Consider the following 360,160-nt stretch of genomic DNA (forward strand, 5'->3'; position numbering starts at 1 on the left):
GCCCGACCGGCACGACACCCTCGACGTGGTCGTCGACCTCCTCCTGGGCCGCGAGTCCGGCAGCGCCGGCCGCACCCACGAGGGCCGCCGCGCCGAGCTCATGGTCCGCTTCCCGCAGGTGTGCGGGGCCGTCATGGCCAAGGGCGTGGAGGACACGGCCTACTACCGCTGGACGCACCTGCTGAGCCTGTGCGAGGTGGGCGGGGCGCCCGACCGCTTCGGCATCGACCCGGACGAGCTCCACGGCTGGGCCGAGCGAACGGTGACCGCGTGGCCGGCCACCATGACGGCCGGCTCCACGCACGACACCAAGCGCGGCGAGGACGTCCGCTCGCGCATCGGCGTCCTCGCGAGCCACGCCGAGGAGTGGGCCGACCTGGTCCGCGGCCTGCGGGCGGCGACGGCGGACCTGCGCCCGGCGGACCTGGACGGGCGCACGGAGAACCTGCTGTGGCAGACCCTCGCCGGCACCTGGACCGAGGACGGCCCGATCTCCGCCGAGCGGCTGCAGGCGTACCTGCTCAAGGCGGCCCGCGAGCAGAAGTCCTGGACCACGTGGACCGCGCCGGACGAGGCGCGCGAGGCCGCGATGAACCGGTACGCGGCCGCCCTGCTCGAGCACCCCGAGGTGGTCGCGGCCTTCACCCGCTGGCTGGAGCGCACGGGCCCCGCCGTCCGGCGCAGCGTGCTGGGCACCAAGCTCCTGCAGCTCGCCGTCCCCGGCGTCGCGGACGTCTACCAGGGCTCCGAGATCACCCAGACCTCCCTGGTCGACCCGGACAACCGCCGCCCGGTGGATCTCGCCGACCTCGCGGCCACCCTGTCCGAGCTGGACGCGGGCCGGGCGCCGTCGGGCCTGGACGAGGAGAAGCTGCTGCTCACCGCCGCGGCCCTGCGGCTGCGGCGGACGCATCCCGAGGCCTTCGTCGGGGCCGGTGCGGGCTACGAGCCGCTGCCGACCACCACCGGCCACGCCGTCGCCCTCGCCCGCACGGACGCCGGCGGCCCGCGGGTGGTCGCGGTGGCCACGCGCCTCATGGCCGACCCGGCACCCGCCCGCGCCCACGCCGACGCGACCGTCGTCCTGCCCGACGGGACGTGGCGCGACGTGCTGACCTCCGCCACCCACGACGGCGGGCCCGCCCGCCTCGGCGACCTTCTGGCCACCTATCCCGTGGCCCTGCTGGAGCGCGCATGAGCACCGAGACGCCGCGGGTCTGGGCACCCGCCGCCACCGCCGTCGACCTCGTCCTGCCCGGCGCAAGGGCGGCGTCCCGCCTGCCCATGACCGCCGAGCGGGGCGGCTGGTGGGCCGCGCCGTCGCCGCTTCCGCCGGGCACCGACTACGCCTTCTCCCTCGACGGCGGCCCGCCGCTGCCCGACCCGCGCAGCCCGTGGCAGCCCCATGGGGTCCACGGCCCCTCCCGGACCTTCGACACCGGCGCGCACGTGTGGTCCGACGGCGGCTGGGCGGGCCGCTCAGTGCTCGGCGCCGTCGTCTACGAGCTCCACGTCGGCACCTTCACCCCCGAGGGCACCCTGGACGCCGCGGCCGGGCGGCTCGACCACCTCGCCGCGCTCGGCGTGGACATGGTCGAGCTCATGCCGGTCGCCGCGTTCCCCGGGGCCCACGGCTGGGGCTACGACGGCGTCGCGCTGTACGCCGTGCACGAACCATACGGCGGACCCGCGGCGCTGCAGCGCTTCGTCGACGCCGCCCACGCGCGGGGCATCGCCGTGTGCCTCGACGTCGTCTACAACCACCTCGGCCCCTCGGGGAACTACCTCGGCGCCTACGGGCCCTACTTCACCGAGCGGCACCAGACGCCCTGGGGCTCCGCGGTCAACCTCGACGGCGACGACGCGGCGGAGGTCCGGGCGTACGTGGTCGGCAACGCGCTGCGGTGGCTGCGCGACTTCCGTCTCGACGCCCTGCGGCTCGACGCCGTGCACGCGCTCGTGGACGACTCGCCGCGGCATGTCCTGGCCGAGCTCTCCGACGCGGTCGCCGAGCTCGAGGCGGAGGTGGGCCGGCCGCTCGCCCTGATCGCCGAGTCCGACCTCAACGACGCCCGGATGGTGACCCCGACGGCCGAGGGCGGGCTCGGGATGACGGCCCAGTGGGACGACGACCTCCACCACGCCCTGCACGCGCTCCTCACCGGGGAGCGGCAGGGCTACTACGCCGACTTCGGCGCCGCCGCCACCCTCGCGAAGGCCCTCACCGAGGTCTTCGTCCACGACGGTGAGTACTCGACCTTCCGCGGGCGGGTCTGGGGCGCACCCGTCCCGCCGGAGACCGACGGGCGCCGGTTCGTCGTCTTCTCCCAGGACCACGACCAGGTGGGCAACCGCGCGCTGGGCGACCGGCCGAGCCGCACCCTGTCCCCCGGCCAGCTCGCCGTCAGCGCCGCGCTCGTGCTGCTCGGCCCGGGCACCCCCATGCTGTTCATGGGCGAGGAGTGGGGGGCGACCACGCCGTTCCAGTACTTCACCGACCACGAGGAGCCCGAGCTGGCCCGCGCCATCCAGGAGGGGCGTGCGCGGGAATTCGGTACCCACGGCTGGGCCGAGCTGTACGGGCACGACATCGAGGTGCCGGACCCGCAGTCCCCCGCGACCGTCGAGGCGTCCCGGCTAGACTGGGCCGAGCCGGCCCGCCCCGGCCACGACCGGCTCCTGGAGTTCTACACCGCCCTGGTCCGGCTGCGGCACGACGAGCCCGACATCGCCTCCGGCGACCGCACCAGGACCACGGTGAGGCTGGCCGACGACGACAGCTGGCTCGTGCTCGGTCGCGGCGGGATCGACGTCGTGCTCAATCTCGGCAGCTCCGCGACCCGGGTCCCGCTGCGGGACGGCGCGACGGACGCCGACGTGCTGCTCGCGTGGGAACCGGTGACCGTGCGTGGTGAGACCGGCGGAGCAGGGGTCGAGCTGCCGGCGCACGGCGTGGCCGTCCTCCGCCCGAGCTCGCGGTGATGTCGCTCCCCCGGCGGTGACCCTCACCGAGCCCGACCCAGCCATGTGGTAGGACGTCACCCATGACTGATCGTGACAGGGAAGGCACGGCGCCGAAGCTGCTCTCGGGCGGCAACCCGCAGATCCCCAAGGGTGAGGGTGACGCGCCGGTGCAGGACTACATCGCGGCCATGCCCGGGTGGAAGCGAGCCGTCGGGCAACGCCTCGACGACCTCGTCGTGCGCACGGTCCCCGACGTGCACAAGGCCGTGAGGTGGAACCAGCCGTTCTACGGCAAGGACGAGGGCTGGTTCCTGTCGTTCCGGTGCTACACGAACTACGTCCAGGTGCAGTTCTTCAGAGGGACCTCGCTCGATCCCATGCCTCCCAAGGAGTCCAGGCACGACGAGGTGCGCTACCTCGACATCCACGAGGCCGAGGACCTGGACGAGGACCGCCTCCGGTCATGGGTGGAGCAGGCCAGCAGACTTCCCGGCGAGAAGATGTGACGCAGCCGGCAGGCACGGTGACGGCGAGGAGGGCGTGAAGTCAGTCGTAGTAGACGCCGATGCGGCGCCCGCCGACGATCTCGACGGCCACGTCCATGTCGTAGATGGCGCGCAGCTGCTCGGTGGTGATGACCTCGTCGGCGCCGCCCTGGCAGAGCACGCGCCCGTCCTTCATCGCGACGATGTGGTCCGAGTAGCAGGAGGCGAAGTTGATGTCGTGCACGACCAGGACGACCGTCTTGCCGAGCTCGTCCGCGGTGCGCCGCAGCAGCTTCATCATGGCCACGGAGTGCTTCATGTCCAGGTTGTTCAGCGGCTCGTCGAGGAGCACGTAGTCGGTGTCCTGGCACAGCACCATGGCCACGAACGCGCGCTGGCGCTGCCCGCCGGAGAGCTCGTCGAGGTACCGCGAGGCGTACGGCCCCAGGTCGAGGTAGTCCATGGCGGCGGAGATGTGCCGGCGGTCCTCGATGGTCAGCCGTCCCTTGGAGTGCGGGTAGCGGCCGAACGCGACGAGGTCCTGCACGGTCAGCCGCACGGCGAGGTGGTTGTCCTGCCTCAGGATGGACATGCGCCGGGCGAGCTCCTCGCTCGGGGTTCGTGAGACGTCGAGCCCGTCGATGCTCACCGTGCCGCCGTCCATCTCGAGCAGGCGGGAGATCATCGACAGCACGGTCGACTTCCCCGCGCCGTTGGCGCCGATGATGGAGGTGACCCCGCCCGGGCTGAGGGCGAGGTCGACGCCGTCGACGACGACGGTGGAGCCGTAGCGCTTGGTCAGGTTCTCCGTGACTATCATCGACGTCCTCCCCGCACGAGCAGCATGATGAACACGATTCCTCCGACGAACTCGACGATGACGCTGAGCACCGTGTCCAGGCCGAACACGTGCTCGAGGATGGTCTGGCCGCCCACCAGGGTGATCACGGCGAGCAGCGACGCCGCCGGCAGCACGTAGGCGTGACGATGGGTGCCGGCCACCAGGTAGGCGAGGTTGGCCACCAGCAGCCCGAAGAACGTGATGGGGCCGACCAGGGCGGTGGAGACGGAGACCAGCAGCGCGCACACCACCAGCACGGCCATCGTGCTGCGGTGGTGGTCCAGACCCAGCGTCACCGCGTTCGCCCGGCCCAGCGCCAGCACGTCCAGCTCGCGCCGACGGCCCCACACCCAGGCCGACGCGGCCGCCACGACCGCCGTGCACACGGCGAGCAGCACCGGGTCGACGGCGTTGAACGAGGCGAAGAGCCGGTCCTGCACGATGAGGTACTCGTTCGGGTCGATGACCCGCTGCATGAACGTCGCGAGCGAGCGGAACAGCACGCCGAAGACGATCCCGACGAGCACGACGAGGTACAGGCTGCGCCGCGCCCCGCCGAAGACCCAGCGGAAGAGCAGGATCGAGAACACCAGCATCGCGGCGACCTCGACGGCGAAGCGCAGCGGCGGGGCCAGGCCGTTGACCGTCGTCGCCCCGAGGAAGAAGACCGCGCCGGTCTGGATCAGGGCGTAGAGCGCGTCGAACCCCATGATCGACGGCGTGAGGATCCGGTTCTCGGTGACCGTCTGGAACAGGACCGTGGAGACGGCGATCGCGACGGCGACGAGCGCCATGGTCGCCAGCCGCTCGGCCCGCATGGGGACGAGCAGGGCGAGCGCGTCGAGCGCGCCCCCCACGAGGAAGCCGAGGACGACGACGGCGGCCGCGGCTCCCAGCAGCGCCAGGCGCAGCCGGGGCCGGGGCACCCGCCGCGCGGCGGCGGTCGTCGTGGTCGGGTCAGCGAGCACCGGAGGGCCTCCTCAGGAGCAGGTAGAGGAAGAGGGCGGCACCGACGATGCCCACGACGATCCCGATCGGCACCTCGGCGGGGTGGATGACCACGCGGCCCACGATGTCGCAGACGAGCACGAACCCGGCGCCCAGCAGCGCGACCCAGGGCAGCGACCGCCGCAGATAGTCGCCCATCGCGAGGGAGACGACGTTGGGCACCACGAGGCCGAGGAACGGCAGTCCCCCCACGACGACCACGACGACGGCGCTGGTCACGGCGACGATCGCGAGCCCGAGGGCGAGGACCCGCCGGTAGTTCAGCCCGAGGTTGGTGGTGAACTCCTCCCCCAGACCCGCCACGGTGAAGCGGTTGGCCGCGAGGTAGGCGACGACGGCGCAGCCTGCGACGATCCAGAGCATCTCGTAGCGCCCGCGCACCACGCCGGAGAAGTCGCCGGTCATCCAGCTCGACAGCGTGTGCAGCAGGTCGTTGCGGTAGGCGAGGAAGGTCGAGAGCGCCCCGACGACGCCCGCGAGCATCATCCCGACCAGCGGGACGACGACGACCGAGCGCAGCTGGATCCGCCGCAGGATCGCCAGGAACAGTGCGGTGCCCGCGAGGGCGAAGACCGCGGCGACGCCCATCTTGCCGACCAGCGGCATGCCGGGGACGAGCAGGGTCACGACGAGCAGCCCGAGCCCGGCGGACTCGGTCGTGCCGGCCGTGGAGGGCTCGACGAACTTGTTGCGCACCAGCAGCTGCATGACGAGCCCGACGATCGCCATCGCGGACCCCGCGAGCAGGATCGAGACGGTGCGCGGGACCCGGGACGCGAGCAGAGTCTGGCGCTGGGCGTCGTCGAGCTCCCCGGAGAGCACGTCGCGCACGGACAGGTCCGAGACGCCGACGAACAGCGAGACGCCCGCGAGGGCGAGGACGACGGCCAGGCCGCCGAGCAGGGCTAGTCGCTGCCTGCCCACGCCGGGGCGGTGCCCGGGGTCGGCCCCCCGTGCTGCGGCGAGGGGGTGCGGGCCAGGGCGGGTCGCCGTCGCGGTGGCGGCGCCCCGTCCGTGCCCCGGGTCCGCCGTCGTCACCGCGCCAGCGCCGTCCCGATCTCGTCCAGCATGGCGGGCACGTTGCTCAGGCCGTGCATGACGACGTACCAGCGCTCGCCGTCGAGGTAGACGACCTGGTCCTGCTGCCAGGCCGTGGTGGAGGTGACCAGCTCGTTGTCCAGCACCTGCTGGGCCGCCTGGCCGCTGGCCTCGCCGATGGCGGCGTCGCGGTCGACGACGAACATCCAGTCGGGGTTCACGTCGCGGATCAGCTCGAAGGAGACGGCCTCGCCGTGGTCGGCGGCCTGGACGCCGGTGTCGGCCTCCGTCACGCCCAGCTCGGAGTAGATCAGTCCGAAGCGGGAGTCGGCCCCGTTGAGGGTGACCTCGCCGCCGGAGGTCATCAGCACCATGCCGGAGCCGGCCGCCTCGCCCACGGGCCGGATCTCCTCGACCTTGGCCTCGATGTCCGCCAGGGCGGCCTCGACCTCCGCCTCCTTGCCGAAGATCTCGCCCACCATCGTGGCGCTCTCGCCGAAGTTCGCGAGGTAGTCACCGCTCCACTCGAAGGTCGCGTCGACGGTCGGGAAGCTCTCCGCCAGCTCGGGGTAGGCGGCCGCCGAGCGGAAGCCGACGATGACGAGGTCCGGGTCGAGGCGGGCGAGCGCCTCGTAGTCCGGCTCCTGCAGGGTGCCGACGTCGATGTACTCGTCGGACTCGTACTCGCTCAGGAACGACGGAACGTTCGCCTTGGGCAGGCCCACGACGTCCACCCCGAGGGTGTCGAGGGTGTCGAGGACCCCCATGTCGAGGACGACTACGCGCTGCGGGTCGGCCGGGACCACGGTGCTGCCCTGCGCGTGCTCGACCGTGACCGTCCCGGCGTCGCCGGCGGTGCTGCCGGTGGCGTCGTCGGCGGTGGACGCGGAGCAGGCCGCGAGGGCGGTGGCCAGGGCGAGGGTGCCGACGGCCACGACGGCCCGGCGCGAGGTGCTGCTCACGTGTTCTCCTGAGGAAGGGTTACCTAACGAAGGAGACCCTAACTCAGATATACGCAACAAACACGTTCCGTTAATCACACGCGGGGCTCGACCCAGCCGATGCCCTCATCGCTCACCACCGGCGGTCAGGATCTGGAGCTGGTCCGCGAGGTCCTGCCGGAGCTGTCTGCGGGACTCGGCGTCCTCGCGCGTCAACGGGCTGTCCGGGATCCAGGTCTCGCCCTCGATCACCAGCCGGACGTCCTCTCCGTCTCCCAGCTCCCCGCGCACGCCGCACCGGCCCTCGGCCCTCGGGTGGCGTGCCTCGCCGAGCGTGACCGACCAGTGTGGGGTCTCGCCGAGAAGAAGGAAGAGGTGCCACTCGTTCACGGGGCCGCGAACGAGGACGTAGTCCCACTCGCTCGTCACGGGCTCGTCGGCCACGTCGCGCCAGCCACGCCACACCTGCAGGGTCAGGTGGACCTTGCGGAGCACCATCACGACGGCGGCCGCCAGGATCGCGGCGCGCAGCAGGCCGGGCATGTCGTCCGGCAGCACTGCGAGGGCGACCGCCGGGAGCGCGAACCACCAGACCGGGGACCGTGCGGCGTCAGCCACCACCTGCCGTCCCGTCGGTGCCGGTGGAGCGCGGTGAGCCTCGTCGGCCCAGCCCTCCAGCGTGCTGACGCGCCGGGCGAGCTCGCGGAAGGTCATCGCCCGGATCTGCGCGGGGCTGACACCCGCCTGCTGGTGAGCCTCCGGCCGCATGGCCCGGAGCCGCCTCTGCGACGCGCGCGCACGGCCCACGCCGGTGCCGAGCCCGGCCGCGAGCAGCGCGACGGCGCCACCAGCCGTCACGACGCTGAGGGCCTTGTATGCGCCCGGAGAGTCCGTGGCCTCGACAACGGCGACCGCCGCGAGGTCGTCGCGCCCGGTCCACCACATCGCCTGGAGCACCAGGGCGGCGGCCAGGGCGACCCCACCGGCGACGACGACCGGGCGCGGGACGGCGGCCCGCAGCACCTGGAGGCGCCCCGCCCGTGCGGCGGGCCCCTGGACGAGCGCCTCGTACGCCGGCTCCCACGCCTCCGGGGGGCCGACGAAGACGGGGCTGCCGGACTCGTCCACGAAGCCGCGAAGCTCGCACCACCGCACCGGGTTGTCGTCGAGCTGGCCGCGACGCACCGTCGACGCCGCCACCTCCGCCCTGTCCAGCACGACGGACACCGACCGCCCGTGGATGCGCACATCCTCGCCGTCCCGGACGGCCCGGCCCCGGCGCAGCCCGTCCGCCAGCACCACCACCGGGACAGGGACCCGTCGACCGGCGCGAGCACGCGCCAGAGCGCGCGTGTCTGCGCGGTCCCGGACGACGTCGAAACAGGTGGTGACGACGTACAGCACCACGAAGACGAAGGGGGCGGTCAACGCCAGCTCCAGCACCACGGCCGGATCGTAGGAGCACACGCCGGCCGGTGGCAGGAGAATCGGACGGCTTCAGGATCACAATGGCATATCGGTCCAGCGGCCGCCGGCGTCCGTGACGGCTCAGCGCGGGTAGTACCGGGCGAACTTGCGGAACTGGTTGAGCTGGGCGGCGGCGATGTTCGCCCAGCGCCGCGGGTTCCGCTCGGCGCGGTACATCAGCGGGTTCGTCGCCCTCCCGGCCCGGGCCAGCCGGCGCGCCAGGGCGGCGTCCGCGCGGCTGACGTACCGGCGCACCAGGGGCAGCGGCACCACGTGGAAGAGGTGCTCGGCGGAGCTCACCAGCGGCTCGGCCGGCCGGCCGTCCACGAAGGCCTCGACGTACATGCGCGAGATGTCGTGACCGGAGGCCGTCACGGCGTACCCGCTGCGCCCCACCCGGGGGTTGACCTCGAGGAATCGGTAGACGCCGTCGCGCGGGTCGCGCTTGAGGTCGACGTTGGCGAAGCCGCGCCATCCCACGTGCTCGAGCAGCCGGCGGGCCTGGTCCACCGCCTCGGCGTTGACGCCCGTCACCTGCGCGACGGAGTTCCCCAGGGCCCCCGGGGTGTGCTCCTCGAGCAGCACCCGGCCGAACTGCGCGAAGCGCCACACCCCGTCGGCGTCGAAGAACAGGTTCACGGCGGCCATCTCGGCGTCGCCGCCCGGCACGAGCTCCTGGACCAGGAGGTCCCCGCCGAAGCCGCCCGCGGCGATCCTGGCCAGCACCTGCCCGAGCTCCGCGACGTCGTCGGCACGGTCGACCTTCTTCTTCCCGACGAAGTCCACGGCGTGGTACGCCGTCGTCGACGCCGCCTTGACCACGACCGGGAAGGTGAGCCCGGCCGCGGCGGCCGGGCCGTCCGCCGCCCGCAGGACCACCGTCGCGGGCACCGGGATGCCGAGCTGCTCGCACAGGGCGGTGAAGGTGCCCTTGTCCGTCACCTGCGCCATGGCCTCGGACCCGGCGTAGGGGACGACGACGCCGGGGAGCCGGTCCCGGTGGGTCACGAGGGCGTCCACGAGCCAGTCCGCGCTGCCCAGGACGAGGTGGGTCGTCCCCGGCTCCTCCGCGACGACGTCGCGGACCGAGGCCACGAGAAGGTCGGGGTCGGACAGGCCGGTCACGACGCGGTGGTCGACGGCGACCGACCCGGTCACCGCCCAGGTGGCCACCCCGGCGAGGACGACCGAACGCACCCCGTAGGTCTCGTGGAAGGTGCGGGCGGTGGCGTAGGCGCCGATGTCGCCGCCGAGGATGATGGGACGGACGGGGGTGGCGCGGTCGGCCAAAGCTGCTCCAAAAGGTGTGCGGACCCGGCGAGCATAGTGCCGCCCGGCGCGTCGGGCGCGGCCTGCCCCCGCGACCGCGCGCGGCGGCCTAGCCTGAGGGCGTGACCGGTGACGAGGCGGTGGCACCGCCCGACTTCGAGACCGCGCTGCTGAGCCTGCGGGGTCATCGGTTGCGCCCGGAGCTGCACCTCGAGGAGGTCCCGGCCCCCACCCGGATCGCGCCCTACGCCCTCGCGCTGACCGGGGAGGTCAATGCCGCCCCGCGCACGATGGACCCGGACGCCATGCTGGGGCACGGCCGCTTCGTCGTGCTCCACGACCCCGCCGGCCAGGAGGCCTGGCACGGCACCTTCCGCGTGATCGTGCTGGCCAAGGCCAGGCTCGAGGAGGAGCTCGGCGCCGACCCGCTGCTCGGCGAGGTCGGCTGGACCTGGCTGACGGACGCCCTGACGGAGGCGGGCGCGGGCTACCACCATCTCTCGGGCACCGTGACCCGGGTCCTGTCGGAGACGTTCGGCGGGCTGGAGCTGCGCGGCGGCGAGGTGGAGATCGAGGTCCGCGCCTCCTGGACGCCGACGACGCCCGACCTCGGCCCCCACCTGCGGGCCTGGGCCGCGCTGACCTGCCAGGCCGCGGGCCTCGAGCCGCTGCCCGAGAACGTCACCTCGCTCAACCGGCGGCACTGAACGGCGCCCCGCCCGGCGCGCAGCACCCGGCGAGCTGACCGGCGTCCCGCCCGGTGCGCAGCGCCCGGCGTCCCGCCCGGCGTCCCGCCCGGTGTGCAGCCCCGGCCGCGCGCCGCGGGCGCGCAACGCCCCCGCCGTCGTACCGTTGACGCCGTGCCTGACACCATCGACGCCAGCGACCACCTCGTCACCGGGCTCTCCCCCGGCGAGGACGGTGTCGCGACGGCGGAGGCACCGGCGACCGTGCCGCTGACCGAGCCTGCCGAGGGCGTGCCCCCGGTGACCGCCACGCCGGAGGCGCTGGCCGAGACGACGGCGCGGCTGGCGGCGGTGAACGGCCCCCTCGCCGTCGACGCCGAGCGTGCCTCCGGCTTCCGGTACGGGCAGAGCGCCTACCTCGTCCAGCTGCGCCGCCCGGGCGCCGGAACCGTCCTGCTGGATCCCACCGTGCTGCCCGACCTCGGCGAGCTCGCCGCCGTCGTCAACCCGGCCGAGTGGGTGCTGCACGCGGCGGACCAGGACCTGCCGTGCCTGCGCGAGCTCGGGCTGAGCCCGGCGGCGCTCTTCGACACCGAGCTCGCCTCGCGCCTGCTCGGCCGGGCCCACGTGGGGCTCGCCGCCGTCGTCGCGGAGAACCTCGGCTACGCGCTGGCCAAGGAGCACTCCGCCGCCGACTGGTCCACGCGGCCGCTGCCGGAGTCCTGGCTGCGCTACGCGGCCCTCGACGTCGAGCTCCTCGTCGAGCTGCGCGCGGTCCTGTCGACGCAGCTCGACGAGGCGGGCAAGCTCGGCTGGGCGCTGGAGGAGTTCGAGCACGTGCGCACCGCGGCCCCGGCCGCCCCCCGGGTCGACCCGTGGCGCCGGACCTCCGGCCTGCAGGCCGTGCGGGACCTGCGCGGCCTGGCGGTCGCGCGCGAGCTGTGGGAGGCGCGGGAGGAGCTCGCCCGCCGGCGGGACCGCGCGCCCGGCCGCGTGCTGCCCGCGGCGGCCATCGTCGCGGCGGCCGTGGCGAAGCCGCGGTCCCTGGACGAGCTGACCCGCCTGAAGGAGTTCTCCGGCAAGGGGACCCGCCGGCACGCGCCGTACTGGTTCGCGGCGGTCGCGCGCGCGCTCGCGCTCCCCGAGTCCGAGCTGCCCGCCCGGCGGGCCGAGTCTGTGCCGGGACAGCTGCCCGCCCCGCGATCGTGGCCGGACAAGAACCCCGACGCCGCGGTCCGGCTCGACGCCGTGCGCACCAGCGTGCGCGCGCTCGCGGAGCAGCTGCACCTCCCTCAGGAGAACCTCCTCTCCCCCGCCGTCCAGCGCCAACTCGCGTGGGAGGTCAAGCCCCGGCCCAGCATCGGGCAGGTCACCGACCGGCTGAGCGCCCTCGGCGCCCGCCCGTGGCAGGTGGCGCAGGTCGCCGAGCCGCTCACCAAGGCCCTGCGCACCGCCTGACGGCGCGGGTGCGGTCCCCGCCCGGACAGCTCGGACGGCGCGGGTCCGGAGCACCGGACCGGTTCTCTCGGATAGGGTCTGCGGAAGTACCCGATACCGACAGTGCCGTCTATCTGGAGAGCGCCGTGACCACCACCTCCCCGTCGTACACCGAGCGCGTCACCGTCGTGCGAGCCGCGGACGTCGCGGTCCCCGACCTCGGGGTCGTCCTCGTGCTCACCCTCGCACCGGAGGACGGCGGCGAACGCCCCTGCACGCTCGGTCCGGCGGGCCTGGCGCACCTCCAGCGCGCCGTCGACGACGCCGGGCGGCGGGCCGCTGCGGGCGAGATCGGCGCCGTCGTCCTCACCGGGACCGGTCGCACGTTCCTCGCCGGTGCCGACCTCCACCTCATCCGCGCGGCCACCGGGTCCGCCGAGGTCCGCGAGCTCGCCGAGGCGGGCCACCGCGTGGTCGGTGCGCTGGCCGACCTGCCGGTGCCCACGCTCGCGTACCTCAACGGCGCGGCCCTCGGGGGCGGTCTGGAGCTGGCGCTGGCCTGCGACTACCGGGCCTCCGACCCCGCGGTGCGCGCGATCGGCCTGCCGGAGACCCACCTCGGGCTCCTGCCTGGCTGGGGCGGCTGCACCACGCTGCCGCGGCTCATCGGCCCCGACGCGGCGCTGACCGTCATCGTCGACAACCCCGCCCGCGGCAACCGCACGCTCCGCCCGGCCGACGCCCTGCGCGCCGGCATCCTCGACGTCGTGCTGCCCGCGGCGGACGGTCCCGCCGACGCGCTGGCGCCGGCGCTGGCCTGGCTGCGTTCCGTGGTCGCCGGCGAGGTGGCCCCGACCCGGCGGGGGCAGCTGTCCGAGGAGGGGTGGGCGACGGCGGTCCAGGCACGCCGCCCGCTCGCCGAGGCCCGCGCCGCCGGCGGGGCGCCCGCGGCGCTGCGCGCGCTCGAGACCGTCGCGGCGGCCCGCACGCTGCCGCGCGCCGAGGCCTTCGCGCTCGAGGACGACGCGCTCGTCGACCTGGTGATGAGCGACCAGCTGCGCGCCGGGCTCTACGCGTTCGACCTGCTGACGCGGCGCGCGAAGAACCCGGCCGGGCGTCCCGTGGACGTGGAGCCCCGGACGATCCGCTCGGTCGGCGTCGCCGGCGCCGGGCTCATGGCCGGCCAGCTGGCCCTGCTGCTCGCCCGGTCCCTGCGGGTGCCGGTGACCATGCGCGACCTCGACGACGCGCGGGCCCAGAAGGGCCTGGCGGCCGTGCACGCCCAGATCGACCGTGAGGTCGCCCGGGGCAGCCTCGCGGGCGACGACGCCGAGCGGCTGCGCCCGCTGCTGCGCGCCACCGCCGACCTGGCCGACCTCGCCGACGCCGACCTCGTGATCGAGGCGGTCTTCGAGGAGATGGAGGTCAAGCAGCGCGTCCTCGCCGAGCTCGAGGACGTCGTCGCGCCGACCACCGTGCTGGCGACGAACACCTCGGCGTTGTCGGTCTCGACCATGGCAGAGCACCTGCGCCACCCCGAGCGGGTGGTCGGCCTGCACTTCTTCAACCCCGTCGCGGTGATGCCCCTGGTCGAGGTGGTGCGGGCCGGGCGCACGGACGAGACCACGTACGCCACCGCGTTCGCCGTCGCGCAGGCCTGCCGCAAGACCGCGGTCGCCGTCGCCGACGCACCCGGCTTCGTGGTCAACCGCCTGCTGATCCGCCTCCTGGGCGAGGTGCTCGGGGCGCTGGAGGAGGGCACCTCGGTCCGCGACGCCGACGCGGCCCTGCGGCCCATGGGCCTGCCGATGGGGCCGTTCCAGCTCCTGCAGCTCGTGGGACCGGCGGTCGCCCTGCACGTGCTGAAGTCGCTGCGCCACGACCTCGGGGAGCGCTACCCGGAGTCGCCCGGCCTGGCCGCCGTCGTCGAGTCCGGCCGCAGCCTCGTCCTCGGCGAGGGCCGGCCGAGCGCCACGTCGCCGGTGGACGTCACGGTGGGTGAGCTGTTCGGGTCCCGCCGGACGGCGCAACCCCTGGAGGCGGACGGACTGCTCGACCGGGTCCGCCGCGCCCTGGCGGAGGAGACCGCGCTCCTCCTCGCCGAGGGCGTCGCCCGGGACGCGCAGGACGTCGACCTGGCGATGATCCTGGGCGCCGGCTGGCCGCTGCACCTCGGCGGCATCACCCCGTACCTGGACCGGACCGGCGCGGCCGAGGCCGTGACCGGCTCACGGTTCCACGAGCCGGGCGTGGCGAGCCTGCCGCGGGACGCTCAGTAGACCGTGAGCCCGCGGTCCCGGAACTGGTCCCGCACCCGCTCGACCAGCGCCGCGTCGGGCGCGGGGGTGTCCCCGAGCTCGTAGGTCATGCCGAGCCGGTCCCACTTGTCCCGCCCCATCTGGTGGAACGGCAGGACCTCGACCCGCTGCACGGTGGGAAGGGTGGCCACGTGGTCGGCCACCGCCGCGACGTTCTCGGGCGCGTCGGTCAGCCCGGGCACGAGCACGAAGCGGATCCACATCGCGTTCCCCCGGTCCGCGAGGCGCCGGGAGAACTCGAGGGTCGGCCCGAGCTCGCGGCCCGTGGTGCGGCGGTACGTCCCGGGCAGCCCGGACTTGATGTCGAGGAGGACGAGGTCGACGTCGTCCAGGAGGGCGTCCGACGCGTGGGTGCCGAGGAAGCCGGAGGTGTCGATGGTGGTGTGCACCCCCAGCTCCCGGGCGCCGCGGAGGAGGCGGCCCAGGAACGCGGGCTGCATGAGCGGCTCCCCGCCGGAGACGGTCAGCCCGCCGCCGGTGGCCCGGAAGACGGGCAGGTATCGCCGCACCCGCGCCAGGAGCGTGTCGACGGCGACCGGCTCGCCGTCCTTCATCTTCAGCGTGTCGGGGTTGTGGCAGTACAGGCAGCGCAGCGGGCAGCCGGCGAGGAAGACGGTGAGCCGGGTGCCCGGGCCGTCCACCGCGGTGACGAGCTCCCAGGAGTGCATGGAGCCGATCTCCCCGGCCCGCACCGCGGCGACGTGCTCGGCGTGGGTCATCTCCGGGGCGACGTCGATCCCGGCCGTGCCCGCGGCCCGGCGCAGACGGGGGACGTTGTCCTCCGGAACCGGCTCGTAGAAGCCGTTGATGCCGTCGGGGGCGACGACGCCGGTGGCGGGTGCGCCCGGGGTGGCGGTCATCGTTCCTCCTGGTGGCTGGCGGGCCGGCGGTGCGTCGGGACGGGGTGGTCGGGCGGGCGGGGTGGTCGGCGGGTGGCTCCCCGCCCGACGGTCAGGCCCGGGCGGGGAGCCGACGGATCACAGCGTGCCGTGGAAGGTGCGGGAGATGACGTCGAGCTGCTGCTCGCGTGTCAGCCGCACGAAGTTCACGGCGTAGCCGGAGACCCGGATGGTCAGCTGCGGGTACTTCTCGGGGTTCTCCATGGCGTCGTAGAGGGTGTCCCGGTTCAGGACGTTGACGTTCATGTGGTAGCCCGCGGAGCCCGTGTACGCGTCGAGGAGACCGACGAGGTTGGTGGCCTGCTCGTCGGCGGTCCGGCCCAGGCCCGACGGGACGACGGTGTTGGTCAGGGAGATCCCGTCCTGCGCCTCGTCGTAGGGCAGCTTCGCCACCGAGAGGGCGGAGGCGAGCATCCCGTGGGTGTCGCGGCCGTTCATCGGGTTGGCGCCGGGGGCGAACGGCTCGCCGGAGCGGCGCCCGTCCGGGGTGTTGCCGGTGTGCTTGCCGTAGACGACGTTGGAGGTGATCGTCAGGACGGACTGGGTGTGGACGGCGTCGCGGTAGGTGGGCAGGGCCCGGATCTTGGCCATGAACCGCTCGACGAGGGTCACCGCGATGGAGTCCACGCGGTCGTCGTCGTTGCCGAACATCGGGAAGTCGCCCTCGATGAGGTAGTCGACGACGAGGCCGTCCTCGTTGCGCACGGGGCGCACCGTGGCGTACCGGATGGCGGACAGGGAGTCCGCCGCCACGGAGAGCCCGGCGATGCCGCAGGCCATGGTGCGCAGCACGTCCTTGTCGTGCAGCGCCATCTCCAGGCGCTCGTAGGCGTACTTGTCGTGCATGTAGTGGATGCAGTTCAGGGCGTCGACGTAGGTCGCGGCCAGCCAGTCCAGGAGCACGTCGTAGCGGCCCAGGACGTCGTCGTAGTCGAGGACGTCGCCGCTGACCGGCTCGGTCACGGGGCCGACCTGCGCGCCGCTGTTCTCGTCCCGCCCGCCGTTGACGGCGTACAGCAGGGCCTTGGCGAGGTTGACCCGAGCGCCGAAGAACTGCATCTGCTTGCCCACGGCCATCGGCGAGACGCAGCAGGCGATCGCCGAGTCGTCGCCCCACGCGGCGCTGATCTGGGCGTCGGACTCGTACTGGATGGCGGAGGTGTCGATGGAGACCTGCGCGCAGAACTTCTTGAAGCCCTCCGGCAGGTGCTCGCTCCACAGCACCGTAAGGTTCGGCTCGGGGGCCGGGCCCAGGTTGTACAGGGTCTGGAGCATGCGGAAGGAGTTCTTCGTCACGAGCGTGCGACCGTCCTGGCCCATGCCGCCGATGGACTCGGTGACCCACGTGGGGTCCCCGGAGAACAGCTCGTCGTACTCGGGGGTGCGCAGGAAGCGCACGATGCGCAGCTTGATGACGAAGTCGTCGATCAGCTCCTGCGCCTCGGACTCCGTGAGCACGCCGTCGGCGAGGTCCCGCTGCACGTAGACGTCGAGGAAGGTCGAGGTGCGGCCGAGGGACATGGCCGCGCCGTTCTGCTCCTTCACGGCGCCGAGGTAGGCGAAGTAGAGCCACTGGATCGCCTCGCGGGCCGTGGCGGCGGGGCGGGAGATGTCGTAGCCGTACGAGGCGGCCATCTCCTTGAGCTCGCCGAGCGCGCGGATCTGCTCGGAGTTCTCCTCGCGGTCGCGGATGACGTCCTCGACGGAGCGTTGGGTGTCGAGCTCGGCCCGCTCGGCCTTCTTGCCGGCGATGAGCGCGTCGACGCCGTAGAGCGCGACCCGGCGGTAGTCGCCGATGATGCGGCCGCGGCCGTAGGCGTCGGGCAGGCCGGTGATGATGTGGGCGCTGCGGGCCTTGCGCACGTCGGGCGGGTAGACGTCGAAGACGCCGGCGTTGTGGGTCTTGCGGTACTTGGTGAAGATCTCCTTCACCACCGGGTCGACCTCGTAGCCGTAGGTCTTCAGCGAGGTCTCCACCATGCGCCAGCCGCCGTAGGGCATGATCGCGCGCTTGAGGGGGGCGTCGGTCTGCAGGCCGACGATCAGCTCGTCCTTGCGGTCGATGTAGCCCGGGGCGTGGGCGGTGATGCCCGCGGGGGTCGAGGGGTCGACGTCGTGGACGCCCTTGGCGCGCTCCTCGGGGAACATCGCGGACAGGACGTCCCAGATGTGCGTGGTGCGCGCGGTGGGCCCGGCGAGGAAGCCGGCGTCACCGGTGTACGGGGTGTAGTTGCGCTGGATGAAGTCCCGGACGTCGATCGCGCTGCGCCAGGGCCCGTCGGCGAAGCCCCGCCACGGCTCTGCCGGTACCTCGGACATCCCGGCCTGGTGGACGGTCGTGGTGGCCATGTTCCTGCCTCCTCGTGCGGGCCGACAACCCTTGCGGCCCCTCGGGAACCACGCTATGAACCGGGCGGATCGGACAGGTGGGACCTACGACCGGACCGGTGTATGGGCCTGCTCACAGGCGCTTCCCCGGGGGTGAGGCGCCCCACGTCCGCCGCCGCCGTCCTCACGGCCGGGCGCGCGGCAGAAGCGCTCAGCCGGCCGGGCGCTCCACGGACCGGTTCTCCGCCGCACCGGCCGCGCCGGTCAGGGCGGCGACGGCGGAGGCGGTCTCCCGGGCGATGTCCTGGCCCCGCAGGTGGAACTGCTCGACGAGCTGCGCCCGGGACGCGTGGTCGAGGAAGGCGTGCGGGACGCCGTGGCTGCGGACCGGGACGTCGGTTCCCGCCGCGGCCAGCGCGTCGCGCAGGGCCGAGCCGACGCCGTTGGTGGCGAGGCCGTCCTCGATCGTGACCACCAGGTCGTGCTGGCGGGACAGGCCGAGCAGGTCGTCGCTGACGGGCAGTACCCAGCGCGGGTCGACGACGGTCGAGCCGATCCCCTGCGCGTCCAGGGCGGCGCCGACCTCGACCGCGGTGTGGGCCATGACGCCGACCCCGACGACGAGCACCCGGGGGACGCCGCCGTGACGGGCGAGGACGTCCACGCTCCCCTGGCGGCCCACGGCCGGCAGCGCCTGCGGCAGCGCGCCCTTGGGGTAGCGCAGCACGGTCGGCGCGTTCTCCACGGCGACGGCCTCGCGCAGCTCGGCGCGCAGGGTGTCCTCGTCGCGCGGGGCGGCGAGGCGCAGCCCGGGGACGGTGCGCAGCATGGCGATGTCCCACATGCCGTTGTGGGAGGCGCCGTCGTCCCCGGTCAGGCCGGCCCGGTCCAGCACGAACGTCACGCCCGCGCGGTGCAGGGCGACGTCCATGAGCACCTGGTCGAAGCCGCGGTTGAGGAACGTGGCGTACAGCGCGACGACGGGGTGCAGCCCGGCGAAGGCCATCCCGGCCGCGGAGGTCACGGCGTGCTGCTCGGCGATGCCGACGTCGAAGACGCGGTCGGGGAACTCCTCCGCGAAGGGCGCGAGCCCGACCGGGGCCAGCATGGCCGCGGTGAGCGCGACGACGTCGCTGCGCCGTCGTCCGATCTCCACGATCTCCCCGGCGAAGACCGAGGTCCAGCCGAACCGGGACGGGGCCACGGGCAGGCCGGTCTCGGGGTGGATGACCCCCACCGCGTGGAAGCGGTCCGCGACGTCGGTCTCGGCCGGCGTGTAGCCGCGGCCCTTCTCGGTGATGGCATGGACGATCACCGGGCCGCCGAAGGACTTGGCGCGCCTCAGCGCCGTCTCCATGGCGTCGATGTCGTGCCCGTCGACGGGGCCGACGTACTTGATCCCCAGCCCCTCGAACAGGCCCTGGGGGGCGATGACGTCCTTCAGGCCCTTCTTCATGCCGTGCAGAGCGTCGTAGGCCACGCGGCCGGGCACGCCGGTGCGGTGCAGGGTGCGCTTGCCCCAGCCGAGCACCCGCTCGTAGCTCGGCGTGGTGCGCAGGGCGTCGAGGTGGTGCGCGAGGCCGCCGATCGTCGGCGCGTAGGAGCGGCCGTTGTCGTTGACCACGACGACCAGCGAGCGGTCCTGCCCGTCCGCGATGTTGTTCAGGGCCTCCCAGGCCATGCCGCCGGTCAGGGCGCCGTCGCCGATCACCGCGACGACGGAGCGGTCGTTCAGGCCGCGCAGCTGGTTGGCCTTGGCGATGCCGTCGGCCCAGCTCAGCGCGGTGGAGGCGTGGGAGTTCTCCACGACGTCGTGGTCGGACTCAGCCCGGGACGGGTAGCCGGAGACGCCGCCGCGCTGGCGCAGCTCGGAGAAGTCCTGCCGGCCCGTGAGGAGCTTGTGCACGTAGGCCTGGTGACCGGTGTCGAACACGACGTGCTCGGCCGGGGAGTCGAACACCCGGTGGATGGCGATCGTCAGCTCGACGACGCCGAGATTGGGGCCCAGGTGCCCGCCCGTACGCGAGACGGAGGCCACGAGGAAGTCACGGATCTCCTTGGCGAGCACCTCGAGCTCGGCCGCGCTCAGCCGGCGTAGGTCGGCGGGGCGCCGGATGCGCTCCAGGTGGCTCATGGTGCTCCTTCCTCGGGCGCGCCCGCGCGCGCCGACCCACCACTGTAGAACCGTAGGGCCGAAGGAGCGAGGTCGCGCGCCCGGGCACGGCCGAGCCTGCGGTGTCCGCAACCCGTAGGGTGACGCCCATGATCGACGACGACGCCGGGCGCACCGTGGCCCCGTACGGGACCTGGGAGTCACCGCTGAGCCCCCGCACGCTGACCGAGCGCACGGTGGGCCTGAGCCTGCCGGCCGTCGACGGCGCCGACGTGTACTGGCTCGAGGACCGCCCCGAGGACGCGGGCCGCACCGCCCTCGTGCGCCGCCGGGCCGACGGCAGGGTCGAGGACGTGGTCGGCGCCGTGCCCGGCGGCGAGCCCGCCGACGTGCGCTCCCGGGTGCACGAGTACGGGGGCGGCGCCTACACCGTGCGCAGCGGCGTGATCGTCCTGTCGCACGCGGGCGACGGCCGCCTGTACCGCGTGGGCGTGGGCGGTGGCCGCGGCCGTCACGTCTCCGGCGCCGACTCCCCCGAGGCGGTGCCCCTCACCCCGCCGGGGCCCTGGCGCTTCGCGGACCCGGTCGTCGACCTCGAGCGCGAGACCGTCTACGTCGTGCGCGAGGACCACGGGCCCACCGGTCAGGCCGCGGAGCCGGTCAACGAGCTGGTCCGGGTCCCGCTCGACGGCTCGGCCGCGGAGGACCCGGCCGCGGTCACCGTCGTCGCCACCGGCACCGACTTCGTCGCCTCCCCCGCGCTCAGCCCCGACGGCGGCCACCTCGCCTGGATCTCGTGGGACCACCCGCACATGCCGTGGACCAGCTCCGTGCTCCACGTGGCCGAGCTCACGGCCGACGGCGTGCCCGCCTCCGAGGAGGTGGTGGCCGGAGGGGACGGCGTGAGCGTCGCGCAGCCGGTGTGGACGCCCGCCGGCGACCTCGTCCACGTCGACGACCGGTCGGGCTGGTGGAACCTCTACCGCACCGAGGGGCTCGGCCGCGGGCGGGAGCGCCGGACGCGCGCCCTGCACCCCGCCGAGATGGAGTTCACCGGGCCGCAGTGGCGGTTCGGGCCGCGCACGGTCGCGGTGCTCGACGACGAGCACCTGCTCTGCGCCTGGACGCGTGACGCCCGCTGGCACCTCGGCTCGGTGCGCCTGGCCAACGGCGAGCTCGAGGAGTGGTCCGCCGGCTGGGAGCCGCAGGAGGTCGCGGCCGCCGAGGGGCGCGCCGTCGTCGTCGCGGCCTCCGCGTCGCACCCGCCGGCCGTCCTGGAGGTCGGCCGGCGCGCCGAGGCACCCGCGACCGTCCTGCGCCGCAGCAGCGAGCTCACCCTGGACGACGGCGACATCTCGGTCGCCCGCGCACTGTCCTGGACGGCCCCCGACGGGGCCGAGGCCCACGGGTTCTTCTACCCGCCGACCTCCTCGCGCTTCCGCGGTCCCGAGGGCGAGCTGCCTCCCCTGCTGGTGATGACGCACGGCGGTCCCACCTCTGCCGCCCGGGCGACGTTCTCGCTCGCCGTGCAGTTCTGGACCACCCGCGGGCTCGCCGTGCTCGACGTCAACTACGGCGGTTCGACCGGGTACGGGCGGGCCTACCGGGAGCGGCTGGACGGCAGGTGGGGCATCGTCGACGTCGCGGACTGCGAGAGCGGGGCGCGCCACCTCGCGGACGCGGGCCTGGTGGACCGCGCGCGCCTGGGCATCCGCGGCGGCAGCGCCGGCGGGTTTACGACCCTGGCCGCCCTGACCTTCACCGACACCTTCACCGCCGGCGCCAGCCGCTACGGCGTCGGTGACCTGGAGGCGCTGGCCCGCGACACGCACAAGTTCGAGTCGCGGTACCCGTTCGGGCTCGTCGGTCCCCACCCGGAGGCGGCGCAGACCTACCGGGACCGCTCCCCCGCGCACCACACCGACAGCCTGTCCGTGCCGATGGTGCTGCTCCAGGGCACCGAGGACAAGGTGGTGCCGCCCAACCAGGCGCTGCAGATGGCCGAGGCCGTGCGGGCCAAGGGCCTCCCGGTCGCCGTGGTGATGTTCGAGGGGGAGGGCCACGGCTTCCGGCGCGCGGAGAACATCGAGGCGGCCGCCCTGGCCGAGCTCAGCTTCTTCGGGCAGGTGTGGGGCTTCGAGCCCGCGGGCGACGTGCCGCGGCTGAACCTGGAGAACGCCGCCAGCTAGCCCGCTCAGCCGCGCGGGTCGGCGATCGCGCCCATGAACAGGGGCCAGCCGGTCTCGAGGTGCACGATCCGCACGGCGAACGGCCGGTCCACGGTCATCACCACCGGCTCGGCCGGGTCGGGTGCGGACCCGGCCGTCACGCCCACCTCGGTCGTGGCCGCGGCCACCGTGCCCTCCTCGTCCACGGTGAGCGTGGCCTGGTGCGCCACGGCGCCGACGAAGAGGTCCGGCGCGATGCCGGTCAGGTCCGCGTCCGGGTAGCTGAACAGGACGCCGAGGCCCAGGTCCGTCAGCGGCGGCACGAGGTCGGCCGACGTCCTGACGTCGACCGTCGGCAGGTGCAGCAGGACGTCGGTCGCGACCGGGCCGGAGAGCGCCTGGCCGAGCCGGTACCAGTCCTCCGCGGGCACGCTGGGCGGCGCGCCCTCCGGCGGCAGGACCACGTCCATGGCGAAGCCCTCGCTGTAGGGCAGCCGCACCGCCTGGGCGCCCCGGACCTCCGTGTAGGCTGCCAGCACCCGCTGCGACATCGTCAGGACCGGGACCTCCTGCCCGCTGACGAGGGTGAACGGCCGGTCCTCGGTCAGCTCCGGCACGAAGGGGTCCTGCCACCGTGCCGCGAGGAGCACCGCGTTCTGCAGGACGAGCACGAGGTCCGGGTCCGGCCGGATCGCCGACCGGTCGATGCGCCCGCCGGTGTGCTCGCGGACCCAGGCGTCCAGCAACCGTTTGCCCGAGTCGTCCGAGAGGTCGGCGACGCGCAGCCCGGCGCCGTACCCGCGGGCGAGCCGGTCGAGGAACTCCCCCTCGACGTCGCGGCCCTCGTCGACGACGACGGCGTTGGCGAGGTGGAGCAGCGGGCGCTCCGGCAGGTCGTCCTCGTCCACGCTCCCCGGATCGCCGTCGTACTCGAGGACGGCGGTCTGCAGGGCGTTGTACGCGTCCGTGCGCTCCTCCCCCGCCGCCCCGAGCACGCCGTCGAGCACGGTGGCGCTCTGCCCCCGGGCCCCCTCGGCCAGCATCGCCAGCGCCACGGCCACGGAGGCGGGCGAGATCACGCGGTTCTCCGTCGGGTCGCCGGCGGCCACGAGAGTCGCCCCGAGTGCGGTGGTGGCGTCGACCGCGTCCGGCACGGCCGCGGTGGCCTCGACCGCCACGACCTCGTGGTCGACGTCGGAGCGGACCTCGAGCCCGGCGTCGGCACCCCCGCAGGCGGCCAGAGCGGCCGTCGTGCCGACCGCCGCGACGAGCGAGACGGGAGCGGGGCGGGCGCCGTTGCGGGCGGCCCAGGGGCCGACCGTGGCCTCCCGACGGCGGCGTCGTGCCATGTGGTCGAGCGTACGGCGGGCCCCGGCGCCGGGGTGTCGTCTACGGGGTCACGATCGGGTATCGGCGCCGGAGCAGGGCGCCAGGACCGGCCGGCTCGAGGTGGACGGGCGGGGAACGGGACGGTGGACGGACGCGCGAAGGCCCCGTCCCGGTGCGGGACGGGGCCTTCCTCCGCCGTCGTGCCGGACGGTCAGGCGGCCTTGACGAGGTGACGGAGGACGTACTGCAGGATGCCCCCGTTGCGGAAGTAGTCCGCCTCGCCGGGGGTGTCGATGCGCACGACCGCGTCGAACTCGACTGTCTCCCCGCCGTCCTTGGTCGCCGTGACCCGGACCGTCCTCGGCGTGGTGCCCTCGTTCAGCGCCGTCACGCCCGAGATGTCGAAGGTCTCGGTGCCGTCCAGGCCGAGGGACTCGGCGTTCTGGCCGGCGGGGAACTGCAGCGGGAGGACGCCCATGCCGATGAGGTTGGAGCGGTGGATCCGCTCGAAGCTCTCGGTGATGACCGCCTTGACGCCCAGCAGGGCGGTGCCCTTGGCGGCCCAGTCGCGGGACGAGCCGGAGCCGTACTCCTTGCCGCCGAGGATCACCAGCGGGACGCCGGCCTCCTGGTACGCCGTGGACGCGTCGAAGATCGTCTCCTGCTCGCCCGTCAGGAAGTTCTTCGTGAACCCGCCCTCGACGCCGTCAAGGAGCTGGTTCCGCAGGCGGATGTTGGCGAAGGTGCCGCGGATCATGACCTCGTGGTTCCCGCGGCGCGAGCCGTAGGAGTTGAAGTCCCTGCGGGCCACGCCGTGCTCGGCCAGGTACTTGCCGGCCGGGCTGTCCGGCTTGATGGAGCCGGCCGGGGAGATGTGGTCCGTGGTGACCGAGTCGCCCAGCTTGGCCAGCACGCGGGCGCCCGAGATGTCCTGGACGGGCTGCGGCTCGGCGGTCATGCCCTCGAAGTACGGGGGCTTGCGCACGTAGGTGGAGTCCTCCTGCCAGTCGAAGGTGTCGCCCTCGGGCGTCTCCAGCGCGCGCCACCGCTCGTCGCCGGCGAAGACGTCGGCGTAGTCCTTGGTGAACATCTCCCGGTCGATCGAGGTCGCGATCGTCGAGTCCACGTCCGCCGCGGAGGGCCAGATGTCCCTGAGGTAGACGTCCTGGCCGTCCTTGCTCTGGCCCAGGGGCTCGTTCTCGAAGTCGAAGTCCATGGTGCCGGCGAGGCCGTACGCGATGACCAGCGGCGGGGACGCCAGGTAGTTCATCTTCACGTCCGGGTTGATCCGGCCCTCGAAGTTGCGGTTGCCGGAGAGCACCGACGCGACCGCGAGGTCGTTCTCGTTGACGACGGCCGAGACCTCCTCGGGCAGCGGGCCCGAGTTGCCGATGCAGGTGGTGCAGCCGTAGCCCACCAGGTGGTAGCCGAGCTCCTCCAGGTAGGGCCAGAGGCCCGCCTTGTCGTAGTAGTCGGAGACCACCTTCGAGCCCGGTGCCATGGAGGTCTTGACCCACGGCTTGACCTGCAGGCCACGCTCCACGGCGTTCTTCGCGAGCAGCCCGGCCGCGAGCATCACCGACGGGTTGGAGGTGTTGGTGCAGGAGGTGATCGAGGAGATGACGACGGCGCCGTGGTCGAGCTCGGTCTCCCGGCCGTCCTCCATGGTCAGCGGCACCCGCTTGTGGGTGCGTCGCGTGGCGTGCTCGTGGGGGGCCGGCTCCGTACCGTCGTGGTCGCCGTTGGTGCCGGACGCGATCGGGTCGGACGCGGGGAACGTCTCCTCGATGGACTCGTCGAGGCTCGACTCGACGATCGGGTCGTGCTCACCCACGTAGTTGGGCAGCACGTCCGCGAACGCCGTCTTGGCGTCCGTGAGCGCGATGCGGTCCTGCGGGCGCTTCGGGCCGGCGATGGAGGGCACCACGGTGGAGAGGTCGAGCTCGAGGTACTCGGAGAAGACCGGCTCCTTGCTGGCGTCGTGCCACAGGCCCTGCTCCTTTGCGTAGGCCTCGACCAGCGCGACCTGCGCGTCGGAGCGGCCGGTGAGCCGCAGGTAGTCGATGGTGACCTGGTCGATCGGGAAGATCGCGGCGGTCGAGCCGAACTCGGGGCTCATGTTGCCGATGGTCGCGCGGTTGGCGAGGGGGACCTCGGCAACGCCCTGGCCGTAGAACTCGACGAACTTGCCGACCACGCCGTGCTTGCGCAGCATCTCGGTGATCGTCAGCACGACGTCGGTGGCGGTGGCGCCGGGCGGGATGGAGCCGGAGAGCTTGAATCCCACGACCCGGGGGATGAGCATCGACACGGGCTGGCCGAGCATGGCGGCCTCGGCCTCGATGCCGCCGACGCCCCAGCCGAGGACGCCGAGGCCGTTGACCATCGTGGTGTGCGAGTCGGTGCCGACGCAGGTGTCGGGGTAGGCCTGGAGCACGCCGTCGACCTCCCGCGTCATGGTGACGCGGGCGAGGTACTCGATGTTGACCTGGTGGACGATGCCGGTGCCCGGCGGGACGACCTTGAAGTCGTCGAAGGCCGTCTGACCCCAGCGCAGGAACTGGTAGCGCTCCTTGTTGCGGCCGTACTCGAACTCGACGTTGCGCTCGAAGGCGTCCTCGCGGCCGAAGACGTCGATCACGACGGAGTGGTCGATGACGAGCTCGGCCGGGGCGAGCGGGTTGATCTGCTCGGGGTTGCCGCCGAGGTCGGCGACGGCCTCGCGCATGGTCGCCAGGTCGACGACGCAGGGCACGCCGGTGAAGTCCTGCATGACCACGCGGGCGGGGGTGAACTGGATCTCGGTGCTCGGCTCGGCGCTCGCGTCCCACTCGGCGAGGGCGCGGACGTGGTCGGCGGTGACGTTCTTGCCGTCCTCCGTGCGCAGGAGGTTCTCCGCGAGGATCTTCAGGCTGTACGGGAGGCGCTCCAGCCCCTCGACCGCGGCGAGCCGGAAGATCTCGTAGGTCTCCCCGCCGACGTCGAGCGTTCCCCTGGACTTGAAGCTGTCGGTACTCACATCTGCTCCTCGGCTCGTACTGGCGTTCGCGGCGGGGTGGCGCGAGGCCACCGTGGCCGTCCACAGGACATGGTCCCACGGCGTCCGCACCACGGATATCTCGATATCAAGATAGTTGGTCCGGGCCAGGTGTGTCCACCGACACGCGGGCCGCCCGCACACTCGCACCTGCTCGAGCGGTGCCTCCGGCCACCACCCGCCCGCCCCACGGCGCGAGCAAGAGGTTTCGTGTCGAGAAAGAACATCTGGACGTTCTTTCTCGGCACCGGACCGCTTGCTCGGCACAGGACCGCCCGCCCGCCCGAGCTGCCACCGCCCGACCGGCCCGCCCGACACGCGACCGCCGCGGGGCGCAGCTCAGCGCCGCTCGAGCGTGGCGACGACCTCGAAGTGGTGGGTGTGCGGGAACAGGTCCAGCCCCTCCAGGCCGACGACGACGAAGCCGCCCGCCCGGGCGGCGGCCAGGTCCCGCGCCAGCGCGGCCGGGTCGCAGGCGACGTGCACGATCCGCGACGGCGCCAGCGCCGTGATCGCCTCCATCACCCCGGCGCCGGCCCCGGCGCGCGGCGGGTCGAGCACGACGACGTCGCAGCCCCGCCCGCCCTCGGCCACGGTCGCGGGCTCCACGAGCCCCGTGCCGAGGGCCACGTTGGGGTGGTCGTGCAGGTTGCGCCGGGCGTCCCGGACCGCCGAGGCGGAACCCTCGAGCGTGACGACGCGCCCCTCGTCCCCGACGGCGCGGGCCAGCGGCAGCGAGAGCAGCCCCGCGCCGGAGTAGAGCTCGAGCACCGACTGGCCCGGCTCGGCCGCGGCGGCGGCGAGCACCGCGCGCACCAGCGCCTCGGGCGCCCGCCGGTGCACCTGCCAGAACCCCGAGCCGGAGACACGGTAGTGCAGCTCGCCCACCGGCGAGGGCACCACCTCGCGAACCGAGCGGCGGGCCGGGCCCTTGCCGCGGCGCCGGCCGGGCGTGGCCGGCTCGCCGTCGACGAGCACGAGCGGGTCGCCCTCGCTCGGCGCCACGGCCTCCACGCGGGCTCCCGGGTGCCAGCTTCGCCGCCACGGGGAGTCGGTGCCGAGCAGCCCGAGCTCGACGATCGCCCCGTCGGCGAGCGGAAGCTGCTCGAGCGGCAGGACGTCGTGGCTGCGGAAGCGGTGCATGCCGGCCCGCCCGTCCCGGGTCACCGTGAGCTCGACGCGGGTGCGGGTCCCCAGGCCGCCGCGCTCGTCGTCGCCGGGCAGGCCCTCGACGCGGGGGCCTTCAGCTCCGGTGACGGCGGCCACGTCGTCAGCCACCTGCTGGCCCCCGATCCGGCGGAGCGTCTCGGCGAGCACCTGGCTCTTCCACTCCCGCTGCGCGGGCAGCGCGACGTGGGCGAGCTCGCCCCCGCCGACCCCGCCCGGGCCGGCCTCGGGCCAGACAGACGGCACCCGGTCGGGCGAGGGCTCGAGCACCTCGACGGCGTCGGCGCGCCAGTAGCGCGAGCGCCGGTCGGTCACCGCGATCCTCACCCTCTCCCCCGGCAGCGTGTGACGGACGAAGACGACGCGGCCGTCGAGCCGGGCGACGCAGTGACCGCCGTGGGCCGGGGCACCGACCTCGACGACCGGCCGTTCCTCTGCGGCCGCCGGCGCCTCGTCCGTGCGGTCGGCGGGGTGGTCGGGCTGGGGGGTCATACGGGTTCTCCCGGTCTGCTCTCGAGGTGGTCGACCACGTCGACCTGGAACGGCACCGACGCCATGACGACGCCGGGGGTGAAGAGCAGGCGGCTCTTGAGCCGGAGCGCACTCTGGTTGTGCAGCAGCTGCTCCCACCAGTGGCTCACGACGTACTCCGGCACGAACACGACCACGAGGTCGCGCGGGGAGGCGCGGCGCACGGACCGCACGTGCTCGACCACGGGTCGGGTCACCTCGCGGAACGGGGAGTCCAGCACCGTCAGCGGCACCGGGATCTCGGCCTCCTCCCACGCCCGCCGCAGGGCCTCGGTCTCCTCGGGCGAGACGTTGACCGTCACCGCCTCGAGCGTGGACGGGCGGGTGGCCCGGGCGTAGGCGATCGCGCGCATGGCCGGCTGGTGCAGCTTGGACAGCAGGACGATCCCGTGCACGCGAGCCGGCAGCGCCTTCGCCTCGCGCACGTCCGGGACGGCCAGCTTGGTCGCCACCGAGTCGTAGTGCCGGCGCACCGCGTTCATCGCCGCGTAGAGCACCGCCATGAGGAGCAGCGCGACCCACGCGCCGTGGGTGAACTTGGTGACCAGGACGATGACGAGGACGGCCCCGGTGAGGAGGAGGCCGAAGGCGTTCACCAGGCGCGAGCGGCGCATCGTCCCGCGCGCCCGCGGGTCCGTCTCGACCCGCAGGTGGCGGGTCCAGTGCCGCACCATGCCGGCCTGGCTGACGGTGAAGGAGATGAACACGCCCACGATGTAGAGCTGGATCAGGCGCGTGACCTCGGCGTCGAAGACGAGGATCAGCAACGCCGCCGCGAACGCGAGGGCGAGGATGCCGTTGGAGAAGACGAGCCGGTCCCCGCGGGTGTGGAGCTGGCGCGGGAGGAAGCCGTCGCGGCCGAGGATCGAGCCGAGCACGGGGAAGCCGTTGAACGCGGTGTTCGCCGCGAGGACGAGGACGAAGCCGGTGATCGCGGTGACCAGCACGAAGAGCACCGGGACGTCGTGGAAGACCGTCGCTGCGAGCTGGCCGATGACCGGGTCCTGGACGTAGTCCTCGCCCACCGGCACGCCGTCCCGCAGCAGCTGCGTGGCGGGGTCCTGCGCGAAGCGCACGCCGGAGGCCCGCGCGAGGAGCAGGATCGACATCAGCATGGTCGCGCCGAGGAGCCCGAGGAGCAGCAGGGTGGTGGCGGCGTTCCTGGACCGGGGCTTCTGGAAGGCGGGCACACCGTTGCTGATGGCCTCCACGCCGGTGAGGGCGGCCGCGCCGGAGGAGAACGCGCGCATCACCAGGAAGGCGCCGGCCAGCCCGACCAACCCCTGCTCGTGGGCCGCGTCGGGCACCAGCTCCAGCGACGCCGACGCCGCCGGCTGCAGGATCCCGACGGCGTTCTGGACGAACCCGACGACGGCGAGCAGCCCGATCGAGCCGAGGAACAGGTAGCCCGGGATGGCGACGGCCCGGCCGGACTCGCGCACCCCGCGCAGGTTCAGCATGGCCAGGACGGCGACCAGGGCCACCGCGATGCCCGTGCGGTCGTCGGCCGCGGCGGGGACCGCCGTCGCGAGGTACTGCACCGCCGAGGAGATCGACACGGCGACGGTGAGGACGTAGTCGACGAGGAGGGCGCTCGCCACCGTGAGCCCGGCCCGCGGGCCCAGGTTCGTCGTCGCCACCTCGTAGTCGCCGCCCCCGCTGGGGTAGGCGCGCACCGTCTGGCGGTAGGACGAGACGACCGTGAGCATCACGACGGCGACCGCCAGGCCCACCCACGGGGAGAGGGTGAGGGCGGCAAGGCCGGCGAGGGAGAGGGTCAGGAGGATCTCGTCGGGCGCGTACGCCACGGACGACCAGGCGTCGCTGGCGAAGACGGGCAGGGCGTACCGCTTGGGCAGCTTGGCCACGCTCAACCGGTCGCTGCGCATCGGGCGCCCGACCAGCACCCGCTTGAACGCTCCTCCGACGTCTGGCACGAGAGCCCATGCTAGGCCCGGGTGGGCCGCGTCGCCGCGCGGCGGTAGCGTCAGCGGCGTGCACTTCGTGATCATGGGCTGCGGGCGGGTCGGGGCGACCCTCGCCGAGCAGCTCGAGGACAACGGCCACTCGGTGGCGGTGGTCGACCAGAATCCGGACGCCTTCCGCCGGCTCCCCTCGCACTTCGCCGGGCGGCGCGTCACCGGTCTCGGCTTCGACCGTGACGCCCTGGCCCAGGCGGGCATCGAGGAGGCGCACGCGTTCGCGGCCGTCTCCAACGGCGACAACTCCAACATCATCGCCGCCCGTGTCGCCCGCGAGGTGTTCGGGGTGGGCAACGTCGTCGCCCGGATCTACGACCCCCGCCGCGCCGAGGTCTACCAGCGTCTGGGCATCCCGACGGTGGCGACGGTGCGCTGGACCGCGGACCAGGTGCTGCGCCGGATGCTGCCCCTCGGTGCGGTGTCCGAGTACCAGGACCCGTCCTCCTCCGTGAGCCTCGTGCGCTGCGACGTGCACGTGGGGTGGGTGGGGCAGGAGCTCGAGCGGGTGGAGGAGCGGACCGGCGCGCGCGTGGCGTACGTCACCCGGCTGGGCCGCGGCATGGTGCCCGAGCCGCGCAGCGTCGTGCAGGAGAACGACGTGGTGCACCTGATGGTGGCGACGGACCGGGTCGGGCCCGCGCAGCGGGTGCTCGCCGGCCCGCCCGGACGGGAGGAGGACTGATGCGCGTCGTCATCGCCGGAGCGGGCTCGGTCGGCCGGTCCATCGCCCGCGAGCTGCTCGGGCACGGCCACGAGGTCACCCTCGTGGACCGCAACCCCGCCGCGATGCGGGTGGCCTCGGTCGCCGAGGCGGACTGGCTGCTCGCGGACGCCTGCGAGCCCAGCGCGCTGGCGGAGGCCCGCGTCGAGGACAGCGACGTCGTCGTCGCCGCGACCGGGGACGACAAGGTGAACCTGGTCGTCTCCCTGCTGGCCAAGACGGAGTTCGGCGTCCCGAGGACCGTCGCCCGCGTGAACAACCCGAAGAACGAGTGGATGTTCGACGACGCCTGGGGCGTCGACGTGCAGGTGTCCACCCCGCGGATCATGACCTCGCTGGTGGAGGAGGCGGTCTCGGTCGGGGACCTCGTACGGATCTTCCGGTTCCACCAGTCCGGGGCCAGCATGCACGAGATCACGCTGCCCGCGGACTCCCCGGTGGTGGGCCGCCGGGTGGGTCAGGTGACGTGGCCGCCGGACACGGTGCTCGCCGCGATCATCCGCGAGGACCGGCCCATCGCACCCGGGGGCGACGACACCCTGGAGGCGGGCGACGAGCTCCTGCTCGTGGTGTCCGCCTTCGCGGAGGACCAGCTCAGCGGTCTGCAGCAGATGCTGGCTCCCGCACCAGCACCCACGTCGCCCACAGCGTCAGGCCCCACAGCGGAAGCCCCATGACGAGCCGGGCGGTGCCGAGCCAGGCGACCTCCGCCTGCAGGAACAGCGGGATCTGCACCGCCAGGCGGAGCAGGAACATCCCCACCCACAGCCACGTGGCGAGCCGGTAGCGCACCAGCCGGGCGCGCTGCGCGGGGTCCGTTCGCCACGAGAAGTCCTGCCCCTTGAGCAGGGAGACGACGACGCCGACCACGGGCCAGCCCGCCAGCAGCGCCCCGATCAGCACGACGGCGTACGCGCCGTTGGTCCACAGCCCGAAGGCGAAGTAGTCCTGCGCCTCGCCGGTGCGCCACGCCCACACCACGCCGATGACGACGCCGACGAGCCCGCCGGCGGCCTGGGTGAGCGGGGTCCTGCCGACGAGCCGGAGCGCCATGGCCACCACGGCGACGGCGAGCGAGGCCACCAGCGGCGGGACGAGGCCGCCGGTGGCGATGAAGACGGCGACGAAGACCAGGCCGGGGGCCATGGACTCCACCAGGCCGCGGACCCCGCCGATGGTCTCGGCGAGCGAGAAGTCCTCCCCCACGAGCTGGCGCATCGCGGAGCCCTTGGCGGCCTCGGCGACGTTCTCCTCCAGCTGGTGCTCGGCGCGCTCCTCGGCGGGGTCCCCGGGCGAGGCGCTCACGCGGAGGCCACCCTGGGCAGCAGGCGGTAGCCGGGGTTGAACATGGCGGGTCTCCCGTGGTCGTCGTACACCATGCCCTCGGCCACCAGGCGCCGCCCGGGGGTGATGCCGGGGATGTCGCGGCGGCCGAGGAAGATCAGCTCGACGGTCCCCGTGCCGTCGGAGAGGCGGGCCGACAGCGCCGGGGTCTGCGAGCGGGGCCGGTAGGTCAGCGCGGTGACGGTCCCGGCCACGACGGCGCGGCGGCGGGGGACGATCTCGGCCACCGGCGTCGCCCCGGGCACGTGGCTGATCCGGCGCTCCTCGTCCGCCTCGATCTCTCGCCGCGACGCCAGGAGACCGTGGAGCGCGTCGGCGACGCGCGGGGTCATCGGACCTCCGTGATCTCCGGGCCGCGCCGCAGCGGGTCGAGCCCCGGCTCCTCGGCCGCGGCGGCGGCCGGGGCTGCGGTCGCCTGCCCGGGCGCGTGCAGGAGCAGCACGTCGCGGGGGGCGCGTGCCTCCTGCCCGCGCACGACGACGACGTCGGCGAGCACGTCCTCCAGCTCGGCGGCCGCCTCCGGATCGACGGCGGCCTTGCCGGTCACGACCGCGCGCAGGAACCAGCGCGGCCCGTCGACGCCGACGAAGCGGGCGGGCCGGTGCCCGGTGCCGCCCTCCGGCGTCTTCACCGGCAGGCGGGCCAGCAGCTCGGTGCCGAACGGGCCCTCGACCTCCTCGGCGGTGCCGCCCTGCTTGCCGACCGAGACGGTGATCTCCTCGCGCAGCTCGTCCCAGATGCCCAGGGTGCGCGGCGCGGCGAACACCTGGAGCTGCATGGCGGAGCCGTTGAGCCCGAGCGTGACCGCGACGACGTTGCGCGACTTCTTCTCGACCTCGAGCCGCAGCTGCATACCCGCGCGCGGGGGGATCCGCAGGGCACCGAGGTCCAGGCGGGACCCGATCCCGGGGACGGCCTCGACGTCGTGCGGTCCGCGGTCCGGGCTCTCCGCCACGGCCTCGGGGGCGGCCTGCGTCTCGTCGGTCCCGGCGTCGGACGGGGTGTCGCGCCTGCGGCGCGAGAACAGACTCATCTTCGTCAGCGTCTCCTCGAATGCTGTCGGACCCGGCGGCTCGGCCGCCGGGCGCGTGTCGACTGTACCCGTGGCGTGCAGGGCCGTGCAGCGGCCGTCCCGGCCACTGTGGACGTCCGTGCCGGGACCGGAGGACGCGGCGGTCGTGGTCGCGCCGGGCGGGAAGGATGCGGCGGTCGTGGTCCGGCCACGTGCGGCCGTCCTGGCAGAGTGAGGGACGTGGAGAAGATCTCGACCGCGACGACCCCCCTGTTCCGCGAACGGCTGGCCCCGCCGCCGAGCGTGCACCTGATCTCGCTGCTGCTGGGCGGGGCTGCAGCCCTCGCGCTGTCACTGTGGGGGCCGGTGGCCGCCGTGGTCGGCGGCGTGGTCGCCGCGGCGGGGCTCTCGGCCCTCCTCGTGCTCACGGCCCCGGTGGTCGAGGTGGTCGCCGGCGGCGACCCCGCCGACGGCGGGGCGCCGGGGGCGCTGCGGCTGCGGGCGGGGCGGGCGGTGATCCCCGTGGAGGCGCTGGGCGCCGGCGAGGCGCTCGACGCGGACGAGCTGCGCGAGGCCATGGGCCCGGGCGCGAACGCGCGGGCCTGGGTCTGCCACCGTTCGTGGGTCCGATCCGCGGTCCGGCTGCCGGTGGCGGACGAGCGGGACACCACGCCCTACTGGCTGGTGTGCACACGCCGGCCCAGGCAGCTGCTCGCTGCGCTGGACCGGCGCTGATCGGTCGATCGGGTCAGGCGGCGCACTCGGAGCAGACCAGCTGCCCCTTGTCCTCGTAGGCCAGCTGACTGCGGTGGTGCACCAGGAAGCACTTGGCGCAGGTGAACTCGTCGGCCTGGCGCGGGAGCACACGAACCGAGAGCTCCTCGCCGGACAGGTCCGCGCCGGGGAGCTCGAAGCCCTCCGCGGCCTCGGCCTCGTCCTCGTCCACGGACGGGGAGTTCTTCTCCGCGCGACGAGCCTTCAGCTCCTCGATCGAGTCCTCGGAGAGGTCCTCTTCGTTCTTGCGCGGTGCGTCGTAATCGGTCGCCATCTCGGCGTCACGCTCCGGTTCTTCGTTTCGTGGGTGGGTCGTGGGCCGATGCGGCCACGTACACCCGGGTAACGCCCAGTTGGCACGTTTGTTCCCGGGGTCACCGGATTGTGCACCACGAGGGGCGTTCCCGCACAGGGGATCCGGCGGTTCCGGGGGTCCCGGTGACAGACTTCACAGGCACCGGCCCCCTCCACCGGCGCCCGGCGCCCGGCGCCCGGCGCGGCAGCGCCGGTCGCGGCAGGGCCTGCGCCCTCAGGCGCCCGCCCGGCGGAGCGCGGCGGCGAGCTCGTCCACGAGCGCCCCCGGGCCGGCCACCGTCATGGCCCCCGAGGCCGGACCGCCGTCGAGTCCCTGGACGACGCCGCCCGCCTCGGCCACCACGAGCGCACCCGCCGCCATGTCCCACGGGTTCAGGCCGCTCTCGTAGTAGGCGTCCAGGCGCCCGTCGGCCACGAGGCACAGGTCGATCGCCGCCGAGCCGATCCGCCGGATGTCCCGCACGTCGGGCAGCAGCCGCGCCACGACCGCGGCCTCGCGGGTGCGTTCCTCGACGGTGTAGCCGAAGCCGGTCCCCACGAGCGCCTCCGCGAGGGGCGGCGCCGGTCGCGGGCCGAGCCGTTCGCCGTCGCGCCAGGCGCCGATCCCCCGCCCGGCGGTCCAGGTGGTCCCGCCGGCGACCGCGTGGACGCAGCCGGCCTCGAGCGTCCACGTGAGCGGGTCGGCGCCGCCGGAGACCACCGCCACGGAGACCGCGTAGGCAGGGATGCCGTAGAGGAAGTTCACGGTCCCGTCGACGGGGTCCACCACCCACGTCAGCCCGGACGTCCCCGCGACGACGCCCTCCTCCTCCCCCAGCACCCCGTCGTCGGGACGGGCCGCGGCGATCCGCTCCCGCAGCAGAGCCTCGACCTCCTCGTCGACGGCGGTGACGACGTCGACGGCCGAGGACTTCGTGCGGGCGACGCCGCCGTGGTCACCGGTGCGGGCCCGCACGTGGTCGCCGGCCGCGCGGGCGAGCTCCTCGCTCAGGGCCATGAGGGCCGCGGGTCCGGTGCTCGTGGGATCGGTCACGTCTGCGCCCTCCTGGGGCCTGATGGTGTCGCACGGGCGTCCCGGCCGGGCCGCCGCGAGCCATTGTCACGAACGGAACACACCGCCACCAATCCGGGGCAGCGGCGCCCGCAGGTGGCACCCTCGGGGGAAGAACCTCGAGGAGGACCCATGGTTGAGCTCGAACTGCTCGGGCTGCACGGTGACGGTGAGCACCTCACCCTCACCGACGAGGACGGACGTCGGTACCAGGTACCCATCGACGACGCCCTGCGTGCCGCCGTGCGCCGGGACCGCCCCAAGCTGCGCGACCTGCCCGCGGACCCCGGCGAACCGCTGCGGCCCAAGGACATCCAGGCCCTGATCCGGGCCGGCGCGTCCGTCGCCGAGGTGGCGGAGCGCTCCGGGCTGGACGAGGAACGGGTGCGCCGCTACGAGGGGCCCGTCGTCGCCGAGCGGACCTGGGTGGTCCAGCAGGCGCAGAACCAGCGGGTGGGTCATGAGTCCGACGCCCCGCGGCTCGGCGACCTCGTGCTGGACCGCCTGGCCGCCCGCGGCGTGGACACCCGCACCCTCGAGTGGGACGCGGTGCGCCGCCCCGGCCAGGCCTGGGAGGTGCTCGCCGTCTTCGTCGCGGGCGAGCGCGAGCGCGAGGCCCGGTGGGAGGTCGACCTGGCCGCCCGCACGCTGCACGCGGTTGACGACGAGGCCCGCTGGCTCTCCGAGACGGAGATCGGCACCTCCGCGCACCCGCGCCGGCACCTGAACCCGGTCGGGGCGCGCGGCCGCGTCTTCGACGTCGAGGCTGACGGCCCGCCGCGCCACAGCCCGGTCTCGGCGGCCTCGCCCGACGTCGCCACCTCCGCCACCTCCGCCCCCTCGGCCGCCACCCCCGCAGCGGGCGCCGGGACAGAGTCACTGCTCGCCGAGCTGGCCGCCCACCGCGGCACCCGCGTCGAGCTGCAGCCCGAGCTCGAGGGCGGCGTGGACGGGACGGACGAGAGCGTCTGGGGCGGCGGCGCGCATCCCGCGGCGTCGCGACCCGAGGAGGCGACCGACGCGCACGTCCTGGCCCTGCCGCGCCGCGAGCGTGACGTCCAGCCCGAGGAAGGCCCCGGGACCACGCCCGCACTGCCGGCCCCCGCCGAGGAGCCGGGCCCGACGGCGCAGCGCGCCCAGGACGGCCCCGCGAGCGGCGCCCGCGCCGGCCAGCCCGAGAACCGCCCGGCCGATGCGGGCGCGAAGGGGTCACGCCCGGCGGAGCGGCGCAGGTCGCGCCGCTCGTCGAACCGGCGCAGCGTCCCGAGCTGGGACGAGATCGTCTTCGGCGCGCGTCCGGAGTAGACCCGGCTCCGCCCTACTCCCCCAGCGGGAGGGTCTCCGGGCTCAGGCTCGCGGCGTGCACGGAGGCCGCGGTGACCCGGCGGACGTGGTGGCGGCGGCATAGCACCTCGTAGCCCACGTCCTCGACCCGGTCGGTGTCGCCGACGACGACCTGCTCGCCCTCGGTGACCATGATCCCGTTGACGGTGCGCGCGTTGTGGGTGGCCCGGGCGCCGCACCAGCACAGCGCCTCGACCTGGAGACGCTCCACGCGGTCGGCCAGCTCGAGCATGCGCGCCGACCCGGGGAAGAGGTGGGTGCGGAAGTCGGTGGTGATGCCGAAGCCGAACACGTCCACCTCCATCTCGTCGACGAGCCGGGCGAGCTGCTCCACCTGCCGGGGCGAGTAGAACTGCACCTCGTCGCAGATGAGGTAGTCGACCCGCCCGCCGTGGACGCGCCTGCGGACCACCTCGTCCCAGAAGTCGGTGGCGTCGGTGACCTCCTCGGCCGGGACCGCGAGGCCCAGGCGGGAGGACAGGACCGCGGCGCCGGCGCGGTCGTTGCGGGAGAAGATCAGTCCCTCGCGGCCGCGGGCGGCGTGGTTGTGGTCCATCTGCAGGGCCAGCGTGGACTTGCCGGAGTCCATCGTGCCGGAGAAGAAGACGAGCTGGGCCACTAGACCACCGTCCTGACGAGCGGGACCGCCATCTCTGCCTCGGTCAGGGCGCCGTGCACCCCGATGAGCCCGATCGAGCCGGGCGGCTGGGTGCGCGAGTCGACCACGACGTCGCGGCCCCGCATGACGGCGACGACGTCCCCGACGGCGTCGAGGCGCTCGGGCGAGACGGGGCCGAGCAGGCCCGTGGCCACGAGCTCGTCGCGCTCGGCCACCCAGGCGCTCTCGCCCAGCACCTCCCGCCAGCGCGTGGCCACCTCGGGCGCGGTGCCGGGAGCCGTGTAGACGTGGTTCATCCGTGGCTCGCCCGCGACGAGCTCGACGTCCTGCGCGAGGGCCGGCGTCGTCGCGATGTCCGTGCGCGCGGCGACGTCCACCATCCCGTGGTCCGCGGTGACGACGAGGAGCGTGCCCGCGGGCAGCGACCGGGCCAGGCGGCGCAGCTCGCCGTCGAGGGCGGTGACCTCCTCGCCCCACTGCCACGAGCCCCACCCGTGCACGTGGCCGACGTGGTCGACGTCGCCCCAGTACAGGTAGACCGCCGCCACGTCGGGGCGCCGCAGCTGGGCCACGGTGACGTCGACCCGGTCGGCGAGGGACTCCGCGGTCGCGTGGCGCATGCCGCGCAGGGCGCACTCGGTCAGCCCGGAGCCGACGAACCGTGCCGGGCCGACGCTGACCACCCCGGGCAGCTCCTCCCCGGCGGCCCGCCGACGGTCGAGCTGCTCGACGAGGGTGTCGTGGCGCTGCCACTCGCGCGGGCGCACCGACGTGTCGTCCCACCGGATGAGGTTCAGCACGCCGCCGTCTGCGGGGTCGCGCACGGAGTAGCCCAGCATCCCGGTGGTGCCCGGCAGCTCCCCGGTGCCCACCGCGGTGACCGCGGACGCCGTGGTCGAGGGGAACGTGCTGCGCAGGGTCAGGGCGTCGGCGAGGTGCGAGCGCAGGAACGGGGCGTGCCCGCCGCGCTCGGTCAGCATCTTCATGCCGAGGCCGTCGACGAGCACCACGCAGGTCTTCGGCGCGCTCGGCAGGCCGAGGTCGGCGCGGTCCTCGGCGCTGGTGCGGCCCGCGGAGGCGGTGGCCAGCCCGACGGCGTCGAGGGCGCCCGAGAGCACGGCGCGCACCTGGGGCGCGTGGTTCTCCCCCGTCACGCCCGCGGGCCCCCGGCGGTGGCGGCCGAGAGGGCGCGGGCGAAGGCCAGCGCGCCCTTGAGCGCGTCGGAGCCCTCGGCGTGGGCGCTCACCCGCACCTCCACGCCCTCGGGGGTGATGCTGCCGGTGTACCCGTGGTCCGCCTCGCAGTCGGGGTCGCCGCAGCTGGCCGGGGCGAGGTCGAGGGTCTGCGCGGTGCCCCAGCTCACGGCCACGGTGAGCTCCTGGAACTGCATGCCGCGGGAGCGGGCGGGCTCGCTCACGCCGTGGGTCAGCGAGACCGACCGGACCTCGCGCAGCGCGACGGAGTCCGTGGTCGCCAGCGCCGACGGCCGGCCGTCGGGGCCGGGCGCGTCGTCGACGTGGGCGACGACCAGCCTGGTGGGCGTGAGGACGAGGGCGGTGAGGTGCCGGAAGACCTCGGTCTCGTCGAACGTGGTCTCCGGGTGGACGAGGAAGGACGTCACGGGCTCGTCCGCCAGCGCGAGGTCGATCGCGCCCGCGACGACGTCCGGGTAGTAGCCGGCGTGGTCCAGGTCAGCACGCAGCTGCTTGGCGAGGTTGGTCAGCACCGGCTCATTCTCCCACCCCGGCGCGCTCCTCGCCCTCCTCCGGCGGGATCGGCAGCGCGCGCCGCCCCGCGTCCTGGCGCACGGGGTGGGCGACCTCCACCGAGAACGACGTGATCCGGGCGCCCCGCTCCCCCACGATCACCGGGTTGAGGGTCACGTCCACGACCTCCGTGAGGTCGTCGGTGAGCATCGAGACCCGCGCGATCACGTCCTCCAGGGCTGCCAGGTCGACGACCGGCAGCCCCCGGTGCCCCAGCAGGCGCGGGGCCGCCCGGACCGAGCGCACCATGTCCGAGACGTCGGTCGCGGTCAGCGGCGTGATCCGGTGGGAGACGTCCCCGAGCAGCTCGGTGGCGTCGCCGCCCAGGCCGAAGGAGACGACCGGGCCGTACAGGTCGTCCTCGGCGCCGCGCACCACGCACGCCACGCCGGGCGGCGCCATGGCCTGGACCTCGAAGGAGGAGGAGCGACCGAGCACCTCCCGCGTCCGCTCGGCCATCAGGACCATGGCCTCGCGCAGCGCGTCGGCGTCCGTCAGGTCCAGGCGCACCCCGCCCAGGTCGGTGCGGTGGCGCAGCACCTCGTCGGTGGTCTTCAGGGCGACCGGCCATCCGATCCGCTCGGCGGCCTCGACGGCGGCGTCTGGGTCGGTGACGGTGGTCGAGCCCAGCACCTCGATGCCGTAGCACGCGAGCAGCCGCGCCGCGGTGTCCTGGTCGAGCCGCTCGCGGCGGCCGGGCGGGAGGGACCCGAGGGTCTCGGCCAGCACCTCGCGCGCCGCGACGGGGTCGATGCCGGGCGGGTCCACGAGGGGGTCGCCGGCGTGCTCGCGCCAGGACGCGTGACGGACCGCGCCGGCCAGTGCGCCGACGGCGTCCTCGACGGTGGTCATCGACGGCACGCACGCACCGTCGGCGGTCAGCTCCTCCGTCAGGCCGTGCAGGCCGTGGGCGCTGGCCACCCAGGTGCGCGGGTCCTGGGCGGCGGCACGGGCGATCGCGGCGGCGACGCCGGGGTCGGTGCGGCCCAGGGGCGGGGCGAGCGCGATGACGACGGCGTCCCAGTCGTCGCGCCCGCGCAGGGCGGCCAGGGCCGCCTCGTAGGCGTCCGGGCCGGCGAGCGGCTCGAGGGTGACGGGACGGCCCGCGACCTCCAGGCCCTGGGCCGCCGCGACGTCGGCCACGAGGGCGGCGAGGGAGGCGGAGGAGGAGACGACGGCGGTGCGCGGCCCGGCGGGCAGCGGCTGGGCCAGCAGGAGCCCGGCGACGTCGAGCATCTCCCGCTGGGTGCGGGCGCGGACCACGCCGGCCTGGCGGAGCATCTCGGTGAGCACGCGCTGGGGCTGGGTCGAGGTGCGCACCGCGTGCCCGGGCGGGGTCGCCTGGCCGGTCTGACCGGAGACGACGGCGACCAGCGGGGTGGTCGCCGAGAGGCGGCGCGCGATCCGCGAGAACTTGCGCGGGTTGCCGATGGACTCCAGGTAGACGGCGCCGACGGCGGTGGGCTCGTGCACGGACCAGAACTGCATGGTGTCGTTGCCGGAGACGTCCACGCGCAGGCCCGAGGAGAGGAAGCTCGACACGGGCAGGCGCCGGCGTGCCGCGGTGGAGCGCAGCGCGAGCGCCGCCGCCGCCGACTGGCAGAACATCCCGATGCCGCGGCTCGCGGAGGCGACGGCGAGCGGCCCGGGGGTGCCCGGCTCGGGCCCGGTGCTCTCGGTCCACAGGGAGGCGTTGTAGCGCCCCGCCTCGCCGTTGCCGACCACGCCGTAGCTGGCCGGTCCGACCACCCGCATCCCGGCCTCCCGGGTGCGGCGCAGCAGCCGCCGCTGCCGGTGCATGCCCTCCGGGCCCTGCTCGCCGAAGCCGTGCGAGAGGACCACCACGGCGCGCACGCCGAGCGCGGCCAGCGCGGGGACCGCGTCGACGACCTGCTCGGACGGTCCGGCGACGACCGCGAGCTCGACCGGGCCCTCGACGGCGCCGAGGTCCGGGTAGCGGCGCACCCGCCCGCCGGCGCCGGGGTCCGCCGCGTCGGCGGCGGCCGTCCCGTCTGCCTGGTCCGTCCCGTGGGCGGGGGCCGTCCCTTCGGCGTGGCCCACGCCGTCGAGGCCGACCAGGTGGACCGGCCCGCGGAAGCCGCCGACCAGCAGGGAGCGGGCCGCCGCGGACGCCAGCACGTCGCCCTCGCCGCCGTCGGGGCCCAGCCGCACGAGCACGAGCGAGGTCGCGGCCAGGACGGTGCGCATGCTCAGCGCCTCGGCGTGACGCTCCCTCTCGGCCATGACCCGCCAGGACCGCTCGGTCTCCTCGATGTCGAACGCGACCGACACGACGCCGTCGTCCATCTGCTGGCGGACCTCGTAGCCGGCGTCGGAGAAGACCCGGATCATCTTGGCGTTGCCGGGCAGGACGTCCGCGACGAACGTGTGGACGCCGCGCTCGCGGCCGGCGGCGGCGAGGTGCTCGAGGAGGACGGAGCCCAGGCCGCGGCCCTGCTCGGTGTCGGCGACGTAGAACGCGACCTCCGCCGTCCCGGGGTCGACCACGTCGAAGCGGCCGACGGCACGGATCTCGTCCCCCTCGGTGAGGACCAGCGCGACCCGCGAGCGGTGGTCGACGTGGGTGAAGCGGTGCAGGTCCTTGTCGCTGAGCCGCGCCATGGGGGCGAAGAACCGGAAGTAGACCGACTGCGCGGACTGCGCCAGGTGCATGCGCTGCAGGGCGTCCGCGTCGTCGGGGCGGATGGGCCGGATGTGCATCGCGGCGCCGTCGCGCAGGACGACGTCCGCCTCCCACTCCGCGGGGTAGGGCGCATCCTCCATGGCCCGAGCCTAGCCAGCCCGTGGCGCTGCACGGCATCGGCCCGCCGATCGGGGACAATCGACCCCATGCCCCGCAAGACCCCCGAAGCCCCCATGCCGCCGGAGAAGATCGTCGACATCGACGTCTCCGCCGAGATGCAGGGCTCGTTCCTGGAGTACGCGTACTCCGTCATCTACTCCCGCGCGCTGCCGGACGCCCGGGACGGCCTCAAGCCGGTGCAGCGCCGCATCCTCTTCCAGATGGACCAGATGGGGCTGCGCCCCGACCGCGGTCACGTGAAGTCGGCGCGCGTGGTGGGCGAGGTGATGGGCAAGCTTCACCCGCACGGCGACAGCGCGATCTACGACGCGATGGTCCGGCTGGCGCAGCCGTTCGCGCTGCGGCTGCCGCTGGTGGACGGGCACGGCAACTTCGGCTCCCTCGACGACGGCCCCGCCGCCTCCCGGTACACCGAGGCCCGCCTGGCCCCCGCCGCGCTGGCGATGACCGCGGACCTGGGCGAGGACACCGTCGACTTCGTCCCCAACTACGACAACCAGCTCACCCAGCCCTCGGTGCTGCCCTCGGCCATCCCGAACCTGCTGGTCAACGGCGCGACCGGCATCGCCGTCGGCATGGCGACGAACATGCCGCCGCACAACCTCGTCGAGGTCGTGGCCGCCGCCCGCCACCTCATCGCCCGCCCCGACGCCACGCTCGAGGACCTCATGCGGTTCGTCCCCGGCCCCGACCTGCCCGAGGGCGGGAAGATCATCGGCCTGGAGGGGGTGCGCGAGGCGTACGCCACCGGCCGCGGCAGCTTCCGCACCCGGGCGACCGCGCGGGTGGAGAACCTCACGGCGCGCAAGAAGGGCATCGTCGTGACCGAGCTGCCCTACATGGTGGGCGCGGAGCGGGTGATCGAGAAGATCAAGGAGGCGGTCAACGCCCGCAAGCTCCAGGGCATCACCAACGTGCAGAACCTCACCGACCGCCACCACGGCCTGCGCCTGGTCATCGAGGTCAAGAACACGTTCAACCCCGAGGCCGTCCTCGAGCAGCTCTACCGGCACACGCCGATGGAGGAGTCCTTCGGCATCAACAACGTCGCCCTGGTGGACGGCCAGCCGCGCACGCTCGGCCTGCGCGAGCTGATCGAGGTCTACGTCGGCCACCGCCTCACCGTGGTGCGCCGCCGCACCGCGCACCGCCTGGCCCGCGCCACCGAGCGCGCCCACCTCGTCGCCGGACTGCTCACCGCCATCGCCGACATCGACGAGGTCATCGCGGTCATCCGCTCCTCCGACGACGTCGAGGCCGCCCGCGGGCGCCTCATGGCCGTCTTCGACCTCGACGAGGCCCAGGCCGACTACATCCTGGCCCTGCGCCTGCGCCGCCTGACGAAGTTCTCCCGGATCGAGCTCGAGGCCGAGCGCGACGAGCTCGCCCGTCAGATGGCCGAGCTGCGGGAGATCCTCGACTCCGACGCCCGCCTGCGCGAGGTCGTCTCGGACGAGCTGGCCACCGTCGCGCGGGAGTTTGGCACCCCGCGGCGCACCGTGCTCCTGGAGCACGCCGGCGGCCCCGCCGCGCAGGCCGCCGCCGGCCCCGCCGCACGGGGCGGAGCCGCACGCGGGTCCGGCACCCCGCTGGAGATCGCGGACGCCCCGTGCTGGGTGCTCCTCTCCGGCACCGGGCTGCTGGCCCGCACCGCCGACGGCGACGCCCCCCTGCGGTCCGGCCCCCGCTCCTCCCACGACGCGCTCGCCCACGCCGTGCCCGCCACCACGCGCGGACAGGTCGGCGTCGTGACCTCGGCCGGGCGGGTGGTCCGCCTCGACGTCCTCGACGCGCCCGGCCTGCCGCCGAGCGGGGCCGCGCCGAGCCTGTCGGGCGGCGTGCCGCTCACCGAGCTCCTGACCCTGGAGCGCGACGAGGAGGCGGTGGGGCTCGCGCGCCTGGACGACGACGCAGCCCCCCTGGTTCTCGCCACCGCTCAGGGCGTGGTCAAGCGCGTGACGGGCGACCGTCCCGGCAACCGGGACAGCTGGCAGGTGATCACGCTGCAGGAGGGCGACCGCGTGGTCGGCTGCGGGCACGCCGGGGAGGAGGACAAGCTCGTCCTGATCTCCTCCGACGCGCACCTCCTGCGATTCGACGCCGCCGCGGTGCGTGCTCAGGGCCGGGCCGGCCGCGGCGTGGCCGGCATGCGGCTGGCGGAGGGCGCCAGCCTGGTCCACCTGGGGATCGTCGCGGCGGAGGACGTCTCCGGATCCGTCGTCGTCACGATCGCCGGCACGGCCGGGGCGCTGCCCGGAACCGTGCCGGGCAGCGCGAAGGTCACCCCGCTCGACCGCTACCCGGCCAAGGGCCGGGCCACCGGCGGCGTCCGCGCCCACCGCTTCCTGCGGGGCGAGGACGTCCTGCAGGTCGCCTGGGCGGGACCCGAGCCGGCGCGGGCCGTGGGCTCCGGCGGCCAGTCGGTCAGCCTGCCGGCGGTGGACGAGCGACGCGACGGCTCCGGCCAGGCCCTGCCCGTCCCGGTCGCCGCGATCGGCTGAGACGGACGGTCCGCCGTCGGGCGATCCCGGCGGCGGACCCCCGGCCGGCTGACCAGCGCGCGCCGGGCCGGCCCGGAGCCCGGCGTTCGACACCGGCTCGAAGCCCGGCCGTCCGACACCGGAGCGCTCTCGCGAGGCGGCTCGCGCCGGGTGCGGGTCAGATCTCGATGGTGTACATCGCCGAGCCGCGGGTGCGCTCGTACCCGAGGTTCATGAAGAGGACGTCGGCTCCGGTGGGGTTGTCCGCGTCGACGTCGAGGCCGGCGTACTGCATGCCGTCGTCGGCGTAGGCGCGCATCGCGCGGGTGAGCAGCGCCGTGGCCACGTGCCGGCCCCGCCAGTCGGGCAGCACGCCGAGGATCTCGGTGTACCCCTCGGTCCAGCCCAGCGCGGGCCAGTCCTGCTCGTAGCGGCTCGACATGAGGTAGCCGGCCACCTGCGTCCGGTCGCTCGAGCGGTCGAGCGCGACGAAGCTCCACGACGGCGCGTGGTGGGACCACTCCTGGGCCCAGGTCTCCGGCGTGTGCGGCTGCGAGCCCCACTGCTCGCCGAACGCCTTGTTGTGCGCACGGCGCACGGCGTCGTCCAGCTCCGGGGACCACCGCTCCACGGAGAGCGGGCGGTCGAGCCGGACCTCCGGGATCGGCAGCGAGAGGTCCCGCCGCAGCTGGGAGTACCACCGGCGCGGTTCGAAGCCACGGCGGCGCAGCTGGCGGGCCAGGGTCTCCATGTCGTCGTCCACGTGCACGACGATGCGGCCCGGCGCGTCCTTGCCGGACTCGGCGAGCATCTGGCGTGCACGGCCGGTCTGCCAGTCGAGCAGCGCCCCGCCCAGGCCCTCGCCGCGGCGGTCGGGGGCGACGCCGCCCGAGCAGAAGGCCCGCACCAGCGTGCTGTCGCCGCGCCGCACCCGCACGAACCCGAAGGCCACGAGCCGCTCGGCGCCGTCCCACGCACCGAGCGCGCTCCAGTCGTGGCTGGCGTCGAAGTACTCCAGGACCTCCTCCGGGGAGGTGCGGTAGGGCGGGTTGTCCACGCTCTCGATCCGGGTCACCAGCGAGACCAGCGCGGCGCCGTCGTCGGCCGTGATCGGCCGCCAGGTCGCCCCCGCGAGGTCGGGGGGCGGCGCCAGCACGGACGGTGCCTGCGCGCGCGCAGCCAGCGGCGCGTGCGCGGGCGGGCGCACGGCGTCGCCGGGCTGGGTGAGGGGGGCTGGCACGAGCGTGACCCTACGTCCTGGGCCGTCCGGGAGTCATGTTCCGACGCCGGGTGTGCCTCATATCTCGATCGTGTACAGGATCTGCGCACCCTGGCGCTGGTAGCCCAGGCGCTCGTAGAAACCGTGGGCGCCGGAGGGGTTGATCGTGTCGACGTCGAGGCCGGCGGACTCGATGCCGTCCGCGGCGAGCGCCCGGATCACGCCCGCCAGCAGGCTGCGGGCGACACCGCGGCCACGGTAGGCGCGCCGGACACCCACGAACTCGGTGTAACCCTCCGAGAAGCCGAGAGCCGCCCAGGCGTGCTCGTGGCGGGAGGTCAGCGCGTAGCCCGCGACCTCCTCCGCGCCGTCGGGTGTGCGGGCCAGGGCGATCTTGGACCAGCGCGGCTCGATCTCGCGCAGCACCCGGCGCCACGACTCCGGGGTCAACGGCTGGGAGCCCCAGTGGTCGGCGAAGACCTCGTTGTGGGTGTGCCGCACCTCGTCGTCGAGCTCGGGCGACCAGTCCACCATCCGCAGCCCGGCGGCCAGTGGCGCGTCGGGCACCGGCGCGCTCACCGGGCGACGCATCTCCTGGAACACCCGCTTGGGGCTGAACCCGGCGGCGACGTAGAGGCGGCGGCGGTCGGTCAGGTGCTCGTCGACGTAGGCGCCGATCCGGGCGGGCAGGTCCCGGCCGTCCTGCGCCAGCAGCTGGCGGGCCCGGGCGTCCTGCCAGTCGAGCAGCGCGCGGCCGATCCCGCGGCCGCGCCAGCCGGGCGCGATGGTGGCGGTGATGAAGGCGCGCAGGATGTCCGTGTCCCCCGGCGGGAGGTAGACCACCGCCATCGCCTGGAGCTCGCCGTCGGAGGAGAACCCGCCCAGGGAGTCGCGGACGAGGGTGTGGGCGGGGTCGAAGGCGTCGGCCACCTGCAGGGGGCCCGGCGCGGCGAGCGGCTTGTCGACCGCGGCGCAGCGCGCGACGAGGTCGAGCACGGCGTCGGCGTCCTCGGCGCCCAGGTGGCGCCAGGTCAGGCCGTGGTGCGGCCCTGGCACCTCGGCCACCTCTGGAGCGCGCAGTCGTTCGGACAGCGGGACCCGGGAGCTCGCGGGAGAGGACATGGTCCCGATCCTACCGAGCAGCACTTTCGACACCCGCAGCCGGCGGGTGACTTCGTTCACCCGGCCGGCAGTCCCGGCCGGCGGACCCGGCCGGCGTCAGGCGTCGATGCGGTCGGCGGAGATGTCGTTCGCACCCGCGACGATGAAGTCCTTGCGCGGGGCGACCTCGTTGCCCATGAGGAGCTCGAAGACCCGTTCGGCCTCCACGAGGGCCGCCTCGTCCGCCATGGAGATGCGCCGCAGGGTGCGCCGGGACGGGTCCATCGTCGTCTCGGCCAGCTGGTGGGCGTCCATCTCGCCCAGGCCCTTGTACCGCTGGATCGGCTCCTTGTAGCGCTTCCCGGTCCGTTCGAGCTTCCTCAGCAGGTTCGTCAGCTCGGCCTCGGCGTAGGTGTAGATCACCTCGCCCTTCCTCCCGCCCGAGCCGGAGATCTCGACGCGGTGCAGCGGCGGGACGGCGGCGTAGACGCGCCCGGCCTCGACCAGGGGGCGCATGTACCGGAAGAACAGCGTCAGCAGCAGGGTCCGGATGTGGGCGCCGTCGACATCGGCGTCCGTCATCAGCACGATCTTGCCGTAGCGGATCGCGTCGAGGTCGAACGTGCGGCCGGACCCGGCGCCGATCACCTGGATGATCGAGGCGACCTCGGCGTTCTTCAGGATGTCCCCGGGCGACGCCTTCTGGACGTTGAGGATCTTCCCGCGGATCGGGAGCAGGGCCTGGAAGTCGCTGGAGCGGGCCAGCTTGGCGGTGCCCAGGGCGCTGTCCCCCTCGACGATGAACAGCTCGGAGCGCTCGATGTCGTCGCTGCGGCAGTCGGCCAGCTTCGCCGGCAGGGTGGAGGACTCCAGTGCGTTCTTGCGCCGGGAGATCTCCTTCTGCAGGCGCGCCGACACCCGTGCGCGCATCTCGCCGACGACCTTCTCCAGCAGCGCGGCGGCCTGGGTCTTCTCGTGCCGCCGCGGGGACGTCAGGAGCGCGGTCAGCTCGGTCTCGACGACCTTGGCGACGATCGCCCGGACCGGGGCCGTGCCGAGCACCTCCTTGGTCTGGCCCTCGAACTGCGGCTCGGGCAGGCGGACCGTGACGACGGCGGTCACGCCGGCCAGGACGTCGTCCTTCTCGACCTTGCCGTCGCGCGCCGTGACCTTGAGCCGGCGGGCGTTGGTCTCGATCTGCTTGCGCAGGGTCTTGAGCAGCCCCTGCTCGAAGCCGGAGAGGTGCGAGCCGCCCTTGGGGGTGGCGATGATGTTGACGAAGGAGCGCACGGTGGTGTCGTAGCCGATGCCCCAGCGCAGGGCGATCTCGACCTCGCAGCGCCGCTGCACCTCGACCGGGCGCAGGTGCCCCTTGCCGTCGAGCTGCTGGACCGTCTCGGAGAACGTGCCCTCGCCCTGGAGCCGCCACGTGTCCGTGACCGAGGTGTCGGTGGCCAGGAAGTCGGCGAAGTCGACCACCCCGCCGTCGTGCCGGAAGACCTCCTCGACGGGACCGTCCTCCCCCGGCGTGCCCGGGCGGCGTCGCTCGTCCCGCACGGTGAGCGCCAGCCCGGGGACCAGGAACGAGGTCTGCCGGGCGCGCTCGATGAGGTCCTCGTAGGAGAACTCCGCGGACACGGGGAAGATCTGCCGGTCGGCCCAGTACCGCACCCGGGTGCCGGTCACGCCCCGCCTGACCTTGCCGCTCACGGTCAGCTCGGAGGCGTCGGTGAACGGCTCGAACGGCGAGTCGGGCGAGACGCCCTTGCGGTCGTCGTAGACCCCCGGCTCGCCGCGGTGGAAGGTCATGCGGTGGGTCTTCCCGCCGCGGTCCACCTCGACGTCCAGGCGCGCGGACAAGGCGTTGACCACCGAGGCGCCCACGCCGTGCAGGCCGCCCGAGGCGGCGTACGACCCACCGCCGAACTTGCCGCCGGCATGGAGCTTGGTGAAGACCACCTCGACGCCGCTCAGCCCGAGCGACTCGACCGTGTCGACGGGGATGCCGCGACCGTCGTCGCGCACCTCCACGGAGCTGTCGGGGTACAGGATGATGTCGATCTTGCTCGCGTGACCCTCGAGCGCCTCGTCGACCGCGTTGTCGATGATCTCCCACACGCAGTGCATGAGCCCGCGGGAGTCCGTGGAACCGATGTACATTCCGGGTCGCTTGCGCACGGCCTCGAGCCCCTCGAGCACGGAGAGGTGACGAGCCGTGTAGCTGGATCCGGTGGCGATGGCGGTGGACACCCGTTGATCCTAGGTTTCCCGCGCCCCGGGGCGGTGCACCGACCCGCGAGTCGTGCGCCGGATCACGGCGCGCCGCGTGGCGACGGCCACAATCGGCTACGCCGGCAGCGAACCGCCGCACCACCGGGGGATGGTTCCGGCCGCCGGATGGTTACATGTTGGTGTGACAGCAACGACCGAGACCCCCGCCCTGACCGCCCAGGACCGATGCGACGCCTGCGGCGCGCAGGCCTACGTGCGCGTGCAGATGGCGACCGGTGAGCTGCTCTTCTGCGCCCACCACGCCCGCAAGCACCAGGAGGCGCTGCGCAAGGTCGCCACGCAGATCCACGACGAGACCGCCCGGCTCCACGCCGAGGAGGGCACCTCGGTCGTCTGACCGGACCGCTAGCGCGACGGCCGTCACCCGCTGGGTGGCGGCCGTCGCGTCGTTCGGGAGCCGTGCCACCTCGCGGCAGGATATCGGTCGGCCGGCGGACCTCCTCGCCGCCCGCTGCGTCCCGGCGGAGCAGCGGCTACAGCTCGCGGCCGGCCCGCGGCCGGTCCGGGCTCAGGTACGGCGTGCGCCGCGGGCTCAGCCGCGCTCGGCGGCCGCGGAGCATCTCGTCCATCGGCACGCCCAGGCTGCGGGCGGTGAAGGCGTCGATCAGGCTCGGGTCCATCAGATTTCCCTCCCCCCGGTGCTCTCCCCGTCCGTCGGGAACGGTGCGGGCGTTCGCGGGTCGCGCGGGAACGCGCGGAACTGGACCTCGACGGTGCGGGACCCGGGGGGACCGTCGCCCTCCTGCCCTCGTCCGGCGAGCCGCTCCTGCCACCGCGCGAGAACGTCGGTGTACTCCCGCACCATCTCCGCGAGCTCGTCCCTCGTGGCGCAGAGGTAGGCGTCCGTGTCGATCGCGGCGCCGGCCCACTCCGACTCGAGGCCCGAGCGTTTCCGCTCGTGGAAGCGGGCCGCGGACCGGAATCGCAGCCGGAGCCACTCCTCGCCGAAGATCGACAGCGCCTCGCGCCCGGCGGGCGTGCCGGCGTGCTCGGCGGAGATCCGCGTCTCGGCCTCCACCACCCGCCAGAACCGCTCGCGAGCGGTGCCGCGACCCGGAACCTCCTCGATGAAGCCGTGCTTGGCGAGCTGGCGCAGGTGGTAGCTGGTCAGGCCGGAGGACTCGCCGAGCCGCTCCGCCAGCTGGCTCGCCGTCGCGGGCCCGGTCATGAGCGCGTCCCAGAGCTGGGTGCGCAGCGGGTGAGCCAGCGCCTTCAGGGCCACCACGTCCAGCACGCGTCGGGGCGGCGCCGCGGGAGCCGGCCGGTCTGTCGTCATGCTGGCGAGCGTACCGTTGCAAACACCTCTTTGCAAGGGTTTGTTTGCGCACCTGCTCCCGCGGTCACAGCTCCTTCGTGTACGCGATGCCTTTCCGGTCCGGGCGGTAGCCGAGGCGGGTGTAGAGCGCCAGCGCGCCGCTCCCGTTCTCGGTGTCCACGCCGAGGTCGGCCCGCTCCATCCCCGATCGCGCGAAGGCGCCCATGGACGCGGCGAGCAGCGCGGGCGCGATGCCGCGCCGGCGCCACGCCGGACGCACCCCGAGCAGGTCGGTCCAGCCGCAGGTGTAGCCCTGCACCTCCCAGTCCTGCTCGTAGGCGGACGCCACCGTGTACCCGGCGACCTCGTCGCCGTCGAGGACGACGAAGCTCCAGTCGGCCCGGAGGTAACGGGAGCCGACCACCGACCGGCGCCAGTCCTCCTCCGACCGGGGCTCGCTGCCCCAGTGACCGGCGAAGGCCTCGTTGTGGGCGCGCCGCACGGCATCCGCGTCGACCGAGGCGAGCGGGACCAGCCGGAGGTCGGGGTCGAGAGGGACCTCGGGAACGGGGTGGTCGCCGTCGAGCTGCCTGGTCATGTCCACGAACCAGCGTTCGGCGCGGAAGCCGGCACGTTCGAGGAGACGGCGCGCGGCCGCGACGTGCTCGTCGGTGTGCACCCGTGCGAGGGCGGGCAGGTCCCGCCGGGCCTCCGCCGTCTTCTGCCGGGCCCGCTCCTCCTGCCAGCGCAGCAGCGCACGTCCCACGCCGCGGCCGCGCCACCCGGGGTGGACCCCTCCCCAGCAGAACGCCCGCACGCTGCGGGTGTCGCCCGGGCGGACCTCGACGACGCCGAACGCCCGGGGCACCCCGTCGGCGTCCATGGCGACCACCGTGTCCGCGGCGGGGTCCTTCCAGCTGCCGTCGGTCAGCGCGTCGACCAGGTCGTCGGGCGTGTTGCGCTCGGCGGTGTCGTCGAAGTCCTCGACGGCGCGCACGAGGCCGTGCCAGGCGGGCACGTCGTCGACGGTCAGGGGGCGCCACGCGAGTCCGGGGGTTCGCGGTGGGGCGAGGGGCGGCGTCGTCATGGGGAGGACCCTAGGCGTGCGGGCCCGGACCGCTCACGCCAATTTCCGGCGAGGGGAGGAGCACGTCGACCGAGCGGACAACCGCGAGGCTCCGCCGTCGGGGACCTCCCGGGAACGCCCGAGGCCCGCACCGTCACGGTGCGGGCCCCGGGGGCGACACTGTCAGTCGAGGTAGTCGCGCAGCACCTGGGACCGGCTGGGGTGGCGCAGCTTCGACATGGTCTTGGACTCGATCTGGCGGATCCGCTCGCGGGTGACGCCGTAGACCTTGCCGATCTCGTCGAGGGTCTTCGGCTGACCGTCGGTGAGGCCGAACCGCATGGAGACCACGCCGGCCTCACGCTCGGAGAGGGTGTCGAGCACCGCGTGGAGCTGCTCCTGCAGGAGGGTGAAGCTCACGGCGTCGGCCGGGACGACCGCCTCGGAGTCCTCGATCAGGTCGCCGAACTCGCTGTCGCCGTCCTCACCGAGCGGGGTGTGCAGGGAGATCGGCTCGCGCCCGTACTTCTGGACCTCGACGACCTTCTCCGGCGTCATGTCCAGCTCCTTGGCCAGCTCCTCCGGCGTGGGCTCGCGGCCCAGGTCTTGGAGCATCTGCCGCTGGACGCGGGCCAGCTTGTTGATGACCTCGACCATGTGCACGGGGATGCGGATGGTGCGGGCCTGGTCGGCCATCGCGCGGGTGATGGCCTGGCGGATCCACCAGGTGGCGTACGTGGAGAACTTGTAGCCCTTGGTGTAGTCGAACTTCTCCACCGCGCGGATCAGACCGAGGTTGCCCTCCTGGATCAGGTCCAGGAACAGCATGCCGCGGCCCGTGTACCGCTTGGCCAGGGAGACGACGAGGCGCAGGTTGGCCTCGAGCAGGTGGTTCTTGGCCAGGTGCCCGTCGTTGGCGATCCACTGCAGCTCGCGGCGGAGCTTCGGGGCGAGGCTGTCGGCCTCGGTCGCCAGCTTCTCCTCGGCGAACAGGCCGGCCTCGATGCGCTTGGCGAGCTCGACCTCCTGCTCGGCGTTGAGGAGCGCGACCTTGCCGATCTGCTTGAGGTAGTCCTTCACCGGGTCCGCGGTGGCCCCGGCCGTGACGACCTGCTGGACCGGCGCGTCGTCGTCGTCGGCGTCGGAGACGACGAAGCCGGTCTCGCCGGCGGCGGCCTCGGCGGCCGCCTCTTCCTCGTCCTTGTCCTTGTCGCCGGCCTGGGGGTCCTCGACGTCGGGCACGGCCTTGAGGGCGCCCTTCTTGGCGCGAGCGCCAGGCTTGGTGGCGGCCGGCTCGGCGGCGGCCTTGGGCGTGCCGGCGGCCGGCGTCTTCCTGGTGGACGTCTTGGCGGCGGGGCGCGCGGGCGCCTTTGACGTCGCCGTCTTCCGCGCCGGAGCCGCGGGGGCCTGCGCAGCCTGCTCCACCGAGGCCTCAGTGGGCTGGTCCGCGGAGGCGGAGGTGGTCTTGGAGGCAGAGGAGGACGTCACGAAATACCTTTCGGCGGGGTGCGGGGGCCGACGATCGATCCGTTCAGACCGTCGCAACCCTATAATTATAGCCTCAGCGGACCCGACCGGCACCCGGAACCATCGGTCGGGGCCACACCTGAGCCCGGCGAGCCCTGCTGCCCGCCGTGTATCGCACAACGTCCGCGCGCCTTCTTCTATGCCCGGGCTCCGCCCCTGCCGCACCCTCCGTGGCCCGCCGAGCGCCGCGACGCCGACCGCCGCGTCGCCGCGGTCTCACGCGGACACGCACCGTCCCCGCGCGGACCTGACGAGGCCCGCACGCCGTGGCGTGCGGGCCTCGTCGGACGAGCACGGGTCAGGAGACCGTCCCGTACGCCTCGACAGGCTGGCAGGCGCACACGAGGTGCCGGTCGCCGTAGGCGCCGTCCACCCGCCGCACCGGCGGCCAGTACTTCCCGTCCACCAGCGACGGCAGCGGGTACACGGCCTCCGCCCGGGTGTAGGGGTGGTCCCACTCCCCCGTCAGCATCTGCGCGGTGTGCGGGGCGTTGACCAGCGGGTTGTCCTCCCGCGGCCACGCCCCGGACCCGACCTGCTGCGCCTCGGCGTGGATCGCGACCATCGCCGCGCAGAAGCGGTCGAGCTCGGCGAGGTCCTCGCTCTCCGTGGGCTCGACCATGAGGGTCCCCGCGACCGGGAAGCTCATGGTGGGCGCGTGGAAGCCGTAGTCGATCAGCCGCTTGGCGACGTCGTCGACGGTGATGCCGGTGGCCGCGCGCAGCGGCCGTAGGTCGAGGATGCACTCGTGGGCCACGTGCCCGCTCTCGCCGCGGTAGAGCACCGGGTAGTGGCCCTCCAGGCGGGCCGCGACGTAGTTGGCGGCCAGCACCGCCGCCCCCGTCGCGCGCCGCAGTCCTTCCCCGCCCATGAGCGCCACGTACGCCCAGCTGATCGGCAGGATCGAGGGCGAGCCGTAGGGCGCGGCCGAGACGGCGCCGGAGCGCCGGTCGCCGTCCTGCGCGAGCGGGTGCCCCGGCAGGAACGGCGCCAGGTGGGCCCGTGCGGCCACCGGGCCGATGCCGGGCCCGCCGCCGCCGTGCGGGATGCAGAAGGTCTTGTGGAGGTTGAGGTGCGAGACGTCGCCCCCGAACCCGCCCGGCCGGGCGTGCCCGACCAGGGCGTTGAGGTTCGCCCCGTCGATGTAGACCTGGCCGCCGACGGCGTGCACCGCCTCGCAGACCTCGCGGACCTGCTCCTCGTAGACCCCGTGGGTGGAGGGGTAGGTGATCATGATGCAGGCCAGCCGCTCGGCGTGCTCCTCGACCCTGGCGCGCAGGTCCGCCAGGTCGACGTTGCCGCCCTCGTCGGTGCCCACGACCACCACGCGCATGCCCGCCAGGACGGCGGAGGCCGCGTTCGTGCCGTGCGCGGAGGCGGGGATGAGGCAGACGTCGCGCGCCGTCTCCCCCCGGGACTCGTGGTACCCCTTGATGGCCAGCAGCCCGGCGAGCTCGCCCTGCGAGCCGGCGTTGGGCTGGAGGCTGACGGCGTCGTACCCGGTGGCGGCGGCGAGCCAGCTCTCCAGGTCGTGGATGAGCTGCAGGTAGCCTGCGACGTCCTCCGCGGGCGCGAAGGGGTGGATGCGGGCGAAGCCGGGCCAGCTGATCGCCGCCATCTCCGCGGCCGCGTTGAGCTTCATGGTGCACGAGCCGAGCGGGATCATCCCCCGGTCGAGGGCGTAGTCCTTGTCCGAGAGCCGGCGCAGGTAGCGCATCATCGCGGTCTCGGTGCGGTAGGTGGAGAAGACGGGATGGGTGAGGTACTCGCTCGTGCGGGTCATGTCCGCCGGCAGCGCGACCTCCACGGACTCCGCCACCGCCGTCGACGCCCGCGCGTCCGGCGACCCGCCGTCGCCCGGGTCCCGCTCGGGATCGGCCGCGCGCGCGACCGCCGCGGCGAGCGCGACCACGTCCTCGTCGCCGGTGGCCTCGTCGACCGACACGCGGACCCGGTCGGCGTCCTGCACCCACACGGTGATGTTCTCCTCCAGCGCCGCGCTGCGCACGGCCTCGGCCCGCCCGGGTACGACCAGCTCGAGGGTGTCGAAGTAGTGCTCGTGGCTCAGGCGCACGCCGGCCCGCCGCAGCCCGGCCGCCAGGGCCCGCGTGCGGGTGTGGACCCCCTCGGCGATCTCGCGGAGCCCGTCCGGGCCGTGGTAGACGGCGTACATGGAGGCCATGACCGCCAGCAGCACCTGGGCCGTGCAGATGTTCGACGTGGCCTTCTCGCGGCGGATGTGCTGCTCGCGGGTCTGGAGCGCCAGCCGGAGGGCGGGGGCGCCGTCCGTGTCGCGGGAGACGCCGACGAGCCGGCCGGGCAGCTGACGCTCCAGGCCCCTGCGCACGCTGAGGTACCCCGCGTGCGGCCCGCCGAAGCCGAGCGGGACCCCGAGGCGCTGGGTCGAGCCGACGGCGATGTCCGCGCCCAGCTCGCCTGCGGGGGTGACCAGCGTCGCGGCCAGCAGGTCGGCGGCCACGACCACGACGGCGCCCGCGTCGTGCGCCGCGCCGACGGCGCGCTCGAGCACGGAGCGGGCCAGCACCCGGCCGGACGCGCCCGGGAGCTGGACGAGGACGCCGAAGACGCCGTCGAGGTCCGTCCCGTCCAGGCCGTCGGCGAGGTCCGCGACGACGAGCTCGATGCCGAGCGGGGCGGCCCGGGTCTCGAGCACCGCCCGCGTCTGGGCGAAGGTGTCCGCGTCGACGACGAAGCGGTCGCCCTTGTGCCTGGTGGCGCGGCGGGCGAGAAGCATGGCCTCGGCGGCGGCGGTGGCCTCGTCGAGCATCGACGCTCCGGCGACGTCGAGCCCGGTGAGGTCGGTGACCACCGTCTGGAAGTTCAGCAGCGCCTCGAGGCGTCCCTGCGAGATCTCCGGCTGGTACGGCGTGTAGGCGGTGTACCAGGCGGGGTTCTCGAGCACGTTGCGCTGGATGACGGGCGGCGTGAGCGTGTCGTAGTAGCCCTGCCCGATCATCGAGGTGCGCACGGTGTTGCGTGCCGCGATGCCGCGCAGGCGGGCGAGCACCTCGTGCTCGGAGGCGGCCTCGGGGAGCCCGGCGGGAGCCGACTCGTCCTGGATCGAGTCGGGGACGGCCTCGACGAGGAGCGCCTCGAGCGTGGGCACCCCGACGGCGGCGAGCATCTGCTCCTGGGCGGCGGCGTCGGTCCCGATGTGGCGGTCGGAGAAGTCCCTCACGCGCCCTGCCCCTCGACCAGCGCGCCGTAGCCGGCGGCGTCCAGCAGGTTCTCCGGCAGGCTCGCCACGCGCAGGGTGTACAGCCAGCCCTGCTCGTACGGGTCGGCGTTGACCGTCTCGGGAGCGTCGACCGCCTCCTGGTTGACCGAGGTGACCTCCCCGTCGGCCGGGGCGATGAGGTCCGAGACCGACTTGGTGGACTCGATCTCGCCGCAGGTCTCCCCTGCCGTCAGGGTGGTGCCCACCTCCGGCAGGTCGAGGTAGACCACGTCGCCCAGGGCCTCGGCCGCGTAGGCGGTGATGCCCACCCGCGCGGTGTCGCCGTCGACGGCGATCCACTCGTGGTCGGCGGTGTACTGGCGGTCGTCGGGGTAGCTCACGATGGCTCCATTCGGTGGGACTTGCCTGGCTGGTGCGGGGTCTGTCGGGGTACCGGGGGCTCTGGCCGCGGCCGGGGCCGGTCGCGGTCAGCGCGGACGGCGGTAGAAGGGCAGCTCGACGACGGTGACGGGCTGACGCTTTCCGCGCACGTCCACCTCGAGGCTGGTGCCGGCGGCGGCCCTCGCGCCCTCGATGAGCGCCATGGCGACGGGGTGGCCGAGGGTGGGCGACAGGACGCCCGAGGTGACGGTGCCGATCGCGCCGTCGCCGTCGAGCACGGTGCTGCCGGCGCGGGCCGCCCGGCGTCCCTCTCCCGCGAGACCCACGAGCACGGTTCCGCTGGGGTGCTCCTTCCGGTCGGCGAGGGCGTCCCTGCCGACGAAGTCGTGCTCGAGGTCGACCACGCGGCCCAGGTTCGCCTCGTAGGGCGTGACGTCCCTGCTGAGCTCGTGCCCGTAGAGCGGCATGCCCGCCTCGAGCCGCAGGGTGTCCCGGCAGGCGAGCCCGCAGGGCACGACGCCCGCCCCGGCGCCGGCGTCGAGAAGCGCCGACCACAGCGGCACGGCGGAGGCGGCGGGGACCGACAGCTCGAAACCGACCTCGCCGGTGTACCCGGTGCGCGCGAGCAGCACGGGGACGCCGGCGACCTCGGCGTGCATCGACGCGTAGTACTTCAGGGTGGCCAGGTCCGTGTCCGTGAGGCTCGCGAGCACGTCGGTCGAGACGGGGCCCTGCAGCGCGATCAGCGCCCGCGCCTCGGTGCGGTCGGCCACGTGAACCTCGCCGCCCGACCGCACGGTGAGCTCGTCCAGCACCACGGTTCGGTTCGCGGCGTTCGCGACGACCAAGAACTCGGTCTCGGCCAGCCGGTAGACGATGAGGTCGTCGAGGACGCCGCCGTCCGGGGCGACCATCATCGTGTAGCGGGCCTTCCCCACGGCGAGGGTGGAACTACGGGAGACCAGGGCGCGGTCCAGGGCGCCCGCCGCCCCCGGCCCGGAGACCTCGATCTGCGCCATGTGCGAGAGGTCGAAGAGCCCGGCGCGCTCGCGCACGGCCGCGTGCTCGGCGAGGTCGGACGTGTAGCGCAGCGGCATCTCCCAGCCGGCGAACGGGGTCATCGCGGCGCCGGCGTCGCGATGCACGGCGTAGAGCGGGGTGCGCAGGAGGTCGGTGGTCATGCGGGGAGCTCCGTCGGGTCGTGGGCGCGTGCGCGGACGCGCACGTCGAACGGCTCCCCCTCTGTGCTGGTACCTGAGAGTTTCGGGCGCCGGACGGCGGCCCTTTCACCATGGGTGAGCCCGTGGACGCGGACTTCTTTCCAGAGTGGCCTCATCGACACGGTGCGGGGACCTGAGAGATTGCCGGGGCGGTTGCTCCTTCGGTGCGTCGCGGGTACGACGGCTCTCCCGTGCCGACTGCTGACGGCCCGATATGCAGTTCTGGGTGGCGCCGGAGGTCACCCCGCCGCGCGGTGTGCACGCTACCACCGGGCGCGCCGGCGGCGCGGTGGGGCCCAGGGGGTCAGGACGCGGCGCGGACGGGCTTGACGGCCAGCACGGGGCACGGGGCGTCGAGCAGGATGCGCTGGGCGTTCGACCCGAGCACCAGCTTGCCCACCGGGGAACGGCGCCGCAGCCCGATGACGATCAGCTCCGCGCCGACCTCCTCGGCCGTGGCGACGAGCGACTGAGCGACGTCGTCCGAGCGGCGGAGCTGGCGGATGTCGTAGGCGATGTCCGCGTCGTCGAGCAGGTCACGGACGGCGTCGGCCTCGGCCTCCAGCTGCGACGGGTCGTCGCCGCGCGAGCGGCGCGCGAGCACCACGATGAGCCGGGAGTCGCGCCGTCGCGTCTCCGCCACGGCGGCGTCCAGCGCCGCCGCGCCCTCCTGCGTGGTCACGTACCCCACGACGATCGCCATGCCTGCTCCGTTCCTGCCGCCCGCCGGGCGGCCGCGTGGACCGTGCCCGGGACGTTACCCGAAACGACGCGGTCACGAGCACCTCACGCTCGGGAGCACGGCCGCCCTCACGGCGTGCGCGCCCAGACCGGGGGCATCCCCGCCTCGAGCGCCGCCACCACCAGCTCCGCCAGGCGGTGGCCCGGCTCCTCCTGCAGGGCCTGCCGCGCGACGACGTCCGCTCGGGCACCCTCGTTGCCCCACCAGGCCAGGTATGCCAGGGCGCCGAGCGCCGAGCCGCCCGCTCCCGGCTCGGCGTGGGCGGCCACGGCGTGCCCGAGCGTCGTCGCCCGGCCCACCGCCGCGTCGTCCGGGATCAGGTCGGTCTCGAAGGCCCGCACCACCGTCCCGGGGTCCAGGTAGTCGCCCGTGCGCCCCTCGGCCGCCTCCATCGTGGCCGCGACGACGGCGTCCCTCACGACCTTGTCGCCGAGCACGACGAGCAGCCGGCCCAGCACCTCGGGCGCCGTGCGCGGGCTCCCCGGACCTGCCGCGACCGCGGCGTCCCACAGCCGGGCGCCCTCCTCCCGCCAGCGTCGCAGCGGCTCCTGGTCCCGGGCGGGCCGGGCGCCGGGCACGCCGAACGCCGCACCGCGCACGAGCGGTGCGCCGCCGCAGGCCCTCCGAACCTCCCGCAGCCGGTCCCGCTCCGCCTCGGCGGCCGCGTACGCGGTGGCCAGCGCGTCACCGTCGCGGCTGCGGACCACCCCGAGCTGCGCCCGGTCCGGGGCGGCGGCGTGTCCCGCCGTCACCATCGCGGCCGCCGCCGGGGAGGCGGCGAGCAGGTCCAGCGGGTGCCCGGCCGGCGGGCAGCAGCGGCACGGGCCCAGATGACCCCAGCCCTGGGGTCCCACGCGCCAGGGGTCGAGCTCGGGCGCCAAGGGCCACAGAGCCTCGTCCAGGGCGGCGGCAAGGTTGTCGACGACGTCGTGCAGCAGCCGGTCGTCCTCCGGCTCCTCCGTGTAGAGCACCAGGTGCAGGTCGTCGGGCTCCTGGGCTGCGACGTGGCCGGCCAGGACCGCGGCCGCCTCGGCGCCGGTGAGCGGGGCGCCGAGGTCGGCGAGGTCCATCCGCGCCACCAGCCCGACCTCCTTGGCGCCGCCCGGGGCGACGCTGACGGCGACGAGGACGGCGGACTCGGCCGGGTGGAAGCCCAGCCGGTAGGGGATGAGGGCGATCAGGTCGCGGGGCTGGGACAGTCGGATGATCTCTGCGGTGGTCATGGGTCCATCCAGCCGTGGGACCCGACGTGCCCGCAGGACGCCTGTGCACGGACGCCGGCCGGCTCCGCGGCCTGTGCAAAACGTCGGGCGTCCCGGGCGACGCTACTGGGCTGTGGACGGTCCGGGGACGCCGGGCCGCATAGGGTCGGGTCATGCACAGCACCGCCCTGTCCGACCTCCGCGAGGCCGTCTCCGAGCGGGTCCTGACCGCCCTGGAGGACCGCACCGCCCGTTTCGCGCACGTGGGGACACCGCTGACGGAGTTCCTGGCCCCCGCAAGGTCGCTGCTGGGCGGCGGCAAGCGGCTCCGGGCACTGCTCTGCGGGGCGGGGTGGGCCGCGGCCGCCCCCGACGCCTCCCTGGAGGGACCGGTGGTGCTCGCGGGCAGCGCGCTCGAGCTCTTCCAGGGAGCCGCGCTCGTGCACGACGACGTCATGGACGCCTCGCAGACGCGGCGCGGCATGCCCTCCGCGCACCGCAGGTTCGCGCTCGACCACGCCGAGCGGGGCTGGCTCGGCCGCGCCGACGACTACGGTCAGGCGTCCGCCATCGTTCTCGGCGACCTGCTGCTCTCGCTGTCGTCGATGGAGATGGAGGAGGCGCAGGCCGTCGCGGGGTCCACGGCAGGGGGCCGGGCGCGGCGTACCTACGACGCGATGACGGCCGAGGTGGCTCTCGGCCAGTACCTGGACATCCGGTCGCAGGCCCAGCCGTGGGAGGACGACGGCGACACCGCCCTGGCCCGGGCGCTGCAGGTGGTCCGGCACAAGTCGGCTCGCTACTCGGTCGAGCACCCGATGCTCGTGGGGGCGGCGCTCGCGGGGGCTGAGGACGATCTGCTCGCCGCCCTCTCCGCCGTCGGCCTGCCGCTGGGCGAGGCTTTCCAGCTCCGTGACGACGAGCTTGGCGTCTTCGGCGACCCGTCGACGACCGGCAAGCCGGCGGGTGACGACCTGCGCGAGGGGAAGCGCACGCCGCTGCTCGCGATGACGATGCGCCGTGCCGGCGCGGACGACCGGGCGCTGCTCCGCGACCGGGTGGGTGCGGCTGACCTCACCGGTGACGAGGTGACCGCCCTCCAGCGGGTCATGCGGGCGACGGGTGCGGTCGAGGCGCACGAGCGCATGATCGAGGAGCGCTACGAGGCAGGACTGGCCGCCCTGGAGGCAGCGGCCCTGCCGGAGAGGGCGGAGGCCCTGCTGCGCGAGCTCGCGGCAGCGCTCGTCCGCCGCGCCGCCTGACCGGGGCAGGTCCGCAGGTGCGCCCCGGCGCGGGACAGGTCCGGGGCGTCCACCCGTCCGGGACGTGGATCAGAAGGCGAGCGTCTGCGCCACCCGGCGGACCGCGTGGGTGCGCCGCGCGCGCAGCGCGGCGATCGGCGTCGCGTCGAGCTCCGCGTGCGGGGTGAAGAGCCAGCGGAACGACTCCTCGGGGTCGTAGCCCGCGTCGGAGAGCAGGATCAGCGTTCCGCGCAGCGCCGGCAACGGACCCGGGCCGTCGACGTCGTCGGGTCCCAGCAGCAGCTCGCCGGGCACCGACTGGGCGCCGTTCGGGCCGTGGGGCACCGCCAGCAGGCGGTGCTCACGCAGCAGTGTGCGGACCTCACGGAGGCGAAGTCCGAGCAGTTCCGCCACCTCCGGCAGGGAGTACCAGCGGGTGGGCTCGTCGGGCACGGCAGTCACGGAGGAATCTTAGGGGACCGTTTCGGACAATCGGTTGTCGACACGCCCCTACAGTCGCTACTGTCACACTGGTTTCAATAGTCACGTCCGTATCACCGACAACACGAGTCACGTCCGTTACACCCTTGTGACGGGCGCGGCTCTGAGCCGGCCCCTGTGCACGACCCCGTTGGAGGATCGATGTCGAAGGTCGAGAACAACTCTCGCACCACTGCCCGCAGCCAGGCGGGACGGGCCGGTGTCGGTCTGGCCCTGGCGGCCACGACCGCCGTGGGCGTCGCCGTCCCGGCCGCTGCAGCCCAGGCCGCACCCGCCCAGCCCAGCGCCAGCCTGCACACCGCCAGTCTGCACAGCGCCGGCCCGCACAGCGTCACCCTCGGCGCCACAGCGCTCGCGCCGCAGGCGCCCGCGGCCGCACCGACCATGACCTACCGGGTCCAGGCAGGTGACACGGTCTCCCACATCGCGGCCCGCACCGGCTCGTCCGTCAGTGCGATCGTCCGCGCCAACAACCTCGACTCCCGGGCGCTCATCCGCATCGGCCAGATGCTGAAGATCCCGTCCGCCGCCACGACCGCCGCCGACGCGCGACCGGCGCCCACGGCCTCCCGTGCGACCACGCGGGCCGCCGTCACCCACACCGTGGCGGCCGGTGACACGCTCTCGGTCCTCGCCCAGCGGTACGGCACCACGGTCTCCGCCCTCGTCCAGGCCAACAGGCTCGGCTCGGCGGACCGCATCTACGTCGGCCAGAAGCTCGCCGTCTCCGGCACGGCCTCGCTGCCCGCATCCTCCGCACCGACGGCGACCTCGGTGCCGACGCGGACCACGCCCGCCGTCACGGCCGGCGGGACCCACACGGTGCGCGCCGGCGAGACCGTCTCGGGCCTGGCCAAGAAGTACGGAACCACCGTCAGCGCCATCATCCGGGCGAACAACCTCCGGCCGTCCGGCCTGATCTACGCCGGCCAGAAGCTCGTGGTCTCGGCCACGGCCACGCCCGCGCCCTCGAGCGCTCCCGCCGCGCCCGCTACGACGTCCGGCACCCACACCGTCAGGGCGGGAGACACCGTCTCCGTGCTGGCGAAGCAGTGGGGCACGACCGTCTCCGCCGTGATCCAGACCAACAAGCTCGACGCCGGCGGGCTCATCTACGTCGGGCAGAAGCTGAAGGTGCCGGGCACGGCCGCCACGCCCGCCGCCCCGACCACCACCCCCCTCGTGCCGAGCAGCTTCCTCGGGCGCACCTACCCCGAGGCCACCGTCGCTTCGGCCAACGCCAACAAGGCCACGCTCCTGGCCACCGGCGTGCCCTCGCGCGCGCAGATGCAGGCCACCGTGGCGCAGGTGGCGCGCCAGATGGGCGTCGACCCCGCGCTCGCCCAGGCCCACGCCTACCAGGAGTCCGGGTTCAACCACGCCTCGGTCTCCCCTGCCAACGCCATCGGGACGATGCAGGTCATCCCGTCCTCCGGCGAGTGGGCGTCCGACCTCGTCGGCCGCAGGCTCAACCTGCTCGACCCCTACGACAACGTGGTCGCCGGTGTGGCCATCATCCGCCAGCTTCAGCGCACCTCGCCCGACCTCGAGTCCGGCATCGCCGGCTACTACCAGGGCGCGGCCTCGGTCAGGCGCAACGGCATGTTCGCCGACACCAAGATGTACGTCGCGGCCGTCAAGGCGCACATGAACCGCTTCTGAGAGCGGCGCAGGAGGATGGCCGGGCCCGGGGCCCGGCCATCGTCGCGCTCGGGGTGCCCGTGACCGTGACAGCGCCGTCCCGCCCGACGCCGTCCGGGGCCCGGGAGTCTTGACCGGCCTGTGTGAGCTTCGGCATGCCGCACGCTGACGGCGGAGCGCGGCGGTTACGCTCGCGTACGTGGACGCCACGATTCTCGACCCGATGATCGGCCACCTGGTCGACGACCGGTACGAGGTGACCGCACGCGTCGCACGCGGCGGGATGGCGACCGTCTACCGCGCAACCGACCGCAGGCTCGACCGCACCGTCGCGGTCAAGGTCATGCACGCGCACCTCGCCGAGAGCCCCGACTTCGTGGCCCGTTTCCGTCGAGAGGCCCAGGCCGCGGCCCGGCTCGCCCACCCCGGCATCGTCTCGGTCCACGACCAGGGCCTCGCCGGCGAGGCCAGCTACCTGACGATGGAGTTCGTCGAGGGCCCGAACCTCCGAACGGTGCTCCGCGAGCGGGGGGCGCTGCCGCTCGGCGAGGCGCTCGCGCTCTCCGGTCAGGTGCTGGACGCGCTCGCCTGCGCCCACCGTGCCGGCCTGGTGCACCGCGACATCAAGCCCGAGAACGTCCTGCTCACGCTCGACGGACGCGCGAAGGTCGCCGACTTCGGTCTCGCGCGCGCCGTCACCGAGGCCACCGCGGCGAGCACCGGCACCGTGCTGGGCACGGTGGCCTACCTCGCGCCCGAGATCGTCACCGCGGGCCGGGCCGACCCCCGTGCGGACGTGTACGCCGTGGGCGTGCTGCTCTACGAGCTCGTCACCGGCCGGCAGCCGTTCGCCGGCGAGGCGCCGATCCAGGTGGCGTTCCAGCACGTCAACGGGCGTGTCCCCGCACCGTCCGCAGTCGTCCCCTGGCTGCCGAAGGAGGTCGACGAGCTCGTCGCCGCGCTCACCGCGCGCGAGCTCGACGAGCGCCCGCAGGACGGCGCGGCCGCGCTCGCGCTCGTGCGACGGTGCACCACCGCCCTGGACGCGACCACCCTGGCCCGGGGGGCCGGCACCGGCGCGTCCCCGGCGAGGTCACCGAGGCCGGCCGGCACGCCGACCCGCGCCGCCGCCCCGCCGTCGGACGGCCACCCGACCACAGCGACCGAGATCCGCGAGCCGAACGGGACCATCGCGCTGCCCATCGGGGCGATCCGGCGCGAGGAGCCGACCCCCGCTCACCCCGCCCGACGACGCCGCGCCTGGCCGCGGGTCCTCGCCCTCCTGCTCGCCCTGCTGCTCGTCACCGGCGCGGGTGCCCTGTGGTGGTTCCAGGTAGGGCCCGGAGCCACCGTCACCACGCCGGAGGTGGTCGGCCTCGCGGAGGACGTCGCCGTCGCCCAGGTGCGCGACGCCGGCCTGGAGCCGGTGGTGAGCCGTACCCACCACGACGACGTCGAGGCGGGGAGGGTGGTCTCCACCGATCCCGGTCCCGGGGCCGAGGTCCACAAGGACGGCCGCGTGCGTCTCTCCGTCTCCCTCGGCGTCCTCATGCTCACGGTGCCGGACGTCGCCGGGCTCGGGACGGCCGCCGCCACGGAGGCGCTCGAGGCGGAGGGCCTGTCGGTCGGCGGGACCACCGAGCAGTATCACGACAGCGTTCCGGCCGGCACCGTCCTCTCCTCGTCCCCCGCGGCCGCCGAGCAGGTCCCGCACGACACCCCGGTCGACCTCGTCGTCTCCGCGGGGCGCGAGCCCGTCGAGCTGCCGGACGTCACCGGCGTGTCGCGCGAGGACGCCGCCGCCGACCTGGAGTCGGCCGGCCTCACGGTCGGCGAGGTGACCGAGGCGCACTCCGACACCGTGCCGGCCGGAGCCGTCCTCGCCCAGGCGCCGGCCGCCGGCTCCGCCCAGCTCTACCGCGGCGACTCCGTGGACCTCACCATCTCCCTCGGCCCCGAGCTCTTCGAGGTTCCCGACGTCGTCGGCCGTCAGGTCGGCGAGGCGCGCTCCGCCCTGACGGCGGCCGGGTTCGAGGTCGCGATCGAGGAGGTGCTCGGGGGCTTCTTCGGCACGGTGCGTGCGCAGGACCCCGAGCCGGGGGCGATGCTGCCGCGAGGCAGCCTCATCACGCTCACCGTCGTCTGACGGGCACCTCACGGCGGGCCGGCACCCCACGGGGTGCGCGGCCCCCGACCAGGGCTACTCCTGGTGGGAGTAGCGCTCCTCACGCCAGGCGTCCCCGCGCAGGTGATAGCCCCGCTCCTCCCAGAACCCGCGCTCGACCTCGGTGAGGTAGTTCCAGCCCCGGAGCCACTTGGGCCCCTTCCAGGAGTACAGGTGGGGCAGGATCAGCCGCAGCGGGCCGCCGCGCTCGTCGCTGAGCGGCTCTCCGGCGTGGTGGGTGGCCAGCACGGTACGGGGCGAGACCAGGTCCTCCAGGCGCACCGTCGCCGCGTAGCCGTACTCGGCGAACACCAGGACGTGCTCGACGTCGTTGCGCGGCGGTGCCACCTCGACGACGCTGCGGGCCGCGACCCCGGACCACCGCTCGTCCACCGAGGACCATCCGGTGGCGCAGTGCAGGTCCGCGATGACCTCGAGGGGCGTCAGGGCGAGCACCTGCTCGAAGGTCAGCGCGTGCTCGCCGCCGTCCGCGGTCGCTCCCCCGACGGTCAGGCGCCAGCGCTCCGGACGACGGCGCGGCACGGGCCCGTAGTGCATGACCGGCGCCTCGGCGACCAGCCGCTGGCCGGGCGGCAGGAACCGGTCGGCCGGCAGGCGCGGCAGATCCGCCATGCCCGCACCCATGGCGTGCTCGTGCACCCCGTCGTGCTCCACCGTTCCCCCGCGGTCCTTTCCGTGCGTCGTCTAGTAGGCCCGCAGCATCTCTGCGACGTCGAACGCCATCTCGAGCGACTGCTGGTGGTTCAGGCGCGGGTCGACCAGGGTCTCGTAGCGGCGCGCCAGGGCGGCCTCGTCGACCTCCTCGCTGCCCCCGAGCACCTCGGTGACGTCGTCGCCGGTGAGCTCGACGTGCAGTCCGCCCGGCACGGTCCCGAGGGCCTGGTGGACCTCGAAGAAGCCGTGCACCTCGTCCAGGACGGTCGCCAGCTCGCGGGTCTTGTACCCGGACGGCGACGTGATGGTGTTGCCGTGCATCGGGTCGCACACCCAGGTGACGGGGCGCCCGTCGGCGGTGACCCGTTCGACCAGCCCGGGCAGGACGTCGCGGATCTTGCCCGCCCCCATGCGGGTGATGAACGTCAGCCGGCCCGGCTCGCCGTCGGGGGTGAGCTTGTCCATCAGCGCGAGGGCGTCGTCCGCCGTCGTCGTCGGGCCGAGCTTGACGCCGATCGGGTTCCGGACCCTCGAGAGCAGGTCGACGTGCGCGCCGTCGAGCTGACGGGTGCGCTCACCGATCCACAGGAAGTGCGCGGAGGTGTTGTAGGGGTCGCCCGTGCGCGAGTCGATGCGAGTCATGGCCGCCTCGTACTCGAGGAGCAGCGCCTCGTGGGAGGTGTAGAAGTCCACCGTGCGCAGTGCCTCGAAGTCGACGCCGGCGGCGCGCATGAACCGCATCGCGCGGTCGATCTCCGCGGCCAGCACCTCGTAGCGCGCGTAGGCGGGGTTGGCGGTGAAGCCGCGGTTCCACTGGTGCACCAGGCGCAGATCGGCGAAGCCGCCGTTGGTGAAGGCGCGGATGAGGTTGATCGTGGTCGCCGAGCGCTGGTAGGCGCCGAGGAGGCGACGCGGGTCCGGCGTGCGGTCCGCCTCGGTGAACGGGTGGCCGTTGACGGCGTCGCCGCGGTAGGCCGGCAGGGTGGTGTCGCCCCGCGTCTCCAGGTCCGAGCTGCGCGGCTTGGCGTACTGGCCGGCCATGCGGCCCATCTTGATGACCGGGAGACTGGCGCCGTAGGTCAGGACCGCGGCCATCTGCAGGATCGTCTGGATCTTGTTCCGGATCCGGTCCGCGGTGGACTCCGCGAACGTCTCCGCGCAGTCCCCGCCCTGGAGCAGGAACGCCTCGCCGCGCGCCGCCATGGCGAGCTTGTCGCGCAGGCTGTCCGCCTCGCCCGCGAAGACGAGCGGGGGAAACTCGCGCAGCTCCGTGGTCACCCGGGCCAGCTCGCCCTGGTCGGGCCACTGGGGCTGCTGCGCGGCGGGGAGCTCGCGCCAGTGCTGGAGGCCGCTCAGGACCTCCGGTGTCGCCTCGATACTCACCCGCACAGGATAGGCGGCGCCGAGGGTTGAGACGGACGGCGTCCACGGACCGGCCGCAGCGTCCCGTCCACGTACGCGGCGCGAGCGCGCCACGACACCCCGGGCGCTGCAGGCGTACCTGCAGCGCCCGGGATGCGATGGCGCGCCCGTCGGACCGGTGCACCCGGCGCGCGACGGCCTACCGGTCGGTCAGTGCGCGGCCGGGGCGGCCGCCTCGACCCGCTGACCGATGCCGGCCATGAGCTCGCGGAACCACTCCTGGTCGATGTCGAAGGACTTGCCACCGGCGATGCGCGGGAACGGGACGGCCTTGAGCCGGTCGCCGTCCTCCTCGTCGTGGCCGATGACGCCGGACTCGCCCTTGAGCGCGCACTCGACGGCGAGGTCCACCATCGACTTGATCAGGCGCAGGTCCTCGGCGTTCGCGCGCGCGGACCGCGAGAAGTAGCCGCTCTTCTGCACCATGACCTTCTCGGCGCCGATGAGCTCGGCGAACTGCTTGGCGAACCACGCGCCCGGGTTGATCGTGTCCAGCTTCACGTGGCCGAACGGGTCGCGCTCGACCTGCTCACCCTTCGCCTCGAGCTCGGCGACGATCTCCGGCACGCCCGCGCCCTCCGAGAGGAAGATGTTGACGTTGCCGAGCTCGTCCATGACGCCGCGCAGACGCCGGGCCTCGCCCTCGATGTCGATCTTCGTCTCGGGGAGGAAGACGGCGTGGATGTCCCACCGCTCCCGGCTCAGGCCGATGCTGGGCACCCACTCCTGCGTGTCGAGCCAGGTGCGGTAGGAGCGCGCCGCGGCCGCCGTGAGCCAGCCGCAGTGCCGGCCCATGACCTCGTGGACGATGAGCATGCGGGGGCTCACGCGATGCTCGCCGATGATGTTCTGCGCGAACTCGCTGGCCTCCTCGGCCGCGGTCCAGGCGCCGAGGGACTGCCGGATCGGGACGATGTCGTTGTCGATCGTCTTGGGCAGCCCGACCACCGTGAGGTGGTAGCCGTTGTCCTCGAGGTAGGCGGCGAGGTCGGCGGCGGTGGTGTTGGTGTCGTCGCCGCCGATGGTGTGCAGCACGTCGATGCCGTCAGCGCGCAGCTGCTCCGCGGCGACCTCCAGCGGGTTCTGCCCCTCCTTGACCAGGCCACGGCTGACGAGGTCCTTGGCGTTGGTGAGCTTGACGCGCGAGTTGCCGATGGGGCTGCCGCCGAAGCGGTGGAGAACCCCGGCGCGACGGCGGGCCTCGTCGTCGACGACGACCTTCGTGCCGGTCAGCAGGCCGTGGTAGCCATTCTGGTAGGCGACGAGCTCCACCTCGGGCGAGATCTCCGTGTAGCGCTCGATCAGCCCGCCGACGGCGGAGGACAGGCAGGGGGCGAACCCACCGGCGGTGAGCAGGGCGACGCGACGGACCGACATCGAGAACCTTCCGTAGTGCTGGCACAGGAGCCGGCGCCGACGGCGCGCGGCCGGGTCCGCGGCGACGTGCCGCGGCCCCTGGTCATACTAGGCGCGCGGGCTACCCGCCTCACGGGACGCCCGGCCCCGCGGGGTCACCCCCGCAGAGTGCGCCGGGGCGGCGTGGAGGGGCGCGGTCCCGCCATCGCCCGACGTCGCGGGCTGGTCCTGGCCCGACGACGCCGGCTCCCCCTCGTCCGACAACGCCGGCTCGGTCCCGTCCGAGGGGATGCCGCGGTCCTCGGGCGTCGGGGTGGGCACCTCGGTCACCGGCACCGGACGCCCGCCCGGGGCCCCCGCCCCGGCGTCGGCGACGTCGGCGCGCGCCGCATCCTTCTTCGCGGCCGCGAGCCGGTTCTTCACGGTGGCCGCGTACGCGTCGACGTACTCCTGGCCCGACAGCCGCATCAGCTCGTACATGATCTCGTCGGTGATCGCGCGGAGCACGAAGCGGTCGTTCTCGAGGCCGCGGTAGCGGGAGAAGTCCAGGGGGCGCCCGACGACCACGCCGATCCGGTGCATCTTGGGGATGCGCTTGCCGATCGGCTGGGCGATGTTCGTGCCGATCATGGCGACCGGCACGACCGGCGCGCCGGACTCGAGCGCCAGCCGCGCCACCCCGGTCTTGCCGCGGTACAGGCGCCCGTCGGGGCTGCGGGTGCCCTCGGGGTAGATGCCGAACAGGCCCCCCTCCCGCAGCCGTCGAAGCCCCGTGAGGAGGGCGGCCTCGGACGCCTTGCCGCCCGCCCGGTCCACCGGGATGGTCCCGACCCCGCGCATGAAGGCGGCGACGAAGCGTCCCTTGAGGCCCTTGCCGGTGAAGTAGTCCTGCTTGCCGAGGAAGACGACCTCGCGCGGGATCATCAGCGGCAGGAAGAACGAGTCGATGACCGCGAGGTGGTTCGAGGCGAGGATCGCCGGGCCCGTGGCCGGGATGTTCTCCGCCCCACGGATCCATGGCTGGTAGAAGACCCGCAGGATCGTCCCGAGGGTCGCCTTCATCAGCCGGTAGAACACGGACTCACTCTAGAGTGCATGTCATGGCCGGACCCACTCGTGACGGGCTTCCCGACGGCGAGGAGCCGCTCGACGACGCGACCGTCGCCGCGCGCTGGGCGGAGCTGACGGCGGACCTGGGCGAGCTTCGAGTCCCGTCGGAGGACGAGCTGAGCCCCTCGACCGCGGTACCGCCCGAGCCGCTGGGAGCCCGGCCGGCCGCGGCCCCGGGGCCGCGGGACTACGAGCCGGCGCCGGAGCGCGCGGACGACGACGACCCCTCGTCCGGGATCGACGGGTTCGTCCCGCCCGAGCCGGAGCCGCTCACGCACGCCGACCCCGCCCTCACGCTGGGCTGGGTGGCGACGATCGGCTCGCTGGTGGTCGGCCTGCTGCTGTTCGTCCTCGACCCGTCCGTGCCCGGCTGGGCGATGGTGGTGCTGGCGGTCGCGCTGCTCGGCGGCGTCGGCCTGCTGCTGTGGCGGATGCCGGCACGGCCCGAGGACCGCGGCCCGGGGGACGGCGCCGTCGTCTGACCGGGCCGGCCACTCACGGCGCCGCCCGCTGATCACGCTGACGGCGCCGGATCCGCGACCGCGGGTCAGTACCGGGCGAGGTCGGCCGCGCCGATCATCCCTGCCTCGTTGCCGAGCGTCGCCGCCTCGATCCGCAGCTCGCCGCGGAACCCGCGCGCGGTGAGGTTGCGTCGGAACGACTCACGGGCCGGCTCGAGTAGCAGGTCGCCCGCCGCGACCACGCCCCCGCCCACGACGGCGAGCTCAGGGTCGACGATCGCGGCCAGGTCGGCGATGCCCGCTCCCAGCCACTCGCCGAGGGTCCCGAGCAGCTCGATCGCGAGGGCGTCGCCGGCCGCGGCGGCCTCGGTCACGTGCGTGCCCTTGATCTTCTGGTCCGGCCCGCCGGCGGCCGCGACCAGCGCGCCGGCCCGGTCGGGGTACGCCACGGCGGCGTTCCGCGCCGCCCGGGCCAGCGCCCGGCCCGAGGCGTACATCTCCCAGCAGCCCTCGTGCCCGCAGCCGCAGTAGTGCCCGTGCGGCACCATCTCCATGTGGCCGATCTCGCCGGCCGCCCCGAACGCCCCGCGCAGCAGGCGTCCGTCGGCGACGATGGCTCCGCCCAGGCCGGTGCCCACCGTCAGCATCACCATGTTCTCGACCGCGCGGCCGCTGCCGAACCGGAACTCCGCCCAGCCCGCGGCGTTGGCGTCGTTCTCGATGACGATGGGCAGGTCCACGCCCCGCGCGAGCTTCTCCCGGAGCGGGTAGTCGCGCCAGGCGATGTTCGGCGCGAAGACCACGCCGTCGCGCCTCGGGCTGATGTAGCCGGCGGCGGCCACCCCGACGCCCCCGACGTCCCGGCCCTGACGCAGCTGCGCCACGGCCGCGACGACCGCGTGCTCGATGGCGGCCGGGTCGGTCGGGTCGGTGGGGAACCGGTCCGCGGCCAGCACCCGGCCCTCCTCGTCGACGACCCCGGCCGCAATCTTGGTCCCGCCGATGTCGACACCGATCGTCAGCATCTCCGCCTCATCTCTCTTCGCTCCTGACCGGCATCCTTGCCGTCCCGGCGTGTTAGCGCCGAGAGCCACGCCGCGTCGGCCCGTGGGCAGATACTGTGAACCAACGCCACCACTGCCGACGGAGACAGCATGGACGAGTTCACCACCCCCCGCCGCGTCGAGGTCGACCCCTCGCGCAGCATCACCGACTACCTGGTCGACCACGCCCGTGAACGCCCGAGCCAGGTGCTCTACGAGAAGAAGGTCGGCGAGGAGTGGGTGAGGTACGACGCCACCTGGACGCTGGCACGGGTCGAGGAGATCGCCAAGGGCCTCGTCGCGGCCGGTGTCGGGCTCGGCGACCGGGTCGCCATCATGTCGCGCACCCGCCTGGAGTGGACGCTCCTCGACCTCGCGGCGTGGCACGCCGGCGCGGTCCCCGTGCCCGTGTACGAGACGAGCTCACCCGAGCAGGCGCAGTGGATCCTCTCCGACTCGGCCTGCGTGGTCGCCGTCGTCGAGAACGCCGACAACGCGGCGACGGTCGAGCAGGCGCGCGGCGTCGACGACGGCCTTCCCCTGCTCCGCGACGTCTGGCAGATCGACGGCGGCGCCCTCGACACCCTCGTCGAGCTCGGCCGCGACGTGCCCGACGACGAGCTCGCCGCGCGGCGCGCGGCGGTCGGGCTGTCGGACCTCGCGACGATCATCTACACCTCCGGAACGACCGGCCGGCCGAAGGGCGCCGAGCTCACCCACGGCAACTTCGTCGAGCTGTCCCTCGAGGCGATCGACGCGCTCGCCGTCGTGCTGACCCCGCCGAACGCCCGGTCGCTGCTCTTCATCCCCCTCGCCCACGTCTTCGCGCGGTTCGTGGAGGTCCTCGTCCTCCTCGCGGGCAAGCCGCTGGGGCACACGCCCGACACCAAGCAGGCGGTCGCCGACTTCGCCACCTTCCGGCCGACCTTCATCCTGTCCGTGCCGCGGGTGTGGGAGAAGGTCTACAACGGCGTCGAGCAGCGCACCGGCGGCGGCCTGAAGACCAAGATCTTCCGGTGGTCGGCGAAGGTGGCCATCAGCTACTCCCGGGCGCTCGACACCGCGGGCGGCCCCTCGGCCGCCCTGAAGGCCCAGCACCGGGTGGCCGACAAGCTCGTCCTGTCCAAGATCAGGGCGGCCCTCGGCGGCCAGGCCGAGTACGCCGTGTCCGGCGGGGCCCCCCTCGGCGAGCGGCTCGGCCACTTCTACCGCGGCGTCGGCCTCGTGGTGCTCGAGGGCTACGGGCTGACGGAGACCACCGCACCGACGAACGTCAACCGCCCCGAGAAGATCAAGATCGGCACGGTCGGCCCGCCGCTGCCCGGCACCTCGATCCGCATCTCCCCCGACGGCGAGATCCTCGCCAAGGGCATCCCGGTCTTCCGCGGGTACCACAACAACCCCCAGGCGACGGCGGAGGCGCTGGTGGACGGGTGGTTCCGCACCGGCGACATCGGCTCGATGGACGAGGACGGCTACCTGCGGATCACGGGCCGGAAGAAGGAGATCATCGTCACCGCCGCCGGGAAGAACGTGGCCCCGGCACCGCTGGAGGACTCCATCCGTGCCCACCCGCTCGTGTCCCAGTGCGTCGTCGTCGGGGACCAGCGCCCGTTCATCGGGGCGCTCATCACCCTCGACGCCGAGATGCTGCCGGGCTGGCTGAGCAACCACGGCAAGGAGCCGATGACGGTGGAGGAGGCCGCGCGGGACCCGTTCGTGCGCGAGCACCTGCAGATGGCGGTCGACCGGGCGAACGCCAAGGTCTCCCGCGCCGAGCAGATCCGCGCCTTCCACGTCCTCGACGTCGACTTCACGGTGGAGAACGGCTATCTCACGCCCTCGCTCAAGGTGAAGCGCAACGTGGTGCTCAGCGACTTCACGGGCACGATCGACGACTTCTACGCCAGCGCGGCCGCCACGAGGGCCGCCGGGGCCGCACCGGCCTGACACCCGCGGCCTGACGAGCGCCGGCCCGACGACGCCGGCCGGGAAGGCCGGGGCCCGCCCACCTCGGAGGTGGGGGTCCCGGCCTTCCCACGGCCTTGCCCCCCCTGCTGCCGCCCCGACCCCGCGCCCGCCGCACGGCCGCGTCACGTACGACGTACGGACCGTGCGACACCTGCGGCTGCCACCGGCGTCGCACGGCGGGTCGCGACCGGGCGTGTCAGTGGCCGGACGTAGCGTGACGGCCATGCCCACCGCCCTGCTGGACGTCCCACCGGGTCGACGTCTTCCCCTCGACGACGCCACCCGCGCCGCGGACGGTACCGGAGCACCGGTCCAGCTGGGCCTGGACGAGATCGGCACGACCCTGCACGAGGTGACCTTCGTGGTCGTCGACCTCGAGACCACCGGCGGGTCACCGGCGAGCGCGGAGATCACGGAGATCGGTGCGGTGAAGGTGCGCGGCGGTGAGGTTCTCGGCGAGTTCCAGACGCTCGTGAACCCGGGGCTGGCGATCCCGCCGATGATCACCGTGCTCACCGGCATCACCAACGCGATGGTCGTCCAGGCACCCCGGATCGGGGAGGCGCTCCCTTCGTTCCTGGAGTTCGCCGGACTGAGCGCCGGCACGGTCCTCGTGGCGCACAACGCCCGCTTCGACGTCGGCTTCCTGCGGCACGCCACCGAACGCATGGGCCTGGAGTGGCCGCGTCCTCAGGTGCTCGACACCGTCGCGCTCGCCCGGCGTGTGGTCACCCGGGACGAGGCACCCAACCACAAGCTCGCCACGCTGGCCGCGCTCTTCTCCACCGCGGTCACCCCCGACCACCGCGCGCTGCACGACGCGCGCGCCACCGTGGACGTGCTCCACGCGCTCCTGGGTCGGATGGCGCCGCTCGGCGTCACCCACCTGGAGGACCTGCGCACAGCCACGGACCCGGTCCCTCAGCGCCGGCGCCGCAAGTCCTCGATGGCGGACGGCCTGCCGGACTCGCCGGGCGTCTACCAGTTCCTCGGGCCCAGCCGTGAGGTGCTCTACGTGGGCACGGCGGTGAACCTGCGTCGACGGGTGCGCCAGTACTTCACAGCCGCGGAGAAGCGCGCCCGCATCGGCGAGATGCTCGACATCGCGGTGGCGGTGCGTCCTGTGCCGTGCGCGACCGTGCTCGAGGCCCAGGTGCGCGAGCTGCGCCTCATCGCCGAGCTCGACCCGCCGTACAACCGCCGCTCCCGGCGCCCCGACCGGCGCCCCTGGCTCCGGCTGACCGACGAGCCCTTCCCGCGCCTGAGCGTGGTGCGGCGCCTCCCGGCGGCGGTCATGGGCGAGGCCCTCGGCCCGTTCAGCTCACGCAGCGCGGCCGAGGCGGCGATGGAGGCGCTCCAGGAGATATCGGCCGTGCGCCGGTGCACGCCCAAGCTGCCGGCGACCGCACGACCGGACGCCAGCTCCTGCGTCCTGGCGGAGATGTCCCGCTGCGGCGCGCCGTGCGTGGGCAGCCAGGACCGCACGCAGTACGCCGTGTCGATCTCGTCCGCGCGCCGTGCGCTGCGCGCCGACGTGGACGCGGCGGTGCAGGCGTTGCACGAGAAGATCGCCGCCCTCGCCGCACAGCAGCGCTACGAGGAGGCGGGCACGCAGCGCGACCGGCTCGCGTCGCTGCTCCAGGGAGCGCGCCGCGCCGAGCGGCTGCGGCCGCTCGTCACCACGCCGGAGATCGTGGCCGCCCGCCGGCGGGACGAGGGCGGCTGGGAGCTCGTCCTGGTCCGGTACGGGCGCCTCGCCGGCAGCGCCGTCAGCCCCCGGGGCACGGACCCGATGGCCGTGGTCGACTCGCTGCGGGTCGGGGGCGAGGCTGTGCCCGCCCCGACGACGGCCTGCGGCGCCGCACCCGTGGAGGAGACGGAGCTCGTGGCGCGCTGGCTCGAGCAGGCGGGCGTGCGCCTGGTCAGCGTCGAGGAGGGCCCCGTCCCGCTGGCGTGCCCGGTGCGCGGCGCTGCGAGACACCAGGTGCCGGGCAGAGGATGATGGGGACCGTCCCGGTCCGCCCGTGCGCCCCGCGCGCCGGCGGCGCCCACGCCACCCGCTAGGAGCCCACCATGCTGACCGCCATCGTGCTCATCGACGCCGACGCCGCCCGGATCCCCGAGGTCGCCCAGGAGGTGGCCGAGCTCGACGGCATCAGCGAGGTGTACTCGGTGACCGGTGACATCGACCTGATCGCCCTGGCGCGCGTGCGCGAGCACGAGGACCTCGCCGCCATCATCGCCGACAAGCTGGGCAAGGTCGAGGGAGTGATCCGCACGCAGACCTACATCGCGTTCCAGGCGTACTCCCGCCACGACCTGGAGCAGGCCTTCCACATCGGGCTGGACTGAGGTAGGGCCAGCGGCCGCGGCGGCGCTCCCACGCAGCGCGCGCCGGAGCGGCGCCGACGACGTTCTCAGCGGGTGAGCCGGACCCAGCGGTCGAGGAGCTCGGCGGCGGCGCCGGAGTCCACCGCGCGCGCGGCGTGCTCCAGCCCCGCCCGCAGGCGCTCGACCAGCGTGCCGTCCTCGGGGCCGGTCCCGGCCAGCGAAGCGTGCGCCACCAGGGCGCCCGCGGCGTTGAGCAGCACCGCCTCGCGCACCGGTCCGGGCTCGCCGGCCAGGACCCGGCGGGCGACGCCGGCGTTGAACTGGGCGTCCCGGCCGCGCAGGTCGGCGACCGTGGCCGGGGAGAGCCCCAGCTCAGCGACCGCGTCGAGGGTGTGCTCGACGACCTGCCCGCCGCGCACCTCCCAGACCTCGTTCAGCGCCGTGGCGCTGAGCTCGTCGAGCCCGTTCTGACCACGGAACACCAGCGCGTCCGTGCCCCGGCTCGCGAGCACGCCCGCCACCAGCGGGGCGGTGGCGGCGTTCGAGACGCCGATGGCCCCGGCGCGCGGACGGGCCGGGTTGGTCAGTGGGCCGAGCACGTTGAAGGCGGTGCCCACGCCCAGCTCGCGGCGGGTGGGGGCCGCGTGCCGCATCGACGGGTGGAACAGGTTCGCGAAGCAGAAGGTGATGCGCAGCTCGCGGAAGACCTCCTCCACCCGGGGGATCGGCAGGTTCAGGTCGACCCCGAGGGCCTCGAGCACGTCCGCGGATCCGGAGGACGAGCTGGAGGCCCGGTTGCCGTGCTTCACCACACCGACGCCGGCGGCCGCGATGACGAGCGAGGCCATGGTGGAGATGTTCACCGTGTGCAGCCGGTCGCCGCCGGTGCCCACGATGTCGACCACGTCGGCGCCCGGGACGTCGATCGGCTCGGCGTGCGCGAGCATCGTGTCGGCCAGGCCGCGGAGCTCGTCGACGGTCTCGCCCTTGGTCGCGAGACCGACGAGGAACCCGGCGAGCACGGCGGGCGTGGTCTGGCCGGTCATCACCTGGTCCATCGCCCAACCGGTCTCCGCCGCCGTCAGGTCCTTCCGGGCGACGAGCCGGGCGAGCAGGTCCGACCAGGTGGGCGCGGGCTTCAGGTCGGCGCCGGTGGGCTCCGCGCTCACTGCTCGCGCCGCCCGGCGCGCAGCAGTCCGGCCACCGCCTCCTGCAGGGCGATGGGGTCGAGGGGGGCGGAGACGACGGCGTCCGCGTCGGCCCACGTGGCCAGCCACTGGTCCTGGGGCCGGGCCGTGAGGAGGAGGACCGGCGGGCACTCGAAGATCTCGTTCTTGAGCTGACGGGAGATGCCCATGCCACCGACCTTGGCGGCCTCGCCGTCGAGCACCAGGAGGGCGAAGCTGCCCTCTTCCACCTTCTTCACCACGCCCGCGTGGGTGGCCGACTCCGTCCATCGCACGAGCGGCAGTCCCTTGCCGGGACGTCGGCCGACCGCCTCGATGACCGCCCGCCGCGTCTCCACGTCGTCGCTGTAGATCAGCAGGTCGACGGTCTCCGGCTCGGTCGCCGCAGCCGCGTGGCCGATCTCGGTGCTGGTCATCGTCGTCCTCCAGGCAGGTGTGGGGCGGACTCGCAGCCACCCCGGTGGGTTCTCGTCGGCAGGGTCCCGGCGACACGGGTCGCCCGCCCTCGCCCACATCGTAGTGCCGGGGCCGACCCCGGCCGGGAACCGTCCGCGGCTCGGCACCGCCGCTCTCGTGCCAGACGTCGCCCCGCCGCCGGCAGCACCCCCGCACGGCGTGGTTCGCTCCCCCCGGGCGGCGTGGTTCGCTCCCCCCGGGCGGCGTGAATCGCCGGCCCGGACCCGTGCCACGCGCTCCCGATCCGGACATTCGGCACGGACCGGACGCTCGGTGCGCCGGGACCAAGGTCGGGGGAGGTCGACCTTTCCGCAGAACTACGCTCGAAGGGCCTCCCCCGCGAGACTCGCGCATCGGGCGGGTGGCCAGAACTGCCCAGATCTGCGCCATAATGACAGCGTGTCGTCAACTACTGCTGCCCGAAGCTCTGCCCCCGTGGCAGTCACCAGGCCGAACACGCTCTCCGTCGGCGTCATGGTCTGGCTGTCCAGCGAGCTGATGTTCTTCGCGGGCCTTTTCGCCATGTACTTCACGCACCGGTCGGTGGCCGGTCCCGAGGCGTGGGCCGAGCACTCCAGCGTGCTCAATTTCCCCTTCGCCCTGGGCAACACCACGATCCTGGTGCTCAGCTCGGTGACGTGCCAGATGGGCGTGTTCGCGGCGGAGCGCTTCCAGGCGCGGCGGACCGGTTCCCTGCTGAACGTGGCCCGTTGGGGGATGCAGGAGTGGTACACCCTGACGTTCCTCATGGGTGCCGTCTTCGTCGCCGGCCAGGTCACGGAGTACGCCGAGCTCATCCAGCACGGCCTGACGATCTCCAACAGCACCTACGGCTCGGTCTTCTACATCACGACGGGCTTCCACGCCCTGCACGTGATCGGTGGCCTCATCGCCTTCCTCTACGTCCTCGCCAGCTCCTTCGCGGCCCGCCGCTTCGGTCACCTCGAGGCCGGCCGCGCGGTCGTGACCTCGTACTACTGGCACTTCGTCGACGTCGTGTGGATCGGTCTGTTCTTCGTGATCTACGTGCTCGACTACGCGCTCGTCCAGTAGTCCCCCTGTGTCAGTCCTATTGCCAGTTACTCACTCCGACCCGAACGAGGACGTCCCATCGTGAAGGCACTCGCCGCCAGCAGGAGGAACCGGTACGCACCGGCCGTCCTCGTGCTGCTCGCCCTGATCCTGACCGGCGCGCTGTATGCCGTGCTGGCCCCCAAGCCTGCGACCGCCGCCACCGGCAACGCGCAGGACGTGGAGGCCGGCAAGGCGCTGTTCGAGGCCAACTGCTCGACCTGCCACGGCCTCGACGCGGAGGGCACGGACATCGCGCCGTCGCTCATCGGTGTCGGCGCCGCTTCGGTGGACTTCCAGATGGCGACCGGGCGCATGCCGATGGCGAACAACTCGCCCCAGGCCGAGGTCAAGCCGCCGCAGTTCGACGCCGAGCAGATCAGCCAGGTGGCCGCCTACGTCGCGTCGCTGGCGCCGGGCCCGCAGATCCCCACCGCCGAGCAGGTCGACCCCGCCGGCGGGGACGCGGCCAACGGCCTCGCGCTCTTCCGCACCAACTGCGCCATGTGCCACAACGCCGTCGGCGCTGGCGGCGCCCTGAGCGAGGGCAAGTACGCCCCCGCGCTCTACGACTCGACCCCCACCGAGATCTACGAGGCGATGCTCACGGGCCCGCAGTCCATGCCCGTCTTCAACGAGGCGAACATCGACCCGCAGGGCAAGCAGGACATCATCGCCTACCTCATGGAGCAGCGCGAGACCTCCGTGGGCGGCATCACCCTCGGCTCTCTCGGTCCGGTGGCCGAGGGCCTGTGGGTCTGGATCGTGGGAATCGGCGGGCTCATCGCGCTCGCCGTGTGGATCGGAGCGAAGTCCTCGTGAGCACTGACCAGCAAGTCGCGCCGGCTGCGGCGCAGCAGCCCGAGCGGTTCGAGAACCCCGGCCTGCCGGAACACCGCGGACGCCTCGCGGACCTCGATCCCCGCGCCGCCAAGCGCGCCGAGCGCCAGGTAGCGCTGATCTTCACGATCTCCGCCCTCGCCTCGGTCGTGGCGGTCGTCGCCTACTTCGTGATCCCGCTCGACTCCACGCGCGGCAACGTCTGGCTCCTGAACCTCATCCTGGGCGTCGGCCTGGGCATGGGGATGCTCGGCATCGGCGTCGGCGCCATCTACTGGGCCAAGACGCTCATGTCGAACGTCGAGTACGTCGAGGAGCGCCACCCCCAGCGCTCCGACGCGGAGACCCGCCGGGTCGCCGTCGACATGATGCAGCACGGTGTGGAGGACTCCGGGATCGGCCGGCGTCCGCTTCTCAAGGGCGCCGTCGCGGGAGCCGCGGCCCTCGCGCCGCTGCCGTTCCTCGTCCCGCTGGTGGGCAACCTCGGCGGGGACTGGAACGTCGGCAAGTTCCGGCACACCCTGTGGGGCGAGACCCCGGAGGAGTTCTCCGGGCAGCTGCCCGACGGTTCCCTCGGGCGTCGGCTCGCCATCGACCCGACCGACACCCCGATCAAGGCCGCCGACGTCACCATCGGCTCGGTCTTCCACGTCATCCCCCACGGCCTGAACGAGGCGGAGCATTTCTACGAGGAGAAGGCCAAGGCCGTCGTCCTCCTGGTGCGCCTCGATCCCACGATCCTCAAGGAGCCGGCTGACCGTCAGGACTGGTCCTACGACGGCATCGTCGCCTACTCGAAGATCTGCACCCACGTGGGTTGCCCGGTGGCGCTCTACGAGCAGCAGACTCACCACCTGCTGTGCCCGTGCCACCAGTCGACCTTCGACATCACCGACCAGGCCAAGGTCGTCTTCGGCCCGGCCAAGCGGCCGCTGCCGCAGCTGCCCATCGCCGTCGACGACGAGGGTTACCTCGTCGCCCGCAGCGACTTCGACGAGCCGGTCGGCCCGAGCTACTGGGAGCGCCTGAAGTGAGCATCTCCGCCTCCACGCCCACGGCACAGCCGTCGGGCGAGTACCAGCCCTCGAAGGCGATGCGGGGCTCCGCAGACCTTCTCGACTCGCGCGTGGGCGTCGGCAAGGCCGTCCGCTTCATCTCGCGGAAGATCTTCCCGGAGCACTGGTCCTTCCTGCTCGGCGAGATCGCGCTGTGGAGCTTCGTCGTCCTGATCCTCACGGGTCTGTTCATGACGATGTTCTTCGAGCCCTCGATGACGCACACCACCTACCCCGAGGACGCCCTGCCGGTGTCCCACCAGGGCCTGGAGATGTCCGCGGCGTACGCCTCGACGGTCTACATGTCCTTCGAGGTCAAGGGTGGTCTGCTCATGCGGCAGATGCACCACTGGGCCGCGCTGATCTTCATGGCGGCGATCGTCACGCACATGATGCGGATCTTCTTCACCGGCGCGTTCCGCAAGCCCCGCGAGATCAACTGGCTCGTCGGGTTCACCATGCTGATCCTGGGCCTCCTCGCCGGTTTCTCCGGCTACTCGCTGCCCGACGACGTGCTCTCCGGCAACGGCCTGCGCATCGCCGACGGCGTGGCCAAGGCCATCCCGATCATCGGCTCCTACGCCAGCTACGGTCTCTTCGGCGGCGAGTTCCCGGGCACGGACATCGTCCCGCGCCTGTTCACGGTCCACATCCTGCTCATCCCGGGCCTGATCATCGCGCTGGTTACCGTGCACCTGATCCTCATGGTCGTGCACAAGCACACCCAGTACCCCGGCGTCGGCCGCACCGACAACAACGTGGTCGGGTACCCGGCCTTCCCGGTGTACGTAGCGAAGATGGCCGGCTACTTCTTCATCGTGTTCGGCTTCATCGCCCTCATGGGTGCGCTGATCGCCATCAACAACGTGTGGAACTACGGGCCCTACGACCCCTCCCCCGTCTCGGCGGGCGCGCAGCCCGACTGGTACATGCTGTTCCTCGAGGGCGGCCTGCGCCTGATGCCGGGCTGGGAGGTCGTGATCTTCGGCTACACGCTGTCGCTGAACATCCTCATCCCCGGGGTGATCATCCCAGGCCTGCTGTTCACCTTCATGGCGATCTACCCGTTCCTCGAGGCGGCTGCCACGAAGGACGTCCGCGAGCACCACGTGCTCGACCGGCCGCGCAACGTCCCGGTCCGCACCGCCCTCGGGGTGGCCTGGCTGAGCGCGTTCATCATCCTCGTCCTCGCGGGCTCGAACGACCTCATCGCCACCCACTTCGACCTGTCGATCAACGACATCACGTGGGCGTTCCGCATCCTGTTCTTCGTGCTGCCGGTGGTGCTGTTCGTCGTGACCAAGCGCATCTGCCTCGGCCTGCAGCGGCGGGACCGCGAGCTCGCCCTGCACGGCCACGAGACCGGCCGCGTCGTCCAGATGCCCAACGGGGCCTTCATGGAGGTCCACAAGCCGCTCACCGACCACGAGCGCTGGATCCTCGTGGCCCACGAGCCGCGGCGTCCGATCGAGATCGAGCCCGCGACCGACCGCAACGGCGTCGCTCGTCCGGGGTACCGGGCGGACTCCTTCCGTCACAAGCTCTCCCGGTTCTTCTACGAGGACCGCATCGAGCCGGTGACTCCGGCGGAGCTGGCGGCCGCAGGCCACCACGGCGAGCTCGAGGAGACCGGGCACCACGCCGAGGGCATCCACGGCGGGGCCGTGGCGCTCGACCACTTCCCCTCCACCACGCACGGCAGCGGCGACGCCGAGAGCGCGGCGGGCGGCTCGGTGGCGACCCTGGCACGCTCCGAGCGGCGCTGAGCACCCGCACCCACGACGGCGGTCGGTCCCTTCCGGGCCGGCCGCCGTCGGCGTTCTCCGGACCCGACCGCCTCGGCGCCGGGGCGGCGATGCCGGTTAGGCCGGCTGTCGTCGCCGTCGTGCCGGACGGCTTCCGCGCGTGCTCGCACGGACTCCGGGCCGGGAAGGGGAGCCGTCGCGGGCCGAGGAAGCCGTAACGGACATCCTGCGTCCATCAGCTGGACGGGCGGGAACAACGCCCGAACGAATAGGTTGAACCATGTGACCGGGGCGACCCGGAACGAATCACCAGCGCGATGCCGCACGGGCGTCGCACGAGCACAGGAGTACATTCATGGCCGTCTACACGCTGCCCGACCTTCCGTACGACTACAGCGCTCTCGAGCCGCACATCAGCGGCAAGATCATGGAGCTGCACCACGACAAGCACCACAAGACGTACGTGGACGGTGCCAACACCGCGCTGGAGAAGATGGCCGAGGCTCGTGAGAAGGGCGACTTCGCCGCGGTGAACCTGCTGGAGAAGAACCTTGCGTTCAACCTCGGCGGTCACACCAACCACTCGATCTTCTGGAAGAACCTCTCCCCCGAGGGCGGCGGGCAGCCCGACGGTGAGCTCGCCGAGGCGATCAAGGACTCCTTCGGCACGTTCGACGGGTTCGTCGGCCACTTCAGCGCCAACGCCACGGGTATCCAGGGCTCCGGCTGGTCCGTGCTCGCGTACGACTCCGTCTCGGGCAAGCTCGTGATCTTCCAGCTCTTCGACCAGCAGGGCAACGTGCCCGTAGGTGTCATCCCCCTGCTCATGCTGGACATGTGGGAGCACGCGTTCTACCTCGACTACCTCAACGTCAAGGCCGACTACGTCAAGGCGTTCTGGAACATCGTGAACTGGCAGGACGTGGCTGCCCGCCTGGCCACCGCGACGGCCCAGTCGAAGGGCCTCATCGTCTCCGCCTGACAGACCGCTCGTCCCGGCCGCTACGGGCGCCGGGCCGCCCGGACCCCACCGGGGGTCGGCACCGCCCGTCCGAGGCCCCCAGGATCGCTCCTGGGGGCCTTTCCGGTGCTACGACTCTGCCGGGGCACGACCTTGACCACGCGTGCGCCCCTTTGCGCACGGCACCGCCGGACGCACGAGTGCCCCGGACCCGTGAGAGGTCCGGGGCACTCGCGCGTGGAGACTGTCAGTGGGCGTGCTGGCCGCGGGAGAACTCGAAGAGCTGCCCGACGAGGCCGACCAGGCCGAGAACGATGCCGATCCCGACCATCCACCAGCCGAACGCCAGGCCGGCGAACGCCAGCGTCGCGGCGATGCCGAGCACGAGCGGCCACCAGCTGTGCGGGGAGAACACGCCGACCTCGCCGGCGCGGTCCTCGATGTCCGCCGTCGGGTTGTCCTCCGGGCGCGGGTCCACCCGCCGCGCGGTCAGCCACATGTAGCCACCCGCGAGGGCGAACATGGCCCCGAGGAGGAAGAACCCGACGACGCCGACCGGCTCCCAGTCCGCCACGAAGCCGTAGAGGATCCCGACCGGTACGAAGAAGAGGACACCGGCGCTGAACAGCCAGGCCTCGACGCGCATGGGCTTGACCTGCTCGGGCACGTGCTGGTCGTCGTGGTGGCTCATCGCTGCGTCCCTTCCTGGTCGTTGCGGACGGCCCGCTCGGTGATGACGCGTTCCCGGCCGGAGACCTCCGGGCTCGCGTACAGCGAGTCGAGGAGATCGCGGTTGGGCTCCGGGTGATCCATCGCGGCCACCTCGGGGTGGTGCAGGTCGAACGCCGGGCGCTCGGACCGGATGCGCGGCAGCGAGGTGAAGTTGTGCCGCGGGAACGGGGAGGCGGTGGCCCACTCGAGGGAGTTGCCGAAGCCCCACGGGTCGTCGACGAACACCGTGCGCGGGCCGCGCTGGGTGACGTAGACGTTCCAGAGGAACGGCAGGGTCGAGACGGCGATCAGCACCGCGCCGACCGTGGAGATCTGGTTGTACAGCGTGAACCCGTCCTCGGGCATGTAGTCGGCGTACCGGCGCGGCATCCCCTGGACCCCGAGCCAGTGCTGGACGAGGAACGTGGTGTGGAACCCGATGAAGAGAATCCAGAACTGGATCTTGCCGAGCTTCTCGTCGAGCATCCGCCCGGTCCACTTCGGCCACCAGAAGAAGAAGCCGGCGTACATCGCGAAGACCACGGTGCCGAAGACGACGTAGTGGAAGTGGGCGACGACGAAGTAGGTGTCGTGGACCTGGAAGTCCATCGCGGGGCTGGACAGGATGATGCCCGTCAGGCCGCCGAAGAGGAACGTGACCAGGAAGCCGAGCGAGTACAGCATCGGCGTCTCGAAGCTGAGCTTCCCTCGCCACATCGTGCCGATCCAGTTGAAGAACTTCACGCCCGTGGGCACCGCGATCAGCATCGTCATCAGCGAGAAGAACTCCAGCATCACGCCGCCGGTGGTGAACATGTGGTGCGCCCACACGGTCACGGAGAGGGCGGCGATGGCGACGGTGGCGAAGACCAGGCCCTTGTAGCCGAAGATCGGCTTGCGGGAGAAGACCGGGATGATCTCGGAGACGATGCCGAAGAACGGCAGCGCGATGATGTAGACCTCGGGGTGCCCGAAGAACCAGAACAGGTGCTGCCACAGCAGGGCGCCGCCGGCTTCCGGGTTGTAGATCTGCGCGCCGAGCAGGCGGTCGGCCGCCAGCCCGAACAGCGCCGCGGCCAGCACGGGGAACGCCATGAGCGCCAGGATCGACGTGATCAGGATGTTCCAGGTGAAGATCGGCATCCGGAACATCGTCATGCCGGGCGCCCGCATCGTGACGATCGTTGCGATGAAGTTGACGGAGCCGAAGATCGTGCCGAACCCGGTCATCGCGAGGCCGAGGACCCACAGGTCCCCGCCCAGGCCCGGCGAGAACGTGGCGTTCGACAGCGGCGTGTACGCCGTCCAGCCGAAGCTCGCCGCCCCCTTGGGGGTCAGGAAGCCCGCGATCGTGACGAGCCCGCCGAACGAGAACAGCCAGAAGGAGAACATGTTCAGGCGGGGGTAGGCCACGTCGGGCGCCCCGATCTGGACCGGTACGAGGATGTTGCCGAAGGCCACGAAGAGCGGCGTCGCGAAGAGCAGCATCATGATCGTGCCGTGCATGGTGAAGAGCTGGTTGTACTGCTCCTTCGACTGCAGCAGCATCCCCGGCTGGAAGAGCTCGGCGCGGATGAGCAGCGCCAGGACGCCGCCGATCATGAAGAAGGCGAACGCCGTGACGATGTACATGTAGCCGATCGTCTTGTGATCGGTCGACGTGGCCCAGCTGATGACCGTCCGGCCGAGGCTCTGCCGCTGCGGGCGCAGGCCGGGGACGTAGTCGGGCCGGGTGGTGGTGATGGTCGCCATCAGTTCTGGTCCTCCTGCGCGACGAGGTATCGACGGTTCAGCTCGTCGCCGAGCCGGCCCGTCTGGCCGGCGTCGCGCAGCTCGGCCATCTCGGCGTCGTAGGTCTCGCGGTCGACGACCTCGACGTTGAAGAGCATCTCGGAGTGGAACTCGCCGCAGAGCTCGGCGCACTTCCCGGAGAAGACGCCCTCCTGCTGCGGGGTCACCTGGAACGTGTTGGTGCGGCCCGGGATGATGTCCACCTTGTACAGGAAGGCGGGGATCCAGAACGCGTGGGCCACGTCGCGGGACTTCACGGTGAAGGTCACCGTCTCGTCCACCGGCAGGTACAGGGTCGGGAGGGTCTCCTCGACACCCTCCTCGCCGTTCAGCGAGACCCGGTCGCCCGAGTAGTAGACGTCGTCGGTCAGGTAGTTGAAGTCCCAGCTCCACTGCTTGCCGTAGACCTCGATCTCGAGGTCGGACTCCTGCGCGTCGTCGCGGATCTCGCCGGTCGCGGAGTCGGTGCCGGCCGCCTGCGTGGCGGGCGTGACGTCCTGGAAGTCGGCCGTGACGCGGCTGGAGAAGTAGAAGAGGGTGCCGATCATGAGGATCGGGACGACGGTGTACATCAGCTCCAGCGGCACGTGGTAGCGCAGCTGGACCGGCAGACGATCGTCGTTCTTGCGCTTGCGGTACGCGACGATGCACCAGATGGTCAGGCCCCACACCAGCACGCCGACGGCGAGGGCTGCGATCCACGACCCGTTCCACAGGTCGATCAGGCCTGTGGTCCGGTCGGTCAGGCCCCGCTCGCTCGGGAGGAAGCCGACGTCGACGCCCTTGCCCGGCTCGCTGGGGAACTGATCCGCCGGGGCGCAGGCGGCCGCCGTGACGGCGACCAGCCCCGCGAGGGCGATGCTGCGCACAACAGGGCTACGGCCCTGGTGCCTGGACGTGGTACGCACGGGATCTGACCTTCCGACGCGGTGCTGAGTGGAGCGGGAGACCGACGGTGGCCCGGACCGGCGCCGGGTGGGCGCGAACGGGCACGGGACCTTCGTCCTCCGCGGCCTACCTTATCCATGAAATCGGCCCCGGAACGCCCACCGACCGCGGTGTGGCCCCCGGGTTCTGTCGGTGCGTCAGCATCCGCGGCGCCGTTTCGTCCGGTTCGTCCGGACCCCGTCGCCGCCTCGAACGACGACGGCCCGGCCGCCCCTCCCAGGGCGGCCGGGCCGTCGTCCGAGGCGGGCTCAGCCCGCGGGGACCACGTCGATGATGTCCACCACCGCGGCCAGCGACGGCTGCTCCTCGGCCCCCTCCGCGGCGGCGCTGCCGGGGATCTGCAGGACGACCCGGGAGCCGGCCGGCACGTCGGCGAGCATGTCGAAGATGCTGCCGGTGCCCATGGTGACCGAGGTCACCCCGGAGGTGGCCCACGTGGAGTTCTGCTGGCTGTTGTCCCAGAGCGTCTCGCCGAACTGCACGAGCACGGTCGACCCGGCCGCGGAGGGCACGGGCTCACCGGTGCCGGTGGCGATGACGGTGGCGGCGGGCTCCGTCGGCTCCGGGCTGCCCTCCTTGACCGAGATGGAGGCCTCCTCGCCAAGTCCGCCCTCGATGGTGACCGGCAGCTCGGGTGCGGGCTCGACCGGGGCGGCGTCGGCCTGCCCCTTGACGTCGGGCGCGAAGGCGTCGACGACGTCGACGACGAAGACGAGCGTGTCGCCGGGCGCCACCGACCCGTCCGGGGTGCCCTCGGGGTAGCCCAGCTCGGCGGGGATGGAGAGCAGCACCCGGTCGCCGACGTGCTTGCCCGTCAGGCCCTCCTTCCAGCCCTGGATCACGCCGTTGAGGCTGAAGCCGGCCGGTGCGCCGCGCTCGAAGGAGCTGTCGAAGACCTCGCCGTCCCAGACCTGCCCCACGTAGTTCGCGACCACGAAGTCGTCGGCGCCGACCTCGGCGCCGTCACCCGCCTGGAGGACCTCGGACTGCAGGTCGGCCGGAGCGCCCGTGCCCGGGAACTCGATCGTCGGCGCCTCGCCGAACGCTCCGTCGACCGCGGGAAGCTCCGTGCCGGCCGGCGTGGCCTCCGCGGTGGCGGAGGCACTGGCGGAGGCGCTGGCGGAGGCCTCACCGCCGGGGCTCTCCTCGCCGCCCCCGCAGGCGGCGAGCGTCAGGGCCGCGGCGACGGCGAGGGTGGTCAGGACGGTGGGACGACGGCGCAAGAGATGTCTCCAGGACGGTTGGTACGGGCGTTTGCCGGGCCCCGCCGGGCGGGGCCGTGGACGCTTCCCCGGGCAGCGCGACGGCCCCGGCCGGTCGCTCCGGCGCGGGGCCGCGCAGGCGAGCGGTGCTCGCCGGGTCGATCAGTGGAAGGAGTCCCCGCAGGCGCAGGACCCGCCCGCGTTCGGGTTGTCGATGGTGAAGCCCTGCTTCTCGATGGTGTCCGCGAAGTCGATCGTGGCGCCCTCGAGGTAGGGCACGCTCATGCGGTCGACGATGACCTCGACGCCGCCGAAGTCGCGCACCGCGTCGCCGTCGAGCACACGCTCGTCGAAGTAGAGCTGGTAGATCAGGCCCGAGCACCCGCCGGGCTGCACCGCCACGCGCAGACGCAGGTCGTCGCGTCCCTCCTGCTCCAGCAGCGTGCGAACCTTGTTCGCCGCGACGTCGGTCAGCTCCACGCCGTGGGTGGTGACCTTCTCGGTGGTCTCGCTCATGGGTATCTCCGCTTCCTCGGGACGTCTTCCTCCAACGCCAACGGCGTTGTCCGCCGCGTTGTTCCCCCAGCAGCGTACGTCCTCCTGGCCCCGGAGCGCACGAACCGCACCGGAACCCCGGTGAACGTCACGCACGGGCCGCCCCCGCGCACCGGTCAGGCGGACCAGGTGCGCGCCAGCCGCGCCGCCCGCGCGACGAGCGCGGCGGGCAGGGCGGTGGGCGCCCCGTCATCGTCCGCGTGGGCGCCGACCGGCGTGCTCGCGCCGCCCGGGCGACGACGTCCGCCGTCGTGCACCTCGTACGTCCCGCTGATGGCGAGCGGGGCGACCTCCCGGCGGCTGGTGCGCACCTCCTCCGCGACGACCACGACCGGCAGGGCGTGGACGAGCGCGGCGCGGGCGACGGTGGCGACCACGGACTCGGTGAGGCTGCGGGCGTCCAGCACGCGCCCGCCCGTCACGACCAGGTCCGCCTCCCCCACGGCCGCGCGCAGCCCGATCGCGTCGGCGACCACCTCGGCCCCGGGCAGGGCGCGCGCGCCGAGCAGGCGCAGCAGGAATGCGCTGCCGCCGGCAGCCCCGCTCCCCTCCTGCCGTGCGGCGCGGCCGGCCGCGGACGGCGTCCCGGCGACGGTGAGCAGGGTGCGGGCGGGCAGGGCGGCGGCGTGCCGCTCGAGCAGGTCGGTGGCGTGGCCGAGCGCCCGCTCCAGCTCCTGGGCGAGAGCCGCTCCGACCGCGGGGTCCTGCCCCAGCACGGCGCCGGCACCGTGCAGACCGAGAAGGGGCAGGTCGTCGGCGACGGCGAGCACCACGTCATGGCCGGCGAGGGCCTCGCGCGCGCGGCCGAGCAGGGCGGCCACGTCCGGCCCCAGCGCGCCGAGCCCGGCCGCCCCCTCGGTCAGCGGCGTCGCGCTCTCCCCCGGCTCGGCCCCCGCGGCCGTGGCGAGGGCGTGGAGGAGGCCGGCTCCGCCGTCGTGCGAGGCCGCGGTGGCCGGGAGGCCGACGACGATGCGGCGTGCTCCCGTGGCCAGCGCGGCGGCCAGCAGGGCGCCCAGCCCGGTGCTGGTGCCCCGTCGAGCCGCGTCGGCGCGCTCGTGGGACCGCACGAGGTGGGTGCCGAGGACCTGGTCCGCCTCCACGTACACCGTGCCGCCGGCGGAGCCCGGCACGTGAAGCACGGCGGCGGCCACGGGCGAGCCGAGCGGGCCGGACGCCGGCACGGGGACGAGGCGCCCGCCCCGTGCGTCGGCGACGACGTCGAGGAGGCCGGCGGAGCCGTCGGAGAGCGGCAGCCCGGTCACGGTGTCGCCGGGGGCGCCCTGCGCCCAGCCGTCCGCCAGCGCGTGCGCGGCCTGGACGGCGGTGGCGGTGCCGGAGAAGCGGTCGGGGGCGATGAGGATGCGCACGGCGTCATCATCCCAGCAGCTTGCCGGGCCGGACGCCGCCGTCGCCCGTCGGGCCGCGGAGGTCGATCACTGCGCCGCGCCCGCAGGGCCGGAAAGCCGCCGTTGTGGCAGCATCGGCGCAGTGAACAGGGCGCAAGAGCGGTCCAGGGCGAGGAGGGCGGCGCGGACGACGTCCGTGTGGGCGTTCCCCGTGCTGGGCGCCCTGGTGCTCGCCGCGTGCTCCGGCGGCCGGACCGTCGAGCCGCTCGCGCCCGAGGTGGTGGCCGAGCAGATCGCCGACGCGCTTCAGGAGGAGGTCGGGGTCCGGCCGGTCGTCGCGTGCGCCGAGGAGCTCGAGGCCGAGGTCGGCGCCGAGATCGTGTGCGACCTCAGCACCGAGGCGGACCCGGAGACCATCTACCCGGTCACCGCGACCGTGACGGCCGTCGACACCGACACCGGGCAGGTGGACTTCGACGTCGCCGTCGCCGACGCCCCCGAGGGCAGCGAGGGACCGACGACGTCGACGGAGCCCACCGGCACCGGCACCGGCTGAGCGCCGCTCCGGGCGGCGACGGCGGGGCCGCCCTCAGACGCGCCCGCCGAGGCGGCCGAGCAGCAGGGCCTCGGCGAGCACGACCCTCTCCAGCTCACCGAGGTGGACGGACTCGTCCTCGCTGTGCGCGCGCGAGTCCGGGTCCTCGACCCCGGTGACGAGGATCCTGGCCGCGGGGAACACCTCCTGGAGCTCGGCGATGAACGGGATCGACCCGCCCACTCCGATGTCGACGGGCTCCCGCCCCCACGCCTGGGCGAACGCCCAGCGCGCCGTGCGCATCTCCTCGGTGTCCTCGGTGGCGTCGAACGCCTGCCCCCGCTCGCCCGCGGTGACGGTGACCTGGGCGCCGAACGGGGCGTGGGCGATCAGGTGGTCGTGCAGGAGCCGCTCGGCCTCGGCGGGGTCCTGCCCGGGAGCGATGCGCATGGAGAGCTTCGCCCGGCAGACCGGGGCGATGGTGTTGGACGCGTGCGCCACCGACGTGGCGTCGACGCCGATGACGGAGATCGCCGGCCTGGTCCACATCCTGGCGGCGAGCGGCCCGGTCCCGGCGAGGCGGTAGCCGTCCACGACGGCGGCGTCCGCGCGGAACTGCTCCTCGGGGTAGTCGACGTCGGCCTCGGAGCGCGAGACGAGCCCGGCGACGGCCACGTCGCCGCGGTCGTCGTGCAGGGTGGCCACGAGGCGGGACATGAGCGTGACGGCGTCCAGGACCGGGCCGCCGAACATGCCCGAGTGCACCGCGTGGCCCAGCACCCGCACCTCGACCTCGCAGTCGACGAGGCCGCGCAGCGAGGTGGTCAGGGCCGGGACGCCCACCTTCCAGTTGCTGGAGTCGGCGACGACGATGACGTCGGCCTCCAGCCGGTCGCGGTAGGCGCGCAGGAACGGCGTGAAGGTCGGCGAGCCGATCTCCTCCTCACCCTCGACGAAGACGGTGACCCCGACGCCGAGCTCGTCGCCGAGGACGCGCAGTGCGCCGACGTGGGCCATGATCCCGGCCTTGTCGTCGGCGGCGCCCCGGCCGTAGAGCCTGTCCCCGCGCCGGGTGGGCTCGAACGGGTCGCTCCCCCAGCCGGCCGCGTCCCCCGGGGGCTGGACGTCGTGGTGCGCGTAGAGGAACACGGTGGGAGCGCCGTCGGGCCCGGGACGGTGGGCGACGACGGCGGGGCGGCCCCGGGAGCCGTCGGGCAGCTCGACGTCGAGGACGTCGACCTGCGGCATGCCGGCGTCGCGCAGCAGGGCGGCGACGGCGTCGGCGCTGGCGCGCACGTGGGTCTGGTCGAAGGCGGGGGCGGAGACGCTGGGAATGCGCACCAGCGCCTCGAGGTCGGAGCTGATCCGGCCGAAGGCCTCGTGGGTGCGGCGGGCGAGTTCGTCTACGGTGGTCACCCGAGCGAGGGTAGTGCCGGCCCGTCCACCCACCGGCGGGACGCCCCGTCGGACGGTCGCGCTCGACTACCCTGCTGTGGTGATCGGACGCAAGAGGACCCCCGTCGAGCCCGAGCCCCAGCCCGTCGAGACCGTCAACGGCAAGGGCCGCCGCACGCCCACGCGCAAGGAGGCCGAGTCGCGCAACAAGCGCCCGCTCGTGCCGGACGACCGCAAGGAGGCCAAGCGGATCGCGCGCGAGAAGCGCAACGAGGCGTACCTGAAGCAGCGCCAGGCCATGGCCACCGGCGACGAGCGCTACCTGCCGCTGCGCGACAAGGGTCCGGTGCGCCGGTACGCCCGCGACTACGTGGACGCCCGCTGGTCGATCGCGGAGTTCTTCATGCCGCTCGCGCTGGTGATGATCGTCGCGATGATGTTCGCCGGGCAGTTCCCGGAGCTGGCGAACGCGCTGGTGCTCGCCATGTACGGGGTGCTGCTCGTCGCGATCGTGGACTCCCTGATCATGGTCCAGCTCCTCAAGCGGCGGCTGCGCAAGAAGTTCGGCGCCGACCAGATCCCCGCCTGGACCGGGTTCTACGCGTTCGGTCGCAGCTTCTACTTCCGGCGCATGCGCCAGCCCAAACCTCAGGTCGGCCGGGGCGAGTACCCCGCGTGACCTTCCCGGTCGGCCGGGGCCAGTTCCCCGCATGACCGTCGCGGTCGGCCGCGCCCGCACCTGGGGGCGGTCGGTCTCGGCCGGCGGCCCCGTAGCAGCGGACCGCGGGCGTCCGTCGCCGCGCGGACCGCGGCGGACGGTCCCTACGATCGGGTCATGGTCAACCACGTCCACCTCGGCCGCTCCGGCCTGAAGGTCTCCGAGATCGTCTACGGCAACTGGCTCACGCACGGCTCCCAGGTGGACCAGGACACCGCCCAGGCGTGCGTGCACGCCGCCCTCGACGTGGGCGTCACCACGTTCGACACCGCCGACGCCTACGCCAACGGCAAGGCCGAGAAGGTCCTGGGCAAGGCACTGAAGGGGCAGCGGCGGGAGTCCCTCGAGATCCTCACGAAGGTCTACTGGCCCACGGGGCCCAAGGGCCCGAACGACGCCGGGCTCTCGCGCAAGCACATCATGGAGTCGGTGAACGCCTCGCTGCGGCGGCTGGGCACCGACTACGTCGACGTCTACCAGGCGCACCGCTACGACGTCGCGACGCCGATCGAGGAGACCATGCAGGCGTTCGCCGACGTCGTGCGCCAGGGCAAGGCGCTGTACATCGGTGTCTCCGAGTGGACGGCGGAGCAGATCCGTTTCGCGCACGACTTCTCGAACGACCTCGGCTTCCAGGTGATCTCCAACCAGCCGCAGTACTCGATGCTCTGGCGGGTCATCGAGGATCAGGTGATGCCCACCTCCGAGGACCTCGGGATCTCCCAGATCGTCTTCTCCCCCGTGGCCCAGGGTGTGCTGAGCGGCAAGTACGCCCCCGGCGGCGAGCTGCCCAAGGGCTCGCGGGCCCGGGACAAGAAGGGCGGGGCGTCGACGATCAGGCGCTTCCTCGACGAGGACCTGCTGAACCGGGTCCAGGAGCTGCGGCCCGTGGCCGAGGAACTGGGCCTGACGATGGCGCAGCTGGCCGTGGCGTGGGTGCTGCAGCACGACAACGTCGCGGCCGCCATCATCGGCGCGTCCCGGCCGGAGCAGGTGGCGGAGAACGTCGGCGCCTCCGGGGTCCGGATCCCCGAGGAGCTGATGGTCCGCATCGACGACATCCTGGGCGACTCCGTCGTCCGAGACCCGGCGCTGACCTGGGAGAACGCCCCGCACGGACGTCCCTGACCGTTCCGGAGCCCCGGAGCCCCGGAACGGGAGCGACCGCGTGCGTCCGCGCTGCCTCGGCGGTGGGTCCGCGCCGCCTCAGCGGTGGGCCAGCGCCCGGTTCACCCGGCCCGGCCAGGCCGGGCCCTCGTAGACGAACGCGGTGTAGGCCTGCAGCAGGTCCGCCCCGGCGTCGATCATCGCGCGGGCGTCGGCCTCCGACGCGATGCCGCCGACGCCGATGATCGTCGCCCCCTCCCCGAGCCGGCGGCGCAGGCGGGCGACGACGTCGCGCGAGCGTTCCCGCAGCGGCGCGCCCGAGAGCCCGCCCGGCCCGAGGTCGTGGGCGATCGTGGTGTTGGTCGCCACGACGCCCGCGAGATCGAGCTCCAGCACGAGGTCGGCGACGGCGTCGACGTCCTCATCCGTCAGGTCCGGGGCGATCTTGACGAACAGCGGCACCGCCCGCCCGGCCGACTCGTCGGCTGCGGCGCGCACGGCGGCCAGGATCGGCCGCAGGGAGTCGACGGCCTGCAGGTCGCGCAACCCCGGCGTGTTCGGCGAGGACACGTTGACCACGAGGTAGTCGGCCCACCGGGCCACCTCCCGGGCGCTCGTCACGTAGTCGGCGACCGCCTCCGCCAGCGGGGTGACCTTGCTCTTGCCGATGTTCGCACCGACGACGACGGAGCGGCCGCGCCGGGTGGCCCGCAGCCGCCGGAGCTCCTCCCCGGCGGCCGCCGCCCCGCGGTTGTTGAAGCCCATCCGGTTCCGCAGGGCCCGCAGCTCCACGTGGCGCCACAGCCGCGGGCGGTCGTTGCCCGGCTGCGGCCGTGCCGTGACCGTGCCGACCTCGACGAACCCGAACCCGAGCATGTCCATGCCGAGGACGGTGTCGGCGTCCTTGTCCATGCCGGCCGCGAGGCCCAGGACGCCCGGGACGGGTCTGGCGAACGGTCCGCCGTCGGCCGCTGCAGGCACCGGGGCGGCGGGGCGCCGTCCGAGCGTGGCACGCACGGCGCCGGAGAGCACCGGCACCCCGGAGACCGTCCGGATCAGGCGCATGGCGAGCAGGTGCGCCTGCTCGGGATCGACGCGGACCGCCAGCGTGCGGAAGAGGAGGGGGTACACGCCGCGAGCCTACCGGCGTGGTTGCCGTCGCCCAGGGCCGGAGGGTCAGCGCTGCTCGGCGCGGGCGGCGATGCGGGCGGGGCTGGAGTGCCACAGCCACGCGATGCCCAGCAGCGGGAGCACCGCCGGCACGTAGCCGTAGCCGCTGCCGAACCCGGACCAGACCGTGTCGTCCGGGAACAGCTCGGGGCGCACGAGGCTCAGCGTGCCGACCGTGACGACCCCCACGAGCTCGAACACCACGGCCGTCCAGCCGATGCGGCGCATGCGCCGGCCGTTGTGGCCCAGGGCGACCGTGGCGAGGACGTACACCAGGCCGGCGACGGCGGAGAGGGCGTAGGCGAGGGGTGCCTCGTCCGCCTTCGTGATCAGCTGGACACCGGCGCGGGCGGAGGCGGCGACGGCGAAGATGCCGTAGACGAGGATCAGGACGCGCCCGAACCCGTACGCGGGCCGGCGCGTGTCCTCGGCCGACGTGGTGACCACGTGCTCCCGCCCGGAGCTGACCGCCGGCGCCTGCTCGTCGCTGATGCTCATGCCGTCCTCTTTCACGCCGTCCATAGTTGCCAGACCCGAGCCTGCATCGCCAGGATCGCGACGCACACCACCAGCAGCGCCACCGAGCTGGTCCGGGTGCGGTCGGTCATCGCCCAGACGGCGGCGACCGGCAGCAGGAACAGGGCGGTGACCAGGTACCCCCAGAAGGTCCACGGCTCCCCCGGGCCGTTCCCCACGGCGCCCGCCACCAGGGCGACGACCGCCTGCGCCAGCAGCGCCAGCTCGACCACGGCGCCGCCCACCAGCTGCTTGAACAGCACCGGCCGGCCGCGCACCGCGTACCACGCCGCCCACAGGCCGAGCGCGCCGGCCAGGACGGAGGTGAGCAGGACGGTGAGGAGCACCCGGGGAGGTTACCGCCCTCGAGGGCCCGGCTAGCATTCGGAAGGTGACCGACCTGAAGCTCAGCACCAAGGATCCTGCCCGCACCAGCGCCGACGCGATCGTCCTCGCCGTCGCCCAGGACGACGACGGCCCCCGCCTCCTGCCCGCCGGGCTCCCGCAGAAGAGCGTCGCCGGGCTGGCGGACCTGCTGCCCGCCCTGGGGGTGGGCGGGAGGACGGACGAGGTGGTCCGCGTCCCGGCCGGGGAGCAGCTCGCCGCGACGGTCGTCGTGCTCACGGGCGTGGGCAAGGTCACGGACGGGGAGGTGGGCCTCGAGGCGCTGCGCCGCGCGGCCGGTGCCGCCGTGCGCTCGCTCGCCGGGTCCGCGGACGTGGTCCTGGCGCTGCCGGCCGACGACGCCGCCCAGGTCGGGGCCGTCGCCGAGGGCGCCCTGCTGGGCGCCTACCGTTTCGACCACTACAAGACCTCCGACCCCGCCCCCGTGGCGCGGATCGAGCTCGCCACCGCGGCGGCGCGGCAGAAGGAGGCCAGGGCGGCGCTGGCCCGGGCGCGGGCGGTGGCCGACGGCGTGCGCGGCGCGCGGGACCTGGTGAACGCCTCCCCGCGGCACCTGTACCCGGAGTCCTTCGCGGAGGAGGCGCGGGCGGCCGCCAAGGGCACACGGGTCAAGGTCTCCGTCCTGGACGAGCAGCAGCTCGCCGCCGGAGGCTACGGCGGCCTCGTCGGCGTGGGGCAGGGTTCCGCCCGGCCGCCGCGCCTCGTCAAGGTCGTCCACGCGCCCGCCCGCGCCCGGGCCCACTACGCCCTCGTCGGCAAGGGCATCACCTTCGACTCCGGGGGACTCTCCCTCAAGCCCGCCAAGGGCATGGAGAACATGAAGGACGACATGGCGGGCGCTGCGACCGTCCTGCACACCGTGCTCGCCGCGGCCGCCCTCGACCTGCCGGTGAAGGTCACCGGCTGGCTCGCGCTCGCGGAGAACATGCCCGGCGGCGGCGCCCAGCGCCCCTCCGACGTCGTCACCATGCGCGACGGCACCACGGTGGAGGTGCTCAACACCGACGCCGAGGGCCGCCTGGTGCTCGGCGATGCGCTCGTCGCGGCGCGGGAGGAGACTCCGGACGCGATCATCGACATCGCCACGCTCACCGGCGCCCAGATGGTCGCCCTCGGCAGCCGGGTCGGCGCCGTCATGGGCACCGACGCCGCGCGCGAGGAGGTTCTCGCGGCGGCCGGGGCCGCCGGCGAGCAGTTCTGGCCGATGCCGCTGCCCACCGAGCTGCGCGAGTCGCTGAAGTCGCCCGTCGCGGACATCGCCAACATGGGCGACCGGTACGGCGGCATGCTCGTCGCCGGGCTGTTCCTCAAGGAGTTCGTCGGGGACGTCCCGTGGGCGCACCTGGACGTCGCGGGGCCCGCCTACAACGAGGGGAACCCGTACGGCTACACGCCCAAGGGCGGCACCGGTATGGGGCTGCGCACGCTGCTCTCCGTGCTCGAGGCGGCCGCGGAGCGCTGAGGTGAGGCACAGGTGGCGGCACGCCGTCGCCAGGTGTCGGACGCCCGCGCTCCCCGGTGCCTCCGCGCCGCGCAGCCGGCGCAGCGGCGGCCTTCTCACCGTGCGGCCACCGGGCCGGTGTGACCGACGGCACCCGCCGGCCGCGGGGCTCGCGACCTGGGACGAATGGGCCTGGACGCGGTTTGGGTGAAACAATGGCCGCGAACCTGACCCAGCCAGGGTCATTGCGCGCGCTCAAGGAGAGGTACGTGGCTGATACGCAGGAGTACGACATCGTCATCCTGGGAGCCGGGAGCGGAGGTTACGCGGCGGCGCTGCGGGCCGCCGAGCTCGACCTGAAGGTGGCGCTCATCGAGGCCGACAAGCTCGGCGGCACCTGCCTGCACCGAGGGTGCATCCCCACGAAGGCGCTGCTGCACTCCGCCGAGGTGGCCGACACCATCCGCGAGAGCGCGGGCGTGGGCGTCAAGAGCTCGCTCGAGGGCATCGACATGGGTGGGGTGAACTCCTTCAAGGAGGGCGTCGTGAACCGCCTGTACAAGGGGCTGCAGGGCCTGGTCTCCTCCCGCAAGGTCGACCTGATCAACGGCTGGGGCAAGCTCGTCTCGCAGGACACCGTCGAGGTCGACGGCAAGCGGTACAAGGGCAAGCACGTCATCCTCGCCTCCGGCTCGTACTCGAAGTCCCTGCCGGGCCTCGAGATCGGCGGTCGGGTCCTGACGTCCGAGCAGGCGCTCGAGCTCGACTTCCTCCCCAAGAGCGCGATCGTCCTCGGCGGTGGCGTGATCGGCGTGGAGTTCGCCTCGGTGTGGAACTCCTTCGGCTCGGACGTCACCATCATCGAGGGTCTGCCCAACCTCGTCCCGAACGAGGACGTCGCCCTCTCCAAGGGCCTCGAGCGCGCGTTCCGCAAGCGCAAGATCGCCTTCCACACCAAGACGATGTTCTCCGGTGTCGAGCAGACCGACGACGGCGTGAAGGTCACCACCCAGGACGGCAAGACGTTCGAGGCCGAGCTGCTCCTCGTGGCCGTCGGCCGCGGCCCGTCCACCGCCAACCTCGGCTACGAGGAGAACGGCATCCCGATGGAGCGCGGATTCGTCCTCACGAACGAGCGCCTCCACACCGGGGTCGGCAACGTCTACGCCGTCGGCGACATCGTGCCGGGCCTGCAGCTGGCCCACCGCGGCTTCCAGCAGGGCATCTTCGTGGCCGAGGAGATCGCTGGGCTCAACCCCGCGCCGATCGTCGAGTCCGGCATCCCGCGGGTGACCTACTGCGAGCCGAACGTCGCCTCGGTCGGTCTCACCGAGGCCGAGGCCAAGGAGGCGTACGGCGCGGACAACGTCCAGGCGCTCGAGTACAACCTCGGCGGCAACGGCAAGTCGCAGATCCTTCAGACGGCCGGTTTCGTCAAGCTCGTGCGCGAGAAGGACGGCCCGATCGTGGGTGTCCACATGCTCGGCGCGCGCCTGGGCGAGCTCATCGGCGAGGGCCAGCTCATCGTCAACTGGGAGGCCTACCCCGAGGACGTCGCCGCCCTCATCCACGCCCACCCGACGCAGGACGAGGCACTGGGCGAGGCCGCCCTCGCCCTGGCCGGCAAGCCGCTGCACGCGCACAACTGACCCGATCGAAGGAGATTTCAGGACATGTCTGAGTCCGTGAAGATGCCCGCGCTGGGCGAGTCCGTCACCGAGGGCACCGTCACGCGGTGGCTCAAGGCGGTCGGGGACACGGTCGAGGTCGACGAGCCGCTGCTCGAGGTCTCTACCGACAAGGTCGACACCGAGGTCCCCTCCCCGATCGCGGGAACCGTCGAGAAGATCCTCGTCGAGGAGGACGAGACCGTCGAGGTCGGGACCGAGCTCGTCGTGATCGGCGACGGCTCCGGCTCCGGCGGCGGCGAGTCTGCCCCCGAGGAGACCGGGACGAGCGGCGAGCCCGACACCGCCCCTGCTGCGGGCGAGCAGCCCGCCGCCGAGGAGGTCGAGGCGGCGCAGCCTGCCGCCGAGGAGGCCAAGCCGGCCGAGCAGGCGAAGGAGGAGGCCACCGCGTCCGCCCCCTCGGGCGGCGGCGAGGCGTCCGGCGAGGCCGTCAAGATGCCCGCGCTCGGCGAGTCCGTCACCGAGGGCACCGTCACCCGCTGGCTCAAGGCCGAGGGTGACACGGTCGAGGTCGACGAGCCACTGCTCGAGGTCTCCACGGACAAGGTGGACACCGAGGTGCCCTCCCCCGTCGCCGGGACGGTCGTCAAGATCCTCGTGCAGGAGGACGAGACGGTCGAGGTCGGCACCGACCTCGCGATCGTCGGCGCGGCCGGCGCTGCGGCCCCGAAGGCCGAGGCCCCCGAGGAGAAGGCCGAGGAGCCGAAGGCCGAGGAGCCGAAGGCCGAGGAGCCGAAGGCCGAGGAGCCGAAGGCTGAGGCCCCCAAGGAGGAGCCGAAGGCCGAGGAGCCCGAGGCTGAGGCCCCCAAGGAGGAGCTCAAGGCCGAGGAGCCCAGGCCCGCGGCGCAGGAGGCTCCCAAGCCCGAGACCCGCCGCGAGGCGCCCCGGGCCGCGGCCGCCGCCGGCACCGCGTACATCACCCCGCTCGTGCGCAAGCTCGCCGGGGACCTGGGCGTCGACCTCGGAACGGTCGAGGGCACCGGCGTCGGTGGCCGGATCCGCAAGCAGGACGTCGAGGCCGCGGCCGAGAAGGCCGCCGCCGAGAAGGCTGCGGCCGCCGCCCCGGCCGCAGCCGCGCCGGCCGCGCCCGCAAGGGCCGCGGCTCCGGCCGAGGTGTCCCCGCTGCGCGGGACCACCGAGAAGATGTCGCGCCTGCGCAAGGTCATCTCCAAGCGCATGCGCGAGTCGCTGGACACCTCCGCCCAGCTCACCTCCGTCATGGAGGTCGACGTCACCCGCATCGCGAACCTTCGGGCCCGCGCCAAGTCCGCGTTCCAGGCGGCCGAGGGCACGAAGCTGACGTTCCTGCCGTTCTTCGTCAAGGCGGCGACGGAGGCGCTCAAGTCGCACCCGAAGCTGAACGCCACGATCGACGGCGAGCAGGTCATCTACCACGGCGCCGAGCACATCGGCATCGCGGTCGACACCCCGCGTGGCCTGCTGGTCCCGGTCATCAAGGACGCCGGCGACCTGACCATCGGCGGCATCGCCAAGCGGATCAACGACCTGGCTGCCCGCACCCGCGACAGCAAGGTCACGCCGGACGAGCTCTCGGGCTCGACGTTCACGATCACCAACACCGGCTCGGCCGGCCTGCTGATCGACACGCCGATCATCAACCAGCCCGAGGTCGCCATCCTCGGTGTGGGCACGATCGTCAAGCGACCCGCAGTGGTCAAGGACGCCGAGGGCAACGACACGATCGGCATCCGCTCGATCATCTACCTGTCGCTGACCTACGACCACCGTCTGGTCGACGGCGCCGACGCCGGCCGCTTCCTCTCGGCCGTCAAGGCGCGCCTCGAGGAGGGCGCCTTCGACGCCGAGGTCGGTCTGTGACGCGCTGACGCGTCGACGACGGGGCCCCGCACCGGTACCGGTGCGGGGCCCCGTGGCGTCCCGCCCCGACCGCGGTTAACGTTGCGCATGGCCACCGCCGCGGTGCACACCGCTCCTGAGGCACCGCACGCCACGACGCGCACCGTGCTCGTCGCCGGCTCCTCCGGCTTCCTGGGGCACCACCTCCTCAGGCACCTCCGACGCCGTGGCGACCGTGTCCGCCGGCTGGTCCGGCGGGAGCCGCGCGGCCCGGAGGAGGTGCGCTGGGACCCAGCCGGGGGCTCTCTCGAGCCGACCGCCCTCGAGGGCGTGGACGTCGTCGTCAACCTCGGCGGGGCGTCCCTCGGTCGGCTGCCGTGGACGCCCGCCTACAAGGAAGAGATTCTCTGCTCCCGCGTCGACGGCGCCCGCGTGCTCGCCGAGTCGGCCGCCCTGGCGGTGACCCGCCACGGTCGGCGGGTGCGCTTCCTGCAGGCCAGCGGCACGGACTTCTACGGCGACCGCGGGGAACAGGTCCTCACCGAGGCCAGCGGGCCCGGCGCAGGGTTCCTCGCCGAGGTCTGCCAGCAGTGGGAGGCGGCGACCACGCCGGCGGCCGACGCCGGGGCGGACGTCGTCCTCCTGCGGACCTCCCCCGCCCTTGCCCCCTCCGGCGGGGCGATAGCGCCCCTGACCACGCTCATCCGCCTGGGGCTCGGCGGCCCGATCGCCGGCGGTCGCCACTGGTTCCCGTGGATCACCCTCGCCGACCATGTGCGTGCCCAGCTGCACCTCATGGACTCGGCGCTCGCCGGCCCCGTCAATCTCACGGCGCCGGGCGCCGCCAGGCAGGGCGAGCTGGTCGACGCCCTGGCCTCGGCGATGCACCGGCCCGCGGTTGTGCACGCCCCCCGCTGGGCGCTCGCCCTCGCCGGCCGGGACTTCGCCGACTTCCTCGCCTCCTCCCGCCGGGTGGAGCCACGCGCGCTGCTCGACGACGGCTTCACCTTCAGCCACCCGGACCTCGCCGCGGCGGCTCCCTGGGTGGCCGACCGCCGTCGCGAGGCGCGCCGCTGACCCCACCTGAACGGGGCGGCGCCCGGCGTCGCGGATCGGCGTGGACCGGCCCGGGGCCCGGTTCGGCGGGGCGGATCCGGGCCGGGGCCGGGCGGCCTGCCGTGTCCCTCAGCCCTGCGCGGGCGGGCAGCCTGCCGTCTCCTCGAGCCGCCATGGCGCGGGACCCGCGAGCACCAGCCGGACGCATCGCGGGTCCCGGGCGGCCACCGGCAGACCGACAGCCTGCGCCCCGCCGGCGGGCATCAGGCGGTACTCCCCCTGCCGCAGCACCACGTCCACGACGGCGCCCGGTCCTGTCCCCCCTGTCGCCTCCACGAGGACGACGTCCTCGACGGTGGTGCGCAGGTCCTCCGGCCGCAGCCCCGCCGACCGCAGCTGCTCCACCAGCGCCTCGTCCTCGCGGGCGGCGGGCGAGCCCGGCACCGTCAGCCGCGCGAGCGCCTCGGTCTCGCCCCGCCGCAACGCCTCGTCGCGCGCGCCGACGAGCCCGCGCACGACGGTGGAGGCCTCCGCCGGTCGCAGAGACGCCGGGGATGCGGGCGTGCCGCCGGTGACGGCCAGCGTGACCCCCACGCCCAGCGCGGCGAGGGCGAGCGCGCCACGAGCACCCGGCACACGGCGGGAGCGGCGGTGCCGGCCACGCGGGCGGCGGGGCGGGGCGAGCTCGGTGGCGGCCTGCCCGGACCGCAGCCGGGCCTGGGCGAGGTCGGCTCCGGAGGGCAGCTCGATCTCGCCGGGAGGTGACAGGGACACCGCTGACCGGGCGAGGTCCCGGGCGGCCGGGCGCAGGTCGGGGTCCGGCGAGAGTGCCGCGGCGAGGACCTCTGCGGCGCGTGTCTCACCGGACGCCCACCCCACCACGCGCGCGAGCGCCCAGACGTCGGCGGCGGTGCTCGCCGGTGCACCGCGACGACGCTCCGGCGCGACGAAGCCCGGCGTGCCGCGCTCGTGCGCGACGTCGGCGGCGAGGTCCACCAGTACGGGCACGCCCGCGGCGGTCAGCACGACGTTCGTCGGGGCGACGTCCCCGTGGACGACCCCGTGGTCGTGCAGGTGCGCGAGCGCGGCGGCCAGCGCCCCCAGGAGCGTCGCCGCCGCCCCCGGCCCCAGGTCGCCGCGGGCGCTCCGTACCGTCGCCAGCGTCGGCCCCTCGACGATCTCGGAGACGAGCGCGCACCTGCCCGGGTCGACGCCCACGACGTCCAGCACCTTCGGCAGGTGCGGGTGCGCCGTCGAGCGCAGGGCGCCGAGGCGCCGCAGCGTCGCGGTCCCGCGCTCACCGGGCGGCAGGCGCACGAAGGCGACCGCGACCGGTCGGCCGGCAAGGTCTCGCGCGCCCCACACTGCCCCGCCGGCCCCGAAGCCCACCGGCGCCTCGAGCAGGTACCCGGGCACCGCCGGAACCTCGGCGGGACGGGACCGGCTGCGCAGGACGGGCATGGCCCGACCCAAGCACGGCTCCGGGCCGCCCGCCCACGTCCTCCACAGGCCCGGGCCGGGAGACCTGCCTGTGGAGGGCGCGGACTAGGATCGACGCGTGCACGTCGAACGCGTCAGCCTCGGTACCGAGCTGGTGGACTACCGCTGGGCGTGGGAGGTCCAGCGCCGCGTCCACGCCCAGGTCGTCGCCGGTGAGCGCCCGGACACCGTGCTGCTGCTCGAACACGCCGACGTCTACACCGCCGGCAGGCGTACCGGCCGGGGCGAACGCCCCACCGACGGCACCGAGATCGTCGACGTCGACCGCGGCGGCCGCATCACCTGGCACGGTCCCGGTCAGCTCGTGGCCTACCCCATCGTGCGCCTCGCGGAGCCCGTCGACGTCGTCGTCTACGTGCGCGCCCTGGAGGAGGCGGTCATCGACGTCGCGGCGCACCACGGTGTCGCCACCGCGCGCGTCGCCGGCCGCTCCGGGGTCTGGGTGCTCGCCGACGACCGTGGCCGGGACCGCAAGCTCTGCGCCGTGGGCGTGCGGGTCGCACGCGGGGTGACCATGCACGGCCTCGCCCTGAACGCCGATCCGGACCTGTCGGCCTACGACCGGATCGTGCCCTGCGGTATCGAGGACGCCGACGTGACGTCCCTCACGGCCGAGACCGGCCGGACCGTCACGCCGCTGGACGTCGTCGACGACCTCGAGCACGAGCTCGTCCGTGCGCTCACTCCGCTCACCGTCGGCGCCCCCGCCCTTGCCGCCCGCTCCTGAGCCGCCGACCGCGGCGGTTCGGCCCGACCACTGGTGCCACGCCCGGCCCCCGAAGGCCCGGCCACGTACTATCGAACGCACATCATTCACGAGAAGGACGGGGTTCCCACCGTGACGATCGCCCCCGAGGGCCGACGGATGCTCCGCGTCGAGGCGCGCAACGCCGAGACGCCCATCGAGCGCAAGCCCGAGTGGATCAAGACCAAGGCCGTCATGGGCCCGGAGTACCGCGAGCTCAAGCAACTGGTGCACGGTGGCGGCCTGCACACGGTCTGCGAGGAGGCGGGCTGCCCCAACATCTTCGAGTGCTGGGAGGACCGGGAGGCCACCTTCCTCATCGGAGGATCGGAGTGCACCCGCCGCTGCGACTTCTGCCAGATCGACACGGGCAAGCCCTCCGCGCTCGACCGTTCGGAGCCGCTCAAGGTGGCCCGGTCCGTCCAGCAGATGGGGCTGAAGTACTCCACGATCACCGGCGTCGCCCGCGACGACCTGGAGGACGGCGGCTCCTGGCTGTACGCCGAGACGGTCCGCCAGATCCACGCGCTCAACCCGGGCACCGGCGTCGAGCTCCTCATCCCCGACTTCGACGCCAAGCCCGACCAGCTCGCGGAGGTCTTCTCCTCCCGGCCCGAGGTCCTGGCCCACAACCTCGAGACCGTGCCGCGGATCTTCGGCCGCATCCGTCCGGGCTTCCGCTACGAGCGCTCCCTGCGGGTGATCACCGCGGCCGCCCAGGACGGGTTCGTCACGAAGTCCAACCTCATGCTCGGCATGGGAGAGACCTTCGACGAGGTGGTCGACGCCATGCAGCAGCTCCGCGACGCCGGCACGGACCTGCTCACCATCAACCAGTACCTGCGCCCGTCCGTGCGGCACCACCCGGTGGAGCGCTGGGTCAAGCCGGAGGAGTTCGTCGAGCTCTCCGAGATCGCCGAGGAGATCGGCTTCCTCGGGGTCATGGCCGGCCCCATGGTCCGGTCCAGCTACCGCGCCGGCCGCCTGTGGGGCCGCGCCATGACCAAGAAGGGCCTGGAGGTGCCGCCCGCGCTGGCGCACCTGACCGAGCCGACGACGTCCCGCCAGGAGGCGGCCGCGCTGGTCCGCTGAGGTGCCCGGCAGCTCGGCGCGCTGCGCCACTGCGGGCGCTTCCTGCGCTGCTGGGACGCACGTTCCTGGCCATCGGCCTCGTCGCCAGGCTGCCGTCCCGCTGGGCCGGCCGCGGCGGTCAGCGACGCCCGCTGCTGCTCCTCGCGCCGTCAACGCCGCGGCCCCGCTGGCCGGGTCGCTGGCCGACGGGCGGGGCGTCTGGGCGGGGCGCCTGGGCGGGATTTCGTCGTGGCGGCCGCCGCCGGACTCGGCTCGCCGTCGTCGCCATCCTGTCCCGCCGACCACGCACCGTCTCGACCAGGTACGACGACGGTCTCCGGAAGGCGCTCTGACGAGGGCGCCGGCCCGCCCCTGCCCGACCGGGCACGAGCCCGCGGGTCGGTCCACGGTGTCCGCGCGGGCCGGTATCCTTGGCGATCATGGCCCGCAAGAAGAACGAGGGCGCGAGCGACTCCGCCGCCCCCACGGAGAAGAAGCAGCGCTGGTACCACAACCTCCGGGACGCCTACCGGCTCACGCGGCAGGTCAACCCGTCGGTCACCTGGCTGCTGATCGGTGTCTTCGTCCTGGTCATGGGCGTCTCGCTCGCGATCGGCTTCGTCTGGGGCCACCCGGTCTACATGGCGTTCTTCGGCCTGCTGCTGGCGCTGATGCTCATGATGGTGGTGCTGGCCACGCAGACCCGGAAGGCCAGCTACTCCCAGATCGACGGGCGCCCCGGCGCCGCCGGGGCGGTGCTCGGCCAGATCCGCCGTGGCTGGAACATCGAGGAGCAGCCTGTCGCGGTCAACCCGCGTCATCAGGACCTGGTCTACCGCATGGTCGGCCGGCCCGGCATCGTGCTCGTCTCGGAGGGCCCCTCCCACCGCGTGACGCGCATGCTCGAGGACGAGCGGAGGAAGGTCTCCCGGGTGGCGCCGAACGTCCCCGTCCACCTGGTGCAGTACGGCAACGAGAGCGGTCAGGTGCCCATCGGCAAGCTCACCAAGACGGTGCAGGGCTTCAAGAAGACGCTCACGACCGCGGAGGTGGCACAGGTGGCCCGGCGTCTCCAGGCGCTCGGCAGCACCAAGATGCCCATCCCGAAGGGCGTCGACCCGATGAAGGCCAGGCCCGACCGCAAGGGCATGCGCGGCCGCTGACCCCTGGCCCCGTCCCGCTCTCCTCTCGAGACGGATGGATCGGGTGCTCGTCGCAACGCCTGGGACCGCCCGTCATCTCCTCGTCGGGACGTCAGCTGCTCGCCGGACCGTCAGGTCCTGGCGAGCAGCTGTGTCTGTGCGTGGCCGTACAGCGGCGAGCTCGTGACGTGTCACCGAGCCCTTCGACGTGACACCGTGCCTTCGACGTGTCAGCGCGGCGGTGGCAGGTCAGCGGATGCGGGTGACGACCGTGCCGGCGGCGACGTCGTGCAGGCCCCGGCCGTCCTTCCCCCACACGACGGCGGGGATCACCAGGCACAGCAGGACGGTGCGCACCAGCGCACGGACCGGCCCGGCCGGGCCGCGGCCGGCGGTGCGGATCGCCAAGCCCAAGATCACGTGGCCGACGGTGGCGCTGAGGGTGGCGACCATGAGCCAGGTCGTCAGCGCGAAGATGCCCAGGGTGGCCAGCTCGTGGTAGCCGAAGAAGCCCGCGCTGATCGCCGACGCGAGCGCCCAGTCGATGAGGAGGGCGACGATGCGGCGCCCCAGGCCGGCGACGGGCGGGAACTGAGGATCGGGCACCACTGCAGGGTATCCGGGCGCCGGCGGCCGCCCCGCTCACGCGGGCGGGCGGGCGGGTGTGACGAGCGCCATCGTCACGCCGCCCCGCGTAACATGCCGGACACATTCAGGTGACACACGAGAAACTGCCGAAGGCTAGTTTCGGAACCGTTCCCCGGGATCGACGATCGCGGCCACTCCCCCAGAGCCCTACCCCTCAAGGAGCCAACGGATGTTCTCAAACGCCGAGGAGGCAATCGCCTTCACGAAGGAGCAGGACGTCAAGTTCGTCGACGTCCGCTTCTGCGACCTGCCGGGCGTCATGCAGCACTTCAACATCCCCGTCGAGGCGTTCAACGAGGACGCGTTCACCGACGGCCTGATGTTCGACGGGTCCTCCATCCGTGGCTTCCAGGCGATCCACGAGTCGGACATGAAGCTCGTGCCGGACGTGACCTCGGCGTTCGTCGACCCGTACCGCAAGCAGAAGACCCTGGTGGTCAACTTCTCCATCGTCGACCCGTTCACCGACGAGGCGTACTCCCGCGACCCGCGCAACATCGCCGCCAAGGCCGAGGCCTACCTGCGGAGCACCGGCATCGCCGACACCGTCTACTTCGGCGCCGAGGCGGAGTTCTACGTCTTCGACGACGTGCGCTTCCAGACCACCCAGCACTCGAGCTTCTACTACCTCGACTCCGCCGAGGCCGCCTGGAACACCGGTCGCGACGAGGACGGCGCCAACCTCGGGTACAAGACCCGCTACAAGGGCGGGTACTTCCCCGTCTCCCCCAACGACCAGATGGCGGACCTGCGCGACGAGATGGTCCGCGTCCTGCAGGAGGTGGGCCTCGACGTCGAGCGCGCGCACCACGAGGTGGGCACCGCCGGCCAGCAGGAGATCAACTACCGTTTCGGCACCCTCCGGGCCGCGGCGGACGACGTGATGAAGTTCAAGTACATCATCAAGAACTCGGCCTGGCAGGCGGGCAAGTCCGCCACCTTCATGCCCAAGCCGCTGTTCGGCGACAACGGCTCGGGCATGCACTCGCACCAGTCGCTGTGGAAGGACGGCAAGCCGCTGTTCTTCGACGAGCGCGGCTACGGCGGCCTGTCCGACCTCGCCCGCTGGTACATCGGCGGGCTGCTCCGCCACGCCCCCTCGCTGCTGGCGTTCACCAACCCGACCGTGAACTCCTACCACCGGCTGGTGCCCGGCTTCGAGGCCCCGGTCAACCTCGTGTACTCGGCCCGCAACCGCTCCGCCTGCATCCGCATCCCGGTCACCGGCTCCTCACCCAAGGCCAAGCGCGTCGAGTACCGCGTGCCGGACCCGTCGTCGAACCCGTACCTCGCGTTCTCGGCGATGCTCATGGCCGGCATCGACGGCATCAAGAACCGGATCGAGCCACCGGAGCCGATCGACAAGGACCTCTACGAGCTCCCGCCCGAGGAGCACGCCCAGATCGAGCAGCTGCCAGACTCGCTGCCCAAGGCGCTCGAGGCGCTCGAGGCCGACCACGACTACCTGACCGAGGGCGACGTGTTCACCCGGGACCTCATCGAGACCTGGATCGACTACAAGCGCACCAACGAGATCGACCCGCTGCGGCTGCGCCCGCACCCGCACGAGTTCGAGCTCTACTACGACCTGTGACGGGTCGTTGAGCTGAACGGCCGGGGGCCGGTGCCGGAAGGCGCCGGCCCCCGGCCGTCTCTGCGGGGGCGCCGTCGGGGGGGCCGGGGGGGGGCCGGGCGCGGGCCCCCCCCCCCCCCCGCCCCCCCCCCGGGCCGGCGCGGCGGGGGCGCCGTCGGCGCGCGGTGGAGGCGCCGGTCCGACGCCTGCCGCCTCCACGGCGCGCCACTCGGACGACGGCGGACCGGCCGCGCGGCGCCCGACGCTCTCGACGGGACGGACACTGTGCGCGACGACACAGCACCATCTGCATAGTCATGCATTCTGATGGATATATCGTGGTCCGGTCCCCGTCGAGAACGTCCCCGGAGCCCGCCATGCGTCGCCGCCTGCCCGCCCTGCCCCTCCTCGCCGTCGCCAGCACCCTCGTGCTCGGCGCGTGCACCAACGCCTCCGAGGCGTCCGCGCCCGAGGCCGGGCAGACCGCGGCGGCCGCCGTGCCCAGCTACGACGTCTCCGCCGTCGAGAAGGTCGACGAGATCGCCGCGATGCTCCCCGCGGACTTCGACGGGACGCTGACGGTCGGCGACAACCTCCAGTACGCACCCGCGGAGTTCCTCGGCGGACCGGACGGCCAGACCCCGACCGGCTACGACGTCGACCTCGCCGAGGCGCTCGGGCGCGTGCTCGGCGCCGAGGTGGAGGTCAAGCACGCCGAGTTCGCCTCGATCATCCCGGCGATCGGCACGCAGTACGAGGCGGGCATCGCCTCGATCTCCATCAACGCCGAGCGGCTCGAGCAGGTCAACATGATCGCCTACATCTCCGCCGGCTCGACCTTCTCCGTCCAGGCGGGCAACCCCCGGGACCTGGACCCCGCCGACCTGTGCGGCACCACCATGGGCGTGCAGACCGGCACCATCCAGGACGAGGACGCCGACGCGCTCTCGGCGGCGTGCACCGACGCCGGGTCCGAACCCGTCGAGGTGCTGCGCTACAGCTCGCAGGCCGACGTCACCACCAACCTCGTCGGCGGGAAGATCGACGTGATGTACGCCGACTCCCCGGTGGGCCAGTACGCCGCGCTCCAGACCGGCGGGCAGGTCGAGCAGCTCGGAGACGTCACCGACGCGGCCCCGCAGGGCATCGCCGTCGCCAAGGACGACGCCGAGCTCACCGCCGCCCTCCAGGCCGCGATGCAGCGCCTCATGGACGAGGGTGTCTGGACCGACATCCTCGACACCTGGGGCGTCAGCGGCGCGCTGGAGACCGCCGAGCTGAACCCGGCGGTCTGAGCGTGACCACCGGCACCGCCACCGCCGAGCGGACGGGCCAGAGCGCGCCCGACCTCATCCGCGCCCACCCGGTCCGCCGGCCCGGCCGGGTGGTCTCTGCCGTCGTCGTCGCCGTCCTCGCGGCGATGGTGGTGAACACCCTCGTCACGAACCCGAACTTCCGGTGGGACGTGGTCTGGCTCTACCTCCGCGACGTCAACGTCGTCCGGGGCGTGGGCTGGACGCTCCTGCTCACTGCCGGGTCGATGGTCGTCGCCGTGGCGCTCGCCATGACGCTGGCGATCATGCGCCGCTCGGACAACCCCGTGATGCGTTGGGTGTCCTGGATCTACATCTGGTTCTTCCGGGGTACCCCCGTGTACACGCAGCTGGTCTTCTGGGGCCTGCTCGGCGTGCTGTACCCGCGGCTGAGCCTGGGGATCCCGTTCGGGCCCGAGTTCGTCGTCCTCGACACCAACGCCGTCTTCTCCGCGGCGTGGGCCGCCCTGATCGGCCTGGCCCTGAACGAGGCGGCGTACCTGTCGGAGATCTTCCGCTCCGGGCTCGGCGGCGTGGACCCCGGCCAGGCGGAGGCGGCACGCGCGCTCGGCATGAACGAGTCCGCCATCCTGCGCCGCGTGGTGCTCCCCCAGGCCATGCGCGTCATCGTGCCGCCGACCGGCAACGAGACGATCTCCATGCTCAAGACCACCTCGCTCGTCCTGGCGGTGCCCTTCACGCTCGACCTCACCTTCGCCACCAACGCCATCGGCAACCGGATCTTCCTGCCGATCCCGCTGCTCATGGTGGCCGCCATCTGGTACCTCGTGATCACCTCGGTGCTCATGGTCGGCCAGCACTACCTCGAGCTGTACTACGGCCGCGGGTTCGACGGCGCCGCCGCCTCCGGCCGTGGTCCGGCAGGCGGGCGCAGGGCGCTCGGGCGCAGGCAGCAGGCCGTCCTCGCCGCCGGCACCACCAACGACGACCCCTTCCTGGAGTACACGCCATGACCGACGCGACGACGACGGGCCCCGCCTCCGCCGCGCCCGACGGGCAGACCGCCACCGCACCCATGGTCAGCATCGTCGGCGTGCACAAGTTCTTCGGCGACCTCCACGTGCTGCGCGGCGTGGACCTGACCGTCCCGCGCGGCTCCGTGTGCGTCGTCGTGGGGCCCTCCGGTTCCGGCAAGTCGACGCTGCTGCGGTGCGTCAACGAGCTGGAGCAGATCGACGCCGGGCGCATCGAGGTGGACGGCGAGCTCATGGGCTACGCCGAGAAGGTCAGGAACGGTCGCACCGAGCTGTACCGGCTCCACCCACGGGCGATCGCCGCCCAGCGTTCGCGCATCGGCATGGTGTTCCAGCGGTTCAACCTCTTCCCGCACCTGACGGCGCTCGAGAACGTCATGGAGGCGCCGGTCCAGGTGAAGGGGCTGAGCAAGGGCGAGGCACGCCGGCGGGCCGCCGATCTCCTGGACCGGGTGGGCCTCGCGGACCGGACGGGGCACTACCCTGCCCAGCTCTCCGGCGGCCAGCAGCAGCGCGTGGCCATCGCCCGCGCGCTGGCCATGGACCCGGAGCTGATGCTCTTCGACGAGCCGACCTCGGCCCTGGACCCCGAGCTGGTCGGTGAGGTGCTCGGCGTCATGCAGGACCTCGCCGCCGACGGCATGACGATGATGGTCGTGACCCACGAGATCGGGTTCGCCCGCGAGGTCGGTGACCACCTCGTGCTCATGGACGACGGCGTGATCGTCGAGCAGGGTGACCCGCGTGCCGTCCTGGACGCACCCCGGCAGGAGCGCACGCGGGAGTTCCTCTCGAAGGTCCTCTGAGCGGTTTCACCCGGGTATCGGTCTGGTCAGGAGCCCCGATCGACCGCACCATGGCCTGACGAGGCGCGCGCCGCCCGGGCGTGCATTCCCGCAACGACGCGAGGGGAATCCCATGAGCCTGACCACGCCGCAACGTCGGCTCCTGCCGCTCCTGCCCGCCCACCCCGGCGGGAGGTCGGCGATGACCTGCCGGTACCGCTGCGGGAACGCCTGCTTCCACGACGCACCCAACACCTCGTCGAACGAGTACTTCGGCGACGTCATGGCGCAGGTGGTGTCCCGGCGCACCGTGCTGCAGGCCGGCGCGGTCCTCGGCCTCGTGGGCGCCGTCGGCACGAGCACCGGAGCCCCCGCCACGGCGGCCCACCCGGTGGGCGACGGCGCGCCGGGCCTGAAGTTCAGCCCCGTGGCGCCCAACACCACCGACGCCGTCGTCGTGCCGCCGGGCTACCTGCACGAGGTCGTGCTGCGCTGGGGCGACCCCCTCTTCAAGGACGGGCCCGAGTTCGACCCGATGTACCAGTCGGCCGAGGCCCAGGAGCGCCAGTTCGGCTACAACTGCGACTACCTCGGGCTGCTCCCGCGGAGCGGCCGCGGCAACTTCCTGCTCGTGGCGAACCACGAGTACACCAACGAGGAGATCATGTTCCCGGGCTACGACCCCGAGAACCCCACCCGCGAGCAGGTCGAGGTCGCCTGGGCGGCGCACAGCCTGAGCGTCGTCGCGCTGACGGCGGAGCGCCGCGGGCGGCGCTCCGGCGGCCTCGACGCCGTCGTGGGCCACCGGCTGAACCGCCGCTTCACCATGCGCTCGGAGTTCGAGCTGTCCGGGCCGGCCGCCGGGGACGACCTCGTGAGCACCAAGGACGACCCCGAGGGCCGCACCGTCCTGGGCACCCTGAACAACTGCGCCGGCGGCCTGACGCCCTGGGACACGTGGCTGACCGGCGAGGAGAACTTCCACCAGTACTTCGCCAACGCCGGGACCGTCACCGACACGGTGGCCGCGGAGCGCCTGCGCCGCTACGGGGTGACCGAGGGGCCCAGCGACCGGAAGTGGGAGCTCTACGACGACCGCTTCGACGTGGCGGCCCAGCCCAACGAGCCCAACCGGTTCGGCTGGGTCTGCGAGATCGACCCGTTCGACCCGGACTCCACGCCGCGCAAGCGCACGGCGCTGGGCCGCTTCAAGCACGAGGGGGCCACGATCCGCCTCACCCCGGACGGCCGAGCCGCGGCGTACATGGGCGACGACGAGCGGTTCGACTACGTCTACAAGTTCGTCTCGCGCGACGAGTACCGCAAGGGCGACCACGAGCACAACGCCACGCTGCTGGACAACGGCACCCTCTATGTGGCCCGCTTCACGGGCGACTCCCCGGGCGAGATCACGGGTACCGGCGCGCTGCCCGCCGACGGCGAGTTCGACGGTTCCGGCGAGTGGATCCCGCTCGCGACCTCCGCCGACGGCGAGGCGGAGTCCCACGTCGAGGGCATGTCCGGCGTCGAGGTGCTGGTGTTCACGCGCCTGGCGGGCGACGCCGTCGGCGCCACCAAGATGGACCGGCCGGAGGACGTCGAGCCCCACCCGCAGACCGGCCGGGTGTACATGGCCCTGACCAACAACACCAACCGCGGGCTGGCGGGGTACGCCGGACCGGACGAGGCCAACCCGCGCACGGAGAACAAGCACGGGCACGTCATCGAGCTGCGCGAGAGCGGCGACGACGCCGCGTCCACCACGTTCGCCTGGCGGATCCTGCTCGTGTGCGGCGACCCGGAGGACCCGAGCACGTACTTCGACGGGTACGACAAGAGCCAGGTCTCCCCCATCTCGTGCCCGGACAACGTCACGTTCGACAGCCACGGCAACCTGTGGATCGCGACCGACGGCAACGCCCTCGGCTCCAACGACGGCCTCTTCGGCGTCGCGCTGGAGGGCGAGCACCGCGGCCAGGTCAAGCAGTTTCTCACCGTCCCGGTCGGCGCGGAGACCTGCGGGCCCTGGGTGGAGGACCACCGGGTGCTGGTCCACGTCCAGCACCCGGGCGAGGCCGACGGGTCCACCTTCGAGCACCCGGTCTCGCACTGGCCCGACGGCGGGGTCCCCCGGCCGTCGCTCGTCGTGGCGTGGCGGGCGGACGGGAGGGAGATCGGCAGCGCCTGACCTCAGTCGTAGAAGAGCTCCTCGACCACGGCGCGGGCCCGCCGCGACGTGCGCAGCCAGTGCTCCTCCAGGTCGAGACGCCTGCCCGGCTCGAGGCCGAGGAGCCGCGCGACCACCTCCAGCTCCGACGGCTCGTGCGGCAGCACGTCGGCACGCTGCCCGGTGGCGCGCCCGGTGCCGAGCACGATCGCGTCGCGCAGGCGGGAGGCGAGCAGCCACGCCTCCTGGAGCCGACCGGCCGCGTCGGCCGGGACGATCCCGGCCTCGTGCAGAGCGCCGAGGGCGTCGAGCGTGCTGGTGGTCCGCAGCTCCGGCACGTCGCCGGCGTGACGGAGCTGGAGCAGCTGCACGGTCCACTCGACGTCGCTGAGCCCGCCGCGCCCGAGCTTGAGGTGACGGTTCGGCGGCACCCCGCGGGGCATGCGCTCGGACTCCACGCGGGCCTTGATCCGGCGAAGCTCGCGGACCTCGGCCTCGGCGAGCCCGCCGCGGGGGTGGCGCAGCGGGTCCACGAGCGCCTCGAAGCGCCGGCCGAGCTCGACGTCGCCGGCCACCGGGCGGGCCCGCAGCAGCGACTGACGTTCCCAGGGCTCCACCCACCGCTCGTAGTACTCCGCGTACGCGGCCAGGGTCCGGGTCAGCGGGCCGTTGCGCCCCTCCGGCCGCAGGTCCGCGTCGACCTCGAGCGGCGGCTCGGCGCCGGTCTGCCCCAGCAGCTGCCGCACGCCCGTGGCCACCGCCACGGCCGTGCGGGTCGCCAGCTCCGGGTCCGCGCCCGGGAGCGGCTCGTGGACGAACAGCACGTCCGCGTCGGAGGCGTACCCCATCTCCCGGCCCCCGAGCCGGCCCATCGCGACCACGAGGTAGCGCGAGGGCGCCTCGTCCAGGCCGGCGTCCGCCAGCGCCTGGTCCACCGCCACGCGCAGGGCGCCCCGGACGGCGATGTCGGCGGCGTTGGTGATCATCAGGACGGAGCGGGTGTGGTCGCCGAGCCCGAGAACGTCGCCGATGGCCGCGCGCAGGAGCCCGCGGCGGCGGAGGTAGCGCGCGGCCATCACCCGCCCGACCGGGTCCGTGCGCCGGTCCTGCAGGGCGGCGAGCTCGGCCGCCAGGGCCTCGACCGTGCGCGGCGCCAGCTCTTCGTCGTCGTCGAGCCACGCCACGGCCTCGGGCAGCCGGGCGAGCGCGTCCGCCACGTAGCGGCTGGTCGAGAGCAGCCGTGCGAGCCGGCGCGCGGCGCCCCCGGAGTCGCGCAACAGCTTGAGGTACCAGTGCGTGGTCCCCATGGTCTCCGAGAGCTTGCGGAAGGCCAGGAGCCCGTAGTCCGGCAGGGGACCCTGGGCGAACCAGCCCAGCATGACCGGCAGGAGGTGGCGCTGGATCGCCGCCGACCGGGAGATCCCCTCGGTCAGCGCCGCGATGTGGCGGATGGCGCCGTCGGGGTCGTGGTACCCGATGGCCGAGAGCCGGGCCCGCGCCGCCGCCGGCGCGAGGGAGACGTCGTCCGCGCTCAGGCGCGCGGTGGCGGGCAGCAGCGGGCGGTAGAAGATCTCCTCGTGCAGGTGGCGGACCTCCCGGCGCACCTGCCGCAGCCGCTGCTCGAGGGTGGCGGCCCCGTCCACCCCGTCCACGCCCATGCCGCGGCCGAGGCGGCGCAGGTCCTCCTCGGCCGTGGGCACGACGTGCGTGCGCCGCAGCTTGTGCAGCTGCATGCGGTGCTCGAGCACCCGCAGGAACCGGTAGTGCCGGTCCAGCAGCGCGGCGTCGTCACGGGCGACGTACCCGCGCCCGGCCAGCTGGGCGAGCCCCTCGAGCGTGGTGCCCGACCGGATCGTGTCGTCCGTGCGGCCGTGGACGAGCTGGAGGAGCTGGACGGTGAACTCGACGTCGCGCAGCCCGCCCCGGCCGAGCTTGAGCTGACGGTCCGCCTCCGCCGCGGGCATGTTCTCCTCCACCCGGCGGCGCATCGCCTGGGAGTCCTCGACGAAGTTCTCCCGCTCGACGGCGGTCCACACCATCGGGGCCAGCGCTTCGCAGTACTGCCGCCCCAGCGCGAGGTCCCCGGCGACAGGCCGGGCCTTGAGCAGCGCCTGGAACTCCCACGTCTTGGCCCACCGCTCGTAGTAGGCGAGATGGGAGGCGAGCGTGCGCACGAGCGGCCCGTCCTTACCCTCGGGCCGCAGGTTCGCGTCGAGCGGCCACAGGGCCGGCTCGGGGCCGACGGCGGAGACCGCCCGGGCCAGCGCAGTGGCCAGCCTGGCGCCGAGCCGGACCGCCTCGGGCTCAGGCAGGCCGTCGGCGGGCTCGACCACGTAGATCACGTCGACGTCGGAGATGTAGTTGAGCTCGCGGCCGCCCGTCTTGCCCATCCCGAGCACGGCCAGCCGCACACCGGTCGCGCCGCCGGGCAGGTCGGCGCGCACGACCGCGAGGGCGGCGTCGAGCGCCCCCGCCACGATGTCGGCGATGGACGCGGCGACCTTGGGGAACGCGTCGAGCGGGTCGGGGCTGGTGAGGTCCGCGGCGGCGATCTCGAGGAGCCGACGGCGGTAGGTGCGCCGGAGCGTCGCGACACCCTGCTCGCCCGTCATCGTCGCGACCGGCACCGCCGCGTCCGGGTCCGCGCCGACCGCGCGCAGGGCCCGCTCCCGCTCGTCCTCGGGCGCCAGGTCCAGCACCGGTCGTTCGCCCGGTCGCTCGGCGAGCAGCGCCACCGCGCCGGGCCGGGCCACCAGGGCGTCCCCCAGCGCGGCCGACGCCCCGAGGACGGCGAGGAGACGGCGGCGGCCCGGTGCGTCGTCGGAGAGGATCGCGGCCAGGTGGTGCTCGTACTCCGTGGCGGCGGCGGAGTCGGCCAGCCGCAGCAGGGTGAGCAGTGCGTGGTCCGGGTCGGCGACCCGCCCGAGCGCCTCCGGCAGGGGCGCGCCCCGGGCGTCCGCCGCGGCGAGGTAGGGCGCCAGCACCTCGGCGTCGAGGCGCTCGGCGGCCGTGGCCGGCTCGGCGAACCCGAGCCGGCGCAGGGTCGTGGTGCGCGAGACCGGCCGTGTCATGGCGCCCTCACAGGGCGGGGATGAACCGCTGCAGCTCGTACGGGGTGACCTGGTTGCGATACTCCTGCCACTCCGTGCGCTTGTTCCGCAGGAAGAACTCGAAGGCGTCCTCGCCGAGGGTCTCGGCGACCAGCTCGGAGGACTCCATGATCTCGACGGCCTCGCGCAGGGAGGCCGGCAAGGACCGGATGCCCAGGGCCTTGCGCTCGGCCTGGCTCATCGCCGCGACGTCCTCGGCGGCCCCCTCGGGCAGGTCGTAGCCCTCCTCGACGCCCTTGAGCCCGGCGTTGAGGAGCACAGCGAAGGCGAGGTACGGGTTCGCGGCGGAGTCCAGCGCCCGGTACTCCACCCGTGCCGAACCGCCCTTCTCGGGCTTGTACATCGGCACCCGCACCAGGGCGGAGCGGTTGTTGTGACCCCAGGAGACGTGGGCGGGCGCCTCGTCACCGCCCCAGAGCCGCTTGTAGGAGTTGACGTGCTGGTTGCACACGGCGGTGATCTCGGAGGCGTGGTGGAGCAGGCCGGCGATGAACGAGCGTGCCGTGGCGGAGAGCTGGAACTCCCCCGCCGGGTCGTGGAACGCGTTGTGGTCGCCCTCGAACAGCGACATGTGCACGTGCATGCCGGAGCCGGGAGCGTTCACGAGCGGCTTGGGCATGAAGGTGGCCAGCACGTCCTGGCGCAGCGCCACCTCCTTGATGACCGTGCGGAAGGTCTGGATGTTGTCGGCCATGCTCAGCGCGTCGGCGTAGCGCAGGTCGATCTCGTTCTGGCCGGGGCCGGCCTCGTGGTGGGAGAACTCGACCGAGATGCCCATGGACTCCAGCGTGGTGATGGCGTCCCGGCGGAAGTCGTGCGCCGTGCCGCGCGCCACGTGGTCGAAGTAGCCGCCGGTGTCGATGGGGACCAGCGGGTCCTGCGGCGAGGTCACGTTCTGGAAGAGGTAGAACTCGATCTCGGGGTGGATGTAGAAGGTGAAGCCGGCCTCGGCCGCCTTGTTCATCGCGCGCTTGAGCACGCCGCGCGGGTCGGACCGTGCGGGCTCGCCGGTGGGGGTGAGCACGTCGCAGAACATCCGGGCGACGCCGTTCTCGTCGCCGCGCCAGGGCAGCACCTGGAACGTGGAGGGGTCGGGCTTGGCGAGCATGTCCGACTCGTACACGCGCGAGAGACCCTCGATGGAGGAACCGTCGAAGCCGATGCCCTCGGCGAAGGCGCCCTCGAGCTCGGCGGGGGCGATCGCGACGGACTTGAGCACGCCGAGCACGTCGGTGAACCACAGACGGATGAAGCGGACGTCCCGCTCCTCGATCGCCCGGAGGACGTACTCCTGCTGCTTGTCCATCTCTCGGCTCCCTGCGTCGGTGTCGCACCGCCGGCGGCCGGCGGCGTGCGGCCTGGCCGCCGCACTGTCCCATCATGGCGCACGCGGGCCGCTGCCCCGCGCCTCGCCCGGTCCGGCGCGGGCCCGCGTCCGGTCGCCGTCGGCAATAGGGTGAGGCCATGTCACCGCGGACCGGCGACGGCGGACGGCCTCCGTCCGGCCCGCGACCCCGCGCCGCCGACCAGGAGAGCAGATGACTTCCAGCGTCCCACCCGAGCAGTCGCCCACCGGCGGCTCCGCCCAGGCCGGCCGGGCCGGCGCCGCCCCCGCAGCGGGGCAGACGCCCCGCCGGGTCCGGGTGCACCACCTGCGCCAGGCCAAGGAGCGCGGCGAGCGGTTGACGATGCTCACGGCGTACGACGCCGTCACCGCCCGGATCTTCGACCAGGCGGGCATCGACATGCTGCTGGTGGGCGACTCGATCGGCGACAACATGCACGCCCACCCGAGCACGATCCCGGTGACGGTCGACGACATGATCCCCGCGGTCCGTGCGGTCTCCCGCACCGCCCAGCGGGCGCTGGTGGTGGCGGACCTGCCGTTCGGCTCCTACGAGGCCTCGCCGGCCCAGTGCCTGGCGACGGCGGTGCGGATGCTCAAGGAGGCCGGCGCGCACGCCGTGAAGTTCGAGGGTGGGGAGCACCTGGCCGAGCACGTGCGCCTGCTGACGCGGTCCGGCATCCCGGTGGTCGGGCACCTGGGCTTCACCCCGCAGGCGGAGAACATCCTCGGCGGCAAGCGGGTGCAGGGCCGCGGGAACGAGGCCGCCGACAGGCTCGTCGGCGACGCCCTCGCGCTGGCCGACGCCGGCGCGGTCGCCGTCGTCCTCGAGATGGTCCCGGCCCCGCTGGCCGCCCGGGTCACCGAGGTCCTTCCCGTGCCGACCATCGGCATCGGGGCCGGCTCCGAGGTGGACGGCCAGGTGCTCGTCTGGACCGACATGGCGGGCATGACCGACTGGTCACCCCGCTTCGCCCGGCGCTTCGGCGAGGTGGGCCGGGAGCTCTCAGCCGCCACCCAGGCCTACGCGCAGGCAGTGCACGACCGCACCTTCCCGTCGGCGGACCACGCGTACGAGTCCTGACGGCCCGGGGGCCGGCGTCCCCGCCGGCCCCCGGCTCACTGCTCGTCCTCCCAGGCCTCGTCCTCCTCGGCCCACTTCTCGTTGCGGGCCTCGGCCCGGGCCAGCGCCTGGGCGGCCTCCTCCGCGCTCGGGTAGGGCCCCATGCGGTTGGTCGCGCCGTGCACCTTGCCCTCCTCGACCTCGCCGGTGGACAGGTTGTAGTAGAACTCGCGGGGCTCGGCGGTCATCTCTCCTCCAGGGGTGAAGACGGTGGTCCGTACACTGCCACCATGCTCGCCGACCGCGCCCCACGGGGCACCCTGACCAGAGGAACCGTCTCCCCCGTCCGGCCCGTCCCGGCGTCGATCCCGCGCCCGGAGTACGTCGGACGCACCGGTCCCGAGCGCGTCACCGCCTCCGACGTGAAGTCGCCCGAGACCGTCGAACGCATCCGCCGCGCGTCCCGGCTCGCGGCCCGCGCGCTGGAGGAGGTGGGCCGGCACGTCGCACCCGGCGTGACCACCGACGAGCTCGACCGCATCGGCCACGAGTTCCTGACCGACCACGGGGCGTACCCGTCCACGCTGGAGTACATGGGCTTCCCCAAGTCGCTGTGCACCTCGGTCAACGAGGTGATCTGCCACGGCATCCCGGACTCCACCGTCCTGGAGGAGGGAGACATCCTCAACGTGGACATCACCGCCTACCTCGACGGCGTGCACGGCGACCTCAACGCGATGTTCGAGGTCGGTGAGGTGGACGAGGAGTCCCACCTGCTCGTCGAGCGCACCAGGACCGCCATGGAGCGGGGCATCAAGGCCGTCCGCCCGGGACGGGCGGTCAACGTTATCGGTCGCGTCATCGAGTCGTACGCGCGCCGCTTCGACTACGGGGTGGTCCGCGACTTCACCGGGCACGGCGTCGGCGAGGCCTTTCACTCCGGCCTCGTGATCCCTCACTACGACTCGGCGCCGCGCTACGACGACGTCATGGTGCCCGGCATGGTCTTCACCATCGAGCCCATGCTCACCCTCGGCGACATCGAGTGGGAGCAGTGGGACGACGGGTGGACCGTGCTGACCAAGGACCGCGCCCGGACCGCCCAGTGGGAGCACACCATCGTGGTGACCGAGGACGGCGCCGAGGTGCTCACCGTTCCCTGACCGGCCACAGCCACCGCTGACCGATCCCCAGCAGACGCTCCGCCGACCGGGCCGAGCACCGAGAACCAAGGAGCACCATGACCCAGCCCGCAGCGCCCGCCGTCGGCTTCGGCATCGACATCGGTGGCTCCGGCATCAAGGGAGCACCGGTCGACCTCGTGACCGGCGAGCTCGCCGCCGAGCGGGTCCGCATCCCGACGCCGGAACCCTCCAAGCCCCTCGCCGTGGCCGCCACGGTGGCCGAGCTGGTGTCCGCGTTCGACATCCCGGCCACCACGCCGATCGGCCTGACGTTCCCCGCCCCGATCAAGCACGGCGTGGTCCCCTTCATCGCCAACCTCCACAAGTCGTGGAAGGGCGTGGACGTCCCCGCGCTGATGAGCGAGGCGGTCGGGCGGCCGGTCGTGGGGGTCAACGACGCCGACGCCGCCGGGGTCGCCGAGGTCGTCTTCGGCGCCGCGAAGGGCGTGCCCGGCGTCGTCCTGGTCACCACGCTCGGCACCGGAATCGGCTCGGCCCTGATCGTCGACGGCACGCTGGTGCCCAACACCGAGCTCGGCCACCTGGAGATCGACGGCCACGACGCCGAGGACCGCGCCGCCTCGTCGGTGAAGGAGAACGAGGGTCTGAGCTGGGAGGAGTGGGCCGGACGCCTCCAGCGGTTCTACGAGACCGTGGAGATGCTGTTCTCCCCCGACCTCATCGTCGTCGGCGGCGGGGTGAGCAAGAAGCACCAGAAGTTCCTCCCCCTGCTGCGCACCACCGCACCGCTCGTGCCCGCGGCCCTGCGCAACACCGCCGGGATCGTGGGGGCCGCCCACCTCGCCGCGCACGGTTACCGCTGAGCCCGATGGCCACCGCTCGTCGGCTCGACGAGGTCGTCCCCGGGGTCCTGGTCGCGACGGCGGCGCGGTACACCACCACCTCCACCGTCGTCACCGGCTTCGGAGCGGGCGGCTGCCTCCTGGTCGACCCGGCGCTCACCACGGACGAGCTGGCCGGCCTGGCGGCCGCCCTCGCCGACCGCGGCCTGCGCGCCGTCGCCGCGTTCACCACCCACCCCCACTGGGACCACCTGCTCTGGCACCCCGCGCTCGGCGAGGAGGTGCCCCGGTGGGCGACCGCCCGCGCCGCCGGGTCGATGCGCCGGAAGAACACCGAGCTGCGGGCCGAGGCCGGTGAGCACGCCACGGGGCCGTCCTGGCCCGGCGCGTTCGCCGCGCTGCCCGACGACGCCACGCACCTGCCGTGGGAGGGGCCGCCGGCGCGGGTCGTGCGCCACGAGGGGCACGCGCCGGGGCACGCCGCCCTGGTGGTCGCCGGGGCTCTCGTGGCCGGCGACATGCTCTCCGACCTGGAGATACCTCTGCTCGACCTCGACGCCGTCGACCCGGTCGAGGACTACGCGACCGGACTGGACCGTCTCGCCGAGGTGCTGCGCGGGCCGGACGTCCGGGTGCTCGTCCCGGGCCACGGGCACCCGGCGGGCCGGGAGGAGGCGCTCGACCGGCTGGCCGCCGACCGGCGCTACCTGGAGGCGCTGGCCGCGGGGCGGAGCATCGGTCCGGAGCAGGATCCGCGGCTCGCCGATCCCTGGTTGCACGGCGAGCACGAACGGCAGGCGGCCGCAGTCCTGGTCCGCTGACCCGACGTGGCCCGCCCCGTCGTCCCGGGCCGGGTCCGGGGCGCGCCAGGGTCAGGATCAGGGTTGGACCCGGATGTGCCACCGGCCGCGGTGCGGGATCGTTGTCACGACGACATCGAAAGGACCCGTCATGACCGACATCCGCCAGTCCGTAGGCCGCACCGGCCTCGTACGCCCCCGCGACACCCGAGTGATCGCCGGCGTCTGCGCCGGGCTCGGGCGACGCTTCGGGCTCAGTCCGTGGGTGGCCAGGCTGCTCTTCGTCCTGCTGCTCATGGTGCTGCCCGGCAGCCAGTTCCTCGTGTACTTCATCCTGTGGATCCTCATGCCGAACGAGTACTGACGCGCGCCGCGCCGTGGCCGAACGCACAGCGGTCAGACGCCCTCGCTCCGGTATCCTGGGAAGCGATCTGAGGGCACGGAGGGAGGGCCGATGTTCAACCGACACATGCGTTGGGGCGCGGTCACGGTCATCGCCGCGGCCGGTCTCACCGTGCTGGCTACCACGGCCATGCCCCGTGCCGCGGAGGTGCCGCAGTCGCTCGAGGTCGTGCTCTCCGACGCGTCCACCCGCAAGGGCGCCGAGTGCGACGCGGAGACCTACCGGGAGACGTTCTTCGACGGCACCGAGGTCGAGCTCACTGACGGCGCCGGGCAGGTCCTCGCGTCCGCGACGCTCACCGATCCTGCCGCCTCCACCGAGCGCGGCTGCTCCTGGACGGTGAACTTCGACGGCCTGCCCGAGGCCAAGACCTACACCCTGACGCTCCGGCACCCCGACTTCCCGAGCCGCGAGCACGTGTACAGCTACACCGCCGCGCAGCTCGCCGAGGACCCCTCGCTCTGGATCGCCGTCGTCCGCTGAGGCCGAGCCTGCCCGAAGCAGGTAGCTGAGCGGCACCGGCGCGAGACGGCAACGCCTGCCCGGTCGCCGTCGGCAGCGCCCGCAGGAGCGGGGCGGGCGCCCACCTCCAGAGGGGGGCGGATGAGTCGGCCGGTACGCCGGGTTCTGTCCCGCGGCGCCGTTACCAGCACCGCAGTGGCGGCCATCCATCTACGACGTGCGTCGCCGCACGCCTCCAGCGACCTACCCGCAGGCTCGGGCGGGCCGCCCTCGAACGCCTGCTGTCTGGTCTTGCTCCGGGTGGGGTTTACCGAGCCACGACGGTCACCCGCCGTGCTGGTGGTCTCTTACACCACCGTTTCACCCTTACCTCCCTGGCGGACCAGGGAGGCGGTCTGCTTTCTGTGGCACTTTCCCGCGGGTCACCCCGGGTGGGTGTTACCCACCACCCTGCCCTACGGAGCCCGGACGTTCCTCGGCGCACCGGCCGAGACCGGTGCGACGCGACCGCCTGGCCGACTCATCCGCACCCCCATGGTACCGGCCCCCCGTCCCGGCGGACGGGCCGGCACGCCGGGCGCGAGGGCCGCCGGGCTACCATCCGCCGGTGCTCCTGCTCCTCCCGCCCTCCGAGGGCAAGTCCGCGCCGACCAGCGGCGCCCCGGTCGATCTGTCCACCCTCTCCGGCCCGACGCTCACCGACGCCCGGGAGCGGCTGCTCGACGAGCTCGCCGCCGTCTCCGCCCGACCCGACGGCGCCAAGGTGCTCGGGGTCGGTGCGCGCGTCGCCGACGAGGTGCGGCGCAACACGGCGCTGCGCACCGCCCACGCCGCCCCCGCCGCCCGCGTCTACAGCGGGGTGCTCTATGCCGCCGCCCGGCTGCCCGAGCTCACCGGGACCGCCCGCCGGCGGGCCGGGCGGAGCGTGCGCATCTTCTCCGGCCTGTGGGGCGTGCTCGCCCCCGGCGACCGGGTGCCCGCCTACCGGTTGTCCATGGGCGCCGACCTGCCCGGCACCGGCAGGCTCTCCACGTACTGGCGCGACCGGCTCGGCACCGTCCTGGACGAGGAGGCGGCGGGGGACGTCGTGGTGGACTGCCGCTCGGCCGCCTACGCCGCCGCGTGGCGACCGCCCCGTGCGGCGGAGCACGTGCTCGTTCAGGTGGTGCGCGAGCAGGACGGCCGCCGCCAGGTGGTCTCCCACAACGCCAAGCACGCGCGCGGGCTCCTGACCCATCACCTGCTGACCCGGGCGGGACGACCCCCGCGGACCGCGGACGAGCTGGCCGGCGCGGCCGAGGAGCTCCGCGCGGACGGCACGGTGCAGGCCGTCGAGCTCGCCGAGGGCCCGGGCGGCCGGCGCACCCTCACCCTCGTCGAGCGGCCGTAGGTCCGTCAGTCCCCGGCGACAGGCCGCGCGGGGAATCCCCACCGTCAGCCGTCGCCGAGGAGTCGCTGGTACAGGACGTGGTCCTGCCAGCGACCGGCGATCAGGAGGTAACGGGGCGCCAGGCCGATCCGGTCGAAGCCGTTGCGGCGCAGCACCGTCTGGGACGCGGCGTTGTGCACCAGCGTGCCGGCCTGCACGCGGTGCAGCCCGTCCCGGGCGCACGCCGCGAGGACGTGGGCCACGGCCGCGGTGGCGACGCCCCGGCCGGTGACGGTGCCGTCCACCCAGTAGCCGAGGTTCCCGCTGAGGAACGGCCCGCGGACGATGCCGCTGACGGTCATCGCCCCGACCACGCGGTCGCCGTCGAGCAGCACCCAGGGCAGCGCCCTGCCCGCGGCGCGCTCCCCCATGAGCCGGCCGACGTGGTCCTCCTGGCCCCGCTGCGTGAACCAGGACTCCGGCCGCAGCGGCTCCCAGGGCGCCAGGTGCTCGCGGTTGCGGGCGTACGCGCGGGCGAGGGCGGGGCCGTCTCCCGGCCGCAGCGGCCGGATGCCGACCGTGCCGACCAGGGCCTCCGCGGTCACGCCCGGCCGGAGGCGCCGTTCTCGTCCAGGCGGACGAGGACGTAGCCGTGCTCCTCGGAGACGATGACCTCGTCCGGGCCGGCGGCGTCGATGGCGGCGAGCTCGCTGAGGGAGAAGTCCACCTGGGCGCCCTCGGTGCGGTGGCCCCGCAGCGCCACGACGCCGAGTCCGCCGGTGCGGGACCGGGCGTACTCGTACAGGTCGAGCAGCTCGGCATCGATCTGGTCGGCGACGCGGTCCCGCTCGGCGCGGGTCGTCGCGACCTCGGCGTCGATCTCGGCCCAGGCGGCGTCCCGCTCGGCGGTGGCCCGCTCGACGTCGGCGGCGATCGCGCGCTCCTGCGCGTCGAGCTCGGTCACCCGGGCCTCGGCCGCCTCCATCCGCTCCATGACCTCCAGCTCGATCTCCTCGAGGACTCTCTGGCGCTCGGCCAGCTGGGCGAGCTCGGTCTGCAGGGCCACCAGCTCGCGGGAGAGTCCCTTGCCGGAGTCGAGCGTGGCCTGGTGCCGGGTGGCGCGGGCGCGCACCTGCTCGACGTCGGCCTCGGCCTTGGTCAGCTCACGGCGGGTGTCAGCGGCGAGGGTCCTCGCCTCGACCTGTGCCCGGTGGAGGTCCTCGCCGCGGCCCTCGAGCTCCGCGAGGGTGGCGAGGACCGGCAGGGTGCGGCGCTGGTGGGCGAGCTTGGCCAGACGCGTGTCGAGCGCCTGGAGGTCGAGCAGCCGTCGCTGTTCCTGCGGTGGGGCGGTGGTCACGGGCGTGCTCCTTCGGTCGACGAGCCAGGCTCGCTGCTGTGCTGTTGTGCCAGGTGCAGGTCCCACGGGTCGGTGACGAGCGTGGAGACGTGCACGTCCAACCTAGTGCCGCGGGCGGTGGCGCCGCTCCGGAGCACCTCGGCGGCGCGCGGCAGCCACGGCCACTCGCTGGCCCAGTGCGTCGCGTCCACCAGGTACGGGCGCCCGCCCGCGAGGTGCTCCGAGGCGGGGTGGTGGCGCAGGTCCGCCGTCAGGTACACGTCGGCGCCCAGGGAACGGACCCGGCCGAGCAGTGAGTCCCCGGCTCCGCCGCACACTGCGACCGTGGACACCTCGGCGTCGAGGTCGCCGCCCACGCGGATGCCCTGCGCCGTCGCGGGGAGCACCTGCGCGACCCGTTCCGCGAAGGCCCGCAGGGTCGTCGGTGTCGCGAGCCGGCCGATCCGTCCGGTGCCGGTGCTCGCCCCGGCCGCGGCCTGGGCGACCAGGGTGAAGGCGGGTTCCTCGTACGGATGGGCGCGGCGCAGCGCCGCCAGGACCGCCTCGCGCCGGTGCCGGGGCAGCACGATCTCCAGCCGGTCCTCGGCCACCTCCTCGACGGCCCCGACGGCGCCGACGGTCGGGTTCGCCCCGGGCAGCGGCCGGAACGTGCCCGTGCCGGGCGAGGTGAACGCGGCGCGCTCGTAGTCGCCGAGCCGGCCGGCGCCGGCGTCGGCGAGGGCGTCGAGCACCGCCGCCGTCGCCTCCCGAGGGACGAAGGTGACGAGTGTGTCGAGCCGGTCCCCGGGCAGCGGGTCGATCGGCGTCGTCCCCTCCAGGCCCAGCAGGTCGGCCAGCGCCTGGGCGACGCCGTCGGCCGCCGCGTCGGCGTTGGTGTGGGCCGCGTACAGGGCGCAACCGCCCCTGGCGAGGGCGTGCACCGACCGGCCCTTGGGCGTCGTCGCCGCCACGGAGGACGTGCCGCGCAGGTACAGCGGGTGGTGCGTGACCAGCAGGTCGGCACCCAGCGCCAGCGCCTCCGCGACCACCTCCTCGGTCGGGTCGACGGCGAGCAGGACGGTCCGCACGGGAGCCGTGGGATCGCCCACCACGAGGCCGACGGCGTCCCAGTCCTCGGCCGTCGAGGGCGGGTAGTGCCGCTCGAGGAGGTCCACGACGTCGGCGAGGGTCAGTTCCGGCATGCCTGAGGAGCCTAGTGCCCGCCCGGCGGCGGCCCGTGCGCGGCGCCGTCGGGACGGCGCGAGCGTGCGCCGAGGTGGAGCGGCAGGCAGCAGGACCCGACCCCGCGCACCTGGTGGGCCCGGCCGGTCTCGAACCGACGACCTCCGCGGTGTAAGCGCGGCGCTCTGACCAACTGAGCTACAGGCCCCTGGCGCCGAGGCGCCCGCCACAGCCTAGAGCAGAGCGGGCGGACGGCCGCACACCGTGTGCGGCGCGGCCTCAGCGGCCGAGGGTGACGAGCGCCGCGCGGTAGTCGTCGAGCTCGCGGGCCTGGCCGCGCGGGTTCACGACCGCCCAGCGCACCGCTCCTTCGGCGTCGACGAGGAAGCTGCCGCGCAGCGCGTGCCCGCTGGACTCGTCGAGCACGCCGTACGCGCGCGCCGTCGACCCGTGCGGCCAGAAGTCGGAGAGCAGGTCGAACCCGAACCCCTCGGACTCCGCCCAGGCGCGCTGCGCGAACATCGCGTCCGTCGAGATCGCCAGCACCCGCACGCCCCGGCCGGCGAACTCCGGGAGGTTGTCCCGCAGCTCGCCCAGCTCGGAGGTGCAGACGCGGGAGAAGACGAACGGAAAGAAGACCACGACCACCGGACCGCCCCGCAGCGCGCTCAGCCGGACCGGGGTGCCGTGCGTGTCCGGCAGCTCGAAGTCCGGGGCGAGGTCGCCGACGAGGAGCGGCTGCGCCACTCAGCGGCCCCGGCTGCGCGCGGCGATCCGGATCCCCGACCAGCTCTCACCCGCGGACGTCGCGGAGGTGGCGAGCATCCCCGCGGTGCGTGCGGCCTCCTCGATGTCCGCCGGCCGCACGTGCCCGGGACGGCCCGGCTTGGGCGTGAGAACCCAGATCAGGCCGCCGTTGTCGAGGTTCGCCTGTGCGTCGACGAGCAGGTCGGTCAGGTCCTCCTGCCCGCCGTCGTCCTCCCGCCACCAGATGAGGGTGCCGTCGCAGACGTCGCCGTACTCCTCGTCGACCAGCTCGGTACCGGTGGCCTCCTCGACGGCCTCACGGACGGCGGGGTCGGCGTCGTCGTCGTAGAGGAACTCCTGGATCACCTGCCCGGTGGTGAAGCCGAACTTGCTGCCGGCTCCCGCGCCCGCGCTGACTGCCACGTTGGTCCTAACCTTTCCGTCCGGCCGCAGCGCGGCCTGTGCTCCCGACCCGCGTGCGCGGGTGGTGTGGTCAAGCCCACCGTAGTGCGCGCCCCTCGCGCAAGCCCGCAGGACGGCGCACGTACCGCGCGGCGGGCCTGAAGGGCGCCGGTGTCGGCAGTCTCACACGTCCGCCCAGACCCAAGGTTCGCCTTGACCCCGGTCAAGGTAAGACAATGGTCCTACCCTGAACGAAGGTGTGGCACAGCCCCGCGTCGTCACCGTCGACGCCCAACGAAAGAGGGAACGCGTGAGTTCACGAGACGAGTCCTCGCCGCTGATCAAGGGACTCCTCAGCCAGGTGAAGGACATCGACACCGAGGAGACCCAGGAGTGGCTGGAGTCGCTGGACGGACTGATCGACGAGCGTGGCGGTCCCCGCGCGCGGTACATCCTGCTCAACCTGCTGCAGCGGGCGCGGGAACGTTCGGTCGCCGTCCCGAACCCCATCAACACCCCGTACGTCAACACCATCGGCGTCCACGAGGAGCCGTACTTCCCCGGTGACGAGGCGGTGGAGCGCAAGTACCGCGGCTGGATCCGCTGGAACGCCGCGGTGATGGTCACGCGTGCGCAGCGCCCCGGCGTCTCCGTCGGCGGGCACATCTCCTCCTACGCGTCCGTCGCGACGCTGTACGAGGTGGGGATGAACCACTTCTTCCGCGGCAAGCAGCACCCCGGCGGCGGCGACCAGGTCTTCTTCCAGGGCCACGCCTCCCCCGGCAACTACGCCCGCGCCTTCCTCGAGGGCCGGCTCACCGAGGCGGACCTGGACGGGTTCCGCCAGGAGTACTCCCACCCCGAGGGCAGCCGCGGACTGCCCTCCTACCCGCACCCGCGCCGCATGCCGGACTTCTGGGAGTTCCCCACGGTCTCCATGGGACTGGGCCCCGCCCAGGCCATCTACCAGGCGTGGGTCAACCGCTACCTGCACGAGCGCGGCATCAAGGACACGTCCCAGCAGCACGTGTGGGCGTTCCTCGGCGACGGCGAGATGGACGAGCCGGAGTCGCGCGGCATGCTGCAGCTCGCCGCCCAGCAGAACCTCGACAACCTCACCTTCGTGGTCAACTGCAACCTGCAGCGCCTCGACGGTCCGGTGCGCGGCAACGGCAAGATCATCCAGGAGCTCGAGGCCCAGTTCCGCGGGGCCGGCTGGAACGTCGTCAAGGTCATCTGGGGCCGCGAGTGGGACGCCCTGCTCAACGCCGACAAGGACCGTGCCCTCGTCAACCTCATGAACAACACCCTCGACGGGGACTACCAGACGTACAAGGCCAACGACGGCGCCTACGTGCGCGAGCACTTCTTCGGTCGCGACCCGCGCACGAAGGAGCTCGTCAAGAACATGACCGACGACGAGATCTGGGCGCTCAAGCGCGGCGGTCACGACTACCGCAAGATCTACGCCGCCTACAAGGCCGCGACGGAGCACACCGGTCAGCCGACCGTCGTCCTGGCCCACACGGTGAAGGGCTACGGGCTCGGCCCGAGCTTCGCGGGCCGCAACGCGACCCACCAGATGAAGAAGATGAAGACCACGGACCTGAAGATGCTCCGTGACGCGCTTCGCATCCCCATCTCGGACGAGGAGCTCGAGGACCCGTACAACGCGCCGTACTACCGGCCGGAGGAGTCCGACGAGGCCCTGCAGTACATGCTCGAGCGCCGCAAGGCCCTCGGCGGGTTCGTGCCCGAGCGGCCGACGACGGAGAAGCACCTCACCCTGCCGGACGCCAAGCCCTACGAGATCCTCGCCAAGGGCTCCGGGCACCAGGAGATCGCCACGACCATGGCCTTCGTCCGCCTCCTCAAGGAGCTGATGAAGGACAAGGAGATCGGCAGGCGGATCGTGCCGATCATCCCCGACGAGGCACGCACCTTCGGCCTCGACGCGATCTTCCCGACCGCGAAGATCTTCAACACGCACGGGCAGAACTACACGTCCGTGGACCACGACCTCATGCTCAGCTACAAGGAGTCCGAGCAGGGGCAGATCCTCCACACCGGCATCAACGAGGCCGGCTCGGCCGCCGCGATGCAGGTGGTCGGGACGAGCTACGCCGTCCACGGCGAGCCGATGATCCCCGTCTACATCTTCTACTCGATGTTCGGGTTCCAGCGGACCGGCGACCAGTTCTGGGCCGCCGGCGACCAGCTGGCCCGCGGATTCGTCATCGGCGCGACCGCCGGCAAGACCACCCTGGCGGGCGAGGGCACGCAGCACATGGACGGGCACTCTCCCGTGCTGGCCTCGACCAACCCGGCGATGGTGCACTACGACCCGGCGTACGCCTACGAGATCCGCCACATCGTGCGTGACGGTCTGCAGCGGATGTACGGCGAGGACTCCCGCGACCCGAACGTCATGTACTACCTCACGGTGTACAACGAGCCGATGGTCCAGCCGGCCGAGCCGGAGAACGTCGACGTCGAGGGCATCCTCAGGGGCATCTACCGCCTCGCCGAGCCCGACGGCGACGGCCCGCGGGCCCAGCTGCTCGCCTCCGGCGTCGGGGTGCCGTGGGCGCTGCACGCCCGCGAGCTCCTCGCCGAGGACTGGGGCGTACGGGCCGGGGTGTGGTCCGTGACGAGCTGGTACGAGCTGCGCCGCGACGGCCTCGAGGCGGACAAGCACAACTTCCTGCACCCGCAGGATGAGCGCCGCGAGGCCTACGTGACCAGCAGGCTCCGCGACGCGGGCGGCCCCTACGTGGCCACCAGCGACTACGAGCACCAGGTCCAGGACTCCATCCGGTCCTGGGTGCCCGGCGACTACTACACCCTCGGCGCGGACGGGTTCGGCTACTCCGACACCCGCCCCGCCGCACGGCGTCAGCTGTTCATCGACGCCCACTCGATGACGGTGCGCACGCTCCAGGCCCTCGCGGACCGCGGCGAGATCGACCGTGACGTCCCGCGTCAGGCCATCGAGAAGTACGACCTGTTCAACGTCCACGCCGGCGAGTCCGGCACGGCGGGCGGCGACGCCTGACGGTTGAACGCCCGACGGGCCCTGTCGACCACCCGGTCGGCGGGGCCCGTCGTCGTCGTTCTCCCCTGTCCCGCGGGTCGCCGTCGCCCGTCCCCGGGCCCACCCGGCCCGCAAGGACCGCCGGCCCGTCAGGCCCACCCGGCCCGTCGGACGGACAAGCCCGGAGAGATGCCACGTGTTCGTTCGTGACTTCTCACCGGGCTTGCTGCGGGTGCGGGCTGCGGAGGGTCAGGCGTTCGACGCCGCCTCCGCGGCGGCGACCTCGGGCTCGAGCGCGGCCACCGCGCGGGCGGCCGCCTCGCTGTCCTGGGCCTGCGAGAGCGCCTCGAGGTGACGGCGGGCCTCGGACGGCCGGCGCGCCTCGAGCGCGGCACGGACCACCTGCACACCGGCGTCGACCACGTGCTCGCGCGGCGACCAGTGCCCGACACCGAGGCCGAGCGCCTCGCCGGGGAGGTCCGCCTCGCGCAGCATCCGCACGGACTCGGCCACGGCCACCCCGGTGTGCTCCCGCTCGCACGCACCGGCGAGCCGGCGCATCGCGCCCTCGTGGTCGTCGGCGAGGGAGAGCCGGGCGAGCTCGACGAGCGCGTACCAGGAGCGGGGGTTCCCGGCGATCTCCTCGGCGAGCGACCAGACGGCGAGGTCGGCCGCCCGGTCGCGGTCGGCGGGCTGGTGGTCGGCGGTGAGCGGGTCGGCCGGGGCGGCGCCGGCGGCACGCCGCCGCACCATCTCCGCGAGGCCCTTGAAGGCCTCGATGTCGTTGGGGTCCTCGATGAGCTTCGCGCGCAGCGCGTCCTCACGGGGAGCGTCGGCGGAGCGGGCGACGGCGGACGGGCGGCGGGCACCGACCCGGTTGACCGGCGTCTTCCGCTTGAGCATGGCGCGCAGGCGTGCGATCAGCGACATGCCCCGACCCTATCCGGTGGACCCTCGGGCCGCCGGGTGATCGTCCGACGCCGGGCGCGCCGGTGCCCCTCCCGGACGGTGGGGCGCCCCCGCCGGCGGCGGCCGGGCGCCGCCCGCCCGGCCCGGCGAGCGGGCTGCGCGGGCCGGGCGCCGCTTTGTAGGCATCCGACAAGCGTGGCGCACTCCTGCCCTATGCTCGCCCCCATGACCACGAGCGAGCGCGCCGGGCGCGAGGTCGGCAGCTCCGACGTCGTCCGCAGGTTGCGCGGCGGGACCGACATGCTCACGTCCGCGGCGCTCAGGAGACTCGACGCGGAGCTGGACTGGTACCGCCAGCTCGCCGCCGAGGACCGCTCGTGGATCGGGCTCGTGGCCCAGGCCGGCATCGCCGCCTTCATCACCTGGTACGAGGAGCCGCAGGCCGGCACGTACAACGCGCAGGAGATCTTCCGGGCCGCGCCGCCCGAGCTGACCCGCTCGATCTCGCTGCAGCACACCCTCCAGCTCGTCCGCATCGTGGTGGAGGTGGTGGAGGACAACGCCGTCCAGCTCGCGGAGCCCGGGCAGCAGCGGGACCTGCGCGACGCCGTCCTCCTGTACTCCCGCGAGGTCGCCTTCTCCGCCGCCGAGGTCTACGCCCGGGCGGCGGAGACACGCGGCGCCTGGGACGCGCGCCTGGAGGCGCTGGTGGTCGACTCCCTCGTGCGCGGGGGCGACGAGTCGCTGCGGGCGCGGATCAGCGCGCTCGGCTGGTCCGGCCGCGGCGGCACGCTGGTGGTCGTCGGCCAGGCGCCCGCGGAGATGGACGAGCGACGCACCGCCGACCTGCGCCGGGCCTGCCGCCGCGCCGCCCAGGACGCCCTCGTCGGCATCCAGGGCGACCGCGTCGTCGTCGTGCTGGGCGGGGAGGGCGACCTGCGCGCCGCCGCCGCGTCCCTGCTGCCCCGCTTCGGTCCCGGCCCCGTCGTCCTGGGCCCGGAGGTGCGGGAGGTCGGCGACGCCGGCCGCTCGGCCCGCGCCGCCCTGGCCGGACTGCTCGCGGTCCACGCCTGGCCCGGGGCGCCCCGGCCCGTGCCCGCCGACGAGCTGCTGCCCGAGCGGATGCTCAACGGCGACCCGCTCGCGCGGCGCACCCTCGTCGAGGAGCTCTACCGGCCGCTGGTGGCCGCGGGCGGACCGCTCGTGCAGACCCTCGAGGAGTACCTCGCCCAGGGCCGCTCGCTCGAGGGCGCCGCGCGGGCGCTGTACGTCCACCCCAACACCGTGCGCTACCGGCTCCGCCGGATCGGGCAGGTCGTCGGGTGGGACCCCACCGACGCCCGCGAGGGCTTCGTCCTGCAGGTGGCGCTGGCGGTCGGCCGCCTCGCGCAGAGCGGCTCCCACCACAGCGGGCTGCTGTGACCGCCGCCGCGGGCGAGTCACGGCGCGCCGGGCCGTCCCGTGACCTGTGCCACGCGTTTGTAGGGAAGCGACAACAGGTCCGTTTCGACTTCGTAGGCGTCGTAGGCGCGGGCACCGGGGGCGCGGTTGGCATGGTTGGACGGTGCTAGCCCTCCTCTGCCCTGGTCAGGGCGCCCAGACCCCCGGCATGCTCGCCCCCTGGCTCGAGGTGCCGGAGCTCCGGCAGCGGCTCGAGCGCTACGCCGAGGTCACCGAGCTCGACCTGGTCGCCCTGGGCACCACCGCGGACGCGGACACCATCCGCGACACCCGCGTCGCACAGCCGCTCATCGTCGCCGCGTCCCTCCTCAGCCTGCACGCCCTGACGCTCGAGGACGTGCCCGAGGCCGACGTCACGGCCGGCCACTCCGTCGGCGAGCTGGCCGCCGCCGCAGTCGCCGGGGTGCTCACCGACGAGCAGGCCCTCGTCCTCGTGCGCGAGCGCGGCCGGGCCATGGCCGACGCCGCCGCCGCCCGTCCCACCGGCATGACCGCCGTCGTCGGCGGGAAGCCGGAGGAGGTGGCGGAGGCGCTGGCCCGCCACGGGCTGACCGCGGCCAACGTCAACGGCGGCGGCCAGGTGGTCGCCGCCGGCACCGCAGAGCAGCTCGAGGCCCTCGCCGCCGACCCGCCCGCCCGCGCCCGGGTCATCCCGCTGCAGGTGGCCGGCGCGTTCCACACGGAGCACATGGGCCCCGCCGTCGACACGGTGCGGCACGCCGCGGCGTCCCTGGCCCCGGCCGACCCGCGCCTGACGCTGCTGTCCAACGCCGACGGCGCCGTCGTCACCTCGGGCGCCGAGACGCTCGAGCGGCTGGTGACGCAGGTCGCGAACCCGGTCCGCTGGGACCTGTGCTGCGAACAGCTGCTCGCCCTGGGGGTGACCGGCGTGGTCGAGCTCTGCCCCGGCGGCGTCCTCACCGGACTCGCACGACGTACGCTGCCGGGGGTGGAAACCGTGGCCGTGAAGGGCCCCGAGGACCTGCCCGCCGCACGCGACCTGATGACCCGCCACGGAGGAAACCGATGACCCGACCGACCCTGCGCGCCGCGCAGCCCGTCCAGCACGCCCGCATCCTGGGGGTGGGTGGCGTGCGGGGCGAGAACGTCGTCGTCAACGACGACATCGTCGGTCCCATCAACTCCTCGGACGAGTGGATCCGCCAGCGCACCGGCATCGTGTCCCGGCGCCGGGCGGGCGCGGACGTCACCGTCGCCGACCTCGCCGAGGCGGCCGCCCGCGACGCGCTGGCCGCCGCCGGGCTGGAGGGCTCGGACATCGACACCGTCCTGGTCTCCACCGTCACGTGGTTCGAGCAGACGCCGTCCCTCGCCGCCGTCATCGCGGACCGCATCGGGGCGACGCCCGCGCCCGCCTACGACATCTCCGCCGCCTGCGCGGGGTACGCCTACGGCATCGCCCAGGCCGACGCCCTCGTGCGCGCCGGCACCGCCCGCCACGTGCTGGTCATCGGCGTCGAGAAGATGTCGGACTTCATCGACCCGACGGACCGCTCCATCAGCTTCCTCCTGGGCGACGGCGCGGGCGCGGCCGTCGTCGGACCGTCCGACGAGCCGGGGATCGGGCGCACCGTGTGGGGCTCGGACGGCTCCGCGTCGACGATGATCCGCCAGACCCACTCGTGGCTCGACTACCGCAACGCGGAGCCCGGCGACGAGGTGGAGTGGCCCACGCTGCGCCAGGAGGGCCCGTCCGTCTACAAGTGGGCGGTGTTCCAGATGACGCCGGTGGCCGAGCAGGCCATCGAGGCGGCCGGGCTGAAGCCGGAGGACATCGACGTGTTCCTCCCCCACCAGGCGAACATGCGGATCATCGACCACATGGTCAAGAAGCTCGGGCTGCGCGAGGACGTCGTGGTGGCCCGGGACATCGCCGAGACCGGCAACACCTCGGCGGCGTCCATCCCGCTCGCCACCGAACGGCTGCTCCGCGAGGGGCAGGCCAAGAGCGGGGACATCGCCCTGCAGATCGGCTTCGGCGCCGGCCTCGCCTACGCCGCCCAGGTCGTCGTACTGCCCTGAGCCCCGCGCGCCCGCGTGGCGGGCGGGTGGCCACCCCCTCCAGACTGTCAACCGACAAATCAGCAGCAACCAACGAAACGGAGCACCCCATGGCTTACAGCGAGCAGGAGATCCTTGCCGGCCTGGCCGAGATCGTCAACGAGGAGACCGGCCTGCCGGCCGAGTCCGTGACCGCCGAGAAGTCCTTCACCGACGACCTCGACGTCGACTCGCTCTCGATGATGACGATCGCGACGCTGGCCGAGGAGAAGTTCGACGTGCGCATCCCCGACGAGGAGGTCGGCAACCTCAAGACCGTCCAGGACGCCGTCAACTACATCAACAGCGCCCAGCAGGCCTGAGGTCCGCCGGGGGTGCACCGGCCGGTGCACCCCCGCGCCGCACCTCTCCCCTGCCACCCGTCCCGTCCGCCGCCCAGCCGGGCGGTCCCACCGAGCCTCTGGAGCAACGCATGGCACAGCCCACCGTCGTCATCACCGGTCTGGGCACCACGAACCCCCTCGGCGGGGACGTGGCCACCACCTGGGACATGGTCCTGGCCGGCAAGTCGGGCGTGCGCACGCTGGAGAACGACTGGGCCGAGCGGTACGAGATCCCCGTGAACTTCGCCGGCACCCTGGCCGTCCCGGCCGACACCGTCCTGCCCCGCCCCGAGGTGCGACGCATGGACCCCTCGGCCCAGTACGCCCTCGTCGCGGCCCGCGAGGCCTGGGAGGACGCCGGCAGCCCCGAGGTCGACGGTGAGCGCCTCGGTGCCGTCGTCGGCTCCGGCATCGGCGGCGTGTGGACGATCCTGGACGCCTGGGACGTCGTGAAGGAGAAGGGCGCCCGGCGGGTCATGCCGCTGACCGTGCCCATGCTCATGGCCAACTCCCCGGCGGCGAACATCTCCGTCAAGTTCGGGGCGAAGGCCGGCGCCCACGCCCCCATCTCCGCCTGCGCCTCCGGCGCCGAGGCGATCGCCTACGGCGTGGACATGATCCGCAGCGGCCGCGCCGACGTCGTCATCGCCGGCGGCACCGAGGCGGCCATCCACCCGCTCCCCCTCGCGGCGTTCGCCAAGATGCAGGCGCTGTCCACCCGCAACGACGACCCGGCGGGCGCCTCGCGCCCCTACGACGTCGACCGGGACGGCTTCGTCATGGGCGAGGGCGCGGGCATCGTGGTGCTCGAGTCCGCCGAGCACGCCGCCGCCCGCGGCGCCCGCGTGCACGCGGTGCTCGCCGGGGTCGGCATGAGCGCCGACGCCTTCGACATCGCGCCGCCGGACCCGACGGGCGCCGGGCAGGAGCGGGCCATGCGGATCGCCCTGGCGGACGCGGGGGTCGAGGCCGAGGACGTCGTGCACGTCAACGCGCACGCCACCTCCACCCCGGCCGGCGACGGCGTCGAGGCGGCCGCGATCGGCCGCGTCGTCGGCGACGCCACCGCCGTCTCCGCGACGAAGTCCATGACCGGCCACCTGCTCGGCGGGGCGGGCGCCCTGGAGACGGTCCTCACCGTGCTGGCCGTGCGCGAGCGGCAGGCCCCGCCGACGATCAACGTGGCCAACCTCCAGGACGACATCACCATCGACCTGGTGCGTGACACCCCGCGCGCGCTGCCGGACCGGCAGATCGCGGCCGTGAACAACGCGTTCGGCTTCGGCGGTCACAACGTGGCCCTGGTGGTCACCTCGGCCTGACCGTCCCCCGCACGACGACGGCGCTCCCTCCCACGGGGCGCCGTCGTCGTCCGTCCGGCGGAACTCTGCACACAATCTCCACACGGCGCGGTCAGGACCTCCAGCGGGCCGCTCCTAGGCTCGGGGCATGACCGAGGACGCCGCACGGACCCTGCTCGTGGTCGAGGACGACCCGACGATCAACCAGGCCCTGACGGACCGCCTGGTGGCCGAGGGCTTCCGGGTGGTCCAGGCCTACGACGGGCCCGGCGCGGTGGCCGCGCACGCGGAGCACCGGCCCGCCCTGGTGGTTCTCGACGTCATGCTCCCCGGGTTCGACGGGCTCGAGGTGTGCCGGCGGGTGCAGGCGACGCACCCGGTGCCCGTCCTGATGCTCACCGCCCGCGTGGACGAGACGGACGTCCTGGTGGGGCTGGGCGTCGGCGCGGACGACTACGTGACCAAGCCCTTCCGCCTGCGGGAGGTGGTCGCGCGGATCCGTGCGCTCCTGCGCCGCGTCGACCGGGCCAGCGAGCTGGCCGGGACGTCGGTGCCCCGCCTCGTCGTCGGCGACCTCGCCGTCGACCGCGCCGGGCGCCGCGTCAGCGTCGACGGCGAGCCGGTGCACCTGACCCCGCTGGAGTTCGACCTGCTCGTCGCGCTCGCCACCGCCCCGGGGACCGTCCGCAGCCGCGAGGAGCTCATGAGCGAGGTGTGGGGCTGGGCGGACGCCCGCGGCACCCGCACCCTGGACAGCCACGTCAAGGCGCTGCGCGCGAAGATCGGGCCCTCGCGGGTCCGCACGGTCCACGGCGTCGGCTACGCCGTCGAGGCATGAGCGTGACCTCCCGGGGGGACCGCCCGCTGGACGGCATCGGCTCCGTCAAGGTCAAGTTCGGCGTCCTCGTCGGGCTGAGCATCGTGGCGGCGTCGCTGGTCTCGGAGATCGGCGACCGCGCCGGCGTGCCGCCCTGGCTCACCGTGCCGGTCACGGTGGCCGCCGCCCTCGCCGTCACCCAGTGGCTCGCCCGCGGCATGACCTCCCCGCTGCGCGAGATGACCCACGCCGCCGCGCGGATGGCGACGGGCGACTACTCCACCCGGGTCACCGCGACCTCCGCGGACGAGGTGGGCACGCTGGCCCGGGCGTTCAACACGATGGCGGTCGACCTCGCGACCGCGGACCAGCAGCGCCGCCAGCTCATCGCCACCGTCTCCCACGAGCTGCGCACGCCGCTGGCCGCGCAGCGCGCCCTGCTGGAGAACCTGGTCGACGGCGTCGTCCGCCCCGACGACGCCGCGCTCGGCAGCGCGCTGGCCCAGTCGGAGCGGCTCGGCGACCTCGTCGCGGACCTGCTCGACCTCAGCCGTCTCGACGGCGGCGCCACGACCCTCTCCCTCGGACCGGTCGCCGTCGCCGACCTCGTCGAGCGCGCGGTCGCCGAGGCCCGCATCGCCCGCGACATCCGCTTCGTCACGACGGTCAGCCCCGACCTGGTCGTCCAGGGCGACGCCGCTCGGCTGACCCAGGTGGTCGTCAACCTGCTCGACAACGCCGCCCGGCACTCCCCCGCCGGCGGCGAGGTCTCCGTCAGCGCCGGCGCGCACTCGCCCGCCGAGTGGTACCTCGAGGTCGCCGACGACGGGCCCGGCATCCCCCCGGAGCGCGCCCAGCAGGTCTTCGGTCGCTTCTGGACGGCCGACGACGGGGGCGGAACCGGGCTCGGTCTCGCGATCGCCCGCTGGATCTGCGACCTGCACGGCGGCTCGATCGCCTCGCTGCCGCCCCTCCCCGACGGCCACGGCGCCCGGGTCCGGGTCGTCCTGCCGCGCACCCCGGCGCCCCCCGCCACCACTCCCGAGGAGCACACCGTGTCCGCACCCGCCTCCCCCGCCGTGCCCGGCCCGCCTGCGCGGCGGCCCGTGCCCGACCCGCTGCCGACCGCGGACGGCGCCCCGCCGGCCCGGGCGACGCTGACGGAGTCGGTCTTCGGAGCGCTGTGGCCCGAGAGCGGTCCGAGGACCGCCCCGGTGGCGCTCTTCGGCGCGCTGGCCGTCGGGGCGTTCGCCGCCGCGGTGCTGCCCGAACGGCCGCTCGGGCTGGGACTCCTGCTGGTGCTCCTGCTGGGCGGGGCCCTGGTGCTGCGCAGCTCCGTCCGCCGGACCCGGCCGTGGACGCTCTTCTCGGCGGCGCTGTGCCTGGGGCTGGGCTCTCTGGTCGTGCTCCGGGCCGCCGAGTGGCTCGCGGTCCTCGGGATGCTCGTCACAGCGGTCCTGGTCACCACGGCGCTCACCGGCGCCCGCCGGCTCGTGCCGATGACCGCCGCCGCGGCGTCGTGGATGCTCGCGGCGGTCCGCGGCCTCCCGCTGCTGGGCCGCACGCTCACCGCCACCAGCGGCCACCGCCTGCTGTGGCCCGTGCTCCGCACCGCCGCCGTCTCCCTGGCGGCGCTGGTGGTCTTCGGCGGTCTCTTCGCCTCGGGTGACGCGATCTTCGGGTCCTGGGTGGCGGCGCTGGTGCCCGACCTCGCGTGGGACTCGCTGATCTTCCGGTCCTTCGTGCTCGCCGCCGTCGCCGGGGTGGTCCTGACCGGCTGCTACGTGGCGCTCAACCCGCCGCAGGTGGAACGCCTGGGCCTGCCGGCGCCGAGGCCCGTGAAGCGGGCGTGGGAGTGGCTGGTCCCGGTGGGCGGCGTCGTCGCGGTCTTCGCCGCGTTCGTGACGGCGCAGGCGTCCGCGATGTGGGGCGGCCACGACTACGTCCGCCGCGTCACCGGCCTGAGCTACGCCGACTACGTCCACCAGGGCTTCGGCCAGCTCACGGTGGCGACGGCGCTCACCCTGGCGACCGTGGCCCTCGCCGTGCGGAAGGCGCCGCGGGGCACCCCGCGCGACCGGCTGCTGCTGCGGGTCGTGCTTGGCGCGCTGTGCCTGCTGACTCTCGTGGTGGTCGCCTCGGCCCTGTTCCGGATGGCCGTGTACCAGCAGGCGTTCGGCTTCACGGTGCTGCGGGTGCTGGTCGACGCCTTCGAGCTGTGGCTGGGCCTCGTGGTCGTGCTGGTCATGGTGGCGGGCTGGCGCTGGTCGGCCGCCTGGCTCCCGCGGGCGGCGCTCGCCTCCGGCGCCGCGTTCCTCCTGGCGATCGGGCTGGCCAACCCCGAGGGCTGGGTGGCGCGGCAGAACATCGAGCGCTACGAGGAGACCGGGAAGATCGACACCCACTACCTCGCCACCCTCGGCCCGGACGCCACCCCGGCCATCGTCGACGGCCTGCCCGCACGGCTCGCCCGCTGCGCCGTCGGGGTGCCGGACGACGCCGCCCCCCGAGACCTGCTCTCGTGGAACCTGGGGCGGGCGCGCGCCGCGGGCCTCGCGCCTGCTGCGGGGGCGGACCGGTCCGGCTGCCCCTGAGCGGACGACGACGGCGCCGCCTCCCTTCCCCGGTGAGGCGGCGCCGTCGTCGTGGTCGGTCTAGCCCACCCGGTGCAGCCAGCGGACCGGCGCACCGGCCCCGGCGTAGCGGAAGGGCTCGAGCTCGTCGTCCCAGGCCTGCCCGAGCGCGAGGTCCAGCTCGTGGCGCAGGCGCGCGGGGTCGGCGGCGTGGGCCAGCGCCGCGCGGACCCGGTCCTCCGGGACGACGACGTTGCCGTGCGCGTCCGTCTGGGCGTGGAAGATCCCGAGCTCGGGGGTGTGCGACCACCGTCCGCCGTCGCAGCCCGGGCTCGCCTCCTCGGTGATCTCGTAGCGCAGGTGCGTCCAGCCGCGCAGCGCCGAGGCGAGCCGTGCACCGGTTCCCACCGGTCCCACCCAGGAGTGCTCGGCCCGGAACATGCCGGGCGCGGCAGGCTGTGGCGTCCACTCCAACGACACGCGGGTGTCGAGCACCGTGCCCGCGGCCCACTCGATGTGCGGGCACAGCGCACGGGGCGCAGAGTGCACGAAAATGACGCCGCGGGTAAAGGCACCACTCATGTCGACTCCTCCTGGTCTGTTCGAGGTACGTCTTCCCCAACGACCTCTCGCCTGACCAGGCGTGACATGTTCGCGCGGCGAACAGGGCCCATCATGCCCGAAACCCGTGCGGCGCGCCACACCCTGGGGGTCACAACTGCTCGCGGACCGCCTTCATCGCCTTCTTGCGCACGCTGCGCTCGAGCCGGTCGAGGTAGAGCATCCCGTCGAGGTGGTCCACCTCGTGCTGGAGGCAGCGCGCCATGAGCTCCTCGCCCTCGACGACGACGGGCCGGCCGTCGAGGTCCATGCCCTCGACCCGGGCGTACCAGGCGCGCTTGGTCGGGAACCACAGCCCGGGGACGGAGAGGCAGCCCTCGTCGCCGTCCTGGAACTCGTCCTCGGAGAGCTCCACGATGCGCGGGTTGAGCACGTAGCCGATCTCGTCGTCGATGTTCCAGGAGAAGGCACGGAGGTTCACCCCGATCTGGTTCGCCGCGAGACCGGCCCGTCCGTCCTCGTCGACGGTCTCCAGGAGGTCCTCCACGAGGGACCGGACTCGGGCATCGATCTCGGTGACCGGCTCGCACGGGGTGCGCAGCACGGGGTCGCCGACGACTCGGATCTCACGCATCGCCATGCTGCGTATCGTTTCACGCCGGGGCCGGTGGTCCCTAACCGCCCGCGTCCGGTGCCTGCCCGCCCGCGTCGAGCACCGCCTTGAGGACCGCCTCGCGGACCGCCTCGCCGATGACGCGGGCGCCGGCCGCGGTGGGGTGCAGCCCGTCGGACGCCATGCCGTCCGCGAACCGGTCGCCGTCGCGCACGCCCGCCGGCGCGTCCACCCACTGCCACCCCTCGTCGGCCGCGAGGTCCTCGAGCTCGGCGTTGAGGTCGGTGGCCAGGTCAGGTGCGGCGTCGATCGGCGGGACGGCCGAGAGCACCACCCGCGGGGCGCCGACGACGTCGGCGATCCGGCGCAGGTTCTCCCGGGTGCCTGCGGCCGGCTCCCCCGAGCCGACGTCGTTGGTTCCGGCGAGGACGACCAGGACGTCGGCCTCGACGGGCTCGACCGCGGCCGCCATCTGCGCCGTGGTGGCACCCCACCGGGCCCACCCGCCGGCCAGCACGACGTCGTCCCCGACCGCGTGGTGGACCCACGACTCGGGCCCGAGCCGCCCGCCGTCGAAGTCGGGGCTGTCGGCCTCGGTGATGGAGTCGCCGACGACGGCGAGCCGGACGGCGTCCGGAGCTGCGGTCCCGGCGTCCACGACGGTCTCCGGGCCGTCCGCGCAGCTCCCCGGGAGGAGAGCCGCCACGACGGCGAGCACCAGGGCCGCCATGCGCACGTCGGTCACCTCCCGCTTCCCCCGACATGGTCACACGGGTCAGGCCTGCCCGGGCGGGCGTCCCGCCGTCGCGGTGTCCTCCGGCCTTTCAGAAGGACGTTGACCGGGTCGCCGCGGTGGGCGGACCATGGGCTTGTCGGAACAGGTGGACGAGGAGGTCTGCCATGAGGCTGAGGTGCCGGGTCGGGATCCACTCCTGGCAGCTGAGGAACGAGCCCGCTGTCCCGGGCCGGGCGGCCCGCTACGCGCAGTGCCGCCGCTGCGGCAAGGAACGCCGCGAGTACACGCCGCTGGGCACTCGCTGGGTCTGACGCGAGCGTGCCCGCCCGGTCCGACGACGGTGCCCCCGGCGGGGCTTGAACCCGCGACCGACGGATTATGAGTCCGCTGCTCTGACCGGCTGAGCTACAGGGGCGCGCGCGACGCTCCGGCGCCACGACGCCGTCCAGCGTACCGGTGTACGGACGGTTACCGTGTCCATCATGATCGGCCGCCGCACACCCAAGCTGCCCCGCGAGGTCAGCACCCACCTGGACCGCCAGGACGACCCGCTCGCCTGGGCCGAGCTCACCGACGGCCGGTGGGCCGTCGTGACCACCCGGGCCCTCGTGCTCGCCGAGGCCGCCGGCGTCAGCGGCCGCTACCCCTGGCACACCGTCGAGCACGGACGGTGGGACGGCGAGGCCCGCGAGTTCACGGTGTCCTGGGTCGACGGCGCCACCGTGCCGCTGGTGCTGCGACCCACCAGCGACCAGGTGGAGCACTTCACCTCCGTGCTGCGCGAGCGCGTGCAGTCCTCCGTGGTGCACACCGAGAGCATGGACACCCCCGGCGGCGCCCTCGTCCGGGTCAACATCCGCCGCGACGAGTCCGGCGGCCTCCTCTCGCAGCTGACGGCGCAGGGACCGCTGCGCGGGGACGACGCCGAGCGCCAGCTCATCGACGACCTCGAGCGCCGGGCGCGGGCCGCTGTGGGGCTTCCCACATGAGCGTCGGCCCGTGGTGGTCCGGAAGGACCTCCGTTCTTTGCTAAAGTCTCATCTCGCGATCCCGCGTAGCTCAATTGGCAGAGCATCCGACTGTTAATCGGACGGTTACTGGTTCGAGTCCAGTCGCGGGAGCAGCAAGGCCCGGATCCCCTTGAGGGCTCCGGGCCTTCTTCTCTGCGCCGGCGCGCGCGCCGGCTACATCCGGTGCGGCCCGTGGCGACCGTCCGGTACTGGTCACCCGAGGGTGGGATGACCGTTAAGCGTTCATTCATCCATCTGACACTCGGGGTTTCACCCGTGCTCACCCGGCAGATGCGCCGCGTTCAGGCCCTGACGTCCTGTCTACTGGGTCGATCCCCAGCCCCAGCAGAACAACAGGCGGCGCACCGGAGAGCATCTCCAGTCTGGGGACGGTGCGGACGCCCGACCAACCCACCGTGTCCGCCAGCCACCTGCCCCGCTACCACGTCTCTCTCCGGGCCCGGTGCTCATCGCGAGCACCGGGCCATCCGGTCGAGATCTGCAGAGCACCGTTGGCGCCGGCACCGACCGTGATCGCTCGCTCGGACCGGCCGGCCGGACATGAGAAACCGCTCGGCTCGCCGACATGATGCCAGGAAAGGGGATCCGACCCGTGAGTTCCTCCCCCACGGTCAGACCGGACCACCTTCGCGCTCAAACCCTCAAGCCCGTCCCCCGAGAAACGCACGAGAGCACACTCGCCGCTCACCTCGACACCACAGCTCCGCAGGAGACCGCGATGACCGTGGCGGCCCCCGCCGCGGTCGTCTCCCAACCTGCTGCCCGCCCATCGGTCACGCTGATCATTCCCGCGCTCAACGAGGCGGAGAACCTGCCCTGGGTGCTCGAGCGGATCCCCGCCTCCGTGGACGAGGTCATCCTCGTCGACGGGTACTCCACCGACGACACGGTCGCCGTCGCGCGCCGCTGCCGCCCCGACATCCGCGTGGTCCAGCAGCGCGGGCGCGGGAAGGGGATGGCGGTGCGCACCGGTTTCGACGCGGCCACCGGCGAGTACATCGTGATGATGGACGCGGACGGGAGCATGCACCCGGCTGAGATCGACGACTTCGTCACCGCGCTCAGCGAGGGCTACCAGTTCGTCAAGGGCTCGCGGTACCTGCCCGAGGCCGGCTCGACGGACATCACCCGACTCCGCAACTGGGGGAACCGCTGCCTTGTCACGGCCGTGAACACCATGTTCGCCGTGCCGTTCAGCGACCTGTGCTACGGCTTCGTGGCATTCCGGCGGGACGTCCTGCCGGTGCTGCAGCTGACGGCGCACGGCTTCGAGATCGAGACGGAACTGATCCTCCACGCGATCAAGGCCCGGCTGCGGATCGCCGAGGTGCCCAGCATGGAGCTCGAGCGCCGGAACGGGGTCTCCAACCTCAACACGTTCAGGGACGGCGGTCGCGTGTTTCGGACCCTTGCCCGCGAGCGCCTGCGCCGGCGTCCTCCTCTGGTCGTCGACTCGCTCCACCGACGCCCGGCGACGGAGACGCAGGTCACGCTGGCAGTCGTGCATGCACAGTCCGAGGTGACGACGTCCGTCACCGTCGAGGTCCAGGCCACCGTCTCCGTCGACGACCCGCTCGGCCAATGAGCGAACGGACCGGGGCCGAGCCCGGTGCACCGCCACGGCACCTCGCCGTGTCTGCTGTGGTCTGCGCGTACAGGGACGACCGCTGGCCGCTGACGCAGCGCGCCCTAGGATCCCTGGTGTCGCAGACGCGCCCTCCCGAGCAGATCGTCCTGGTGGTCGACCACAACGATGAGCTGCTGAGCCGGGCGCGGGCCGCCTTCCCGGACGTCGTCGTGGTGTCCAACAGCAGTGTGCGGGGCCTGTCCGGAGCCCGGAACACCGGTGTGGCCGTCTCCCACGGCGACGTCGTCGCGTTCCTGGACGATGACGCGGAGGCCGCGCCCGACTGGCTCGAGCTGATGATGCGGCACTACGACGTGCCCGAGGTGCTGGGGGTGGGTGGACACGTCCGTGCACACTGGGTCCAGGGCCGCCCCGCCTGGTACCCGGCTGAGTTCGAGTGGGTGGTCGGCTGCTCGTACCGCGGGCAGCCGACGTCGCTGGCGGAGGTGAGAAACCCGATCGGCGCGGGCATGTCCTTTCGCCGGGCGGTCTTCGAGACGGTCGGCGGTTTCGACGCGTCGGTAGGCCGTGTCGGCTCGCTCCCGGTCGGGTGCGAGGAGACCGAGCTCTCCATCCGCGCTCGGCGCCGCTGGCCCTGCTCGAAGATCATCTACGACCCGAGCGCCGTCGTCGCGCACACGGTTCCTCCCGAGCGCGCGACGGTGCGGTACCTGCTCGCCAGATGCTGGTCGGAGGGGATCTCCAAGGCCGCGGTCGCCCGGCTCGCCGGGGCTGGCCCCGCGCTCGCCGCCGAACGCGGGTACGTACGCCGGACCATCCCGCGCGGCGTGGCTCGACAGCTCTCCGGCCTTCGCGGACCGCACGACCTCCATCGACTCGCCAGCGCGGCGGCCATGTGCGCCGGCCTCGGCAGCGCCGCAGCCGGCTACGTCCTGCACCGCGGGCGAGAAATCGTTCGACGCCCTCAACCCAAGGAGACACCATGACCCTGGTCGACAAGCCGGGCCACGGTCCGACATCAGCTGCCGGCGGCGTCGCGTCCGCCGACCGGTGGACACACTTCGACCTTCACGGCCGGGTGTCGATGCGGGTGGCGCGCGGGACCCCGACAGCACCGCAGCTGAAAGACATGTTCCGCTGCTTCCGGACGACCTCCCCGGGCTCCGGCGACTCCGAGCTCGTCGTCAGCAAGACCTTCGAGCAGATCCCCGACGCCGCAGACCTCGAGACCACGCTCAGCTACACCGACGACGCGGTGACGATCCCGGACGCACGGGTCCAGGTCGTGAGGACCGACGCCGGTTACCGCCTTCACGGTCCGGGAGAGCTGCTCACCAGCGTTCTGCCGCTCGTCGACGCCCTCATGGTCAGAAACGGAGCCGCCACGTTCCACGCCGCGACGATCGAGTACAAAGGCATGGGTATCGCCATGCCGGCCGCCGGCGGTACCGGCAAGACCAGCACCATCGCGAAGTTCATGCGGCTCGAGGGCGCGTCCTTCATGGGCGACGACTGGGGGTTCCTCTCCGAGGACGGAGAACTGCTCGGCTTCGCCAAGCCGATGTTCATCAAGCCGCACCACCGCGAGATCTACCCGCACCTCTTCGAGGGCCCGCGCAAGCCGATGGTGCCGGTCGGGCTCTCTCGCCCGGTCGGCCATCTCACCACGGTCGTGCACCCTCTGTTTGCCCGCTACCCGCGTGCCGCCGCATTTTCCCGCCGCTGGTCCCCTGAGCACCGGATGACCACCCCCGAGAGGGCCCTCGGCGACCGGGCGATCTCCACCCGGGCGCCGCTCACCATGGCGGTTTACCTGGAGCGATATGCCGGCAGCACCACCCGGGTCGTGGAGCGCGACGTTCGCTGGATGGCCTCCCGCATGGTCGGCAACTTCCACATCGAGATGCCTGGTCACTCGCAGAGTCTCGTCACCGCCCTGGGCGCGACCGGGATGCTCCCCCTCGACGAGTACTTCAGTGCGAAGGCAAGCGTTCTGCGCTCCGCCCTGAAGGACGTGCCGACGTTCCTCATGCAGGTTCCCGCGGCGATGTCCCCGGACGCGGCCTCGGACTCGATCGTCTCCCACGTCCGTCGGCTCCTCGGTGAGGGAGACGCATGAGCACCGAGACCGAGCCCCAGGCGGCGGCCGACCGCCGCCCGACCGTCGCCGACCTGACGGTGGTCGTTCCCGTGCGCAACGCCGAACGCCTGCTGGAGGGCTGCCTGGCCTCCGTCGGCGCCGCGGGCGCGCGGGAGGTGATCGTGGTGGACGGCGTGTCCTCCGACGGGAGCCGCAAGGTGGCACGCCGGCACGGGGCGAGGGTGCTGTCCGACGGCGGGCGCGGTCTACCCGCCGCACGCATGATGGGCGTCGAGGCGGCGTCCACCCCCTGGGTGGCCCTGGTGGACGCCGACGTCGTTCTCCCCCCGGGGGCACTCGCGTCCCTGCTCGAGGAGTACGTCGAGGGAGGGTACGTCGCTCTCCAGGCGGGCCTCAAGAGCACCTCCGGGCCCGGCTACTGGGGCAGGGCGCTGACTTTTCACCACCGCACCGGTCGCAGCCGGTACTGGTTCGGTGTCGTCGCCACGATCGTGGAACGACAGACGCTTCTCGAGACCGGCTTCGACCCGAGGTTCCTGTCCGGCGAGGACATTGACCTGAGGTGGCGGTTGAGGCAGGTCGGCCGCATCGGGGTCTCGCGCACCACCCTCGTGACGCACCGCTTCGACGGCGACACGTTCGAGTTCGCGCGCGACCAGTTCCTCATGGACGGCAAGGGACTCGGACGTATGGTCAGGACCCGGGGCCTGCACGCGGCGCACCTCCTCGCGCTCCCGGCCGCGGCGGGGATCCGTGGCCTCGCGCTGAGCGTGCGACACGGCCACCCCCAGTTCATTCCCTACTTCGCGGCCTTCACCGCCTACAACTACGTCGGCGTGGCACGGGGGCTGGCCACCTGATGACGTCGTTGCGCGACAGGCACGAGACAGCTGCCCCGCCAGTTCCCCCTGGAACTCTGCAGGGCAGCTCGCTCGGTCTGATCGCCGGCAAAGTCGCCCAGATGGGTAGCGGATTCGTCTTCTGGATCGTCGCTGCGAACATCACTTCCGCGCAGGAGGTGGGCCTCACCGCCGCCATGGTGAGCGGGGTGACGCTGTGCACCCAGTTCGCTCTGCTCGGGGTCGGAGCCGCGTTCATCCGTTCCTTCCCCGAGTTCGCCGCTGCGCCCAAGGCTCTCCTGGACTCGGCGATCACGATGGTGGCCCTCGCGGCCGTCGTCGCCGGTGCGCTGTTCCTCGGCCTGAACGGGACGCTCAGCACGAACATGGCCGCCGCCATGACCGACGGGACAGCGGCCACGCTGTTCCTCGTGATGGCCGTCCTGGGGACGCTCGGGGCCCTGCTCGACCAGGTGTCCATGGCGCTCGGGCGCGGCAGACAGGTCCTCGCCCGGAATGTCGCCGGCTCGCTGGTCACCATCACCGCGGCGTTCGTGCTCGGATCCGCCAGGACCGAGGTCCCCGCCGCGGACCTCTTCCTCTGCTGGGTGCTGGGCGGCGCCGCCGCGGCTCTCATCGGGGTGTGGCAGCTCCGCCGGTCCCTGAGATACACCTATCGACCGCGACCCGCACGGGCCCTCGTCCGCCTGCTCGCGCGGCGTGGCGTGCCAAACCATGCCCTGACCTTGTCGGAGCGCGTCCCGCCCCTCCTGCTGCCCATCCTCGTCACCGAGTTCCTCAGCCCGACTTCCACCGCCCACTGGTACGCGGTGTGGATGATGGCCTGGGCGGTGTACGTCATGCCGATCTCCGTGGGCATCGCCACGTTCGCCGAGGCGGCACGAGTCCCCGCCACGATCAGCCGGACGTTACGGAGCTCGCTGCGCTGGTCCCTCAAGCTCGGGACGCTCGGTGCGGTCGGCCTCGCGCTCGCAGCGGTACCGGCTCTCTCGCTGCTCGGTCCGGACTACGCCCAGCAGGGCGCCTGGCCGCTCCGGATCCTCGTGGTCGGCGTCCTCCCGGTCACGATCGTGCAGACGTACTTCTCGCTGAGCCGCGCGGCGGGCCGGATACGAGAGGCGCTCGTCCTCGGCGTCCTGTCCGCCTGTGCCGCCGTGACTGCGACGACGGCCGCCGGGCTCTCCCACGGCCTGCTCGGCATGGCGGTGGCATGGGTGCTCGTGCAGGCAGCCACCGCTGCGTGGGCCGGTGTGCGTATCGCGGGCATGGTTCGACGGATCGCCGGGCAGACCTCGGCGACGGCCGGCGAGCCCGACCCGGTGGTCACGCCGACGCTCGCCCAGACGGCCGCGTCCGCGCTGGGCAAGGGCGGCGCTGACGCCGCCGTCGCCGCGCCCGCCGGTACAGCCCTGGCGCGGTCCCCACGGTCAGCCCCGCCCGATCCCGGACCGATCATCCACCAGCGCCAGCTCGTGGCGGACGACGGCCCACCCGCTGGTCTGGCGGTGCTGGAGCCAGGCTCGGCGCGCGGTCCGGTACGGACGGGCACGGCCAGACACGCCAGAGCCGCTCCGCCGGGCCGCGCGACCCCGCGGCGCAACGCGCTGCTTGTCGGCGTCGCGCTCGGCATCCTGCTGGCGGGCTCGGTCCTGGCTGTGACGGCCGCTGCGTCGATCGACATGGCTGACGCCACCGACACGGGGATCGTCGAGCTCCTTCCGGCCACCTACTGGATCGGCATCGCCGGGATGTGCGTCCTTTTCGGGACCCTGCTCGCGGTCCGTTCTGCCCCGGACTGGCTCCTGGGCGTGTGCGTCGTCGGCCTGGTGGTGGTGCTGTTCGGGGTACCCGTCGTCGCGTCCGAACTTCCCCGGCTCAACGTCTCCTTCCGCCACGCGGGTATCGTCGAGAACCTCGCCCGCACCGGTACCCCGGACCCCAGCCTGGACGCCTACTTCAGCTGGCCCGGCTTCTTCATGCTCGGTGCGCTGCTGAGCGAGATCGCCGGTTTCGAGAAGCCGCTGTCCCTGGCCCACCTGGCCCCGCTATACACCAACCTGCTGTACCTCCCGCCGCTCATTCTCCTGATGCGCGCCCTGACGTCGGACCGCCGACGGCAGTGGCTGGCCATCTGGGTCTTCTATCTGGCGCAGTGGCCGAACCAGGACTACTTCGCACCCCAGAGCTACACGTACCTCCTCTACCTCACCTGCCTCGCCGTCGTCCTCAGGTGGTACAGCGGACCCCACACGGGCCCGTCGGGCAACCTGTTCCGCCGGCAGCCTGCTGCGCCGCAACCACTCCTCGACACACCCGTCGGTCCCTCGCTGCCGGACCGCACCCGCGCGCTGCTCTTCGCGGTGCTGGCTGTGCTGGTCCTGGCAACGGTGCCGAGCCACCAGCTCACCCCGTACGCCGTCCTGGTGGCGCTCGCGGTGCTCACGCTCGCGCACGGACGGAGCGTACGGACGTTGACAGCCGTGACGGCGGTCGCCGCGCTCGCCTGGCTCCTCTTCGCCGCGACCGCCTACACCTCGGGGCACCTTCCGAGCCTGCTCGGCGACGCCGGAGACATCGGCATGGCGACCAACGCCAACCTGCTCGAACGGATCGAGGGCACACCAGGCCATCTCCTCGTCGTGCGAGTCCGCCTCGCCTTCTCCGCCGTGGTGGGGGCGCTTGCCGTGGTGGGCACGCTCCGCCGGCTACGGCACGGCCGGTGGGACCGCACCGCGGTCATGCTGGGCGCAGCCGCGTACCTCCTCCTCCCGATGCAGCCGTACGGCGGCGAGATGCTTCTCAGGTGCTACCTCTTCTCGCTGCCCTTCATGGCCTTTCTCGCCGCTGCAGCGCTCCTTCCGACCCCCGCGCGCCTCCCCGGCAGGTGGTGGGCGGTCCCAGTGGCCGTCGTGGTCATCACCGGTCTGCTCGCCCCCGGCCTGATCGTCAGCCGCTACGGCAACGCCCGGATCGACCAGTTCACCAAGGGGGAGGCAGCCCTGGTTTCCGCGATGTACGCGGGGGCGGACCCGGGTGCCTACCTCTTCGCCCTGGCGAACAACGTCCCCTGGAAGGACCAGGAGTACGAGCAGCACGAGTACCGCATCGTCGACAACATGGGCACTGACCCGGGAGACCCCGCCGAGCTCGCGACGCACATGACCGAGCTCGCCGAGAGCTCGCGCGGCGGCGGCTGGTTCGTGGTCACCCGGAGCCAACGCGCCTACACCGAGTTCTACGGAGGGCTCGACCGGGCCACCGAGGAGCAGCTGACCGACGAGCTCGAGAACCGGCACGGATGGCGACTCGTCGCCAGCAGCAGTGACGGCGCTCTCTTCGCGAAGGAGGCCCGGCCATGAGCGCTTCCCGGAGCGGTGCCGCCGCCACTGCGCGCGCCGTCGTGGCGACCTCGGACAGGCGGACGACCGCGGCTCTCATCCTGGCATCCGCGATCGCGCTCGCCGCGTACTTCCTTCCGTTCCCACCCGTGCCGCGGGCTGCGGTCGAGCTGTCATTCCTGCTCGTCTGCCCCGGACTGGCGTTGGTCCGGATCCTACGACTGCCCTCCCGGCTCGCGGTCGCCTCTCTGGCGGTCGCGCTGAGCCTCGTGCTCGATCAGGTGGTGGCGATGGTGGCGATGTACGCCGGGGGCTGGAGCCCCGGGGCGGCGCTCGTGGCTCTCGCGGTCCTGACCGTCGCCGCCGCTCTGGCCCCGCATCCGTCACCCAGACACCTGCGCGTCAGGACCTGACCATGTTCCGGCTCAGCGACGTCGTCGAGGCACTCGTCCGTGCCACCGGCCTGGTCAGCGCCGCGGTGGTCGTCCTCGTCCTCCTCCTGGCCGAGATGTCACACCTCAGCGGGCACGGCAGTGGACTCAGCCGCGGCCACCGGTACGCACTTCTCCCGGCATCCGTGCTTCTCGTGGTCGCCACCGTCCTCACCCTCCAGGACATCCTGTGAACGGCGCGCCCGCAGCCCCGGAGGACCTCTTCCTCGTGAGCGACCTCCACCTGGGCGCGTACGAGCAGCCCGGCGGCCCGCACGACCGGGCGTTCGCCGAGTTCGTCGACGCGGTCGCGCGGGCCCAGGATCGACGCGGCCGATCGTGGCGCCTGGTGCTGCTGGGCGACTTCCTCGACTTCCCGGCGGCGGCCCCGCGCACGCGGTCGTCGCGCGGGATCGGAGCTGCCGCTCGGGCGGCGGCGGTGATGGATCGCGTGCAGAGGTGCGCCCCCCTGTCCCTCGCCGGCGTGCGGTCGCTGCTCGAGAGAGGCGGCCGGGTCGACGTCGTCGCGGGCAACCACGACTTCGAGCTCATGCACCCGGACGTCCAGCGGGTCGTCGCGGACCGCCTCCGGGCCGGAACCGGCGGACTCGCGTTCCACCCCTGGCTCTACAGGGTGGACGGACTCCTCCATGCCGAGCACGGCAGCCAGCACCACGACATCAACCGTGTGGGTTGCCTGCTGGCTCAGGCCGAGCAGCTGTCCCGGGGCACGCCGAGGACACCCGCCGCCGTGCTCGCTCGCGCTCACCGCGACGGTAGCGCGGGAACGGTTCGTGGCATGGCGGGGACGGCCGCCGTCCCGATCCTCGCCGCCGCGATGCTGGTGGCCGCCAGCAGGGCCGACGGCATGCGCGCCCGTGCGAGCTACGCAGGTCATCTCGAGGCCTACGCCCCCAGCGTCGACCTGCCCGCCGACGTGCTCGCCGAGCTGGACGGCGTCTCGCGAGTCAGCACGACTGCCACGGTCCTGCGCATCCTGAGGCGCACCGCGGGGCGTGGAGCGCAGCACGAGATGAACCAGGTGATGACGGCCAGCGCAGCAGCCGTGCACGAGGTGCTCCGGACACACCATCGCGAGACGCCGTTCTACGTCTTCGGGCACACCCACGAAGCCCGCCGCGTCGAGCTGCCGACCCCGCGTTCGTCGACCGATCGACCCGCTCTCTACCTCAACACGGGGACGTGGTCCCCCTTCGCCAGAGGGGTGAACGCGGTCCACCAGCGGGATCGCCCTACCTGGGTCCACATCGACGCGACGGCCTGCCGGGCCCGCCTGTGCCGGTGGGGCGTGGACAAGCCGTGACGGCTCACGCCGGTGTGATTCCCACCGGCAACGACAGACATACCTGCGATGAAAAAGGTGTGATCGTGACAGTCCCAGACGCGGCCCGGTCCCGGGCCGACTCGCACGGGCGGCTGAGGACAGCTGCGCTCGTCCTTGCCGCCCTGCTCGGATGGTCCGTACTCGTGCCGACCGCGGCTGCGGAGCCGGTCGATGCCGGCTACCGCGACTTCTCCTACAGCACCTCCATCAGCGCCCCCACGGGCGACAAGCCCCAGAGCAAGCTGTGGCACAACGACGGCTCGTGGTGGGGCGTGCTGTACAACGCCACCTCCAAGAACTGGGAGATCTTCCGCCTCGACCGGGCCTCGCAGACCTGGACCACCACCGGCACCGCGGTGGAGACACGCAAACCGGTGCAGTCTGACGTGCTCTGGAGCGGCGGGAAGCTCTACGTCATGTTCCACGTCAAGGCGACGTCGTCGCTCGCGGACGTCAGGGTCACCATGACGAGGCTCAGCTATGACGCGCAGGCGAAGAAGTACGCGACCGACGCCGGCTTCCCGGTGACCGTGACGAACAAGAAGGTCGAGTCTGCCGTCATCGACCGGGACAGCACCGGCACGCTCTGGATGGCATACACGGACACCACGGGGACGGGCCGATCCGTCTTCGTCACCAGGACCAACGGCGGCGACGGGCAGTGGATGGCTCCGTACGTGCTGCCGACGGCGGGCGCCAGCACGCTCGGTTCGGACGACATCGCCACCCTCGTGGCGACCGGCGGCAAGGTCGGCGTCCTGTGGAGCAACCAGACGGAGGACAGGCTGTACTTCGCCACGCACGACGACGGGACGGGCGACACCGCCGCCGACTGGTCGCTCAAGGAGGCCCTCTGCGACCTCCCACGCTGCGCCGACGACCACCTGAACATCAAATCGGTCGACGCCGCCTCGGGACAGGTGTTCGCCGCGGTGAAAACCTCCCTCAACGACGGCTCCCAGGTCGCGGGCGACCCCCTCATCGTGCTCTATCGGTTCGACATCGCCACCGCCCAGTACACCGCGCGCACGGTGTGGACAGTAGCTCAGGACGTCACCCGCGCTGTCGTCGTGCTCGACGCCGCCAACTCCCGTGCTCACGTGTTCGGTGCGGCGCCCTGCTGCAGCGGCGGCGTGGTCTACTCGAAGAACATCTCCTTCGACCTGAGCACCGGGTTCGAAGCTGGCCTCGGCACGCCGGTGATCAAGAGCGCTCTGGACCCGAAGGTCAACAACGTCACCTCGACCAAGCAGTCCGTCACCACCTCGACCGGCCTGGTGGTGCTCGCAGGTGACGACAGCACGCGGTACTACCTCCACGCCTACCTCCCGCTCGGCGAACCGCCGACCCCTCCCCCGGACACGACGGCACCGTCGATCGCCGGCGTCGTCCCCGCCGACGGCGCCACCGACGTGAGCGTCACCCCCACGGTCAGTGCCACGTTCGACGAGGACGTCGACCCCGCGAGCGTCACGGCCTCGACCTTCACCCTGGAGGGACCTGCGGGCATGGTGCCTGCCGCCATCTCCACGTCCGGCCGCACCGTGACGCTGACGCCGCAGTCGGCCCTCGCGGAGAACACCTCCTACACCGCCACGCTTCACGGCGGCACGAACGGTATCCGCGACCTCGCCGGCAACGTCCTCGCCAGCGACCGGACATGGACGTTCACCACGGCGGGATCCGCGCCACCGCCACCGCCACCACCACCGAGCGAGACCGTCACGCTGACACCGACAGCCGACGCGTTCGTCCGCAGCACCACGCCCGGCGCGAACTACGGCGCCAGCAACATCCTCAGCGCGGACAAGGCCCCTGTGGACGTCTCCTACCTCAGGTTCGACCTGCGCCCCTACGCCGGCCGGACCGTGACGTCGGCGACCTTGCAGCTCCGGGTCACCACGAGCGGGTCCACCGGTACCCAGACCGTCAAGCTGGTCCCCGAGACCGCCTGGACCGAGAGCACGCTGACCTACAGCACCCGGCCCGCAACAGGCACCACGCTGGGAAGCCTGGCGAGCACCACGCGGCACACCACGTACGTCATCTCCCTCACCGCCTCGGAGCTGACCGCGAGCCTCGGGTCCGAGCTCACGCTCGCCCTTAACTCGACCACCAGCAGCGATGGTGTCGAGGTCGCGTCGCGCGAACAGGCGTCCTACGCGCCTCGGCTGACCCTCACCTTCTCGTGACCCAGGGGGGTCACGGGGCCATCGAAGCGGCGGGTGCCCGGTCACGGCACCCGCCGCGGGTCACTCCCGGCTGAGCGAGCGGCGCCGGTTCTCCAACTCCATGAGGTCGGCGAAGATCTGCCCGTAGCCCGGGTCGGCGGGGTCGGTGCGCTGCAGCCTGCCCTTGACGTCGGCGATCTCGCGGGTCAGGCCCATGCGGATGAGGGCCACGAGCACCCCCTGGGCGTACCCGGCCAGCGACTCGGGCCGGTCCTCCGGAAGGGGCGCGACGGCGAGCTCCGTGATGACGCCCGCGACCGGTCCGCCGGCGTTCTCGCGGACCTGCTCGGCCCAGCGGGCCGCCGCGTGCCCGGCCACGTCGCCGCCCGCGCCCTGGGCCGTGAGCCGTTCGACCTCCTGGCCGTAGGCGGTCGTCCCGCCCGCGGCGCGGATCGCGTCGTGGACCCCGCGGTAGGCGGGCACGGTGAAGGTGTCCGGCGCCAGCGCGTCGAACCCGGCGCCGAGGGCGTGCTGCGGGAGCTGCAGAACCACCTCGAGGACCTGACGCTCGAGCTGGGCCACGGGGTCCTCCCGGAAGGCGCGGGGGCCGCCGCCTCCGCCGTCGCGGCGTCCGGCGGCCTGCGCGGCGGGACCGCCGTCGAACCGGCCGCCGTCGGACCGGCCACCACCGTCGAACCGGCCGCCGTTGTCGGGCCTGCTCCCGGACCGGCCGTCGCCCGGCCGTCCGGACGGCTCGTTCCCCCCAGGCCCGGCCCGTCCCGAGCGTTCGGCCGCCTGCACCGCCCGGCGCACGGCCACCTCGTCCATGCCGAGCCAGCCGGCCAGCGAGCGGGCGTACTCCGAGCGCAGGGCCCGGTCCCGGATCCCGGCGACGACGGGGGCTGCGGCACGCAGGGCGGCGACCCGGCCCTCCGCCGTCGACAGGTCCAGCTGGGCGAGCACGGAGCGGATGGCGAACGCGAACAGCGGCTGACGGGCCGCGACGAGGTCGCGCACCGCGGCGTCGCCGCGCTGGAGCCGCAGGTCGCACGGGTCGAGTCCGTCGGGCCCGACGGCCACGAAGGTCTGCGACGCGAACCGCTGGTCCTCCTCGAAGGCGCGCAGGGCGGCCTTCTGGCCGGCGGAGTCGCCGTCGAAGGTGAAGATGACCTCGCCGCCGTAGGTGGCCCCGGAGGAGAAGATCACCCCCGAGGCGGAGTCGGCGGAGTCGCCGAGCAGCCGGCGGACGATGCGGATGTGGTCCGTGCCGAACGCGGTCCCGCACGTGGCGACGGCGGTGCCCACCCCCGCCAGGTGGGCGGCCATGACGTCGGTGTACCCCTCGACGACGACGACCTTGCGCTCCTTGGCGATGGCCCGCTTGGCCAGGTCCAGGCCGTACAGGACCTGGGACTTCTTGTAGATCGCGGTCTCGGGGGTGTTGAGGTACTTCGGGCCCTGGTCCTCCTCGAGCAGCCGGCGGGCTCCGAAGCCGACCGTCTCGCCGGTGATGTCCCGGATCGGCCAGACGAGACGGCCACGGAAGCGGTCGTAGACCCCCCGGTTGCCCTGGGAGACGAGGCCGGAGGCGGTGAGCTCGGCCTCCGTGAACCCGCGGCCGCGCAGGTGCCGCAGCATGTTGTCCCACCCCTGCGGGGCGTACCCGACGCCGAAGGTCGCGGCGGCCTGCCGGTCGAAGCCGCGCTCGGCGAGGAACTGCCGCGCCGGGGCGGCGCCCGGCGAGTCCAGCTGCCCGGCGAAGTACTCCTCGGCCACCCGGTGCGCCTCGATGAGCCGCTGCCGGCGTCCGGGCTCCTCACGGGGCCGGGCGTGGCCGTCCCCGTCCTCGTAGCGCAGCTGGACGCCCACCTTGGCGGCGAGGTGCTCGACCGCCTCGGCGAAGGGCAGGTGGTCGATCTTCTGGACGAAGGAGATGACGTCGCCGCCCTCGTCGCAGCCGAAGCAGTGCCACAGCCCCAGCTGCGGCCGCACGTGGAAGGACGGCGTGCGCTCGTCGTGGAACGGGCACAGGCCCTTCATCGAGCCGACGCCGGCGGGCTTGAGGGTGACGTAGGTGCCGACGACCTCGTCGATCCGTGCACGTTCGCGGACTGCCGCGATGTCCTCGCGCCGGATCAGGCCTGCCATGACGTCAGTGTAGGCACCCGGCGTCCGGTTCCCGGCCCCCGCCGGGGACGGTCCGCGAGGCCCCGACGCCTGTGGACGACCGGCTCTAGTCAGCATGGAACGGCCGGCCCGTTTCGCATCTCGCGTGGGTCATCCACCCTGGAGCGGAAGGTGCCACATACGAAGGAGCCGGTCGTCATGTCCAGTGTGAAGGATCGTCGGGACCTGATCCACCTTGGTCTGGACGTTCACAAGAAGACGATCTCGGTCGCGGTGCTCGAGCCGGGCCGGGAGGAGCCGTCGCTGTCGCAAATCTCTTCCGACCCGGACGCGGTGGCCCGGCTGGTCGCCCGGTTCGACCGTCCGGGCGAACTGATCGCCTGCTACGAGGCGGGGCCGACGGGGTATGACCTCGCCCGCCGACTGGTCGAGCTGGGAGTGGCGTGCGAGGTCATCGCTCCCTCGTTGATCCCTGTCGCGCCGGGAGACCGGGTCAAGACGGACAAGCGGGACTGCCGGCGCCTGGCCCGGCTGCATCGGGCCGGGGAGCTGACCGCGATCCGGGTCCCGACCCTCGCCGAGGAGGGGGTGCGGGACCTGTGCCGGGCCCGGGCGGAGATGGTCATCGACCAGACCCGGGCCAAGCACCGGCTGAGCAAGTTCCTGCTGCGGCACGGGAAGGTCTGGTACGGGGAGAACTGGACGTACAAGCACCGCGAGTGGATCACGGTCCAGCGCCTGGACGACCCCGCCGCCCAGGCGACCCTGCGGCACTACCTCGCCACCCTCTCGGTCCGGGAGGCGGCCGTGGCTGCCGTGGAGGCAGACCTGGCGACGTGGTTCGATCGCGCCCCCTTCGCCGAGCCGGTGGCCCGCCTGGGCGCCTACCGGGGCATCACCTCCCTGGGCGCGTTGACGTTGGCCGCTGAGGTCGGGGACTGGCGCCGCTTTCCTACCGCCGGGTCGTTCATGGCCTTCTGCGGGCTCGTCCCCAGCGAGCACTCCTCCGGCGAACGCACCCGCCGCGGGCACATCACCCACGCCGGCAACGTCCACCTACGCACCCAGCTCGTGGAGTCCGCCTGGGCCTACCAGCACGGCCCCCAGCGGATGCGCCTCTCCACGTTCTCAAGGGTGTCGGGCACGCCCCTCCGGCCTCAAGGGTCGCTGCGCGATCGCTGCGCGACGGCCTCCGGCCGCCCTTGACCCCGGAGCCTCTGCGCGCCCAAAGCCGGCAATTACGCGGAAATCCACCACCTTGACAGGCCGTTCCACATCAGTAGACCGCGGAGAGCATCCCGCAGAGCCGGGCGTGCCACTGCTGCGCGGAGGTGTCCGTGAGCGAGGCGACCTGGTCGATGACCACCCGCAGCCGGGCGGCGTCGTCCCCCGCCTCGCGCCAGTCGGTCGCGAACGGCGCCTCCAGGTGCGCGGGGCCGCTGCCCGCGAGGACGTCGACGAGGTCGAAGATCACCGTGCGCTGCGCCAGGTACAGCGGCTCGTGCTCGCGCGGCGCCATCACGTACAGGGCCGCGACGCCCTTGAGCACCACGATCTCGGCGAGCGTCTCGTCCGGCACGATCAGGTCGGCGTCGTAGCGGGTGAGCGGGCCGGTGCCGTACCGCTCGCGGGTGGCGTCCTCGGCCGCGGCGCAGAAACGCCCGATGAGCTGGCTGGTCAGGTCCTTGAGCCTGGCCAGGTCGCGCCGGGAGCCGTCGTAGGACTGCACCCAGATCGGGTGGCCGATCAGGCGCTCGAGGGCGGCGCCGAGCATGTCGTCGGCCACGGGCGGGTCGTACCAGTCCCGCACCTGGGCCACCACCCGGTCCTGCTCCCCGGCGGTGCGCAGGCCCGCCAGGTCGACCCGGCCGCCCACGATGGCGTCCTCGACGTCGTGCACCGAGTAGGAGATGTCGTCCGCAAGGTCCATCACCTGCGCCTCGAGGCAGCGGTGCCGCTCCGGCGCCCCCTGCCGCAGCCACGCGAAGACCGGCGCGTCGTCGGCGTACACGCCGAACTTGCGGGTGGCGGAGCCGTCGGGCCGGGGCGGCCCGTCCCCGGCCTGCCAGGGGTACTTCGTGGCGGCGTCCAGGCTGGCCCGGGTGAGGTTGAGGCCCACGCACGTGCCGTCGTCGGCGAACACCTTCGGCTCGAGGCGGGAGAGCAGCCGGAGGGTCTGCGCGTTGCCCTCGAAGCCGCCGATGCCGGCGGCCACCTCGTGCAGGGCCCGCTCCCCGTTGTGGCCGAACGGCGGGTGCCCGAGGTCGTGGGAGAGGCAGGCGGTGTCGACGACGTCCGGGTCGCAGCCGAGCACCTTGCCGAGCTCGCGGCCCACCTGGGCCACCTCGAGCGAGTGGGTCAGGCGGGTGCGGACGAAGTCGTCGCTGGAGGGGCCGAGCACCTGCGTCTTGGCGCCGAGCCGGCGCAGCGCCGAGGAGTGGAGCACGCGGGCGCGGTCGCGTTCGAACGCCGTCCGGCGGGGGTTCTTCGGGGCCTCGCTCCACCACCGCTCGCGGTCGCGGCCCGTGTACGCCTCGGGCCCACCGGGGCGGCGCGTGGCCTCGCGGGTCCCCGGGGAGCGGTCGGGGACAAAGGGGTCGGGCACGCGGCGAGCCTACGTGACGAACGGTGCCATCGGCCCTCGTGAGCCACAATGGGCGGGTGACCGACACCGAGACTGACGACGCGGGCAGGGCAGAGCCGGCACCTGCGCAGGAGCAGCGCGACCTCGCCCTCGACCGGCTCGGCGAGGTCACCACCACCACGCTCGTGCACCGGGGCGCCCGCGGCACCCAGCCCTGGTGGCAGCAGGCCGTCGTCTACCAGGTCCTCGGGACGGCGGACCTCGACGCGCTCGCCGCGATGTCGGCCGCGATGTCCCACGTCGCGCGGCTCGGGGCGAATGCGCTGCTGATCCGCGCCCCCGGGGTCTCCCCCGACGATCCTCACGCGCGGGAGGTCGTGGACGACTTCCTCCGCCGCGCCCACCAGCGCGGCATCCGCGTGATGGCCTCCTTCATGGGGACCGACGACGGCGGCAAGGACCGTGACGGCTGGCACCTGGCCCGGGCGGCGGCCTGGGTCGCCCACGGAGTCGACGGCGTCGACCTCGGCGTCAGCCTCGCGGCCGGCGCGCACGACCACGCCGGCATCGACCTCGGTGCGCTCCACGCCCTCGTCGCGGACGCGGACGCCGTGCTCACCGGTGCGGTCACCGCCCGGGAGCCCGAGGCCCTGGCCGAGCACCTCCACGAGGACTGGCTGCACGTCACCCGGGACGACCGGCTCGCCGTCACGCCCTGGGCGTCCGCCCAGCTGCGCGCCGCGATCTCCGACTCCTACCTGCAGCGCGACGCCGTCGGCGCGCCGGCGGGCTGGACCCTGACGGATCTCGCCCGCGGGTCCGCGGCGACGTGGGGCCTCGACGCCGAGGCCGCGGGGCGCCGACGACGTGCGGCGACCCTGCTGATGGCCGCTCTGCCGGGCACCGCGTACGTCCCCCAGGGCGAGGCGGTCGGCATCGCGGCCCGGTCCGACGATCCCGCCGGGACCATCGCCGAGGTGGCCCGTCTCGCCGACGAGCAGCGCGGCGTCCCGGGGTCGACCTTCGAGCGGTACCGGCAGGCGCTGCGGCTGCGCCGGGAGCTGGCGCTCGGCACCGGTCCCCTGGCGTGGGTCGACGACGCACCCGGTCCCGAGACGCTGGCCTTCCTCAACCGGGAGGTGCTGGTGCTGACGAACCTGTCCGAGCGGGACGTGCTGGTGCCGGTCGCGCGGGAGATCCTGCACGCCAGCGACGAGCTGCTCGGCCCCCGCGAAGGGGTCGTGAACCTGCCCCCGGACACGACCGTGTGGATCTCGCTCGCCTGACGGCCCGGGGCGGGATCAGCCCTTGACCGCGCCCGCCGTCAGCCCGCCGACGATGTAGCGCTGCAGCACGAGGAACAGCACGAGGACCGGCAGCGCGCTGATCACCGCGCCGGCGGCGAACAGGCCCCAGTTGGCGTCCAGCAGCGACGACACCCAGCCGTAGAGGCCCACCGCGAGCGTCCAGTTCTGCTCCGACTGCAGGATCACGCGGGCGATGACGAAGTCGGAGAACGTGCTGATGAAGGACAGCAGCCCGACCACCGCGAGGATCGGCGCGACCAGGCGCAGGATGATCGTCCAGTAGATCTGGGCGTGCGACGCGCCGTCGATCTTGGCGGCCTCGTCCAGCTCGCGCGGGACGGTGTTGAAGAACCCGTACATGAGGAACGTGTTCACCCCGAGCGCCCCGCCGAGGTACACGCAGATCAGCCCGATCTGGCTGTTCAGCCCGAGCACCGGCACGACGTTCCGCAGGCCCAGCAGCAGGAGGAAGATGGCCACGAACGCCAGGATCTGCGGGAACATCTGGATCACGAGCAGCGCCATCAGGCCGACCCGCCGCCCGGTGAACCGGAACCGCGAGAACGCGTACGCGGCCGCCGCCCCCATCAGGACGGTGCCGACGGCGGTGACCGTGCCGATGAAGAGGGTGTTGCGCACCCAGGTCCAGAAGTAGGTGCCGTTGAGCTCGGCGTAGTTGGCGCCGCTGACCTCGCTGAAGAGGGCGTTGGAGCCGGTCAGGGTGCCGCCCGGGTTGAACGAGGCGGAGAGGACGTAGACGATCGGGAACGCCGCGTAGACGACCGCGACGACGCCGACGAGGTGCCGCCAGCCGATCTCGCTGAACCAGCGCGCGCGGCTGACCCGGTTGGCCGGCGCCGCCGTGGGGACAGGTGCGGTGGCCATGTCAGTTGATCTCCTCGAGCGAACGGGTGCGGCGGAAGCTGATCACGGAGATGGTCGCGACGATCAGGAAGATGACGATCGACAGGGCGCTGGCGAGGCCGTAGTCCTTGGTGGCCCCGCCGTCGAGGCCGGAGATCGAGTAGACCATCGAGATCAAGATGTCCGTGTGCCCGATGGGCACCGACGCGTCCGCCATGCGCGGGCCGCCGCCGGTCAGCATGTAGATCAGGTTGAAGTTGTTGAAGTTGAAGGCGAACGAGGAGATCAGCAGCGGCGCGGTCGAGACCATGAGCAGGGGCAGGATCACGGAGCGCCAGGTGCGGAAGCGGCCGGCGCCGTCGATCTTCGCGGCCTCGAGCACGTCCTTCGGGATCGACTGCAGGGCGCCGGTGCAGATGAGGAACATGTAGGGGAAGCCCAGCCACAGGTTCACGCCGAGGACGGACAGCTTCGCCAGCCACGGGTCGGTGAGCCACGGGATCTCCGCCCCGCCCAGCAGCACGGAGTTGATGAAGCCGAAGCGGCGGTTGAGCAGCCCGGACCACAGCAGCGCGGCGAGGAAGCCGGGGAAGGCGTAGGGCAGGATCAGCAGCGTCCGGTAGATCTTGCGGCCGCGCACCCGCTCGTCGTTGAAGACCATCGCGAGGAACAGGCCGAGCAGGAACGTGGTCGCCACGGACAGCACGGCGAACGAGACGGTCCACAGCAGCACCTGCAGGAACGGGCCCGAGTAGCGGGCGTCGCCGAACGCGGTGGCGAAGTTCTCCAGGCCGACGAAGACCTTCCAGCCCACCGGCAGCGTGGTGCCGTCGGGGGCCTGGAACATGCCGTCGTCGTTGGGGGTGTAGACGGTCCCGGTGAGGGTGTCCGTCATCGTGTCGGCGGCCTCGTCGTACGTCAGGGTGGAGACGAAGACGTACCCGTTGCGCGCGTCCTGCGTGCGGACCGAGCCGTCGGCGGGGTCCTGGGAGACCGGGACGCGCAGCGCGGTGACCTCGGCCTGGCGCTCGAGCACCTGCTGGCGCGGGAGCAGCTCGTAGCCGGGCACCTCCGTGATGGCCCCGTCGGAGACGGTGGCGTCGTCGGCGTTCTCGAGCGGGGTGTCGGCCCTGCCGACCCGCACCTCGCCGTCGTCGACGATCGCGAAGGCCAGCTCGCCGCCGTCGTCGAGCACGACGAGCGGGTAGGCCGCCGAGCCCTCGACGCGGCGCTCGTTCTGGATGAGGAGGGCCGCGACGGCGTCCTCCTTGGTGGAGTTGTGGCCGTCGCCGTAGTTGGTCAGCGCCACGTACCCGGTGTAGGCCACGACGAAGACCTGGTAGACGAGCAGGAACGCCAGCCCGGGGAGCAGGTACTTCATCGGCAGCGTGCGCCGCGAGAAGTACACGTAGTCGGCGGTCAGGACCAGCGCGATCATCACGCCCATCACGCCGTAGGACTCGGCCGCCCAGGCGGCCAGGATCACGTAGACGCCGAAGGCGTTGACCAGCGCCATCAGCACGACCTTGGCGATGAAACCTCGGCTGAAGGTGTTTGCGTGCGAGCTGCGCGGGGCGGGCGGCGCGGGCCGTCGCGCGTCCTCGACCTGTCGCTCCACGTCGGTGCGGGCGCTCATGTGGGACCTCCGTCAGGCGCGTCGTCGCCTGACCGTTCGCGGGGGTCGTCGTCGACCCCGGGGTAGGTGCAGCCCGGGCGGGCGCGCGGCGAGAGCCGCGCACCCGCCCGGTCTCGGTCAGGAGGCGTCGAGCGCGCCCTGGATGTCGGCGACCATCTTCTCCCAGGCCGCCACCGGCTCCTGCGAGCCGCTGATGATCGCGGCCTCGGTCACGCCCCAGAAGGACCAGACGGACCCCATCTCCGGGATGGAGGGCATCGGCACGGCACCGGTGCCGACCTCGCGGAAGCCGGCGGTGACCGGGTCGGAGGAGGCGGCGTCGGCCGCGGCGATCAGGGCCGGGGGCCGGTCACCCGCCTCGTAGAGCGCGAGCTGCGCCTCCTCGGTGGACATGAAGTTGACCAGGAAGTCGTTGGCGAGCAGGGCGTTGTCGCTCTGCGCGTTGACGTAGAACCCCTGCACGCCCGCGAACGGCTGGGCGGGCTCGCCACCGGCGCTCGGGATCGGGTCGACGGCCAGCTCGAGGCCCTCGAAGCTGGCGACCATCCACGGACCGCCGATGATGAACGGCGACTCGCCGTTGGCGAATGCCTCCACGGCGATGTCGTAGGTGATGGCGGTGTCCAGCGTGCCTGCCTCGCCCTGCGCGGCGAGCCACTCCGCGAACGCGTTGCCGCCCTCCCCGCCGAGCGCGAGCTCGGGGGCGTACGAGCCGTCCTCGTTCTGCACGAACACCGGCGCCCCGAAGGAGGTCTGCATCGGGTACATGGTGTACGGGTCGCCCTCCTCGCCCACCTGGATGAGGATCGGGTAGGGCGTCCCGGCGGCCTGGCCGGCGGCGACCGCGTCGTCCCAGGTGGCGGGCGCCTCGGGGGCGAGCGCCGTGTTGCGGATGAGGCCGATGTTCTCCACCGCGTAGGGCAGGCCGTAGACCTGGCCGTCCTGCGTGAAGGCCTCGACGGCGACGGTCTCGAACTCGCCGGCCTTGTCGCCCAGCTCGATCGGGGCGACGACGCCGTTGGCGGTCATCTCGCCCAGCCAGTCGTGCGCACCGACCGTGATGTCCGGGCCCTCGCCGGTGGGGACCTGGGCGAGGAAGTCCGCCCGGATGTCCTCGAAGTTCTTCAGGACGGTCTCGACGGTGGCGCCGGTCTCCTCCTCGAACGCGGCGGCGGCGGCCTCGACGGCCGCCTGACGGGTCTCGTCGACCCAGATGGTGAGCGTCCCGCCGTCGCCGGCGGCCGCGGAGGTCTCTCCGGCGGCCGGCTCCGCGGTGGTGTCCGCCTCGGGGCTCTCGCCCCCGCAGGCGGCCAGGGCCATGGTCATGCCGACCGCGGCCGCAAGGGTGATGCTCCGTCGCATCTTCGTCTCCTGTGAGATTGGTGGGATATTCAGTCGCGGGTGCCCCGTCGGAGGACGGAACCGGTCCGGATGACTGGACACTAAACCGCGAGGTAGCGAAGTTGCAACTACTTGCAGTAACTTTCAGACAACAGTTTCATCGTCAGGCGCGCACCGCGGCGCGCCAGTAGGAGAAAGCCGGGTCTGCCATGCAAGGGCGCACCAGACTGACCGACGTCGCCGAGCAGGCCGGCGTCAGCACCGCCACCGTGTCCCGGGTGCTCAACGACAAGCCGGGCGTGGCCGGGGAGACCCGCCGCGCCGTCCTCGCCGCCCTGGACATGCTCGGGTACGAGCGCCCGGACAAGCTGAGCGCCCGGTCGGCGGGGCTGGTCGGTCTCATCGTGCCGGAGCTGTCCAACCCCGTCTTCCCCGCCTTCGCCCAGGCGGTCGAGTCCGTCCTCTCGACCATGGGTCTGACGCCGCTGCTGTGCACCCAGTCCCCAGGCGGTACCACCGAGGATCAGTACGTCGAGATGCTCCTCGAGCACGGCGTCGACGGCATCGTCTTCGTGTCCGGCCTGCACGCGGACACAAGCGCCGACCCGGCCCGCTACCAGCGCCTGCGCGAGCGCGGCCTGCCCTTCGTGCTGCTCAACGGGCACAACCCGGCGATCGACGCCCCGTCCTTCTCCACCGACGACCGCGGCAGCATGGAGCTGGCGGTCCGCCACCTGGTCTCCCAGGGGCACCGCAAGATCGGCCTGGCCATCGGCCCGGAGCGCTTCGTGCCGGCCCACCGCAAGCGCGTGGGCTTCGAGGAGGCCATGGCCGCGTACGTCGACGAGCCCACCCCCAGCGTCGTGACGACCCTGTTCACCGTCGAGGGCGGCGTCGCCGCGGGCACCGAGCTGATCGAGGCCGGCTGCACGGCGATCATCTGCGGCTCCGACCTGATGGCGCTCGGCGTGGTGCGGGCCGCCCGCTCGAACGGCCGCCAGGTCCCCGCCGACCTCTCCGTCATCGGCTACGACGACTCGCCGCTGATCCCGTTCACGCACCCGCCGCTGACCACGATCCGCCAGCCGGTCGCCGCGATGTGCCAGGCGGCGGTCACCACGCTGGTGGCGGAGATCGGCGGCTCGCAGGTCCCGCGCGGCGAGCTGATCTTCGTCCCCGAGCTGATCGTCCGCGGGTCCACCGACGCCGCTCCGCCCGCGTACTGAGCCGGCTCCACCGCCTCGGCGCCACCGCCAAGGCCCGGTCGGCACACCGGGCGCGACGGCCCTCCGCAGCGGAGCCGACGAGCAGCGGCCGACGGGCGCCGGCCGATGTGCGCACGCACCCCGGGGCGTGCGACCCTGGCGGACGGCGTCCGCGGCGGCCGGCACGCCGCGCGGCGCACCCGACCCGGGCGCGCCCCGGCCGGCGGCCTGGCGTGCCCCGGCCCCGCCCACCCAGACCGAAGCAACGTAGGAGAGACGTGACCGTCCGTACCGCCACCCGTTCCCTGACCGTCCACACCCCGGCACCCGGCAGGGACGAGGCGTGGTGGCGGCACGCGGTGATCTACCAGGTGTACCCGCGGTCCTTCGCGGACGGGAACGGCGACGGCATGGGCGACCTGCCCGGGATCACGTCCCGGCTCGACCACCTGGCCGCCCTCGGCGTCGACGCGCTGTGGCTCTCGCCCTTCTACCGCTCGCCCCAGAACGACGGCGGCTACGACGTCTCCGACTACCGCGACGTCGACCCTCGCTTCGGCACCCTCGCGGACGCCGACGCGCTGCTGGCGCGCGCCCACGACCTCGGCCTGCGAGTCATCGTGGACCTGGTGCCCAACCACACCTCGGACGAGCACGCGTGGTTCCGCGCGGCGCTCGCGGCGGGGCCCGCCAGCCCCGAGCGGGCCCGGTACGTCTTCCGCGAGGGCGGCGGCGAGGTCGGCGAGGAGCCGCCGAACAACTGGGAGTCGATCTTCGGCGGCGCGGCCTGGACCCGCGTGTGCGACCGCGACGACGCCCCGGGCAGCGCGTGGGAGCGGGACGGCCAGTGGTACCTGCACCTGTTCGACTCCAGCCAGCCTGACCTCAACTGGGAGAACCCCGACGTCCGCGCCGAGATGGAGTCGGTCCTGCGCTTCTGGCTGGACCGGGGCGTGGACGGCTTCCGCGTCGACGTCGCCCACGGCCTGGTCAAGGCCGCGGGCCTGCCCGACTGGGGCGGCCACGTGGAGATGGTGGCGGGCGCGGACGAGGGCGGGCGCCACCGCGCGCACCCGCCGATGTTCGACCAGGACGGCGTGCACGAGATCTACCGCTCCTGGCGGCGGGTGCTCGAGGAGTACCCGGGCGAGCGCATCCTGGTGGCCGAGGCGTGGGTGGACCCGCTCGAGCGGCTCGCCCGGTACGTGCGCGAGGACGAGATGCACCAGGCGTTCAACTTCGCCTTCCTCGTCTCCCCCTGGTCCGCCGCCCGCCTCCGCGGGTGCGTCGAGGAGTCCTACCGCGTCAACGACGCGGTCGCCGCACCGACCACCTGGGTGCTCTCGAACCACGACGTCGTGCGCCACGCCTCCCGCCTCGGCCTGCCCGAGACGGGCAAGGGCCCCAACGGCATCGGCTCCGGGGACGTCCAGCCCGACCCCGCCCTCGGGCTGCGGCGCGCCCGCGCGGCCACCCTGCTGATGCTGGGGCTGCCCGGCTCGGCGTACCTCTACCAGGGCGAGGAGCTCGGGCTGCCCGAGCACACGACCCTGCCCGACGACGCCCGCGAGGACCCCGCGTTCTTCCGGACCGCCGGCGCCGAGAAGGGCCGCGACGGCTGCCGGGTGCCGCTCCCCTGGGAGGCGGACGCGCCGTCGTTCGGGTTCTCGGGGACCGGGCGGGCCTGGCTCCCGCAGCCCGCGGGCTGGGGCGCGCACGCCGTCGACGCCCAGGAGGGCGACCCGAGCTCGACCCTGGAGCTCTACCGCACGGCGCTGCGCCAGCGGCGCGAGCTCGGCCTCGGCCTCGGCTCCCTCGCCTGGCACGAGGACCACGCCGGGTCGGACGCCGTCGTCGCGTTCGTCAACGCGGCTCCGGGCCGCCCGGACGTCCTGGTGCTGACCAACCTCGGCGAGGCGCCCGTCAGGCTCCCGGCCGGCTGGGAGGTCGTCGCCTCCTCCGCCCCGACGGCGGACGACGGCGCAACGGTGACCGTCCCGCAGGACACCACGGTCTGGGCGCGGCGCTGAGCGCGGCTCGTCAGCCGCCGGAGACCGACAGCTCGGCCTGGGCGAGCACCTCCCGGAGCTCCGCGTCGACGTCGCGGCTGGCGAGCCAGCCGTCGGGCAGGTGCGGCTGCTTGGGGCTGCCGGCGCGGCCGCGGGGCCCCTCGGCGGCCTCGCCCGGGTAGGGCTGGTCGAGGTCCAGCACGGCCAGCCGGTCGTCGAGCTCGGCGAGGCTGGAGACGAGCCCGAGCGCGTGCCGTGCCTCGCCCCCGACCACGTAGCCCTTGAGGTACCAGGACATGTGCTTGCGCATCTCCCGCAGCGCCCGGTCCTCCTCGCCGAAGTGCTCGACCATCAGCTCGGCGTGGCGGCGGATGACGGCGGCGACCTCACGCAGGCCCGGGGTGACGCGCCGGTCCGAGCCGTGCGCGACGGCCACGAGGTCGGTGAACAGCCACGGGCGGCCCTGGCAGCCGCGCCCGACGACCACGCCGTCGCAGCCGGTCTGGCGCATCATCTCGGTGGCGTCCTCGGCGGACCAGATGTCGCCGTTGCCGAGCACGGGGACGGTCGTCACGGCCTCCTTCAGGCGGGCGATCGCCTCCCAGCGGGCCTCCCCGGAGTAGTACTGCGCCACCGTCCGGGCGTGGAGGGCCACGGAGGCGACGCCGGCGCGCTCGGCGATCCGGCCGGCGTCGAGGTAGGTGAAGTGCTCGTCGTCGATGCCCATGCGCATCTTGACGGTCACGGGAACCTCGCGCCCGCGCGCGGCGGAGGCCTCGCGCGCCGCCTGGACGGCACCGGTCACGATGGCCTCGAAGAGGTCGCGCTTCCACGGCAGCGCCCCGCCGCCGCCCTTGCGGGTGACCTTGGGGACCGGGCAGCCGAAGTTGAGGTCGACGTGGTCCGCCCGGTCCTCGGCCACGAGGATGCGCACGGCGGCGGCGATGGTGGCCGGGTCCACCCCGTAGAGCTGGACCGAGCGGACCGGCTCCTCCGGGTCGGGGGTGATCATCCGCATCGTCTCGGGGGTGCGCTCGACGAGCGCGCGGGAGGTGATCATCTCGGTGACGTACAGCCCGGCGGGCGCGAACGTGCCGGGGGCCGCCGCCGGGGCGTCGGCGGGCAGCGCCGCGACGGCCGCCTCGCGGCACAGCTTGCGGAAGGGCGGGTTCGTCACACCGGCCATGGGGGCCAGGACGACGGGGCTCCCGACGGTGACGGGTCCGATCTGCAGCGCACTCACCGCGCCATTGTCCCCGGTGGTGGCAAACGGGTCAGCCCGGGGCGGTGTGAGATGCCGCGCGCCGCTCCGCACGGGTTCAGGCGAGCGTCTCGCCGGCGCCCGCCCGGGGCTTCGGTCAGCGCGCTGCCGCGGCCGTGACGTCCCGGGACCGCCCGGGGTCGTCGTCGTCCGTCCGGCTGGCCCTCCCCGGTCGGCTCGTGCGCACGAGGGCGGCGGCGATCCCCGTGGTGACGGGGATCGCGAGCACGAGGCCGATCGAGGACACCAGCGTGCGCACGACCTCCTCCGCGATCTCTCCCGCCATGAGGGTGTCGAGGGCCGCGCGGTCCATGAGCGCGGCGGTCATGAGCACCGGCAGCGCGGTGCCGACGTAGGCGAAGGCCAGGGTGTAGACGGTCGAGGCGATGTGGTCGCGGCCGATGCGCATGCCGCGGGTGAACAGGCGGCGGCGGGGCACGGCCGGGTTCGCGGCGTGCAGCTCCCACACCGCCGAGGCCTGGGTGATCGTGACGTCGTTGAGCGCGCCGAGCCCCGCGATGACCATGCCGCACAGCAGCAGGTCCGTCAGCGACAGGTTGGGGAACGTGCCGAGCAGGATGAGGGACTGCTCCGAGCTCGTCCCGGTGAGGTTGGCGGAGCGGGTGCCCCACGCCGCCAGGGCCACGGTGATGCCGAGGCCGACGAAGGTGCCGAGCAGCGCCGTCGTGGTCCGGATGGAGATGCCGTGGGCCAGGTACAGCGAGAGGAACATCATGGCCGCCGCGCCCACCAGGGCCACGAGCAGCGGCGGCTGCCCCAGCATGATCGCCGGGATCACGAAGACCACGATGACACCGAGCGAGCCGGCCAGGCCGACCATGGCGGCGAGCCCGCGCCAGCGGGCGACCGCCAGGACGACGACGGCGTACAGCAGCGCCAGCCAGCCCACCGGGGCCGTGCGCTCGAAGTCCCAGAACACGTACGGGCTGCCGGTCCCCATCGCGGAGGGGCTGAACATCAGGCGCACCCGGTCCCCGACCTCCATGCCGTTGGCCATGATCTCCGGCGGCACCTGGACGGGGGCGACCTGGCCGGCGTTGTCGCCGGTGGAGAGCTCGACCCGAACCTGGCCGTCCGTGGTGGCCCCGGGCGCCGCGGCGTCCACGACCTCCACCACGGAGCCGGCCTCGATGGTCATCCCGGTGCCGGCCAGCGGCACGGAACCGATCGGGGTCTCGCCGCGGGGCCACATCACCAGGAGCGCGACGACGGTCGCGACGAGCAGCGGGACCACCAGCGCGGTGAGGATCCAGCGTGCGCGGCGCGCCTCCGCGGGGGCGAGGGTGGCGTTCTGGGCGCCGGCAGGCAGGTGGGAGTGTGAGTGGGGCACGCTCCATGCTCACCGCAGCGGCCGCGCACGGCTGGCAGGACGCGCCGCGACGCCCCCGGTCCGGGCGTGCGGGCCGTCACCGAGATCGAGGTCCTGGTTCCAGGAAGCCGACTCCCTGACCAGAACCTCGATCTCGGCGCGCGGTAGCAGGCCCGTTCGCGGACCCCGGCCCCGGCCGGCAGCCGGGCCGGCCCGCGGATACTGCTACGCCGCGGGCACGGTCCCGGAGAGTCGGTCTCAGCAGCCGGGCAGACGCTCCGCGAGGTAACCGCGCACCTTGTCCAGGGAGATGCGCTCCTGGGCCATCGTGTCGCGCTCGCGCACCGTGACGGCCTGGTCCTCGAGGGAGTCGAAGTCCACCGTGATGCAGTACGGCGTGCCGACCTCGTCCTGGCGCCGGTACCGGCGCCCGACGGCACCGGCGTCGTCGAAGTCGACGTTCCAGTACCCGCGCAGCTCCGCCGCCAGGTCGCGGGCGACCGGGGAGAGCTGCTCGTTGCGGGACAGCGGCAGCACCGCGGCCTTGACCGGGGCGAGGCGCGGGTCGAGCTTGAGCACCGTGCGCTTGTCGACGCCGCCCTTGGTGTTGGGCGCCTCGTCCTCGGTGTAGGCCTCGGCGAGGAAGGCCATGAGCGACCGGGTCAGGCCCGCGGCCGGCTCGATGACGTAGGGCACCCAGCGCTCGTTCTTCGCCTGGTCGAAGTAGGACAGGTCCTGCCCGGAGTGCTCGGCGTGCGTGGACAGGTCGAAGTCGGTGCGGTTGGCGATGCCCTCGAGCTCGCCCCACTCGCTGCCCTGGAAGCCGAAGCGGTACTCGATGTCCACCGTGCGCTTGGAGTAGTGCGAGAGCTTCTCCTGCGGGTGCTCGAAGTGGCGCAGGTTCTCCCGGGAGATGCCCAGCCCCGTGTACCAGTCGGTGCGGGCGTCGATCCAGTACTGGTGCCAGTCCTCGTCCGTGCCGGGCTCGACGAAGAACTCCATCTCCATCTGCTCGAACTCGCGCGTGCGGAAGATGAAGTTGCCGGGCGTGATCTCGTTGCGGAACGACTTGCCGATCTGCCCGATGCCGAACGGCGGCTTCTTCCGCGCGGAGGTCATGACGTTGTTGAAGTTCACGAAGATGCCCTGGGCCGTCTCGGGCCGCAGGTAGTGCAGGCCCGACTCGTCCTCGACCGGGCCGAGGTAGGTCTTGAGCATCATGTTGAAGTCGCGCGGCTCGGTCCACTGGCCACGCGTGCCGCAGTTCGGGCAGGCGATGTCGGCGAGGCCGTTCTCGGGCGCGCGGCCCTTCTTCTCCTCGTACTCCTCCTCCATCTGGTCCGCGCGGAAGCGCTTGTGGCAGCTCAGGCACTCGGTCAGCGGGTCGGTGAAGACGCCGACGTGGCCGGAGGCCACCCAGACCTGGCGCGGGAGGATGACGGAGGAGTCGAGGCCGACGACGTCGTCGCGCGAGGTGACCATCGCGCGCCACCACTGGCGCTTGATGTTCTCCTTCAGCTCCACCCCGAGCGGACCGTAGTCCCACGCGGAGCGGGTGCCGCCGTAGATCTCCCCGGAGGGGTAGACGAAGCCGCGCCGCTTGGCGAGGTTGATGACGTTGTCCAGGCGCGAGGGTGTGGCCACGGGGTGAACTCTCCTGCTTGATCGGTGTCCCGCACCTGGCTGGCGCGGATGGCGGCGGGGGACGCGCTGAGGCTCCCCCGTGCGGGGACCAACCTACCCATGTCGGGGAGCTGTCGGCGCATCCTGCCCGGCCTCCTGCACCGTCCCGCACCCGGAGCCCGGCGGCCGGCGGCGCGACGCCGAGCCGCGCCGAGAGCGACCTCACGCGGGCGCGAGTTGACACCCGTTCTCAACGCCACTGAGAATCATCCTCATGAACTCGCTCCTCCGCGGCGGTGCCGCGCTCGCCGCCCTGGTCCTCCCGCTCGCCGCCTGCTCCGACGGCGCGAGCGGTGCGGCACCGGGCGGCGCGGCGGCCGACAGCGGCACGGAGGTGCTCGCGGCGCTGTACCCGCTGCAGTACGTGGCCGAGCAGGTCGGCGGCGAGCACGTCTCCGTCTCCTCGATCACGCCCGCCGGCGTGGACCCCCACGACCTCGAGCTGTCCCCCGCCGCGGTCGCCACGCTCGACGACGCGACCGTCGTCTACCTGGCGGGCTTCCAGGCGGCCCTCGACGACGCCCTCGAGGTCACCTCCCCCGCCCACGCCCTCGACGTCTCCCAGGCCGCCGGCGTGCACACCGAGGACGACGGGCACGAGGAGACCGCGGAGGCCACCACCGACGACCACGAGGAGGAGACCGCGGAGGCCCCCACCGACGACCACGCCGGTGAGGCCCACGCCGACGGCGACCCCCACTTCTGGCTCGACCCGACCCGGCTGGCCGACGTCGCCACCGCGGTGGCCGACGAGCTCGCCGCCGCCGACCCGGACAACGCCGAGGACTACGCGGCGAACGCCGAGCGCCTGGGTACCGAGCTGTCCGCCCTCGACGAGGAGCTGTCGACGGGCCTGGCCCGGTGCGAGACGCGCACGATCGTCGTCGCGCACGAGGCGTACGGGTACCTGGCGGAAGCCTACGACCTCGAGCAGGTGGGCATCTCCGGGCTGGACCCGGAGGCCGAGCCCTCCCCCGCCCGCCTCGCCGAGATCGGCAAGGTCGTCGAGGAGAAGGGTGTCACCACCATCTTCACCGAGGACCTCGTCAACCCCGCCGTCGCCGAGTCCCTCGCGGCGGACCTCGGCGTCGAGGTGGCCGTGCTCGACCCGCTGGAGTCCCAGGTCGACGAGTCGCAGGAGTACCCGGACGTCATGCGCGCCAACCTCGAAGCCCTGCGCAGCGCGCTGGGGTGTGCGTGAGCGGCCCGGACCGCCCCGCGCGCGCCGGGGCGGACGGCGCGCCGCCGGTTCGCGCCGAGGACCTCACCGTGGTCCTCGGCAGCTCGACCGTCCTTCGGAGTATCGACCTGACGATCCACGACGGCGAGACGGTCGCCCTGCTCGGGGCGAACGGCTCCGGCAAGTCGACCCTGGTCAGGTCGCTCGTGGGCGTCGTGCCTGTCACCCGCGGGCGCGCCCAGCTCTACGGCCGGGACGTCACCACGCAGACCCGCACGGTCCCGTGGCCGCGCGTGGGGTACGTGCCCCAGCGCGTGACCGCCACCGCCGGGGTGCCGGCCACCGCGCTGGAGGTCGTCAGCTCGGGCCTGCTCGACGGGCGCCGGTTCCGGGTCGGGCGCGCCGGCCACGCCCGAGCGCTGGACGCGCTGGCGCAGGTCGGCCTCGCCGACCGTGCGCGGGACAGCGTCCAGGTCTTCTCGGGCGGCCAGCAGCAGCGGGTCCTCATCGCGCGGGCGCTGGTGCGCCGGCCGGACCTCCTCGTGCTGGACGAGCCGCTCGCCGGCATCGACCGGGAGTCCAAGGAGGCGCTCGCCCGCACCATCACCGCCCTGCACGACGCCGGCACCACCGTGCTGGTGGTGCTGCACGAGCTGGGCGAGCTCGGCCCCCTGGTCGAGCGCTGCGTGGTCCTGCGCCACGGCCGCGTGATCCACGACGGCGAGCCTCCCCGCCCGGCGGCCGGGCACGACGACCCGGCGCATGAGCACGAGCACGCCCACGAGGGCGGCTCCGCGCCCGTGCACCACGCCCCCGACCTGACCGTGGAGCTGTGATGGACCTGCTCACCGCCTTGGGCGAGCTCCTGGCGACCCCGCTCATGCAGCGCGCCCTCGTCGTCGCCGTGCTGGTCGGCGTGGCCGCCCCGGTCATGGGCACCTACCTCGTCCAGCGCCGTCTCGCCCTGCTCGGGGACGGGATCGGCCACGTGGCGCTCACCGGCGTCGCGATGGGGTGGCTCGCCGGCAGCGCCGCGGGCCTGACGGACCGCGACATCCTCGCCGTCCCCGGCGCCGTCGTCGCCTCAGTCGTGGGCGCCGTCCTGATCGAGGTCGTGCGCGAGCGCGGCAAGACCAGCGGCGACGTCGCCCTCGCCCTGCTCTTCTACGGCGGCATCGCCGGCGGCGTCCTGCTGATCGGGCTCGCCGGAGGGACCACCGCGAACCTGAACGGCTACCTCTTCGGCTCGATCGCCTCGGTGAGCACCCTCGACGTCTGGCTCACGGTGGTCCTGGCCGCCGTGCTGCTCGGGTTCGGGCTCGGCCTGCGTCCCGCCCTGTTCGCGCTGTGCCACGACGAGGAGTTCGCCCGCGCCACCGGTCTGCCGGTCCGGACCCTGAACATCCTCCTCGCGGTGATGGCCGCCCTGACCGTCTCGGTGTCGATGCGCGTGGTCGGGGTGCTGCTCGTCTCGGCGCTGATGATCGTCCCGGTCGCCGTCGCCCAGCTGTTCGCCCGGTCGTTCCGCTCCACGATGACCACGGCGATGGTGATCGGCGCGCTGGTCAGCGTGACCGGACTGACGATCACCTACCTGCACCCGCTGTCGCCGGGCGCGACCATCGTCGTCCTGGCCATCGGGCTGTACGCCGTAGTATCGATCGTGCGTCCGTTGTTCGGGCGTCCGGCACACCGTGACCCGCACCTGGACGTCGACGATGACGTCGAGGTACGGGAGGGGGTGTGAGATGTTGCGGATGACCAGGCAGCGCTCCGCCGTCAGCGAGCTCCTCGGGCGCACCGAGGACTTCCGCAGCGCGCAGCAGCTGCACGAGATGCTGCGGGCGGACGGCAGCTCCGTCGGCCTCGCCACCGTCTACCGCACGCTGCAGTCGCTGGCCGAGGCCGGGCAGGTGGACGTGCTGCGCATCGACGACGGCGAGACCCTCTACCGCCGGTGCGCCCGGCAGACCCACCACCACCACCTGGTGTGCAAGGAGTGCGGCCGGACGGTGGAGATCGAGGGTGCCACCGTCGAGCGCTGGGCCGCGAAGGTGGCGCAGGACAACGGCTTCGTGGACGTGGACCACACGGCCGAGCTCTTCGGCACGTGCGCCGGCTGCGCCGCGCGGGAGTACACGGAGGGCACGCGTGCCTGAGTTCCTCGCCTCCTGGCCCTTCTGGCTGACCTTCGGGTTCCTCTACCTCGGCGCCACCGTGCGGGGGCAGGCCATGTACTGGGCCGGCCGGGTGGTCACCGAGCAGACGCTGCGCCGGACGCACCCGGCCGCCGGCTGGCTGCGCCGCATCCACGACTGGCTGGAGGGCGGCGGCGCCGACCGCGGGATCACCGCGATCCGCCGGTGGGGCCTCTTCGCCGTGCCGCTGTCCTACCTGACGGTGGGCTTCCAGTCGATGATCCAGGTGGCCGCGGGGGTCCTGCGCATCACCTGGCCGCGCTACTCCCTCGCGCAGGTCCCCGGCGCCCTGGCGTGGGCGGCCATCTACTCCACCATCGGCTGGGCGGTGTGGGAGGCGGCGCTGGCCGCCGCCGCGGGCTCGCCGCTCGCCCTGGGTGCGTTGCTCTCCGTCGTCGTGGTCCTCCTGGCCACCTTCGCGATGCACCGGCGCAAGGAGCGCCGGGCCGCGAGCGTGCTGCTCGTCGCGGCGGACCGGGACGGCGGACGCGGCCCCGACGACGCCGCCGCCCGCGCGTCGCACCCCGACCGCTGACGTCGGGTCAGGCCGTCGGCGACCACCCTGCCCGACGGCGGGGTCAGGCCGTCGCGGGGCGGTCCACCGCGCCGCCGTAGCGGCGGTCCCGCCGCGCGTAGGTCTCCACCGCCCGCCACAGGGTGCGGCGGTCGACGTCGGGCCACGCGTCGTCGATGAAGACCATCTCCGCGTAGGCCGACTGCCACAGCATGAAGTTGGACGTACGCTGCTCGCCGCCCGTCCTGAGGAACATGTCGACGTCGGGCAGCTCGGGCTCGTCCAGGTACCTGGCGACCGTGCGCTCCGTGACGCGCGCGGGGTCCAGCCGGCCCGCGGCGACCTCGCGGGCGATGGCGGCCGCGGCGTCGGCGATCTCGGCCCGCCCGCCGTAGTTCACGCACATGGTCAGGGTGCACACCTCGTTGTCCCGGGTCTGCTCCTCCGCTCGCTCGAGCTCGGCGATCACGGACCGCCACAGCCGCGGCCGGCGCCCGGCCCAGCGCACCCGGACCCCCCACTCGTCCATCTGGTCGCGGCGCCGGTGCAGGACCTCCCGGTTGAAGCCCATCAGGAAGCGCACCTCCTCCGGCGAGCGCTTCCAGTTCTCGGTGGAGAACGCGTAGGCGGAGACGTGCGTGATGCCCAGCTCGATCGCCCCGGCGACCACCTCGAGCAGCGCCGCCTCGCCCGCCTTGTGGCCCTCGACGCGGGGCAGCCCGCGCGCGTTGGCCCAGCGACCGTTGCCGTCCATGACGACGGCGACGTGCCGGGGCACGAACCGCGGGTCCATGCGCGGGGCCACCTCGCCGGAGGGGTGCGGCGGCGGCGGGACGGGGGCCGGCCGGGTCATGCGCGCTCGACCAGCCGCAGGGAGCGCAGCTGCCGTTCGAGGTGCCACTGCAGGTACGACGCCACGAGGCCGGAGGCCTCCTTCCGGTGCCTGGTGTCGGAGGCGTCCGCGTCGGCCCACTCTCCCGAGAGCAGCGCGCCGAGCAGGGACATGGTCTCGCGGGCCGGCGAGGCGGAGCCGGGCGGCCGGCAGCCGTCGCACACCGACCCGCCCGCGGCGGCGTTGAAGGCACGGTGCGGTCCGTCGGCCCCGCAGCGGGCGCAGTCGTAGCAGCTGGGTGCCCAGCCGGCCACGGAGAGGGACCGCAGGAGGTAGGAGTCGAGCACGAGCGAGGGGGCGTGGCGGCGGGTGGCGAGGGCGTGCAGGGCGCCGATCAGCAGCAGGTACTGCTGCGGCGCGGGCTCCCGCTCGATCTCGGTCAGGCGGCCCGCGGTCTCGGCCATCGCGGTGGCCGTGGTGTACAGGGAGTAGTCGGCACCGAGGGAACGCCCGTACGGCGCGATGGTCTCCACCTGGGTGATCGTGTCGAGGTTGCGGCCCAGGTGCAGCTGCACGTCGATGACGCCGAACGGCTCGAGGCGCGCCCCGAACTTGCTGGAGGTGCGCCGCACCCCCTTGGCGACGGCGCGCACCTGGCCGTGCTCGCGGGTGAGCAGGGTGATGATCCGGTCGGCCTCACCGAGCTTGTGGGTGCGCAGCACCACAGCCTCGTCCCGGTAGAGCTTCACCGTCCCATCATCCCAGGTCGTCCGGCGGGCCGCCGGACCGCGCCCGGCGAGCCTCGCGCCGTGCGCGCAGGCGTGGCGCCAGGGCGCGCCCTGCCTCCAGCACGACGAGGGCGCCGTGGGCGACGACGTCGACCCAGGCCGCGGCGGTCAGGTACCACGGCGCCGCCCCGCTGCCGATCGTGGGCCCGAGGTCGACCGCCCCGAGCAGGGCCGCGGCCACGAGGTAGTGCAGCAGGCCGGAGGCCTGCCCGCCGTCCGGCAGGGGTGAGCTCCACCCGCGAGCGTCGGTCAGCACCCCGTGGACAACGGTCCAGCTCCGCCAGGCGAGCAGCACGGGCAGGAGGACGGCGACCAGCGCCACCAGTGCGAGCAGCAGGGTCCGCAGCGGCCCGCCGGTGAGCGCCAGGGCGGCGACCGCCCCACCGAGCGCGACCCACGCGGCGGCGGTGGCCCGGCCGAACCTCCGCGGGCCGAACGCCCGCCGCACCGTCGTCGTCAGCCGCCCGGCGACCGCCCCGGCGGTACCGCCCAGGCGGGTCCCGACCCAGTCCTGCGGCGGGAACGCCTCACCCGACGGCGCCCGGCTTCCTCCCGACGTCCGCGCTCCCCCGCGTGCCCGCGGTTCCCCGGGCGCCTCGGCCGGACCCTCGACGACGATCTCGAGATCCTGCACGAGCCGCTCGGCGAGCCGCTCGAGCCCCGCCATGCCGGACTCGTCGTCCCAGGTGAGCGTCAGGACGACGGCGTCGCGCGACCACCTCGGGACGACGACCGCGACGACCCGCACGTCCGGGCCGGTGCCGGCGTCCCAGGTCCGGGTGGAGAGCAGGGCCACCGGCCCGTGCGGGCTGTCGACGGTTCGATGGCCCGGGCTGACCGGCTGCCCGGGCTCGACGGGCGGTGGGCTCTGGAGGCGGGCGCGGGCCCTGCCGGTGGCGCGGGAGAGGGCGCGCCGCTCCAGCAGGAGCGTGGGCGGACGTCGGTGGGCCCCGACCCCCGCGGCGAGGCCACCCGTCGGACTGGTGCCACCTGTCGGGCCGGCCGACGTCGGGGCTGCCGAGGGATCGAGGACGGCGACGGTGACGTCACCGCCCGGCGGTTCGAGGACGCCCCAGGGGTCGGCGAAGAGGGGCGGTCCGCCGTCGCCGAGGACGCTGGTGTCGCGCTGCGCGCGCCAGCCCGGCGGGAGACGCCAGTCGCGGACGTACCCGCTCCGGCTCAAGCGGGCTCCTCTGTCACGGTCAGGCCGTGCGCCATGAGGCTGGTCTCGGCCATGAGCGCGGGCTGGAGCTCGGGGTAGCGCGAGGTGATCTCCAGCTCGAAGATGCTTCCCGTCCCCTCGGGAAAGACGGTGGTCGCGAGCCGCACCACACTGCGCATCCCCCACTTCCTGCGCCAGATCTCGTTGGTCAGCACCAGCTGTCCTGCGGGGACCGTCGCCAGGGAGACCTCACGGTGCTGGTACACCCGCTGGGCGTCCGGGCCGACCTTCTTCACCTGGTCGAGGTAGCGGCGGGCGTCGAGCACCGTGCCGTTCTCCTCCGGGCGCGGCCAGCGCGACAGCCGCAGGCTGGCGGTCACCAGGCCGGTCCGCGGGTCAGGTACCCGCAGGCCGGCCTGGACGGCCGTCCCCCGGAGCTCCTCGAGCTCCTTCTCCAGCACGCCGACCGCCTGGGTCACCGACAGTCCGGCGCGCCGGGTGGTGGCCGCCGCGGCACGCAGGGCCACGACGTCGGGGCTCCCCGGCTCCCAGACCACCCAGCCCTCGGGCAGCTCCATCCGCCAGGTGATGCCCGCCATGCCGCTCCCCTCAGCGGGCCGCGCGGTTGACGGCCGAGACGATCGCCTTGAAGGACGCGGTCATGGTCGACGGGTCGATGCCGACGCCCCAGAGGACCTGGCCGCCGACCTCGCACTCGACGTAGGACGCGGCCGTGGCGTCGCCGCCCTCCGAGAGCGCGTGCTCGGCGTAGTCGAGGACGTGGACGTCCACGCCGACCTCGCCGAGCGCGTTGACGAACGCGTCGATGGGGCCGTTCCCGGTGGCCGCGACGACCTTCTGCTGGCCCCGGTCGACGAGCGTGACGGTCAGCACCGCGTCCTTGCCCTCGCCCGCCGTCGTGACCGTGGTGCCCTCGAGGGAGAAGCGACCCCACGGTTCCAGACCCATGGCGGCGGTGTGCGGAAGGTACTCGTCGGCGAAGATCGACCAGAGCTTCTCGGCGTCGATCTCCCCGCCGTAGGCGTCGGTGTGCTTCTGGACGATGCCGGACAGCTCGATCTGGAGCCGGCGCGGCAGGTCGAGGTGACGGGTGGAGGAGAGCAGGTAGGCCACGCCGCCCTTGCCGGACTGGGAGTTGACCCGGACCACGGCCTCGTAGGAGCGCCCGACGTCCTTGGGGTCGATCGGCAGGTAGGGCAGCTCCCAGACGACGGCGTTCTCGTCGCCGCCCGCGGCCGCCACCTTGGCCGCGCGCACCTCGAAGCCCTTCTTGATGGCGTCCTGGTGGGAGCCGGAGAAGGAGGTGTAGACGAGGTCGCCGCCGTAGGGGTGGCGGGGGTGGACGTCCATCTGCGTGCACGCCTCGACGGTGCGGCGCACGTCGTCGATGTCGGAGAAGTCGATCATCGGGTCGATGCCCTGGCTGAACAGGTTCAGCCCGAGGGTGACGAGGTCGACGTTGCCGGTGCGCTCGCCCTGCCCGAACAGGCAACCCTCGACGCGGTCGGCGCCCGCGAGCAGGCCGAGCTCGGCCGCCGCCACACCGGTGCCCCGGTCGTTGTGCGGGTGGAGCGACAGCGCGATGTGCTCGCGGCGGCTCAGGTTCCGGCTCATCCACTCGATCTGGTCGGCGTAGACGTTGGGCGTGGCACGCTCGACGGTGGCGGGCAGGTTGAGGATGATCTCGCGGCCGGCCTCCGGCTGCCAGACGTCCATCACCGCCTCGCAGACCTCGAGGGCGTAGTCGAGCTCGGTGTCGACGAAGATCTCCGGGGAGTACTGGTAGCCGAAGACGGTGTCGTCGCCCAGGACCTTCTCGGCGTAGGCCACGACCTCCCGCGTGCCGGAGGCCGCGAGCTCACGCGTGGCCTCCTTGTCGTTGCGGAAGACGACGTCGCGGAAGACCGGTGCGGTGGCGTTGTACAGGTGCACGTTGGCCCGGGGCAGCCCGACGAGCGAGTCGATCGTGCGGTGGATGAGCTCGGGGCGGGACTGCGTCAGGACCGAGACGGTGACGTCCTCGGGCACGGCGCCCGACTCGACCAGCGACCGGACGAAGTCGAAGTCCGTCTGGGAGGCCGCCGGGAAGCCGATCTCGATCTCCTTGTAGCCCATCCGGACCAGGAGGTCGAACATCTGCCGCTTGCGCTGGGGGTTCATGGGCTCGATGAGCGCCTGGTTGCCGTCGCGCAGGTCGGTGGAGAGCCACCGGGGCGCCCTGGTCGTGCGCTTCGTCGGCCAGGTGCGGTCCGGCAGGTCGACCGGGTTGGTCTCGACGAACGGCCGGTACTTCGCCACCGGCATCGCGGAGGGGCGCTGGGCGCGGATGTGGTGCTGGGTCTTCATCTGTCTTCCTCGTCGCTGTGCGTCATGGCCGGGCACGACGACCGCCGCGACGAGGAGCCGGCCTTAGTTGGCCTCGTCGCGGCACGGAAGGAGCAGCAGGTGCTGCCCGTGGTGAGCCATGCGCACGCAGCGACCCTAGCGCGCACGCGCGCCCGTCGTCACTTCCCGGCCCGGGCCGTCTCAGGATCTGGGGTCTCGCGCCCGCACCTCGTCCTCGCGAGGCCGGTCACGGTGCTCCGCGCAGCACGGTGCTCTCGATCTCGGGGTCGGTCTCGTCGGCCGCGACGGCGAGAACGGTGGCGCCGGCGCGGACCCGGGCTCCCGGCGGCACCTTCGTCTCCTCCCAGGCGGCCAGCCGCCGCTCGCCGTGCGCGGTGACGACGGTGGTGCCGTTGGTCGACGCCCGGTCGGTGACCCAGACGCCCGCGGGGGTCACGCGCACCGTCAGGTGGGTCTTGGACATCGTCGGGTCCTCGACGGCGAGCGTGCGGTCGATCCGCTCGCCGGCGCGCGCGGCCGGGGCCCGACCGACGAGGGTCGTGCCCGGCTCGAGGAGCCGCCCCCCGAGGCGGACCTGCACCACCTCCGAGCGGTGCGGGCGGGGCGCGACGGGCGCGGCCGGAAGGCGCGGGTCGGCGTCGGTCGGCGGTTCCGGGGTGGCCGGGCCGGCGTATGCCGCAGCTTCGGCGGGGACGGCTGGCGCCCGGTCGGTCTCGGCGCTGCCGTGGAGCTCGCGCAGGGCCGCGGCCTCCTGCGACGGTGCGGCCCGCCCGCTCAGCGCGGCGCGCACCCGCCGCCAGCCGCGCCAGCTGGTGGCCGCCGCGGTCCAGGAGACCCCGGCCCCGAGGACCGACGCGAGCAGCACCCCAAGGTCGGCCGTGGTCGAGTAGGGCGCGAGGACGTCGATCCCGTCGCGCACCACGTCGACCGTCCACACCACCGCCACCCCCGCGGCGACGACGGCGGCGACCAGACGAGGTGCCAGGCTCACGGCGGGATCGTCCGAGCCCCGGGCCGGCGGTGCCGTGGGGACGGACCCGGGCACGCGCCTGGCACCGTCCGCGCGGATCAGGAGCGGGAGCAGCGCCCACAGCGCCAGACCGCGGGAGAGTTTCGAGCCCACGACCGCAACTGCGATGCCGACGCCGACGCCCAGCACCAGCAGCAGACCTCCGACGACGGCGGCAGCCGTCCCGGTCAGCCCGAGGGCCGTCTCGTCACCCGCCCCTGCCCGCAGCACCGTCGCGCCGACGAGGCCCGCCAGCCAGGCCAGTGCCCCGGTGCCGAGCCGGCCGAGGTCGGTGTAGGCCGGGAGCAGCGTCCGCATCGCCACCTGACGACGGATCAGCATCGAGCCGTAGGTGGTCCAGTCCCGCCGGAAGTCGGCGGGGTCGAGGAAGTTCCTGGCCGGCGCGGGGACGAGGAGCATGAAGCCAGTCTGCCGTGTTTCGGCCGACTCGTCCCCGAAGTTCCGAGGGTGCCGACCGGCCCAGGACCACCGGTCGTTGCAGGAATGGCGGCGGGCACGGACGGTTGCGTCCGTGCCCGCGGGTGGCCGGGCGGTTCCCGGCCGGCGGTCAGATGCCCGCGGCCAGCTGCGAGTCCGTGTCGGCCAGCGCCTGCGCGGCGTTGACCAGGTACTGCGACAGGTCCTGCAGCCCCTCGATCGTCGACTGCGCCCCCGTGGTGAACTGCTGGTAGGACTCGTTGAACCGCACCGACGCCTGGTCGGTGACGAACCCCGACTCCACCAGGCCCTGGATCTGCGCCTGCAGCCGGTTCAGGTCCGCGATGATCTGGTCCTTCGCGGTGACCAGGTTGTTGGCCTCACGCTGCATCTCGTCGTAGGAGACGTTGATGTTCGACATCGTGCGTCATTCCCCCTCTTCGGTTCACGTCCCGCCGCCAGCCGACGAGATCCGCTGAGAACATTCCTACCGGTCCGAAACAGCCCGTGTCGCCCACTACCCATGGGGACAACTCCCCGCGGGTCCCGACCCCATGGGGACGACTCCCTGCCGACCCCGACCTCAAGGGGACAGCTCCCCGCACTGACGACAGCCGGCCGGGGCGGACGGTCCGCGTAGCTCCCCCTGCGTGCCACGTGGTCGGTCCGGCCCCGGCCGGCTGGTGCGTCTGGTGCTGACAGGTCTGATGCTGCGGGGACTCGGCGTCCCCACCCGCGGGTGGCCGGGCGGTCCCGGCCGGCGGTCAGATGCCCGCGGCCAGCTGCGAGTCCGTGTCGGCCAGCGCCTGCGCGGCGTTGACCAGGTACTGCGACAGGTCCTGCAGCCCCTCGATCGTCGACTGCGCACCCGTGGTGAACTGCTGGTAGGACTCGTTGAACCGCACCGACGCCTGGTCGGTGACGAACCCCGACTCCACCAGGCCCTGGATCTGCGCCTGCAGCCGGTTCAGGTCCGCGATGATCTGGTCCTTCGCGGTGACCAGGTTGTTGGCCTCACGCTGCATCTCGTCGTAGGAGACGTTGATGTTCGACATCGTGCGTCATTCCCCCTCTTCGGTTCACGTCCCGCCGCCAGCCGACGAGATCCGCTGAGAACATTCCTACCGGTCCGAAACAGCCCGTGTCGCCCACTACCCATGGGGACAACTCCCCGCGGGTCCCGACCCCATGGGGACAACTCCCCACCGGCCCCGAGGCGAGACGATCCCCGCGGGCCGGGAGACGAGACAGCTCACCCGCGAGCCTCCGGACCGCCGGGACGCGTCAGGTGAGCGCCGCGAAGAGCAGGGCCCCGACGATGATCGCCGTGCTCGTGGCGCACAGCAGCAGCCCGAGCCTGCCGACCCAGGACGCCGTGCCCCCGCGCCGCGCGGCACGGACCGCCGGGACCAGACCGACCGGGCCCAGCCCGAGGACGCCGAGCAGCAGGGCGGCGACGGCGGACCCGCCCGCCCCGACGCCGACGACGTCCCGTTCCTGGCTCGTCAGCTCGTCCCCGCGGCCGGACCGGGCCAGGGCGGCGAGCTCCTGGTAGGGCCGCTGCGGCGGGGCCGCAGGGTCGTCTCGCGTCATGATTCTCCTGTCGGGTCCGCGGCTCCGGCCGGGTCCGCCTCGAGCCAGAGGTTGTCGGCGAAGTCGTCCAGCTCCTCGATCATGCCCACGGCGTGGCCGGGGTCGAGCGTGGCGAGCGTGAGGAGCACGGTCGTCCCGCCCTCGAGGTCCCAGCGGTACGCGACCGTCACCAGCAGGTCGTCGGTGCCGGGGTGCGCCCGGCCCGCGGACACCGTGCGCGTCGCCGGTCCGAGGTGCGCCGCCTCGATGACGTCGGCCGCGGGCGCGAGCGGCGAGGCGGGTGCCTCGAGCTCCGCGAGTCCGGCCGTGGGACCGGTCAGCAGCCGGGCTTTGGCCATGCGGCTCAGGTCCTCGGGCAGGTAGACGTAGACGGCGCCGTCGTGACCGGCCTCGCTCTCCGCGAGGTCCTGCAGAAGGCGGGCGAGCACCTCGCGGCCGGCTTCGTCGGCGGGTCCGTAGTCGGCGGCGACGGCCCGGGCCCACGCGGCCGGGCCGTCCCCGCGGCGGTCGGGGTAGTCGCCCGGCACGCGGACCCACACGGCCGGGTCGGGGCTGGCCACCAGGGACGCGCTCATCGGGCGTCCTCCTCCGACGCGGCCGCCTGCGCCCGCACGGGGACGTGCGCCGGCTCCAGGGCCTGGCGCTCCGGCACCTGCACCCGCTCCGGCTCCTGCCCCCGCCGCACCCAGCGGAAGGTGGTGAGCATCGCGTCGATCAGCTCGGTGACGGCGTCGGCAACCGCGGCACCTCCGTCGTCGGGGCCCTCGAGGATGCTGGCCGAGACGACGGCGTACCGCGCCCCGGCCCCGGCCTCCGCGAGGTAGTAGGTGAGCTGCCGGCGTGCCGGGGCGCCCTCCTCGCCGACGCCGACCGCTCCGCTCCCGGCGAGGTGCTCGAGCGTCCGCACGGCGGGGGCGCCGCCGATCTCGACGACCTCCGCCCCCGGCCGGCGGGCGACCACGGCGAGGAGGACGTCGGCGGGGTCCTCCGCGGGCTCGAGGCGGGGCAGGCTCACGATGGCGGAGGCGGGCACCGTCACCCCGTGCACGCGCTCGACCGGCAGGTAGAGCTCGACGCCGCTCTGCGCGGCGGCCGCGCGGACCTGGCGGGTGATCGCCGTCTGCAGCTGCCGGCGCAGGCCCGCCACCCGGGGGTCCTCGATCCCGGCGAAGGTGCGGTCCAGCACCGCGGTGACGGCCTGGCGGGACCCCTTCCCGACGGGGATGCGTACCCAGCCCGGCGGGACGACGATCGAGAACCCCGTGGTGTGCCCGCTCATCGCGGCTCCCCCGGCGGTCGTGCCATGAGCCGGGCCGCCCGCGACTGCCCGGCTCCACTGTCCGGCGACGGGACCCCGCGGCCCGCCCGCACCGCGGCGACCAGTACCGCGGCGAGAGCCAGCGCGAGCCAGAGCCAGAAGACGCCGAAGGAGACGCCGTAGTACTGGCTGTCCAGGAACCTGTGCGGGCCGGCCGTCCAGCCGGCGATGCCCCGGATCGTGCCCGCGATCACCAGGGACCCCCAGAAGAGCAGGTGGGTCGGGATGCGCCCGGGGTCGAACGGCGTCCGTCCGCCGGTGCGGATCGACCCGACCGCGAGGACGACTCCCCAGGCGCCGAGCAGGTACACCACGGGCACGTGGCCCCAGGAGAGGGCCGCGGCGACGGCGGAGTAGAACCGCTCCCCGAAGGTGCCGTGGGCCGGGTCGGAGAGGGCGGCCTCGAGCCCGCCGGTGTAGTGGCGCGGCGCGTAGAGGTACAGGCCCGTCCAGGCGAACAGGGCCAGGTGGACGAGCCCCACGAGCTGGAACTGCCGCAGCGGGGTCGGGCGAGCCCGGGCGGTGACGGAGTTGCCGGTCACTTCAGGACGCCGCCGACGTCGTGCTGCAGGCGCTGGTCCGGCAGGTACGGGTCGATGAGGTTCCCGCCCCAGGTGGCGGCGCCGTCCTTGAGGGGTGTCGCGGCGTAGAGGGCCAGCGCCCCCTCGAAGTTCCGGTAGTTCCCGGTGATCTGGTCGATGACCATGATCTCCCGGGCGGCGCGGCCGCCACCGCTCCCCTGGACGGCCATCTGCTGGTAGTAACTCATCTGGTAGGCGTCCGAGCCGCCGCCCGAGCGCAGCACGTTGCTCCACCCGTTGTCCGCCACGTTCTGCCGTGCCGAGGCGAACCACGACCCGGGCTCCCGCAGTGCGACCCGCTGGTCCGGCGTCGTCATCCGCAGGTACTCCGCCCGCTGCGCCTCGGCTCCTCGCCGGGCCCGGCGGGACCGCGCACGGTTGCCCGCGCGGCCGCCGCGCGGGACGCCGGCGGGCCGTGGCGGCGCCAGCACGTTGCCACGGTTGCGGGCGACCTGGGCGGCGCGGGCGGCCCGCGCGCCCCTGAACGCCAGGGCACCGATCCTGCCGATCCCGAGGGTGGCGAGCCCGACGGCGTCCATGAAGAAGTCGCCCCAGTCCTTGTTCCCGTTCTCGGCCAGGGCGAAGTTGATCCCCGCCGCCCCGAGGCCGACGACGAGGCCGATGGTGAAGAGGTTGACGCCGGGGATGAAGAGGGACACCACGGCCAGGACCGCGGCGACGACGCCCAGGACCGTGCCGACCGTGTCGAGGAACTCGGCGTTCTTGTTGAGGAACTGACGCCAGCCGGGGTCGTCCAGGTCGTTGATCTTCAGAGCGTTGTCGATCAGGCCCATCGCGGTCTCGGCCGCCCCGTCGCGGTGTCCGGTCGCCCTCGACAGCGTGGCGAAGGCGTCGTCGAGCGTCCCCTGCGCCGTCGCCTGCCGGGACCAGGCGGCCTGGAGTTCGCCGTCGACCCGGGCCTGCGCCGCCTCGTCCGGCGCGGCCTGGCGCTGGTGGAGCAGGTCGGAGACCTCGGTGTCGGCGGCGTTCAGGTCCTGCCGCGCCCGCGAGGCGGCCTCGAGCGCCTCGACCGACCACTGCTGGGCGGTCCTGAGCGGCTCGACGTACCCCGCCAGCGCCGTGGCCGTGCCGGCGTAGCGGTCCTCGGCCAGCTCGATCTCGGCGGCCACCTCGAGGGCACGCTGCCGGAACTTTTCGACGGCCTCGCTGCGCATGCCGTCGTCGGCGCCCAGGGCGCGGAGGTTCTCGGCGGCCTCCCTGATGGTGGTGGCCACCCGAGACATTGCCTCGGCCCCCGCGGACACCTCGTCCGGGTCACCCGGGACCGGGTCCTCCCACTGCTGGAGGGGCGACCAGTCGGTGGGGCGGCTCATCGCGCTCCTCCGGCGTGCTCGGGGTCGGCGGAGACGGCCCTGGCGAGCTCGCTGTCCCACTCCTCGAAGGCGATGCCGACGTTCTCGGACACCTCACCGAGGCTGCCGATCGTCTCGAGCATCTCCTGGCGGCGGCTCTGCCAGCTGTCGGCGAAGTCGCGGACCCGGCCGGCCAGCCCGGCGTGGCCCACGTGACCTGCCAGGGAGGCGGCGTCGTCCTTGGCGCCCTGCAGCGACTCGACGACATCTCTGAGCCGGGCGCCGGCGTTCCTGAGCACCTCGGTGTCCACCTTGAAGTCGCTCTCGCCCATCAGACCCCCCGTACGTGCGCCATGTGGTTCCTGCCTAGATTTGTACCTCACCCGTCGGCCGCGCTGCATGCACCCGGCATGGGGACAACTCCCCTGCCGCGCGCCCACGGCCTGTCGCTCACCCGAGCAGCGGCAGCTGCACCTTCCGCACCTTGCCCTTGGCCACGTACATGCCGCGCCCGGGCGGGAACTCCTTGCGCTGCACCCGCGGGAAGGAGGTGCGGAACAGCGAGTCCCCCTCGACCGACTCCGGCTGCAGCGCGAGCCCGCGGCGGCCGTTGCGGACCTCCGCCAGCAGCGGCCAGGACGATCCCCAGGTGGACGTCTCGCCGTCCGCGATCACCAGGTGCTCGTTGCGCTTCACGTGCTGGATGAGCTCGGTGACCGGCTTCTCCGCGGGGCTGGACAGGAAGTCCGAGAGGTTCTCGATCACGAGGACGACGCCGGGCTGCCCGCGGTCCGGCGGCGCGGCGAGCAGCGGGAGGACCTCCTTGGCGAGGTCGGCGACGTCGGCCGCGCCGGTGGCGGTGCGCTCCCAGAGGTCCTGGCCGGCCAGGACCGAGCGCCGCGCCCCCAGGTAGACGAACCGGGTGGCCGGTTCCGCCTCGGCCAGCGCGTGGGTGAGCCAGCGCAGGGCGTTGGTCCGGCCGGACTCCGCCGGGCCCGCGAGCAGGAACGTCCCGACGGGTTCGAACCCGATCGGGGCCAGCGTGTCGTCCGCGACGCCGAGCACCGGCAGGCCGCCGACGTGGACCGGCATCTCCTCCGAGGGCACCACCTCGGGCAGGCGGCGCACGCGCGGCGCCTCCTGGGTGCCCGTCCGGCGCAGGGTGCCGGCGAGCTTCTCGATCGCCCGGACCTGCTCGGCCAGGTTCGGCGTCCCGCCGAGGACCGCGATCTGCATCTCCAGGCCGGAGGGGGTGATCGCCCGCCCGGGCGCGGACCCGGCGTCGAGGACGTCCTTGGGTGCGCCGAGCTGCTGGTAGGCGTTCTCGTCCGCCATGCGCATGATCACGCGCCGCGGCAGGGACCCGGTCACGGAGGTCGGGACGGCGCCGGGGCGGTCGGCCGTGACGGCGACGTGCACGCCCGCGGAGCGGCCGTCGACGAGCAGCTGGAGGAACAGCTGGTACCAGGGCGCCCGGCCGATCACCGTCTCCCACTCGGCGCGGAACGCGGCGTACCCGTCCACGAGCAGCAGGACCCGCGGCTCGTCGGCCAGGCCGGTGATGTCGCGGTACTCCTCGATGCTGCCGGCGCGAGCGCCGGCGTAGCGCACGGAGCGCTCCTCGACGAGGTCGCGCATCGTGCCGAGCAGGCGCTGGACACGCTCGGCGTCGTCCCCGTCGATGATCGCGCCCACGTGCGGGAGCACCTCGAGCGGCGCGAGGCCGCCGGAGGAGAAGTCGAGCCCGTAGACGTGGACCGGTCCCCCCTTCGGGGTGATCCCGGCGCCGACGGCGAGGGTACGCAGCGCCGTCGACTTGCCGGCGCCGCCGGCGCCGTAGAAGACGATGTTGCCGTCGGTGTCGGGCCGGTAGTACGTGGTGGCCTGTCGCTGGTGCGCCGGGTCGTCGACCACGCCGAGGACGAGCGCCGAGTCGGTGCGCGGCCGCAGGGCCGAGAGGTCCTGTACCTCGGCGAGCGTGGGCAACCAGGGCTTGCGGGGCGCCGGTACCCCCGCCGCGTCGGCGGCCGCCCGCACCGAGGCGACGATGCGCGCGATGTCCGTGGGCCCCTCCTCGCGGCGGTCGGCCGCGCGCTCCTCCTCGGGCCGCTCCGGCCTCTCCCACCGGACCCCGGCGCCCATGGCGAGGGTCTCGACGTCGACCTGCGCCTTCGGTGCGGCGTCGGTGGTGCGCCCGCCGGCGTACCCGGCCTGGAACAGCGTGATCCGGCCGGGGCCGGTGCGCGCGGCGCCGCGGCCTGGGGTGCCCGGGTCGAAGTGGGCCGCCATCGGCAGGCCGAGGACGTCGGAGGAGTCGTTCTCGTCGGCCATCCGCAACGCCACGCGCAGGTTGGTGTTCGCCCGGAGGTTGTCCTTGATGACCCCGGCGGGGCGCTGCGTGGCGAGGACGAGGTGCAGACCGAGGGACCGGCCGCGCTGGGCGACGTCGACGACGCCGTCGACGAACTCCGGGACCTCGGTGGCCAGGGCCGCGAACTCGTCGACGATGATGATCAGGCTCGGCGGCGCCTCCGGGTCGCCGGTGCGCTCGAGCGTGACGAGGTCCTTCGCGCCCTTGCGGTTCAGCAGGTGCTCGCGGTGGTGCAGCTCGGCGCGCAGGGAGGTCAGCGCGCGGCGCACGAGGTGCGGCGAGAGGTCGGTGACCAGCCCCACCGTGTGCGGGAGCTTGACGCAGTCCGCGAAGGCGGAGCCGCCCTTGTAGTCGACGAACAGGAACGTGACCCGGTCGGGGCTGTGGGCCGTGGCCATGCCGAGGACCCAGGACTGCAGGAACTCCGACTTGCCCGCGCCGGTCGTCCCCCCGACCAGGGCGTGGGGGCCCTGCGTCCGCAGGTCGAGGGTGAACGCCTCGGTGGCGCCCTGGCCGATGAGGGCGCGCAGGTTGGCGTCGTGTCGGCGCCGCTGGGGCGGGCGCCCGTCGCGCGGCGTGAGGGAGCCGTTCTCCTGCCAGCGCTCGAGGATGCCCTGCGCCCCCTGGGCCACCTCGGGGCCGACAAGCGCGAGGTAGGAGACCCGCCCGGGCAGGTCGGAGGCGTCGTCGACCGGTGCGCCGGCGTCGGTGACGGCGGCGAGGTGGGTGGCCAGGGCCGCGACGTGCGCCGAGGACAGGGTCTCGCAGGTCATGGGCGTCACCGCGGTGCCGGACCGGACGTAGCCGGCGGCGCCGGCGTCGGTGCTGGAGGTGACCGCGACGAAGGTGCGGCAGACGGCGGGCAGGCGCTCCACGGCGCCCGCGCACCAGATCACGTGCACGCCCGCCGCGGGCCCCTCCTCGGCGAGCCGGACCAGGCGGCCGCGCTCGACGGGCGCGTCGTCCTCCACCAGCAGCACCACGACGGGCAGGTGCAGGCTCTCGCGGGAGCCGCGGGCGGCGAGCCGGTCGTCGACCAGCCCCTCGAGCCGGGAGACCAGCTGCAGGACGCCCGCCTGGTGCGAGCCGATGTGCGGCCCGTCGAGGGGCGAGTGGACGGAGCCGACGTGCGGCAGCCACTTCGTCCAGTCCCACCGGGCGGCGCTGGCGGCCGAGGTGGCGACGGTGAGGACCAGCTCGGCGGGCGAGTGCATCGCGACCAGCTGGCCGACGACGGCGCGGGCGACGTCGTCGAGCACCTGCCGGGGCCCGGCGAGACCGACCGCCCCGCACTCGCGCAGGTCCGCGGTGACCGGGACGCCGTCGACCATGAGCATGTCTTGCCGGAGGGCGGTGACCTGGTCCCAGAACTCGTCGAGGGTGTTGCCGCGGTTCGGGACCTTCACCTCGGTGCGTGAGGGCACGGTGCCGACACCGAGGCGGAGCGTGAGGAAGGCGTCGTGCTCCGGGCGCCGGGTCCACAGCAGCGGCTCGAGCGACATCACGGCGCGGTGCAGCTCCCCGGCCGAGGGGTGCTCGGCCAGGCGCACCGTGCGCTCGGTGGTCCGCCGCTCCTCCAGGTCCGCACGCACCGAGGCGACGGTCCGCTCGAACTGCTCGACCTCGGCCCGGAAGTTGCGCCGGTTGGTGATGCGCTGGTCGACGTAGGTGCCGATGACCATCAGCGGCATCATCGCCATGAAGGCCAGCATCAGGGGGTCCCGCCCCATCACCAGGAAGATCGGCACCATGACGAGCGGGACGAGCAGGATGACGATCGGGAACTTCGCGGGCTTCTCCGGGGCGGGCGGCTTCGGTGCCTCGACCTCCTCGCCGGCGAACACCGGCGCCAGGCGCGGGGACCGGTTGAACTCCACGACGGCGGCGTCGGGCCGGGCGTGCCGGGAGGCGGCGATGCGCTCGACGCGGATGGTGGTGTCGCCCAGGCTCACCGTGTCCTGCGGGAGCAGCACGGCGCGCTGCACCTGACCGTCACCCATCAGCAGGCCGTTGGCCGAGCGCAGGTCGGCGATCTCGATGACGTCCGTGACGGAGAGACGCGCGTGCTCCTTGGAGACGGTCGCGTCGGCCAGGCGCACGTCGCACCCCTTGCCCCGCCCGATGATGGTGGTGCCCTCGGGCACGTCGACCACCCGTCCGGTCTCGGGGCCCTCCACCACGGTGATGCGGGCGACCGGCGGGGCCTGGGGGTCGCGGCGTTCGAACCCCTGCGTCGCCCGGGCCAGCGACACGACCGTCCCGGGCCGGACCGCCTGGGCGGCGGGGGCGTCGGGGTCGAGCAGACGGGTGTGCTCGGGCGCGCCGTCGCGGGCGTGGCGGCGCAGGGTGAGGGTGGCGAGCTCCGGCTCGCCGAGGGACGGCGGGACCGGGTCCGTCTCGTGCAGGTTCCGGGCGACGTCGGCGACCGTGGCGGTGCCGTCCACGGTCACCGCCAGGTCGACCGGCTCGGCGCTGGTGCGCAGGAGGGTCAGCTTGATCCGCATGCTCAGTCCTTCCGGCGCGGCGCGGTGCCGGCGCTGTCCGTGGTTCGTGCGCCCGCCGTCGTCCGCGGGTCGCGGCGCCGGGTCCGGCGGAGTGACCGGGTCGAGACGCGGGAACGCCACCAGCGCCGGCGCCCGACGGCGGTGCGGAGCCGCACGAGCGTGGCCTCCACCTCGCCCCAGTAGGTGGTGACGTGGTCCTCGCCCGGCTCGGCCGGGCCGAACGTGCCGGCGTCGGCGCGGCGCGCCAGGTCCGCAGCCCGCGCGGCGGAGGCGTCGACCGGGGCGGTCCGGCGCTGACGCCGGGTGGCCTCGCCCGGTGCGGCCAGCGCGGCGACCATCTCGCCCGCGGCCTGGGAGCGGGTGGCGGTCCGCGAGACCTCCACGCCGAGGTCGGTGGCGGCGTCGACGATCTCGGCCCAGCCGCCGGCCACCCGCGTCGAGGGGGGGCCGAGGGTGCGCCGGCGCCGGCGACGGCGCAGCTTGACCGCGAGGATCACCAGCAGCGGCGCCAGGACTATGAGCAGCACCCCGGCGGCGGCCGCGGCGACGAGCAGCGCCACCGGGAGGGCCGCGTCCTCCTTCTCCTCCTCGTCCTCGATCTCCACGTCCTGCCGGTCCGACGGCGGGGCGTCCGGGGGCTCCTGCGCCGGCGGGGGCGGCTGGAGCACCTGCGGCTGCGGCCGGTTCTGCGGCAGCGGCGACTCCTCCTGCCAGATCCGGTCCTCGTCCGGCGTCGGGTAGAACGGCACCCAGCCGTGACCCTCGAAGGGCACCTCGACCCACGCCGTGACGTCGTCGCCGGTGAGCTCCACCGGCCCGTCGGCGCCCGCCGGGGCCTCGAAACCCATGACCACACGCGCCGGCACGGACATCGACCGGAGGATCAGCCCCATCGCGGCGGCGTACTGCTCCTCGTCGCCCACCATGGGGTCCTCGCCGCCCAGCAGGGAGTCCAGGCGGGCCGCGCCGTGCCCGGGCAGGGACGGCGTCTCCCCCTCCAGCCCGTGCGAGAAGTACCCCGCCTGCAGCCCCTGCTCGACCGCCTGGATGCGCGCGATGCTGGTCGAGGCGTCCGCCGTCAGCGCGGCCGCCACCGTGGTGACGACGTCGGGGACCGTCACCTCGGGGAGGGGGACGTCGGCGAGCGGGGCGCCCGCGAGCTCAGTGTTGGTCGGCCGCACCGGCACCGCGGCGAGCACCTCGTAGGTGTCCCCGGGGGCGAGCCCCGCGGTGGTCAGCCCGGTCCCGGTGGACCGGTTGAAGAAGAAGGAGCGGGAGAGGTCCTCGGCCCCGGCGCCGGTGAAGTCCACGTCGTACGGCGTGCCGAGCACGGGCACCCACACGCCCGCGTACTCCCCCACCGTGACGCTGACCTCGTGGAGGCCGTCGGCGAGCTCCGGCTCGATGCGCTCGCCGATGCGCAGGTACTCCCCGGACCCCGACTGCGCCGGCTCGGCCACGGCCCACGCGGTGCCGTCGTAGGCGTCCAGGGTGGCCACGCGCACCTGGGCCCCGGCGGGGAGGCCGTCGACGGTGAGGACGGGCTCCTCGCGGTGGTTCTTGACGTACTCGCGGAAGCCCGCGAGGGGGCTCGGGTAGTCGTGGAGGTCGGGCGGCGGCTCGATGCGCTCACGCAGCACCAGCCGGTCGGAAGGCGGGGCCAGCATCCCGGCGGCCCCGCCGACGACGGCGCCGACGGCGACCAGGGCGGCGACGCCCGGCACGCGCCCTGCGTGCATCCGGCCGGTGCGCCAGCTCGCCCAGACCAGCCCGACGGCGGCCAGGACGAGGCCGAGCGGCACCGACGTCGTGACGTCCGCCGTGCCCAGCAGGATGGCGACGACGAGCACGAGGGCGGGCGGGACGAGCGCCCACACCGGGCGGCGCGTGCGCGCGGCGACCGTCACGGACACGCAGGTCGCGACGAGCGCGAGGAGGTAGGGGGCGGTGAGCAGGTTCCCGCCCGCGCCCAGCGGCGGCAGGACGGTGACGACGTCCTTCCACGACGTCACCACGCCCCGCCCCACGGCGCCGATCGTCTCCGGCGTCGGGACCACCCCGCCCAGCGCCGTGGTCGGCGCCCCGAGGGCGGAGAAGAGGACGAGGACGGCGGCGAGGGCCGCCAGCACCGGCAGCACGCCCCAGCGCAGGGCGGCCCCGACGACGGCGACCGCGGCCCCCAGCAGCACCCCGCCGAGCACGGCGGCGACCAGCCGGGCGGTGCCGAACACCGGCAGGAACGGCACGAGCGCGGCCAGGACGAGGAAGGAGATGACGGCGACGTCGACCCCGCGGCGCGCCAGCACCTGACGGACGGCGGGGATCATCGCATCGCCTTCCGCAGCGTGCGCGGCAGCTCGTCGAGAGCCCGGACGGTCACGACGGTGACCACGCCGACCGTGGACAGCCCGGACTCGGCGTCCCGGTCGACCCGCACCGCCAGGGCGCGCACGCCGACCGGCAGGACGGCGCCGGCCGCGCGCAGGTCCCGCGGCGAGACGGTGGAGCCGCAGACGAGGATCGCCATGGAGGCGTGCTCGACGTCCCGGGCGACCGCGCGGGCCATGGTGACCACGCCGGAGGGCCCGGTGCCGGTCTCCAGCCGGGTCAGGTTGTCGAGCAGCTGGCGGCGCGAGAGCGCGGGCAGGACCTCGTGGCTGGTGAGGACGGTGAGGTCCTTCTCCTCCGCGAGGGCCTGCAGGCCGAGCGACCCGGCGCTCGAGACCGCGATCTCGAGCTCCTCGTCGTCGTAGTAGTCGGCCGCGTTGCGGCTCAGCGCCACGACGACGTGCGAGCGCCGGGTCTCCTCGAACTGGCGGACCATGAGCTTCCCGGTGCGCGCGGAGGAGCGCCAGTGCACGTGGCGGCGGTCGTCGCCGGGGATGTACTCGCGCAGCGCGTGGAAGGCGAGGTCGGAGCTGGTGATGTCCCGGGTGGTCGCGCCCTCGAGGTCGTGGAGGAACCCGGCGGCGGTGGAGGCCAGGCGCACGGTGCGGGGGTGGACGTAGAGCTCCGCCACGTCCGTCCAGGTCATGGAGCGGCGGACGAGGCCGAGCGGGTCGCCGCGCACCGAGCGGACCGGCCCCACGGCGATGACCGCGCGCCGGGCGGTGGGGATGGCGAAGAGCTCCTCGTGCTCCCCGCCGCGCGGGAGCCCGGGCAGGGCGAACGCGACCTCGGCCTGCCCCACCGGCATCTCGATGCGGGCGGGCAGCACGTGGTGCGCGGAGGTGTTGCGGACGACCACCCCGGCCATGGCCCGCTCCCCCACCACCACGCGGGACTCCGAGAGGCGCAGGATGACGGCGTACGGCTGGCGGCCGAGGGTGAAGGCGAGCGCGGCCAGGAAGACGGTGACGAGCACGACGCCGACGACGAACAGCTCCACCCAGCCGAGGCCGCGGCCCGCCACCCAGGCGACGACGCCGGCCACGAGGGCCGCCCAGCCGATCGCCCCGACCCAGCGGAGCACGCGGGCGGTGGCCAGCCGCTGGGCGCGGGTGCGCTCCAGCGCCCCCTGGACCCCGGGAATGGTGCTCAGTCGCTGGGTGAGGGAGGTGCGTGCGGTGGTGCCGGCCGTCCGGGCGGTGGTCGAGCTGCCCGCCGTCCGTGCGCTGCGCTCGGTGCTCACTGCCGGGGTGCCTGCTCCTGCGCCTGGGCGCGCACGGCCGGGGGCACGACGTCGGAGAGGACGGCGGCGAGGGCGTCGGCGGCGGTGGCGCCCTCGAACTCCGCCTCCGCCTCGAGCACCAGGCGGTGGGCCAGGACGGGCTCGGCGAGATCCTTGACGTCGTCGGGCACCACGTAGTTGCGCCCGTGGGCGGCGGCCCACGTCTTCGCCGCGCGCACCAGCGCGAGCGCGCCGCGGACCGAGACGCCGACGACGACGCCGGGGGCGCGCCGGGTCTCCTCGACGATCCGCGAGACGTACTCGAGCACCGCCGGGTCGACGTGCACCGTGTCGGCCAGCCCCACCATGTCGGAGACGGCCTGGCCGGTGATGACCGGCTCGAGGGCACCGGCGCGGTCACGCTGGGCGGCGCCGTGCAGGATCTGCACGGTGGCCGAGTGGTCCGGGTAGCCGACGGAGGTCTTCATCAGGAAGCGGTCGAGCTGCGCCTCGGGCAGGCGGTAGGTGCCGGCCTGCTCTATGGGGTTCTGCGTGGCGAGGACGATGAACGGCCGGCCGACGTCGTAGGGCACGCCGTCGACGGTGACCCGGCCCTCCTCCATGACCTCCAGCAGGGCGGACTGCGTCTTGGGCGAGGCGCGGTTGATCTCGTCGGCCAGCACGACGCTGGCGAAGATCGGGCCGTGGTGGAACTCGAAGGTCTGCGTCTTCGGGTCGAAGATCGACACGCCCGTCACGTCCGAGGGCAGCAGGTCCGGGGTGAACTGGATGCGGCTGCTCCTCGCCTGCAGGGTCTGCCCGAGCGCCCGGGCGAGCTGCGTCTTGCCGGTGCCCGGGTAGTCCTCGAGCAGCAGGTGCCCGCCGGAGAGCAGGGTGGTGACCACCAGGCGCACCACGTTCTGCTTGCCGATCACTGCCCGGGAGACGTTCTCCACGATGCGGTCGAACGTCCCGGCGAACCAGGTGGCCTGCTCCAGGGTCATCACGGGGGCGGAGGTGCTGGTGGCGGTCACAGGGGGTCCTTCGGGGGTGGTGGGGGCGGGGTCGTTCGGGTGGGGAGGGCGGCTCGGCTACCAGGTGAACGGATCACTGGTGAGGTTGTGACCGTTGCCCTTGACGATGACCCGCGTCTGGTAGCCGGGGTGACCGTAGTACATGGTGGTCTCCACCGTTCCGCTGCCGTTCGGGAAGTTGTAGGCACGGCCGTTGCTGGTGGCGCCTTCCATGTTCCGCCAGCCGCCGTCGTTGACCTGGAACGTCACGCTGTAGCTGCCGGCGGGGAGCAGGTCGGAGTAGGACACAGCGACGAAACGGCACGCGGAGGCGGCACAGCCTGGCTGGCCCTGGGCGCTGGAGCCCTTGGCGACGCGGACCACGGGATCCGGCGGTGGCGGCGGCTTCTGAGCCGTCCGTTCCTGGGCGGAGGCGGTCCTCGGCTGTGTGTCGACATCCCGCTGGACACGGAACTCCGCCTTGTACACCGTGTCCCAGGATCCGCCACGGGCCGTGGAGCCGGAAGCGCCGACGTTCTGCCAGCCGGTCCAGCCACCGCCGTCGTTGAAGCGGATCTGCGTGGTCGTGATCGGCCGGCCGTTGTCGTTCGGGCTGGACCAGCGGAAGGTGATCTCCCGATCGGCGGTGCGGTTGGCGCTCAGCGTCGGGCCGGCCAGCGGTCCGTACGGGACGGCGGCGTTCGAGGTGCCGGAGGTCTCGCCGGCGTAGGAGTTCATCGCCCGGACCCGGAACTGGTAGCTCTGGCCGTCGTTGAGGCCGCGGACGGTCCGGTCGGCGCGCAGGGTCTGCCAGCCGCCGCCGTTGACGGAGACCTGGTACCCGGTGATCGGGTCGCCGTTGGGCTGAGCGTTCGTGAACTCGAGCTGGACGACGCCGTCGGAGCCCGTCGCGGTGGCCGTGGGCGTGCCCGGCGCCGAGGGCCGGGCGAACGAGCGCACCGGCTGGGACCGGGCGGAGGTCTCCGACCAGCCGGCCTTGTTCTCGGCCCGGACGCTCACGGTGTAGTCGGACCCGGCGGGAGCGTCCTCCTGGAACGACGTGCTCGCCGTCACGAAGTCACGGAACAGGCCGCCGTCCCGGAAGATCTGGACCTGGTACTGCGAGACCGCGGCGCCGTTGGCGTACGGGGCCTCCCAGACCGCGGTGACCTGCTGGGCGACCGGGTCGTCGACGCGCTGGACGCGCGGGGCGGCGGGGGCGTCGGGGACGCCAGCGGGCACCTCCCCGGCGGACCAGCCGGACCACTCGGAGGGGTCGGGCGCCTGGTTCCGCGCCCGGACCTGGACCCGGTACTCCTGGCCGTTGGTCAGGCCGGACCAGGTGTGGCTCGTGCCGGTGACGTTGATCTGACCACTGCCGACGGCCGGGGAGATCATGAGGTCGTAGGACTCCACGGGCGAGCCGGAGGTCGGCGGCGCGGCCCACTCGATGGCCAGCTCGCCGTCGCCGAAGGTCAGCACCGGCGGCGCCGGGCGCTCGGGCCTGACGTCGGGGCGGGCGACGGCGGAGGCCCCGGAGGGCTCGGAGTCGCCGACGGCGTTGGTCGCCGTGACCGTGAAGGTGTACTCGACGTTGTTGGTCAGGCCCGAGATCGTGCAGGTCGTGGTGGCGCACTGCGAGGTCGACCCCGACGTCTCCACCGTGTAGCCGGTGATGGGCGAGCCGTTGTTGGCCGGCGCCGTCCAGGAGAGCACGACCGTCCTGTCGCGCACGTCCTCCACCCGCGGCGGGGTGGGTCGCTCGGGCGCCCCGATGACGTTCATCGTCAGGCGCCCCTCGACGTGACGCCGGGCGTCGCCGGTGGCGTCCTCGACGACGAACAGCACGACGACCCGTCCGACGAAGTCGGCGTCCGGGGTCACGGAGACCTGGCCGGCGGAGAAGCCGACGTCGGCGCTCCCGGACTCGACGTAGGCGTCGACGACGGTCAGCGGCTCGCCCGGGAACGGGTTGTACGCGCCGACCAGCACGTCGACGGCCTGCGTCTCGCCCTGGTCGACGGTGCCCAGGTCGCGGTCCTGGACCCCGGCCGGGGGCCGGGTGGAGGGCACGACGGTCGCCGTGACGGTGCCGGTGACCGGCTCGTTGACCGGGTCGGCGACCGCGACGACGATCTCGTGCTCGGTGCCCGCGGGGGTGTCGGCGGGCGCGGAGACGGACAGGATCGTGCCGTCGATGCTCGCCTCCACCCCGGACCCGGCCTCGACCACGCGGTAGTCCAGCTGGTTGAAGTCGGCGGTGTCCGGGTCCTGCACGAGGTTGCGCAGGTTGAGCGTCACCGGCTGCTCGGCGGGCGAGACCTCCACGGAACCGCCGGCGAAGGCCGGCGGGGTGTTGCCGCCGTCGGGCAGGACCGTGATCGGCAGCGTCAGGACCGACCGCAGGCCGTCCTCGGCGCTCGCACCGTCGGTCACCTCGAAGGTGATCGCCGCCGGGCCGGCGTAGCCGGGCGCCGAGGTGTAGCTCAGCGTGGTGGCGTCGAGCACCGGCGAGGCCCCGTCGGAGTTCGTCGCGGTCACGGACGCCCCGTCGGTCAGCCGCACGTCCTTGCCGCTCGGGGAGACGACGTAGTCGGCGACCGGGATGTCGACGGTCTGGCCCGTGAGGACCTCGATGGGCTCGGCGTCGGTGCGCAGCACCGGGCCGGTGTCCTCGACGCCGGGGATGTCGACGAACGCGAACCCGACGTTCCCGTCCACGTCCTGGACCTGGTAGGTGATGACCTGCCGGTCCGGCAGGACCGGCGCCTGGACCTGGTTCTCGACGACGCTCACGCCCTCGGGGGCGTCGGGGACGGAGACCCGCAGCGCCTCGGCGGTGCCGTCCGGGTCCTCGTCGTTCTCCAGGACCGGCACGGTGACGGAGTCGTGATCGATGATGTCGGCGGCCTGCACGAGGTCGTCGCGGGCCAGCGGCGGCAGCAGCGGGGCGTCCGGGGACACCTTGACCTCGAGGAGGCCGGTGTCCTGGCCGCCGCGGTTGTCCGTGGCGCGGTAGGCCACGGTGAAGACCGTCGGCTCCCCCGGGCTCAGGATCCTCAGCATGCCGTTCTCGACCGTGATGTCGACCCCCTCGACCGGGTCGAACGGCACCCCCAGCTCGCCGGTGGGCAGGTAGAGGGGGTCGCCGTCGGGGTCGGTGTCGTTCGCCAGGACGTCGACGGAGATCTCGCGGCCGGGCCGGACCTCGACGGCGTCGTCCTGGGCGTCGGGGGCGCGGTTGGACTGCGGGGGCGGTACGACACCGATCCGCACGGAGGCGCTGGCCACCATGCCGAGCCGGTCGCGCACCGTGTACGTGAACTGGTCGGTGCCGTCGAGGTGGCCGTACGCCTCGTAGTCGAGGTACCCGGGGCCGACCTCGACGATCCGGCCGAGCTGCGGCGACTCACCGGCGCCGAGGAGCTGGACGGAGTCGCCGTCGGGGTCGATGCCGAACAGGGGCACCTGGATGCGGATGCGCTCGCCGCTGAAGGCGCGGGTCTGGATCGGGTGCGGCAGCGGGGCGGAGTTGCGCTCGGCGTCCGCCTGGACGTGCACGGTCACCTGCGCGGAGGCCTCGTTGCCGGCGGAGTCGACCACGCGGTACACGGCGTTGACGGTCTGCGGCTGGGCGGGGGCGCGGAAACGCACGGTCTCGCCCGAGACGAAGAAGTGCCCCTTGGACGCGTCGGGCGCCTCGGCGAGCTCCGGGGCGAGCTCGAACTCCAGGCCCGCGGGGTGGGAGTCGTTCTGGAGCACGGGGATCGTCACGAAGTCCCCGGCGCGCACGGTGGCGGTGTCGGCCTCGGCGACCGGCGGCTGCAGCGCGGAGTCGGTCCCGACGGGCATGACGACGACCTCTCCCTCGGCGGAGGAGTCGCCGTTGGAGACGGTGTAGCCGAAGCGCAGCGGTTCGGTCGGCACCTGACGGGCGCTGATCTTGAGGATGCGGTGCTCGAGCACGGAGACGACGAGCCCGGACTCCGGCGGCACGGTGACCTGCTGGACCGCGAGGAGCCGGCCGGAGGGGTCCTCGTCGTTGGCGAGGACGTCGACGAGCACGGCGCCGCCGGCCGGCAGCAGGGCGGTGTCCTGCACGGCCACGGGTGCGCCGTCGGCGGGGTCGGTGACCTCGACGCGCACGAGACCCGTGGCGTCCTTGCCGGAGTCGTCCACGACGACGTAGGTCAGGTAGTAGGAGCCGGCGGTCTCGGCGGTGAAGCGGAACGACCCGGCGTCGTAGTCGGGCACGACCGTGGCGTCGGCCTGGGTACGCACGTCCGCCAGGCGCAGGGGTTCGCCGTCGGGGTCGGTGTCGTTGACGATCGGCTCGATCTCCACCTCCTCGCCGGCGGTGGCGCGGAAGTAGTCGAAGACCGGGACGGGCGGGAGGTTGCCCTCCTCGCGGACGTCGACCTCGACGGTCACCTCGGTGGTCTCACGCCCGTCGGAGACCGTGACCGGTACCGCCTTGGCGCCGGTGGTGACGCCGGAGTCGACGAACTCGACGGCGCCGTCGGGGGTGAACCGCACGACGTCGTCGGCCGGCGCGGTCGCCCCCGTCACGAGCAGCTCGTCGCCGTCGGCGTCGCGCATGTGGGTGAGCACGTTGACGCTGCCGGTGGCGCCCGAGGTCACGGTCAGGCGGATCGGGCGCAGCTGCTCCGGAGCGGTGTTCTCCGCCTCCGGAACCGCGCGAAGAGCGACCGAGGCGGTGGCCTCTCCCCCGCGGCCGTCGTCGACGGTGTAGCTGAAGCTGCCGCTGCCCGTGGCGCCCGCGGGGGCCGAGACCTGCAGCGCGCGCCCGCCGAGCACCTCCCGGACCTCACCCAGGCCGGGCGGGAAGCCCTCGACCTGGCCGACGGCGAGGAGGTCGCCGTCGGGGTCGGTGTCGTTGGCGAGGACCTCGACGATCGTGGTCGACCCGGCGCGCACGCCGAAGCTGTCGTCCTCGGCGACGGGCGGGCGGTTCTCGGCCTCGCGGTCCAGCGGGATCTCGTCGGTGATGTCCTGCTGGGACTCCTCCTCGAGCTCGTCCGTGGCATCGGGCGGGGTGACGTCGTCCCAGTTCTCCACGATCGTCATCGACTCGTTGACCAGGTAGACGGTGCCGGTGAGGGTGTCGTTGAGCACGACGAGGTCGCGGTTGGTGCGGAACTCCAGCTCGGGCTCGCCGGCCGTGGTCGGCACGGGCGCCTCGACGGCCTCGCCGTCCCCGCACTGCTGGAGGTAGTGGCTCTCGGCGCCGGCCCACGCGGCGTGGACGCAGCCGGCCACGACCGCCGGCGTCGCGGGCCGTCCGGCCGCGGGGGCGCGCAGCGTGACGGGGTCGCCGCCGTCCAGCGGGACGCGGACCAGGGCGTCGGCGCTGGCGAGGACGACGTCGTCGCTGTCCTCGCCCGGGTGCTGGAGCCGGACCTGGCTGACGTCGAGCCCGAGGTCGGTGAGGTCCGCGGGGTCGGCGCCAGGACGCCCGAGGAGGAGGCGGCCGTCGGCGGTGCGGGTCAGGACGACCGGTGTCTCGCCTACGACGGTCAGCTGGGTCTCGGCGCCGGAGAGGTCGGCCGGGTCGATGCCGGTCTCCGTCTCCTCGAGCTCGACCGGCTCGGCGGTCTCCCCCGCCTCGGCGGCGGCTGCCGCCTCGGCCTGGAGCTCCTCGGTCCCCCTGGGCACGGTGACGACGACGGAGTCGGACGTGGACAGCCCGTAGGCGGTGCCGTCCTTGCCCACGGCCAGCTCGGCGTCGGCACCCAGCGACGCCTGCGGCGGCGCGTCCTCGTCCGCCAGGACGCCCGTCGCGTGCGCGGGCGCCGTGCGCAGGTTCCCCGACCCGAGGTCGAGGACCGCGACGACGCCGCCGCCCAGGCCCACCTGGTGGTCGGCGGGGAGGGTGACGCCGCCGGCGTCGGTGGAGACCGTGGCCGGGTCGAGGGCGGAGAGCAGGTCGACGCCCGAGTCGGCGACGAGGACCGTCGAGCCCTCCTGGAGCACGTCGATCTCGTTGCTGGCCGAGGTGACGGACCCGTCGAGCTGCTGCACCGGGTAGTTCACGCGGCCGACGAGCAGCTCGGAGCCGTTGGTGACCCACACGCCGCCGTCGTTGAGCTCGACGTCCGCCGTGGCGACGCCGTCGTGGAGGAGACTGGCGGCCACCACGGTGCCGGCGACCAGGCTCAGCACGGTCCCGGAGGCGATCCGGCGGCGGCTGCGGCGCCTGCGCTCGGCCGCCCGCGACGTCCGGCCGCTCGTCGTCCCCGTCGTTCCCGAGGCCGTCTCGGTGCGGCGCGGCGTGCTCTTTCCTCGCAACGCGGATTTCCCCCCGGAAAACGGCCGACCAGGACTGGAGACCCAGAAGCGGGCCCGCGGACGATGCTAGCCCAGAATCGGCCGGATTCCGGCCGTCCGAGGCGGGGTAGATCTCCCCATACCCAGGTCGGGGGAGGCGAGGCGCGCGGCGGTCAGTCGACCTCGGCCAGGTCCTTGGCCGAGTCGAGCAGCGACAGCTGCTCCGGGACCACCAGGCGGGAGGCGACCGCGTGCTCGACCAGCCGTGCGCGGCGGTTGACGGCCAGCTTCCCGGGCCCGCCGCGCAGGCCGCGCACGCCGTGGCGGTCGAGCTTCTCGCAGACGTTGTCGAGCTTGCGGTTGAACCGGGTCAGCGCCCAGCCCAGCCGGGCGGCCGCCTCGGCGGAGGTGGGGATGTTCGCCGTCGAGCCCCGCCCCTTGAGCACCGGTTCGGACAGCGCGAGGACGAGGAGGTGCTGGCTCTCGGTGAGGGTGACCGGTCCGATCGTCGTCTCGCCGATCTCCAGCTCCTCCGCGGGCCGGGTGGGGAGGAAGGTCGGGTCGTCGTTGTCCAGGGTGAGCTCGTACGTCGTCGGGCCCGCCGTGAAGAGCACCACGGTGCGGGCGTAGACGACCGGCAGCCGGGCGCCGGGGGCGAGCCAGGCCTGGGTGTTGCCCTCGGGGTCGGCGATCGTCGCGGACAGGCGCGAGCCGACGTTGTCGAGCCACCAGAGCCCCTCGTGGTGGGTGACCTCGAGGAAGCGGCGGTGGAGGTAGGGGTTGTCGTCGATCTCGAGCGGTCCCTCGCGCCCGATCACGAACGGGTCGTTCGGGTCCACCGGGAACCACTCCCCGCAGAACTCCAGCTGCATCGCCATGTCATCTCCTCACTGCGCGCAGGTCCGGCCGGCCGTTCGTCAGGCCGGTCACTGCACGCACGTCTGTGCCGGGCTGGTCGAGGTCGTGCCGTTGGGCAGGCGGATCTTCACCGACAGGCAGACCTGCCCGGTCGCGCCCTCGACGACGGCCTGTGGCTCCTGCGCCGGGTGGACCTGCGGGTCCGCGCCGGGCTCCGTGCGCTGCCAGGTGAAGGTCACGCCCTCCTCGGCGTCGAGCTCGGCGGGGACCCCCCACGTGAACGTCACCGTCTCGCCGTCGCGCGTGCCGGTGAGGTCCACGGGCGAGGGCACCTGGGCGGGGATGGGGATGGCGGTGGCCGCGGGCGCCGTCGTCTCGTCCTCCGGCTCCCCGCGCAGGGCGCCGGCCCCGACAATGCCTCCCACCACGACGAGCGCCAGGGCGACGCCGCCGCCGACCAGGGCGAGCCGGCGCCGTCGGGGGGCCGCCGGCTCCACCTCGGCCGCCTCCGGCTCCGCGGACCGGGCGCCCCGGAGCTGCGTGGCGCCCTCGGTGCCCTCGTCCCAGCCGTCGTCGGCCCCGGCGGCGCCGCGCAGCGCCGTGACCGCCTCCGGGCGCGGGCGACCCGTGGCTGCGGCGGCGCCAGCACGGTGGGGGTCGATCTCGACGACCTGGCGCACCACGGTGCGGTTGTCGCCGCCGTCGGGCGCCGGCGCGGCGCCCGGGCCGCCGCCGAGCCACGAGGTGTCGGGTACCTCGATGTCCGTCATCGGCAGGCGCAGCTCCTGCTCGACCACCTGGAGCGCACGTCCGAGGTCGAGCGCGGAGGCGTAGCGGTGCGCGGGGAGCTTCGCCATGCCCCGGGCCAGGACCCTCTCCAGCGTCGCGGGGACGTCGCCGCGGCCGATGGGCGGCACGGGGTCGCGGCGGATGCGCACGGTGTAGTCGAGCCGGGTGTTCGGTCCGCCGGGCCGGGTGAAGGGCGAGTGGCCCGCGAGCAGGGTGTAGATCGTCGCCGCGAGCGAATACACGTCTCCGGTGACGCCGACGGCGGCGTGGCCCTCGACCGACTCGGGCGGCGCCCACGGGACGGAGACCCCGGCGGACTCGTCCGCCGTCGCCGTCGTCATCCCGGCGATGCCGAAGTCGGTCAGAGCGGGGCGGCCGTACTCGGTGGTCAGCACGTTGGCGGGCTTGATGTCGCGGTGCACGATTCCGGCGCGGTGCGCCGTCTCGACGGCGCCCGCGAGGCGGACGCCGATGCCGACCGCCTCCGCCACGCCCAGCGGGCGGACCTTGAGCCGTTCGGCGAGGTTCGGCAGCGGGCAGTACTGCATGACCAGGTACGGGCGGCCGTCCGCGGCCTCGCCCGCGTGGTGGATCGCCACGATCGAGGAGTGCCCCGACAGCCGTGCCATGAGGTTGGCCTCGGCGATGAACTGCTCGCGAGGCTGGCCCTCCGTGGCCTCGCGGGTGAGGACCTTGACGGCGACCTTCCGGTGCGGCATGTGCTGGGTGTAGAGGTAGACGTCGGCGAAGCCGCCCGAGCCGAGGAGCTTCTCGAACGTGTACCCGGGCAGGTCGGGGTGCTGGGCCGGGGCGCGGCGGCTCACTCGACCTCCTCGCCGGCCCGGACGACCGTGATGCTCACGCCGGTCCCGAGCTCGACGACGCCGCCCGGCGGCACCGGCACGCCGGTGCCCGGGTGGAGGCGGAACGCGGGCTGCCCCGGCAGGACCAGGACCGTGCCGTTGGTGGAGTTCATGTCCGTGACGACGACGTGGTCGCCCGCGGGCCGGATCTCGACGTGGGTGCCGGAGATGTCCCGCTGCGGGTTGGCGACCGTCACCAGCCGCGGCACCGCGCTGCCGCGGAAACGGGCGGACTCCGGGGCGCGGCCCAGGAGGACCGGCCGGGTCACCTCGACGCGGAGGCCGGTGGAGAGCACGAGCTCGAGGGCCGGCTCCTCCTCGGCGGCGGCCTCGTCGCCGGGCCCGACGCCGACGAGCCCCGCGTCCTGACGCGGCGTGCTCGGCAGCTGCGAGGGGAGGACCGTGTGGCCGTCGTGGTCGCCGTCGTCCGCCGGCCGCGCCCACGGCACCTCGGAGATCAGTCCGGGGCCGGGCACGGGTGCCGGGGGCTCCCACGGCACCCGGTTCCCAGTCCCGCCGGGGACCTCGTGGGTCACGGGTGGGACGAACGGCTCGTCCTCGTCCTCCGGGACCTGGGTGGCCTCCAGCCCGTTGGCAGGCGTGACCGGTTGGTCGGCACCCCGGCCGTCGGCGTCAGGACCGTCGGCGTCAGCCCGAGGTTCCGCGTCCTCCGCGGCGAGCTGCCCGGTGGACCAGAACAGGTGGTCGTACTCGGCGTCCTCGGCGGGGTCGACGTCGGCCGGCGCGGGCGGCACGGCCGGTCCGGCCGGTCCGGGCGCCGCGGCCCCGGCCTCGCCACCGTCGCCGGATTCGTTCAGCGCGGGGCGGCCGATGGCCGCCGCGAGGGCGGGGGCGTGCATGAGGGTGAGCTCGAGGTCCTCGTCCTCGTCGGGCTGCTGCGCCAGCTGGAGCCCGGCGTGGTTGTCCTGCGGCGCCTCCACCTGTTCCACGAGGGTGCGCAGCGCGGAGGCCAGCACGATGCCGCCGCCCACGGGCAGCCAGTCGGGCGGCGTCCCCGTGCGCGCTCCCGGGCCCGCTCCCGCGCCGGCGGCTGCCTCTGCTGCCCCTGCGACGGTGATCGTGAAGCCTGCGGCGCCCGGGAGCACGGCCTCGCGCCACGTGGTGTAGCCGGCGCCGCTGACCTGCTCGTCCCCCACCTGCACGACCAGCTCGCCGCGCACGAGGACGCTCAGCCCGGAGGGGTGGGCCTCGACCATGGCGAAGGAGGGCAGGGTGCGGATGCCGCGGCCCGCCAGGTGCTCCACCCATGTGCCCAGTCGCGAACCCGACCGGGTCAGGCGCCACAGGTCGCGTGCTGCGGGGGCCCCGATGTCGGGGTGCAGGAGGGCGACGGCCCCCTCACCGACGATGGCGATCCAGCTGCCCGGGCGGTACTCGTGCACGGTCATCGATCGCCCTCCCCCGGCAGCGTGGTGCCGTCCTCGTCCTCGTCCTCGTCCTCGTCGGCCGAGCCGGGCGTGCGAGCCGTGGTCCCGGCCGCGCTGGCCTCGTCGGGCGCGTCGACGACGACGACGGTCACGTTGTCGCTGGCGCCCCCGGTGACGGCGTGGCACAGCAGGGTCTGGGCCGCCTGCACGGGGCTGGCGACGCTGGCGAGGACGTCGGCGATGTGGGCGTCGTCGAGCTCGCCGACGAGCCCGTCCGTGCACAGCAGGATCCGCTCGCCGGGCTGGACGCGGAGCATCCAGAAGTCCACCTCGGCGTCGGGGCCTGTGCCGATCGCCCGCGTGATGACGTTGCGGCGCGGGTGGGTGCGCGCCTCGGCGGCGTCGATGGTGCCGGCGTCGACCATCTCCTGGACGAGCGAGTGGTCCACGCTGACCTGCTGGAGCCGCCCCGCGGAGAAGCGGTACACGCGCGAGTCGCCGACGTTGAGGACGAGCCAGTAGGGCTCGCCGTCCTGCTCGGTGAGGACGACCCCGGCCACGGTGGTGCCGGCCACGGTCTCGCGGCCGTCCGCCTGCGACCGGGCGGCCTCCTCCTCCATGGTGCGGCGGATCGTCGCGGCGGCCTCCCGGACGGCTGCGCCGACCTCGTCGGCGCCGATGTGCCGGGACCCGCGCGCCGCGAGGGCGCGGAACGCCTCGACCACGGCCTGGCTCGCCATCTCCCCGCGCGCGTGACCGCCCATCCCGTCCGCGACGACGAAGACCGGTTCCTGAGCGAACGCGGCGTCCTCGTTGACGCTCCGCCGGCCACCGGCGTCGGTGGCCACCCCCCACTGCGTCAACGTGCGCTCCCTCGTGCGTGCGGTCTGCCACCGCATAGGGTGCCACGCCCGACGGCCCGTGCCCGAAACGGTCCGCGCGACCCCGCGGTCACAGCACCGCCGGGTAGACGCCCCAGTACGCCGCCGACACCAGCAGCACGAGGCTGCCGGTCACCACGCAGACCATACACGCCCACCCCAGGACGCCCGGCCGCCCCGCACCGTGCGTCCGTACCGCGGGGCCCCGGCCCGAGCGGAGCGCGGCCGCGACGGTGAGCACCACCATGCCCGCGGCGAGGATGCCGACCAGCTGCACGGCGAGCCAGCCGCCCTGGACCAGGAAGGAGTCGTGCTGATAGTTCAGCGCCAGGTTCGCCACCCCCATGAGGTAGGAGATGTAGAGGACCCACGTGGCGAGCGTCGCCATGGCCAGGCCGGCGGTGTAGCGGCCCAGCGGCGCGACGGTGGCGCTGGGCCGGCGTCCGGCCAGCCGCGGCGCCTGGCCGACGACGGCGAGGAGCCCGCCGAGGGCGAGGAGGCCCAGTCCGACGACGAACACGACCACGATCATGTCGCCCGTCGCGTACCACCGCGGCCGGTCGACGTCGTCGGCCCGGAACGCTTGGACCGGCTCGTCGCCGGCGATGCGGGGCGGCGCACCGGCGGTCTCGGGAAGCCCGAGCGTCCACCGGGCAAGATCGTCGAGGAAGGCGGGCACGATGGTGCCGTCGACCTTGATGCCGTGGTTGGCGCCCTCGTAGTAGCGGAGCGTGAAGTTCTCGTTCCCGGCCCGCCGGAGGTCCTGCATGGTGATCTGGGCGCCCTGCACGATGGGCATGGAGGCGTCCCCGGTGCCGTAGACCATCAGCACGGGCTGGGTCACGCGCTGCTGGTAGGGCGAGACGTCGAAGTCGAAGTACTCGAACCCGCCGCCCGGGAACGCGCCGCCCACCAGGCGCGGGATGGCCCGGAGCATCCGGCTGGGCACGCCGACCTCGCGCAGGTAGGAGTCCGCGGCGAAGGCGCCCTGCTCGCGGATGGGCAGGACGGGTGCGGAGACCAGGACGACGAAGGCGACGGCGGGGTCGGCGGCCGCCGCGATCGGCGCGGACATCGCGCCCTCGCTCTCGCCGTAGACGCCGACGCGGTCCGGGTCCACGCCGGGCCATCCGCGCAGCACCTCGAGGGAGTCGAGGTAGTCCTCCGCCATGCCCACGTAGTCCCGCGACCGGGTGGAGTAGGTGTCGGCGCGCTTGTCCGGCACCATCGTGACCACGCCGGCGCTGGCGAGGGCGGTGGTGATCTCCTCGAAGTTCTCGTGGGTGGCGGTGCCCGCGCCGTGCATGAACACCATGCCAGGGCGCTCCCCGCCCGCCCCGGCGGGTGAGGCGATGGTGGCCTGCACGGTCACGCCGTCGTCCACGCTCACGTCGACGACCTGCCGGGTGACCTCGTAGGTCCCGACGGGGGTGGTCACGGCGTCGGAGCCGATGGTGGTGTCCGCGGTCTGCGGGACGAGGGTGTGCTCGAGGGGCTGGGGGTTCCACCCCGGTCCGGCCACGGAGCCGATCAGACCGAGGAGGAGCACCAGCACGATGCCGGCGGCCAGCCTGCGGTATCTCACCGGGTCAGGGTAGTTCGTCGTCGTCGGGCCCCCGGCGAGGCCGGGCGGTGGCACCGCCCACACCGGCCACCGGTCGTCTAGAACCCGAGCCGCTGGAGCAGCTTGGGGTCGCGCTGCCAGTCCTTGGCGACGCGCACGTGCAGGTCGAGGTAGACGCGGGCGCCCAGGAGCGCCTCGATGCCCTTCCGGGCGCGGGTGCCGACCTCGCGCAGCCGGGCCCCGCCCTTGCCGATGATGATGGCCTTCTGCGAGGAGCGCTCGACGTAGAGGTTGACGTGGACGTCGAGCATCGGGGGGCGCTTGTCGCCCTTCTCCCGCGGCCGCTCGGTGATCTCCTCCACGAGCACGGCGAGAGAGTGGGGCAGCTCGTCGCGCACCCCCTCCAGGGCGGCCTCGCGCACGAGCTCGGCGATCATGACGTTCTCCGGCTCGTCGGTCAGCTCCCCCTCCGGGTACAGGGGCGGGCCGATCGGCATGTGCTGGAGCAGGACGTCCGTGAGCACGTCGATCTGCTCGTCCCGCACCGCGGAGACCGGCACGATGGTGGACCACTGGCCGAGCTTGTCGATGGCGAGGAGGTGCTCGGCGAGCCGCTCGCGGGAGACCTTGTCCGCCTTGGTCGCGACGGCGACCACCGGGGTGCGCTGCTGGCTCAGCTCCCGGGCGATGAACGTGTCCCCCGGCCCGACCTTCTCGTCCGCGGGCAGGCAGAAGACGATGGCGTCGACCTCGGAGAGCGTCTCCCGCACCAGGTCGTTGAGGCGCTGGCCGAGCAGCGTGCGCGGCCGGTGCAGCCCGGGGGTGTCGACGAGCACGAGCTGGCCGTCGGCGCGGTGGACCACCCCGCGCACCACGTGCCGCGTGGTCTGGGGCCGCCCGGACGTGATCGCGACCTTCTCCCCGACGAGGGCGTTGGTCAGGGTGGACTTGCCCGCGTTCGGTCGGCCCACCATGCAGGCGAAGCCCGCGCGGAAGTCCTCGGGCCACCCGCCCGCGGGGATGAGGCCCTCGAGGGCGTTGGGGCCCGCCGTCAGCTCGTCGTCAGAGGGGAAGGTCATGACTGCTCCTGTGTCTCGTGGTCCTCGGGGGCCCGGGAGGCGAGCAGGGTCGAGACCCTGCGTCGTCGTCCCTCCGCCCGCTCGGCCACCAGGTGGATGCCCAGGACGTCGACGGCGGCCCCCGGGAGGGGCACCTTGCCCAGGGCCTTGGCGAGCAGCCCTCCGGCGGAGTCGACGTCGTCGTCGTCGATCTCCAGTCCGAAGAGGTCCCCGAGCTCGTCGATGGGGAGGCGGGCCGGGACGCGGACGGTCCCGTCGCCGATGTGCTCGACCTCGGGCTCGGCACGGTCGTGCTCGTCGACCATCTCGCCGACGAGCTCCTCGAGGAGGTCCTCGATCGTCACGAGGCCGGCGATGCCGCCGTACTCGTCCACCACCATCGCGATGTGCACGCTCTCGGCCTGCATCTCGCGCATGAGGTCGTCGACGAGCTTGGTCTCCGGCACGAAGGTCGGCTCCCGCATGACGTCCGCGACCGTCAGGCCCTCGGTGTCGCTGCGGCGGTGGACCCGCCGCATGACGTCCTTGAGGTAGAGGATGCCGCGGAGGTCGTCCGTGGAGTCCCCGATGACGGGGATCCGCGAGTACCCGGAGCGCGTGAAGAGGGTGATCGCCCGGCCGAGGGGCTCGTCGGCGTCGATGGTGACCATGTCCGTGCGCGGCACCATCACCTCGCGGGTGAGGGTGCGTCCGAGCTCGAAGACCGAGTGGAGCAGCTCGCGTTCCTCGTCCTCGATCTGCTCGGACTCGCTGACCCGGTCGACCATGTCCCGCAGGTCCTCCTCCCGCTCCTCACGTGTCTCGCCCGCCGTCCGGGCGGGCCCGGGCCTGAGCGCCCCGCCGGCGCGGGCGACCGGGCCGCCGACCGCGGCGAGCAGGTTCATCGCCGGCGCGAGGGCGGACAGCACGCGGGTCGGGTTCCGCTGGCCCAGCCGGCGCGGGCTGAGGCCGACGACGATCGCGAGGAGGAAGGCCGTGACGGCGACGGAGACGAGGAGCACCTGCCACCACACGCCGAGCAGGTCGGCGACGGCGAGGGTCAGGCAGACCGCCGCCGTCATGTCCGCGAGGACGCGGACGAAGGCGACGGCGCTGAGAGCGACGTGGCGGCGGTCGACGAGGCGCGCCACGGCGTCGGCACGGCCGCGCCCGTCGGCCGCCATGTCCGCCACGGCCGCGCGGGTGACACGCTGGAGCGCGGCCTCCCCGGCGCTGAGCGTCGCCGCGACGGCGAGGCTCACCACGGCGAGCGCCACCAGCCACCCCTCGGGGACCGGGTCGATCATGCCCTCCACGCGGGCGCCTAGCGTCCGGCGAGGAAGGTCAGGAGGAGCCGACGCTGGAGGTCGAACATCTCCTTCTCCTCCTCGGGCTCGGCGTGGTCGTAGCCGAGCAGGTGCAGGATGCCGTGGGTGGTCAGGAGCAGGAGCTCCTCGACGGTGGAGTGGCCCGCGGCGCGGGCCTGCTCGGCGGCGACCTCGGGGCACAGGACGATGTCGCCGAGGGTGCCCTCGACGGGCTCCTCGCCGGCGCGGCCGGGGCGCAGCTCGTCCATGGGGAAGGAGAGCACGTCGGTGGGGCCCGGCTCGTCCATCCAGCGCTCGTGGAGCTCGGACATGACGTCCGTGGTGACGAACATGATGGACAGCTCCGCCTGGGGGTGGACCCGCATCTCCTCGAGCACGTAGCGAGCGAGCGCGGCGAACTCCTCGCCGTCGACCTCGTAGCCGGACTCGTTCGCGACCTCGGTGCTCATCGGCCCTCCCCGTGGCTCTCGCGGCGGCCGCCGGGGTGGCGCCCCTTGCCGTCGTGCGGCCGTGCGGTCGCGTCCCACCGCTCGTAGGCGTCGATGATCTCCCCGACCAGGCGGTGCCGGACGACGTCGGCGCTGGTGAGCCGGCAGAACGTGACGTCCTCGATGTCGGCGAGGATCTCCTGGACCACGCGCAGGCCGGAGCGGGTGCCCGTCGGCAGGTCGACCTGGGTCACGTCGCCGGTGACCACCACGTGGGAGTTGAAGCCCAGGCGGGTGAGGAACATCTTCATCTGCTCGGGCGAGGTGTTCTGCGCCTCGTCGAGGATGATGAACGCGTCGTTGAGGGTGCGCCCGCGCATGTACGCCAGCGGGGCCACCTCGATGGTGCCCGCGGCCATCAGCTTGGGGATCGACTCAGGGTCCAGCATGTCGTGCAGGGCGTCGTAGAGCGGACGCAGGTACGGGTCGATCTTGTCGCTGAGCGTGCCCGGCAGGTAGCCGAGCCGCTCCCCCGCCTCGACCGCGGGGCGGGTCAGCACGATCCGGTTGACCTGCTTGGACTGCAGGGCGTTGACCGCCTTCGCCATGGCCAGGTAGGTCTTGCCGGTGCCGGCGGGGCCGATGCCGAAGACGATGGTGGAGCTGTCGATGGCGTCGACGTAGCGCTTCTGCCCGATCGTCTTGGGCCGGATGGTCCTGCCCCGCGAGGACAGGATGTTGGTGGTCATGACGTCGGCGGGCCGCTCGAGAGCTGAGCCGCGGAGCATGGTGATGGCACGACCGACGGCGTCGGCGCTGAGCGGCTGCCCGACGGCGGCGACGGTCGCGAGCTCGTCGACCAGCCGCTCCGCGAGGGAGACCTCGCCGGTCGGGCCGGTCAGGGTGACCACGTTGCCGCGCGCGTGCACGTCCACCTCGGGGAAGCCGCCCTCGACGGCACGGAGCACCTCGTCACGCTGGCCGAGCAGGACCACCATCGGCACGGACTCGGGGACGGTGACCTGGCGCTGGACGTGGCCGACGGGGACGTCGGTGTCGTCCGGTTCGGGGTTCTGCGACATGGTGACGGGCGCTGGGCCCTGGCTCTCCTCGAGGATCGGTCGCGGCGCGCACGGTCGTGCTGCGCCGGTTGCAGGATATCGTCCGCGCTGCGCCCCCCGCTCAGCCCCACCGTCCGAGACGCTGGGAGAGGACCGCCAGGGCCGCCGGGCCGGCGGTCGAGGTGCGTAGCACGTGGGGGCCGAGGAGGACGGGCTGCGCGCCGGCGGCGGCCAGCGCGGCCACCTCCTCGTCGGTGATGCCGCCCTCCGGGCCGACGACGACCGCGACGTCCGTGGGCCGCGCGAGTCCGGCCTCGCCGCCCGCGCTGAGGCGCCCGGGCTCGGGCAGCACCGCCGCCGACAGCGGCACGGCGGCCTGCTCGTGCAGGACCAGCACCGCCCCGCCCGCGGCGACGGCGGAGGCGACGGCGGCCACGAGCTCGCGGGTGGTGACGAGGTCGTGCACCCACGGGACCCAGGCCCGCCGGGACTGCTTGGCGGCCGCGAGGGCGACGGCCTCCCACCGCCGCCGGCCCTTGTCCACCTTCGGCCCGGACCACACGGAGACGGAGCGGGACGCCTGCCAGGGGACGAGCCCGTCCGCACCGAGCTCGGTCGCGGTCTCGACGGCCTGCTCGTCCCGCCCGCCCTTGGCGAGCGCCTGGACCAGCACGAGGCGCACGGCCGGCGCGGGCTCGCGGGTCACGGCGGTGACGGCCACCGAGAGCTCGTCCTTGGCGGTCGCGGCGACCGTCCCCGACACGCGCAGGCCGGCGCCGTCGACGAGCTCGACCGCCTCCCCGGCGCGCATCCGCCGGACGGTGGCGGCGTGGCGGGCCTCCTCGCCGCGGAGGGTGACGACGGCGCCCGTCGCCGCCGTCGCCAGCGTGTCGGCGTCGGCGTGGAAGACCGCGGTGGTCATCGCCTCAGCGGCCGGCGAGCTTGTCGCGCAGCTTCGAGAAGACGCCGGTGCCGGAGGCGGCGAGCCGCGACTCGGGCTGCTCCTCGCCGCGCAGCGCGGCCAGCTCCGCGAGGAGCTCGCGCTGGCGCTCGTCCAGGCGGGTGGGGACCTGGACGTCGACGTGCACGTGGAGGTCGCCGCGCCCGCCACGGTGGAGGTGGCCGACGCCGAGGTCGCGCAGCGTGTAGACCTGCTCCGGCTGGGTGCCGGGCTCGATGTCGATCTCCCGCGCGCCGTCGAGGGTCTCGAGGGTGGTGACCGTGCCGAGCGCGGCGGCGGTCATCGGCAGCGCGAGGGTGCAGTGCAGGTCGTCGCCGCGGCGCACGAACAGCGGGTGCGGCTTCTCGCGGATCTCGACGTAGAGGTCGCCGGCGGGGCCGCCGCCGGGACCGACCTCGCCCTGACCGGTCATGCGGATCCGGGTGCCCGAGTCGACGCCGGCCGGCACCTCGACGCGGATGGTCTGCCGCGTGCGGACCCTGCCCTCGCCGGAGCAGTCCTGACACGGGTCCGGGATGACCGTGCCGTGGCCCTGACAGGCGGAGCAGGCGGTGGTGGCCATGACCTGCCCGAGGAAGGAGCGGGTGACGCGCTGGACGGAGCCGCGGCCGTGGCACACCTCGCAGGTGCGCGGGGAGGTGCCGGGGCGGCAGCACGAGCCGTGGCAGGTGGGGCACACGACGGCGGTGTCCACCTGCAGCTCGCGGGTGGCGCCGAAGACGGCCTCGGAGAGCTCGATGTCGAGACGGACCAGGGCGTCCTGGCCGCGGCGCCCGCGCGGGACAGGGCCGCGGGGCGCACCGCCGGCGGCCGCGCCGAAGAAGGTCTCGAAGATGTCCTGGAAACCCCCGAAGCCCGCCGCGCCGTTCCCGCCGCCGCCGAGGGCGGACTCCCCGCCCATGTCGTACAGCTGGCGCTTCTCGGGGTTCGAGAGAACCTCGTAGGCACGCGTGACGTCCTTGAACCCGTCGGCCGCCTCGGGGCCCGCGACGTCGGGGTGGAGCTTGCGGGCCAGCTTCCGGTAGGCCTTCTTGATCTCCTCGCCGCTCGCCTGGCGGGAGACACCGAGGATCTCGTAGTAGTCGTTCACCACGTCACTCTCTGCTGGGGAATGTCGGTCTGCGTGCGGGGCGGCGGGGGCCGCGAGGTGCTACCCGGCGAGGATCCGGGAGAGGTAGCGGGCCACGGCGCGCACGGCCGCCATGGTTCCCGGGTAGTCCATGCGGGTGGGGCCGAGCACCCCGAGGCGCGCCACGCCGTCGGACGCTTCCTCTCCACCGTAGACGCTGGCCACGATCGACGCCTCGGACAGCGCCTCGTGATGGTTCTCGGCGCCGATGCGCACGGCGACGGCGTCCTCCTCCATCTCGGAGAAGAGCTTGAGCAGCACCACCTGCTCCTCGAGCGCCTCGAGCACGGGGCCGATCGTGTGGCTGAAGTCGAGGTCCGCCCGCGCGAGGTTGGCGGTGCCGGCCATCACGATGCGTTCCTCGGCGTCGAGCCGGAGGGTGTCGGTGAGCTGGGCGCTCACGGCCTCGACCAGGGGCCGGTGGGCGGGGGCGAACTGCGCGGGCAGCGCCGCGAGCTCCTGGGTGATGGTCTGCAGCCGCCGGCCCGCGCAGAGGACGTTCAGCCGCGCGCGGAGCTCCGCGGTGACGCCGGCGTCGATCTCCGCGGCGGTCTCGATGGTGCGCTGCTCCACGCGTCCGGTGTCGGTGATGATGACGACGAGCAGGCGCTGCGGGCTCAGCGGCACCAGCTCCAGGTGGCGCAGGGTGGAGCGCCGCAGGGACGGGTACTGCACCACGGCCACCTGGTGGGTGAGCTGGGCGAGCAGACGGACGGTCCGCTCCACCACGTCGTCGAGGTCGACGGCGTCGTCGAGCAGCACCTGGATCGCGCGCTTCTCCGCGGCGGACAGGGGCTTGATGGTGCCGATCTGGTCGACGAAGACGCGGTAGCCCTTGTCCGTGGGCACCCGGCCGGCCGAGGTGTGGGGCTGCACGATGAGCCCGTGCTCCTCGAGGGCGGCCATGTCGTTGCGGATCGTGGCCGGCGAGACCCCGAGCGCGTGGCGCTCGACCAGCACGCGGGAACCGACCGGCTCCCTGGTGGACACGTAGTCCTGGACGATCGCCCGGAGCACGTCGAGGCGGCGCTCCTCGCTCACTGCGTCCTCCTCCCGCTTCAGCACTCTCAACCGTTGAGTGCTAATCCTACGCGCCACGCCCGCGGGTGCGCCGGTGGCGGTGCCCACACTGCGTAACCTGCCGGGGTGAACGACCGATACGGCTCCGACGTCCTCTCCGCCGACCCGCACCGCAGCGGGTCCTTCGCGCACCGGCCGACCAGCCGGGACCAGGCGGCCGAGTCCGGGCTCGTGGTCGAGGAGGTCACCTCCGGGTTCGTGGGCGCCGTGGTGCGGGTGGAGAAGTCCGGCGGGATGCACGTCGTCGTGCTGGAGGACCGGCACGGGAAGCGGCGCACCTTCCCGCTCGGGCCGGGCTTCTGGGTCGAGGGCCGCCCGGTCACGCTGACCCCGCCGGCCGCCGCGCCGCGGCGGCAGGGACCCACCACCGCCGGCGGTCGCCGCCTGACGGCGTCGGGCTCGCTCGCCGTCGACCACCAGCGCGCCCGCGTGGCCCGCGCCTCGCGGATCTGGGTGGAGGGCCGTCACGACGCCGAGCTGGTGGAGCGGGTCTGGGGCGACGACCTGCGCGTGGAGGGCGTCGTCGTCGAGATGCTCGACGGCGTGGACAACCTCGAGGCGGTGCTGCGCGACTTCCGGCCCGGCCCCACCCGCCGGGCGGGCGTGCTGGTGGACCACCTCGTGCCGGGCTCGAAGGAGTCTCGCATCGCCGCGAAGGTGACGGGCGGGCCGGCCGGGCAGCACGTGCTGGTGCTCGGGCACCCCTACGTGGACGTGTGGCAGGCCGTGCGGCCGGAGCGGGTCGGGCTGGAGACGTGGCCGGACGTCCCGCGCGGCACCGACATCAAGGTCGGCACGCTCCGGGCGCTGGGGTGGCCGCACGCCGACCAGGCGGACATCGCCCGCGGCTGGAAGCGGATCCTGGGCCGGGTGCGCGACTACAAGGACCTCTCCCCCGCCCTCCTGGGGCGGATGGAGGAGCTGATCGACTTCGTCACCGCGGTGCCCGAGGGCGCCTGAGGGCCCCGGCACCGCTCAGGCGCTGCCCGGCACCATCACCGGCCCGCCCGTGAGCCTCCGGAAGACGAACACGGTGGCGATCGTGATCATGGGGATCGCCACGAGCAGGCCCACGCCGAGGGCGATCGCACCCAGGATGGCCACCCCGATGCTCGCGAGGATCAGCAGCAGCGCGGTGCCCAGGTTGTCCTTGACCAGACGGAAGCTGGATCTGATCGCGTCGACGGCCGACAGCCGGTGGTCGATGGCGAACTGGAGGTAGAACATCCCGAGGACGAGCACGATCAGGCCGGGAATGATCAGCAGGACGAAGCCCACCGCGGTGAGGATCGCCATGAGGACGGCCGCGAGCATCGCCTGGAGGAAGTTCGGCACCCGGAAGAAGTCGCCGAGCTCGAGCCGTCTGCCGTCGGCCGTCCGGAGCGCGGCCGAGACCAGGCCTGCGGTGATCGCGAAGTTGATGATCGTGAAGAGCAGGTTGACGAAGGACGCCGCGGGGTCGAACGCGAACGTCACCGTCGGGTCGAGCCGGTTGGTGCCGACGTTCTGGTTGCGGATCGTCTGCTCGATGCTCGAGCCGATCGCGCCGACGACGAGCAGGACCAGGGCCGCGACGATCCACGGCCCGGCGTTCGCCTTGAACCCCTGCCAGGCGTAGCGGAACGCCTCGCCCACCGACGCCGTCCGCTGCCCGTACCCCGGCTGTGCCGGCGTCGCCGTCTGCGCTCCGCCGTAGCCGGGGGCGGACTGGTAGGCCGGGGGCTGCTGGCCGTAGGCCGGGGGCTGCTGCCCGTACGGCTGCTGCTGGCCGTAGGCCGGCGGCTGCTGCTCGCCGTACGGCTGCTGCTGGCCGTAGGCCGGGGGCTGCTGCTGGCCGTAGGCCGGGGGCTGCTGCTGGCCGTAGGCCGGGGGCTCCTGGCCGTAAGGATGGTCCGGGGACGGCGTGGGACCCCGGGGGTCCTCGGGTCGCTCCGGAGGTGGGGGCTGCGTCATGGGAGCGCTCCTTCTCGGTCTGGGCCTGCTGCCTTGGACCGGCAGGACCAACGAAACCGCTCCTCGGGCGCTACGTCAACGGACTCGCGGCCGAACGGGCGGATGAGCGCTGCTCCTCACCCGGTCGCCGGCGAGGGTGTCTCAGTCGGTCAGGGCACGGACCACGGCGTCGGCGAGGAGACGTCCCCGGAGCGTGAGCCGCACCCGCCCGCGGCGGGCGGCGGCGAAGTCGACGAGGCCCTCGCGGAGCAGGTCGGCCACCGTGGCGCGCAGGCCTTCCGGCACCCGCCCGGTTCCCGGCTCGAGCTCGAGGCCGTCGGCCAGGCGCACGCCGAGCATGATCCGCTCGAGCTCGCGGGTGGCGTCGTCGAGGACCTCGCGGCCCGCCGCCGGGCTCAGACCCTGCTCGAGCCGGAACGCGTAGGTGCGGGGGTGCTTGACGTTCCACCAGCGCACGTTCCCCACGTGGCTGTGCGCGCCCGGGCCGATCCCCCACCAGTCCTGGTCGCGCCAGTAGGCGAGGTTGTGCCGGCTCGCGTGGCGAGGCGGCCGTCCCGGCCCGTCGGACGGGTCCGTCCTGGCGAAGTTGCTGACCTCGTACCACCCGAAGCCCGCCTCCGACAGGACGCGGTCGGCGAGCTCGTACTTGCTCGCGGCGTCGTCGTCGTCCGGGAGCGGGAGCTCGCCGCGCCGCACCTGGGCGCCCATCTTGGTGCCCGGCTCGACGACGAGGGCGTAGGCGGAGACGTGGTCCGGCTCCAGGGCGACGGCGGTGTCGAGGCTCGTGCGCCAGTCCTCCAGGGACTCCCCCGGAGTTCCGTAGATGAGGTCGACCGACACCTCGAGGCCGGCCTCCCGGGCCCACCGGACGACGTCGGGCAGCCGGGCGGGATCGTGCGTGCGGTCCAGGGTGTCGAGCACCGAGCGCACGGCGGACTGCATCCCGAAGGAGACCCTGGTGAAGCCGGCGGCGGCGAGGGCGGCGAGGGCGGCGGCGTCCACCGAGTCCGGGTTGGCCTCCGTCGTCACCTCGGCACCCGGGGCGAGCCCCCACGTGTCGCGCACCGCGCCGAGCATCCTGGCGAGGTCCGCGACCGGGAGCATGGTGGGCGTCCCGCCGCCGACGAAGACCGTCGAGACGGGGCGCGCCGGGAGCCCGGCGTCGGTCAGTGAGGGGTCCGACAGCACCCGCGCGGCCAGCTCGACCTCCCGCAGGGCCGTGGTGGCGTAGCTGGCCGCGCTCGCGCCGCCGCCGAGCTCGGCGTTGGTGTAGGTGTTGAAGTCGCAGTAGCCGCATCGCACCCGGCAGAACGGCACGTGCAGGTAGACACCCAGGTCGCGCGCGGCGGCGCCGTGCGCGCTGGACAGTGGCAGGGCGCCGTCGTCGGGCGGCGTCTCGCCGTCGGGCAGGGCGGGGGGCATGGGGTCCAATCATCCCTCTTCAGGGGCCGCGCGCGTGCGGCGCGGCTGCTCGGGGGTGGGCGGTCAGCGGGCGGGCGCCGCGGTGCGCGCGGCCACCCGGGTCACGTGCTCGCGCAGGTAGTCCGCCATCGAGATCGCGCCGTCGGCCTCGGCGGCGAGCAGGGTGCGGGCGTCGTCGGCGCCCTGCGCGGGGAACCAGCGGGCGACCGTGACGCCGTGCCCCGGCCGGTGCGTCACGGTGACCGGGTCCCCGGCCCGGACCTCGCCGGGTGCGAGGACGCGCAGGTAGGCGCCGGGACGGCCCCGCGCGGTGAACCGCCGGACCCAGCCGTCCTGGCCGAGCCAGCGACCGAACGTCGCGCACGGCGTGCGAGGACCGGTCACCTCGAGCTCGAGGGTGTCCCCGACGCGCCAGCGCTCCCCGATCTCCGCGTCGTCCACCGGCAGGGCGGACACGCGCAGGTTCTCGCCGAACCGGCCGGCCGGGACGTCCTCGCCGAGCTCGCGGGCCCACCGGTCGGCCTCCGCCTGGTCGTAGGCGTACACCGCCCTCTCGAGGCCGCCGTGGTCCTTGCGGTCGGCCTGCACGTCACCGCGGAGGCCGTAGCGGCCCACGCGGACGGGCCCGTCCGCGGGGCGCTTGTCGATCGCCGTGACGCCGACGCTCCCGGGGTCCGGGTGCAGCTGCACCACGCGGCACACCGCGGTGACGACGCCGGCCACTACTTCTTGCCGGTCGGCGCGTCGGAGGTGAGCGCGGCGATGAACGCCTCCTGCGGGACCTCGACCCGGCCGATGTTCTTCATGCGCTTCTTGCCCTCCTTCTGCTTCTCGAGCAGCTTGCGCTTCCGGCTGATGTCACCGCCGTAGCACTTGGCGAGCATGTCCTTGCGCAGGGCGCGGATGGTCTCGCGGGCGATCACGCGCGCGCCGATGGCCGCCTGGATCGGCACCTCGAACTGCTGGCGCGGGATGAGCTCCTTGAGCTTGCCCGCCATCGTCACGCCGTAGGAGTAGGCCTTGTCCCGGTGGACGATCGCCGAGAACGCGTCGACGTGCTCGTGGTTGAGGAGGATGTCGACCTTGACGAGGTCGGCCTCCTGGTCGCCGGAGGGCTCGTAGTCGAGGGAGGCGTAGCCGCGGGTCTTCGACTTCAGCTGGTCGAAGAAGTCCCCGACGATCTCCTGCAGCGGCAGGGTGTAGCGCAGCTCGACGCGGGTCTCGGACAGGTAGTCCATGCCGAGCAGCGTGCCGCGCCGCCCCTGGCACAGCTCCATGATCGCGCCGACGAACTCGCTCGGGGCGAGGATGGTCGAGCGCACGACGGGCTCGCGGATCGACGTGATCTTGCCCTCGGGGAACTCGCTCGGGTTGGTGACGTGGACCTCGGTCCCGTCCTCGGTGACCACGTCGTAGGAGACGTTGGGCGCCGTCGAGATGAGCGAAAGGTCGAACTCGCGCTCCAGGCGCTCCCGGACGATCTCGAGGTGCAGCAGTCCGAGGAAGCCGCAGCGGAACCCGAAGCCGAGCGCGACCGAGGTCTCCGGCTCGTAGACGAGCGCGGCGTCGTTGAGCTTGAGCTTGTCGAGGGCGTCGCGGAGCACCGGGTAGTCCGAGCCGTCCACGGGGTAGAGCCCGGAGAACACCATGGGCTTCGGCTCGCGGTAGCCGCCCAGGGCCTCGGACGCCGGCTTGGACAGGTTCGTGACGGTGTCGCCGACCTTGGACTGGCGCACGTCCTTCACGCCGGTGATGAGATAGCCCACCTCGCCGACGCCGAGCCCCGCCGAGGGGGTCGGCTCGGGCGAGATGACGCCGATCTCCAGCAGCTCGTGCGTGGCGCGCGTGGACATCATCTGGATCCGCTCACGCGGGCTGAGCTGGCCGTCGATGACCCGGACGTAGGTCACGACGCCGCGGTAGGTGTCGTAGACGGAGTCGAAGATCATCGCCCGCGAGGGTGCGTCGGCGTTCCCGACGGGCGCCGGGATCTCCTGCACGATGCGGTCGAGGAGCTCCAGGACACCGGCCCCGGTCTTGCCGGAGACGCGCAGACAGTCCTCGGGCTCGCCGCCGATGAGGTTGGCGAGCTCCTCCGCGTACCTCTCGGGCTGCGCGGCCGGCAGGTCGATCTTGTTCAGGACCGGGATGATCGTGAGGTCGTTCTCCATGGCCATGTAGAGGTTCGCCAGGGTCTGCGCCTCGATGCCCTGCGCGGCGTCGACCAGGAGGATCGCGCCCTCGCAGGCCGCCAGCGACCGGTTGACCTCGTAGGAGAAGTCGACGTGGCCGGGCGTGTCGATCATGTTCAGCGCGTACGGCTGCCCGTCGACCTCCCACGGCATGCGCACGGCCTGGGACTTGATGGTGATGCCGCGCTCGCGCTCGATGTCCATCCGGTCGAGGTACTGCGCACGCATGGCACGGTCGTCGACCACCCCGGTCAGCTGCAGCATGCGGTCCGCCAGCGTCGACTTGCCGTGGTCGATGTGGGCGATGATGCAGAAGTTCCGCAGCAGCTCGGGCGGGGTCGCCGCCGGGCGGATCTGCGCGGCCTGTGCCGGGCTGGGGATGGGTGACACGCAGCTACCTCGAGAGACGGACGGGATGCGCGGGCGCGCGGGATGGACCAGACCATATGGTCCCACGGCGCCCGGCCGAACGGCGAAGCGGTCCCGCGGTGGACGCCGGCGCGGAGGTTCCCGGTGTTCGCTGACGGGTGAGCGCCCGGCCGCGGCCCCACCGTCGTGCGAGGCTTTTCGCATGACGGCGGCCGGCGACATGCTCAACCAGGTGGTACCGACCCTCGTGCGCGTGGCTCGCCGTCCCGGCGCGCTGCTGCTCACCGCCGCCGCGACGGCGGTCGGGATCTTCGCGCTGCTGGGCCTGCTCCTCGGCACCGGCGGGACGGGCTGGACGGCCTGGATCCCGTTCGGGCTCGCCGCCGTCCTCGCGGTCCCCGTGCTGGTTCTCACCGTCCGCCGCGCCCGGCTGCAGGCCCAGACGCAGGATCTCGACCTTCGGCAGACGATCGTCGGGGGCAGCCGGGAGGTGGTCGTGGTCGACAGCCACGGCCAGGACCCCGCCCGGCACGCGCTCCAGGACGAGGTCGAGACGCTCAACGCGGCGATGGCCGAGGGGGCCGTGCGCACCGCCCGCTTCCTCCCGCGCGTCGAGGCCGCCCAGCGGGCCGCGCTCGTGGCGGCCGGCGGGACCGTGCGGGCGCCCTACCTCGCCGACGACCTGCGGGTGACGATCGTGGCGCTGCTCGGCACGCTGGCGGCGGTCCCGCTGGGCACGCTCGGGGCGATCGTCACGGCCGTGCTGCTGCTGGCCTCCTGACCGGGCTCCCGCCACCCGGCGCACGCCGTCGCCGCGTCGGACGGACCGGCGCGCGGGACCACCCGCCGTGCCGGACGGGGCCGCCATGAGCTCGATCCTCAGCAGGGCCCTGCGCACCGCCGGCCGCGCGGCCGGCGACGCCGCCCGGCAGTACCTGCGCCGCCGCACCGACGACCCCTCGCGCGGGCAGCCGCGGCGGCCGCGCCGCGACGCCGGGCCGCGCGGGACGTCGTCGCCCCGGGCGTCCGCCGGCGAGCAGCAGGTCGAGGCGGCCTCCCGCGAGACGGTCGAGTACGACGTCGCCCGGCTCGGGCTGCCGGAGCTTGACTACTCCCCCCGGCACGACGACCAGCCGGACCCCGGCGAGGTCGTGTGGACGTGGGTGCCCTACGACGACGACCCGGGTCGGGGCAAGGACCGGCCGGTGCTCGTGCTGGCACGGGAGGGGGCCGGACTTGTCGTCGCGCAGATGACCTCGAAGGACCACGACCGTGACGCCGACGACGAGGCCCGTCACGGCCGGCGCTGGATCGACGTCGGCTCCGGCGACTGGGACTCGCGCGGGCGGGCGAGCGAGGTGCGGCTGGACCGGCTGCTGCTCGTCGAGCCGATGGCGGTGCGTCGCAACGGCGGCTCGCTGGACCGGGCCCGTTTCGACGAGGTGGCCGCCGCCCTCCGCGCGCACCACGGCTGAGGCCGGCGGGCCCGAGACGTCGGTCACGTCGGCGCGGCCTCGCCCGGCCGGGCGTCCGGCTGGTAGTCTTTTCGCTTGGGTCGCCGCCCGGTCGGCTGCGACCCGGCCAACGACCAACCACGAGGTACCCCCACGCCCCAGTCCCGGTCGCGGCGAATCCCTCACGACCGTTGACAGATCGCTCCGGCGAACGCAGAAGAGAGTCCCTTAACGTGGCGAACATCAAGTCCCAGAAGAAGCGCATCCTCACCAACGAGAAGGCGCGGCTGCGCAACAAGGCCGTGAAGTCCGAGCTCAAGACGCACGTGCGCCGGGTCCGCGAGGCCCTCGCCGCCGGCGACAAGGACGCCGCGGCCACCGCGCTGAAGACGGCGGGCCGCAAGCTCGACAAGGCCGCCAGCAAGGGCGTGATCCACGCCAACCAGGCCGCCAACCGCAAGGCGAAGCTGGCCAAGCAGATCTCCGCGCTCTAAGCGTGACGGCTCGCTGAGCCGTACGACGGCGCCGCACCCCTCGGGTGCGGCGCCGTCGGCGTGCCTGCGTCAGTTGTACTGGTGGCGCTCGAAGAGCTGGTTGCGCTCGAAGCCGGCGACCTGCCGGGCGACGCGGGCCTCCGCCCGGTCGATCACCGTGGCGTAGTGGCCGAGGAGCGCCTCGCCCAGCGCCGCCCAGGAGCGCGGGAGCACCCGCCGCCGCCCGGCCTCGCCCATCCGGGCGCGCATGGCGGGGTCGGCCGCGAGCACCCGCACCGCGCCCGCCAGCGCCCGGTCGTCCTCGGGGGCGTAGAGGTAGCCGGTGTCCCCCTCGGCCACCACGTCCAACGGGCCGCCCGCCGCCGGCGCCACGACGGTGACGCCGCTGGCCATGGCCTCCTGGAGCGTCTGGCCGAACGTCTCGTGCGTCCCGGTGTGGACGAAGACGTCCAGGGCCGCGTAGGCCCGGGCCAGCTCGGTGCCGTCGAGGCGACCGAGGAAGGCCGCGCCCGGCAGCTGCCGTTCGAGGGTGGGCCGCGACGGCCCGTCCCCGACGACGACGAGGCGCACCCCGGGGTCGGCGTTCAGGACGGCCAGCCGCTCCACCCGCTTCTCCGGCGCCAGCCGTCCGACGTAGCCGGCGAGCACGGTGCCCTCCGGTGCCCCGGCCAGGAGGCGTCGGCGCAGGGCCGCCCCCTCCGGCGTGGTGCGGTGCCGCGGGTGGTAGGTCTCGGCGTCGACGCCCCGCCCCCACCAGGCGGTGCGCTCGACGCCCGCGGCGGCGAGATCGGCGAGCGAGGCGCTCGAGGGGGCGAGGGTCAGGTCGGCGTAGGAGTGGACGTGGCGGAGCCACCGCCAGATGCCCGGCGCCGTGGCGCTGAGCCCGTGCTTGCGGGCGAAGCCCGCCACGTCGGTCTGGAAGATGGCGACGGTGGGCACGCCCCGCCGTCGGGCCAGGACCAGGGCCTGCGCGCCGAGCCCGAACGGCGACGCGGCGTGCAGGACGTCGGGTGCGAAGGCGTCCAGGGTCCGCACGAGCTGGAGACTCGGCACGGCGGCCCGGAAGCCGCGGTAGCTGAACGAGGACGCCTGGACCACGGGGAAGCCGGCGTACCGGCGGGGCGCCGGCCCCGGGCAGACGACGACGGCGTCGTGCCCGCGGGCGGCAAGGTGGTCGAGGACCCGGAGCACGGAGGTGGTGACCCCGTTGGCCGCGGGCAGGAACGATTCGGTGACGATCGCAACTCGCACGCCCACACGGTCCCGCGCCCAGGTGGCGGGCGGGCGTCGGCCGGTGAAGTGTCGGGTGGCGGGTCGGTGAACGCTCGGGGTCGCGCGCTCACTCCTCGAGCGCGAGGCCCCGCCGTTCGGCCAGCAGGAGCGCGCCGCCGGCCGCGACGAGGAACGCGACCGCGAACGCGGTGAACACCAGCCAGATCTCGCCGCCGCGGTTCAGGAACGGCACGGAGAGCGGGGCCAGGATCGACGCGATCCGGCCGAACCCGGCGGCCCAGCCCGCCCCGCTGCCGCGCACCGACGTCGGGTACATCTCGGGAGTGACGGCGTAGAGCGCGCCCCAGGCGCCGAGCGCGAAGAACGAGAGGAGGCAGCCGGCGGTGATCACGCCCGCGGGCGTCGAGGCGACGGCGAAGAGGTAGGAGGCCCCCGCGGCACCGACCAGGAAGCTGGCCAGGGTCGGCCGGCGCCCCCACCGCTCGATCAGGTATGCCGCGGCCGCGTACCCGGGGAGCTGCGCCGCGGTGATGACGACGGTGTACTCGAACGACTTCACCAGGTCGAACCCGGAGGCGACCAGCAGCGTCGGCAGCCAGACGAAGGCCCCGTAGTAGGCGAAGTTCAGGAAGAACCAGACCAGCCACAGCCCGATGGTGCGTCTCCGCAGCGCCCGGCCCCAGATGACGGACAGCCCGCCGGGCGTCGGGGGGGCGTCCGGCACCGCGGCCTCGGGCTCGGCGGCGACCGGAGCGACGGCAGCCTGTGCGGCGGCGGCCGGTGTTGCGCCGGCCGGTGCTGGTGCCGGCGCGGGTGCCGGCGTGGTCGGCGGCACCCCGGCGTCAGCGCCCGCGGCGCGCGCCGCCGTCGTGCCGAACATCGGTTCGGAGCCCTCGAACCGGCGCACGGCGTGCTCGGCCTCCGCGTGCCGTCCGCGGGACTCGAGGAACCGGACCGACTCCGGCAGCCTGCGGCGGACGTAGATCGCGTACAGCGCCGGCACGGCGCCGAGGGCGAGGGCCCACCGCCAGCCGTTCTCGGTGTCGGAGACCACGAAGTAGCCGATCAGGGCCGCGGCGAGCCAGCCCACGGCCCAGAACGCCTCGAGCACCACCACCAGCCGGCCGCGGATGCGGGCGGGCGCGTACTCGCTCACCAGCGTGGACGCGACCGGCAGCTCGGCGCCGAGGCCGAGCCCGACGACGAGGCGCAGCACCAGGAGCGCCCCCACCGAGGTGGCGAGGGCCGACGCGCCGGTGGCGAGCCCGTACACCAGGAGCGTCATGGCGAAGACGTTGCGGCGCCCGATGCGGTCGGCGAGCAGGCCGCCGAGCGAGGCGCCGAGCGCCATGCCGACGAAGCCGATCGACCCGATCAGGCTGAGCTGGGTGTCCCCGAGCTCCCACTGCACGGCGAGCGCCGCCATGACGAAGGAGATGAGGCCGACGTCCATGGCGTCCAGCGCCCAGCCGACGCCCGAGCCGCCGATCAGCCGCCCGTGCTCGCGCGTGAACGGCAGGCGGTCGAGGCGCTGGGTGCGGGTCTGCTGAGCGGTCACCCGCCAACGGTAGTTGGCGGGCCACCCGCTCCTCGGTGGCGTCTCAGGTCTCAGCGGTGGGTGTGCGCGGCGGCGCTCCGGCGACGCCGGCGGTCTCAGCGGCGTCCGCGGGCGCCGGCGACCTTGAGCACGGCCCGCTCGACGGCGAAGACGGGGTCGCGGCTCAGTCCCTTGACCTCGGCGTCCGCGGCGGCGACGGCGGTGATCGCCGTGGCGAGGCCCTCGGGGGTCCAGTCCCCCAGCTCGCGGCGGGCCCGGTCCACCTGCCAGGGCGCGAGCCCCAGCTCACCGACGGACACGCCGGCACGTCCGCGGGTGGCGGCGACCTTCGCGAGCGTGCGCAGCTTGACGGCCAGGGCGGCGACGATCGGCACCGGCCCCGTGCCGGTGGCGACGGCGTGGCGCAGGAGCGCGACCGCCTCCCCGGCCTGCCCGGCCACAGCGGCGTCGGCGACCTTGAACCCGGTCGCCTCCACCCGTCCGCCGTAGTAGCGCTGGACCACCTCGGTGGTCACGGTGCCGGTGGTGTCGGCGATGAGCTGGCTGGTCGCGGCGCCGAGCTCGCGCAGATCGGCGCCGGTGGCCTCGACGAGCGCCTGGACGGCGTCGGGCTCGATCCGCCGGCGCGCGCGACGGAAGTCGGCCCGGACGAAGTCCGCCTTGTCGCCGTCCCGCTTGATCTGGTCGCAGGTCACCACGGGATGGCCGCCGGCGGCGATGGCGTCCAGCAGCTTCTTGCCCCGCACGCCGCCGTTGTGCCGCACGACGAGCCAGACGTCGTCGGGGACGGCCCGCAGGTAGACGAGGGCGTCGTCGAGGAACGCGTCGGTCATCGCCTCCGCCCCCTCGACCACCAGGCAGCGGCGCTCCCCGAACAGCGACGGGCTGGCCACCATCTCGAGCTGACCGGACTCGTACGCGGCCGCCTCGAGGTGCGTGACCTCGACCTCGGGGTCCGCCTCCCGGGCCTGCTCGAGGAGACGGTCCACGGCGCGGTCGGCCAGGAGTCCCTCGGTGCCACGGACGAGGACGACGGGGGCGAGCTCGGCCTGGTCCCAGGTGAGGGCGGGGGCGCTCTTGCGGCGGGCGGGTGGCACTCCCCTAGCCTGCCACGCCCCACCCGCACGGCTGTCCCGCCGCCCACCGGCACGGCGGTGAGCACGGTGAGCGCGGTGAACAGCGAACGGTGGCGGTGGGCGGAGGCGGAGGGCGGAGGGCGCACCCTCGGCGGCGCTCACCCGTCGCCGCTCAGCCCCCGCCCTCCTGGCAGGACGACCGCACGCCCAGCCCGGCCGGTGAGGCCGTCCGGACCACCGTCACCGCCCCGCACACGTCCGTGCGCAGCACGAGCCCGGAGCGCCCGTACAGCTCGAGGGCGCTCCGCGCCGGGTGCCCGTAGTCGTTGTCCGCGCCCACGCTCACCAGGGTCAGCCGCGGCTTGAGGATCGCCGGCAGCCGCTCGTCCTGGCGCGGAGAGCCGTGGTGCGCCATGACCACGACGTCGTGGGCCGGAGCCGGGGATCGGCGCAGCTGGCGTACGAGGCGGGCCTGCCCGTCCAGCTCGGCGTCGCCGAGGGCGAGGGCACGCAGGCCGGGGGCGTCCAGGCGCACCACGAGCGACAGGTCGTTGACCGCGGCCTCGCCGGACCCCGCGGCGACGGTCTCGGGGAGCGGCCCGAGCACCTCCCAGCCGACCTCGCCGGCACGGCCGTGGGCACCCGGCCCGCCGGCTACCGGGCGGTCCACCGGGACGTCGGCGGCGGCGAGCTCGCGCTGCACGGCCTCGACCGCGGCCGCCGGGTCGGAGCCGGGCCCGAGGAGCGTCCGCTGCACGTCCACCGCCGCCAGGACCTCCGGGAGCCCGCCGACGTGGTCGGCGTGCGCGTGGGTGAGGACGAGCAGGTCGAGCCGCCGGACCCCCGTGTCCCGCAGGCAGTCGGCCGCCGCGCCCCCGGCGGGTCCGACGTCGACCATCACCGCCGCCCCCGCGCCGGAGCGGACGACGAACGCGGCGCCCTGGCCGACGTCGCACTGGACGGCCACCCACTCCGGCGGGGGACGGCCGCCGGGCAGCCAGGCGCCGACCACCTGGCGGGGGCCGGGAAGGACCAGCACCACGAGCAGGGCGACGAGGGCGGGCACCGCGGGGCGGGTCCGGCGCGGCCCCGCACGCGCGAGCACCGCGAGCGCAGCCGCCGTCGCCGCCGCGAGCGCGAGCGCCCCGCCCGTGCCGCCGGGCCAGGCCAGCTGGGCCCCCGGCAGAGCGGCCAGGCCGCGGGCGACGAGGGCGATCCACGCCGTGCACCAGGACGCCACGACCGCCAGCACCTCGGCCACGCCCGGCCACCAGGGCGCCAGCACTGTGGCGCCCACGCCCAGCACCGTGGCCGGCGGGACGGCGGGTGCGGCGAGGACGTTCGCCGGCACCGCGTAGGGCGAGACGGCCGGCGTGAGCAGCACGATCACCGGCCCGCACGCCGCCTGCGCGGCGGCCGGCACCGCGACCGCGGTCGCGAGCCAGCGCGGCAGGAGGTGCGTGAGCCACCGGGCCCACGGTCGGGCCAGCAGCACCAGGCCGGCGGTGGCGAGGACCGACAGGACGAACCCGTAGGACCGCGCGAGCCAAGGATCGGCCAGCACCAGGGCGACGACGGCGGCGCACAGCGCGGGCAGGGCACGCGCCGGGCGGCCGAGCAGGAGGGCGACCAGGACCACCGCCCCCATGACGGCCGAGCGCAGCACGCTGGCCTCCGGACGCACCAGCGCCACGAACGCCACGAGGGCGAGGGCCCCGGCCGCCGTGCGCCAGGGCCGGGGCAGCCACACGAGCACCCCGAGCACCGCGCCGAGGAGGATCGCGACGTGGGCGCCGGAGACCGCGGTGAGATGCGTGAGCGAGACGGCCTGCATGTCGGCGCGGAGCTCGGCGGGCAGCTCCCGGTCGTCGCCCACCGCGATGCCCGGCACCAGGCCGCGCGCCTGCGGCGAGAGGTCCGCGGTCACCGCGCGCAGTGCGCCGCGGAAGAGGTTCACGGCGCGCAGGTGCCACGGCGGCGGGCCGAGCCGCTCCGGCCCGTGCGAGGTGACGAGCAGCGCCGCCGCGTCGTCACCCGGTTCGGTCGCGACCAGCGTCCCGCGAACCCGGACCTGCTCGCCGAGCGTCAGGCCGCCCCACCCGGCCGGCCCGAGCACGACGACCGGCGCCCGGGCCGGGGACCGGGCGCCCCGCCCCGCGACCTCCACCACGTCCGCGACCACGCGGAAACGGCCCTCCGGCTCCCACTCGCGGGCCTCGACGGGCCGCGGCTCGGCGGCGACCCGGGCGGTCACCACGGCGCTCGCGCCGCGGCCGACCAGGTCCGCCAGCAGCCCGCGGTCCCGGACGTGGATGTGAGCGGCCGTGGCGCCCAGGGTCGCCGCCACGACCACCAGCGCCAGCAGCGCGGCGGCCGACGGCGGGGCGGCGGCGACGCCGCGGTGGCGCCGCCGCCCCGCCCACGCGGGGCGATGCCGTCGCTCACGGAGCAGGAGGCAGGCAGGGACGACGCAGGCGAGCAGCACCGCTCCGGCGGCGATGCCTGTCGCCGCCGGCGGCGTCGTCACGCCGAGGTGCGCGGCGGCCCAGGCCCCGGCCGCAGCCGGAACCAGCCGGACGTCCAGCGGCGCGGGCGGTCGCGGCGCCTCCCCCTCCGGGGCGCGGGTCCGGCGGCGCCCCGGACCGCGCCGTGCAGGCACGGCCGGGCCCGCCTCGTCCGGGAGGGTGGCGGTCACACCGTCACCAGGGGCCTGAGCCGCTCGAGCGTGGCGGGGCCGATTCCGGAGACCTCGTCGAGATCGTCGACGGAGGTGAAGGAGCCGTTCAGGTCGCGCCAGTCGAGGATGCGCTGCGCGATGGCCGGCCCGACCCCCGGCAGCGAGTCGAGCTCGGCGGCGGTCGCGGTGTTGAGGTTGACGGGCGCGCCGGCCGGGGCGCCGCCTCCGGTGCCGTCGGTGCGGGCCGCCCCGGCACCCGCCGCAGCGGCTCCCCCGCCCTCGTCCGCCCCGGGCGGCCGCTCGCCCTCCAGCGGGACGTACACCTGCTCGCCGTCGACGAGGAGGCGGGCGAGGTTCACCGCCCCGAGGTCCGCCTCGCCCGTGGCCCCGCCGACCGCGTCCACGGCCTCTCCCACGCGCGCACCCGCGGGCAGCTCCACCACGCCCGGGGCCGAGACGGCGCCCGCGACGTGGACCACCACGACGGACGGGCGCGCGGAGCCGGTCGGCGCGGCCGGGTCTCCGCCCCCGGTCGTCGCCGACGCCCCGTCCGCCGTCGTGCCCTCCGCCGCGCCGGAGCGCCCCTCGTCGTCGCCGGTCTCGACCACGCCGGCCTCGACGTCGCCGGGCTCGACGTCGCTGGCCGCCCCGGCCCCGGGGGGCGGCGGGAGCGGCACCGGGTCGCCCGGCCGGCCCAGCCAGGCACCAGCCGCCACCGCGAGCGCGCACGCCAGCGCCGCCGCGCCGGCGACGACGGCGGAGCGGGCCGAGGGCGCCCAGCGGCGGCGTGCGGGGACGACGTCGTCCTCGGGACTGAGCTCGAGGTGCCCCGCGGCGGCGGTGTACGCCGCCGAGGTCAGCGCGCGCAGCCGCGCGCCACGGTCCCGCCGTCGAACCTCCACGCCAGGACGGTAGGAGCCTCCGCCGCTCCCGCGGCCCGCGGCTCCCGGCCCCCTGTGGAACTCCCGGCGTCCGGCACCGCTGTGCACGGCGGCGGCCCGGGGGACGGCCCGGAGGGCGTCCGCTCAGCGGGCCGGCGCGACGACCACACCGAGCACGCCCGGCCCCGCGTGCACCCCGACGACGGCCGTCACCTCGCTGCGCAGCGCGCCGGCGACGAGCGCACCTGTGCCCGCCAGGGCGTCCGCGAGGTCCTCCTCGAGAGCCACCGCCTCCTCGGCGGCACCGAAGTGGTGGACCGCGACGCGGACCCGTTGCGCCGGCGGGTGCGGCACGCGCGCCCCGGGACCACCGGCCGCCTGCACGGCACGCTCGAGCACACGCCGACGGGCACGGGCCCGGCCGCGGACCGTCTCGACGACGACGATCCGCCCGTCCGAGACGCCCAGGACCGGCCGGATGCCGAGGGCGGTCCCCATGAGGGCCGCTCCCGGGCTCATCCGGCCGCCGCGCTGGAGGAAACCGAGGTCGGTCACCATGAACAGCACGGTGGACTTCGCCGCGGTCTCTCGTGCGACGGCCACGACCTGCGCCGCTCCCCCGCCGTCGCGGGCAGCCTCCGCGGCGGCCACCGCGGCGAGACCGGTCCCCGCCGCCACGGTGCGGGAGTCGACGACGTGCACCCGGCCCCCCTCGCCGGCCAGGGCCGCGGCCGCGCGCCGCGCGCCGGCGACGGTGCCCGAGAGGTCGGCCGAGAGATGGATCGCCACGACCTCCCGCGCGCCGCCCTCGGCCGCGGCCCGGTAGGCCCGCTCCAGCTCGGCCGTGGAGGGCTGGGAGGTGGTCGCGCGGACCCCCTGCACCAGCCGTGCGGCGAGGGCGGCGGACCCGACGGCGTCGTCGAGCTGGTCCTCTCCGTCGACGACGACGTGCAGGGGCACCACGGTGATGCCGAGCTCGGCGGCGACCTCCGGCGGCAGGCTCGCCGTCGAGTCCGTGACCACCGCGACACCCGTCCCCATGCCGTCCACCCTAGGGCCCGTCCGCCCGTCCGCCCGCGGGCGTCGCGGCCGGGCGGGACCACTAGCATCGGCCGCAGCGACCGCCCCACCGAGGAGACGCCCATGGCCGACGACGCAGCGACCGACACGGCGGAGCTCGCCCGCCTCCGCGCGGAGGCCGCGCAGGCGGCCGCGGAGGCCGCCTACGCGCGGGCGGTCGCGGCCCAGGCCGCTCTCGACGCCGCCCTCGCCGGCGCGGGTCGGGGCCCGGCGGCCGACGGCGGGACGGCCCCGGCGGGCGGCGCGGGAACAGCTTCCCCACGCACCGCCGCGGCCTCCGTCGCCGGCGGAGCCGGGTCGCCCGCCGACGCCGGGTCGCCCGCCGACGCGGCGTCGCCCGCCGACGCCGGGTCGCCCGCCGACGCGCTCGAGGGCTACGCCCGCGAGGTCGCGGAGGGGTACGCCGTCGAGGGCGAGATCCTCCCGCTCGGTGCCCTCGTCGTGGAGGGCTCGCCGGTGCCCGCCGCGCAGGTCGGGCTCCCGCTGGCGATGCTCAACCGCCACGGGCTCGTCGCCGGCGCCACCGGCACGGGCAAGACGCGCACCCTGCAGGTCATGGCGGAGGGCCTCTCCGCCGCCGGGGTCCCGGTCTTCCTCACGGACGTCAAGGGTGACCTGTCCGGGATGCTCGAGGCCGGCGAGGGCGGCGGTGCCCTCCTGGAGCGCACGCACGCCGTCGGCCAGGACTGGTCACCGACGTCGTTCTCGGTGGAGCTGCTCTCGCTCGGCGGCGTCGGCGCCGGGGTGCCGATCCGGACCACGGTGACCGACTTCGGGCCGCTGCTGCTGAGCAAGGTCCTCGGGCTCAACGAGACCCAGGAGTCCTCGCTCCAGCTGATCTTCCACTGGGCGGACGCCGAGGGGCTGGCGCTGCTCGACCTGAAGGACCTGCGCGCCACGGTCGCCTACCTCACCAGCGAGGACGGCCGGCCGGAGCTGAGGGAGATCGGCGGCATCTCGACCGCGACCGCCGGTGTCATCCTGCGGGAGATCTCCGCCCTGCAGGCGCAGGGGGCCGATGTGTTCTTCGGCGAGCCCGCCTTCGACACGGCCGACCTGCTGCGCACCGCTGCGGACGGCCGGGGCGTCGTCTCCGCCCTGCAGCTGCCGCAGCTGCAGGACCGGCCGGCCCTCTTCTCCACGTTCGTCATGTGGCTGCTCGCGGACCTGTTCGGGTCCCTTCCGGAGGTCGGGGACGAGGAGCGGCCGAGGCTGGTGTTCTTCTTCGACGAGGCGCACCTGCTCTTCGCGGACGCCTCGGCCGAGTTTCTCAAGCAGGTGGTCAGGACCGTGCGGCTCATCCGGTCCAAGGGGGTGGGCATCGTCCTCGTGACGCAGACGCCACGGGACGTCCCGGCCGACGTCCTCGGCCAGCTCGGCGCCCGGGTGCAGCACGCGCTGCGCGCCTTCACGCCGAAGGACGCCGAGGCGCTGCGCGACACCGCCCGCACCTTCCCCTCCTCGCCCTACGACCTCGAGAAGGTCCTGACCTCCCTGGGCACCGGCGAGGCGGTGGTGACCGTGCTGTCGGAGAAGGGAGCCCCGACGCCGGTCGCGGCCACCCGTGTCCGGGCGCCCCGTTCCTCGATGGAGCCGGCGACGACGGCGTCCCTGCAGCACGCCGTCGCCGGCTCCCCGCTCTCGGCTCGCTACGGCGAGGCCGTCGACCGCGACTCGGCGCACGAGCTTCTCACCGCGCGCGTCGCCCAGCAGGACGCGGCCGCGAACGCCGCCGCCGCACGGGCGGAGGCCGACAAGCTCGCCCGTGAGCAGGCGAAGGAGGCGGAGAAGGCGGCGAAGGAGCGAGAGCGCGAGCTGGCGAGGATGCAGGCGGAGCTCGAACGCGAGGACAAGAAGGCCCGCGAGGCCGCCGAGCGCGCCCGACGCCAGCGCGGCAGCGCGTTCGACAGCTTCCTGCGCTCCGCGGGCACCCAGCTCGGGCGCGAGATCACGCGGTCGATCTTCGGCACCAGGCGCCGCTGAGGTCGGCGCCGCGGCGGCCGCGGGTCAGCTCCGGCGGTAGACGATGTCGCTGACGAGCTGGCGCTGCGCGCCCGGCGCGAGCACCAGGGCCTCCGCCACGTCGGCGCGGTTGAACGCGTCGGCCATGAACCCGCACGGCTCGACGGCGAGCGAGGCCCGCGGGTCCCGGTGCAGCGCGTCACCGGTGAACAGGTGCACCACCCGGGCCTCGAAGGGGTCCTGCTCCACGGTAAGGCTCTCCCCCGTGCGCGGCGAGCGCAGGACGGTGGCGACCACGCCGTCGTCGTCGGGGACGAGGTCGGTGAACGCGTGGTCCAGGGAGGTGCGGGCCAGCGGCAGCTGCACGGGCGAGGCGACCCCCGCCAGCGCGGCGTCGCCGGCCAGCGGCAGCTTCGCGTCGTCGGTCAGCACGCGGGAGCGGGCGGGGACGACGACCTCGAGGTCGTCGATCGTGGCGTGCCCGGGCAGGCGGAGGTAGGGGTGCCAGCCCAGGGCGACGGGGGCCGGGGTCTCCCCGGTGTTGGTGACGGTCACCTCGACACCGAGCCGCGACTCGCCCTCGGACCCCACGCCGAGCGCGTAGGAGACGGCGACGTCGAGGGAGAACGGGTAGCCCGGGTACTGCTCGGGGGCGACGGACGCCACCAGACGCACCGCCAGGTCCGAGTCGCGGACGCTCACCTGCGCGCGGGAGAAGCGGGCGGCGGTGAGCAGGCCGTGGAGCGCCTCGCCGTTCCTGTCCGTCGCGACCGTGTGCTCGGCGCCGCCGAAGCTGTACCGTCCGCCGCGCAGCCGGTTCGACCACGGGACCAGGACGGCGTTGCGGTAGCCGTCCTGCTCGGCGAGCTCCGCCGCCGAGGCGTACCCGTCGAGCAGCTCGACGAGCTCACCGTCGCGGGGCGCCTGCCACGAGAGCACGGTGGCGCCGGTCTCCGCCACGACGAGGCGGGCGCCGTCGGGGTGGTTGAGCACCCAGGTGCTCTCGCCGTCGAAGGTGCCGCGCTCGATGCCCGCACGGGTCGTGGTCTCCATCGTCACTCCTGATCGTCAGTCCTGCTGCGTCTGCGTCCAGGGTGGCGGAAACGGTGCCCCGGCCGCGGAGGTGTCCACGGACGGCTCACCCCTCGGACGCCGCTGTCGGGACGGCCCCCTCCGCCGCGGCGAGCGCGGTGCCGAACCTGTCCAGCGCGGCCTCTCCGACGATGTCCCCGGGCAGCAGCGGCACCTCGACGACGGGCACCCGCGGCAGCGCCGCGTACAGGTTCGCCAGGTGCGCCTCCTCCAGGCGGTGCCGGTCGGCGAGGAACGCCCCGGCGTCGAGCGGGGAGCGCTTGTTCACCACCAGGGCGCCGACCTGGACGCCGGCCCGCGCGAGCTGGCCGTGCAGCTCGATGCTCTCGAGCACCGGCAGCCGCTCGGCGGCGAGGACGATCACGAAGGCGGTGCGCGCATGGTCGCGGAGGACCGCACGCAGCCCCTCGAAGCGTTCCCGCCTGCGCAGCAGAACACGCCGGATCTCCTGGTCCCGGTCCGCCCGCCGGTCACGGGCGGGCCGGGCGGTGCCGAGGAGATCGGCGGCTCCGTCGTCGTCGGGACCGAGCGCCCGCAGGGCGGCGCCGAGCCGCTGGGAGCGTTCCTGGCGGCGGAGCAGCCCGTCGGTCCAGGCGGACATCATCTCGGGGAGCGCCATCAGCCGGGCGGTGTGGCCCGAGGGCGCGGTGTCGAAGACGATCAGGTCGTAGTCGTCCACGGCCCGCTCGACCGTCTCGGCGATGCGCTCGAGGATCGCGGCCTCGTGGGTGCCGGGCGCGTCGCGGGCGAGGTCGAGGTGCCGGTCGACCTCGCCGGCGAGGTGGTCGGGCATGAGCCGGCGCACGGTCGTCCGGACGGCGGCGAGGTGCTCCTCGGTGGTGCGGGCGGGGTCGATCTCGAGCCCGTCGAGGCCGTCGGCCAGGGCGGTGACCCGGTCCCCGACGTCGCGCTGCCACAGGTGCCCGAGGTTGTGCGCGGGGTCGGTGGACACCACCAGGACCCGCCGCCCGGACCGCGCCTGGGCGAGGCCGACGGCGGAGGCGACGGCGGTCTTGCCGACCCCGCCCTTGCCGCCGACGAACAGCACGCGACGCTCGGCGGCGAGGCTCAGCAGCACGAGTAGTCCTCCAGCGGGGATCGGTCCATGCCCATCCGCCGGTGCCAGTCGTGGAAGCGGTCGTAGACCGCGGGCAGCAGCTCGGCGGTGTAGTAGCTGACGGGGTTGGGCACGCCGAGGGCCTCGGAGAGGACGATCATGGTGAACAGGTCGTCCTCGTCGCGCCGCGCTCGCGCGAAGGTGCGCCGGTAGGGCGCGACGTAGAACTCGCGCAGGCCCGCCGCGAGGCGGGCCTGCGCGTGGCGGAGGCTCACCGGCGGCCGGCCCCCGTGGTGACGGCGTCGTCGTCGGTCGCCGGGCTCCGGCGCGCGCGTCCCATCGCGACGGCGGCCTCGACGATCACCCACAGCGCCGCGACGAGGATGATCACGTCGAGGACGAGCAGCAGCCAGTTGCCGGCGTTGTAGAAGGTGCCCATCTGCACGACGAGGGCGAAGACGGACATCACGAGGACGAACACCAGCGGCACCAGCACGGGCAGCACCGGGCGGCCCTTGCGCATCAGCATGACCGCCACGATCGAGAGCGTGAGGCCGGCGAGGATCTGGTTGGTGGTGCCGAACAGCGGCCAGATGACCATGCCGCCCGCCCCGTCGGCCCCGGCCCCGAACGCCAGTCCCATCGCCACGGCCAGGGCGATGAGGGTGGAGACCATGGTCCCGACCCGGATCCCGGCGATCTCGGCCGCCTCCTGGACGACGAACCGCTGCAGGCGCACGCCGGTGTCCATCGTGGTCGCGGCGAACAGCACCGCCATGGTGGCGAGGATCGTGGCGCTCAGCGAGACCGGGATGCCCAGGCCGGCGTTCATGATGGCGCCGCCGCCCTCGACGAAGGCGGCGACCCCGCCGGCGTTGAACGCGGTGTACACGGCCTCCCAGTCGGCGAGCGTCCGGTAGCCGGCCGTGGCCGCGATGATGGCGCCGAGCGCCAGCAGCCCCTCGCCGACGGCGCCGAAGTAGCCGACGAACCGGGCGTCCGTCTCCTTGTCGAGCTGCTTGGCGGTCGTGCCGGAGGACACCATGCCGTGGAAGCCGGAGATGGCGCCGCAGGCGATGGTGACGAAGAGCAGGGGCACCAGGCTCGGCGTGCCCTCCGGCACGTTGTCGTTGAAGGCGGGAGCCACGACCGTCGGCGCGGCGATGAGCACGGAGCCGTAGAGGATGGCGAGGCCGATGAACAGCTGCAGGCCGTTGATGTAGTCGCGCGGCTGCAGCAGGACCCACACGGGAAGCATGGACGCCACGCCCGCGTAGAGGAAGAGGACGACGATCCAGAACGCGTTGTCCGACAGCCCCAGGACCGTCTCCGGCAGGACGACCGGCACCCGGTCGCCGATGAGGATCAGCGAGTACAGGGCCACGACGCCGATCACCGAGACGACGGCGAGGTTGAGCCGGAACCGGTAGATCGCCTGACCGACGAGGACGGCGACCAGGATGGCCCCCCAGGTGGGGATGACCGCCGTCGGCGTGGAGACGAGCAGGTTGGAGATGACGACGGCGAACGCCGCGTTGACCATCAGCAGCAGGAGGAAGATCACGACGAGGAACAGGTTGCGGCCCCGGGCGCCGATGTAGCTGCCCGAGAGCATCCCGATGGAGCGGCCGCGGTTGCGCGCGGAGGCCCACAGGGCGCCGAGGTCGTGCATCCCGGCGAAGAAGACGGTGCCGAAGGTGACCCAGAGGAACGCGGGGAGCCAGCCCCAGATGACGGCGACGGCAGGGCCGACGATCGGGGCCGCGCCGGCGACCGAGGTGAAGTGGTGGCCCCAGAGGACGTACCTGTTCGTGGGGACGTAGTCCACGCCGTCCTTGAGCTCGTGCGCGGGCGTGGTGTACGTGGGGTCGAGCCGGTAGACGCGGTTGGCCAGGTACTTGGAGTACAGCAGGTACCCCAGCAGGACCATCGCGACCCCGACGATGGCGAGGAGCACGGAGTTCATGTCTGTCCGATCTGTCGTCGTCGACGTTGCGGGCGGTCGGGGCGACCGCCGCGCGACGTCGCGGACGGCACCGACCGGCACCCTGATGACGGACGCACCCTAGCGGAACCGGACGCGAGTGTGAGGGATCGGTCGGAGGGCGGGCCGCAATGCCCGAGGCACGGGGCCGGCAAGCACGCGCGGGCGCGTGCGTGTACCGCCTGACCGCCCGGTGAGCGGTCAGGCGGGTACGCGAGGCGGGACAGTCGAGCCGGTCAGGCCCCGGGGACGATGTTGACCAGGTTGGGCGCGCGGACGATCACCTTGCGCACGCTGCGCTCGCCGAGGATCCGCCGCACTGCCGGGGACGCGAGGGCCCGCTCCCGCAGGTCGTCCTCGCCGATCGAGGCCGGCACCTCGAGGCGGTCGCGGACCTTGCCCGCGACCTGGACCACGCAGGTCACGGTGTCCTCGACCAGCAGGGCCGGGTCCGCCGTCGGGAAGGGCTCGTAGGTCAACGACTCGGGGTGGCCCAGGCGCGACCACAGCTCCTCGGCGATGTGCGGGGCCACCGGGGCCAGCATGAGCACGAGCGGCTCGACGGCCTCGCGCGGGACGCGCTCCAGCGAGGTCAGGTGGTTGTTCAGCACGATCATGCGCGCGACGGCGGTGTTGACCCGCATCGCCGACATCTCGGTCTCCACCTCGTGAGCGGTCCGCGCCACCAGGCGGCGTGTCTCCTCGTCGGCCGGGTCGTCCACGACCGTGGTCTCCCCCGTGCGCTCGTCGACGACGTTGCGCCACAGTCGCTGCAGGAAGCGCTGGGAGCCGACGACGGCCCGGGTGTCCCAGGGGCGGGAGTCCGCCAGCGGGCCCATCGACATCTCGTAGACCCGGAAGGTGTCGGCGCCGTAGGTGGCGTACATGTCGTCCGGGGTGACGATGTTCTTCAGCGACTTGCCCATCTTCCCGTACTCGCGGAAGACCTCCTGGCCGTTCCAGGTGTACGTGGGCTCGCCCCCGTCGGCCGCGGGCACCTCCACCACCTCCTCGGCCGGGACGTACTGGCCGCGGTTGTCGGCGTAGGCGTAGGCCTGGATGTAGCCCTGGTTGAAGAGCTTGTGGAAGGGCTCGGAGCTGGAGATGTGCCCCAGGTCGTGGAGCACCTTGTGCCAGAACCGGGCGTAGAGCAGGTGCAGGACCGCGTGCTCGACGCCGCCGACGTACAGGTCCGCCCCGCCGGAGACGTTCGCCGGCACCGCGGTGCCGTCCGGCGCCGTGGTCGCCGGGCGCGGGCCCATCCAGTACCGCTCGACCTCCGGGTCGACCAGGACCTCGCTGTTGCGCGGGTCCAGGTAGCGCAGCTCGTACCAGGAGGACCCGGCCCAGTTGGGCATGGTGTTGGTGTCGCGGTAGTAGGTCTGGCGCCCCTCGCCCAGGTCCAGCTCGACCTGGACCCACTCGGGCACGCGGCCCAGGGGCGGCTCGGGGCTCGACGTGGCGTCGTCGGGGTCGAAGGTGCGCGGGGAGTAGTCCGGGACCTCGGGCAGCTCGACCGGCACCATGGACTCGGGCAGGGCGTGGACGCGCCCCTCGGCGTCGTAGACGACCGGGAACGGCTCGCCCCAGTAGCGCTGGCGGGAGAACAGCCAGTCGCGCAGCCGGTAGGTGGTCGCACCGCGGCCGACCCCCTGGGTCTCCAGCCAGGAGATCATCGTCGCCTTGGCGGTGGGGACGTCCAGGCCGTCCAGGGTCAGCGCGTCGCTCGCGGAGTTCACCACGGTGCCGTCGCCGGTCCAGGCGCCCTCGTGCCCCTCGGGCGGGGCGACGGTGTGGATCACCGGCAGGTCGTAGGCCTGGGCGAACTCGAAGTCGCGCTCGTCCCCGCCGGGGACGGCCATGATAGCGCCGGTGCCGTAGCCCATGAGGACGTAGTCGGCGACGAACAGCGGCACCTGGGCGCCGTTGACCGGGTTGGTGGCGTAGATGCCGGTGAAGACGCCGGTCTTGGTGCGCTCGGCGTCCTGCCGCTCGGCGTCGGTCTTCGCGGCGGCGGCGCGCTGGTAGCCGCGCACCGCCTCGGCCGGGGTGTCCGCGCCGCTCGTCCAGGCGTCCCTGGTGCCGGCGGGCCAGGCCGCCGGGATCGCCCCGTCGGCGAGCATCGGGTGCTCCGGCGAGACGACCATGAACGTCGCCCCGAACAGCGTGTCGGGACGGGTGGTGAAGACGGTCAGGGGCTCCTGGACGCCCGGGACGCGGAAGTCCACGTGCGCGCCGGTCGAGCGGCCGATCCAGTTGCGCTGCATCGAGCGGACCTTCTCGGGCCAGTCGATCGTGTCCAGGTCGTCGACCAGCCGGTCGGCGTAGGCGGTGATGCGGAGCATCCACTGGCGCAGGTTCCGCTTGAACACGGGATAGTTGCCGCGCTCCGAGCGGCCGTCCGCGGTGACCTCCTCGTTGGCCAGGACCGTGCCGAGGCCGGGGCACCAGTTCACCGGAGCCTCGGAGATGTAGGCCAGGCGCTGGTCGTCGACGACGCGGCGCCGCTCGTCCGCGTCCAGCTCCGCCCAGGGCCGGCCGTCCGGGGTCGCCCGGGTGCCGGCCGCCAGCTCGGCCTCCAGCTCCGCGATCGGGCGGGCCCGGCCGGTGCCGCCGTCGGGGCGGGGGGCGTCGGCGTCGTAGAAGGAGTTGAAGATCTGCAGGAAGATCCACTGGGTCCAGCGCACGAACTCCGGGTCCGTGGTGGCGAACGTGCGGCGGTCGTCGTGGGCGAGGCCCAGCCGACGCAGCTGGACGCGCATGTTGGCGATGTTCTCCTCGGTGGTGATCCGAGGGTGCTGGCCGGTCTGGACGGCGTACTGCTCGGCGGGCAGGCCGAAGGCGTCGTAGCCCAGCGCGTGCAGGACGTTGCGGCCCTTCATGCGGTGGTAGCGCCCGACGACGTCGGTCGCGATGTACCCGAGCGGGTGCCCGACGTGCAGGCCCTTGCCCGAGGGGTACGGGAACATGTCGAGCAGGTAGAACTTCTCGGCCGGGACGTGCTCTCCCGCCAGGTCCCCGGAGGGGTTGGGGGCGTGGAACGTGCCGCGCTCGGCCCAGCGGTCCTGCCAGGCCCGCTCGATCTCGTTGGCGAGCTCGGCGGTGTACCGGTGGCCGGTCGCGTCCTGCGCGGCGGACGTCTTCTCCTCGACCGCCGCGGTCGCGGCGTCGTCGTGCTTGCTCATGGTTGGTTCCTCGTCCCGGGTGTGGCGGTGGCTCCTGACACAAGAAAACCTCCCGTGCAGGGAGGTGAGCCGCGCTGGTGCGGCGCCCGGCGAAGCGGGCACCCGCTGGTGTCAGCGCGGCTGGGTAAGGAGCACCACGGCCGTCATGCGGTACAGGCTATCGCAGGCCGCGGCGCACGCCCTCGACGGGCGGCCTCGGGCGGGCCTCCCTAGGGTGACGGCAACACCCATGACCAGTCGGCCGACCAGGCCGGGAAGGAGCGCGACCATGGCGCCCAAGCCGCTGAAGATCCAGGAGACGAGCCTTCAGGAGGCCCTCGTCGACCTCGTCGACCTCGCGCTGCAGGGCAAGCAGGCCCACTGGAACATCCACGGCCGTCACTTCCGTTCGGTGCACCTGCACCTGGACGAGATCATCGCCGAGGCACGCCTCGCAGCCGACGAGGTGGCGGAGCGGCTCGCCACCGTCGGCGGCACCCCGGACGCCAGGGCGGCGACCGTGGCGAAGTCCTCCGGGCTCGACGAGCTGGAGGCCGGTCCGCTGCCCGCCGACGAGGTGGTCCGGCTGTTCGAGGAGCGCCTCATGACCGCCTCCGAGCGCATCAAGGGGCACCTCGACGACCTCGAGGAGAAGGACCACCTGAGCGCCGACCTCCTCATCGGGGTGGCGACCAAGCTCGAGAAGCAGGCCTGGATGCTCCGCGCCAGCGCGGAGGACGTGGCCGCGCCGGCCGCGGCGGCGGGCGGCGCGAAGTCCCGCAAGAGCGCCTGACACGGCCGCCCTGCCGGTGCGGGGTCCGCGGGCCCCGCACCGGCAGGCACCGTCGCGCGCCGGCCCCGCACGCGGCCGAGCGCGTGCGGGGAACGCCTCAGCGGATGCCGATCTGGCGCCGGCGCAGCCCCGCCAGCCCGACGGCCACCCCGGCGGCCGCCAGCCCGGTCAGCACGACCAGCGGCACGGCCCGGAACTCCTCCGCCGGCACCTGGGCCGGGTAGCTCAGCGGCGAGAGGTTCGTGAGCCATGCCGGCAGGTCGAGCAGCGCCGCGAAGTTGCCCACGAACACCATGAGACCCACCAGGGCCCAGCCGACCACCGCGAGCAGGCGCGGGACGAGGCCGAACAGCATCGCGCACAGGCCGAGCACGAGGAGCACGGCCGGCAGCACGTTGAGGTGCGCGAGCGCGACCTCGCCCACCAGCGACCACTCCCCCGTCACGCCCGCGGCCGCGACACCGGTGCCGACGCCGGAGACGAGCAGGATGAGGAAGGCCCCGGCCGCGACGGCAGCGAGGTGGGAGCCGGCCCAGGCGGACCGTCCGGTCGGCGTCGCGAGCACCGCCTCCGCCCGGCCACGGCCCTCCTCCGCGCGCAGGCTCTGGACGGCGAAGACGACGTACGCCGCGGTGAGGTAGCCGCTGAACACCGCCAGGAAGGCGACGTAACCGTCGACCAGCCCCTCCGTGCCGAACATCTCCTGGATCACGGGCGGCATGTCCGCCGCCGCGTCCAGCATCGCCTGGGTGAAGGCCCCGTCGACGACGCCGAGCGCCAGCACGGCCACGCCCCAGCCGACGACGGCGGAACGCTGCAGGCGCGCCGCGAGGCCGAGCGGGGTGCCCAGGGCGGGGCGCGCGTCGGGACGCCCGGGGCGCACCGCGATCAGGCTCGCCCCGAGGTCCCTGCGCCCCTGGAGCCCGAACGCGACCACCACCCCCGCCACCGCCAGCGCGGCGAGCAGGAGCAGCGGCCACCAGCGGTCGTGGACGTACGGCGCGGTCTGCGACGCCCAGCCGAGCGGAGATGCCCAGGACGCGGCGCTGCCGCCGACGGCGGCCATGTCGCCCAGCGCCCGGAGCATGAAGGCCGCGCCGAGCACGGCGCCCGCCAGGCCCGCCGCCGCCCGGGAGTGCTCGCTCAGCTGGACGGTCACCGCCGTCACCCCGGCGAACGCCAGACCCACGAGCCCGGTGGCGCAGCCGACCAGCACGGAGCCGGTGACGGCGAACCCGTTGCCGATCGCGACCGCCGCCACCGCCGCGGCGGCCAGCGCGTTGGTGATCGCGGCGACCACCAGCGCGGCGGTGAGCGGGGCGTGCAGGCCCACCACGTTGGCACGGACCAGCTCGGCCCGGCCCGTCTGCTCCTCGACGCGGGTGTGGCGAGTCACGAGCATGATGCTCATCAGCGCGGCGAGCAGGAAGAGGTACATCACGTACCCGCCCGCGAAGAAGCGCTCGTACGTCGGGTCGTCCATGCCGTACGCCGGTCCCGTGAACATCCGGCCGACCGGCTGCTCCAGCAGCGGCACCACCGCGGCGAGGTCATCCTCGTCCGGGGCCAGCTGCGGCAGCGCCGCGCCGATGTACAGGACGTAGAGCGCGAGACCGCCGACCCAGGCGGGCAGCTTGACCCGGTCCCTGCGCAGCATGAAGCGGACCAGGGTGCCGGTGCCGGTGCGGGGAGCCGGCGGGGCGGCCACCCGCGTCGGCCGCGGCACCGTCGTCGTGCCGTGCGTGCCGGCCATCAGTGCACCTCCACGGGCTCTGCGCCGCTGGAGGCTGCGTCGCCGCCGTAGTGCCGGATGAGCAGCTGCTCCAGCGTCGGCGGGTGGGCGACGATCGAGCGCACGCCCAGGGTGGCCAGCTGCCGAAGGACAGGGTCGACCTGGTCGCCGTCCACCTCGAGCCGCACCTGGCCGTCCTCGTGATGCAGCTCGTGCACGCCGGGGAGCCCGGCGAGCCCGTCGGCCGGCCTGTCCGTGTCCACGACCATGGTGGTGCGGGTCATGTGACGCAGGTCGCGCAGAGAGCCGGTCTCCACCACGCGCCCCTGGCGGACGATGGAGATCCGGTCGGCCAGCACCTCGACCTGGGCGAGGATGTGGCTCGACAGCAGCACCGTGGTCCCGGCGTCGCGGGCCTCCCGGATGCACTCCTGGAACACCACCTCCATGAGCGGGTCCAGGCCGGCGGTCGGCTCGTCGAGGAGCAGGAGCTCGACGTCGGAGGCGAGCGCGGAGATCAGCGCGACCTTCTGCCTGTTGCCCTTGGAGTACGTGCGCGCCTTCTTGCTCGGGTCGAGGTCGAACCGCTCGCACAGCTCGTCGCGCCGCCGCCGGTCGAGGCCGCCCCGCAGGCGCGCGAACAGGTCGATCGCCTCGCCGCCCGTCAGGTTCGGCCACAGCTCGACGTCGCCGGGCACGTAGGCCAGGTGACGGTGCAGCCGGACGGCCTCGTCCCAGGGGTCGGCGCCGAACAGCGCGACCGTCCCGCCGTCTGCCCGCAGCAGACCGAGCAGGACCCGCATCGTGGTGGACTTCCCGGCTCCGTTGGGGCCCAGGAAGCCGTGAACCTCCCCGCGCTCGACGGCCAGGTCGAGCCCGTCCAGCGCGCGGGTGGAGCCGAAGGTCTTGACGAGTCCGGCGGACTCGATGACGTTGTCTCGGGACATCTGCGTTCCTTCTCCGGCCCGACCGGTGAAGTGGTCGGGGACGTCGGTGGTGTCGTGCACTGAGCTGAGGACGACCCTCCTGCGAGGGCCTCCGGACGCGACGGACCGCCCTCTGGCCGGCCGGCGGCGGGCTAGCCGGCGGCAGCCGGAGGGTCCGGTGCGACGTCGTGCGGCACGGGTGTCTCGGCCAGGAGCGCGTCGAGGATGCGGCTGTCGGTGAAGAGGCCCTCGGTGTACAGCTCGAGCGCCGGCAGCATCGTGGTCCGCTCGAGGTGACGCACGAGGTCGACCATGTCCAGCTCCTCCGGTGGCGTCAGGCGGATCTCGACGAGCAGCGCCCCCACACCGGCCTGGGTGAGGAAGCGGGCCCGGGCTGCGGGGTCGCGGCTGGGCCTGATCACACCGGCGGCGACGCCGGCCTCCAGGTACTCGACCGCGTCGGCGACCATGTGCTCGAAGAGCGTCCGGGCCAGGGACCCGCCCTCGCTGAGGCTGGCGACCACATAGCGGGCCACGTCCTCGTAGCGCTCGGACGCCGCGAGCTCGCGGAGGATCGCCGTCACGTCCCCCGTCCCCACCGTCTCCCGTTTGCCCTCCCGGATGACCCTCAGGACGAACTCGTCGCACGCCTCGCGCAGGCCGGCCTTGGACCCGAAGTGCTTGACGATGCTGGCCGCGCTGACCCCGGCGTCGGCCGCGATCGCGCGCAGGCCGACGCCGAAGCCGCTGGCGCCGAAGACCCGCACGGCCGCCGCGCGGATCCGTGCCGCGGTGTGCAGGTCGTCCTCGTCGAGCGACAGCGGTGAACGCATGGTCACCATCGTAAACACGCGTTTACACGCGCGCAAGACTCTTCAGACGACCTCCGCGGCTCTCCACCACACCAGCGTCCCGACGGCCCCCAGCGCGCCGACCGGGACGGCCAGGCCCAGCTGGACGGCGCCGACCTCCGCCGCCGCTGCGGGCCCGCCCATGCCGAGCCACAGCCCGGGGGCGGCGTACGGGAACCAGGCGCCGGCGCCGAGGGCGGTGCCGATCTCGGTGATGACGACCAGGGCGAGCAGGGCTCCGACCGCGGGCAGGTACCCCCGCAGCGCGCTCGCCGCCCAGCCCAGCGGCGTGGTCATGAGGGCGCACAGCGCCGCGGCGGTGGCGGAGCGACCCGCCGCGCCCCACGTCTCGGCGGGCGGGGCGCCCAGGCCGAGCAGGAGGCCCGCGAGGATCGCCACCACGACCGCGGCGAGGACCGCCAGCAGGAGCCACGCCAGCACGGCGGCAATCTTCGCCCCCGCCGTCCGCCAGCGCGGCACCGCCGTCGCGAAGAGCCCGTAGACCGTCCGGTCGACGAACTCGCGGCCGAAGGTCCAGGACATCGCGATGCCGCCACCGAGGAGCACGGCGACGGTGAGGATCTCCCCGACCAGGGCGAGGTAGCCTGGCCAGCCGTCGGCGGGCATCAGGGCCGCCGTCTTCTCCGCCAGCGGGCTGCCCGGCGCCGCGCCCGCGAGCCGCAGGAAGCCCGCCCCAGCGAGGGGACAGCCGAGCACGAGCACCAGCGTGGTGACCCGGGCCAGCCCCGACCGCCGGAGCTTGAGGGTCTCGATGCCGATCGCGCTCACGGCAGGCTCCGTTCGGCGGCGTAGACGACGTCGAAGAACTGGCGCTCGAGGTCCAGGTCGCCGGGCCGCAGTCCGCCGACGACGGAACCCCGGTGCAGCACCGTGATGGTGTCCGCCACGCGGGCGACCTCGTCGAGGTGGTGGCTCGAGACCAGGACCGCGGCGCCGTCGCGGTGCGCCCGGCCCAGGAGCAGGGCCCGCAGGTCGACGACGCCGACCGGGTCCAGCGCGTTGGTCGGCTCGTCGAGCACGAGCACGTCGGGGGTGTGCACGAGGGCCGCGGCCAGGGCGAGCCGCTGGCGGTTGCCGAGGGAGAGGGTCGCCGCCCGCCGTCGGGCGAGGCTCTCGAGGGACAGGTCCGCAAGGGCAGCCTCGACGGCCTCGGGCACCGCCAGGGCCGACAGCCCGTGGAGCCTGGCGGCACAGGAGAGGTTCTCGACGACCGTGAGCTCCGGGTAGGCGAAGACGGACTCGACGAGGTGGCCCACGCGCGACCACGTCCCCGCGCTCGCGTCGCGGGCCTCGCACCCCAGCACGAGAGCACGCCCGGACGTCGGCCTGAGCATGCCGACCAGGACCTTCATGAGGGTGGACTTCCCGGCTCCGTTGAGGCCGACGACGGCGTGGATCTCGCCCGCCCGCACCGCCAGGTCGACGCCGGCGAGAGCACGGCCGTCCCGGAAGTCCCGGACGAGCGCCCGCGTCTCGAGCGGCAGCGCGGCGCTCACCGGGGCTCGCCCGTCAGCTGCTCCAGGGCGGCCACGATCCTGGCTCCCAGCTCCGCGGCGTGGGGTTGCGCGCCCCAGTCGAACAACGTCGCGGTGATCGCGCCGAGGCAGGCCCCGGCCGCCGCGACGGCCGCCGGCCGGTCGGTACCGGTGGCGACGAGCGCCTCGACGATCGCGTGCTCCGTCCGCGCGTTGTTCGCGATGGCGGCGGCACGCAGGCCCGGGTGGCCGGCGACCAGGCGGATGCGGGTGCGGGTGACGGTGTCGGTCGGCGCCTCGACCGCCCGCCAGGCCGCGAGGAGACCGGCGCCCGCCCGCTGGAGAGCGGTGAGGTCAGCAGGTTGGGTCGCGACGAGCTCGGCGATCACCGGGTCGTACGGGTCGTCGAGCAGCACCGCCTCCTTGGTGGGGAAGTGCCGGAAGAAGGTCATGTGGGACACCCCGGCGGCAGCGGCGATCTCGGCCACCGTGGTCCCGTCGAAACCCTGGCGCTCGAAGAGGGCGAGCGCCGCCTCCTGGAGGGCGGTACGTGTTCGCTCGCTGCGCGTCACGGTGCCATGTTAGTCACTAACATCTGGGGGGGCGCCATGGCCACGGCGGCTCGACGTCAGGGGCGGTACTCGCGGAGCCTGGCCGTCAGCTCGGTGAGGGTGGCGAGCTGGTCCGAGGTGAGCGCCCCGCCGACGTGGCGCTCGATGCTGCGGACGTGCCGGCGGCCGATCTGGCGCTGCATCGCCCGCCCCTCCTCGGTGAGGACGACGACGGTCCCGCGGGCGTCGTCGGGCGCGGCCTCCCGCCGGACCAGGCCGCGGGCCTCGAGACGTTCCACCATCCGGCTCAGGCTGGGCTGGCTGATGAAGACCGCGTCGTTGAGCTCGCGCAGCCGCAGGCGGCCGCCGTCGGCCCGGCTGAGGGTGAAGAGCACGTCGTACTCGCGCGCCCGCAGGGGCGCGAAGTCGCCGTTCGCCTCGAACCTGCGCATGAGGTTCGACTGGGCGCGGAAGAGCGACTCCCAGGCCTCTGCGGCCGCCCGTGTGGTCACCTCGTGCGCGTCCATCCCGTCCTCTCCGCCGCCTGCGCGTCAGGCTACCGGTCCGGCACTTCCATCCCCGATGGGACCCGAGGTGCTACGGGGCGACGAGCCCCATGGTGGTCGGCAGCCACATGGACAGCGCGGGGACGAACACCACCAGGAAGAGCCCGGCCGCGAGCGAGATCAGGAACGGCACCAGCTTGCTGATGACCGGCTCGATCCGCAGGCCGGCCACCCGCGAGCCCACGAAGAGCACGTTGCCCACCGGTGGCGTGATCACGCCCAGGCTCAGGTTGTAGACGATCATCGTGCCGAAGTGGACCGGGTTGACCCCGAACTCCATCACGATCGGCAGGAAGATCGGCGTGAAGATCAGGATGGCCGGCGTCGGGTCCATGAACGTGCCCACGACCAGCAGGATGACCATCATCAGGATCAGGATGATCGTCGGGTTGTCCGTGAGCCCGAGCATGATGTCCGAGATGATGTCCGGGATCCGCGCGAACGACATGACCCAGGACAGGATCGAGGACACCCCGACGAGCAGCATGACGATCGCCGTCGTCCGCGCCGCGTCGAGCAGGATCCCCGGCAGGTCCCGGACCTTGATCGCCCGGTAGAGGAAGCCGAGCACCAGGCAGTAGAACACGGCGATGGCAGCCGACTCCGTCGCCGTGAACACGCCCGTCAGGATGCCGCCGATGACCACGACGATCATGAGCAGCGACGGCACCGCGCGCCAGATGACGAGCAGGCCCTGCGCGAACGTGGGGTGGTCGACGCCGCGGAGCTCCTTGTGCTTCCGGGAGTAGGCGAACACCACGATCATGCACGCGAGGACCCAGACGAGACCCGGGCCCACACCGGCCATGAACAGCGCGGCGATCGACGTGCTCGAGACGAGCGAGTACACGATGAAGGTGTTGCTCGGCGGGATGAGCATCCCGGCCGGGGCGGAGGCCACGTTCACCGCGGCGGCGAACTTGGGGTCGTACCGGTCCTCCTTCATCCGCGGAGTCATCACGGTGCCCACGGCCGCCGCGGCGGCCACGGCGGCACCCGAGACGGCGCCGAACATCGCGTTGGCCACGACGTTGGTCTGGGCCAGGGACGCGGGCATCCGGCCGACCAGCACCTTGGCGGCGTCGATCAGGCGACCGGCGATGCCGCCGTTGTTCATCAGGACGCCGGCCAGCACGAAGAACGGGATGGCCAGCAGGGTGAACGAGTTGATGCCGGTGAACATCCGCTGCGAGGAGGTCAGCACGGCCCCCTCGACCCCGAGCAGGGAGATGGCGGCGATCGCGGACGACAGACCGATCGCGACGGCGATCGGCACGCTGAGGACGATCATCGCGGCGATGCCGATGAGCAGGATGAGACCTGCGAGCGTTGCGGGTTCCATCACTCCTCCTAGACGGCTTCAGCGTCGTCCGACGCCTCCACCGCGATCTCCTCGCGGCGCAGGACGGCAATGACGTGGTAGATGGCGTACAGCGTGATGATCACGCCGGTGATCGGCATGACCAGGTACATCGGGCCGATCGTGGTGGGGAGCGCGGTGAGGTTCTGGTTCCACGCGCCCATGGCAGCCCGCCAACCACCCCAGACGAGCACGACCATCGCGAAGGCGATGATCGTCAGCTGGACGAGCACCGCGATCGCACGCTGGACCCGCTCGGGGAACTTGCGGACGACGAAGTCCACGGCGATGTGGCCACGCTCGGAGAAGACGAGCGCGGCGGCGAAGAACCCCAGCCACACGAACGTGTAGCGGGCGAGCTCCTCTGACCACGTGCTGGGGTTCCCGACGACCTCACGGCTGAAGACCTGCCAGCCGACGTCGAGCACGAGCACCGCGAAGAGGAACACCGAGATCGCGGCGAGGATCTTGTCGAGAACCTTCTTTGCTGCGTGCATCTCGGGTCACCTCCTTCCTGGTTGACGGGCTGCGGGGATCACTCGGCGGCGGCGCGAGCGGCGTCGTACAGCGCCTGCTGGCTCTCGGTGGAGATGAACTCGTCGGCCAGGGCGGACAGCGCCTCGTCGAACGCGCCTCCCTCGACCTCGTGGAAGGTCGCCCCGCCGGCCGTGGCCTGCTCGATGGCGTCCTGGGTCGCGGCGTCCCAGAGCTCGGTGTGCTCCTCGTAGGTGGCCGTCCACTCCTCGTCGAAGATGGCGCGGTCCTCCTCCGACATCTCGGCCAGCAGGTCGGAGTTGATGATCAGGTAGTCCAGACCGACCAGGTGGTTGGTGTAGGACCAGTCGGGGGCGACCTCGTAGTGCTTCTGGGTCCAGTACGAGACCTCGTTGTTCTCGGCCGCGTCGACCACACCGGACTGCAGGCCGGTGTAGAGCTCGCCGAAGGCCATCGGGGTGGCGGAGGCGCCCATGGCCTCGGCCATGGCGATGTGCAGGTCGGACTCCTGGACGCGCAGCTTCTTGCCGGCGAGGTCGTCGGGCGACTGCACGGGGCCGAAGGTGGTGTAGACCGACCGCGCACCCTGGGTGAACCCACCGAGGACGGTCAGGTTCTCCGACTCCTCGAGCGAGGTGTAAAGGTCGCCGACGATCTCCTCGTCGTGGATGACGCTCATCTGGTGCTCGACGTCGTCGAAGACCTTCGGCAGGTTGAAGACGAGGAAGTCGTCGTCCAGGTTCTCCAGCTGGGTGCCCGAGACGATCGCCATGTCGACGGTGCCGTCGGAGACGAGCTGCAGGGCCTCCTGCTGCGCGCCGAGGGTCTCGTTCGGGAACACGTCGATGTCCCAGCGGCCCTCGGTGGCCTCGGAGAGGCGCTCGCCGAAGTTGTCCAGGGCGATGTACGAGGGGTGCTCCTCGGTCTGGTTCAGGGCCAGGCGCATGGTCGCGCCACCGGCGGCGCCGCCGCCCGCCGTGCCGTCCTCGGTCGCGTCGCCGCCGCCGCACGCGGCGAGGCCGAGTGCGGTCACGCCGGTGAGGGCCACCAGGGAGAGAGTCTTCTTACGCATCGTGATAGTTCCTATCTGCTCGTCGACGAGCGGTTCGGTCGTGCGTGCGGTGATCGCTCACCGCGCCGGTCCTCGCTCCGCCTCTGCGCGGCCGGTGAGTCCCGGGGTCGGGGGTAGTCCGCCGTGGGCACGGGGGGCTGCGTGCTGATTCAGTCACACCCGGCAAGCACGCGGCAACGAGTTGCCAAACCTTGCCTCCCGACGTCACGGAGCGGTAACGGCGCCGTCGTCCCCGGGGAACGCCGGCCCGCTGCGGGCGCGCGAGAGGGCCGGGGTGCGCCTCGGCGGCGCACCCCGGCCCTCACGGACTGTCGGGGTGGTGGTGGCTCGTCAGCCCTTGGCGGTGCCCTCCTTGGCCAGGAGCTCCTCCGCCCTGGCGACGACGGCGCCCACCAGCTCCTCGTCCGGCACCAGGTCCGAGGCGAGGAGCGACAGCAGCGCCACGGCGGCCTCGGCGACCGAGCCGCGGGCGGCGGCGACGACGTCGGCCTCGCGGGCGTCCTTGACGGGTGCACCGTGGCCCTGCAGGTGCAGGATCCAGGCGGCGAGGGCGCGCACGGGCCCGTCGGGCAGACGTCCGGCCGCACGCTCCAGGCGCAGGGCCGGGAGGATCCGCACCGGGATCTTCTGCGAGCCGTCGGCGGCGATCTGCGCGAGAAGGTGCCGGACCCGAGGGTTGTTGTAGCGGTCCAGGAGCGCCGCCCGGTAGCGCGCCACGTCGTCGGCGTCGACCTGGAGGTGCTCCCCGGCGACGTCCCACCAGTCCTCGACCCAGCCGCGCACGGTGGGGTCGGCGATCGCGTCGGCGACGGTCTCGTGCCCCACGATGGTGGCGGCGTAGGCCATCAGGGAGTGGGAGCCGTTGAGCATCCACAGCTTGCGCTGCTCGAAGGGATAGACGTCGTCGACGATCCCCGCGCCGGCCTTCTCCCACGCGGGGCGGCCGGCCGGGAAGTCGCCGGCGATGACCCACTCGCTGAACGGCTCGGTGGGCACGGGCGAGGCGTCGTCGTAGCCCTGGGACTCGGCGACGGCGGCCCGCTCACCCTCCGTGGTGGCCGGGGTGATCCGGTCGACCATCGACGTGGCCCAGGAGACGTTCTGCCCCATCCAGTCGAGCAGGCTGGGGTCCACGCGCTCCGCGAGCTCCTCCACGACGGCGCGGAACGTCGGGCCGTTGTCGGGGAGGTTGTCGCAGGGCAGGACAGTGATCGCGCCGGCGCCGGCCGCGCGGCGGGCCAGGAAGCCGCCGACCAGCTTGCCCGGCGTGGTGCGGGTGGCCGCCTCGGGGTCGGCGCGCAGGGCCTCGATGTCGCCGGCGACGGCCGGGTCCCCGACGGCGAGGTGCCCGTCGGCGCCTCGCATGTACCCGGCCTCGGTGACCGTGGAGGTGATGATGGCCGTCTGCGGGCTGCGGAGGTAGCCGAGGAACGCCTCGGTGTCGGAGGACGGGTGCACCGCCGAGAGAGTGCTGATGACCTCGAAGGTGTCGCCGTCCGCGTGGCGGGTGATCAGCGTGTACAGGCCGTCCTGCGGCGCGAGCGCCTCGGCCGCGTCGGGCCGGCGGCCGGTGAACGCCGCGATGCCCCACTCCCCCGCGTCGGGGGCGTGCTCGGTGTACCAGGCCTGGTGCGCACGGGTGAAGTTCCCCAGGCCCAGGTGCACGATGCGGACCGGCGCCGCGGGGCGCCCGTGCCGCTCGCGGGAGAGGCGGGGGACGGTCGTGGTGGTCATAGCTTGAACGCCTTCCGGGGCTGGGTGACGACGAGGTCGTGGGCGGTGTCGAGCGCCTCGTCCATGGTCAGGCGGTGGTCGGCGACGAGCTCGGCGAGGAAGCCCGAGTCGAGACGCCGGTTCATGTCGTGGCGCGCCGGGATGGACAGGAACGCACGGGTGTCGTCGATGAACCCGGACGTGCGGGTGAAGCCGGCGGATCCCGTCACGGCGCGGCGGTAGCGCTTGATCGCCTCCGCCTCGTCGATGAACCACCACGGGGCGCCGACGTACACCGACGGGTAGAAGCCGGCGAGCGGGGCGACCTCCCGCGAGTAGACGGTCTCGTCGATCGTGAACAGGACGAGCTGGAAGTTCGGGGCCGTCCCGAAGGCCGAGAGCATCGGCTGGAGCGCGCGGGCGAACTCCACCGACATCGGGATGTCCCCGCCGACGTCGGCGCCGAACTTCTCCTGCGTCGGGGTGTGGTGGTTGCGCACCACGGCCGGGTGCAGCGTCATCACGAGGCCGTCCTCGGAGGCCATGCGGGCCTGCTGGAAGACGAAGTCGCGGCGCAGCGCGTCGCCCTCCTCCGGCGTGATCTGCCCCGCGCGGGCCCGGGCGTAGAGGCGCTCCGCCTCGGCGTCGTCGAGCTTCTCGGCGCGGGCGTCCTTGTGGGAGTGGTCCGAGGACACGGCGCCGTTGTCCTTGAAGAAGGCGCGCCGGTTCTCCATGGCCGCGACCCAGCCGGCGTAGGTGCCGGTGTCGACGCCGGAGACCTCGCCCAGCGTGTCGATCAGCCCGTTCCAGGCCGGGGTGGCGGGCTCGAGGTACTTGTCCGGGCGGAAGGTCGGAGCGACCTTGCCGTCCCAGGTGGGGTCCCCCGCCAGCTTCTGGTGGTGGCGCAGGTCGTCCGCCGGGTCGTCCGTCGTCGCGATGAACTCGATGTTGAACGTCTTGTACAGGGCGCGCGGCCGGAACTCCGGCGTGGCGATGGCCTCGGCGATCCGGTCGTAGATCCGGTCCGCGGTGGCCGCCGACGGCGCCAGGTCGATGCCGAAGACGTCCGCCAGCTCCGACTCGAACCAGAACTTCATCGGGGTGCCGCGGTAGATCTTCCAGTTCTCGCACAGAGTGCGGAACGCGGCACGGGACTGCTCGGCCGAGAAGTTCTCCTGCCCCACGCCCAGGTCCGCCAGCGACACGCCGCTGGCGTGCAGGAGCCGGTTGATGTAGTGGTCCGGGGTGATGAGGAGCGACGTCGGGTCCGCGAACGGCACGTCGTCGGCCAGCCACTGCGGGGGGACGTGCCCGTGCGGGGAGATGATCGGCAGGTCCTTGACCGCGTCGTAGAGCTCCCGGGCGATCGGGCGCAGGCCCGGGTCGGCGGGGAGGAGACGGTCGGGGTGGACGTGGAGGACGTCGTCGTCTGTGGTGGTCATGCTGCCATCGTGCTGGCGCTGCCACGTGGGCGGCAACGTGTTGCCGGGAGTTGCCGGACCAGTGCGGTCCGCCACACCCGCGGCCTCGCTCAGGCGCGGAGGTTGGGCCCGGTGCTCTCACGCTCGACGAGCTTGACGGGGACGACGACGGGCGGCCCGCCCCGCGGGTGCGCCCCCTTGATCTGGGCGACGAGGTTGCGCACCGCCGCCGCGCCGAGCGCCCGGCGGGGCGTCGCCACGGTCGTCAGCGCCGGCGAGACCAGGTCCGCGGCGAAGATGTTGTCGTAGCCGACCACCGAGACGTCCTCCGGCACCCGCTTGCCCCGCCCCTGGACGGCGCGGACGAAGCCGATGGCGACCAGGTCGTTGTACGCGATCACGCCGGTCGTAGGCGCCTGCCACCAGGCCTTGGCCCCCGCGACGCCGCCGGCGACCGTCGGGGCGAGCGGGCCGATGCGACGCACGTGCATCGACAGCTCCAGCGACGCCTCGCGCAGCCCGCGCCAGCGCATGCCGTCGGCCCAGGACGCCTCGGGCCCGGCGAGGTAGGTGACGAGGTCGTGACCGAGCTCGCCGAGGTGCTCGAGCGCGCGGCGGACGCCGCGGGCGTTGTCCGGCACCACGGAGGGGATCTCGCGCACGGCCCGGTTCAGGGCGACCATCGGCTTCTGCTTGGCGATCATGCGGATGGACGCGTCGGACATCCGCGAGGTGCCCAGGACGATGCCGTCGACGATCGGCAGGGCCCGCTCGAGCGCCTCCCGCTCGCGCTTGTCCGACTCGCGGGAGTCGACGAGCAGCACGGTGTAGCCCGCCTCGGCGGCCTCGTCCTGCACCCCGTTGATGATCTCGAAGTAGACCGGGTTCGTGATGTCGGGGACCACCAGCGCGAGCAGGTTCGTGTGCGTCGTGGCCAGCGCCCGCGCCATCGGGTTGGTGCGGTAGCCGAGCTCGGCGGCCACCGTGCGGATCCGTTCCGCCGTCTCGGCGTTGACCCGGCCGGGCCGCGAGAACGTGCGCGAGACCGTCGAGGGCGCCACGCCGGCCGCCTGGGCGACGTCGTAGATGGTGGGCGAGCTCCGCCGTCGGGACACGACCGGGGGAACCGCGTGGGAACCGTCGCCGGCGTCGCCCGGGTCTGCGGGCGCGCCTTGGCCAGCCGTGTCGTTCGTGTCCACCGACGTCCTCCCGGGTCGCTGGGCCCACCGTACGGACACGTGGCAACTGGTGGCAAAACGTTGCCCGGCGCGTCACGCCGGGATACCCGGGGGCGCGCGACGCCCGTGCTGACGTAGCAGAAGGTGTGGCATCCACCCTGGCAACTTCCGGCATCCGTGCTGCAACCCGCGGCAACCGCTTTGGCCACCGTCCCCGGTGATGCGTGAATGAATGCCGACAAGCCACCTCCCGTGCGCCCCCCCGGCACGTGCGGGAGAGTGACACAACGTGCGTCACGCACCGTCTCTCTCCAGGGAGTCCACATGTCCAGCACGGCGACGGCTCAGCAGCAGAGCATCCACGACGCCGCGGCCCCGCACCTGTCGTTCAGGACGATCGCCGGCTACGGCGCCGGCGACGCGGGCTGCAACATCGCCTTCCAGATGACCGGCCTGTTCCTGCTCATCTTCTACACCGACGTGGTGGGCATCTCCCCCGTCCACGCGGGCAACATCTTCCTCTTCGTGAAGATCTGGGACGCTTTCGCCGACATCTTCGCGGGTCGCATGGTGGACCGGACGATGACCCGGTGGGGCAAGTTCCGGCCCTTCCTGCTGTGGTACTCGGTGCCGCTGCTGGCGATGAACCTGCTCTGCTTCTGGATCCCCGTCGACGACTACGGCATGAAGCTGGTGTGGGCCACCGTCTCCTACGCCGTCCTCGGCCTGCTGTACTCCCTCGTGAACATCCCGTTCGGCTCTCTCGCCGGTGCGATGAGCCAGAACCCGGTCGACCGCTCCCGCCTGGCCTCGGCGCGCATGGTCGGCTCGGGCGCCACGATCCTGCTGCTCTCCCTGGTCCTCGCCCCGCAGATCAAGGCGGCCGACGACCTCGCGACGACGTTCCTCGTCACGTCCGCCCTGTTCCTGGTCATCGGCACCGTGATGTTCATGACCACGTTCCTCACGTCCAAGGAGACGGTCTACCGCGAGGTGGAGAAGGTGTCGCTCCGCGAGACCATCCGCACCGTCCGCCAGAACAAGCCGCTGCTGCGGCTGTGCGCCTCGTCGTTCTTCTACCTCACAGGGCAGAACGTCGTCTCCGCGATGGGCATCTACATCGCCAACGACGCCCTCGCCCAGTACGCCGGGGCCGGCAACTGGCTCGCCTCCGTCGTCACCATCATCACCACGGGCGCGGTCCTCTACGTGGGCCCCCTCGGCCCCGGTGTGACCCGCAGGCTGGGCAAGAAGACCGGCTTCATGGGAGCCTGCGGCATCGCGATCACCGGCGGACTGATCTTCGGCCTGTCCGGCAGCCTGCTGCTGAGCCTGGTCGGCCTGTTCCTGATCGGGTTCGGGATGGCCCTGCTCAACACGATGACCTGGGCGCTCGAGGCCGACACCGTCGAGTACGGCGAGCTGCAGACCGGCATCCGCACCGAGGGGGCCACCTACGCCGCCTTCTCCTTCACCCGCAAGGTGGGGCAGGCGGTCGGCGCCGCCATCGCCTCCTACTCGCTGGCCTTCGTCGGCTACAACGGCGAGCTCGAGGTGCAGCCCCAGTCGGTGATCGACGGCATGACCGCTTCGGTCGCCTTCCTGCCCGCCGCGTTCTTCCTCGTCGCCCTGCTGATCATGTCCCGGTACCCGCTCACCGAGGCCCGCTTCGCCGAGATCATGACGCAGATCCAGGCCAGGCGCGCCGAGCGGCACGCCGAGCTCGCCGGGACCGGCACCGCCCCCGCCGACGGGCCGGCCGGCGACGACGGGCTGCCGCCCGCCGGCACCCGCTAGCACCGCCTCGCCCCGCCCGGCCGCGCCGGGCGGGGCGTTCGCGCACCCACCGGCACGCGCGGCGTGCGCCTCCCGAACCGCCAGCCCGATCCGACCGACCGCCCCACGAAAGGACCACCACCATGCTCCGGCCCCAGGACACCGCCACCCGTGACCGCCGCTCGCTGACCGGGCTGTGGCGGTTCCGCGCCGACGCCGAGGGCGTGGGCCGCGACGAGCGCTGGTTCGCGGCGCCGCTCGCCGGGGCGCGCGACATGCCGGTGCCGGCCAGCTACAACGACATCGTCCCCGGCCGCGAGCTGCACGACCACGTCGGCGACGTCTGGTACCAGACGGACGTCCGCGTCCCGCGCGGCTGGGCGGACCAGCGCGTCGTCCTGCGCTTCGACGCCGCCACGCACCGCGCCACCGTGTGGGTGGGCGAGACCGAGGTGATGAGTCACGAGGGCGGCTACACCCCGTTCGAGGCGGACGTCACCGCGCACGTCACCCCGGGTGAGACGGTGCGCGTGACCGCCGTCGTCGACAACCGCCTCAGCTGGGAGTCCATCCCGCCCGGGGTCGTGGTCGAGACCGCCCACGGCCCGCGCCAGAAGTACATGCACGACTTCTTCAACTACGCGGGCCTGCACCGGCCGGTGTGGCTCTACTCCACGCCGACCACCTTCGTCGCCGACGTCACCGTGGTCCCGGGCATCGAGGGCGACCCGACGGCGGAGCGGCCGACCGGCACCGTCGCCTACGACGTGGCCGTCGCGGGCGAGGGCGCGGTCCGCGTGCGCCTGCTCGACGCCGAGGGCGCCGAGGTCACCGGGGCTCAGGGTGCCGCCGGCACGCTCACCGTGCCGGACGCCCACCTGTGGGCGCCGGGCGACGGGTACCAGTACGACCTCGTCGTCGAGGTCCTCGGCGCGGACGGCGCCCTGGTGGACTCCTACACCCAGAAGGTCGGGATCCGCACCGTCGAGGTGCGCGGCACCGACTTCCTGATCAACGGCCGCCCGTTCTACTTCCGCGGCTTCGGCATGCACGAGGACCACACCACCCGCGGCAAGGGGCACGACGACGCCGAGATGGTCCACGACTTCGAGCTGCTGGACTGGATCGGGGCGAACTCGTTCCGCACGTCGCACTACCCCTACGCCGAGGAGGTGCTCGACTACGCCGACGCCCACGGCATCGTCGTCATCGACGAGACCGCAGCGGTGGGCATGAACGCGGCGGTGGGAGCGGTCATCGGCATGACGGTCGACCAGGTCTTCTCCCCCGACACCGTCTCCGAGCGCACCCGCGAGGTGCACGCCCAGGCGATCCGCGAGCTGTTCGCCCGGGACAAGAACCACCCGAGCGTGGTGCTGTGGTCCATCTCCAACGAGCCCGAGTCGCACACGCCCGAGTCGGAGGAGTACTTCCGCCCGCTGTTCGAGCTCGCCCGCGAGCTCGAGCAGCACCGGCCGATCGGGTTCGTCAACGTCATGTACTCCCCCGCCGACGTCGACCGGCTCATGAAGTACTCCGACGTCGTGATGATCAACCGCTACTACGGCTGGTACAGCGACAGCGCCGACCTCGCCGCCGCCGAGGCCAACCTGGAGGCCGAGCTGCGCCAGTGGGAGGGGCACGGCAAGCCGATCATCATGACCGAGTACGGCGCCGACACGGTCGCGGGTCTGCACGACCTCTCGGGGTCCATGTGGTCCGAGGAGTACCAGGAGGAGCTGCTGGACGTGTACCACCGGGTCTTCGACCGCGTCGGGGCGATGGCCGGCGAGCACGTGTGGAACTTCGCCGACTTCCAGACCTCCCGCGGCATCGTCCGGGTGGACGGGAACAAGAAGGGCGTCTTCACCCGGGACCGCCGCCCCAAGGCGGCCGCGCACCTGCTACGGCGCCGGTGGACCGAGCGGGGCTGAGCGCCGGACGTAGAGTGACGGGACGAACCGGACGAGGAGGAGCGACGTGGCCGGGATGAGAACCGAGCTGGCCGGTGAGCCGCTGGCCCTGGCCGACGCCGTCGGCGAGGAGCTGCGCGGCGCGGCCCCGCTCGGGGTCGCCTACTCCGGCGGGGTGGACTCCGCCCTGCTGCTCGCCCTCGCGGTGCGCACCCTGGGCGCCGGGAACGTCGTCGCCCTCCTCGGGGTCTCGCCGTCGCTCGCCCGGTCGGAGCGGGCGCGGGCGCACGAGACCGCGGCGTTCATCGGGGCCCGCGTCGTCGAGATCGAGACCCACGAGGGCGAGAACCCGGACTACGTCCGCAACGGCGTCGACCGCTGCTTCTTCTGCAAGGACGAGCTCTTCACCCGCATCTCGGACGAGGTGGTCGCCGCCCACGGCCTGGCCGCCGTCGCCTACGGCGAGAACGCCGACGACGCCCGGCGGCCCGACCGTCCCGGCTCGAAGGCGGCGACGAACCACCGGGTGCTCCGGCCGCTGTCCGTGGCCGGGCTGACCAAGGCGCAGGTCCGGCTCGTGGCCCGGGCCCTCGCCCTGCCGGTGGCGGACAAGCCGGCCGCGCCCTGCCTCGCCTCGCGGATCCCGCACGGCGAGGAGGTCACGCCCGAGAAGCTGCGTCAGGTGGAGCGGGCCGAGGAGGTGCTCCGCGAGCTCGGCTTCTCCGACGGCCGGGTGCGCCACCACGGCGACATCGCCAGGATCGAGCTGCCGACGGCGGAGATCCCCCGCGCCGGCGAGGAGGAGATCCGCACCGCGCTCGACGCGGGCGTCCGCGCGGCCGGCTTCCGGTACGTCGTCGTGGACCTGCGCGGCATCCAGTCCGGCGCGTTCACCCTTCCGCTGCTGGCGGTGGGCCACCGTGGCTGAGGTCCGCGGTCCCCGCACCGCCGCGGCGGGTCGCGCCGCCGCGCCGGACCTCGCCGTCGACGGCGTCGCGGAGCTCGACCACGACCGCGCCCGCCGGCGCGGGTACCCCGAGGCGGTGTTCTGCGAGGGCAAGTCCCCGGCCCAGCTGCGCGCCATCGCCACCGCGCTGCTCGAGCGCCACGGTGAGAACCCGGCCGATGACGCCCCCCGGACCCTGTTCACGCGCGCGGACGCCGAGCGGGCCCAGGCCGTCCTGGACGTGCTGCCGGACGCGCTCCACGAGCCCGAGGCACGCCTGCTGGCCTGGCCGCCCATCCCGCCGGAGCCGACGGGGGGCCTCGTCGTCGTCGCCTGCGCCGGCACCTCCGACCTGCCCGTCGCCCGCGAGGCCGAGCTCACCGCCCGGTACCTCGGCCGGCGCACCGAGCTGGTGGTCGACGTCGGCGTCGCCGGCCTGCACCGGATCCTCGCCCGGACCGAGACCCTGCGCGCCGCGGCGGCCGTGGTCGTGGTGGCCGGCATGGACGGCGCGCTGCCCGGGGTGGTGGCCGGCCTGGTGAGCGCCCCGGTGGTGGCCGTGCCGACCTCGGTGGGCTACGGCGCCGCGTTCGAGGGGCTGGCCCCGCTGCTGACGATGCTCAACGCGTGCGCGCCCGGCGTCGGCGTGGTCAACATCGACAACGGCTACGGCGGCGGACACCTCGCGGCGCAGATCGCCGCGCCGCGGCGCGACTGACCCACCCCGCCGCGGAGGCCCCGCCGCGGAGGCCGCACCCGAGCCCCTCGTCCCCGGGTCCCGCTCCGCCCGGCCCCTCGGGCGCCGTGCCAGGATGACCCCATGAGCACCGTGTTCACGCAGATCATCGAGGGTCAGATCCCCGGCCGCTTCGTGTGGGCGGACGACGTGAGCGTCGTCTTCTCGACCATCGCCCCCATCACGGACGGGCACATGCTCGTGGTCCCGCGCGCGGAGGTCAGCCAGTACACGGACGCCGACGACGAGCTGGTCGCCCACCTCGCCGTGGTGGCCAAGGAGGTGGGCCGTGCCCAGCAGGCGGCTTTCGGCTCACCGCGGGCGGCCGTGCTCGTCGCGGGCTTCGAGGTGGAGCACCTGCACCTGCACGTGCTGCCCGCCTGGGACGAGCAGTCGCTGCGCTTCGACAACGCCCGCCACGACGTGCCCGCCGAGGAGCTCGACGCCGCCGCCGAGCGGGTGCGTGACGCCCTCCGGCAGGCCGGGCACGGCGCACGCGTCCCGGCCCGTCTGGGGTCGGCCGCGCTGGCCTGACAGACCGAGCCCCCGCGCGCCGGCCGGTCAGGCGAGCACGAGCACCCACTGGTCCCAGAAGATCGCGACCGCCGCGGCCACCACGAGCACGTACCAGGCGGCCACGATCACCCAGCGGTCCTGCACCAGGGTGCGACGCAGTCGGTCCGGCAGCCGGACATGCCCCGCCTGGCCCGCCCGGGCCAGGACGTTGACGAAGATCGGGATCGTCACCACCCACACCACCAGGCAGTACGGGCACAGCATCCGGATGCTGAAGAACGCCTGGTACTGGAACCAGAAGATCGCACCGATCGCGCCCGTCGCGCCGGCCACGAGCGCCACCCAGAACCAGCGGGCCGGCCGCACCCCGGCAAGGAACATCACGCCGACGGTCAGACAGGCCGCGAACGCGACCGTGCCGACGACGGCGTTGGGGATGCCGAGCGCGTGCGCCTGCCACGTGGTGATGAAGCTGCCGCAACCGATCAGCGGGTTGAAGTCACAGGCGAGCGCGGCGTCCGGGTCCGCCGCCACCTTGAGCTCGGAGAGCACCAGCTCCACGGCGGCCCAGAGCCCGAGCAGCCCGCCGACGGTCAGCACCCAGCCGAGCTCGCGCGGTGCCCCGCCGGCGGACTGGTGCGCGCTGGGCCGGGCCCGGTCGAGAACTGCGAGCTCGGTCTCGAGCTCCTCGTCGCTCAGGTCGTCGTAGTCCTCGGGCGAGCGTGCGCCCTCGACGTGGGATGACGTGCTCCTGGTGCTCACGCGCCCTCCTTGGTTCTCACGAGCAGTATGCGGTCCGGCGCCCGGCGGCGCCGTCAGTCGCCGGACTCGCCGGAGCTGCCGCCGTCGGTGACGCCGCCGTCGGTCACGCCACCGTCAGGGGTGGCACCGTCAGGGGCGGCACCGTCTGGCACGGCACCGTCAGGGGCGGCACCGCCGGGCACGGCGCCGTTGCCGGGGTCGCCGCCGTCGGGGACGCCCCCGTTCTCGGTCCCGGCACCGCCGTCCGACGGCGGACGGGGGAACTCGTACCAGGAGCCCAGCCGCACGGACGCGTCGGTGCCGACCTGGATCCGCCGGTAGTCCATCGGCTCGCCGGTGGCCCGGTCGACGCGCAGCACCGTGAGCTCGGCCTCCCCGGTGAGCGGCCCCACGGTCGCCCCGCCCCCCGCTCCCCCGCCGCTCGAGGTGCTGATGTAGCGCGTGCCGGCCCCGGCGACCTCCGGCCCCACCGTGCGGTGCCAGTGCCCGGAGAGCTGCAGCGGTGCGCAGCCGGCGTCCAGCGTGGCCGTCCCGGCGCGCGGGTTGTGCACGAGGAGGATGTCGACGGGGTCACCGCTCTCGGCGGCCGCGCAGGCCACCTGGGCGAGGCGCTGCTCCATCTCCGGGAGGGTCTCGTCGCGTTCCTGCCGGGTGCCCGACCCGACGGCGGTCAGCGTCGGGTCCGTGTCGCCGAGGATGCGCACGCCCGCGACCTCCACCACGTCGCCACCGAGAACCGTCCAGCCCGCCTGCCGCTCCTGCTCCGCCGTGATGACGGAGTCGTGGTTGCCGGTCGCGACGACGACCGGCACGCCGTCCGGCACCGCGCGGGCGAACGCGTTCACGCAGTAGGACTCGACCGACGTCCCGCTCATCACCGTGTCGCCGGCGTCGAGGAGCACCTGCGCGCCCGTCTGCTCGATCGCCGTCGCGATGACGGAGGCCATGCCGACGTTGCAGTGCAGGTCGGAGACCATCAGGAGGGTGACCGGGTCCGGCTCGGGTTCCTCCTCGGTGGTGGCCGGCGCGGACGGCTCGGCCTCCGTCGTCGTCCCGTCCGTCGTCGTCCCGTCCGACGGCGGCGCCTCCGTGATCACCCCGTCCGACGTCGTCCCGTCCGACGTCGTCCCGTCCGCCGTGCTCCCGTCCGACGGCGACGCGTCCGCCGTCGTCCCCTCCCCGGCGGGGGACTGCCGGCTGCGGCCGCGCGGGGCCGCCCCCTCGGCCTCGTGCGCAGCGACGAGGTTCTCCGACGCCAGGGCGTAGAACGCCTCGTTCTCCTCGAACGCGGACCTCACGGTCTGGCCGTACACCGCGACGACGTCGGCGAGGCGCCCGGTGATCCGCGCCCCCTCGAGCGGCGTGCCCGCGAGCACGGCCGGGCTGTAGCCGGCGGGGGTCGCCTGCCGCGTCTGCGGGACGACGAGGGCGGCCGTGCCGCCCAGGACCACGGCCCCGGTCAGCACGGCGACGCCGGGGCGGGCCAGGGCGCCCCGGAGCTCGTCGCGCAGCCGTCCGTGGGAGGCGAGCCGGCCGGCGGCGAGCAGCACGAGCAGCAGCGACCAGGCGACGGCGGTGCGCCCGAGCGCGTCGGTGACCAGTCCTCGCACGGCGTCGGCGACAGCCGCCTCGGGCTGGCCGAAGAGCTGGCCGTACGCCTCCAGGTCGGCCAGCAGTCCGGGCAGCGGCGAGCCGGCGGTCTGCAGGTCGGTCGGGATCTCCCGGACCACCACCTCCGCGCCGAGCGGCCACGGCAGCGGGGAGTCGATGATGACCGCCCCGAGCGGGCCCATCTGGAGCGAGATCTGCCGGTCGAGCGTCACGTGGTAGTCGGCCTTGTGCGGGCCGAGCGAGGAGTGCGTGCTGGCGGTGGTCACGCCCACGGCCACCGCGAGGAGCCCGGTCAGGAGAAAGGCGAGCAGGCCGCGGACGGTCTGCCGGGTCGCGGGCGTCTGGCGGTGCCACCACTCCCAGCGACGCCGGGTGCCGCCTGCGGGTCTCATCACGGCCATTCTCCCCTTGCGCGCGCTCCTGCGCGCAAGTGGACCACCGACGGGGCCGGAAGTGGCAGCGTGTACCCCGGGTGCGGGGTCCGCCCGCTCCCAGCATGCTGGGAGCGCTCCCGGGCGAGCGCACGAGGCGCCCGGGCCGGCCAGGACGCCCGGTGATCCCGGGGAACGACCAGGGAGCAGGAGGCCCGATGGGCAAGGACGTCAGCGCCAAGGTCTACACCCGCGCCGACCACACCAGGTACCGCCATGCGGTCCAGCGCTGCCTCGACGCCCTCGAGGAGATGCTCGACCGCGGCTCGTTCGCGCAGGACGAGTGGCGCACGGGCCTGGAGATCGAGCTCAACCTGGTCGACGGCGACCTGATGCCCTCCATGAACAACGCCGAGGTGCTCGAGCACATCGACGACTGGCGCTACCAGACCGAGCTCGGCCGCTTCAACATCGAGCTGAACGTCGAGCCGCGGCGGATCGACGGCCAGTCGCTGCTCCAGCTCGAGTCCGCCCTGCGCAAGAACCTCAACCGGGCCCGGGACCGTGCCGGCGACCTCGGGGCGGACATCGTCATGATCGGGATCCTGCCCACGCTCCCCACGCCGGAGCCCGGCCGCTCGTGGTTCTCCTCCAACGCCCGCTACCAGATGCTCGACGAGGCGGTCCTGACCTCTCGCAGGGAGGACGTCGTCATCGACATCCGCGGGGCGGAGCGCCTGCAGATGACGGCGGACACGATCGCGGTCGAGGCCGCGTGCACGTCCACGCAGTTCCACCTCCAGGTGCGCCCGAACACCTTCGCGCGCTACTGGAACGCGGCCCAGGTGCTGGCGGGCCCGCAGCTCGCGCTCGGGGCGAACTCGCCGTACGTGTTCGGCCACCAGCTCCAGGCCGAGTCCCGGGTCGAGCTGTTCCTGCAGGCCACCGACACGCGGCCGCCGGAGCTGCGCAACCAGGGGGTGCGCCCGCTGGTGCCGTTCGGGGACCGGTGGATCAACTCGATCTTCGACCTCTTCGAGGAGAACGTCCGCTACTACCCGGCGCTGATCCCGGAGACGTCCGACGAGGACCCGCTGGAGGTGCTGGCGGCGGGCGGCACGCCGCACCTCTCGGAGCTGAGGCTGCACAACGGCACCATCTACCGCTGGAACCGGCCGATCTACGACGTCTCCGACGGCCGCCCGCACCTGCGGGTGGAGAACCGCATCCTCCCCGCCGGCCCCACCGTGCTCGACGTCCTGGCCAACGCCGCGTTCTTCTACGGCGCCTCGGTGGACATGGTGCTCGACGAGCGCCCGATCTGGTCCCGCATGAGCTTCGAAGCCGCGCGGGAGAACTTCCACACGGCCGCCCGCCACGGCGCGGACGCCCGGATGTACTGGCCGGGGGTCGGCTCGGTGGACTGGGACGAACTGGTGCTGCGCGCGCTGCTCCCGGCGGCGCAGCGCGGGCTGGAGCGGCTGGGCGTGGCCCCCGAGGCGGTCGACCGGTACCTCGGGGTCATCGAGGGGCGCGCCAAGCTGCGCACCAACGGCGCCGCCTGGCAGGTGGCCGCCACCCAGGCGTTCGAGGCGCGGGGCATGGACCGGCCCGCCGCGCTGAAGGCCATGCTCAAGGAGTACATCCTGCACATGCACAGCAACGAGCCGGTCCACACCTGGCCGGTGCCCTGAACGAGCGGCGGCCCTGAGGGAGCGGCTGAGCCGACTTCCGGCGGCGCGGGGCGTTCCCGCGGCGTGGGCGCCCCCTCAGGCACCGGTGTTCATCAGCCCGCCGATCCAGGAGAAGGCGGCGACGATGAAGGCGTTCAGGCCGACGGCGAGGCCCGCAAGCGCGGGCCAGCGGGGCCTGCGCCGCTGGGAGATGCCCACCAGGCCCAGCACCGCTGCGGCGAGGCCGAGGATGAGGGTGACGAAGAGCGAGACCGAGGTGTACAGGTCCTGGTCGGGCGCGGCGACCCGCTCGACGCTGAGGGCGTAGACCGCCTGCCAGACGGTCAGCACGACCGCGACGAGCAGCGCGGTCCACGCCACGGGGTTGCCGCGGCCGGTCGCCGTCCCTTTCTCGCCCGGCAGGTCGGTGTCAGCGGCTCCGGGAGCGAGGTCCGTCTCGTCGCGGTCACGGCGACGGCGCAGCCCCCGCCCGTGGCGGGTGGCGTCGTCCGCGGGGAGGCCGGGTTCCTCGGATCGACGCGCAGGGGTCTCGGGCCCGGTCGGCTCAGTCATGGTTCCTCCTCGGTGCGCCGCCACTGACCTCTTCAGCCTGCCAGGTTCCGTCGCCCGGCACGCGGCGCCGCGCCAACAGATTCCGCCGCGTCGCCGCGGGTGCCGGCGTCGGCCAGGATGGGCGACATGAACCACAACGGCCCTGCTCCCGCCCGTCGCCCCCGCGGAAGCGTCGCCGTCGTCGGCGGACGCGTCGTTCCCGTCGACGGCGAGCCGCTCGACGCGGGCACCGTGCTCGTGGTCGACGGCGTGATCACCGCCGTCGGCCCGGACGTCGCCGTCCCGGACGGGGTGCCCGTCGTCGACGCCGCCGGGCGCTGGGTGCTGCCCGGCTTCGTCGAGGCGCACGCGCACCTGGGCGTCGCCGAGGAGGGGGTCGGCTGGGCCGGCGACGACACGAACGAGATGACGGGGCCGAACATGGCCGCCGTGCGGGCCCTGGACGCGATCGACATCGAGGAGGAGGGCTTCCGGGACGCCCTCGTCGGCGGGGTGACCTCCGCCGTCGTCAAGCCCGGCTCCGGCAACCCCATCGGCGGGCAGAGCGTGGCGATCAAGACCTGGGGCGGCCGAACGGTCGACGAGCAGATCATCCGGGCCGCGGTGTCGGTGAAGTCCGCGCTCGGGGAGAACCCGAAACGGGTCTACTCGGAGAAGAAGCAGCTGCCCTCGACGCGGCTGGGCGTGGCCAAGGTGATCCGCGAGGCGTTCATGGCCGCGCAGGACTACGCCGCCGCGCGAGCCCACGCCGCGGCGGAGCGCAAGCCCTTCGAGCGAGACCTCGGGCTCGAGACGCTGGTGCGCGTGCTCGACGGCGAGCTCGTCTGGGACCAGCACACGCACCGGCACGACGACATCGCGACCGCCCTGCGCCTCGCCGAGGAGTTCGGGTACCGGCTCGTGGTCAACCACGGCACGGAGGGCGCGAAGATCGCCGACGTGCTCGCCGAGAAGGACGTCCCGGTGATCTTCGGCCCGATGCTCACCTCGCGGTCCAAGGTCGAGCTGCGCGACCGCGCCATCGCCAACCTGGCGCGCCTCGCGGAGGCCGGCGTGCGCGTCGCGATCACCACGGACCACCCGGTGGTGCCGATCAACTTCCTCGTGCACCAGGCCTCGCTGGCCGTGAAGGAGGGCCTCGACCGCGACGTCGCGCTCAGCGCGCTCACGCTCAACCCGGCGGCGATGCTCGGCCTGGACGACCGGGTCGGGGCGCTGCGGGAGGGGCTGGACGGCGACGTCGTCGTCTGGTCCGGCGACCCGCTGGACGTCTACTCCCGCGCCGAGCGGGTCTTCATCGAGGGCACCGAGGTGTACTCGTTCGAGGGCGGCGTGCGCGAGCGCGGTGAACGGTTCGCCTGAGTCGGCGGCATGCGGGACGGCGGACGGCGGGACGGCGGGACGGCGTCCACCGGTTGCCGCCTGTTGCCACCAGGTGCGCGCCGCGATTGCCGCGGGGCCCGCTGGTGGAGGAAGGTCTACCCATGACCTCGACGACGGTGGTACCCCGCGAACTGGTGGAGCAGGCGAGCACGATCGGCGGCTCCGACGTGGTCCTGACCGACGAGCAGGTGCACGAGCACATCCTCGCCTCGCTCGCCCGGATGAACCTCGACGGGCGTAGCGTCGCGGTGGTCGTCCCCGACGGCACCCGGTCCGTCTCCATGCCGCTGCTCATGCGCTCGGTGCACGAGGCGCTCGCCGGCCGGGCCACGACCGTCACGGTCGTCATCGCCCTCGGCACGCACGCCGCCATGAGCGAGGAGGCGATCGCGACGCACCTGGGCTTTGAGCCCGGGCGTCTGGAGGAGACCTACCCGGGCTGGCGCGTGGTCAACCACGAGTGGTGGAAGCCGGAGACCTTCGCCGACCTCGGCACCATCCCGGCCGAGGAGGTTGCGCGGTACTCCGGCGGCCGGCTCACCGACCGGCCGATGCACGTGATCGTCAACCGGGCCGTGGTCGAGCACGACGTGGCCCTGGTGGTCGGGCCCGTGCTGCCGCACGAGGTGGTCGGTATGTCCGGCGGCAACAAGTACTTCTTCCCGGGGCTGTCCGGGCACGACGTCATCGACATGTCGCACTGGGTCGGCGCCCTCATCTCCTCCTTCGAGATCATCGGCACCCGCGGCATCACGCCCGTCCGGGCCCTCATCAACGCCGCGGCGGACCGGATCCCGTCCGAGAAGCTGTGCGTCGCCGTCGTCACGGAGGCCGGGACGGACCGGCTGCACTCCGTCAGCGTCGGCACCACCGAGTCCGCCTGGGAGGGCGCCGCGGACATCGCCGCGGACAGCCACATCACCTACCTCGACCAGCCCGTGAAGCGGGTGCTGTCCGTCCTGCCGACGATGTACGACGACATCTGGACCGGCGCCAAGGGCATGTACAAGATCGAGCCGATCGTCGCCGACGGCGGCGAGGTCATCATCTACGCCCCGCACATCACGCAGATCTCCGCGATGCACCCGAGCCTCATGAAGATCGGCTACCACAACCGCGACTACTACGTGAAGCAGTGGGACCGGTTCAAGGACCACCCGTGGGGCGACCTCGCCCACTCCACGCACCTGCGCGGGCAGGGCACCTACGACCCCGAGACCGGCGAGGAGCACAACCGCGTCACCGTGACGCTGGCGACCTCCATCCCGCGCGAGGAGGTCGAGGCGGTCAACCTGCGGTGGATGGACCCCGCCGACGTCGACGTCGACGCGATGGAGGCCGACCCCGAGGTGATGGTCGTGCACAACGCCGGCGAGGTTCTCTTCCGCCTGCGGGACAGGTCCTGAGCGCGGGGCGCCCGGTCTGGCTGGACGTCAGCGCGGGGGTCGCCGGGGACATGCTCCTCGGCGCGCTCGTCGACGCCGGCGCGGACCTGAAGCAGATCCAGGCCGCCGTCGACGCCGTGGTGCCGGGCTCGGTCCGGCTGACCCGGGCCGAGGTGGTCCGGGGCGGGCAGCGCGCCACGAAGGTCGACGTCGAGCCGCTCGTCGACGACCCGCCGCACCGCCGGTGGACCACGATCCGCGAGATGCTCGAGCAGGCGGCGCTCGACGAGGTCACCCGCGAACGGGCCCTGGCCACCTTCGCGCGCCTGGCCGAGGCCGAGGGCCACGTGCACGGCACGAGCCCCGAGGACGTGCACTTCCACGAGGTCGGCGCCCTGGACTCCATCGCCGACGTCGTCGGCGTGTGCGAGGGGCTCCGGCTGCTCGGCGCCGGCACGGTGACCGCGACGGCGATCGCCCTCGGCGAGGGTCGGATCCGCGCCGCCCACGGCGACATCCCCGTACCCGTCCCGGCGGTGGCCCAGCTCGCCGTCGGCTGGCCGGTCGTGTCGGGAGCGCCGACGGCCGGACACGACCACCCCCCGCACGACCACGGCCACGGCCACCAGCACGAGCACGAGCACGAGCGCGAACACGCGCACGGCAACGACGACGAGCCCGAACGCACGGTGCGCTCGCCTGCCTCAGCACCGGCGGCACGCCAGGTCGGCGAGCTCGCCACCCCCACCGGGGTCGCCCTGGTCCGGGCGCTGGCGTCGTCGGCCGGGCCGATGCCCGCGATGACGCTGGCCGCCGTCGGTATCGGCGCGGGCACCAAGGACCTGCCGGGCCGCCCGAACGTCGTGCGCGTGCTGGTCGGCGAGGAAGCGACCGCCCCGCTGTCCGGCGGAGGCGTTCCCGGAACGCCGGCCGAGGTCGTGCAGCTCGAGGCGAACGTCGACGACCTCGACCCGCGGCTGTGGCCGGGCGTGCTCGCCCAGGTGCTCGACGCGGGGGCGCTCGACGCCTGGCTCTCCCCCATCCTCATGAAGAAGGGCCGGCCCGCGCACACCCTGCACGCCCTCTGCCCGCCGGGCTCCGCGGCCGACGCCGTGAGCGCGGCCATCCTCGCCCACACGACCACGCTCGGCGTGCGACAGCACGCACCCCTGCACCGCCGCGTGCTCGAGCGCAGCTGGCAGGAGGTCGACGTGGACGGGCAGCCTGTGCGCATCAAGGTCGCCCACGACGGCACGACGGTCCGCCAGGCCACCCCGGAGTTCGACGACGTCGCCACGGCGGCCGCGACGCTGGGGCTGCCCGAGCGGGTCGTGCTGGACCTGGCCCGGCGGGCCGCCCAGGAGTCAGGCCTTGAGCCGGGCGCACCGGCGCCCTGACCCAACCGGCCCTTGGCCTTGGCCACCTTCATCCACTCGCGGGTGCGCAGCCGGATCAGATCGGACTCGAACTCCAAGGTGTCGCCCGCCCGACAGGCGGCGGGCGCCTCCCGCAACCCAGGTCGCTCACAATTGGTGCCGGTCAGGCCGTGATCGACATAGATCCGGTCAGCCCCGACGCCGAAGCCGAGCAGAGCGTCGCGTTGAGCCGTCAGGTCCCGTTGATCGGTGGAGCATCGGGCGTATCCGACAAGCAGCGCGCTGCGGGCTCGGTGACCCCACCGTCGATGGTCTTGCCGGTATCGCCATGACGCTGCACCCTGTAACCCCCCAGTCCTGGCCGGAGGCCCCCATGGGCAAGCTGATCTACGCAGCCAACACCTCGCTCGACGGCTACCTCGAGGATGAGACCGGCTCCTTCGACTGGTCCGTGCCTGACGACGAGGTGCACGCGTTCTGGAACGAGCACGAGCGGCACATCGGCACCTCGCTCTACGGCCGCCGCATGTACGAGACGATGCGCGTCTGGGAGAGCGATGACTGGTTGGCGACCGAACCGGCCGTCGTCCGCGAGTACGCAGGGATCTGGCGTGACGCCGACAAAGTCGTCTACTCCTCGACGCTTGAAGAGGTCTCGACGGCGCGGACGAGGATCGAGCGGCAGTTCGACCCCGAGGCGGTACGACAGCTCAAGGAAACCTCCAACTCGGACCTGAGCATCGGCGGCGCGGCTATCGGTGCCGAAGCGTTCCGCCACGGGCTGGTGGACGAGTGCGTGCTGCTCCTGTGCCCCGTGACTGTGGGCGGCGGCAAGCCGGCGCTGCCCCGGGGCGTCCGGCTCGACCTCGAGCTGCTGGATCACCGACGGTTCCGTAATGGTGTGGTCTATGTGCGCCACGCGATACGAAGCGCTACCTGACACCGGCTGTGGCTATCGCGCTTGTCAGGGAGCGCCGCGACGGGCTCACCGCGGCGCGCTGCGCGTCCGGTGCGTCGCTGCCGGATCTTGCAGCCCCTTGTATGAGCTCAGGTGCGTCCCGTCTCGTGAGCCCACATGGCAACCTCGACCCGGTTACGCGCGCCGAGCTTGCGCATCAGGCTGGCCAGGTGGGTCTTGACGGTGCTGGGACTGATGTGGAGCTCGGTGGCGATCTCGCTGTTGGTCCGGCCTTGAGCGACTGTGACGAGCACTTGCTCCTCACGGGCGGTAAGCGGTTCTATCGGCTGCGCGGGTCGTCCACTCTGCGAGGCGGCGAAGGCCTCAAGTAGGCGGACGGTGACGCTGGGGGCGATGAGGGCCTCTCCATCGGCAGCCGCGTGGATTGCCTGGGTCAGGAGTGCTGGCCCGGCGTCCTTGAGGAGGAAGCCCCGGGCACCGGCTTTCAACGCCTCATAGACGTACACGTCGAGGTCGAACGTGGTGATTACCACGATTGGCAGGGGGTCGACGACGTCGGGTCCGGCAAGCTGGCGGGTGGCTTCGATGCCGTCCATCAGCGGCATGCGGATATCGAACAGGCCGACATCAGGACGTAGTCGCCGAGCCAGGCTCACGGCCTGGCACCCGTCGGCGGCTGCGGCGACGACCTCGATGTCGGGTTGGGCGTCCAGGAGCATCGTCAGGCCGGTGCGCACGATGTTCTGGTCATCGGCGATGAGCACCCGGATGCTCATAGCGCGGTACCGGCGCGGGGCAGCATCGCCTCGACGCGCCAGCCGCGGCCGGCGGTGGGGCCGGCGTGGAACGTGCCGCCCAGCAGCGTGGCCCGCTCCCGCATACCGATCAGGCCGTAGCCCGACGCGTTGCCGACGGGCGTGCTGGGGTCCCCATCGTCGTCGACCGTCAACTGCACCCGCTCGGGGTTGCCCACGACGCGCACGGTGACCCGGGAGGCGCAGCGGGCGTGCCGTCGTGCGTTGGTGACCGACTCTTGGGCCAGGCGGTAGAGCGCGGCGTCAAGCGCGGGGCTGAGATCGTCCAGCTCCCCGGAAACCTCCACGTGGACCGGCGGCCCTCCGTCGGCCTCACCGGCGAGCCGCTCGAGGTCAGCCACGCCCGGCCGTGGCGTGAAGTCCGCTTCCTCGGTGGCGCGCAGGACACCGACCATGGTGCGCAGTTCGGTGAGCGTTCGCGCGGCCGCGTCCTCGATGACAGCAAGGACCTCGGTGGCACGCTCGGGGTGAGACGCTGCGACGGCACGTCCGGCCTGGGCCTGGATGGCGATCCCGGAGACGTGGTGGGCGACTGTGTCGTGGAGCTCACGTGCCAGCTGCTCGCGCTCCCGGGCCCTGGCCTCGTCGATCTCGCGGATGCGCGTCTTCGCGTGGTAGCGGATCGCAGCGCCCAGGGCTGCGGCGAACAGGAAGAACCCATACCCGGCCGCCATCTCTGCCGGGCTCATCGGGTCGGCGACGTGAGTGATGACCAGCCAGACCAGGATGACCCCAAGTCCGGTCGCGGCCTCGCGGCCGGCTCCCCACCGGAACAGCGCATAGGCCAGGACGAGCACGGCCGAGATGCTGGACAGCAGATAGGCCTCCTCCCCCAGCAAGATCCTGGCGATATCGACGGTGATGAGCGTTCCGAAGGAGACCGCGACCGCCCCCAGAGGGTGGCTTCGCCGCCACGGCAGGGGGGCGAGGACGACAAGCACGGCGAGGAGCACCAGCGGGCGCGACGTCAGGTCCTCGCGGAGGACCGCCTCCGCCACCGACCACGTCGCGAGGACCGCGACGAGCGCCCAGTCGCGCCACACCCGTCGCGGCGGGTTCGCCGGTCGAGGCTCAGCCCACAACGAGCGCAGCGCCTCCGTCAGCATCTGTCCAGCGTAGGAACAACACGGCAGCGGCGTATCAGCCGAAAGCACGAGCGAGAGACCGTGCCTTCGGCCGGTCGGACTCCGGCCCGCGGGCTGATGTGCCCGCCGCCGGGCTCAACGATCGTGGACCTGCCGATCCTCACCACAACAACGGAGCCCACGATGAGAACACGTCAACTCACCACCCCGCTGGAGAACCCGCGCATGCCGGTGCAAGCGAAGCTCGCGGCAGCCTGGACCAGCGTCATGTTTCTCTATATCTACGTCGACTACTTCGCCCTCTACAAGCCCGGTGTCGTCGACGACATCCTGGCTGGCGTCGTCTGGGAGTTCGACATCAGCCAGACGTTGTTGACCGCTTTCCTCACGCTCATAGCGATCCCGACCCTGATGGTGACGCTCTCCATGACGCTGCCCGCCGGTGTGAACCGCGCCACGAACCTCGTCGTTGCATCGCTCTACATCCCCGTCTCGGCATTCAACGCGGTGGGCGAGTCCTGGACGTACTTCTACGGCCTTGGCGTCGCACTGGAAGTGATCCTTCTCGCCCTCATCCTGCGGTACGCCTGGACCTGGCCCCGCACCGCACCGTCGGCGACCATGGCGACCAGCCCAGACGGTGAAGCCGTTCGCGCCCAGCAGCACGTGTGAACCCAGAGCACTCCCCGTCCTCTCCGGAGCCATCCGCCTCGGTGCCGCGGTGTGGGCCTCCTGGCGGTGGGACACCAACTACCACTGGGACGTCGTGTAGGGGCCTTGTCGTCGTCCGCGTCACTGGCACCCGTCACGACGGACGGGCACGCCGAGCCGCCGTATCAGATCCGCCAGTCCCACCATCACCCAGGAAGGTCCCTGTCATGATCGAGGCACACGAGCTCACCAAGCGCTACGGCGACAAGTCCGCCGTGCACACCCTCAGCTCACCATCGCGCCCGGCACCGTGACCGGGTTCCGCCGCACTCCTGGGTGACCCCGAACGCTCGTCCTCGACGAGCCGGTCAACGGGCTCAACCCCGACGGCGTGCAGTGGGTTCGCCAGCTGGTGCGCGACCTGGCCGTCGAGGGATGGACCGTGTTCCTGTCCTCGCACCTGATAAGCGAGATGTCGACGACGGCAGCGGGGAAATCTCAGTGTGCAGCGTGTGTGATCTGCCCTCGTGTTCGTACAGCAAACGACAACCGGCACACCGACCAGTGGCAGCGAGATCACTCGAGGTGTGCCGCAAGCGGATCCCCTACTGGGATGGCTCACCTTGATGGTGCCCTCGGCGACAACTGCACACCGCTGCACGGGGCATCACGCGGCGAGACCGTCGCAACAGGGTGTACCCCCACGCCACATCTTGTGGCAAGGTGTTCTCCCTGTTGCCGCGAGTCCACTTCCGGGCCTCTGCAACAGGTGTGTGCGAGGTTCTGGACATGGCGCCGCACGTAGGGAGCCCCATCCCCAGCGCCTGATGAACCGGATTTGCGACCTGCTACATTCGCCGCGTGGCTGACCAGGGTTTTCTCGATCCGTCCCTGCCGGTGACTCTGCACGAACAGATCTCCAACGAGTTTCGTTCTCGCATTGCCTCCGGTACTTGGCCGCCGCGATACCGCCTCCCGAGCGAACCCGAGCTTGCGGCGGAACTCTCCGTCGGGCGTGGGACTCTCCGCCGAGCGCTCCTGACACTGCTGGAGGAAGGTCTGCTTCGCCGCGTGCCCGGCAAGGGCACGTTCGTCACCTCGACCACCATCGAACCCGCCATCGCCCAGAAGCTCACCGGCCTGAGCGAGGACTTCACCAGTCAGGGGATCGTGTCGGCCACTGAGGTGATCGACTGCTCCCTGATCGAGCCTCCGGCGCCCGTCGCGGCGCTGCTCGAGATTCCTGCGGGCGGCGAGGTGCTCCGCCTGTACCGTCGACGGTCCACGGCCGGTGGCCCGGTTGCCCTCCTCCACAACTACGTTCGCGCGGTGAACCTCCCCGGAATCGAGCACGTCGATTTTGAGAAGGAAAGCCTCTTCAACACGCTCGAGACCACCTACAGGCTGCGCATCGCGACCGCGCGCCGCACCTTCAGCGCCGAGCCGGCGAATGAGATGGTCTCCGAGCGACTCGGCGTGCCGCTCGGCAGCCCGGTCCAGTATCTCGAGCAGGTGACCTACCTCGCCGACGGGCACCCGATCGAGTATTCGGACGTCTGGATCCGCTCCGACCGTCTGCGGGTCACGTCGCTCCTGTCCCGCTGACAGGCGCCTGGACCGCCGCCGCCAGCGGCTTGGTGGCGGCGCTCTGATCCTGACGCCCTGCACCCCTGCGCTCGGTTCAACGCTGCCCCTGCGACGACTCGGGGTCTCGAACGCGTTGACGTCCGGGACGGCGCGCCGTACTCTCTGTCTTGTACATAGTTGTCTATAGACAGAGATGGTCGATGAAGATCGCAGTCGTGGGTGGATACGGGGTCGGGATGACCATGCGAGTCCCCCATTTCCCCACACCCGGTGAGACCGTCTCCGGCGGCGCCTACGCGGAAGGTCCCGGAGGGAAGGGGTCCAACCAAGCCATCGCCGCAGCCCGGCTGGGCGCGGACGTCTCTCTGCTTACGGCCATCGGGAAGGACCACCTGGCCGACGCGGCGGGGAGGCTCTGGGACCGGGAGAAGGTCCAGCACGACCATGTCGTCCGGACGGACTCGACCACGATGGTCGGCTTCATCCTCGTCGGCGACGACGGCGAGAACGAGATCGCCATCGCGCCAGGGGCGCTGAGCGACCTCACCGCCGACCACGTCGAAAATTTCCGCGAGACGATCCGCGACGCGGACATCGTCATGGTCTCGATGGAGATCCCGCTCGAGGCGGTCGGCGCGGCGCTGCGTATCGCCAAGGAGGAGGGGACGACCTCCCTGCTCAACCCGGCGCCCGCGGTCCGGCTGCCCGACGACCTCTGGGACTGGATCGACATACTCACCCCGAACCAGAGTGAGGCCGCCCAGATTCTCAACCTTCCGGTCACTCATGACCGGTCCGCCGCAGACGTCGCCGAGCAGCTCCGCGCCAGGACCGACGCCGCAATCGTCATGACTCTCGGCTCATCGGGATGCGCCGTTCTCGACGGCACCGAGTTCCGACAGGTCGGGGCATTTGCGCCATCCGAGGTCCTCGACACAACCGGAGCCGGCGACACCTTCAACGCGGCCCTCGCGGTCGCGATCGCTCGAGGGGAGTCCCTCGAACGTGCGGCCCGCTTCGCCAACGCTGCTGGGGCGCACGCCGTGACCAGGTCCGGCGTCATCGACGCCCTTCCGACCCCGGAACAGATCGCCAGGGTGATGGGGACCTGACCCTCCTGACCAACTGCCATCAGCACCAATCCTCAAACTCGAGACGAATGGAAACGAACGTGAACACCGAGATCGACTTCGCAAGCCTCCCGCCCCACGAGCTGGCTCCTTATATCCAGCACACACGCATCGAGACGGGCCTCACCCGCGACGACATGATCGCCCACGCCAAGGAGACCATCGAGTACGGCTTCAACGCGGCGATGGTGCCCGGCTCGTGGGTGCACGTGACGGCCAGGGAGCTCGAAGGCACCGGCATCGGCGTGGCCAGCGCACTGGACTTCCCGACCGTTGGCGTGACCACCCCCGCCGGCAAGGCGTTCGAGGCCGAGCAGCTCGTGAGGGCGGGTGCCACGCAGGTCGACATCGGCGTGCAGGTCGGCTACCTCAAGAGCGGCATGTATGACGAGTTCCGCGATGACATCGCCGGCGTCGTGAGCGCGGCCGGGGTCCCGGTCAAGGTCATGCTCGAGCTCCCGCTCCTGACCGACGACGAGAAGCGCGCCGCCGTGGATCTGGCCATGGAGGCTGGTGCCGCGTACCTCAAGAACGCCAGCAGCGGCGCCGTCGAGACGGCGAACCCCGACAGCATCCGCTACCTCGTCGAGGCCGCCAAGGACGGAGTGAAGGTCAAGGCCTCCGGCTCCATCAAGAGCTACCTGCAGGCCGTCGACCTGCTCAACGCCGGCGCCGTCCTTCTGGGCACCAGCGCCGGCATCGCGATCGTCACGAACAGCAACGACGAGAACGTCACGAGCTACTGACCGCCAGCCGGTCTTAACGCCTGCCCCGGGGCCCCGGGGGCGGGCACTGATCTGAACGTGCCGCGAGGATGCGGCCTATCGAAAGAGGAACTGTGACCCTGCGTCTGATCCACGACGTCGACACTGCCCAGGACGACGCCTTTGCCCTGCTTATCGGCATGCGCCACCCGAACTCGAACGTCGAGGCGGTGACCGTCAACTACGGCAACGTGAACTTCGACCAGATGGTCGAGAACACCCTGTACACCATCGAGGTCGCAGGGTTCGGCGGCAAGATTCCCGTGTACGAGGGTTGCCGCCTGCCGTTGATCGCACCGTTCGACGACTCCTCCTACGTGCACGGCGTCGACGGCTTCGGCGGCGCCAACTTCCCGAAGGCGAAGCAGCGGTCTGAGAGCGAGAACGCCGTCGCAGCACTGATCCGCCTGATCAACGAGAACCCGGGCGAGTTCACCATCATCGCCCAAGCACCTCTGACCAACCTCGCCTGCGCGGTCGCGGCCGACCGTTCCATCGCGGGGAAGGTCAAGGACCTCGTCGTCATGGGCGGGACCAACAACGCGGTCGGCAACGTCACCGCCGCCGCCGAAGCCAACTTCTGGCACGACCCCGAGGCGGCGAAGATCGTCCTCAACGCAGGTTTCCCCGTCACCCTGGTCACCTGGGACCTCACGATGACTCAGGGCCGCTTCAACGAGGCTCAGCTGCGCCAGATCGACGAGCTGGACACGCCCCAGTCACGCTTCTTCGCCAAGGCGAACCGCGCGAGCGTCGAGTACGTCAAGAAGACGCACGGCGTCGAGGGGAGCACGCACCCTGACTCGATCGCCGCAGCGATCGCTGTCGAACCTTCGATCATCAAGAAGGCGACTGAGTATTACGTCGATATCGAGACCCACGGATCCATCACCCAGGGCTACATGCTCGTCGACGCGGTCCGACGCTCGGGGCACGAGCCCAACGCGCGGGTGGTCGAGGAGATCGATCAGGACCTCTTCTTCGAAACCATGCTCAAGGTTCTTTCCTGAACGCTTAGGTCACCATCTCGCAATTGCGCGCCACCCAAAGACAAAGGAGTCCCCCACGTGCCAACCCCCCCACCGGTTGAGACGGCATCCCCGTCCAGACTCCGGGATGTCGAGATCCTTCATGGCGGCCGTGCGGTCGCCGTCGTCACGACGCTGATCCTCGGGATCCTCGCGTTCCAGCTCAACGCGAGCATGCTCACCCCCGCACTCCCGGCAATCGGGGAAGAATTCGGGACCGACGGCGCCGGCCTCGGCCAGGTCTCCTCTCTGCTGTTCCTCTCCGGCGCGGTCGCCGGACTCGTACTGAGCCGGTGGAGTGACTTCATCGGCCGCCGCCGCATGGCAATCGTCATCCTGGCCATCGTGATCGTCGGCACCCTGATGTGCATCTTCGCGCCGAACCTTCCGGTTCTCCTGGTCGGCCGCGTGCTGCAGGGGGCCTGCAGCGCATCCTTCCAGCTCGCATACGTCACACTGAGCGAGCGCATGGCCCCGAAGGTCTTTGGTACCACGCTCGGCGTCATCACCGCGGTCAACGGCGGTGTGGGCGGCCTTGATGGTTACTTCGGTGGCCTTCTGGCGGACACGTGGGGCTTCCGCGCGATCTTCGTCGTCATCCTGGTCGTCGCGGTGATCGCGCTCATCGCATCGGCCGTGGTCCTGCCCAAGGACGACCGAGCAGCATCGACCGGCACCATGGACTGGTGGGGCGCCCTCACCCTGTCCATCGCCCTGATCGCCTTCACCTACTTCGTGTCCGAGGGTTCGAACCAGGGCTGGTTCTCGCCAGCGCCGCTTGTCTTCCTGGTGGTAGCCGTCACCGCGTTCGTCGTCTTCTGGAAGATCGAGCAGCGCAAGCAGACCCCGCTGATTGCCGTGCACCACCTGAAGTCCCGCCAGGTGTGGCCGGTCGTCCTGACGACCACCCTCACGCTCGCCAGCGTCTTCGCGGTCATCAACTTCACGGTCGTGCTCCTCAGCCAGAACACCGACTTCGGCTACGGGCTCGACGCGGCGACCGCGGCGCTGCGTTACCTGCTGCCCCCGGCAATCATCGGTGTTCTCGCAGCACCGTTCGCCGGATGGTTCGCAGCGAAGTTCGGGTGGCTCAAGGCTGTTCGCATCGGGATGGTGCTCAGCATCGTCGCCGTGGCGACGATTGCCTTCATGCCCACCGAGCAGGGAGTTGTCCTCGCCTGCATCGCCCTGCTCGGAGTCAGCTACAACGGTTTCCTCCTGACCACCGCCAACGGACTGGGCGTGGTCCTCTCCCCGCCCGAGGCCCCCTCGGCACTGCCGGGCATCAACGGCGCGGGATTTGGCATCGGAGTCGGTCTCGGCATCGGGTTCGTCGCCCCGTTCGCCGGGAACGGAACGATCGAGGGCATCCAGACGGCCCTGTTCATCTCACTGGGCATCACGATCCTCGCCTTCATCTCCAGCATGTTCATCAAGGCCGTCCCGGCGTGAAGCTCTAAGCGGCAGGAACCAATCCGGGAAGCCAAGCCGGGGGCGTTCCAGTTTCGTCTGGGACGCCCCCGGAATTTCTCTACCAAGACTTCGGAATGGGCCGCGAGACCTCGCCGCCGCGTCCTCATCCCCGCGCCGGCCGCCCCGAGCCTGCAGCTCCGCGCTAGGTCCAGCGCGTCTAATCAACCCATGTGTAAGGAAAAGCGCGTGAAGACCACGACCGTCCGCCCTGTCTACTTCGACTGCGACACCGGCATCGACGACTCCATGGCGCTGGGCTACCTCGTGAGCTCGCCGGAAATCAGTCTCGTCGGAGTCGGCACCGTGAGCGGAAACACCTCCGCTGAGCAGGCGGCCGAGAACACTCTGCGCCTGCTGGCGCTGGCGGACAGGCCCGACGTCCCCGTCGCCATCGGCGAACACCACTTCCGCACCACGACGTTCACGGGCGGCCCCACCCACATCCACGGCGCAAACGGCATCGGAAACGTGGCCTTGCCGGAGAGCTCCGCAAGCCCGATCGACCGAAAGGCAGCGGAGCTGCTCGTGGAACTCTCGCACGAGCACGCCGGGGAGCTCGAGATCATCACGGTCGGCCCGACCACGAACATCGCCGCTGCTCTCGACCTAGATCCCACTCTTCCCAGCCGCGTTCGCCAGATCACCTCAATGGGTGGTGCGGCGCTCGTCTCCGGCAACGCCTCTCCTGTCGGGGAAGCCAACATCTGGAACGATCCCGAGGCCGCTTCACGCGTGCTGGCCGCCCACTGGCCCGCAACTCTGGTTCCTTTGGACGTGACGCTGGCCAATAACCTCGAGGAGGAGCATCGCGACGCGCTGCTGACCTCGCAGCGACCCCTCGCTCAAGCCATCGGACAGATGCTCGACCTCTATTTCGACTTCTACGTTCCCGAGTTCGGTCGCCGATGCAGCGCCCTGCACGATCCACTCGCCGCCGCCATCGCCGTCGGAGGGATCCGCCCCACGGTCGCCCCCGCTGTGGACGTCACCGTCGACGACACTCACGGTCCCGGGCGCGGACAGACCATTTGCGACCTCCGCGGCCAGCGCCTCGGCGCTGTGGACCAGCCAGGCCGGAACGTACGTGTCGTTCTCGACACTGACCAACCACTCGCTGATCACCTAGTTGAGCGACTCGTTCCCGTCTCTTCGAACATCGAGTGACAGGTTCCACTCCGTAACAGGATCCCGTCCGGGGTTTGCTCGAGCCGGTGTCGGGTGCTCTACGGGGTCGGTTTCAGTGGGCGTGGACTGTCATTTGCCGGACCGGAAAGTGACCCTGTAGAGTTTCCGGTATGGAAAGCAACTTAGATGGGCCTCGTCCGTCGGCTGAGGATGCCGCCGCCGAACTCCACAACCTCGTCACGGACCGCCAAGCCCTCGCCGACGGCGTGAGAGTTCCCTGGTCACTGCTGGCCGGACTTGGGGGCGTGGCGGCCTGGTGGGTGGCGGCGGCCTCCGCGGCAAGTCCCGGGGAGGACTACGAGGCGCCGACGTCGGGCTGGCTGGGGCTGGTCGCAGTCCTGGTGATCGGTCACCTAATCCGCAACGAGACGGGGATCCGGATTCGCAAGATGGGCGGACGTGCCGCGCTTGCGACCGTAGCGATCGTCCTGATCTGCCTAGTGCTGTTCTCGGTCTCGCTCGCCCTAGTCTCGCTCGGTGCAACCTGGGCGGTGGTGCTGACGAGCCTGTCGGCGTTTGGTCTGGTCACCTGGCTCGCGGGGATCGCCTACCGCTCGGCGCTGGATGCCATGCGCCGTGGTTGAGGCCCGGTTCAATGACGTAATTCACGCGCCGGTTCGGTTGCGGATCTGCGGGTTGCTGCGCCCGGTGGAGCAGGTGGACTTCGCGGTGCTGCGGGACACGCTCGGTGTCTCGGATGCCACGCTGTCGAAGCACCTGAAGGCCCTCGCCGAGGTCGGGTACGTCAGGTTGATCAAGGCCACGTCGGCCGCGCGTAGGGATGCCCGCCGTCTGACGTGGGTAGCCCTCACGCCTACGGGGCTGGATGCCTTCGACGCGCACGTGCGTGCGTTGCAGGAGATTGCTGGCAATGCCGGCTGACCACCCCGATCGCCTTTGTGGACGGTGGGGCTAGGACGCGGGTGGGTGAGTGAGTGAGCGTCGCACAGCCCGTCCCCGCCCGGTGCGGAGCTGACACGGCAGCACGGGGTCAGCACCGAAGAGGGTGGGCGCGCGCGTCAAGACGAGCCACCCGTGACGCGATCCAGGGGCGCGGAACTCACGCACTAACCGAATGCGCCAACTAGGGAACACCTCGGCGTTGACACGAGCGGGGCGCAAGCAGCCGAACCAACCGAGGGTCCCGCAATCGGATCGCTCGACGGTCTCAGACGCGGCGAGGCCCCCGCACCTTGGCCCGATGCGGGAGCTTTCGCTTCTCAGGCGCTTGCGGGCAGGCGGCCGTCCAGGTGCGCACGTACGAACTCGGTGAACCGGCTGGTGTCCGCGAAGTAGTTCGGGTAGGCATCGCGCAGCTGGCTGATGCGCGCGATGTTGATCAGCACCGCGTCCAGGTTCTCGTCGTTGATGGCCTCCAACGCGGTCAGGCGTGCCTCCGCGTCGGCCAGCGTCTCGTGAACCGTCACGGTGAGCCGCCCCTCCCGCCGCCAGAGTTCGAGGGTCAGGGTGTTCCGGCGGTCCGTTCTCGCGTGTTCACCCACGATCGCGGCGTAGCCGCGGAGTCGCCCCAGGACGCCTACGCGCTTCTCCAACCGCGCAAACTCGTCCGCCAACTCCTCGGGCGTTCCTTCTGCACCGGGTACCGGGGCGGTGCCCTCCTGGTGGGCCATGAGTGACGCGACCAAGGCGAAAAACCGAAGCGATTCCGCGTCGCCCTTCCCGTACTTCAGCTCGCTGCCAGAGAAGAGATCCACCGTCTCGACCGCAGTCGCCCAGGCGTGCTGCAACTCCGTGCGAACCTGAAGTTCGATCCGCAGGCCGTGGTACTCCTCCTTGGAGGCACCGTACTCGTAGACGAGGTGGACGCCTCGATAGCCGGAGTCGCGCGGCCCCGGGTCATCACGTAGGTAGTCGTAGACCTTCTTGACGCGGTTCCTGCTCCGTGGCAGGTCTACCAGGATGCTGACCAACTCATCCACCTCGTCGACGGTCTTGAAGATGACCCGGCAGCCACCAAGATCCTGCATTGTGGTCACGCTCATCGTTGGATGGCGCTTCAACTTGTCGATGATCGTGGGCAGACGTTTCCGGCGCTCAGCCACGACGGCGTTCTGATTCACGTCGAGCGCGCGCTGCCGCACGGTCACGGTGACGGCGTTCAGGGGGAACGCGTGGGCAAGGCGGTAGTTGCTAAGGACGTCCCGGGCCGCCTGGATCTCCTCGGACGTTCCAGTCCCCTTGCCGATTACTCGGCTCGCCCTCTGGACGGCCTTGTTGGAGTGCTCGGGCACCACCCACTTCTTCATGGTGGCGACCGTACCGGGCCGCGCCGACACCCCGCGCCCTCGGTGCGGCTACGCGAGATTGGAGTGCATCGATCTGGCGCTAGGAACGCACAGACCGGCACGAGCGCGCGGTCGGCGTGGCCGTCCCGTAAGACGAACCTCTTGCGGGGACGGTGCAGGTCATCGGGCGCACCCACGTTCGGATGTTCGCAGGACCCGTCCGGGAAAGTGTCCGGTGACGGTGCGTCTTGCGGACAGTCGTCGGACGGTGCGTACTTGGTCACGTCCGGCCGTACGCTGCTCAGGCAGCGCTTGAGTGCTCAACCGTCTTTGCTAGTGGCCAGGAGGTCGGCGACCCGGCCGATGCAACGTCACTCGACTGGGCACACGGGGATGCTCCGCGCATCTAACATGATCGTTCAGCCATCGACCGCAAGGGTGCGACGGTACCTGCGGACGTAGGGTCGGAAGCATGGACCAGCAGCTGACCGGCACCACCGTGGAGCACCCCGAGCACAGCGAGGGCGGGCGATACACCACGAAGGGCAAGGAGTACACGCGGGACACCCGGTACATCGAGACCCGCATCACCGCCGACGGGCGCGACGGCTACCCCGTCGAGGCGGGCCGGTACCGCCTCGTCGCCGCACGCGCCTGCCCGTGGGCGAATCGCACCATCATCGTGCGCCGCCTCCTCGGGCTCGAGGACGCCATCTCGCTCGGCACGCCCGGCCCCACGCACGACGCCCGCTCATGGACCTTCGACCTGGACCCCGACGGCAAGGACCCCGTCCTCGGCATCCACCGCCTCCAGGATGCGTATTTCGCGCGCGTGCCGGAGTACCCGCGCGGCATCACGGTCCCGGCAATCGTGGACGTGCCCACGGGCGCCGTGGTCACCAACGACTTCGCCCAGATCACCCTCGACCTCGAGACCGAGTGGACGGCGTTCCACCGCGAGGGCGCTCCCGAGCTCTACCCCGAGCACCTGCGCGACGAGATCGACCGGGTGAACCGCAAGGTCTTCACCGAGGTCAACAACGGCGTCTACCGGTGCGGCTTCGCCGGCTCCCAGGAGGCGTACGAGAAGGCCTACGACCGGCTCTTCGCCGCGCTGGACTGGCTCGAGGAACGGCTGTCGTCCCAGCGCTACCTGGTCGGCGACACGATCACCGAGGCCGACGTGCGCCTGTTCACCACCCTCGTGCGCTTCGACGCCGTCTACCACGGCCACTTCAAGTGCAACCGCAACAAGCTCTCCGAGATGCCGGCGCTGTGGAGCTACGCCCGGGACCTGTTCCAGACCCCCGGGTTCGGCGACACCGTGGACTTCCAGCAGATCAAGGAGCACTACTACATCGTCCACACGGACATCAACCCGACGCAGATCGTGCCGAAGGGCCCGGACCTCTCCGGCTGGCTCACCGAGCACGGCCGCGAGGCGCTGGGCGGGCGTCCCTTCGGCGACGGCACTCCCCCTGGGCCGGTCCGCGCGGGCGAGGAGGTCGACCCCGCCCACACCGCGGCGGCCATGCGCGGCTGAGGCTCAGAGCGCCCGGCTGAGGCTCAGCGGCCGGCAACGGCCCGGCCTGACCCGCCCGGCCGGGCCGTGGCCGTCACTGGTAGCTGATGAACGCCGGGCGGGGCTCGACCTGCATGGTCTGCTCCGGGGTGAGCATGGGGACGTCCTCGTCGTAGAAATTCTTCCAGCCCCAGTGGCGGACGTTCGGGGCGTTGCCGCGCAGGGTGCGCCAGGTGGTCTGCTTGTCGCCCTGCGCGCCCTGCCCGTCGACGTGGACGAGCACCGCGAGCTCCGAGCGGGACTGGTCGACCTCGTTGACGCCGGGGATCATCCGCACCTGGAACTGGTGCAGGACCAGGATCTTCTGCGGCAGGTTGTTCGCGCGGGTGAGGTCGGCCAGCCAGGTGACCACCCGGTTGACCTCGGCCACGTCGACCTGCCCGATCTGACGCAGGTGCACCTGGTCGGGCCGCAGGCGCCACTCCGGGTCCAGCGCGAGACCCACGTTCGGCAGCTTGAGCAGCTCCTCGTACCGCTTGGCCTGCGTCAGGAAGTCCGTGCGCCCCGGCTGCAGGTCGAGCACCACGTACTGGCCGTTCTCGTGCGCGGCCTCGACCAGCGGGCGCAGCTGGTCGACGGAGCGCTCGGCCGAGTAGTTCCCGTCCTCGCCGGCGCCGGCCGAGGCCACGCTGGCGATGATCTCGAGCGCCGGAACCAACTGGGTGTCCGTCAGCGCCCGGTACGGCTCCGCGTGCTCCGCGGCCCGCTGGACGGTGGCCGGGACGTCCTGCTCGCCCAGCACCCCGAGGGCGCCCGAGCCGGGCGTGCCGTACAGGGCGACGTACGTCTTGCCGGGCAGCGCCAGCTGGCCGCCGCCGGGCAGCTCCGTGCCGGTCGCGGCGGTCGACGTCCGCCAGGCCAGCGTGCCGGCGTCGCCGAAGGCGGGACCGAGACCGACGACGACCTCGGGTGCGTTGGCCGCGGTCTCCTGCACCGTCTGGGACGACGCCCGCGGGTCCCCGGTGGGGACCAGCTGGACGGCGGCCCCGGCCGTGCGGGCGTTGGCGACGGCGGCGGCCTGGACGGTCTCCCCCGTGGACATGACCACGACGCCGTCGGCTATCGGCTCCGGCCGCTCGCTCGGCGGCAGGGCCGCGGCCGCGGAAGTGCTCGCCTCCTGGGTCGGGTCGTTCGTCGCGGCGTCGGCGGTCGCGGTCGTCCCGTCGGCGGTCGCCGTCGTCCCGTCGGTGGACTCCGTCGTCTCCCCGGTCGCGTCGTCGGCCGGCGCCTCGTGCACCAGCAGGATGGGGGCCTCGGGATCGAGGGCGGCGACGGCGGCCACCTCCTCGCCCTCCGGCACCGCCTGGGCGGTGAGGTCCGTGCCGACCAGCTCGGCCAGGGCCTGCTCGTCGGCCGGCGCCGGGACCACGTCGACCCCCTCGCTCCCGGCGAGGTCCGCGTCGCCGACCGCGATCACGGTGGCAGTACCGAGCCGGTCCAGCTCCTGGGCCGTGGCGTCCGGAGCGGCGTCGCCGTCCTGGTCGGCTGCGCCGTCGGTCGCGTCTGCGGTGGCGGAGTCGGCGGCCGGCTCGTCACCGGCGGGCGCCGGCTCGTCGATGAGCACGGGCGCGCCGAGCGTGAGCGCGAGCGAGGACGCCTGCAGGGCCGTCTCCGGCGTGCCGACGACGGCGAGGGGGGCCGCCGCGAAGAAGGTGCGCGACGTCTCGGCCGAGAGCGCCGTCGCGGTCTCCCCCGCCAGCACCGCCGTCTCCGCCGGCGCCACCGGCTCGCTGACCACCGGGGCCGGCGTGGTGGGCTCCGCCGTCGTCCCGGACTCCCCCGCCGTCGTGGCCTCGCCGGGGTCCGCGGTGCAGGCGGCGAGGGCCAGGGCGGCGGCGAGCGGAACGGCGATGAGGGTACGGCGGGTCACACGGTCTCCTGAGTTCGGGGCTGGGCCAGCTGTCAGGCTACGTGCGCTCCCCGGTCAGCGCAGGACGGCCCGCAGGTTGGCCAGCGCCGTCGGGTCCGGGGGCGTCCCGCGCCGGGCGGCGTGGCCGAGCGAGCGGCTCGCCCAGGTGGCGCCCCCGACGCCGTCGGCGGGTCCGGTCGCGGCGGCGCACCGTGCCAGCACGGTCAGCGCGAGCCAGGCCGTCGCCTCCCGGGGCGCCGCCCACGGCTCGACCCGGACCGGGTCGTCCGAGCGGGCGCGAGCGGAGACCTCGGCCAGATCCTGCATGTCCAGCGCGAGCTCGCGCTGCGCGACCCGCCCCTCCGGCCGGTTGACCGTGCCCGCCCCGATGTGGTCGAGGGCGTCCGAACAGCCGGTGAGGACCCGCGCGACGTACGCGCGCAGCATGGGGACCGAGCTGCCCCGGCCCACGGTGAGCAGCACGGCGACGGCCACGCCGACCCCGATGACCGTGTCCAGGAGCCGTTCGGCGATCACCGGCCGGACGTCACCGGTGCCGCCCGCGGTCGCGATGGTCAGCGCCAGCGGCGTGATGAAGGAGACGGCGACCGCGTAGTTGCGCGGCACCGCGAGCTCCACCGTGCCCTGCAGCACGACGACGAGGAGCACGGTCGCCCACGGCCCGAGGCCCAGCCACGAGATGAACGCGAAGAGGCCCAGGCCCACGACCGTCCCGACGAGACGGTGCCGCGCACGGACCAGCGACCGCCGCCGGTCCAGGCCCTGGTGGAGCACGAGGGCGGCGACCATCATCGCCCAGTAGGCGTGGGCCGTTGACATCGTGACGGCGATCAGGCCGGCGGCGACGATGCCGAGCGACACCCGCCCGGCCGCGCTGAGCGCGACCGTGGGGTACCGCAGGCCCCGGCGCAGGAGGTCCCGGAGTCCGGGCTGCCCCAGCGGGGCCTCGGCGAGGTCCGCCGCGAGGTCGGGGTCGGGCGCGGCCCCCGGGAGCGCGTGCGAGGTGTAGGCGCGGTGCGCCGCCCGCAGCCGCGCCACCCGGGCGCGGGCGCCGGGCCGGGAGGAGGTGGAGTCACCGGCCGCCCAGAGGACCTGCCACGCGCGGTGCAGCGCGGCGCTGGCGCGGTGCGAGAGGTGGGAGGCGGCCACGTCCTGCGTGCCCGCCTCCACATACTCCTCGACGGCGGCCCGGGCGGCCGCGACGGCCCGGTCCTGGGGCCCGGTCGGTCTGCGGAGCAGGTCGGCCAGGGCCACGGGGACGGCGCAGGCTGCCCCGACCGCCGTCGCCAGCACCATCTCCTGCGGCGCGACGCTGCCCTGCGACGGGACGAACCCGGCCACCCCCGCCACCATGATGAAGAAGAACGCGCCGGGGATGCCCACGCGCAGGGCGTGGCAGGCGAACGTGGCGACCGCGCCGACGGCGGTGAGGAGCACGATCGCGGCCCAGCCGACGCCGGAGGTGAGCGCCCCCAGGGCGGAGACGGCCACCAGGGCGGCCGCGACCGCGAGCAGCAGCCGGACGCGGTTGCGCGCGGGCCGGCCGGCTCCGTAGAGCACCGTGAAGGCCCCCGTCGAGGTCATCAGACCGAAGTCGTGGTGACCGAGGAGGGTGGCGGTGGTCAGCGGGATGGCGATGGCGGCGGCGGCGCGCAGCGCCGTCGGCCAGGCGAGCAGGCGGAGGTCCGTCCGGGTCGGTACCCGCCAGGTCCGCTCGCGCACGCGTCAGCTCCTCGGAAATATTTTGGGGGTCAGGAGCCAGAATATCGGGGTCCACCCGCGGCGAGACCGGCGCGGCACCGTGTGACTCACCACGGCGGGCTGGCGCGCGGCGGCGGGAAGCATCGGACCGACGTCGGCGTTGTCCCGGTCAGGCAGGACGAGCCGGTCAGGCAGGACGAGGCAGGCAGGACCAGGACAGCCCGGAACCCGGAGGACGATGAACCCGCAGGACGCGCCCACGAGGCTGGACCGGACCGAGCTCGGGCCCGCCCCGACCAGGCTGGACGCCCAGGAGCTCGGGCTCGCGCCGTCGGGCCTGGGCGAGCGCGCGACGGTGGTGCAGGTCTCCAGCGCGTTCTGCGCCCCGTGCCGGGCGGCCCGCACCGTCGCGGCCCGGGTGGCGACCACGGCCGCCGGGGTCCGGCACGTGGAGGTCGACGTCGCCGGGCACGAGGATCTCGCCGCCGCGCTGCAGATCGCCAGCACGCCCACCGTGCTCGTCCTGGACGCCGCGGGAGTGGTGCGGGAGCGACTCGAGGGCGTCCCCCGGCTCGCGTGGCTGCGCGGGGCCGTCGAGCGGGCCGGAACCCGCCCGGCGTAGCCGACGGGAGCCGGCCTGGCGTGGCCGCCGGCGCCGCAGGCCGGCCGATGGCTACGCCGCGGGGCGGGAGTCCTTAAGCGCGCGCGGCCACGAGGGAGGGGACGAGGCGCTCGACGAGCTCCGCGGTCTCGCGCCAGTCGGCGACCGCCTGGGTGGGCATGCCGAGCCGCTTGACCGGGTAGTCGTTGCCGCCCTCGTCGAGGCGATCGCCGACGAAGAGCATGTCCGCGACGTCGATGCCCGTCTGCTCGCTCAGGCGCACCATGCCGTAGGCCTTGTCGACACCCGCACGGGTGATGTCCACGGAGGTGGAGCCCCCGGAGCGGACCTCGAGCTCCGGCAGGAGCCTCGCGACGGCGGCGCGCAGCAGCTCCTTCTTCTCCCCCGTCGGGTCCCAGGCCTTCTTCGCCTCGAGCGGCGCCTGCTGGCCGAGCGCGGAGAACGTGATCTGCGAGCCGCGGTCCTCCAGGATGTCGCCCCAGGTCTGCTCCTCCCAGAGCCCGAGCCGGCGGGCCTCGCCCTCGACGGCGGCGCGGGCCCTCGCCCGCTCGTCCTCGGTGAGGTCGTGGGCGTAGACCTGGTTCCACTCGCCGTCCGCGTGGCGCAGGTAGCGGGTGCCGCAGGTGGGCATCAGGTGCAGGCGGGAGAGCTGGTCGGCGGTGGCGTCGAGGTGGGCGAGCACCTGGTCGCGGAACTGCCCGAAGTGGCCGCCGGAGATGATGCAGACCGGGACGACGTCGAGGAGGGAGGCGAGCGCGTCGGCCATCCGCCCGGGCATGGGCGACTTCGACGGCGCGAGGGTGTCGTCCAGGTCGAAGGCGATGAGTCGTACGTGGTCCGTCACGGAGGTCCTCTCGGGCGGGGCGTGCCGCGCCGGCGGCAGGTTCGCGCGCGGGCGCCGCAGAGGCGCCGGCACCGCGGTGGGTCACCGCCGATTATGCCCTGCCCCGGCCAGAACCGGCACAATGCGGCGCATGACCGCGCTCGCCGGATTCGCCCTGAACGACGGCCGCACCCTGCCCGCCCTCGGGTTCGGCACCTGGCGGGTGAGCGGGGACGAGGCCGAGGCGGAGGTGCGCAGCGCGTTGGCGGCGGGGTACCGGCTCATCGACACGGCGGCCGTCTACGGCAACGAGCGTGAGGTCGGCGCGGCGGTGGCCGGCTCCGGCGTGCCGCGGGACGAGGTCCTGGTGACGAGCAAGCTGCGCGGCGCCGACCAGGGCTACGACGCCGCCCTGCGCGGCTTCGAGCGCACGCTCGAGGCGCTCGGGCTGGACCGTCTCGATCTCTACCTGATCCACTGGCCGCTGCCCGCGCGCGGCCTCTACGTCGACTCCTGGAGGGCTCTGGTCCGCCTTCGCGACGAGGGCGCCGTCCGCTCCGTCGGGGTCTCCAACTTCACCGCCGCCCACCTCGACCGCATCATCGGCGAGACCGGGGTGGCGCCGGCGGTGAACCAGATCGAGCTCCACCCGGGGTTCGTGCAGGAGGAGATGCGTGCCGCGAACGCCGAGCGCGGGATCGTCACGGAGGCCTGGGGGCCGCTCGGCCGCGGCAAGGGTCTGCTCGACGCGCCCGAGGTGCGCGCGGTGGCGGACGCGCACGCCGTCAGCCCGGCGCAGGCGGTGCTCCGCTGGCACCACCAGCTCGGGGTGCTGCCGCTGCCCAAGTCGGCGGACCCGCGGCGCCAGCGGGAGAACCTCGACATCGCCGGGTTCTCGCTGACCGACGAGGAGATGGCACGCCTGGGATCGCTCCCCCAGCGCCGCCTCGGCGGCGACCCGGACACGCACGAGGAGTAGGACGGCCCGCCTCTCCCCCGGTGATATCTCACTGAGGAAGTGGCGTCTCACCGACGTGGGCGGCTGGGCGGTCAGCGGGTGCGGTAGTACGCGGCGAGGCGCGCGAAGCCCTCGTCGAGGCTCACCTCGGGACGCCAGCCGAGGGCCTCGCGGGTGCGCCGCTGGTCGAACCAGTGCGCGGTGGAGAGCTGCTCGGCGAGGAACCGCGTCATCGGCGGCTCGTCGACGCCCGGCCGCACCGCCCACACCCGCTCCACGACCGCACCGGCGGCCCGGGCGAGCGTGCCCGGCACCGACCAGGCGGGGGGCGTCACCCCGGCCGCGCGACACAACCCTGCGATCAGCTCGGCCACCGGCCGCGGCTCGCCGTTGGTGACGACGAACGCCTCGCCGTGGGCGTCCTCCGCCCGGTCCAGCGCGGCGACCAGGGCGCTGACCGCGTTGTCCACGTAGGTCGTGTCGATCAGCGCCGCACCGGAGTCGAGGACCGGCAGCCGCCCGGCCGCCGCTCGGTCGACGACGCGCTGGACGAGCTGGGTGTCGCCCGGTCCCCACACGATGTGCGGCCGCACGGCCAGCACGGCGAAGCCGGGCGCGTCCGCGGCGAGCGCGGCCAGCTCCGCGGCGGCCTTGGTGCGGGCGTAGTGCCCGCGGGCCCGCTCCGGCGTCGCCTCCCCCGCGCCGTCACCGACGATCGAGGTGCCGGTGTGGGCGACGGAGGGCGAGGAGACGAGGACGAACCTGCTGGCCCCGGCGGCCCGGGCGGCGTCGAGCAGCAGCCGGGTGCCGTCGACGTTGGTGCGCTCGAAGTCGGCGAGGTCGCCCGCGAAGGAGACCTTCGCGGCGAGATGGACGACGGCGTCCTGGCCGGCGGCCGCGGCGGCGACGGCGGAGGGGTCGTCGACCGACCCGAGCACCTCGCGGGCGCCGGGCACCGACGCGGGGCGGCGCTGGAAGGTGGTGACCTCCTCGCCGCGTGCGGCCAGCGCGGTGGCGACGCCGCGGCCCAGCATGCCGGACGCGCCGGTGACGAGGACCCTCACGGCCTGCCCGCCCGCGCGCCCGCGAGCATGCGGGCCGCCCAGGCGGCCACCCGCGCCCGCTCGACCTTGGAGTTGTGCCGCACGTCGGTGGGGACCTCGGGCACGCGGAGCACGGCGGCGAGCGGCACGTGGACCGCGGCCCGCACCGCCCGGGCCAGGCCCTCGGGGGCCAGCGAGGGGGCGCGGCGGGCGCCGGCGTGGACCGCCGGGTCGGTCTCCAGCACCACGACGACCTGCTGGGTGCCCGCCGGCCCGACGCCGACCGCCGCGGCGCGCACGACCCCGCGCACGGACAGCGCGTCGTTCTCGACCTGCACCGGCGTGACGACGCCGTCGGCCGTGACGATCACGTGCGCCAGCCGGCCCTCGATCCAGAGCCGGCCGGCGGCGTCGAGGTGGCCGACGTCGCCGGTGCGGTGCCAGCCCGGCCAGGTGGCCGAGCGGTCCTGGGTGGCCCAGAGCCGGTCGTAGCGGTCCTTGAGGTTCGGGGCCGTGACGAGCACCTCGCCGGTCACCCCGGGCGCGTCGGTGGGCTCGCCGGTGGCGGCGCCGCCGTCGTCGAGCGGCACGACCAGGATCCGGGCGCCGGGCACCGGGGCGCCCACGCAGGTCCCGTTGCCGGCCCCGGTCACGGTCCCCGCGACGGCGTCGGCCTCGGCGGCGCGGATCTGGTCCAGCGAGACGTCGGTGAGCGGCAGCGCCTCCGTCATGCCGTACGGGGTGTGCGGCTCGGCGTTGGGCATCACCTCGTGCACCTGCGCGAGCCGGGCCGAGGAGATCGGGGCGCCGGCGGAGAGGAACAGCTCCACCCGGGCCAGGGCGTCGCGCTGGACGGGCGTGAGCTCGCCGGCCGTGCGCACGACGTTCGCCAGCGCCGAGGGCGAGGCGAAGACGACGGACGCGTCGATCGCGGCCGCCGCGTCGGCCAGCGCGCCCGCCCGCAGCGTGGCCGGGGCGGTGACGTCCATGTCCGGGGTGGCACTCGTCGCGCCGAGGGCGGTGCCGAGCAGGGCGAACGGCGCGAAGCCGGCGACGAACGACCGCTCGGGCGAGAGCCCGTAGGTCTTGGCCACGACGGCGCACATCCCCGCCAGGCGGCGGTGGGTGTACACCACGCCCTTGGCGGGTCCGGTGGACCCGGAGGTGAAGAGGATCGCGGCGTCGTCGTCCGGCCCCGGGCCGGCCGGCAGCGCGGTGCCGGCGGCCGCGAGCGCGGCGCCCCGGGCGAGCAGCTCGCGCAGGGAACCGGCGATGCCGAAGGTGCGGCGGCGGCTGTGCGCGGTCCGCGGCGGGGTGTAACCCTCCTCGTGCCCCTTGGGGACGACGACGAACTTCTGCCCCGGCCAGCCGAGCGCACGGGCGGCGACCATCGCCTTCTCGATGCCGAGGAGGTGGTCGGGCGCGGCGCCGCGGACGGCTCGGGTCATGCCCCGGAGGCCGAGGCCGGCGTCGGCGAGGACGACGACCGCGCCGAGGCGCAGGCAGGCGAACAGCGCGGTGGTCAGGTCCACCCCGGGCGGGATGAGCAGGCTGACCCGGTGCCCGGCGCGCACGCCGGAGTCGGCGAGGCCGAGGGCGAGGTGCTCCACCCGCCGGGCCAGGTCGGCCCAGCTGAGCGAGCTCGAGCCCGTGGAGGAGAGCGCGACGACGGCGGGGGTGCGGGAGCCGGACAGCTCGCTCAGCGCGGCGTACAGCGGCCGGTACTCGCCCGCCGCCGCCGCGCCTTCCGGCCCCGCCTCCGGCAGCGGGCCGCGTGCCGCGGGGCGGCCCTCCAGGGTGCGCTGCAACCAGCGCACCACGGTGCCCGCGACGTCGGCGTCCTCCACCACGAGGTGCCCGGCCCCCTCGAAGCGGTGGACGTCCGCGTGCGGCAGCCGCTCGAGGAGGTCCCGCAGGTACCGCTCGTAGAAGACCGGGTCCTTGGGCCCCCACATGATCAGGGCCGGCACGGTCAGACCGGCGACGCCGTCGGCGATTCGGGTGAGCTCGGCGTGGCTCGGGTGGCCCGGGCCGACCGGGATGTCCTCGACGAACGAGCCGATGCCCTTGCGGTCGTCGGCGGTGCGGTACGGCGACCGGTAGGTCTCCCGCACCTCGGGCGCGAGCGCGGGACGGGCGAGGGAGAGGGTGACGTCGAGGAAGGCCGACGTGAGCGTCGTCGCCCCGGAGTGCACCGACCGGTGCCGGGCGAGGCGCAGCAGGGCCGGGACGCTCCGCGAGGCCTGCTGGTGCACGGCCGTGTTGGTGAGCACGAGGCCGGCGAGCTCCCGCGGGTGGTCCACCGCCCAGCCCATGGAGACGACGCCGCCCCAGTCGTGCCCGAGGGTGACGACGGGGCGCCCGTCCCAGCCCGGGCCGGACAAACCCAGGTGGTCGGTCAGCGCGCCGAGCTGCGCGACCCGGTCGGCGAGACGGTGGTGCGCGCCGGTGTGCTCGGAGAACCCCATCTCGAGCTGGTCGACGGCGACGACGCGCCAGCCCGCCTCGGCGCCGGCGGCCAGGACGGAGCGCCAGAGGTAGGACCAGGTCGGGTTGCCGTGCACGCACAGGACGGTGCCGTGCGGCGTCTCGCCGTCGGGCAGCGAGGCGGCGTTGTCCAGGTAGTGCCAGGCGTGGCCGTCGACCACGGCGCGGCGGGACCAGGCGGGGTCGACCCCCGGCCAGCGCGGCAGGCCACTGCCGGCGGGGGCGCCGAGGTCGGCCGGGCGAGGTGCGTTGTCGGGGGTGACCGAGGCGGTCACCAGACCAGCTCCAGCAGCGCGGTGTTCAGCCCCGACCCGACCCCCAGGCACATGACGCGGTCGCCGGGGTTGAGGGTGTCCGCCTGCTCCGAGAGCGTCATCGCGATCGCGGCGGGGCCGACGTTGCCCCACCGGTCGAAGGTGATCGGCACCGCGTCGGGGTCGAGGTCGACGGCGTCGATGATCGCCTTGGTGTAGGGCGTGGAGATCTGGTGCGTGACGTAGCGGTCGAGCCGCGACCAGTCCCAGCCGTCCGCCTCGGCCTCGCGCCAGGCGTCGACGACGAGCTTGAGGCCCTTGGTCAGCAGGTTCTTGGTGTCGGTGGTCATCTTGCCGAACGAGCCGACGCACAGCTCGTGGTGCTCCGTGGCGGCGCGCGCGACGCCGCCGAGGATCCGGTGGCCGTCGGGCCGGTCGGACGCGCGGCCGATGACGACGGCGGCGGCGCCGTCGCCGAGGGTGAGCGAGGCGAACTGGTTCTGGTAGTCCTCGCGCGTGACGCCGTCGGCGGTCAGGCGGGCGAGGGTGTCCTCCTGCGTGCGGCGGACGTCCTCGGCGTTGACGATCACGGCGTGGTCGATCTGACCGGCGTCGATCATGGCCGAGGCCATCTGCACGCCGTTGACGAAGCCGACGCAGGCGTTGGTGATGTCGAAGTTCAGGGCGCGGCTCGACAGGCCCATGCGGTCGTGGACGCGCACGGCCACGGAGGGCTCGAGCTGGGTGCGGGAGACGGAGGTGTTGATGAGCAGCCCGACGTCCCCGGGGTCGACCCCGGCCTCGGCGAGCGCCTTGGAGCCGGCCTCGGCGGCCATGTCCTCGAACGCGGTCCCGTCCTCCCACCACCGGCGCTCACGCACGCCGGAGACGCGCTCCAGGAGGTTCTTGGGCAGCCGCAGGGCCTTGCGGGCGACGGCGAGCCGGTCCTCGAACTCTGCCGAGGTCACCACCCGGGGCGCCTCGATGTGGGACAGGCCCACGATGGCGCTGTCGCGGTACCGGAACGTCGCGTTTCCCAGTTGGCTCACCTCCCAAGGTTACGGAGTGCCGGCGAGCGGGCGCACGCCGATGGCAGGGCCTGGGACAACAGTCACAACCGCGCGATCACGGGAACCTGCCCGGGCCCACCGGCGCACGGGCTGGCACCCGGTCGTCGGCCCGGCTCATCATGCCAGCCCGCCGACGTCGCGGCCTCCCGTCAATGCTGGGGGGAGTCGGTGCGCCGGCACTACCCTCGGGCCATGGCGTCCAGCGCGAGGGTGATGGAGGTTCCCGGGCCCGACGGTCCGCGGCAGGTGCGGGTCTCCAGCCCGGACCGGGTCATGTGGCCGGACGACGGCGTCACCAAGTGGGAGCTCGCGCAGTACGTGGTGTCGGTCGGCGAGGGGCTGCTGCGTGCGGTGGCGGACCGTCCCGTCACCCTCCAGCGCTTCCCCGAGGGCGTCCAGGGCGAGGAGTTCTTCTCGAAGAACCCCCCGCGCGGCGTGCCGGAGTGGGCGCGCACCGTCATGTGCACGTACCCGTCGGGGCGCTCGCACCCCCAGCTCGTGATCGACGAGCTCGCCACGGCCGTGTGGGCCGTGCAGATGAACACCGTGACCTTCCACCCCTGGCCGGTGCGTGCCGCGGACAACGACAACCCCGACGAGCTGCGCATCGACCTCGACCCCCAGCCCGGGCGCGGCTTCCCCGACGCCGTCGAGGCGGCGTTCGGCCTCAAGGAGCTGATGGAGGAGCTCGGGCTGACCCCGTGGGTGAAGACCTCCGGCAACCGGGGCGTGCACGTCTACGCGCGGGTCGAGCCCACCCACGAGTTCCTCGACGTGCGCCACGCCGTCATCGGCATCGCGCGCGAGCTCGAGCGGCGGATCCCCGACCTGGTGACGACGGCGTGGTGGAAGGAGGAGCGCGGGGAGAAGGTGTTCGTCGACTTCAACCAGGCGAACCGCGACCGGACCATCGCCTCCGCCTACAGCCCCCGGCCGCTGCCCGGCGCCCCCGTCTCGATGCCGGTGGCGTGGGAGAGCCTGCGGGACGTCTCGCCGCGGGAGTTCACGGTGCGCACCGCGCCGGGGATCGTCGCGGCCGACGGCGACGCCTGGGCGGGCATGGAACGGGCCGTCGGCAAGGTCGCGCCGGCGCTCGAGCTGTGGGAGCGCGACGTCGCCGCCGGCCTCGGCGAGCTGCCGTTCCCGCCCGAGTACCCCAAGATGCCGGGCGAGCCGCCGCGGGTGCAGCCGAGCCGCAAGCGCATGGAGGGATAGCCGCCGGGCTCGTGACATCTCACCGCCCATGACGCCTCACCAAAGGGCGGGTGGTGTCAGCGCTGGAGGACGTCGTCGAGGTCGTAGGCCAGCGGCCGTTCGATCTGCTCGAGGGTGCACGAGCGCGGGTCCCGGTCGGGCCGCCAGCGCAGGAACTGCGCCGAGTGCCGGAAACGCGCCCCCTCGAGCTGGTCGAACTTCACCTCGACCACCCGCTCCGGGCGCAGCCGCACGAAGCTGACGTCCTTGTTCGCGCTGAACCGGGAGCGGTCGGTCTCGCCGCGCACGGCCTCGCCGCTCTCGTCGCGCACCACCAGCTCGTCGAGCTCGCTCACGAGCTCCTTGCGGCGCTTGTCGGTGAACGCCGAGATCCCGCCGACGTTGAACAGGTTCCCGGCGTCGTCGTACATGCCGAGGAGCAGGGACCCGACGCCGGAGCCGGACTTGTGGACCCGGTAGCCGACGAGCACGGCCTCGGCGGTGCGGGAGTGCTTGACCTTGAGCATCGTCCGCTTCCCCGGCTCGTAGCGGGCGCCCAGCGGCTTGGCGACGACGCCGTCGAGCCCGGCGCCCTCGAACGTGGTGAACCAGTCCTGGGCCACCGTCCGGTCGCGGGTGACGCGCGTCAGGTGCACCGGTGCGCCCGTCGCCAGCGACGACATCGCGTCCTCGAGCCGCTCCCGGCGGCGGCCGAACGGCTCGCCCATGAGGTCGTCGTCGCCCAGGCAGAGCACGTCGAACGCCACGAGCTCCGCGGGCGTCTCCGCCGCGAGCCTGCGCACCCGGGACTCCGCCGGGTGGATCCGCTGGGACAGCGACTCCCAGTCCAGCCGCTGGCTCCCCGGGTCGCCGCGGCGCACCACGATCTCGCCGTCGACGGCGCAGCGTTCCGGCAGGTGCTCGAGCGCGGCCTCGACCATCTCGGGGAAGTACCTCGTCAGCGGCTTGCTGCCGCGGCTGGCGAGCTCGACGTCGTCGCCGTCGCGCAGCACGATGCAGCGGAACCCGTCCCACTTCGGCTCGTAGGAGTAGCCGCCCTGCACGGCGTCCTGGGCCGGGACGGCGGTGACGGCCTTGGCGAGCATCGGGGCGACGGGCAGCACGATCGGGAGGTCCACGGAGGTCATCGTGGCCCGGAACGTGCCCGGCCGCTACCGGCCGGGCGAGCCCGCCTCCGCTAGAGGTGGTGGCGCGTCTCGGGGTCGTCGAACACGTCGTCGGGGCGCTGGTCCTCGAGCGGGTGCCGTGCCAGGAAGAAGACGGCGAGCAGGAGGCCGCCCCACACGACGAGCATGGCGACGATCATCATCAGGGTCGCGGTGGTGGTCATCGCTGTGCCTCCGGCGTGGTGGGGCCGCCCAGCCGCGCGGAGTCCCGCGCGAAACCGGGGATCGGATCAGGGACGAAGTCGTCGACGGGTCGACGCCAGCGGATGAGCGAGTACACGACGGCGGCGAGGACCATCGCACCGACCACGCCCCAGCCGACGAGGTTGACGAAGGTCCACGGGTAGCCGCCGTAGGGCTCCGAGAACAGCTCCGCGACGGACGTGACGAGCATGTACGCGAGGGCGATCGGGACGACGACCCCCACCAGGATGCGCCACCACGCGCCCACCCGTGCGGTCGAGACGGCGTTGAGGTGGGCCTGCAGCTCGGGGAGCTTGCGCAGCCCGACCCCGGCGATGAGGCACATGAGAATCGCGGAGGTCACGACGCCCACCTCGTTCGTGTACTTGTCCACCGTGTCGAGCATCGCGAGGGAGGAGGTGGTCGAGAACAGGGCGAGCGAGATGATCATGCACAGGCCGCCGATGAGGACCGAGACCTGGACCCGGCTGAGTCCGAACTTCTCCTGGAAGGCGGCGGAGACCACCTGCATGATCGACAGCAGCGAGGTGAACCCGGCGAGGGTGAGGGAGCCGAAGAAGAGCACGCCGAAGATCGGTCCGCCGGGCATCATCGTGATGATCTGCGGGAACGTGATGAAGGACAGCACCACGCCGGTGATCCCCTCGAGCTCGCTGACCGCGATGCCCTGCTGGAAGGCCATGTAGCCGAGCGTGGAGAACACCCCGATGCCCGCGAGCAGCTCGAACGAGGAGTTGGCGAACGCGGCGACGTAGGAGACGGGCACCAGGTTCGAGCGCCGCCGCAGGTAGCTCGAGTAGGTGAGCATGATGCCGAACGCGATGGACAGCGAGAAGAAGATCTGGCTGTAGGCCGCGATCCACACGCCCGGGTCGGCCAGGGCCTCCCAGTTGGGGGTGAAGAACGCGTTGAGCCCGTCCATGGCGCCGTCGAGGAAGAGCGCGCGCACCACGAGGACGAGGAACAGGACCGCGAGCAGCGGGATGAAGATCTTGTTGGCGCGTTCGATGCCCTTCGCGACACCGAGGGCGAGGATGGCCAGCGTGACGACCCACAGCGCGAGCATCGGCCAGAAGATGCCGCCGACGACGTCCGCCGTCACGGTGGCGCCGGCGTCCTGCAGGAAGTCGCCGATGAAGAAGGCTGCCGGGTCGTCCCCCCAGGCGAGGTTGAGCGAGAAGAACGTGTACCGGATCGCCCACACGATGATCACCGTGTAGTACGTGGCGATGACGAACGAGATGGCCACCTGGAACCAGCCCAGCGGCTCGAACTTCTTCCCGAGCCGGCGGAACACGGTCGGGGCGGAGCCGCGGTACCGGTGACCGAAGGAGTAGTCGAGGAGCAGGATCGGCACACCCGCGGTCAGCAGCGCCACGAGGTACGGGATGAGGAACGCGCCACCCCCGTTGTCGTAGGCGACGCCGGGGAAGCGCCAGATGTTGCCGAGCCCGACGGCGGAGCCGATCGCGGCCAGCAGGAAGCCGAGCTGACCGGACCACTGCTCCCGTCCGACGTGAGGTGCTGCCGCTTGCTTCGCCATGGTGCTCCCTTACCTCGAGGGTGGCCCGGAACTCGCCATCGGTCGCGCGACGGTACCGGTCGGGTCCGTCAGTGGCCCTCAGTATCCACAGAACGGGCATAACTGTCACCGATATCCCGTTCCCGCGAGTCCGGGACGGGCGGCGCGGCGCTCCCGGCACCATGGCGACCTGGCCGACCGGCAGCCCGACCCCAGAGACGCGAGGAACAATGCTCAGCAGCACCGACCACATCCGGACCACCCACGCCGGGTCCCTGCCCCGCACCCCGGAGCTCATCGCCGCCAACGCGGCCCGCGAGGCCGGCGGAGAGGCCGAGGGCTTCGCGCAGCTGCTGCGCACCGCGGTCACCGACCTCGTCCGGCGCCAGCTCGACCTCGGCATCACGGTGGTCGGCGACGGCGAGTTCGGGAAGTCGATGAGCTCGGCGGTGGACTACGGAGCCTGGTGGTCCTACTCCTTCCAGCGCACCGGCGGTCTGGAGATCGACGGTGACGCCGCCTGGGCGACCGAGCAGGTGCTCTCCTCCCCCGGGGACGTCCGACTGACCGGGTTCCTCCACCGCCGCGACCGGCAGCGCTTCGCCGAGGCCTACGCCGACCCCGACTCGGGCATCTTCACCGGCGGGCCGAAGCCGTTCCCCAGCGTCACCGGACCGCTGACCTACACCGGTCAGGACGCGATCGCGCAGGACACCGCCAACCTGCGGGCCGCGCTGGACGCCACCGGCGCGCAGGAGGGGTTCATCACCGCCCTGTCCCCCGGCAGCGCCTCCCGCATCACGAACAAGTACTACGGGTCGGACGAGGAGCTGCTCTTCGCCTGGGCCGACGTGCTGCGCGAGGAGTACGGGGCCGTGATCGACGCCGGTCTCGTGCTCCAGATCGACGACCCGTCGATCGCGGAGAACTTCGACCAGATCGAGCCCGAGCCCACGGTGGAGGACTACGTCGCGTTCACCCGGCTGCGGGTCGAGGCCCTCAACCACGCGCTGCGCGGCCTGCCGCAGGACCGCATCCGGTTCCACCTGTGCTGGGGGTCCTGGCACGGCCCGCACACGACCGACCTGCCGATGAAGGACATCGTGCGCACCATGCTGACGATCGACGCCGGCGCCTACTCCTTCGAGGCGGGCAACGTGCGCCACGAGCACGAGTACAAGGTCTGGGACGACGTCGCGCTCCCCGAGGGCAAGCTCATCCTGCCCGGCGTCGTCTCCCATGCCACCAACGTGGTGGAGCACCCCGAGCTGGTCGCCGACCGCATCGAGCGGTTCGCCCTGCGCGTCGGCCGCGAGAACGTGGTCGCCTCGACCGACTGCGGGCTGGGCGGGCGGATCCACCCCCAGATCGCCGTCGCCAAGCTCGAGACGCTCGCGCAGGGAGCCGAGCTCGCGACGCGGCGCCTCTGGCACTGAGGCCCGGACGGGTGATGCGGCACGCCGGTGCGGACCGTCGCTGGCCGGGTGCGGGCCGGGTGCGCCGCACGTGTCGGGCGCGCCGCACGTGTCAGGCGCGCCGCACGTGTCAGGCGCGCCGCACGTGTCAGGCGCGCCGCACGTGTCAGACGCGCCGCACGTGTCAGGCGCGCCGCACGTGTCAGGGCCGGCGCGCCCGCACGTGGTCGACGACGAGGGCCGGCACCACCCCGTTCGGCGGGCCCGCCCCGGGGAAGTCGAACACCGCGAGCATCATCTGCACCGGGTAGTCCGGCGGGTCGAGGCACGAGCGCACGAGCGTGCCGTCCACGAGGAAGTCCGCTCGGCCGGGCCGCCAGTCGACGGCGTAGGTGTGGAAGCCGGCGACGTCGATCGGCAGGCGCACCGCCTCGAAGTCCTCGCTCACGGCCGGGTCCCGGAACGGGTGCAGTCCCATGCCCACGGCGGCCGACTCTCCGGGCAGCACGGTGGAGCCGAAGATCTCCGCGACGCAGATCTCCGCCGACCGCTCGGGCCGGTCCTCGAGGCCGACGAGCCAGCACGCCACCATGGACAGCGGGGTCAGCACCGCGCGGGCACGCACCTCGATGTGCCCGTGGTGCGGCGTCCAGCCCCAGAACGGCTCCTGCTCCTCGCGGACGGTCAGGCCCGCCCGGTACGGCTGCTGCCCCACCGTGCTCCCGAGCGGCCCGGAGTAGTTGCCGGACTGCAGCCCGGAGACCCGGAGGGGCGGGTGGTCTCCCGCGCACCACAGTCGCTGGCCCGGCGGGATCGTCAGGTGCAGGCAGGACTCGGCGATGTCGTAGGTCGCCGCGCTCTCCTCGCGCGAGCTCCACGCGGGGAGGTAGTGCGGCAGCCACACCGTGCGGTCCAGGCGCGAACCGTCGAAGTCGTCCTCGAAGTCGGGCCGGTCGTCGGGCACGGGACCAGGATGCCCGCCCGCGCCGGCTCGTGCGTGCGGGACGGGACGGGCCCGCGTGCTTGCGCCGGTCCGCGCCCGGCCCGGCCGGCCGTGGGAGCATGGGCGACGCCACCCGGACCCGAGGAGAACGCATGCCCACCCCGCACATCACCGCCGAGAAGGGCGACCTCGCCCCCGCCGTCCTCATGCCGGGAGACCCCCGCAGGGCGGAGCGGATCGCCGCCCAGCTCATGCCGGACGCGCGGAAGGTCTCCGACGTGCGCGGGATCGGCGCCTACACGGGCACGGTGAACGGCACGCCGCTGTCCGTCATGGCGTCCGGCATGGGGATGCCGTCGCTGGGCATCTACGCCAACGAGCTGTACCGCGAGTACGACGTGCAGCGCATCATCCGGGTCGGCACCGCCGGCGGGCTCTCGCCCAAGGTGAAGGTCGGCGACGTCGTCATCGCCCTCGGCGCCCACACCGACTCCGCCATGAACACCACCCGCATCCCCGGGATCCACTTCTCCGCCGTCGCCTCCTACCCGCTCGTGGCCGCCGCGGTCGCCGCCGCGGGGGGCGCCGACGACGTCCACGTGGCCCCGGTGGTCTCCCGGGACCACTTCTACGGCAACCCCGCCGAGCAGATCCGTGCGCTGGCCGACTACGGCACGCTCGGGGTGGAGATGGAGGCGGCGGGCCTGTACGGCGTCGCCGCGGAGCACGGACGGGAGGCGCTGGCGGTCCTGACGATCTCGGACCACCTGCTCGACGGCTCTCGCGACATGACCGCCGAGGAGCGCGAGAACAACTTCCAGCGCGCCCTCACGCTGGCGGTGGCCGCCGCGCACTGCTGAGTCTCGCCACGGCACATCACCCTCCCGCTCGTCAAGCCGCCGCGCCGTCACCACCCGCGTAACCCGTTGCGCGCCCGGGTGGGGTGGCGCATGCTTGTGTGACGATCACTCCAGAGTGGGAGCAGAGGTCATGGACACCGATCACGACATCCTGCCGATGCTCGGGCGGGGCAAGCACCGTAACCCGCGCAAGGGAGCCTGCTTCATGGAGCTGGCCTCCTACCTTGCGGGCGAGCGGTGGAGCGACCGTCCCGCATGCACGCACCGCCTGCTGGCGCATCTGGCACGCCTGGTCAACGACTGCACGTCCGACGCCGCGCGGCCCCTCCTGGCCCCGCTCATCCCTTCGGTCATCGGGCTCACGAGCACGGACCCGCGCTGGGACCACGAGATCGCGCTGCTCACCGCGACCACCGCGCTGCCGGTCGTCGCCGAGGAGACCCAGCGGTCCCTCGCCGTCGGCGCACTGAGCGTGGACCGCATGCTGGCCGCCACGGACGGCCGCGACCCGGACACCCTGCGCACCTCCACGGAGTGGGCGCTGGCCGACGCCCCGCTGGCGGCCGAGTGGGCCCGCCGGTTCATCCGACAGGGCGTGGTAGGCCCGGTGCGGTTCCACCCCGGGCCGGTGATCCTGGACTTCGCGGTCCCGGGCATCGCCACGGCGTGCATCCCCGACGCCGACGAGCGCCTGCGCCGACTGCTGACCGAGGCCATCGCCATCTGCCGCGAGCTCTCCGGCAGGGGGACGCGGTGGGACACCGTCGCCGACGCGCCGGAGCGGCTCGCCCCGGAGCAGTGGCGCGGCATCGTGGCGCCCGCCAAGGTCGGCTGACCGCCTCCGCTCGCCGTCTCACCCTCCGCCAGCGGGGACGGTCCGGTTTTCACCCCGACGTCGTCCTCGAACGTTCTTTTGTGCCCATCCGTCGCGGGTAATGTCCCAGTCCTGACGGAGGGAGGCGAGCAAAATGACAGAGCAGTCAGCGCCCGTCGAGTCGCACGCAACGGCGCACGCCGAGAACCACACGCCGACCCCTGTGCGCCGCGGTCCCGGGCGTCCTCGGCACGCGGACACCGAGGAGCGCGCCTATCGCGCCGTGCTCGAGCTGTTCGGCCACCGCGGCTGGGCGGGTCTGAGCCTCGACGGCGTCGCTACCCACGCCGGGATCGGGAAGTCCTCCATCTACCTGCGGTGGAAGGACAAGCGCGATCTCCTGCTCGACGCCCTGCGCGACCTGGAGAACAGGTACGTCAACCCCGAGGAGACCGAGGGGATGTCGCTGCGCGACTACCTGGTCGCCCACGCCAAGGCCCGGGCGAACCTCTACCTCGGTGAGCACGGTCCCGCGATCTCGCACCTGTACTCCGCGGCGCTCGCCAACCCGGAGGAGTTCCAGGAGATCCGCCAGGAACGGATCAGCAAGGGTGTGCTCTCGCTGGAGGACCGGGTCGACCGCGCCGTCCGCGAGGGCGAGCTGCCGAAGGACACGCCGACGCGCCAGTTCCTCGACGCGATCGAGGGCGCGATCCTCATCCACGTGCTGATCAGCTCTCCCGACACGCTCGAGGACCTGCGGTCGAAGACGGACGACTACGTCACCACGCTCGTCGACATGCAGCTGCGCGGCGTGGGGGCCGCCGTCTGACGCGGACGGCCGACTCCCGGAAGGGGGCGGCCCACCTGCCGGCCCCCTGCCCGCTCATCAGGCGGCGGCCTGTCTGCAGCCCTCCACCCCCTCAGGAGGCGGCGGCCTGCAGGTAGGCCGCCGCCGTCCACAGGTGCGTGACCGCGTAGGCGCGCACCGGGCGCCAGGCCTCCGCGGCGACGGTGACCTCGCGCGCCGTCATGCCGAGGGCACGCCGCAGCACCAGGTCCCCGGCCGGCAGCGCGTCGCGGTCTCCCAGCACGCGCAGGGCGAGGTACTCGGCGGTCCACGGTCCGATCCCCGGGACCTCGAGGAGCCGACGGCGCACCTCGCCGTCGTCGCCGCCCGGGGCGATGACGAGGCCTGCCGCGCACTCCGTCGCCAACGAGTGGAGGGTGCGCGACCGTGCGCCGGTGATCCCCACCTCCCGGCGGATGCGCTCGGGGCCGACGGCGGCCAGCGCCTCCGGCGACGGGAACGCCGCGAGCGGACCGCCGAGGGGGCTGCCGAACGCGGCGACCAGCCGGCCGGCGAAGGTCCGCGCGGCCGCCAGCGAGACCTGCTGGCCGAGCACGGTCGTGACGGCGGCCTCGAACCCGTCGACGTGGCCGAGGACGCGCAGGCCCGGGCGGGTGTCGATCAGCGGAGCCAGCCGGCGGTCGGAGCCCAGGTGGCCCGCCACGTCCGCGGGGTCCGCGTCGAGGTCGAGCCAGCGCCTCACGAGCGCGACGACGTCCTCCTGGTCCGCCGGGTCGGCAAGGTCCAGGTCCGCCTCCGCACCGCCGGGCCCCAACGTGGCCGTCACCACGGCAGGACCGTGAGGCGCGGGCACGGTTCGCGTGACCGTCGCGGAACCGACGTCGACCACCTCCGCACCCGGCACGGCGTGCGCCGCGAGCGACGCGATGGCCGGGCCGACGGCGTACGGCGCCGCCAGGGGAAGGGAGACCCTCACGCCCGCGTGCCGTCGGGCTTCCACAGCCCCGAGACACCGCGGCGGTGGGACCCGACAAGGTGTGTGTCGACGATGCCGATCGCCTCCATCAGGGCCTGCATCGTGGTGGGACCGACGAAGGCGAAACCCCGGCGGCGGAGCTCCTTCGACAGGGCCACGGACTCGGGGCTCCGGCTCGGCACCTCGTCCATGGTGCACGGCAGGGGTGTGGTCTCCGGCCGGAAGGACCACACCAGCGCCTCGAGACCGCCGTCGGCGCGCAGCTCGAGGGTGGCGCGGGCGTTGGTGCGGGTCGCGAGGATCTTCGCGCGGTTGCGGATGATGCGCGGCTCGCCCAGGAGTCGCTCCACGTCGGCGTCCGTCAGGGCGGCGACCGCGTCGGGGTCGAAGTCGTGGAAGAGCTCGCGGAACGCGGGACGCTTGCGCAGTACGGTCGCCCACGACAGCCCCGCCTGGAAGGCCTCCAGGCTCAGCCGCTCGAACACCGCCCGCTCGCCGGCGACCGGCACGCCCCACTCGGTGTCGTAGTACTCGCGCATCAACGGGTCGGTCGCCGCCCAGGCCGGCCGCGAGAGGCCGTCGGGGCCGACGACGACGCCGGACGCGGCGCCAGGGCCCGCTACCGTCGGATCCGCCGTGCCCGCGTTCGCCGTGCCCGCGTCCGGCGTGCCCGCCGTGGCCGCGTCCGGCGTGGCCACGTCTGCCGCCTGCCGGGCCTTCACGCCGCACGCTCCAGCTCGAGCAGCGTGCGCTTGGCGTCGAGGCCGCCGAGGTAGCCGCCGAGCGTTCCGTCGGCGCGCAGGACCCGGTGGCACGGCACCACGAGCGGGACGGGGTTGGTCGCGCAGGCGGATGCCGCGGCGCGTACCGCCCGCGGTCGCCCGGACGCGGCCGCGAGCTCGGTGTACGTGACGGTCCGGCCGTAGCCCACGTCGGCGAGGTGGTCCAGGACCTCCCGCCGGAACCCGGCGGTCAGCCGAAGGTCGAGCGGGACGTCGAAGGAGCGCCGGCGCCCGGCGAAGTACTCGTCGAGCTCGTGGGCGACGACGTCGAGCCGGCCCGGCGCGTGCAGGATCCGCGGGCTGACCGTGCGCGCAAGGCGGTCGAGGACGGCGTCGTGGCCCTCGACGTCGAACGCGATCCGCAGGAGCCCGGCCGGGGTGGCGGCGAGCAGGAGCTCGCCCACCGGGCTGTCGAGCGTGCGCACGGCGACGTCGAGGAGGTCCTGCTCCGCCGCCCGGGCCACGAGCCGGGCGTGCAACCGTGCGACGTTCTCCGGGAGGACGTCGTGCAGGCCCGTGAGCACGTCGGCCCCGGGCTCGGTCGTGGGTTCGGTGGTGGTCATCGTCGAGCCTCCAAGGTCTTGCGCAGGTGCTTGATCCCGTCGGCGGCAGCCCGCCGCGCCGCGGGCTCGGTGCCGCCGACCACGGCGGCGACCTCCGCGTAGGGCATTCCCGCCAGGTGGTGGAAGGCGATCGCCTCACGCTGGCGCTCCGTCAACGCCCGCATGGCCTCCCAGAGGTCGTCGTGCGGCTCCGGTCCGGGGACGCTCCCCGCCGTGGCCGCGACGCTCGCCGCCGTTGCCGGGACGTCCGCGACCGGGACGGCGAGGCGCGTCCGGGCCCGGTGGAGGTCGACCGCCTTGCGGCGCGCGATCGTCACGAGCCACGCCTCCACGTTGGCATCCGCGTCGAGGCGCGGGTAGGCCCGCAGCGCGGCGAGGAACGTCTCGGACCAGACGTCGTCGGCGTCCACCGGTCCGGCCAGGGCGCGGCACACCCTCAGCACGGCTGCGCCGTGGTCGCGGACGACGTGCTCGAACGGCTTCACGATGGGTAGACGCTCCGGGTGGTCAGGATGTGAGGTGCTGACCCGAATGATCACACGCCCCCGAGCGCCGCCGGAGCCGTCCTCCACAGCGCCCGGGCAGGCCGGAGCCGTCCTCCACAGGCTCTCAGGAGGCGTCGGTGAGCACGGCCGGCGCCAGCTCGGGGCGCCGGGCGCTGACCTGGGCGGGGTCGAGAGCGTCGGCCATGCTGCGCACCGCGTCCCGCACCCGGTCCGCCCCGACCTCGTCCAGGCTGCCGACGACGGCGTCGAGGAGCCGGACCTGGAGCGCCTCCGCCTGCTCGAGCGTGACCCTCCCGGTCTCCGTCACGTGCACCAGGCGCGGGTGCCCGCCGCCCCGGGCGAGCGGGTGGTGGTGACGGTCGAGCAGCCCGCGGTCGCAAAGACCGTCCACCGTGGCCTCGGCCGCGGCGTCCGCCTGGCCGGTGCGGCGGGCGACGGCCCGCGGATGATCGGCTCCCTCGGCGACGGCGGCGAGGGCCTGCAGCTCGCCGAGGCGCAGGCCGGTGAGGCGTTCGATCGCCCGCGAGATCTGCTCCTGCGACCGCGTCATCGCGGTCATCCGCTCGACGAGGTCGAGCGTCTGCGCGAGGTCCGCACCGGGCTCGGCGCGCTGGACGGCGGCACGGGCTCGGCGGTCGGCGGCCGGGTCGACGTCGACGGAATGGCCAGGGTCGGGTGCTCCATCAGTCACGTCCGGTTAAACGACGGACCACGGCCCGGTGTTCCTCAGCTCTAGAAGATCGCCGCCTGGTACTTCAGCAGGATGGCGGCGGCGAGCAGGACGAACCAGACCACCTCGAGGGCGTAGTCGGCCCCCAGGCGCAGCCACGCGCACGCCCGGGCGTGCAGCGCCGGCGGCAGGCCGAAGGTGTTGTCCACGATGTTGACCCGCAGCAGCGAGGTGAACACGGTCGTGGTCGACACCGTCACCAGCAGGCACCAGGGGCACAGCGAGCCGATGACGAAGTAGGACTGGGCGAAGAGCCAGTAGGCGAACCCGAAGCCGATGAGGTAGACCACCTGGGCCGCGTTCATGAACCAGCGGGGGAAGCGCACGCCGCCGAGCGCGGCCACCGCGAGGGTGATCACGACGGGCTCGGCGATCAGGCCCAGGAAGGCGTTCGGGAAGCCGAGCACGCTGGCCTGCCAGGCTTGCGCCACCGTGCCGCAGGAGATCGCCGAGTTGATGTTGCAGGCGAGGGCCACGTCGGGGTTCGCCGCCAGGCGCACGGCGTCGATCGAGAGCACCAGCGAGGCGACGAGGCTGACGAGGGAGGACAGCAGCATCACGACGAACGCGTTGCGGCGGGATCTCTCGCTCCGCTCCCGGCTCTCGTCGAGCAGGTCGGGGGCGTAGCTCGTTGCCGGTGGTGTCATCGCGGGGTCCCGGGGGTCGAAGGGGCGTGGCCCACCGGGTGGGCCCGGCGGGGCGGACGGGGCCGGAGGGACGGCCCCGTCCGTCTTGTACGAATCGTCCACCGCTCGATGGTTTCCCCGCCGGGACGTTCGTCCCCGCGGTGCCGGCGCGTCCGGCGCCGTCGTCGCGCCGCCTCAGCCGTCCTCGCGCCGGTGGAGCTCGGCGACGGCGCGCAGCTTCTCGACGTCGAGCGCCTCCGCCCCCGCGACGGCGAGCCTCACTGGCGTGACGGCGGTCAGCGTCGAGGTGCGCAGGCCGCCCTCGAGGACCGCCCGCTCCCCCAGCACCGCCCCGGGGCCGACCTGGGCGACGTTCTGGCCGTCGACGGTGACGTCGAGCACGCCGTCGAGCACGAGGTAGATCTCCTCCCCCGGCTCCCCCTGGGTGGTGATGGTGGTCCCGGCCGGTGCGCGGCGGATCTCGGGGCGGGCACCGCCGCGCATGATCCCCTCGGAGAGCTGTCGCTCCAGAGCTGTCTCGGCCGCGACGACGAGGGCCTCGGAGTCCTGCTCGCCCCAGGGCGTGCGGGGGCCGAAGGAGTGCGCCATCCAGCCGTCCAGGTCGGTCAGGCCGCTCTTCAGCGCGAGCCTGCCGTCCGGCCCGTAGACCCAGTGCCGGGGGAAGACGCTCGCACCGGGCATGGCGATCTCGGTGCTGCCGTCGGCGTGCAGCGTCAGGGCGAGGGTCGTCCACACGATCGGGGCCTGCCAGAGCACGAACGGCGCGTGCAGGACCGGCCGGGGCAGCGGCACGCCCGTGCGCCCGCCCACGGTCTGCGTGAAGTGCACGCTGCCGTGCTCGACGACGGGCTCCTGCTGCAGCACCGGCAGCGAGTAGCCGCCGAAGGTCGCCCCGACGCTCGCCACCCGCACGGTGGTCGAGCCCATGACGATGCCGGAGTCGGGCCCGAAGCCCCACTCGAGCGGGGCGCCGAGCTCGTCGAACTCCGCCCAGGCGCTGAGGTGGTTGACGAACCGGAAGCGGTCGTCCGACCGCAGTCGGTGGACCTCCTCGAGGCCGGCAAGGGTGTCCACGGGTGGGTTGTCGTAGTGCGCCAGCCCGACGTCGAACCCGGCCTTGAGCCATCCGCTCACCGAGTCGGAGGGGATCCAGGACAACGACAGCATGCTCGACTCGACCCGCATCGGGACCTCCTGGTCAGCGTCAGTGCCAGCTCCGGTCATTCAACACGACGGGTCGGCGGGGGGCCAGGGTCTTCGGGCCCGGGCCCGTCCGGTGGGCGCCGGCGCGCCGGGAGGCCATGACGGCGACCGGCCCGGTTCAGTCGGGCGCGACGAGCGTGCGGTGCCAGGCGGAGACCTCGGCGTCGAGCTCCGCCCGGCGGGCGTCGTCGACGAACGCCGCCTCCACCCCGTTGCGGGCCAGCGTGTGCAGCTCGTCCGGCCCGAGGTGGAGCGTCTCGGCGACCTGGCGGAGGTTCTCGTCGACGTACCCGCCGAAGTAGGCGGGGTCGTCGGAGTTGACGGTGACCACCAGACCCGCCTCGAGCATCGCCCGCAGCGGGTGGTCGGCGAGGGTGTCGACGACCCGCAGCCGCACGTTGGAGAGCGGGCAGACCGTCAGCGGCACCCGGTCGCGGGCCAGGCGCGCCACCAGCGCCGGGTCCTCCATGGCCCGCACCCCGTGGTCCACCCGCTCGACGTGGAGGATGTCGAGCGCGTCCACGACGTTCTGCGGCGGCCCCTCCTCGCCGGCGTGGGCCACCACGTGCAGGCCGCTGGCCCGGGCCAGGTCGAAGGCCGGGGCGAACTCGGAGGCGTGGCTGGTCAGCTCCGTCGAGCACAGGCCCACACCGAGCAGCGGCACGTCGAGGGCGAGCAGCTCGCGCAGCGTGGCGAGCGCGTCCGCGCCGGGCAGGTGGCGCAGGAAGGTGACGATGAGCCCGCTGGTCAGCCCGTGCTCGCCGCTGCGGGCAAGGGCCGACGTCACGCCGTCGAGCACCTCGGCGGCCGGGACGCCGCGGCCGGTGTGCGCCTGGACGTCGAGGAACACCTCGGCGTGCCGGACCCCCGCGTCGCGGGCGCGGAGGAGGTACGCCGTCGTCAGGTCGTGGAAGTCCTCGGCGGTGCGCAGCACCGCCATGTTGGCGTAGTACAGGTCGAGGAAGCTCTGGAGATCGACGAAGGAGTACCGCGAACGCAGGTCGTCCAGGTCCGCGTACGGCAGCGCGACGCGGTTCCGCTCGGCGAGGGCCAGGATCATCTCCGGCTCCAGCGTCCCCTCGAGGTGGACGTGGAGCTCGACGGCAGGCATCTGCATCCGCACAGTATGGCGGCGGTCCACGCCGGACCGGTGGGATCCACGCCGGACCGGCGAGATCTGCGCCCGGCGCGGCCGGGGACACCGAGCGGGCCCCGGCCGCCGGAGCCGGGCGGCTCCGGACAGAGCGCCCACCGACCGGACGGTTCTCGACCGGAAACGTGACAGGTGGTCGTGGACGCGAGCCCGGGCAGCAGGTACGTTGACGCCGGTTCACACAGCTGTGACCCCCGACACACCGCCTGGAGGCCCGATGTCAGCGCACGATCCCGAGTCTCACCTCCCGCCCCACCACAACCCGCTCCCCGAGCTCGGGGAGCCGGCCCCGGGCGGGTACCGCATCACCACGGCGGAGGAGTTCGTCGCGGCGCAGAGCTCGCCCGAGTTCGCCGAGCTGCGGCGGAAGTTCCGCACTTTCGCGTTCCCGTGGACGGTGGCGTTCCTCGTCTGGTACTTCGCCTACGTGCTGCTCTCGACGTACGCGGAGGAGCTCATGTCGACCCCCGTCGTCGGGCACATCAACGTGGGACTGCTGATGGGGCTCGCCCAGTTCGCCACGACGTTCCTGCTCACGTGGCTCTACGTGCGCCACGCCAACCGCAACCTTGACCCGCTCGCGTCGAAGATGCGGTCCGAGCTGGAGGGAGACGCCTGATGGACGTCGGAAACCCGTTCCTCAACATCGCGATCTTCCTCGCGTTCGTCGTCGTCACCCTGGTCATCGTCGTCCGGGTGTCGAAGCAGAACACCTCCGTGGGGGACTTCTACCACGGCGGGCGATCGTTCACCGGCCGCCAGAACGGCATCGCCATCGCGGGCGACTACCTCTCCGCGGCGTCGTTCCTCGGCATCGTGGGCGCGGTGGCGCTCTACGGCTACGACGGCCTGCTGTACTCCATCGGCTTCCTCGTCGCCTGGCTCGTCGCCCTGCTGCTCGTGGCGGAGCCGCTGCGCAACACGGGCAAGTACACGATGGCCGACGTGCTCAGCTTCCGGATGCGGCAGCGCCCGGTGCGCACCGCCGCGGCCACCTCGACCCTCGCGGTCTCGTTCTTCTACCTCCTGGCGCAGATGGCCGGCGCCGGCGGGCTCGTCGCCCTCCTGCTCGGCATCGACGGCAAGTTCGGCCAGGGGCTGGTCATCGCCGTCGTCGGTGCGCTGATGATCCTCTACGTCCTGATCGGCGGGATGAAGGGCACCACCTGGGTCCAGATCATCAAGGCGGTGCTGCTCATCATCGGCGCCGGCCTGATGACCGTGTGGGTCCTGGCCATGAAGGGCATGAACCTCTCGGCCGTGATCGGCGACGCCATCGCCGTCCACCCGGAGGGGGCACGGATCGCCGAGCCGATGCTGCAGTACGGCGCCTCCGACACCTCCAAGCTGGGCTTCATCTCCCTGGCGATCGCGCTCGTCTTCGGCGCCGCGGGCCTGCCGCACGTGCTGATGCGCTTCTACACCGTGCCCACGGCCAAGGAGGCCCGGCGCTCGGTCAGCTGGGCGATCGGCCTGATCGGGGCGTTCTACCTCTTCACCCTGGTGCTGGGGTTCGGCGCCGCCTACCTGGTCGGCGCCGAGGCCATCCTCGCCGCGCCCGGCGGGGCGAACTCGGCGGCGCCCGCGCTCGCCTACGAGCTGGGCGGGACGCTCCTGCTCGGCGTGATCGCCGCCGTCGCCTTCGCGACCATCCTCGCCGTCGTCGCGGGTCTGACCATCACCGCGTCGGCATCCTTCGCGCACGACATCTACAACGGCGTGCTCAAGCACGGCAACGCCGACCCCGAGCAGGAGGTCAAGGTCGCGCGCCGCACCGCGGTGACCATCGGAGCCATCTCGATCGTCGGCGGGGTGCTCGCCAACGGGCAGAACGTGGCCTTCCTGGTCTCCCTCGCGTTCGCGATCGCCGCAAGCGCGAACCTGCCGTCGATCCTGTACTCGCTGTACTGGAAGCGGTTCAACACCCGCGGGTCGCTGTGGAGCATCTACGGCGGCCTCGTCTCCGCCCTGGTGCTCATCGTCTTCTCCCCCGTGGTGACCGGCTCGGAGACGGCGATGATCCCGGGCGTCGACATCGCGTGGTTCCCGCTGTCCAACCCGGCGATCGTCTCGGTGCCGCTCGGTTTCTTCCTCGGGTGGCTGGGGTCGGTGACGTCGAAGGAGCACGACGCCGTGAAGCAGGCGGAGATGGAGGTCCGCTCGATGACCGGTGCCGGCGCCGAGAAGGCGGTCATGCACTGAGAGCGGAGCCGGTCCGACGGCGGAGGGGCGGGCGGCCGGGATCGGTCGCCCGCCCCTTTGCGTACCCCACCGGGCCCCGCCGGTCACGCACCCGGCAGCGGCGCTCACCCCGGCGCGGGGCGGACCTCGGGCGGGCTTCCCCCAGGACGGGTCTTCTGACCGGGCGGCGGCGGGCCTACGTTGGCTGCGTCCTGTAGGGCCTCCGGCCCACCGGAGGCGGAACATCGGAGTTCCCCATGGCCCGCACTCGCCTCGTCCTGTCCGCTCTCGCGGTCGCCCTCTCCCTCGGCGCGGGCGCCCCTGCCGTGGCGGGTGACGACCACCACGGCAGGGACAAGGACGACCACGGGGCGTTCCCGGACCGGATCGAGCTGCCCGACGGGTTCGCGCCCGAAGGCATCGCCATCGGGCGGCACGGCCCGCGGGCCTGGGTGGGCTCCCTCGTCGACGGCGACATCCTCGAGCTCGACCTGCGCACGGGCGACCACAAGCTGCTCTCCGAGGGCCCCGGCACCCCGACCGTCGGCCTCATGGTCGACCGGCGGGGGCGCCTGTTCGCGGCGGGCGGGCCCAGCGGCGACGCGCGGGTGATCAGCACCCGGACAGGCGACGTCCTGGCGACCTACCGCCTCGCCACGGGGAGCACGATCATCAACGACGTCGCGCTGCTCGACGGCGTCGTCTGGTTCACCGACTCCTTCGCCGCCACGCTGCACGGCGTTCCCCTCGAACGCGACGGCGACCTGCCCGACCAGGAGGAGGTGGTGCACCTGGACCTGCACGGGGACTGGCGCCAGGTCCCCGGCTTCAACGCCAACGGCATCACGACCACCCCCGACCGCGAGTCGCTCCTCGTCGCGAACACCGCCGTCGGCACCCTCTACCGGGTCGACCCGGACACCGGTGAGGCCGACGAGGTCGACGTCGCCGACATCCCGGTGACCGTGCCCGTGCCGGACGACAGCGGGCCGGTCCCGTTCGGCGACGGCCTGCTGCGCCGGGGCCGGACCCTGTACGTCGTGCAGAACACCGCCGACCAGGTCGCGGTGCTGCGCCTCGACGAGGACGGCGAGCGCGCCCGCCTCCGCGAGATCCTCACCGACGCCGAGTTCGACTCCCCCACGACCGTCGCCGTCTACCGCGACTCGCTGTACCTGCCGAACGCGCGCTTCAGCGACCCCCCGCAGCCGCCGGACGCCGAGTACTGGGTCACCCGCATCGACCGTTGACCGGGGCGGATCGCGACCGTCGTCAGAAGAGCGCGACCCTCGGCACCCGCGGGAAGAGCTCGTCGAGCTCGGCCTCGTCCTCGGGCGTGGGCACCCAGGACGCCGCGCCGGCGTTCTGGCGCACCTGCTCCGGCGTCGTCGCCCCGGCGATGACGCTGGCGACGGCGGGGCGCGAGGCGAGCCAGGAGAACGCCACCTCCACCTCCGTCAGGCCGCGCTCGCGGGCGAAGCTGCCGAAGCCCCGGAGCTGGTCGTAGTCGGCGCGCTCGAGCAGCTCCTGGCGCGAGCGCGTCAGCCGACTGCCCGCCGGGGCGGTGCCGCCGCTGTACTTGCCGGTCAGCAGGCCGTTGGCGAGCGGGAAGTACGGCAGCACGCCGAGTCCGTAGTGCTCGGCGGCCGGCACCACCTCGAGCTCGGCGCGGCGGTCCAGCAGGTTGTAGTGGTTCTGCGCGGAGACGAACGGGGTCCAGCCGCCCTCCCGTGCCACGTGCGCGGCCTCAGCGATCTGCCAGCCCGCCCGGTTGGAGTGCCCGACGTAGCGGACCTTCCCGGAGGTCACGAGGGTGTCGAGCGCGGCGAGCGTCTCCTCGACGGGCGTGAGCGGGTCGGGCGTGTGGAACTGGTACAGGTCGATCCAGTCGGTGCCCAGGCGCCGCAGCGACGCCTCCGCCGCGGTGACGATGTAGCGGCGCGAGCCCCGGGCGCCGAAGTCCGGGCCGTTCGCGCCACGCATGTCCATGCCGAACTTCGTCGCCACGACCGCCTCGTCGCGCCGGCCGGCGAGCGCGCGCCCGAGCAGCCGCTCGCTCAGGCCGGGCTCCCTGCCGTAGGTGTCGGCCGTGTCGAAGAGGGTGATGCCGGCGTCGAGGGCGGCGTGGACGACGGCGGTCGCCCCCTCCGCGGACTCCGTCGCCGCACCCGCCCGGCCGAGGTTGTTGCAGCCGAGGCCGACGACGGAGACGGTCAGGCCGGAACGGCCGAGGCGTGTGTGGTCCATCCTCCGACCCTAGGAAGAGCACCCGGGGCGGACCAAACAGCGCGGCGTCCGTCTCACCGCGAGGCGAAGAGCTCCGCGAGGCGCGGGTCGGCGAGCTGGTCGACCAGCCACGGGCTGAACGCCCACGGCGCCGCCGTGACGGCCGCGAGCAGGTCCTCGGGGCGGACCCACCGGTGTTCGGCGACCTCGGTCGGGTCGGGGCGCGGCTCCCCCAGGGCGCGCGCGGTGTGCACCGGGCAGATCTCGTTCTCGACGATGCCGGAGGCGTCGACCGCGCGGTAGCGGAAGTCGGGGAGGACGACCACGGGCTCGCCGACCGCCACGCCCAGCTCGTGCCGACCGCGGCGGTGCACCGCGTCCGTCATCGACTCCCCGGGCGCGGGGTGGCCGCAGAACGCGTTGGTCCACACGCCCGGCCAGGTGATCTTGGTCAGGGCACGCCGCGTGACCAGCACGCGCCCGGCGTCGTCGAAGAGGTGGCAGGAGAACGCGAGGTGGAGCGGGGTGTCGCGGGTGTGCACGAGCGCCTTGTCCGCGGTGCCGACGGCGGTGCCGTCCTCCGCGAGCAGCACCACCTCCTCCACGGGCGCCCGTCGCGCCGTCGGCGTGCTCAGGTCGGTCATCGCTGCCCCCGGTCCAGGACGATTCGGAGATGGTCGAGCTGGGCCCGCACGCTCATCGTCGCCGCCCGGCGCCGGTCAGCGCCCAGGTGGGTGCCGTACACGGCGGTCACGACCTCGTCGACGTCGTCCGCCCCGCCCTCGACCGCCGCCCGGATCTCCTGCAGGCGTTCCAGGCGGTGCTGCTGCAGGCCGGCGAGGACGGCGGCGGGGTCGTCCACGGCGGGGCCGTGCCCCGGGGCGAGCCGGGAGACGAGCCCCTCGTGCACCGCCGCGGCGAGCCGGTCGAGGCTGTGCAGGTAGTCCGTGAGGTTGCCGTCCGGCCAGGCGAGCACGCTCGTGCCGCGGCCGAGCACCGTGTCGCCGGTCAGCAGCAGCCCGTCGGCGGGCAGCAGGAAGGACAGGGAGTCGGCGGTGTGACCAGGGGTGGCCAGCACCTCCACCGACAGGTCCCCCAGGTCCAGCCGCTCACCGTCCGCCAGGGGCGCGTGGCCGCCGCCGCGCACGGGGGCGCCGGTGCGCCCGGCGATCGCCTCCACCGCGCCGCTGTGGTCGCGGTGGTGGTGGGTGAGCAGGACGAGGCCGACCCGTCCGCCGTCGGCGGTCGCGGCCTCCAGGACGCGCGTGACGTGGTCGTCGTCGGCCGGGCCGGGGTCGACCACGACCACGTCGCTGCCGCCCGGCTCACGCAGCAGCCAGGTGTTGGTCCCCTCGAGCGTCATGACGCCCGGGTTCGGCGCGAGGACGCAGGTGGCCCGCTCGCTCAGCGGTCCCCCCGTCCAGGTCGTGGGGCTCATGGCGCCAGGGTATCCGGCGCCGGAAAAACTGCTGGGCAGCCCGCGGCCGCGCGCGTACCTTCGACGTTGTGAACCACGCCATCCAGGCCCTGGGACTGGCCAAGCGGTACGGGGAGGTCGTCGCCCTCGACGACGTGAGCCTGGAGGTTCCCGCGGGCAGCGTCCTCGGTCTGCTCGGCCCCAACGGTGCGGGGAAGACCACCTGCATCCGCATTCTCACCACGCTCCTGCGCCCGGACGCCGGGGAGGCCCGGGTGGCCGGCGCGGACGTCCGGCGGGAGCCGGGGCTCGTGCGGGAGCGGATCGGCGTGTCGGGGCAGTACGCGGCCGTCGACGAGTACCTGACCGGGTTCGAGAACCTCGACATGATCGGGCAGCTCTACCACCTGGGCCGGCGCCGCTCGCGCGAGCGGGCCCGCGAGCTGCTCGCCCAGTTCCGGCTCGAGGACGCGGCGGACCGCCCCACCAAGACCTACTCGGGCGGCATGCGTCGTCGTCTCGACCTGGCCGGGGCGCTCGTCGCCGACCCGCCGGTGCTCTTCCTCGACGAGCCCACCACCGGGCTGGACCCACGGTCGCGGCTGGACATGTGGGAGGTGATCCAGACCTTGGTGGGGGGCGGCACCACGGTGCTGCTGACCACGCAGTACCTGGAGGAGGCCGACCAGCTGGCCGACGACATCCTGGTGATCGACCACGGCCGCACGATCGCCCGCGGCTCGGCCGACCAGCTCAAGCGCCAGGTCGGCGGCGAGCGGCTGGAGATCGTGATGACCGACGTCGCCCAGCTCGCCCGGGCGCGCGCGCTGCTCGAGCCGCTGGCCACCGGTCCGGTGACCCAGGACGAACGGACCCGCCTGCTCGTGCTGCCCACCGCGGGGGGCACCGGACCGCTCGTGGACGCCCTGCACCTCCTCGACGACGCCCGTCTCTCGGTCGACGACATCGGCGTGCGGCGTCCCACCCTCGACGACGTCTTCCTCGCCCTCACCGGTCACGCGGCCGAGGAGGGGGCGGACGCCGACGGCGCAGCCTCCGCCCTGATCGCCGGGCAGGACGGCCGGCCGGGCGGGCGGGGGCGCCACGCCCGCGAGACCGCGAGGGAGCCGCTGTGAGCCTGCGCACCGCCGTCAACGACGGCAGCGTCGTCGCGCGGCGCAACCTCATCAAGATCAAGCGGGTGCCCGACCTGCTCGTCTTCACCACCCTGCAGCCCATCATGTTCGTGCTGCTCTTCGCGTACGTCTTCGGCGGGGCGATCGACGCCGAGGGCGGCGGCGCGGCGTACCGGGAGTTCCTCATCGCCGGGATCTTCGCCCAGACGGTGGTCTTCGGGGCCACGATCACGGGGGCCGCGCTGGCGGACGACATCAAGAAGGGCATCATCGACCGGTTCCGGTCGCTGCCGATGTCCGGCTCCGCCGTGCTCGTGGGACGCACGTTCGCCGACGTCGTCAACAACGTCCTCGTGCTGGTCGTCATGGGACTCACCGGCCTGCTCGTCGGTTGGCGGATCCGCACCTCGGTGCCCGAGGCGTTGCTGGGCTTCTTCCTGCTGCTGCTCTTCGCCTACGCGATCTCCTGGCTCATGGCGTGGATCGGGATGCTGGTCCCCACCCCGGAGGTCGTCAACAACGCGGCCTTCATCGTGATCTTCCCGCTCACGTTCGTGGCGAACACCTTCGTCCCTCTCGACTCCCTGCCCGGGCCGCTGAAGACGTTCGCGGAGTGGAACCCCGTCTCCGCGGTCACGCAGGCCGCGCGGGACAACTTCGGCAACCCCGACCCGAACCCGCTCGCGCCGGAGCCGACGTCCTGGGCGCTGCAGAACCCCGAGCTCTACACCGTCCTGTGGGCCGGGGTGTTCCTGCTGATCTTCGTCCCGCTCGCCACCTGGCAGTACCGGCGGTCGGCGAGCCGATGAGGCGCGCCCGTGCGGCCGTGGCCGGGTGAGCCGCTGGTGTCCTCGGAGCTGCCCCTCGTCCCTGGGGCGCCGGAGTCGGCGCTGCCGTCGGACGTGCAGCTTCCCGCGGACGTCCCGGCGGCCCCCTGGCGGTGCATCTTCGACGGCGTGATCTGGATGCAGCGCGCAGGTGCGGGCGTGACCGCGCTCCTGCCGGCGCCGTTGCGGCAGGCGGCCACCCCGCGCCTGCTCATGGGCGCCCACCTGCACTACACCGACACGCCGGTTGGGCCCTACTCGGAGGTGTTCGCCGCGCTCGTCGTCCGTGCGGGCGTCCGCCCGGCAGCCCACGTGCCGTTCATGGCCGTGGACGACCTCCGCAGCGTCCGCGGCGGGCGGGCGAACTGGGCCCTCCCCAAGACGGTCGCCCGCTTCACGGGCGACCCGGCGGTCAGCGGAACGCTCGAGGCCGTGGGCCAAGGATGGCGGATCGAGACCCGTGCCCGCGCGCTCGGGCCCGCGCTCCGGCTCGTCATGGGCCTGCGGCTGGCGCAGGTCCGGCCGGACGGGACCGTCGCGCGCTTCTCGACCACCATCTCGGGCCGGGCCCGGCTCGCGTCCGCGGCGGTTCGGTCGCGGTCCGACCATCAGCTTCCCGTCTGGATGCCGCCGGGGAGGCACGTGGCCCTGCAGTGGCGGGGCGCCTCGCTCACCGTCACGCCGGCCGTCCGGCACGCGCCCTGAGACGGGGACCCGGGGATCGCTCCCCACCACGAGGCCGTCCAGCCCACCTACGCCTCCACCCGGACCTCCACCCGGTGCAGCCCGGTGGCGCCGTCGGGGGCCGGCGGCCGGCGCTGGCTGGTCTGGACGATGCCTTCGAGCCCGGTGGCCCGCACCTCGAGCGCGTGGTCCCCGGCAGGGGCGTCCCAGCGGAAGAACCACTGCCGCCAGGTGTCGACGCTGACCAGGTCGCCCAGCTCAGCCGGCTGCCAGTCGCCGTCGTCGACCCGCACCTCGACCTTGCCGATGCCGGTGTGCTGCGCCCAGGCCACGCCCGCCACGACCACCTCGCCGGCCCGCCGGGTCCGGCCGGGACGGGGGACGTCGATACGCGAGGCGATCTTGACCGGTGCCTTCGCAGACCATCCGCGGGTGGTCCAGTAGGCGACGTCGTCGGCGAACCTGGTGACCTTCAGCTCGCTGACCCACTTGGTGGCCGAGACGTACCCGTACAGGCCGGGCACCACGAGCCGCACCGGGTAGCCGTGCTCGGGCGGCAGCGGCGCGCCGTTCATCGCGACGGCGAGCAGCGCGTCGCGCTCGTCGGTGAGCACCTCCAGCGGGGTCGAGGCGGTGAACCCGTCGACGCTGCGCGAGAGCACCATGTCCGCCCCCGGGGCCACGCCCGCCCGGGCCAGGACCTCGCGCACCGGCAGGCCGAGCCACAGGGCGTTCCCGACGAGGTCGCCGCCCACGCTGTTCGACACGCAGCACAGCGTCACCCACGCCTCGACGAGGTCCTCGGCGAGCAGGTCGTCCAGGCTCAGCGTCACCTCCCGCTCGACGAGGCCGTGGACCCTCAGCGTCCAGGTGGCCGGGTCCACCCGCGGGACGACGAAGGCGGTGTCGATCCGGTAGAAGTCCTCGTTCGGTGTGCGGAAGGGGGCCAGCCCGTCGATCCGCAGGTCTGCCCGGGCGGGCAGCGGGGGCGCGGGGGTCGCCGGGGCCGGCAGGGCGATCGGCGGCGACGGCGTGCGGACGCCCGCCACCCGGGTCACCGTGGCGCCGGCGAGGGCGACGCCGGCGACCGCACCGGCGCCGATCAGCAGACGCCGGCGGTCCAGCGGGCGGGGGCCCGTCGGCCACTCCAGGCCGGTGGGTCCGCGCGCCGCCGAGCCTCCACCCGAGGCCGCCGGGGCGGGCCCGTGCGCCGCCGTCGCCGACTCCCCCGCCGACGGGACCAGGGCGGGCGGCGCGAGGGCCCCGGCCACCGGGGCCCCGTGCCCCGGCTCCCCCACCCTCGGGGCCAGGGCGGGCAGCGCGAGCGCCCCGGCCGCCGTGCCCGCCACCACCGGCCACACGGCGCCCCATCCGCCGTCGGGACGGCTCAGGGTCGCGGCCGCGGCCACGAGGCCGAGCAGGACGAGGACGGCGGACCCGCGCCACCGCACCGTCCGCTCGGCCAGGCCTGCCACCACCGCCAGGGCCCCCAGGACGAGGATGATGCCCGCGCCGAGCGCGAGCTTGTCGGCCGTGCCGAACCAGGCGATGGCGAGGTCCTTGAGCCAGGCGGGGGTGCGGTCGATGAACGCCTCGGCGACGGCCTCGACGGGCCCTGGCCCGCTGCCGGCAACCCGGACGAGGAGCTCGGCCAGCGCGATGGAGCAGCCCGTGACGACGAGCCCCACGAGCCCCGCACCTGCGCGGCCGGCCATGCCAGAAGCCTAGTCGCGGCGGGTGCGCGGCGGGTGGCGGGCTCCCGTCCCGCCGCCCGCCGGTCGTGGTGCGGTCAGTGCGCGATGACCCGCTCGGCGTCGTGGGTGACGCCGAAGTGGCGCCAGATCCCGGCGAGCATCAGCGCCGAGACGACGGCGCAGGCGCCGAAGAGCAGGAAGTTCGACCCGACGCCGAGCCCGGCCGCCAGGAGCAGGCCGCCGACCTGGGGCGCGAGGACGGCTCCGATGCGGCCCATGCCCAGGGCGAAGCCGAGGGCGGTGCCGCGCAGGTGCGCCGGGTAGTAGGTGGCGACGGCCGCGATGATCAGCGCCTGAGTACCGTGCGTGCCCACCCCGGCGAGCACGAGGATGACGTAGACCGCCCACACCGGCGGGGTGGTCAGCAGCGCGAGCAGGGCGACGCCGGCGAGGCCGGCCGCCACCACGCCGGTCGGGACGGTGCCGTACCGGTCGCCGGCCCAGGCGGTCACCACGGATCCGGCGACGGCGCCCAGGTTGAGGGCGAGGGCGAAGGTCAGCGCGGAGCCCAGGTCGTAGCCGGCGATCTCCATGAGGTTCGGCAGCCAGGTGCCCAGCCCGTACCAGGCCATGAGGGTGACGACGGTGGCGCCGGCGAAGAGGACGGTGATGAACAGGAAGGGCGGGCGCAGCAGCGTGCCGAAGCCGGGGCGGTGCTCGTGGTCGACGTGCGTGCTGCGGTCGTGGTCGGCCGGGATGACCTTCCAGGCGACGGGGACAAGGATCACCAGGGCGACGAGCGCGAACGCGAACATCGGCCGCCAGCCCCACGCGGGGATCACCGGGATGCCGACCACCGCCGCGATCGACCCGCCGATCGGCACACCGGACATCATCAGCGTGGCGACCGTTGCACGCCACCGCTGAGGCACGAGGTCCGCGGCCAGCGCGTTGGCGCTGGGCACCAGACCGCCGAGGCCGAGACCCGCCAAGAAGCGCAGCGCCCCGAAGGTGACGGGGTCCGGCGCCACCGCGCACAGCACGGTGAAGACCGAGAGGACGACGGCGGAGCCGATGATCGTCAGCTTCCTGCCGAAGTGGTCGGCGAGCCGGCCGGCGCCGAGCGCTCCGAGCATCATCCCGAGGAAGGCGACCGACCCGAGGGTTCCGGCCGCGGCGGAGTCCAGCGACCACTCCTCGCGGAGCCGGGCCTGGACGGTGCCGTAGACGATGAGGTCGTAGCCGTCGAAGACGACGAAGAGCCACGCCACCACGACGGCGGCGAGCGAGGTACGTGCCGCGGTCCGGGTGCCGCCGGCGGACCGGGTGGTTTCGGGCGCCAGTGCCATGAGAGTCCTTCGGTCTGGCCGACGTCGGGCGCCGGCGGTGCTGCTGCAGGGGCGCCGGCCACCGCTCCCGTCGAGGGAGGTGGGGCGCTGGGTGGAGGAGAGGAACCGGTCCGCCATGTCGGACCAGGCTTCGGGGCGCCCGGCCTGGTGCGGCGGGCGTCGATGGCGGCGCCAGGCAGGCGCCGCGCCCTGGGGTCGACGGCCATGTCCGTCAGGACACGTGGCAGTCGCTCACGAAGGTCGCTCACGAAGGTCGCGCAGGGTGTCGCGGGGACCGGAGGGCGCGGGCGGTACGGCGGCCCGTCCGTGACGGGCCGCCGTGGTCCGGTCAGAACCAGCGCGGGATCTCCGGCAGCTCGCCGGTCGAGCTGGTCAGCCGGCGCGCGCCGCGGCCGGTGAGCCAGCGGACGAGGTCGGCGGTGGTGCCGGTGATCGTCGGGCCGGTGCCCTCCCCGACTGTGACCTTCCGGTCCCGGTCGGTCGGGGCGAGGACGAGGTCGGCCTTCTCCTCGCGCCGGGCCCACGCCCGGATGACGTCGGCGAGCAGCTCGTCGAGCAGGTCGGGCGGGAAGTCCCGGAACGAGCCGGCGTTGTCCAGGTCCACGGCGTGGACCCACACCTCCCGGGCGCGCATCCACGCGGTCTCCCGGGCGGGCACGGTGCGTCCCTGGGCGGTGCGGACCTCGTGGTCCCACTGCTCGTCGGTGAGATCGCGCCACTCGACGTTCAGGTGGACCTCGGCGTGGGCGAACAGGTTGCGCAGCGCCCGGGCGGGGAGGGTGGCCCCCCGGTCGATCTCGGTGTTGCGCTGGGTGGTCGAGGCGTACATGGGCGTCTCCACGCCCGTGCGCGCCCACTCGCACAGCCGGGTCAGCGCGCGGGCGTTGTACCCCACGTGCGCCACCAGGTGCGCCCTGGTCCAGCCGGGGAGCAGGCTCGGCCCGTAGAGCTCCTCGTCGGTGAGCTCGTTGAGCTTCCGGGCGAAGTACGCCGTGCCGGTCCGCGCCCACGCGAGCTCGCGCGCGGGGGCGTTCTCGGAGTCGTACCGCGCGCCGGCGCCCTGCCGCCGCCGGAGCTCCTCGCGGGCCTGCTCGAGCGAGGTGCTCATGCGCCCACCGTGGCGGGCGTCTGCGCGGCGCCGCCCGCCACCTTCTCCTCGACCGCGAGGTTGACGAGCTCGCCGATGCCGTCGATCGACACCGACACCGTCTGGCCCGCGGTGATGTAGCGCCCGGGCTTCCGTGCGTGGCCCACACCGCCGGGGGTCCCGGTGGCGATGATGTCGCCGGGGTTGAGGGTGAAGATCGTGGAGATGTACTGCACGAGCGCCACGGCGTCGAAGACGAGGTCGTCGATGCGGGTGCGCTGCATCTCCTCGCCGTCGAGGCGGGTGACGAGCTCGGCGTCGGCCGGCAGCTCGTCCGGGGTGACGAGCACGGGGCCGAGCGGCGTCGAGCTCTCCCACGCCTTGCCCTGGAACCATTGCGGGGTGCGGTACTGGTAGTCGCGCATGGTGATGTCGTTCATCACCGTGTACCCGGCGATCGCGTCCCTCGCCTGCTCCGCGTCCGCGCGGCGGACGCTCTTGCCGACGACGACGACGAGCTCGCCCTCCCAGTCGATCTTGTCCGACTCCGGCGGGATCTGGATCTCGTCGCGCGGGCCGATCAGGGCCTCGGGGAACTTGGTGAACAGGGTCGGGTACTCGGGCAGCTCGCGGCCCATCTCGAGGATGTGGTTGCGGTAGTTCAGGCCGACGCAGACGATCTTGCCCGGTGTGGACACCACGGGGGCCAGGTCCGCCGTCGCCAGGTCGTGCTCGGCGCCGGACGCCCCGGCCGCGGCGGAGAGGTCGCCGCGGCGCAGGAGGTCCCCGACGTCGGTGAAGCCGGCCAGCTCGACGGCCTTGTCGCCGTCGACGCGGGCGGCAACGGTGCCGGAGGTGGTGCGCAGGGTGGTCAGCTTCATCGGTCGGTCCCCTCGATGTACGTGCGGTCGAAGTGCAGACGCTCCATGATCGGCGCGTCGGAGAAACGGAAGAGGTCGAACTGGGTGTCGGCCTGGAGCGACCACGGCACCCACGACGGGATGACGAACATGTCGCCGATCTCGAGCTGGTTCTCGGTGCCGTCGATGACGACGGAGCCGGACCCCTCGAAGACCTGGAAGACGGTCGAGCCGACCTCGCGGCGCGTGGCCGTGACGGCGCCGGCGCGCAGGCGGTGAAACTCGGCACGGATGGTCGGCATGACGTCCCCGCCGGTGGTGGGGTTGACGTAGCGCACGGCGGCGTGGCCCTGCTCGACGGTGGCCGGCTGGCCCTCCTCCTCCAGCAGCAGCTGCTCGGTCAGCGCGCGGTCGGTGTGCTCCCACCGGTAGGCGCCGATCGGGGAGGAGACGGTGTTCTGCAGGCCGGAGAGCGGGCGCAGGCCGGGGTGGCACCACAGCCGCTCGCCGCGGGAGTAGTTCGGCGTCGCGTAGTCGGTGACGCGCTCGGAGCCGAACTCGAAGAAGCCGACGTCGTTCTGGTAGGAGAACGGGATGTCGAGGCCGTCGATCCAGGCCATCGGCTTGTCGGTCTCGTTGTGGTGGCCGTGGAAGTTCCAGCCCGGCGTCAGCAGGAAGTCGCCGCGGCTCATCCGCACCGGGTCGCCGTTGACGACGGTCCACACGCCCTCGCCCTCGACGACGAAGCGGAAGGCGTTCTGGGAGTGCCGGTGCTCCGGCGCGGTCTCCTTCGGGCCGAGGTACTGGATGGCGGCCCACAGCGTCGGGGAGACGTAGGCCCGGCCGCCCAGGCCCGGGTTCGCCAGGCCGATGGCGCGGCGCTCGCCGCCGCGGCCGACGGGCACGAGGTCGCCGGAGCGCTGCGCCAGCGGGTAGAGGGTCGACCACTTCCACACGTGCGGCACCGCCTTGGGCGCCGGGTGCATGGGCATGAGGTCGTCGATCTGGGTCCACAGCGGGACCATGTGGTTCGCCTCGAAGCCGGCGTAGAGCTCGCGCAGCTCGGGGGTGTCCTCCGGCTGCATCGCGTTCTCGACGTCGCCGTGCTCCAGGGGCTGGTCGGTGGTGGTCATCGTCTCGACTCCTTCGTCTCTCAGGCGCGGGCGGGGGTGGGTGCGGAGGTGGCCTCGGCCGGCGCGTCGCCGCCGACCGGCTGGGGGACGTTCCCGGCGTCGGCCCCGTCCCGGACGGGACCGTACAGCCAGTCCACGAGGTGGTAGTCGTAGGTGTCGCGCCGGCGGAACGCCTCGTCGCGCAGGATCGTCGGGACGTGGCTGTCCACGTGCCAGATGTCGCCCCAGACGCGGGCGGTGGACTGGACGTTGCCGGCCGCCTCGACCCGCTCGGACTCGTACTGGGCCAGGGCGCGGTCGACGTTCTCGGAGTCCCAGGCGCCGTCGCCGAGGGGGGCCAGCGCGGCGGAGATCGACGCGCCGTCGAGCAGAGACTGGCCGGCGCCCTGGGCGAGGTACTGCAGCATGGCGTGCGCCGCGTCCCCGAGCAGCGAGATGCGGCCCTTGGTCCAGTTCTTCAGCGGCTCACGGTCGGCCATCGGCCAACGCTTGATGCGGCCGAGCGACGGGATCGCCACGCGGACCTGCTCGCACATCCCGGCGTAGGTGCGGTCCAGCTCCTCGGGGGTTCCCCAGTCCTCCTTGCCGTCCAGGTACTCCTGGCTGCGGAAGACGGCGACCTGGTTGTACAGCTTGCCGGCGCGGACCGGGTACTGGACCAGGTGCAGGCCCGGGCCCATCCAGACGACGACGTCGTCCATGTCCATGCGGCGGTCCACGTCCTCGATCGGGACGGCGCCGCGGTAGGCGACGTAGCCGGAGGGGACCGGCTCGTCCTCGACGATCTGCTTGCGGACGACCGAGTGGAGCCCGTCCGCGCCGATGAGCAGCTGGCCGGTGAGCGTGGCGCCGTTGGCGCAGGTGAGGACGACGGAGTCGCCCTTGTCCTCGATGTCGGTGACCTTGTGGTCGGTGCGCAGCACGACGTTCGGCTCGGCCTCGGCGGCCTCGCGCAGGGCGTCGAGCAGATCGCTGCGGTGCAGCACGATGTAGGGCGCGCCGTAGCGCCGGCGCGCGTCGACCAGGTCGAGCGTGGTGAGCATCTCGCCGGAGACGGCGTTCATGAACACCAGCCGCTTGGGCTGGACGGACAGCGGCAGGATCTTCTCGAGCACGCCGACCTCGTCGAGCATGCGCGTGATGTTCGGGGCGAGCTGCAGCCCGGCGCCGACCTCGGCGAACTCGGGCGCCTGCTCGAGCACCGTCACCCGGAGGCCCTTGCGAGCGAGCATGAGGGCCGCTCCGAGTCCGCCGATGCCGCCCCCGGCGATGATCACCTGATCTGTGGACACAGTCCGCCTCCTCGCTGACTATCGCGCCCCGCCGCCGTGGTCGGGGTCACATGTTTGAACGACGTTAACCCGACCCTTCCACTGTGTGCAACACCACGGTATGATGATTCTGTGCAGCAGAAAACCGATCCGTACCGCATCGAGGCGGTCGACCGTGCCCTGCAGCTCCTCGGCCTGCTGCGTGACCGCGGGCGTCTGAGCGTGACCGAGGCGGCGCAGGAGCTCGGCGTGGCGCCGTCCACGGCGCACCGTCTCCTCAGCACGCTCGGGCACCGCGGCTGGGCGGTGCAGGGCGAGCGCAAGCTCTACGAGGCCGGGCCGGAGCTGGCCGCGTCCGCCGCCGTGCCCGCCGGCATCCCCGAGGTCGTCCGCACCCTGCGGCCCTACCTCGACGCGCTCTTCGCGGAGCTCGGCGAGACGTCGCACCTCATGGTCCTCATCGGCTCGGACGTGCGCTTCGTCGACGGCATCGAGAGCGACCGCAGCCTCCGGGTGGGCCTCCGGGTCGGCACGCGCATGCCCGCCTACACGACCTCGGGCGGCAAGGCGATGCTTGCCGAGCTCTCCCCCGACGCGCTCGCCGCGCTGCACCCGGGCGGGCTGCGGCCGTGGCCCGGAGGCCACGCGACGAACCTCGCGGAGCTGACGGCCGAGCTCGACCGGGTGCGCTCGCAGCGCTTCGGCTTCAACCAGGAGGAGAGCGAGCCTGGTGTCGCGGCGCTCGGGGCCTCGCTCGGGACGGCGGCGGGCGAGGTGCGCGCCGCGCTCACGGTGGCCGTGCCGACCGCCCGGTTCACCGGGGAGGACGCCGAGAAGATCGCCTCCGTCCTGGTGGAGGCCTGCGCCCGGGCGCGCGCCGAGCTCTGGCTGGCGGAGGCGGCCCGCTGAGGCGGCTTCCCGCGGCGGCCCCCTGACACGGCTTCCCGCGGCGGAGCGCTGTGGCGGCTCCCGGGGCGGAGCACTGAGGGCGAGCGGCAGCCGGCCGGCGCGGCTCAGCCCGCGCGGCGCTCCCCCGCCGCGGTGAGCGCCTGGACCACCCGGGTCATCGAGGAGGTCAGGTTCCACCGCTCGGCCAGGGCGGCGACGGCCGCCGGGTCCGCGGGCGCGTCCGGCAGCGTGTCGTCCACGTCGGCCACCGGGGCGTCGTGGGCCACGCGCACGACGGTGGGCGCGACGGCGAGGTAGTCCCACGCCGCGCGGAACTTCGCCTGCTGACCGGCGCTCACCTCGCCCGCCTCGACCGCCGCGAGCACGCCGGCGAGCGTGCCGTGCTTGCGCAGCAGCGAGGCCGCGGTCTTCTCCCCCACGCCGGCCACGCCCGGCAGACCGTCGCTCGGGTCGCCCCGCAGCGTCGCCATGTCGGCGTACGCGACGCCGGTCTCCACCCCGTACCGCTCCTGCAGGTAACCCTGGTCCACCACCTGAAGGTTCTTGACGCCCTTGACCGGGTACAGCACGCGCACCCCGGCGGCGTCGTCCACGAGCTGGAAGAGGTCCCGGTCGCCCGTGACGACCTCGACCGGCGCACGCCGGCCGTCCTGGGCGACCTCGCGCGCCACCAGCGTGCCGATGACGTCGTCGGCCTCGAAACCGGGCGCGCCGGCCCGGGCGATCCCGAGGGCGGCGAGCGACTCCACGATGACCGGCACCTGCGCGGTCAGGGCCGGCGGCACCTCCTCCCCGCCGTCGGCCGCGAGGCGGTGCTCCTTGTAGGAGGGGATCGCGGCCACGCGGAACGCCGGCCGCCAGTCGTCGTCCCAGCACGCCACGACGCGGGAGGGGCGCCGGTCCGTCACGAGCTGGGCGATCATGTCGAGGAACCCGCGCACGGCATTGACCGGCGTGCCGTCGGGCGCCTTGATGCTGTCGGGGACGCCGTAGTAGGCGCGGAAGTACAGCGAGGCGGAGTCGAGCAGCAGCAGCGGCTCACCGGCGTTCGTCATGGCCTCAGCATGCCCTAAGGCCAGCGCCGTACCGCCCGGGCCGGGCCGGCGCGACACACCGCCCGCGCCCCGGCTACCGCACCGAACTGCCCGCGCCACGACTGCCCCGCGCCGCCCGTCGCCGACGGCGGACCGCCCCTTCCCGGTCGCGGGACCAAGGCCTCTCGTCATGCGGTGCCGGGCCGACCCAGGATGGGGTGACGGAGCGCCGGGGCGTGCCGGCCTCGGCCCGTGTCACCCCGGAAGGAGAAGAACATGCCGAAGCTGTCGAAGGCCACCGCGTCGTCCCACCAAGGCTTCCCGGGGTTCGCGGACGCCTACGAGCAGGAGATCGGCGACTGGACGGTCACGATCGAGGCCACCCTGGCCGACTTCGACCTCGCGCCGTTCTTCAGCGGTGCGCCGAACGACCAGTGTCAGGGGCACCACCTGGGCTACGTGCTCAGGGGGAAGTTCGGCGTCCGGACGGCAGGCGGCGGGGAGGAGATCTTCGAGGCCGGTGACGCGTTCGTCATCGAGCCCGGGCACACGCCGCTCATCTTCGCCGACAGCGAGTACGTCGCCTTCACCCCCACGAAGGAGGCGAGGGAGGAGAGCGCGGTGCTCATGCCGAACGTGGCCAGGTACGCCGCTGAGCACGGGATCGAGCTGCCGCGCCCGGAGACGTCCTCCTCCTGATCCTCCTGACGCGCGCGCTGATCCTCCTGACGCGCGCGCCGTCACATCGCCCGGGCCAGGCTGCGGCGCAGCGCCCACGACCCCAGGGCGAGGGTCGCGGCGGCCATGGCGAGCAGCACGCCGAGACGGGGCAGGATGTCGGCCAGGGTGGCCTCGTGCCGCTGGATGTCGGCGAGGGCCTCGTAGGCCCAGGCGTGCGGCGTCACGTGCGAGACCCCGCGCAGGGTGTCCGGGAACAGCTCGAGCGGCAGCATCCCGCCGCCGAGGGCCGCGAGGACGAGGCCGAGGCCGATGCCCAGCCCGACGGCGGCGTTCTCGTTGTCCAGCAAGGAACCGATGAGCATCGCGGCCCCCGCGGCCACCGCGGCGAAGGACGCCAGCACGAGCAGCGAGAGCCCCAGGTCGCCCCACTCCACGCCGAAGAGCAGCGCGGTCGCCGCCATGATGTAGGCGCCCTGGAAAAGGGCGATGACGAACCGGCCGAGCGCCTGGCCGGCCACCAGCTCGGTCGTGGAGACCGGGGCGGTGAGCGCCCGCGCGACCACCCCGTAACGGCGGCCCTGGATGAGCGTGCTGGACCCGGCGAGCGAGATCAGGAACACGAACAGGAGCAGTTGGGACGCCGCCCCGATGTCGAACTGCCCCACCCCGGAGAACTCCTGCGCCACCTCGTCCACGTCCGTCACCTCGAGGCGGGGAGGCTCGAAGTCGTGGCCCGCACTGTCCAGGGCGGCCGCCGCTGCTCCCGCCTCCACCCCTGCCGCGGTCAGCGCGGCCACCTGGCCCTGCTGCGCTGTGACGGCCCGGACCGCGGCCTGGGCCCGCTGCACCGTGACCGGGGCGCCGGCCTGCGAGCTGGCGACGATGTCGAGGGTGACGTCCTCGCCCGCGGCGTACGAGGCGGCGTCGGCGTCGTCCAGCCAGAGCCCGGCGTCGGCGCGACCGCGAGCGACCTGCTCGAGGGCGTCGTCGTCGTCGGCGAGGGTGACGCTCACGTCGCGGTCCTCGAGGGCGGCGACGACGGCGCCGCGCAGCTCGCTCTCCCCGCCCACGACGACCATGCTGCCGGTGGTGCCCCCGCCGCCGAACTGCGAGCCGAGCACCAGCACGAGGACCAGCGGGAACACGAAGACGAAGAAGATGTTGGAGCGGTCACGGAGGAACCGCCGAAGCTCGACGGCGGCGATGGCCAGCACGGGTCTCACAGGTCCCTCCCCCGGTCCGGCACCAGCAGGGAGGCTGCGGTGACGACGGCGGCGAACGCGAGCATGTAGAGGATCGGGACGCCGATGTCGGTGATCCCTCCGCCCCCCGACGTGATGCCCAGGCCACGGATGAACGCGGCGACCGGGTTGAGGTCGAGGAGCTGGCCGGCGAGGCCCGAGGCGGTGAGGGGGAAGAAGGCGCCGCCCGCCGTGCCCAGCCCGATGGCGAAGATGGACTGCAGGACGTTGGCCTGCTCGGCCGTGCGCGCGACGCGTGCGATGACCAGCATGAGCGAGGTCGCGGCGGTCACGGCGCACACGACCAGCACGCCCACCGCGAGTGCGGATCCGAAGGTGACGTCGAACAGCAGAGAGCCGACGACGAGGAGCACCGTGGTGGCGACGACGCCGAGGACGAAGCTGACCAGGGCCTTCGCGGCCACGACCAGACCCGGCCGCATCGGCATCGAGCGGAGGCGGGCGAGCGTGCCCTGCTCGCGCTCGTTCACCAGGCTCAGCACGCCGAAGCCGACGGTGAAGAGCAGGAAAAGGCCGGCCTGCCCCGCGACCAGCGTGCCCAGGCCACTGAGCTGCTCGCTGGACGCCTCTCCCTGGGCGAGGGCGACGGTCGGGCCGGCCGTGGCGGCCTGCTGCGCGATCGCGCCCACCTGCTCGGGCGGCAGGGCGAGCCTGTCCGCTGCCCCGGCGGCCACCGTGCCGGCGGCGAGCTGGTCGAGCACTCCCTGGACGACCGCGACGAGGACGTCGGACTCGATCCCCGCCCCGTTCCCCTCGACGATGTCGACGACGGGCCCCTCCCCGAGGGCGAGCGCCTCGCCGAAGCCCTCCGGGACCACGAGGCCGAGGTCGGCGGCGCCGGCCTCGGCGAGCTCGCGGACCTCGGTCGCCCCGACCTCCCGCACGGTGACCTGGGGCGACTCGAGCTCTCCGAGCGCGGCGACGAGGACGGCGGCCAGCTCGTCGTCGTCCGGGACGGCGGCCGCCACGGTGACCGGCTCCAGCTCGAGGTCCTCGGTCCCGCCGAAGACGAGGTTGAAGACCAGCATGAGCGCGAGCGGGACGACGAGCGCGAAGATGATGACGGACCTGTCCCGGACCCGCTGGCGCAGGTCGGACGCGGTCATTGTCCAGAGCTGGTTCACGGTCAGTCCCGCAGGGCCTTGCCGGTCAGGTGCAGGAACACCGACTCCAGGTTGGGCCGGGTGATCTCGACACCGGTCAGCGACATCCCGGCGCCGGTGGCCCCGTTCACGACGGCGGCGACGGCGGCCGGTGCGTCACGCACGGTCAGCACGATGTCCCGCCGGTCGGCGTCGACGTGGACCACGGCCGGGAGCGCTGCGAGGGCCTCGGCGGCCGCGCCCGTGCTCCCGCCGCCGCTGAGACGGATGCGGTCGACGCCGCCGACGAGCCGGATCAGCTCGTCACGGGTGCCCTCGGCCTGGAACCGCCCGGAGTCGACGATCGCGATGCGGTCGCACAGCCGCTCGGCCTCCTCCATGTAGTGGGTCGTGTACAGCACCGCCATCCCCTCCACGGACAGCGCCTCGACGGACTCGAGGATCGCGTTGCGCGACTGCGGGTCCACGCCCACGGTCGGCTCGTCGAGGATGAGCAGCGTCGGCCGGTGGAGGAGCCCGATGCCGATGTTGAGCCGGCGCTTCATGCCGCCGGAGTACTCCTTGGTGGCGTCCTTGGCGCGGTCGGCCAGGCCGACGAGCTCGAGCACGGTGTCGATCCGCGCCCCGAGCTCCTTTCCCCGCAGTCCCTGGAGACGGCCGAAGAAGGTGAGGTTCTCGCGGCCGGTGAGCTCGGGGTAGATCGCGAGGTCCTGGGGCACCAGGCCGATGTGCCGCTTGACCTCGGTGCGCGTGGGCCCCATCGGCTGCCCGGCCACGGTGACGGTGCCCGCGTCGGCCGCGACGAGGCCGGCGATCATGGAGATGGTCGTGGTCTTGCCTGCGCCGTTGGGCCCCAGGAGCCCGTACGTCTCGCCCGGCGCGATGCGGAACGAGACGCCGTCGACGGCGGTGAGGTCACCGAAGCGGCGGACCAGGTCGGTGACGACGAGGACGTCGTCCGTCGCCTCGGTCCGGGTCGGGCGGTCGTCGGTGCGAGTGGTCGTCACTGCGCTACGCCTGCCTGTGGGTCTGGGGTCCCGGCGGGGCCGCTGTCGTTGCATCGTGTCACGCACCGTCTGCGCGCTCAGGCAGTTTTCGGACCGTGCTCCTAGTGTTCATGCGCCGGTCACCTGATTCCTGCGGGCCGAGGGGACCAAGGGCCCAGCCGGCCCGTCATTCCGGTGCCCCGCGCGGCGGCTCTCCTGGCATCCGCGATCCGGCGTCGCCGCGTCAGCATCCCGGCGCCGGCGTCCCGGCCGGCGCCAGCGCCTCGAGCACCTCGTGGGCACGCCGGACGGCGGCGGCCGGGTCCGCGTCGGGATGGCCCACGGCAGGGTCGAAGTTGAGGTCGGCGAAGAGCTCGGTGACGCCCTGCGCGGCGAGCGCCGGCAGGTCGGCGCGGACCTCGTCGAGCGTGCCTGTGAGGCGCGGCCCGCGCGGGCCGCCGCGGACAACCCCGCGGCAGACGAACCGCAGCGGTCCGGGATCCCTGCCGTGCGCCCGGGCGGCGTCCCGGACCCGGTCGATCGAGGTCGACAGATCGTCGAGGTCGGCCCTGCTGGCACTGATCCACCCGTCGGCGAGGCGCCCCACCCGGTCGAGCGCCCGGGGGGCCGCTCCGCCGAGCAGCAGGGGCGGTGCGGGGCGCTGCACCGGCTTCGGCCGGACGACTGCCGCCGGAACCTGGTAGAACGCGCCGGAGAACTGCACCGGGTCCTGCCCCCAGAGCGCCCGCAGGCACGCGAGGTACTCCTCGGCGCGGGCACCGCGCCGCTCGTAGGGCGTCCCGGCCGCGACAAACTCCTCGCGCTCCCAACCGAGGCCGAGCCCGACGTCGAGGCGGCCTCCGGAGAGCACGTCGAGGGTGGCGAGCTGCTTGGCCAGCACGACGGGCGGCTGGAAGGGCATGTTGACGATCGCGGTGCCGAGGCGGATCCGGTCCGTGACCGCAGCTGCGTGGGCGAGGGTGACGACCGGGTCGAGCACGGAGGTGTAGACCGGCGGCAGGTGCGACCCCTCGGGGACGAGCAGGCGCTGGAACGTCCACAGGGACCGGTAGCCGAGCTCCTCGGCCCTCCGCGCGATGCCGACGACGTTCTCCGGTGTCGCCCAGGCGCCGGAGACGGGCAGGGCGAAGCCGATGTCCATACCTGACCGCCTCCCGCCGCGCGTCCGCCGTCACGGTCACGGCCCGCGCGGCCATGGTCCCACCCGCCGTCGTCCCCGGTGACGGCCCGCCGCGGTCGCCCCGATGGCGGCCGCGCTCGCCATGGTGCCGCGCGGCGTGGGTCGGCGCCAGCACCGCCTCCGGGCGGGCGGCCTCCGGGCGGGCGGCCTCCGGGCGGGCCGCCGTTGTCCACAGCCGTGCGGTCGGGCGCCGGGAGGGTGTGGAGGCCGCCGGCGCGATGTGGGCGGGTGGCGGTTGGCTGCGGTCAAGGAGGCAAGACCATGACCACAGAGACACTGCTGTCCCTCAACACTCAGACCCTCATCGGCAACACCTCGCAGCGCGGCACGGCCTGGCACTACCGGGCCGAGATGCAGGGCGCGGAGCCGAACCACTATCCGGGGCCGATCCCGACCGACGACGTCGCCCGCCGGCTCTTCGGCTGGCGGGCCCAGTCCCGGCCCGTCGCCGTCGAGCGCCCGGCGGACGCGGCGACGATGACGCACCTGAACGCCAGTGGCGAGCCAGTCCGCTGGGTGGCCGTGGAGTCACGGCAGGCCATCGTCCGCTCGGACCGCGACGACGGCACGGTGCTCGGGGTCTTCACCCAGGCGTACGAGCCGCACCAGTACACCGACTACCTGCTCCGCACGGTGTCGGACATTCTCGACGACTCACTGACGGTCAGCTCCGCGGGGCTGCTCCGCGACGGCGCCATCGCCTGGGTCGAGGTGAGCATGCCGGAGTCGATCACGACGCCGGAGGGGGTCGAGTTTCGGCCCAACCTGCTGGCCACCACCACCCACGACGGCTCGTTGGCGACGACGTACAAGCGCACGGTGACGGACGTCGTGTGCGACAACACCCGCGCCGTCGCCCTGGCCGAGCGCGGGCAGGAGCTGCGCATCCGCCACTCGCGCAACTCCCGGGTCAAGCTGGACGCGGCCCGCCGCGCCCTGACGATCGTCCACACGACCGGCGAGGCCTTCGCCGAGGAGATCCGTCGGCTGTGCCGGATCGACGTGGACCGGCGTACGTGGTCCAGGTTCCTCGATTCCTGGGTGCCCCTGAAGGGGCCGCGCGACGAGCCGTTGCCGCCGCGTGCGCTGAAGCACGCCGAGCGGAAGCGGGAGGCGATCGACGAGCTCTACGTCCACGACCGCCGGGTCGAGCCGTGGGGCGGGACCGCCCACGCGGTGCTTCAGGCGGTGAACACCTACGAGCACCACGCCAGCCCGATGAGAGGTCCCTCCAGGGCGCAGCGCAACATGCTTCGCACGGTGGACGGGACCTACGCGTCGCTGGACCGGGCGGTCTGGTCGGCGCTGGAGCGCGTGCTGCCCGACGGGCCTGCGGATCGCGCCGCGGCCACGGAGCCGGCGAAGAGCTGGGTGCTGGTGGGCGGGTGAGGCGACCCGTCAGCGACCGAAGGTCTCGTAGTACTCCCACGACGGGGGCACCGAACGGCGGCCCAGGGTGCCGGCCCGGACGGGCGCGAGGGCGGGCACCGGTCGCATCCGCGAGCCGTGCGCCTCCGCGGCCGCGGACGCACCGGCGGAGAGCACCGGGGAGAGGCCCATCACGAGCCCTGCACCCATGACGACGGCGAGGAGCGCCGCGAGCAGAGTGCTGGTGATCCCGGCGGAGGCGAGCAGCCCGGTCACAAGCAGCCCGCCGGCGAAGAGCACCCATCCACGGCGGGCGGGAGACAGCTTGGCGAACCAACCAGAACTGCTGGGGACGCGGGGGCGGCGCATCGGACCTCCAGGGGAAGAAGTGGTTGAGACGGGACGTTAGTCCCGGGTAAAAACGGACGCGAGGCGTTGTCCGATTGATCCCCTAATTTCCGCCGGCCCGTCTCAGGATTCGGACCAGCCCGGTCGACGTGGACAGCTCGACCCGCCGCCCAGCCCCCGGTCTCACCCAAGGCCGACAGTCTCGCCCAAGGCCGATCACACGTCGCCCCGTGCGGGCGAGTCGCACCGCTGAAGGGCTGCCCGTCTCAGTCGCTTCGTCTCGCCGCTGCGCGGAAGATCGCCGCCGCCACCACAAGGTCCTCCCACGGCATGCCGGTGCCCTTGAACAGGCGCGGGCCCGAGCTCTCGAGCCGGGCGCGGCCGGTGACGACGTCGTGCAGGGTGACGAGCTCGTCCTCCTTGAGCGTTCCGGACGCGAGCGGGATGACGACGTCGCCCGCCTCGCGGAGCGTGCTCGCGCGGGACTCCACGACGACGCTCGCCCGGCGGACGAGCGCGTCGTCCACCTCGCGGGCGTCCGGGAAGTGCGAGCCCATCGCGACGACGACGGCTTCGTCCTTGACGAGGTCTCCGTCGAAGAGGGGCGTCGGGGACGCGGTGCAGCAGCAGATGAGATCGGCGTCCTCGACCGCGGCGGCTGCGTCCTCGAGACGGCAGGTCCGCACCGTCGCGCCGGCGGCCCGGACCTCCTCGGCGAGGCGCTCGAGCGGTGCGTGCGTGCGGCCCACCAGGGTGACGTCGGCGACGGTGCGGGACTCGAGCAGGGCGAGGGCGTGGCCGCGGGCCTGCGTCCCGGTGCCGAAGACCGTGAGTCGCTCGGGGCCGGAGGGCGTGGGCGCCAGGTGCCGGACGGCGAGGGCCGAGACCGCAGGGGTGCGCAGGTTGGTCAGGGCGATGCCGTCGACCACCGCCGCCGGCCGCTGGCCCGGCCCCTCGAACAGCACGTACGCCCCCTGGATGAGAGGCAGGTCGGTGTTGCCGGGCGTGCTCGAGAGCAGCTTGACCCCGGAGAGGTCGCCGAGCGTGGACGGCATGATGAGGAGCTCCCCGGTCGCCGTCGTCACCCGGGAGCGCGGGGCGTCCCGCTCGGGGTCCAGCCCGCCGAGGAGCGCCGCCTCGAGAGCGTCGACGGCGGCCGTCGTCGAGGTCGTGCGGGCGACGTCCTCGGCGGAGATGAGGGCCATGCCGGCGAAGTGCGCGGGCGCAACCCCGCCGGCGTCCTGGTCGGGTCTGGTCATGGTGCCTTTCCGGCGCGCATGGACGCCATGGTTGTCGGGAGACGGGCGGCCCGGCACTGCGGTCGGGCCGTCCGCCCGTCCCTGAGATCCGGCCGTCCACCACTGGACGTGCGGGGCCCCGCCCGCCGGCGCCCGGGGTCAGCCCGTCGCTGAGGCTGGGCCGGCCTCCGGCAGCGGACTTGCCCAGTCTCCCCGGACGTGGCCGAGGTGCGTGCTCATCACGCGGGCGGCCCGCTCGCCGTCCCCGGCGACGAGCGCGTCCAGCAGGTCCGCGTGCTCCGCCGCGGAGCACTCCAGCTGGCCCTCCTCGGCGAGGTTGTGCAGGCCGTACAGGCGGGTCTGGTCGCGCAGGGTGGCCACGAACTTCACGAGCCGCCCGTTGCCGAGCAGCTCGAGCAGCGAGAGGTGGAACTCCCGGTCGGCCGAGAGGAACCTGGCGACGTCCTTGGCCGCCGCGGCCGCGGCGCTCTCCTCGGCGTGCCGGCGCACCTCCGCCTCACGCCCGGCGATGCCCTCCTCGCCGAGCCGCCGCATCGCCGGCACCTCGAGCATGAGCCGGAGCTCGTGGATCTCGTCGAGGTCGTCCTCGGTCAGGCGCGTCACCTGGAACCCGACGTTGGGGACCACCTGCATGATCCCCTGCTCGACCAGCGTGAGCATCGCCTCGCGGACGGGACCGTTCGAGGTGCCGAGCCGTGCGGCCATGCCGGCCGCGGAGTGGATCTCGCCGGGCCGGATCTCGCCCGAGACCATGCCCTGACGGATGACCGCCAGGGCCTGGTCCTTGAGGCTGGGCCGGGTGAGCTTCACGACGGCGTCCTTGCGTGGGTCACGGCGGTCAGTGCCCGGCCGGCAGGTGACCGAAGCGGTGGAGGGTGCGGGAGACGGCCTGCTCGCGCAGGAAGGCGAGCAGCTCGCGCCGCCCGGTGGCGAGCACCGGCCCGTCGAGCACCGTGACCGCGGGTGAGGCCAGCTCGTCGACGACGCGGGCCGCCTCGTCGCCCGAGCCGATGACCCGGACGCGGTCCACGGGCTCGCGGCGCACCTGGGCGATGAACTCCTCGGTGCTCTCCCCGCGTGTGACGTGCTCGGCCAGTCGGCGCAGCCCCGCCCGGGCCGTCTCGGCGGAGGCGTCGAGGGCCTTCAGGGCCGCGCTGGTCTCCGGGTCGAGGCTGACGCGGACGCGGCTGCCGGCGAGCTCGGCGGCCAGCAGCACCCGGACGAGCTCGACGACGGACGCCCCGGGCACGGTGCGCACCGTCACCTCGGTGGGCCGGTACCGGAAGATGTTGGCCTCGACCTCCAGGCCGCTCTCGTCCTTCTCGACCCCGAGGTCGGCCGCCCACGCGGCGGCGTCGGAGGCGACGGCGGACCGCAGCCAGGACCGGTCGGCCTGGGAGGTGACCAGGCCGGTGTAGTCGTCCAGGGCCCCGCGCACGTCCGACGTGGTCTCACCCTGCTGCGCGGGGACGCCGTCGGGCGCCCACGTGCCGAGCTGCGCGACGTAGTTCGGACCGCCGGCCTTCGCGCCCGGGCCCACCGAGGAGGACTTCCAGCCGCCGAAGGACTGGCGCCGCACGATCGCCCCGGTGATGTGCCGGTTGACGTAGGCGTTGCCGACCTCGACCTTCTCCAGCCAGCGGTCGATCTCGGCCTCGTCGAGGGAGTGCAGGCCCCCGGTGAGGCCGAATGCGGTGGCGTTCTGCAGCGTGACGGCCTCGTCCAGGTCCTTCGCGTACATGATGCCGAGCACGGGACCGAAGGCCTCGGTGAGGTGGAAGAAGGACCCGGGTGCGACGTCGTCCTTCAGGCCCGGGGACCACAGACGCCCGCTGTCGTCGAGCTGGCGGGGCTCCACGAGCCACTTCTCGCCCGGCTCGAGGACGGTCAGCGAACGCTCGAGCTTGCCGGTGGGCGGCTCGATGACCGGGCCCATCGTCGTCGTCAGGTCGGTCGGCCAGCCCACGCGAAGCGACTTCACGGCGTCGACCAGCTGGCGGCGGAGCCGCTCGGACCGGCCGGCGGACCCGACCAGGATGACCAGGGACGCGGCGGAGCACTTCTGCCCGGCGTGCCCGAACGCGCTCTTGACGAGGTCGGCCACCGCGAGGTCGTAGTCCGCCGCGGGCGTGATGACCAGGGCGTTCTTGCCCGACGTCTCCCCCAGCACGCGCGCCCCGCCCGGGCGACCACGGCGCCAGGACATGAACATCTCGGCGGTCTCGGCGGCGCCGGTGAGAATGACGGAGTCGACCCCCTCGTGGGCGACCAGCGCCCTGCCGACCTCACGCTCGTCGGTGCGCACCACCTGCGCGACGTCTCCCGGCACACCCGCGGCGTGCAGCGCGGCCATGGCGATCTCGGTGCAGCCGGGCACGTGATGGGCCGGCTTGATGACGACGGCGGAGCCGGCGGCCAGCGCGGCGAGGACGCCGCCGATCGGGATCGCCACGGGGAAGTTCCACGGCGGCGTGACCAGCGTGAGCACGTCCGGGGTGAACCGGGCGCCGTCCGCGTGCAGCGAGGCACCCGCCTCGAGCTCGAGGGCGCGGTCGGCGTAGTAGCGGGCGAAGTCGATCGCCTCGGAGACCTCCGGGTCCGCCTGGTCGATGGTCTTGCCACCCTCGTGGACCATCTGGGTGATCAGCGCGCCGCGCCGGTCCTCGAGCTCGTCGGCGGCGCGGCGCAGCAGCGCGGCGCGCTCGGCGGCCGGCGTGGCGGCCCACGCCCGCTGCGCGTCCCGGCCGCGGGCGACGACCTCGTCGACCTCGGCGACCGAGCCGAGAAGTGGCGAGGTCAGCGGCGCGGGCGAGGCGGAGACGAGCCGCCCGGCCCACTCGCGCACCTCGGGCAGCGCAGGGTCGGAGTCGGTGGCGTTGGTGAAGGTCTCGCCGGCCGGCGCGTGCTCGGGCGAGCGACGCGGCGCCGTCGAGGTCGTGGGGATGTCCCGCACAGACGCACGGAAGCGGCGCTCCTGGTCGGTCATCGCCTCCTCGCCGCCGGCGAAGAGCCCGTGGAGGAAGTTCTGGGACTGGGCGTTCTCCTCCAGGCGGCGGATCAGGTAGGAGACCGCCACGTCGAAGTCCTCGGGCGCGACGACGGGGGTGTAGAGGATCACCGAGCCGACCGTGTCGCGCACCGCGCGTGCCTGCGAGGGTGCCATGCCCTGCAGCATCTCGACGTCGAGGGACGCGCCGACGCCGCGGCGCTCGGCGAGCAGGTGCGCCAGGGCCACGTCGTAGAGGTTGTGGGAGGCGACGCCGAGGCGCACGACGCCGGCGAGCTCCGGGCGGAGCGTGCGCTCGACGAGCCGCAGGTAGTTCGCGTCCACCTCGTCCTTGCTGGTGTACGGGGCCTGCTCCCAGCCGTGCAGCTTCGCCTCGACGTGCTCCATGGACAGGTTTGCGCCCTTGACAAGGCGGATCTTGATGGGTGCGCCGCCGTCGGCCACGCGCTTCCGGGCGAACGCGAGGAGCTCGTCGAGCCCGCGGTTGGCGTCCGGCAGGTAGGCCTGGAGCACGATGCCGGCCTCGAGATCCGTGAACTCCGGCTCCGAGAGCAGTGCGGTGAACACCTCGATGGTCAGGTCGAGGTCCCGGTACTCCTCCATGTCCATGTTGACGAAGGCGTGGGGCGAGCGGGCCTTGGCGGCCCGGTAGATCGGGCGCAGCCGCTCGGTGACGCGGGCCACCGTGCCCGCGGTGTCCCAGGTGGAGATCTGCGAGACGAGCGAGGAGACCTTGATCGAGACGTAGTCGACGTCGTCGCGCTCGAGCAGCGCCCGCGTGCGGTCGGCCCGGGAGGCCGCCTCGGACTCGCCGAGGACCGCCTCGCCGAGCAGGTTGATGTTCAGCCGGAAGCCCTCCGCCCGCGCCCGGACGAGGTGCTGCGCGAGCGCCGGGTCGTGAGCGTCGACCACGAGGTGACCGACCAGCTGGCGCAGCCGCTTGCGTGCCAGCGGCACGACGACGCCCGGGGCCAGCGGCGCGACCTTCGCGCCGACGGCGAGCAGCGCACGGTCCGACGTCGAGAGGAACCCGGCCGCACCGGCGGACAGGCCGGTCAGCTCGTGGGCGGCCACCCGGGAGTCCTCCGGCCGGGCCACGCGGTCCACGAACCGCACGGCGAGGTCGAGCCCCTGCGGGTCGCCGACCAGGCCCGCCAGCTGCTGGGAGGTCGCCCGCTCCTTGTCGGACTGCCCTGCCTCGGTGGCCGCCAGCCACTCGTCAGCGAGGGTGACGGCGTCCTCGACGAGCGCGGACAGGTCGGCCGGGACGCCGGCGGGCTCCGCCGTCGGCTCGTCGTGGCGGTGGGTGGTGCTCGCAGCCATGGGTGCTCCTGTCGGCAACGGCTCGCCGGTGGCTGACGCGGGGATTCAGGCCACGACGCCCGGTGAGTGATTGATTACCTGTTACTCGGTAGCAGGAAACTAGCACCCCTGGGCCGGGCGTCAACCCATGCGCCGGTCGGCATCGGCCAACCGGGCGGAACGGCCGCGCAGCCCGTTCCCACGCAGCCCGTTCCGGCGCAGCCCGTTCCGGCGCAGCCCGTTCCCACGCAGCCCGTTCCCACGCAGCTCGTTCCCGGGCGGTCCGCTCCCGGTCCGTCCTCTCGCGGGCCGGCCGTCGCGGGCGCCGCCTCAGCCCCCCAGCAGCTCGCGCAGCCGGCGCGCGTTGCGCACGGCGTGCCCGTCGCCGTCATTGTTGAAGTAGAGGAAGACCTCCCTGCCGGCGCCCTCCCACTCCCGCACGCGGTCCGCCCACCAGCGCAGGTCGTCCTCGCCGTAGGAGCCGCCGTAGAGATGGTGGCGGTCTGGTCCGTGGAGCCGGACGTACACGAACGGGGCGGTGGCTCGCAGGACGCACGGCAGGCCGGCGCCGCTCATCACGCAGTAGGCCGCGCCGTGCCGCTCCAGCAGGTCGTAGACCGCGCCGTCGTCCCAGCTGGGGTGGCGCAGCTCCACCGCGACGCGCATCCACCACGGCAGCCGGTCGAGGAAGTACGCGAGCCGGGCGTCGTCGCGCTGCTGCGAGGGCGGCAGCTGCACGAGCAGGACCGCCCGCCGCTCCCCCAGCTCGTGCCACGACCGCATCATCCGCTCGACCCAGACCTCCGGGGAGTACAGGCGCCTGCCGTGAGTCAGGCCGCGGGGCGCCTTCACCGACAGCTGGAAGCCGGGCGGCAGGCGCCGGCGCCACCCGGCGAAGGCCGCCTCGCGCGGCCAGCGGTAGAAGCTGGCGTTCAGCTCGACGGTGCCGAACTCCGCGGCGTAGCGGTCGAGGCGGTGGCGGGGGTGGAGCCCCGGTGGGTAGAGGACGCCCTCCCAGTGGTCGTAGGACCACCCGGAGGTGCCCACGTGCGCGCTCACGCCCCTGCCCTCATCGTCCGTGCCGTCCGGTCCAGGCGAGCAGCTCCTCGAGCGGTGCCGCGTTGACGATGCGCTCCCGGGTGATCCCGACCTCCTGCGCGCGCTGGCAACCGAGATCGAGGAAGTCGAGCTGGCCGGGCGCGTGGGCGTCGGTGTCGATCGAGACGAGGCAGCCGGTCTCCTCCGCGAGCCGGAGCAGCCGGGTGGGCGGGTCGCGTCGTTCCGGCCGCGAGTTGATCTCCACGGCGACGCCGGAGTGGCGGCACGCCTCGAAGACCGCCTCGGCGTCGAAGCGGGACTCCGGCCGGGTGCCCCGGCCGCCGGTGATGAGGCGCCCCGTGCAGTGGCCGAGGACGTCGACGTGCGGGTTCGTCACCGCGGCGACCATCCGGCGGGTCATCTCGGGCGCGTCCGTGCGCAGCTTGGAGTGCACGCTCGCCACCACGACGTCGAGCCGGTCGAGGAGCTCGTCCTCCTGGTCCAGGGTGCCGTCCTCGAGGATGTCGACCTCGATGCCGGTGAGGAGGCGGAACGGTGCGAGCTCGGCGTTGAGGCCGGCGACGACATCGAGCTGCTCACGCAGCCGCTCGGGGCTCAGCCCGTTGGCGACGGTCAGGCGTGGCGAGTGGTCGGTGAGGGCGAGGTAGGAGTGCCCGGCGCCGACGGCGGCCTCGGCCATCTCCCGGATCGGGCTGCCGCCGTCGGACCAGTCGGAGTGGGAGTGCAGGTCCCCGCGCAGCCACCCGCGCACGGTCTCCCCGCCGGGGACGAGCGGGAAGGCGGCCCGGGCCTCGAGGTCGGCCAGGTAGTCGGGCACCTGGCCGGCGGCGGCCTGGGCGGCCACAGCGGCGGTCCTGGGTCCGACGTCGGGCAGGGCGGTGAGCGTGCCGGCACGCAGCCGCGCATCGACCTCGCCCGGCGGCAGGGACTCCAGCCGCCACGCCGCCCTGCGGAACGCCCGGACGCGGTGGTTCTCGGCCAGCTCGCGCTCGAGCAGGAACGCCACGCGTTTGAGCGCCGAGACCGGGTCCACGCGCCCGACGTTACTTCCGGACCGCCGCCCCGGCCCGCCGGGGCACGGCACCGGCGTCGGCGAGCCAGCGCCGCGTGCGGGTGGCCCAGTCCTCCCCGTCGCCGTCCTGGGTGGCGAGGACCGCGGCGAGCAGGAGGCGGGCCTGCCAGTGGGAGAGGTCGCCGGCCATCACGGCGCCGGCCGCGGCGAGGTCGGCCCCGCCGCCCGCGTAGAGGCCGGCGACGGCGCCCGAGCCGGTGCGGGAGGTGACGACCACTGGCAGGCCGCGCTCGAGCAGCCGCACGAGGGCCGCGGTGACCGGCGGGGTGGTGTTCCCGGCGCCGAACCCGGCGACGACGAGGCCGCGCGCCCCGCCGCGCACGGCGGCGTCGACGTCGGTGGCGTCCACGCCGAGGTACTGCGGCACGACGGCGACCCGGGGCAGGTCCGTCGTCCCGGGCGGCAGGAGTGCGGCGGGGATCTCGGGCCGGGCGTGGCGCCGCACCCCGGTCTCGTCCACGTGCCCGATCGGTCCCCGGGTGGGGGCGGCGAAGGCCTCGAGCCCGAGGGTCTTGGTCTTGTGCACCCCGACCGCGGGCAGCACGACGTCGGCGAAGGCGATCGTCACGCCCGTCCCCTCGGCCGCGGGGTCGGCCGCCCAGGCCAGGGCCGCGGCGAGGTTGCGGGGGCCGTCCGGGGCGGCGTCGTCGAAGGGCCGCTGGGCGCCGGTCAGGGTCACCGGGGCGGAGGGGCCGAGGGTGAGCCCGAGGAGGAAGGCCGTCTCCTCCATCGTGTCGGTGCCGTGGGTGACGACGACGCCGTCGGAGGCGGCGAGGGCCCGGCGCACCGTGCCGGCGAGCTCGAGCACGGTCGGGACCGTCAGGGCGGAGGAGACGAGCCCCTCCACGTCGAGGACGTCGACGTCGCCGTCGAACCCCCACACGCCTCTGGCGCGCTCGAGCAGCTCGGTGCCCGTCGCGGCGACGACGCGGCCGGCGCCGGTGGCACGCGTGGCGATCGTGCCGCCGGTGGCGAGCAGGGTCAGGCGGGGCACGGCTCCTCCGATCTCGGCGCGTCCGGCGCGCGGGCGGGGCCCATGATGCGGGCCGGGCCCGTTGCACGGGCCGCGCTCATTATGCGGGCCGGGACGGTGATGCGGGAGCGGCCCGCTCTCCGGCCGCGACGGTCCCCCCGCCCGGTCGCCGCCCCACGCAGGGCCGGTCCGGCCCGGCGTCGGGCCCGGCGGGCGGGCGCCGCGGCGCGGGCGGAGATCGCCAGCCCCGCGGTGGCGAGCACGGCCAGCCCGGTGGCGAGGGCCGGCAGCAGGCCGAGGGAGAACCTGTCCACGACGGCGCTGCCGGCGGCGGCCCCCAGGGCGATCCCGAGGTTGAACGCCACGGGCAGCAGGGTGCCAGCGGTGTCGCGGTGCTCGGCGCCCGCGGCGCGCATCATCGCCGTCTGCACGGCGGGGCCGACGGCGCCGGTGGAGACGCCCCAGACGGCGAAGAGCAGGACGTCCAGCGCGGGGTGCACGCCCAGCAGCACCAGCGCGGCGAGGCTGACGGACACCAGGGCGGCGACGGCGACCCCGGTGCCGTGGGGGTACCGGTCCCCCACCCGCCCGACGAGCGCGACGCCGCCGGCGCCGAGCAGACCGAAGAGCAGGAGCAGCGCGGACGCCGGGACGGCGCTGCCCCGGTCGGCGAGCAGCGCGGTGACGAACGTGAAGGCGGCGAAGTGGGCGGCCAGCACCAGCCCGCCGAGCCCGGCGAGGGTGACGAGGTGCCGGAGCGGACACCGCCGGTCCGGCGCCGCTCCCCCGCCGACGGCGGACCGTGGCGCGGGCGTCAGGACGGTCAGCACGGCTGTCGCCGCCAGGAGCGCCAGCACGCTGAGCGCGACGAAGACGGGGCGCCAGCCCCACAGCCCGGCCGCCGCGTTGCCCGCGGGGACGGCCAGCACGGTCCCGAGGGTGCCGCCGCCCAGCACCACGGAGGCGGCCCGGGCGATGCGGTGCTCGGGCACGAGGGCCGCAGAGTGGGCGTTGACCGAGGCCCAGAGCAGCCCGGTGGCGGCGGCCGCGACCACGCGCGAGCCCGCGGCGAGGGCGAACGACCCGGCGAGCGCCGTGACCAGGTTCCCGCCGGCGAAGACGGCGAGCGCGACGGCGATGACGCGGCGACGGTCGAACCGTGCGGTGAGACGGACGAGCGGAAAGCTGGCCAGGACCACCGTCGCCGCCCACACCGAGACGAGGAGGCCGGCCCGGGCGACGGGCACCTCCAGGTCCGCCGCGAGGTGGGGCAGCACCGCGGTGGGCAGCATCTCGCCGGTGACGACGACGAAGGTCGCCCCGGCGAGGGTGAGCAGGCCGGACCAGGGCGTCGGGCCCGCCGTCGTGGGAACGCTTCCGGGCCCTTCCGCGCGCGGGTGCTCCCGACCGCGGCGGAGCGGGCGACGGTCCTGCGTGGCAGGTCTGCGAGCGGGCGTTGTCCGGTCCATGCGCCCACGGTAAAGTCTGACATTGATGTCAATGTCAAGGGGGGTCGGCGTGAAGATCGGCGAGCTGTCCCGCCGGACCGGCGTGGCGCCCCGCCTGCTGCGCTACTACGAGCAGCAGGGGCTCATCGAGGCCGCGCGGTCCGACAACGGGTACCGCAGCTACGGCGAGGAGGACGTCGCCCGGGTGGAACGGGTGGCGCTGCTCGTACGTTCCGGGGTGCCCACCCGCCTGGTGCGGGCCATCCTCGACCTCGAGGGCGCCCGGGCCCCCGAGCTCGCCGCCGTGTGCACCCGCGACGTGGCGGAGAAGCTCGCCGCGGAGCTGCGTGAGCTGGACGCGCGCATCAGCTGCCTGACGCGGAGCCGCGAGACCATTCGCGGGTTCCTCGCGGGCACCGAGCACCGTGAGCTGGTGGGCGCGGCGCCGGCCGCCGCTCGGTCGTCCGCCGCTCAGCCGGTTGCCGATCGGTCGGCCGCCGCTCAGTCGCCGAACGAGCCGACCTCGACCTCGCCCGCGAACTCGTAGGTGTTGAAGAACGCACCCGAGCTGGTGCGTCGCGAGTCCGTGAGCCGCAGTGTGCGGCCGGGCACGCCCTTCTCGAAGAGCCGTTTCCCCTGCCCGAGGACGACGGGGTAGATCCCGACCAGGAGCTCGTCGACGAGGTCGTGGGCCAGGAGGGTCTGCAGGAGGCGGCTGCTGCCCTGGATGAGGATGTCGCCGCCGTCCTGCTCCTTCAGCTCGCTCACCCGTTCGGGCACGCGGTCGGAGATCACGGTGGTGGGCTGCCAGGTCGGCTCGGTCAGCGTGGTGGAGACGACGTACTTCGGCAGGACGTTGAGCTGGGAGGAGATGGGGTCGTCGGGGTCGGCGTGCTCGGGCCAGTAGGACGCGAAGATGTCGTAGGTGCGGCGGCCCAGGAGGAACGCGCCGGTGCGCTCGAACACGCGGGTGATCACGTCCCCCATCTCGGGGTCGGCGAACGGGAACTGCCAGCCGCCGTAGGGGAAGCCGCCCTCGGGGTCCTCCTCGGGGCCGCCCGGCGCCTGCATCACGCCGTCGAGCGAGACGAAACCTGCCATCACGAGCTTGCGCATGAGTGCTCCTCCGAACTCCTGGATGCGGTCCAGCTACGACGTGGTGAGTCTGCCCCCAGGGGCGTCCCGGCGACGTGATCGGACCGCGGATGGCCAGAACCTGCCACGTCCGCGATTCGCTGGCGCGATGTGCGGAGGTGGGGTCACACTGGATGTGCTCATCCCTGCCCCCGATGAGGAAGTTGCCCAGCTGTGCTCGTGCACATCAACCTGCCCGGCCCGGACACCGACGACGTCGTCGACATCGTCAGCGCCGACGGCCACACGCTCACCGCGACCCCGGCAGACGCGGATCTGGTCGTCACCACCGCCCCCGCGGCCCCCCTGGCCGTGGCGCCCGGCGCGACGATCCTGCAGTTCGGCGGGCCCCTCCGGCTGCCCACCGGCACCCATGTCGCCACCCAGGTGCTGGACGCCTCGTTCTGCACCACGCCGGCCGCCCAGGTGCTCGGCGTCGACCTCATGGCGAGGGCCACGCTCCTGACCGACCCGCCACGCACGGCGATCGTCGGAGCCGGGCGGACCGACGTCGTTCCGCTCGTGACCAACGCGCACGGCCAGCATCTCGCCCTGCTGTTCCCGCACGCCCGCGACGGGTGGCACTGGTGGGTCCACGAGAACAGCCTGGACACGCTGCCCTGGATCGACGCTGCCGTCGAGCATCTCGTCTCGCAGGTGGCCCGGCTGCGCGTCGGTGCCTGAACCCCTCCGCGCCCGTGAACAGCACGGCCGGCGCACCCGATCCGGCACGGTGACCACCGCGGCGCCCCTGCCCGAACCAGGAGCACCCCATGACGGAAGCCCCCTTCTCACCCGGTCCCCTGGCCGAGGCCTCCGGGCGTCCCGACGGCGACGCCTGGGTCCTCACCCTTCGCCGCGAGCTGCCCTTCCCGCGGCAGCGGGTGTGGGCCCTGCTGACCGTGCCGCGGGAGCTGGCCCGGTGGGCGCCGTACACCGTTGACCGGGACCTCGCGGCCACCGGCCCCGCGACCCTCACCATGATCGACGGCGGGACGCGCCAGGACCTGCCCGCGGACGTCCGGCGGGCCGACCCTCCCGAGGTGCTCGAGCACACCTGGGGCGATGATCTGTTGCGCTGGACGCTCGTCGAGACCGGCGGCGGGACCCGCCTCGAGCTGTCGCACACCGTCGAGAGCCACGACTGGATGGCGCAGGTGGCCGCCGGCTGGCACCTGTGCCTCGACGTCGCCGCCAGCGTGCTCGCCGGGACACCCGTGGCACCGATCGTCGGGCAGGACGCCATGAACCACGGCTGGGCGGCCCTGCGCGACGCCTACGCCGAGCGTCTCGCCGGGCGCTGACCCCTCATCCCTCGGCCAGCTCGGCGAGATCCGCGACCACCGGGACGGTGACGCCCGGCCGTGAGGCGTCACGCACGGAGCGGCCCCCGAGAGGTTCGGCGAGGCGCACGGTCTGGACCATGCTGACCCCCTCGTCGTCGCACGCCGCGTTGAACCGCGTGCCGTGCCGCACCACCACCGTGGCCGCGACGACCACCTCGTCCTCGGACTCCGTCACCTCGACGCGGTGCGGGTCCCCGCAGCCCGGGCTGCCACCGACGTACTCGACGATCAGGTCCCGGGGCTCGGCGCCCTGCGCCACGCGGGAGACGGCGGCGGGCTGCGTCCGGTCGAACCCGACCACGACGGCGTAGAGCCCGACGGCGACCCCTGCCAGGACGATCCCGGTCACCAGCCACAGGCTCAGCGCCCGCACCCGGTCCCGCGCCTCACCGGTCAGCCCGCCCATCCCTGCATCGTGGCCGCTCCGCCTCCTGCACGCCAGGGCTTCCGGGCCCGGGCCGCACGGGGAGGTCCCCGCCATGGCTCACCAGCTCCCGCGGCGCCACACCTGGCCGCCGGGCCGTCGTGCGCCCGGGCCGCCGGGCCGCCGGGCCGCCGGGCCGCCGGGCCGCCCGGACGCCCGGACGCCCGGACGCCCGGACAGAAATATCGGCCGCGGCTCCGCGGTTGCTCGAGGTGATGCCTCCGATCGACGTCCCCCTGTCCCTGCTGGACCGCTCACGCACGCGCGCCGGCGAGCCCGACGCCCTCGCGCTGCTGTCGACGATCGAGCGTGCGCGGCTGGCGGAGGAGCTGGGCTATCACCGGTTCTGGGTGGCCGAGCACCACGCCGTGCCCGGCATCGGCAGCGGGAGCCCGGCCGTCCTGGCGGCTGCCGTGGCGGCCCGGACCTCCCGGATCCGCGTCGGGTCGGGCGGGGTCATGCTGCCCAACCACGCCCCGCTCGTCGTCGCGGAGCAGTTCGCGGTGCTCGAGAGCCTCCACCCGGGGCGCGTGGACCTCGGGCTCGGGCGCTCGCTCGGCTTCAGCGCTCCCGTGCGCGAGGCGCTCGGCGCCACCGAGGCGGACCCGGACCGGTTCCTGGCGGACGTCGACGCCGTCCGCGCGTTCCTCGGCGGCCGGGGTCCGGTCACTGCGACACCCCGCCTCGCCGTACCGCCGCCGATCTTCCTGCTCGCCGGCGGCCGGGGGCTGTCGCTGGCGGGCCGTGCGGGACTCCCGGTCGCGGTCGGCGGACCGGCGCTCGAGGGGGCCGCAGCGCTGGACGCGTACCGCCGGGCGGTGCGGGCGACCGGCGGTGACCCGTATGTCATCGCCAGCGTCACGGTGATGGTCGCCGACTCGGAGGACCGCGCGCGGGACCTGCTCCTGCCCGAGGCATGGGCGATGGCGGCCTCGCGCACCACCGGCGCCTTCCCGCCGCTCGAGGACGTCGCGGCGGTCCGGTCGCGGACGCTGACGTCGAAGCAGCGCGCGACCATGGAGCAGTTCCTCGCCGGGTCGGTCTACGGCACCGCCGGGCAGGTGGCCGAGCGGCTGGGCCAGCTGGTGCGGCGCACCGGCGCGGACGAGGTGATGGCGACGACGTCCACGTTCGAGCGAGCCGACCAGGCCCGCGCCGACGCCGCGCTCGCCTCGCTGTTCGCCTCCTGAGCAACACCGGATCGGCGCGGCGGCGCGGTCACGAGCGGGTCACGCGGCTCGACGGCGGCCGCCCCGGCCTCGGCGCGCGCCCTCCCGACGGCTGCCCCATGCTGGGAGGACGCGACGGGGTGAAGGTCCCCGTCCCCGACCCGAAGCAGGTGCCATGACCACGAAGGTGCACAAGCGGATCCTTGTGAACGTGCCGACGGCTACCGCGTACAACCAATGGACCCAGTTCGAGGACTTCCCGCACTTCATGGGCGGGGTCCAGAGCGTCACCCAGCTCTCGGACGACCGTCTGCAGTGGGTCGCCGAGATCGCCGGGGTCAAGCGTCAGTGGGAGGCCCGCATCCTCGAGCAGGTGCCGGACCGGAAGATCGCGTGGGCCGCGACGGAAGGTGCCACCAACGCCGGAACGGTGCTCTTCGAGGACGTCGGCGGCGGCCAGACGTCCGTCACGCTCGAGCTGGAGTACGAGCCCGAGGGCCTGGTGGAGAAGGCCGGCGACCTGCTCAACATCGTCGAGAAGCAGGCCGAGGGCGACCTCGAGCGCTTCAAGGCGTTCATCGAGTCGGAGGAGTACGCCACGGGCGCCTGGCGCGGGTCGATCAACAAGGGCGCCCCGGTGGGCACACCCGGCGTCGAGGCAGCGGCAGCGTCCCGAGGTGACTCCGGCAAGGCCGGCATCTCCGGCAAGGCGGCCGCAGCCGGTGCCGCCGCCGTGGCCGCCGGGGCGGCAGCAGTGGCCGCGGCGAGGAAGAGCGGCGACAAGACGGTGACGACCGACGCCACCGTCTCGCCGTCGACCGAGCCGGTCATGGAGTCCCCCACCGTCACCGTGACCCCGGCAGCGACGGCTCCGCCCACCACCACCGTGCCGGCGGACACCACGGTGGAGTCGGGGACGGCGCGGCTCGTGGACGTCGACGACCCGGCGACGGGCGTCCGCGCCGACGAGGACGTCGATCCCCTCACCGGCGAGCGACGTCGCGACACCACCCGGGACGACCGCGTCTGAGGACGCGGGGACCCCGCTGACGGTTCGGAAACCCCGACGCAGCGGCGGTCCCGGTCAGACGTCGGCGCGTGACAGCAGTCCGCGCGCCGCGGCCGAGTGATCGGCGACCAGGGCGGGCAGGTCGAGACCCTCGATCTGCCCGCCCACGACGCGCCACCGCCCCGCGACCATGACCCGGTCGGCGCGGTCGGCCCCGCACAGCAGCAGGGCGGCGAGGGGGTCGTGGCTGCCCGAGAACCGCAGGTCGTCCAGCCGGAACAGGGCGAGGTCGGCCTGCCTGCCGACCGCGATCTCACCGAGGTCGTCCCGCCCCAGCGCCCGCGCCGATCCCACCGTCGCCCAGCGCAGCGCCCGCTCGGGCGGCACGTCGGCGCCGTACCGCAGCCGCTGGAGATACAGGGCCTGCCGTGCCTCGAGGATCAGGTTCGAGCCGTCGTTCGAGGCCGACCCGTCAACCCCCAGTCCGACCGCGGCCCCGGCGTCCTCCAGCTCCAGGGCGCGGCAGGTGCCCGACGCCAGTCGCATGTTCGACGTCGGGCAGTGGGCGATCCCCACCCCCGCGGCGCCGAGCCGCGCGATCTCGCCGTCGTCGAAGTGGATGCCGTGGGCGAGCCAGGCGCGCGGGCTCAGCCAGCCCACCGACTCGAGGTAGTCGACGGTGCGCAGGCCGAACCTGTCGAGGCAGAACTGCTCCTCGTCGAGAGTCTCGGCGAGGTGCGTGTGCAGCCGGACGTCCAGGTCCTCGGCCAGCGCGGCGCTGTCCCGCATCGCCTCCTGGGTGACCGAGAACGGTGAGCACGGGGCGAGGGCGATCTGGATCTGTGCGCCCGGGCCACGCTCATGGTGACTCTCCACGAGACGCCGGCTGTCGGCGAGGATCGTGTCGAGGTCCTGGACGACGTCCTGGGGCGGCAGACCGCCGTCGTCCGACCCGAGGGTCATCGAGCCGCGGGTGAGGACCGCACGGATGCCGAGGCTGCGGGCGGCGTCGACCTGGATGTCGATCGCGTCCTCCAGGCCGCCGGGGAAGAGGTAGTGGTGGTCCGCGGCGGTGGTGCAACCGGAGAGGAGGAGCTCGGCCAGGGCCGCGGTGGTGGCGAGCTCGAGATCGCGCGGGGTCAGCTGCGCCCACACCGGGTAGAGGTTGACCAGCCAGGGGAACAGCTCGGCGCTGACCACCGGCGTCCAGGCGCGGGTGAGGGTCTGGTAGAAGTGGTGGTGGGTGTTGATCAGCCCGGGGAGGACCACGTGCTCGGTCGCCTCCAGCACCGTCCCGCAGGGCGCCGCGGGCTGCCGCCCCGCTCCGAGCACCTCGGCGATCCGGTCACCCTCGACGACGACGCCGCCCCGGGCGTCGAGCCCGTCGGCGGCGAGGATCGCGAGCGGGTTCTTGATCCACGTGCGGCCGACCCCGGCAGCGTCGGGCGCCGTCGCCCCGGCTCCGCCGTCGCCGTCCCCGGCCGTGCCCGTCACCGCGCGTCCGCCGTCGCCGGACCGTCGGCCGTCACGCCGCCGTCCCCGGGCGTGCCCGTCACCGCGCGTCCGCCGTCGCCGGACCGTCGGCCGTCACGCCGCCGTCAGCGCCGTCATCCCCGGAACCGTCGGCGGCCGGTCCACCCGCCGCCTCCCGGCCCGTCCCGACCGGCGCGAGATCCCGCTCCAGCTGCCGCACGAGGTCTGCCGCGACGCTGACAGCGATGACGGCGGGCGCCTTGCCCGTCAGTCCGGGCAGCCCGACCGGGCACGTGATCGTGTCGATCGCGGCGTCGTCGTGCCCCGCCTCGTGCAGGCGCCTGCGGAAGCGTGCCCACTTGGCGCGCGACCCGATCAGGCCGACGTAGGCGAGGTCGCCGCGGTTGAGGGCGGCGTCGCACAGGATGAGGTCCTCGGCGTGGTCGTGGGTCATGACGAGCACACGGGATCCCTCGGGCAGGTTCCGCAGCACCACCTCGGGGGCTGGGGCGTGGTGGACCCGGACCTCGGCCGGGCCGGTCACCTCGGCCAGGCGTTCTGCGGCGACCTGGTCGGCACGGCTGTCCACCAGGTGGAGCGAGACGGGCAGCCGCGCGAGGATCCGGCCCAGCTCGAACCCCACGTGCCCGACGCCGAAGACCGCGATGGTGGCGCGGGTGCGCAACGGCTCGAGGAGCACGCTCACCTCGCCGCCGCAGCACTGGTTGCCGTGGCGGTTGGTGACGTGCTCGTTGAGCGCGAACGTCATCCGCTCGGGAACGTGGGCACCGCCGGCCAGCAGCTCACGTGCCCGGTCGACGACGGTGGCCTCGAGATTGCCCCCGCCGATGCTGTCCCAGGTCCCCTCGGCGGCCACGACCATCTTCGCCCCGGCCTCGCGCGGGGCGTGCCCGCGCACGTCCGTGACGGTGACCAGGACGCCCGGCAGCCCCCCGGCCCGCAGGTGCGCCAGCGCGGCGAGCCAGTCCATCAGGTCCTCGCCACCCGCTCAGGTCGCCGGCCGTCAACATGGGCCGTGCCCCGTGCGGCGGCCGCGGAAGCCGCCGCCCCAGCTTCGCCGTCGTCCGCCGAAGGCAGTCCGGCGTCAGACCCGGACGCCCCCGCGCCCGTCCGGGAGCGGGCCTCAGGTGCCACCGACCGTGCGGCGTCGAGCGCCCAGAAGACCGCCTCGGGAGTCGCCGGGCTCGCGAGCTCGACCACGGTCCCCTCGGGGCCGAAGGCCGCCGCGGCGGCGCGCAGAGCCTCCCGGACGCTGAACGCGAGCATCAGCGGCGGCTCGCCCACCGCCTTCGATCCGTACACGACCCCGCTCTCCGTGGCGCGCTCGTAGAGGTGCACGTTGAGCTCCTCCGGCATCTCGGAGAAGCTCGGCAGCTTGTACGTGCTCGCCGCCTGGGTCGCCAGCCGCCCCCGGTGCTCGCCGTCGGAGGTGTCCCAGCGCAGCTCCTCGAGGGTGAGCCAGCCGGCACCCTGGACGAAGCCGCCCTCGATCTGGCCCAGGTCGATCAGCGGGGAGAGCGAGTCACCGACGTCGTGAACGATGTCGGTGCGCAGGAACCGGTACGCCCCCGTGAAGCCGTCGACCTCCACCTCGGAGACCGCCGCGCCGAACGAGAAGTACTTGAACGGCTCGCCCTGCATGCGCGAGGCGTCCCAGTGGATGCCCTCGGTGCGGTAGTACCCGGCGGCGAACAGCGGGACCCGCTGGGAGTAGGCGGCGCTGACGACCTCCTCGAAGGACAGGTCCTGGTCGTGGAAGCCGATGCCGGTGACGCGGCCGTCGACGAAGCGCACGTCGTCGGGGTGGACGTTCAGCTTGCGGGCGGCGACGTCGGCGAGCCGCTCGCGGATCTGGTCGCACGCGTCCTTGACGGCGCCGCCGTTGAGGTCGGCCCCCGAGCTGGCCGCGGTGGCGGAGGTGTTGGGCACCTTGTCCGTGCGGGTCGGCGCCAGGCGGACGCGCCCCAGCGGCAGCCCGAGCGCCGTGGCGGCCACCTGCCGCATCTTGGTGTGCAGGCCCTGCCCCATCTCGGTGCCGCCGTGGTTGATCAGGACCGAGCCGTCCTTGTAGACGTGCACCAGCGCGCCGGCCTGGTTGAACGCGGTGAAGTTGAACGAGATCCCGAACTTCACCGGGGTGATCGCGATGCCGCGCTTGAGATGCTCGTGGCTCGCGTTGAACGCGGCAACCTGCTCGCGGCGGGCGTCGAGGTCGGAGCGCGCCACCACCTGGTCCCACACGTCCGCCAGCCGCTCGGCGTGCCTGACCGGCTGCCCGTAGTGGGTGGCCTGGCCGGGCCGGTAGAGGTTCCGACGGCGCAGCTCCGCCGGGTCGATCCCCAGCGCGGGGGCGCACCGGCCGAGGATGTCCTCGATCACGAGCATGCCCTGCGGGCCGCCGAAGCCGCGGAAGGCGGTCTGGGACGTCTTGTGGGTCTTCGCGATGCGGCCGTGGACCTCGACGTCGGGGATGAAGTAGGCGTTGTCGATGTGGCACAGGGCCCGGGCCAGGACGGGCTCGGACAGGTCCAGGCTCCACCCGCCGTCGGAGGTGATGGTGGCGCGCAGACCGAGGAGGTGGCCGTCGTCGTCGAAGCCGACCTCCCACGTCGCGTGGAACGGGTGGCGCTTGCCGGTCATCGTCATGTCCTGGGTGCGGTTGAGCCGCATCCGGACCGGGCGCCCGGTGAGCACCGCACCGAGGGCTGCGGCGGCGGCCAGGCCGTGGGGCTGCATCTCCTTGCCGCCGAAGCCCCCGCCCATGCGCAGGCACTGGACCGTGACGTCGTGGGCGTCCAGGCCCAGGACGTGCGCGACGATCTCCTGGGTCTCCGAGGGGTGCTGGGTGGAGGACTGGACGAACACCTGCCCCGACTCGTCCACGTGGGCGAGGGAGGCGTGGGTCTCGAGGTAGAAGTGCTCCTGCCCGCCCATCTCGAACTCGCCCGTGAACCGGTGCGGGGCCGAGGCGAGGGCGGCTGCGGCGTCGCCGCGTGCGACGGTGGGCTGGTTGCCCTGGAAGCTCTCGGCGGCGATCGCCTCGGTGAGCGTGAGGAGCGAGGGCAGCGGCTCGTACTCGACCTCGACGGCCTCGGCGCCCAGGCGGGCGGCCTCGAGGGTCTCCCCGAGCACCCAGCACACGGCGTGGCCGTAGTACATGACCTCGTCGGGGAAGAGCGGCTCGTCGTGCTTGGTGCCGGCGTCGTTGGTGCCCGGGACGTCGTCCGCGGTGAGCACGCGGACCACGCCAGGCACCGTCAGGGCCGGGGCGGTCCGCACCGCGGTGACGCGGGCGTGCGCATGAGGCGCCTGGACCGGCCAGAGATGGAGGACGCGCGCGCCCCGGAACACCAGGTCGTCGGTGTACAGGGCGGTGCCCCTGACGTGGAGGGCGGCGCTCTCGTGGGAGACGGTCTCCCCGACACGGGGGTTGACCGGGCGGTCGGCGAGGGATCTCATCGGGACACCTCCAGGCTGTCGGCCTGCTGGGTCTGTGCGAAGAACCGCAGGAGGGACTGCTCGAGCATCGCAGTTCGGTAGCGGGCGCTGGCGCGGTGGTCGTCGAGCGGGGTGCCCTCCCCTGCCATGACCGCCGCGGCCTCGACCGCGGTCTCGTAGACCCACGGCCGCCCCCGCAGGGCGTCCTCGGTGGCGAGGGCACGCACCGGGGTGGCGGCGACCCCACCGAGTCCGATCCGCACGTCCTCGACCGTGCCGGCCTCGATGCGGGCGGCGACGGCGACCGCGACCGAGGAGATGTCGTCGAAGCGGCGCTTGGCGATCTTGTGGAAGGCGGTCGCACCGGCCAGCGGCAGCGGGATCCGCACGGCGCGGATGATCTCCCCCGGCTCCCGCACGGAGGTGCGGTAGCCGGTGAAGTACTCGGCGAGCGGGACCTCACGCTCGCCGTCGCGCGAGGCGAGCACGAGCGAGGCGTCCAGGGCGAGCAGCACGGGGGCGGCGTCGCCGATCGGTGACGCCGTGCCGAGGTTCCCACCGAGGGTCGCGGCGTTGCGGATCAGCCGGGAGGCGAACTGCGGGAAGAGCGCCGAGAGCAGCGGCACCCGGCCGTGCAGGGCCGACTCGATCTCGGACAGGGTCAGTGCGGCGCCGAGCTCGATGCTCTCCGCGCTCGTGTGCAGGGTGCGCAGCGGTGCCAGGCGGTCGATCGCGAGCACGAGGCGAGGCCGGGTGTGGCGGATGTTCCGGTCCACCCCGGCGTCCGTGGCTCCCGCGACAAGAACCGCGTCGGGGTGCTGGTCGAGCTCGTCGAAGAGCTCCTCGAGGCTGCCTGGCCGGACGAACTCTCCCGCGTCGGCGCTCAGCCGGGTGTGGCGGGGCGCGGGTGCCGGCGCGTGGCGACGGCGCGCCAGGGGGTCCGTCTGCTCCGGGGCGTCGAGCGCGTAGGCCGCGTCACGGATCGGCCGGTAGCCGGTGCAGCGGCACAGGTTGCCGCTGAGGGCGTGCAGGTCGAACCCGTTGGGCCCCACCTCGTGGTCGGCCGCGTGCTCCTCGCCGGTCGCGGCGGTTCCGGTCTCCTCCGGCGTGCTGGCCTCGGCGCGGCTCCGGCCGGGTCGGTAGTACTCCGCCGCCATGGCGCAGACGAACCCGGGCGTGCAGTAGCCGCACTGCGAGCCACCCCGCTCGGCCATCTCCCGCTGGACCGGGTGGAGGTCCTCGACGGCGCACGCGCCGGGGGCGGTGCCCAGCCCCTCCGCGGTGACGATCTCCTGGCCGTCGAACGCCAGGGCCGGCGGAAGGCAGGCGTTCACCGCGGTCCAGGTGGCGCCGTCCGGCCCGTTCGGCCGGGCGACGAGGACGGCGCAGGCGCCGCACTCCCCCTCGGCACACCCCTCCTTGGCCCCGGTCAGTCCCTGCCCGCGCAGCCAGTCCAGCAGGCTTGCGTGCGGGCCGGCCCCGCCGGCGTCCCGGACCCGGCCGTTGACGGTGACCTGGATGGGCTCCATCGCTCACGCTCCTCGACCCACCGGAAACGGCGGGCTCAGGTCATGGCATGGTTTCACGCGCGTTCCGTGGACGCAGGTTATCCATGCCGAAACAACGCCCACGGTGTGGTCAGGACATTAGTCCCAGGTGGAACGTTGGACAAGAATCTGGAATCGCGTTTCCGGGATGCGGAGAACGCGGGTGGCGCCAGCTGCGTCAGGCGCTGAGCTGACCAGGCAGATCACTCGCGGACGCCTCGACCCGCCCAACCTGCACCGCTCCTTGCGCGGACGTGCCCGGCTTGCCCGCGGGCCCCTACGAGCGCCAGTGTTCCCGCTACACCGGCAGATGCGTCCGGAGCGGCATCCGGGCTCCCCGGCGCGGTCGCCGGATCCCCGCCAGCTCGACGAGGCGCTGCACGCGGTAGCGGTGCGGCCGAAACGGTTCGAGGAGCTCCGCGAGGCCGTCGTCGTCGACACCGTCCCTGCCGGTCAGGGCCCAGCCCACGTCACGCGCGACGTTGTAGTCGCCGAAACTCACGGCGTCGGCGTCGCCGTGGGAGCGCACCCGGACCTCGGCGCTGGTCCACACCCCGATGCCGCGCAGTGAGCGCAGGCGCCGGTCGGCGTCCTCGGTCGGTACACGGGCGGCCCGCTCGAGCGACGGCGCGACCGTCGCCGCTCCGACGACGGCGCGTGAGCGTGCCGGGTCGATGCCCAGACGGAGCCAGTCCCAGGACGGGATGCGAACCAGCGTCTCCGGGCTCGGCAGCACCCACAGGCGCTGACTTTCCCCCGGGCCGGGAGCCCGTTCCCCGAAGAAGTGCACGAGACGCCGGTAGCCGGCGAAGGCCTCGGTTCCGGCGACCTTCTGCTCGATCACCGCCGGGACCAGCGACTCCATCACCAGCCCGGTCCTGGGCAGGCGCAGGTGCGGGAAACTCCGTGCAAGCTCCGCCACTCGCGCGTGCCGGTCGGCGGGGAACCCGTCGGGGTCGTCATCGGCCCCCAGCATGGCCGGGACGGCCTCGATGGCCCAGTCAGCACCATCGCCCCAGGCGGTCGCGGCGACCGCACCGTCCGTCGCCCGCACCTCCAGCCGCAGCGTGGCGGTGCCCTGCGGGGTACGCAGGCCGCGCCAGTAGACTCCGGCGCCGTACCGCGCCGTCGGATCGGCGGGACCGTGCCGCAGGACGGCGAGCGTCTGACCGACGGCACATGGCCAGCCCGGCACCCACGTTCGTTCCACCGCCCGCACCCCACCAGACTACGAGTCCGATCGCGGCGCTCACCCGGCAGGGGCTCGCGCTGAGCGGGCCTGTTCGCGGATCGGTGTGCCGTCGCGGCGATAGAACTTCCACGTGCCGCGTCTTCGTTCGATGGTGATGCGGTGCTGGTGCACGTGGTCGTGGTGGGCCCAGCAGAGCAGGACGCCGAGCTTGACGCTGGTGGAGCCGAACTGTTCCCACCACCAGACGCTGTGGTGGATCTCGCCCTCGCCGGGCGGGGCGTCGCAGTCCGGGTACTGGCAGTGCTTGTCGCGGGCGATGATCGCCCGGGTCTGGGCGGCGGTGAAGATCCGTTGCTCCCGGCCGACGTCCAGGACCTCCGAGTCCGGGCCGAAGACCACCCGGTGCACCGCACCGGTGCAGGCCAGGCGCGCCAGCAGGGCCGGCGAGAGCGGACTGCCGTCCTCGAACGTCGCCGGGGTGACCTCACCCATCACGGCGGAGTCCAGATCCGCACCGATCACCGCCTCCGGCAGCACCTGCCCGCAGCCGCACAACCCGTCACCCTCAGTAGAAC

At 73.4% G+C, this 360,160-nt stretch carries 308 protein-coding genes, 3 tRNA genes, 1 other RNA gene, 2 pseudogenes and 1 riboswitch (1 of these 315 only partly in view); of the genes and pseudogenes, 123 read left to right on the forward strand and 191 right to left on the reverse strand.

All coding sequences use genetic code 11. The annotated features are described in order from the left end of the window. The 3 genes from treY to KZX45_RS01815 form a co-directional block, all read left to right on the forward strand. A protein-coding gene (gene treY, locus KZX45_RS01805; protein WP_248256295.1) for a malto-oligosyltrehalose synthase crosses the window boundary here: on the forward strand, nucleotides 1-1,198 show its 3' end. 1,307 nt of this gene lie to the left of the window's left edge; only the last 1,198 of its 2,505 coding nucleotides appear in the window; its start codon lies beyond the left edge, outside the window; the stop codon is at nucleotides 1,196-1,198. Further along, entirely contained in the window at nucleotides 1,195-2,982 is a 1,788-nt protein-coding gene (gene treZ / locus KZX45_RS01810) for a malto-oligosyltrehalose trehalohydrolase (RefSeq protein WP_248255991.1), read from the forward strand. Before treY ends, treZ begins: the two co-directional genes overlap by 4 nt. A 62-nt stretch (nucleotides 2,983-3,044) precedes the next feature. After that, the gene (locus KZX45_RS01815; protein WP_248255992.1) at nucleotides 3,045-3,470 is read left to right on the forward strand and encodes a DUF1801 domain-containing protein; all 426 of its coding nucleotides are present in this window, start codon (nucleotides 3,045-3,047) and stop codon (nucleotides 3,468-3,470) included. 40 nt (nucleotides 3,471-3,510) lie between these two features. On the opposite strand, the gene KZX45_RS01820 is transcribed toward KZX45_RS01815, so the two are convergent. From KZX45_RS01820 to KZX45_RS01845, 6 genes are all read right to left on the reverse strand, one after another. Beyond that, nucleotides 3,511-4,269 carry an ABC transporter ATP-binding protein gene (locus tag KZX45_RS01820; RefSeq protein WP_248255993.1) on the reverse strand — a complete coding sequence of 253 codons (759 nt, stop codon included), beginning with the start codon at nucleotides 4,267-4,269 and terminating at the stop codon, nucleotides 3,511-3,513. Next, nucleotides 4,266-5,258, reverse strand: a complete 993-nt coding sequence (locus KZX45_RS01825) for an iron chelate uptake ABC transporter family permease subunit (RefSeq protein WP_248255994.1) — start codon at nucleotides 5,256-5,258, stop codon at nucleotides 4,266-4,268. Before KZX45_RS01825 ends, KZX45_RS01820 begins: the two co-directional genes overlap by 4 nt. Next, nucleotides 5,248-6,222, reverse strand: a complete 975-nt coding sequence (locus tag KZX45_RS01830; protein ID WP_248255995.1) for an ABC transporter permease — start codon at nucleotides 6,220-6,222, stop codon at nucleotides 5,248-5,250. Before KZX45_RS01830 ends, KZX45_RS01825 begins: the two co-directional genes overlap by 11 nt. 110 nt (nucleotides 6,223-6,332) lie before the next feature. After that, entirely contained in the window at nucleotides 6,333-7,298 is a 966-nt protein-coding gene (locus KZX45_RS01835; RefSeq protein WP_248255996.1) for a siderophore ABC transporter substrate-binding protein, read from the reverse strand. 105 nt (nucleotides 7,299-7,403) lie between these two features. Then, nucleotides 7,404-8,723, reverse strand: coding sequence for a hypothetical protein (locus KZX45_RS01840; protein ID WP_248255997.1), 1,320 nt, complete (start codon nucleotides 8,721-8,723; stop codon nucleotides 7,404-7,406). A 102-nt stretch (nucleotides 8,724-8,825) separates the two neighbouring features. After that, nucleotides 8,826-10,034 (reverse strand): carboxylate--amine ligase, encoded by a 1,209-nt coding sequence (locus KZX45_RS01845; protein WP_248255998.1) that lies wholly within the window; start codon nucleotides 10,032-10,034, stop codon nucleotides 8,826-8,828. A 101-nt stretch (nucleotides 10,035-10,135) separates the two neighbouring features. Here KZX45_RS01845 and KZX45_RS01850 point away from each other — a divergent pair, with 101 nt between their 5' ends. From KZX45_RS01850 to KZX45_RS01860, 3 genes are all read left to right on the forward strand, one after another. Further along, a complete protein-coding gene (locus KZX45_RS01850; RefSeq protein WP_248255999.1) occupies nucleotides 10,136-10,720 on the forward strand; it encodes a DUF3000 domain-containing protein in 585 nt (194 codons plus the stop codon). Between the two features lie 153 nt (nucleotides 10,721-10,873). Beyond that, nucleotides 10,874-12,157, forward strand: coding sequence for an HRDC domain-containing protein (locus KZX45_RS01855; protein WP_248256000.1), 1,284 nt, complete (start codon nucleotides 10,874-10,876; stop codon nucleotides 12,155-12,157). A 125-nt stretch (nucleotides 12,158-12,282) separates the two neighbouring features. Next, entirely contained in the window at nucleotides 12,283-14,415 is a 2,133-nt protein-coding gene (locus KZX45_RS01860) for a 3-hydroxyacyl-CoA dehydrogenase NAD-binding domain-containing protein (protein WP_248256001.1), read from the forward strand. Here the strand turns inward: KZX45_RS01860 and pflA are convergent. From pflA to dxs, 3 genes are all read right to left on the reverse strand, one after another. Next, complete coding sequence (gene pflA, locus KZX45_RS01865; protein WP_374112510.1) at nucleotides 14,409-15,314, reverse strand: pyruvate formate-lyase-activating protein; 906 nt, start codon at nucleotides 15,312-15,314, stop codon at nucleotides 14,409-14,411. The two genes, KZX45_RS01860 and pflA, sit on opposite strands and share 7 nt — an antisense overlap. Nucleotides 15,315-15,431: 117 nt before the next feature. Next, nucleotides 15,432-17,702 (reverse strand): formate C-acetyltransferase, encoded by a 2,271-nt coding sequence (pflB, locus tag KZX45_RS01870; protein WP_248256002.1) that lies wholly within the window; start codon nucleotides 17,700-17,702, stop codon nucleotides 15,432-15,434. Nucleotides 17,703-17,892: 190 nt separating this feature from the next. Then, nucleotides 17,893-19,815, reverse strand: coding sequence for a 1-deoxy-D-xylulose-5-phosphate synthase (gene dxs, locus KZX45_RS01875; protein WP_248256003.1), 1,923 nt, complete (start codon nucleotides 19,813-19,815; stop codon nucleotides 17,893-17,895). 128 nt (nucleotides 19,816-19,943) lie between these two features. On the opposite strand from dxs, the gene KZX45_RS01880 reads away from it, so the two are divergent. Then, the gene (locus KZX45_RS01880) at nucleotides 19,944-21,983 is read left to right on the forward strand and encodes a prolyl oligopeptidase family serine peptidase (protein ID WP_248256004.1); all 2,040 of its coding nucleotides are present in this window, start codon (nucleotides 19,944-19,946) and stop codon (nucleotides 21,981-21,983) included. Between the two features lie 5 nt (nucleotides 21,984-21,988). On the opposite strand, the gene KZX45_RS01885 is transcribed toward KZX45_RS01880, so the two are convergent. The 4 genes from KZX45_RS01885 to KZX45_RS01900 all read right to left on the reverse strand — a co-directional run bounded on the left by KZX45_RS01885 (nucleotide 21,989) and on the right by KZX45_RS01900 (nucleotide 29,963). Beyond that, nucleotides 21,989-23,311 (reverse strand): serpin family protein, encoded by a 1,323-nt coding sequence (locus KZX45_RS01885; protein WP_248256005.1) that lies wholly within the window; start codon nucleotides 23,309-23,311, stop codon nucleotides 21,989-21,991. A gap of 191 nt (nucleotides 23,312-23,502) precedes the next feature. Further along, a complete protein-coding gene (locus KZX45_RS01890) occupies nucleotides 23,503-26,310 on the reverse strand; it encodes an aconitate hydratase (protein ID WP_248256006.1) in 2,808 nt (935 codons plus the stop codon). A 357-nt stretch (nucleotides 26,311-26,667) separates the two neighbouring features. Continuing rightward, on the reverse strand, nucleotides 26,668-27,987 hold the full coding sequence (locus KZX45_RS01895; RefSeq protein WP_248256007.1) for a class I SAM-dependent RNA methyltransferase: 1,320 nt from the start codon (nucleotides 27,985-27,987) through the stop codon (nucleotides 26,668-26,670). Further along, on the reverse strand, nucleotides 27,984-29,963 hold the full coding sequence (locus KZX45_RS01900) for an APC family permease (RefSeq protein WP_248256008.1): 1,980 nt from the start codon (nucleotides 29,961-29,963) through the stop codon (nucleotides 27,984-27,986). The genes KZX45_RS01895 and KZX45_RS01900 overlap by 4 nt, the downstream gene beginning before the upstream one ends. A gap of 73 nt (nucleotides 29,964-30,036) precedes the next feature. On the opposite strand from KZX45_RS01900, the gene KZX45_RS01905 reads away from it, so the two are divergent. After that, the gene (locus KZX45_RS01905; RefSeq protein WP_248256297.1) at nucleotides 30,037-30,690 is read left to right on the forward strand and encodes a TrkA family potassium uptake protein; all 654 of its coding nucleotides are present in this window, start codon (nucleotides 30,037-30,039) and stop codon (nucleotides 30,688-30,690) included. After that, on the forward strand, nucleotides 30,690-31,406 hold the full coding sequence (locus KZX45_RS01910; RefSeq protein ID WP_248256009.1) for a TrkA family potassium uptake protein: 717 nt from the start codon (nucleotides 30,690-30,692) through the stop codon (nucleotides 31,404-31,406). The genes KZX45_RS01905 and KZX45_RS01910 overlap by 1 nt, the downstream gene beginning before the upstream one ends. Here the strand turns inward: KZX45_RS01910 and KZX45_RS01915 are convergent. The 3 genes from KZX45_RS01915 to KZX45_RS01925 are packed head-to-tail and all read right to left on the reverse strand — an operon-like array spanning nucleotide 31,324 to nucleotide 33,106. Further along, nucleotides 31,324-32,034, reverse strand: a complete 711-nt coding sequence (locus KZX45_RS01915; protein WP_248256010.1) for a DUF3159 domain-containing protein — start codon at nucleotides 32,032-32,034, stop codon at nucleotides 31,324-31,326. The two genes, KZX45_RS01910 and KZX45_RS01915, sit on opposite strands and share 83 nt — an antisense overlap. Next, a complete protein-coding gene (locus KZX45_RS01920) occupies nucleotides 32,031-32,405 on the reverse strand; it encodes an OB-fold nucleic acid binding domain-containing protein (protein ID WP_248256011.1) in 375 nt (124 codons plus the stop codon). The genes KZX45_RS01915 and KZX45_RS01920 overlap by 4 nt, the downstream gene beginning before the upstream one ends. Then, nucleotides 32,402-33,106 (reverse strand): DUF3710 domain-containing protein, encoded by a 705-nt coding sequence (locus KZX45_RS01925; RefSeq protein WP_248256012.1) that lies wholly within the window; start codon nucleotides 33,104-33,106, stop codon nucleotides 32,402-32,404. Before KZX45_RS01925 ends, KZX45_RS01920 begins: the two co-directional genes overlap by 4 nt. A 219-nt stretch (nucleotides 33,107-33,325) precedes the next feature. On the opposite strand from KZX45_RS01925, the gene KZX45_RS01930 reads away from it, so the two are divergent. Beyond that, nucleotides 33,326-33,820, forward strand: a complete 495-nt coding sequence (locus KZX45_RS01930; RefSeq protein WP_248256013.1) for a DUF3093 domain-containing protein — start codon at nucleotides 33,326-33,328, stop codon at nucleotides 33,818-33,820. A 13-nt stretch (nucleotides 33,821-33,833) separates the two neighbouring features. Here KZX45_RS01930 and KZX45_RS01935 read toward each other — a convergent pair whose 3' ends face one another. Together KZX45_RS01935 and KZX45_RS01940 are read right to left on the reverse strand one after the other, a co-directional pair. After that, complete coding sequence (locus KZX45_RS01935) at nucleotides 33,834-34,133, reverse strand: DUF4193 domain-containing protein (RefSeq protein WP_098482274.1); 300 nt, start codon at nucleotides 34,131-34,133, stop codon at nucleotides 33,834-33,836. Nucleotides 34,134-34,388: 255 nt separating this feature from the next. Next, nucleotides 34,389-35,207, reverse strand: coding sequence for an inositol monophosphatase family protein (locus KZX45_RS01940; RefSeq protein WP_374112511.1), 819 nt, complete (start codon nucleotides 35,205-35,207; stop codon nucleotides 34,389-34,391). 150 nt (nucleotides 35,208-35,357) lie between these two features. Between KZX45_RS01940 and sepH the strand changes: the two genes are divergently transcribed. Continuing rightward, nucleotides 35,358-36,530, forward strand: coding sequence for a septation protein SepH (sepH, locus tag KZX45_RS01945; RefSeq protein WP_248256014.1), 1,173 nt, complete (start codon nucleotides 35,358-35,360; stop codon nucleotides 36,528-36,530). 13 nt (nucleotides 36,531-36,543) lie between these two features. On the opposite strand, the gene KZX45_RS01950 is transcribed toward sepH, so the two are convergent. The 4 genes from KZX45_RS01950 to KZX45_RS01965 are packed head-to-tail and all read right to left on the reverse strand — an operon-like array spanning nucleotide 36,544 to nucleotide 41,738. Beyond that, on the reverse strand, nucleotides 36,544-37,188 hold the full coding sequence (locus tag KZX45_RS01950; RefSeq protein WP_248256015.1) for a thymidine kinase: 645 nt from the start codon (nucleotides 37,186-37,188) through the stop codon (nucleotides 36,544-36,546). Then, complete coding sequence (locus tag KZX45_RS01955) at nucleotides 37,188-38,342, reverse strand: alkaline phosphatase family protein (RefSeq protein WP_248256016.1); 1,155 nt, start codon at nucleotides 38,340-38,342, stop codon at nucleotides 37,188-37,190. The genes KZX45_RS01950 and KZX45_RS01955 overlap by 1 nt, the downstream gene beginning before the upstream one ends. Further along, entirely contained in the window at nucleotides 38,339-38,914 is a 576-nt protein-coding gene (locus KZX45_RS01960; RefSeq protein WP_308221691.1) for a DUF5998 family protein, read from the reverse strand. Before KZX45_RS01960 ends, KZX45_RS01955 begins: the two co-directional genes overlap by 4 nt. Nucleotides 38,915-38,918: 4 nt before the next feature. Further along, nucleotides 38,919-41,738 (reverse strand): GNAT family N-acetyltransferase, encoded by a 2,820-nt coding sequence (locus KZX45_RS01965; protein WP_248256017.1) that lies wholly within the window; start codon nucleotides 41,736-41,738, stop codon nucleotides 38,919-38,921. A gap of 66 nt (nucleotides 41,739-41,804) precedes the next feature. On the opposite strand from KZX45_RS01965, the gene KZX45_RS01970 reads away from it, so the two are divergent. Next, on the forward strand, nucleotides 41,805-44,279 hold the full coding sequence (locus KZX45_RS01970; protein WP_248256018.1) for a DNA topoisomerase (ATP-hydrolyzing) subunit A: 2,475 nt from the start codon (nucleotides 41,805-41,807) through the stop codon (nucleotides 44,277-44,279). A gap of 157 nt (nucleotides 44,280-44,436) precedes the next feature. Here KZX45_RS01970 and KZX45_RS01975 read toward each other — a convergent pair whose 3' ends face one another. The 3 genes from KZX45_RS01975 to KZX45_RS01985 form a co-directional block, all read right to left on the reverse strand. Beyond that, on the reverse strand, nucleotides 44,437-45,498 hold the full coding sequence (locus KZX45_RS01975; protein WP_248256019.1) for a GNAT family N-acetyltransferase: 1,062 nt from the start codon (nucleotides 45,496-45,498) through the stop codon (nucleotides 44,437-44,439). Between the two features lie 57 nt (nucleotides 45,499-45,555). After that, nucleotides 45,556-46,599: a GNAT family N-acetyltransferase gene (locus tag KZX45_RS01980; RefSeq protein ID WP_248256020.1), complete on the reverse strand. Its 1,044-nt coding sequence runs from the start codon at nucleotides 46,597-46,599 to the stop codon at nucleotides 45,556-45,558. Between the two features lie 96 nt (nucleotides 46,600-46,695). Then, entirely contained in the window at nucleotides 46,696-48,828 is a 2,133-nt protein-coding gene (locus KZX45_RS01985) for a DNA topoisomerase IV subunit B (protein ID WP_248256021.1), read from the reverse strand. A gap of 130 nt (nucleotides 48,829-48,958) precedes the next feature. Here KZX45_RS01985 and KZX45_RS01990 point away from each other — a divergent pair, with 130 nt between their 5' ends. Further along, the gene (locus KZX45_RS01990; RefSeq protein WP_248256300.1) at nucleotides 48,959-49,207 is read left to right on the forward strand and encodes a hypothetical protein; all 249 of its coding nucleotides are present in this window, start codon (nucleotides 48,959-48,961) and stop codon (nucleotides 49,205-49,207) included. 136 nt (nucleotides 49,208-49,343) lie between these two features. Here the strand turns inward: KZX45_RS01990 and KZX45_RS01995 are convergent, their stop codons facing one another. From KZX45_RS01995 to KZX45_RS02035, 9 genes are all read right to left on the reverse strand, one after another. Further along, on the reverse strand, nucleotides 49,344-49,490 hold the full coding sequence (locus tag KZX45_RS01995) for a hypothetical protein (RefSeq protein ID WP_248256022.1): 147 nt from the start codon (nucleotides 49,488-49,490) through the stop codon (nucleotides 49,344-49,346). Beyond that, on the reverse strand, nucleotides 49,490-50,146 hold the full coding sequence (locus KZX45_RS02000; RefSeq protein WP_248256023.1) for a winged helix-turn-helix domain-containing protein: 657 nt from the start codon (nucleotides 50,144-50,146) through the stop codon (nucleotides 49,490-49,492). Before KZX45_RS02000 ends, KZX45_RS01995 begins: the two co-directional genes overlap by 1 nt. Before the next feature lie 64 nt (nucleotides 50,147-50,210). Then, nucleotides 50,211-51,212 carry a GNAT family N-acetyltransferase gene (locus KZX45_RS02005; RefSeq protein ID WP_248256024.1) on the reverse strand — a complete coding sequence of 334 codons (1,002 nt, stop codon included), beginning with the start codon at nucleotides 51,210-51,212 and terminating at the stop codon, nucleotides 50,211-50,213. 162 nt (nucleotides 51,213-51,374) lie between these two features. Further along, a complete protein-coding gene (locus tag KZX45_RS02010) occupies nucleotides 51,375-52,679 on the reverse strand; it encodes an RNA polymerase sigma factor (RefSeq protein ID WP_248256025.1) in 1,305 nt (434 codons plus the stop codon). A gap of 337 nt (nucleotides 52,680-53,016) precedes the next feature. Then, entirely contained in the window at nucleotides 53,017-55,917 is a 2,901-nt protein-coding gene (gcvP, locus tag KZX45_RS02015; RefSeq protein ID WP_308221692.1) for an aminomethyl-transferring glycine dehydrogenase, read from the reverse strand. Next, nucleotides 55,914-56,297 carry a glycine cleavage system protein GcvH gene (gcvH, locus tag KZX45_RS02020; protein ID WP_248256026.1) on the reverse strand — a complete coding sequence of 128 codons (384 nt, stop codon included), beginning with the start codon at nucleotides 56,295-56,297 and terminating at the stop codon, nucleotides 55,914-55,916. Before gcvH ends, gcvP begins: the two co-directional genes overlap by 4 nt. A gap of 87 nt (nucleotides 56,298-56,384) precedes the next feature. After that, nucleotides 56,385-57,479, reverse strand: coding sequence for a glycine cleavage system aminomethyltransferase GcvT (gcvT, locus tag KZX45_RS02025; protein WP_248256027.1), 1,095 nt, complete (start codon nucleotides 57,477-57,479; stop codon nucleotides 56,385-56,387). A gap of 150 nt (nucleotides 57,480-57,629) precedes the next feature. After that, a riboswitch (glycine riboswitch) is annotated at nucleotides 57,630-57,720 on the reverse strand. Between the two features lie 102 nt (nucleotides 57,721-57,822). Beyond that, on the reverse strand, nucleotides 57,823-58,221 hold the full coding sequence (locus KZX45_RS02030; protein WP_248256028.1) for a universal stress protein: 399 nt from the start codon (nucleotides 58,219-58,221) through the stop codon (nucleotides 57,823-57,825). A gap of 107 nt (nucleotides 58,222-58,328) precedes the next feature. Continuing rightward, a complete protein-coding gene (locus tag KZX45_RS02035; protein ID WP_248256029.1) occupies nucleotides 58,329-59,483 on the reverse strand; it encodes a DUF4192 domain-containing protein in 1,155 nt (384 codons plus the stop codon). A 152-nt stretch (nucleotides 59,484-59,635) separates the two neighbouring features. Here KZX45_RS02035 and KZX45_RS02040 point away from each other — a divergent pair, with 152 nt between their 5' ends. Continuing rightward, nucleotides 59,636-60,724: a polyprenyl synthetase family protein gene (locus KZX45_RS02040; RefSeq protein ID WP_248256030.1), complete on the forward strand. Its 1,089-nt coding sequence runs from the start codon at nucleotides 59,636-59,638 to the stop codon at nucleotides 60,722-60,724. Nucleotides 60,725-60,793: 69 nt separating this feature from the next. Here KZX45_RS02040 and KZX45_RS02045 read toward each other — a convergent pair whose 3' ends face one another. Beyond that, a complete protein-coding gene (locus KZX45_RS02045) occupies nucleotides 60,794-61,165 on the reverse strand; it encodes an Rv2175c family DNA-binding protein (protein WP_248256031.1) in 372 nt (123 codons plus the stop codon). A 180-nt stretch (nucleotides 61,166-61,345) separates the two neighbouring features. Here KZX45_RS02045 and KZX45_RS02050 point away from each other — a divergent pair, with 180 nt between their 5' ends. Then, nucleotides 61,346-62,866, forward strand: a complete 1,521-nt coding sequence (locus tag KZX45_RS02050; RefSeq protein WP_248256032.1) for a lytic transglycosylase domain-containing protein — start codon at nucleotides 61,346-61,348, stop codon at nucleotides 62,864-62,866. Nucleotides 62,867-63,044: 178 nt separating this feature from the next. Next, nucleotides 63,045-64,991, forward strand: a complete 1,947-nt coding sequence (gene pknB, locus KZX45_RS02055; protein ID WP_248256033.1) for a Stk1 family PASTA domain-containing Ser/Thr kinase — start codon at nucleotides 63,045-63,047, stop codon at nucleotides 64,989-64,991. 54 nt (nucleotides 64,992-65,045) lie between these two features. On the opposite strand, the gene KZX45_RS02060 is transcribed toward pknB, so the two are convergent. From KZX45_RS02060 to KZX45_RS02075, 4 genes and pseudogenes are all read right to left on the reverse strand, one after another. Beyond that, a complete protein-coding gene (locus tag KZX45_RS02060) occupies nucleotides 65,046-65,684 on the reverse strand; it encodes a molybdopterin-dependent oxidoreductase (RefSeq protein WP_248256034.1) in 639 nt (212 codons plus the stop codon). Nucleotides 65,685-65,714: 30 nt separating this feature from the next. Then, a complete protein-coding gene (locus KZX45_RS02065) occupies nucleotides 65,715-67,067 on the reverse strand; it encodes a class II 3-deoxy-7-phosphoheptulonate synthase (protein WP_248256035.1) in 1,353 nt (450 codons plus the stop codon). A gap of 189 nt (nucleotides 67,068-67,256) precedes the next feature. Next, complete coding sequence (locus tag KZX45_RS02070) at nucleotides 67,257-68,483, reverse strand: pyrophosphate--fructose-6-phosphate 1-phosphotransferase (protein ID WP_248256036.1); 1,227 nt, start codon at nucleotides 68,481-68,483, stop codon at nucleotides 67,257-67,259. 276 nt (nucleotides 68,484-68,759) lie between these two features. After that, nucleotides 68,760-69,539, reverse strand: a pseudogene (locus tag KZX45_RS02075) (lysophospholipid acyltransferase family protein); the annotation flags it as partial. A gap of 23 nt (nucleotides 69,540-69,562) precedes the next feature. Between KZX45_RS02075 and KZX45_RS02080 the strand changes: the two are divergent. Further along, entirely contained in the window at nucleotides 69,563-70,054 is a 492-nt protein-coding gene (locus tag KZX45_RS02080) for a hypothetical protein (RefSeq protein WP_248256037.1), read from the forward strand. Between the two features lie 65 nt (nucleotides 70,055-70,119). On the opposite strand, the gene KZX45_RS02085 is transcribed toward KZX45_RS02080, so the two are convergent. Further along, on the reverse strand, nucleotides 70,120-71,058 hold the full coding sequence (locus tag KZX45_RS02085) for an ROK family glucokinase (RefSeq protein WP_248256038.1): 939 nt from the start codon (nucleotides 71,056-71,058) through the stop codon (nucleotides 70,120-70,122). A gap of 129 nt (nucleotides 71,059-71,187) precedes the next feature. Here KZX45_RS02085 and KZX45_RS02090 point away from each other — a divergent pair, with 129 nt between their 5' ends. The 3 genes from KZX45_RS02090 to KZX45_RS02100 all read left to right on the forward strand — a co-directional run bounded on the left by KZX45_RS02090 (nucleotide 71,188) and on the right by KZX45_RS02100 (nucleotide 75,399). After that, nucleotides 71,188-73,026 carry a long-chain fatty acid--CoA ligase gene (locus KZX45_RS02090; protein WP_248256039.1) on the forward strand — a complete coding sequence of 613 codons (1,839 nt, stop codon included), beginning with the start codon at nucleotides 71,188-71,190 and terminating at the stop codon, nucleotides 73,024-73,026. Nucleotides 73,027-73,270: 244 nt separating this feature from the next. Beyond that, on the forward strand, nucleotides 73,271-75,049 hold the full coding sequence (locus KZX45_RS02095; protein WP_248256040.1) for a DEDD exonuclease domain-containing protein: 1,779 nt from the start codon (nucleotides 73,271-73,273) through the stop codon (nucleotides 75,047-75,049). Nucleotides 75,050-75,120: 71 nt separating this feature from the next. After that, nucleotides 75,121-75,399, forward strand: a complete 279-nt coding sequence (locus KZX45_RS02100) for an Lrp/AsnC family transcriptional regulator (RefSeq protein WP_248256041.1) — start codon at nucleotides 75,121-75,123, stop codon at nucleotides 75,397-75,399. Between the two features lie 65 nt (nucleotides 75,400-75,464). Here the strand turns inward: KZX45_RS02100 and trpD are convergent, their stop codons facing one another. Continuing rightward, the gene (gene trpD / locus KZX45_RS02105) at nucleotides 75,465-76,547 is read right to left on the reverse strand and encodes an anthranilate phosphoribosyltransferase (protein ID WP_248256042.1); all 1,083 of its coding nucleotides are present in this window, start codon (nucleotides 76,545-76,547) and stop codon (nucleotides 75,465-75,467) included. After that, a complete protein-coding gene (locus tag KZX45_RS02110; RefSeq protein ID WP_248256043.1) occupies nucleotides 76,544-76,981 on the reverse strand; it encodes a hypothetical protein in 438 nt (145 codons plus the stop codon). Before KZX45_RS02110 ends, trpD begins: the two co-directional genes overlap by 4 nt. A 475-nt stretch (nucleotides 76,982-77,456) precedes the next feature. Here KZX45_RS02110 and KZX45_RS02115 point away from each other — a divergent pair, with 475 nt between their 5' ends. The 5 genes from KZX45_RS02115 (at nucleotide 77,457) to KZX45_RS02135 (ending at nucleotide 82,714) form a co-directional block, all read left to right on the forward strand. Then, nucleotides 77,457-78,074, forward strand: a complete 618-nt coding sequence (locus KZX45_RS02115; RefSeq protein WP_248256044.1) for a heme-copper oxidase subunit III — start codon at nucleotides 77,457-77,459, stop codon at nucleotides 78,072-78,074. Between the two features lie 60 nt (nucleotides 78,075-78,134). Further along, nucleotides 78,135-78,914 carry a c-type cytochrome gene (locus tag KZX45_RS02120; protein WP_248256045.1) on the forward strand — a complete coding sequence of 260 codons (780 nt, stop codon included), beginning with the start codon at nucleotides 78,135-78,137 and terminating at the stop codon, nucleotides 78,912-78,914. Next, nucleotides 78,911-79,966: a ubiquinol-cytochrome c reductase iron-sulfur subunit gene (locus KZX45_RS02125; RefSeq protein ID WP_248256046.1), complete on the forward strand. Its 1,056-nt coding sequence runs from the start codon at nucleotides 78,911-78,913 to the stop codon at nucleotides 79,964-79,966. Before KZX45_RS02120 ends, KZX45_RS02125 begins: the two co-directional genes overlap by 4 nt. A 59-nt stretch (nucleotides 79,967-80,025) precedes the next feature. Then, nucleotides 80,026-81,753, forward strand: coding sequence for a cytochrome bc complex cytochrome b subunit (locus KZX45_RS02130; protein ID WP_248256302.1), 1,728 nt, complete (start codon nucleotides 80,026-80,028; stop codon nucleotides 81,751-81,753). A gap of 334 nt (nucleotides 81,754-82,087) precedes the next feature. Beyond that, nucleotides 82,088-82,714, forward strand: a complete 627-nt coding sequence (locus tag KZX45_RS02135; RefSeq protein WP_248256047.1) for a superoxide dismutase — start codon at nucleotides 82,088-82,090, stop codon at nucleotides 82,712-82,714. A 226-nt stretch (nucleotides 82,715-82,940) separates the two neighbouring features. On the opposite strand, the gene KZX45_RS02140 is transcribed toward KZX45_RS02135, so the two are convergent. The 6 genes from KZX45_RS02140 to KZX45_RS02165 all read right to left on the reverse strand — a co-directional run bounded on the left by KZX45_RS02140 (nucleotide 82,941) and on the right by KZX45_RS02165 (nucleotide 89,267). Then, entirely contained in the window at nucleotides 82,941-83,384 is a 444-nt protein-coding gene (locus KZX45_RS02140) for a cytochrome c oxidase subunit 4 (protein WP_374112514.1), read from the reverse strand. Continuing rightward, nucleotides 83,381-85,156, reverse strand: coding sequence for a cytochrome c oxidase subunit I (ctaD, locus tag KZX45_RS02145; RefSeq protein WP_248256048.1), 1,776 nt, complete (start codon nucleotides 85,154-85,156; stop codon nucleotides 83,381-83,383). Before ctaD ends, KZX45_RS02140 begins: the two co-directional genes overlap by 4 nt. Continuing rightward, entirely contained in the window at nucleotides 85,156-86,103 is a 948-nt protein-coding gene (coxB, locus tag KZX45_RS02150) for a cytochrome c oxidase subunit II (protein ID WP_248256049.1), read from the reverse strand. Before coxB ends, ctaD begins: the two co-directional genes overlap by 1 nt. 288 nt (nucleotides 86,104-86,391) lie before the next feature. Beyond that, complete coding sequence (locus KZX45_RS20170; RefSeq protein WP_308221693.1) at nucleotides 86,392-87,366, reverse strand: FKBP-type peptidyl-prolyl cis-trans isomerase; 975 nt, start codon at nucleotides 87,364-87,366, stop codon at nucleotides 86,392-86,394. Nucleotides 87,367-87,507: 141 nt separating this feature from the next. Next, complete coding sequence (locus KZX45_RS02160; protein WP_248256050.1) at nucleotides 87,508-87,861, reverse strand: iron-sulfur cluster assembly accessory protein; 354 nt, start codon at nucleotides 87,859-87,861, stop codon at nucleotides 87,508-87,510. 155 nt (nucleotides 87,862-88,016) lie between these two features. Next, complete coding sequence (locus KZX45_RS02165; protein ID WP_248256051.1) at nucleotides 88,017-89,267, reverse strand: glycerate kinase; 1,251 nt, start codon at nucleotides 89,265-89,267, stop codon at nucleotides 88,017-88,019. Nucleotides 89,268-89,388: 121 nt separating this feature from the next. Between KZX45_RS02165 and KZX45_RS02170 the strand changes: the two genes are divergently transcribed. After that, nucleotides 89,389-89,802 carry a DUF4333 domain-containing protein gene (locus KZX45_RS02170; RefSeq protein WP_248256052.1) on the forward strand — a complete coding sequence of 138 codons (414 nt, stop codon included), beginning with the start codon at nucleotides 89,389-89,391 and terminating at the stop codon, nucleotides 89,800-89,802. A 33-nt stretch (nucleotides 89,803-89,835) separates the two neighbouring features. Here the strand turns inward: KZX45_RS02170 and KZX45_RS02175 are convergent, their stop codons facing one another. Further along, on the reverse strand, nucleotides 89,836-91,197 hold the full coding sequence (locus KZX45_RS02175; RefSeq protein ID WP_248256053.1) for a dipeptidase: 1,362 nt from the start codon (nucleotides 91,195-91,197) through the stop codon (nucleotides 89,836-89,838). A gap of 79 nt (nucleotides 91,198-91,276) precedes the next feature. On the opposite strand from KZX45_RS02175, the gene KZX45_RS02180 reads away from it, so the two are divergent. Next, nucleotides 91,277-91,855 (forward strand): DUF3043 domain-containing protein, encoded by a 579-nt coding sequence (locus tag KZX45_RS02180; RefSeq protein ID WP_248256054.1) that lies wholly within the window; start codon nucleotides 91,277-91,279, stop codon nucleotides 91,853-91,855. Between the two features lie 156 nt (nucleotides 91,856-92,011). Further along, nucleotides 92,012-93,022 carry an aldo/keto reductase family protein gene (locus KZX45_RS02185; RefSeq protein ID WP_248256055.1) on the forward strand — a complete coding sequence of 337 codons (1,011 nt, stop codon included), beginning with the start codon at nucleotides 92,012-92,014 and terminating at the stop codon, nucleotides 93,020-93,022. A 78-nt stretch (nucleotides 93,023-93,100) separates the two neighbouring features. On the opposite strand, the gene KZX45_RS02190 is transcribed toward KZX45_RS02185, so the two are convergent. From KZX45_RS02190 to KZX45_RS02200, 3 genes are read right to left on the reverse strand one after another with little or no spacing between them, the layout of a single operon-like run. After that, nucleotides 93,101-94,132, reverse strand: coding sequence for a quinone-dependent dihydroorotate dehydrogenase (locus tag KZX45_RS02190; protein WP_248256056.1), 1,032 nt, complete (start codon nucleotides 94,130-94,132; stop codon nucleotides 93,101-93,103). 45 nt (nucleotides 94,133-94,177) lie between these two features. Further along, a complete protein-coding gene (locus KZX45_RS02195) occupies nucleotides 94,178-94,669 on the reverse strand; it encodes a hypothetical protein (protein ID WP_248256057.1) in 492 nt (163 codons plus the stop codon). Between the two features lie 11 nt (nucleotides 94,670-94,680). After that, nucleotides 94,681-95,034: a hypothetical protein gene (locus tag KZX45_RS02200; RefSeq protein WP_248256058.1), complete on the reverse strand. Its 354-nt coding sequence runs from the start codon at nucleotides 95,032-95,034 to the stop codon at nucleotides 94,681-94,683. Nucleotides 95,035-95,078: 44 nt separating this feature from the next. On the opposite strand from KZX45_RS02200, the gene KZX45_RS02205 reads away from it, so the two are divergent. The 4 genes from KZX45_RS02205 (at nucleotide 95,079) to KZX45_RS02220 (ending at nucleotide 101,116) form a co-directional block, all read left to right on the forward strand. Further along, entirely contained in the window at nucleotides 95,079-96,554 is a 1,476-nt protein-coding gene (locus KZX45_RS02205) for a leucyl aminopeptidase (protein ID WP_248256059.1), read from the forward strand. A 194-nt stretch (nucleotides 96,555-96,748) separates the two neighbouring features. Beyond that, the gene (gene lpdA, locus KZX45_RS02210; protein ID WP_282453115.1) at nucleotides 96,749-98,182 is read left to right on the forward strand and encodes a dihydrolipoyl dehydrogenase; all 1,434 of its coding nucleotides are present in this window, start codon (nucleotides 96,749-96,751) and stop codon (nucleotides 98,180-98,182) included. Nucleotides 98,183-98,206: 24 nt separating this feature from the next. Continuing rightward, nucleotides 98,207-100,060: a 2-oxoglutarate dehydrogenase, E2 component, dihydrolipoamide succinyltransferase gene (gene sucB / locus KZX45_RS02215; protein WP_248256061.1), complete on the forward strand. Its 1,854-nt coding sequence runs from the start codon at nucleotides 98,207-98,209 to the stop codon at nucleotides 100,058-100,060. An 87-nt stretch (nucleotides 100,061-100,147) separates the two neighbouring features. Beyond that, nucleotides 100,148-101,116: a TIGR01777 family oxidoreductase gene (locus KZX45_RS02220; protein WP_248256062.1), complete on the forward strand. Its 969-nt coding sequence runs from the start codon at nucleotides 100,148-100,150 to the stop codon at nucleotides 101,114-101,116. 108 nt (nucleotides 101,117-101,224) lie between these two features. Here KZX45_RS02220 and KZX45_RS02225 read toward each other — a convergent pair whose 3' ends face one another. Next, nucleotides 101,225-102,556 (reverse strand): protein kinase, encoded by a 1,332-nt coding sequence (locus tag KZX45_RS02225; protein WP_248256063.1) that lies wholly within the window; start codon nucleotides 102,554-102,556, stop codon nucleotides 101,225-101,227. A 97-nt stretch (nucleotides 102,557-102,653) separates the two neighbouring features. Between KZX45_RS02225 and lipB the strand changes: the two genes are divergently transcribed. The 3 genes from lipB (at nucleotide 102,654) to KZX45_RS02240 (ending at nucleotide 105,574) form a co-directional block, all read left to right on the forward strand. Then, nucleotides 102,654-103,322 carry a lipoyl(octanoyl) transferase LipB gene (gene lipB, locus KZX45_RS02230; protein WP_248256064.1) on the forward strand — a complete coding sequence of 223 codons (669 nt, stop codon included), beginning with the start codon at nucleotides 102,654-102,656 and terminating at the stop codon, nucleotides 103,320-103,322. 111 nt (nucleotides 103,323-103,433) lie between these two features. Further along, nucleotides 103,434-104,432, forward strand: a complete 999-nt coding sequence (gene lipA, locus KZX45_RS02235) for a lipoyl synthase (protein WP_248256065.1) — start codon at nucleotides 103,434-103,436, stop codon at nucleotides 104,430-104,432. Between the two features lie 419 nt (nucleotides 104,433-104,851). Beyond that, nucleotides 104,852-105,574, forward strand: coding sequence for a DUF4191 domain-containing protein (locus KZX45_RS02240; RefSeq protein WP_248256066.1), 723 nt, complete (start codon nucleotides 104,852-104,854; stop codon nucleotides 105,572-105,574). Between the two features lie 228 nt (nucleotides 105,575-105,802). On the opposite strand, the gene KZX45_RS02245 is transcribed toward KZX45_RS02240, so the two are convergent. After that, the gene (locus KZX45_RS02245; RefSeq protein ID WP_248256067.1) at nucleotides 105,803-106,159 is read right to left on the reverse strand and encodes an RDD family protein; all 357 of its coding nucleotides are present in this window, start codon (nucleotides 106,157-106,159) and stop codon (nucleotides 105,803-105,805) included. Between the two features lie 211 nt (nucleotides 106,160-106,370). Between KZX45_RS02245 and glnA (KZX45_RS02250) the strand changes: the two genes are divergently transcribed. The 5 genes from glnA (KZX45_RS02250) (at nucleotide 106,371) to KZX45_RS02270 (ending at nucleotide 113,055) form a co-directional block, all read left to right on the forward strand. After that, on the forward strand, nucleotides 106,371-107,795 hold the full coding sequence (gene glnA, locus KZX45_RS02250) for a type I glutamate--ammonia ligase (RefSeq protein ID WP_248256068.1): 1,425 nt from the start codon (nucleotides 106,371-106,373) through the stop codon (nucleotides 107,793-107,795). 356 nt (nucleotides 107,796-108,151) lie between these two features. Further along, the gene (locus KZX45_RS02255) at nucleotides 108,152-109,069 is read left to right on the forward strand and encodes an ABC transporter substrate-binding protein (protein WP_248256069.1); all 918 of its coding nucleotides are present in this window, start codon (nucleotides 108,152-108,154) and stop codon (nucleotides 109,067-109,069) included. Further along, nucleotides 109,066-110,061 (forward strand): amino acid ABC transporter permease, encoded by a 996-nt coding sequence (locus KZX45_RS02260; protein ID WP_374112525.1) that lies wholly within the window; start codon nucleotides 109,066-109,068, stop codon nucleotides 110,059-110,061. The genes KZX45_RS02255 and KZX45_RS02260 overlap by 4 nt, the downstream gene beginning before the upstream one ends. Then, nucleotides 110,058-110,888 (forward strand): amino acid ABC transporter ATP-binding protein, encoded by an 831-nt coding sequence (locus KZX45_RS02265; protein ID WP_374112516.1) that lies wholly within the window; start codon nucleotides 110,058-110,060, stop codon nucleotides 110,886-110,888. Before KZX45_RS02260 ends, KZX45_RS02265 begins: the two co-directional genes overlap by 4 nt. A gap of 112 nt (nucleotides 110,889-111,000) precedes the next feature. Further along, nucleotides 111,001-113,055, forward strand: coding sequence for a PhoX family phosphatase (locus tag KZX45_RS02270; protein WP_248256071.1), 2,055 nt, complete (start codon nucleotides 111,001-111,003; stop codon nucleotides 113,053-113,055). Nucleotides 113,056-113,057: 2 nt separating this feature from the next. Here KZX45_RS02270 and KZX45_RS02275 read toward each other — a convergent pair whose 3' ends face one another. Both KZX45_RS02275 and glnA (KZX45_RS02280) read right to left on the reverse strand, forming a co-directional pair. Further along, nucleotides 113,058-116,105, reverse strand: a complete 3,048-nt coding sequence (locus KZX45_RS02275) for a bifunctional [glutamine synthetase] adenylyltransferase/[glutamine synthetase]-adenylyl-L-tyrosine phosphorylase (protein WP_248256072.1) — start codon at nucleotides 116,103-116,105, stop codon at nucleotides 113,058-113,060. A 7-nt stretch (nucleotides 116,106-116,112) separates the two neighbouring features. After that, a complete protein-coding gene (glnA, locus tag KZX45_RS02280; RefSeq protein ID WP_248256073.1) occupies nucleotides 116,113-117,450 on the reverse strand; it encodes a type I glutamate--ammonia ligase in 1,338 nt (445 codons plus the stop codon). 232 nt (nucleotides 117,451-117,682) lie between these two features. Between glnA (KZX45_RS02280) and panB the strand changes: the two genes are divergently transcribed. After that, a complete protein-coding gene (gene panB, locus KZX45_RS02285) occupies nucleotides 117,683-118,573 on the forward strand; it encodes a 3-methyl-2-oxobutanoate hydroxymethyltransferase (RefSeq protein WP_248256074.1) in 891 nt (296 codons plus the stop codon). A 35-nt stretch (nucleotides 118,574-118,608) separates the two neighbouring features. Here the strand turns inward: panB and KZX45_RS02290 are convergent, their stop codons facing one another. Beyond that, nucleotides 118,609-118,800, reverse strand: coding sequence for an SPOR domain-containing protein (locus KZX45_RS02290; RefSeq protein ID WP_248256075.1), 192 nt, complete (start codon nucleotides 118,798-118,800; stop codon nucleotides 118,609-118,611). 42 nt (nucleotides 118,801-118,842) lie between these two features. Between KZX45_RS02290 and map the strand changes: the two genes are divergently transcribed. From map to KZX45_RS02315, 5 genes are all read left to right on the forward strand, one after another. Continuing rightward, on the forward strand, nucleotides 118,843-119,715 hold the full coding sequence (gene map / locus KZX45_RS02295) for a type I methionyl aminopeptidase (RefSeq protein ID WP_248256076.1): 873 nt from the start codon (nucleotides 118,843-118,845) through the stop codon (nucleotides 119,713-119,715). Nucleotides 119,716-119,792: 77 nt separating this feature from the next. Further along, nucleotides 119,793-120,560, forward strand: a complete 768-nt coding sequence (ppgK, locus tag KZX45_RS02300; RefSeq protein WP_248256077.1) for a polyphosphate--glucose phosphotransferase — start codon at nucleotides 119,793-119,795, stop codon at nucleotides 120,558-120,560. Between the two features lie 5 nt (nucleotides 120,561-120,565). Beyond that, the gene (locus KZX45_RS02305) at nucleotides 120,566-121,360 is read left to right on the forward strand and encodes an MBL fold metallo-hydrolase (protein ID WP_248256078.1); all 795 of its coding nucleotides are present in this window, start codon (nucleotides 120,566-120,568) and stop codon (nucleotides 121,358-121,360) included. A gap of 130 nt (nucleotides 121,361-121,490) precedes the next feature. Beyond that, complete coding sequence (locus KZX45_RS02310) at nucleotides 121,491-121,703, forward strand: PspC domain-containing protein (RefSeq protein WP_248256079.1); 213 nt, start codon at nucleotides 121,491-121,493, stop codon at nucleotides 121,701-121,703. 90 nt (nucleotides 121,704-121,793) lie between these two features. Continuing rightward, a complete protein-coding gene (locus tag KZX45_RS02315; protein WP_248256080.1) occupies nucleotides 121,794-122,225 on the forward strand; it encodes a hypothetical protein in 432 nt (143 codons plus the stop codon). A gap of 117 nt (nucleotides 122,226-122,342) precedes the next feature. Here KZX45_RS02315 and rnpB read toward each other — a convergent pair. Continuing rightward, nucleotides 122,343-122,727, reverse strand: an RNA gene (gene rnpB, locus KZX45_RS02320) — RNase P RNA component class A. 84 nt (nucleotides 122,728-122,811) lie between these two features. Here rnpB and KZX45_RS02325 point away from each other — a divergent pair. Beyond that, entirely contained in the window at nucleotides 122,812-123,594 is a 783-nt protein-coding gene (locus tag KZX45_RS02325) for a peroxide stress protein YaaA (protein WP_248256081.1), read from the forward strand. Nucleotides 123,595-123,638: 44 nt separating this feature from the next. Here the strand turns inward: KZX45_RS02325 and KZX45_RS02330 are convergent, their stop codons facing one another. The 6 genes from KZX45_RS02330 to KZX45_RS02355 all read right to left on the reverse strand — a co-directional run bounded on the left by KZX45_RS02330 (nucleotide 123,639) and on the right by KZX45_RS02355 (nucleotide 127,261). Beyond that, entirely contained in the window at nucleotides 123,639-124,178 is a 540-nt protein-coding gene (locus KZX45_RS02330; RefSeq protein WP_248256082.1) for a GNAT family N-acetyltransferase, read from the reverse strand. Beyond that, a complete protein-coding gene (locus KZX45_RS02335) occupies nucleotides 124,175-124,930 on the reverse strand; it encodes a hypothetical protein (protein ID WP_248256083.1) in 756 nt (251 codons plus the stop codon). Before KZX45_RS02335 ends, KZX45_RS02330 begins: the two co-directional genes overlap by 4 nt. Then, entirely contained in the window at nucleotides 124,927-126,111 is a 1,185-nt protein-coding gene (locus KZX45_RS02340) for a Nif3-like dinuclear metal center hexameric protein (RefSeq protein WP_248256084.1), read from the reverse strand. The genes KZX45_RS02335 and KZX45_RS02340 overlap by 4 nt, the downstream gene beginning before the upstream one ends. A gap of 111 nt (nucleotides 126,112-126,222) precedes the next feature. Then, nucleotides 126,223-126,299: transfer RNA gene (locus KZX45_RS02345), tRNA-Val, on the reverse strand. Nucleotides 126,300-126,370: 71 nt separating this feature from the next. Further along, nucleotides 126,371-126,838: a redoxin domain-containing protein gene (locus tag KZX45_RS02350; RefSeq protein WP_248256085.1), complete on the reverse strand. Its 468-nt coding sequence runs from the start codon at nucleotides 126,836-126,838 to the stop codon at nucleotides 126,371-126,373. Further along, nucleotides 126,839-127,261 (reverse strand): DUF3052 domain-containing protein, encoded by a 423-nt coding sequence (locus KZX45_RS02355; RefSeq protein WP_248256086.1) that lies wholly within the window; start codon nucleotides 127,259-127,261, stop codon nucleotides 126,839-126,841. Nucleotides 127,262-127,550: 289 nt separating this feature from the next. Here KZX45_RS02355 and aceE point away from each other — a divergent pair, with 289 nt between their 5' ends. Further along, entirely contained in the window at nucleotides 127,551-130,295 is a 2,745-nt protein-coding gene (gene aceE, locus KZX45_RS02360; RefSeq protein ID WP_248256087.1) for a pyruvate dehydrogenase (acetyl-transferring), homodimeric type, read from the forward strand. A gap of 228 nt (nucleotides 130,296-130,523) precedes the next feature. Here the strand turns inward: aceE and KZX45_RS02365 are convergent, their stop codons facing one another. Next, nucleotides 130,524-131,204, reverse strand: a complete 681-nt coding sequence (locus tag KZX45_RS02365; RefSeq protein ID WP_248256088.1) for a hypothetical protein — start codon at nucleotides 131,202-131,204, stop codon at nucleotides 130,524-130,526. Between the two features lie 204 nt (nucleotides 131,205-131,408). Between KZX45_RS02365 and KZX45_RS02370 the strand changes: the two genes are divergently transcribed. The 7 genes from KZX45_RS02370 to KZX45_RS02400 all read left to right on the forward strand — a co-directional run bounded on the left by KZX45_RS02370 (nucleotide 131,409) and on the right by KZX45_RS02400 (nucleotide 139,761). After that, nucleotides 131,409-132,605, forward strand: coding sequence for a CdaR family transcriptional regulator (locus KZX45_RS02370; protein WP_248256089.1), 1,197 nt, complete (start codon nucleotides 131,409-131,411; stop codon nucleotides 132,603-132,605). Between the two features lie 142 nt (nucleotides 132,606-132,747). Continuing rightward, entirely contained in the window at nucleotides 132,748-133,674 is a 927-nt protein-coding gene (locus tag KZX45_RS02375; RefSeq protein ID WP_248256090.1) for an ACP S-malonyltransferase, read from the forward strand. Then, nucleotides 133,671-134,687, forward strand: coding sequence for a beta-ketoacyl-ACP synthase III (locus KZX45_RS02380; RefSeq protein WP_248256091.1), 1,017 nt, complete (start codon nucleotides 133,671-133,673; stop codon nucleotides 134,685-134,687). The genes KZX45_RS02375 and KZX45_RS02380 overlap by 4 nt, the downstream gene beginning before the upstream one ends. 89 nt (nucleotides 134,688-134,776) lie before the next feature. Then, nucleotides 134,777-135,028: an acyl carrier protein gene (locus tag KZX45_RS02385; RefSeq protein WP_248256092.1), complete on the forward strand. Its 252-nt coding sequence runs from the start codon at nucleotides 134,777-134,779 to the stop codon at nucleotides 135,026-135,028. Nucleotides 135,029-135,138: 110 nt separating this feature from the next. Continuing rightward, nucleotides 135,139-136,371, forward strand: a complete 1,233-nt coding sequence (locus KZX45_RS02390; RefSeq protein ID WP_248256093.1) for a beta-ketoacyl synthase — start codon at nucleotides 135,139-135,141, stop codon at nucleotides 136,369-136,371. A 127-nt stretch (nucleotides 136,372-136,498) separates the two neighbouring features. Beyond that, nucleotides 136,499-137,188: a response regulator transcription factor gene (locus KZX45_RS02395; RefSeq protein WP_248256094.1), complete on the forward strand. Its 690-nt coding sequence runs from the start codon at nucleotides 136,499-136,501 to the stop codon at nucleotides 137,186-137,188. Then, complete coding sequence (locus KZX45_RS02400) at nucleotides 137,185-139,761, forward strand: DUF4153 domain-containing protein (RefSeq protein WP_248256095.1); 2,577 nt, start codon at nucleotides 137,185-137,187, stop codon at nucleotides 139,759-139,761. Before KZX45_RS02395 ends, KZX45_RS02400 begins: the two co-directional genes overlap by 4 nt. 60 nt (nucleotides 139,762-139,821) lie before the next feature. On the opposite strand, the gene KZX45_RS02405 is transcribed toward KZX45_RS02400, so the two are convergent. From KZX45_RS02405 to KZX45_RS02415, 3 genes are all read right to left on the reverse strand, one after another. Next, nucleotides 139,822-140,322, reverse strand: a complete 501-nt coding sequence (locus KZX45_RS02405) for a DUF3145 domain-containing protein (protein WP_248256096.1) — start codon at nucleotides 140,320-140,322, stop codon at nucleotides 139,822-139,824. 130 nt (nucleotides 140,323-140,452) lie between these two features. Then, nucleotides 140,453-140,941 carry a peptide deformylase gene (gene def / locus KZX45_RS02410; protein WP_248256097.1) on the reverse strand — a complete coding sequence of 163 codons (489 nt, stop codon included), beginning with the start codon at nucleotides 140,939-140,941 and terminating at the stop codon, nucleotides 140,453-140,455. Nucleotides 140,942-140,975: 34 nt separating this feature from the next. Continuing rightward, nucleotides 140,976-141,659 (reverse strand): SGNH/GDSL hydrolase family protein, encoded by a 684-nt coding sequence (locus tag KZX45_RS02415; RefSeq protein ID WP_248256098.1) that lies wholly within the window; start codon nucleotides 141,657-141,659, stop codon nucleotides 140,976-140,978. A 155-nt stretch (nucleotides 141,660-141,814) separates the two neighbouring features. Here KZX45_RS02415 and KZX45_RS02420 point away from each other — a divergent pair, with 155 nt between their 5' ends. Beyond that, nucleotides 141,815-141,961, forward strand: coding sequence for a hypothetical protein (locus KZX45_RS02420; protein ID WP_248256099.1), 147 nt, complete (start codon nucleotides 141,815-141,817; stop codon nucleotides 141,959-141,961). Nucleotides 141,962-141,991: 30 nt separating this feature from the next. On the opposite strand, the gene KZX45_RS02425 is transcribed toward KZX45_RS02420, so the two are convergent. Beyond that, nucleotides 141,992-142,065: transfer RNA gene (locus KZX45_RS02425), tRNA-Ile, on the reverse strand. A 67-nt stretch (nucleotides 142,066-142,132) separates the two neighbouring features. Between KZX45_RS02425 and KZX45_RS02430 the strand changes: the two genes are divergently transcribed. The 11 genes from KZX45_RS02430 to KZX45_RS02480 all read left to right on the forward strand — a co-directional run bounded on the left by KZX45_RS02430 (nucleotide 142,133) and on the right by KZX45_RS02480 (nucleotide 154,536). Further along, nucleotides 142,133-142,639 (forward strand): hypothetical protein, encoded by a 507-nt coding sequence (locus tag KZX45_RS02430; protein ID WP_248256100.1) that lies wholly within the window; start codon nucleotides 142,133-142,135, stop codon nucleotides 142,637-142,639. Between the two features lie 59 nt (nucleotides 142,640-142,698). Continuing rightward, nucleotides 142,699-142,771: transfer RNA gene (locus tag KZX45_RS02435), tRNA-Asn, on the forward strand. A gap of 628 nt (nucleotides 142,772-143,399) precedes the next feature. Continuing rightward, nucleotides 143,400-144,266 carry a glycosyltransferase family 2 protein gene (locus KZX45_RS02440; protein WP_248256101.1) on the forward strand — a complete coding sequence of 289 codons (867 nt, stop codon included), beginning with the start codon at nucleotides 143,400-143,402 and terminating at the stop codon, nucleotides 144,264-144,266. After that, entirely contained in the window at nucleotides 144,263-145,255 is a 993-nt protein-coding gene (locus tag KZX45_RS02445) for a glycosyltransferase family 2 protein (RefSeq protein WP_248256102.1), read from the forward strand. Before KZX45_RS02440 ends, KZX45_RS02445 begins: the two co-directional genes overlap by 4 nt. After that, nucleotides 145,252-146,388, forward strand: coding sequence for a hypothetical protein (locus KZX45_RS02450; protein WP_248256103.1), 1,137 nt, complete (start codon nucleotides 145,252-145,254; stop codon nucleotides 146,386-146,388). Before KZX45_RS02445 ends, KZX45_RS02450 begins: the two co-directional genes overlap by 4 nt. Next, the gene (locus KZX45_RS02455; protein WP_248256104.1) at nucleotides 146,385-147,230 is read left to right on the forward strand and encodes a glycosyltransferase; all 846 of its coding nucleotides are present in this window, start codon (nucleotides 146,385-146,387) and stop codon (nucleotides 147,228-147,230) included. The genes KZX45_RS02450 and KZX45_RS02455 overlap by 4 nt, the downstream gene beginning before the upstream one ends. Nucleotides 147,231-147,331: 101 nt before the next feature. Continuing rightward, entirely contained in the window at nucleotides 147,332-150,589 is a 3,258-nt protein-coding gene (locus KZX45_RS02460) for a lipopolysaccharide biosynthesis protein (protein ID WP_248256105.1), read from the forward strand. Further along, nucleotides 150,586-150,981 (forward strand): hypothetical protein, encoded by a 396-nt coding sequence (locus KZX45_RS02465; protein WP_248256106.1) that lies wholly within the window; start codon nucleotides 150,586-150,588, stop codon nucleotides 150,979-150,981. Before KZX45_RS02460 ends, KZX45_RS02465 begins: the two co-directional genes overlap by 4 nt. 2 nt (nucleotides 150,982-150,983) lie before the next feature. Beyond that, nucleotides 150,984-151,193: a hypothetical protein gene (locus KZX45_RS02470; RefSeq protein WP_248256107.1), complete on the forward strand. Its 210-nt coding sequence runs from the start codon at nucleotides 150,984-150,986 to the stop codon at nucleotides 151,191-151,193. Then, on the forward strand, nucleotides 151,190-152,323 hold the full coding sequence (locus tag KZX45_RS02475) for a hypothetical protein (RefSeq protein ID WP_248256108.1): 1,134 nt from the start codon (nucleotides 151,190-151,192) through the stop codon (nucleotides 152,321-152,323). Before KZX45_RS02470 ends, KZX45_RS02475 begins: the two co-directional genes overlap by 4 nt. Before the next feature lie 65 nt (nucleotides 152,324-152,388). Continuing rightward, nucleotides 152,389-154,536, forward strand: coding sequence for an Ig-like domain-containing protein (locus KZX45_RS02480; RefSeq protein WP_248256109.1), 2,148 nt, complete (start codon nucleotides 152,389-152,391; stop codon nucleotides 154,534-154,536). Between the two features lie 60 nt (nucleotides 154,537-154,596). Here the strand turns inward: KZX45_RS02480 and dnaG are convergent, their stop codons facing one another. Further along, on the reverse strand, nucleotides 154,597-156,663 hold the full coding sequence (gene dnaG / locus KZX45_RS02485; protein WP_248256110.1) for a DNA primase: 2,067 nt from the start codon (nucleotides 156,661-156,663) through the stop codon (nucleotides 154,597-154,599). 177 nt (nucleotides 156,664-156,840) lie between these two features. Here dnaG and KZX45_RS02490 point away from each other — a divergent pair, with 177 nt between their 5' ends. Next, entirely contained in the window at nucleotides 156,841-157,848 is a 1,008-nt protein-coding gene (locus KZX45_RS02490) for an IS110 family transposase (protein ID WP_248256111.1), read from the forward strand. Nucleotides 157,849-157,918: 70 nt separating this feature from the next. Here KZX45_RS02490 and KZX45_RS02495 read toward each other — a convergent pair whose 3' ends face one another. Beyond that, nucleotides 157,919-159,247 carry a deoxyguanosinetriphosphate triphosphohydrolase gene (locus tag KZX45_RS02495; RefSeq protein ID WP_248256112.1) on the reverse strand — a complete coding sequence of 443 codons (1,329 nt, stop codon included), beginning with the start codon at nucleotides 159,245-159,247 and terminating at the stop codon, nucleotides 157,919-157,921. Between the two features lie 56 nt (nucleotides 159,248-159,303). Here KZX45_RS02495 and KZX45_RS02500 point away from each other — a divergent pair, with 56 nt between their 5' ends. Next, entirely contained in the window at nucleotides 159,304-160,512 is a 1,209-nt protein-coding gene (locus KZX45_RS02500; RefSeq protein WP_248256113.1) for a hypothetical protein, read from the forward strand. A gap of 15 nt (nucleotides 160,513-160,527) precedes the next feature. Here the strand turns inward: KZX45_RS02500 and KZX45_RS02505 are convergent, their stop codons facing one another. The 3 genes from KZX45_RS02505 to KZX45_RS02515 form a co-directional block, all read right to left on the reverse strand. Continuing rightward, nucleotides 160,528-161,418 (reverse strand): sugar ABC transporter permease, encoded by an 891-nt coding sequence (locus KZX45_RS02505; RefSeq protein WP_248256114.1) that lies wholly within the window; start codon nucleotides 161,416-161,418, stop codon nucleotides 160,528-160,530. A 1-nt stretch (nucleotide 161,419) separates the two neighbouring features. Then, nucleotides 161,420-163,033, reverse strand: coding sequence for an ABC transporter permease subunit (locus KZX45_RS02510; protein ID WP_248256115.1), 1,614 nt, complete (start codon nucleotides 163,031-163,033; stop codon nucleotides 161,420-161,422). Nucleotides 163,034-163,150: 117 nt separating this feature from the next. Further along, nucleotides 163,151-164,395 carry an extracellular solute-binding protein gene (locus KZX45_RS02515; protein ID WP_248256116.1) on the reverse strand — a complete coding sequence of 415 codons (1,245 nt, stop codon included), beginning with the start codon at nucleotides 164,393-164,395 and terminating at the stop codon, nucleotides 163,151-163,153. Between the two features lie 188 nt (nucleotides 164,396-164,583). Between KZX45_RS02515 and KZX45_RS02520 the strand changes: the two genes are divergently transcribed. Together KZX45_RS02520 and KZX45_RS02525 are read left to right on the forward strand one after the other, a co-directional pair. Then, entirely contained in the window at nucleotides 164,584-165,600 is a 1,017-nt protein-coding gene (locus KZX45_RS02520; RefSeq protein ID WP_248256117.1) for a LacI family DNA-binding transcriptional regulator, read from the forward strand. Between the two features lie 257 nt (nucleotides 165,601-165,857). Continuing rightward, complete coding sequence (locus KZX45_RS02525; RefSeq protein WP_374112520.1) at nucleotides 165,858-167,609, forward strand: glycoside hydrolase family 13 protein; 1,752 nt, start codon at nucleotides 165,858-165,860, stop codon at nucleotides 167,607-167,609. Nucleotides 167,610-167,619: 10 nt separating this feature from the next. On the opposite strand, the gene dusB is transcribed toward KZX45_RS02525, so the two are convergent. From dusB to KZX45_RS02540, 3 genes are all read right to left on the reverse strand, one after another. Next, on the reverse strand, nucleotides 167,620-168,831 hold the full coding sequence (gene dusB, locus KZX45_RS02530; RefSeq protein ID WP_308221694.1) for a tRNA dihydrouridine synthase DusB: 1,212 nt from the start codon (nucleotides 168,829-168,831) through the stop codon (nucleotides 167,620-167,622). Between the two features lie 115 nt (nucleotides 168,832-168,946). Further along, nucleotides 168,947-170,200 carry a YibE/F family protein gene (locus KZX45_RS02535; protein WP_248256118.1) on the reverse strand — a complete coding sequence of 418 codons (1,254 nt, stop codon included), beginning with the start codon at nucleotides 170,198-170,200 and terminating at the stop codon, nucleotides 168,947-168,949. Nucleotides 170,201-170,437: 237 nt separating this feature from the next. Next, nucleotides 170,438-171,823: a glycine--tRNA ligase gene (locus KZX45_RS02540; RefSeq protein WP_248256119.1), complete on the reverse strand. Its 1,386-nt coding sequence runs from the start codon at nucleotides 171,821-171,823 to the stop codon at nucleotides 170,438-170,440. A gap of 253 nt (nucleotides 171,824-172,076) precedes the next feature. Here KZX45_RS02540 and KZX45_RS02545 point away from each other — a divergent pair, with 253 nt between their 5' ends. The 5 genes from KZX45_RS02545 to KZX45_RS02565 are packed head-to-tail and all read left to right on the forward strand — an operon-like array spanning nucleotide 172,077 to nucleotide 175,775. Then, nucleotides 172,077-173,063: a metal ABC transporter substrate-binding protein gene (locus tag KZX45_RS02545; RefSeq protein WP_248256120.1), complete on the forward strand. Its 987-nt coding sequence runs from the start codon at nucleotides 172,077-172,079 to the stop codon at nucleotides 173,061-173,063. Further along, nucleotides 173,060-173,878: a metal ABC transporter ATP-binding protein gene (locus KZX45_RS02550; protein ID WP_374112521.1), complete on the forward strand. Its 819-nt coding sequence runs from the start codon at nucleotides 173,060-173,062 to the stop codon at nucleotides 173,876-173,878. The genes KZX45_RS02545 and KZX45_RS02550 overlap by 4 nt, the downstream gene beginning before the upstream one ends. Then, nucleotides 173,878-174,789 (forward strand): metal ABC transporter permease, encoded by a 912-nt coding sequence (locus KZX45_RS02555; protein WP_248256121.1) that lies wholly within the window; start codon nucleotides 173,878-173,880, stop codon nucleotides 174,787-174,789. Before KZX45_RS02550 ends, KZX45_RS02555 begins: the two co-directional genes overlap by 1 nt. Before the next feature lies 1 nt (nucleotide 174,790). Then, nucleotides 174,791-175,201 (forward strand): Fur family transcriptional regulator, encoded by a 411-nt coding sequence (locus KZX45_RS02560; protein ID WP_248256122.1) that lies wholly within the window; start codon nucleotides 174,791-174,793, stop codon nucleotides 175,199-175,201. Then, a complete protein-coding gene (locus tag KZX45_RS02565; protein ID WP_248256123.1) occupies nucleotides 175,194-175,775 on the forward strand; it encodes a VTT domain-containing protein in 582 nt (193 codons plus the stop codon). The genes KZX45_RS02560 and KZX45_RS02565 overlap by 8 nt, the downstream gene beginning before the upstream one ends. A gap of 43 nt (nucleotides 175,776-175,818) precedes the next feature. Here the strand turns inward: KZX45_RS02565 and KZX45_RS02570 are convergent, their stop codons facing one another. The 31 genes from KZX45_RS02570 to hrcA form a co-directional block, all read right to left on the reverse strand. Next, complete coding sequence (locus tag KZX45_RS02570; protein WP_248256124.1) at nucleotides 175,819-176,607, reverse strand: isoprenyl transferase; 789 nt, start codon at nucleotides 176,605-176,607, stop codon at nucleotides 175,819-175,821. Next, complete coding sequence (gene recO / locus KZX45_RS02575; RefSeq protein ID WP_248256125.1) at nucleotides 176,604-177,335, reverse strand: DNA repair protein RecO; 732 nt, start codon at nucleotides 177,333-177,335, stop codon at nucleotides 176,604-176,606. Before recO ends, KZX45_RS02570 begins: the two co-directional genes overlap by 4 nt. Before the next feature lie 7 nt (nucleotides 177,336-177,342). Continuing rightward, nucleotides 177,343-178,557 (reverse strand): hypothetical protein, encoded by a 1,215-nt coding sequence (locus tag KZX45_RS02580; RefSeq protein ID WP_248256126.1) that lies wholly within the window; start codon nucleotides 178,555-178,557, stop codon nucleotides 177,343-177,345. Further along, nucleotides 178,554-179,135, reverse strand: coding sequence for a hypothetical protein (locus tag KZX45_RS02585; protein WP_248256127.1), 582 nt, complete (start codon nucleotides 179,133-179,135; stop codon nucleotides 178,554-178,556). Before KZX45_RS02585 ends, KZX45_RS02580 begins: the two co-directional genes overlap by 4 nt. A gap of 10 nt (nucleotides 179,136-179,145) precedes the next feature. Next, nucleotides 179,146-180,903, reverse strand: a complete 1,758-nt coding sequence (gene leuA / locus KZX45_RS02590) for a 2-isopropylmalate synthase (RefSeq protein ID WP_248256128.1) — start codon at nucleotides 180,901-180,903, stop codon at nucleotides 179,146-179,148. A gap of 226 nt (nucleotides 180,904-181,129) precedes the next feature. Further along, complete coding sequence (locus KZX45_RS02595; RefSeq protein WP_248256129.1) at nucleotides 181,130-182,332, reverse strand: FHA domain-containing protein; 1,203 nt, start codon at nucleotides 182,330-182,332, stop codon at nucleotides 181,130-181,132. Nucleotides 182,333-182,480: 148 nt separating this feature from the next. Then, entirely contained in the window at nucleotides 182,481-182,771 is a 291-nt protein-coding gene (locus tag KZX45_RS02600; RefSeq protein ID WP_248256130.1) for a WXG100 family type VII secretion target, read from the reverse strand. 343 nt (nucleotides 182,772-183,114) lie between these two features. Beyond that, a complete protein-coding gene (locus KZX45_RS02605) occupies nucleotides 183,115-183,405 on the reverse strand; it encodes a WXG100 family type VII secretion target (protein WP_248256130.1) in 291 nt (96 codons plus the stop codon). Between the two features lie 229 nt (nucleotides 183,406-183,634). Continuing rightward, entirely contained in the window at nucleotides 183,635-183,943 is a 309-nt protein-coding gene (locus tag KZX45_RS02610; RefSeq protein ID WP_248256131.1) for a hypothetical protein, read from the reverse strand. Next, the gene (locus KZX45_RS02615) at nucleotides 183,940-184,518 is read right to left on the reverse strand and encodes a hypothetical protein (RefSeq protein WP_248256132.1); all 579 of its coding nucleotides are present in this window, start codon (nucleotides 184,516-184,518) and stop codon (nucleotides 183,940-183,942) included. The genes KZX45_RS02610 and KZX45_RS02615 overlap by 4 nt, the downstream gene beginning before the upstream one ends. After that, nucleotides 184,515-185,222, reverse strand: coding sequence for a hypothetical protein (locus tag KZX45_RS02620; RefSeq protein WP_248256133.1), 708 nt, complete (start codon nucleotides 185,220-185,222; stop codon nucleotides 184,515-184,517). The genes KZX45_RS02615 and KZX45_RS02620 overlap by 4 nt, the downstream gene beginning before the upstream one ends. Then, complete coding sequence (locus KZX45_RS02625; protein WP_248256134.1) at nucleotides 185,219-185,803, reverse strand: hypothetical protein; 585 nt, start codon at nucleotides 185,801-185,803, stop codon at nucleotides 185,219-185,221. Before KZX45_RS02625 ends, KZX45_RS02620 begins: the two co-directional genes overlap by 4 nt. Then, entirely contained in the window at nucleotides 185,800-187,176 is a 1,377-nt protein-coding gene (locus KZX45_RS02630) for a hypothetical protein (RefSeq protein WP_248256135.1), read from the reverse strand. Before KZX45_RS02630 ends, KZX45_RS02625 begins: the two co-directional genes overlap by 4 nt. Beyond that, the gene (locus tag KZX45_RS02635; protein WP_248256136.1) at nucleotides 187,173-187,487 is read right to left on the reverse strand and encodes a hypothetical protein; all 315 of its coding nucleotides are present in this window, start codon (nucleotides 187,485-187,487) and stop codon (nucleotides 187,173-187,175) included. Before KZX45_RS02635 ends, KZX45_RS02630 begins: the two co-directional genes overlap by 4 nt. 118 nt (nucleotides 187,488-187,605) lie before the next feature. Next, on the reverse strand, nucleotides 187,606-192,030 hold the full coding sequence (locus KZX45_RS02640) for an FtsK/SpoIIIE domain-containing protein (RefSeq protein WP_248256308.1): 4,425 nt from the start codon (nucleotides 192,028-192,030) through the stop codon (nucleotides 187,606-187,608). Between the two features lie 2 nt (nucleotides 192,031-192,032). After that, nucleotides 192,033-194,357 (reverse strand): transglutaminase domain-containing protein, encoded by a 2,325-nt coding sequence (locus KZX45_RS02645; RefSeq protein ID WP_282453116.1) that lies wholly within the window; start codon nucleotides 194,355-194,357, stop codon nucleotides 192,033-192,035. Next, the gene (locus tag KZX45_RS02650; protein ID WP_248256137.1) at nucleotides 194,354-195,661 is read right to left on the reverse strand and encodes a DUF58 domain-containing protein; all 1,308 of its coding nucleotides are present in this window, start codon (nucleotides 195,659-195,661) and stop codon (nucleotides 194,354-194,356) included. The genes KZX45_RS02645 and KZX45_RS02650 overlap by 4 nt, the downstream gene beginning before the upstream one ends. Beyond that, nucleotides 195,658-196,644 carry a MoxR family ATPase gene (locus tag KZX45_RS02655; RefSeq protein WP_248256309.1) on the reverse strand — a complete coding sequence of 329 codons (987 nt, stop codon included), beginning with the start codon at nucleotides 196,642-196,644 and terminating at the stop codon, nucleotides 195,658-195,660. The genes KZX45_RS02650 and KZX45_RS02655 overlap by 4 nt, the downstream gene beginning before the upstream one ends. Nucleotides 196,645-196,731: 87 nt before the next feature. Further along, nucleotides 196,732-202,962: an Ig-like domain-containing protein gene (locus KZX45_RS02660; RefSeq protein WP_248256138.1), complete on the reverse strand. Its 6,231-nt coding sequence runs from the start codon at nucleotides 202,960-202,962 to the stop codon at nucleotides 196,732-196,734. 152 nt (nucleotides 202,963-203,114) lie between these two features. Next, on the reverse strand, nucleotides 203,115-203,813 hold the full coding sequence (locus KZX45_RS02665; RefSeq protein WP_374112527.1) for a hypothetical protein: 699 nt from the start codon (nucleotides 203,811-203,813) through the stop codon (nucleotides 203,115-203,117). A 54-nt stretch (nucleotides 203,814-203,867) separates the two neighbouring features. Continuing rightward, a complete protein-coding gene (locus tag KZX45_RS02670) occupies nucleotides 203,868-205,412 on the reverse strand; it encodes a serine/threonine-protein kinase (RefSeq protein ID WP_248256140.1) in 1,545 nt (514 codons plus the stop codon). After that, nucleotides 205,409-206,860: an FHA domain-containing protein gene (locus KZX45_RS02675; RefSeq protein ID WP_248256141.1), complete on the reverse strand. Its 1,452-nt coding sequence runs from the start codon at nucleotides 206,858-206,860 to the stop codon at nucleotides 205,409-205,411. The genes KZX45_RS02670 and KZX45_RS02675 overlap by 4 nt, the downstream gene beginning before the upstream one ends. Then, on the reverse strand, nucleotides 206,857-207,702 hold the full coding sequence (locus KZX45_RS02680; RefSeq protein WP_248256142.1) for a PP2C family serine/threonine-protein phosphatase: 846 nt from the start codon (nucleotides 207,700-207,702) through the stop codon (nucleotides 206,857-206,859). Before KZX45_RS02680 ends, KZX45_RS02675 begins: the two co-directional genes overlap by 4 nt. 88 nt (nucleotides 207,703-207,790) lie before the next feature. Continuing rightward, nucleotides 207,791-209,305, reverse strand: a complete 1,515-nt coding sequence (locus KZX45_RS02685) for a prolyl oligopeptidase family serine peptidase (protein ID WP_248256143.1) — start codon at nucleotides 209,303-209,305, stop codon at nucleotides 207,791-207,793. A 77-nt stretch (nucleotides 209,306-209,382) separates the two neighbouring features. Further along, nucleotides 209,383-210,363, reverse strand: coding sequence for a GTPase Era (gene era / locus KZX45_RS02690; protein WP_282453117.1), 981 nt, complete (start codon nucleotides 210,361-210,363; stop codon nucleotides 209,383-209,385). Continuing rightward, nucleotides 210,360-211,649 (reverse strand): hemolysin family protein, encoded by a 1,290-nt coding sequence (locus tag KZX45_RS02695; protein ID WP_248256311.1) that lies wholly within the window; start codon nucleotides 211,647-211,649, stop codon nucleotides 210,360-210,362. Before KZX45_RS02695 ends, era begins: the two co-directional genes overlap by 4 nt. A gap of 17 nt (nucleotides 211,650-211,666) precedes the next feature. Further along, entirely contained in the window at nucleotides 211,667-212,119 is a 453-nt protein-coding gene (ybeY, locus tag KZX45_RS02700; protein WP_098485052.1) for an rRNA maturation RNase YbeY, read from the reverse strand. Continuing rightward, entirely contained in the window at nucleotides 212,116-213,180 is a 1,065-nt protein-coding gene (locus tag KZX45_RS02705; protein WP_248256144.1) for a PhoH family protein, read from the reverse strand. The genes ybeY and KZX45_RS02705 overlap by 4 nt, the downstream gene beginning before the upstream one ends. Before the next feature lie 100 nt (nucleotides 213,181-213,280). Continuing rightward, on the reverse strand, nucleotides 213,281-214,081 hold the full coding sequence (locus KZX45_RS02710; protein WP_248256145.1) for a 16S rRNA (uracil(1498)-N(3))-methyltransferase: 801 nt from the start codon (nucleotides 214,079-214,081) through the stop codon (nucleotides 213,281-213,283). 4 nt (nucleotides 214,082-214,085) lie between these two features. Further along, entirely contained in the window at nucleotides 214,086-215,210 is a 1,125-nt protein-coding gene (gene dnaJ / locus KZX45_RS02715; protein ID WP_248256146.1) for a molecular chaperone DnaJ, read from the reverse strand. 60 nt (nucleotides 215,211-215,270) lie between these two features. Continuing rightward, a complete protein-coding gene (gene hrcA / locus KZX45_RS02720) occupies nucleotides 215,271-216,290 on the reverse strand; it encodes a heat-inducible transcriptional repressor HrcA (protein WP_248256147.1) in 1,020 nt (339 codons plus the stop codon). A 105-nt stretch (nucleotides 216,291-216,395) separates the two neighbouring features. Here hrcA and KZX45_RS02725 point away from each other — a divergent pair, with 105 nt between their 5' ends. After that, complete coding sequence (locus KZX45_RS02725) at nucleotides 216,396-217,289, forward strand: DUF3097 domain-containing protein (protein WP_248256148.1); 894 nt, start codon at nucleotides 216,396-216,398, stop codon at nucleotides 217,287-217,289. A 15-nt stretch (nucleotides 217,290-217,304) separates the two neighbouring features. Here the strand turns inward: KZX45_RS02725 and KZX45_RS02730 are convergent, their stop codons facing one another. From KZX45_RS02730 to lepA, 4 genes are all read right to left on the reverse strand, one after another. After that, complete coding sequence (locus KZX45_RS02730) at nucleotides 217,305-218,282, reverse strand: hypothetical protein (RefSeq protein WP_248256149.1); 978 nt, start codon at nucleotides 218,280-218,282, stop codon at nucleotides 217,305-217,307. A gap of 141 nt (nucleotides 218,283-218,423) precedes the next feature. Beyond that, nucleotides 218,424-219,704: a radical SAM family heme chaperone HemW gene (hemW, locus tag KZX45_RS02735; RefSeq protein WP_248256312.1), complete on the reverse strand. Its 1,281-nt coding sequence runs from the start codon at nucleotides 219,702-219,704 to the stop codon at nucleotides 218,424-218,426. A 63-nt stretch (nucleotides 219,705-219,767) separates the two neighbouring features. After that, nucleotides 219,768-220,427 carry an MOSC domain-containing protein gene (locus tag KZX45_RS02740; protein ID WP_248256150.1) on the reverse strand — a complete coding sequence of 220 codons (660 nt, stop codon included), beginning with the start codon at nucleotides 220,425-220,427 and terminating at the stop codon, nucleotides 219,768-219,770. Continuing rightward, nucleotides 220,427-222,286: a translation elongation factor 4 gene (gene lepA, locus KZX45_RS02745; RefSeq protein ID WP_308221695.1), complete on the reverse strand. Its 1,860-nt coding sequence runs from the start codon at nucleotides 222,284-222,286 to the stop codon at nucleotides 220,427-220,429. Before lepA ends, KZX45_RS02740 begins: the two co-directional genes overlap by 1 nt. 181 nt (nucleotides 222,287-222,467) lie before the next feature. Between lepA and KZX45_RS02750 the strand changes: the two genes are divergently transcribed. The 3 genes from KZX45_RS02750 (at nucleotide 222,468) to rpsT (ending at nucleotide 224,213) form a co-directional block, all read left to right on the forward strand. Beyond that, entirely contained in the window at nucleotides 222,468-223,046 is a 579-nt protein-coding gene (locus KZX45_RS02750; protein ID WP_248256151.1) for a hypothetical protein, read from the forward strand. A gap of 85 nt (nucleotides 223,047-223,131) precedes the next feature. Beyond that, a complete protein-coding gene (locus tag KZX45_RS02755; RefSeq protein ID WP_248256152.1) occupies nucleotides 223,132-223,740 on the forward strand; it encodes a type II toxin-antitoxin system PemK/MazF family toxin in 609 nt (202 codons plus the stop codon). A 212-nt stretch (nucleotides 223,741-223,952) separates the two neighbouring features. After that, nucleotides 223,953-224,213 (forward strand): 30S ribosomal protein S20, encoded by a 261-nt coding sequence (rpsT, locus tag KZX45_RS02760; RefSeq protein WP_248256153.1) that lies wholly within the window; start codon nucleotides 223,953-223,955, stop codon nucleotides 224,211-224,213. A gap of 69 nt (nucleotides 224,214-224,282) precedes the next feature. Here rpsT and KZX45_RS02765 read toward each other — a convergent pair whose 3' ends face one another. From KZX45_RS02765 to KZX45_RS02790, 6 genes are all read right to left on the reverse strand, one after another. After that, nucleotides 224,283-225,464 carry a glycosyltransferase family 1 protein gene (locus KZX45_RS02765; RefSeq protein ID WP_248256154.1) on the reverse strand — a complete coding sequence of 394 codons (1,182 nt, stop codon included), beginning with the start codon at nucleotides 225,462-225,464 and terminating at the stop codon, nucleotides 224,283-224,285. Nucleotides 225,465-225,552: 88 nt separating this feature from the next. Beyond that, complete coding sequence (locus KZX45_RS02770) at nucleotides 225,553-227,004, reverse strand: MFS transporter (protein ID WP_248256155.1); 1,452 nt, start codon at nucleotides 227,002-227,004, stop codon at nucleotides 225,553-225,555. Nucleotides 227,005-227,099: 95 nt separating this feature from the next. After that, nucleotides 227,100-228,101 (reverse strand): DNA polymerase III subunit delta, encoded by a 1,002-nt coding sequence (holA, locus tag KZX45_RS02775; RefSeq protein ID WP_248256156.1) that lies wholly within the window; start codon nucleotides 228,099-228,101, stop codon nucleotides 227,100-227,102. Nucleotides 228,102-228,252: 151 nt separating this feature from the next. Further along, complete coding sequence (locus tag KZX45_RS02780) at nucleotides 228,253-230,775, reverse strand: ComEC/Rec2 family competence protein (RefSeq protein WP_248256157.1); 2,523 nt, start codon at nucleotides 230,773-230,775, stop codon at nucleotides 228,253-228,255. Continuing rightward, entirely contained in the window at nucleotides 230,772-231,659 is an 888-nt protein-coding gene (locus KZX45_RS02785) for a helix-hairpin-helix domain-containing protein (RefSeq protein ID WP_248256158.1), read from the reverse strand. The genes KZX45_RS02780 and KZX45_RS02785 overlap by 4 nt, the downstream gene beginning before the upstream one ends. A 123-nt stretch (nucleotides 231,660-231,782) precedes the next feature. Next, complete coding sequence (locus KZX45_RS02790) at nucleotides 231,783-232,679, reverse strand: DegV family protein (protein ID WP_248256159.1); 897 nt, start codon at nucleotides 232,677-232,679, stop codon at nucleotides 231,783-231,785. Nucleotides 232,680-232,781: 102 nt separating this feature from the next. Here KZX45_RS02790 and KZX45_RS02795 point away from each other — a divergent pair, with 102 nt between their 5' ends. Beyond that, the gene (locus tag KZX45_RS02795) at nucleotides 232,782-234,701 is read left to right on the forward strand and encodes a helicase HerA-like domain-containing protein (protein WP_248256160.1); all 1,920 of its coding nucleotides are present in this window, start codon (nucleotides 232,782-232,784) and stop codon (nucleotides 234,699-234,701) included. Nucleotides 234,702-234,725: 24 nt separating this feature from the next. Here the strand turns inward: KZX45_RS02795 and KZX45_RS02800 are convergent, their stop codons facing one another. The 5 genes from KZX45_RS02800 to leuS form a co-directional block, all read right to left on the reverse strand. Next, on the reverse strand, nucleotides 234,726-235,733 hold the full coding sequence (locus KZX45_RS02800) for an aldose 1-epimerase (protein WP_248256161.1): 1,008 nt from the start codon (nucleotides 235,731-235,733) through the stop codon (nucleotides 234,726-234,728). Nucleotides 235,734-235,818: 85 nt separating this feature from the next. Next, complete coding sequence (locus KZX45_RS02805; RefSeq protein WP_248256162.1) at nucleotides 235,819-236,850, reverse strand: ArsA family ATPase; 1,032 nt, start codon at nucleotides 236,848-236,850, stop codon at nucleotides 235,819-235,821. Beyond that, on the reverse strand, nucleotides 236,841-237,104 hold the full coding sequence (locus tag KZX45_RS02810) for a cory-CC-star protein (RefSeq protein ID WP_248256163.1): 264 nt from the start codon (nucleotides 237,102-237,104) through the stop codon (nucleotides 236,841-236,843). Before KZX45_RS02810 ends, KZX45_RS02805 begins: the two co-directional genes overlap by 10 nt. Next, on the reverse strand, nucleotides 237,101-238,795 hold the full coding sequence (locus KZX45_RS02815; protein ID WP_248256164.1) for a carbon starvation protein A: 1,695 nt from the start codon (nucleotides 238,793-238,795) through the stop codon (nucleotides 237,101-237,103). The genes KZX45_RS02810 and KZX45_RS02815 overlap by 4 nt, the downstream gene beginning before the upstream one ends. Nucleotides 238,796-239,049: 254 nt before the next feature. After that, a complete protein-coding gene (gene leuS, locus KZX45_RS02820) occupies nucleotides 239,050-241,998 on the reverse strand; it encodes a leucine--tRNA ligase (protein ID WP_248256165.1) in 2,949 nt (982 codons plus the stop codon). Nucleotides 241,999-242,266: 268 nt separating this feature from the next. On the opposite strand from leuS, the gene KZX45_RS02825 reads away from it, so the two are divergent. Further along, nucleotides 242,267-242,770: a Dps family protein gene (locus KZX45_RS02825; RefSeq protein WP_248256166.1), complete on the forward strand. Its 504-nt coding sequence runs from the start codon at nucleotides 242,267-242,269 to the stop codon at nucleotides 242,768-242,770. A gap of 97 nt (nucleotides 242,771-242,867) precedes the next feature. On the opposite strand, the gene KZX45_RS02830 is transcribed toward KZX45_RS02825, so the two are convergent. The 13 genes from KZX45_RS02830 to KZX45_RS02895 all read right to left on the reverse strand — a co-directional run bounded on the left by KZX45_RS02830 (nucleotide 242,868) and on the right by KZX45_RS02895 (nucleotide 256,152). Beyond that, entirely contained in the window at nucleotides 242,868-244,523 is a 1,656-nt protein-coding gene (locus KZX45_RS02830; RefSeq protein ID WP_248256167.1) for an ABC transporter permease, read from the reverse strand. Beyond that, complete coding sequence (locus tag KZX45_RS02835; protein WP_248256168.1) at nucleotides 244,523-245,449, reverse strand: ABC transporter ATP-binding protein; 927 nt, start codon at nucleotides 245,447-245,449, stop codon at nucleotides 244,523-244,525. The genes KZX45_RS02830 and KZX45_RS02835 overlap by 1 nt, the downstream gene beginning before the upstream one ends. Before the next feature lie 131 nt (nucleotides 245,450-245,580). Beyond that, on the reverse strand, nucleotides 245,581-246,261 hold the full coding sequence (locus KZX45_RS02840; RefSeq protein ID WP_248256169.1) for a TetR/AcrR family transcriptional regulator: 681 nt from the start codon (nucleotides 246,259-246,261) through the stop codon (nucleotides 245,581-245,583). Between the two features lie 42 nt (nucleotides 246,262-246,303). After that, entirely contained in the window at nucleotides 246,304-247,068 is a 765-nt protein-coding gene (locus KZX45_RS02845) for an ABC transporter permease (protein WP_248256170.1), read from the reverse strand. Next, a complete protein-coding gene (locus KZX45_RS02850) occupies nucleotides 247,065-247,796 on the reverse strand; it encodes an ABC transporter ATP-binding protein (protein ID WP_248256171.1) in 732 nt (243 codons plus the stop codon). The genes KZX45_RS02845 and KZX45_RS02850 overlap by 4 nt, the downstream gene beginning before the upstream one ends. Beyond that, complete coding sequence (locus KZX45_RS02855; RefSeq protein ID WP_308221696.1) at nucleotides 247,793-248,347, reverse strand: TetR family transcriptional regulator; 555 nt, start codon at nucleotides 248,345-248,347, stop codon at nucleotides 247,793-247,795. Before KZX45_RS02855 ends, KZX45_RS02850 begins: the two co-directional genes overlap by 4 nt. Nucleotides 248,348-248,403: 56 nt before the next feature. Further along, a complete protein-coding gene (locus KZX45_RS02865; protein WP_248256172.1) occupies nucleotides 248,404-248,853 on the reverse strand; it encodes a MarR family winged helix-turn-helix transcriptional regulator in 450 nt (149 codons plus the stop codon). Nucleotides 248,854-248,923: 70 nt separating this feature from the next. Further along, entirely contained in the window at nucleotides 248,924-250,234 is a 1,311-nt protein-coding gene (locus KZX45_RS02870; RefSeq protein ID WP_248256173.1) for a TRAP transporter large permease, read from the reverse strand. Between the two features lie 8 nt (nucleotides 250,235-250,242). Beyond that, nucleotides 250,243-250,749: a TRAP transporter small permease gene (locus tag KZX45_RS02875; protein ID WP_248256174.1), complete on the reverse strand. Its 507-nt coding sequence runs from the start codon at nucleotides 250,747-250,749 to the stop codon at nucleotides 250,243-250,245. Between the two features lie 38 nt (nucleotides 250,750-250,787). Then, the gene (dctP, locus tag KZX45_RS02880) at nucleotides 250,788-251,819 is read right to left on the reverse strand and encodes a TRAP transporter substrate-binding protein (protein ID WP_248256175.1); all 1,032 of its coding nucleotides are present in this window, start codon (nucleotides 251,817-251,819) and stop codon (nucleotides 250,788-250,790) included. A 330-nt stretch (nucleotides 251,820-252,149) separates the two neighbouring features. After that, entirely contained in the window at nucleotides 252,150-253,553 is a 1,404-nt protein-coding gene (locus tag KZX45_RS02885; protein ID WP_248256176.1) for a mannitol dehydrogenase family protein, read from the reverse strand. Then, entirely contained in the window at nucleotides 253,550-254,974 is a 1,425-nt protein-coding gene (gene uxaC / locus KZX45_RS02890) for a glucuronate isomerase (protein ID WP_248256177.1), read from the reverse strand. The genes KZX45_RS02885 and uxaC overlap by 4 nt, the downstream gene beginning before the upstream one ends. 89 nt (nucleotides 254,975-255,063) lie before the next feature. Then, a complete protein-coding gene (locus KZX45_RS02895) occupies nucleotides 255,064-256,152 on the reverse strand; it encodes a LacI family DNA-binding transcriptional regulator (protein WP_248256178.1) in 1,089 nt (362 codons plus the stop codon). Nucleotides 256,153-256,455: 303 nt separating this feature from the next. Here KZX45_RS02895 and KZX45_RS02900 point away from each other — a divergent pair, with 303 nt between their 5' ends. The 5 genes from KZX45_RS02900 (at nucleotide 256,456) to KZX45_RS02920 (ending at nucleotide 262,036) form a co-directional block, all read left to right on the forward strand. Further along, nucleotides 256,456-257,928, forward strand: a complete 1,473-nt coding sequence (locus tag KZX45_RS02900) for a glycoside-pentoside-hexuronide (GPH):cation symporter (RefSeq protein WP_248256179.1) — start codon at nucleotides 256,456-256,458, stop codon at nucleotides 257,926-257,928. Between the two features lie 122 nt (nucleotides 257,929-258,050). After that, nucleotides 258,051-259,841 carry a beta-glucuronidase gene (gene uidA, locus KZX45_RS02905; RefSeq protein ID WP_248256180.1) on the forward strand — a complete coding sequence of 597 codons (1,791 nt, stop codon included), beginning with the start codon at nucleotides 258,051-258,053 and terminating at the stop codon, nucleotides 259,839-259,841. A 55-nt stretch (nucleotides 259,842-259,896) separates the two neighbouring features. Beyond that, the gene (gene larE / locus KZX45_RS02910) at nucleotides 259,897-260,748 is read left to right on the forward strand and encodes an ATP-dependent sacrificial sulfur transferase LarE (protein ID WP_248256315.1); all 852 of its coding nucleotides are present in this window, start codon (nucleotides 259,897-259,899) and stop codon (nucleotides 260,746-260,748) included. Further along, nucleotides 260,741-261,484: a nickel pincer cofactor biosynthesis protein LarB gene (gene larB / locus KZX45_RS02915; protein ID WP_248256181.1), complete on the forward strand. Its 744-nt coding sequence runs from the start codon at nucleotides 260,741-260,743 to the stop codon at nucleotides 261,482-261,484. The genes larE and larB overlap by 8 nt, the downstream gene beginning before the upstream one ends. A 102-nt stretch (nucleotides 261,485-261,586) precedes the next feature. After that, nucleotides 261,587-262,036: an HIT family protein gene (locus KZX45_RS02920; protein ID WP_248256182.1), complete on the forward strand. Its 450-nt coding sequence runs from the start codon at nucleotides 261,587-261,589 to the stop codon at nucleotides 262,034-262,036. A gap of 27 nt (nucleotides 262,037-262,063) precedes the next feature. Here the strand turns inward: KZX45_RS02920 and KZX45_RS02925 are convergent, their stop codons facing one another. Further along, nucleotides 262,064-262,780: a vitamin K epoxide reductase family protein gene (locus KZX45_RS02925; RefSeq protein WP_248256183.1), complete on the reverse strand. Its 717-nt coding sequence runs from the start codon at nucleotides 262,778-262,780 to the stop codon at nucleotides 262,064-262,066. A 53-nt stretch (nucleotides 262,781-262,833) separates the two neighbouring features. Then, a complete protein-coding gene (locus tag KZX45_RS02930; protein ID WP_248256184.1) occupies nucleotides 262,834-264,783 on the reverse strand; it encodes a metallophosphoesterase in 1,950 nt (649 codons plus the stop codon). 197 nt (nucleotides 264,784-264,980) lie between these two features. Here KZX45_RS02930 and KZX45_RS02935 point away from each other — a divergent pair, with 197 nt between their 5' ends. After that, on the forward strand, nucleotides 264,981-266,456 hold the full coding sequence (locus tag KZX45_RS02935) for a glutamate--cysteine ligase (RefSeq protein ID WP_248256185.1): 1,476 nt from the start codon (nucleotides 264,981-264,983) through the stop codon (nucleotides 266,454-266,456). A gap of 75 nt (nucleotides 266,457-266,531) precedes the next feature. On the opposite strand, the gene KZX45_RS02940 is transcribed toward KZX45_RS02935, so the two are convergent. Beyond that, nucleotides 266,532-267,008, reverse strand: coding sequence for a hypothetical protein (locus KZX45_RS02940; RefSeq protein WP_248256186.1), 477 nt, complete (start codon nucleotides 267,006-267,008; stop codon nucleotides 266,532-266,534). Nucleotides 267,009-267,134: 126 nt separating this feature from the next. Between KZX45_RS02940 and KZX45_RS02945 the strand changes: the two genes are divergently transcribed. The 3 genes from KZX45_RS02945 to KZX45_RS02955 all read left to right on the forward strand — a co-directional run bounded on the left by KZX45_RS02945 (nucleotide 267,135) and on the right by KZX45_RS02955 (nucleotide 271,173). Then, the gene (locus tag KZX45_RS02945) at nucleotides 267,135-268,370 is read left to right on the forward strand and encodes an amidohydrolase (protein WP_248256187.1); all 1,236 of its coding nucleotides are present in this window, start codon (nucleotides 267,135-267,137) and stop codon (nucleotides 268,368-268,370) included. 122 nt (nucleotides 268,371-268,492) lie between these two features. Then, a complete protein-coding gene (locus KZX45_RS02950) occupies nucleotides 268,493-269,797 on the forward strand; it encodes a lactate racemase domain-containing protein (RefSeq protein WP_248256188.1) in 1,305 nt (434 codons plus the stop codon). A 50-nt stretch (nucleotides 269,798-269,847) separates the two neighbouring features. Next, nucleotides 269,848-271,173 carry a LarC family nickel insertion protein gene (locus KZX45_RS02955; RefSeq protein WP_248256189.1) on the forward strand — a complete coding sequence of 442 codons (1,326 nt, stop codon included), beginning with the start codon at nucleotides 269,848-269,850 and terminating at the stop codon, nucleotides 271,171-271,173. Between the two features lie 2 nt (nucleotides 271,174-271,175). Here the strand turns inward: KZX45_RS02955 and KZX45_RS02960 are convergent. Continuing rightward, nucleotides 271,176-271,430: pseudogene (locus KZX45_RS02960) on the reverse strand (recombinase family protein); the annotation flags it as partial. 95 nt (nucleotides 271,431-271,525) lie between these two features. Here KZX45_RS02960 and KZX45_RS02965 point away from each other — a divergent pair. Further along, nucleotides 271,526-272,092, forward strand: a complete 567-nt coding sequence (locus KZX45_RS02965; RefSeq protein ID WP_248256190.1) for a dihydrofolate reductase family protein — start codon at nucleotides 271,526-271,528, stop codon at nucleotides 272,090-272,092. A 107-nt stretch (nucleotides 272,093-272,199) separates the two neighbouring features. On the opposite strand, the gene KZX45_RS02970 is transcribed toward KZX45_RS02965, so the two are convergent. Next, nucleotides 272,200-272,847, reverse strand: a complete 648-nt coding sequence (locus tag KZX45_RS02970; protein WP_248256191.1) for a response regulator transcription factor — start codon at nucleotides 272,845-272,847, stop codon at nucleotides 272,200-272,202. Beyond that, nucleotides 272,844-273,992, reverse strand: a complete 1,149-nt coding sequence (locus KZX45_RS02975; protein ID WP_248256192.1) for a sensor histidine kinase — start codon at nucleotides 273,990-273,992, stop codon at nucleotides 272,844-272,846. The genes KZX45_RS02970 and KZX45_RS02975 overlap by 4 nt, the downstream gene beginning before the upstream one ends. A 123-nt stretch (nucleotides 273,993-274,115) precedes the next feature. Between KZX45_RS02975 and KZX45_RS02980 the strand changes: the two genes are divergently transcribed. From KZX45_RS02980 to KZX45_RS03025, 9 genes are all read left to right on the forward strand, one after another. Further along, nucleotides 274,116-274,643 carry a DUF6326 family protein gene (locus KZX45_RS02980; protein ID WP_308221697.1) on the forward strand — a complete coding sequence of 176 codons (528 nt, stop codon included), beginning with the start codon at nucleotides 274,116-274,118 and terminating at the stop codon, nucleotides 274,641-274,643. Between the two features lie 840 nt (nucleotides 274,644-275,483). Continuing rightward, the gene (locus KZX45_RS02990; RefSeq protein ID WP_248256193.1) at nucleotides 275,484-276,227 is read left to right on the forward strand and encodes a GntR family transcriptional regulator; all 744 of its coding nucleotides are present in this window, start codon (nucleotides 275,484-275,486) and stop codon (nucleotides 276,225-276,227) included. Between the two features lie 182 nt (nucleotides 276,228-276,409). Continuing rightward, nucleotides 276,410-277,321 (forward strand): ribokinase, encoded by a 912-nt coding sequence (locus KZX45_RS02995; protein ID WP_248256194.1) that lies wholly within the window; start codon nucleotides 276,410-276,412, stop codon nucleotides 277,319-277,321. A gap of 47 nt (nucleotides 277,322-277,368) precedes the next feature. Next, nucleotides 277,369-278,085 (forward strand): deoxyribose-phosphate aldolase, encoded by a 717-nt coding sequence (gene deoC / locus KZX45_RS03000; RefSeq protein WP_248256195.1) that lies wholly within the window; start codon nucleotides 277,369-277,371, stop codon nucleotides 278,083-278,085. A gap of 92 nt (nucleotides 278,086-278,177) precedes the next feature. Beyond that, complete coding sequence (locus tag KZX45_RS03005; RefSeq protein WP_248256196.1) at nucleotides 278,178-279,113, forward strand: nucleoside hydrolase; 936 nt, start codon at nucleotides 278,178-278,180, stop codon at nucleotides 279,111-279,113. Nucleotides 279,114-279,170: 57 nt separating this feature from the next. Then, entirely contained in the window at nucleotides 279,171-280,583 is a 1,413-nt protein-coding gene (locus KZX45_RS03010) for an MFS transporter (protein ID WP_248256197.1), read from the forward strand. A 207-nt stretch (nucleotides 280,584-280,790) separates the two neighbouring features. After that, the gene (locus KZX45_RS03015; protein WP_248256198.1) at nucleotides 280,791-281,768 is read left to right on the forward strand and encodes a nucleoside hydrolase; all 978 of its coding nucleotides are present in this window, start codon (nucleotides 280,791-280,793) and stop codon (nucleotides 281,766-281,768) included. Between the two features lie 131 nt (nucleotides 281,769-281,899). Then, nucleotides 281,900-282,373: a PAM68 family protein gene (locus KZX45_RS03020; protein WP_248256199.1), complete on the forward strand. Its 474-nt coding sequence runs from the start codon at nucleotides 281,900-281,902 to the stop codon at nucleotides 282,371-282,373. After that, the gene (locus KZX45_RS03025) at nucleotides 282,366-282,671 is read left to right on the forward strand and encodes a transcriptional regulator (protein WP_248256200.1); all 306 of its coding nucleotides are present in this window, start codon (nucleotides 282,366-282,368) and stop codon (nucleotides 282,669-282,671) included. The genes KZX45_RS03020 and KZX45_RS03025 overlap by 8 nt, the downstream gene beginning before the upstream one ends. 338 nt (nucleotides 282,672-283,009) lie before the next feature. Here the strand turns inward: KZX45_RS03025 and KZX45_RS03030 are convergent, their stop codons facing one another. After that, nucleotides 283,010-284,056 (reverse strand): RelA/SpoT domain-containing protein, encoded by a 1,047-nt coding sequence (locus KZX45_RS03030; RefSeq protein ID WP_248256201.1) that lies wholly within the window; start codon nucleotides 284,054-284,056, stop codon nucleotides 283,010-283,012. Nucleotides 284,057-284,507: 451 nt separating this feature from the next. On the opposite strand from KZX45_RS03030, the gene KZX45_RS03035 reads away from it, so the two are divergent. After that, nucleotides 284,508-285,578 carry a glutathione S-transferase family protein gene (locus tag KZX45_RS03035; protein WP_248256202.1) on the forward strand — a complete coding sequence of 357 codons (1,071 nt, stop codon included), beginning with the start codon at nucleotides 284,508-284,510 and terminating at the stop codon, nucleotides 285,576-285,578. 73 nt (nucleotides 285,579-285,651) lie between these two features. Here the strand turns inward: KZX45_RS03035 and KZX45_RS03040 are convergent, their stop codons facing one another. Together KZX45_RS03040 and KZX45_RS03045 are read right to left on the reverse strand one after the other, a co-directional pair. After that, nucleotides 285,652-287,487, reverse strand: a complete 1,836-nt coding sequence (locus tag KZX45_RS03040; protein WP_248256203.1) for a hypothetical protein — start codon at nucleotides 287,485-287,487, stop codon at nucleotides 285,652-285,654. 54 nt (nucleotides 287,488-287,541) lie between these two features. After that, nucleotides 287,542-289,209, reverse strand: coding sequence for an FUSC family protein (locus KZX45_RS03045; protein ID WP_248256204.1), 1,668 nt, complete (start codon nucleotides 289,207-289,209; stop codon nucleotides 287,542-287,544). Between the two features lie 217 nt (nucleotides 289,210-289,426). On the opposite strand from KZX45_RS03045, the gene KZX45_RS03050 reads away from it, so the two are divergent. Further along, nucleotides 289,427-289,810 carry a thioredoxin family protein gene (locus KZX45_RS03050; RefSeq protein WP_248256205.1) on the forward strand — a complete coding sequence of 128 codons (384 nt, stop codon included), beginning with the start codon at nucleotides 289,427-289,429 and terminating at the stop codon, nucleotides 289,808-289,810. 73 nt (nucleotides 289,811-289,883) lie between these two features. Here the strand turns inward: KZX45_RS03050 and KZX45_RS03055 are convergent, their stop codons facing one another. Beyond that, entirely contained in the window at nucleotides 289,884-290,588 is a 705-nt protein-coding gene (locus tag KZX45_RS03055; protein ID WP_248256317.1) for an HAD hydrolase family protein, read from the reverse strand. A 196-nt stretch (nucleotides 290,589-290,784) separates the two neighbouring features. Here KZX45_RS03055 and KZX45_RS03060 point away from each other — a divergent pair, with 196 nt between their 5' ends. Next, the gene (locus tag KZX45_RS03060) at nucleotides 290,785-291,612 is read left to right on the forward strand and encodes an aldo/keto reductase (RefSeq protein WP_248256206.1); all 828 of its coding nucleotides are present in this window, start codon (nucleotides 290,785-290,787) and stop codon (nucleotides 291,610-291,612) included. Between the two features lie 71 nt (nucleotides 291,613-291,683). On the opposite strand, the gene KZX45_RS03065 is transcribed toward KZX45_RS03060, so the two are convergent. From KZX45_RS03065 to KZX45_RS03075, 3 genes are read right to left on the reverse strand one after another with little or no spacing between them, the layout of a single operon-like run. Further along, complete coding sequence (locus KZX45_RS03065; RefSeq protein WP_248256207.1) at nucleotides 291,684-292,655, reverse strand: NAD-dependent epimerase/dehydratase family protein; 972 nt, start codon at nucleotides 292,653-292,655, stop codon at nucleotides 291,684-291,686. Next, nucleotides 292,652-295,396 (reverse strand): alpha/beta fold hydrolase, encoded by a 2,745-nt coding sequence (locus tag KZX45_RS03070; RefSeq protein WP_248256208.1) that lies wholly within the window; start codon nucleotides 295,394-295,396, stop codon nucleotides 292,652-292,654. The genes KZX45_RS03065 and KZX45_RS03070 overlap by 4 nt, the downstream gene beginning before the upstream one ends. Further along, nucleotides 295,393-296,424, reverse strand: a complete 1,032-nt coding sequence (locus tag KZX45_RS03075) for a 3-oxoacyl-ACP synthase III (protein WP_248256209.1) — start codon at nucleotides 296,422-296,424, stop codon at nucleotides 295,393-295,395. The genes KZX45_RS03070 and KZX45_RS03075 overlap by 4 nt, the downstream gene beginning before the upstream one ends. A 213-nt stretch (nucleotides 296,425-296,637) precedes the next feature. Between KZX45_RS03075 and ligD the strand changes: the two genes are divergently transcribed. Then, nucleotides 296,638-297,660: a non-homologous end-joining DNA ligase gene (gene ligD / locus KZX45_RS03080; protein ID WP_248256210.1), complete on the forward strand. Its 1,023-nt coding sequence runs from the start codon at nucleotides 296,638-296,640 to the stop codon at nucleotides 297,658-297,660. Between the two features lie 56 nt (nucleotides 297,661-297,716). On the opposite strand, the gene KZX45_RS03085 is transcribed toward ligD, so the two are convergent. From KZX45_RS03085 to KZX45_RS03095, 3 genes are read right to left on the reverse strand one after another with little or no spacing between them, the layout of a single operon-like run. After that, complete coding sequence (locus tag KZX45_RS03085) at nucleotides 297,717-298,787, reverse strand: ATP-dependent DNA ligase (protein WP_248256211.1); 1,071 nt, start codon at nucleotides 298,785-298,787, stop codon at nucleotides 297,717-297,719. 50 nt (nucleotides 298,788-298,837) lie between these two features. Next, nucleotides 298,838-298,990, reverse strand: a complete 153-nt coding sequence (locus KZX45_RS03090; RefSeq protein WP_248256212.1) for a methionine/alanine import family NSS transporter small subunit — start codon at nucleotides 298,988-298,990, stop codon at nucleotides 298,838-298,840. Then, entirely contained in the window at nucleotides 298,987-300,573 is a 1,587-nt protein-coding gene (locus KZX45_RS03095) for a sodium-dependent transporter (protein WP_248256213.1), read from the reverse strand. The genes KZX45_RS03090 and KZX45_RS03095 overlap by 4 nt, the downstream gene beginning before the upstream one ends. A 209-nt stretch (nucleotides 300,574-300,782) precedes the next feature. On the opposite strand from KZX45_RS03095, the gene KZX45_RS03100 reads away from it, so the two are divergent. Further along, entirely contained in the window at nucleotides 300,783-301,988 is a 1,206-nt protein-coding gene (locus KZX45_RS03100) for a cobalamin-independent methionine synthase II family protein (protein ID WP_248256214.1), read from the forward strand. Between the two features lie 181 nt (nucleotides 301,989-302,169). On the opposite strand, the gene KZX45_RS03105 is transcribed toward KZX45_RS03100, so the two are convergent. Further along, a complete protein-coding gene (locus tag KZX45_RS03105; RefSeq protein ID WP_248256215.1) occupies nucleotides 302,170-302,931 on the reverse strand; it encodes a glycoside hydrolase family 16 protein in 762 nt (253 codons plus the stop codon). Nucleotides 302,932-303,062: 131 nt separating this feature from the next. Between KZX45_RS03105 and deoD the strand changes: the two genes are divergently transcribed. From deoD to KZX45_RS03120, 3 genes are all read left to right on the forward strand, one after another. Then, nucleotides 303,063-303,770 (forward strand): purine-nucleoside phosphorylase, encoded by a 708-nt coding sequence (gene deoD, locus KZX45_RS03110; protein ID WP_248256216.1) that lies wholly within the window; start codon nucleotides 303,063-303,065, stop codon nucleotides 303,768-303,770. Between the two features lie 130 nt (nucleotides 303,771-303,900). Next, nucleotides 303,901-304,605, forward strand: coding sequence for a hypothetical protein (locus KZX45_RS03115; protein WP_248256217.1), 705 nt, complete (start codon nucleotides 303,901-303,903; stop codon nucleotides 304,603-304,605). 133 nt (nucleotides 304,606-304,738) lie between these two features. Then, complete coding sequence (locus KZX45_RS03120) at nucleotides 304,739-305,416, forward strand: TetR/AcrR family transcriptional regulator (RefSeq protein ID WP_248256218.1); 678 nt, start codon at nucleotides 304,739-304,741, stop codon at nucleotides 305,414-305,416. A 91-nt stretch (nucleotides 305,417-305,507) separates the two neighbouring features. Here KZX45_RS03120 and KZX45_RS03125 read toward each other — a convergent pair whose 3' ends face one another. From KZX45_RS03125 to KZX45_RS03160, 8 genes are all read right to left on the reverse strand, one after another. Then, nucleotides 305,508-306,371 (reverse strand): AlkA N-terminal domain-containing protein, encoded by an 864-nt coding sequence (locus KZX45_RS03125; RefSeq protein ID WP_248256219.1) that lies wholly within the window; start codon nucleotides 306,369-306,371, stop codon nucleotides 305,508-305,510. Further along, nucleotides 306,368-307,069, reverse strand: a complete 702-nt coding sequence (locus KZX45_RS03130) for a DNA-3-methyladenine glycosylase I (RefSeq protein ID WP_248256220.1) — start codon at nucleotides 307,067-307,069, stop codon at nucleotides 306,368-306,370. The genes KZX45_RS03125 and KZX45_RS03130 overlap by 4 nt, the downstream gene beginning before the upstream one ends. Nucleotides 307,070-307,089: 20 nt before the next feature. Continuing rightward, the gene (locus KZX45_RS03135; protein ID WP_248256221.1) at nucleotides 307,090-307,716 is read right to left on the reverse strand and encodes a methylated-DNA--[protein]-cysteine S-methyltransferase; all 627 of its coding nucleotides are present in this window, start codon (nucleotides 307,714-307,716) and stop codon (nucleotides 307,090-307,092) included. Beyond that, nucleotides 307,713-308,204 (reverse strand): sigma-70 family RNA polymerase sigma factor, encoded by a 492-nt coding sequence (locus KZX45_RS03140; RefSeq protein ID WP_248256318.1) that lies wholly within the window; start codon nucleotides 308,202-308,204, stop codon nucleotides 307,713-307,715. Before KZX45_RS03140 ends, KZX45_RS03135 begins: the two co-directional genes overlap by 4 nt. Nucleotides 308,205-308,325: 121 nt before the next feature. Beyond that, nucleotides 308,326-308,913, reverse strand: a complete 588-nt coding sequence (locus KZX45_RS03145) for a MarR family winged helix-turn-helix transcriptional regulator (RefSeq protein WP_248256222.1) — start codon at nucleotides 308,911-308,913, stop codon at nucleotides 308,326-308,328. Between the two features lie 41 nt (nucleotides 308,914-308,954). Beyond that, entirely contained in the window at nucleotides 308,955-309,599 is a 645-nt protein-coding gene (locus KZX45_RS03150) for a vitamin K epoxide reductase family protein (protein ID WP_248256223.1), read from the reverse strand. A 174-nt stretch (nucleotides 309,600-309,773) separates the two neighbouring features. Continuing rightward, nucleotides 309,774-310,784, reverse strand: coding sequence for a cyclic nucleotide-binding domain-containing protein (locus KZX45_RS03155; protein WP_248256224.1), 1,011 nt, complete (start codon nucleotides 310,782-310,784; stop codon nucleotides 309,774-309,776). 136 nt (nucleotides 310,785-310,920) lie between these two features. After that, on the reverse strand, nucleotides 310,921-311,919 hold the full coding sequence (locus KZX45_RS03160) for an adenosine deaminase (RefSeq protein ID WP_248256225.1): 999 nt from the start codon (nucleotides 311,917-311,919) through the stop codon (nucleotides 310,921-310,923). Between the two features lie 253 nt (nucleotides 311,920-312,172). Between KZX45_RS03160 and KZX45_RS03165 the strand changes: the two genes are divergently transcribed. From KZX45_RS03165 to KZX45_RS03175, 3 genes are all read left to right on the forward strand, one after another. Further along, entirely contained in the window at nucleotides 312,173-312,574 is a 402-nt protein-coding gene (locus KZX45_RS03165; RefSeq protein WP_248256226.1) for a DUF485 domain-containing protein, read from the forward strand. Next, the gene (locus KZX45_RS03170) at nucleotides 312,574-314,157 is read left to right on the forward strand and encodes a cation acetate symporter (RefSeq protein ID WP_248256227.1); all 1,584 of its coding nucleotides are present in this window, start codon (nucleotides 312,574-312,576) and stop codon (nucleotides 314,155-314,157) included. Before KZX45_RS03165 ends, KZX45_RS03170 begins: the two co-directional genes overlap by 1 nt. Nucleotides 314,158-314,393: 236 nt before the next feature. Further along, nucleotides 314,394-315,386 (forward strand): SMP-30/gluconolactonase/LRE family protein, encoded by a 993-nt coding sequence (locus KZX45_RS03175; protein ID WP_248256228.1) that lies wholly within the window; start codon nucleotides 314,394-314,396, stop codon nucleotides 315,384-315,386. A gap of 22 nt (nucleotides 315,387-315,408) precedes the next feature. Here KZX45_RS03175 and KZX45_RS03180 read toward each other — a convergent pair whose 3' ends face one another. From KZX45_RS03180 to KZX45_RS03190, 3 genes are read right to left on the reverse strand one after another with little or no spacing between them, the layout of a single operon-like run. Further along, nucleotides 315,409-316,383, reverse strand: coding sequence for an aldo/keto reductase (locus KZX45_RS03180; protein ID WP_248256229.1), 975 nt, complete (start codon nucleotides 316,381-316,383; stop codon nucleotides 315,409-315,411). A 53-nt stretch (nucleotides 316,384-316,436) separates the two neighbouring features. Next, on the reverse strand, nucleotides 316,437-317,006 hold the full coding sequence (gene idi, locus KZX45_RS03185) for an isopentenyl-diphosphate Delta-isomerase (RefSeq protein WP_248256230.1): 570 nt from the start codon (nucleotides 317,004-317,006) through the stop codon (nucleotides 316,437-316,439). Continuing rightward, the gene (locus tag KZX45_RS03190; protein ID WP_248256231.1) at nucleotides 317,003-317,800 is read right to left on the reverse strand and encodes an MBL fold metallo-hydrolase; all 798 of its coding nucleotides are present in this window, start codon (nucleotides 317,798-317,800) and stop codon (nucleotides 317,003-317,005) included. The genes idi and KZX45_RS03190 overlap by 4 nt, the downstream gene beginning before the upstream one ends. A gap of 68 nt (nucleotides 317,801-317,868) precedes the next feature. Here KZX45_RS03190 and KZX45_RS03195 point away from each other — a divergent pair, with 68 nt between their 5' ends. From KZX45_RS03195 to KZX45_RS03205, 3 genes are read left to right on the forward strand one after another with little or no spacing between them, the layout of a single operon-like run. Continuing rightward, entirely contained in the window at nucleotides 317,869-318,915 is a 1,047-nt protein-coding gene (locus tag KZX45_RS03195; protein WP_248256232.1) for an ATP-binding cassette domain-containing protein, read from the forward strand. A gap of 2 nt (nucleotides 318,916-318,917) precedes the next feature. Beyond that, nucleotides 318,918-319,724, forward strand: a complete 807-nt coding sequence (locus tag KZX45_RS03200) for an ABC transporter permease (protein ID WP_282453251.1) — start codon at nucleotides 318,918-318,920, stop codon at nucleotides 319,722-319,724. A 9-nt stretch (nucleotides 319,725-319,733) separates the two neighbouring features. After that, on the forward strand, nucleotides 319,734-320,447 hold the full coding sequence (locus KZX45_RS03205; protein ID WP_248256234.1) for an acetoacetate decarboxylase family protein: 714 nt from the start codon (nucleotides 319,734-319,736) through the stop codon (nucleotides 320,445-320,447). 47 nt (nucleotides 320,448-320,494) lie between these two features. Here the strand turns inward: KZX45_RS03205 and KZX45_RS03210 are convergent, their stop codons facing one another. From KZX45_RS03210 to KZX45_RS03235, 6 genes are all read right to left on the reverse strand, one after another. After that, nucleotides 320,495-322,141 (reverse strand): molybdopterin-dependent oxidoreductase, encoded by a 1,647-nt coding sequence (locus KZX45_RS03210; protein ID WP_248256235.1) that lies wholly within the window; start codon nucleotides 322,139-322,141, stop codon nucleotides 320,495-320,497. Between the two features lie 74 nt (nucleotides 322,142-322,215). Further along, nucleotides 322,216-323,469, reverse strand: a complete 1,254-nt coding sequence (locus KZX45_RS03215) for an aromatic acid/H+ symport family MFS transporter (RefSeq protein ID WP_248256236.1) — start codon at nucleotides 323,467-323,469, stop codon at nucleotides 322,216-322,218. A gap of 328 nt (nucleotides 323,470-323,797) precedes the next feature. Next, nucleotides 323,798-324,577, reverse strand: a complete 780-nt coding sequence (locus KZX45_RS03220; RefSeq protein WP_248256237.1) for a maleylpyruvate isomerase family mycothiol-dependent enzyme — start codon at nucleotides 324,575-324,577, stop codon at nucleotides 323,798-323,800. Then, nucleotides 324,574-325,437, reverse strand: a complete 864-nt coding sequence (locus KZX45_RS03225) for a fumarylacetoacetate hydrolase family protein (RefSeq protein WP_248256238.1) — start codon at nucleotides 325,435-325,437, stop codon at nucleotides 324,574-324,576. Before KZX45_RS03225 ends, KZX45_RS03220 begins: the two co-directional genes overlap by 4 nt. Then, nucleotides 325,434-326,501 (reverse strand): cupin domain-containing protein, encoded by a 1,068-nt coding sequence (locus KZX45_RS03230; RefSeq protein ID WP_374112528.1) that lies wholly within the window; start codon nucleotides 326,499-326,501, stop codon nucleotides 325,434-325,436. The genes KZX45_RS03225 and KZX45_RS03230 overlap by 4 nt, the downstream gene beginning before the upstream one ends. Before the next feature lie 68 nt (nucleotides 326,502-326,569). Next, nucleotides 326,570-327,841: an FAD-dependent oxidoreductase gene (locus tag KZX45_RS03235; protein WP_248256240.1), complete on the reverse strand. Its 1,272-nt coding sequence runs from the start codon at nucleotides 327,839-327,841 to the stop codon at nucleotides 326,570-326,572. 111 nt (nucleotides 327,842-327,952) lie between these two features. Here KZX45_RS03235 and KZX45_RS03240 point away from each other — a divergent pair, with 111 nt between their 5' ends. Beyond that, complete coding sequence (locus KZX45_RS03240) at nucleotides 327,953-328,729, forward strand: IclR family transcriptional regulator (protein ID WP_248256241.1); 777 nt, start codon at nucleotides 327,953-327,955, stop codon at nucleotides 328,727-328,729. A 104-nt stretch (nucleotides 328,730-328,833) separates the two neighbouring features. Here the strand turns inward: KZX45_RS03240 and KZX45_RS03245 are convergent, their stop codons facing one another. Next, nucleotides 328,834-329,784 (reverse strand): 5'-3' exonuclease, encoded by a 951-nt coding sequence (locus KZX45_RS03245; RefSeq protein ID WP_248256242.1) that lies wholly within the window; start codon nucleotides 329,782-329,784, stop codon nucleotides 328,834-328,836. A 255-nt stretch (nucleotides 329,785-330,039) separates the two neighbouring features. Between KZX45_RS03245 and KZX45_RS03250 the strand changes: the two genes are divergently transcribed. Next, the gene (locus KZX45_RS03250; RefSeq protein WP_248256243.1) at nucleotides 330,040-330,462 is read left to right on the forward strand and encodes a hypothetical protein; all 423 of its coding nucleotides are present in this window, start codon (nucleotides 330,040-330,042) and stop codon (nucleotides 330,460-330,462) included. Nucleotides 330,463-330,503: 41 nt separating this feature from the next. Here the strand turns inward: KZX45_RS03250 and KZX45_RS03255 are convergent, their stop codons facing one another. The 4 genes from KZX45_RS03255 to KZX45_RS03270 all read right to left on the reverse strand — a co-directional run bounded on the left by KZX45_RS03255 (nucleotide 330,504) and on the right by KZX45_RS03270 (nucleotide 334,957). Further along, a complete protein-coding gene (locus KZX45_RS03255) occupies nucleotides 330,504-331,667 on the reverse strand; it encodes an ABC transporter permease (protein ID WP_248256244.1) in 1,164 nt (387 codons plus the stop codon). Then, entirely contained in the window at nucleotides 331,664-332,830 is a 1,167-nt protein-coding gene (locus KZX45_RS03260; protein ID WP_248256245.1) for an ABC transporter permease, read from the reverse strand. The genes KZX45_RS03255 and KZX45_RS03260 overlap by 4 nt, the downstream gene beginning before the upstream one ends. A 2-nt stretch (nucleotides 332,831-332,832) precedes the next feature. Continuing rightward, complete coding sequence (locus KZX45_RS03265) at nucleotides 332,833-333,816, reverse strand: ABC transporter ATP-binding protein (protein WP_248256246.1); 984 nt, start codon at nucleotides 333,814-333,816, stop codon at nucleotides 332,833-332,835. Between the two features lie 223 nt (nucleotides 333,817-334,039). After that, on the reverse strand, nucleotides 334,040-334,957 hold the full coding sequence (locus KZX45_RS03270; RefSeq protein ID WP_248256247.1) for a TIGR03619 family F420-dependent LLM class oxidoreductase: 918 nt from the start codon (nucleotides 334,955-334,957) through the stop codon (nucleotides 334,040-334,042). Between the two features lie 300 nt (nucleotides 334,958-335,257). Between KZX45_RS03270 and KZX45_RS03275 the strand changes: the two genes are divergently transcribed. Next, nucleotides 335,258-336,385 (forward strand): DUF932 domain-containing protein, encoded by a 1,128-nt coding sequence (locus KZX45_RS03275; protein WP_248256248.1) that lies wholly within the window; start codon nucleotides 335,258-335,260, stop codon nucleotides 336,383-336,385. A 9-nt stretch (nucleotides 336,386-336,394) separates the two neighbouring features. On the opposite strand, the gene KZX45_RS03280 is transcribed toward KZX45_RS03275, so the two are convergent. The 8 genes from KZX45_RS03280 to KZX45_RS03315 form a co-directional block, all read right to left on the reverse strand. Beyond that, complete coding sequence (locus KZX45_RS03280) at nucleotides 336,395-336,733, reverse strand: hypothetical protein (protein WP_248256249.1); 339 nt, start codon at nucleotides 336,731-336,733, stop codon at nucleotides 336,395-336,397. A gap of 245 nt (nucleotides 336,734-336,978) precedes the next feature. After that, nucleotides 336,979-337,971: an ornithine cyclodeaminase family protein gene (locus KZX45_RS03285; RefSeq protein WP_248256250.1), complete on the reverse strand. Its 993-nt coding sequence runs from the start codon at nucleotides 337,969-337,971 to the stop codon at nucleotides 336,979-336,981. A gap of 138 nt (nucleotides 337,972-338,109) precedes the next feature. Beyond that, nucleotides 338,110-338,781, reverse strand: a complete 672-nt coding sequence (locus tag KZX45_RS03290; RefSeq protein WP_248256251.1) for a GntR family transcriptional regulator — start codon at nucleotides 338,779-338,781, stop codon at nucleotides 338,110-338,112. A 28-nt stretch (nucleotides 338,782-338,809) separates the two neighbouring features. Continuing rightward, a complete protein-coding gene (locus KZX45_RS03295; protein ID WP_248256252.1) occupies nucleotides 338,810-342,301 on the reverse strand; it encodes a proline dehydrogenase family protein in 3,492 nt (1,163 codons plus the stop codon). 309 nt (nucleotides 342,302-342,610) lie between these two features. Next, nucleotides 342,611-343,339 (reverse strand): DUF72 domain-containing protein, encoded by a 729-nt coding sequence (locus tag KZX45_RS03300; RefSeq protein WP_248256253.1) that lies wholly within the window; start codon nucleotides 343,337-343,339, stop codon nucleotides 342,611-342,613. Nucleotides 343,340-343,349: 10 nt separating this feature from the next. Then, a complete protein-coding gene (locus tag KZX45_RS03305; protein ID WP_248256254.1) occupies nucleotides 343,350-344,372 on the reverse strand; it encodes a PHP domain-containing protein in 1,023 nt (340 codons plus the stop codon). Between the two features lie 10 nt (nucleotides 344,373-344,382). Next, on the reverse strand, nucleotides 344,383-345,405 hold the full coding sequence (locus KZX45_RS03310; protein WP_248256255.1) for an asparaginase: 1,023 nt from the start codon (nucleotides 345,403-345,405) through the stop codon (nucleotides 344,383-344,385). Then, the gene (locus tag KZX45_RS03315) at nucleotides 345,393-346,853 is read right to left on the reverse strand and encodes an MFS transporter (protein WP_248256256.1); all 1,461 of its coding nucleotides are present in this window, start codon (nucleotides 346,851-346,853) and stop codon (nucleotides 345,393-345,395) included. The genes KZX45_RS03310 and KZX45_RS03315 overlap by 13 nt, the downstream gene beginning before the upstream one ends. Nucleotides 346,854-346,884: 31 nt before the next feature. On the opposite strand from KZX45_RS03315, the gene KZX45_RS03320 reads away from it, so the two are divergent. Then, nucleotides 346,885-347,379 (forward strand): MerR family transcriptional regulator, encoded by a 495-nt coding sequence (locus KZX45_RS03320; protein WP_248256257.1) that lies wholly within the window; start codon nucleotides 346,885-346,887, stop codon nucleotides 347,377-347,379. Here the strand turns inward: KZX45_RS03320 and KZX45_RS03325 are convergent. Continuing rightward, nucleotides 347,334-347,948 (reverse strand): dihydrofolate reductase family protein, encoded by a 615-nt coding sequence (locus KZX45_RS03325; protein ID WP_248256258.1) that lies wholly within the window; start codon nucleotides 347,946-347,948, stop codon nucleotides 347,334-347,336. The two genes, KZX45_RS03320 and KZX45_RS03325, sit on opposite strands and share 46 nt — an antisense overlap. Before the next feature lie 192 nt (nucleotides 347,949-348,140). Between KZX45_RS03325 and KZX45_RS03330 the strand changes: the two genes are divergently transcribed. After that, a complete protein-coding gene (locus KZX45_RS03330) occupies nucleotides 348,141-348,650 on the forward strand; it encodes a hypothetical protein (RefSeq protein ID WP_248256259.1) in 510 nt (169 codons plus the stop codon). An 89-nt stretch (nucleotides 348,651-348,739) separates the two neighbouring features. Beyond that, nucleotides 348,740-349,270, forward strand: coding sequence for an SRPBCC family protein (locus KZX45_RS03335; protein WP_248256260.1), 531 nt, complete (start codon nucleotides 348,740-348,742; stop codon nucleotides 349,268-349,270). Between the two features lie 4 nt (nucleotides 349,271-349,274). Here the strand turns inward: KZX45_RS03335 and KZX45_RS03340 are convergent, their stop codons facing one another. After that, nucleotides 349,275-349,718: a hypothetical protein gene (locus KZX45_RS03340; RefSeq protein ID WP_248256261.1), complete on the reverse strand. Its 444-nt coding sequence runs from the start codon at nucleotides 349,716-349,718 to the stop codon at nucleotides 349,275-349,277. Between the two features lie 233 nt (nucleotides 349,719-349,951). Here KZX45_RS03340 and KZX45_RS03345 point away from each other — a divergent pair, with 233 nt between their 5' ends. Beyond that, nucleotides 349,952-350,926 carry an MsnO8 family LLM class oxidoreductase gene (locus tag KZX45_RS03345; RefSeq protein WP_248256262.1) on the forward strand — a complete coding sequence of 325 codons (975 nt, stop codon included), beginning with the start codon at nucleotides 349,952-349,954 and terminating at the stop codon, nucleotides 350,924-350,926. Nucleotides 350,927-351,080: 154 nt separating this feature from the next. Then, entirely contained in the window at nucleotides 351,081-351,935 is an 855-nt protein-coding gene (locus KZX45_RS03350) for an SRPBCC family protein (RefSeq protein ID WP_248256263.1), read from the forward strand. A gap of 54 nt (nucleotides 351,936-351,989) precedes the next feature. On the opposite strand, the gene KZX45_RS03355 is transcribed toward KZX45_RS03350, so the two are convergent. From KZX45_RS03355 to KZX45_RS03380, 6 genes are all read right to left on the reverse strand, one after another. Then, nucleotides 351,990-353,330, reverse strand: a complete 1,341-nt coding sequence (locus KZX45_RS03355; protein ID WP_248256319.1) for an 8-oxoguanine deaminase — start codon at nucleotides 353,328-353,330, stop codon at nucleotides 351,990-351,992. A gap of 136 nt (nucleotides 353,331-353,466) precedes the next feature. Next, entirely contained in the window at nucleotides 353,467-354,378 is a 912-nt protein-coding gene (xdhC, locus tag KZX45_RS03360; RefSeq protein ID WP_248256264.1) for a xanthine dehydrogenase accessory protein XdhC, read from the reverse strand. Next, the gene (gene xdhB / locus KZX45_RS03365) at nucleotides 354,378-356,867 is read right to left on the reverse strand and encodes a xanthine dehydrogenase molybdopterin binding subunit (RefSeq protein WP_248256265.1); all 2,490 of its coding nucleotides are present in this window, start codon (nucleotides 356,865-356,867) and stop codon (nucleotides 354,378-354,380) included. Before xdhB ends, xdhC begins: the two co-directional genes overlap by 1 nt. Next, a complete protein-coding gene (locus KZX45_RS03370) occupies nucleotides 356,864-358,375 on the reverse strand; it encodes a xanthine dehydrogenase small subunit (protein WP_248256266.1) in 1,512 nt (503 codons plus the stop codon). The genes xdhB and KZX45_RS03370 overlap by 4 nt, the downstream gene beginning before the upstream one ends. A 316-nt stretch (nucleotides 358,376-358,691) precedes the next feature. Beyond that, nucleotides 358,692-359,603, reverse strand: a complete 912-nt coding sequence (locus KZX45_RS03375) for a DNA-3-methyladenine glycosylase 2 family protein (protein WP_248256267.1) — start codon at nucleotides 359,601-359,603, stop codon at nucleotides 358,692-358,694. Nucleotides 359,604-359,642: 39 nt separating this feature from the next. Continuing rightward, a partial coding sequence (locus KZX45_RS03380) for a DUF222 domain-containing protein (protein WP_248256268.1) occupies nucleotides 359,643-360,160 on the reverse strand: 518 nt, incomplete at its 5' end.

Origin of the sequence: Georgenia sp. EYE_87, from assembly GCF_023148685.1 — a bacterium.
Lineage (GTDB): Bacteria > Actinomycetota > Actinomycetes > Actinomycetales > Actinomycetaceae > Georgenia.

Coding starts and splice junctions, on each gene's coding strand:
- treZ (WP_248255991.1), top strand. CDS start 1,195: ATGAGCACCGAGACGCCGCGGGTCTGGGCACCCGCCGCCACCGCCGTC.
- KZX45_RS01815 (WP_248255992.1), top strand. CDS start 3,045: ATGACTGATCGTGACAGGGAAGGCACGGCGCCGAAGCTGCTCTCGGGC.
- KZX45_RS01820 (WP_248255993.1), bottom strand. CDS start 4,269: ATGATAGTCACGGAGAACCTGACCAAGCGCTACGGCTCCACCGTCGTC.
- pflA (WP_374112510.1), bottom strand. CDS start 15,314: ATGACCGCCACCCCGGGCGCACCCGCCACCGGCGTCGTCGCCCCCGAC.
- pflB (WP_248256002.1), bottom strand. CDS start 17,702: ATGGCCACCACGACCGTCCACCAGGCCGGGATGTCCGAGGTACCGGCA.
- dxs (WP_248256003.1), bottom strand. CDS start 19,815: ATGAGCCACCTGGAGCGCATCCGGCGCCCCGCCGACCTACGCCGGCTG.
- KZX45_RS01880 (WP_248256004.1), top strand. CDS start 19,944: ATGATCGACGACGACGCCGGGCGCACCGTGGCCCCGTACGGGACCTGG.
- KZX45_RS01885 (WP_248256005.1), bottom strand. CDS start 23,311: ATGGCACGACGCCGCCGTCGGGAGGCCACGGTCGGCCCCTGGGCCGCC.
- KZX45_RS01895 (WP_248256007.1), bottom strand. CDS start 27,987: ATGACCCCCCAGCCCGACCACCCCGCCGACCGCACGGACGAGGCGCCG.
- KZX45_RS01905 (WP_248256297.1), top strand. CDS start 30,037: ATGGGCTGCGGGCGGGTCGGGGCGACCCTCGCCGAGCAGCTCGAGGAC.
- KZX45_RS01910 (WP_248256009.1), top strand. CDS start 30,690: ATGCGCGTCGTCATCGCCGGAGCGGGCTCGGTCGGCCGGTCCATCGCC.
- KZX45_RS01920 (WP_248256011.1), bottom strand. CDS start 32,405: ATGACCCCGCGCGTCGCCGACGCGCTCCACGGTCTCCTGGCGTCGCGG.
- KZX45_RS01925 (WP_248256012.1), bottom strand. CDS start 33,106: ATGAGTCTGTTCTCGCGCCGCAGGCGCGACACCCCGTCCGACGCCGGG.
- KZX45_RS01935 (WP_098482274.1), bottom strand. CDS start 34,133: ATGGCGACCGATTACGACGCACCGCGCAAGAACGAAGAGGACCTCTCC.
- sepH (WP_248256014.1), top strand. CDS start 35,358: ATGGTTGAGCTCGAACTGCTCGGGCTGCACGGTGACGGTGAGCACCTC.
- KZX45_RS01965 (WP_248256017.1), bottom strand. CDS start 41,738: ATGGAGGATGCGCCCTACCCCGCGGAGTGGGAGGCGGACGTCGTCCTG.
- KZX45_RS01970 (WP_248256018.1), top strand. CDS start 41,805: ATGCCCCGCAAGACCCCCGAAGCCCCCATGCCGCCGGAGAAGATCGTC.
- KZX45_RS01980 (WP_248256020.1), bottom strand. CDS start 46,599: ATGTCCTCTCCCGCGAGCTCCCGGGTCCCGCTGTCCGAACGACTGCGC.
- KZX45_RS01990 (WP_248256300.1), top strand. CDS start 48,959: ATGGTTCCGGCCGCCGGATGGTTACATGTTGGTGTGACAGCAACGACC.
- KZX45_RS01995 (WP_248256022.1), bottom strand. CDS start 49,490: ATGGACCCGAGCCTGATCGACGCCTTCACCGCCCGCAGCCTGGGCGTG.
- KZX45_RS02000 (WP_248256023.1), bottom strand. CDS start 50,146: ATGACGACAGACCGGCCGGCTCCCGCGGCGCCGCCCCGACGCGTGCTG.
- KZX45_RS02005 (WP_248256024.1), bottom strand. CDS start 51,212: ATGACGACGCCGCCCCTCGCCCCACCGCGAACCCCCGGACTCGCGTGG.
- gcvT (WP_248256027.1), bottom strand. CDS start 57,479: ATGACCACCGACCTCCTGCGCACCCCGCTCTACGCCGTGCATCGCGAC.
- KZX45_RS02030 (WP_248256028.1), bottom strand. CDS start 58,221: ATGGCGATCGTCGTGGGGTACGTGACCACGCAGGAGGGCGCGGCGGCG.
- KZX45_RS02035 (WP_248256029.1), bottom strand. CDS start 59,483: ATGACCACCGCAGAGATCATCCGACTGTCCCAGCCCCGCGACCTGATC.
- KZX45_RS02040 (WP_248256030.1), top strand. CDS start 59,636: ATGCACAGCACCGCCCTGTCCGACCTCCGCGAGGCCGTCTCCGAGCGG.
- KZX45_RS02050 (WP_248256032.1), top strand. CDS start 61,346: ATGTCGAAGGTCGAGAACAACTCTCGCACCACTGCCCGCAGCCAGGCG.
- KZX45_RS02070 (WP_248256036.1), bottom strand. CDS start 68,483: ATGTCGGTCCGTCGCGTCGCCCTGCTCACCGCCGGTGGGTTCGCCCCC.
- KZX45_RS02080 (WP_248256037.1), top strand. CDS start 69,563: ATGGCCGGACCCACTCGTGACGGGCTTCCCGACGGCGAGGAGCCGCTC.
- KZX45_RS02085 (WP_248256038.1), bottom strand. CDS start 71,058: ATGCTGACGATCGGTGTCGACATCGGCGGGACCAAGATTGCGGCCGGG.
- KZX45_RS02090 (WP_248256039.1), top strand. CDS start 71,188: ATGGACGAGTTCACCACCCCCCGCCGCGTCGAGGTCGACCCCTCGCGC.
- KZX45_RS02095 (WP_248256040.1), top strand. CDS start 73,271: ATGCCCACCGCCCTGCTGGACGTCCCACCGGGTCGACGTCTTCCCCTC.
- KZX45_RS02100 (WP_248256041.1), top strand. CDS start 75,121: ATGCTGACCGCCATCGTGCTCATCGACGCCGACGCCGCCCGGATCCCC.
- KZX45_RS02110 (WP_248256043.1), bottom strand. CDS start 76,981: ATGACCAGCACCGAGATCGGCCACGCGGCTGCGGCGACCGAGCCGGAG.
- KZX45_RS02130 (WP_248256302.1), top strand. CDS start 80,026: ATGCGGGGCTCCGCAGACCTTCTCGACTCGCGCGTGGGCGTCGGCAAG.
- KZX45_RS02135 (WP_248256047.1), top strand. CDS start 82,088: ATGGCCGTCTACACGCTGCCCGACCTTCCGTACGACTACAGCGCTCTC.
- KZX45_RS02140 (WP_374112514.1), bottom strand. CDS start 83,384: ATGAGCCACCACGACGACCAGCACGTGCCCGAGCAGGTCAAGCCCATG.
- ctaD (WP_248256048.1), bottom strand. CDS start 85,156: ATGGCGACCATCACCACCACCCGGCCCGACTACGTCCCCGGCCTGCGC.
- KZX45_RS02160 (WP_248256050.1), bottom strand. CDS start 87,861: ATGAGCGAGACCACCGAGAAGGTCACCACCCACGGCGTGGAGCTGACC.
- KZX45_RS02185 (WP_248256055.1), top strand. CDS start 92,012: ATGGTCAACCACGTCCACCTCGGCCGCTCCGGCCTGAAGGTCTCCGAG.
- KZX45_RS02195 (WP_248256057.1), bottom strand. CDS start 94,669: ATGAGCATCAGCGACGAGCAGGCGCCGGCGGTCAGCTCCGGGCGGGAG.
- lpdA (WP_282453115.1), top strand. CDS start 96,749: ATGGCCGCGAACCTGACCCAGCCAGGGTCATTGCGCGCGCTCAAGGAG.
- sucB (WP_248256061.1), top strand. CDS start 98,207: ATGTCTGAGTCCGTGAAGATGCCCGCGCTGGGCGAGTCCGTCACCGAG.
- KZX45_RS02220 (WP_248256062.1), top strand. CDS start 100,148: ATGGCCACCGCCGCGGTGCACACCGCTCCTGAGGCACCGCACGCCACG.
- KZX45_RS02225 (WP_248256063.1), bottom strand. CDS start 102,556: ATGCCCGTCCTGCGCAGCCGGTCCCGTCCCGCCGAGGTTCCGGCGGTG.
- KZX45_RS02240 (WP_248256066.1), top strand. CDS start 104,852: ATGGCCCGCAAGAAGAACGAGGGCGCGAGCGACTCCGCCGCCCCCACG.
- glnA (WP_248256068.1), top strand. CDS start 106,371: ATGTTCTCAAACGCCGAGGAGGCAATCGCCTTCACGAAGGAGCAGGAC.
- KZX45_RS02255 (WP_248256069.1), top strand. CDS start 108,152: ATGCGTCGCCGCCTGCCCGCCCTGCCCCTCCTCGCCGTCGCCAGCACC.
- KZX45_RS02265 (WP_374112516.1), top strand. CDS start 110,058: ATGACCGACGCGACGACGACGGGCCCCGCCTCCGCCGCGCCCGACGGG.
- KZX45_RS02270 (WP_248256071.1), top strand. CDS start 111,001: ATGAGCCTGACCACGCCGCAACGTCGGCTCCTGCCGCTCCTGCCCGCC.
- KZX45_RS02275 (WP_248256072.1), bottom strand. CDS start 116,105: ATGACACGGCCGGTCTCGCGCACCACGACCCTGCGCCGGCTCGGGTTC.
- glnA (WP_248256073.1), bottom strand. CDS start 117,450: ATGGACAAGCAGCAGGAGTACGTCCTCCGGGCGATCGAGGAGCGGGAC.
- panB (WP_248256074.1), top strand. CDS start 117,683: ATGACTTCCAGCGTCCCACCCGAGCAGTCGCCCACCGGCGGCTCCGCC.
- KZX45_RS02290 (WP_248256075.1), bottom strand. CDS start 118,800: ATGACCGCCGAGCCCCGCGAGTTCTACTACAACCTGTCCACCGGCGAG.
- map (WP_248256076.1), top strand. CDS start 118,843: ATGCTCGCCGACCGCGCCCCACGGGGCACCCTGACCAGAGGAACCGTC.
- ppgK (WP_248256077.1), top strand. CDS start 119,793: ATGACCCAGCCCGCAGCGCCCGCCGTCGGCTTCGGCATCGACATCGGT.
- KZX45_RS02305 (WP_248256078.1), top strand. CDS start 120,566: ATGGCCACCGCTCGTCGGCTCGACGAGGTCGTCCCCGGGGTCCTGGTC.
- KZX45_RS02310 (WP_248256079.1), top strand. CDS start 121,491: ATGACCGACATCCGCCAGTCCGTAGGCCGCACCGGCCTCGTACGCCCC.
- KZX45_RS02315 (WP_248256080.1), top strand. CDS start 121,794: ATGTTCAACCGACACATGCGTTGGGGCGCGGTCACGGTCATCGCCGCG.
- KZX45_RS02340 (WP_248256084.1), bottom strand. CDS start 126,111: ATGCCGGAACTGACCCTCGCCGACGTCGTGGACCTCCTCGAGCGGCAC.
- KZX45_RS02365 (WP_248256088.1), bottom strand. CDS start 131,204: ATGTCGCTGATCGCACGCCTGCGCGCCATGCTCAAGCGGAAGACGCCG.
- KZX45_RS02370 (WP_248256089.1), top strand. CDS start 131,409: ATGACCACGAGCGAGCGCGCCGGGCGCGAGGTCGGCAGCTCCGACGTC.
- KZX45_RS02380 (WP_248256091.1), top strand. CDS start 133,671: ATGACCCGACCGACCCTGCGCGCCGCGCAGCCCGTCCAGCACGCCCGC.
- KZX45_RS02385 (WP_248256092.1), top strand. CDS start 134,777: ATGGCTTACAGCGAGCAGGAGATCCTTGCCGGCCTGGCCGAGATCGTC.
- KZX45_RS02390 (WP_248256093.1), top strand. CDS start 135,139: ATGGCACAGCCCACCGTCGTCATCACCGGTCTGGGCACCACGAACCCC.
- KZX45_RS02395 (WP_248256094.1), top strand. CDS start 136,499: ATGACCGAGGACGCCGCACGGACCCTGCTCGTGGTCGAGGACGACCCG.
- KZX45_RS02400 (WP_248256095.1), top strand. CDS start 137,185: ATGAGCGTGACCTCCCGGGGGGACCGCCCGCTGGACGGCATCGGCTCC.
- KZX45_RS02405 (WP_248256096.1), bottom strand. CDS start 140,322: ATGAGTGGTGCCTTTACCCGCGGCGTCATTTTCGTGCACTCTGCGCCC.
- def (WP_248256097.1), bottom strand. CDS start 140,941: ATGGCGATGCGTGAGATCCGAGTCGTCGGCGACCCCGTGCTGCGCACC.
- KZX45_RS02420 (WP_248256099.1), top strand. CDS start 141,815: ATGAGGCTGAGGTGCCGGGTCGGGATCCACTCCTGGCAGCTGAGGAAC.
- KZX45_RS02430 (WP_248256100.1), top strand. CDS start 142,133: ATGATCGGCCGCCGCACACCCAAGCTGCCCCGCGAGGTCAGCACCCAC.
- KZX45_RS02440 (WP_248256101.1), top strand. CDS start 143,400: ATGACCGTGGCGGCCCCCGCCGCGGTCGTCTCCCAACCTGCTGCCCGC.
- KZX45_RS02445 (WP_248256102.1), top strand. CDS start 144,263: ATGAGCGAACGGACCGGGGCCGAGCCCGGTGCACCGCCACGGCACCTC.
- KZX45_RS02450 (WP_248256103.1), top strand. CDS start 145,252: ATGACCCTGGTCGACAAGCCGGGCCACGGTCCGACATCAGCTGCCGGC.
- KZX45_RS02455 (WP_248256104.1), top strand. CDS start 146,385: ATGAGCACCGAGACCGAGCCCCAGGCGGCGGCCGACCGCCGCCCGACC.
- KZX45_RS02460 (WP_248256105.1), top strand. CDS start 147,332: ATGGGTAGCGGATTCGTCTTCTGGATCGTCGCTGCGAACATCACTTCC.
- KZX45_RS02465 (WP_248256106.1), top strand. CDS start 150,586: ATGAGCGCTTCCCGGAGCGGTGCCGCCGCCACTGCGCGCGCCGTCGTG.
- KZX45_RS02470 (WP_248256107.1), top strand. CDS start 150,984: ATGTTCCGGCTCAGCGACGTCGTCGAGGCACTCGTCCGTGCCACCGGC.
- dnaG (WP_248256110.1), bottom strand. CDS start 156,663: ATGGCAGGCCTGATCCGGCGCGAGGACATCGCGGCAGTCCGCGAACGT.
- KZX45_RS02490 (WP_248256111.1), top strand. CDS start 156,841: ATGTCCAGTGTGAAGGATCGTCGGGACCTGATCCACCTTGGTCTGGAC.
- KZX45_RS02505 (WP_248256114.1), bottom strand. CDS start 161,418: ATGGCCACCGCACCTGTCCCCACGGCGGCGCCGGCCAACCGGGTCAGC.
- KZX45_RS02510 (WP_248256115.1), bottom strand. CDS start 163,033: ATGAGCGCCCGCACCGACGTGGAGCGACAGGTCGAGGACGCGCGACGG.
- KZX45_RS02515 (WP_248256116.1), bottom strand. CDS start 164,395: ATGCGACGGAGCATCACCCTTGCGGCCGCGGTCGGCATGACCATGGCC.
- KZX45_RS02520 (WP_248256117.1), top strand. CDS start 164,584: ATGCAAGGGCGCACCAGACTGACCGACGTCGCCGAGCAGGCCGGCGTC.
- KZX45_RS02545 (WP_248256120.1), top strand. CDS start 172,077: ATGAACTCGCTCCTCCGCGGCGGTGCCGCGCTCGCCGCCCTGGTCCTC.
- KZX45_RS02555 (WP_248256121.1), top strand. CDS start 173,878: ATGGACCTGCTCACCGCCTTGGGCGAGCTCCTGGCGACCCCGCTCATG.
- KZX45_RS02560 (WP_248256122.1), top strand. CDS start 174,791: ATGTTGCGGATGACCAGGCAGCGCTCCGCCGTCAGCGAGCTCCTCGGG.
- KZX45_RS02570 (WP_248256124.1), bottom strand. CDS start 176,607: ATGACCCGGCCGGCCCCCGTCCCGCCGCCGCCGCACCCCTCCGGCGAG.
- KZX45_RS02585 (WP_248256127.1), bottom strand. CDS start 179,135: ATGGCGGGCATCACCTGGCGGATGGAGCTGCCCGAGGGCTGGGTGGTC.
- leuA (WP_248256128.1), bottom strand. CDS start 180,903: ATGAAGACCCAGCACCACATCCGCGCCCAGCGCCCCTCCGCGATGCCG.
- KZX45_RS02595 (WP_248256129.1), bottom strand. CDS start 182,332: ATGCTCCTCGTCCCCGCGCCGGCCAGGAACTTCCTCGACCCCGCCGAC.
- KZX45_RS02600 (WP_248256130.1), bottom strand. CDS start 182,771: ATGTCGAACATCAACGTCTCCTACGACGAGATGCAGCGTGAGGCCAAC.
- KZX45_RS02605 (WP_248256130.1), bottom strand. CDS start 183,405: ATGTCGAACATCAACGTCTCCTACGACGAGATGCAGCGTGAGGCCAAC.
- KZX45_RS02610 (WP_248256131.1), bottom strand. CDS start 183,943: ATGACGCGAGACGACCCTGCGGCCCCGCCGCAGCGGCCCTACCAGGAG.
- KZX45_RS02615 (WP_248256132.1), bottom strand. CDS start 184,518: ATGAGCGCGTCCCTGGTGGCCAGCCCCGACCCGGCCGTGTGGGTCCGC.
- KZX45_RS02620 (WP_248256133.1), bottom strand. CDS start 185,222: ATGAGCGGGCACACCACGGGGTTCTCGATCGTCGTCCCGCCGGGCTGG.
- KZX45_RS02630 (WP_248256135.1), bottom strand. CDS start 187,176: ATGAGCCGCCCCACCGACTGGTCGCCCCTCCAGCAGTGGGAGGACCCG.
- KZX45_RS02635 (WP_248256136.1), bottom strand. CDS start 187,487: ATGGGCGAGAGCGACTTCAAGGTGGACACCGAGGTGCTCAGGAACGCC.
- KZX45_RS02640 (WP_248256308.1), bottom strand. CDS start 192,030: ATGCGGATCAAGCTGACCCTCCTGCGCACCAGCGCCGAGCCGGTCGAC.
- KZX45_RS02645 (WP_282453116.1), bottom strand. CDS start 194,357: ATGATCCCCGCCGTCCGTCAGGTGCTGGCGCGCCGCGGGGTCGACGTC.
- KZX45_RS02655 (WP_248256309.1), bottom strand. CDS start 196,644: ATGACCCTGGAGCAGGCCACCTGGTTCGCCGGGACGTTCGACCGCATC.
- KZX45_RS02665 (WP_374112527.1), bottom strand. CDS start 203,813: ATGCAGCTGGAGTTCTGCGGGGAGTGGTTCCCGGTGGACCCGAACGAC.
- KZX45_RS02675 (WP_248256141.1), bottom strand. CDS start 206,860: ATGACCGTGCACGAGTACCGCCCGGGCAGCTGGATCGCCATCGTCGGT.
- era (WP_282453117.1), bottom strand. CDS start 210,363: ATGACCTTCCCCTCTGACGACGAGCTGACGGCGGGCCCCAACGCCCTC.
- KZX45_RS02695 (WP_248256311.1), bottom strand. CDS start 211,649: ATGATCGACCCGGTCCCCGAGGGGTGGCTGGTGGCGCTCGCCGTGGTG.
- ybeY (WP_098485052.1), bottom strand. CDS start 212,119: ATGAGCACCGAGGTCGCGAACGAGTCCGGCTACGAGGTCGACGGCGAG.
- KZX45_RS02705 (WP_248256144.1), bottom strand. CDS start 213,180: ATGTCGCAGAACCCCGAACCGGACGACACCGACGTCCCCGTCGGCCAC.
- KZX45_RS02710 (WP_248256145.1), bottom strand. CDS start 214,081: ATGACCACCGCGGTCTTCCACGCCGACGCCGACACGCTGGCGACGGCG.
- KZX45_RS02730 (WP_248256149.1), bottom strand. CDS start 218,282: ATGACGCAGCCCCCACCTCCGGAGCGACCCGAGGACCCCCGGGGTCCC.
- hemW (WP_248256312.1), bottom strand. CDS start 219,704: ATGCCCCCCGCCCTGCCCGACGGCGAGACGCCGCCCGACGACGGCGCC.
- KZX45_RS02750 (WP_248256151.1), top strand. CDS start 222,468: ATGACGGCGGCCGGCGACATGCTCAACCAGGTGGTACCGACCCTCGTG.
- KZX45_RS02755 (WP_248256152.1), top strand. CDS start 223,132: ATGAGCTCGATCCTCAGCAGGGCCCTGCGCACCGCCGGCCGCGCGGCC.
- KZX45_RS02790 (WP_248256159.1), bottom strand. CDS start 232,679: ATGGGGACGGGTGTCGCGGTGGTCACGGACTCGACGGCGAGCCTGCCG.
- KZX45_RS02795 (WP_248256160.1), top strand. CDS start 232,782: ATGGCCGACGACGCAGCGACCGACACGGCGGAGCTCGCCCGCCTCCGC.
- KZX45_RS02800 (WP_248256161.1), bottom strand. CDS start 235,733: ATGGAGACCACGACCCGTGCGGGCATCGAGCGCGGCACCTTCGACGGC.
- KZX45_RS02815 (WP_248256164.1), bottom strand. CDS start 238,795: ATGAACTCCGTGCTCCTCGCCATCGTCGGGGTCGCGATGGTCCTGCTG.
- leuS (WP_248256165.1), bottom strand. CDS start 241,998: ATGAGCAAGCACGACGACGCCGCGACCGCGGCGGTCGAGGAGAAGACG.
- KZX45_RS02825 (WP_248256166.1), top strand. CDS start 242,267: ATGGCGCCCAAGCCGCTGAAGATCCAGGAGACGAGCCTTCAGGAGGCC.
- KZX45_RS02830 (WP_248256167.1), bottom strand. CDS start 244,523: ATGGCCGGCACGCACGGCACGACGACGGTGCCGCGGCCGACGCGGGTG.
- KZX45_RS02835 (WP_248256168.1), bottom strand. CDS start 245,449: ATGTCCCGAGACAACGTCATCGAGTCCGCCGGACTCGTCAAGACCTTC.
- KZX45_RS02840 (WP_248256169.1), bottom strand. CDS start 246,261: ATGCGTTCACCGCTGTCGCTCGACGAGGACGACCTGCACACCGCGGCA.
- KZX45_RS02865 (WP_248256172.1), bottom strand. CDS start 248,853: ATGGACGCGCACGAGGTGACCACACGGGCGGCCGCAGAGGCCTGGGAG.
- KZX45_RS02870 (WP_248256173.1), bottom strand. CDS start 250,234: ATGGAACCCGCAACGCTCGCAGGTCTCATCCTGCTCATCGGCATCGCC.
- KZX45_RS02875 (WP_248256174.1), bottom strand. CDS start 250,749: ATGCACGCAGCAAAGAAGGTTCTCGACAAGATCCTCGCCGCGATCTCG.
- dctP (WP_248256175.1), bottom strand. CDS start 251,819: ATGCGTAAGAAGACTCTCTCCCTGGTGGCCCTCACCGGCGTGACCGCA.
- KZX45_RS02885 (WP_248256176.1), bottom strand. CDS start 253,553: ATGACCACCACGACCGTCCCCCGCCTCTCCCGCGAGCGGCACGGGCGC.
- uxaC (WP_248256177.1), bottom strand. CDS start 254,974: ATGACCACCACAGACGACGACGTCCTCCACGTCCACCCCGACCGTCTC.
- KZX45_RS02900 (WP_248256179.1), top strand. CDS start 256,456: ATGTCCAGCACGGCGACGGCTCAGCAGCAGAGCATCCACGACGCCGCG.
- uidA (WP_248256180.1), top strand. CDS start 258,051: ATGCTCCGGCCCCAGGACACCGCCACCCGTGACCGCCGCTCGCTGACC.
- larE (WP_248256315.1), top strand. CDS start 259,897: ATGAGAACCGAGCTGGCCGGTGAGCCGCTGGCCCTGGCCGACGCCGTC.
- KZX45_RS02920 (WP_248256182.1), top strand. CDS start 261,587: ATGAGCACCGTGTTCACGCAGATCATCGAGGGTCAGATCCCCGGCCGC.
- KZX45_RS02930 (WP_248256184.1), bottom strand. CDS start 264,783: ATGAGACCCGCAGGCGGCACCCGGCGTCGCTGGGAGTGGTGGCACCGC.
- KZX45_RS02935 (WP_248256185.1), top strand. CDS start 264,981: ATGGGCAAGGACGTCAGCGCCAAGGTCTACACCCGCGCCGACCACACC.
- KZX45_RS02940 (WP_248256186.1), bottom strand. CDS start 267,008: ATGACTGAGCCGACCGGGCCCGAGACCCCTGCGCGTCGATCCGAGGAA.
- KZX45_RS02945 (WP_248256187.1), top strand. CDS start 267,135: ATGAACCACAACGGCCCTGCTCCCGCCCGTCGCCCCCGCGGAAGCGTC.
- KZX45_RS02950 (WP_248256188.1), top strand. CDS start 268,493: ATGACCTCGACGACGGTGGTACCCCGCGAACTGGTGGAGCAGGCGAGC.
- KZX45_RS02955 (WP_248256189.1), top strand. CDS start 269,848: ATGCTCCTCGGCGCGCTCGTCGACGCCGGCGCGGACCTGAAGCAGATC.
- KZX45_RS02965 (WP_248256190.1), top strand. CDS start 271,526: ATGGGCAAGCTGATCTACGCAGCCAACACCTCGCTCGACGGCTACCTC.
- KZX45_RS02970 (WP_248256191.1), bottom strand. CDS start 272,847: ATGAGCATCCGGGTGCTCATCGCCGATGACCAGAACATCGTGCGCACC.
- KZX45_RS02975 (WP_248256192.1), bottom strand. CDS start 273,992: ATGCTGACGGAGGCGCTGCGCTCGTTGTGGGCTGAGCCTCGACCGGCG.
- KZX45_RS02995 (WP_248256194.1), top strand. CDS start 276,410: ATGAAGATCGCAGTCGTGGGTGGATACGGGGTCGGGATGACCATGCGA.
- deoC (WP_248256195.1), top strand. CDS start 277,369: ATGGAAACGAACGTGAACACCGAGATCGACTTCGCAAGCCTCCCGCCC.
- KZX45_RS03020 (WP_248256199.1), top strand. CDS start 281,900: ATGGAAAGCAACTTAGATGGGCCTCGTCCGTCGGCTGAGGATGCCGCC.
- KZX45_RS03030 (WP_248256201.1), bottom strand. CDS start 284,056: ATGAAGAAGTGGGTGGTGCCCGAGCACTCCAACAAGGCCGTCCAGAGG.
- KZX45_RS03035 (WP_248256202.1), top strand. CDS start 284,508: ATGGACCAGCAGCTGACCGGCACCACCGTGGAGCACCCCGAGCACAGC.
- KZX45_RS03050 (WP_248256205.1), top strand. CDS start 289,427: ATGAACCCGCAGGACGCGCCCACGAGGCTGGACCGGACCGAGCTCGGG.
- KZX45_RS03055 (WP_248256317.1), bottom strand. CDS start 290,588: ATGCCCGGGCGGATGGCCGACGCGCTCGCCTCCCTCCTCGACGTCGTC.
- KZX45_RS03060 (WP_248256206.1), top strand. CDS start 290,785: ATGACCGCGCTCGCCGGATTCGCCCTGAACGACGGCCGCACCCTGCCC.
- ligD (WP_248256210.1), top strand. CDS start 296,638: ATGGCGTCCAGCGCGAGGGTGATGGAGGTTCCCGGGCCCGACGGTCCG.
- KZX45_RS03085 (WP_248256211.1), bottom strand. CDS start 298,787: ATGACCTCCGTGGACCTCCCGATCGTGCTGCCCGTCGCCCCGATGCTC.
- KZX45_RS03090 (WP_248256212.1), bottom strand. CDS start 298,990: ATGACCACCACCGCGACCCTGATGATGATCGTCGCCATGCTCGTCGTG.
- KZX45_RS03095 (WP_248256213.1), bottom strand. CDS start 300,573: ATGGCGAAGCAAGCGGCAGCACCTCACGTCGGACGGGAGCAGTGGTCC.
- KZX45_RS03100 (WP_248256214.1), top strand. CDS start 300,783: ATGCTCAGCAGCACCGACCACATCCGGACCACCCACGCCGGGTCCCTG.
- deoD (WP_248256216.1), top strand. CDS start 303,063: ATGCCCACCCCGCACATCACCGCCGAGAAGGGCGACCTCGCCCCCGCC.
- KZX45_RS03115 (WP_248256217.1), top strand. CDS start 303,901: ATGGACACCGATCACGACATCCTGCCGATGCTCGGGCGGGGCAAGCAC.
- KZX45_RS03120 (WP_248256218.1), top strand. CDS start 304,739: ATGACAGAGCAGTCAGCGCCCGTCGAGTCGCACGCAACGGCGCACGCC.
- KZX45_RS03135 (WP_248256221.1), bottom strand. CDS start 307,716: ATGACCACCACCGAACCCACGACCGAGCCCGGGGCCGACGTGCTCACG.
- KZX45_RS03150 (WP_248256223.1), bottom strand. CDS start 309,599: ATGACACCACCGGCAACGAGCTACGCCCCCGACCTGCTCGACGAGAGC.
- KZX45_RS03155 (WP_248256224.1), bottom strand. CDS start 310,784: ATGCGGGTCGAGTCGAGCATGCTGTCGTTGTCCTGGATCCCCTCCGAC.
- KZX45_RS03160 (WP_248256225.1), bottom strand. CDS start 311,919: ATGCAGATGCCTGCCGTCGAGCTCCACGTCCACCTCGAGGGGACGCTG.
- KZX45_RS03165 (WP_248256226.1), top strand. CDS start 312,173: ATGTCAGCGCACGATCCCGAGTCTCACCTCCCGCCCCACCACAACCCG.
- KZX45_RS03170 (WP_248256227.1), top strand. CDS start 312,574: ATGGACGTCGGAAACCCGTTCCTCAACATCGCGATCTTCCTCGCGTTC.
- KZX45_RS03175 (WP_248256228.1), top strand. CDS start 314,394: ATGGCCCGCACTCGCCTCGTCCTGTCCGCTCTCGCGGTCGCCCTCTCC.
- KZX45_RS03180 (WP_248256229.1), bottom strand. CDS start 316,383: ATGGACCACACACGCCTCGGCCGTTCCGGCCTGACCGTCTCCGTCGTC.
- idi (WP_248256230.1), bottom strand. CDS start 317,006: ATGACCGACCTGAGCACGCCGACGGCGCGACGGGCGCCCGTGGAGGAG.
- KZX45_RS03190 (WP_248256231.1), bottom strand. CDS start 317,800: ATGAGCCCCACGACCTGGACGGGGGGACCGCTGAGCGAGCGGGCCACC.
- KZX45_RS03210 (WP_248256235.1), bottom strand. CDS start 322,141: ATGGCCGGCCGCGCAGGTGCGGGGCTCGTGGGGCTCGTCGTCACGGGC.
- KZX45_RS03215 (WP_248256236.1), bottom strand. CDS start 323,469: ATGGCACTGGCGCCCGAAACCACCCGGTCCGCCGGCGGCACCCGGACC.
- KZX45_RS03220 (WP_248256237.1), bottom strand. CDS start 324,577: ATGAGCACCTCGCTCGAGCAGGCCCGCGAGGAGCTCCGGCGGCGGCAG.
- KZX45_RS03225 (WP_248256238.1), bottom strand. CDS start 325,437: ATGAAGCTGACCACCCTGCGCACCACCTCCGGCACCGTTGCCGCCCGC.
- KZX45_RS03230 (WP_374112528.1), bottom strand. CDS start 326,501: ATGCAGCCGGAGGACACCCCCGAGCTGCGCGAGCTCTACGCCGGCTTC.
- KZX45_RS03245 (WP_248256242.1), bottom strand. CDS start 329,784: ATGACGAACGCCGGTGAGCCGCTGCTGCTGCTCGACTCCGCCTCGCTG.
- KZX45_RS03250 (WP_248256243.1), top strand. CDS start 330,040: ATGCCGAAGCTGTCGAAGGCCACCGCGTCGTCCCACCAAGGCTTCCCG.
- KZX45_RS03270 (WP_248256247.1), bottom strand. CDS start 334,957: ATGGACATCGGCTTCGCCCTGCCCGTCTCCGGCGCCTGGGCGACACCG.
- KZX45_RS03275 (WP_248256248.1), top strand. CDS start 335,258: ATGACCACAGAGACACTGCTGTCCCTCAACACTCAGACCCTCATCGGC.
- KZX45_RS03280 (WP_248256249.1), bottom strand. CDS start 336,733: ATGCGCCGCCCCCGCGTCCCCAGCAGTTCTGGTTGGTTCGCCAAGCTG.
- KZX45_RS03285 (WP_248256250.1), bottom strand. CDS start 337,971: ATGACCAGACCCGACCAGGACGCCGGCGGGGTTGCGCCCGCGCACTTC.
- KZX45_RS03295 (WP_248256252.1), bottom strand. CDS start 342,301: ATGGCTGCGAGCACCACCCACCGCCACGACGAGCCGACGGCGGAGCCC.
- KZX45_RS03315 (WP_248256256.1), bottom strand. CDS start 346,853: ATGGACCGGACAACGCCCGCTCGCAGACCTGCCACGCAGGACCGTCGC.
- KZX45_RS03320 (WP_248256257.1), top strand. CDS start 346,885: ATGTCAAGGGGGGTCGGCGTGAAGATCGGCGAGCTGTCCCGCCGGACC.
- KZX45_RS03325 (WP_248256258.1), bottom strand. CDS start 347,948: ATGCGCAAGCTCGTGATGGCAGGTTTCGTCTCGCTCGACGGCGTGATG.
- KZX45_RS03335 (WP_248256260.1), top strand. CDS start 348,740: ATGACGGAAGCCCCCTTCTCACCCGGTCCCCTGGCCGAGGCCTCCGGG.
- KZX45_RS03340 (WP_248256261.1), bottom strand. CDS start 349,718: ATGGGCGGGCTGACCGGTGAGGCGCGGGACCGGGTGCGGGCGCTGAGC.
- KZX45_RS03345 (WP_248256262.1), top strand. CDS start 349,952: ATGCCTCCGATCGACGTCCCCCTGTCCCTGCTGGACCGCTCACGCACG.
- KZX45_RS03350 (WP_248256263.1), top strand. CDS start 351,081: ATGACCACGAAGGTGCACAAGCGGATCCTTGTGAACGTGCCGACGGCT.
- xdhC (WP_248256264.1), bottom strand. CDS start 354,378: ATGGACTGGCTCGCCGCGCTGGCGCACCTGCGGGCCGGGGGGCTGCCG.
- xdhB (WP_248256265.1), bottom strand. CDS start 356,867: ATGAGATCCCTCGCCGACCGCCCGGTCAACCCCCGTGTCGGGGAGACC.
- KZX45_RS03370 (WP_248256266.1), bottom strand. CDS start 358,375: ATGGAGCCCATCCAGGTCACCGTCAACGGCCGGGTCCGGGACGCCGGC.